Origin of the sequence: Bacillus sp. FSL R7-0646 (genome assembly GCF_037969865.1) — a bacterium.
Classification (GTDB): domain Bacteria; phylum Bacillota; class Bacilli; order Bacillales; family Bacillaceae; genus Bacillus; species Bacillus licheniformis.
The window spans coordinates 1592658-2054030 of sequence record NZ_CP150217.1 but is presented as its reverse complement, the minus strand read 5'-3'; the positions used below and the strand labels follow the sequence as shown (position 1 = coordinate 2054030).

463 protein-coding genes, 1 other RNA gene, 6 pseudogenes, 1 riboswitch and 1 other annotated feature (1 of these 472 cut by a window edge) are annotated in these 461373 nt (G+C 46.0%); of the genes and pseudogenes, 109 read left to right on the top strand and 361 right to left on the bottom strand.

All coding sequences use genetic code 11. The features are described 5' to 3' along the window. Positions 1–18: 18 nt before the first annotated feature. The 5 genes and pseudogenes from pflB (at position 19) to MKY62_RS10505 (ending at position 6682) form a co-directional block, all read left to right on the top strand. Complete coding sequence (pflB, locus tag MKY62_RS10525) at positions 19–2244, top strand: formate C-acetyltransferase (RefSeq protein ID WP_003182432.1); 2226 nt, start codon at positions 19–21, stop codon at positions 2242–2244. Between the two features lie 57 nt (positions 2245–2301). Beyond that, positions 2302–3060: a pyruvate formate-lyase-activating protein gene (gene pflA, locus MKY62_RS10520; protein WP_003182430.1), complete on the top strand. Its 759-nt coding sequence runs from the start codon at positions 2302–2304 to the stop codon at positions 3058–3060. A gap of 154 nt (positions 3061–3214) precedes the next feature. After that, positions 3215–4417, top strand: a complete 1203-nt coding sequence (locus MKY62_RS10515) for an oligoribonuclease (RefSeq protein ID WP_003182427.1) — start codon at positions 3215–3217, stop codon at positions 4415–4417. 128 nt (positions 4418–4545) lie between these two features. Further along, positions 4546–5685: pseudogene (locus tag MKY62_RS10510) on the top strand (family 10 glycosylhydrolase); the annotation flags it as partial. A gap of 139 nt (positions 5686–5824) precedes the next feature. Beyond that, on the top strand, positions 5825–6682 hold the full coding sequence (locus MKY62_RS10505; protein ID WP_003182422.1) for a RhaT/GlcU family sugar-proton symporter: 858 nt from the start codon (positions 5825–5827) through the stop codon (positions 6680–6682). Between the two features lie 222 nt (positions 6683–6904). Here MKY62_RS10505 and MKY62_RS10500 read toward each other — a convergent pair whose 3' ends face one another. Next, positions 6905–7630: an endonuclease/exonuclease/phosphatase family protein gene (locus MKY62_RS10500; RefSeq protein ID WP_011198027.1), complete on the bottom strand. Its 726-nt coding sequence runs from the start codon at positions 7628–7630 to the stop codon at positions 6905–6907. 121 nt (positions 7631–7751) lie between these two features. Between MKY62_RS10500 and MKY62_RS10495 the strand changes: the two genes are divergently transcribed. From MKY62_RS10495 to arsC, 4 genes are all read left to right on the top strand, one after another. Beyond that, positions 7752–8345, top strand: coding sequence for a YdeI family protein (locus MKY62_RS10495; protein ID WP_003182416.1), 594 nt, complete (start codon positions 7752–7754; stop codon positions 8343–8345). 488 nt (positions 8346–8833) lie between these two features. Beyond that, positions 8834–9181, top strand: coding sequence for a metalloregulator ArsR/SmtB family transcription factor (locus tag MKY62_RS10490; RefSeq protein ID WP_003182415.1), 348 nt, complete (start codon positions 8834–8836; stop codon positions 9179–9181). Between the two features lie 123 nt (positions 9182–9304). Next, the gene (locus tag MKY62_RS10485; RefSeq protein ID WP_003182413.1) at positions 9305–10600 is read left to right on the top strand and encodes an arsenical efflux pump membrane protein ArsB; all 1296 of its coding nucleotides are present in this window, start codon (positions 9305–9307) and stop codon (positions 10598–10600) included. Between the two features lie 22 nt (positions 10601–10622). After that, positions 10623–11042 carry an arsenate reductase (thioredoxin) gene (gene arsC / locus MKY62_RS10480; protein ID WP_003182412.1) on the top strand — a complete coding sequence of 140 codons (420 nt, stop codon included), beginning with the start codon at positions 10623–10625 and terminating at the stop codon, positions 11040–11042. A gap of 214 nt (positions 11043–11256) precedes the next feature. Here the strand turns inward: arsC and MKY62_RS10475 are convergent, their stop codons facing one another. Beyond that, positions 11257–12267, bottom strand: a complete 1011-nt coding sequence (locus tag MKY62_RS10475; RefSeq protein WP_003182409.1) for a LacI family DNA-binding transcriptional regulator — start codon at positions 12265–12267, stop codon at positions 11257–11259. A gap of 458 nt (positions 12268–12725) precedes the next feature. Between MKY62_RS10475 and MKY62_RS10470 the strand changes: the two genes are divergently transcribed. From MKY62_RS10470 to MKY62_RS10415, 12 genes are all read left to right on the top strand, one after another. Then, positions 12726–13736: a TRAP transporter substrate-binding protein gene (locus tag MKY62_RS10470; protein ID WP_003182407.1), complete on the top strand. Its 1011-nt coding sequence runs from the start codon at positions 12726–12728 to the stop codon at positions 13734–13736. A gap of 50 nt (positions 13737–13786) precedes the next feature. Further along, on the top strand, positions 13787–14302 hold the full coding sequence (locus MKY62_RS10465; protein ID WP_003182406.1) for a TRAP transporter small permease: 516 nt from the start codon (positions 13787–13789) through the stop codon (positions 14300–14302). A gap of 38 nt (positions 14303–14340) precedes the next feature. Beyond that, on the top strand, positions 14341–15636 hold the full coding sequence (locus MKY62_RS10460; RefSeq protein WP_003182404.1) for a TRAP transporter large permease: 1296 nt from the start codon (positions 14341–14343) through the stop codon (positions 15634–15636). A 19-nt stretch (positions 15637–15655) separates the two neighbouring features. Then, a complete protein-coding gene (locus MKY62_RS10455) occupies positions 15656–18064 on the top strand; it encodes a glycoside hydrolase family 31 protein (protein WP_003182402.1) in 2409 nt (802 codons plus the stop codon). Positions 18065–18308: 244 nt separating this feature from the next. Beyond that, positions 18309–19379 (top strand): mannonate dehydratase, encoded by a 1071-nt coding sequence (uxuA, locus tag MKY62_RS10450; protein ID WP_003182399.1) that lies wholly within the window; start codon positions 18309–18311, stop codon positions 19377–19379. A 37-nt stretch (positions 19380–19416) separates the two neighbouring features. Beyond that, a complete protein-coding gene (locus MKY62_RS10445; RefSeq protein WP_009328139.1) occupies positions 19417–20268 on the top strand; it encodes an SDR family oxidoreductase in 852 nt (283 codons plus the stop codon). A 289-nt stretch (positions 20269–20557) separates the two neighbouring features. Then, on the top strand, positions 20558–20932 hold the full coding sequence (locus MKY62_RS10440; RefSeq protein WP_003182395.1) for a GntR family transcriptional regulator: 375 nt from the start codon (positions 20558–20560) through the stop codon (positions 20930–20932). 11 nt (positions 20933–20943) lie between these two features. Beyond that, the gene (locus MKY62_RS10435; RefSeq protein ID WP_196757926.1) at positions 20944–21813 is read left to right on the top strand and encodes an ABC transporter ATP-binding protein; all 870 of its coding nucleotides are present in this window, start codon (positions 20944–20946) and stop codon (positions 21811–21813) included. Further along, positions 21797–22453, top strand: a complete 657-nt coding sequence (locus MKY62_RS10430) for an ABC-2 transporter permease (RefSeq protein WP_003182390.1) — start codon at positions 21797–21799, stop codon at positions 22451–22453. The genes MKY62_RS10435 and MKY62_RS10430 overlap by 17 nt, the downstream gene beginning before the upstream one ends. Positions 22454–22758: 305 nt before the next feature. Further along, positions 22759–24702 carry a BglG family transcription antiterminator gene (locus MKY62_RS10425; protein WP_003182388.1) on the top strand — a complete coding sequence of 648 codons (1944 nt, stop codon included), beginning with the start codon at positions 22759–22761 and terminating at the stop codon, positions 24700–24702. Between the two features lie 114 nt (positions 24703–24816). Continuing rightward, entirely contained in the window at positions 24817–25089 is a 273-nt protein-coding gene (locus MKY62_RS10420; protein WP_003182387.1) for a DUF3986 family protein, read from the top strand. A 145-nt stretch (positions 25090–25234) separates the two neighbouring features. Beyond that, positions 25235–25414 carry a hypothetical protein gene (locus tag MKY62_RS10415; protein ID WP_003182385.1) on the top strand — a complete coding sequence of 60 codons (180 nt, stop codon included), beginning with the start codon at positions 25235–25237 and terminating at the stop codon, positions 25412–25414. A 478-nt stretch (positions 25415–25892) separates the two neighbouring features. Here MKY62_RS10415 and MKY62_RS10410 read toward each other — a convergent pair whose 3' ends face one another. Beyond that, the gene (locus tag MKY62_RS10410; RefSeq protein ID WP_016885426.1) at positions 25893–26183 is read right to left on the bottom strand and encodes a hypothetical protein; all 291 of its coding nucleotides are present in this window, start codon (positions 26181–26183) and stop codon (positions 25893–25895) included. Positions 26184–26636: 453 nt separating this feature from the next. Here MKY62_RS10410 and MKY62_RS10405 point away from each other — a divergent pair, with 453 nt between their 5' ends. From MKY62_RS10405 to MKY62_RS10360, 10 genes are all read left to right on the top strand, one after another. Further along, positions 26637–28580 carry a PTS fructose transporter subunit IIABC gene (locus MKY62_RS10405; RefSeq protein ID WP_003182381.1) on the top strand — a complete coding sequence of 648 codons (1944 nt, stop codon included), beginning with the start codon at positions 26637–26639 and terminating at the stop codon, positions 28578–28580. An 18-nt stretch (positions 28581–28598) separates the two neighbouring features. Continuing rightward, positions 28599–29552 (top strand): mannose-6-phosphate isomerase, class I, encoded by a 954-nt coding sequence (gene manA, locus MKY62_RS10400; protein WP_003182379.1) that lies wholly within the window; start codon positions 28599–28601, stop codon positions 29550–29552. A 457-nt stretch (positions 29553–30009) separates the two neighbouring features. Further along, on the top strand, positions 30010–31725 hold the full coding sequence (locus MKY62_RS10395; RefSeq protein WP_011198024.1) for an acyl-CoA dehydrogenase family protein: 1716 nt from the start codon (positions 30010–30012) through the stop codon (positions 31723–31725). A 15-nt stretch (positions 31726–31740) separates the two neighbouring features. Next, complete coding sequence (locus MKY62_RS10390) at positions 31741–32628, top strand: NAD(P)-dependent oxidoreductase (protein ID WP_003182374.1); 888 nt, start codon at positions 31741–31743, stop codon at positions 32626–32628. 18 nt (positions 32629–32646) lie between these two features. Continuing rightward, complete coding sequence (locus tag MKY62_RS10385) at positions 32647–34101, top strand: CoA-acylating methylmalonate-semialdehyde dehydrogenase (protein ID WP_003182372.1); 1455 nt, start codon at positions 32647–32649, stop codon at positions 34099–34101. Positions 34102–34183: 82 nt separating this feature from the next. Continuing rightward, the gene (locus MKY62_RS10380; protein WP_003182370.1) at positions 34184–34969 is read left to right on the top strand and encodes an enoyl-CoA hydratase-related protein; all 786 of its coding nucleotides are present in this window, start codon (positions 34184–34186) and stop codon (positions 34967–34969) included. Between the two features lie 15 nt (positions 34970–34984). Then, positions 34985–36046 (top strand): enoyl-CoA hydratase/isomerase family protein, encoded by a 1062-nt coding sequence (locus MKY62_RS10375; protein ID WP_003182367.1) that lies wholly within the window; start codon positions 34985–34987, stop codon positions 36044–36046. Between the two features lie 115 nt (positions 36047–36161). Next, positions 36162–36569: a hypothetical protein gene (locus tag MKY62_RS10370; RefSeq protein WP_009328147.1), complete on the top strand. Its 408-nt coding sequence runs from the start codon at positions 36162–36164 to the stop codon at positions 36567–36569. Positions 36570–36786: 217 nt separating this feature from the next. Further along, positions 36787–37887, top strand: a complete 1101-nt coding sequence (locus MKY62_RS10365) for an MBL fold metallo-hydrolase (protein ID WP_003182363.1) — start codon at positions 36787–36789, stop codon at positions 37885–37887. A gap of 197 nt (positions 37888–38084) precedes the next feature. Then, entirely contained in the window at positions 38085–38348 is a 264-nt protein-coding gene (locus MKY62_RS10360) for an HPr family phosphocarrier protein (protein ID WP_003182361.1), read from the top strand. A 26-nt stretch (positions 38349–38374) separates the two neighbouring features. Here MKY62_RS10360 and MKY62_RS10355 read toward each other — a convergent pair whose 3' ends face one another. Continuing rightward, positions 38375–38770 carry a MerR family transcriptional regulator gene (locus tag MKY62_RS10355; protein WP_003182359.1) on the bottom strand — a complete coding sequence of 132 codons (396 nt, stop codon included), beginning with the start codon at positions 38768–38770 and terminating at the stop codon, positions 38375–38377. A gap of 205 nt (positions 38771–38975) precedes the next feature. Here MKY62_RS10355 and MKY62_RS10350 point away from each other — a divergent pair, with 205 nt between their 5' ends. From MKY62_RS10350 to MKY62_RS10320, 7 genes are all read left to right on the top strand, one after another. Then, entirely contained in the window at positions 38976–40034 is a 1059-nt protein-coding gene (locus MKY62_RS10350; RefSeq protein ID WP_009328152.1) for an NAD(P)-dependent alcohol dehydrogenase, read from the top strand. A 561-nt stretch (positions 40035–40595) separates the two neighbouring features. Then, positions 40596–41912, top strand: coding sequence for a branched-chain amino acid transport system II carrier protein (brnQ, locus tag MKY62_RS10345; protein WP_025804657.1), 1317 nt, complete (start codon positions 40596–40598; stop codon positions 41910–41912). A 137-nt stretch (positions 41913–42049) separates the two neighbouring features. Further along, positions 42050–43456 (top strand): right-handed parallel beta-helix repeat-containing protein, encoded by a 1407-nt coding sequence (locus tag MKY62_RS10340; protein ID WP_003182351.1) that lies wholly within the window; start codon positions 42050–42052, stop codon positions 43454–43456. Between the two features lie 414 nt (positions 43457–43870). After that, positions 43871–44272 (top strand): RrF2 family transcriptional regulator, encoded by a 402-nt coding sequence (locus MKY62_RS10335; protein ID WP_011198022.1) that lies wholly within the window; start codon positions 43871–43873, stop codon positions 44270–44272. Between the two features lie 104 nt (positions 44273–44376). After that, positions 44377–45267 carry a class I SAM-dependent methyltransferase gene (locus MKY62_RS10330; RefSeq protein WP_003182348.1) on the top strand — a complete coding sequence of 297 codons (891 nt, stop codon included), beginning with the start codon at positions 44377–44379 and terminating at the stop codon, positions 45265–45267. Positions 45268–45319: 52 nt separating this feature from the next. Continuing rightward, entirely contained in the window at positions 45320–46237 is a 918-nt protein-coding gene (locus MKY62_RS10325) for an NAD(P)/FAD-dependent oxidoreductase (protein WP_003182345.1), read from the top strand. Between the two features lie 722 nt (positions 46238–46959). Then, positions 46960–48096 carry a choline esterase gene (locus MKY62_RS10320; RefSeq protein ID WP_003182343.1) on the top strand — a complete coding sequence of 379 codons (1137 nt, stop codon included), beginning with the start codon at positions 46960–46962 and terminating at the stop codon, positions 48094–48096. A gap of 545 nt (positions 48097–48641) precedes the next feature. On the opposite strand, the gene MKY62_RS10315 is transcribed toward MKY62_RS10320, so the two are convergent. The 4 genes from MKY62_RS10315 to MKY62_RS10300 form a co-directional block, all read right to left on the bottom strand. Further along, on the bottom strand, positions 48642–49148 hold the full coding sequence (locus MKY62_RS10315; RefSeq protein WP_003182341.1) for a GNAT family N-acetyltransferase: 507 nt from the start codon (positions 49146–49148) through the stop codon (positions 48642–48644). Positions 49149–49174: 26 nt separating this feature from the next. Next, on the bottom strand, positions 49175–49432 hold the full coding sequence (locus tag MKY62_RS10310; RefSeq protein WP_009328166.1) for a YnfE family protein: 258 nt from the start codon (positions 49430–49432) through the stop codon (positions 49175–49177). Between the two features lie 47 nt (positions 49433–49479). Beyond that, entirely contained in the window at positions 49480–51048 is a 1569-nt protein-coding gene (locus MKY62_RS10305) for a cellulase family glycosylhydrolase (protein ID WP_149168619.1), read from the bottom strand. Between the two features lie 429 nt (positions 51049–51477). Continuing rightward, a complete protein-coding gene (locus tag MKY62_RS10300; RefSeq protein WP_003182336.1) occupies positions 51478–51849 on the bottom strand; it encodes a DUF1360 domain-containing protein in 372 nt (123 codons plus the stop codon). Positions 51850–52014: 165 nt separating this feature from the next. Here MKY62_RS10300 and ric point away from each other — a divergent pair, with 165 nt between their 5' ends. Continuing rightward, entirely contained in the window at positions 52015–52728 is a 714-nt protein-coding gene (gene ric / locus MKY62_RS10295) for an iron-sulfur cluster repair di-iron protein (RefSeq protein WP_003182335.1), read from the top strand. A gap of 44 nt (positions 52729–52772) precedes the next feature. Here the strand turns inward: ric and MKY62_RS10290 are convergent, their stop codons facing one another. The 3 genes from MKY62_RS10290 to MKY62_RS10280 all read right to left on the bottom strand — a co-directional run bounded on the left by MKY62_RS10290 (position 52773) and on the right by MKY62_RS10280 (position 56235). Continuing rightward, on the bottom strand, positions 52773–55127 hold the full coding sequence (locus MKY62_RS10290; RefSeq protein ID WP_003182332.1) for a nitric-oxide reductase large subunit: 2355 nt from the start codon (positions 55125–55127) through the stop codon (positions 52773–52775). A gap of 156 nt (positions 55128–55283) precedes the next feature. Beyond that, positions 55284–55952, bottom strand: coding sequence for a Crp/Fnr family transcriptional regulator (locus MKY62_RS10285; RefSeq protein ID WP_003182331.1), 669 nt, complete (start codon positions 55950–55952; stop codon positions 55284–55286). Positions 55953–55995: 43 nt separating this feature from the next. Next, the gene (locus MKY62_RS10280) at positions 55996–56235 is read right to left on the bottom strand and encodes a DUF2164 domain-containing protein (protein ID WP_003182328.1); all 240 of its coding nucleotides are present in this window, start codon (positions 56233–56235) and stop codon (positions 55996–55998) included. Between the two features lie 221 nt (positions 56236–56456). Between MKY62_RS10280 and MKY62_RS10275 the strand changes: the two genes are divergently transcribed. Together MKY62_RS10275 and MKY62_RS10270 are read left to right on the top strand one after the other, a co-directional pair. Further along, entirely contained in the window at positions 56457–57641 is a 1185-nt protein-coding gene (locus MKY62_RS10275) for a nitrate/nitrite transporter (protein ID WP_009328179.1), read from the top strand. Positions 57642–57786: 145 nt separating this feature from the next. Further along, positions 57787–58500, top strand: a complete 714-nt coding sequence (locus tag MKY62_RS10270; RefSeq protein ID WP_011198016.1) for a Crp/Fnr family transcriptional regulator — start codon at positions 57787–57789, stop codon at positions 58498–58500. A 45-nt stretch (positions 58501–58545) separates the two neighbouring features. Here MKY62_RS10270 and MKY62_RS10265 read toward each other — a convergent pair whose 3' ends face one another. Continuing rightward, entirely contained in the window at positions 58546–59268 is a 723-nt protein-coding gene (locus tag MKY62_RS10265; protein ID WP_011198015.1) for a YwiC-like family protein, read from the bottom strand. A gap of 149 nt (positions 59269–59417) precedes the next feature. Here MKY62_RS10265 and MKY62_RS10260 point away from each other — a divergent pair, with 149 nt between their 5' ends. The 9 genes from MKY62_RS10260 to MKY62_RS10220 all read left to right on the top strand — a co-directional run bounded on the left by MKY62_RS10260 (position 59418) and on the right by MKY62_RS10220 (position 69693). Next, complete coding sequence (locus MKY62_RS10260) at positions 59418–59885, top strand: hypothetical protein (RefSeq protein ID WP_003182320.1); 468 nt, start codon at positions 59418–59420, stop codon at positions 59883–59885. A 114-nt stretch (positions 59886–59999) separates the two neighbouring features. Next, positions 60000–61103 (top strand): TIGR04053 family radical SAM/SPASM domain-containing protein, encoded by a 1104-nt coding sequence (locus MKY62_RS10255; RefSeq protein ID WP_009328183.1) that lies wholly within the window; start codon positions 60000–60002, stop codon positions 61101–61103. A gap of 88 nt (positions 61104–61191) precedes the next feature. After that, on the top strand, positions 61192–61434 hold the full coding sequence (locus MKY62_RS10250) for a DUF1858 domain-containing protein (protein ID WP_003182317.1): 243 nt from the start codon (positions 61192–61194) through the stop codon (positions 61432–61434). Then, on the top strand, positions 61431–62672 hold the full coding sequence (locus MKY62_RS10245; protein ID WP_003182315.1) for a DUF438 domain-containing protein: 1242 nt from the start codon (positions 61431–61433) through the stop codon (positions 62670–62672). Before MKY62_RS10250 ends, MKY62_RS10245 begins: the two co-directional genes overlap by 4 nt. Positions 62673–62846: 174 nt before the next feature. Further along, positions 62847–66533: a nitrate reductase subunit alpha gene (locus tag MKY62_RS10240; RefSeq protein ID WP_016886576.1), complete on the top strand. Its 3687-nt coding sequence runs from the start codon at positions 62847–62849 to the stop codon at positions 66531–66533. Continuing rightward, positions 66523–67992 carry a nitrate reductase subunit beta gene (gene narH, locus MKY62_RS10235; RefSeq protein ID WP_011198013.1) on the top strand — a complete coding sequence of 490 codons (1470 nt, stop codon included), beginning with the start codon at positions 66523–66525 and terminating at the stop codon, positions 67990–67992. Before MKY62_RS10240 ends, narH begins: the two co-directional genes overlap by 11 nt. 18 nt (positions 67993–68010) lie before the next feature. After that, complete coding sequence (gene narJ, locus MKY62_RS10230) at positions 68011–68553, top strand: nitrate reductase molybdenum cofactor assembly chaperone (RefSeq protein WP_003182309.1); 543 nt, start codon at positions 68011–68013, stop codon at positions 68551–68553. Further along, positions 68550–69236, top strand: a complete 687-nt coding sequence (narI, locus tag MKY62_RS10225) for a respiratory nitrate reductase subunit gamma (RefSeq protein WP_003182307.1) — start codon at positions 68550–68552, stop codon at positions 69234–69236. Before narJ ends, narI begins: the two co-directional genes overlap by 4 nt. 112 nt (positions 69237–69348) lie before the next feature. Next, entirely contained in the window at positions 69349–69693 is a 345-nt protein-coding gene (locus tag MKY62_RS10220; RefSeq protein ID WP_003182304.1) for a hypothetical protein, read from the top strand. A 44-nt stretch (positions 69694–69737) separates the two neighbouring features. On the opposite strand, the gene MKY62_RS10215 is transcribed toward MKY62_RS10220, so the two are convergent. Continuing rightward, complete coding sequence (locus MKY62_RS10215) at positions 69738–71150, bottom strand: alanine/glycine:cation symporter family protein (protein ID WP_003182301.1); 1413 nt, start codon at positions 71148–71150, stop codon at positions 69738–69740. 327 nt (positions 71151–71477) lie between these two features. On the opposite strand from MKY62_RS10215, the gene MKY62_RS10210 reads away from it, so the two are divergent. The 3 genes from MKY62_RS10210 to MKY62_RS10200 all read left to right on the top strand — a co-directional run bounded on the left by MKY62_RS10210 (position 71478) and on the right by MKY62_RS10200 (position 73082). Next, positions 71478–71822: a hypothetical protein gene (locus MKY62_RS10210; protein WP_003182299.1), complete on the top strand. Its 345-nt coding sequence runs from the start codon at positions 71478–71480 to the stop codon at positions 71820–71822. 28 nt (positions 71823–71850) lie between these two features. Then, entirely contained in the window at positions 71851–71976 is a 126-nt protein-coding gene (locus tag MKY62_RS10205; protein WP_003182297.1) for a hypothetical protein, read from the top strand. 323 nt (positions 71977–72299) lie between these two features. Beyond that, on the top strand, positions 72300–73082 hold the full coding sequence (locus MKY62_RS10200; RefSeq protein ID WP_339614112.1) for a (S)-acetoin forming diacetyl reductase: 783 nt from the start codon (positions 72300–72302) through the stop codon (positions 73080–73082). A gap of 570 nt (positions 73083–73652) precedes the next feature. Here the strand turns inward: MKY62_RS10200 and MKY62_RS10195 are convergent. The 4 genes from MKY62_RS10195 to MKY62_RS10180 form a co-directional block, all read right to left on the bottom strand. Continuing rightward, the gene (locus tag MKY62_RS10195; RefSeq protein ID WP_003182294.1) at positions 73653–75047 is read right to left on the bottom strand and encodes a sugar porter family MFS transporter; all 1395 of its coding nucleotides are present in this window, start codon (positions 75045–75047) and stop codon (positions 73653–73655) included. Between the two features lie 283 nt (positions 75048–75330). Beyond that, positions 75331–76755, bottom strand: a complete 1425-nt coding sequence (gene araA, locus MKY62_RS10190) for an L-arabinose isomerase (RefSeq protein WP_003182293.1) — start codon at positions 76753–76755, stop codon at positions 75331–75333. Between the two features lie 55 nt (positions 76756–76810). Next, positions 76811–77506, bottom strand: a complete 696-nt coding sequence (locus tag MKY62_RS10185; protein ID WP_003182291.1) for an L-ribulose-5-phosphate 4-epimerase — start codon at positions 77504–77506, stop codon at positions 76811–76813. Positions 77507–77519: 13 nt separating this feature from the next. Beyond that, positions 77520–79127: an FGGY-family carbohydrate kinase gene (locus MKY62_RS10180; protein ID WP_003182288.1), complete on the bottom strand. Its 1608-nt coding sequence runs from the start codon at positions 79125–79127 to the stop codon at positions 77520–77522. A 352-nt stretch (positions 79128–79479) separates the two neighbouring features. On the opposite strand from MKY62_RS10180, the gene MKY62_RS10175 reads away from it, so the two are divergent. Then, positions 79480–80571 carry a GntR family transcriptional regulator gene (locus MKY62_RS10175; protein WP_009328197.1) on the top strand — a complete coding sequence of 364 codons (1092 nt, stop codon included), beginning with the start codon at positions 79480–79482 and terminating at the stop codon, positions 80569–80571. Positions 80572–80872: 301 nt separating this feature from the next. Here MKY62_RS10175 and parC read toward each other — a convergent pair whose 3' ends face one another. The 3 genes from parC to MKY62_RS10160 form a co-directional block, all read right to left on the bottom strand. Next, positions 80873–83296 carry a DNA topoisomerase IV subunit A gene (gene parC / locus MKY62_RS10170; RefSeq protein ID WP_003182284.1) on the bottom strand — a complete coding sequence of 808 codons (2424 nt, stop codon included), beginning with the start codon at positions 83294–83296 and terminating at the stop codon, positions 80873–80875. Positions 83297–83300: 4 nt separating this feature from the next. Further along, positions 83301–85268 (bottom strand): DNA topoisomerase IV subunit B, encoded by a 1968-nt coding sequence (gene parE / locus MKY62_RS10165; protein WP_003182282.1) that lies wholly within the window; start codon positions 85266–85268, stop codon positions 83301–83303. Positions 85269–85591: 323 nt separating this feature from the next. Continuing rightward, positions 85592–86005, bottom strand: coding sequence for a CoA-binding protein (locus MKY62_RS10160; RefSeq protein WP_003182280.1), 414 nt, complete (start codon positions 86003–86005; stop codon positions 85592–85594). 178 nt (positions 86006–86183) lie between these two features. Here MKY62_RS10160 and plsY point away from each other — a divergent pair, with 178 nt between their 5' ends. The 4 genes from plsY (at position 86184) to MKY62_RS10140 (ending at position 89229) form a co-directional block, all read left to right on the top strand. After that, entirely contained in the window at positions 86184–86777 is a 594-nt protein-coding gene (plsY, locus tag MKY62_RS10155) for a glycerol-3-phosphate 1-O-acyltransferase PlsY (RefSeq protein ID WP_003182278.1), read from the top strand. A 102-nt stretch (positions 86778–86879) separates the two neighbouring features. Beyond that, positions 86880–87167, top strand: coding sequence for a HesB/YadR/YfhF family protein (locus tag MKY62_RS10150; RefSeq protein WP_003182275.1), 288 nt, complete (start codon positions 86880–86882; stop codon positions 87165–87167). 323 nt (positions 87168–87490) lie between these two features. Then, a complete protein-coding gene (locus tag MKY62_RS10145; protein ID WP_016885436.1) occupies positions 87491–88522 on the top strand; it encodes a YdcF family protein in 1032 nt (343 codons plus the stop codon). A 347-nt stretch (positions 88523–88869) separates the two neighbouring features. Next, positions 88870–89229, top strand: a complete 360-nt coding sequence (locus MKY62_RS10140) for a YxeA family protein (protein ID WP_009328208.1) — start codon at positions 88870–88872, stop codon at positions 89227–89229. A 231-nt stretch (positions 89230–89460) separates the two neighbouring features. On the opposite strand, the gene MKY62_RS10135 is transcribed toward MKY62_RS10140, so the two are convergent. The 7 genes from MKY62_RS10135 to acnA all read right to left on the bottom strand — a co-directional run bounded on the left by MKY62_RS10135 (position 89461) and on the right by acnA (position 94261). Then, positions 89461–89763 carry a hypothetical protein gene (locus MKY62_RS10135; protein ID WP_003182267.1) on the bottom strand — a complete coding sequence of 101 codons (303 nt, stop codon included), beginning with the start codon at positions 89761–89763 and terminating at the stop codon, positions 89461–89463. Beyond that, complete coding sequence (locus MKY62_RS10130) at positions 89763–90179, bottom strand: YbgC/FadM family acyl-CoA thioesterase (protein WP_003182265.1); 417 nt, start codon at positions 90177–90179, stop codon at positions 89763–89765. The genes MKY62_RS10135 and MKY62_RS10130 overlap by 1 nt, the downstream gene beginning before the upstream one ends. A 106-nt stretch (positions 90180–90285) precedes the next feature. Beyond that, positions 90286–90522: a small acid-soluble spore protein Tlp gene (tlp, locus tag MKY62_RS10125; protein WP_003182262.1), complete on the bottom strand. Its 237-nt coding sequence runs from the start codon at positions 90520–90522 to the stop codon at positions 90286–90288. A gap of 25 nt (positions 90523–90547) precedes the next feature. Then, positions 90548–90691 (bottom strand): acid-soluble spore protein N, encoded by a 144-nt coding sequence (locus MKY62_RS10120; RefSeq protein WP_003182261.1) that lies wholly within the window; start codon positions 90689–90691, stop codon positions 90548–90550. Positions 90692–90759: 68 nt separating this feature from the next. Then, positions 90760–90885: an FbpB family small basic protein gene (locus tag MKY62_RS10115; RefSeq protein ID WP_003182259.1), complete on the bottom strand. Its 126-nt coding sequence runs from the start codon at positions 90883–90885 to the stop codon at positions 90760–90762. A gap of 71 nt (positions 90886–90956) precedes the next feature. Then, positions 90957–91463, bottom strand: a complete 507-nt coding sequence (locus MKY62_RS10110) for a redoxin domain-containing protein (RefSeq protein WP_003182256.1) — start codon at positions 91461–91463, stop codon at positions 90957–90959. Positions 91464–91534: 71 nt separating this feature from the next. After that, positions 91535–94261: an aconitate hydratase AcnA gene (gene acnA, locus MKY62_RS10105; protein WP_016886575.1), complete on the bottom strand. Its 2727-nt coding sequence runs from the start codon at positions 94259–94261 to the stop codon at positions 91535–91537. A gap of 234 nt (positions 94262–94495) precedes the next feature. On the opposite strand from acnA, the gene sspO reads away from it, so the two are divergent. The 4 genes from sspO to MKY62_RS10085 all read left to right on the top strand — a co-directional run bounded on the left by sspO (position 94496) and on the right by MKY62_RS10085 (position 96006). Beyond that, positions 94496–94642, top strand: a complete 147-nt coding sequence (gene sspO, locus MKY62_RS10100) for a small acid-soluble spore protein O (RefSeq protein WP_003182252.1) — start codon at positions 94496–94498, stop codon at positions 94640–94642. A 41-nt stretch (positions 94643–94683) separates the two neighbouring features. Next, complete coding sequence (locus MKY62_RS10095) at positions 94684–94830, top strand: small acid-soluble spore protein P (RefSeq protein ID WP_003182250.1); 147 nt, start codon at positions 94684–94686, stop codon at positions 94828–94830. Between the two features lie 135 nt (positions 94831–94965). Continuing rightward, positions 94966–95373 carry an Hsp20/alpha crystallin family protein gene (locus MKY62_RS10090; protein ID WP_003182248.1) on the top strand — a complete coding sequence of 136 codons (408 nt, stop codon included), beginning with the start codon at positions 94966–94968 and terminating at the stop codon, positions 95371–95373. A 204-nt stretch (positions 95374–95577) separates the two neighbouring features. Then, positions 95578–96006: a DUF2621 domain-containing protein gene (locus MKY62_RS10085; protein WP_003182245.1), complete on the top strand. Its 429-nt coding sequence runs from the start codon at positions 95578–95580 to the stop codon at positions 96004–96006. 35 nt (positions 96007–96041) lie between these two features. Here the strand turns inward: MKY62_RS10085 and MKY62_RS10080 are convergent, their stop codons facing one another. The 3 genes and pseudogenes from MKY62_RS10080 to MKY62_RS10070 all read right to left on the bottom strand — a co-directional run bounded on the left by MKY62_RS10080 (position 96042) and on the right by MKY62_RS10070 (position 97774). After that, entirely contained in the window at positions 96042–96536 is a 495-nt protein-coding gene (locus MKY62_RS10080) for a cytochrome c biogenesis protein CcdC (protein ID WP_085959522.1), read from the bottom strand. A 73-nt stretch (positions 96537–96609) separates the two neighbouring features. Further along, positions 96610–96985: pseudogene (locus MKY62_RS10075) on the bottom strand (response regulator). Between the two features lie 81 nt (positions 96986–97066). After that, positions 97067–97774, bottom strand: a complete 708-nt coding sequence (locus MKY62_RS10070) for a cytochrome c biogenesis protein CcdA (protein WP_003182240.1) — start codon at positions 97772–97774, stop codon at positions 97067–97069. 242 nt (positions 97775–98016) lie between these two features. Between MKY62_RS10070 and MKY62_RS10065 the strand changes: the two genes are divergently transcribed. Then, entirely contained in the window at positions 98017–98178 is a 162-nt protein-coding gene (locus tag MKY62_RS10065; RefSeq protein WP_229107189.1) for an aspartyl-phosphate phosphatase Spo0E family protein, read from the top strand. An 80-nt stretch (positions 98179–98258) separates the two neighbouring features. On the opposite strand, the gene MKY62_RS10060 is transcribed toward MKY62_RS10065, so the two are convergent. The 6 genes from MKY62_RS10060 to yneA all read right to left on the bottom strand — a co-directional run bounded on the left by MKY62_RS10060 (position 98259) and on the right by yneA (position 102600). After that, positions 98259–98477: a YneF family protein gene (locus MKY62_RS10060; protein ID WP_003182236.1), complete on the bottom strand. Its 219-nt coding sequence runs from the start codon at positions 98475–98477 to the stop codon at positions 98259–98261. Positions 98478–98561: 84 nt separating this feature from the next. Further along, positions 98562–98999, bottom strand: coding sequence for a sporulation inhibitor of replication protein SirA (gene sirA / locus MKY62_RS10055; RefSeq protein WP_003182234.1), 438 nt, complete (start codon positions 98997–98999; stop codon positions 98562–98564). Positions 99000–99153: 154 nt separating this feature from the next. Continuing rightward, on the bottom strand, positions 99154–101157 hold the full coding sequence (gene tkt, locus MKY62_RS10050) for a transketolase (protein ID WP_009328229.1): 2004 nt from the start codon (positions 101155–101157) through the stop codon (positions 99154–99156). Between the two features lie 166 nt (positions 101158–101323). Then, the gene (locus MKY62_RS10045) at positions 101324–101557 is read right to left on the bottom strand and encodes a DUF896 domain-containing protein (RefSeq protein ID WP_003182231.1); all 234 of its coding nucleotides are present in this window, start codon (positions 101555–101557) and stop codon (positions 101324–101326) included. Positions 101558–101622: 65 nt separating this feature from the next. Then, entirely contained in the window at positions 101623–102270 is a 648-nt protein-coding gene (locus tag MKY62_RS10040) for a recombinase family protein (RefSeq protein ID WP_003182227.1), read from the bottom strand. A gap of 18 nt (positions 102271–102288) precedes the next feature. Continuing rightward, a complete protein-coding gene (gene yneA, locus MKY62_RS10035; RefSeq protein ID WP_339614103.1) occupies positions 102289–102600 on the bottom strand; it encodes a cell division suppressor protein YneA in 312 nt (103 codons plus the stop codon). A 152-nt stretch (positions 102601–102752) separates the two neighbouring features. Here yneA and lexA point away from each other — a divergent pair, with 152 nt between their 5' ends. Beyond that, positions 102753–103376 carry a transcriptional repressor LexA gene (gene lexA, locus MKY62_RS10030; RefSeq protein ID WP_003182222.1) on the top strand — a complete coding sequence of 208 codons (624 nt, stop codon included), beginning with the start codon at positions 102753–102755 and terminating at the stop codon, positions 103374–103376. 195 nt (positions 103377–103571) lie between these two features. On the opposite strand, the gene MKY62_RS10025 is transcribed toward lexA, so the two are convergent. From MKY62_RS10025 to MKY62_RS09940, 18 genes are all read right to left on the bottom strand, one after another. Beyond that, positions 103572–104000, bottom strand: coding sequence for a NucA/NucB deoxyribonuclease domain-containing protein (locus MKY62_RS10025; protein ID WP_003182220.1), 429 nt, complete (start codon positions 103998–104000; stop codon positions 103572–103574). Positions 104001–104358: 358 nt separating this feature from the next. Beyond that, positions 104359–105198: a thymidylate synthase gene (locus MKY62_RS10020; RefSeq protein ID WP_003182218.1), complete on the bottom strand. Its 840-nt coding sequence runs from the start codon at positions 105196–105198 to the stop codon at positions 104359–104361. A 59-nt stretch (positions 105199–105257) separates the two neighbouring features. Continuing rightward, entirely contained in the window at positions 105258–106019 is a 762-nt protein-coding gene (locus MKY62_RS10015; RefSeq protein ID WP_003182215.1) for a hypothetical protein, read from the bottom strand. A 90-nt stretch (positions 106020–106109) separates the two neighbouring features. Continuing rightward, positions 106110–106943, bottom strand: coding sequence for a prohibitin family protein (locus tag MKY62_RS10010; protein WP_003182213.1), 834 nt, complete (start codon positions 106941–106943; stop codon positions 106110–106112). Continuing rightward, positions 106936–107076 (bottom strand): hypothetical protein, encoded by a 141-nt coding sequence (locus MKY62_RS10005; RefSeq protein ID WP_003182211.1) that lies wholly within the window; start codon positions 107074–107076, stop codon positions 106936–106938. The genes MKY62_RS10010 and MKY62_RS10005 overlap by 8 nt, the downstream gene beginning before the upstream one ends. 320 nt (positions 107077–107396) lie before the next feature. Then, on the bottom strand, positions 107397–108008 hold the full coding sequence (gene wrbA, locus MKY62_RS10000) for an NAD(P)H:quinone oxidoreductase (RefSeq protein WP_003182210.1): 612 nt from the start codon (positions 108006–108008) through the stop codon (positions 107397–107399). 200 nt (positions 108009–108208) lie between these two features. Continuing rightward, entirely contained in the window at positions 108209–108817 is a 609-nt protein-coding gene (locus MKY62_RS09995; protein ID WP_009328237.1) for a flavin reductase family protein, read from the bottom strand. Between the two features lie 21 nt (positions 108818–108838). Next, positions 108839–109777: a ring-cleaving dioxygenase gene (locus MKY62_RS09990; RefSeq protein WP_003182207.1), complete on the bottom strand. Its 939-nt coding sequence runs from the start codon at positions 109775–109777 to the stop codon at positions 108839–108841. 35 nt (positions 109778–109812) lie between these two features. Then, positions 109813–110436 (bottom strand): nitroreductase family protein, encoded by a 624-nt coding sequence (locus MKY62_RS09985; RefSeq protein ID WP_003182204.1) that lies wholly within the window; start codon positions 110434–110436, stop codon positions 109813–109815. A 72-nt stretch (positions 110437–110508) separates the two neighbouring features. Continuing rightward, positions 110509–110964 (bottom strand): MarR family transcriptional regulator, encoded by a 456-nt coding sequence (locus MKY62_RS09980; protein ID WP_003182202.1) that lies wholly within the window; start codon positions 110962–110964, stop codon positions 110509–110511. A 212-nt stretch (positions 110965–111176) separates the two neighbouring features. After that, positions 111177–111773, bottom strand: a complete 597-nt coding sequence (locus MKY62_RS09975; RefSeq protein WP_009328239.1) for a TetR/AcrR family transcriptional regulator — start codon at positions 111771–111773, stop codon at positions 111177–111179. A gap of 318 nt (positions 111774–112091) precedes the next feature. Further along, on the bottom strand, positions 112092–112394 hold the full coding sequence (locus MKY62_RS09970; protein ID WP_009328240.1) for a hypothetical protein: 303 nt from the start codon (positions 112392–112394) through the stop codon (positions 112092–112094). Next, positions 112387–112905 carry a GNAT family protein gene (locus tag MKY62_RS09965; protein WP_003182196.1) on the bottom strand — a complete coding sequence of 173 codons (519 nt, stop codon included), beginning with the start codon at positions 112903–112905 and terminating at the stop codon, positions 112387–112389. Before MKY62_RS09965 ends, MKY62_RS09970 begins: the two co-directional genes overlap by 8 nt. Before the next feature lie 131 nt (positions 112906–113036). Then, positions 113037–113837: a DUF2935 domain-containing protein gene (locus MKY62_RS09960; RefSeq protein ID WP_009328242.1), complete on the bottom strand. Its 801-nt coding sequence runs from the start codon at positions 113835–113837 to the stop codon at positions 113037–113039. A gap of 84 nt (positions 113838–113921) precedes the next feature. Beyond that, positions 113922–114785, bottom strand: coding sequence for a manganese catalase family protein (locus MKY62_RS09955; protein WP_003182192.1), 864 nt, complete (start codon positions 114783–114785; stop codon positions 113922–113924). A 148-nt stretch (positions 114786–114933) separates the two neighbouring features. Then, positions 114934–115200: a redoxin domain-containing protein gene (locus tag MKY62_RS09950; RefSeq protein ID WP_011201661.1), complete on the bottom strand. Its 267-nt coding sequence runs from the start codon at positions 115198–115200 to the stop codon at positions 114934–114936. Positions 115201–115212: 12 nt separating this feature from the next. After that, positions 115213–115359, bottom strand: coding sequence for a hypothetical protein (locus MKY62_RS09945; RefSeq protein WP_164971865.1), 147 nt, complete (start codon positions 115357–115359; stop codon positions 115213–115215). 117 nt (positions 115360–115476) lie between these two features. Beyond that, a complete protein-coding gene (locus MKY62_RS09940; protein WP_003182188.1) occupies positions 115477–115911 on the bottom strand; it encodes a hypothetical protein in 435 nt (144 codons plus the stop codon). A gap of 183 nt (positions 115912–116094) precedes the next feature. Between MKY62_RS09940 and MKY62_RS09935 the strand changes: the two genes are divergently transcribed. Further along, on the top strand, positions 116095–116451 hold the full coding sequence (locus MKY62_RS09935; RefSeq protein ID WP_003182186.1) for a YxeA family protein: 357 nt from the start codon (positions 116095–116097) through the stop codon (positions 116449–116451). 37 nt (positions 116452–116488) lie between these two features. Here the strand turns inward: MKY62_RS09935 and speG are convergent, their stop codons facing one another. The 4 genes from speG to MKY62_RS09915 form a co-directional block, all read right to left on the bottom strand. Continuing rightward, the gene (gene speG / locus MKY62_RS09930; RefSeq protein WP_003182184.1) at positions 116489–117031 is read right to left on the bottom strand and encodes a spermidine N1-acetyltransferase; all 543 of its coding nucleotides are present in this window, start codon (positions 117029–117031) and stop codon (positions 116489–116491) included. A 28-nt stretch (positions 117032–117059) separates the two neighbouring features. Continuing rightward, positions 117060–117377, bottom strand: coding sequence for a multidrug efflux SMR transporter (locus tag MKY62_RS09925; protein ID WP_011198005.1), 318 nt, complete (start codon positions 117375–117377; stop codon positions 117060–117062). Next, positions 117377–117712: a multidrug efflux SMR transporter gene (locus MKY62_RS09920; RefSeq protein ID WP_011198004.1), complete on the bottom strand. Its 336-nt coding sequence runs from the start codon at positions 117710–117712 to the stop codon at positions 117377–117379. Before MKY62_RS09920 ends, MKY62_RS09925 begins: the two co-directional genes overlap by 1 nt. Positions 117713–117793: 81 nt before the next feature. Further along, entirely contained in the window at positions 117794–118378 is a 585-nt protein-coding gene (locus MKY62_RS09915) for a TetR family transcriptional regulator (RefSeq protein WP_009328246.1), read from the bottom strand. A 713-nt stretch (positions 118379–119091) separates the two neighbouring features. On the opposite strand from MKY62_RS09915, the gene MKY62_RS09910 reads away from it, so the two are divergent. Continuing rightward, complete coding sequence (locus MKY62_RS09910) at positions 119092–119712, top strand: hypothetical protein (protein ID WP_016886571.1); 621 nt, start codon at positions 119092–119094, stop codon at positions 119710–119712. 348 nt (positions 119713–120060) lie between these two features. Here MKY62_RS09910 and MKY62_RS09905 read toward each other — a convergent pair whose 3' ends face one another. The 10 genes from MKY62_RS09905 to MKY62_RS09860 form a co-directional block, all read right to left on the bottom strand. Then, positions 120061–120234, bottom strand: coding sequence for a hypothetical protein (locus tag MKY62_RS09905; RefSeq protein ID WP_003182176.1), 174 nt, complete (start codon positions 120232–120234; stop codon positions 120061–120063). Between the two features lie 118 nt (positions 120235–120352). Beyond that, positions 120353–120829, bottom strand: a complete 477-nt coding sequence (locus MKY62_RS09900; protein ID WP_003182174.1) for a hypothetical protein — start codon at positions 120827–120829, stop codon at positions 120353–120355. A gap of 160 nt (positions 120830–120989) precedes the next feature. After that, positions 120990–121565, bottom strand: a complete 576-nt coding sequence (locus tag MKY62_RS09895; protein ID WP_003182172.1) for a GNAT family N-acetyltransferase — start codon at positions 121563–121565, stop codon at positions 120990–120992. Between the two features lie 33 nt (positions 121566–121598). Further along, positions 121599–122078: a YdhH/YoaO family protein gene (locus MKY62_RS09890; protein WP_003182169.1), complete on the bottom strand. Its 480-nt coding sequence runs from the start codon at positions 122076–122078 to the stop codon at positions 121599–121601. A 106-nt stretch (positions 122079–122184) separates the two neighbouring features. After that, positions 122185–122781, bottom strand: a complete 597-nt coding sequence (locus MKY62_RS09885; RefSeq protein ID WP_003182167.1) for a class I SAM-dependent methyltransferase — start codon at positions 122779–122781, stop codon at positions 122185–122187. Between the two features lie 329 nt (positions 122782–123110). Then, positions 123111–123401, bottom strand: a complete 291-nt coding sequence (locus tag MKY62_RS09880) for a hypothetical protein (RefSeq protein ID WP_016886570.1) — start codon at positions 123399–123401, stop codon at positions 123111–123113. 52 nt (positions 123402–123453) lie between these two features. Then, positions 123454–123696 (bottom strand): hypothetical protein, encoded by a 243-nt coding sequence (locus tag MKY62_RS09875; RefSeq protein ID WP_003182164.1) that lies wholly within the window; start codon positions 123694–123696, stop codon positions 123454–123456. Between the two features lie 62 nt (positions 123697–123758). Then, positions 123759–124736, bottom strand: a complete 978-nt coding sequence (locus tag MKY62_RS09870) for an alpha/beta hydrolase family protein (RefSeq protein ID WP_003182162.1) — start codon at positions 124734–124736, stop codon at positions 123759–123761. Positions 124737–124969: 233 nt separating this feature from the next. Next, the gene (locus MKY62_RS09865) at positions 124970–125272 is read right to left on the bottom strand and encodes a hypothetical protein (RefSeq protein ID WP_003182160.1); all 303 of its coding nucleotides are present in this window, start codon (positions 125270–125272) and stop codon (positions 124970–124972) included. Between the two features lie 643 nt (positions 125273–125915). Beyond that, the gene (locus MKY62_RS09860; protein ID WP_003182158.1) at positions 125916–126344 is read right to left on the bottom strand and encodes an HIT domain-containing protein; all 429 of its coding nucleotides are present in this window, start codon (positions 126342–126344) and stop codon (positions 125916–125918) included. A 352-nt stretch (positions 126345–126696) separates the two neighbouring features. On the opposite strand from MKY62_RS09860, the gene MKY62_RS09855 reads away from it, so the two are divergent. Then, positions 126697–127014 (top strand): hypothetical protein, encoded by a 318-nt coding sequence (locus tag MKY62_RS09855; protein ID WP_003182156.1) that lies wholly within the window; start codon positions 126697–126699, stop codon positions 127012–127014. 126 nt (positions 127015–127140) lie between these two features. Here the strand turns inward: MKY62_RS09855 and MKY62_RS09850 are convergent, their stop codons facing one another. From MKY62_RS09850 to MKY62_RS09765, 18 genes are all read right to left on the bottom strand, one after another. Next, entirely contained in the window at positions 127141–128577 is a 1437-nt protein-coding gene (locus tag MKY62_RS09850) for a DUF6179 domain-containing protein (protein ID WP_003182154.1), read from the bottom strand. Position 128578: 1 nt separating this feature from the next. Beyond that, on the bottom strand, positions 128579–129046 hold the full coding sequence (locus MKY62_RS09845) for a DUF6323 family protein (protein WP_003182152.1): 468 nt from the start codon (positions 129044–129046) through the stop codon (positions 128579–128581). Positions 129047–130150: 1104 nt separating this feature from the next. Further along, positions 130151–130354, bottom strand: a complete 204-nt coding sequence (locus MKY62_RS09840) for a hypothetical protein (RefSeq protein ID WP_003182148.1) — start codon at positions 130352–130354, stop codon at positions 130151–130153. Between the two features lie 331 nt (positions 130355–130685). After that, positions 130686–132020 carry a type I glutamate--ammonia ligase gene (gene glnA, locus MKY62_RS09835; RefSeq protein WP_003182145.1) on the bottom strand — a complete coding sequence of 445 codons (1335 nt, stop codon included), beginning with the start codon at positions 132018–132020 and terminating at the stop codon, positions 130686–130688. Positions 132021–132076: 56 nt separating this feature from the next. Next, positions 132077–132484 (bottom strand): MerR family transcriptional regulator, encoded by a 408-nt coding sequence (locus MKY62_RS09830; protein ID WP_003182143.1) that lies wholly within the window; start codon positions 132482–132484, stop codon positions 132077–132079. A 102-nt stretch (positions 132485–132586) separates the two neighbouring features. Then, entirely contained in the window at positions 132587–133852 is a 1266-nt protein-coding gene (locus MKY62_RS09825) for an aminotransferase class I/II-fold pyridoxal phosphate-dependent enzyme (protein ID WP_003182139.1), read from the bottom strand. Positions 133853–133870: 18 nt separating this feature from the next. After that, the gene (gene hflX / locus MKY62_RS09820; RefSeq protein ID WP_003182138.1) at positions 133871–135133 is read right to left on the bottom strand and encodes a GTPase HflX; all 1263 of its coding nucleotides are present in this window, start codon (positions 135131–135133) and stop codon (positions 133871–133873) included. Positions 135134–135236: 103 nt separating this feature from the next. Continuing rightward, positions 135237–136202, bottom strand: coding sequence for a stage V sporulation protein K (spoVK, locus tag MKY62_RS09815; protein WP_003182136.1), 966 nt, complete (start codon positions 136200–136202; stop codon positions 135237–135239). Positions 136203–136616: 414 nt separating this feature from the next. Next, positions 136617–137315 carry a hypothetical protein gene (locus MKY62_RS09810; protein ID WP_003182134.1) on the bottom strand — a complete coding sequence of 233 codons (699 nt, stop codon included), beginning with the start codon at positions 137313–137315 and terminating at the stop codon, positions 136617–136619. Between the two features lie 1279 nt (positions 137316–138594). Beyond that, positions 138595–138936 (bottom strand): DUF4274 domain-containing protein, encoded by a 342-nt coding sequence (locus MKY62_RS09805; RefSeq protein WP_003182130.1) that lies wholly within the window; start codon positions 138934–138936, stop codon positions 138595–138597. Between the two features lie 1070 nt (positions 138937–140006). Next, positions 140007–140441 carry a DUF2243 domain-containing protein gene (locus tag MKY62_RS09800; RefSeq protein WP_003182126.1) on the bottom strand — a complete coding sequence of 145 codons (435 nt, stop codon included), beginning with the start codon at positions 140439–140441 and terminating at the stop codon, positions 140007–140009. A gap of 172 nt (positions 140442–140613) precedes the next feature. Then, positions 140614–142353 (bottom strand): hydantoinase B/oxoprolinase family protein, encoded by a 1740-nt coding sequence (locus MKY62_RS09795; RefSeq protein ID WP_003182124.1) that lies wholly within the window; start codon positions 142351–142353, stop codon positions 140614–140616. Next, positions 142350–143828, bottom strand: coding sequence for a hydantoinase B/oxoprolinase family protein (locus MKY62_RS09790; RefSeq protein WP_011198003.1), 1479 nt, complete (start codon positions 143826–143828; stop codon positions 142350–142352). The genes MKY62_RS09795 and MKY62_RS09790 overlap by 4 nt, the downstream gene beginning before the upstream one ends. Beyond that, positions 143825–145930 carry a hydantoinase/oxoprolinase family protein gene (locus MKY62_RS09785; RefSeq protein WP_011201659.1) on the bottom strand — a complete coding sequence of 702 codons (2106 nt, stop codon included), beginning with the start codon at positions 145928–145930 and terminating at the stop codon, positions 143825–143827. Before MKY62_RS09785 ends, MKY62_RS09790 begins: the two co-directional genes overlap by 4 nt. Positions 145931–145954: 24 nt before the next feature. Beyond that, positions 145955–147304, bottom strand: coding sequence for a cytosine permease (locus MKY62_RS09780; RefSeq protein WP_011198001.1), 1350 nt, complete (start codon positions 147302–147304; stop codon positions 145955–145957). Between the two features lie 32 nt (positions 147305–147336). After that, complete coding sequence (locus MKY62_RS09775) at positions 147337–147723, bottom strand: OsmC family protein (protein WP_009328433.1); 387 nt, start codon at positions 147721–147723, stop codon at positions 147337–147339. A gap of 2 nt (positions 147724–147725) precedes the next feature. After that, positions 147726–148349: a TetR/AcrR family transcriptional regulator gene (locus MKY62_RS09770; protein ID WP_009328434.1), complete on the bottom strand. Its 624-nt coding sequence runs from the start codon at positions 148347–148349 to the stop codon at positions 147726–147728. Between the two features lie 213 nt (positions 148350–148562). Next, entirely contained in the window at positions 148563–148766 is a 204-nt protein-coding gene (locus MKY62_RS09765; RefSeq protein WP_003182112.1) for a hypothetical protein, read from the bottom strand. 527 nt (positions 148767–149293) lie between these two features. On the opposite strand from MKY62_RS09765, the gene MKY62_RS09760 reads away from it, so the two are divergent. Together MKY62_RS09760 and MKY62_RS09755 are read left to right on the top strand one after the other, a co-directional pair. After that, positions 149294–149746 (top strand): DMT family transporter, encoded by a 453-nt coding sequence (locus MKY62_RS09760; protein ID WP_003182104.1) that lies wholly within the window; start codon positions 149294–149296, stop codon positions 149744–149746. Positions 149747–149768: 22 nt separating this feature from the next. Next, positions 149769–150251, top strand: a complete 483-nt coding sequence (locus MKY62_RS09755) for a DMT family transporter (RefSeq protein WP_003182102.1) — start codon at positions 149769–149771, stop codon at positions 150249–150251. Positions 150252–150440: 189 nt separating this feature from the next. Here MKY62_RS09755 and ssrS read toward each other — a convergent pair. Then, positions 150441–150624, bottom strand: a non-coding RNA gene (ssrS, locus tag MKY62_RS09750) — 6S RNA. Positions 150625–150783: 159 nt separating this feature from the next. Between ssrS and MKY62_RS09745 the strand changes: the two genes are divergently transcribed. Beyond that, positions 150784–151545, top strand: coding sequence for an N-acetylmuramoyl-L-alanine amidase (locus MKY62_RS09745; protein WP_003182101.1), 762 nt, complete (start codon positions 150784–150786; stop codon positions 151543–151545). Positions 151546–151599: 54 nt separating this feature from the next. On the opposite strand, the gene MKY62_RS09740 is transcribed toward MKY62_RS09745, so the two are convergent. The 4 genes from MKY62_RS09740 to sufU form a co-directional block, all read right to left on the bottom strand. Beyond that, positions 151600–152568, bottom strand: coding sequence for a multidrug resistance efflux transporter family protein (locus tag MKY62_RS09740; protein ID WP_011197999.1), 969 nt, complete (start codon positions 152566–152568; stop codon positions 151600–151602). A gap of 7 nt (positions 152569–152575) precedes the next feature. Continuing rightward, a complete protein-coding gene (locus MKY62_RS09735; RefSeq protein ID WP_009328436.1) occupies positions 152576–153241 on the bottom strand; it encodes a GntR family transcriptional regulator in 666 nt (221 codons plus the stop codon). A gap of 44 nt (positions 153242–153285) precedes the next feature. Further along, complete coding sequence (locus tag MKY62_RS09730) at positions 153286–153750, bottom strand: Fur family transcriptional regulator (protein WP_003182064.1); 465 nt, start codon at positions 153748–153750, stop codon at positions 153286–153288. A gap of 93 nt (positions 153751–153843) precedes the next feature. Beyond that, complete coding sequence (sufU, locus tag MKY62_RS09725; protein WP_003182061.1) at positions 153844–154275, bottom strand: Fe-S cluster assembly sulfur transfer protein SufU; 432 nt, start codon at positions 154273–154275, stop codon at positions 153844–153846. Between the two features lie 195 nt (positions 154276–154470). Here sufU and MKY62_RS09720 point away from each other — a divergent pair, with 195 nt between their 5' ends. Beyond that, positions 154471–155271: an MBL fold metallo-hydrolase gene (locus MKY62_RS09720; protein WP_003182059.1), complete on the top strand. Its 801-nt coding sequence runs from the start codon at positions 154471–154473 to the stop codon at positions 155269–155271. A 17-nt stretch (positions 155272–155288) separates the two neighbouring features. On the opposite strand, the gene MKY62_RS09715 is transcribed toward MKY62_RS09720, so the two are convergent. The 8 genes from MKY62_RS09715 to MKY62_RS09680 form a co-directional block, all read right to left on the bottom strand. After that, positions 155289–155906: a hypothetical protein gene (locus MKY62_RS09715; protein ID WP_003182056.1), complete on the bottom strand. Its 618-nt coding sequence runs from the start codon at positions 155904–155906 to the stop codon at positions 155289–155291. A 113-nt stretch (positions 155907–156019) separates the two neighbouring features. Next, entirely contained in the window at positions 156020–156997 is a 978-nt protein-coding gene (gene nrdF / locus MKY62_RS09710; RefSeq protein ID WP_009328440.1) for a class 1b ribonucleoside-diphosphate reductase subunit beta, read from the bottom strand. 20 nt (positions 156998–157017) lie between these two features. After that, positions 157018–159120: a class 1b ribonucleoside-diphosphate reductase subunit alpha gene (gene nrdE / locus MKY62_RS09705; protein ID WP_003182052.1), complete on the bottom strand. Its 2103-nt coding sequence runs from the start codon at positions 159118–159120 to the stop codon at positions 157018–157020. Then, positions 159077–159472: a class Ib ribonucleoside-diphosphate reductase assembly flavoprotein NrdI gene (nrdI, locus tag MKY62_RS09700; RefSeq protein WP_011197997.1), complete on the bottom strand. Its 396-nt coding sequence runs from the start codon at positions 159470–159472 to the stop codon at positions 159077–159079. The genes nrdE and nrdI overlap by 44 nt, the downstream gene beginning before the upstream one ends. 249 nt (positions 159473–159721) lie before the next feature. Continuing rightward, positions 159722–159934 carry a hypothetical protein gene (locus MKY62_RS09695; protein ID WP_003182049.1) on the bottom strand — a complete coding sequence of 71 codons (213 nt, stop codon included), beginning with the start codon at positions 159932–159934 and terminating at the stop codon, positions 159722–159724. 290 nt (positions 159935–160224) lie between these two features. Next, on the bottom strand, positions 160225–160446 hold the full coding sequence (hfq, locus tag MKY62_RS09690) for an RNA chaperone Hfq (RefSeq protein WP_003182047.1): 222 nt from the start codon (positions 160444–160446) through the stop codon (positions 160225–160227). Positions 160447–160487: 41 nt separating this feature from the next. Further along, positions 160488–161432 carry a tRNA (adenosine(37)-N6)-dimethylallyltransferase MiaA gene (miaA, locus tag MKY62_RS09685; RefSeq protein ID WP_003182046.1) on the bottom strand — a complete coding sequence of 315 codons (945 nt, stop codon included), beginning with the start codon at positions 161430–161432 and terminating at the stop codon, positions 160488–160490. Between the two features lie 101 nt (positions 161433–161533). Beyond that, the gene (locus tag MKY62_RS09680; protein ID WP_003182043.1) at positions 161534–161935 is read right to left on the bottom strand and encodes a YmaF family protein; all 402 of its coding nucleotides are present in this window, start codon (positions 161933–161935) and stop codon (positions 161534–161536) included. A gap of 125 nt (positions 161936–162060) precedes the next feature. On the opposite strand from MKY62_RS09680, the gene MKY62_RS09675 reads away from it, so the two are divergent. From MKY62_RS09675 to MKY62_RS09665, 3 genes are all read left to right on the top strand, one after another. Then, a complete protein-coding gene (locus tag MKY62_RS09675) occupies positions 162061–162282 on the top strand; it encodes a hypothetical protein (RefSeq protein ID WP_003182041.1) in 222 nt (73 codons plus the stop codon). Between the two features lie 386 nt (positions 162283–162668). Continuing rightward, complete coding sequence (locus tag MKY62_RS09670) at positions 162669–163007, top strand: multidrug efflux SMR transporter (RefSeq protein ID WP_071583991.1); 339 nt, start codon at positions 162669–162671, stop codon at positions 163005–163007. A gap of 13 nt (positions 163008–163020) precedes the next feature. Beyond that, entirely contained in the window at positions 163021–163380 is a 360-nt protein-coding gene (locus tag MKY62_RS09665) for a multidrug efflux SMR transporter (protein WP_003182037.1), read from the top strand. On the opposite strand, the gene MKY62_RS09660 is transcribed toward MKY62_RS09665, so the two are convergent. Next, on the bottom strand, positions 163377–163832 hold the full coding sequence (locus tag MKY62_RS09660) for an OsmC family protein (RefSeq protein ID WP_003182035.1): 456 nt from the start codon (positions 163830–163832) through the stop codon (positions 163377–163379). The two genes, MKY62_RS09665 and MKY62_RS09660, sit on opposite strands and share 4 nt — an antisense overlap. A 157-nt stretch (positions 163833–163989) precedes the next feature. On the opposite strand from MKY62_RS09660, the gene MKY62_RS09655 reads away from it, so the two are divergent. Continuing rightward, positions 163990–164295 (top strand): hypothetical protein, encoded by a 306-nt coding sequence (locus MKY62_RS09655; protein WP_003182032.1) that lies wholly within the window; start codon positions 163990–163992, stop codon positions 164293–164295. A gap of 54 nt (positions 164296–164349) precedes the next feature. Here the strand turns inward: MKY62_RS09655 and MKY62_RS09650 are convergent, their stop codons facing one another. The 3 genes from MKY62_RS09650 to MKY62_RS09640 all read right to left on the bottom strand — a co-directional run bounded on the left by MKY62_RS09650 (position 164350) and on the right by MKY62_RS09640 (position 166307). Next, positions 164350–165201, bottom strand: a complete 852-nt coding sequence (locus MKY62_RS09650) for an NmrA family NAD(P)-binding protein (RefSeq protein ID WP_339614093.1) — start codon at positions 165199–165201, stop codon at positions 164350–164352. Positions 165202–165215: 14 nt separating this feature from the next. Further along, complete coding sequence (locus MKY62_RS09645; RefSeq protein ID WP_003182028.1) at positions 165216–165635, bottom strand: nuclear transport factor 2 family protein; 420 nt, start codon at positions 165633–165635, stop codon at positions 165216–165218. 87 nt (positions 165636–165722) lie between these two features. Next, positions 165723–166307, bottom strand: a complete 585-nt coding sequence (locus MKY62_RS09640) for a TetR/AcrR family transcriptional regulator (RefSeq protein WP_003182026.1) — start codon at positions 166305–166307, stop codon at positions 165723–165725. Between the two features lie 182 nt (positions 166308–166489). On the opposite strand from MKY62_RS09640, the gene MKY62_RS09635 reads away from it, so the two are divergent. From MKY62_RS09635 to MKY62_RS09625, 3 genes are all read left to right on the top strand, one after another. Further along, positions 166490–167749 (top strand): glycosyl hydrolase family 18 protein, encoded by a 1260-nt coding sequence (locus tag MKY62_RS09635; RefSeq protein WP_011197993.1) that lies wholly within the window; start codon positions 166490–166492, stop codon positions 167747–167749. A gap of 111 nt (positions 167750–167860) precedes the next feature. Then, on the top strand, positions 167861–168061 hold the full coding sequence (locus MKY62_RS09630) for a hypothetical protein (protein WP_003182022.1): 201 nt from the start codon (positions 167861–167863) through the stop codon (positions 168059–168061). Further along, positions 168058–168357, top strand: coding sequence for a spore coat protein (locus MKY62_RS09625; protein WP_003182018.1), 300 nt, complete (start codon positions 168058–168060; stop codon positions 168355–168357). The genes MKY62_RS09630 and MKY62_RS09625 overlap by 4 nt, the downstream gene beginning before the upstream one ends. Positions 168358–168404: 47 nt before the next feature. Here the strand turns inward: MKY62_RS09625 and MKY62_RS09620 are convergent, their stop codons facing one another. Further along, positions 168405–169982 (bottom strand): APC family permease, encoded by a 1578-nt coding sequence (locus tag MKY62_RS09620; RefSeq protein WP_011197992.1) that lies wholly within the window; start codon positions 169980–169982, stop codon positions 168405–168407. A 125-nt stretch (positions 169983–170107) separates the two neighbouring features. Continuing rightward, a complete protein-coding gene (gene yjiC, locus MKY62_RS09615) occupies positions 170108–171298 on the bottom strand; it encodes a UDP-glycosyltransferase YjiC (protein WP_003182014.1) in 1191 nt (396 codons plus the stop codon). Positions 171299–171753: 455 nt separating this feature from the next. On the opposite strand from yjiC, the gene MKY62_RS09610 reads away from it, so the two are divergent. Both MKY62_RS09610 and MKY62_RS09605 read left to right on the top strand, forming a co-directional pair. Next, positions 171754–172770, top strand: coding sequence for a serine hydrolase domain-containing protein (locus MKY62_RS09610; RefSeq protein ID WP_011197991.1), 1017 nt, complete (start codon positions 171754–171756; stop codon positions 172768–172770). Between the two features lie 33 nt (positions 172771–172803). Beyond that, positions 172804–173454, top strand: a complete 651-nt coding sequence (locus MKY62_RS09605) for a TVP38/TMEM64 family protein (RefSeq protein ID WP_003182010.1) — start codon at positions 172804–172806, stop codon at positions 173452–173454. A gap of 48 nt (positions 173455–173502) precedes the next feature. Here MKY62_RS09605 and MKY62_RS09600 read toward each other — a convergent pair whose 3' ends face one another. From MKY62_RS09600 to MKY62_RS09570, 7 genes and pseudogenes are all read right to left on the bottom strand, one after another. Further along, on the bottom strand, positions 173503–173814 hold the full coding sequence (locus tag MKY62_RS09600) for a YbjQ family protein (RefSeq protein ID WP_003182008.1): 312 nt from the start codon (positions 173812–173814) through the stop codon (positions 173503–173505). A 567-nt stretch (positions 173815–174381) separates the two neighbouring features. After that, positions 174382–175244, bottom strand: a pseudogene (locus MKY62_RS09595) (alpha/beta hydrolase). 116 nt (positions 175245–175360) lie between these two features. Beyond that, entirely contained in the window at positions 175361–176251 is an 891-nt protein-coding gene (locus MKY62_RS09590; protein WP_081365313.1) for an MFS transporter, read from the bottom strand. Next, positions 176172–176735 (bottom strand): MFS transporter, encoded by a 564-nt coding sequence (locus MKY62_RS09585; protein WP_003181998.1) that lies wholly within the window; start codon positions 176733–176735, stop codon positions 176172–176174. Before MKY62_RS09585 ends, MKY62_RS09590 begins: the two co-directional genes overlap by 80 nt. 307 nt (positions 176736–177042) lie before the next feature. Beyond that, positions 177043–178512, bottom strand: coding sequence for a potassium/proton antiporter (locus MKY62_RS09580; protein ID WP_003181996.1), 1470 nt, complete (start codon positions 178510–178512; stop codon positions 177043–177045). Positions 178513–178646: 134 nt separating this feature from the next. Next, a complete protein-coding gene (locus MKY62_RS09575; RefSeq protein ID WP_003181994.1) occupies positions 178647–179324 on the bottom strand; it encodes a YoaK family protein in 678 nt (225 codons plus the stop codon). A gap of 448 nt (positions 179325–179772) precedes the next feature. Next, positions 179773–181188 (bottom strand): flavin monoamine oxidase family protein, encoded by a 1416-nt coding sequence (locus MKY62_RS09570; RefSeq protein WP_026080856.1) that lies wholly within the window; start codon positions 181186–181188, stop codon positions 179773–179775. A gap of 257 nt (positions 181189–181445) precedes the next feature. Between MKY62_RS09570 and MKY62_RS09565 the strand changes: the two genes are divergently transcribed. From MKY62_RS09565 to MKY62_RS09545, 5 genes and pseudogenes are all read left to right on the top strand, one after another. Then, the gene (locus tag MKY62_RS09565) at positions 181446–181556 is read left to right on the top strand and encodes a YjcZ family sporulation protein (RefSeq protein WP_011197990.1); all 111 of its coding nucleotides are present in this window, start codon (positions 181446–181448) and stop codon (positions 181554–181556) included. A 417-nt stretch (positions 181557–181973) separates the two neighbouring features. Next, a pseudogene (locus tag MKY62_RS09560) lies at positions 181974–182477 on the top strand (hypothetical protein); the annotation flags it as partial. A 207-nt stretch (positions 182478–182684) separates the two neighbouring features. Beyond that, the gene (locus tag MKY62_RS09555; RefSeq protein ID WP_011197989.1) at positions 182685–183179 is read left to right on the top strand and encodes an arsinothricin resistance N-acetyltransferase ArsN1 family A; all 495 of its coding nucleotides are present in this window, start codon (positions 182685–182687) and stop codon (positions 183177–183179) included. A gap of 378 nt (positions 183180–183557) precedes the next feature. Beyond that, positions 183558–183944, top strand: a complete 387-nt coding sequence (locus MKY62_RS09550) for a (2Fe-2S) ferredoxin domain-containing protein (RefSeq protein ID WP_003181982.1) — start codon at positions 183558–183560, stop codon at positions 183942–183944. A 10-nt stretch (positions 183945–183954) separates the two neighbouring features. Beyond that, entirely contained in the window at positions 183955–184947 is a 993-nt protein-coding gene (locus MKY62_RS09545) for a GTP-binding protein (protein WP_003181980.1), read from the top strand. 503 nt (positions 184948–185450) lie between these two features. Here the strand turns inward: MKY62_RS09545 and MKY62_RS09540 are convergent. From MKY62_RS09540 to MKY62_RS08900, 129 genes and pseudogenes are all read right to left on the bottom strand, one after another. Continuing rightward, positions 185451–185888 (bottom strand): hypothetical protein, encoded by a 438-nt coding sequence (locus tag MKY62_RS09540; protein WP_011201654.1) that lies wholly within the window; start codon positions 185886–185888, stop codon positions 185451–185453. A 55-nt stretch (positions 185889–185943) separates the two neighbouring features. Beyond that, the gene (locus MKY62_RS09535; protein ID WP_080508521.1) at positions 185944–186192 is read right to left on the bottom strand and encodes an HNH/endonuclease VII fold putative polymorphic toxin; all 249 of its coding nucleotides are present in this window, start codon (positions 186190–186192) and stop codon (positions 185944–185946) included. Next, a complete protein-coding gene (locus tag MKY62_RS09530) occupies positions 186189–186716 on the bottom strand; it encodes a pre-toxin TG domain-containing protein (protein WP_003181977.1) in 528 nt (175 codons plus the stop codon). Before MKY62_RS09530 ends, MKY62_RS09535 begins: the two co-directional genes overlap by 4 nt. Positions 186717–186897: 181 nt before the next feature. Then, entirely contained in the window at positions 186898–187179 is a 282-nt protein-coding gene (locus MKY62_RS09525; protein ID WP_003181975.1) for a putative quinol monooxygenase, read from the bottom strand. 333 nt (positions 187180–187512) lie between these two features. After that, the gene (mutL, locus tag MKY62_RS09520) at positions 187513–189423 is read right to left on the bottom strand and encodes a DNA mismatch repair endonuclease MutL (protein ID WP_003181972.1); all 1911 of its coding nucleotides are present in this window, start codon (positions 189421–189423) and stop codon (positions 187513–187515) included. A 17-nt stretch (positions 189424–189440) separates the two neighbouring features. After that, on the bottom strand, positions 189441–192050 hold the full coding sequence (mutS, locus tag MKY62_RS09515; protein ID WP_011197985.1) for a DNA mismatch repair protein MutS: 2610 nt from the start codon (positions 192048–192050) through the stop codon (positions 189441–189443). 110 nt (positions 192051–192160) lie between these two features. Next, positions 192161–192709: an outer spore coat protein CotE gene (gene cotE, locus MKY62_RS09510; protein WP_003181968.1), complete on the bottom strand. Its 549-nt coding sequence runs from the start codon at positions 192707–192709 to the stop codon at positions 192161–192163. Between the two features lie 242 nt (positions 192710–192951). After that, positions 192952–193383 (bottom strand): RicAFT regulatory complex protein RicA family protein, encoded by a 432-nt coding sequence (locus MKY62_RS09505; protein WP_003181967.1) that lies wholly within the window; start codon positions 193381–193383, stop codon positions 192952–192954. 1 nt (position 193384) lies between these two features. Continuing rightward, positions 193385–194914: a tRNA (N6-isopentenyl adenosine(37)-C2)-methylthiotransferase MiaB gene (gene miaB, locus MKY62_RS09500; protein ID WP_003181965.1), complete on the bottom strand. Its 1530-nt coding sequence runs from the start codon at positions 194912–194914 to the stop codon at positions 193385–193387. A 143-nt stretch (positions 194915–195057) separates the two neighbouring features. Further along, entirely contained in the window at positions 195058–196233 is a 1176-nt protein-coding gene (locus MKY62_RS09495; protein WP_009328481.1) for a glycine C-acetyltransferase, read from the bottom strand. A gap of 15 nt (positions 196234–196248) precedes the next feature. Then, a complete protein-coding gene (tdh, locus tag MKY62_RS09490) occupies positions 196249–197292 on the bottom strand; it encodes an L-threonine 3-dehydrogenase (RefSeq protein WP_085959523.1) in 1044 nt (347 codons plus the stop codon). A gap of 124 nt (positions 197293–197416) precedes the next feature. Beyond that, positions 197417–198337 (bottom strand): dipeptidase, encoded by a 921-nt coding sequence (locus tag MKY62_RS09485; RefSeq protein WP_003181957.1) that lies wholly within the window; start codon positions 198335–198337, stop codon positions 197417–197419. A gap of 104 nt (positions 198338–198441) precedes the next feature. After that, positions 198442–198702: a stage V sporulation protein SpoVS gene (spoVS, locus tag MKY62_RS09480; protein WP_003181955.1), complete on the bottom strand. Its 261-nt coding sequence runs from the start codon at positions 198700–198702 to the stop codon at positions 198442–198444. A 201-nt stretch (positions 198703–198903) separates the two neighbouring features. Beyond that, entirely contained in the window at positions 198904–199701 is a 798-nt protein-coding gene (locus MKY62_RS09475; protein WP_003181930.1) for a TIGR00282 family metallophosphoesterase, read from the bottom strand. 86 nt (positions 199702–199787) lie between these two features. Further along, on the bottom strand, positions 199788–201347 hold the full coding sequence (gene rny, locus MKY62_RS09470; protein WP_003181928.1) for a ribonuclease Y: 1560 nt from the start codon (positions 201345–201347) through the stop codon (positions 199788–199790). A gap of 340 nt (positions 201348–201687) precedes the next feature. Beyond that, a complete protein-coding gene (recA, locus tag MKY62_RS09465; protein WP_003181926.1) occupies positions 201688–202734 on the bottom strand; it encodes a recombinase RecA in 1047 nt (348 codons plus the stop codon). 167 nt (positions 202735–202901) lie between these two features. Beyond that, entirely contained in the window at positions 202902–204152 is a 1251-nt protein-coding gene (locus MKY62_RS09460) for a competence/damage-inducible protein A (RefSeq protein ID WP_003181923.1), read from the bottom strand. A gap of 19 nt (positions 204153–204171) precedes the next feature. Further along, positions 204172–204753 (bottom strand): CDP-diacylglycerol--glycerol-3-phosphate 3-phosphatidyltransferase, encoded by a 582-nt coding sequence (gene pgsA / locus MKY62_RS09455; protein ID WP_003181921.1) that lies wholly within the window; start codon positions 204751–204753, stop codon positions 204172–204174. 66 nt (positions 204754–204819) lie between these two features. Next, positions 204820–205722, bottom strand: a complete 903-nt coding sequence (locus tag MKY62_RS09450; RefSeq protein WP_003181919.1) for a RodZ domain-containing protein — start codon at positions 205720–205722, stop codon at positions 204820–204822. Positions 205723–205739: 17 nt separating this feature from the next. Beyond that, positions 205740–206531 carry a YmfK family protein gene (locus MKY62_RS09445; protein WP_003181917.1) on the bottom strand — a complete coding sequence of 264 codons (792 nt, stop codon included), beginning with the start codon at positions 206529–206531 and terminating at the stop codon, positions 205740–205742. A 247-nt stretch (positions 206532–206778) separates the two neighbouring features. Continuing rightward, positions 206779–207036, bottom strand: a complete 258-nt coding sequence (locus MKY62_RS09440) for a DUF3243 domain-containing protein (RefSeq protein WP_003181915.1) — start codon at positions 207034–207036, stop codon at positions 206779–206781. Positions 207037–207106: 70 nt separating this feature from the next. Then, complete coding sequence (locus tag MKY62_RS09435) at positions 207107–207838, bottom strand: SDR family oxidoreductase (RefSeq protein WP_003181914.1); 732 nt, start codon at positions 207836–207838, stop codon at positions 207107–207109. 87 nt (positions 207839–207925) lie between these two features. Further along, on the bottom strand, positions 207926–209212 hold the full coding sequence (locus tag MKY62_RS09430; protein WP_003181912.1) for a pitrilysin family protein: 1287 nt from the start codon (positions 209210–209212) through the stop codon (positions 207926–207928). Further along, on the bottom strand, positions 209209–210489 hold the full coding sequence (locus tag MKY62_RS09425) for a pitrilysin family protein (RefSeq protein ID WP_003181910.1): 1281 nt from the start codon (positions 210487–210489) through the stop codon (positions 209209–209211). Before MKY62_RS09425 ends, MKY62_RS09430 begins: the two co-directional genes overlap by 4 nt. Before the next feature lie 141 nt (positions 210490–210630). After that, the gene (locus MKY62_RS09420; RefSeq protein WP_031314629.1) at positions 210631–211836 is read right to left on the bottom strand and encodes an MFS transporter; all 1206 of its coding nucleotides are present in this window, start codon (positions 211834–211836) and stop codon (positions 210631–210633) included. A gap of 135 nt (positions 211837–211971) precedes the next feature. Beyond that, positions 211972–212697 (bottom strand): GntR family transcriptional regulator, encoded by a 726-nt coding sequence (locus MKY62_RS09415; protein ID WP_003181905.1) that lies wholly within the window; start codon positions 212695–212697, stop codon positions 211972–211974. A 132-nt stretch (positions 212698–212829) separates the two neighbouring features. Beyond that, on the bottom strand, positions 212830–215175 hold the full coding sequence (locus MKY62_RS09410; protein WP_011197982.1) for a DNA translocase FtsK: 2346 nt from the start codon (positions 215173–215175) through the stop codon (positions 212830–212832). A 119-nt stretch (positions 215176–215294) separates the two neighbouring features. Next, positions 215295–215510 carry a YlzJ-like family protein gene (locus MKY62_RS09405; protein WP_003181904.1) on the bottom strand — a complete coding sequence of 72 codons (216 nt, stop codon included), beginning with the start codon at positions 215508–215510 and terminating at the stop codon, positions 215295–215297. After that, positions 215507–216253: a ClpP family protease gene (locus tag MKY62_RS09400; protein WP_003181902.1), complete on the bottom strand. Its 747-nt coding sequence runs from the start codon at positions 216251–216253 to the stop codon at positions 215507–215509. The genes MKY62_RS09405 and MKY62_RS09400 overlap by 4 nt, the downstream gene beginning before the upstream one ends. A gap of 104 nt (positions 216254–216357) precedes the next feature. After that, on the bottom strand, positions 216358–218022 hold the full coding sequence (gene rnjB / locus MKY62_RS09395; RefSeq protein WP_003181900.1) for a ribonuclease J2: 1665 nt from the start codon (positions 218020–218022) through the stop codon (positions 216358–216360). A gap of 147 nt (positions 218023–218169) precedes the next feature. Then, positions 218170–219039 carry a 4-hydroxy-tetrahydrodipicolinate synthase gene (gene dapA / locus MKY62_RS09390; RefSeq protein WP_003181896.1) on the bottom strand — a complete coding sequence of 290 codons (870 nt, stop codon included), beginning with the start codon at positions 219037–219039 and terminating at the stop codon, positions 218170–218172. A 30-nt stretch (positions 219040–219069) separates the two neighbouring features. After that, the gene (gene dapG, locus MKY62_RS09385) at positions 219070–220284 is read right to left on the bottom strand and encodes an aspartate kinase (protein ID WP_003181894.1); all 1215 of its coding nucleotides are present in this window, start codon (positions 220282–220284) and stop codon (positions 219070–219072) included. Positions 220285–220374: 90 nt separating this feature from the next. Continuing rightward, on the bottom strand, positions 220375–221415 hold the full coding sequence (gene asd, locus MKY62_RS09380) for an aspartate-semialdehyde dehydrogenase (RefSeq protein ID WP_003181892.1): 1041 nt from the start codon (positions 221413–221415) through the stop codon (positions 220375–220377). Positions 221416–221541: 126 nt separating this feature from the next. Continuing rightward, positions 221542–222135 (bottom strand): dipicolinate synthase subunit B, encoded by a 594-nt coding sequence (gene dpaB, locus MKY62_RS09375; RefSeq protein ID WP_025804556.1) that lies wholly within the window; start codon positions 222133–222135, stop codon positions 221542–221544. Beyond that, entirely contained in the window at positions 222132–223031 is a 900-nt protein-coding gene (dpaA, locus tag MKY62_RS09370) for a dipicolinic acid synthetase subunit A (RefSeq protein ID WP_003181889.1), read from the bottom strand. The genes dpaB and dpaA overlap by 4 nt, the downstream gene beginning before the upstream one ends. A 142-nt stretch (positions 223032–223173) precedes the next feature. After that, positions 223174–223434, bottom strand: coding sequence for a YlmC/YmxH family sporulation protein (locus tag MKY62_RS09365; RefSeq protein WP_003181887.1), 261 nt, complete (start codon positions 223432–223434; stop codon positions 223174–223176). Positions 223435–223519: 85 nt separating this feature from the next. Further along, a complete protein-coding gene (locus MKY62_RS09360; RefSeq protein ID WP_003181885.1) occupies positions 223520–224749 on the bottom strand; it encodes a pitrilysin family protein in 1230 nt (409 codons plus the stop codon). A gap of 36 nt (positions 224750–224785) precedes the next feature. Next, positions 224786–225700, bottom strand: coding sequence for a polysaccharide deacetylase family protein (locus tag MKY62_RS09355; protein WP_011201653.1), 915 nt, complete (start codon positions 225698–225700; stop codon positions 224786–224788). Positions 225701–225894: 194 nt separating this feature from the next. Beyond that, positions 225895–228012 carry a polyribonucleotide nucleotidyltransferase gene (gene pnp / locus MKY62_RS09350; protein ID WP_003181881.1) on the bottom strand — a complete coding sequence of 706 codons (2118 nt, stop codon included), beginning with the start codon at positions 228010–228012 and terminating at the stop codon, positions 225895–225897. A gap of 201 nt (positions 228013–228213) precedes the next feature. Further along, positions 228214–228483, bottom strand: coding sequence for a 30S ribosomal protein S15 (gene rpsO, locus MKY62_RS09345; RefSeq protein WP_003181879.1), 270 nt, complete (start codon positions 228481–228483; stop codon positions 228214–228216). A 185-nt stretch (positions 228484–228668) separates the two neighbouring features. Further along, entirely contained in the window at positions 228669–229628 is a 960-nt protein-coding gene (gene ribF / locus MKY62_RS09340; protein WP_003181877.1) for a bifunctional riboflavin kinase/FAD synthetase, read from the bottom strand. A gap of 15 nt (positions 229629–229643) precedes the next feature. Continuing rightward, complete coding sequence (truB, locus tag MKY62_RS09335) at positions 229644–230573, bottom strand: tRNA pseudouridine(55) synthase TruB (protein WP_016886569.1); 930 nt, start codon at positions 230571–230573, stop codon at positions 229644–229646. A 71-nt stretch (positions 230574–230644) separates the two neighbouring features. After that, the gene (gene rbfA, locus MKY62_RS09330) at positions 230645–230998 is read right to left on the bottom strand and encodes a 30S ribosome-binding factor RbfA (RefSeq protein WP_003181873.1); all 354 of its coding nucleotides are present in this window, start codon (positions 230996–230998) and stop codon (positions 230645–230647) included. An 18-nt stretch (positions 230999–231016) separates the two neighbouring features. Continuing rightward, positions 231017–231295 (bottom strand): DUF503 domain-containing protein, encoded by a 279-nt coding sequence (locus MKY62_RS09325; protein ID WP_003181871.1) that lies wholly within the window; start codon positions 231293–231295, stop codon positions 231017–231019. Continuing rightward, complete coding sequence (gene infB, locus MKY62_RS09320; RefSeq protein WP_016886568.1) at positions 231292–233442, bottom strand: translation initiation factor IF-2; 2151 nt, start codon at positions 233440–233442, stop codon at positions 231292–231294. The genes MKY62_RS09325 and infB overlap by 4 nt, the downstream gene beginning before the upstream one ends. 20 nt (positions 233443–233462) lie before the next feature. Next, positions 233463–233765, bottom strand: a complete 303-nt coding sequence (locus MKY62_RS09315; RefSeq protein ID WP_003181867.1) for a YlxQ family RNA-binding protein — start codon at positions 233763–233765, stop codon at positions 233463–233465. After that, on the bottom strand, positions 233766–234041 hold the full coding sequence (locus tag MKY62_RS09310; protein ID WP_025804549.1) for a YlxR family protein: 276 nt from the start codon (positions 234039–234041) through the stop codon (positions 233766–233768). It lies immediately after the preceding gene. A gap of 13 nt (positions 234042–234054) precedes the next feature. Further along, positions 234055–235173 (bottom strand): transcription termination factor NusA, encoded by a 1119-nt coding sequence (nusA, locus tag MKY62_RS09305; RefSeq protein ID WP_003181864.1) that lies wholly within the window; start codon positions 235171–235173, stop codon positions 234055–234057. 31 nt (positions 235174–235204) lie between these two features. Beyond that, on the bottom strand, positions 235205–235678 hold the full coding sequence (gene rimP / locus MKY62_RS09300; protein ID WP_009328500.1) for a ribosome maturation factor RimP: 474 nt from the start codon (positions 235676–235678) through the stop codon (positions 235205–235207). Between the two features lie 193 nt (positions 235679–235871). After that, positions 235872–237059 (bottom strand): cellulase family glycosylhydrolase, encoded by a 1188-nt coding sequence (locus MKY62_RS09295; RefSeq protein WP_003181860.1) that lies wholly within the window; start codon positions 237057–237059, stop codon positions 235872–235874. A 63-nt stretch (positions 237060–237122) separates the two neighbouring features. Beyond that, a complete protein-coding gene (locus MKY62_RS09290) occupies positions 237123–238805 on the bottom strand; it encodes a cellulase family glycosylhydrolase (RefSeq protein ID WP_016885470.1) in 1683 nt (560 codons plus the stop codon). A 133-nt stretch (positions 238806–238938) separates the two neighbouring features. Further along, positions 238939–241059, bottom strand: a pseudogene (locus MKY62_RS09285) (glycoside hydrolase family 48 protein). A 27-nt stretch (positions 241060–241086) separates the two neighbouring features. Further along, on the bottom strand, positions 241087–243051 hold the full coding sequence (locus MKY62_RS09280; RefSeq protein WP_003181854.1) for a glycoside hydrolase family 9 protein: 1965 nt from the start codon (positions 243049–243051) through the stop codon (positions 241087–241089). Between the two features lie 414 nt (positions 243052–243465). After that, positions 243466–247782 (bottom strand): PolC-type DNA polymerase III, encoded by a 4317-nt coding sequence (locus tag MKY62_RS09275; protein ID WP_003181852.1) that lies wholly within the window; start codon positions 247780–247782, stop codon positions 243466–243468. Between the two features lie 88 nt (positions 247783–247870). Beyond that, positions 247871–249589, bottom strand: coding sequence for a proline--tRNA ligase (locus tag MKY62_RS09270; RefSeq protein WP_003181850.1), 1719 nt, complete (start codon positions 249587–249589; stop codon positions 247871–247873). A 109-nt stretch (positions 249590–249698) separates the two neighbouring features. Next, the gene (gene rseP / locus MKY62_RS09265; RefSeq protein WP_085959892.1) at positions 249699–250964 is read right to left on the bottom strand and encodes an RIP metalloprotease RseP; all 1266 of its coding nucleotides are present in this window, start codon (positions 250962–250964) and stop codon (positions 249699–249701) included. A 6-nt stretch (positions 250965–250970) separates the two neighbouring features. Beyond that, positions 250971–252122, bottom strand: coding sequence for a 1-deoxy-D-xylulose-5-phosphate reductoisomerase (dxr, locus tag MKY62_RS09260; RefSeq protein WP_003181846.1), 1152 nt, complete (start codon positions 252120–252122; stop codon positions 250971–250973). A gap of 46 nt (positions 252123–252168) precedes the next feature. Beyond that, a complete protein-coding gene (locus tag MKY62_RS09255) occupies positions 252169–252972 on the bottom strand; it encodes a phosphatidate cytidylyltransferase (RefSeq protein ID WP_016885472.1) in 804 nt (267 codons plus the stop codon). A gap of 12 nt (positions 252973–252984) precedes the next feature. Then, positions 252985–253767: an isoprenyl transferase gene (locus MKY62_RS09250; protein WP_003181841.1), complete on the bottom strand. Its 783-nt coding sequence runs from the start codon at positions 253765–253767 to the stop codon at positions 252985–252987. A gap of 129 nt (positions 253768–253896) precedes the next feature. Beyond that, on the bottom strand, positions 253897–254454 hold the full coding sequence (gene frr, locus MKY62_RS09245) for a ribosome recycling factor (protein ID WP_003181838.1): 558 nt from the start codon (positions 254452–254454) through the stop codon (positions 253897–253899). Position 254455: 1 nt separating this feature from the next. Further along, positions 254456–255178, bottom strand: coding sequence for a UMP kinase (gene pyrH, locus MKY62_RS09240; protein ID WP_009328506.1), 723 nt, complete (start codon positions 255176–255178; stop codon positions 254456–254458). Between the two features lie 149 nt (positions 255179–255327). After that, positions 255328–256209 (bottom strand): translation elongation factor Ts, encoded by an 882-nt coding sequence (tsf, locus tag MKY62_RS09235; RefSeq protein ID WP_003181832.1) that lies wholly within the window; start codon positions 256207–256209, stop codon positions 255328–255330. A gap of 100 nt (positions 256210–256309) precedes the next feature. Next, positions 256310–257050: a 30S ribosomal protein S2 gene (gene rpsB, locus MKY62_RS09230; protein WP_003181828.1), complete on the bottom strand. Its 741-nt coding sequence runs from the start codon at positions 257048–257050 to the stop codon at positions 256310–256312. A gap of 153 nt (positions 257051–257203) precedes the next feature. Continuing rightward, complete coding sequence (locus MKY62_RS09225; protein WP_003181825.1) at positions 257204–257716, bottom strand: hypothetical protein; 513 nt, start codon at positions 257714–257716, stop codon at positions 257204–257206. Between the two features lie 94 nt (positions 257717–257810). Then, a complete protein-coding gene (locus MKY62_RS09220; RefSeq protein ID WP_003181822.1) occupies positions 257811–258575 on the bottom strand; it encodes a FliA/WhiG family RNA polymerase sigma factor in 765 nt (254 codons plus the stop codon). A 22-nt stretch (positions 258576–258597) separates the two neighbouring features. Further along, a complete protein-coding gene (locus MKY62_RS09215) occupies positions 258598–259104 on the bottom strand; it encodes a chemotaxis protein CheD (protein ID WP_003181820.1) in 507 nt (168 codons plus the stop codon). Next, on the bottom strand, positions 259101–259730 hold the full coding sequence (locus MKY62_RS09210) for a chemotaxis protein CheC (RefSeq protein ID WP_003181818.1): 630 nt from the start codon (positions 259728–259730) through the stop codon (positions 259101–259103). Before MKY62_RS09210 ends, MKY62_RS09215 begins: the two co-directional genes overlap by 4 nt. A 10-nt stretch (positions 259731–259740) precedes the next feature. After that, a complete protein-coding gene (locus MKY62_RS09205) occupies positions 259741–260217 on the bottom strand; it encodes a chemotaxis protein CheW (protein WP_003181816.1) in 477 nt (158 codons plus the stop codon). A 23-nt stretch (positions 260218–260240) separates the two neighbouring features. Next, a complete protein-coding gene (locus MKY62_RS09200; protein WP_009328508.1) occupies positions 260241–262262 on the bottom strand; it encodes a chemotaxis protein CheA in 2022 nt (673 codons plus the stop codon). Positions 262263–262267: 5 nt separating this feature from the next. After that, the gene (locus tag MKY62_RS09195; protein WP_003181813.1) at positions 262268–263341 is read right to left on the bottom strand and encodes a chemotaxis response regulator protein-glutamate methylesterase; all 1074 of its coding nucleotides are present in this window, start codon (positions 263339–263341) and stop codon (positions 262268–262270) included. Next, positions 263338–264225 carry a MinD/ParA family protein gene (locus MKY62_RS09190; RefSeq protein ID WP_339614082.1) on the bottom strand — a complete coding sequence of 296 codons (888 nt, stop codon included), beginning with the start codon at positions 264223–264225 and terminating at the stop codon, positions 263338–263340. The genes MKY62_RS09195 and MKY62_RS09190 overlap by 4 nt, the downstream gene beginning before the upstream one ends. Before the next feature lie 2 nt (positions 264226–264227). Continuing rightward, on the bottom strand, positions 264228–265340 hold the full coding sequence (gene flhF / locus MKY62_RS09185) for a flagellar biosynthesis protein FlhF (RefSeq protein ID WP_003181810.1): 1113 nt from the start codon (positions 265338–265340) through the stop codon (positions 264228–264230). Then, on the bottom strand, positions 265337–267373 hold the full coding sequence (flhA, locus tag MKY62_RS09180) for a flagellar biosynthesis protein FlhA (protein WP_003181808.1): 2037 nt from the start codon (positions 267371–267373) through the stop codon (positions 265337–265339). Before flhA ends, flhF begins: the two co-directional genes overlap by 4 nt. A 33-nt stretch (positions 267374–267406) precedes the next feature. Beyond that, positions 267407–268486, bottom strand: coding sequence for a flagellar biosynthesis protein FlhB (gene flhB / locus MKY62_RS09175; RefSeq protein ID WP_003181806.1), 1080 nt, complete (start codon positions 268484–268486; stop codon positions 267407–267409). After that, positions 268486–269262 carry a flagellar biosynthetic protein FliR gene (gene fliR / locus MKY62_RS09170; protein WP_003181804.1) on the bottom strand — a complete coding sequence of 259 codons (777 nt, stop codon included), beginning with the start codon at positions 269260–269262 and terminating at the stop codon, positions 268486–268488. Before fliR ends, flhB begins: the two co-directional genes overlap by 1 nt. A 7-nt stretch (positions 269263–269269) precedes the next feature. Then, positions 269270–269539: a flagellar biosynthesis protein FliQ gene (gene fliQ, locus MKY62_RS09165; protein WP_003181801.1), complete on the bottom strand. Its 270-nt coding sequence runs from the start codon at positions 269537–269539 to the stop codon at positions 269270–269272. A 15-nt stretch (positions 269540–269554) separates the two neighbouring features. Then, the gene (gene fliP / locus MKY62_RS09160) at positions 269555–270220 is read right to left on the bottom strand and encodes a flagellar type III secretion system pore protein FliP (RefSeq protein ID WP_009328512.1); all 666 of its coding nucleotides are present in this window, start codon (positions 270218–270220) and stop codon (positions 269555–269557) included. Next, complete coding sequence (gene fliZ, locus MKY62_RS09155; RefSeq protein ID WP_228767680.1) at positions 270213–270830, bottom strand: flagella biosynthesis regulatory protein FliZ; 618 nt, start codon at positions 270828–270830, stop codon at positions 270213–270215. Before fliZ ends, fliP begins: the two co-directional genes overlap by 8 nt. Positions 270831–270899: 69 nt before the next feature. Continuing rightward, a complete protein-coding gene (locus MKY62_RS09150; RefSeq protein ID WP_003181796.1) occupies positions 270900–271262 on the bottom strand; it encodes a response regulator in 363 nt (120 codons plus the stop codon). Positions 271263–271288: 26 nt separating this feature from the next. Beyond that, a complete protein-coding gene (gene fliY / locus MKY62_RS09145; protein ID WP_003181794.1) occupies positions 271289–272422 on the bottom strand; it encodes a flagellar motor switch phosphatase FliY in 1134 nt (377 codons plus the stop codon). Continuing rightward, positions 272412–273410, bottom strand: coding sequence for a flagellar motor switch protein FliM (gene fliM / locus MKY62_RS09140; protein ID WP_003181789.1), 999 nt, complete (start codon positions 273408–273410; stop codon positions 272412–272414). Before fliM ends, fliY begins: the two co-directional genes overlap by 11 nt. A gap of 35 nt (positions 273411–273445) precedes the next feature. Further along, the gene (gene fliL / locus MKY62_RS09135) at positions 273446–273877 is read right to left on the bottom strand and encodes a flagellar basal body-associated protein FliL (protein ID WP_003181788.1); all 432 of its coding nucleotides are present in this window, start codon (positions 273875–273877) and stop codon (positions 273446–273448) included. Further along, positions 273874–274089: a flagellar FlbD family protein gene (locus tag MKY62_RS09130; protein ID WP_003181786.1), complete on the bottom strand. Its 216-nt coding sequence runs from the start codon at positions 274087–274089 to the stop codon at positions 273874–273876. Before MKY62_RS09130 ends, fliL begins: the two co-directional genes overlap by 4 nt. A gap of 42 nt (positions 274090–274131) precedes the next feature. Beyond that, entirely contained in the window at positions 274132–274923 is a 792-nt protein-coding gene (gene flgG / locus MKY62_RS09125; RefSeq protein ID WP_003181784.1) for a flagellar basal body rod protein FlgG, read from the bottom strand. A 27-nt stretch (positions 274924–274950) separates the two neighbouring features. After that, entirely contained in the window at positions 274951–275418 is a 468-nt protein-coding gene (flgD, locus tag MKY62_RS09120) for a flagellar hook assembly protein FlgD (RefSeq protein ID WP_003181782.1), read from the bottom strand. Continuing rightward, positions 275418–276797 (bottom strand): flagellar hook-length control protein FliK, encoded by a 1380-nt coding sequence (locus MKY62_RS09115; RefSeq protein ID WP_003181780.1) that lies wholly within the window; start codon positions 276795–276797, stop codon positions 275418–275420. Before MKY62_RS09115 ends, flgD begins: the two co-directional genes overlap by 1 nt. A gap of 1 nt (position 276798) precedes the next feature. Then, positions 276799–277410, bottom strand: a complete 612-nt coding sequence (locus tag MKY62_RS09110; protein WP_003181778.1) for a MotE family protein — start codon at positions 277408–277410, stop codon at positions 276799–276801. Positions 277411–277423: 13 nt separating this feature from the next. Next, positions 277424–277867 (bottom strand): flagellar export protein FliJ, encoded by a 444-nt coding sequence (gene fliJ / locus MKY62_RS09105; protein ID WP_003181776.1) that lies wholly within the window; start codon positions 277865–277867, stop codon positions 277424–277426. A 2-nt stretch (positions 277868–277869) separates the two neighbouring features. Then, positions 277870–279186: a flagellar protein export ATPase FliI gene (gene fliI, locus MKY62_RS09100; protein ID WP_003181774.1), complete on the bottom strand. Its 1317-nt coding sequence runs from the start codon at positions 279184–279186 to the stop codon at positions 277870–277872. Continuing rightward, on the bottom strand, positions 279183–279950 hold the full coding sequence (fliH, locus tag MKY62_RS09095) for a flagellar assembly protein FliH (RefSeq protein WP_016885763.1): 768 nt from the start codon (positions 279948–279950) through the stop codon (positions 279183–279185). Before fliH ends, fliI begins: the two co-directional genes overlap by 4 nt. After that, entirely contained in the window at positions 279934–280950 is a 1017-nt protein-coding gene (gene fliG / locus MKY62_RS09090) for a flagellar motor switch protein FliG (RefSeq protein ID WP_003181768.1), read from the bottom strand. The genes fliH and fliG overlap by 17 nt, the downstream gene beginning before the upstream one ends. Positions 280951–280963: 13 nt before the next feature. Beyond that, complete coding sequence (gene fliF, locus MKY62_RS09085; RefSeq protein WP_003181766.1) at positions 280964–282565, bottom strand: flagellar basal-body MS-ring/collar protein FliF; 1602 nt, start codon at positions 282563–282565, stop codon at positions 280964–280966. Between the two features lie 50 nt (positions 282566–282615). Next, on the bottom strand, positions 282616–282933 hold the full coding sequence (gene fliE, locus MKY62_RS09080; protein ID WP_003181764.1) for a flagellar hook-basal body complex protein FliE: 318 nt from the start codon (positions 282931–282933) through the stop codon (positions 282616–282618). A gap of 13 nt (positions 282934–282946) precedes the next feature. Continuing rightward, a complete protein-coding gene (flgC, locus tag MKY62_RS09075; protein WP_009328519.1) occupies positions 282947–283399 on the bottom strand; it encodes a flagellar basal body rod protein FlgC in 453 nt (150 codons plus the stop codon). Further along, positions 283399–283788 carry a flagellar basal body rod protein FlgB gene (flgB, locus tag MKY62_RS09070; protein ID WP_003181758.1) on the bottom strand — a complete coding sequence of 130 codons (390 nt, stop codon included), beginning with the start codon at positions 283786–283788 and terminating at the stop codon, positions 283399–283401. Before flgB ends, flgC begins: the two co-directional genes overlap by 1 nt. 353 nt (positions 283789–284141) lie before the next feature. Next, entirely contained in the window at positions 284142–284921 is a 780-nt protein-coding gene (gene codY / locus MKY62_RS09065) for a GTP-sensing pleiotropic transcriptional regulator CodY (protein ID WP_003181756.1), read from the bottom strand. A 38-nt stretch (positions 284922–284959) separates the two neighbouring features. Beyond that, the gene (gene hslU, locus MKY62_RS09060; RefSeq protein WP_254926368.1) at positions 284960–286372 is read right to left on the bottom strand and encodes an HslU--HslV peptidase ATPase subunit; all 1413 of its coding nucleotides are present in this window, start codon (positions 286370–286372) and stop codon (positions 284960–284962) included. A 7-nt stretch (positions 286373–286379) separates the two neighbouring features. After that, on the bottom strand, positions 286380–286925 hold the full coding sequence (gene hslV / locus MKY62_RS09055) for an ATP-dependent protease subunit HslV (RefSeq protein ID WP_003181752.1): 546 nt from the start codon (positions 286923–286925) through the stop codon (positions 286380–286382). 13 nt (positions 286926–286938) lie between these two features. Then, entirely contained in the window at positions 286939–287853 is a 915-nt protein-coding gene (xerC, locus tag MKY62_RS09050) for a tyrosine recombinase XerC (protein WP_003181750.1), read from the bottom strand. Between the two features lie 66 nt (positions 287854–287919). Then, positions 287920–289224: an FADH(2)-oxidizing methylenetetrahydrofolate--tRNA-(uracil(54)-C(5))-methyltransferase TrmFO gene (gene trmFO, locus MKY62_RS09045; RefSeq protein ID WP_003181748.1), complete on the bottom strand. Its 1305-nt coding sequence runs from the start codon at positions 289222–289224 to the stop codon at positions 287920–287922. A gap of 75 nt (positions 289225–289299) precedes the next feature. Continuing rightward, positions 289300–291375 (bottom strand): type I DNA topoisomerase, encoded by a 2076-nt coding sequence (gene topA, locus MKY62_RS09040; protein WP_003181746.1) that lies wholly within the window; start codon positions 291373–291375, stop codon positions 289300–289302. A 204-nt stretch (positions 291376–291579) separates the two neighbouring features. Beyond that, complete coding sequence (dprA, locus tag MKY62_RS09035; RefSeq protein WP_003181744.1) at positions 291580–292482, bottom strand: DNA-processing protein DprA; 903 nt, start codon at positions 292480–292482, stop codon at positions 291580–291582. Between the two features lie 113 nt (positions 292483–292595). Further along, the gene (gene sucD / locus MKY62_RS09030) at positions 292596–293498 is read right to left on the bottom strand and encodes a succinate--CoA ligase subunit alpha (protein WP_003181741.1); all 903 of its coding nucleotides are present in this window, start codon (positions 293496–293498) and stop codon (positions 292596–292598) included. Between the two features lie 18 nt (positions 293499–293516). Beyond that, positions 293517–294677, bottom strand: a complete 1161-nt coding sequence (gene sucC, locus MKY62_RS09025) for an ADP-forming succinate--CoA ligase subunit beta (RefSeq protein ID WP_003181739.1) — start codon at positions 294675–294677, stop codon at positions 293517–293519. A 176-nt stretch (positions 294678–294853) separates the two neighbouring features. Beyond that, positions 294854–295135 (bottom strand): FlhB-like flagellar biosynthesis protein, encoded by a 282-nt coding sequence (locus MKY62_RS09020; protein WP_003181737.1) that lies wholly within the window; start codon positions 295133–295135, stop codon positions 294854–294856. Continuing rightward, positions 295132–296820 carry a hypothetical protein gene (locus MKY62_RS09015; protein WP_017474806.1) on the bottom strand — a complete coding sequence of 563 codons (1689 nt, stop codon included), beginning with the start codon at positions 296818–296820 and terminating at the stop codon, positions 295132–295134. The genes MKY62_RS09020 and MKY62_RS09015 overlap by 4 nt, the downstream gene beginning before the upstream one ends. A gap of 24 nt (positions 296821–296844) precedes the next feature. After that, entirely contained in the window at positions 296845–297612 is a 768-nt protein-coding gene (locus tag MKY62_RS09010) for a ribonuclease HII (protein ID WP_003181732.1), read from the bottom strand. A 77-nt stretch (positions 297613–297689) separates the two neighbouring features. After that, on the bottom strand, positions 297690–298541 hold the full coding sequence (gene ylqF / locus MKY62_RS09005; RefSeq protein WP_003181730.1) for a ribosome biogenesis GTPase YlqF: 852 nt from the start codon (positions 298539–298541) through the stop codon (positions 297690–297692). A 114-nt stretch (positions 298542–298655) separates the two neighbouring features. Continuing rightward, on the bottom strand, positions 298656–299003 hold the full coding sequence (gene rplS / locus MKY62_RS09000; protein ID WP_003181728.1) for a 50S ribosomal protein L19: 348 nt from the start codon (positions 299001–299003) through the stop codon (positions 298656–298658). Between the two features lie 138 nt (positions 299004–299141). Then, positions 299142–299873 (bottom strand): tRNA (guanosine(37)-N1)-methyltransferase TrmD, encoded by a 732-nt coding sequence (gene trmD, locus MKY62_RS08995; protein WP_003181726.1) that lies wholly within the window; start codon positions 299871–299873, stop codon positions 299142–299144. Beyond that, on the bottom strand, positions 299870–300394 hold the full coding sequence (gene rimM / locus MKY62_RS08990; protein WP_003181725.1) for a ribosome maturation factor RimM: 525 nt from the start codon (positions 300392–300394) through the stop codon (positions 299870–299872). The genes trmD and rimM overlap by 4 nt, the downstream gene beginning before the upstream one ends. A 4-nt stretch (positions 300395–300398) precedes the next feature. Further along, on the bottom strand, positions 300399–300785 hold the full coding sequence (locus tag MKY62_RS08985; RefSeq protein WP_003181722.1) for a YlqD family protein: 387 nt from the start codon (positions 300783–300785) through the stop codon (positions 300399–300401). Between the two features lie 137 nt (positions 300786–300922). Further along, positions 300923–301168, bottom strand: a complete 246-nt coding sequence (locus MKY62_RS08980) for a KH domain-containing protein (RefSeq protein WP_003181721.1) — start codon at positions 301166–301168, stop codon at positions 300923–300925. Further along, a complete protein-coding gene (gene rpsP / locus MKY62_RS08975; RefSeq protein ID WP_003181719.1) occupies positions 301168–301440 on the bottom strand; it encodes a 30S ribosomal protein S16 in 273 nt (90 codons plus the stop codon). The genes MKY62_RS08980 and rpsP overlap by 1 nt, the downstream gene beginning before the upstream one ends. Before the next feature lie 107 nt (positions 301441–301547). Further along, on the bottom strand, positions 301548–302888 hold the full coding sequence (gene ffh, locus MKY62_RS08970; protein WP_003181717.1) for a signal recognition particle protein: 1341 nt from the start codon (positions 302886–302888) through the stop codon (positions 301548–301550). Positions 302889–302903: 15 nt separating this feature from the next. After that, positions 302904–303227: a putative DNA-binding protein gene (locus MKY62_RS08965; RefSeq protein ID WP_009328526.1), complete on the bottom strand. Its 324-nt coding sequence runs from the start codon at positions 303225–303227 to the stop codon at positions 302904–302906. A gap of 133 nt (positions 303228–303360) precedes the next feature. Continuing rightward, entirely contained in the window at positions 303361–304347 is a 987-nt protein-coding gene (ftsY, locus tag MKY62_RS08960; protein ID WP_003181713.1) for a signal recognition particle-docking protein FtsY, read from the bottom strand. Between the two features lie 16 nt (positions 304348–304363). Then, complete coding sequence (smc, locus tag MKY62_RS08955) at positions 304364–307924, bottom strand: chromosome segregation protein SMC (protein ID WP_011197972.1); 3561 nt, start codon at positions 307922–307924, stop codon at positions 304364–304366. A 99-nt stretch (positions 307925–308023) separates the two neighbouring features. Then, positions 308024–308773: a ribonuclease III gene (gene rnc / locus MKY62_RS08950; RefSeq protein ID WP_009328527.1), complete on the bottom strand. Its 750-nt coding sequence runs from the start codon at positions 308771–308773 to the stop codon at positions 308024–308026. 141 nt (positions 308774–308914) lie between these two features. Next, a complete protein-coding gene (acpP, locus tag MKY62_RS08945; protein ID WP_003181706.1) occupies positions 308915–309148 on the bottom strand; it encodes an acyl carrier protein in 234 nt (77 codons plus the stop codon). A 76-nt stretch (positions 309149–309224) separates the two neighbouring features. Next, positions 309225–309968 carry a 3-oxoacyl-[acyl-carrier-protein] reductase gene (gene fabG, locus MKY62_RS08940; RefSeq protein WP_003181704.1) on the bottom strand — a complete coding sequence of 248 codons (744 nt, stop codon included), beginning with the start codon at positions 309966–309968 and terminating at the stop codon, positions 309225–309227. Next, a complete protein-coding gene (gene fabD, locus MKY62_RS08935; RefSeq protein ID WP_003181702.1) occupies positions 309955–310914 on the bottom strand; it encodes an ACP S-malonyltransferase in 960 nt (319 codons plus the stop codon). The genes fabG and fabD overlap by 14 nt, the downstream gene beginning before the upstream one ends. A gap of 17 nt (positions 310915–310931) precedes the next feature. Then, complete coding sequence (gene plsX, locus MKY62_RS08930; protein WP_003181700.1) at positions 310932–311924, bottom strand: phosphate acyltransferase PlsX; 993 nt, start codon at positions 311922–311924, stop codon at positions 310932–310934. 17 nt (positions 311925–311941) lie between these two features. Beyond that, positions 311942–312508, bottom strand: a complete 567-nt coding sequence (gene fapR / locus MKY62_RS08925; RefSeq protein ID WP_003181698.1) for a transcription factor FapR — start codon at positions 312506–312508, stop codon at positions 311942–311944. Positions 312509–312624: 116 nt separating this feature from the next. Continuing rightward, positions 312625–314673: an ATP-dependent DNA helicase RecG gene (gene recG, locus MKY62_RS08920; protein WP_003181696.1), complete on the bottom strand. Its 2049-nt coding sequence runs from the start codon at positions 314671–314673 to the stop codon at positions 312625–312627. Further along, the gene (sdaAA, locus tag MKY62_RS08915; RefSeq protein WP_003181693.1) at positions 314651–315553 is read right to left on the bottom strand and encodes an L-serine ammonia-lyase, iron-sulfur-dependent, subunit alpha; all 903 of its coding nucleotides are present in this window, start codon (positions 315551–315553) and stop codon (positions 314651–314653) included. Before sdaAA ends, recG begins: the two co-directional genes overlap by 23 nt. A gap of 18 nt (positions 315554–315571) precedes the next feature. Beyond that, entirely contained in the window at positions 315572–316234 is a 663-nt protein-coding gene (gene sdaAB, locus MKY62_RS08910; RefSeq protein WP_003181691.1) for an L-serine ammonia-lyase, iron-sulfur-dependent subunit beta, read from the bottom strand. Positions 316235–316414: 180 nt separating this feature from the next. Beyond that, positions 316415–318085: a DAK2 domain-containing protein gene (locus MKY62_RS08905; protein ID WP_003181689.1), complete on the bottom strand. Its 1671-nt coding sequence runs from the start codon at positions 318083–318085 to the stop codon at positions 316415–316417. 17 nt (positions 318086–318102) lie between these two features. After that, entirely contained in the window at positions 318103–318465 is a 363-nt protein-coding gene (locus MKY62_RS08900) for an Asp23/Gls24 family envelope stress response protein (RefSeq protein WP_003181687.1), read from the bottom strand. 287 nt (positions 318466–318752) lie between these two features. On the opposite strand from MKY62_RS08900, the gene rpmB reads away from it, so the two are divergent. Next, positions 318753–318941, top strand: a complete 189-nt coding sequence (gene rpmB, locus MKY62_RS08895) for a 50S ribosomal protein L28 (protein ID WP_003181685.1) — start codon at positions 318753–318755, stop codon at positions 318939–318941. A 104-nt stretch (positions 318942–319045) separates the two neighbouring features. Here rpmB and spoVM read toward each other — a convergent pair whose 3' ends face one another. From spoVM to MKY62_RS08810, 17 genes are all read right to left on the bottom strand, one after another. Beyond that, on the bottom strand, positions 319046–319126 hold the full coding sequence (gene spoVM / locus MKY62_RS08890) for a stage V sporulation protein SpoVM (RefSeq protein WP_003221545.1): 81 nt from the start codon (positions 319124–319126) through the stop codon (positions 319046–319048). Between the two features lie 85 nt (positions 319127–319211). After that, complete coding sequence (locus tag MKY62_RS08885; RefSeq protein ID WP_003181683.1) at positions 319212–319856, bottom strand: thiamine diphosphokinase; 645 nt, start codon at positions 319854–319856, stop codon at positions 319212–319214. A 75-nt stretch (positions 319857–319931) separates the two neighbouring features. Beyond that, on the bottom strand, positions 319932–320588 hold the full coding sequence (rpe, locus tag MKY62_RS08880; RefSeq protein ID WP_003181681.1) for a ribulose-phosphate 3-epimerase: 657 nt from the start codon (positions 320586–320588) through the stop codon (positions 319932–319934). Positions 320589–320591: 3 nt separating this feature from the next. Next, on the bottom strand, positions 320592–321476 hold the full coding sequence (gene rsgA, locus MKY62_RS08875) for a ribosome small subunit-dependent GTPase A (RefSeq protein WP_003181680.1): 885 nt from the start codon (positions 321474–321476) through the stop codon (positions 320592–320594). Between the two features lie 12 nt (positions 321477–321488). Beyond that, positions 321489–323462 carry a Stk1 family PASTA domain-containing Ser/Thr kinase gene (pknB, locus tag MKY62_RS08870; protein WP_003181678.1) on the bottom strand — a complete coding sequence of 658 codons (1974 nt, stop codon included), beginning with the start codon at positions 323460–323462 and terminating at the stop codon, positions 321489–321491. Beyond that, positions 323456–324220, bottom strand: coding sequence for a Stp1/IreP family PP2C-type Ser/Thr phosphatase (locus MKY62_RS08865; RefSeq protein WP_003181675.1), 765 nt, complete (start codon positions 324218–324220; stop codon positions 323456–323458). Before MKY62_RS08865 ends, pknB begins: the two co-directional genes overlap by 7 nt. Positions 324221–324227: 7 nt before the next feature. After that, positions 324228–325316 carry a 23S rRNA (adenine(2503)-C(2))-methyltransferase RlmN gene (gene rlmN / locus MKY62_RS08860; RefSeq protein WP_025805142.1) on the bottom strand — a complete coding sequence of 363 codons (1089 nt, stop codon included), beginning with the start codon at positions 325314–325316 and terminating at the stop codon, positions 324228–324230. Then, the gene (rsmB, locus tag MKY62_RS08855) at positions 325313–326659 is read right to left on the bottom strand and encodes a 16S rRNA (cytosine(967)-C(5))-methyltransferase RsmB (RefSeq protein ID WP_003181671.1); all 1347 of its coding nucleotides are present in this window, start codon (positions 326657–326659) and stop codon (positions 325313–325315) included. The genes rlmN and rsmB overlap by 4 nt, the downstream gene beginning before the upstream one ends. Next, positions 326649–327599 carry a methionyl-tRNA formyltransferase gene (gene fmt / locus MKY62_RS08850; RefSeq protein ID WP_003181670.1) on the bottom strand — a complete coding sequence of 317 codons (951 nt, stop codon included), beginning with the start codon at positions 327597–327599 and terminating at the stop codon, positions 326649–326651. The genes rsmB and fmt overlap by 11 nt, the downstream gene beginning before the upstream one ends. 4 nt (positions 327600–327603) lie before the next feature. Then, a complete protein-coding gene (gene def, locus MKY62_RS08845) occupies positions 327604–328086 on the bottom strand; it encodes a peptide deformylase (protein ID WP_009328532.1) in 483 nt (160 codons plus the stop codon). A 29-nt stretch (positions 328087–328115) separates the two neighbouring features. Then, positions 328116–330533: a primosomal protein N' gene (gene priA / locus MKY62_RS08840; protein WP_011197970.1), complete on the bottom strand. Its 2418-nt coding sequence runs from the start codon at positions 330531–330533 to the stop codon at positions 328116–328118. Continuing rightward, positions 330530–331747 (bottom strand): bifunctional phosphopantothenoylcysteine decarboxylase/phosphopantothenate--cysteine ligase CoaBC, encoded by a 1218-nt coding sequence (gene coaBC / locus MKY62_RS08835; protein ID WP_016885767.1) that lies wholly within the window; start codon positions 331745–331747, stop codon positions 330530–330532. Before coaBC ends, priA begins: the two co-directional genes overlap by 4 nt. A gap of 81 nt (positions 331748–331828) precedes the next feature. Then, positions 331829–332029 carry a DNA-directed RNA polymerase subunit omega gene (gene rpoZ / locus MKY62_RS08830; protein WP_003181661.1) on the bottom strand — a complete coding sequence of 67 codons (201 nt, stop codon included), beginning with the start codon at positions 332027–332029 and terminating at the stop codon, positions 331829–331831. A gap of 2 nt (positions 332030–332031) precedes the next feature. Continuing rightward, positions 332032–332646, bottom strand: a complete 615-nt coding sequence (gene gmk, locus MKY62_RS08825; RefSeq protein WP_003181659.1) for a guanylate kinase — start codon at positions 332644–332646, stop codon at positions 332032–332034. Between the two features lie 7 nt (positions 332647–332653). After that, positions 332654–332923: an extracellular matrix/biofilm regulator RemA gene (remA, locus tag MKY62_RS08820; protein WP_003181657.1), complete on the bottom strand. Its 270-nt coding sequence runs from the start codon at positions 332921–332923 to the stop codon at positions 332654–332656. 75 nt (positions 332924–332998) lie between these two features. Further along, positions 332999–333874, bottom strand: coding sequence for a YicC/YloC family endoribonuclease (locus tag MKY62_RS08815; protein ID WP_003181655.1), 876 nt, complete (start codon positions 333872–333874; stop codon positions 332999–333001). Positions 333875–333984: 110 nt separating this feature from the next. Further along, positions 333985–336657, bottom strand: a complete 2673-nt coding sequence (locus MKY62_RS08810; protein WP_016886440.1) for a calcium-translocating P-type ATPase, SERCA-type — start codon at positions 336655–336657, stop codon at positions 333985–333987. A gap of 146 nt (positions 336658–336803) precedes the next feature. Here MKY62_RS08810 and MKY62_RS08805 point away from each other — a divergent pair, with 146 nt between their 5' ends. Continuing rightward, complete coding sequence (locus MKY62_RS08805; protein WP_009328535.1) at positions 336804–338516, top strand: NFACT RNA binding domain-containing protein; 1713 nt, start codon at positions 336804–336806, stop codon at positions 338514–338516. Positions 338517–338536: 20 nt separating this feature from the next. Here MKY62_RS08805 and MKY62_RS08800 read toward each other — a convergent pair whose 3' ends face one another. From MKY62_RS08800 to MKY62_RS08525, 56 genes and pseudogenes are all read right to left on the bottom strand, one after another. After that, a complete protein-coding gene (locus MKY62_RS08800; protein WP_003181648.1) occupies positions 338537–339031 on the bottom strand; it encodes an NAD(P)-dependent oxidoreductase in 495 nt (164 codons plus the stop codon). Beyond that, on the bottom strand, positions 339012–339797 hold the full coding sequence (locus MKY62_RS08795) for a sirohydrochlorin chelatase (protein WP_003181646.1): 786 nt from the start codon (positions 339795–339797) through the stop codon (positions 339012–339014). Before MKY62_RS08795 ends, MKY62_RS08800 begins: the two co-directional genes overlap by 20 nt. Before the next feature lies 1 nt (position 339798). Then, the gene (gene cobA, locus MKY62_RS08790; RefSeq protein ID WP_003181644.1) at positions 339799–340572 is read right to left on the bottom strand and encodes a uroporphyrinogen-III C-methyltransferase; all 774 of its coding nucleotides are present in this window, start codon (positions 340570–340572) and stop codon (positions 339799–339801) included. A gap of 151 nt (positions 340573–340723) precedes the next feature. Further along, a complete protein-coding gene (gene cysC / locus MKY62_RS08785; protein WP_003181642.1) occupies positions 340724–341317 on the bottom strand; it encodes an adenylyl-sulfate kinase in 594 nt (197 codons plus the stop codon). Between the two features lie 13 nt (positions 341318–341330). Continuing rightward, positions 341331–342467: a sulfate adenylyltransferase gene (gene sat / locus MKY62_RS08780; RefSeq protein ID WP_003181641.1), complete on the bottom strand. Its 1137-nt coding sequence runs from the start codon at positions 342465–342467 to the stop codon at positions 341331–341333. 25 nt (positions 342468–342492) lie between these two features. Then, positions 342493–343557, bottom strand: a complete 1065-nt coding sequence (locus MKY62_RS08775; RefSeq protein ID WP_011197967.1) for an inorganic phosphate transporter — start codon at positions 343555–343557, stop codon at positions 342493–342495. Between the two features lie 11 nt (positions 343558–343568). Further along, positions 343569–344270 (bottom strand): phosphoadenylyl-sulfate reductase, encoded by a 702-nt coding sequence (locus tag MKY62_RS08770; RefSeq protein WP_011197966.1) that lies wholly within the window; start codon positions 344268–344270, stop codon positions 343569–343571. An 87-nt stretch (positions 344271–344357) separates the two neighbouring features. Beyond that, positions 344358–344501 carry a YezD family protein gene (locus MKY62_RS08765; RefSeq protein ID WP_003181635.1) on the bottom strand — a complete coding sequence of 48 codons (144 nt, stop codon included), beginning with the start codon at positions 344499–344501 and terminating at the stop codon, positions 344358–344360. A gap of 76 nt (positions 344502–344577) precedes the next feature. Next, positions 344578–344684, bottom strand: a riboswitch (SAM riboswitch). Positions 344685–344846: 162 nt separating this feature from the next. After that, positions 344847–345476 (bottom strand): orotate phosphoribosyltransferase, encoded by a 630-nt coding sequence (gene pyrE, locus MKY62_RS08760; protein ID WP_003181632.1) that lies wholly within the window; start codon positions 345474–345476, stop codon positions 344847–344849. Continuing rightward, positions 345473–346192, bottom strand: a complete 720-nt coding sequence (pyrF, locus tag MKY62_RS08755) for an orotidine-5'-phosphate decarboxylase (protein WP_003181630.1) — start codon at positions 346190–346192, stop codon at positions 345473–345475. Before pyrF ends, pyrE begins: the two co-directional genes overlap by 4 nt. Further along, positions 346161–347096 carry a dihydroorotate dehydrogenase gene (locus MKY62_RS08750; RefSeq protein WP_025804507.1) on the bottom strand — a complete coding sequence of 312 codons (936 nt, stop codon included), beginning with the start codon at positions 347094–347096 and terminating at the stop codon, positions 346161–346163. The genes pyrF and MKY62_RS08750 overlap by 32 nt, the downstream gene beginning before the upstream one ends. Further along, positions 347096–347866, bottom strand: a complete 771-nt coding sequence (locus MKY62_RS08745) for a dihydroorotate dehydrogenase electron transfer subunit (RefSeq protein ID WP_003181626.1) — start codon at positions 347864–347866, stop codon at positions 347096–347098. Before MKY62_RS08745 ends, MKY62_RS08750 begins: the two co-directional genes overlap by 1 nt. Next, positions 347863–351075 carry a carbamoyl-phosphate synthase large subunit gene (gene carB / locus MKY62_RS08740; protein ID WP_003181624.1) on the bottom strand — a complete coding sequence of 1071 codons (3213 nt, stop codon included), beginning with the start codon at positions 351073–351075 and terminating at the stop codon, positions 347863–347865. Before carB ends, MKY62_RS08745 begins: the two co-directional genes overlap by 4 nt. Further along, entirely contained in the window at positions 351060–352154 is a 1095-nt protein-coding gene (locus MKY62_RS08735; protein WP_003181622.1) for a carbamoyl phosphate synthase small subunit, read from the bottom strand. The genes carB and MKY62_RS08735 overlap by 16 nt, the downstream gene beginning before the upstream one ends. Then, the gene (locus MKY62_RS08730; protein ID WP_003181620.1) at positions 352151–353437 is read right to left on the bottom strand and encodes a dihydroorotase; all 1287 of its coding nucleotides are present in this window, start codon (positions 353435–353437) and stop codon (positions 352151–352153) included. Before MKY62_RS08730 ends, MKY62_RS08735 begins: the two co-directional genes overlap by 4 nt. Then, positions 353421–354341 carry an aspartate carbamoyltransferase catalytic subunit gene (locus MKY62_RS08725; protein ID WP_003181618.1) on the bottom strand — a complete coding sequence of 307 codons (921 nt, stop codon included), beginning with the start codon at positions 354339–354341 and terminating at the stop codon, positions 353421–353423. Before MKY62_RS08725 ends, MKY62_RS08730 begins: the two co-directional genes overlap by 17 nt. A 143-nt stretch (positions 354342–354484) precedes the next feature. Then, complete coding sequence (pyrP, locus tag MKY62_RS08720; protein ID WP_003181617.1) at positions 354485–355789, bottom strand: uracil permease PyrP; 1305 nt, start codon at positions 355787–355789, stop codon at positions 354485–354487. A 202-nt stretch (positions 355790–355991) separates the two neighbouring features. Further along, positions 355992–356540, bottom strand: a complete 549-nt coding sequence (gene pyrR / locus MKY62_RS08715; RefSeq protein WP_003181615.1) for a bifunctional pyr operon transcriptional regulator/uracil phosphoribosyltransferase PyrR — start codon at positions 356538–356540, stop codon at positions 355992–355994. 177 nt (positions 356541–356717) lie between these two features. Continuing rightward, positions 356718–357632 (bottom strand): RluA family pseudouridine synthase, encoded by a 915-nt coding sequence (locus MKY62_RS08710; protein ID WP_003181613.1) that lies wholly within the window; start codon positions 357630–357632, stop codon positions 356718–356720. A 1-nt stretch (position 357633) separates the two neighbouring features. Then, positions 357634–358173 (bottom strand): signal peptidase II, encoded by a 540-nt coding sequence (gene lspA, locus MKY62_RS08705; protein ID WP_009328542.1) that lies wholly within the window; start codon positions 358171–358173, stop codon positions 357634–357636. Between the two features lie 44 nt (positions 358174–358217). Beyond that, on the bottom strand, positions 358218–358583 hold the full coding sequence (locus tag MKY62_RS08700; protein WP_003181606.1) for a hypothetical protein: 366 nt from the start codon (positions 358581–358583) through the stop codon (positions 358218–358220). Positions 358584–358843: 260 nt separating this feature from the next. Then, positions 358844–361612 (bottom strand): isoleucine--tRNA ligase, encoded by a 2769-nt coding sequence (gene ileS, locus MKY62_RS08695; protein ID WP_003181603.1) that lies wholly within the window; start codon positions 361610–361612, stop codon positions 358844–358846. A 51-nt stretch (positions 361613–361663) separates the two neighbouring features. Continuing rightward, positions 361664–361893, bottom strand: a binding site (T-box leader). 62 nt (positions 361894–361955) lie between these two features. Then, complete coding sequence (locus MKY62_RS08690; RefSeq protein ID WP_003181601.1) at positions 361956–362450, bottom strand: DivIVA domain-containing protein; 495 nt, start codon at positions 362448–362450, stop codon at positions 361956–361958. A gap of 95 nt (positions 362451–362545) precedes the next feature. Next, positions 362546–363322 (bottom strand): RNA-binding protein, encoded by a 777-nt coding sequence (locus MKY62_RS08685; protein ID WP_009328544.1) that lies wholly within the window; start codon positions 363320–363322, stop codon positions 362546–362548. A gap of 135 nt (positions 363323–363457) precedes the next feature. Beyond that, entirely contained in the window at positions 363458–363724 is a 267-nt protein-coding gene (locus tag MKY62_RS08680; RefSeq protein ID WP_025804499.1) for a YggT family protein, read from the bottom strand. A 10-nt stretch (positions 363725–363734) separates the two neighbouring features. Continuing rightward, positions 363735–364187, bottom strand: coding sequence for a cell division protein SepF (gene sepF / locus MKY62_RS08675; RefSeq protein ID WP_003181594.1), 453 nt, complete (start codon positions 364185–364187; stop codon positions 363735–363737). Continuing rightward, the gene (locus tag MKY62_RS08670) at positions 364184–364879 is read right to left on the bottom strand and encodes a YggS family pyridoxal phosphate-dependent enzyme (protein WP_003181591.1); all 696 of its coding nucleotides are present in this window, start codon (positions 364877–364879) and stop codon (positions 364184–364186) included. The genes sepF and MKY62_RS08670 overlap by 4 nt, the downstream gene beginning before the upstream one ends. Before the next feature lie 7 nt (positions 364880–364886). Continuing rightward, complete coding sequence (pgeF, locus tag MKY62_RS08665; RefSeq protein ID WP_025804497.1) at positions 364887–365726, bottom strand: peptidoglycan editing factor PgeF; 840 nt, start codon at positions 365724–365726, stop codon at positions 364887–364889. A 223-nt stretch (positions 365727–365949) separates the two neighbouring features. Further along, a complete protein-coding gene (locus MKY62_RS08660; protein WP_011197962.1) occupies positions 365950–366183 on the bottom strand; it encodes a YlmC/YmxH family sporulation protein in 234 nt (77 codons plus the stop codon). Between the two features lie 84 nt (positions 366184–366267). Beyond that, positions 366268–366939 (bottom strand): methyltransferase domain-containing protein, encoded by a 672-nt coding sequence (locus MKY62_RS08655; RefSeq protein ID WP_003181583.1) that lies wholly within the window; start codon positions 366937–366939, stop codon positions 366268–366270. Continuing rightward, complete coding sequence (locus tag MKY62_RS08650; protein ID WP_134972945.1) at positions 366933–367142, bottom strand: putative RNA methyltransferase; 210 nt, start codon at positions 367140–367142, stop codon at positions 366933–366935. The genes MKY62_RS08655 and MKY62_RS08650 overlap by 7 nt, the downstream gene beginning before the upstream one ends. A 270-nt stretch (positions 367143–367412) precedes the next feature. Continuing rightward, a complete protein-coding gene (locus tag MKY62_RS08645; protein WP_003181578.1) occupies positions 367413–368210 on the bottom strand; it encodes an ATP-binding cassette domain-containing protein in 798 nt (265 codons plus the stop codon). A gap of 135 nt (positions 368211–368345) precedes the next feature. Beyond that, entirely contained in the window at positions 368346–369125 is a 780-nt protein-coding gene (gene sigG, locus MKY62_RS08640) for an RNA polymerase sporulation sigma factor SigG (RefSeq protein ID WP_003181576.1), read from the bottom strand. Positions 369126–369264: 139 nt separating this feature from the next. After that, a complete protein-coding gene (gene sigE, locus MKY62_RS08635) occupies positions 369265–369984 on the bottom strand; it encodes an RNA polymerase sporulation sigma factor SigE (RefSeq protein ID WP_003181573.1) in 720 nt (239 codons plus the stop codon). A gap of 59 nt (positions 369985–370043) precedes the next feature. Beyond that, on the bottom strand, positions 370044–370973 hold the full coding sequence (gene spoIIGA, locus MKY62_RS08630; RefSeq protein WP_009328548.1) for a sigma-E processing peptidase SpoIIGA: 930 nt from the start codon (positions 370971–370973) through the stop codon (positions 370044–370046). 182 nt (positions 370974–371155) lie between these two features. After that, a pseudogene (locus MKY62_RS08625) lies at positions 371156–375453 on the bottom strand (S8 family serine peptidase). A 191-nt stretch (positions 375454–375644) separates the two neighbouring features. After that, on the bottom strand, positions 375645–377153 hold the full coding sequence (locus MKY62_RS08620; protein WP_003181566.1) for a S8 family serine peptidase: 1509 nt from the start codon (positions 377151–377153) through the stop codon (positions 375645–375647). 379 nt (positions 377154–377532) lie between these two features. Further along, positions 377533–378666: a cell division protein FtsZ gene (gene ftsZ, locus MKY62_RS08615; RefSeq protein ID WP_003181563.1), complete on the bottom strand. Its 1134-nt coding sequence runs from the start codon at positions 378664–378666 to the stop codon at positions 377533–377535. A gap of 34 nt (positions 378667–378700) precedes the next feature. Next, entirely contained in the window at positions 378701–379999 is a 1299-nt protein-coding gene (ftsA, locus tag MKY62_RS08610; protein WP_003181562.1) for a cell division protein FtsA, read from the bottom strand. A 183-nt stretch (positions 380000–380182) separates the two neighbouring features. After that, positions 380183–380536, bottom strand: coding sequence for a small basic family protein (locus MKY62_RS08605; RefSeq protein ID WP_016886447.1), 354 nt, complete (start codon positions 380534–380536; stop codon positions 380183–380185). Beyond that, on the bottom strand, positions 380536–381222 hold the full coding sequence (locus tag MKY62_RS08600) for a DUF881 domain-containing protein (protein ID WP_223307114.1): 687 nt from the start codon (positions 381220–381222) through the stop codon (positions 380536–380538). Before MKY62_RS08600 ends, MKY62_RS08605 begins: the two co-directional genes overlap by 1 nt. A 64-nt stretch (positions 381223–381286) precedes the next feature. Further along, positions 381287–381979: a DUF881 domain-containing protein gene (locus MKY62_RS08595; protein WP_003181554.1), complete on the bottom strand. Its 693-nt coding sequence runs from the start codon at positions 381977–381979 to the stop codon at positions 381287–381289. After that, entirely contained in the window at positions 381976–382764 is a 789-nt protein-coding gene (locus MKY62_RS08590; RefSeq protein WP_003181552.1) for a cell division protein FtsQ/DivIB, read from the bottom strand. The genes MKY62_RS08595 and MKY62_RS08590 overlap by 4 nt, the downstream gene beginning before the upstream one ends. A 205-nt stretch (positions 382765–382969) precedes the next feature. Then, positions 382970–383881 carry a UDP-N-acetylmuramate dehydrogenase gene (murB, locus tag MKY62_RS08585; RefSeq protein WP_003181550.1) on the bottom strand — a complete coding sequence of 304 codons (912 nt, stop codon included), beginning with the start codon at positions 383879–383881 and terminating at the stop codon, positions 382970–382972. 28 nt (positions 383882–383909) lie between these two features. Continuing rightward, positions 383910–385010 (bottom strand): undecaprenyldiphospho-muramoylpentapeptide beta-N-acetylglucosaminyltransferase, encoded by a 1101-nt coding sequence (murG, locus tag MKY62_RS08580; protein WP_003181548.1) that lies wholly within the window; start codon positions 385008–385010, stop codon positions 383910–383912. Positions 385011–385081: 71 nt separating this feature from the next. Then, complete coding sequence (spoVE, locus tag MKY62_RS08575; RefSeq protein ID WP_003181546.1) at positions 385082–386182, bottom strand: stage V sporulation protein E; 1101 nt, start codon at positions 386180–386182, stop codon at positions 385082–385084. 52 nt (positions 386183–386234) lie between these two features. Continuing rightward, a complete protein-coding gene (gene murD, locus MKY62_RS08570; RefSeq protein WP_003181544.1) occupies positions 386235–387590 on the bottom strand; it encodes a UDP-N-acetylmuramoyl-L-alanine--D-glutamate ligase in 1356 nt (451 codons plus the stop codon). After that, on the bottom strand, positions 387591–388565 hold the full coding sequence (gene mraY / locus MKY62_RS08565) for a phospho-N-acetylmuramoyl-pentapeptide-transferase (protein ID WP_003181543.1): 975 nt from the start codon (positions 388563–388565) through the stop codon (positions 387591–387593). It lies immediately after the preceding gene. Positions 388566–388692: 127 nt separating this feature from the next. Continuing rightward, positions 388693–390159 carry a UDP-N-acetylmuramoyl-L-alanyl-D-glutamate--2,6-diaminopimelate ligase gene (locus MKY62_RS08560; RefSeq protein WP_003181541.1) on the bottom strand — a complete coding sequence of 489 codons (1467 nt, stop codon included), beginning with the start codon at positions 390157–390159 and terminating at the stop codon, positions 388693–388695. 195 nt (positions 390160–390354) lie between these two features. Further along, positions 390355–392289, bottom strand: a complete 1935-nt coding sequence (locus MKY62_RS08555) for a stage V sporulation protein D (RefSeq protein ID WP_003181540.1) — start codon at positions 392287–392289, stop codon at positions 390355–390357. Between the two features lie 142 nt (positions 392290–392431). Continuing rightward, entirely contained in the window at positions 392432–394567 is a 2136-nt protein-coding gene (locus MKY62_RS08550; protein WP_003181538.1) for a penicillin-binding protein, read from the bottom strand. Positions 394568–394573: 6 nt separating this feature from the next. Continuing rightward, positions 394574–394927 (bottom strand): cell division protein FtsL, encoded by a 354-nt coding sequence (gene ftsL, locus MKY62_RS08545; RefSeq protein ID WP_003181536.1) that lies wholly within the window; start codon positions 394925–394927, stop codon positions 394574–394576. A 31-nt stretch (positions 394928–394958) separates the two neighbouring features. Further along, complete coding sequence (gene rsmH, locus MKY62_RS08540; RefSeq protein ID WP_009328554.1) at positions 394959–395897, bottom strand: 16S rRNA (cytosine(1402)-N(4))-methyltransferase RsmH; 939 nt, start codon at positions 395895–395897, stop codon at positions 394959–394961. Between the two features lie 65 nt (positions 395898–395962). After that, the gene (mraZ, locus tag MKY62_RS08535) at positions 395963–396394 is read right to left on the bottom strand and encodes a division/cell wall cluster transcriptional repressor MraZ (protein ID WP_009328555.1); all 432 of its coding nucleotides are present in this window, start codon (positions 396392–396394) and stop codon (positions 395963–395965) included. A gap of 125 nt (positions 396395–396519) precedes the next feature. Next, on the bottom strand, positions 396520–398136 hold the full coding sequence (gene bshC / locus MKY62_RS08530; protein ID WP_003181529.1) for a bacillithiol biosynthesis cysteine-adding enzyme BshC: 1617 nt from the start codon (positions 398134–398136) through the stop codon (positions 396520–396522). A gap of 84 nt (positions 398137–398220) precedes the next feature. Beyond that, positions 398221–399102 (bottom strand): 2-dehydropantoate 2-reductase, encoded by an 882-nt coding sequence (locus tag MKY62_RS08525; protein ID WP_003181528.1) that lies wholly within the window; start codon positions 399100–399102, stop codon positions 398221–398223. A 182-nt stretch (positions 399103–399284) separates the two neighbouring features. Between MKY62_RS08525 and MKY62_RS08520 the strand changes: the two genes are divergently transcribed. Then, the gene (locus tag MKY62_RS08520; protein WP_003181526.1) at positions 399285–399764 is read left to right on the top strand and encodes an N-acetyltransferase; all 480 of its coding nucleotides are present in this window, start codon (positions 399285–399287) and stop codon (positions 399762–399764) included. Between the two features lie 42 nt (positions 399765–399806). Here the strand turns inward: MKY62_RS08520 and gerR are convergent, their stop codons facing one another. The 3 genes from gerR to MKY62_RS08505 all read right to left on the bottom strand — a co-directional run bounded on the left by gerR (position 399807) and on the right by MKY62_RS08505 (position 401273). Further along, a complete protein-coding gene (gene gerR / locus MKY62_RS08515) occupies positions 399807–400406 on the bottom strand; it encodes a sporulation-specific transcriptional regulator GerR (protein ID WP_003181524.1) in 600 nt (199 codons plus the stop codon). Positions 400407–400560: 154 nt separating this feature from the next. Then, entirely contained in the window at positions 400561–400734 is a 174-nt protein-coding gene (gene rpmF / locus MKY62_RS08510) for a 50S ribosomal protein L32 (protein ID WP_003181522.1), read from the bottom strand. 23 nt (positions 400735–400757) lie between these two features. Further along, positions 400758–401273 (bottom strand): DUF177 domain-containing protein, encoded by a 516-nt coding sequence (locus MKY62_RS08505; RefSeq protein WP_003181519.1) that lies wholly within the window; start codon positions 401271–401273, stop codon positions 400758–400760. Between the two features lie 217 nt (positions 401274–401490). Here MKY62_RS08505 and MKY62_RS08500 point away from each other — a divergent pair, with 217 nt between their 5' ends. After that, positions 401491–402741, top strand: a complete 1251-nt coding sequence (locus MKY62_RS08500; protein ID WP_003181516.1) for a nucleotidyltransferase — start codon at positions 401491–401493, stop codon at positions 402739–402741. A 16-nt stretch (positions 402742–402757) separates the two neighbouring features. On the opposite strand, the gene MKY62_RS08495 is transcribed toward MKY62_RS08500, so the two are convergent. Continuing rightward, positions 402758–403780 carry a SepM family pheromone-processing serine protease gene (locus tag MKY62_RS08495; protein WP_009328558.1) on the bottom strand — a complete coding sequence of 341 codons (1023 nt, stop codon included), beginning with the start codon at positions 403778–403780 and terminating at the stop codon, positions 402758–402760. Between the two features lie 323 nt (positions 403781–404103). Here MKY62_RS08495 and ylbJ point away from each other — a divergent pair, with 323 nt between their 5' ends. Next, entirely contained in the window at positions 404104–405324 is a 1221-nt protein-coding gene (ylbJ, locus tag MKY62_RS08490; protein WP_003181511.1) for a sporulation integral membrane protein YlbJ, read from the top strand. Positions 405325–405332: 8 nt separating this feature from the next. On the opposite strand, the gene coaD is transcribed toward ylbJ, so the two are convergent. The 9 genes from coaD to MKY62_RS08445 form a co-directional block, all read right to left on the bottom strand. Further along, complete coding sequence (gene coaD, locus MKY62_RS08485; protein WP_003181508.1) at positions 405333–405827, bottom strand: pantetheine-phosphate adenylyltransferase; 495 nt, start codon at positions 405825–405827, stop codon at positions 405333–405335. Further along, a complete protein-coding gene (rsmD, locus tag MKY62_RS08480; protein ID WP_003181507.1) occupies positions 405820–406386 on the bottom strand; it encodes a 16S rRNA (guanine(966)-N(2))-methyltransferase RsmD in 567 nt (188 codons plus the stop codon). Before rsmD ends, coaD begins: the two co-directional genes overlap by 8 nt. 48 nt (positions 406387–406434) lie before the next feature. Next, the gene (locus MKY62_RS08475; RefSeq protein WP_254926361.1) at positions 406435–406569 is read right to left on the bottom strand and encodes a hypothetical protein; all 135 of its coding nucleotides are present in this window, start codon (positions 406567–406569) and stop codon (positions 406435–406437) included. Positions 406570–406678: 109 nt separating this feature from the next. Continuing rightward, positions 406679–406951, bottom strand: a complete 273-nt coding sequence (locus tag MKY62_RS08470) for a YlbG family protein (protein WP_009328559.1) — start codon at positions 406949–406951, stop codon at positions 406679–406681. A gap of 71 nt (positions 406952–407022) precedes the next feature. Then, positions 407023–407472, bottom strand: coding sequence for a YlbF family regulator (locus MKY62_RS08465; RefSeq protein ID WP_003181503.1), 450 nt, complete (start codon positions 407470–407472; stop codon positions 407023–407025). Between the two features lie 277 nt (positions 407473–407749). Next, on the bottom strand, positions 407750–407989 hold the full coding sequence (locus tag MKY62_RS08460) for a YlbE-like family protein (RefSeq protein ID WP_003181501.1): 240 nt from the start codon (positions 407987–407989) through the stop codon (positions 407750–407752). A gap of 14 nt (positions 407990–408003) precedes the next feature. After that, positions 408004–408399, bottom strand: coding sequence for a YlbD family protein (locus tag MKY62_RS08455; protein WP_003181499.1), 396 nt, complete (start codon positions 408397–408399; stop codon positions 408004–408006). Between the two features lie 153 nt (positions 408400–408552). Further along, positions 408553–409596, bottom strand: coding sequence for a CAP domain-containing protein (locus MKY62_RS08450; RefSeq protein WP_003181497.1), 1044 nt, complete (start codon positions 409594–409596; stop codon positions 408553–408555). Between the two features lie 140 nt (positions 409597–409736). Further along, entirely contained in the window at positions 409737–410183 is a 447-nt protein-coding gene (locus MKY62_RS08445) for a CBS domain-containing protein (RefSeq protein ID WP_003181494.1), read from the bottom strand. Between the two features lie 167 nt (positions 410184–410350). Here MKY62_RS08445 and MKY62_RS08440 point away from each other — a divergent pair, with 167 nt between their 5' ends. Then, positions 410351–410710 carry a YugN family protein gene (locus tag MKY62_RS08440; RefSeq protein WP_003181492.1) on the top strand — a complete coding sequence of 120 codons (360 nt, stop codon included), beginning with the start codon at positions 410351–410353 and terminating at the stop codon, positions 410708–410710. Positions 410711–410766: 56 nt separating this feature from the next. Here MKY62_RS08440 and ctaG read toward each other — a convergent pair whose 3' ends face one another. The 6 genes from ctaG to cyoE all read right to left on the bottom strand — a co-directional run bounded on the left by ctaG (position 410767) and on the right by cyoE (position 416827). Then, positions 410767–411666, bottom strand: a complete 900-nt coding sequence (gene ctaG, locus MKY62_RS08435) for a cytochrome c oxidase assembly factor CtaG (RefSeq protein WP_025804483.1) — start codon at positions 411664–411666, stop codon at positions 410767–410769. Between the two features lie 33 nt (positions 411667–411699). Further along, positions 411700–412029 carry a cytochrome c oxidase subunit IVB gene (gene ctaF, locus MKY62_RS08430; protein WP_003181487.1) on the bottom strand — a complete coding sequence of 110 codons (330 nt, stop codon included), beginning with the start codon at positions 412027–412029 and terminating at the stop codon, positions 411700–411702. A gap of 2 nt (positions 412030–412031) precedes the next feature. After that, entirely contained in the window at positions 412032–412655 is a 624-nt protein-coding gene (gene ctaE / locus MKY62_RS08425; protein ID WP_003181484.1) for a cytochrome c oxidase subunit III, read from the bottom strand. Then, positions 412655–414526: a cytochrome c oxidase subunit I gene (ctaD, locus tag MKY62_RS08420; RefSeq protein ID WP_025804480.1), complete on the bottom strand. Its 1872-nt coding sequence runs from the start codon at positions 414524–414526 to the stop codon at positions 412655–412657. Before ctaD ends, ctaE begins: the two co-directional genes overlap by 1 nt. Positions 414527–414555: 29 nt before the next feature. Beyond that, positions 414556–415623 (bottom strand): cytochrome c oxidase subunit II, encoded by a 1068-nt coding sequence (gene coxB, locus MKY62_RS08415; protein WP_003181478.1) that lies wholly within the window; start codon positions 415621–415623, stop codon positions 414556–414558. Between the two features lie 277 nt (positions 415624–415900). After that, the gene (gene cyoE, locus MKY62_RS08410; RefSeq protein WP_003181475.1) at positions 415901–416827 is read right to left on the bottom strand and encodes a heme o synthase; all 927 of its coding nucleotides are present in this window, start codon (positions 416825–416827) and stop codon (positions 415901–415903) included. Between the two features lie 401 nt (positions 416828–417228). Between cyoE and MKY62_RS08405 the strand changes: the two genes are divergently transcribed. Continuing rightward, complete coding sequence (locus tag MKY62_RS08405; protein ID WP_003181473.1) at positions 417229–418137, top strand: heme A synthase; 909 nt, start codon at positions 417229–417231, stop codon at positions 418135–418137. An 81-nt stretch (positions 418138–418218) separates the two neighbouring features. On the opposite strand, the gene pyc is transcribed toward MKY62_RS08405, so the two are convergent. From pyc to glsA, 4 genes are all read right to left on the bottom strand, one after another. After that, positions 418219–421662, bottom strand: coding sequence for a pyruvate carboxylase (gene pyc / locus MKY62_RS08400; RefSeq protein WP_003181469.1), 3444 nt, complete (start codon positions 421660–421662; stop codon positions 418219–418221). Between the two features lie 78 nt (positions 421663–421740). Further along, entirely contained in the window at positions 421741–422952 is a 1212-nt protein-coding gene (locus MKY62_RS08395) for an FtsW/RodA/SpoVE family cell cycle protein (protein ID WP_003181467.1), read from the bottom strand. A 330-nt stretch (positions 422953–423282) separates the two neighbouring features. Then, the gene (locus MKY62_RS08390; protein WP_003181465.1) at positions 423283–423564 is read right to left on the bottom strand and encodes a YlaN family protein; all 282 of its coding nucleotides are present in this window, start codon (positions 423562–423564) and stop codon (positions 423283–423285) included. A gap of 132 nt (positions 423565–423696) precedes the next feature. Further along, positions 423697–424626 (bottom strand): glutaminase A, encoded by a 930-nt coding sequence (glsA, locus tag MKY62_RS08385; protein WP_003181464.1) that lies wholly within the window; start codon positions 424624–424626, stop codon positions 423697–423699. A 118-nt stretch (positions 424627–424744) separates the two neighbouring features. On the opposite strand from glsA, the gene MKY62_RS08380 reads away from it, so the two are divergent. Beyond that, positions 424745–425227 carry a hypothetical protein gene (locus MKY62_RS08380; protein ID WP_003181462.1) on the top strand — a complete coding sequence of 161 codons (483 nt, stop codon included), beginning with the start codon at positions 424745–424747 and terminating at the stop codon, positions 425225–425227. Positions 425228–425370: 143 nt separating this feature from the next. Here MKY62_RS08380 and MKY62_RS08375 read toward each other — a convergent pair whose 3' ends face one another. Continuing rightward, positions 425371–426699, bottom strand: a complete 1329-nt coding sequence (locus MKY62_RS08375; RefSeq protein ID WP_003181460.1) for a PhoH family protein — start codon at positions 426697–426699, stop codon at positions 425371–425373. A 155-nt stretch (positions 426700–426854) separates the two neighbouring features. Here MKY62_RS08375 and MKY62_RS08370 point away from each other — a divergent pair, with 155 nt between their 5' ends. From MKY62_RS08370 to MKY62_RS08355, 4 genes are all read left to right on the top strand, one after another. Continuing rightward, the gene (locus tag MKY62_RS08370) at positions 426855–427469 is read left to right on the top strand and encodes a YhcN/YlaJ family sporulation lipoprotein (protein WP_003181458.1); all 615 of its coding nucleotides are present in this window, start codon (positions 426855–426857) and stop codon (positions 427467–427469) included. Between the two features lie 120 nt (positions 427470–427589). Then, on the top strand, positions 427590–427796 hold the full coding sequence (locus MKY62_RS08365; RefSeq protein ID WP_003181456.1) for a YlaI family protein: 207 nt from the start codon (positions 427590–427592) through the stop codon (positions 427794–427796). Positions 427797–427932: 136 nt separating this feature from the next. Next, on the top strand, positions 427933–429414 hold the full coding sequence (locus MKY62_RS08360; protein ID WP_003181453.1) for a monooxygenase: 1482 nt from the start codon (positions 427933–427935) through the stop codon (positions 429412–429414). A gap of 88 nt (positions 429415–429502) precedes the next feature. Then, positions 429503–430009, top strand: coding sequence for a MarR family transcriptional regulator (locus MKY62_RS08355; protein ID WP_003181450.1), 507 nt, complete (start codon positions 429503–429505; stop codon positions 430007–430009). Between the two features lie 21 nt (positions 430010–430030). On the opposite strand, the gene MKY62_RS08350 is transcribed toward MKY62_RS08355, so the two are convergent. Then, a complete protein-coding gene (locus MKY62_RS08350; RefSeq protein ID WP_003181448.1) occupies positions 430031–430351 on the bottom strand; it encodes a YlaH-like family protein in 321 nt (106 codons plus the stop codon). 57 nt (positions 430352–430408) lie between these two features. Beyond that, on the bottom strand, positions 430409–432247 hold the full coding sequence (gene typA / locus MKY62_RS08345; protein ID WP_003181446.1) for a translational GTPase TypA: 1839 nt from the start codon (positions 432245–432247) through the stop codon (positions 430409–430411). Between the two features lie 161 nt (positions 432248–432408). Between typA and MKY62_RS08340 the strand changes: the two genes are divergently transcribed. Then, positions 432409–432597, top strand: a complete 189-nt coding sequence (locus MKY62_RS08340) for a YlaF family protein (protein WP_003181444.1) — start codon at positions 432409–432411, stop codon at positions 432595–432597. Positions 432598–432670: 73 nt separating this feature from the next. Here MKY62_RS08340 and MKY62_RS08335 read toward each other — a convergent pair whose 3' ends face one another. From MKY62_RS08335 to MKY62_RS08305, 7 genes are all read right to left on the bottom strand, one after another. After that, positions 432671–432967: a zf-HC2 domain-containing protein gene (locus tag MKY62_RS08335; RefSeq protein ID WP_003181442.1), complete on the bottom strand. Its 297-nt coding sequence runs from the start codon at positions 432965–432967 to the stop codon at positions 432671–432673. A gap of 4 nt (positions 432968–432971) precedes the next feature. Continuing rightward, a complete protein-coding gene (locus tag MKY62_RS08330; RefSeq protein WP_003181440.1) occupies positions 432972–433487 on the bottom strand; it encodes a sigma-70 family RNA polymerase sigma factor in 516 nt (171 codons plus the stop codon). Further along, the gene (locus MKY62_RS08325; protein WP_003181436.1) at positions 433488–433760 is read right to left on the bottom strand and encodes a hypothetical protein; all 273 of its coding nucleotides are present in this window, start codon (positions 433758–433760) and stop codon (positions 433488–433490) included. Then, complete coding sequence (locus MKY62_RS08320; RefSeq protein WP_003181435.1) at positions 433750–435675, bottom strand: hypothetical protein; 1926 nt, start codon at positions 435673–435675, stop codon at positions 433750–433752. The genes MKY62_RS08325 and MKY62_RS08320 overlap by 11 nt, the downstream gene beginning before the upstream one ends. 108 nt (positions 435676–435783) lie before the next feature. After that, positions 435784–436251, bottom strand: a complete 468-nt coding sequence (locus MKY62_RS08315; RefSeq protein ID WP_003181431.1) for a GNAT family N-acetyltransferase — start codon at positions 436249–436251, stop codon at positions 435784–435786. Beyond that, positions 436244–437038 carry an inositol monophosphatase family protein gene (locus MKY62_RS08310; protein WP_003181429.1) on the bottom strand — a complete coding sequence of 265 codons (795 nt, stop codon included), beginning with the start codon at positions 437036–437038 and terminating at the stop codon, positions 436244–436246. Before MKY62_RS08310 ends, MKY62_RS08315 begins: the two co-directional genes overlap by 8 nt. 141 nt (positions 437039–437179) lie before the next feature. Next, positions 437180–437368 carry a hypothetical protein gene (locus tag MKY62_RS08305; protein WP_003181425.1) on the bottom strand — a complete coding sequence of 63 codons (189 nt, stop codon included), beginning with the start codon at positions 437366–437368 and terminating at the stop codon, positions 437180–437182. A gap of 244 nt (positions 437369–437612) precedes the next feature. Between MKY62_RS08305 and MKY62_RS08300 the strand changes: the two genes are divergently transcribed. Beyond that, positions 437613–438248 (top strand): DUF1054 domain-containing protein, encoded by a 636-nt coding sequence (locus MKY62_RS08300; RefSeq protein WP_003181424.1) that lies wholly within the window; start codon positions 437613–437615, stop codon positions 438246–438248. Between the two features lie 51 nt (positions 438249–438299). Here MKY62_RS08300 and MKY62_RS08295 read toward each other — a convergent pair whose 3' ends face one another. After that, positions 438300–438575, bottom strand: coding sequence for a UPF0223 family protein (locus tag MKY62_RS08295; RefSeq protein ID WP_003181422.1), 276 nt, complete (start codon positions 438573–438575; stop codon positions 438300–438302). 255 nt (positions 438576–438830) lie between these two features. Between MKY62_RS08295 and MKY62_RS08290 the strand changes: the two genes are divergently transcribed. After that, the gene (locus MKY62_RS08290) at positions 438831–440303 is read left to right on the top strand and encodes an aminotransferase class I/II-fold pyridoxal phosphate-dependent enzyme (RefSeq protein WP_025804456.1); all 1473 of its coding nucleotides are present in this window, start codon (positions 438831–438833) and stop codon (positions 440301–440303) included. Positions 440304–440347: 44 nt separating this feature from the next. Here MKY62_RS08290 and MKY62_RS08285 read toward each other — a convergent pair whose 3' ends face one another. Continuing rightward, positions 440348–440467 (bottom strand): GapA-binding peptide SR1P, encoded by a 120-nt coding sequence (locus MKY62_RS08285; RefSeq protein WP_003181418.1) that lies wholly within the window; start codon positions 440465–440467, stop codon positions 440348–440350. Positions 440468–440989: 522 nt separating this feature from the next. Here MKY62_RS08285 and MKY62_RS08280 point away from each other — a divergent pair. Both MKY62_RS08280 and MKY62_RS08275 read left to right on the top strand, forming a co-directional pair. Further along, positions 440990–441220 (top strand): hypothetical protein, encoded by a 231-nt coding sequence (locus MKY62_RS08280; RefSeq protein WP_223307093.1) that lies wholly within the window; start codon positions 440990–440992, stop codon positions 441218–441220. Between the two features lie 101 nt (positions 441221–441321). Continuing rightward, positions 441322–442484, top strand: a protein-coding gene (locus MKY62_RS08275; protein ID WP_085959889.1) for an IS3 family transposase whose coding sequence is annotated in 2 segments (ribosomal slippage) — positions 441322–441598 and positions 441598–442484 — 1164 coding nt in all. Because the reading frame shifts where the segments join, the coding sequence is not laid out codon by codon here. Positions 442485–442627: 143 nt separating this feature from the next. Here MKY62_RS08275 and lpdA read toward each other — a convergent pair. From lpdA to MKY62_RS08250, 5 genes are all read right to left on the bottom strand, one after another. Beyond that, the gene (gene lpdA, locus MKY62_RS08270; protein ID WP_003181410.1) at positions 442628–444040 is read right to left on the bottom strand and encodes a dihydrolipoyl dehydrogenase; all 1413 of its coding nucleotides are present in this window, start codon (positions 444038–444040) and stop codon (positions 442628–442630) included. Between the two features lie 4 nt (positions 444041–444044). Further along, positions 444045–445337 (bottom strand): dihydrolipoamide acetyltransferase family protein, encoded by a 1293-nt coding sequence (locus MKY62_RS08265; protein ID WP_003181409.1) that lies wholly within the window; start codon positions 445335–445337, stop codon positions 444045–444047. Positions 445338–445499: 162 nt separating this feature from the next. Next, positions 445500–446477: a pyruvate dehydrogenase complex E1 component subunit beta gene (gene pdhB / locus MKY62_RS08260; RefSeq protein ID WP_003181406.1), complete on the bottom strand. Its 978-nt coding sequence runs from the start codon at positions 446475–446477 to the stop codon at positions 445500–445502. A gap of 3 nt (positions 446478–446480) precedes the next feature. Then, positions 446481–447596, bottom strand: coding sequence for a pyruvate dehydrogenase (acetyl-transferring) E1 component subunit alpha (pdhA, locus tag MKY62_RS08255; protein WP_003181403.1), 1116 nt, complete (start codon positions 447594–447596; stop codon positions 446481–446483). A 399-nt stretch (positions 447597–447995) separates the two neighbouring features. Continuing rightward, entirely contained in the window at positions 447996–448664 is a 669-nt protein-coding gene (locus MKY62_RS08250; protein ID WP_003181401.1) for a YkyA family protein, read from the bottom strand. Positions 448665–448920: 256 nt separating this feature from the next. Between MKY62_RS08250 and MKY62_RS08245 the strand changes: the two genes are divergently transcribed. Together MKY62_RS08245 and def (MKY62_RS08240) are read left to right on the top strand one after the other, a co-directional pair. Further along, positions 448921–449052, top strand: a complete 132-nt coding sequence (locus MKY62_RS08245; RefSeq protein WP_003181399.1) for a YjcZ family sporulation protein — start codon at positions 448921–448923, stop codon at positions 449050–449052. 121 nt (positions 449053–449173) lie between these two features. Beyond that, positions 449174–449728, top strand: a complete 555-nt coding sequence (gene def, locus MKY62_RS08240; protein ID WP_011197950.1) for a peptide deformylase — start codon at positions 449174–449176, stop codon at positions 449726–449728. Between the two features lie 36 nt (positions 449729–449764). Here def (MKY62_RS08240) and MKY62_RS08235 read toward each other — a convergent pair whose 3' ends face one another. After that, positions 449765–450541, bottom strand: a complete 777-nt coding sequence (locus tag MKY62_RS08235; RefSeq protein ID WP_003181395.1) for a Cof-type HAD-IIB family hydrolase — start codon at positions 450539–450541, stop codon at positions 449765–449767. A gap of 399 nt (positions 450542–450940) precedes the next feature. On the opposite strand from MKY62_RS08235, the gene MKY62_RS08230 reads away from it, so the two are divergent. Beyond that, positions 450941–451150: a DNA-dependent RNA polymerase subunit epsilon gene (locus MKY62_RS08230; RefSeq protein WP_003181393.1), complete on the top strand. Its 210-nt coding sequence runs from the start codon at positions 450941–450943 to the stop codon at positions 451148–451150. A gap of 4 nt (positions 451151–451154) precedes the next feature. After that, positions 451155–452822 carry a ribonuclease J1 gene (gene rnjA, locus MKY62_RS08225; protein WP_003181391.1) on the top strand — a complete coding sequence of 556 codons (1668 nt, stop codon included), beginning with the start codon at positions 451155–451157 and terminating at the stop codon, positions 452820–452822. Between the two features lie 52 nt (positions 452823–452874). Here rnjA and ade read toward each other — a convergent pair whose 3' ends face one another. From ade to MKY62_RS08205, 4 genes are all read right to left on the bottom strand, one after another. Next, the gene (ade, locus tag MKY62_RS08220) at positions 452875–454596 is read right to left on the bottom strand and encodes an adenine deaminase (RefSeq protein ID WP_003181389.1); all 1722 of its coding nucleotides are present in this window, start codon (positions 454594–454596) and stop codon (positions 452875–452877) included. Positions 454597–454723: 127 nt separating this feature from the next. Continuing rightward, complete coding sequence (locus MKY62_RS08215) at positions 454724–455386, bottom strand: TrkA family potassium uptake protein (protein WP_003181388.1); 663 nt, start codon at positions 455384–455386, stop codon at positions 454724–454726. 64 nt (positions 455387–455450) lie between these two features. After that, positions 455451–456788 (bottom strand): ATP-binding protein, encoded by a 1338-nt coding sequence (locus MKY62_RS08210; protein WP_003181386.1) that lies wholly within the window; start codon positions 456786–456788, stop codon positions 455451–455453. 167 nt (positions 456789–456955) lie between these two features. Further along, positions 456956–457243: an AbrB/MazE/SpoVT family DNA-binding domain-containing protein gene (locus tag MKY62_RS08205; protein WP_003181383.1), complete on the bottom strand. Its 288-nt coding sequence runs from the start codon at positions 457241–457243 to the stop codon at positions 456956–456958. Between the two features lie 306 nt (positions 457244–457549). On the opposite strand from MKY62_RS08205, the gene mreBH reads away from it, so the two are divergent. The 3 genes from mreBH (at position 457550) to MKY62_RS08190 (ending at position 460085) form a co-directional block, all read left to right on the top strand. Then, entirely contained in the window at positions 457550–458557 is a 1008-nt protein-coding gene (gene mreBH, locus MKY62_RS08200; protein ID WP_003181381.1) for a rod-share determining protein MreBH, read from the top strand. 73 nt (positions 458558–458630) lie between these two features. Further along, a complete protein-coding gene (locus tag MKY62_RS08195) occupies positions 458631–458762 on the top strand; it encodes a protein YkpC (RefSeq protein WP_003181378.1) in 132 nt (43 codons plus the stop codon). Between the two features lie 90 nt (positions 458763–458852). Then, positions 458853–460085 carry an aminopeptidase gene (locus MKY62_RS08190; protein ID WP_003181374.1) on the top strand — a complete coding sequence of 411 codons (1233 nt, stop codon included), beginning with the start codon at positions 458853–458855 and terminating at the stop codon, positions 460083–460085. Positions 460086–460222: 137 nt separating this feature from the next. On the opposite strand, the gene MKY62_RS08185 is transcribed toward MKY62_RS08190, so the two are convergent. Then, complete coding sequence (locus MKY62_RS08185) at positions 460223–460597, bottom strand: nuclear transport factor 2 family protein (protein ID WP_003181373.1); 375 nt, start codon at positions 460595–460597, stop codon at positions 460223–460225. A gap of 56 nt (positions 460598–460653) precedes the next feature. After that, a protein-coding gene (locus MKY62_RS08180; protein ID WP_003181369.1) for an ATP-binding cassette domain-containing protein crosses the window boundary here: on the bottom strand, positions 460654–461373 show its final stretch. 900 nt of this gene lie beyond the right edge of the window; only the last 720 of its 1620 coding nucleotides appear in the window; its start codon lies off the right edge, out of view; its stop codon occupies positions 460654–460656.

The window sequence follows — 461373 nt, the reverse complement described above, 5'->3', positions numbered from 1 at the left end:
AAAAAGAGGGGGATTTAAATGGAACAATGGAAAGGTTTCACCACAAACGTTTGGCAAAAAGAAGTCAATGTCCGCGATTTTATTCTCTCGAACTTTGAGCCATATCAAGGTGACGAATCGTTTCTCGAACCTCCGACGGAAGCTACATCGGCATTATGGGATCATGTAATGGATTTGACAAAAAAAGAGCGTGAAAACGGAGGCGTCCTTGATATGGATACAGAGATCGTCTCAACGATCACCTCGCACGGTCCCGGATATTTGAACAAAGACCTGGAAAAAGTCGTCGGCGTTCAAACCGATGAGCCGTTTAAACGGTCGCTTCAGCCTTTCGGCGGCATCCGAATGGCAAAGCAGGCATGCGAATCCTATGGTTTTAAACTGAATGAAGAAGTGGAAAGGATCTTTACCGATTACCGCAAAACTCATAACCAAGGCGTGTTTGACGCATATACGGACGAAATGAAGCTCGCCCGAAAAGTCGGAATCATTACCGGACTGCCTGATGCTTACGGGCGCGGGCGCATCATCGGTGATTACCGGAGAGTGGCGCTTTACGGCGTGGATTTCTTGATCGATGAAAAGAAAAAAGATGCGGCCGGCACCTCTCGGGTGATGTCTGAAGAAAACATCCGCCTTCGTGAAGAACTGTCAGAACAAATCCGAGCATTGAACGAACTTAAAGCGCTTGCAAAAAGCTATGGGTTTGACATTTCCAAGCCTGCGGCGAATGCAAGAGAAGCATTTCAATGGCTGTATTTTGCCTATTTGGCTGCCATTAAAGAGCAAAACGGAGCAGCAATGAGCCTTGGCCGCGTGTCCACGTTCCTTGATATTTACATCGAAAGAGATTTGAAAACGGGCGTATTAACAGAGCGTGAAGCCCAAGAGCTTGTCGACCATTTCGTCATGAAGCTGCGTTTGGTCAAATTCGCGCGCACACCTGACTACAATGAACTGTTCAGCGGCGATCCGACGTGGGTGACAGAATCAATCGGCGGAATGGCGCACGACGGACGCGCCCTGGTGACGAAAAACTCGTTCCGTTTCCTGCATACGCTTGACAATTTAGGCCCGGCGCCTGAACCGAATTTAACCGTTCTTTGGTCTGTCAGACTGCCGCAAAAGTTTAAAAACTACTGTGCCAAAATGTCGATTAAAACAAGCTCGATCCAATACGAAAATGACGATATCATGCGTCCAGAATACGGTGATGACTACGGAATCGCCTGCTGTGTATCGGCAATGGCAATCGGCAAACAAATGCAGTTCTTCGGAGCACGCGCCAACTTGGCGAAAGCTCTTTTATATGCGATTAACGGCGGAAAAGACGAAAAGCATAAAATGCAAGTCGGTCCGGAAATGCCGCCGGTTGCTTCCGACGTGCTGGACTATGACGAAGTGATGCATAAATTCGATCAGACGATGGAATGGCTCGCAGGCTTGTACATCAACACGCTCAATGTCATTCACTACATGCATGATAAATATTGCTATGAAAGAATTGAAATGGCCCTGCACGACACGGAAATTTTGCGGACGATGGCCACTGGGATCGCCGGCTTGAGTGTTGTCGCCGATTCATTAAGCGCTGTCAAATATGCCAAAGTCAGCGTGGTCCGCGATGAAAACGGCATTGCGGTCGATTTTGAAACAGAAGGCGACTTTCCTAAGTACGGAAATAACGATGACCGCGTCGACGCGATCGCCGTTGACATTGTCAAGCGCTTTATGAAAAAACTGCGCAAGCATCAGACATATCGCCAGTCCGTTCAGACCATGTCAATTTTAACGATCACGTCAAACGTCGTTTACGGCAAGAAAACCGGAAATACGCCGGATGGACGCCGCGCGGGAGAACCGTTTGCTCCAGGTGCGAATCCGATGCACGGCCGCGATACTAAAGGGACGCTTGCATCGCTGTCTTCAGTGGCAAAGCTGCCTTACAGCTATGCGCTCGACGGCATTTCCAACACCTTTTCAATCGTCCCGAAAGCGCTTGGCAAAGACGAAGAGAGCCGCGCCGCCAATTTGTCAAGCATCCTTGACGGATATGCCGCAAAAACAGGACATCACTTAAATGTAAACGTATTTAACAGAGAGACACTGCTCGACGCCATGGAACATCCAGAGGAATATCCGCAGTTAACGATTCGCGTCTCAGGCTATGCGGTCAACTTTATTAAGCTGACGAAAGAACAGCAGTTAGACGTCATCAGCAGAACCTTCCATGAATCGATGTAGCGAGCAATAAGCGGAGCGCGACCAAGGCGCTCCGCCTCATAAAAAGAGGTGATCTCCATGGATGGAAATATTCATTCGATCGAAACATTCGGCACCGTTGACGGTCCAGGCATCAGGTATGTCGTCTTCACACAAGGCTGCCTGATGCGCTGTCAATTTTGCCATAATGCTGATACTTGGGAAATCGGAACCGGAAAACAAATGACGGTTTCCGAAATCGTTCAGGATGTCCAGCATTATCTCCCGTTTATTCAATCATCGGGCGGAGGCATCACCGTGAGCGGAGGCGAGCCGCTTTTACAACTGCCGTTTTTAATCGAGCTGTTCAAAGCATGCAAAAGCCTCGGCATTCACACGGCACTCGATTCGTCCGGCGGATGCTATTCGGCTGCGCCGGCATTTCAAGAGCAGATCAAAGAACTGATCCAGTATACAGACCTTGTTTTGCTTGACCTCAAGCATCACAACAGAAAAAAACATATCAACCTGACAGGAATGCCGAATGACCACATTTTAGAATTTGCCCGGTTTCTCGCTGAACATCAAGTTCCCGTCTGGATCCGCCACGTACTGGTTCCGGGGATCTCCGATATCGATGCCGATTTAACGGCCCTCGGCACGTTTATCGGCACGCTTGCGAACGTTCAGAAGGTGGAGGTTCTTCCTTATCACAAGCTCGGCGTCTACAAATGGGAAGCGCTTGGCCTGGATTATCCGTTAAAAGGGGTTGAACCGCCAAGTGCCGACAGGGCCGAAAATGCGTACAGACTGCTCACCGCACACTTGCAAGGCGGATCCTTGCTGCAAGAGACATAAACGCTTTTGCCGGACAGACTTTTTCTAACAAGAAGCTGTCCTTTTTGTCTTACCTCACAACTGTATAAAAAATCCGTTTCTTTACAATAGTAAGATGAGAAAGATGCGCCTGCTGCGGCAGGCCGACAATAAAACAGCAAGGTGGGCGGGAAGCATGTATCATTTGTATACTCACAACGACTTGGACGGAGTCGGCTGCGGAATTCTCGCAAAAGTGGCTTTTGGCGAACGGGTCGAGGTCCGCTACAATTCGGTCACCGGACTCGACATGCAAGTCGGGCGTTTTTTGGAGCGGACAAAAGGCAAAGAAAAACAGCATGAAGGCCTGTTTATCACGGACTTGTCCGTTCATCAAGAAAATGAGGAAAGGCTGGACCAATATGCGGAAGCGGGGGGAAAGGTCAAACTGATCGACCACCATAAAACTGCGCTTCATTTGAATGAACGCCCTTGGGGCATGATAAAAGTTCAATATGAGGATGGCAGGCTCGCTTCAGCGACTTCTCTTTTCTATGAATACTTAATAGACAACGGCCACATTCGAGAGACAAAAGCGATGGATCAGTTCGTCGAACTCGTACGCCTCTATGATACATGGGAATGGGAACAGACGGGCGCTCTCGAAGCGAAACGCCTGAATGACCTGTTTTTTATGGTATCCATCGACGAATTTGAGGAAAAAATGATCCGGCGCCTTAAAGAAAGCGACGCGTTTTCATTTGATGAATTCGAAGAAAAAATCTTGGATATGGAAGAAGAAAAAATTGAACGGTATATCCGCAGGAAACGGCGGGAAATCGTTCAAACCTTCATTAATGCGCACTGCGTCGGCATCGTGCATGCCGAATCCTATCATTCAGAGGTGGGGAACGAACTCGGGAAAACGTATCCGCACCTAGACTATATCGCCATCTTAAATATGGGCGGCAAAAAAGTGAGCCTTCGCACCATCCATGATGAAACAGATGTATCAGAAATCGCCGGCACGTTCGGCGGAGGCGGCCATGCCAAGGCAGCGGGGTGCCCGCTGACAGATGAAGCGTTCAAGCTGTATGTAACTGAACCGTTTCCGCTGGAGCCCTTGAGAGCAGATGCCTTTAAAAACGTCTATAATGTAAAAAAGTCCGACTACGGCAGCCTTTATGTCAACAGGGACGAGGACCAGTTTTTTCTCTTTCCTAGCGCAAATGGCTGGAACATTCAATTAAACGGCGTGGCTCAGCATGAGACATTCACTTCATTCGAAGAGGCAGAGCGGTTCATTAAAAGAAATTACGCTGCATGGCTCGCGAGGGATGAAGCATTTGTCCAATATTTGATGCAGCAGGTGAAACTGGCGATTCAAACGACAGGCTAAAGACAGCGACATGTCTTGGCCTGTTTTTTCATATACAAAAAAGAACATCCGGCATATAATAACAGAAAGTTCTGATTTTTCCAAAAGGGGAGATGTTCATGAAAGAAAAGAGCGCAGGCTGCGAAACTAAAGAATTCCGGGCAGTGTGGATCGCCACCGTCACAAATATTGACTGGCCTTCAAAAAAAGGACTGACAATCGAAGAGCAAAAAACGGAGTATGTGAAGCTTTTGGATGATGTGACAGCAATGGGGATGAACGCGGTCGTCGTTCAAATTAAGCCGGCGGCGGATGCTTTTTATCCTTCCGCATACGGGCCGTGGTCGGAATACTTAACAGGGATTCAAGGAAAAGACCCTGGATACGATCCGCTGGCATTTTTGCTCGAAGAAACCCACCGGAGAAAGCTTGAATTTCATGCATGGTTCAACCCTTATCGGATCACGATGAATCATACCGATTTGAACAGGCTGTCACAGGATCACCCGGCCAGAACGCACCCCGACTGGGTCGTTGCCTACGGCAGACAGCTGTATTACAATCCCGGCATCCCTGAGGCCCAGGAATTCATTGTCCAAGGCATAGCGGAAGTCGTCAAGAATTACCCGGTCGACGCCGTTCATATGGATGACTATTTTTATCCGTATAAAATTGCGGGAGTCGAATTTCCCGACTTGAGCACATATGAACAATATGGAAAAGACCGTTTTTCAAATATTGAAGATTGGCGAAGGGACAACGTCAACCAGCTTGTCAAACAAATCAATGATGCCGTCAAAAAAGAGAGGGCCTCAGTCAAATTTGGAATCAGCCCCTTTGGTGTATGGCGAAATATAGCAGATGATCCGACGGGATCGAATACAGCCGCCGGAATGACAAACTATGACGACCTTTACGCTGACACGAGGGAATGGATCAGACAGGGATACATCGATTACATCGCCCCGCAAATCTACTGGAGCATCGGCTTTGCCCCAGCTTCCTACGACATTTTAGTGGACTGGTGGAAAAATGAAGTCAGCCATCGCCCCGTTCATTTATACATCGGACAAGCAGCCTATAAAATCAATCAAAACTCAGATCCCGCCTGGTCAGACCCTGAAGAATATCCGCGGCAGATCGCATTAAACCGCGCCTCAAATGTGATGGGAAGCATCCATTTCAGCCTGAAAGATTTAAACCGGAATCCGCTCGGCATTAAAGACAGACTGATCCAGGACTTGTACAAAAAACCGGCAGCTGTTCCCGATATGCCTTGGCTTGGCAGCGTAAACAGTGAAAACTGATATTTTGCGGTAACAGTACCAATCCATTTTGAACGTTGTTCAAAATGGATTTTTTGTGTTAAAAATCGCATCGATAGTGCACCTTAATAGATAAAAACAAGGAAAGAAAGGTTTAAATCAAATGGACATTTTCTTAGCGATTTTACCAGCGATTTTCTGGGGAAGCATCGTGCTCTTTAATGTAAAGCTTGGGGGCGGACCGTACAGCCAGGTGCTCGGCACAACATTCGGCGCTTTAATTTTTTCAATCGGAATCTACTTCGTCGTCCAGCCTGAATTATCCCCCCGGATATTTGCCGTCGGCGTCGTTTCCGGACTATTTTGGGCGCTCGGCCAGACCAATCAGCTGAAAAGCATCGATCTGATCGGCGTGTCTAAAACGATGCCGATCTCAACAGGGCTTCAGCTCGTATCCACTTCTCTGTTTGGGGTGCTTGTTTTCCATGAGTGGGCGACGACAATCTCGATCGTTCTCGGCGTTCTGGCGCTGATTTTTATCATCGTGGGAATCGTGCTGACATCGCTGGAAGACCGCAGCCAAAAAACAGAGGAAAAAACCGGCGACATGAAAAAAGGAATCGTGATTTTGCTGATTTCAACATTCGGCTATCTCGTGTATGTCGTCGTCGTCCGGCTTTTTGATGTCAGCGGCTGGGCGGCTCTTTTTCCTCAGGCTGTCGGCATGGTTGCCGGCGGTTTGATCTTGACATTCAGGCATAAGCCGTTTAATTTTTACGTCATCAAAAATATCATTCCTGGTTTAATCTGGGCAGCGGGAAACATGTTTTTATTCATCTCCCAGCCGCGGGTCGGCGTAGCGACCAGTTTTTCGCTATCACAGATGGGGATCGTCATCTCAACGCTCGGCGGCATTATTCTGCTCGGCGAAAAGAAAACAAAGCGGCAGCTGATCGGTATCGCCATCGGCATCATACTGATCGTCGCAGCCGGCGTTTTGCTGGGCATCGCAAAAGCTTAAGGACGGCTTCTAAAGCCGTCATCAGATTGTTGACAAAATCCCAAAACGACTTTTAGTTTTGGGATTTTGTCATCCTTTCAGCGTGATTGAAAACCCTTGCAGTCTAGGAAGGCCGAGCATTGGAGCGGAGCGAATGTTGGAATTCGTGAGCACCGACGCGCAGGCCTGACAACGAATGCGAGGGTTTGTCGACACGCTGAGGACGGCTTCTAAAGCCGTCCTTTAATATGTGATGCTGCCCTTAAGCGGCAGATGGTCGGAAGCGTTCGGATCAACGGCGACAATTTCAGCCGCTGACACATGAAAAGACGGACTGAGAAAGATGTAGTCCAACCGCCGTCTCGGGCGGTGGGAAGGGTGGGTGAACCCCTGTCCGTATTGACTTTCATCCCACAGGTCGGCCAGTTTTTCCGCGACCTTTTTCCATCCCCGTGAATAAGGTTTCATATTAAAGTCTCCCGTGACGATCACAGGCAGATCGCTCTCTTGAACCTTCTCGATTAAAAAATCCGTCTGCTTGCCGTGAAGCCACGGATTCAGGCTCAAATGCGTAACAAAAACGCGAAAGAGCCGGTCACCGATCCGGACATCAGCCTCAAGAAGAGACCTTCCTTCGATCAGCCCTTTGACAAAATTGAATGAATGATGCCGTTCTTTCTTAATCGGAAAACGCGTTAATAGAGCGTTCCCGTATTGCCTTTTCTCAGAAGAATCGCCGGAACTCAATGAAAGGGAGGGGCAGTACGCATAGTGCATGTTCAATTGTTCTGCAAGCCGGCCGATTTGGTCTTCGTAATCGCTTCTATTTGAGAAATGCCGATCCACTTCATTCAGGCCGATGATGTCGCAGCCGCTTTGAGCGATCACACCGGCTGTTCTACCTAAATCAACGCGGCGGTCCCTTCCTTTTCCATGATGGATATTAAACGTCATGATGCTAAATTTCATAATCATCCCGCCTCTTCTTTTGCTAAGCATATTGTATCTCCGTAACGCTTAAAATATTTCAGCTGTCGGCAGAGCAAGTTTAGGTTAAAATGACATTATGAAATAAAGAGGGGTGGTCCTTATGACAAATAGCAGAACGAATCCAAAGGTTGATGAATTTTTAAGCAAAGCCGAAAAGTGGAAGGAAGAATTTAAGAAGCTCCGTCAAATCGTACTTGAATGTGAGCTGAACGAAGATTTCAAGTGGAAGCATCCTTGTTATACGTTCGAGAATAAAAACATCGTTTTAATCCATGGATTTAAGGAATATTGTGCGCTTTTGTTTCATAAAGGCGCATTGTTAAAGGACCCCAACGGGATTCTTATCCAGCAAACGGAGAATGTACAAGCCGCGCGGCAGGTTCGATTCACCAATGTACAAGAAATAGCTGAAATGGAGACCATTTTGAAAGCTTATATAAATGAGGCCATTGATGTAGAAAAAGCCGGCCTGCAAGTGGATTTTAAACAGGCTGCAGAATATACAATTCCAGAAGAACTTCAAAAAAAATTCGCTGAAATCCCAGCTTTAAAAGCGGCTTTTGAAGCATTGACGCCGGGCCGGCAAAGAGCATATATTCTTTATTTTTCCAAACCAAAACAATCCAAAACCAGAGAGTCGCGGATTGAAAAATATACTCAGCAAATTCTCGATGGAAAGGGATTGAATGACTAGTATATTACGCAACTACCTTTCATGGGAGATGCGAATCATAATCATGCCGAAGAAGCGGCGAAATGATGAGTGAGAATAAAAAAGCTTCCGAGTCCTCGGAGGCTTTACTGTTCTAGTATGATGATAATTTGGAGGAACCTATTGCAAAACGTACATACGTATATTTCATTGTCTTTGGTCATTATCATTTGGGAATCCTTCATGTCTGGCTTTTTCATTGGGAACTGCTTGCTACAGAAACCGGATTTTTCATTTGGGGCTGTTCGATCCTCATGGGCCTCATCCTTTATTTGTCCGGCCGCAAAAACGCAGTGACACGCCGATTTTTGCCTCAACTCTAGTGTCAATCATTTTAGCGTGTTTCACAGTGACAATCGATGTTGTCACGAGTTCCGCGCCTTGATGATCACCGCTTGATTATATAAAAGGACATTTATATAATGGATGCAACATAACGTCTGCAAAACGCCTGATATTGGAGGAATGTCATGTCCGTACAAACAAAGCTTGATTCGAAAAGCACGGTGAGCTGCATGAAGATATTGAGCGATTCTACCCGACTCTTAATTCTGAAACTGCTTCAGGAGAAACCATATTGCGTCTGCCAGCTTGTCGATATGTTTGAAACAAGCCAGCCCGCAATCAGCCAGCATTTGCGAAAGCTGAAAAGCGCAAATATGATCAAGGAACAGAGAAGGGAACAATGGCGTTTTTATTCGCTTCATGACGACTTTCCGGAACGCGAATTGGTCCTTGCCGTTCTCAATCAGATCGATGCACACGACGAGGTTCTTCAAACCGTTAAAAGAAAAGAAAGACCCGTTTCGTGCAGTTAAAACAGAAGAGGGTGGACTGTTCCCTCTTTTTCATTTGCATTCCGAATATAAGCATTGACTTATATAACAATTTTATTATAAGATGTGTCCGGAGAGGAAACCTATGAAGGAGGCGTACACGCGATGACGACAGTCTTAGCCACTTTGATTTTTCTGCTGACGCTCACGCTCGTGATTTGGCAGCCGAAAAATCTATCCATCGGCTGGTCGGCCTGCGGAGGAGCGGTGCTGGCTTTAATTGCCGGAGTCGTCAATTTTCAGGATGTATTAGACGTAACGGGAATCGTATGGAATGCGACTTTGGCATTTGTTGCGATCATCATTATCTCCCTGATCCTTGATGAAATCGGATTTTTCGAGTGGGCCGCCCTGCACATGGCCAAGGCAGCTAAAGGAAACGGCATTCGGATGTTTGTCTATGTCACCCTGCTGGGAGCCGTAGTAGCCGCGCTGTTTGCCAATGACGGAGCTGCTTTAATTTTGACGCCGATTGTGCTTGCCATGGTACGCGCGTTAAATTTTCAAGAAAAGCTCGTTTTTCCTTTTATTATCGCAAGCGGATTTATCGCGGATACAACATCGCTGCCGCTTGTTGTCAGCAACCTTGTCAATATTGTCTCAGCAGACTTTTTCAACATCGGATTTATCGAATATGCAACAAGAATGATTGTTCCAAACCTGTTTTCGCTTATTGCAAGCATCATCGTGCTTTTTTTGTTTTTCAGAAAAAGCATTCCGCGGCATTATGACATGACAAATGTAAAACAGCCAGCGGAAGCGATTAGAGACAGGAAAATATTCCGCTTGTCATGGCTCATATTAGCCGTTCTGTTGGCCGGTTACTTTATCAGCGAGCTGTTCTCGATCCCTGTCTCGATCATCGCGGGCGTGATCGCCGTCATTTTCTTAATTACAGCGAAAAACAGCCCCGCGGTGCAAACGAAGAAAGTGCTGAAGGGAGCGCCTTGGGCGATCGTTTTCTTCTCAATCGGGATGTATGTCGTGGTATACGGTTTGAGAAACGCCGGCTTAACAGATGTTCTCTCACAGGTCATCCAGACCGTCAGCGATCAAGGGCTGTTTGCCGGAACAATGGGAATGGGCTTTATCGCAGCCATCCTGTCTTCATTAATGAACAATATGCCGACGGTGATGATTGATGCGCTTGCGATTCAGAATACCGATACACACGGGATTCTCAGAGAAGCGCTGATTTACGCCAATGTCATCGGCTCTGATCTCGGTCCGAAAATCACGCCGATCGGCTCCCTGGCGACGCTCTTGTGGCTTCACGTCCTTTCACTGAAAGGCGTAAAGATTTCTTGGGGAACCTATTTTAAAACAGGTGTCATTTTGACCATTCCAACCCTGTTCATCACGCTTGCCGGACTTTATGTGTGGCTGCTGATCATCCATTAAACATGATAGGAGACGATGACCAATGTCAAAAAAGACCATCTATTTTTTATGCACAGGCAACTCCTGCCGCAGCCAAATGGCTGAAGGCTGGGCGAAGAAACATCTCGGAGACGAGTGGAACGTCTACAGTGCAGGGATTGAAGCGCACGGTTTAAACCCGAACGCAGTCAAAGCCATGCGAGAAGCAGGCATCGATATTTCTGAGCAGACGTCCGATATCATTGATCCCGATATCTTACACAACGCAGACCTCGTCATTACGCTGTGCGGGGACGCGGCTGATAAATGCCCGATGACACCGCCGCACGTCAAGCGCGAGCATTGGGGTTTTGACGATCCCGCCAAAGCAGAAGGGACAGAAGAAGAAAAATGGGCATTCTTTCAGCGTGTACGCGATGAAATTGGAGAGCGGATCAAGCGATTTGCGGAGACAGGAGAATAAATGCAAAGCTCAGGTAACAATACCTGAGCTTTGCATTTATTAGAAACATATAAAAACACGTCTGCAACATATATTTTCTATAAAGAAAGAACGTACCCTAAGGCATGCGGCCGTTCATGTAAAAATTCAGAAATCAATGTACCGAGGAATTCTGTAAAATCCATTGCCATCAGCTTTTAAAAGAAAAGATGACCTGAAAAACTCGTCTTAAATGTTACTTGTTTTCTTCACCTAAAACTGCTGGAGAAGCGCATGACATTCTTACGTTTAATTCAGGGTCCATTTTTTGAGTTAATGGTATTGAGCCCGGCTCGCGAATAAGAGACAGCAGAGAATCGACCATTTTGTGAGCCAATTGATCGATTGGAACCCCTACGCTCGTCAGCGGGGTTTCAAGGCTTGCCATTTGAGGGATATTATCATAAGAAATTAAAGATAGGTCTTCGGGTATACTGAGCTGTTGTTCCTTTACGGCTCGTAAAATCCCTACACTGATATCGTAGCTTCCGCTAATGATTGCTGTAGGTTTTGGGGTTTGTTGTAATAGTTTTTTCGCAGCGGTATAACCGTTATACCAGCTTAACCCATTAGTATTTAAAATACTGTTTCGACTTAATTTCAAACCGGCTTCCATCATAACCTCTTCAAACCCTTTGCTTTTTTCAACCTGACGCTTGTCGGCAGGGGAGAGGTCGCCGACGTAGCTAATGTTTTTGTGGCCAAGTTGATACAGATACGCAACGGCTTTGTAAATTGCTTTTTTATGATTGACATCGATAATAGGATGTGTATGTTCACCTGACACTCCGTAAGATAAGATAGGAATAGTTAAGCCAGTATCATCACTAAGCTGAGTTTCGCCGCCTTCTTCAAAAATCATAATTCCATCCACGCGAAAACTCTTAAACAAATCCACTGCCTCTTTAGCTCTGTTAACAGATAAAATCATTGAATAGTTGTTCTTTTCGACCACTTCATTTATTTTAGTAACAAGTGCTGATAAAGCGATTCTTTCAATGGTAGGCCAGACAAGACCGATCGTTTGACTTTTTTTAGATGCCAAGCTTCTCGCTGCAAAATTCGGACTATACCCTAATTGTTCGGCAACTTGCAAGACCTTTTTCTTTGTATCCGGTTTTACAAGAGGGCTGTTTCTTAAAGCCTTTGAGACTGTTGAATAGCTTACTCCGGAAGCATTGGCGATGTCTTTAATGGTTACAGTCATTTTGGACCCTCCAAAACATCTTTAAAAATATAATATTGCAAATTTTCAAAAATAATTTTATGATAATAAATAACAACGTTGTTATTATAAATGATACATCATAAAATAACAATCATATACATCTTCCGAAGAAAATAACAACGTTGTTAAAGAATTTTTCGGATGATGAAGCAACGTTTATTTTTAACAACGTTGTTAAACTTATCGTAAAGGAGGAGATGTGTGAGAAAAACGATCATCTAATGCACTAAAATATTACACAAATTGTTACAGAACATAATTGGAAACGGGATTCAGGGGATAAACCGAAACATACAATGCAAAAATTTCACATATTCGTTCACTATTCGAGCGGAATTGTAAACGCTACCAAAAAAATATGGCGATGAAAGAAAACATGAATCGCAATCAATCATTGGTTAGAAAGCAACGGTTATGAGATTCAAGGAGGGTAGTTCATGAGAAATATGCTATCCGTGTTTTTTGTATGCGCTTTAATCTTTGGAATGCTTACGGGGTGTAAAAGCAGCGATGTAATAGGCGTCGATAAAACCGTAACGTTACGGCTTGCTCACAACCATAATGAGGAACACCCCATCCACAAGTCTTTACTCAAATTTTCAAAAGACGTAGAAAAGAAAACCAATGGCACCGTTAAAGTGCAAGTGTATCCAAATGCTCAGCTCGGTTCAGAACGTGAAGTGATTGAATTGACACAGACCGGGGCTGTCGATCTGGCTAAAGTAAGTGCAAGCGCTTTAGAAAGTTTTTCAGAGGTCTACTCCATCTTCAGCTTGCCTTATTTATTTGACAGCAAACATCATTTCTATGAAGCCATGGACAGTGATATTGCAAAAGAAATGTATGATACAACGAAAAACATAGGGTTTATTGGATTAACCTACTATGATGCGGGATTACGGAACTTTTACACAAAGAACAAACCGATTATGCACCCAAATGACCTTAAAGGTTTAAAAATTCGGGTGCAGCCGAGTGCTACAGCGATTCGAATGGTGGAACTCATGGGTGGAGCACCTACTCCAATGGCTTATGGAGAAGTATATACAGCATTGCAGTCAAGTGTAATCGATGGCACCGAAAACAACGAAATGGCTTTAACAAGCAGCAATCACGGGGAGGTGGCAAAAGAATATTCATACTCAGAACATGCAATCGTTCCGGATATTTTGATCATGAATTTGGACAAAAAGGATCAATTAAGCGAAGAACAGCAGAATGCGGTGATCGAAGCGGCGAAAGAGTCTACTGAGTATCACAAAATCGTTTGGGCTGAAGAAACTGAAAATGCGGTTGAGAAAGCAAAGGAAATGGGAGTGAAGTTCCACAAGCCAGACAAGACTCCATTCCGGGATGCGGTAAGCCCGCTTCATGATGAGTTTGCCAAAAAAGAATTGATCGGAAAATACTATAGGGAAATTCGTGCGAAAGCTAAAAAAGTAAAATGACTCTGGATGAATGAGCGACTCGAATATTTTTCGATAAGGGAGGGGTGTATATGCTAGCTTTAAAAAAAGCAGTGAATAAAACGATTGAATGTTTGACTTGCACACTAATGGCCATCATGGTTTTGGTTGCGATATGGCAAGTATTTACGCGCTATGTACTGAATTCTCCCAGTACGTTTTCAGAAGAATTTTTACGCTATTCACTGATATGGATTTCTATGTTAGGCGGTGCCTATGCATTTTGGAAAAAAAAGCACTTGGCGATTGAATTTATCGTTCGAAAACTTCCAATAAAAGCAGCTGTTTTCGTTCATACTTTCATTCAGATTCTTTTGATTGCTTTTGCTCTGATTGTGTTGGTGTTAGGAGGTTCGAAAGCAGTGATCACCACAATGGAGCAATCTTCAGCAGCATTAGGGATACCGGTGGGATTTGTTTATCTATCACTTCCTGTTGCAGGCATACTCATCATTGGATACAGCTTGGCCGGTTTATATGAATCTTTACATGAATTCAATTCAAAACAAAAGTCAGGTGATGATGTAAAAAAAGCAGCAAAGATGTGACTGAGGCTTTTTGAAAACTAAAAAAGAGGTGAAATGATATGGCCATAGCAGCCGGTCTCATTTTATCGGCGGTATTCTTCATATTGTTGTTTCTCGGCGTTCCGATTTCTGTAAGTATTGCGGCGGCATCCATTGTAACAATGCTTACCATTTTTCCTTTTGATGTTGCCATTTTCACTTCGGCGCAAAAAATGGTCACTGGAATCGACAGCTTTGCTTTATTAGCGGTGCCGTTCTTCATTTTATCAGGCATTATTATGAATAATGGCGGTATTGCAATGCGGCTCATTAACTTCGCAAAATTGATCAGCGGCAGGCTGCCCGGTTCTCTGGCCCATACAAATGTTGTCGGAAACATGTTATTCGGTTCCATTTCCGGTTCGTCTGTAGCTGCTGCTGCTGCAATCGGCGGGGTCATGTCGCCGCTTCAAGAAAAGGAAGGATATGACCGGACTTACTCTGCCGCAGTAAATATTGCTTCAGCACCAACTGGTTTGCTTATTCCGCCTAGCGGTCTTTTGATCATTTTCTCATTAGTCAGCGGCGGAACATCTGTTGCCGCTTTATTTATGGCGGGCTATTTGCCGGGAATCTTGTGGGGGCTGGCTACGATGGTTGTCGCCTGTATGATTGCAAAAAAGAAAAAATACCCTGTTGCGCCAAAGATTACGATTAGTCAAGGTTTTAAAGTGCTTCTCGATGCGATTCCAAGCCTGTTGCTCATTGTAATCGTAATCGGGGGTATTATCGCCGGTGTATTTACAGCAACTGAAGGAGCAGCAATAGCGGTGGCTTATTCCTTATTGTTGTCGCTCTTTTATAGGACATTGAAATGGAAACAGCTCCCCAAAATGCTGCTGGAAACGGTAGAAATCACAGCCGTTATTATGTTTTTGGTTGGGACATCAACGATGCTGTCATTGGTCATGGCGTTTACAGGCATACCGACGGCAATCAGCAATGGAATTTTAGGGATTACAGATAACCCAATTTTGATCCTGCTGATGATGAATATCATCTTATTAATAATCGGTACATTTATGGACATCACTCCGGCTGTACTAATTTTCACTCCAATCTTTCTGCCAATTGTTGAAAGCTTTGGCATGGATCCCGTGCATTTTGGAATTATGATCGTATTTAACCTTTGTATCGGCAATATCACTCCTCCTGTAGGAAGTGCTCTGTTTGTAGGATGCAGCATAGGTAAAGTTGATATTGAACGAGTGGTTAAACCGATTCTGCCATTTTATGCTGCGATCATGATCGTCCTTTTAATTGTTACCTACATTCCACAAATCAGCTTAGTGTTGCCTCAATTATTTGGACTTTAAGACAGGAGGCGTCTGTTTAATGTCAATTAAAGAAACCTATATGTTTACATTTATGAAAGAAGAGAATAATGTGCTGGATTTTCATTTGAATGACGGTCATGCACATGCGAAAATATTCATTCTTGAAGAAGATATAATTCGGATTTTGCTGACGGAGGGAGAAGCGTTAACGCTTGAAAAAACGTGGAGTGTCGCGCCTGGACAGATCGATGTGCCATGGGAGGGACGCCATCGTTTAGACATGAGCGGATTTACATTGCCTCAATACGAATTCCAGCAAGTCAAAGATGTTTTTATCGTGAAAACCGGCAAGGTCAAGCTTCATGTTCAATTGAACGGCTTTAGGATCAGCTGGTTTTATCACAATGGTTCTGAATGGATCAATGTTGCAAACGATCGGCAAACACAAGGGTATAATTTTGAAGGGGCTTTTGGAAAGGGCGTGTACCATTATTTACAACGCGATGTCCAGGAACAATATTTTGGATTTGGCGAGAAAACGGGAAACGTCGATAAACACGGGAAACGCTACCGGATGTTAAATATCGACGCGATGGGGTACGACGCAGAGCGGTCAGATCCGCTATACAAACATATCCCATTCTATATTACACGTCATAAGAAAACAGGCATCTCCTATGGAATGTTCTATGATAATCTATCAGCTTCCATTTTTGATATGGGTTCAGAGCTTGATAACTATCATGGACTGTACCGCTATTATCAGGCCGAAAAGGGGGATTTAGACTACTACTTCATAGCCGGTCCGAAAATAAAAGATGTAGTCGAAACATTCTCTTGGCTGACAGGCAAAACGATCTTGCCGCCAAAATGGAGCCTGGGCTATTCAGGCTCTACGATGAGCTATACCGATGCTCCAAATGCACAAGAACAATTAAAAAATTTCGTTCGTCTTTGTGAAGAACATGATATGTTATGCGATTCGTTTCAGTTATCGTCAGGATACACATCTATCGGTGATAAACGTTATGTCTTTAACTGGGATGAGATCAAAATTCCTGCTCCAAAAGAGATGGTGCAACACTTCCATGAGAAGGGCGTCCGTTTATGCGCCAACATTAAACCGTGTTTGCTAAAGGATCATCCGTACTTTGATGAACTACAAGAAAAAGACATGTTCATTGTAAACAGAGAAACACAAAAACCGGAAATGGCCCAATTTTGGGATGATATCGGAGCTTATTTAGACTTCACGAAGCGCCAAACGTTCGACTGGTGGAAGGCTCAAGTAACAGAAAAGCTGTTGGAATACGGAATTGATTCAACTTGGAACGATAATAACGAATTTGAAATATGGAGTCAAAATGCCAAGTGTCACGGCTTCGGCAAAGAAGTGGAATTTGAACTGATCCGAGCGCTTCACCCGCTTTTGATGATGAAAGCGTCTTTCGAGGCGCAGCTAGAATACAACCCGGAATTACGCCCGTACCTGATCTCAAGATCCGGCTGTCCCGGCATGCACCGTTATGCACAAACTTGGACCGGTGACAACCGAACAAGCTGGAAAACATTAAAATTTAATATTAAAACTGGCATCGGTTTAAGTTTATCAGGCATTTACAATTTCGGCCATGATGTCGGCGGATTTTCAGGACTGGCCCCTGAACCGGAGCTATTCGTAAGATGGGTGCAAAACGGTATCATGCATCCGAGATTTACCATTCATTCGTGGAACGATGACGGGACAGTTAATGAACCATGGATGTTTCCAGAAACAATCGATGAAATCCGTGAACTCATTAAGTTTAGACATAAGATCATCCCTTACATTTACACCGCGCTATATGAGGCGCACGAACATTATCAGCCGATCATTCGACCGACATTTTATGATTTTGAACATGATGAGAAAACATTTGAAGAGAACGATGAATTTATACTTGGTGAATCTTTGCTCGTTGCATCTGTCGTCGAAAAAGGAATGACGGAGCGGGAAGTATATTTACCGAACCATGAAAAAGGCTGGTATGATTTCCATACGGGAACATGGTATGAAGGAGGGAAGACAGTCGTTCTGCCGGCACCATTACATTATACTCCGCTATTAGCGAAAGCGGGAGCGATCGTTCCGGTAAATGATGCAAAAGTGACATTCCAAACAAAGAACCAAGATGAAAGAGGATTTTTGTTATTCCCATTCAAAGGAAAAGGAAAATCGACTTATCGTTTGTATGAAGATGATGGGTTAACAAATGAATATACTCATACATTTGCCTTTATACATGTCGATATGGAGACAACAGAAGACGGGATCAAACTTTCAATACAAAAGGAAGGAACATACGAGTTATCGTATGATCAACTCACTTTTCACGTACCAAATGGAGAAAAGAGAAAACTGATCGTAAATGGCACAGAACTGGAAAGCAAAAACGGAGCGTTTTCTTACAGTTTGCCGTGTGATTAAAAGATTAAGGCCACATGATGAAGATGTTTCCATTAATTCGAGCAGGAATCTTTGTCCGCGGTTACATCCCGGCCAGCTGAATTTTGTCATCGAGCACGATACATGAATCATGATCATGAAAATTTTATGTAAGCGGATACTAATCGGCAAATTCTTTGAAAAAAATCGTTCCAATATATTGTTATTTCATGCGAAATGATGATATCGAATGTTAAATAATAAGAGGGAAGAGGATGGGGGAACCATGCAAATGACGTTTCGATGGTATGGAGACAGCGACCCGGTCACATTAGAGTATATTCGCCAAATTCCCGGCGTTACTGGAATTGTTTCGGCCATTTATGATATTCCTGTAGGGGAAGCATGGCCTTATGAGAAAATTGTAGAGTTAAAAGAAAAAATTGAAAATCATGGTTTATCGTTAAGTGTCATTGAAAGTGTACCTGTCCATGAAGATATTAAATTAGGTCTTCCGACAAGAGATCAATATATTGAAAACTATAAAACGACGATACGCAACTTGGCAAAAGCCGGTGTTAAAATCGTTTGTTATAATTTCATGCCGGTCTTTGACTGGACCCGTTCTTCTTTAGACTATGCACTAGAAGACGGTTCTACAGCATTAATTTATGAAGAAGAAAAAGTTAGACAAATGAATCCATTACATGGTGAACTAAAACTTCCCGGTTGGGACACAAGCTATGAAGATGGACAGCTAAAGAATCTTTTTCAACAATATCAGCACATGACGGAAGAGGATTTATGGGAAAATCTTTCGTATTTTATTAAAGCGGTTATACCGGCGGCAGAAAATGAACAAGTCAAAATGGCGATTCACCCGGATGATCCGCCATGGCCTATCTTTGGACTGCCTCGAATCATAACGAACAAAGAGAATTTGGAGCGATTGATTCATCTCTATGACAGCTCCTTTAACGGTTTGTGTTTATGCAGCGGGTCACTGGGTGTGAAGTCAACAAATGATATTCCGGAATTGATTCGTTATTTCGGAAAAAAAGGAAAAGTTAACTTTGTGCACCTGAGAAACATTAAGATCATCGGGGAAAAGTCATTTCAAGAATCCTCCCACCGTTCAGAAGACGGTTCTTTAGATATGTATGAAATCGTAAGAGCATTAAGAGATATAGATTTTGCCGGACCAGCCAGACCGGATCATGGAAGGATGATTTGGGGAGAGACCGGAAAACCGGGTTATGGTTTATATGACCGGGCGCTTGGTGCAGTGTATTTAAATGGAATGTGGGAAACATTGACGAAAGAAAAGAAGCGGATAGCCTTAGAATGCAATAAATGAACAAGCACTAACTAAAATGCAGAGACGAGGGATAAATGTGCAGATTCCTTTTCATGTCAACTTGAAAGATAAGGTGGCTGTAGTGACAGGTGGAAGCGGCATCTTATGCAGCGGTTTCGCTAAAGCATTAGCTCAATGCGGTGCAAAAGTAGCAGTAGTCAGCCGAAGAGCTGAATCGGCAGACAGAGTAGCGAGAGATATCCAAGAAAACGGAGGCGAAGCACTTGCCGTTACAGCAAACGTCCTTGATAAACAAAGCCTTGAACAAGCGAAACAACTCATTAACAGAACATTCGGCAGATGCAATATCCTCATTAACGGAGCAGGCGGCAATCATCCAATGGGAACAACAGATAAAGAATATTTATATAAAAAAGACTTGAATACTAAAGAATTGACTACGTTTTTTGATTTAGAAATAGAGGGTGTAAGGTCTGTATTGGATTTAAACTTTCTTGGTACACTGTTAACCACTCAAGTATTTGCAAAAGACATGGCTGATCACGACGGAAATGTGATCGTTAACATCTCATCCATGAACGCCTATACGCCGCTGACGAAAATTCCCGCCTACAGCGGTGCAAAAGCGGCCGTCAGTAACTTTACACAATGGCTTGCTGTGCATATGTCAAAAGTCGGAATTCGTGTCAATGCCATTGCCCCAGGCTTTTTTCTTACCGCCCAAAATAGGAGCCTATTGCTCAATGAAGACGGAACATATACGGAGCGAGCACAAAAAATTATCAACCAGACGCCGTTGGATAGATTTGGGGTTCCGGAAGATCTAATCGGAACGTTATTATGGTTGGTAAGCGATAAAGCCTCGCGATTTGTCACTGGAACCATCATACCGGTCGATGGAGGATTCTCCGCCTATTCTGGAGTATAACTAACGGGGTTAGCTCCAAAAAGCTGATTTTCAACACTGATAAAAATCCCAATTTCTCTGTGTCACATTGAGAAATTGGGATTTATTATTTCAACTTTTCCGTTTTACAAACAAGAAGATAAACAACATTTTTGTATGATCTGCCATGCTGGAAACAGGAGGTTTTCTGCTGCTACGTAATACAAAACCATCGCAAATAATATGCATTGTTTTGTGATGGTTTGACAACAGTGTTATAACTGTTTATATTGTATATATACAGTTATAACGAATAGAGGGATGTCATGCTTTGAATATCATCATTTCAAATTCATCTGATGAACCGATTTATTTGCAGATCGTCAACCAATTAAAAGATCAAATCGTCAAGGGAGAACTCTCAGAGTCAGAGGCGCTCCCGTCGATCAGAAACCTGGCCAAAGAGCTTAAAATCAGCGTAATTACAACAAAAAGAGCCTATGACGAGCTGGAGAGAGAAGGGTTTATCGTCACAGTCGCGGGAAAGGGCTCGTATGTCGCAGCCATTAACAAGGACATGCTGCGGGAAACAAAAGTCAAATTAATCGAAGAACACATAGCAGAAGCCGTTACTGAAGCGAAACAAATCGGCTTTACATACGAAGAACTCCAAGAGATGCTCAAACTGGTTTATGAGGAGTGGTAAAAGTGACCAGCATACTGGAATTAAAGAATGTAACAAAACACTATCAAGATTTCTCTTTAAAAAACATCAACTTCTCGCTTGAGAAAGGTTATATTATGGGTTTTATCGGCCCGAACGGAGCCGGAAAAAGCACGACCATCAAGCTGATCATGAACCTGATCAAAAAAGACGAAGGGAACATCAGCATTTTCGGTCTCGACAATGAAAAACACAATATCGAAATCAAGCAGAGAATCGGCTTTGTATACGATGAAAATCATTTTTACGAAGAACTGACACCAAACGAAATGAAAGGAATCATCAGACCGTTTTACAAAAAGTGGGACGAAGCTGTTTTTCAGCGGTACGCAAAAGACTTCCAGCTCCCTTTAAACAAACAGATCAAAAACTTGTCAAAAGGGATGAAGATGAAATTCTCATTGGCGGTCGCGCTTTCCCATCATGCCGAATTATTGATCATGGATGAACCGACATCAGGACTGGATCCGCTTGTCAGGTCCGAGCTCCTCGACGTGCTGCAAACATTGCTGCAGGACGAGAACAAGTCGATTTTCTTTTCGACGCATATTACCTCTGATTTAGAAAAAGTAGCGGACTATATTACTTTCATTCATAACGGCCGGCTCGTGCTGAGCAAGACAAAGGATGAGCTGTTGGAGGAGTACTGCATTGTGAAAGGAGACCTCGATACGCTGCGCAAAGGGAACGAAGACGCCTTAATCGGCATCAAGAAAAACCGCTATGGTTTTGAAGCGCTCTCCAGAGATAAGCGGGAAGTCGTTCAGCATTTCGGGGATTCCGTCATGATAGAAAAACCCACTTTGGAAGATATTTTGGTATTTTCAACCGGCAGGAGTGATCATCGTGTATCATCTAATTAAAAAAGATATTTTAATGCAGAAAAGGGCAATGAAGCTATCGCTGTTATTGATGATTTTTTTCACTTTTACATTGTCGCAGCTTGAGCTTGTCGGATATACGGTCGCTGTATTGGCTGTCACGTACCAGCTGGCATTAGGCGCAAGCTCCTTGGAAGACAAAAACAACAGTGACAAAATCCTGATCAGCTTGCCTATTAAAAGAAACATCATCGTATTATCGAAATATGTATCGGTTTATGTCTATGCGGCTTATGCCATTCTCTTCTATTCTTTGATCAATGCGGTCGGACATTTGCTGCACTTGCCGCTTGATTTCCCATTGACATTTTCAGGAGCGATGGGTGCTGTTGTGGCTGTCACTTTATTTAGCTCGATCTCATTTCCGCTGATTTTTAAGTACGGCTATTTGAAGTCCAAAATGGCGAATATCCTCATATTTTTCTTCATTATTTTTGGAGGAACAGCCTTTTTTAAATTTATAGACGCGGACGAGAACCTTGCATTGAGCCAAAAATTAACGGCTTTTCTGAGCGGAATGTCAAATGCGGGTACATTCATCCTTTTGGTTGGTGTACTGCTCGTGATGATCTCCGTTTCATACGCGATATCGCTCAGCTTTTATAATAAAAGAGAATTTTAATGTTTAAGGATCGGCGGGAGCAGCACCGTTGATCCTTTTTCCGTTGCTCAGAACCGTGCGGCTGTTTTCATTCTGCCGTCTGCTTTTCTCTTTCCCCTCACTATCATCTATTATAAAAAATTCCTATAAAAGAAAAATTTCCGAGTTGATTAAAAGCATTTTTTCCGGAAGTTTCGGTAAAAAACGAAACTTTTGGCCCTTTTATTTCACTGTATAATGTAAACGGTTACGTATATAGTATACTTATACTAACATTTCTTTTAAGTGAAACTGACGGGAAGGATAGAAAAACAGGTGAGAGAGATATGAATACGAGGCAAAAAGACATTCTGAATCTGTTGTTATCTGAACCTGATGACTATTTAGTCGTACAAGATTTCGCAGACAGGGTAAAGTGTTCTGAAAAAACGATCAGAAATGATCTGAAAACGATTGAAGACTATCTCAATCAGCATTCTGATGCTCAATTAATTCGCAAACCGGGATTGGGCGTTTATTTGAATATTGAAGATCAAGAAAGAGTCCGTTTAAGCCGGCAATTATATACCGAACATCACGCCGCACAGCAGCTACCCGATGAAGAAAGAATGCTGCAAATCGCTTATCAGCTATTAATGAATCCAAAGCCGGTTTCTGCAAAAGAAATGGCTGCCGAGCATTTCTTGAATAAGTCTTCCATCAAAAGGGATTTGAATAAAATTGACGTTTGGCTGAAGCGGTTTGGCCTCACACTGGTATCCAAGCAGCGCCTCGGTTTAAAGATCGAAGGAAGTGAAAAAAATAAGAGAAAAGCGCTGGCGCGCATCTCGGAGTTGATTGACAACCCGGAGTTTACAAGCCGATTTATTAAAAGTAAATTTTTAAGCCATGAAGTGGAATTTGTTAAAAGTGAGATCAGATCATTGCAAAGGCGGCATTCTTTATATTTCACTGATGAAACGTTCGAAAATTTACTGTTGCATACATTGCTGATGATCCGCCGCATCAAAATGAAACAGCCGATCACCATTTCGCCGGGGGAAATCGATGCAGTCAAAAAGAAAAAAGAATTTCAGTGGACGTTTGCCTGTTTAAAACGGCTGGAAGCTGTTTTTGCGATCCGCTTTCCTGAAGAAGAGGCCGTCTATTTAACATTGCATATATTAGGCGGAAAAGTTCGCTACCCATTTGGAAAAGAAGGGGACAGCGGACTGGAAAACCCTTTGCTTCCAAAGGTTGTCGAATATTTAATCAATCGCGTATCAGAGTTGAAAATGATGGATTTCCGCGAGGACCGGGTTTTGATCAATGGATTGAAAGTTCACCTTAATACCGTTTTAAACCGGCTGAGCTATGACCTTTCCGTATCAAATCCGATGCTCAATGATATCAAAAAAATGTACCCTTATCTGTTTCATATTGTCATTGATGCTCTTGAAGACATCAACCAAACGTTTTCACTTTCGATTCCCGAGGAAGAAGCCGCCTATCTGACATTGCATTTCCAAGCGGCGATCGAGCGCTTCAGCTATGGAAAAGACAAGCATAAAAAAGCGATCATCGTTTGTCATATGGGCATCGGAATGTCACAGCTGCTGCGGACAAAAATCGAACGGAAATTCCACCAAATTGCCGTGATGGACTGCATCGCGAAAGCAGATTTGGCGGACTATACTGCAAGATATAAAGATATCGAGCTTGTCATATCAACGGTCAGCCTGGAGGATTTATCAATTCCTCATATTGTTGTATCACCGCTGCTCGAGTCGGCTGATGAGAAAAAGCTCAGCGACTTTATGGATCAGCTCGGTGAATCGACCCGCCAAAAACAAAAAACGTTTAAAGTGCTGAACGACACGACTCCTTTTCTCGTTTTCTTGCAGCAAGAGTCAGAACACCGCTACAAGCTGATTGAACAGCTGGCAATCGCTTTATACGAGAAAGGCTATGTGGAAAAAGAATATGCCGTACACGCCGTCTTGAGAGAGAAAATGTCGGCGACAAACATCGGAGCGGGCATCGCGATTCCCCACGCGAACGCCAAATTGATTAAACAATCAGCCATTGCGATCGCCACATTAAAGGAGCCGCTTGACTGGGGCTCTGAAAAAGTATCGCTCGTCTTTATGCTGGCTGTCAAACATGAGGATCAAAACATGACAAAACAATTGTTCCAAGAGCTGTCCAGCTTAAGCGAGCAGCCGGCCTTCATCCAAAAGCTGACGAAAGAAACAAATGTGATGAAGTTCTTATCTTATTTGGATTATTAAAAGCGGGGCGCTGACCTTTATCAAAATTCAATTAGAAGGCCTTTATCACTTCATTTCCACCGTGCCGCCCAACTGAAAAAACATCATATCTTTTTCTAAAGGTAGGGTTTCCTAATGAATTATGATGAAGCACAACATCTACATATTAGTTACAATAAAAAGGGATTAGATCTTGAAGCGGTAGGATTAAAACGCCTAGATATCGATGTGTGGGACGTGTATTTTAACTTTCAGGATCATGGGATAGATGAGCCACCTTTGAGTTTTTCAAAAATCGATCCATTCGGTTGCAATATACTTTCAATAACAAGCAAAGATTTAAAGATTAATGAGGCTACTCAATACTTCGAACTTTGGATTAAACATGAGTTATATAAAGATCTCTAATTTATAGCTCCCCACTGAAAAAGAAGTGGAGTTTTATAGTGCAAGTAGACCGTTGAGAAAGAATAAACACATTAGCAATAGGGAAAGGAGCATTCCAAAAAATGAAACACAATCATTAGGATGATGATATAATCAATAGAAAGGGATGGACGAATTGGATAATCAAGTTTTGCAAGCGATCTACGAAATGCAAAAGGAAATGAAAGAAGACTTCAAAAGCGTAAACGAGCGGTTAGATACAATCAACAAAACATTAACACGCATAGAGGAAAACGATCCTGAAAAAGTCATATCCATGCTTAAACTAATCAATAAGAAACATTGAACGTGATCATAGATACAACGACAAGAAGTTCTCTGAGCTTGAAAGAAGGATTCATGAGTTAGAGGAACGATTAAATAATTATTCTGTATTATAAAAAGAAATGATGAAATCTGTTTCAGCATCAACGAATATATCGTCTATTTCGGCGTCCTTTATAATCTTTTGAAATATTTGTCCAGAGCCATGAATTAGTGAGGAGTAGATTTCTTTCTAATTCAACAGGTTTGGACACTTTTTTATTTCTCCAATAGGATGATTAATTTTTCACAATGAAACGAGCTGAATACTGGTTGATGAAGAGCATAGAAATTGTTACTTTTTTTGTCTAGTTTCTGTATAACAAGCAAAAGCTGAAAAAGAGAAAGAAAAGGTGTCCTGATGGATGTCTTTTTATTTTGAATTTGAAGGTGAAAAACATTGCGGACACCGGAAAAAGAGTCTGCCGAGATGGTACGAAAAAAGCAGGCCGCCCATCTGCTTAGTCTGTCTTAGCTTTCTTCCATCTACTCTTAATAATCACCATAAACAAAATGTGAATCAATACAACGATGATATTATACTTAGGGTCAATTTTTACAAAGACGGTATTAAGAGTCATCACTAGAACCATGAGAATTGTTGCGATCCACCATATAAACTCATACTTTTTATCATTCTGATCTTTGCTCTTTTTACGTTTAACCAGGTCAAAATGCAAACAAGCAGCCACAAAAACCACTAAAACAATTGTTGTCACAGGGAAAGAAAAGTTTGATTTTATGTTATACATTATAACTGCCCCTAAAGCCCCGAATATAAAACTAATAAGTAATCTCATCATTGATATCATACCTTTCTTAATTTTTTATTAAATCATAATCAGAGCTTTCGGGCACTAGGAATGAGATATTTTTTAAAGAAGCATCCCCATTTCATCAATACCATCAGATATTTTCTTTTCACTGGGGTTTTCTTCGAATACCCTCATCAAAATAACCTTCATAAAGAGGATGTCCTATGTTTACACCCCCTCGACAAATTTCAGCTCCCTATTGCAATACGGCACATTTTTTTCAAATTCAGTCCCATATGTTTTTACAAGTCGCCGCTCACTGCAGTCCTGCTTTAAAAAAACCGATTTTTCCGGAGCCTGCGGTAAAAAACAACGCTTTTACACGCACGTTTTTATTATAAAGTAATGACAAGAGCTGCTCACTACTTTAGTTTCAGAAGGAGGATTCGCATGAAACTGTTAGCGATTACATCATGTCCAAACGGCATTGCCCATACGTATATGGCTGCGGAAAATTTGCAAAAAGCGGCCGATCGAATGGGCGTTCAAATGAAAGTCGAAACACAAGGCGGCATCGGGGTGGAAAATGAGCTGACCGAGCAGGAAATCCGCGAGGCTGACGCGATTATTATAGCCGCAGACCGCTCGGTCAACAAAGACCGTTTTATCGGAAAAAAACTTCTGGCTGTCGGTGTTCAGGAAGGCATCCGAAAACCGGAAGAATTAATACAAAAAGCGATCGGCGGCGATATACCTGTCTATCGTTCGGCTGTGAAAACGGAAGCCTCCGCTCAAACGGAGAAAAAGCAAAATCCGATTTACAGGCATTTAATGAACGGTGTATCGTTTATGGTTCCTTTCATTGTCGTCGGCGGATTATTGATTGCGGTCGCATTGACGCTTGGAGGCGAAAAGACGCCGAAAGGGTTAGTGATCCCTGATGATTCTTTTTGGAAAACGATTGAGCAAATCGGGGCAGCCTCATTCTCATTCATGATCCCGATTTTAGCCGGTTACATCGCCTACAGTATCGCCGATAAACCGGGGCTTGTGCCGGGAATGATCGGCGGATACATCGCAGCGACGGGAAGCTTTTACGGCAGCGGGAGCGGTGCAGGGTTCCTCGGCGGCATTATCGCGGGCTTTCTAGCCGGATATGCGGCGCTGGCCATCAAAAAATTAAAAGTGCCAAAAGCCATACAGCCGATCATGCCGATCATCGTCATACCGGTGGTTTCCTCGCTCATTGTAGGCTTGGCGTTCGTATTGCTGATCGGCGCGCCTGTCGCGCAAATCTTTGAATCATTGACGGTTTGGCTGGCTGGTATGCAGGGCTCAAGCTCGATTCTGCTGGCATTAATTTTAGGGGCGATGATCTCATTTGATATGGGCGGCCCCGTCAATAAAGTGGCATTCTTGTTTGGCTCGGCCATGATCGGTGAAGGCAACTATGAAATTATGGGACCGATCGCCGTCGCCATTTGTATTCCTCCGATCGGGCTTGGAATCGCAACGTTTTTAGGGAAAAGAAAATTTCAGGCGCAAGAAAGAGAAATGGGAAAAGCAGCATTTACAATGGGATTATTCGGCATTACTGAAGGCGCCATCCCGTTTGCTGCACAGGATCCGCTCCGCGTCATACCAAGTATTATGGCGGGTTCAATGACAGGTTCCGTGATCGCCATGATCGGTAATGTAGGGGACAGAGTCGCCCACGGCGGACCGATCGTAGCGGTGCTTGGCGCTGTCGATCATGTGTTGATGTTCTTTATCGCTGTTATTGCCGGATCCCTGGTTACCTCTCTTTTGGTCAATGTGCTCAAAAAAGAGGTCACAGCTGCACCCGCAGGGATAAGTGAAGCTGCTGCAGGGAACGACATTCCCCAACCGAACATCGAAATCGAAGCGGAAAGCAAAAAAATCGAAAAGCCGGAAATTACAAAGCTCACAGACATCATCGATACAGATTTGATCGAACCTCATTTGTCAGGAGATACGAGAGACGACATTATTGATGAAATGATCCAAAAATTGTCCCGGAAAGGCGTACTGCATTCAGAAAGCGAATTTAAACAAGCTATCATCAATCGCGAACTTGAGGGTACAACGGCGATCGGTATGAATATCGCGATCCCGCACGGGAAGTCTGATGCCGTCAAGAAGCCGAGTGTAGCATTCGGCATTAAACGTTCGGGCGTAGACTGGAGGAGTCTTGACGGAACTGACGCCAAACTGATTTTTATGATCGCCGTCCCGAAAGAAAGCGGAGGAAACGAGCATCTGAAGCTTCTGCAAATGCTCTCCAGAAAACTGATGGATGACACCTACCGGGACAAGCTTCTCTCTGCCCAAACAAAAGAAGAAGCATACAAACTTCTGGATGAAATCATCTAAAAAAGGAGGACGCCCGTCATGACTGAACCGTTATTTTTCGAGCCTGTTTTTAAAGAAAGAATATGGGGCGGAACGGCTTTAGCCTCTTTCGGCTATGACATTCCATCCGAACAAACAGGGGAGTGCTGGGCTTTCGCCGCACATCAAAATGGACAAAGCGTCGTGAAAAACGGCTTGTATAAAGGGCTCACATTAAGCGAATTATGGGATGAACACCGTCATTTATTCGGACATATAAAGGGAGACCGCTTTCCTCTTTTGACAAAAATTTTGGACGCCGACCAAGACCTATCCGTACAAGTGCATCCAAATGATGAATATGCAAAGCTGCACGAAAACGGGGAGCTTGGAAAGACGGAATGCTGGTATATCATTGATTGCAAGGAAGATGCGGAGATCATTTACGGCCACCATGCCAAGACGCGGGAAGAACTGGTCTCAATGATCGAAAACGGAAAATGGAATGAGCTTTTGCGCCGCGTCAAAGTGAAGCCGGGAGATTTCTTCTATGTGCCGAGCGGAACCGTCCATGCGATCGGAAAAGGCATTTTGATTTTGGAGACGCAGCAGAATTCTGACACAACCTACAGACTATATGATTATGACAGAAAAGACGCTGAAGGAAACCTGCGCGAGCTCCATTTGCAAAAAAGCATAGAAGTGATCGACGTTCCGTCTTCCCCTGATCGCGAAACCGTTCAATACGAAACATCGGGCGACGTCAAGACTGCCGCACTGATTGATTGTCCTTATTTCTCAGTAGAAAAATGGGATGTAAAAGGATCGGCCTGTTTCAAACAGGATAAACCGTTTCTTCTTGCCAGCGTCATAGAAGGGGAAGGGCGCATCGCATCTGGCGGCCATAACTTTTCATTTAAAAAAGGAGATCACATGCTGCTGCCCTGGGGCTTTGGAGAATTTACGCTCGCCGGCCATGCGGAATGTATCGTCTCAAGCTTATCAATTGAATAAACGATCAGCGGCGCCCTTTCTGAACAGACCATAAAACTATGGTCTGTTTTATTTTTGCAAAAAAAATAATCTCGACTTGCCAAGACGTGTTCACAGAGGGCTGACAATGCATATTCCCAAGCTTTCACAAGTAAAATAGAGTAAACCAAAAAAACATTTGGAAATCTTCCAATTATTTGATAAGCTGATATTAAAAGCTTCATATCTTTCATCAGCTGCACTGCCCGGGACTTTTCGCGGAACAGCTGCTTCATGAAACAAAAAGGCGGTCCTATGTTCCGGCGTCTGGCAAGAAAAGCCTGCTAAATGACCGAAACAACCGTGCCCTTCATAATTGGTTGGTCCTTATCTGGATGAGAAAAGGAGACGATGATTCGTATCAGCAAAAATGTAAGCGGATTCATCGTCTTTTTATCTCGGTTTATCACTCTTTTTAGCGGAAGCGAGGAGGTAAGCAATGGGGAAAGCAAAACTTCGATGGAATGAACCCTTGATTTCTCAACACGAATCGGCTGCTGAAGGATTTACACCGGAAGATTTCACAGAGGAAGATCGACTGATTTCAAAAACGACAGAATCATTTGTCAAAAACGAAGTCATGCCCCTTCTTGAATCGATTGATCAGCAGGATCACGAAAGCGTGAAAAAATTGTTTCAAAAAGCAGGAGAGCTCGGTTTGCTCAGTATCGAAGTTCCGGAGGATTGCGGCGGCCTTTCACTCAGCAAGAAGCTTTCCGGGTTGGTGGCAGAGAAAATGGGAGCCGGCGGATCGTTCAGCGTCTCCTTTAATATTCATGCGGGAGTCGGGACACTGCCGTATATTTATTATGGAACAGAGGAACAAAAACAAAAATACCTTCCAAAACTGGCATCGGGCGAATGGATCGGAGCATATGCTCTGACAGAGCCGGGCGCAGGATCGGATGCTTTAAACGCAAAAACGACAGCCGTCTTGAATAGGGAAGGGACAGCCTGGATTTTAAATGGGGAAAAGCAGTGGATTACGAACGCGCAAGTAGCTGATGTATATGTTGTCTTTGCAAAAACGGCGGAAGGCATGACAGCATTTATCGTCGAACGCTCGTTTAAAGGTGTTTCCATCGGACCTGAAGAGAAGAAGATGGGAATCAAAGGGTCTTCGACAGCAACCTTAATCTTGGAGGAAGTCGAGGTGCCAAGCGACAATGTTCTAGGTCATATCGGGAAAGGTCATCACGTCGCTTTGAACATTTTAAACATGGCCCGCTTAAAGCTCGCGTTTTCGAACATTGGAACGGCAAAACAAGCATTGAACCTTGCTGTTAGCTACGCCAAACAGCGAAAGCAATTTAACAAGCCGATCATCGGTTTTTCAATGATTCAAGAAAAGATTGCCGACATGGCGGTCTCGATTTTCGGCGCGGAAAGCGCTGCTTACAGAACGGCAGATTGCTTGGACAATGTTTTAGATTCGGCTCTCCCATTAGACGATAGACTGAGAAAACTCACAAACTATGCATCCGAATGTGCGATCAATAAAGTTTACTGCTCCGAAATCCTCGGCCGGATCGCAGACGAAGCGGTGCAGATTCATGGCGGCTACGGATACATGCAGGAGTACGAAGTCGAACGATTGTACCGGGACGCGAGGATCAGCCGGATTTTCGAGGGGACAAATGAAATAAACCGCTTAACGATCGCCAAACTGCTCATGAAAGAAGTGCAGCAAAACGGCATCTCAGAGCCGGAAGCTCAACTAGGCAGCGAGGGAAATCGAAACCGGCGATTTATTCAGCTGTCCAACAGGCTTTTCGGCAAGACACTGAAAGCGCTTATCCGCTCTCGCGTGAACACTCAAGAAGATCAGGAATACGCACGGCTTCTCGCCGACATGAAAAAAGAAATCTATGTGATGGAATCCGCCGCCCGCCGAACCGAAAAAGCTAGGCAAATATACGGTGGTGAAAAAGCACGGTTGAAAGAAATGATGACGAATGTCATTTGTGAAGAAGGCTACCGCAGAATCGAAGAGATGGCGGTGACCGCCTTATCAAGCATAGCATCTGATGAAGCCGAAAGAAAACTCGCATTTGAAGAGGCTCGCAGCGTTTCTTTGCCTCTTTTCAGCAATCTGTTTACTCAAAAACGCGAAATCGCAGAAAAAATAGCCGCTCATGAAAAATATACGGTGTGATCGGAGGGAAACTGTTTGAAAAAAATCGGATTTATCGGTTTGGGCAATATGGGTCTGCCAATGTCGAAGAATCTGCTTCAGGAGAACTTTACGGTTTATGGAATGGACCTTAACAAAGAAGCTGAATTGGCCTTGCATCATGCAGGAGGAACGATCGGGATTTCAGTTGAAAAAATGGTTGAAGAGTGTGACGCCATCCTCACAAGCCTTCCTTCCTCAAACGCTGCAGAGGAGGTTTTTCTGGGAAAAAAAGGGCTCGTACACCTGGCTGAACCGGGCGTCCTCCTGATCGATACAAGCACGGTCGCTCCTGAACTGAATATCCGAATTGCGGAGGAAGCGAAAAGCAAAGGTATCGATTTTCTTGCGGCGCCGGTCAGCGGCGGTGTGATCGGGGCGGTCAACCGGACGCTGACCTTTATGGTCGGGGGTCCGAAGTCCGTTTTTGATAAAGCGTTGCCTGTTTTCAATGCATTGGGCGAGAATATTTTTCATGTGAACGAAAACATCGACAGCGGAACGAATACAAAGCTGATCAACAACCTCTTAATCGGTTTTTATACAGCCGGCGTCAGTGAAGCCTTGCACCTTGCCAAAAACAGCAATCTCGACCTCGACCAATTGTTTGAGATGCTGAACGTCAGCTATGGGCAGAGCCGGATCTATGAGCGCAACTATAAAAGTTTCATAGCGGATGAAAACTATAAACCTGGCTTTTCTTTGAAGCTGCTGCTGAAAGACCTTGGCTTTGCATTGGATTTGGCTGAGAAGAACAACGTTGAACTGCCGGTGAGCAAGATTCTCTTCGGCATTTACGAAGAAGCCGATCAGAACGGATACGGGGAAAAAGATATGTCTGTTTTATACAAAAAAATAAGCGAACAGAAGACAACTTATCAGTAAGGAGAGGTGAGAAATCAAATGATCACAACCAATGCAAAAAAAATGATGAACCATATCGACGGGGAATGGGTCAATTCTCTAGGTGCGGAATCGGAAGAAGTCGTCAATCCTGCAAACGGAAACGTCATCGCTTATGCGCCTCTATCTGTGAGAGCGGATGTAGATCGTGCCGTGCAGGCTGCCAAGCACGCTTATCAGACCTGGTCGCTTGTGCCCGTCCCCAATCGGGCAAGGCTTTTATACAAGTATTTACAGCTTCTCCAGGAGCAAAAAGAACAATTGGCAGACATTATTACGACGGAAAACGGCAAAACGTTAAAAGACGCCCGCGGCGAAGTGCAGCGGGGAATCGAAGTTGTTGAGCTTGCGACAGCCACACCTACTTTAATGATGGGAGAATCCCTGCCCGCGATAGCCGGGGGCATCGACGGATCGATTTGGCGCTATCCTTTGGGAGTCGTCGCCGGCATTACGCCGTTTAACTTTCCAATGATGGTTCCCCTGTGGATGTTTCCGCTCGCCATCGCCTGCGGAAACACGTTCGTCCTGAAACCTTCGGAACGGACTCCTATTCTTGCCGGGAAGCTTGTTGAGCTGTTCTATGAAGCCGGGTTTCCAAAAGGTGTGTTAAACCTCGTCCATGGAGGAAAGGATGTTGTAAACGGAATATTGGAGAACGATGATATTAAAGCCGTCTCCTTCGTTGGTTCAGAACCGGTCGCAAAATATGTGTATCAAACGGGCACAGCCAACGGGAAACGCGTTCAGGCGCTGGCCGGCGCTAAAAACCATGCGATTGTTATGCCGGATTGCCATCTTGAAAAGACTGTTCAAGGCATCATCGGTGCGGCATTCGGCAGCAGCGGGGAACGCTGTATGGCCTGCTCCGTTGCGGCGGTCGTTGATGACATCGCCGATGACTTCATGGAAATGCTCGTCTCTGAAACACGGAAGCTGAAGACAGGAGACGGCAGATCCGAGGATCACTTTGTCGGCCCGCTGATCCGCGAAGTCCATAAACAACGCGTCCTTGACTATATCGACAGCGGTATAAAAGAAGGGGCCGCACTCGCCGTAGACGGACGCAATCCGGATGTTCGAGAAGGATACTTTGTGGGAGCCACGATTTTCGATCATGTGACACCAGAGATGAAAATCTGGCAGGACGAAATCTTTGCACCGGTCTTGAGCGTCGTCCGTGTACAAGATCTTGACGAGGGGATCGAGCTCGCCAATCAATCCAAGTTTGCCAACGGCGCTGTCATCTACACATCGAGCGGGAAAAGCGCCCAGCAGTTCCGCGACAAAATCGATGCCGGAATGATCGGCGTCAATGTCAACGTCCCGGCTCCGATGGCGTTCTTCTCCTTCGCAGGGAACAAAGCCTCTTTCTATGGAGATCTTGGGACAAACGGAAAGGACGGCGTCCAGTTTTACACGCGTAAAAAGGTCGTCACCGAACGCTGGTTCTAATCCTTAACATAAGGCTCCCTCTCATGCACAACTGATTTTTTTTCAGAGGGGCCTTTTTTATTTAATCAGGGAGGGATCAATATTGAACTTGAAATATGCCACACTTAAAACAGAACATGGCATCACAACCGTGACGTTGAACAATCCGCCGGCAAATACACTTTCTTCTTCCTGTATCGCCGAATTGCGCTCTCTTTTTCGGGAATTGGCCCGCGACGAGGAGACAAAAGCAATCATCATTACTGGAGAAGGCCGCTTTTTTGTGGCGGGAGCGGATATAAAAGAATTCGTTTCAAAACTTGGGGACCAAAAACAAGGATTGGCGCTCGCACAAGGGGGCCAGGCGCTCTGCGATGAAATCGAAGCTTCCAAAAAACCCGTCATTGCGGCGATAAACGGACCGGCTCTTGGCGGAGGCCTGGAACTCGCGATGAGCTGCCACTTCAGAATCGTATCAGACGATGCAACAGTCGGTCTTCCCGAATTAAAGCTCGGCTTGATTCCTGCATTTGGTGGTACACAGCGGCTTCGCAACATAACGGACACAGCGACAGCACTCGACCTTATCCTGACGGGCCGATCGCTTTCAGCTCAAGAGGCGGTAGAGCTGAAAATTGCACAGATGGCTGTAAAGGGAGAGGAACTGATGAAGACGGCAGCTGCTGTCGCGTCGTCTTTTATCGAAGGAAAAAGCATGACCAGCGTGAGGCGCGCCGTCGAATGTGTCGTACAGGGCGCCAGCGAAAGCATGGAACAAGCACTGGAGAGGGAGCGAAACAGATTCGCCGAGCTGTTTGTCACTTCAGATGCCAAAGAAGGAATTCACGCATTTGTCGAAAAGCGCAAACCAAACTTTCATCATTCATAAAAGGAGTGGATCAAGATGTCCGATGACGTGCTGTTTTCCGTCAATCAAAACGGCGCCGCAGCGATTGTTCTGAATCGCCCGAAAGCGCTCAACTCACTCACATACGACATGGTCCGTCTGATTGGTGAAAAGTTAAACGAGTGGGAGACAGATCAAAACGTTTCTATCGTGGTCATCAAAGGTGCAGGACCAAAAGGACTATGTGCCGGAGGGGATATTAAGGCACTCTATGAAGCTCGTTCGTCAAAACAGGCCCTGCAAGATGCCGAGCGCTTTTTTGAAACAGAGTACGAAGTCGATATGGCAGTCCATCGATTTTCGAAACCGATCATCGCCTGCTTGGACGGGATCGTCATGGGGGGAGGCGTCGGCCTGACGTACGGGGCCAGCCACCGGATCGTCACGGAGAGGACAAAATGGGCGATGCCCGAAATGAATATCGGCTTCTTTCCGGATGTCGGGGCAGCCTATTTTTTAAACAAAGCCCCGGGCCGCTTAGGGCGGTATCTTGGATTAACGGCGTCTGTCATCCATGCAGCCGACGTGCTGTATATCAATGGGGCAGACGCCTACATGGAGAGCGGCGCTTTAGAACGATTGCTTCAAGCAGTGGAACAAACCGATTGGCGCCTTGCAAGCGTTGAAGAAAAGCTCGATCAGCTGATCCGCGAATCAAAAACGGAGCCCTCCCAGGAGAGCACGCTCGCCCGTGATCAGCAAGCGATTGACCGTCATTTTAAGTATGATAAGCTGGAAGAGATCCTTCAATCGCTCGAAAGCGAGGGAAGCACCTTTAGCTCGAATGTGAAAAAAACAATGCTTTCCAAATCGCCATTTTCATTAAAAATCACATTGAAACAGCTGGCGGACGGACGTCAAAAAACACTGGAAGAATGCTTTGCCACGGATCTGGTGCTGGCAAAGAACTTTTTGAAGCACAATGATTTCTTCGAAGGCGTCAGGTCCGTCCTGATCGACCGTGATCAATCACCGAACTACAAGTACCGGAACGTTTCAGATGTAACCGATGAAGCGGTGGACCGGTTTTTCCAACCCTCTGAATCTGTCCGGTTTTAAAAGCGGGAGCTGACCATTAGCGTCAGCTCTTTTTTTGTAAGAACCTTATTATAGAGGTATATATTTCGATATGGAGAATATGTATACTGACAATATTTGGTTAGAGGTTGACAACATGAACATCGGAAAATTAAGCAAGTATTTCTTGTCACTAGCCATTGCCCTTGCGACGATTCTGTCCTTTCATGCCGTTTCTGCAAATGCTGCATCAGTTGGTACTATTAAACCAAGCGAATGCTCAACTCACATCTTCACCGTATACGACGAAACAGTTGGCATTGGCGGTTCCGGCCGTGCGCATTTCTATTGCGGCAGTATAAATGGAGGTCCTCAAATTGAATTTTCGGACGAAGATTTAGAGGTTGCGGTCGATGACCCCTTTATTCTCCATGCATATGCTAATCCGAGCATGAACTCGGTAGACTACGAAGGACGCCAAAAGGGAGATGCGGAGGTAACGATTTATTGGAAAAACAAGCCGGAGGGCACCAAATACACATTTTTATTAGTGCAAAATAAATAATTGCTGCATCCTGCCTGAGAAGGCTATGGCGGTGGTCTGGAATCGCCGGCTGAGCATTTACACAATAGCCGTTTTACGCGGCACTATTAAAAAGAACTCTCCAAATTCGGAGGGTTCTTACATTTTATTCATTATACTGGCGACGAAGCAGCTATAATCGGTAGAATAAGAAGAAGCAAGATATCATCCTGAAAAGGAAGGAACAAGGAAAAAAACCATGATGTTTTTATTCATTTTTATCATCATCTTAGCTGCGGCTGTTTTATTGTTCATCAATTTACATCCTGTGTTTGGAGGAAATCCAAGCAAGGAACAAAAAAAGCTGTATCAAAGCTTTGACAATTATGCCGATGGCAAATTTCTTAATCAAACACAAGAAAAGATGGATATGGGCGGAATATCCGGAGTTTTCTCAATGATGAGAGACGCTGTTTCCGGCGGCAAGGAGCGCAATCCTTCCGATCAAATCCCTGTTTCTGAGATTGATTGGAACATCGTTAAAAGTAACGAAGACAGCTTAACATGGTTTGGACATTCCGCTTTTTTACTGAGCATCGACCGCAAAAAAATACTCGTAGACCCTATGCTGGGTCCAATTGCTTCACCCGTATCATTCATCGGAAGCAGACGCTACAGCGAAGACATCCTGCATACGGTCAATGATATGCCGCCGATTGACGCCGTCTTGATTACACATGACCATTATGATCACTTAGATTATCCATCCATCTTAAAGCTGAAGGAAAAGGCCGGTCATTTCTTCGTTCCTTACGGAATCAGCGCACACTTGATCCGGTGGGGAATTGAGAAAGAAAAAATCACCGAACTCAATTGGTGGGATGAAACGGAGTTTCAAGGTTTGACAATAGCCCTGACACCGTCCAAACACTTTTCAGGCAGAGGATTATTGAATCGAAACACGACCCTGTGGGGCGGCTGGGTCATCCTCGGAAAACATACGCGTTTTTATACGAGCGGTGACGGGGGATATGATGAACACTTTAAGGAAATCGGCAAAAAATACGGCCCTTTCGATATCACATTAATGGAAGGCGGCCAATATGACAGACGCTGGTCCGGGATTCATATGACACCCGAACAATCTGTACAAGCCCATAAAGATGTAAAAGGAAAGAACATGATGTTGATTCATTGGGGAGCCTTTACCCTCGCATACCACGGCTGGAAAGAGCCGATTGAACGCGCATTGAAAGAGGCCGAGAAAAAAGGCGCCAACATGATTGCTCCGGCGATTGGCGAAACGGTTCCGTTAAACAGCCAATACTCGCTTCCCGAAACCTTTTGGTGGGATATATAAGCAGGTCGTTTATCTGTATATAAAGCATCCTTTTTAAATTAAGAAAAAAGCCGTTTCCAGCGCAGGCCGGAGACGGCTTTTTCTCAGCAAATTTCACAAAATCCCTTGCGTTAAAGTGGGCTTTAACGATTATTCTGTAGATGCAGCTTAGAAAAGAATTTCGTAGCCTTAATCGAAAAAGAAGCAAGGAGAGAGTTATGGTGTTAGTAACAAAATCAACAGTTCGGCTCCCCCGGGGGCTTCAGGCCAGGCATACGACCCTATTTGTCCGCAAAGCGATTTCATTCAAAAGTGAAATCGTACTCGCTAAAAACGGGCAGACAGCAAACGGGAAAGATCTGATGGAAATCCTTCAATTAGGAGTGCAAGAAGGGGATGAGATCACGTTAATGGTCTATGGTACGGATGAGCAAGCCGCAAAGGAGACTTTGGAAAAATTTCTTTTGAATGTAGTGCCATAATTGAAAGCGCGCCGGCACTTATCAAATTACTTTTCATCCGCTTTCAAGGACATTGCCTGATTCTTTTTTTCTAATCCATCATAGTACATGATTTTCTCATCGATTTTTAAAAAGGCGCGTTCCAGGACTCTTTGCTTTTCAAGCATTTTTTCTTTATGTTTTTCAAGTATTTGTTTGCGCTTCGAGATGGTCCAATCTCCTTCTTTTGTTAAATTGACGATTTCCCGTAATTCCGAAAGCGCAATGTCAGTTTTCCGCAAGCATATCACAAGCTCCAACCATGACAAGTCTTTTTCTTCAAAAATGCGGTTTCCATTTGCGTCTCTTTTAATAAAAGGCAGAAGACCTTCTTTTTCATAATATCGGAGTGTATGTGTAGGCAAACCTACTTTTTCAGCAACTTCTTTTATAGAATACCCCATTTTGAAACCTCCATCATATTCATCAAAATTCTAATTGGATGTGTCACAACACACAATGATTATAGACCTTAAAGTGGACTTTAACGCAAGCCGAAGAAGATTTCAGAAAAACCTCTTGCCTTAAAGCGAACTTTAAGGTTTAACCTTAACTTGCACCTCTTCTCTATGAATTGGCGTAATATAACGTAAGAAAGGATCGATATGGATGTGTAATCTGCATAAAACCATCTCAACCCGTGTACTGAGTGCTCCGAGAGCCAAGGCGAAATTTGAACAGACCACAATTGAAAGAAGGGAATTACAACCGAATGACGTTTTAATCGATATTAAGTACAGCGGCATTTGCCATTCGGATATCCATAGCGCGTACGATGAATGGGGAGGCGGAATCTTCCCAATGGTTCCGGGACATGAAATCGCCGGCATCGTCAAAGCAGTTGGGACAAGTGTTAAAAAATTTGCTGTCGGCGACCGCGTGGGGGTCGGCTGCTTCGTTGACTCTTGCGGCGAATGTGAATACTGCCAGAGCGGAGAGGAGCAATTTTGTACGAAAGGCGTGATCCAAACGTATAACTGTTTAGACTACGATGGAAATCCGACATATGGCGGTTACAGCCAATACATCGTGGTTAAAGAAGATTTTGTTGTCCGCATTCCGGACAGCCTGAACTTGGATGTTGCAAGCCCGCTCTTGTGCGCAGGCATCACCACGTACTCTCCTTTGAAGCATTGGAACGCAGGCCCCGGCAAGAAAGTTGCCGTTGTGGGAATGGGGGGACTCGGCCACGTCGCCATCCAATTTGCGCATGCCATGGGGGCAGAAGTAACGGTCTTAAGCCGCTCTTTGAATAAACAGGAAGAAGCCTTGCGTTTTGGCGCAGATCATTACTTTGCAACTGGCGACCCTGCAGTATTCACTGAGCTGGCCGGACGCTTTGATCTTATTTTAAACACGGTGTCCGCCAATCTGGACGTTGATGCATACTTATCGCTTCTTCGCGCCGATGGAACACTTGTTAACGTCGGCGCGCCGGCAGAACGGGATCAGTACAGTGTGTTTTCCTTAATCATGGGCCGCCGCAGCATTGCAGGTTCGCTTGTCGGCGGCATTCGGGAGACACAAGAGATGCTTGATTTCGCTGCTGAACACGGCTTGGCTCCGCAAATTGAGGTCATCGGAGCTGACCAAGTAGATGAAGCATATGAGCGCGTCCTCAAAAGCGATGTGCGTTATCGATTCGTGATTGATGTCTCTACTTTGTAAATCATATATAATAACAGATAGGCCAGTCATTTTATTTGACTGGCCGCTTTTCTTAGCTTTTGCCCCGCATGACCCGGCAATTTCAGCCGAGCGAATGAAGATACCATTCTATATATCTCCTTGTTCTATAACGAGCAGAGAGCCGAACAGGGATTGGCGGCCTTGGTTTATGCGACAAGGGATCGGGGCCGAGGCGTCCTGCCATCAATTAGATTTCCTTACCGCTCTCATAATGACATATACGATCCCCGAATCCTATTAATACCGAAATGATTGCAGGCCCTAATGGCATTTCACAACCTCCCAAAAAGAGAATTTACTTTCCATCGTTATTTTTACATTATGTAACAAACTTTCAAATCAATTCCAAAGGAGGAGTGCGACGTAATTTTTATACAGACTAAACCTTTGACAATACGAGCAACAGCTACTATAGTAGGATAGTACTTTTATTTAATATTTACTGATAATTCAGGACATTTATTTTGAAAATTTTTATCGCGCTACACTGCTGACTACTAAAAACGCACTAATAGCTTAACCCGAATCGGAGGACTCATGATGGCAAAAAAAATTCCTTTTTCATTTATCCTAATCATAGGATTAATGCTATTCGCATTATTTTTCGGTGCAGGAAATCTCATTTTCCCGCCTATGCTGGGTCAGATGGCCGGAGAGAATGTATGGACAGCCAATGCAGGATTCTTGGTGACCGGAGTCGGATTGCCATTGCTCGCCATTACGGCATTCGTTTTTTCAGGAAAAAATGATTTGCAGTCTCTGGCCAGTCGTGTGCATCCGTTGTTCGGCATTGTATTTACAACGGTTCTCTATTTAGCAATCGGCCCTTTTTTTGCGATTCCCAGATCCGGCAATGTGTCGTTTGAAATAGGGGTTAAACCTTTTTTATCAAATGATGCGGGCCCTGTTGCCTTAATCATATTTACCGTATTATTTTTCACTGTGGCATGCTTGCTGTCCCTGAATCCAACTAAAATTATCGATGTAATCGGAAAATTTCTAACTCCTATTAAATTAACATTTATCGGATTGCTCGTTGTTACGGCTATTATTCATCCAATCGGAAGCTTTCAAGCTCCGTCTGAAGGATATGCATCACACGTATTTTTTAAAGGATTCAAAGAAGGTTACTTTACTCTTGATGCCCTTGTCGCTTTTGTATTTGGAATCATCATTGTGAACGCCATGAAAGAGAAGGGAGCGGCCTCCAAAAAACAGCTCATAATCGTTTGTGCAAAATCGACGGCGATTGCAGCGGCGCTCTTGGCTCTGATCTATTCAGCGCTTTCATATATGGGGGCTTCCAGCGTTGAAAAACTGGGTCTTTTAGAAAATGGAGCCGAGGTTTTGGCAAAGGTTTCATCCTATTATTTCGGACCATATGGTTCCGTTTTTTTGGGCTTAATGATAACTGTAGCATGTCTGACAACAAGTGTGGGACTCATCACAGCATGCTCTTCGTTTTTCCACGGCTTGTTTCCAAACATCTCCTATAAAAAAATTGCTGTCATTCTGTCAATGTTCAGCACCCTTGTAGCAAATATAGGATTAACACAGCTGATTAACGTTTCAATGCCGGTTTTAACAACTTTGTATCCCATTGCGATTTCTTTAATATTCTTAACATTTTTACATCCTTTATTTAAAGGGAAGAGGGAAGTGTATCAAGGCAGTCTGATATTGACCTTTATCATCAGCCTGTTTGACGGCCTGAATGCTGCCGGACTCAAAATTGCAGCTATTAATCAATTTTTCAATCAGTTTCTCCCGATGTATGACATCGGATTAGGATGGGTGCTTCCGGCGATTTTAGGAGGAATAGGCGGCTATCTCATTCATAGACTCCGGAAGTGCTGAATAAACTCATAAATATGAAGGCAACCCTATGATCCCAGGGTTGCCTTTTTCTTTCAAATGTTTGCGATGGTTTTCCATAAATGGATATTCTATAATGGTGTTAGTTTATCCATTTTGAAAAGAAAAGAGTGCTGAGTATGAGAAAATGGTATTTTATTTTATCAGCGTGTATTTTAGTTTCTGTTATCATCGCTTTTGCTTACGATAAGACCGGAGCAAAAGAAGCAGAACCGGCTAACAGCTTGTATGTTTCCCCCGATGGAAATGATCAAAATGAAGGAACGAAAGAAAAGCCGTTTCGAACTCTGAAACAGGCAGCAAAAAAGGCTGTCCCCGGCACAACTGTCATGATTCGGGAAGGCACGTATCATGAAACGCTTGATGTGAGAGAGAGCGGGTCGGCTGAAAAGCCTATCACATTTCAAAACTATGAGAATGAAAAAGTCGTCATCAGCGGAGAATCTGTTAAGGACGCGGAATATGAAACACCGCTCATTCAGATTCACAATCAACAGTACATCACAATCAGCGGACTGACGATTCAAGACCTTTCCGTTTCATCAGAAGAAGCAACAGCCATGGGAATTTATGTGTCAGGCTCCAGCAGTCATATTACCATCAAAAACAATCACGTCCGGGATATAAAAACAACAGCGGATGATGGCAATGCCCACGGGATTGCCGTTTATGGCTCCGGCAGCATGAAAGACATTAAGATCGAGGACAATACGGTTGAAAAGCTGACACTCGGAGCGAGTGAAGCGGTTGTGCTGAACGGAAACATTGACGGTTTCACGGTGAGAGGCAATGTGGTTCGCGACAATAACAACATCGGAATTGATCTGATCGGATATGAAGGAACGGCCGCTCAAAACGATTTTGTGCGAAACGGTATCGTAGAAAACAACACGGTTTACGATAACTCCACTTACGGAAATCCTGCCTATGGTGATGACTATTCTGCGGGCGGAATATATGTTGACGGAGGACAAAGCATTGACATTAAGGAAAATACGGTCTACGGCAACGATATCGGAATTGAAGCAACGTCTGAACATAAAGGGAAATATGCTGATGATATTCAAATAACCGACAACAAAGTGTATGAGAATGCGTATACGGGCATTTCTATCGGCGGATACGACCAAAAGCGGGGAGGCACCAGCCATTCTGTCATTGCACACAATATTATTTACCGCAATGATACAAAGGGGCTGGATGGCGGACAGCTTTTGCTCCAGTATGATACAAAAAACAATACAATCGAAAAAAACATCATAACAGCAAGCGATTCGCGAATATTTATCGCAAACGATTTTACGAAAAATGAAGGAAATAAAGTGAATCATAACGTGTACCACAAGGAATCCGGCAAAGACGGACTATGGATTTGGAAACAGAATGAATACGACTCGTTTTCGCCGTATCAAAACGCAACAAATCAAGATCAAGACTCGATTTATGCCGATCCGATGTATCGCGACGAGTCATCTCATGACTTTACATTAGATCCTGATTCACCGGCTTGGTCTGTGATTGAGTAAAGTGCGAAACACCGAACATGCTAAAAGAATTCCCCATACCCCAAAGCTGCTTTCACAGCGTAGCTTTGGGGATTTTTAAACTGCAAAATTAATCTATGGATTGCCTTCTGAATACAGCCAAAAGAGCGGATGAATGTTAGAAAGATACCCGTTCACTAATTTCTTTAATGTCAAACAAGAGAAGATTTTTTCTCACTAGTTGACCCCGAATCATTGTTTCATGTGATAGCCTTTTCAGCTACCTGAAAATCTGGAGTTCCCTTTTATGAATGTTGTACGTAGATCGGGCTTCGGTTGTTTCTTTCCTTTTGATCCTGCAGAAGTGTGGAAAAAAGTATGAAAAACTTGACATTGCCTAAATATAAAAGCTATCATGGATAAGTAAAGTCTATGATTGAGGTGAAAAACTGCGCTATGAAGTATTCGAAAGCAACGAACTATGCCCTTCACACTATGCTCTTTCTTGCAGCAGGCGCCCCAAATACATTTGTCGGTGTACAGCAGTTGGCAGAACGGCAAGAGGTATCGCCCACGTATTTATCGAAAATTTTAACGAAGCTGGCCAAGGCGGGAATGATTGAATCCGCTTCAGGCGCCAATGGCGGATATAGGCTAAAGCGGAATTGGGAAGACATTTCGTTTCTTGATATTATTCACGCAATTGAAGGTACAGCCTCCTTGTTCGATTGCAACTTGAACCATGGATCAGAATGTGTGATTCAGAAGGTGATGGTATCTGCAGAAGATGAAATGGAGAATTATTTGAGACAACAAAAAATATCTGACCTTGCCAAAAAAATAACTGTTGAGTTGTGAACCGCAGTTATTTTTTTAAGACTATCAAAGATATAAAGTGTCTTTAAAGTCTGTTAAGCCTTAATCATTGATTTTACAGCAAAAAATGAAAGGAGTTATGGATCTTGATAAACGAATTTTTTAAAGAAACCGTTTGGGAAGAAGCTTGGAAGGAAGATCAGCAGACAGCGGTTAACAAAATGAAAAAAGCCGGAATGGATAAAGTACACCATTTTGACCTTAGAGCAAAGTCATTCAATGAGCAAGCGTTTAACGAAGAAGGGAGGAAAAGGACAAAACGGATTATGAAATGGCTGGAAGGGCAGGGGGTGACATTTAAAGATACCTCTATTTTAGATATTGGAGCAGCCTCGGGCGGATTTACAGTGCCATTTGCAGAGAGAGGGGCCGAAGTTACCGCCGTGGAGCCTAGTCTTCCTTTAGTCGAGCTGATGAAAGAAAATATAACAGGAATAACAAACGGGAAGGTTAAGATTGTAGCTGAGCCTTTCGAAGACATAGATATCCAAGCAAAGGGATGGGGAAATGCTTTTGATTTTGTATTTGTCTCCATGTGCCCGGCTATTGCTGATTGGGAGAGCGTAAAGAGGGTGCTGAGCTGCGCACGGCAGTTTTGCTATATCAGTCTGTCAGCCGGCTCTCGGGAGCACAGTCTTCTGAATGAGATTTGGCCGCTGGTTTCAGATCAGCCCCTTAAAAATGAACATTCGGAGATGGCCTATTTGCTCCATTTATTGTTTCTAAAAGGTTATACCTATGAATCACTCGTAACCCGGGAAATGAAAACGAGGGAGGTATCCAGGGAAACGGCGCTCAATGAGGTTATGGACATGTTGAGAATGTTTGGTTTGCCTGCGGACGATCGCAACCGGAAAATCACCGCCGCTTATTTGGAACGGACTTATCCAAACGACAAGGTGGAAATCCGACAGGGCGGCCGTTTTGGAAAAGTTCTGATCCGATTACAGAATCAGAACATGTACATGAATTCATGACGACACAGCAATTAATTATAGATATTAAAGATCTATGGAGGTTCTTAAATACATGAAAAAACAACTTCTCGATGTAGCGATTATTGGGGGAGGTCCAGCAGGGTTGAATGCCGCCCTTGTTCTTGGGCGTGCGAGGAAAAATGTGGCGGTGATCGATGCAGGCCGGCCACGCAACGCCGTTACTCGCAAAGCTCACGGATTTCTTACCCGTGACGGAATAAGCCCAAGTGAATTTCGGCAAATTGCAAAGGAACAGATCAGTGCATATCCCTCCGTGTCTTTTATAGCGGATAAAGCTGTGTCGATTACAAAAACCGGCGGTCATTTTCAAATGACAACTGCGCAAGGAAACACTTTTGCAAGCAAGAAAGTGCTGTTTGCCGTCGGAATGAAGGATCAGCCGCTAGATATTCCAGGGCTGGCAGAGGTTTATGGGAAGAGCGCCTTCGTCTGCCCGTACTGTGATGGCTGGGAATTAAGGGATAAGCCTCTAGTGATCATTACCAAGGGGGACGAGGCCATTCACTTCGCTTCTCTCATATCAGGATGGACGAACCGTTTTACGATTTGCACGAACGGCCCCCATCAACTGACGGACGAGCAGTGCGAGGAGCTCAGCAGGCATCGCGTCCCTGTATTCGAAGCGCCGATTCGATGCATCGACTCAGACGACGGGATCGTGCAACAAGTCGTTCTCGAAGACGGGACGACAATTCCATGTAAGGGAATCTTTTTTAAAACGGAACTTGTGACAGGATCGGATTTACCGCGAGCCATAGGATGCGACATCACAGAATCGGGAACGGTCGTCGTTGATAACTTTGGGAAAACGAATATACCGGGCATCTATAGTGCAGGCGATGCAGCTACGAAATTGCATCAAGCCGTTGTCGCCGCCTCGATGGGTGCTATGGCCGCCGCGGCCATAAACAATGAACTGAATTTGGAGGCTTGGGAGCAAAACGGATGAAAACTTTCTGATACTCAAATGTCCAAAATTAAAAGAGCCATACTTTAAGTCAGAAGAAAATAGGGGTGTATGTTGACATATGTAGAGGTGAAATGCCTGGTAGCTGTTTTTTTATTCGTCATTTGATAAACCGTTCTGTGAACAATAAACTAAAGTTATCGATTAACAGTTCGTTGAAAAACTTGGTGTCATATGTTCAAAAAAACCCTAATTTAATGGGGTTTTTTTATTTTCGGTAATACACTTCTGTTGTACAAGGAAGTAAACATAGATCCATTTTATGCGTTGTAAACACTAGTCAAATAAGTATTTTATCATTTAATGGATCCACTCTTATGTTCTCTTTACAGAAAGTAAAAGTGGATCCATTATTATTTGGGAAAGTAAAACTGGATCCATTCTGAACGACTGATGCACTATTACTGAGATATTATGAATATTCATAGAAGGGTATTGTAGAACCTTGTCGAAATTTTATAGAAAAATCTTGTTAAAAGAGGTGTGCACATATATTCACCCATTAACATTAAAAGAAGCAGCAAGTTTGGAAATAATTATTGGGAATCATATATCTGAAATTGTTAGCGATCTCAAGAAAGCCAAGGAGTAGATATGATTCACTGAAGATAGGATGTAATAGTTTCACAGTTTTGAAAAGCGCTTATAGCGCAATGTATGTATTTCACATTCGCCACTTTTATTAATTAAGGGGGAATAAGAAAATGAAAACTTATGACGCATTTCCAGAACCAATTGGCGGCTATACTGTCGGTCGAACCCAGATGGATTTTGAGTACACGGCATCAGATCACTCAAAAAGAGAACTGACGGCGTTTGTGTACTATCCGTCCGACAGTAGCGAAGGTAAGACTACATCAACGTACATGTTTCCTGAAGTCTACGAGATGTTTAATGAGCAGCCACTTGTCACTGCGTTGAAGGATGTTTTCTCTATAGATATCAAGACCCAGTGTTACGACGACCTTGCTCTCTCCGGGAAGGAAAAGCGCTATCCGGTATTATTCTATGTTTGCGGCGGGGGCGGTTCTCCAGAATGGGGTACAGTGATCTGTACAGACTTGGCAAGCATGGGATATGTTGTGGTAAGCATCGGCCATCAGAATAGCACGATGTATAAGCGTAAAGATGGGCGCCTGTTTAATGTATCAAAGGATTTTTCGGATGTCATTATGGCGTTTTCTGAAGATCCGGAGATGCTGGCGTTGGCTGGTAAGATGGAGATGCGGCCTGACGATGAAACTGCCATTGAGATGTGCCATAACGTGCTTACACTGCCGATACTTGCCAAGTTAACAGAGTATAGTGAGTTACAGGCAGAAGATGTAAGGTATGTAGCCGATTATCTTTACAAACTGGACTCTGGAGAACTGAATTCCATCTTTAAGGGCAGATTGTTGCTTGACATCGGCATGGGCATAGTCGGACATTCTTATGGAGGGCCTACGACGGCGATTGTTTGCCGGGACGACGACCGGTTCGCCTGCGGGATTGGCTTGGATAGCGGTGCGTTCGGCCTTCTCGACAGCGACCTTAAGAAACCCTTCTTGCTACTGTTTTGTGAACCTAACTATAACATGAATGCGATAATTGGCGCTAACAATAGCATGGAAACCTATTATTTCTCTGTTGATCGTGTTGCGCATTTAGATTACTGCGACATCGTGTTTACCAGTGTTAATGAGGAACTCAGAGGTGAACGGGATGCTATGGAGATGCGAAATCTTGTTACAGACTATACGAAGAACTTTTTTGATCATTACATACTGCTGAAGGCTGCAAGTGTGGAAAGTCTGGCATACGATGGCGTGGACTTGATCAAGAAGACCAGCAACAAGTGACATAACCGAGAGGTTGCTGATAAACGCATGTCAAAGAGTTAGCCGTACAGACACAAAGCCGATAACCCTATTACGCGGTTATCGGCTCTCTCATATTTCAGGCATTGTTTTCTATTTGAGATGATAAGCGGTGTTTTCACCGTTGAAGATGTTAGAAATTGGCTGGATTCTAGAACAGATCATACCAAATGAATTTATACTATATTGACATATAGATATTGAGATGAGTTTTGATTTGATAGGGAGAATCGCGCCCAATTAAAACTAAATGAATATGCAAGCAAAGAAGTGTTTATTCCCTTCAAAATTACAATTCTTTTGTACAAAGATGATCACAAGAAGAGATCAATTTTTATAAGTTAAAGGAGAAGGAGTTTGAGAAGAATGGGTTATGTCAAAGAACCGTCGTACAGGAGGAACATTGTATAATCCTAACCTTCATTTCTTTCTAGTTTACATAATATATATTCTCGGAAGTTAAGGATTAAAAAGAAATTCTGTCTCAATCTCAAAGTATACTCAAGTTAGTGAGACAGAATAAAAATTTAGCGATACACTGAATATACGGCAATTTCTTTTCCCCATTTATGTATTGTTTTTTCTAAAGTCATCCCGATTCGTTCGGCTACTTTTCTGGACGGCAGATTTTGCGCATCAGGTAAAGATACGATTTTTTTCAGATGAAATGACTCAAATCCATATTGTTTGCATGCTGATGCTGCTTCGGTTGCATAGCCGTTTTTCCAGACGCTCCGTTTAAACAAATAGCCGATTTCCATTTCGTTCGATCCTTCGACTTCCTGTGGCACGATGCCGCATTGGCCTAAAAATTCGCCCGTTTGTTTATGTTCGGCAACCCACAGACCGGTTCCGTGTTTTTCATAGTTTTCAAGCGTCCGGTCGATCCATTGCAATGTCTGTTTTTCATTCTTTGTCGATGGATAATATTCCATTGCTATCGGGTCAGAAAAGATTTCGAGCAGGTTTTCGGCGTCATCGCGCCTCATTTTTCGCAAAATAAGCCGGTCTGTCTTCATGATCATGTCTTTCATGCTTCTCCTCCCCCTTATTTTATTGATTATGGAGACGTTAATTCCTGATAAACCGTTTCTAATTCTTCCACCGTCAGATCTCCGTATGCGCATTTAATCACGGCATCTGCGAATTCATCATAGTCATCATCTGTTGAAAAGCCTTGCTGAAGCGTTTTGGCGTAAAGCTCGATTTGTTCCTTTCTCTTTTCAATGTCTTCCTCCTTGCCTGTGTAATCCGGTCCATTGATCGTGTCATAGTGTTCCTTGACAAGCATCATGTATTGCTGCAATGTTTCATTCATACATCCATCTCCTTTCATGTTTACAAAAATATTCCTCATTCCTTCCATTATAATATATACGAAAACGGACACCAATTAGGTTCAGTGCCCCAAATCAGCTTTCCGTTCTCATACAACGTGATTTTTTTCGTATTTTTAAACGTGTTTGAATTTAAAAATGAATAGTCGCCGCTTTGGGCATAATTGCTCCAGCCGTCATTGTGAAGACGGATCTGGATTTCACCTGTACTTGCACCCGGCGCCAATGTACCATTTTTAAACCCTACTTCAAGATACGTGTCTGCTCCGTTTACCGCTTTTTTTATTTGGACGAATTTGTGCGTGATTTTGCTGCAGCCGATTTGGGCATAGTCGCAGTCAAAATTTTGTCCTTTGCGATTCGTTTTATACCAGTAGCGGACGGTGATTCGATTTAAAGAGACGGTTTTTTTGCTGTTGTTTTTAATGTTGAGCTGAGGGCGGATTTGGTTGCCGTTTACATTGTTGTCCCCCGCTCTGTATTGTACTGCTATCGTGTTGGCTGCAGCGCCGCTGTCTTGACCTGGTTTATCCTGATCCTTTTTTTGGTCTTTTTGATCTGACCCTTTCGAATTCGATCCAGAGTCTCCTGACGAACCGTTTGACCCGCTGCGGATGTTATCCCTGACGAATTTGCCTGATGGGGACAAGTCGGATTGCGACCATCCTCCGTTTTTAGAGGCGCCTGGGTTTAAAGCTGCTGACGACTCTTGTTTGTCGGATAAGTTCCAGTTTACCCAGCTGATTTTTTTGCTGTCTAAATATTTCAGCCACTCCCTGGATTGGTCAAGGTAGACCCCGCCGTTTCCTGAAGCATCGCTCGTTCCCCATTCTGTGACGAAAATCGGCGCTCCTTTGCTGAGTGCATAATCGGCTTTATCCCGCAAAGACTGACCGTGCGTGCCCGCATAAAAATGGAGCGCGTACATGACATTGCCGTCTTTCAGCTGATTGTCCGCCGCATCATTGACATCCTGGCTCCAGGTGCCTGTTCCGACAATCACAATATTTTTCGGAGAGTTTTTGCGAATCACGGACAGGATTTCTTCGGCGTAAGGTTTAATGTCGCGATTCCAGTTGACATCGCCGTTCGGCTCGTTGGCAATTTCAAAAATGACGTTTGGCGTCTTGCCATAAAGTCTTGACATTTCGTTAAAAAATTCTTTTGCTTTCGCTTTGTTTTGGTTTGGATTGCCATCGCTCAGTATGTGCCAGTCAATGATCACATAGATTCCGAGTTCTTTTGCCGCTTCGACGGCTTCCTTCACTTTGTTTTTAACCGACGGATTGTCAATATAGCCGCCTTCAGCTGTATACATGGCCGCGCGGAAAACATTGATGCCCCAGTCGTCTCTCAGCCATTTTAACGAGTCTTTGTTGACATAATCGCCATACCACTGTAGACCGTGGGAGCTGATTCCTTTCAGCTGAACCGCTTTTCCGTTTTGATTGACGAGCTGCGTACCTTTTAAGGTAAGCTGTCCGTTTACAGCAACGGGTGTTTTAGAAGCGGCAGCCGCTTTCGGTGCAATGATACCGCTGATGCCAAGCGCCGCTACCATAAAACAGGCGATGAAGACAGAGATGGAACGTTTCATATATGACATTCTTTTTCCTCCAATGATTTTATTTTTCGAAAATACTTTTTCCGCAGCCATTTTTCACTCCTTTCCTTGCCTGTAGCACGAACTGATTGTAAATAAACTATTCACCGATTGTCTATCAACCATATTTCTTGTTTTTTGGCGCTTAAAAAATCTATCTATTTCCTCTTTTCGTATAAAATGGGAGGTCTGAATACTAGTGACCGCAAGCTTTTAAAACAAATGGCCGGGGACTTTGCACATCCTTTTTCTCTCAATTCTAAATTTTAAAAACTGAAATCTTTACAATGAGATGCTTCCTCTCTGCCTAAAATGCCGCATCCGGGAAAAATCGCTGTGAAAAGTTCATAAAACTGACTCGTTCTCTCTGCTGTTTGTATCACTTTATTGACAAAAAAATAAAACCATCCGCTTGGAATGGGTTTACTTCTTTAAATCGGAGAAAAAGCCGACAAGTTTTGTGGCGACACCGACAAACGTTTCAAGAATCGCCTGCCCCCCGGCGACCGACAAAATCAAAATCAACGGGAATATCGCTTTTGGGACAATCAGATACCCGACAGCAATGATCAAAGCGCACCATATCCCTGCGCACCAATAGCAATTCAGCAAATAGCCGAAGTTTGATTTCGGCACTTTTTTCGTTTCTACATGCCCTTGTTCATCAACCGTCTGCTTTTTCTTCATAAACGGTTTCCGGATAAACTCCGTGATCTTATCAAAAACAATTAAATGAGTTAACCGGTAACTGGCGAGAATCAGCATCGTAAATGTAAGCCAGGATATATGCTCCATTGCGGGCCTCCAACATGAAAAGTTATCTATAGCTATTTCCCGATTTCTTCTGACTTATTGCTTTTTCCGTCATTTTTTCAGAATGTGATGTAGATCACGATTTTCCTTCAGTGAACCCGTTACATTTAACCCATAGCATAAAAAACACTTCAGGAGGTTTTACAAATGGAAGCAGTTTTTGATCAAAACACAAAAACGGGTGATATTGTTACCCATTTTCCAAGAGCCAGCCGGCTGCTGAAAGAATATCGCATCGACTTTTGCTGCGGGGGCAACCGTCCGATCGGTGAAGCGATAAAAGAGCAGGATTTAAATGAAGAAGAGATCTTAGCTAGAATCAATACATTATATCAAGAGACAAAGGCATTAAACGCAAAAGAGACGAACTGGAGTGAAGCCCCGTATTCACAGCTGATCGACCATGTGATTCATACGCACCATGCCTACCTGTATGAGGTGCTTCCTGAACTGTCAGGCTTTGTTACAAAAGTATACCGGGTTCATGGCATCCATCATCCGGAGCTCGCCCAGGTCCATCAATTGTTCCATCAGCTGAAAACAGAACTCGAACATCACCTCTTCCAGGAAGAGGAACATATTTTCCCGAAAGTGATGGCCTATGAAGAGACGCGATCAATGGACCGCTTAGCAGAAGCGGTTCAGACGATCGACGTCCTTGAACAAGAGCATGAAGCCGCAGGCAGCATCCTGAAGGAACTGAGAAGAGTGACCAATGACTATACCCTTCCTGAAGGGGCATGCACAACATATACACTGACTTACTTAAAGCTTGATGAATTGGAAACGGATCTTTTTCAGCACATTCACCTGGAAAACAATATTTTGTTCCCGCGGCTTGAAGCGGAAGCCAATCAATAAAACAAAAAGACAGAGGATTTTACTTCCTCTGTCTTTTTGTTTATCTATTCATCTGAAGCAATGTCTTTAACAGGCAGCGCTTCTCCTTCCCGATGCGTCGGTTTGCGGAGATGGAATAATGCTCTGATGCTGAATACAACCAAAATCACGATTCCGGCTAAAAAGATCGTATCCGGCACGGCCCTCCAAGTCAGCAGCGTTTGCACTGCATCCTGCTGTAAAAACTCAGGCGCCCTTGAGCTCCAGTACCCGTCTTCAAACGCTTTTTTCAATTGAAGAAAACCGACCGGCAGCAAATTGATAAACACCATTCCGAACAGGCCGATGTTCAGCGACCAGCAGGCTATTTTCAGCCATTTATCATTCCATGCTTCTTTTTTGGCGATATTGCGGAGCGTATACAGCCAGACGGCAATGGCAAACATGCCGTACACACCCATCATCGCCCCGTGTCCGTGGGCGGGTGTCAAGAACTGCCCGTGCTCAAAATAGCTGACGGCAGGCAAGTTGATCAAAAAGCCCAATACCCCGGCGCCGACCAGATTCCAGATCGCCGTTGAAATCAGGAACCAGAACGTTGCTTTATACGGGAAGTGATGTCCGCCGTCTTTCATCATCTTGTATTGTTCGTAAGCTTCCAATACAAGCAGGGTAAGCGGGATGACTTCCAGGCATGAGAAGACGGAACCGAGGCCGATCCAGACTTCGGAAGACCCGTTGTAATAGTAATGGTGTCCGATCCCGATGACACCGCTCCCCAGCAGGATCGTCAATTGAAAATAGAGCGTTCTGACAGTCGACTTTTTCGTCACCAGGTTCATTTGCACGAGCAAAAAGCCGATGACCACGACGGCAAAGACTTCAAAAATCCCTTCCACCCAAAGATGGATGATCCACCACCGCCAAAAATCCGACATTGTAATATTAGTGCCGGGATTAAAGAAAAAGGCAGCACCGTAAAACAGCGGAATGGCGATCGAAGAATAAAACAGCAGATGAATCAAACCGCCTTTATCAGGCTCCCGCTTGAGGCCGCTCTTAATGCCTCTGAAGACGATAAACAGCCAAATCAGCATGCCGAGCGCAAGAATGACCTGCCAAAAGCGGCCGAGTTCAATATATTCCATTCCTTGATGGCCGAATAAGAACCAGTTGTTTCCTAAAAAGCCTTTCGCTCCGAGCCATTCGCCGACCATGCTTCCGCCGACAAGGACGATCAGCGCCCAAAACAGAATGTCGACAAGCAGCCCCTGTCTTTTCGGCTCGCGGCCTCCGACAAGCGGCGCCGCATAAATACCCATCCCGAGCCATGAAGTTGCAATCCAGAAGATCGCCAGCTGAAGGTGAAATCCCTTAGATATGCTGAAGGGCAACAGCTCCCTGATCCAATCAATCCCAAAAAAGCTGTCCGGTTCAATATAATAGTGGGCGAGCAAAGCCCCGAACATCGCCTGAACAAAAAACAGCAGCGACACAACGGCGAAATATTTTCCGGTTTTAACCTGTGAAGCGGTGAGCGGCTGTTTATCCAGATCAAATACCGGAAACGCCCCTTCCTGGTAAGCCTCTTTCATTCCAAGCTTGTAACGGTAAAACACGAATAAAATAATGCCGACAAATAAAATGAGGATGGTAACGCTTGCGCCGCTCCACCAAACGGCGGCGAATGACATCGTGTTGCCCGCATCTTCATCATACGGCCAGTTGTTCGTGTACGTAATGTCGTCGCCCGGCCTTAATGTACTGGAAAGCCATGCCGTCCAAAAGATAAAATCGGAGACCTGCGTGATTTGGTCTTCGCTGTCGACCCACGCCCTGTTGCGTTCAGGCATGTGGCTTTCTTTAATTAAACCGGGCTCAAGCCCCCAGCCGTCTCCTTTTGTAAAGACTTTGCGGTAATGATCGCGCACTTGATGCAAGCCGTAGACCTGCGCGTCTGTCAGCTTCAATGTATCTGATGGGCGATCATAACGGTTTTTTCTCATTTCGCGGATGACGTGATTCCGGATGGTGGACTGCTTTTCATCTGAAAGTTGTTTAAAGCGCTTGCCGTATTGTGCCTCCGCCTTAAAATCCTGCATCCCTTCCGTATAGATTTTCAGGGCTTCGGCCGTGTAATCAGGCCCCATATAAGATCCGTGCCCCAAAATCGTTCCATAGTCCATCAGCGCGTATTTTTGAAATACGGCCTGACCGCCTGAAATAGACGATTTTGTCATGAGCACCTCTCCGTTTGGCCCGGACACTTCAACAGGTCTTGGTGCAAGTCCTTTGAAGATCCAATAGCCTCCCAAAAGCAGCACCGAAAAACTTACGATTAAAGTAAAGACGAGAATGGATTTCAGAAAACCGTTTTTTGATGCTTTTTTAACGGGCACCGTCTTTCTTTGTACTTCCATTGCGGTTCACTCCTTTTTTGATTTTGCATGTCCTAAGATACTGGATATGCAAAACACCAGTTGTGAACCAGATCACTTAAATCATGGCGTATTTGTGAACAAAATAAAAAACAGGCTTTCCATCTGCCGTTCAATGGAAAGCCTAAAACTCATGCCTTAATTGCAGCCGTTCAGCCAGTCTGTATCATGAATGAAAATTCCGCTCCTGTCAGCTGTCAGCAGATTTTTCTTTTTCAATTCATTTAATGTGCGGTTAATCGTTTCCCTTGACGTTCCGACCATGTTCGCAAAATCCTGATTGGTAATGGGCAGGCTGATGTAGACCCCTTTTTCTTGAGGAATGCCATGTTCAGCAGCAAGCTTCATTAATACATGTGTCAAGCGGTGCTGGACGTCTTTTGAGATAAAACCCTGGATCCGCTCTTGCAAATCGAGAATCTTTTTCCCCATGATTTGCATCACTTTTATCGTCATTTCCGGAAATTTCATCAAAAGTTCATTAAAATCGGCGATGCGGATTACGATCAATTCGGTTTCTTGAACGGCTTCTGCCGTTGCCGGGTATGGGGAGAGGTCAAAAAAGCCGACATGGGGAAACATATCCCCGTTTTGCAGAATCGAAATCACTTGTTCATTGCCGTCTTCATCGATTTTAAAGGCTTTAACAAGACCGGATTTGATGAAAAATACCGCTTCCCTCTCTTCCCCCTCCATAAAAACAAACATTCTCGGCTGATAGGTGCGCTTGGCCGCGATCTGCTCGATTTGCTTGAACTCTTCATCATTCAACCCGCTGAAAATCATAAATTGCTTCAGAAACTCCATTGGTCTTTCAATCCCTTCGGTTTTGCTAAAGGAGAGCGGTTTGTCACAGACGGCGCTCCAGTGCAAAGAGCTCTTCTTCAATCGCCGCTGCCTTCTCTTCCACCACTCTGCGGCTGTCCTTCAAGGCCTGATTGTAAAAGTAAGGTCCGAGCTTTTCCTTTACGAATTCGAACATTTGAATCGCCGCAATGTCTCCGACCTCTTCTCCTCTTTCTTCAACATAAAAGCGTTTGATTTCATCGATGATCGCTTGTTTTTCTTCTTGGGTAAGCTTTATAAACATAAAAGCGGCACTCCTTTTTTTATTTCCATGATAAACGATAAAGTCCGCAAATGAACAATTTATTTTTTTACATCCGTTTACTCTCCGTCACTTACCGATATTAAACACGAAACAAGCGAATGACCGTGTGACGTAATTCACAATGTTTTAAAAAGACTTTTTGTAAGATAAACATGCTGATTGATTTATTCATTTTTCCCTTTGAAAGGAGCAAAACCGCAATGGCAAATCGTCAAAAAATACAATTACCGCTGCAGTCATTTAGTTTAGTCGCAGGATTTATGGTTTGGGTATTGATTTCCTCTTTAATGCCCCACATTAAGCAGGACATCGCCCTGACAGACAGCGAGGTCTCCCTTGTTACGGCCATTCCGGTCATACTCGGGTCGCTTCTCAGGATTCCGCTGGGCTACTACACGAACAGATTTGGAGCAAGAATTACATTCATGATCAGCTTTTTGCTGCTTCTGTTCCCGGTTTTTTGGATCAGCACAGCCGATTCGCTGTTCGACTTGATCCTTGGCGGCTTCTTCCTCGGCATCGGCGGAGCGGTCTTTTCCATCGGGGTCACATCACTGCCGAAATACTACCCTAAAGAAAAGCACGGGTTTGTCAATGGGATCTACGGCGCTGGGAACGTCGGTACAGCGATTACTACGTTTGCCGCTCCTGTTGTCGCAAAAACCGCCGGGTGGGAAAATACGGTGCGGATGTACATCGTGTTAGTCGCCGTATTCGCTTTATTGAACTTTATCCTTGGAGATCGAAAAGAAACAAAAGTTACGGTATCTGTAACAGAGCAAATGAAGGCAGTCTACCGAAATCAGACATTATGGTTTTTAAGCTTGTTTTACTTCATTACATTCGGATCTTTCGTCGCGTTTACGATTTATCTTCCGAACTTTCTTGTTAATCACTTCGGGCTTGATCCCGTCGATTCAGGGCTGAGAACCGCCGGATTTATCGCTGTCGCCACTTTTCTGAGGCCTGTCGGCGGCTGGCTGGCAGACAAATTCAACCCGCTGAAGCTGTTGATGTATGTATTTGCCGGCTGCACCTTGTCAGGGATTTTATTGGCCTTTTCGCCGAGCCTCGGACTGTACGGGTTTGGGGTATTAACCGTTGCCGTGTGCGCCGGACTCGGAAACGGGATCATCTTTAAGCTCGTGCCGCTTTATTTTTCAAATCAGGCCGGCATCGTTAATGGGATCGTATCAGCGATGGGCGGCTTGGGAGGATTTTTCCCGCCTCTCATCCTGTCAAGCGTTTTTCAGGCAACCGGCCATTATGCGATCGGATTCATGGCGCTGTCAGAAGCGGCTCTTGCAAGCTTTGTGATCGTGGTCTGGATGTATTTTCAGGAAGTGAACAAAACATCGTCCAAAACGAAGGCCAACCATTTATAAGCCCTTCCTGCAAAAAGAGATTGAGCCGATATGCCCAGGCTCTTTTTCGGGACTATATTCATATGTTCACAATATTGTTTATATTTAAAAGGTCACTCTGCCTTATTTAACGTTAAAATAAGAACTGCAAAAGGGGTGACGCTCAATGAACATTTCTGTTAGAAAATCAGACACAGATTTGCTCTCAGACGATCTGCATCACTTGCTGGAATCGATCAGTACGCGACGAAAAATCAGGCAGGACACATTCCTTTTTCAAGAAGGGATGGATGCAGAGGAACTGTATCTTATTCAGTCAGGACTTGTCCAGATCGGCAAATTGACGTCCGATGGCAAAGAACTGACGCTTAGAATGTGCAAAAAAAATGATATTGTCGGGGAGCTTACGCTTTTTACAGAAGATGCGAAATATATGCTGAGCGCAAAGATCCTCTCTGATGGCGAAGTGTTGGTCATCAATAAAGATAAGCTTGAAAAAGAACTCATTCAAAACGGTGCGCTGACGTTTGAGTTTATGAAATGGATGAGCACGCATTTGCGAAAGATTCAATCGAAGATCCGCGACCTTTTGCTGAATGGTAAAAAAGGCGCGCTCTACTCCACCTTGATCCGTCTCGCAAACAGCTACGGCATCACAAGAAGCGACGGGATTCTCATCAATATTGTCCTGACGAACCAGGATCTGGCGAAATTTTGTGCTGCTGCAAGAGAAAGCATCAACCGCATGCTGAGCGACCTCCGGAAGAACGGTGTCATTTCAATTGAGGACTCGGGAAAAATCGTCATCCACCAGATCAATTATTTAAAACGCGAAATCGACTGTGAAAACTGCCCGCTCGAAATCTGCAATATCGACTGAAAAAGCGAAAACAAACAAGGACATGAAGCACAGTGTCCTTGTTTTTTACGTTTGCAGCAGAAAAACGATCAACACGGCCATAAAGATACAGGCATTCACCAGCTCAGAGATTCCGATTATCTTAATCGACAGTTTCCTCCCGTGGAAAAACCACGCTCTAAGACTGCTCGGCACTACGCCGATCACCGCCCATCCTGCCCCTGCGGCCAGCGAGACGAACGGCAGGAAAACATGGTAGCCCCATGAATAAAGCTTGAATCGATTGTTTTTCTTTTCACGTATCATCGACTTGACATAAAAAGCGCTCCCTGTGAAAAACAAAGCGGACTGGATAAAAACAAACGATGCCTCACCATCAAGCTTCCCCGCTCCCATCCAGAAGCTCGCAAGCCCGCCCGTGCTGAAAACAAGGATTGCAGCTATATCATTTAAAAGCGCCCTGTCGTTGTTTCTTTTCGCATAATAAAGATTGATGAGAAAGAGCGGAAACAGCGGCAGACCGAGATACACAAGCTGCGGCTCCAGCAGGACCGAAATAAGCAGGAAAACGACGGCCGGAATGCCGTAGATGAGAACCCATTTTTGATAGTAAACGATATTTTTCTTCTTCACCATCATCATAGCCGGAGATGCCGCAAGATATAGAAACAGCCATCCGCAGAACAGCGGAATATGCTTTACATCTGCGCCTCCGGCGAACATGCCGAGAATAAACGGGATGACAAGCATCGCCCAGGCGCCGTGCTGCTTCGGTATGAACACTTTCATCACACATCCTCCCTTCTTTTCTATTACATTATAAAAGTTTCGTTCTTTTTACACAGTGACATTTTGCATACAGTCGTGTGAATTAAATCACTGCGCCCTGCAGCCCGGCGCTTTATACTAAAAGCCAATATAGAGAAGGAGGATATACCATGGACCGGTTTGACTACTTATTGTTTCTGAAAAATCTTCCTATGTTTTTCGGAGTACCCCTTCCGATCATCAAAAAGCTGCTGAAGAACGGTAAGGTGATAGATATCCAACCGTCTCAGCATTCGCGATCGTTCCTTCATTCGCAATCCGTCTATTTTGTTTTAAAAGGAGAAGTGCATTTTTCCGACAGAAGGCTTCCGGAAGAATCACGGACGATCGCCGAGTGGGAAAAAGGCGATGTTTTTCCTATTGATCAAAAAGGCGAACCTTTCTTATCTCCGTTTATTTCAGTCAATACTGCCTCTGAAACCGCCGTACTTGAAATACCGTTTCATAATTTCAAAAAAATGATGACTTATAACCGCCAATTACAGACGAACTTTCTCATGTTGCTCCAGCAGAATTTATTTTTTTCATACCAGCTTTTTTTGCGCTACCTCAACTCCTCCGCAGAAGACGACGTGTGAGAAGGGCCTCTCCCCTTCTTTCTCTTCTTTTTTCCAAATGTGATCTACTTAACTTTTTTTCTCCTGCATTTCCGCTACGATACACATGAATGCAAACGAAAGGACAGATGAAAGATGATACTTTGCGATTTCGACAAGTCTCCGTTTATCGTCATTTGGGAGCTGACAAGGGCTTGCGAGCTCAAGTGCCTTCATTGCCGGGCATCGGCTCAAAATAAACGCGATCCTCGGGAGCTATCCCTGAAAGAGGGAAAAGATTTAATCGATCAAATTCATGCGATGGACAATCCCCTCCTCGTGCTTACAGGAGGCGATCCTTTAATGAGAGACGACGTATTCGCCATTATTGAATATGCCGTCCAAAAAGGGGTTCGCGTCTCCATGACCCCGAGTGCCACGCCGAATGTTACAAGAGAAGCGATTCAATCAGCAAAAGAAATCGGGTTATCCCGATGGGCGTTCAGCTTGGACGGCCCGACCCGGGAGATTCATGATCATTTTCGGGGAACGGACGGGTCTTTTGACCTGACTATGAAGGCCATTCGCTACATTCATGAATGTCAGCTGCCTCTGCAGATTAATACCGTCATATCCTCCTATAACATCGATTACCTGGATGAAATGGCAAAGCTGATCAAAGAATTGAACTGCGTACTATGGAGTGTGTTTTTTCTCGTCCCGACAGGCCGCGCGAAGCGGGAAGATATGATTTCCCCGGTGGACCATGAAAAAGTCTTTCTCTGGCTCAGCCGTTTGGCAAAAGAAGCGCCTTTTGACATCAAAACGACAGCAGCCCAGCACTACCGGCGGGTCGTCATTCAGCAAAAAATGCGGGAAGCGAAAGACCCCCACATGAAAATCCGCTATGAACACGCATTGCAGAAAGGAAAAATGGATGCCATCGGCGGATTGGGCCGGGCTCCGAAAGGTGTGAACGATGGCAACGGGTTCATGTTTATCTCCCATATCGGTGATGTATATCCAAGCGGACTCCTGCCGGTTAAAGCCGGAAACATCCGCGAACAGCCGCTGGCTGAGATTTACCGCGAATCACCGATCTTTAAGGATCTTCGAAATCCGGACGGATTTAAAGGGAAATGCGGCGTCTGTGAATTCCGTCATGTGTGCGGCGGTTCGCGCTCGCGTGCTTATGCTCTGACAGGCGATTACCTAGAAAGCGATCCGAGCTGCATTTATATTCCGAAGGCTTTGCGCTAAAAAAATGTGATGTACGTCACATTTTTTTCAGCTTCCTTGTATTACGGTATAGATGAGAATGATCATCACTATCAAAGGATGTGATCCCTTGCATAAAAAAATTGATTTGGACGATTCCGTTTACAAACTTTGCACATTGCATCCTGAACTAAAAGCCGTGATGAAGGATGCCGGGTTTCAAAATATTACAAAGCCCGGCATGCTGGAAACAGCCGGGCGCATCATGACGATTCCAAAAGGCGCGCGAATGATGCAAATCGAATGGAACCATGTCTTAGACATATTGAAAGCACACGGATTTGACCCCGTTTGGAAAGGAGAAAAACAATGAGCGAAATCATTAACAATCGGGAAACGCAGCAAGGTCTGCCTGAGGAAAAAAAGCAGCTTCTGAAGGAGATCATCATCGACCTTCATAAAGGAAAGCCGCTTGCCGACGTCAAAAAACGGTTCGAAAAGGCATTCGGCTCAGTCAATGCCGAAGAAATCGCCCAGCTGGAACAGGCGTTGATGAAGGAAGAAGGCATTACACCTGAAGAGATCCAAGAGCTCTGCTCCGTTCACGCCGCTGTGTTTAAAGGATCGATTGAAGACATTCACCGCGCGGACGCCGACAAGCAGCCTGGCCATCCCGTTCATACATTTATGAAAGAAAATAAAGAAATCGACCTCCTTTTGAACTTTAAAATGCAGCTTCATTTGGAACGCTTTGAAAAAGAAGATCATCGCGACAACATTCTCAAACTGCTCGCAGACTTAAATTTGCTAGCTGACGTCGACAAACATTACAGCAGAAAAGAAAATCTTCTGTTCCCCTATTTAGAAAAGTACGGAATTACAGGGCCAAGCCAAGTCATGTGGGCTGTCGACGATTTTATCCGCAAGAGCATTAAAGAAGTGAAGCGTTTGTTGGAAGAGTATACGCCGGACAAAAAAGATGAGGTCATCCGCGAACTAACGTTTATCATTCAAGAAGGCACGGAAATGATTTATAAAGAAGAAAATATCCTCTTGCCGATGGCGCTCAGAACGCTGACAGAAGACGAATGGCTGAAAATCGCAGCCGAAAGCGACGAGATCGGATATTGCCTGACTGCTCCGGAAACGGTGTGGAAGCCTGAACGCCATCAGATCAAAACGAGCGAAGAGGCGGCTGATGGCTATGTCAGACTCCCTACCGGTATTCTGTCTGTGGATCAGCTTGAACACATGATGAACCATCTTCCGGTCGATATCACCTTCATCGATGAAAACGATGTGGTCCGCTATTTTTCACACGGAAAGGAACGGATTTTCGCCCGGACAAAAGCCGTAATCGGCCGAACCGTCCAAAACTGCCATCCGCCGGCTAGCGTCCACATCGTCAACAAACTTCTGGACGACTTTAAATCTGGCAAAAAAGATGTTGAAGATTTTTGGATCAAATTTAAAGACAAATACGTGTTCATCCGCTATTTTGCCGTACGCGATGAAAACGGCCGCTATATCGGCACTTTGGAATTCACCCAGAACATCGCCCCGATTCAGGAGATTAACGGGGAAAAGAGAATTTTGAACACGAGCGATTGAACCATTCGACAGCCCGCTTCCATGCAGGCTGTTTTTTTGTCCGCCCTCTTCCCCCTCCTGAAAATGTGACAAATTTGTGAAAAGCCGAAACCATGTGACAAATTTAACAAGGTGCAGCGCCTCCTCCATATATAGTGAGGGTAGCATCACTGACTCAGAAGGAGTGAACCAGCAATGAAAAAAAAGAAAAAGAGTCCCATTTTCAGGAGATTAAATTATTTCTCCCCTATTGAACGCCATTCCAATCAACACAGCCAAACCACTTATGAAGACCGGGATTGGGAAGATGTATACAGAAATAGATGGCAGCATGATAAAGTGGTTCGCTCTACCCATGGGGTGAACTGTACAGGATCCTGCAGCTGGAATATCTACGTCAAAAACGGGATCGTCACATGGGAAGGGCAGCGGCTTGATTACCCTTCGACAGGCCCTGATATGCCGGACTTTGAACCGCGCGGCTGTCCGCGGGGAGCCAGCTTTTCCTGGTATATATACAGCCCGCTCCGCGTGAAATACCCGTATGTACGCGGTGTGCTGATCCAGATGTGGCGCGAGGCGCTAAACAGCAGCAAAAATCCGCTTGAAGCATGGAAATCAATTGTCGAAAACCCTGAAAAAGCGAAAGCCTATAAACAGGCGCGCGGAAAAGGCGGATTTGTCCGCGCCGAATGGAGCGAAGTCCTGAAGCTGATTTCGGCTTCCCTTCTGTATACCATTGCCAAATACGGCCCTGACCGCAATGTCGGCTTTTCGCCGATTCCAGCCATGTCGATGCTCAGCCATGCAGCAGGATCACGCTTTATGTCCCTGATCGGCGGGCCGATGCTGAGCTTCTATGACTGGTATGCCGACCTCCCTCCTGCTTCACCGCAAATTTGGGGAGATCAAACCGACGTTCCGGAAAGCAGCGACTGGTACAATTCTGGCTACATCATGACATGGGGCTCTAATGTCCCGCTTACCAGAACGCCTGACGCTCACTTTTTAGCCGAAGCCCGCTATAAAGGAGCAAAAGTGATTTCGATCAGCCCGGACTTTGCCGAGTCCTCAAAGTTTTCCGATGATTGGCTGAGCATCAGACAAGGCACGGACGGCGCACTGGCCATGGCGATGGGCCACGTTATTCTGCAAGACTTTTATGTCAACCAGAAAACGGAACGTTTTATTGATTATGCAAAACAATATACCGATTTCCCGTTTTTGGTGACTTTGAAAGAGGAAAACGGAACGTTCACAGCAGGCCGCTTCCTCCATGCTAAAGATATCGGGCGCGCGACAGAGCACGATGAGTGGAAGCCTGCCGTTTGGGACGAAGACACAGATGGATTTGCGATTCCGCAGGGCACGATGGGCTCCCGCTGGGACGGCAAAGGAAAATGGAACCTGCGCATGGTTGATGAGGATTCAGAAAAACCGATCACACCTCGGCTTTCCATGCTTGGATACGAAGATATGATCGGCACGGTCAACATCCCGTATTTCTCACATGACGGCAATAAAGTGCTTGAAAGACCGCTTCCGATCAAAAAAGTCATCTTGAACGGCGAGGAAGTCTTTGTTTCCACCGTTTTCGACCTGACTCTCGCCAACTATGGCGTCAACCGCGGAATCGGCGGACAGACGCCGGCATCATTTGATGATCCTGAACCGTTTACACCGGCTTGGCAAGAGCCGATTACTGGCATTAAAAGTGAAATGGTGATCAAGATCGCGAGGGAATTCGCGCAAAATGCGATTGACACAGAGGGCCGCTCGATGATCATTGTCGGCGCCGGAATTAACCATTGGTTCAATTCAGACACCATTTACAGAGCTGTACTGAACCTTGTGCTTCTCGTCGGAGCCCAAGGAGTTAACGGAGGAGGCTGGGCTCACTATGTCGGCCAGGAAAAACTCCGGCCGGCCGAAGGATGGCAGACGATCGCGATGGCCAAGGACTGGGGAGGCCCTGCCAAACTGCAAAACGGCACATCATTTTTCTACTTCGCCACCGACCAGTGGCGCTATGAAGATCAGGAAATCAGCGGGCTCGCTTCACCAATCGCAAAAACATCGCGCTACAAGCACCATGCCGATTACAATGTGCTGGCGGCGAGACTCGGCTGGCTTCCATCGTATCCGACGTTTGAGAAAAACGGCATCGACTTGTATAAAGAAGCAGAAAAAGCGGGCGCTGAGAACGCTCAGCAAGTCGGAATCTATATTGCCAGACAGCTCGAGGAGAAAAAGCTCAAGTTTTCGATTGAAGATCCTGACAATGAAAAGAACTTCCCGAGAAATCTATTTGTCTGGAGAGCCAATTTAATCTCAAGCTCCGGCAAAGGCCATGAATATTTTCTGAAACACTTGCTCGGCACGACAAACGGACTGATGAACGATGATCAGGACAGCATCCGTCCGGAAGAAATCACTTGGCGTGACAAAGCGCCTGAAGGCAAACTCGATTTACTGATCAATCTCGATTTCCGGATGGCGGGAACAGCCCTTTATTCAGACATCGTGCTCCCTGCGGCCACCTGGTACGAAAAACACGATCTCAGCAGCACGGATATGCATCCGTTCATCCACCCGTTTAATCCGGCAATCAGCGCGCCGTGGGAAGCAAAGTCTGATTGGGATATTTTTAAAGCACTGGCAAAAGCGGTTTCCGATCTGGCTGAAGAAGTGGATATGGAACCTGTCAAAGAGGCTGTTGCGACTCCTCTTCTCCATGACACTCCACAAGAAATGGCGCAGCCGCTCGGGAAAATCAAAGATTGGAGCAAAGGCGACTGCCCTGCCGTACCAGGCAAAACAATGCCGCAAATTCACGTTGTGGAGCGGGATTATAAGCAGATTTTCAATAAGATGACATCGCTTGGGCCGAATGTTGTCAAACAGCCGTTTGGTACGAAAGGAATGAACTGGTCTGTTGAAGCGGAATATAATTCTCTCAAAAAAACGCTCGGCGTCGTAAAAGACGACACGATCGCCAAGGGCTGTCCCGACATCAGTGATGCTAGACAAGCTGCTGAAGCGGTATTGACTCTCTCTTCCACTTCAAACGGGAAAGTAGCCGTTAAAGCGTGGGAATCGCTTGAAAAAATTACGAATCTTGAGTTGAAAGATTTAGCTGAAGAACGGGAAGAGGAATGCTTCACATTTGAGCAAATTTCAGCTCAGCCGAAAACGGTGATCACCTCCCCTGCTTTCAGCGGTTCTGAAAAAGGCGGACGACGCTATTCTCCGTTTACGACAAACGTTGAAAAACTGATTCCGTGGAGAACGCTGACCGGCAGACAGTCTTTTTACCTTGATCATGAAATGATGACAGAATTCGGCGAAAACATGGCGACATTCAAGCCGATCCTGATCCACCGCCCTTTCTTGAACAAGCGTCCGGATCAGGAAGGAAAAGAAATCGTTTTAAACTACTTAACGCCGCATAATAAATGGTCGGTTCACAGCATGTATTTTGATTCCCTGCCGATGCTTACCCTTTTCAGAGGCGGGCCGACAGTCTGGATGAATAAAGACGATGCCGAAGAAACCGACATTCAGGACAACGACTGGATCGAGTGCTTCAACCGAAACGGTGTCGTCGTCGCACGGGCCGTGACATCACACCGGATTCCAAAGGGAATGGCGTTTATGCACCATGCCCAAGACAGACATATCAACGTGCCGGGAACAAAGCTGACGAATAACCGCGGAGGAACCCATAACAGCCCGACCCGCATCCATGTCAAGCCGACGCAGATGATCGGAGGCTACGGACAGCTCAGCTACGGATTCAACTACTACGGGCCGACAGGAAATCAGCGCGACCTCAATGTCGTGATCAGAAAATTGAAGGAGGTCGATTGGCTTGAAGATTAAAGCGCAAATCGGAATGGTAATGAACCTTGACAAATGCATCGGCTGCCATACATGCAGCGTCACATGCAAAAACACTTGGACAAACCGTTCCGGTGCAGAATATATGTACTTCAACAACGTCGAAACAAAACCGGGCATCGGCTACCCTAAACAATGGGAGAACCAGGATAAATACAAAGGCGGCTGGGAGCTGAAAAAAGGCAAGCTCCAGCTTAAATCAGGCGCCAAAGCAACGCGGCTCATGAATTTATTCTACAACCCGTATCAGCCGACGATCGATGACTACTATGAACCTTGGAACTATGATTATGAAACGCTGACAAACAGTCCGGAGAAAAAACATCAGCCTGTTGCAAGGCCGAAGTCTTCCATTACGGGAGACTTCATGAACCTTGAATGGGGTCCGAACTGGGAAGACGATCTTGCCGGCGGCCACATTACAGGCCTCCAAGATCCAAACGTCAAAAAAATGGAAGAATCCATCAAAACCGAATTTGAAGACGTCTTTATGATGTATCTGCCAAGGATATGCGAACACTGCATCAATCCTTCCTGCGTCTCCTCCTGTCCGTCGGGAGCGATGTACAAACGCGAGGAAGACGGCATCGTTCTCGTCGATCAAAATGCGTGCCGCTCATGGAGACACTGTGTATCATCATGTCCTTATAAAAAAGTGTATTTCAACTGGCAGACTAACAAGGCGGAAAAATGCACATTGTGCTTCCCTCGTCTTGAAGCAGGACTGCCGACAATCTGCTCTGAGACATGCGTCGGCAGAATCCGCTATCTCGGAGTCATGCTTTATGACGCAGAAAAAGTCGAAGAAGCGGCTTCAGCCGAAAATGAAAAAGATTTGTATCACTCACAGCTGGAGATTTTCCTTGACCCGAATGATCCCGCTGTTGCAGAAGAAGCAAAAGCTCAAGGCATTCCGCTGGAGTGGATTGAAGCAGCGCAAAAATCTCCGATCTACAAAATGATCATCGATTGGAAAATCGCTCTGCCGCTGCATCCTGAATACCGGACATTGCCGATGGTATGGTATATTCCTCCGCTCAGTCCGATTATGAATATGTTTGAAGGAAAAGGAACAGCCCAATCAGCTGAAGATATCTTCCCTGCTATTGATGAAATGCGGATTCCGATCGAATATTTGGCCAATTTGCTGACTGCCGGTGATACACACCATATTAGAACGACATTAAAGAAAATGTCTGTGATGCGTATGCACATGCGGGCGACCCAAACGAACAAACAGATCGATTCATCTCTGATTCAAGATACCGGATTGACTGAAGAGCAGATTGAAGACATGTACCGTCTGCTTGCAATCGCCAAATACGATGACCGGTTCGTCATTCCTCAAACCCATCGCGAAGAAGTCGCGGATCTATACATGGAACAAGGAAGCTGCGGATTATCGTTTGCCGGAGGACCCGGCTCTTGCCAAAACATATAAACACTGGAGGGAAGCTTCATGGATGGAACAGACAAACAAACCGTTTTTGCCGCTCTTTCTTACCTCCTCTCCTACCCTGATGAAGAGTGGAGAAAAGAACGTTCCGAATGGCAGCAGATCATCGGCGAAATCGAGCATGAAGCGCTGAAAGGACATCTGCTTGCCTTCTTGGAAAGCGCGGCTTCCTATTCGTCTGAGGAATTGATTGAAACATACGTATATACGTTTGATTTCGGCAAAAAAACAAACCTTTATGTCACCTATTTCAACTCCGGCGAACAAAGGGAGCGCGGTATTGAATTGCTGCAGCTGAAAGATCTGTATCAGCAGTCCGGTTTTCAGCCGACAGATAAAGAGCTGCCGGATTATCTGCCGCTCATGCTTGAATTTGCCGCAGTTGCGGATCAAGAAAAAGCTGCTGCTGTTTTCCAAAAATACGCAGCAAACCTGGAAGAATTGAGATCGCAGCTTTCAGAGAATGAAAGCATCTATACACCGTTATTGGACGGATTAATGCTGATCTTAGAGGAAATTGGTGTTGAAAGGAATGTACAGCCATGATCGAACAAATACTGTGGGTCATCCTCCCCTACATTGTCATCACCATTTTTATCGGAGGGCATATTTACCGCTATCAACATGATCAATTTGGCTGGACGGCCAAATCTAGCGAGATGCTCGAAAAGAAAAAACTTGCGCTTGGCAGCAGCCTTTTCCACTGGGGAATCTTTTTTGTCATCGGCGGACATGTGATGGGAATTTTAATTCCGGAAAGCCTTTATGAGGCGCTCGGCGTTTCAGAGCATATGTACCATAAGATCGCGATCGGCTTCGGACTGCCTGCAGGCATCGCCGCGCTGTCAGGGCTTCTCATATTGACCTACCGCCGATTCACGGACAAACGGATTCGAAAAACGAGCTCTGCCGGCGATTTAATCACCCTTGTCGCTTTGTTATTCGTGATGACCACTGGGCTTGCGGCAACCTTCTTAAACATCGATTCAAAAGGATTCGACTACAGGACAACAATCGGCCCGTGGTTTCGCAACATTTTCTTATTCAAGCCGGATGCCGGGCTTATGGCGAGCGTGCCCCTCTGGTTTAAGCTTCACATCATCATGGGCTACGTCATTTTCATCGTCTGGCCGTTCACTCGGCTCGTCCACGTATTCAGCATGCCGCTAAAATATTTGACAAGAAGCTATGTTGTTTACCGGAAACGGGCGCCCCGCAAAAGCATGTAAACATTTTCCCTAAAGCTAAAACGGCTTTAGGGATTTTTTTCTCCATAGGCAAGCTACCCATATTACCAATCAATCATACGATAAAGCAAACCATCAGAAAGGAGCGTTTTTATTGTATCCATACGATCCTTCACTATATGATCCGTATCGCCAGCAATTTCCGCCGGGGCCGCCTCCGGGAGCAGGAGGACAGCAGCAACAGCAGCTGCTCCCCCCGCCGCCGAGCCAATTTCCGCAAGACTCCGGCCCTTCGGTATTTGCCGTTGATCCTGGCGGAATCAGAAGATGCCTGTTCAGATACACGTTCATCCGCTTGAGAAACGGCAGCCGTTTTTGGTTCTACCCGGTTTTCGTCGGCCGTCGTTCGATTGCGGGCTACCGCTGGAGGCCGCGTCAATTCCGCTGGGTTTACTTCGGTATTGACCTGAACGAGATCACTTCTTTCAGCTGTCAGTAAAAATAAGAAAAAGGCGCCCCCAAGGACGCCTTTTTTAATATGGTTTATTTCGATTGCAATGTTTCCTTCTCGTCTTCCCAAGCCTCTGTATTTTTCAGACCTGGAATCGAGCTTGCCTTAAAGACGGGGTTCTTTCCTGCTTTGCGCTGTTCAGTATAGTCTTTCAGCACTTTCGCAGCAATTCCGGAAAGAAGCAGAATCGCAATCAGGTTAATGATCGCCATTAATCCCATAAATAAATCCGCCATGTCCCACACAAGCTGGAAACCGGATACAGATCCGAAGATCACCATTGCTACAACGGCTGTACGGTAAACAGCAAGCGCCGTCTTGCTCTTTTTAATAAATTCAATGTTCGTCTCACCATAATAGTAGTTTCCGACGATTGAACTGAAAGCGAACAGAAAAATCGCCACTGCGACAAATGCAGGCGCCCAGCTTCCAATGTGATGCTGCATGGCTGCTTGTGTAATTTGAATGCCGTCAAGCTCTTTGCCAGGCGTCAGATTGAACAGCAGGATCATAAAGGCTGTTGCACTGCAGATGACCATCGTATCAAAGAATACGCCAAGCGTTTGGATAAAGCCTTGCTTCGCGGGGTGAGAGACATTGGCAGTCGCTGCTGCGTTCGGCGCGCTTCCCATTCCGGCTTCGTTTGAAAACAAACCGCGCTTCGCACCGATAATAATGATGCTGCCGAGCGTACCCCCTGCAATCTGCTCGATCCCGAAAGCATCCTTCACAATCATCGCGAAAACGGCCGGTATTTGAGAAATATTCGTCAGCACGACAAATAAAGCAAGTCCAAGATAAATGATCGCCATGACCGGAACGATCAACTGCGAAACTGTCACAACGCGTTTCAATCCGCCGAAAATGATAAATCCGGTGATTGCAGCAAGGATGATGCCTACCACTGTTTTATCCAGGTTGAAAGCCCCTTGCATCGAACCGACGATCGTGTTGGCTTGAACCGCATTAAAAATCAAGCCGAATGTAATTGTAATTAAAACGGCAAAGATAATCCCCATCCATCTGGCGCCCAGCGCTTTTTCCATGTAATAAGCAGGGCCTCCTCTGAAATGATCGCCGTCTTTGACCTTGTAGACTTGAGCCAGCGTACTTTCCACAAAGCTTGAAGCCATTCCGACAAGCGCGACGACCCACATCCAAAAGACCGCTCCCGGTCCGCCTGTTGCAACAGCAAGCGCCACACCGGTCAGGTTACCCGTTCCGACACGGGAAGCGGCGGAAATAAAGAATGCCTGCAAAGACGAGACGCCTTTTCCTTTCTCCTCTTTTTGTCCGACGATACGAAACATCTCGAAGAAATAGCGGAATTGAACGAATTTCAATTTAAACGTAAAGAACAGGCCTATTCCTATTAATATATAGACTAAATAAGTCCAAATAAAACCGCTCGGGACATTGATGATTTCGCTTAAAATTTCTTCCATAGCACCCTCCTGAAACAAACGAATTTTGTTTTGATGTTAAGTTTTCTAACATGATAGGATTATATCATAATAATGACGCAAGCAAAACTAGATAGAATTTTCTGTTTTTTAATCGTAAAGGCTGATGGCATCATCATTACTTTAGACCCAATGCTCATTATAGCAGAGTATTATCTTTATTCATACATAAAAATGCGCTTTCATTTCAAATGCGCTGCGAAAAATCTAATGTTGTCAATAATTATTTGCAAACTGTCACAAAATAATCATCTTTTATTATATAATAAAATATGCTAAGATGATGAGATACTAAGGGGATGAGATCAAATGAAAAAGACATTGTTTCTGCAACTGTCCATATTCTTTTTAGTCATTGCGAGCCTTCATTCGTTCTCAATGCCCCAGATGCCGGCAAATCACCATGCGCAAAAAGCCGCTGTTTCAGGAGACGAACTCCATGAACTGACAGTCGGAAAATATGGTGAAGAAAAGGCGAAATCATTATGGAATTCACTCGGTTTCGGAGCTGAATCCGTCCTTCTCTTAATCTTAGCTGCCGCTTCCGGTCAAGCGTTCATGATGAACAGGCGGAAAGAGCATCTGAAGGCATTTATGCTCGCGGTGTTCTATCACTCTTCTTATTTCGATAAAGCGCATGTTTTAAAACCATAACCATACAAAAAAAGCGGGAGGTTTTAACATGTTATTTATCATAAGAATGGTGATTATTGGCCTATTTTCATTGACAGCAATCAATCTGTTTGTTTTTCAAGGAATTGAATTCATGCACGCGATTACCGATCTTTTCAATCGCCAGGACAGCTGAATTTGAAGCGATTTGAAAAAGCTAGACAATAAAATTTCATGAAGCAGTTTGTTTGGCATGAATCCGGCATTGTGCGGGTTCATGCCTTTTCATTTGGTCTTCATCCGTTTAGCGATGACTGAATCGCTGTTTTATAGCAGAACATCCCTTTTATAGTTTTACATACAGTTCTTCCTCCCTCTTTCAAAAACCATTAAATTTTTTCGAAAAATTTTAAACATATTTTCAACAAATGCCGCGGCTTTACTTCAAATCTACAAATATAAGATATAATATTCCTGTACCAATTAAATACCAATTACTTATAGAAAGAAGATGTTTATATGAGTAAAGTATCTGGAAAAATTGCTTTTGTTACTGGCGGCGGTCAAGGAATTGGAGAAGCAATCTGCAAACGATTGGCAGAGGACGGATTCGCAGTTGCAGTTGCCGATTATAATGTAGAAACTGCAACACAAGTTGCTGAGAACATCAATAAGCTTAACGGCAAAGCAATTGCGGTTAAAGTGGATGTTGCTGATCGCGATGATGTTTTTAAAGCTGTCGATGAAACAGTAAAACGTCTTGGCGGTCTTGATGTGGTGATTAATAATGCGGGTCTTGGACCAACCACCCCTATTGAAAGCATTACATATGAAGATTATCGGAAAGTCTATGATGTTAACGTTGGCGGTACTTATTGGGGAATACAAGCAGCTGTAAAAGCCTTTAAAGAACTTGGACACGGCGGGAAAATCATTAATGCATCTTCTCAAGCCGGCCAAGTCGGCAACCCGGGCTTAGCGGTTTACGGAGGAACAAAGTTCGCTGTTCGCGGGATTACCCAAACTGCGGCAAAAGATCTAGCTGAATTAGGTATTACTGTAAACGCCTTTTGTCCGGGTATCGTTAAAACTCCTATGATGATGGGGATTGCACAGCAAACCGCTGATGAAGCAGGCAAGCCGTTTGAATGGGGCATGGAACAATTCGCTAAAAATATTGCATTAAAACGCTTATCCGAGCCGGAAGATGTAGCAGCATGCGTTTCTTACCTTGCAGGGCCAGATTCAGATTATATGACTGGTCAAGCTCTTATCATTGATGGCGGAATGGTATTTAATTAATTTTAAAATTATATTCTATATGGAGGGAGGAGTTTTCCCCTCCATATTTAGTATTGAATAATCAGCTATATAGCATGGCTTAAAACCGTGTAATACGAAACGGCCACGGCGTCCAACCACGCCTTGATTTATGGTTCACGTTTAAAAAACAAAGAACGCAGGCCGTTGGTTCCTCCCCCATCGGCAAATCGTGGCGTCCATGAATTTCGAATCGCATCAATACTTAGCGTTTACTGCCAAATTGTCATTCTAAACGCCCTTCTTCTTGAAGTTTTCCCAATTTTTTATGATTGCCCAGGTCCCTTTATCTGTTGAAGGACGGCTCCATCATTTAGGATATAACGAAGCGGGACAATTGAGCGGAAATGATACAAACAAGAGGCTAATTTTAATTAAAAAAAGGCCGAAGTGAGCAACTTCGCCCTCAAGCAAGGCGCCGTGAGGAAATCCATATGTTTACGATCTTTTGAACCCCTGTTTCAAAATGCACTAGTGCGAGGATTTCCCCTGCGATAAGCGGCACCCAAGATATCTTCTTTGAATTCTACTCCAAGCCTCCATAGGTTTTATTTACGCGCTTTTTCCGTCAACTCGTTTATTTTCTCCATTTTTTTCGATTTCCTCTAAACTGCGACCTCGAGTTTCAGGGACGCGTGTCCGGATAAATACAACTCCAAGCAAACAAATCACACCGAAGATTGCAAACACAGCTTCTTGAGACATCGAAGCGGTCATAACAGGAAATAGCAATCCAACCAAGAAAGAACCAATCCAGTTAAATGATGAAGCTAAACCAGACGCACGCCCGCGAATTACCAGCGGGAAAATTTCTCCAACTATGACCCAAGTTAAAGGAGCCCATGTGAATGAATAAAGTGCTACATAGATACTCAAAAAGACAACCATCATCATCGGATTCGCATTAGGAATTAATATATTCAATATTGCCGGCAAAATAAAGGACAGCCCCATTATTGTTCCGCCTACTGTTAATAAAGTACGGCGATTAAATTTATCAGCAATCACTAAGAATATTAATGAACCTAGCACGAGAATAACTCCTTGAATAATCGGCCACATCAAAGCTGAACTTGCTGCATTTCCTGTTGCTTTTTCTACAATTAAAGGAATGTAATAAAAAATTGCGTTTGCACCCTGGAATTGTTGAAAAGCAGCAACACCCACACCAGCAATTAATAAAAAACGATATTTATTGCTTAAGAGGGTAGCCCATGATGCATTTTGATTTGCCTTCGCTTCTTCTCTGGCAGTTTCTTGAATTTGCGTTATTTCAGAATCAATCTCTCCTTTGTTAGAGCGAATATAGCTCAACACCTTGCGAGCTTCATCAAGTTTATTGTTCTTTATTAAAAAACGTGGTGATTCGGGTAATTTTAGCATTCCAACATATAAGATCAAAGCAGGTACAGCAGCCAAACCAAGCATCAACCGCCACGCCATTGTTTCCGGCAAATCTTTCAATAGAAAATCAACAATGTAAGAAAGCAACATTCCAGAACAAATCATTGTTTGATTAATTCCTGACAGCCGTCCACGTAAACGTGCAGGCGCCATTTCCGACATATAGGCTGGGACCAATGCAGAAGCGGCACCAACGGCCAATCCCAATAAAACCCGAGAAACAATCAAAAATAGTATCCCATTATGAGGTGCTATTCCTGACAAAATGGATCCAACAACAAAAATGATAGCGGAAATTAAAATCATTTTGCGCCGTCCCAAACGATCAGAAAGTTGTCCGGCAAGGGCGCCTCCAAAAATAGCGCCTAACATTACCGAAGAGGTAATCCATCCAATAACCCCGGCGTTGTCTTGAAGGTTCCAATCATTTTGCAGAAAAGGCAAAGCACCCGTCATAACGCCGATATCATAACCGAAAAGAATGCCCGCAAAAGCCCCAAAAAAGTAAATGAAGCCACTTGAGATTTTCTTTTCATTAACCATTAAAGTTTCCTCCTCAAGGTTGAAATTAAATTGTGTAAAAATCCACTGCAAAAATATTGAAGGCTTTTTAAGAAATAATAAAAGCGCTTTCAAGCCGCAAATACATGCCAGGATATTATTTGGTGGGATTTCTCCCTAAATCTCATGGTTTTATTCGCCTATTTTTAAACGCTTTCAATTTTTACTGAATGTCGCGATAACGCTTACAAAATCATAAATATTTTGAAAACTGATGCCTATTTTCACCTCCAAGGAAGCAGCACCTCCTCGGAGGTTAGAGGCATTACTTAATCACTACATATTCCAAGTCAACGAGCTTTGCATAAGTGATCATTTGGTCTGTTGTTAAATTCAATGAAACAACTGTATGGTGGCCGCCGCCATTCTCAAGCCATGCTTTCACTCCATCTTGGAAGTTAGGCTTCACTTCCCAAAGCACCCGTGCAACTGGAAGGTTTGGTGCTGGAACAGTTGGTTCAAATGCAGAAACTTCGTTAATCAACAATTTGTAGTGCGTACCAAAGTCTGCCATTGAAACAACCACGCCATCTCCTGCTTTTCCGTCGAACACTAGGCGTGCCGGGTCTTCACGATCACCAATACCTAATGGAGAGACGATAATTTTTGGTTTATTGCTTGCTAAAGATGGGTCAACTTCAAGCATATGCGATTGAAGAATTGATTCTTGACCGGCAGCCAATTCATATGTGTAATCTTCCATAAAACCAGTTGATTGGTTACGGCTCATCACTTTGAGCAAGCGGTCGAGCGCTGCAGTTTTCCAATCTCCTTCACCGGCAAAGCCATATCCTTGCGCCATCAAACGTTGGACGGCAAGACCCGGAAGCTGTTTCATTCCATATAAATCTTCAAAGTTAGTTGTGAAAGCATTGTAACCACCATCATCAAGGAAACGTTTAATAGCGATTTCATAGCTTGCTTGTACTTTTACACTCTTCTCCCAATCTTCCCGACTGTAAGTGCCATAATCAAATTCATAAAGGTCTGCGTATTCTGCAAACAAACGATTAATCTCTTCATCTGTAACCGCATTCACGTATTGAACAAGATCACCGATGCCAAAGTAATCAACTGTCCAGCCAAATTGAATTTGCGCTTCAATCTTATCCCCTTCAGTAACAGCAACGTTACGCATGTTGTCACCAAACCGAGCGACCTTGATGTTGAAGCTTTCGTTATAAGCAACCGCTACGTCCATCCATTCTGCAATTTGCTGTTGCACTTCAGGTCGCTCCCAATAACCTACGACAACTTTATTTTGTTTTTTCAAACGGGCATTGATAAAACCGTATTCACGGTCGCCATGAGCAGATTGGTTGAGGTTCATAAAGTCCATGTCAATCGTTGGCCATGGAATACTTTCATTAAATTGTGTCGCTAAATGAAGTAATGGTTTTTGCAATAATTTTGTTCCGCGAATCCACATTTTCGCAGGCGAGAAAGTATGCATCCAAGTGATAACACCGGCGACTTCGTCACGATAATTTACTTCTTTCATGATGCTAGTGATTTTATCTGCATTAACAGCCAAATCTTGCAATACAAGCGGATATGGCAAAACAGCGCTTTCATTTAATGCATCGGTCATGGCTTGCGCGTGCGCTCTGACTTCCGCTAACGTTTCTTCCCCATAAAGATGCTGTGAACCTACGACAAACCAAAATTCTTTTTTCCCTGTTGTTAACATAATAACCCTCTTTTCTTAAATTGATGGGATAATTGATAGTTTGATAGAATTGACATTACTTTTGACCATAATAAGCATTTTTACCGTGTTTTCGTAAGTAATGTTTATCTAAAATACGTTGTGGTAATTCTTTTGCAAAAAGATTTAATTCTCTTGTAAATAAATTCATTTTCGCAACTTCCTCCAACACCACACTATTCAATACGGCTGATTTTACATCTTTGCCCCAAGTAAATGGACCATGACCGTGAAGTAAGACACCGGGAACAGCTAAAATATCTAACCCTCGCTCCTCAAATGTTTCGATAATCACATGACCTGTTTCTGCTTCGTAACCGCGATCAATCTCCTCTTGTGTCAAGTAACGGGCACATGGTACGGAACCATAGAATGTGTCTGCATGAGTGGTCCCCATCGCTGGAACATCAAGGCCTGCTTGAGCCCAGATTGTCGCCCAAGTTGAATGAGTGTGTACAATTCCTCCAATTTCAGGGTAGCGCTTATAAAGCACTGCGTGAGTCGCTGTATCTGATGAAGGCCTCAGCTCTCCTTCAACAACATTGCCATCTAAATCAACAACCACCATATCACTAGCTTTCATCGTTTCATAATCAACACCGCTCGGTTTGATAACGAATAGACCTGTTTCACGGTCAATGGCACTTGCATTTCCCCATGTGTATTTCACGAGTCCGTATTTAGGCAGGTCCAAATTCGCTTGTAATACTTCTTCTTTCAGTTGTTCTAGCACGTCAATCCCTCCATTAAATCAAATGGTCTACAGCGGCCTGCTCAATCATTAAACCTTTTTTGTACCGTTCGATAAATGCTTCAAATCCTTCTACATCTAATTGATCAGGGTAAATTTCCTGCCCGGCATCCTCTTCAAAGACTTTTTTGTCGAGGAAGTCTTCTAAGCTCTCTTCTTGACCTTTGTTCATCATGTAAGAAGCAAGAATAGCCATTCCCCACGCACCGCCTTCTCCGGCTGTTTCCATAACTGATACCGGCGTATTCATTGCAGCTGCAACAATTTTTTGTCCGACAAGAGGGGTTTTGAATAAACCGCCGTGAGCTAAAATGCTATCGATTTCAATTTTTTCCTCTTTGGTCAAAATATCCATTCCGATTTTCAAAGCAGCAAAGGCTGTAAAAAGGTGTGTCCGCATGAAGTTTGCTAAATTGAAACGACTCTCTGGTGAGCGGACAAATAATGGCCGGCCTTTTTCTAATCCCGTAATATTTTCACCGGAGAAATAGCCGTAGCTTAGCAAACCGCCGCCATCTGAGTCAGCTTCCAAAGCTTTATTTAACATCACTTCGAATAATTTATTCGTTTCAATCTTTTGTCCCATTGCTTCAAAAAATTCACGAAACAATCCTAGCCAAGCATTAATATCGCTTGAGCAGTTATTCGCATGAACCATTCCAACCGGACTGCCGTTTGGCGTTGTGACCAAATCAATTTCTGGATATACTTTTGAAAGTTCTTTTTCTAATACAATCATGGCAAAAACTGAAGTTCCCACCGAAATGTTTCCAGTGCGTTTCCTCACACTATTCGTAGCAACCATTCCTGTTCCAGCATCGCCTTCCGGTGGACAAATTGGAATGCCTGGTTGTAAATTTTTTGACTGATCCAGAATTTTTGCACCAATTTCGGTTAATTCACCAGCCTGCTCGCCTGAAATATAAACTTTAGGAAGAATATCCTTCAGCTTCCAAGGGTAGCCTTTGTTCGAAATCAGTTCATCAAACTGCTTGACCATCGATTCATTGTAATTTTGCGTTGATTCATCAATCGGGAACATGCCCGAAGCATCTCCAATGCCAATTGCTTTATTACCAGTCAGTAACCAGTGAATGTACCCGGCTAAGGTGGTGATATAGTCAATGCGAGGCAAATGCTTCTCTTCATTTAATATCGCTTGATAAAGGTGAGCAATACTCCACCGTTCGGGGATATTGAATTGAAATTGATCAGTTAATTCTTTTGCTGCAGCACCGGTTGTTGAGTTACGCCAAGTTCGAAACGGAACAAGCAGCTCCCCTGTTTTGTCAAAAGCCATATACCCATGCATCATTGCAGAAATTCCAATAGAACCGATTTTGCGAATGGTGATGCCATAATTTCGTTCAACTTCATTCTTCATTTCACTATAAGCTGTTTGCAATCCAGTGATAATATCTACCAAGTTGTACGTCCAAAATCCATCTTCCAAGAGGTTTTCCCACTCATAGCTTCCAGATGCGATTGTTTCAAAACTGCTATCAATCAACACTGCTTTAATACGTGTGGATCCGAATTCAATTCCAAGTGATGTTTCTCCCTCAGTTATGGCTTGCTTGATGTTTACTCGATTCGCTTTCACGTAATCCCCCCTCTGATAGCGATTTCATTATAATTCGAAAGAAGGCATTTTCCTTTCCGCTTAACTTTATTACAACCTTAGTATATTTTTTGTACGTACATATGTCAATCTAGAATATAATATGTTCATATAAATATCACAACGATATTTTCTGTTATTTTTCTCTTAATGTTTATAATAAAAGGTATTTGAATAACATAAAACCTAAAGAAAATTTTTATAATTGCTAGTTAATTTTCACGAAAATAAGGCGGAATCTTTTAATTCATTGTAAGCCATGATAAAATATGTCCACACAAATCATTCAATTAAAAAAATTAGAATGCGAACAACTACGAAAGAAGTGAGTGAAATGAAACCAAAGTATAAGGTCATCATTAATGACATAAAAAGTAAAATACTTTCAGGAGTTTACAGAGCGGGAGACCAAATTCCTACTGAATCCGCCATACAGGAAGAGTACAAAGTCAGCCGCCACACTGTTCGAAAAGCCATTTTAGAACTATCGAACGAAGGATTCTTAAGAAGTGAAAAAGGGTCTGGCACTTATGTTAGTAACCAGTATCAATCAAAAGCCGGCGGGAATTCCAATAACAAAATAATCGGTGTAATCACGACCTACATTTCTGATTACATTTTCCCCTCCATTATTCGTGGAATTGAAGGGAGATTGAATGAGGCTAATTATTCGCTACTATTAGCTAGTACAAATAATGATGTCGAACAAGAAAAAAAAGCTTTGGAAATGATGCTGTCATTTGGCGTAGATGGTTTAATTGTTGAACCTACGAAAAGCAATCTGTACAATCCCAATATTGCCTACTACCTATCGTTTAAGGAACAGGATATTCCTTTCATCATGATCAATGCTTATTATGAAGAATTAGATGTTCCTTTTCTTTGTCTCGATGACGTGCAGTCAAGCTATCTCGCAACAAAAGAATTAATATCAAAAGGACATACACAAATTGGTCTCATTTCAAAAATGGATGATTTACAAGGAAAGTATCGAATGAAGGGGTATATAAAAGCGCTTGGTGAAGCCAAATTACGATTTTACCCGGAGCATGTGCTTTCGTACAATACAGAGACGAAGCTGGACCTATACACAGACCTGAAGAAGTTTCTAAATGAAAAAAGAGACGTGTTGACTGCAATCGTCTGCTACAACGACGAAGTAGGGCTGGAAGTAGCAAATGTATGCAGACAACTTAATATTTCTATCCCGGACAAATTGTCAATTATTGGTCAGGACAATTCGTATATCGCCAAAAATGCGAATATCAAACTAACAACATTGACCCATCCTCAAGAACAAATGGGACACGATGCAGCTGATTGGGTCATTAAAAAATTACAAGGAAAGAAGGATTTACCAAACGAAACCTACTATCAACCTGTGTTAGTTGAAGGAGAAACCGTAAAAGAGTTAGAAATACAATAATCATAGCGTGATCAAGAAAAACCCAGTCCATGTTCACTAAAGGCGCGAACACGGACTGGGTTGTTTTACTCTGGTATCAATTAAGCAAAGAAATGTTGAATCAGAAAAACGGGCGAAAATCTCACCGAAGAGAAAAAATCAGTCTCTGATATATTAGATGCTGTATAATTGTGTCACAAGAAAGTAACATCGTGCTGTTTAAGGTTTATCCGGCATGCTCTTTTTCTGAGCATTGAAACGGCTTGATAGACATGTGGTGACGCCCCTAGATATTGAATGATCAACGGCGTGCTGTTCGATTTCACTCCAGCTCATGTTTGCTGATCCATACATCCGTTACTTCCCCTGCTTCATCTTCGTCGATGATGAAAGAACCGTTGCTGTACCGGTCATGAAGCTTGATTTCTTTGACAAGCATCTCCTCTGTGATGCCTTTTTCGGTTTGAAGCGTGATTTGATCATGATATGAACATGCGAGCAGGCCGGCAATGCGGTGAGGTTTTTTCTTCAGTTCCCTCAGCATGAGAACCCCTCGTTTCGCCCTTGACGTTTTTTCAAATTCGCTGCGGTTCATCCGCTTAATAGATCCGCGCTGGGTCACGAGCACAAGCACGTCTTTTTCCTCTAAAACCTGTCCGCTGGCGACAAAGTCGCCGTCTTTCAAATTGACGCCCTTGACACCGGCCGCCCTTGCGCCGACGACGCTGACTTCATCTTCTGTGAACCACAGACCGTAGCCGGAATGTGTCGCAATAAACAAATCTTTCGTTCCGTCCGTTACATGAACATCGACCACTTCATCGTCGCCTTTTAAATTAAGGGCAACCAGTGCTTTTGAATAGCGCTGTGCTTTATACTGCATCAGCTGAGTTCTTTTCGCCATTCCGTTTTTCGTAAAGAACAGCAGGTATTCAGATTCGGTAAACTCTCTGACAGGAATCGCCTTGACGATGGACTCATCGCTGTCAATCGATATGATATTCGTTATATGCTGACCTAAATCTTTCCATCTGATATCAGGGAGCTGGTGAACTGGACAATAGACATAGCTCCCTTTATTTGTGAACAAGAGCAGAACGTCTGTCGTATTCATTTCCAGCTGACAGAGCAGACGGTCGGTATCTTTCATGCCGAAGTCCTGGCCGTTTGATGCGGCGAAAGACCGCTGGCTCGTTCGTTTAATATAACCGTCTTTCGTTACGGTCACATAAACGTCTTCCGACGCCACCATCACTTCAAGGTTGATTTTAATTTCTTCGATTTTTTCTTCGATGACAGAGCGCCTTTGACTGGCATAGGTTTTTTTCACCTTTTTCAAGCTGTCTTTGATCACTTTCAAAAGTTTCTTATCATTGGAAAGGATCTCTTCCAGCTCTTTGATCTTCTGGTCCAGTTCTTTTGCTTCTTCCTGGAGAGCCGTAATATCTGTATTTGTCAGCCTGTACAGCTGCAAGGAAACGATCGCTTCAGCCTGCGGCTCAGTAAATGCGAACTTTTCGATCAGATTGTTTTTGGCATCGCGCTTGTCATTGGAGGAGCGGATCGTCGCAATGACCTCATCCAAAATGGACAGTGCCTTCATTAAGCCTTCTACGATATGATGCCTTTCCTTCGCTTTTTTCAGCTCATACTGAGAACGGTTGGTGATGACTTCTTTTTGGTGGCCGATATAAGCGTCCAAAATCGATGTGAGATTCATCAGCATCGGTCTTCTGTTATGGATGGCGACCATGTTAAAGTTGTAAGGAATCTGCAAATCCGTGTTTTTGTATAAGAAATTTAAAATGCCTTGTGCATCCGCTTCTTTTTTCAGCTCAATCACGATTCTGAGGCCTGTCCGGTCGGTCTCGTCACGGACTTCTGAAATCCCTTCGACCTTCCGTTCAATCCTGAATTCGTCCATTTTTTTCACTAAATTCGCTTTGTTGACTTCAAACGGAATTTCAGTAATGACAATTTGCTGGCGGCCGCCTCTGATTGTTTCGATCTCGGCTTTGCCCCTGATGATGATTTTTCCTTTTCCGGTTTCATAGGCTTTTTTTATGCCTTCTTTCCCCTGGATGATTCCTCCGGTCGGAAAGTCCGGACCTTTTACGAACTCCATGAGGTCATCCACGCTGCAGTTCGGCGAGTCGATCCGCTTAATCACGGCATCGATCACTTCCCCGAGATGATGCGGCGGAATGTCAGTCGCATACCCGGCGGAAATCCCTGTCGATCCGTTGACAAGCAGGTTCGGGAACATTGCCGGAAGGACGACAGGCTCTTTGCTCGTATCATCAAAGTTTGGTACAAACTCGACCGTTTTTTTGTCAATATCCCGCAATAGCTCTGACGCGATCGCCGCGAGCCTTGCTTCTGTATAACGCATCGCAGCCGGCGGATCACCGTCGATGCTTCCGTTGTTTCCGTGCATTTCAATCAGCACGTTGCGAACCTTCCAGTCCTGGCTCATCCGCACCATCGCTTCGTAGACCGAGCTGTCTCCGTGAGGATGATAGTTTCCGATTACATTACCGACCGTTTTTGCGGCCTTGCGGAAATTCTTATCGTATGTGTTCCCTTCCGCATGCATGGCGTATAAGATTCTTCTTTGAACAGGCTTCAGGCCGTCGCGCGCATCAGGGAGCGCCCGGTCCTGAATAATATATTTGCTGTATCGGCCGAAACGGTCGCCGATCACGTCTTCCAATGGTAAATCATGATAAATCTCTGGCTGTGCCATTTATTTAAACCTCCTCAGCGACCGATAAATTCTCGTTTTCCAAAATGTTGCTTTCTTCATCAAGTCCGAAAGCGACGTTTTTCTCAATCCATTTTCTCCTCGGCTCAACTTTGTCGCCCATCAATGTCGTTACGCGCCGTTCCACCCGGGCCGCGTCATCGATTTTAACCCTGACAAGTGTTCTTGACTCGGGGTTCATTGTCGTTTCCCAAAGCTGGTCAGCGTTCATTTCGCCGAGACCTTTATAGCGCTGGATCGTATATCCTTTTCCGACTTTTTTGAGGACGTCGTCCATTTCCTCATCAGACCAGGCATATTCAATGATTTCTTTTTTGCCCGACCCTTTGCTCACTTTATAGAGCGGCGGCAGTGCGATAAACACTTTTCCGTGCTCGATCAGCGGCTTCATATAGCGGTAGAAAAAAGTCAGGAGCAGCACTTGGATATGCGCGCCGTCTGTATCCGCATCTGTCATGATAATGACTTTGTCGTAATTGATGTCCTCAATGTCAAAATCGGCGCCGACCCCTCCGCCGATCGCGTGAATGATCGTATTGATCTCTTCATTTTTAAAAATATCGGCCAGCTTCGCTTTTTCCGTATTGATAACTTTTCCGCGGAGCGGCAGGACAGCCTGGAATTTCCGGTCTCGTCCCTGCTTTGCTGATCCTCCCGCAGAATCACCCTCCACGAGATACAATTCGTTCTTGGATGGATTCCTTGATTGTGCAGGCGTCAGCTTCCCGGAGAGCGTCGCTTCGGATTTCTTTCTTTTCTTTCCGCTTCTTGCCTCTTCTCTTGCTTTTCTCGCAGCCTCTCTCGCCTGGGAGGCTTTAATCGCTTTTTTGACAAGCAATGTTGCCGTTTCCCTGTTTTCTTCAAGAAAATAGGCGAGCTGCTCAGAGACGATTGCATCAACGGCTGACCGTGCTTCACTTGTGCCGAGCTTTCCTTTTGTCTGTCCTTCAAATTGAAGAAGCTCTTCGGGAATCCGGACGGAAACGATGGCTGACAGGCCTTCCCTGATATCCGTTCCTTCAAGGTTTTTGTCCTTTTCTTTTAAAAGGGCCACCTTTCTCGCATACTCGTTGAATGCTCTCGTCATCGCCGTTTTGGCACCGGACTCATGGGTTCCTCCATCTTTCGTTCTGACATTATTGACGAACGACAGGATGTTTTCGGAATAGCCGTCATTAAACTGAAACGCGAAGTCAACCTCGATGCCGTTGTGCTCTCCTTCAAATGAGACCACTTCAGAAAGCGCGTCTTTCTCCTCATTTAAATAAGCGACAAAAGCTTCGATTCCGTTTTCGTATAAAAACGTTTCTTTTGTTTGATCGCGTTCATCGATCAATTCTATTTTTAGTCCTTTTAACAAAAAGGCTGATTCTCTCAGACGCTCTGAAAGCGTTTCAAAGTTAAACGTCGTCGTGCTGAACATCGCAGGATCAGGCTTGAAATGAATCAGGGTGCCGGTCTTTTTGGTCGTTCCGATTTTATCAAGGGATGTCACCGGTTTGCCGCCGTTTTCAAAACGCTGCCTGTAAACATTTCCGTCCCGCTCAATCGTGACTGTCAGCCACTCGGACAGGGCGTTTACAACGGATGCACCGACGCCGTGCAGCCCCCCGCTCGTTTTATAGCCGCCTTGGCCGAACTTTCCTCCGGCATGCAGCACTGTCAAAATAATTTCTGGAGTCGGCTTGCCGAGCTTATGCATTCCTGTTGGCATTCCCCGGCCTCTGTCTTGCACCGATATGCTGTTATCTTTATGTATTTTTACTATAATATGATCCCCATGGCCCGCAAGGACTTCATCGACGGAATTATCGACGATTTCATATACGAGATGGTGCAGTCCCCGGCTGTCTGTCGAACCGATGTACATACCGGGGCGTTTTCTGACCGCTTCAAGGCCTTCGAGCACCTGTATGGAATCATCATTATAGTCAACTTGCTGTTTTTTAACCAAATGCATAAACCCCTTTCAAAAATCAAACATTGCTTATAAAGAATAATACACACTCTGTCATATAAAGCAAAGTATTATCCGATTATTTTCCAATTTCTTCAAGCATTGTCGGAAACATGTTAAAATGAAAGCCGCTTTTTGCACAGCCGTCATTTTACACGATTCATCACCCGCAGCACAAGGCTTTCCACATCGCAATTGGAAAATCATTCTTAAAAAAACTGTCCAAGACTTATTGTAGCCGTTTTTCACAGCAATTCGCAAACATATTCTCGCATAAAAAAGACAAAAACCCTTGAAAAAACAAGGATTTTTTGTCTTTTTTATGCCGATTTTGTTAACGAGTGTGCCACTTTTATGCACAAATCCATAATCACCGTATAGCCTTTTTCGCTCAGAAGCTGATAAGCTTCTTCATTGACAAGCCCCTGCTGCGCCCAAAACACATCTGCGTCTATCTCCAGGAATTCCTTTGCGACATCAGGCAGATGCTCGGATCTTCTGAACACATTGACGATATCAACGTGTCCTTCAATGTCTTTTAAGGATGCCACAGCCTTGACGCCCAGCGCCTCATCAATGGTCGGATTGACAGGGATGATGTCATATCCCGCGTCCTGCATCGCTTTTGATACCATGTACGATGTTCTTTCAGGGTTGTCGGACAAGCCGACTACCGCAATTCGTCTGCTGTTTTCAAGAATGGTTTTGATTTCCTGTTTAGAAGGATTTTCCACACCGATCACTCCTTTTAAGTTCAGTTTACACGAAAACAAAGGAGATAATCAAAATTTTCATATGATTAGCGCGCATTATCTTGTATGATATATACGGTACTTCTAAAGAAAAGCCGTCATGGAAGGCGCCTCTCATGTTAAAATAAAGAGAAGGGATCATCTAAAAAGGAGAAATGAAATGTTAATAGCTTTATTATTTATTTTAGCCTATCTACTCGGCAGCATTCCGTCCGGCTTGATTGTCGGAAAGGCCGCCAAAGGAATCGACATCAGGGAACACGGCAGCGGGAATCTTGGCGCCACCAACGCATTTCGGACACTCGGCGTAAAAGCCGGCTCTATCGTTGTGGCTGCGGACATTTTGAAAGGGACGCTCGCCGCCTTTCTGCCCGCCATCCTGCACATCGGCGTACACCCTTTGCTGGCCGGCGTAGCCGCAGTCATCGGGCATATGTTCCCTGTGTTCGCAAAATTTAAAGGCGGAAAAGCTGTCGCTACTTCCGGAGGCGTATTGCTTTGCTATCAGCCTCTTCTGTTTCTCACAATGGTTGCGGTGTTCTTTCTGTTTTTGTATATCACAAAATATGTATCGCTTTCTTCCATTTTAACCGGCTTGTATACAACGGTTTACAGTCTGTTTACGAAAGACCTTTTATTGGTGGCAGTCGTCGCCTTTCTTACGGCGTTTGTCGTATACAGACACAGGACGAACATTAAACGCATCATCGATAAAACCGAGCCCAAAATCAAGTGGATGTCCGGCAAAAGATGAGCCTATCCGAAGAACATTATATTTTCATGATCGGACAAAAACGTTATATACTATAAATAGATTCAGCATGCTTTGAAACAAATGATGAAGGAGTGCTTGCCCGTGAATTTGAAAATTAATGAAGAGGCGCTTAAATGGTATAAGAACGAGCTTGATTTAAAAGAAGGTGATCAGGTTCGCTTCTTTGTCCGCTACGGAGGATGCAGCAATGTTCAAAAAGGCTTCTCCCTTGGGGTCTCAAAAGATGAGCCGCAGCAAATCGGTGTAAGTGCGGAAAAAGACGGCATTACGTTTTTCGTTGAAGAAAGCGATGTATGGTATTTCGACGGCCATGATCTGCTTGTCACCTATAACGAATCTGCGGAAGAACCTGTTTTTGAATATCAGTAAAATATCATTTTTTACGGCTTGCAGAGAATCCCCCGTTTTTCTGCAAGTTTTTTTATTTTTCTTCGTCATTGAAGTGCCGAAAAAAAGCCTTCAAAATCTAGGGTGGCTTGCCTGAGTGTTCGGCAAATGTACACCGCGAGCTGCGTAAAGCTCCTAAAGGACATTATATACGGGGCAGCAAACACGAATAACTGAGCGGGTACAGATCCTGTATATCTAAAATACAGTTCGTTTAAAATAAAGCGGCAAGGATTTCCCCATTCAATAAAGATTTTTACACACTCTAATATTATACAAAGTCATTTACATCGAGGTGTTTGGTCATGGTTTACGGTGTGACAACTTTTATTTTACTGGCTGTTTTTCTGATCTTTTATTTAACGGACCGAAGAAGGATCATCAACGGTTTTTTATTCAATCTATTTTTTTGTTCATTTCTTGTTCTTTCCTACTATCTGGCATACGTTGTCGGAATTGGCTTTTTCAGACTTTTCGTCATTGTACCGCTGCTGATCTTTTTCTTTATCCTAACGTTCGGTCTATTTGCTTTAATGATCGGGTTATTTCTGAATGCGAGAATTCTTATCAAAAGAGAAGGACGACGATTGTCTAATTGTTTGACTTTAATTTCCGGGCTAGGCATTATCATATTTTTTCTATTGTCAGTGATTGACCCCGCTCGTTTTTTATCGCCAAATGTTCAGCCGTTGTTTGCGGGATCATCGCTTATTGCGGTCTATTTCTTCTTTCATTTAACAAATTTCTTAACAGCCTATTTTCTATATCAATTTAACAGACCGAAACTTAATCAGGATTACATCATCGTTCTCGGAAGCGGATTAATTAACGATACTGTACCCCCGCTTTTAGCAAGCAGGATAGATAAGGCTGTCGATTTTTATCGGAAACAAGCAGCTGTTGCTCCTCCGCCGAAAATTATTTTTTCCGGCGGGCAAGGACCTGATGAAAACCTTTCTGAAGCAGAAGCCATGCAGAGATATGCTTTAAAAAAAGGGATACCTGAAGAGCACACTTTCAAAGAAGACCGTTCTGTAAATACATATCAAAATATGCTTTTCTCCAAACAACTGATGGACTCATTATCAGACGGCAAATACAACAGCATCTTCACAACAAACAATTTCCACCTGTTCCGCGCCAGCCTATATGCAAAACGAGCAGGCTTAAAGAGCCAGGGGATCGGTTCAAAAACCGCTTTTTATTATTGGCCGAACGCCATGATCCGTGAATATATCGCTGTTGTTGTAATGAATCGTAAACGGCATAGCATTGTCGTAGGCACTATTTTAGGTTTTTCTATAATTTTGACTGCACTTAATTTTTTCATTGATTAAACTTCAAAAAGCGTCTTGAGATTTTGGTTTGTCCGGATGGCACACTTTCTATTGCAGTCATCCCCAACAAGGATGCAGAGATATATTGATGGAAGTCCCAATAGATAATGATGGATATTTTCAAAGGACATCTTCGCCGGAAAGATGTCCTTTTGCTTTGAAAACATTACACCGTCATGTTGATGATTCTAATGCTTCCTGAGCAATGGGCAACTTCCCTGCTCCAAGCAGCTGTTTTTTTGATGCGCTTGGACTTTTATTGCTTACAAATGTGAAAGGAATATGTAAGATAAATCAATGGTTTCGTTGGGAGGTTTTATATATGATGGGTTCCGAGGTGATAAATGATGAAATGGTTTTTAGGAATTTTAACGGCAGGACTGATAATTTTGGTCGGGGGCTACTTTTTATATTCCGGATATTATTCAACGGAAGATTATTACGTCAAAATTACAACAGATCCAAAAGTCGTGAAAGAAAAAGCAAGTGATGGATACACATATATAAATTATAACTATGATGTTACGGGTTATGATAAAGATGGGAAATCCAAAAACCTAAAGCTCTCTTCTCAAGAAAAAATGCAGAAAGGTCAGTACTATATTATTCATTGGGAAGATAGAAGGGAAATCATATCCAGCAAAGAAAAAGCGAGCGAGAAGCAAATAGATAAGGACATCCTGCATAAATTAGACAATCAAAATTAATCAGCCGCTCACTCTTTCCCCCTAAAACTTCTTGTTTTAGGGACTTTTTTACGAAAAATAAAATGGCTTATCAAGGCATGAAAAACACTGAAGTAAAGGTGAACTTTGTGATTGAAACAGATGATGACAATATAACTGAAACTAAAGATACGTTTTTGCTCATCAAAATGAAACAAGCAAGAACAATGCTTGCTTGTTTCAAGAGTGTCCGAGTTTCTTTAAAACACCGTATTATTCAAGCCTGAAACGCTTGATATGGCTTGAGAGCTTTTCTTGTTTTAAAATCATGATCTGCTTCTCTCCCAATAAATCAAAGTGGGGAAATTCGCTTCTTTTATCAATCCACTCTTTTTTCAGTCCGTACTGTTTGCCCCACTCTGCAAGCTTCTCAATGTTCGCGCATCCTGCTTTTGTCACCGTTTTGACATCCGGATACCTGTCATCGAGCCAGTAATGCGTAAGAAACGCAACTTCGCCGTTTAAAACGGCGCGCTTCCATTCGTTCAGCTCGTTTCTTTTAATACCGAACGCCATTACTTTTTGGCCTCTTCGTATGCTTCATGCCACTTTGGATAAAGCTTGCGGAACTGAACCGGTTTGAAGCTGTCCCCGTCAACGCAAATATGGGACGATGTTCCCTTCACAGCGGTTTCTCCGGCGGAATTAAAAATTTCATACCCATATACCGTTTTAAAGCCGTTGTAATCTTCAATCCACGTATGTACCGTCGCTGTTTCACCGTAGCGAAGAGGTTTGACGTAGCGGACATTGATATCCACGACAGGCGACAGGATGCCGTCTTTCTCCATTTCGGCATAAGAAAAGCCGAGTTCTTTAATTAAAGCCGTCCGGCCTACCTCCATCCAAATCAAATAATTGGCGTGATAGACGACACCCATTTGGTCTGTTTCGGCATAGCGGACTTCTATTTCTTTTTTTGACACGTACAAATTCCCTCTACTCCCTTTTCACAAATGTATTTAATCCAATTCTAGCATATACAATGGGCAAAAACACGACGGACGGCTTCATGCAAAAAAACCAGGTCGCCCTGGTTTATTGATGATATCCGTTTTTGCGGGCTTCCGCCTCGTCATGGATTTCATTGCGCATCGCCTCAATGCTTTCATTTCGGCGTTCATTTTTTTCGCGGATCTGTTCCTGTTCCGCCTCGCTGGCAAAAGACAGCTGCTCTTCAGACTCCTCAATGTTTTCGATTGTGTTCTGCACCATGTCTTGAAGCTTTTCTACGTTGTCTGATCTGTCATCCGGATGATGTTTTTGATGTGTCATTCGGGTCTCTGCCTCCTTTTCATCTTTACTCGCCTTTTGTCTGCATAATGATCGGTGTTTCTCCTGATTTATCATGCATCTTTTTTCCTTTGTTGCGCTTATATTCTACCGGTTTTGTCCCAAGATGGCTCGGGGCAAATTTAGACTGTTTGTCGTGTTCTCTCGGCATGTCTATCCCTCCTTTTCAGCATTAGGATTCTCAAAAAGGAGCGTAAACATGAATCGATTTTTAAAAACTCACTTCAGCTTAAATTTCTCTTCAAGCTTATCTTCCAGCCGATCAAGAAACTCCTGGTTGGTCATGAGCTCCTTTTTATTTTCCGAGACAAGTTCTTCAAATGTTCGCCTTTTCGCTTTTTTCATGTTGAATCACCTCCAGCTTGTTTTCATTTTCACCATTTTTTGGGCAATATAAGCAAAAAAGCCGGGATTTTTTATAATCCCAGCTTTTCTTCCATATTCTTTTTCGACATCGTCCCCAGCACGATATCTTTAATGATTCCGTTTTCATCAATGATAAATGTCGTCGGATATGAAAAAATCTCGTATTTCGCATTGATGCCCGTTCGGTCTAAGACGATGGGGAAATGTAAACCGTGCCTTTCGGCAAACGCTTTGACCGTCTTTTCGTTTTTCTCGGAAGATGTAAAGTTGACGGCTAAAACGGCAATGTCCTGATTTTCATTTTGAAGCTCTTCCATTGCAGGCATTTCGGTTTCACACGGTCTACACCAGGTGGCCCAAAAATTTAACAGCACTTTTTTCCCTTTAAAGTCTGACAAAGATACATCGTTTCCATTCTTTAATGACGGCAGCGTAAAATCAGGCGCCTTGTCTCCTTTCTCAATGCCGATTTCGGCTTCCTTTTGCCCTGTAAAATTCCAAACCGCAAGACCGGCCAAGACTAAAAGAAACGCGGCAGCCAGCACTTTTTTCATCATCGGCATCCTCCACATTCAGGATTACGCTGAAAAAAGAAGAGAAAGCTAAAGGCTCTCTCTTCCTCATTCAATTACTGTTTCATTTTATTGCGGAGCACCATTTGCAGGATTCCGCCGTGACGGTAATAATCGATTTCCACTTCGCTGTCAAAGCGGACAACAGCTTCAAACGACTTGACCGTGCCGTCTTCGGCAATCGCTTTGACTTGGACGAGATCGCGCGGGCGCACCGTCTCACTCACGTCTACTTCAATTGTTTCTTTCCCGGTCAAACCGAGCGTTTCAGCGTTTTCTCCCTCTTTAAATTGCAGCGGAAGAACGCCCATCAGCACAAGGTTGCTTCTGTGAATTCTTTCAAAGCTTTCTGCAATGACGGTTTTGATGCCGAGCAGATTTGTTCCTTTTGCCGCCCAGTCGCGGGAAGAACCCATTCCGTAGTCTTTTCCGGCAATGACGACCAGACCTGTGCCGTCTTCTTTATACTTCATGCAGGCATCATAAATGGACATCACTTCTCCGGTCGGCCAATACGTTGTATAACCGCCTTCAGTGCCCGGAGCGATCTGGTTTTTGATTCTGATGTTGGCGAATGTTCCCCTCATCATGACTTCATGGTTTCCGCGTCTTGAACCATATGAGTTGAAGTCTCTAGGAGAAACGCCTTTTTCCTGCAAATATTTTCCGGCCGGCGTGTCTTTGCCGATCGCTCCCGCAGGAGAGATATGGTCTGTCGTGACAGAGTCTCCGAATTTGCCGACAATGCGCAAGCCTTTAAGCGGTTCAACTGTACCTGGCTCAACTGACATGTTTTCAAAGAATGGCGGGTTCTGAATGTAAGTGGACTCTTCATCCCATTTATACAGGGCTTCATCCGTTGTTTCAATCGCATTCCAGCGTTCATTGTCATCAAACACGCGCTCGTATTCTTTTCTGAACAGCTCAGGAGTAACGGTTTGCTTCACGACGGAATTGATTTCGTCCATCGTCGGCCAAATATCGTTGAAGTACACATTTTGACCGTCTTTGCCGACGCCGATCGGTTCGTTTTTCAGGTCGATATCTACCGTACCTGCCAATGCATAGGCCACGACTAGAGGCGGAGACGCCAAGTAGTTTCCTTTGACAAGCGGATGAATCCGGCCTTCAAAGTTACGGTTACCGGAAAGGACAGACGTAATCAGCAGGTCGTTTTCGGCAACCGCTTTTTCGATTTCAGGCGCAAGCGGTCCGGAGTTCCCGATACATGTCGTACAGCCGTAGCCGACGATGTTAAATCCAAGCTCGCGCATATACGGCAGCAGGCCTGAATTAACCAAGTAGCCTGTTACGACTTTTGAACCCGGAGCGAGAGATGTTTTCACATAGTTCGGTACTTTCAATCCCAGTTCAACCGCTTTTTTGGCGACGAGGCCCGCACCGATTAAGACATAAGGGTTTGATGTATTTGTACAGCTGGTAATCGCCGCAATTGCGATCGCACCCGTTTTCATGACGGCTTCTTCGCCGTTTTCAAGCTTAAATTTGATTTCTTTGTCAGCCTCGCTCGCGTTTAAACCGAATCCCTGGTTGCCCGCAGGGCTTGCCAAATGCTTGTGGAACGTTTCTTTCATGTCAGTCAGCGGAATGAGATCCTGAGGACGCTTCGGACCTGAAAGGTTCGCTTCAACTTTTGACAAGTCGATTTCAACGATATCAGTAAATACAGGATCTTCCTGATCAGGCGTGTAGAACAGTCCGTTTTGACGGCAATATTCTTTCACCACATTGATATGTTCTTCATCACGGCCTGTTAAACGCATGTATTCCAATGCTTCCTCATCAACAGGGAAGAAACCGCAAGTCGCGCCGTATTCAGGAGCCATATTTGCGATTGTCGCACGGTCTGCAAGCGGTAGTTCCGCAACACCCGGACCGAAGAATTCGACGAACTTTCCGACTACGCCTTTTTCACGCAGCACCTGTGTCACTTTAAGCGCAAGGTCCGTCGCTGTCGTACCGTTCGGCAGCTTTCCGACAAGCTTCGCACCGATTACTTCAGGTACAGGGAAATATGAAGGCTGGCCGAGCATGCCTGCTTCAGCTTCAATTCCGCCGACGCCCCAGCCGAGAACGCCGATTCCGTTGATCATCGTTGTATGGGAGTCAGTACCGACAAGCGTGTCAGGATAAGTGACAATCTCGCCGTCTTCTTCCACTGCATGGACAACGTTTGCCAAATACTCAAGGTTCACCTGGTGAACAATACCTGTAGCAGGGGGAACAGCTTGATAGTTATTAAACGCTTTCTTAGCCCAGCTTAAAAATTTGTAACGCTCTGCATTTCGTTGGAATTCAAGGTCCATATTAACGGTCAATGCATCTTCCGTACCCGCTTTGTCAACTTGTACGGAGTGGTCGATGACAAGGTCTACCGGTATTTCAGGATTGATTTTATCCGGATCTCCGCCGACTGAAGCCATCGCTTTTCTTAATGAAGCAAGGTCTACAACGGCTGGAACGCCGGTAAAGTCCTGCAAAATAACGCGGGATGGTTTGAAAGGAACGTCAATATCTTTTAATTCGGCAGTGCCCCATTTTGCCAAGTTTTCAACGTGTTCCTCAGTAATGACTCTCCCGTCTAATTGACGAAGAACGGATTCGAGCAAAACTTTAATGGAATAAGGAAGTTTTGATACGTTTCCGATTCCTTGATCCTCTAATGCTTTTAAAGAATAATAGCTGTACGTTTTGCCTTGTACTGTAAACGTTTTTCTTGATTGAAAAGCGTCTTTTTTTGCGATTTGTTGCTGATTCGCCATTTCTCCAAAATCCCCCTTTAAAGATCAAGATCATACGCCAGAAAAATCGGCATATTTCACCACAATTTTCTCACAATTTAATCTTAAAACAATTTTAAACATAAGTAAATATCAATGTTTTTATTAAATTCAATAAGAATGACTTATATACGGAAAAAAGTTTATTTTACTGGAAATACATTTTTTTATACAATACACCCGCTAAGGCTATACTACAGTCTGAGGTGATTGAAATTGGCCAAACGAAAAGCGAATCATGTAATAAATGGAATGAACAATGCGAAACGCCAAGGAAACGGCGCGGGATATATTGAAAATGATCAGCACATACTCACTGAGGCGGAACGCCAAAACAACAAAAAACGGAAAACCAATCAATAAATACGAAAGATCCTTCATGAATATCTTAGGAGGTTAAAACATTGACAAATAAAAACGACGGCAAAGATATGCGCAAAAACGCACCGAAAGGAGCTCAGCCGGGGCAGCCAGAGCCTTTGAGCGGAAGCAAAAAAGTAAAAAACCGGAACCATACAAGACAAAAACACAATTCCAGTCACGATATGTAACATTTTTTCCGCGCCTTTCACGGCGCGGTTTTTTGCCTTACCGCGCGTCACCCTGAGGCGTTGTCCACCCTCCTTCACATGAATTCAAAGGTGTGCATAATCTAATGGTAAGGCTAGGTATGGAGGAATGCTCCAATGACAAATACAAAACGTTTCGATTCCGCAGATTTTGATAAAGAATGGATGAAACAGTTTGTTGACGACCCTTTTCTCCTCTATGATGAAACTTTACCGATTGACCTTTATGAAACGAGCACTGAATATATAATTGAAGCAGATTTAAGCCACTTGAATGTCCGGCATCTTGACTTGACGTTTTCAGGCTACGATTTCAAGCTTGCAGTTAAAACCGATGAGCAGCTTTACGAGAAATCGCTGATGCTTCCTTTCTTTTTGAATGACAAACAGATCGAAGCGGAATGCGAAAACAACATTCTTGCAGTTAAAATCAATAAAGAATCAAGCAAAGATGACATTTCGCTTTCAATCAATATTCCTTTTATATCAAACCTGCACAACAAGCAGAACCCGGACAGCGCTTAAAACACTTGCCATCCGGGTTTTTTTCCGTTCGTTCGTCAAATATCCTCTAGCAATTCTCTATGGCCGATTAGGGAATCGCTATACAATAGATTATGTTCTAGCATCTCTTTTGACCAGGCCGGTGTCCCATTTTATATTATTTTTTCTATGTTCTTCTAAAACGCCTTCATGTAAAATAGGTTATAGACAAAGGAGTGATGAGAGATGCTGGAAGGATGGTTTTTATGGCTGATGCTCGCTTGGATCGTCATCATGATCGTCCTCTTGTCAATCGGCGGTTTTTTCATGTTTCGCAAATTTTTAAAAAGGCTGCCTAAAGAAGATGGGAAATCTGAGCTGGACTGGCAGGATTATTATATTGAACAGACAAGGCATTTGTGGAATGACGAAGAAAAAGAACTGCTTGAGGAATTGGTTTCACCCGTACCCGAGCTGTTTCGCGATGTAGCAAAAGCAAAAATCGCCGGTAAGATCGGGGAGCTTGCATTGAAAGAAAAAGCAGGCGCCATCGACCGGGATTTAATCATCAGAGGCTATATTATGGCCACACCGAAAAGAGACCATAAGTTCCTCGTGAAACGTTTAAAAGAAAAGAACATTGATCACTCTACATATCAAGAGCTTTTTAAATAAACAAAACCTTTCCTTCTTTCAGGAAAGGTTTTGTTTTAATTGACCTGTATGTGATTTGACGCTTCAATCTGGCTTGAAAGCTTTCTAAACGATAAATACATGGCAATCCGCCAAGGAACGATCATCCCGAAAGCCAGAATCCAAAACATTCCGCTCAGTGCGCCGTAATCGATCGTTGTGCTTAATATGCTCTTCATCACGATCCGGATGACGAGCAGCGCAATTAAAATAAACACAAACGATTTGGACCGTTTAATATAGATTTTATCATCGCGGATTTCAAATTTTGAGGTTTTAATTAAGAAAATAGAAAAGATCATGCCCACGGTGAGAGCTTCCAAAAATTCAGCACCGGTTACGTGGAACACCGGAAATAAAAACATGAGAGCACCGGTGCTCATAAAAATCGGAGGCAGTATAATTTTTTTGGCCGTAGCCGGTTTTTCAGATGACTTGATTCTGACAGCCATGACAATGACGGCCATCACGATAGCAAGTATAGATGAAACGACGATCATCATACATATCATCCCTTTTTCTAAAGCTAATTTCTCTACTTGTTACTATACTCTAAAACGAAGAAAAAAACCATGTTCACGTTTATCATCTGCAAGCATTTCCGAGCACATGCCGAATGAATCGCTTCGACGACTTTCGTTTCCTCGAAAGGCTTGACGATGAAGTCCTTGGCTCCGGCTTCGATCACCTCAACGACGATCCGCTTTTGCCGCATGGCCGTACACATGATCACTTTCACTTTCGGGTTCAGCTGGATCATATCCTTTAAAGCTTCTATCCCGTTTTTCACAGGCATCGTAATATCCATGATAACCAAGTCCGGCTGCAGCTCTTGATAAAGCAAAACAGCTTCTTCCCCGTTCTCGGCTTCACCCGCGACTTGCAAGTCTTCTGTTTCAAGTATTTCTCTAATTTTATCTCTCATAAATTTTGCATCATCAACAATTAAAACCCTTGTCATACTCCCCTCCAACATCATTATTCAGTTTTGCTGTGAATAAGTCCTATTGTAACAAAAAACCAAGGCGGTCCTTAGCAAAGTTTAAAAGCCTCTGAAATCGCCGAACAGGCCTGACAATACGATAATGATTTTCGTCATCCAGTCAAAGAACAGCAGGATGCCGACTACAATCATTGCAACTCCGCCGATCTTCATGATGATGAGCTGATGCTTCCGAAGCCATTTCATCTTTGTAATGAAAAAAGACAGAAGCAGAAACGGCAAGCTGAATCCGAGTGCATAAAGCACCATATAAGGCACGGCCGACATCGGGTTCGTTCCGGCGAGTGCAATAACCGCTGCAAGAATCGGGCCGGTGCAGGGCGTCCAGCCGGCGGCAAATGCCATTCCGATTCCGATGGAACCGAGCAGACCTCCAGGCCTGTTTTTAAATTGGAGGCGCCTTTCTTTCATTAAAAATTCAGGCTTAAAAACCCCCAAAGTGACAAATCCGAAAAAGATGATAAAAACCGCACCAAGCTGCCTGATGAGCTGATGATAATCCTTAAAAAACGACCCGACAAGCGACGTGCTGTAGCCGAGTGCCACAAAGATCATCGAAAAGCCGATCAGGAAAAAGACCGTATGTACCAAGCTCCTTTTTTGAAACATAAGTTTGTCAGAATGGATTTCACTCATGCTGACACCGGTAATATATGATAAAAAAGCGGGATAAAGCGGCAGGCAGCATGGCGAAATAAACGATAGAAACCCTGCACCGAAAGCGAGAATATAATTGATATCAGCCATCTCTTTCTCCCTTCTATTTTTTGGAATACCATGAAAGAAAATCATTTGATATGACAATTACATTTCAATTTCCTAACATATCACAAAAAAGGATGTTGATTGCACGAATTTCTTTATATAATCAATTTTGACAATTTACCCTTATCACCTTCAGAATTGAAAAGAAACCTATATATGGATATAATAGCATTTAGTAGGCAACAAAAAGATGATTTTTACAGAAGAAAGGATAAATTCCTGTGATGAAAGAAAATCTGCTTCATGAAATTGAGGAAAAAAGAAAAGAGCTGCTAAAAATCGTCATGACAAACGGCATGACTTCACATATCACCATTCAGCACAGCCAGCAGCTGGATAGCCTTCTCTTGGAATACCAAAAACTATCTCTCGGAAATACACAATAATCATAGATCAAAATAAAAAACCCGGAAGCGGGTTTTTTATTTTATAACCATGTTCCTTCTATGTCATAATCGCATTCGCATTATTTCGTTTGATTTTCCATGGCTTTCATCATTTGATTAATTTTCTTCTGGGATGGTTTCATACCCATCTGCATCATCATCATGCGCAGCATTTGTTCATTAATTGGCGGATTTTTTTTCAAATAGTTCATCATATATTTACGAGCAATAAAAAATCCGAGTGCAACACCTGCGAGCAATGCTAAAACGCCCACTAGGATGACAACCCACAAATCCATTTAATTTCCTCCTTCATGTTGTCTCGTATAAAGTGTACTAAACCAAACGCTATTATACAACATTTACAGTCCAAATTCTTTTTTTTATACAAAATTTCTTTCTTTCACAGGGTTCAGCCAGCCATAACGTTTCATATTAAAATCCATCGCAAGAAAACACGGACTGACTTTTCGCAATACCTCAAAGAAAACCGTTTCGGCATCGAATGGACCCTTTGCCAATATCTCAATATGACGGTCTTTGATAATAAAAGAAGCGCTTCCTTTTGGAACAATCAATCTGTATACATAGTCAACCTGTGTATAGTCTTCCCGGCAGAGGTTCATTTTCATTCTTTTGTGTATATGAGCAGCGGGAATCGGTTTTGTAATAAACTCGATCTGTTTCGCGGCTAATTGAGACTTTTGATCGGGGCTCGTCCAATGATAATCGTAAAACAGTTTGAACATGACAGACTCTCTTCCAAAATAATGGCTGGCAAATTCCTCTTCTATCAAATACGTATAATAATGGCGTTCCATCCCTGTCTCATCCCCCTGTTTCGAAAGATATATGTTTTCTATTATACAAAAGGGGGTTAGAAATAATTGTCTGATGATGATAAAAGAAGCGACTAATTTTGTCGAAACGAAAAAAAGAGAATGATCCGCAGATCATTCTCTTTCATATGCCCGATTAGCGATTTAACAGTTTTTTCACCCGGTCAACTACATTCGCAGGCGTAAAACCGTATTCTTTCATGATCGTTTCGCCAGGAGCTGATGCACCGAACTGGTCGATTCCGAGAATGTCCCCGTCAGTGCCTGTATATCTCTCCCATCCGAGCGGCGATCCCATTTCAATTGCGAGACGCTTTGTCACATCAGTTGGAAGAACAGCGTTTTTATATTCAGCCGGCTGCTTGTCAAATCGATCCCATGACGGAACGCTGACAACGGATACGTCAATGCCTTCTTTTTGCAGCTCGCTTTGTGCATCAAGCGCAAGGCCAACTTCAGATCCGCTCGCAAGCAAGATCGCTTCCGGTTTTTCGTTTTGGCTTTTTGAAACGACATATGCACCCTTTTTAACGCCTTCATAAGCCGTTTCAGCAGACTGATCGATTGTCGGCAAGTTTTGGCGTGTCAACACAAGCGCAGTCGGCTGGTCTTTTGATTGAAGCGCGAGCTTCCAGGCAGCTGCTGTTTCATTTCCGTCGGCAGGTCTGATGACGGACAAGTTCGGCAGCGCACGAAGTGATGCCAGCTGTTCAATCGGCTCATGAGTCGGTCCGTCTTCACCGACGGCAATGCTGTCATGTGTAAATACATAGGTGACAGGAAGCCCCATCAATGCAGCAAGACGAATCGCTGGTCTCAAGTAATCGGAGAAAACGAAGAACGTTCCGCCGAATACGCGGAGGCCTCCGTGAAGAGCCATTCCGTTCAAAGCTGCTCCCATCGCAAATTCCCTTACACCGAACCAGATATTTCTGCCGGCGTAATCCTTCGCTGAAACATCTCCGCCGTTTTTGATTGTCGTTTTGTTGGAACCGGCCAAGTCCGCGGATCCGCCAAAGAAAAACGGCACTTGTTGAGCGATTCCGTTTAACACTTCACCTGAGGATGCACGTGAAGCAAGGCTGCTTCCTTTTTCATATACAGGTACTTTCTGATCCCATCCTTCAGGAAGCTCGCCTTTGATCGCCAGTTCAAGCTCTTCGGCAAGTTCCGGGTGGGCTTTCTTGTATGCGGAGAACAGTTCGTTCCATTCCGCCTCTTTTTTCTTACCCGCTTCCTTCACTGTTTCGTTAAAGTGCTCGTACACTTCGGAAGGAACATAAAAATCTTCTTCGTATGTCCACTCATACGCTTCCTTCGTTAATTTCGCCTCTTCTGATCCGAGCGGAGCGCCGTGGACGCCGGATGTGCCCGCACGGTTTGGAGAACCGAAACCGATCGTTGTTTTCACTTCAATTAATGTCGGCTGCTTTTCATTTTGTTTCGCTTTCTCGATGGCCGCCGTAATTTCGGCAATGTTGTTGCCGTCTTCAACATAAAGCACTTCCCAATTCATCGCTTCAAAGCGCTGCTTTACATTTTCAGAGAATGAGCGGTTTAGTTCGCCGTCAAGCGAAATGTCATTTGAATCATAAAGCACGATGAGACGGCCGAGGTTCAAATGTCCCGCAAGCGAAGCCGCTTCGGATGAAATTCCCTCCATCAAGTCTCCGTCACCGCAAATGCTGTATGTATAATGGTCAACGACGCGATAGTCGTCACGGTTGTAAGTTTCAGCAAGGTGACGTTCAGCAAGCGCCATTCCGACAGCCATTCCGATTCCTTGGCCAAGCGGACCTGTAGTCGCATCTACACCCGGAGTATGTCCGAATTCCGGATGCCCAGGAGTTTTGCTTCCCCATTGGCGGAAATTTTTGAGGTCTTCAATTGAAACGTCATATCCGCTTAAGTGAAGCATGCTGTACAAAAGCATCGATCCGTGTCCGGCGGAAAGCACAAAACGGTCCCTGTTAAACCAATTCGGATTTTCAGGGCTGACATTCATCATTTTTGTCCAAAGCGCATAAGCCATCGGAGCAGTCCCCATCGGCATGCCGGGGTGACCGGATTTAGCTTTTTCAATCGCGTCTATGGAGAGTGTTCGTATTGTTGCGACAGATTTTAATTCAATCGTTTTCATTATGATCCCCTTCCTGTATGGACTCTACTTTCTTATCATAAATCTACCCATCGGTTTTCACAACCATTTCAGCTCAAAAGCTGGGCGAAAAATGACGAATCTTTGCCTTCATTCTAAATTGTAGTATATACAAAAAGGGAATACGATATCGGCGTATTCCCTAAAATTAATGCAATCGGCGGTTTCTTTTTTCCTGTTTGAGCTTTTCAGGAGTCACATCATTACCTTCAGGGTCAACAATCGTCACAGTTTTCAACGTGTTTTTCATAGACGCGCGGACGCCTTGAAGGTATTCCTGGCGAAGCTTCTGCTGTTCTGCTTTTTCTTCGTCTGTTAAAGATCCGCTCTTTGCTTTTTTGGCAAGCTCGTTAATTCTGGCTATTTTTTCTTTAGAAATCATAAGATACTCCTTTGATTCGGTATATATCCATCATACTACTAAATCCGCTTTCGTTTGACAACAGATTAGTCTGCAAGGCCGTCCTTATACTCCTGGTAGCGGCGGTGAACGGTTGCTTTTGATATGCTGTATCCGAAGCCTCTCAACACGGCTGCAATCTCCGCAAACGTCAGCTTGTTCTCCCTGAGCCTGACGATTTCTGAAAGAGGCGCTTCGATTCGCTCTCTCCCGCCGCCTTCATTGCGGTGTTTTAGGTTCCTCTCCGGGCGGTAGCCGTTTTCGACCGCCTTCTTCATTCCCCGCTTAATTTTCAGGTTATGTATTTTCCGCTGGTATTCCTCGACAATGCCGACAATCTCCAAAACCATCGAGTCCGCTTCGGAAAGCTCGAGCTTTCCGCGGTGAGCCAGCGTGTAGATTTGAACGCCTTCTTTATATAAACAGTGAAGAAGGGCAATTTTGGCATTCCCTCTTCCAAGCCGCGTATCATCCTGTATTAAAACCGCGTCGATGTCTGATGTTTTGATTTCCTCGAGCAGATCGAAGACGCCGTCGCGGTCCATTTCATATCCGCTCGCCTGTTCGGAAATGACGCTCACGACGTTCATCCCGTGTTCGGCGGCAAGCGACTTAAGCTCTTCCTCCTGCCGCTTTAATGAGGTTTCCTGCTGCTCCTTCGCAGTGCTTACCCTGGTGTAAATAATCGCATTCATGGAAATCCCCTCAATCTCTTATTCTACAACTGCAAGCTGATATTGATCGGAGTGCTGTTTGGCTACCGGCAGGATCAAGACATCTCCCGGTTTAATGACAGAGGTCGGCAGATTGTTTTTATCGGCGACCCATTCGATGAATTTGTGTTTGTCAGCGGTTTTTCCGCCTTTGATCCGGTCGGCCAGCTCCCACAATGTATCGCCTTCTTGCACTTCTATTTTAACATATTGCTTTCTTTCTTCGATCTTACCGGCAAAAGACACAAACAGAATACAGCAGCTGATCATAGCAGTAAACAGACTGACAAAAATCAATGATTCTTTTTTCATATCCATCACCCCAGAATGTTTGTTCGGTTTTTGTGACTTCAGTATACATACGAACAAATGTTTCTGTCAATCGTTTTTTTCGAACCTATGTTTGTACTCAGAGGAAAAACATGCTATAATCTAGCTAAAATCGACGTTTTGAGGTGCAAAAAATGACGAAGCTATCAAAAAGACAACTTGATATTTTGCGTTTCATTAAAGAAGAAGTGAAGCGCAAAGGCTATCCGCCTTCCGTCAGGGAGATCGGAGAAGCGGTCGGCCTGGCGTCAAGTTCAACGGTACACGGCCACTTGGCAAGGCTTGAAACGAAGGGATTGATCAGAAGGGATCCGACGAAGCCGAGAGCGATCGAAATTCTCGATACAGAGGAGGAAATTCATATTCCGAAAAACCAGGTTGTCAATGTCCCGGTCATCGGAAAGGTGACCGCCGGTACACCGATTACCGCAGTCGAAAACATCGAGGAATACTTTCCGCTTCCCGAACGCCTGGCGCCGCCGGATGAGCACGTCTTCATGCTGGAGATCATGGGAGAAAGCATGATCGATGCCGGAATTCTTGATCAAGATTATGTGATTGTCAAGCAGCAGAACACCGCAAACAACGGGGATATCGTCGTTGCGATGACCGAAGACGACGAAGCGACTGTTAAGCGGTTTTTCAAGGAGGAAACCCATATCCGCCTTCAGCCGGAAAACCCGACGATGGAGCCGATCATCCTTCAGAATGTGACGATTCTCGGAAAAGTCATCGGCGTTTTCCGCACTGTTCATTAAAACACGGACTCATCAGCAAAACCGCCGGTCGGCGGTTTTTTTGCACGAAAAAACAGGCTCACATCCATTCGGCAATGAAGGATGCGAACCTGAAACAGAGGGAATGATAATATGCTTACATTACCATTATCCCCCACAACGATTTTCCTGTCAACAAAAATGTTTCCCAAAGGAAAGATATTTGTTTTTCGCCTTTTATTGAACGATAAACAAAATTCTCGTCCCGTCGGCGAAACCGCTCAGCCTGTTCCCGACCCAGGAGCCGGCTCCGCGGTTATCCGATGAGCTGACATATCTGACAGACGCTCCTTTGCCCCCTTCTTCACACATGGCCATCGGCCATTCGTCACGGTCAAAGCCCGGCTTAGTCGGAATCCCCTTCAGTGATTCCTGGCGGCGCTTATCCGCTCCCGATCTTTCAATCGTGCAGACATCTGAATGCCCCGCTTTGATTGCGTCGCTGATATGAGCGCCGGTTTCGGGATAGCGTGATGCCGGAAAATACAATATGTCGTCATACCTTGCAGCACCTTCGGCATGCTGAGGAGAATATGCGGCGCCTCCCGAAAGCCCAAGCAGTACCAATGCGGAAAACAGCAGATGAACCGCCCATTTTTTGATCATGACAAAAACAACCTCCTCTTGTATATGCTGGTGTTACTAACAGATTAAGAGAGAATTGTTTTTGCTTTTCGGGTTCTTTGTGAAAAAGACGTTTAGATTGTGTAAATGAACGTTTATTCTTCTATGACGTTATTTTTTAAGATGCTGCACGTCATCGCTTTTGCATCAGAACATGAACCGTTGATATCGTTGGTAAAAACATAACTTCAGCCGCGTGTTTTAATGAATTCCCGCAAACAGCTCCATATCGACAGCCCTTGTGCCTGTCTTGCCGTATTATATGTCTGTATCTTCTTGAATCATCCTCCAAGGCCGTTTTTCATCACTGTACAAAAAAACAGGCGGGAAATCCGCCTGTTCATACGGCAACTTCAAATGTCAGCTTGTCGCCGTGCTTATAGTCGATTAATTTAAAATCATCGATTGTAAAGTCATAAAAATTTTTGATATCCGGGTTGATCCATAGCTTTGGCGCTTCATACTGCTCGCGTTTCATCTGAATGTTTAAATTGTCGATGTGACGGGTATAGATGTGGCAGTCACCGATGTTGAAGATGTATTCGCCCAGCTCATAACCGAGGACTTGCGCGATCATGCGCTGCAAGACATTATATTGAAACACATTGAACGGGTTGCCAAGCGCCATGTCGTTGCTTCTCGCTCTTACTTCTAAAGAGAGCTTTCCTTCTTTCACATACCATTGCGTCTCATAGACGCAGGGCGTCAAAGCCATGCCATCCAAATCATCGGGATTCCACAGCATGGTCAAATGCCTGCGTGAAGAAGGGTTATGCTTTAACTGATGAAGCAAATAATCCACTTGATCGACTTTCTGGCCGTTAACCGTTCTGTTTTTCTTCCCTAATTGATAGCCGTACGCTGCTCCGATTGTGCCGTCTTCAAGACGCCATTGATCCCAAATATGAACCCCCATATCATTCAGAACTTGAACATCATTGGATTTCAGCTGCCAAATCCAAAGCAGCTCTTTAATGGCCGTTTTCCACGCCACCTTCTTCGTCGTCAAAATCGGCACTTCTGAATTGTCAAACCGCATTTTTTCGCTCATGATGCTCAGCGTATGAGCCGGCGTTCCGTCTGAATCCCACTTCGTCCGAACCTGATATTCTTCATCGGAGATCCCTGATTCAATAATTTTTTGTATGATTGCATTGTATTGCTGGTCATAATGGCTCATCTTATCCTCTCCTCTTTCCACATGATATGTATAAAATGAGTTTTTTTCAAGGTTTAAGATCACGCGCGGGTTTGATAAATCTCCAATGCTTTCTTGAGAACATTTTTATCGTATCCTGAGATATCGTGGATTTTTTCAGTCCATCCTTCGATTGTGTCCGGCTTCGCTTCTCTGTATAATCCTTTGCTCGTACTAAGATATATGTCCCAGCCGCTGAATTCCCAATGGGCGATTTCATGCTGAAACGGAATTCTGCATTCCAGTAAAGGCGCAGGCTTCAATGCCGCCTGCGAGTATTCAGCCGCCTTTAAAAAAACGGACATGTCAACAGGGTCTGTATTGTAGACTTGAGTCGACACCTTTCCGTTCGGCCGATGGTAAAGGACCTCAACTCCGCCGGCTGTCGGCATGACTTGAACTTGTGCGGCAGGGAAAAAACCGCCCAGCTTTTCATTGGTATAATCTTCAGATTCGCAATCGATCAGAATCGGATGCAGCCATTGGTCTCCCAGATCACACAAAAAGCGCCGGCCTCTTTCATCAAGGGCGATGACTGCGGCATGCGCGCGTTCCGTTTTGAACGAACGGCCGATTGGAAAAGCTTCCACTCCGTCTTTTGTGAACTCATCCAGCAGCCAAATCGAAAGGTCAAAACAATTGCCGGCAATCCCGTACTCTTGATAGTGCTCCTTCATCATCGATACTTCCCGCTGTCTCCCATCTCCTGCCTGATGATAAAACCATGCTTTTGTCAGCGTTTCCATCGGAAAAGAGTCAAATTTTCTCCACGTACGGAGAATGGCTTCCGGAGCAAACAACATCTTACCCCCTGTCTCAGAAACGATTGTTAACACCATTATATACGTGCGCCCGAGACGAAAAAAATCCCTTGGCAAGGGATTTTTTTCGTTTTATTTTCCTTTCTCATCGGTTGGAATCTGGATCAGGGAATTCGATCCGGTCGCTTTAGGCATTTTTCCGTCCCATTTTTGGATCCATTGATACTTGATCATTTCATCCGACATCGACTTTTTAATAATTTCGTTGTACTCGGCAATACCTTGGGCTTCGATCTTTTTCTTTTTCGCTTCCGCTTCGGCGATCTTCAGCTCCGTCTGTGTTCTTTCCAGTTCCTGCGAAGACTTCACGCGCGCGTCAATCGCTTCCTGAGTCGCTTTATCAGGCTTCGGCACGCCGAGTGTTAAATCGTCAATGACAAAGCCGAGCCCCTTCATATCATCTGCAAATGTTTTTTGAATTTCTGCAGCGGCATCAGATGATTTTTGTCCGTATGTATCAATGACGGAATATTTGGAAATCGACTTTCTCGCAGCGTCCCACAGCCTTGTTTTCAAGTAGCTGTTTTCGATTGATTCAATATCGACCGCTCCGAATTTATTAAACAATTCTACGACTTTATCAGGCTGAACGACATAGTTGTAGGCAATGTCCATTGAGATGTTTTTGCCGTCGGAAGTAGCCACTTGAATATCCTGATTGTTTACAGTCTGCATCCGTACCGGATATCTTGTGACTTTGTCAAACAGCCCGACTAAATGCCAGCCTTGATCCAGCGTTTCCGATTTTACCCCGCCATTCGGGGAATAAACGACGCCGACATATCCGTTCGGGATTTTCTCGATGAACAGGGAGGCCGTGAATCCTCCAATAATTAAAGCGGCAGCGACAATGATTCCGCCGAGCAGCGTTTTGTTTTTATTTTTCTTTGGTTGTTTTTCATTCATCTTTGTCGTCCTCCAGCGTTTTCTTTATTTTGGTCGCCCCGCTTCCGACTTTTTTAAAAAGCGGGCTCAACATAAGCCATACGCCAAACCCTATAATGAGCAGCAATATGATCGAACCAATCATGACTTTCACTTTTGTTTCACCCCTTTTGCATTTGTTGATTGATCGTATGACTAAATAAAATCATTTCACTTATGTTTACGTTCATATGAACTTAAAGTTTCATTTTTTTAAAATTTAATAGAAAAAAATTTTATCATTGTGAAATCATCAACTTAAAAGACGGATTCCTCCTGCACGGGCATCGTTATAGGATATGTTGGATATCTTATTCCTTATGCCGCGCAATTATGGCGTGTTCGCAGTCAAATGAAGACATCAAATAAGAAAAACGGCTCAACTGAACCAACTAAAAAAAGAGCCAGTCATTTGGCTCTTTTAAATTTCAAATATTACTGATTGCCCTTTTTGACCCATTCAGCTACGGTCACCGTTCGTTTTGCTTGATGTTTCACTGCGGCTTCTACGTCTTCAATCATCTTCCCGTCTTGATCGACTGTAACACTCGTTCCATATGGATTTCCGCCAGCCCCAAATAGGACAGGATCAGTGTATCCAGGAGAAGCAATAATAGCTCCCCAGTGCATCATTGAAGTATATAAGGACAAGATCGTCGCTTCTTGACCACCATGTGGATTTTGAGCGGAGGACATTGCACTTACAACTTTATTAACTGTCTTGCCGTTTGCCCAAAGTCCGCCTTGTGTATCAAGAAACTGTTTCATTTGGGATGCCATATTGCCAAAACGTGTTGGTGTACTGAATATAATAGCGTCTGCCCACTCTATATCTTCTGAGGTTACGACTGGAATGTCTTTTGTTGCATCAACAGTTGCTTTCCATATTTCATTTCCTTCAATAACTGATTGCGGAGCCAATTCTTGTACTTTTAATACTTTGACGTCAGCGCCTGCTTCTTTTGCGCCTTCTGCAGCCCATTTTGCTAATTGATAGTTTGTTCCGCCCATACTATAAAAAACTACAGCTAATTTCACATTTGACATATGATCCATCTCCTTTGATTTTCTAAATAATTTGTCTAAAAATCCCATATTTTACACCCGCTTTTTTGTTTTCTTTTTTTAAACCTTTTAAAAACCACCCCCTTGAAAGTGTTTCGCTGCCTTTATTATTCCTTGCTACAATAAGCTTAAAACATTTCAGTTTAATAAATCTCAACTTCGAGATATCGTGGATGGTTATATTACTTCGGTCTTTCCCTGGTAAAGATTTCACCAATCTTTGCGTAATCATGCCCGGCCAATCGGCTGATGGCTCCGAGGCCTCTCGGATCAATTTTTCCATTTTCATAAATGCCGCTCTCGATATGATATTGAACGACTTGACCTATCATGAAATCGCAGCCGGGAGAGTGTTTATCTCCCAACTCTAATGAATACTCCAGAACACATTCCATGCGCACTTTCGCTTCTTTAACCCCCGGTACCGAGACTTTCACACTTTCAACCGGGGTTAACTCCGCTAACTGAATTTCACTTTGACTTGGAGGTAGGCTCGCGGCCGTTGCATTCACTTTTTCAACATTTTGTTCATCAACGATATGGACCACAAATTCTTTGCTCTTCAGAATGTTTCTCGCTGTATCTTTTTGGCTCCCTTCAGAACGTTGTATGGACAGGGAGATCATGGGAGGATTTGAAGATACAATATTAAAATAACTAAATGGAGCTCCGTTTAAGACGCCCTCCTCTGACAGGCTTGTAACAAACGCCACGGGTCTTGGTATGATACTCCCGATTAAAAACTTGTAGTTCTCTCTTTCCGTTTTTGTAAGCGGATCAATGGACAGCATTGAATCACTTCCGTGCAAAAATTAATCCAGCGCCTTCACTGTTATAGGAATTAATCTTCTTTCTAACTGCTCTCTGTAGTGTTCATACTGAGCCGGCAACATTAACTGTTCTCCCATTGTTTGATGTGATTCATCATGGGCGAACCCTGGAGGATCTGTTGCAATTTCAAATAAAATCTCCCCGTGTTCTCTAAAATAAATCGCGTTAAAATAATTTCTGTCTTGCACGGGTGTAACACGATAACCATTTTCTGCAACATATTTTTGCCATTCTAATTGATCATTGTCATCAATAGCTCTCCAGGCAATATGGTGAACTGTACCAATCCCCATTTGTCCGCTGCCTATAGTTGTTAATTTCAAATCAATTATATTCCCGATATCACCAGAAGAACGAAAACGTACAAAATCTCCTTCTTCACCAACTTTTTCAAGTCCCATAACCTTTTCTAATAATTCAGCCGTTTTTTCCGGTTGTTTGGATAAAAGTGTTGCTCCGCCAAATCCTTTGATTGCTTTGTCCGGTGTAATTTCTCCTATCTTCCAGCTGTTCTTTTCCCCTTCTTCTCTTTCGACAATTTCCAGATGAAGTCCATGAGGATCATCGAACTCTAAGTACTCCTCTCCAAAACGGTTCATTTTTGTATAAGGCAAATTAAATTTTGCCAATCTGTTTTCCCAAAATGCCATTGCGCCTTTAGGAACGACGTATGAAGTAACTCCCACCTGGCCATCTCCAATGACTCCTCGGCGAGCACCCACCCATGGAAAGAATGTAATAATCGTTCCCGGTTTTCCGCCTTCATTACCGAAATACAGGTGGTATGTTCCCGGATCATCAAAATTAACAGTTTTTTTCACTAAACGTAAACCTAGAACGCCAGCGTAAAAATCGACATTCTCTTGCGGATGGCCGACAATCGCGGTAATGTGATGGATTCCGCTTGTTTTCTTTTTCATATCATTTCACTCCTCTTTCATGAAACATAGCTTTATTATGAGATATAGGTTACAAATTCATTTACAGGTTTTCTAAATCCCCGCGGTTTTCTGCTTTCTAATTTTTCCTTCCCAAGGGTGATCATCATGACGACCTCATATTGCTCATTTATATTCAATACCTCTTTTACCTTTTGAGGATCAAAGCCAATCATGGGACAAGTATCCCAACCTTTTTCTTTAGCAGCCATCATAAAGAGCATAGAAGATAATGAGCCATTCCTGATGGCTTCATCCCTTTGAAATGCTTCTCCTCTGGATTGATAGAAAGAAACCGTATCGTGAACCATATCATCATATTCTTGTTTATTAAGTACTCCGAGCAGTTTTAAACCTTCGTAGATTTCTTTTGCTTGATGAAAGGCCTTTTTGTCACCCAAAACGATGATGACTGCCGACGAGCTTAGGATCTTGTATTGGCCATTAGCTGCTTCATGCAACATGTTCTTCTTTTCTTTATCCAACACCGCAATATAGTTTGTATGCTGCAAATTAAAAGCAGAGGGAGCCAATTTTACAATTTCAAATATTTCATTAAGCTCCTGTTCAGAAATTGAATATCCAGGAAGAAAATTACTTGCTGATCGTCTTTCTTTTACTAACTCTAGAAATTCGGTCATTACTACTACCTCGCAATCGACATTTATTATGAATTCGTATATTTCGAATTCGAGATATTGTCGTAAAAAAATTTACATGCTTTGGGCATGGAAGCCCAGTTTTTTCAACTTTTCAATTAGAACTTCTTTTTCTTTAATGTCCAGCCCGCCGAAAATGCCTTTCATAGCTGCTTTATGTTTAGGAAAAAGATTGTTCATCAGTGCAGTTCCTTCATTCGTTAAGGCAGCGTATGTTATACGGCGATCTTTAGGACAAGGCCTTCTTACTATTAAACTTTTCTTCTCCAGCTTATCTATAACATAGGTAATACTGCTGCTTGCGATTAATACCTTTTCGCCTATTTTTTGTATCGGCTGATCGCCTTTATTATAGATTAATTCTAAAACAGCAAACTCAGTTGGATTTAATCCTAAACATTTAATGTCTTCTTCCACACGCTTTTTAATCGATTGTAATGCTCGAGACAAGACAATAAATGCCTTTAAAGACAACTCCTCTTCATATCTCTCCATATCTTGACTGCCCATGGCATTCATCCTTTTTAATTATCTCGAATTCGAGATAATTGTATAATAACGATTTGCTTGTGTCAACTATTTAAAAGAAATAAACGCTCGCTGTTAAACGGTTGCATGTGATTTGCTTTGTTGTGCGGCGTACCGAAGTGGATTCATCTGACGCAAAAAACCGCCGACTCAAGGTCGGCAGCGCCGGCTGTTTCAAAAGTCTTATGATGTATTCATAGCTTGTCTTTTATCTGAAGATGCAGCTTCGGATTCAGCAAGAAAATAATGGACTGAAGCTGTTCCTGTTTATTAATCGACGGATCCGCGTGGTGTTGATGGTTGTAGCCGTTAAAGATGGCAATCAGCGTAGACGCCATCACCTTCGGATGGAGCTGTTTCTGAACAATGCCTTCTTCCTGCAGCTGCTCAATCATTTCGACAAAAAACTCCCTCCACTGCTCATACAGAAGGGCTACCTTTCTTTGAATCTCAGGATATCTATGACTATTTGCCATAAATTCCAAAAATAAAGCTGTCGAATGCTCTTTATTTGATGTTTGAATCAAGTGTTCAATCCCCGCGAGCAATCCCCTCAGCGTCTTTTTTCGAAAACAATTCATGCTGGTCTGAAAGCGATCTTCCATCTGCTCATTCATAATATGGAGAAACAGCATCTCCTTTGACTTAAAATACAAATAAAACGTAGCTTTAGAAAAACCGGCTTCTTTCATAATTTCATCTACAGAGGTTGCCGAATATCCATTTTGGGCGAACAGACGATATCCGGCTTCTACGATCTTTTGAACCGTATTCTGTGTCTTCTTTTTCATTAAGCTGTCTGTCCTCTCTACTTCTCTAATTAAGTTAAACCGTCTATGTATTTAAATATACTGGGAACGTCAAGGACTTGTTATGTGAAAGAAAATTGGAAAAAGCCGCTTAAAATCTTTGCTCAAACATACACCTGCAGCCTAAGCGGACGTTCTACCATCAAGCATAGCAGTGACATATAAACACCGCCAAGTGGCATAAGCCCGGTAAGCCAACAAGGTCAATCGCCCTAACAGGCTCCGGTATGTTCCTTCCCTTGCAAAATTCCCAACATTCATTCTAGCATTTACTGCTAAAAACTTCATATATATTGCAATTTATTTAATTGGATTTTTCTGTTTTTTAAAAGCCTCAATGAAATACCCGGGGTCAACGTTCACTTCATAAGCAAATACCCCCTGGTTCGTATGGAGGTAAAGCAAACCGGCCTCGGAAAAAGGTCTGTATGAAACGTCATAGACGTGCTCCAAACGATACTGGCGGCTTGCTGTTAAAATTTTATCGTTGTACAAGTACATTTGATTCTGCTTTTTTGTATAAGTTTGCCGGTTAAAATCAATCGTCCGTTCTGTTTTATAATAGCTGACAGCAGCAATGGCCTGATGGCACCCGTCATTCATTTGAAACCTCCCTTTGCTGTTCGTTGATTAATTTGGACATGACATATTCATCAACATATTGCCCTTTTACTTTCAAAGCATGCTTTTTAGTGCCTTCAATGATAAAGCCCGTTTTTTTGTATAAACGAACGGCAGCTGTATTATGAGTCATAACAGTCAGTTCAAGTCTGTGAATCTTTTCTTCACAGGCCCATTTTTCCAATGCCTGAAAAAGCTTTACTCCAATACCTTGTCCGATATACGCTTGGCGTATGCCGATCACCACATGGGCGCGGTGGCGAGCTCTCTGAACCTGCCCCTTGGCTGCTGCAACATATCCGATTAAGCTTCCGTCGTCAGCCGCACAAACAAAAACTTCGCACATTCCGGATTCGATCTGTTTGATTTGCCGTTGCGCGTGAAGCTTTCGTTCACCTGGTTCAAACAGCATGAATTCAGATTCTTCATCGATCGTTTCACAGAGTTTGAGATAGCTTTTGGCATCTGAATCCTTTATTTTTCTGACTTGCACGAAAAAGCCCTCCAAACAGTCTTTAGATTTTCTATATATTCTGAATTATAATCGCATGAAAAAGGCTGTGCAAACTTGCAGGTGCCAAATCGATTCGCAGCTTCATCAAAAAAACAGCAAAACCGCCGGCTTTACTTTTCAAGCAGCCTCGGTTTTGCAGGGTCGCACGCAGGTTCTTGCGTATTTGTCGATTCGGCGATTTTCATTAAATAATAGCATTCTTCCCTCATCATATGGTCTGCCATCAGTGCGGAGAACGTACCGAGCATCTGATCTGTAAGCTCCAATTCCTCCACTTCTTTCAAAAATGTACGGAACAGTTCGATCTCAAGCTTCACGTCTTTGTTCATCCTTCTGAGAGCGGGAAAAGATTCAACATTCGCTCTGAGATATCCCGTCAATTCAACGGATTTAATGTAGAACTGTTCAAAGTGTTTGACAAACTCCCGGCTCTTTTCTTTCAATCGTTTTTCAACCGCATCCAAGTCATCGGCAATCGCGCCGGCATGTCCGGCGGCATCCATCAGCCACAGCATATGGTGGTGCAGCTCGTGGAAAACAGGCGGCGCTTCCCGCTTTTTCAAGTATTTTAGCACAAGCAAATATTCCTCCAGTTCATTTACCATATGGTTGATAAAAGTTGGAGAAAGGTGAATTTTAATATCGCCTGTCAGGTGCCTTTTAATGATGAAGAGTTTAAATTTCCTGAACTGAAGAGCATATTCTTCAGCTTCAAGCGTTAATGAATACAAATCAGGCGAAGCGTTCACTTTTTTCAGCAAAACATCAAACGCTTGCTTGAACTGCTTCGCCTTTTGAATATCGTTTTTTTCCCTTTCGGCGAGAGAGTCCAAAATAAAACGCGCATGATCACCTAAAACCTGAAGCCAAAAGGTATGTTCGAAAACGGCCGTTTCCTTATAAGTTTTCAAGCTTGCGCCTCCCTTTAAATACCATTCTTCAATATGGCTATTCGCTGCAAGCCCGAAATATGATCATAGGAAAAATAAAGCGGTTCAATAAAGATTCGGAGGCAGTACATCATCCCGGTGATGTTGAATAACTGATGGCGGCGTATCATGAATATATGGAGGCGCAGGTCTTAACACCGGTTTTTTCGCAAGGGGCTGAGGATGCTCAACATACTGAAAAACGCCTTCTCCATCCATGCTCGGTCCCTTCGCCCATCTGCCTGCAGCGCTCTCGTTGCCTCTTGAAAAATTAAATAATACATGGGAGACTTCCCTTTTTTCCAGATTGCGCGGAAACGTACTTGGGACGACGACATTTTCTTTCGCTTCCAGTTCTTTGATGGCTGCAAGCCACTGGTTTTGATGCATCGTATCCCTTGCAATCAGCCAGGAGAGCATATCTTTAACACCGCGGTCCGTCGTCTCTTCATAAAGGCGGACGGCCTGCAGGCGCCCCTGTGATTCCGCGTTTAAATTTGCCCGAAAGTCGGCAAGCAAATTTCCGCTTGCGATAATATAATCGGCGGTCCAGCGGTTTCCCACACTGTCGGCCGGCATCGCCCCTAATCCTGATACGATGGCATGCTGCGGATTCATCCCTCCCAGAATGGCACCGATCACAGGATCTTTTGCCGCTTTTTCAAGATCACCGACCGGCGCACCGTCCAAAAGCCTTGCGATCATCGTCGCCAGCATCTCGATATGGGCAAGCTCTTCAGCTCCTGTATCCATCAGCAGATCTTTGTACTTGCCATTGCCCCTGACACTCCATCCTTGGAAAAGATACTGCAGAGCTACTGATATTTCCCCGAACTGTCCTCCAAGTATCTCTTGCAGCTTTTTCGCAAATAATGGATCGGGTTTATCAGGCTTTGCGTGATACTGTAGTTCTTTAATATGAAAAAACATAAGATCGCTCCTCTCCTGAGCTACCTTATGAACGATAAGAACAATAGGTGTTTGTCTATGCCTTTTGAATGAGTTTCTATGAATCGCTAAGAATGTCTGCAACCCACATATCAACTTGCCGCTCAGACATTCCTCCGACATACATTCGCTACGCTCTCCCTTCCCGATTAATGAATATACTTGCAGGCAAATAATACATTTCCCAAGAACGGTAAACTTCAGCCGATTGATCCAAAGCGACCGGAAAAGTTAAGCCATGGCGGTCGACAAAGCTCTTTACCGCACCTTTCGATTCACGCACATTGACAGCGATGATTTCAAAACCGTCTCCTTTAAAACGGTCATAAGCTTTTTGCATGACGGGCATCTCCTCTTTGCACGGTGTACAAAAAGCCCCCCAAAAGTTGACAAGCACCGCCTTTCCCCGTCATTTTTTCAGTTCGATGTCACCGCCCTCTAAAGTCGATAATTTAAAATGTAATGCCTGCTGATGAAGGACGGCGCCTGCCTGTTCATTCCGGCCTCCGGCAACATGCTGATAAAGAGCATAACCAGCCGCAGAACATAGCAGCAAGAGGATGGCGCCTCTCAATAAAAGCAGCGTTTGTTTTTTCTCCTGATATTTAGCATTTTTTGCGATGATATGAAAAAAGGACTCTGGAAAAGTCCCCTCCCGCGCTTTCTATATCAATTAGTAGCCCGGCATTTGGTGCTCAAAGCCGTAAAAACCTGTGATTCCAACATCCCCGCACCCCGACACTTTTGTGATATCCAAGAAATGATTTCGGTGCGGCGACCCGCTCACTTTATCTGCAGCACTTAAATGAAGATGATTTCCCGTATACTCTTTCTCGCTTAAAGTGACCGCATGTCCTGTTAACGTGATTCTCTGCAGCTTGATGTTGAGTGTGCAGCCTTCCGCGTTAAAAATCGTAAGCTTGTAATACAGCCATGTCGGGTAGTAATTTACATTGGTGCTGTCCGCCATAAAAAATCCCACATGATCTTCAGTCATTGTCATGGTCATCTTTTTCTCATCTTTTATAACCGCAGCTTCAGCAGGCTGGATGTGAATACCGAAGGCCGTCATGATTGAAAACACCATCAAACATACGATTTTTTTCATTGGCGCCCCTCCTTTTTTCCATATTATAAACTTTATTGAATAAAAAGGATATTGAAATTTAATTTGCCTGCGTGTGCTAAAACGATCCCTTACAAAAGTGTAATGTTCATGTCACGTTATTCAATTTTTTTATCAGACAATGAATCTTATCATTTTAGACAGAAACATAAATGAGGAGAAAAAGTGAAAAACCATATTCCATGGATCAGCCTGATGATCATATTTGCCGCATTTTTAAGCGGATGTAACTTAAACCGTGTGGGGACGGACGAATATTATGTTCACATTACTGGAAACGGGGAGGAAGACACGTCGAAATTTGACGACGGCGAGGAATACTCCGTCTTCAAATATGAACTGGCCGGTTTTGATGAAGACGGTCAAGAAAAAACAATGGAATTCACAGCTGATAAAAACCTTCGCATAGGCGCGTTTTTGAGGCTTTTCTATTCTGAAAACAAAGGCGTGAAGTCATGGGAAGAGGTTGACAAAGACGATATTCCCGCCAAAGCCAAAGAGCAATTAGGTGTGAAAAATTAAAAAAGCATGCAGGAGATGGCGCCGCCATCTCTTTTATTTATCCCTGCATGCCTTCCTCTTTGCTTTTTTTAAGTGATAAAAACTCATCCTGAAAAATGCACATTCTAATGGCGTTACGATAATAGCCGTCGACGAAAAATTCATCCTGCAGCTCGCTCTCGATAGTGAACCCTGCCTTTTTATACAAGTGAATCGCTTTTGCATTATCTTCGTCGACGATCAAATACAATTTGTGCAAGTTCAAGACGGAAAATGCGTAGTTCATTGCCAAATATGTTGCGCTTGACGAATAACCGTTCCCTTGATGCTCGGGATCAATTATGATTTGAAACTCCGCCCGCCTGTGAATATAATCAATTTCGACCAGCTCTACCAATCCGATCATCTCAGTCTCTTTCTCTATGATAAAGCGCCGCTCGCTTTGGTCGTGAATGTGTTTGTCAAATAAATCCTGCAGCTCAACAAAAGTCTCGTACGGTTCTTCAAACCAATATGACATAATTTTCGCATCGTTGTTAAGACGGTGGACAAACGGAAGGTCTTCTCTTTCAAGCGGACGCAATTTAAGCTGATTAATCATATCAGCAACCTCCAATGCAAATTAAAATTTAAGATGATGTAAGGCGCAGGCCGATCACCCCGATTATAATAAAGCCAAGCGAGATGAGCTGCGGAGCACGAATACGCTCCTTAAACCAAAATAAACTGACTGCCGTAATGCCGATGCTGCCGATTCCGGTCCATACGGCATATGCAACACCGGCTGATAGCATCTGCATTGCTTTTGAAAGGCAGAAAAAAGACAAGCCAAACCCCAACACCATGACGATAATCGGCCATTTTTTTCTTGTGCCGTCTACATATTTCATAGCGATGGCGGCAATAACCTCTTCGATTCCGGAAATCACTAAAAACATCCATGGCATCATTCATCACCTCCTGACTGGGCATTGTTCTCTTTTGTAAACATCTTCATGCCAATAATGCCTCCCAACAGCACGATCAAAAAGAATATTTGCCCTCCTGAAAAGGTCTCGCCCATAAAAATACCCGTCACATATGTGCCGGCCGTTCCGATCCCGACAAATACGGTATAAGCCGACGCCATCGGAATGTTCCTGTAAGATCGTATCAGCATAATAAAGCTTACCGCGATCAGTACAAAGATCATCAGCCAATCGACGAATGAATCCGCATGTTTAAGACCTGAGGCCCACACCACTTCCAAAAAACCCGCAGCAATTACGAGGAGCCAACTCAATGATAACACCCTTCCTATTGTGAATGAACGTCAGTCATTTTTTAGTCCGATAAAAAATGAACAGCTGCAGCCGGTCATTTTTTACTTGGTTCCTATGCTTCTCTTCAGAAAAGTAAATATTTCTTTTTTGAACACACTGAGCTCTTCGTCGTTTTCCGCCCCGATGTAATAACGTTCCGCTGTGTTTTCGACAAAGTTGATAATCGTTCGGGCCGTCCAGCGCACATTAATGGCCGGAATGACCTCGTTTTTCTCAACTGCTTTTTCAATAAGTCCTTCAAGCCAGGAATAATAAGGCTGATAGATTGCCTCCCATTTTTCCATCGAATGGTCAAAGGCAAGACCTGAGTAGCAAAGAACGATAATATCCTGATGAAGTTCCGTCATGTTGAACGTCTCATCGATCATGATATCCAAGGCGGTCCAGAAAGACATGGTTCCGTCGACCTTGCTCTTAATATGGTCCAAAGAATGTGTCAGAAGATTTTCCGCGATCGCTGGAATCAGCGCATTTTTGGATGAGAAATAAAGATAAAAAGTGCCTTGCGCAGTACCCGCCTTTTTCACGATATCTGAAATCGACGCCTTATCAAGCCCTTTTTCAGAAATGACTTCAATGGCCGCCTGCAAAATCTTTTCATATTTCCCGGACGTTTGCTTTGACATATGCAGACCTCCCTAAAAATGAATGACTATCATTCATTTTAGATGATCGGCTTTTCATTGTCAACCGGTCGGCACAGGACTTATTTCCTTAAAATTTCTTTAAAATCTTAATCATAAGCTGTCTTTGGATATGAATCCCTTTTATAATTTACACATATACCGAAACAGATGGAGTTGATATTGTTGAAACCGCTGATCAAGCTGGCATGCGGAGCTGCCTCCCTTATCGCAGCCGTCCTCGCTGTATGTTTTGCAGTGAAACGAACAAAGACAAACAATAGGAATTAAGGAAAGTACTCAGCATAGCTTTTCTTTTGCTAAAAGCTCTTGTCATCATTCAATCCGGAACTTACTGGTTTCTTCATGACCGTTTAAGATCCTTTCAGCATCCGATTGCGCGATAAAGCGCCTTACTGAAAGGTTCCCAGTCGGTTGGCGATATTTTGATACCAGACCTCATTGTCGAGCATATTAAATTTTTTGCTGATCTCCCTGTTCTGCTTCAAGGGAAATGCAATGTTCATCGTAACAATGAAATCGCAAACGGTTAGACCTCCTATAGATTTCTATTAATCTTTTTGGACTATTATACAATATGAAAATATATACTCAAAATATAACACTTGGAAAATAAATATGATATAATGATTACTCTTATGAGTAAATAAAGGCATTTTACCTTTTCAATATAAAAAACACAAAGGGGCTATAGAATGGAACTTACGATCACCAGAGCACTAAGCGAACTCAAAATGTTGGATAAAAGAATCAAGCGGGCCGTAAATGAAGCCACATTCGGAGGCTTGATGATCGGAAAAAAACTGCCAAACGGATTTCGGACAACCGAAGACTTGAAATCCAGAGCGAAAGCCGATTACCAATCAATCGAAGCCTTAATCAAAAGGCGAAATGCCATTAAGTCTGCCATTGTTGTATCCAACGCGACGACCAAAATCGAAGTGGCCGGAGTCAAGATGACCGTAGCTGAAGCCATCGAAAGAAAAACCTCTATCAGCTACGACATTCAGCTTTTGGATAAACTGAAGGAAGTGTACGCTGATTTAGTCGGCGAAGCCGAGAACGTCAATCAAAAAGTAACGGAAAGACTGGACAAGCATCTCGAGACACTTTTCGGAAAAGACGGCAAAGTAAAAGCGGCTGAAAACCAGGAAATCGTCAAATCTTTCCTCGCAGAAAATGAAGCAAAAATCATCGATCCGCTGAATCTAAAAGAGAAGATCGATTGCTTATCAAAAAAGATCGAGGACTTTGAAATGGAAGTTGACTTTGCATTGTCCGAGAGCAATACACTCACCAAAATCACCATCGATTGACGGCCGATTGTTAGTCAACCGAAAACCGATCAAACTAAACACCTTCCGAGGGAAAGGTTACTCCCTCCTTTTATATCATCAGCACAGCCAAAGAGACGCTGTGCCCATATTGAGATAAAAGCTCAAAGCTCAGCGTTCAGCGTTTAAAGCTTAAGCATCAAAGCTCTTAACAGTTCAAAGCTTACGCCTTAAAGTTAAAAGATCGATAAAATCTGGGAGAAACGGCTGTTTGAGCATTTGTTTACCGGCTCAGTCGGTTGCCGCCCAGCAGGTTGGCTAACAATGGATATCACTAAAAAAACGTCTTAACAGACGTTTTTTTAGTGGATTCCAACTCAAAGGATGAGCTCAATCTTTCTGTTTGTCCTTTTCGATATGCACCCAAAGATAATAAATCACCCCGCCTGCTAAAATAAACACAATCCCCAAGTACCTTTGTTCTGAGGGAACAAAAAATTGAAATAAAAACCCTAAAATTAAAGCCGGTACCATAATCATGAAGTATTTCTTTTTATCCAACATGTAGAACACCCTTGCATTAGTTTTAGCTAAATATACGATATAGGTGCTGTTTGGTTTCAATTTTTAAAGATTCCGCTCTGATTTATGACAATATGAATCTGGAATAATGACGAAAACCTCAAAGGTCTTTTTCTTTATGCAAAATATAATGGCCGCGGGCAGGCTTTTTAATATCTGGGCGATGTTTCATTAAGCTCTTCATAAATGTCGTCATGTTTTTAATCGGAAAGCCGGTTTCTTTCTCGATTTCAGTTTTGAGCTTAATGCCTTTCAAGCCCTCTTCATAGCGGCTTAAAATGTTTATGGCAGCCTCACGCTGTATGGTTGTTTTTGATTGGAAAATAGTATGAGATGGGGTCTTGATAGGCGGATGTTTGTCAGCGGCATGCTGGGATTGTTTTAATTCCTCTGCTGCAGCGCTTGCCAAGTCGATTAATGAAGATTTTTTGTTAATTGCAGGCTCACTCTCCCGATCCAATTCACGCAGCTTCGAATAAATGCCCTCTCGTTCTTTTCGCAATTCCCGCATCACCTGGATCTCCGCATCACCTAGCTGTTCAAGTCTCAAACGCAACGCTTCTCTTTCGTTGAACATATCTCCCACATCCTAAAATTAAGATTCCATTATAGTTTATAGGACTTTTTTAACTTTAACAATTTATTTAAAAATAAATTCAAGAAAAGTTCTTTTTATGGTTAACACATATATGGAATATAAAGGATGGTTTTGTTCGTGATCCCTCTATGGGCAGCACCTACGGCATGACTGATGTTCTTGTATCAATCGGCATATCCTTCGTCCGTCTCCTCCAAATCATATGATCGTATCCCTTCCCCCAATAATCTTTCAGCACATAGTCAGGCTCGCCGAATTTCTTCTTCCATATTCTCTGGGCACCGGGATAGCCGCTGTCCAAACAAAATTCATTTACTCCCTGATTCAAAAAAGTCAAAAACATGACGTTCAACAGCAAAGTCCCGATTCCGCGTCTTTGATAATCCGGGTGGACAAATACCGTTCCTACCTCATATAAATCCTTTAAAGCTCCATCCGTACAAATGCTGATCAATTCGCTTGCAGGGCCATATTCGATAGTACCGATGATTTTATTCAGACGTTGATCTGAAGCGATAAAAAAGTGCCGGCTATTCCCCTTGCTGTCTAAATCTGCTTTCAAGTATTGCCTCTTACTTTCAATTTCACTTTCTTTATCATCGAGCAGATCGGCTATTCCCTCTTTAGCGAAGGTATCCTCGACCACAATTCTGAAAAACTGATTCAGCTCTTCAACGTCGTCAATTCGCGGCCTTCTGATCTCAATATCGTTCATTTTAAATCACTTCCCTATTCAGTGATCGTCGTTTCATTTATACCACGGAATCTTGTTTAATTTCATTGTTTCCGCGTTTTCTTCATCTCCGGTTTTCCATTCCACTTTAACTGATAATGCATGCCCGATAACATCCTCTTCAGGCATAAAATCAAAAGTCGCGATATGATCTTCCATATGGCCTCCGCCATCCATTTCCTCTCCCGTATACTCGGAAAGATCGTATTCTCCTCTGTCATCATACTTTTTGCCATCTATGTATAAGGTGATTGTTTTCACGATCGTTCTTTTCGCATCTTCTTCCGTGCCATTCCAATATAAATTCAAAAAATAATTAGGCCCGATTGACGTTTTATCCGATTTCTCAATCGAAGCATGCCACAGACCGCTTTCTCCCGTTCCTTCATACACCACTTTCTTTCCAAAGATCATTGCACTGACATATCCCCCGACGATTAAAAGCAAAATTGCGCTGATCATCAGCAGCCGCTTGAGTCTAATATTGTTTTTCATCGTTTCCCCCGCTTTCACTACATTAGTAGTAATGAGGGTGAAAAGGTTACGCAAAAAAAAGCGCCGTGAACGGCGCCTTTTTAAAATCAGATTTCCCAGGCAGTATTTATTGCTTTTGCCCAATAAATTGAATGACGTGGGACAGGCCGTTGTGCGAATCTCCTTCATGACGAACGACTTCTCCCATAAAAAAGTGGACAGTACGCCAATCTGAAAAGATTTGCAAAAATTCTTCCGGTGTATATAAAAGTTCTGGATCCTGCGGCCCGCCGCTTTTGTAAGGGATTTGGTGCGTCGAATACACTTCCGTTACGAAAAAGCCCCCGGGCTTCACGGCTTTTTTTACTCCCAGAAGCGTTTTTCGGCGCAGCTCTTCTGGAAAATGTCCAAAAATACATACAATCTCGTCCCACTGATCTTGATTCCAAGACGCTTCATTTAAATCAACAAGCTCCGTCTTTACTGATACATGACGGGTTTCAGCAAGCTTTTGCGTCTTTTTCAGTCCAGATTCGGCATAATCCCATGAAGTGACGTTCATCCCTTGTTCTGCTAAAAAAACCGCATTGCGCCCCTCGCCTTCTGCGATGGCTAAAGCATCGCCCGACAATTGAAGTTTTTTCTGCGAATCTGCCAAAAACGCATTCGGTTCAGTTCCATACACATAGTTCTCATCTTGAAAGCGCTTGTGCCAAAAGTTCATTGTTTTATTCTCCTTTTTTGGATGCTTCCATATCAATGGTGTTGTGATTCTCCGTTCATAGCCATTGATATACCCGCTTCTTTTAGAATATGCATTTCATTTTCACATCGCAGATAAGGTGTTTTTAGCCTTTAGGATAAATCAATATTTTCTTAATGGGATCTTACCAACAAAGCTTTTCAATGAAATCCTATAATGATGTTCAATATCACGTCCAAGTTTTTTGCGTGAAATTTCCATTTGTTCGGTGATGTAATCAAGGTCGAATACATTATATAATTGTTGAGTTTCCCAAATGGTCGTTAGTCGAGCCTTATAATCAAATGGTATCAATGAAATAATGGGTTCGCCCTTTTCATACTCCATTGTGTAATATCTATACTCCGTAACTTTGTTTTTTTCTTGTTCTTTTTAATCCACTCATTTAAAGAAACATAAAATTCCAATAAGGCGATATTTTCTTTAAAATATGTAATTTCATTTATTTTGATTTCAAGTTCTCCCTCTACTCTCATTGCTACTGAAGGGCCTTTTCTCATTTTCATTGGGATATCTGATTCATCAGATGTGAACTTATAATCAAATTTCACTTTTGGGATATTATGTTTAGATCGAAACAAACTGTCTCACCACTCCGCTCACTTTGGCCCAATATTCCGGATTAGCCATTTTTTACTCGCCTTTGAATGAATCCTTTTCCTTATCATTTGTTCGCAAATGAACGATAATCAAGACTACGCCTAAAATAAGCAGCAGCACAGGATAAAATAATACAGAGGATTGAAAATAAGCTGAAGCTTCATCATTGCCAGCTGCATCAGTTATAACATGAGGAATAGCAACAGATAACAACCGTAAGGTAAATAGCATGACGAGACCAAGCAAAACTGAAACAAATCCGGAAACAAAGTACATAAAAAGCCTCCTATATAATGATTTAGCATTCTGGAAATTGCCCGCTTATTAATAAATTGAAATTACTTATGAAGCTGCTTTAATTTTTTTCGGATGAAAGAAATTGTATCTAATGCCAGTTTTTTGCGACAAAGAACAATTCCGGCATGGCCGCAGTTGTAGAGATGTCTTTCGGGTTTCCCCCAGCTTTCCCACAACTTATCAGCATCCTCTAAGTGAACATATTGGTCATGCACGGCGGAAATCAGCAAAATGTTATCTTTGTTAATTTTCGGCGCAGCTTGGCTGGGATCTGTGATTTCCCAATATGTTTTTAAATCCTCATATGTCACACCGTGCTGTTCTAATTCTTCTCTTATGAATTTACCCGGGATGGTATTCCATATCGCATAAGAAAGACGATTAGCATAAAATATCGATACCACTATGTCGATTTGAGTCTCAAGGGTAGCCAGTAAATTTGTCATCCACCCGCCTAAACTGACGCCCACTATAATAACAGGGCCGTTTTTATTTGCTTTGATCCAATGAATAAGAGCCCGTAAATCGACGATAGCTTGTCTCGTCGAATCAACCGTACGATTCAAATTCGCGCTTATCATCAATTCTCCGCTGTAAAGCGAATGTTCCGGCTCTCTTTCAAAATGATATGGAAGAGAATAGTAATACAAGTTCCAGCCTAATTCGTTCATAATACGATCATGAAATATCTTTTTTATTCTGTCGTATGAATCCATTCGCCAGCCGTGCACAAAAATAACATTAGGCTGATCTATATCATTTTTATTTAAAAAAACCTCGCCTTTTAAAGCATCGTTGACAGGGTCCCCGGATGGAATTAAAGATTCATAGCTGAAATGTCCGGCCAAATGGTTTTTTCTTGATTCATAAAGCATAATGGCGACATCAGCCGCTTTTGCTTTATAAAATTCGTCTCTGTCAATCGGATTCAATGAAAAAGCGGAAAAATGTTCATCTTTACTTCTTTTTCTGTGCAAATCATATAAGGCTAAACGATCGATGATCTTTGCAAAAAACACTTTTTGCCCTCCTGATTGGTATAATGGTGTTTTTTTTTGAAGGCAGTTCTGCCAAGGCCTTTCACACAGACCATTGGCCATCTAATCGGCTGAGCCTGATGAACCCGCGAAGCTGTCTTGCAAAGGGACTGTTCGCAACACCAAATATCTAAGACAATTATGATTGCTGCGGCTTATGGGGGAGATCCCTGCTTTATTTTCACCCAGAGAACTGCATTCAAACAAGAATGCTGTTATAGTTGCTCTAAAAATGCTAATAGTTCTGAATCATTAATTTCAAAAATTATAAATTGAATATAATCTATTTTGTTCGTACCAGGGAAAAGAAAATGATTTATCGTAAATTTCGTGGCGGATTTCCCCAACATGCCGGCAATACGCAGAGCGATGTCTACATTTTCAAAATCAATATCAAAGGCTACAAACTCCTGGCATTCTTGATTCACACAGTAATTTTTAATCTTTGTATTCTTTGGGCTTGACGGGTTTGACGCGCAATTAAGAAATTTCCTTAGTTTTTCCGGATCGAAATTCATCAATAGCCCCCTTCAAAGTATAGTGGATGCAACTTTCATGTAGAGTAAAGGCCATTGCTTAAGATCCTTAACAATATGCCATACAAATTGTTAGGATTAAAGCAATTGGATACAAAACCGATGCTAATTTTTGCTTCTTTTCATCAATATGAATGAAGTTTTTTCGAGATAAAAATTTGCGAATTTCTGGTAAGAATATCAAAATAACTTGTGACAAGAAAGACAGCTTTTGCATGAGGGTAAGCGGGCTAAACGTAAACCCGAATCCTGCATTACCTCCTATCGTTGACCAATACATATAAAAATTAAGGAAAGGTATGACGAAGCAAAATATAAGTCTATATTGATTAATATAATAATCGCATTTTTCAGCATTAATGCCTTTAGAAGAAAATCTAAATCCGTAGATGAAAAGAAAAAGTGTCCCAAAACTTAATATCGGCTGCTTGATAAAATACGCGAATACAAAAGCTATTAATAACATAATTTACTCCCTTGCAACCATGATTAATAATCATGGTTACCATTATACAACAAAGGGAAGAATTTCTGAGGCCGAAATGATGAATTCAGCAAAACCCGCACTAAAACAAAAGATCAACTCATCTTTCCACTTTTAAAGTTCTGGTACGATCTTTTCTCATCATCTCCCTACAATCTTTTTCCATATCGAAAGTAAGTTACTCTTCTTAGCTGCAGTAAAGTCGGTGTTTAATTTGAATTCAAACTTTTCATTCATATGTCTCGGTATGACATGAAAATGCAGGTGTTTAATATCTTGCTGAGCAAAGTGACCGTTGTCTGAGAGTATCGTGTAGTCATCACAAATACCTGACTGAATTAATAATTGAGGAACTTTAATTAAAGAATCCATTATTTCATTAGATAGATGGGGATCGTTTATATGATCCAGTCTTTCAATATGCTTATTTGGTATGATTAATGTATGGCCATTTGTAACAGGATTTATATCAAGAAATGCTGTCACATAGTCAGTTTTATAAACCTCAAAACTTGAAATTTTCCGACTAACTATTTCACAAAATATACATTTGTCTATTTCACTATTCATACTTTGTTAAGTGTCCCTCTCTTTCCGGAGTTTTTTTCGGATGCACCGGACGGCTCTAGCCTGATTTCACCAGGACGACCATCGTAGTAGATGTATTCATCATTTTGTTCCCTTTAAAGAGGTGTTGATTATACTGCTATTTCCTTATAGAATTGAACAAATACTCAGCCTTCTTTTCACTTCCATGCATGATTCTTTCCTCAAGTGACACAACAATACCGAGAGGAATAGCTTTTGAAGTTGCAACGATTGAAAAACAGAAATTCTTATTGCACAGTAATGATCGAAATCTTTAAAGATCTGCGTTTTTTTAACTTCATTAATATCACTATAATTTTAAGGAGTCAGTTGGATGTTTATAAAATATAATGAATATGATTTACTGGAACTTTTTGAGAGCGAGCCGGTCAGTATAGCTGATGATCCAGAGGCCGGCGAATTGATTTATACTTTTAAAGATAATCAAAACTTCAAGTTAATTTTAACGCTGGATGTTTATCAACTAACTTGTAGCCTGGATATAACCTATAAAGATTTCTTAGTATTTACAGGTGTTTTTCAAAACATAACTAGCATTAAGAAAGTTGAAGATTTCATGGTTATAAGTATTGGAGAAGAAAAGAGAATAAAAGTAAAATTCACTAAGCAAATTGGAGTAGAGTTACTTTAAGCTTTTAAGTTGTATTGAAAAAACTTTCCTTAGCGGGATGAGATTGCATTTAATCGAGTGCTGTTATTTATCTTCGTCTTTCTTTAGACTCTTCTTTTTAAAAGAACTTATAATAACGTCTTTAACTTAATAAAACGAAATCTCCTCATAGTCAATATCGTTGATCAGGTGTCCAATAGTTGCAATGCGCTCATCTTCTAGTTGTTTAATAAATTTCATATAATATGTTTCCCACTCGCTCTTTGCTTCAGAGCAGTCAGCAACAATGTCAATGAAATTGAGAATTCCCCCTCTTAATTCTTCATAAAATACAATTTTCGCAAAAATGGCCAATTCAAAATTCCCAAACGTAGCAAAAAGTGCGTCATATTCGTCGTCAAACAGACACCCCGAATTTAGCAAATCCAAATAATCATGTAGTGAAACAAAATGATCGCGGATCAGCAATATTTTTTCTGCTGTGTTTTTTCGTTCCATGATGCAATCCACCAATTTCCGCAATTCAATATCACTCATGCGATCATTTTCATTTAACATTAACGCTATTGGTTTTTCTCTCTCTTCAATTTCTCTGATGATCAACATTTTGAAGCCATCAATTTCCGCAGCGTTATTTACCCTTTGAATAAATTCATTGCGATACAAATTGATATAATCAGAAATTGTTTGATCCGTCTTTAAATCCCGCTGTAACCGATCAAATGCATTGTTAATTAAGTTTGCCCTTTTATCAGCATGGCAATCACTTAACAAGCGACTTAACCTGTCATATTGAACTTCAGAAATTCTGACTTGATTGGCTTCGCCCCCGGATAGGAGTGAAAAAACAGCATTGTTTATCATTAACTCAAAAATATTAAAAAGTTCTATGCGATAATTAAAATGACATATTCTTCCAAAGTTTGCCAAGACATACATTAAATCGTGATGGTTAAAAAAGTGACAGAATCTCGTTTCTATCAGCAGTCGCTCTAAATACTGTTTAATATAAAAAACACCTTGCAGTTCCATGTTGTCAATGGCTAAAGGATAGTCAATGCTCGCCATGGTATTTTGAGCTTCAAAAATAACATTATAATGATTCATAAATACAGGTAACGATTCGTCAATGGTTAAAGTATAAGCATCAACAGGCACATCTAATTTTATTTTTTTTACGTCTTGATATAATTGTTTAGCTTCTTCAAAATAACAGTGAAGTAATGCGACACCTTTTGTATATATATTTTTTATACTATCAGAATGTAAATGTACTATAAACTCTTCAGGTTTCTCAAAATGGAGAGCATAAGCATCTATTGCATACATGAGGGAAACCATAATCCCTTCCGCCGTTTCCGTTGTCACCGACATACTTTCCCCTTTGGTATACTGGCCTATCAATCGTTGCAGAATTTGCATAATCTCTACCTGTATCTTGTATGCTTTCTCGCTGGTAATAACTCCAACACTTTGGCCTTCTTTTAGAAGCGACAACATATATTGGCTTTGCTTTAACTTTGATTTATCAATCGTAAAATTTGAAACCAAATCATAGCGATTTAAAGTGTTTTCTTTGTCCATGTTATTCATCACCTTTATATAAAGACTCACTTCTCATCGTATCTCTTCTGAAACTCTCCGCGAGTTCCTCCATTTTACTTCTTAATATCTCTAAAGACCCGGCAGAAGGCCCGTTAAAACACTCCATCATCTGATGAATCAGTTTCATGTCCCCTATCTTATCTTCTGTTTCATTTCTGAGATAATAAAAAATCTCCTGAAGCTCGATTAACGTTTCGACATAATTATCCTCATCCATATAGGGTGAAGCAGCAAACACCTCAATTAATTCCTTTAGTACTTCAATCCCCAGTTCTATACGTCCATGATCATGAAGCACTTTATTTCTATAAACGATTAACATTTTTATATCGCTGGGTGTTAAGATCAGGCCATGCTCTTTTGTTTTTTCATTTAATTCAAGTAGCTCCATCATAGGTTTTGATTGTGGGGATAATTGAATGGAATTCAAAAAACGAGATAAGTTCATAAACCTCTCTTCCTTTCAAAAGCATCTTTTTTTAAAAAAACATTGACTTTTTATAACTTGTGTGTTATGATAAAATAAGTTGTTTTTTATTTACAATCAATAATTTATTCTATTTACTTACATATGTCAATAGTTGTTTTTCAGCGGTATTGTTTCTTTCCCTCTTAAATCAGCTCTTTATTCCTCAAGACCAATTCAACTCAACAGATTTCTTTCAAAATTTTTATCTACGTATACTTCATTCTGTTAAAATTGTTGTATTACTTAACTTTTCTAATTTTTTTAATCTTTTGTCTTAGACCCGTAAATACCACCAGTAGACGGTCCCGCCGCTTTCTGGCCGTATAGCCGTCAATACCTTGCTCTCAGAACAGCCAACGTTTCCTGGACCTGACGTACAGTCTCTCCTTTCACTTAATTCACTTGTCACCTTAAAGTACAGCAGCGAGTTGGATGATTTCTTTCCATTTGTACTGACTTTTTTCAAACTAAAAAGGCTGCAGCTTGCAACCTCATTTTGTTAGCCTTTTTTGTTGCATAGTCTCTTTCTGTTATGGCTATAAAAGGTTTCCATTTCATTTTCGACAACAAAAGCAATAAAGACATTTCAATAAGGAACTCTATACTAGAGAGTAAGTGAATACCAGTGTTCATAGTGAGAACTTCGAAGGAAATATAATGTCCGCGTTGAAAATAAACGGTTTTGTTCTTCAGTAAAAGAATGAAATAGACCTGAAGAAATCAAATCTATAAGAGTTAAAATGAAATAAAGATGCTTATTTCATCGACATCTCAATCCTAAATGTGGTAAAATTGATGACAATGTTAACCATAAAAAGGAGAATTATGCGTATATGAGTATTATTATTTTGGCATCCATGCTTTTATGGGGTGCATTAATTTATGAACTAAGTAAATCTTCAAAAAAGCAAAACAACCGAAAAATTGTATCTTTGATATCTTTGGGCTCTTTATCAACTTTAGTTATTACTATTTCGCTTTTTCAAAACCTCCCGTTTTAAAAATTGTTTATAACTATATCGATCGTATATGTCGTCGGTGTGGTATGGTTATAAAAAAAATCCTTCTTGCAAGAAGGATTTTTTATTCATTATTCTCTTCTTTATTATCTAATTCTGGAAAGTTCTCAATTATCGATCGAATATCTTCGACAAATTCTTTCTCTGTATATTGATCACCCGCGTGTTTTAGATTATCCAGTTTTCCGCAAATAATCTTCAGGATTCCCTTTGCGTGCTCTTCTTTAAGGCCGTTTACTTTGTTTATATTCCTATCCAATTCAAGCATTCAAATATTTCCTCCCTCAGCTTATTGTTCACCCTAATATAACATGTCCACCCCACCTAGTATTTAGTTCATTAGGTCACTTTTGCCGCGGCATTCCAAGCTGACCACGCTTTTCACGTGGTATTGCTCTTGAAATACAGGTGCTGACATCAAATATATCAGTAAATAGCGACCAAAATAGAATGAAAGATTACGAGGCAATTATGGAGTTAGATTATAACTTCACATTTTTTTGGTCATAATTTGGTCAAAGACCAAAAAGAAGACCCCTTACATTCTTTTGACCAAAATTCAAAACCCCTGACACCGCTGGTGCCAAGGGATTCCTAGATTAATACTGAGACATATACTGCTCGCGCTCCCAAGGATGGACTTGTGTGCGGAACATATCCCATTCGATTTCTTTTGCTTCGACGAAGTGTTCGAATAGATGGTCGCCGAGGGCTTTGACCATGACTTCGTTTGATTTGAATTCTTCGAGAGCGTCTGCGAGTGTCGCAGGAAGGTCGACGATTCCGTTTTCGAGGCGCTCTTCTTTTGTCATGACATAGATGTTGCGGTCGATCGGAGCCGGTGCTTCCAGCTTGTTTTTGATGCCGTCAAGTCCTGCTGCAAGAAGTACGCTCAAGGCAAGGTACGGGTTCGCAGAAGGGTCTACGCTTCTGACTTCTACGCGCGTGCTGATGCCGCGGGAAGCCGGGATGCGGATTAACGGGCTTCTGTTTTGCGCGCTCCATGCCACATAGCAAGGTGCTTCATAGCCTGGAACAAGGCGCTTGTAAGAGTTGACAGTCGGGTTTGTCACAGCTGTAAAGCTTGTTGCGTGCTTGACGATGCCGGCGATGAATTGCTTTGCCGTTTCACTCAGCTGAAGATCGGCGTCTTTGTCAAAGAAGGCGTTGGCGCCGTTTCGGAAGAGTGATAGATTGCAGTGCATGCCTGATCCGTTTACGCCGAACAACGGTTTTGGCATGAATGTTGCGTGCAGGCCGTGTTTGCGCGCGATTGTTTTAACAACGAGCTTGAACGTTTGGATGTCATCGCAAGCGCGGATGGCTCCGGCGTATTTGAAGTCGATTTCGTGCTGTCCAGGTGCAACTTCGTGGTGAGACGCTTCGATTTCAAAGCCCATTTCTTCGAGCTCAAGTACGATGTCGCGGCGGCAGTTTTCGCCAAGATCAGTCGGCGCAAGGTCGAAATATCCGCCTTTGTCGTTCAGTTCAAGCGTAGGCTCGCCTTTTTCGTCTAGCTTGAACAGGAAGAATTCCGGCTCTGGTCCAAGATTGAAATCTGAGAAGCCCATGTCTTCCATTTCTTTCAAAATGCGTTTTAAGTTGTTGCGCGGATCACCTTCAAACGGCGTGCCGTCCGGATTATAAATATCGCAGATGAAGCGGGCTACTTTACCTTTTTCGGCGGTCCATGGGAAAATCACAAATGTATCTAAGTCAGGGTATAAGTACATATCGGATTCTTCAATGCGGACGAATCCCTCGATTGAAGAGCCGTCGAACATGACTTTATTATCAAGTGCTTTTTCCAGCTGGCTCACAGGAATTTCAACGTTTTTAATCGTTCCAAGAATGTCTGTAAACTGAAGGCGAATATATTTTACATTCTCCTCATTTACTAGTTTAACAATGTCGTCTCTTGTATACTTTGCCATTCGTAAAACTCCTCCTCTAAAAGGTAAATGTATATAGCAATGCAGTTGCTAACAAATTAATGAAAAAACCTGGACATGTCTCCCTGGCGGAATGTCGTCCCTCTTTGGAAACGGCCTGCTTGGATGAGCTCGTTTTTCAGCAGTTTTCTCAGTTCTTCATCCGACAAGTTGTGCTTCTCTGCTTTTTTCGGCTTGTCTTGTTTGTCTTCTTTTTGTTCGTTTTCTGTTTTGGCGAAAATTTGTTTGATCCCCGCCATGTTTACACCTTGTTCGATCAAATCTTTAATTTCGAGCAGCTTATCTACATCATGGAATGAAAATAAACGTCTGTTCCCTTCGCTTCTTGCAGGAAATACCAGTCCATTTTCCTCATAATACCGAATTTGCCTTGCGGACAGTTCAGTCAGCTGCATGACGATACCTATCGGAAATAAGGGCATTGAGCGGCGAATTTTATCACTCATCTCAATTTCCTCCTTTTCTTATATAAATTTATTATATGTGATGTTATATAATGTGTCAACTCGATGTAAGGATTCTTTACATGAAAATATTCTTTATTTTCTTTACATTAATCCCTGCTTCATGAGCGCATCCACAGCACTGCATATCGCATTTTTCACATGGGAGTAGGTTAATCCGCCTTGGACATACGCCACATAAGGCGGTCTTATAGGGCCATCCGCTGATAATTCAATGCTTGCTCCCTGTACGAAAGTGCCTGCAGCCATAATGACATCGTCTTCATAGCCCGGCATATAGCTCGGATACGGCGTCACATGGGCATTGATCGGAGAAGCGTACTGAATCGCCTGGCAAAACGCGATCATCTGCTCCGGGGTGGAAAATTCGACAGACTGGATCAAATCGGTCCGCTTGCTGCCCCATGAAGGATTCGTCCTAAAGCCGAGCTTTTCGAGGAATCGGGCTGTGAACACTGCTCCTTTTAATGCCTGGGAGACGACATGCGGCGCAAGGAAAAAGCCCTGATACATCTCCTGGAGCGTGTACAACGATGCACCGGCTTCACTGCCAATTCCCGGTGAAGTCATTCTGTAGGAGCAGGCTTTCACCCATTTTTCCTTGCCGGTGATATAGCCGCCTGTTTTGGCGAGGCCGCCTCCCGGGTTTTTAATAAGCGAGCCTGCCATGAGATCCGCTCCAACATGGCACGGCTCACGCTCTTCTACAAATTCGCCGTAGCAGTTGTCGACGAAAACGATGATGTTTTCGTTTATTTCTTTAACAAAGCGAATCATCTTCTCAATCTCATCAATTGTAAAAGACGGACGGTCTGCGTATCCTTTTGAGCGCTGGATTCCGACGACCTTTGTCTGCGGCGTGATGGAAGCTGCCACCCGGTCAAAATCAACGGCTCCCTCTTCTGTCAGCTCGACATGGCTGTATCCGATCTGGAAATCCTTCAAAGACCCCGAGTTTTCCTCGCCCCTGACGCCGACGATCTCTTCGAGGGTATCGTACGGTTTGCCAGTGATGTAAAGAAGTTCTTCCCCCGGGCGGAGAACGCCGAATAAAGCGATTGATATTGCATGGGTTCCCGAGATGATCTGCGGTCTGACAAGGGCCGCTTCACCGCCGAAGACGTCGGCATAGATTTTTTCCAGCGTATCGCGGCCGATGTCATCGTAGCCGTAGCCTGTCGATGGTGTGAAATGCGTGTCCGATACTTTGTGCTTTCTGTAGCTTTCGAGCACCCTCCACTCATTTCGTTCACTGATTTCATCAATTGTTTTGTGGATCTGTGCGATGTCGGTTTCAGCCTCCACCGCCGTTTTCTTTAGTAGATCTCCGTGTTTTAATGTCTCAAACATGTTTTGCAGTATCCTTTCCTACATATACTTCTTCAGCTCTCCCAAAATGTTTTGGTCAGGGAGAATATATCCTTCCACTTCATATGCTTCGCGATCTTCGTCAAAAACGGTGCTGTTCGTCATTGTCTCAGACTTGATTCTCGACAACAGCCTTCCTTCTGAAGCGGGAATTCTCACGTCATACGGAACGAGCAGCTCCTTTTTCAGATAGTCTTCAACCGCCTGCTTAAACAGCGGCAAGTCTCCGTCTATTTTGGCGCTCGTCATGATATGCCCTCTCCCTGAAGAAGGGATGAAATCAGGCCGCTTCCGGTCTCTTTTGTTATAGACGGTTAAAACAGGAATATCGTCTGCTTCAAGTTCCTCAAGAAGGCGCTTGACCGTCTCCTCATGGCCCTCGTAGTCTTCGTGAGAAGAATCGATCATATGAAGAATCAGATCGGCTTCTTTCACCTCTTCGAGCGTCGATCTGAAAGCCGCGATCAAAGTTGTCGGCAGATCCTGAATAAACCCGACTGTATCCGAGAGCAGCACGCTGTATCCGCTCGGGAGCATCATTTTGCGGGTCATCGGGTCAAGTGTGGCGAACAAAAGGTTTTCTTCATAGCTGTCGGCGTCTGTAAGCCTGTTAAACCATGTCGATTTCCCTGCATTGGTGTAGCCGACAAGCGCGATTTGCAGTACACCGTTTTTCTTTCTTCTTTCTCTGTATCTGCTTCTGTGGCGAATGACGGTAGACAGCTGAACATTGATTTCATGAATCCGGTTTCTGATATGGCGCCGGTCGGTTTCAAGCTTTGTCTCCCCTGGACCTCTTGTTCCGATTCCTCCGCCTTGCCTTGACAGGTTGATTCCCTGGCCGCTTAACCGCGGGAGGGCGTATTGCAGCTGTGCCAGCTCAATTTGCAGCTTTCCTTCCCTTGTCCTCGCGCGTTTGGCGAAAATATCAAGGATCAACTGCGTCCGGTCGATGATTTTCACGTCAAGCGTTGTGACAAGCGCTTTCAGCTGACTCGGCGACAATTCATCATTAAAAATTAAAACATCGGGCGACAGCTCTTCACAGAGCACCGCCAATTCATCTACTTTTCCTTTTCCGATATATGTAGCAGCATCCACACGGTTCCGCTTCTGCGTGACCGTGGAAACAACCGTTCCGTCGGCCGTTTTCGTCAGCGCGGCGAGCTCTTCCATCGAGTATGAAAAACGCTCATCAGACACGTGCGGAAGCTGGCATCCGACTAATATGGCTTTCTCTTTCATGACTTCCTGTTCGTTCAAGTGATCATGTTCCTTTCTTAACGTTAGTCAATAAGCAGTACTATCATAACAAACGAAGGGAGCGGTTGCCAGAAATCCTCGAAAATAAAAAAAGAACGCGCCATTATACGTGCGGCGCGTCTTCCTTCAAGTCGAGATCCTGGCTTTTGATGGTTATCAAGTCATTCTTTAAGTAGCAGTCTCCCATCAGCAGTCTCATCGCCTGCGACCGGATGGATTTTTCGATCAGGTTGCGGACGAAACGGCCATTGCTGAACTTCGCGGGGCTGACCGTACTTTTGACGGCCATCAGATGGTCTTTCAGCTTCCATTCAGCCTCAGGGCTGAACTGATATTCCCTTTCCGCCATCATCCGTTTTGCAATGTCCATCAGCTGGCTGACTGAGTAATCGGGAAAATCGATGCTGATCGGAAACCTTGACTGAAGGCCCGGGTTTAATGAAAGAAAATGATCCATTTCCCGCGAATATCCGGCGAGGATTAAAATGAATTCGTTGCGCTTATCCTCCATATGTTTGACCAATGTATCGATTGCCTCCTTGCCGAAGTCTTTCTCTCCGCCTCTGGCAAGGGAATAGGCTTCATCGATGAACAGGATTCCGCCCATCGCTTTTTTGATTAAATCCCTCGTTTTTTGCGCCGTATGGCCGATGTACTCACCGACGAGATCGGCGCGCTCCGCCTCGATCAGATGGCCTTTTGAGAGAACATTCATTTCGTAAAAAAGCCTGCCGATCAGCCTGGCGACGGTCGTTTTTCCGGTTCCCGGATTTCCTTTGAACATCATGTGAAGCGCCTGTTTTCCGGCCTTAAGGCCTTGTTCTTCGCGCTTTTTATTAACGAAAATCCAGGCGTAGATTTCCTTGATATTGCGCTTCATTTCCTCCATTCCGACCAGCGTGTTCATTTCCCTTTCAATTTCTTTCAGAATGCTGTGTTTGGCTTCATTTTTTTGCAGTGCGGCCTGATATTCGGCTTCAGCCTCTGAATTGGCCAAAACCTGCTTTTGACCGTTCAATATGATATTGATTTGTCCGTTGTTTTTATAAGTAACAGCCCTTTCCAACACACTCACCTCACCATTCTCTCTTTATATCCTATTCATGGCGCGCTTATGCCGTGACAGACGCCCACATGACTGCACAATCCAATGCTTTTTGACAAGAACGGGGCAGGTCTTGTTGAAACCTGCGCTTTCCCGAGAAATACTTTATTTTTTATTGTATTCAGGTAAGCTGTGCGGACAAACCAATTTTTTCATCCTGTTTGGTAAATGCTTAACAGGTTGACATGGCAAATCGGGAGAAAGTGGTGATTGATGAGGTCCTTCGGGGAATGGAGCCAATCTGTCTGAAGATGTGCTGCAGGCGCTGCTCGGCTCTCCCCTGTTTCACAGCGGGATCTTCACCAAAGTCTTTTTGATTTGAAGGAATTGAAATTCGCCTTTTTTGTCTTCATGATTCTGTTACTGAACATAATATAGTTATCTTTCGTAATAATAAGCTTTGACCCAATAATAGGTTCTACCCTTATTTTCACACCATTCAACAAATCCCTTTGATCGTTCTTTTTTAAACATCACCCAGTCATCCAACAGATCTTGATAATAGTTAAGTGCTTCGTTATTGTTTTTCCTTGTTTGTTCACATTCTACTTTGTTGTTTAATTGCCGGGACTTAGCAAGAAGTGCTGTATCTTCTTTAATATCGCCAAGATACAAATCTTCGGAGATATGATGAAATGAATACCAAAGGGCGTTCAAATTAATATCGATTAGAGTTAATAAGGATAGTTGTTCATTCCCGCCACCAAGTCTAAGTGCATTGTTTAAATAATCGACACGGTTTTCAGGATTTAAAAACACCCCATACCACCTATATGGTCTTGAATCTTCAGGATCACTCTTCATCCATCTCTCAAGCAAAGGCTGTAAAAGTTCCTTTTCCAATGGATGAACGAGTACATGGTGAATATCATCTGATGTTTCAAATAAAGCAAACAGCCAACAAGCAAAATTCTGTTGTGCAATATCATCCCATTTCTTTGCTTCATCAATAAAGGAAGATAATGCTGTAAAGGATTTCTTACGCAACCCTTTTTCTTTGAGGGAACAAAACTTTTTAAATAATGGATATGCATCCAATCTGTCATTTTTCAAGATATTATTTAAGACATTTACCATTTTTACATCTCTCTTTGTTCAGAATAAAACCGTAATCTTTGAATAATCACAGCCCAGCCATATGGTTTGTGGTTTAAAAAAATCACAATCCAACTTCTTATACATGTATTTTAAAAATTCAATTTTTCCTTTTTTTATATTCATAAATCTAAAAATATTAACGAAGATATTCAAGATAAATACCAAAAACTCTTTATTGAATCTGAAAAAGCTAATGTTAGAAAATGTGTTCAAAATAGAGAATTTGCTAAAAAGATTCTTAACCAGGCTCGTTTTGAGAAAATTAAAGATGATATGGTTGATCAATAACAGTGGAGCCGTTGTTATTCATGGTCACTATGATCGAATTGATTAGTGTGTAACGCGTTTGCCTTAATTATTAGGATATATGCCCTGAGAGGAAGTTATTATCTTTCCCATCTAAAATCATCGAGGTGTTGAAATCATAAAGAAATTCAAATATTGCACAAGAAGATTTTCGAACACACAGCTCCCTCCCGTCTATTTTGAACTAAAAGGCCAATTAAGAATGCAGTTTATGAATTAGACCCCCTGTTTTAATAAGGGGTCTATTTTAATTCTGGATTAATCTTTTGTATTTTTTGTAGCTTTAAAGTTTTCATGATAAGGACTGTGCTAATATATAATGCTGGTATTCCCACAACAAAATAAAGCACACTTTTAGGCATAAACATATCATAAAAGTATAAAAATAGGGCTACCCCAAAAAACAGGACAACATATTTGCTTATGTTTTTCATCACAATCTATCATCCTTTAAAGTAAAGATCTATCCTTCTAAGGGAAAGTCTATTTTAATATGAGCCAGCCCATTGTGAGCTGGTTTGTATACTTGACTCGACTGTCAGCGGCAGTCGGGTCTTTTAGTTTATGCTTTTTACAAATTAATAAACCATTGCAGTGCTTTTGTTTAACGAATACCTCTTTCTAAACAGTATACTTCTCATTAAATTTCACTTCTTCCTAATTGCTGCATTCGAGTCGGTACTTCAGATGAAGAAATGTAATGCGTTAATATTTCAAATTATACATCAGTAAGTATTTTTTCTTTTATCTGATGGGTGCATAACTTTGGGAAATGATATGCCTCATATTTTAAAGTGAGAATTCTAATGGATTGAAATCCACGGGTAACTTTGGGTGAAAAACGCGTTAAATTTTCGGAACTTCAATCACTTTCCCTGGTGACTTTTCAAGTAAAGCATCGGGAATATGCGGGTTATTTTTTTAAAACTTAAACCGTTGAACCCTTGTTATTTCAGGATATATTTTGAGATTTAAACTGCAAATTTATAAGCTTTTGATATGTTTGGATTAAAAAATCTTTCCATTCTTCTAAAGCAGATGCTGAAACATTGTCTGGGCTTTCGAGCATACGATAACCATCTGCATAATGGAACATTAATAACCCCGTACCATAATCGCAATTCTCATTCTCAAGAATTGCTTTTGGAACATCAAAACCACTATTCCAATTATAATTCGCTGCAAAAACTTGAAGAATCACAGGGTTTTCAATATTTCTCGTCACTCTTACTAGATCGTCTTTATCTGTATTATAAAGCAGCTCCTCGAGGAACTTAATATCTTTCTTATCCAATACTGTTTTACCTCCTAACAAAAACACTTTAAATATTAGTCGACCAATTGTTTAAGCTTCCTTTCCCAAAGCTCAACTGTAGCACCTTGACTAGGATATAAAGGTAGACCTTTCTCTTGTAATGCTCTATTGATGAAATTTTATACTCAACGTAATACCATTCATCAAGAAGCTCCACATTATGTCATACTTTAAGTAGCCTTACAGTACTTTTAATATGGATTTTCAGTAGCATTCAATAGTGAAAGGATGCGTAACAAATGTGTTCCTCCAAGACCTTATTCTTCTAACGTTCTAACAATGCTATCCAGAAAGCAAGCGGATATTAGTGATTTTGCAAGACTTTATGAATTCAACCCCTTCCTAAGTCAATGAATATTTTATTACTATCGGACAGGAATCGGTCAAAAACCCTGTCTACTCAACAGAATGACACCTTCCTATCAAGATAAGTAACATGCCGCGTTTTAAAAAAGACGACCAGAGATGCGGTCGTTATGTTCTATAACAGTTTTTGCTGTGAGTACCTCTTCATATTGCCCTTGGGACTATATTGATCCAGAAATATTGAAACTTTAATAACATTTATTATTACTTTGAATCTTTATTTTTTACTTCCTTTAATATCTCCCTAAGCAACTGTTGGGTTTCCTCGTTTTGTTTACGATTTATCTTGTTTTCCTTTACCAATACGATCATGTAATATAAAAATAAAATGATAGCAGAAAATATAAGCAAATTAGGCAGCAGCACACTTAACATTTTATATGTAAACCTCCTATTTAAAAAAGATGTCCGTTAAACGATATGAACACCTTTTTTCCACTGAATATCTTTCTTTAATCCCCTTTTTGCTTGAAGTGAACAGCTGCACTTTGCCGCATTTTAAAAACTTGTTTACATAAAACGACTTCTTCAAGCGGCTGTTACTGATCACATCAATTTTTAAAATGGGGGTTTTTTATTTCTTCAAATTTTGACAAAAACAGGGCAGGTCTTGTTGAAACCTGCGCTTTCCCGAGAAATATTTTCTTATTGTATTCAGGTAGCTGTGCGGACAAACCACTGTTTTATCCCTGTTTGCCTTTTCGGTAGATCAGCCATCCGGCCAGAATGATCAAAAGGCCCGATGCGTCATAAGCAAAGTCGAATAAGAGGCGGTTCGGGCTTAGCTGGTTGACGTGGTGAATCTGAAGAAGATGATGGTTGATGATGCCTTCAAGGAAGTTAAACCAGCCCGCCCCAAGCAAAGAGGCTCCCCAAAAGATGTGCTGCGGCCGGCTGCTGCCAAGTTCGCCCCTGTTCCACAGCAGGATTCCGCCGATGAAAAGGATGACGAGCGAAAACAGATGGAACAGTCCGTCGCTCATAATTTGGTGAGAGCGGTCTGTGTCCATGTACACGCTGTGCCATTGAAGCAATTGATGAAAGATGATGCCGTCGATCATGGCGATGATGCCGACGCCGAACAGAAAAGGTCCCCAAAACGCTTTTTTGTTTTTCATATGATTTGGCCTCCTTCACATGCTAATCTGTTATGTACCCGCCGGTTAAAAAGATAAAACCGGTTATGTTTACATTCTCTCTCGAAAGCAATTATCCTCTTTTTACCATAGATGTCTTGAAAAGAAAAAAAGCTGATCCGAAAAGTAATTCCTCTCAGATCAGCTTTTTTATTTATGGAAGCCTGGATGCCCGCACACGTTTTGTTTCAGCTTCGTTAATGGCAAGTGTCTCAGGGTCAATCACGACACCATAATCCTGCAATGCTGATTCAATGCTGACAAACTCGTTTAAGACGTCGTCCAGCACCTTTTCCGGTTCACGTTCCAGCGGATTTCCCCAGCCTCCGCCGCCTGCACGGTAAAATTGGATGATGCCGCCCACAGGCATTTTGACTTCAAAAGCCGTTTCATCGATTTCTCTGGCTTCGTCTGTTCCATACCCGACAATCACCTTGTTGCTTGGTGAATCGCCGGCTCCGCAGAAGCCTTTTGTTGTGTTTCGGCCCCCTGCCATCATGACGCTTGTGCGGCTTTCCTTTAAGTGCTGGATTTGAACATCCAACCCGGGTGTGCCTCTCCATCGGCCCGCACCCGTAAAATCGCTTGTATATTCATGCTTTAATACACGGCTCGGGTATTGAACTTCGGTCATTTCAATAGATGGAAGAATAACTCCTGTCATAACAGGAGGATAAAGCCCCCATCCGTCCGTTTCGTATGCAGCTCCCGCACCGCCGGTATAGCCGTAAAAATTCAGATTCACCCACGGCTTGCCGTCATCGTATTTTCCGTGAGAATAGGCGAGAGGAAGCTTATGGGCGTTCACTCCGACCCGTTTTGGCGCACATTGTGAAATGGCCTGAAGAACAGCCTCGGCTATTTCTGCTCCGACGCACGCAGTCGCGTGTCCGCACGGTGCCGGCAGCTGCGGGTTCACAACTGTTCCTATAGGCGCGGTTACTGTTACCGGATTCATATATCCTTCATTGATCGGAATATCCTCATCACAGCAAGTCGAAATACCGACAAAAGCAAACGAAGTCGTATTTGAGAGCGGGCTGTTGATGAAGCCTTTTACTTGCGGGGATGAACCGGTAAAGTCAATGTGAAGATCGCTGCCTTTGACGGTCACCGTTGCGCGAACCTTAATATCGCGGTTGCCTTGAAAGTCGTGATCAGCGAATGTTTCACCGACATAGGTGCCGTCCGGCCAGCTGCTGATTTCATCGCGAACCCTGTTTTCTGTATATTGAATCCGGTTGTCAATGGCTGTAATCACCTTCTCGGCGCCATACTTATCCAGCATCGTCTGGATTCGGGAGGCAGCGACCTTGCACGCCCCGATCATCGCATTTAAGTCGCCTTCAAGCCAATGTGAAAGCCGGTTGTTTGCAACGATTAAATCGAATACATCCCTTCGCTTTTCTCCCCGCTCATAAATTTTTAACGGCGGAATCCGCAGCCCGTCATGCCAAATGTCTTTTGAGCGCGGATTGTACCCTCCGGCAACCGGACCGCCATTATCGGCCATATGGCTTCGTACAGCAGGAAGCAGGATCGGCTTGCGATTATAAAAAACAGGCATGACGATCGTCCAGTCAAGGCTGTGCGAGCCTCCATGATACGGATCATTCACCAGGAGAATATCCCCGGGGTGAAGATCATACCGAAAGGCGTCCAATAGATGGTCCACTGCGCCTACGACCGCATAAAGGTGAAGCGTACAGCCGGGGGCCTGCGCGACAAGGCGCGATTTTTTGCCGGAAAGGTCAAAGACGCCCGTCGTAAAATCATGCGCTTCGTTAAACAATGGTGAACGGGCCGTTCTCGTGACAGTGGCGCTCATTTCCCTGGCAACCGCATCAAGAGAACCGCCGACCACCTGTGATAAGATAAAGTCCTGATTGATCATAGCTGCTCCTCCTTTTGAGAGTACGTAAAGACGAGGAGGTTGCCTTTTTTCACATGTTGGTGTACCGTGCTTTCATAAAAGGTTTCGTCATGGTCTCCCGTTCTTGACAGAGACCCGTATTTTCCCCTTTCGCTAAAAGGCAGAAGAAGGTTGAAATAAATATCGTCCTCCTGGTTAAGCAGGGACACTTCCATTTCCTCCCCATTGTCCGTCCACTCCCGGGAAACCATTTTAAAACCGTGGTAAAGCTCCAATTCCTCCGCAGAGACAAGCATCCGTTGGCCAAATAAAGCAGGCGGTCCGAAGCCTTTTGAAGCTGAAGGATACCCGGGTGCGAGAACGATTGATTTTGTTTCGGCTCCTGTGCCAAGCTCCGGATAAAAAACGGCCTGCGGACCTGGCCCATAAATCGGCGGAAATTCTTCACTTGTGCCTTGTCCGTTTTGAATGGCTTTAAATACCGCTGCAGCGACGAAATGTCCGGTAATGCTTGGAGCTAGTGCTGTAGCTGCCGGAAATTCCGGATCTAGAATCGTTCCCGGCCTCGTCTTCGTTTGAAAAGGTTGAAGCGTTCCTTCATTGATCGGTATTTCATCGGCAATCCTTGCAAGAAACGGCCAAACGGCAAACGCCTTCGTTAAAGCGGCAGGTGAATTAACCGGCTTTACGGACTGCTCTGACGATCCGCTCAAATCGATCTCAACCGCATTCTCCTTCTTTGAAATTTGCACATGAATTGTACTCTTGTGCCCTTTGGTAACTTCAAACTCCTGGACAGCGCTCATTTCTGTTTCAGGCAGATGAGAGACATGATGCTCAACCCTTTTTTGGCTGTATTCAAACATGCTTTTGATCGATGCGGCCACTGTTTTTTGACCGTAGCTGCCAAGAAACGTTTTCAATTGCTGTTTGGCACCATGCAAACATGTATACATGGCTTCAAGATCCGCTTTAAAAGAAGCGGGCACCCGGCTGTTTGATAATAAAAAACGAAGAATATCAGTCTGCAGAACTCCTTGTTTATAAAGCTTAACCGGAGTAATTCTGATATTTTCCTGCCATACTTCAAATGCATCGGGATGGAAGCCCCCCGGATACTCGCCGGCCAAATCAATCATCTGAGCGCGGATAGCGGGGAAGAGTACGAGCTCCCCTTCAAGGAATAGCGGCGCCGCCATGGTGAGCGACTGCCCTTTCGTTCCGCCGCTGTATGGATCTGCGACCAGCAGCACATCTCCATCTGCGATATCAAACGAAAAATAGTCGAACAGATTTTCGACACTTTCTTTTAATGCGAACAAATGTTCAGGCTCGTATTGATGTTGAACCGCGATTTTCAGCTCATTCGTAAAAATCGCTGCAGCAAATGCCCGGTCTTGCGAAAGCACAGGAGAACGGGAGATTCGCTGCAAATTATCCCCGACTTCTCTGCCGATCGCTTGCAGCTTTCTATAAAGAATTTGAGCTTGGATCATGCATTTCCACCTCTTGTCGCCTGTTGAGCATGCTTTACTTCGATGACACAGTTGCGGTATGAATCGATTAGAGCCTCATGTCCCGGGTAAACAACAATGGTCGTACCCCATTGCTCAATGATGGCAGGACCGACAATCAGGTTGCCCGGCTCAAGCATTGACCCGTTGAAAATAGGCGTTTTCGCCGGTTCGATGTCAAAATACATATCGCGTTCACCTGTTTTCGCTTTTGAAGGATCCTCTTGTTCAAACTGCTCCTCCTTAAGCTTTAACGGCTCTCTGACTCCCACCAGATCAAGACGGAGGTTTAAGATTTCAATGTCGTGCTCAGGGTCTTTATGGGCAAACATTCTTTCATGAAGGTCATGGAAGTCTGCCGCCGTTGCTTCAAGATTCAACTCTGTAATCCTTCGCGTCCTTGACTTCACCGGTACGGTTACTTCATGGACTTCCCCCGCGTAGCGCATATCGATAAAGCGACGCGTTTCATATTGATTGGTGACCGATTGGCCTCCAAGTTTTTCGCGGGCCGTCTGTTCCATCTTTTCAAAATCGGCGTTCATCGCTTGCAGGTCAACGTTTTTCAAACTTTCAAAGCGCGTCCTGAGCTCCGTTACTTTAAGGTTTGCCGCCACATCGCCGAGCGCACAAAAGACCGGAGCAAGGGACGGAACGATAACGGTTTTAATGCCCAGGTCTTCCGCCTGCTTGCCTGCATGGATGGCTCCGGCGCCGCCGACAGCCATCAGGGCGAAGTTCCTTGGATCATGGCCTCGCTGTGTCGTTACAAAGTGGACTGCATTTGACATATCACTATTGACGATTTGTGAGATTGCAAGCGCGGCTTCCACTGTCGAAATTCCGAGCGGTTCGGCAATTCGTGTACGAATGGCTTTTTCAGCCAGCGAACGGTCAAGCTTCATTTCTCCGCCAAGGAAGTTATCAGGGTTGATATAGCCTAAGAAGACATTCACGTCTGTAACAGTCGGTTCTTCTCCGCCCCTTCCGTAGCAGGCCGGCCCCGGATTTGAGCCTGCGCTTCGCGGGCCGACTTGTAAAGCTCCGCCGCTGTCAATCCAGGCGATGCTTCCGCCGCCGGAGCCGATCGTATGGATATCCATCATCGGCAAGGCAACCCTGTATCTGCTGATCCAATTTTCCGTCGTGATCGCCGGATTTAATTTTTCGATAACCGAGACATCATAGCTTGTTCCGCCCATGTCTACGGTAATGACGTTCTCGTAGCCCGATTTTTCCCCGATAAAGGAAGCAGCCGTCACTCCTCCGGCTGGACCTGACAAAAGGCCACCCGCGGCAAATTTCCCGCTTTGAATGACATTTTGGACCCCCCCGTTTGATTGCATAACAAACAGTTCTCCAGTAAATCCGTCTTCGCGAAACCGTTCGTCAAGATGGTTTAAGTAGCTTTGCATGGAAGGGCCGGTAAACGCATTGACAATGGTCGTGCTCACCCGTTCAAATTCCCGAATCTGCGGCAGCACTTCATACGATAACGATACAAACATGCCGGGAGCTTCCTCTTGAATAATCTCTTTGACACGGATTTCATGTGAAGGATTCATGAAGCTGAACAGAAAGCAGACAGCAACGGCTTCGACCCCCTCTTGGATAAACCCGCGGACTGCCCGGCGGACGGCTTCTTCATCAAGCTTAGTTACGACATTTCCTGTATGATCCAGTCGTTCAGGAATCCCCACACGATACCTTCTTGGGACAATTTGATAAGGAGCTTCTAAGCGCGGAGAAAACACGCTTTCTTTATACGCGCGGCGGAATTCGATTTCGTCCCGAAAGCCTTCCGTTGTGAGAAGCCCCACCTTTGCTCCGTTATATTCCAGCAAGGCGTTAGTGGCAACTGTTGTTCCATGGACAACCAATGGACTATTGGCTAATAGATCCTTTACGTCTATTCCGATGATTTCAGCCATTTTTTTAATTCCGTTCATGACACCATCAGACTGGTCTGGGGTTGAAGGCGTCTTCGTCGAAACCATTTTTCCGTCCTTGTTGACTGCCACTAAATCTGTAAACGTCCCGCCGACATCAATTCCAAATACCCATTGGTTTTTTTCATTCATCATTGAAAACCTTTCCTCCTTATCCGCTTAAAAACCAGACGATTCCTCTGTCGCTTCTCCGATTTCGTAACGGAGATTTAATTTTGTGAAAATAAACGTAAAGATGATATAAATCAAAAATGCAAGTATAGTAGAGTTAATCGGCCCGATGCCGAACGTTATCTTTGAAGCGGTAAAACCTCCGATGATCACCGAAAGAATCGCCGCAACATTCAGCTTCGAATAAGTTGTTCCAGCCCCGAATTGATATTGTTTTTTCTTGATGACAGGTGCTGTGATCCAATGATCGGCGATCATGACTCCCGCAATCGGCGGAACATACAAGCCTAAGAATGTTAAAAATGGCACAAACATATTTTGGACACCTAGTAATGCAATGATAATTCCGATCACGCCCATGATCGCCACAAGTGCTTTCTTAGGAATGTTCACAACATTGCGAAGCCCTAGCGAACCGGTATACAAATTGTTATCGTTTGTCGTCCATTGTGCAAAAACGATGATTAAAAATGCTAAAAAGCCCAGGCCAAGCTTGCTCATAGCGGCAGGAATATTCGGTGTTGACCCGATATCCGGAACATTCGCGGCAATCGCCATTGCCGCTCCCGCAACAAGACAGAACACTCCTCCAAGGAAATAACCTACAGAAGCGCCTATTCCTCCTGAAACCGCTCCTTTTGCATATCTCGTCACATCAGGAAAAACAACCGCGCCCAATGCAGCATTTCCAACGACAATTGTAATTCCGGCAAATATCGTCAGAGGATCCCCTGTCGGGTGAAATGTCAGCAAGTTATGCCAGCTTCCTGAGTAATTGACAGCACTTATGATTCCCCATATGGAAAAAATGACGACTAAAGGTACAGCGATAAAGCTTAAAGCGGCAAGCCCGCGATATCCTATAAACGCGGTAAGGATCATTAAAATGCCGCCCCAAACGATGGCGACCTCAGGCTTTGCAAGCCAAACACCCGGAAACATTTCGGAAATGGTCGTGCCAAAGAAAGCAACCTGCCAGCCGAACCAGCCGATTCCAAGCGTCAGCGCCAAGACAATTCCAAAAAGGCTCGATCCGTAGCGACCAAAGGCCAGACGGGCAAGAACGGTAGTCGATATTCCGTATTTCGCACCCATTACTCCTTGAAAAAAGCCATATACCGCAAGAATCAGCATGCCTAAGACAGCTGCTAAAACGGCATGTGCAAAATTCAATCCCTGGATTAATGCCCCTCCAGTCACAATCGTCGACAATGAGATGATCCAGGCACAGCTTGTAATCGTAATGTTAAAAATCGATTTTCTTTTATTTTCAGGGACTGATGTAACAGCAAAATCATCAGCGTTTGTATAGGAAGGTTTTTTACTGTTGTTTTCCATTTTCATGCTCCTTCGTTTCATCATGTAGGTTGTTACACCATATTGGTATCAATCGTTACCCCTCGCTTTAACGTATTGCCGATTGTACATGCCCTTTCAGCAGAGGTGATTAGTTTCTTTTTATAGTCGGTCGGAAGATGCTCAGGCAATTTAACGCTAACCGAACATTTTTCAACACGGGACGGGCCTTCGGGGGCTTTAGCGGCGGAAACAGAAACGGAAAACTCATCCTCCAGCACCTCTATACCATCCCTTTCAAACATCTTTTGCAAAGAAATGGTGATGCACATACCTAATGAAGCTTCCAACAGCTCAATCGGTGTAAGTCCGTCTGAATTCGGAGTGAAAGACCCTTTCGCCTGCATACCGGCTTCATGAAAAATCCCAAACTCTCCATTTGTTTTTTGAATAGTAGACAAATTTAATTCCCCCTTTGGCCAATCAGTCCGAAAAATTCAAAATGAACCAATTCTTCAGTCATTTCATCAACTGAAAACTTAGGAACATAATTCAGATCATGCTTTGGCCCAAAAAGCCATTTTGATAGTGTGCCCAACACAAGACTTGTTAACATGGTGGCCTGCAGATCAGTGTTATGGGAGGAATTTAGCATTCCAAGTTCTGTAGCCCTTTGAATGTTCTTTTTAAATGCCTGTTCAACACTGATCAGCGCCTCTTCGATTGCCTCCCTGATTTCCGGATCGGCGCCTTGTCCCTTGACTAATAAAAATGTCATTAAGTTTCTATTCTCCTGTGCAAACGTAAAAATTCTTTTCATAAGCGCTGTCGTGGATTGGATCATATCATCGGCAAGAGCAAACGTTTGCCTGTAGCCTTGATGAATGGCTGCGAGAAGGTTATCTTTCCCTCTGCCTATGATTTCCTTGGCGATTTCTTCTTTGCTTTTGAAGTGCCAGTAAAAGGTTCCCTGTGCAACGCCAGCCTGTTTTACGATATCTGAAATTTTTGCCGCGTGGTATCCTTTCGTAGCAAAAAGCTCAAGCGCGATATGTAGCAATTCCTCTCTTGTGTCTGTATTCCCCATGTATTTCCCTCCTCACCCTAAGCCTTGATTGACAAGTCAGTCAGTTTTAGGGCTTTTATTCCTATTGGATTTGTAAGAATAATCTTATACAATGTTTTTTTTCTAGTCAAGTTGCTAACCTTTCCATTTTTCGCACAATTACAAGTATAACTTGCTTTTTTATCTTTTTGGTCAAGCATCGGCTGCTGTTAATTCTTTCATCTACAACTCGATCTATTTTTTCAAGAGATTTACAGTTTCATCGACTAACTCTAATAAAGTTTTTTTATGATGTGATGAAGAAACTTTTTGACGATCTAATTCCCGCAGCCTGGAATAAATGTCTTTCCGCTCACTTTGGAGTTCGCGTATGATCTGAATCTCGGCATTGTTCAGTTGCTCCAGTCTTAATCGGAGCGCCTCTCTTTCGTTGAACACGTTCCCACCCCCTAACAAAATATTACTTGTAGTGTAAAGGACTTTTTTCAGTTTAACAATTCTTCTTTCCCAAAAATTTGCCTGTTCAATTGGGTGAGCGGAATTTTGCCGTGATTCAAACTTGATTTTTTATACAAATATAGAAATGATATGTAGAAATAAAGCGGCTGTTGAGGAAAGTATTGGCTTTGAATTTCAATGTGCAGGATGCAATGGCAAAGGTCGCAAAAGAAAAGACAAAAGTGAGCTTTACAATGACTGGGATACCAAAGGTTTTTGTATGGCGGATCGTAAAAATCAAAGTTATTGTCCCACTTGGCTGTTCTACCGATTTGCGCTATTTAATACATAAGGGGGCACTCTCAACATTAAGCCGCAGAGGGGATCACAATAAGCAATCTTTTCATCAATCAACACTTGCATCATGAACTCCTTTTCGCCAAAATACAAGGTGTCCTTCAAAACAGCAAGGCTTTCCGCAGATTTGAAATAATCGTTCCAATCAACGCAAAAAGGAGTTTTTAGAAATGATGATCATTTTAATACTGATAGCCGGCATTTTGGCCGGAATGGCCATTCCCGTTCAAACCTCAATTAATTCACGGCTGGGCATGAAAATCGGGTCACCTTACGGGGCGGCGGCCATTTCTTTTTTTGTCGGGACGCTTCTCCTGCTCATTGTCGCCTTAGTGACAGAGCGCCATTTTTTGTCTATCATCGGACTTGTTCCTTCCATTCCCTGGTGGATCCTCATTGGAGGCGGATGTTTAGGCGTTTTTTATTTAACTTCAAATATTTTGTTGCTTCCGCGTCTTGGATCAGCTCTGACGGTTGTCGTCACTCTGCTTGGGCAGATGATCATGGCTCTGGCGATCGATCACTTCGGATGGTTTCACGTACCCGTTCATGAATTAAACTTTCCTAGAATCATCGGCATTTTATTCATTATTTCCGGAGTTTTCATCATCAAAAAATATTAAATAGCAAGGGAGTTCATCACAGATGAAAAACAAATCTATGTACGTTTTTCTTTTCATGATGCTCGGGCTTTTTGCCGGAATGGCATCCCCGATTCAAACATCCATTAATTCAGAGCTGAGAAATGCTATCCACTCACCTTTTATCGCTTCTCTGATTTCGTTTTTGGTGGGAATGCTCGTTCTTCTTTTTCTTACATCGTTCATTGAGCATCGGCGGTTATTTTTAAACAATTTACAAACAGCAAAAACCTTTGTCACAAGCAGTCCGTGGTGGCTCTGGACAGGCGGAATACTCGGCGTCGTCTTTATTACGTCCAATATTTTGCTTTTGCCGATTGTCGGAGCGTCTCTTACTGTTGTTTTGGCTTTAAGCGGCCAAATGATCATCGCCCTCGTCATCGATCATTTTGGGTGGTTCGGAATCCCCAAACACCGCTTGAACGTCCAGCGCATTCTAGGAATCGTCCTGATGATCACAGGAATTATGATCATTCAGCATTTTTGACGCCAGTCATTTTTGCATCTTCTGCCGGCTGGCATTCACGCATTAATTTCATATTACGCAATTCGCTTTAAAATGAATAAAAGGGCGGAAACCGCCCTTTATTTCAAATTTCACAGCAATTTAGTTTACATAAAATTTTTATTGTAAACTATTTTTCCGCAAATAAAAAAGCCATTTTGTTCAAATGACTTAAGTGCTGCAATTGCCGTATGCAAGTAAGAAAGTTTTAAACCACACTCCTCAAAGTGGGTGTCTGCAGAAACGTTCCTGTCGTCCTTTCGAGGAAGGCATGACATTCCGGTTCCGATATAAAACTCCCTATTACAGCTTAAAGGTTAAAACTTAATTATCATTACGTACAATGCAGCGTAATTTATTATATGATAAAAACATTAATCATGCAACCCCCTTGCCTAAAGATCATATTGCGTTCTATAATAAGCTGAATATTTAAAAAATTCCGTTATCAGGTGACAATCGTACAACCCTTCCCATACATCAGTTCATAGACTGTTTATTGAGGTGATGTCTTGTGGTAAAAATTTTTATCGATCCCGGCCATGGCGGGACTGATCCAGGCGCTTCAGCCAATGGTTTGCAAGAAAAACAGTTAACATTGCAAATCGCCTTGGCTTTAAGAAACATTCTCCTGAATGAATATCAAAATGTTACAGTCCAGCTGAGCCGGACAAGCGACCAAACCGTCAGTCTGACGCAACGCACGAACGCCGCGAACAGCTGGGGGGCGGACTACTTTCTATCGATTCACATCAATGCCGGGGGCGGGACAGGTTTCGAGGATTACATTTATCCCGGCGTCGGCGCACCTACCACCACCTATCGGGATATCATGCATGAAGAGATTTTAAAAGTGGTTGATTTCAGGGATCGCGGCAAGAAAACAGCCAATTTTCACGTGCTAAGGGAAACAGCAATGCCAGCACTGCTTACGGAAAATGGCTTTGTAGACAATACAAGCGACGCCGAGAAACTGAAGTCATCCGCGTTTATTCAATCCATTGCGAGAGGCCACGCCAACGGACTGGCAAGGGCATTTAACCTTTCAAAAAAATCCACAGCCCTTTTTAAAGTGCAAATCGGCGCTTTCAGGGACAAAGCCAACGCCGATTCACTTGCCGCTCAAGCGAAAGCAAAAGGGTTTGATGCCATTGTAATTGACAGGGACAGCCTTTACAAAGTGCAAATTGGCGCCTTTTCTTCGAAAGAGAATGCAGAAGCGCTTGTTCAGCAAGCCAAAAACGCCGGATTTGATGCTTTCATTTACCAGGAATAGGGACAATCATCAAGAAAAGCCCGCGATCTGTCTCGTATAGATCGCAGGCTTTTTTTATGCTTTTGCAGCTTTACTTTGAACCGCCGGCTTTTGATTCGATGCATGGCTGTTCAACACCATTCCGATAATCACAAGAGCCATTCCGCTCCATGAGATGGCACCGGGAAGCGGACTCGATAGGATTAAAATTTCACCAGCGGCCGCAAACAGCACTTCAAACGATTGTGTGGCCTCAACAGCCGCTAATTTGCGCATATCCCCTTTTACAAGATCTGTTGCGGCAAAGAACAGCACAGTCGCGCATATTCCGGAAAATACAGCCACCAATCCTGACTGAATGACTTGTCCCCGGCTGGGCGCACCTGCCGATGCCAGCCCGTACAGCGAGAGGATCAGCCAAAACGGAAGGCTTGCCAGCGTCATCCCCAATACCCGCTGATAAGCATCGAGGCGCCCGGCGCAAACTTCCATCATTTTTCTGTTCCCAAGCGGATAAGCAAATGAAGCCAATATAACCGGCGCGATGCACAGCAGCATCTCGTGCAAAGAAAGCTGTGCCGCGTGCTCAGCTTGCATCAGCGCCACCCCGATTAAAATGATGAACGACATCGTGAGCCCCTTATAAGGAATTTTGCCTCTTATCTGTACGGGACCTGTTTTTGTTTGAACGGTTTCATAAAAAAGCGGCGCCAAGAGGGAACCGGAAATGATCGTGATTTGCCATGTTCCCGCGATCAGCCAGCCCGGTCCGTAAGCCGCCGCAAAACAGAGCGGCGCATAAAAGAGACCGAAGCCGATGATGCTCCATCTCACCCAAATGCCCGGCGCTTTTTTAATTTCCTGAAAAAGCTCTTTCACATTCCCCCTAAGCCAAACGATGGCAAATAAAAGAGGCGCCATGAAGATAAATCTCAGCGAAGCGCTCCAGATCCAGCTTCCCCCTTCAAGCTCCATCGCCCTGTTTAAAACGAATGTAAAAGCAAAAAAGAAGGCTGCAAAAACGCCCAGTATAATCGGCCTCACAATCCCTTCACTCCTTTTCCTGATGTCCGGCCAATCGATCTCCGAGACTGAGCCAGTTTTCCTCGGCAAGCTTGATGGCCGCATTCCGATCCCCCTGTCTGCAGGCATCGATGATGTTCTGATGCTGTTCAACAGATTTCAAGCTGCCGATCGAGGAAAACTGCGACATTTCAAGGCGGTAAATTTTTGAAGAAATCCTTTCCAATGCCCGGGTTATTTCCGGGTTTTTTGATGCTTGTAAAAACACGTCATGAAAAGCAGCATCTGATTCGATTGCTTCGATAATGTCTTCTTTTTGAATCGCTTGCTGCAACGTTTTGTTATGCGCCTCCAGCTGATCAAAGTCGGAATCCGTTAAAAAAGGAAGCGACAGTCTGACAGCCAGCGCATGCAGCGCCGCAGTGACTGTAAAAGCGTGTTCAGCCTCCTCGCGATTTAACGGTGCTACACGTGTTGCCGATCCCGGGACAGCTTCAACAAGGCCTTCATCTTCCAGTCGTTTGAGCGCCTCCCTGACAGGTGTGCGGCTGATGCCAAACTGCTCTGCAAGCTCCTGGTCATGCAGGCGCTCCTCCGGCTTTAGCTCCAAATGTACGATGGCGCGCTTCAGCGTTTGATACACTTCTTCCCGAAGCGAAATTCGTTTGATTCGTTTAATGTTATTCTTCATCATAAAACCAATATATCGGTTTTTGGTTTTTCGCACAAGCAAATTTTTTATCTAACCCCTTTCTCTTTAGCGGCGTATTTTCTTTTCGCCTGGCAATCGTTGCAGATGCCGTACAGTTCCAATCGGTGATGTGTCACTTTAAATCCGGTCAGCCGTGCCGCAATGTCTTTTACTTTCTCTAGTTGCGGACAATGAAAATCGACGATCTTCCCGCATACTTCGCATATGACATGATCATGTTCCTCTAGAGCCAAATCAAAACGAAGCGGATCGGTAAACCCCATTTCTTTTATAAGGCCCTCTTGTTTAAAATAGCGGATGGTGTTGTATATCGTCGCTGTACTGACGGCAGGATATATCTCCCTCAATGATTGTTGAATTTCAGCTATTGTGGGGTGGTTCCTGTTGGCTAGAAAATAATGGTAGATAGCCAGCCGCTGCGGTGTCATTCGAATGCCTTTCCGTTTAAGCTGCGCCATTGCTTCCTGCTTTACATTCGTTTCGTTTTCCATACCTCTTTCGTTACTGCCCCTTTTTTCCCTTGAATCTTCCGATATTCTTTGCCGGTGGCTTTAGAACCGGAGTGCTTTAGATGTGATGTTCATTTAATAAACGTTCTCTTTGATCCGATCGAGCGCCTGCCAAGGCATCAGGGCACAGTTATGACGGGCCCGCAACGGATGGACGCCAATCAGGGAAACGGCATCTCCCAGCAGATCCTCTTCCGGCTCTTCTCCTTTTCTGATCATATTTTCCATCGCTTCACGCATTAACCCGGCTTCTTTTAACGTCTTTCCTTTTATCAGTTCAGTCATGATTGATGAGGAAGCCATGCTGATGCTGCACCCATCTCCGATAAAAGCTGCGTCTTCGATCTTTTCATTTTTAATGTCGATAAACAAAGTCATCACATCACCGCATGTTGGATTTTTGTAATGGACGTAATACACGCCGTGTTTATCGATTTTTCGAAAATTTCGCCTGTATCTTGCATGATCCATAATGACGGACCGATACAGCTCTTCCAGTGTCGGCATAAAATCATGCTCCTTTCCTTTTAAACAGTATATTTTGATTGAAAGAATAAACGGATTCAGTTATACTTCCGCTATTAAATCATAATAATTACGATTTAATAATAACCGATCAAAAATCTCATCGCAAATGAAAAGACACAATGAAGCTGCCTTTTCAAAGGCAGCTCGGTCAAACACAAGGGGGAAGGATTTATCATGAAGGAGCCATACCGCATGCAGCTCGAGTCTTTTCAAATGACAATTTTATCTGATGGAGCATTTCGGGTTTCAAGGGATTTTTTTTTGGCGGGAGGAGACTCCAAGGAAACAGAACGTTATCCTGAAGAATTTGAAGCAGCGCTGAACTTTGCCTGTCTGGAGACGAACGGCAAACGGATACTGATTGATACGGGATTTGGGGAAACAGGCGGACAAGAAAGCGGGCACTTGCTTCATCACCTGAAGCAGGCGGGAATCAAGCCTGACTCGATAGACTATGTCATTTTGTCACACAGTCATTTAGATCACACGGGAGGTCTTCTAAAAAACGGAGAGCCCGCTTTTCCAAACGCTGTTCATCTGCTCAGTGAAGCAGAATGGCTGTACGCAAAACAAACGCCGGCGTCTCCTCAGTTTCACATTCTCTCCGCTGTCCGGCCGCTTCTGAAGCTGCTGACAGAAGACACCGAACTGCTTCCCGGACTGAAGCTGATCCATACGCCCGGACATACGCCTGGACACCTGACCATTGAATTGCATACAAAAGACGGCGTCTGTCAGATCATCAATGATGTATTTCATATTCCGGAAAGTATCTCCAATCCGAAGCTGCGGGTTTCGCTTGAGCATGATCCTATCGAGGGAGAAAAGACAAGGAGACTGCTGGCCCGACAGGCTTATAACGGACAGTTCCTGCTCCACGGCTGTCATTTCCCATATCCCGGCTTCGGGCTGATCGAAAAGCATGGCTCATTTTTTCAATGGAAACCGGTTCTATACGAAAAGAAAACTCGCTGATCAGCGAGTTTTCCAATTTAAACTAAGATATCAACGACAAACTGTGACCAAGATTCAAGTCTGTCATAGACGCTTTTTTCTTTCAGATCACTGGCTTTCATCCAACGGCCGGCAATCTGCTCCTTTTCTTTGACTTCAACGTGTGCGCCCGGTTTTAATTCAAGCGCTGAAAGGATTCCGATATGTACTTTCCCGACGCTGTTTTCATCATCATTAATCAGTCCGAGCGTCACCATTTTTTCTTTAGCTGATTCCTCGATTAGAAGCTCTTCATCAAGTTCGCGGTCTGTATTCAACTTCAGAATATCGGGAAAGTCAAGCCCTTCGGCAAAGTTCATGTGTCCGCCGAAGCCGAGTGACAGCTTGTTGTGAAGCCGCGCTTCCCCTCCGCCTTCGAGCCGCTCATATACAAATATTTCGTCTTCTCTTTTGATGACAACATAAGGGATCGGCTGTTTAAATGCAGGATCTTCCTCGGCGTCTCCCCTTCTCATTTCACTGAAGTGGCGTTCAATATGCGCCATGATCTTCCCGATCGTCTCACCGTCGCTGTTGACGCCTTGGAAGGTCAGCGTTTCATTTGCAAATACGTTTTCCCGCGGGACCACGAGAATCATTTCGTCCATTTTTCCCATTGTATCCGTTTCCTCCTCAAAGTGAAAAGAGCAGATTCGTTCTGCTCTCATTTTGCCGTGTATCAATAGCTGAAGGGCAGGGCTTGGGCGCTGGCGCGCCCTTTTAGCCCGGCTTACTTATCGTCAAAGTAAAAGTCGTCGTCTTTTAACGGTTCAACTGTTGCTTTTTTGTAGCCGTTCCCTTTCATTGAGAAGAAGTCGTGTGACTTCGTTTTCGTATTCAACCCGTTCAACACGATCGGATTGATCTCTTCTTCTTCAAAATAAGCTTCAAAGCCAAGGTTCATCAGCGCTTTGTTGGCATTGTAGCGGATGAACTTCTTCACGTCGTGTGAAAGGCCGACTTGATCGTACAGGTCTTCTGTATATTCAAGCTCATTTTCATAAAGCTCTTTCAATAGATCAATGGAAAATGCATACAGCTCTTCTTTTTTCTCCGGCGTCTGCTGATTGTAAATCTCCTGAGCGAGCAGGCCGACATAGACGCCGTGAATCGCTTCATCACGCAAGATCAGGTTGATGATTTCGCCGCTTTGCATCAGCTTGCCCTGTCCGTAAAAATAAAGCGGGTAGTAGAAGCCGCTGTAGAACAGGAAGCTTTCTAAATAAACGGATGCGACCATCGCTTTAAACAGCGAGATTTTATCGCCCTGGCGGATTTTTTCATAGAGCCCGACAATGATCTGAGCTTTTTTCTGCAGGTATTTGTTTTGTTTGACCCATTCAAAGACTTCGTTGATCGTCTCTGTCGGGGCCAGCGTCATGAAAATGTTTGAATAGGACTTGGCGTGGACCGCGTTTTCCATCATCGCCATGAAATTCAGCACCGCTTTGCGCTGATGCCCTTCCACATGCTCAGCAACAAGGGGCATTCCCGTGTTCCCCTGCTCTGTATCGAGAAGCGTCAGCCCCGCGAGCACCTTCATGTATGTGTCCTGTTCATTTTTACCCAAGTACTTCCATGTCAGAAGATCTCCATTAAGCGCAATCTCTTCCGGAAGCCAAAACTGCTTTACATTTTGGTTGTAAAACATTTGGGTAAAATCATCTTCATGCTTTGACCAGTTTGCTGCATCGTAAATTTTCGTCACTTTCGCATACTCTCCTTTAATCAAACGACACAAGAAAGGCAGCCTTCTTGCCCTGTATCCTTCGTTCTTGCATAGTAAAGTGTTTTGATTCCTTTATGGTGGGCATAAAGATCGATCCGGTTCAAATCGCGTGTCGTCATTGTATCTTTCAGGAACAATGTAAAGCTTATGCCTTGGTCAACGTGCTGCTGAATCGTCGAGATCATGTCGACAACCCTGAACATGTCCATATCATACGCTTCCTTATAGTAGAACCAGTTGCTCGGCGCAAGTCCAGGCATTGGATAATACGTCTTGGAGTTGCCGTATGTTCTTTCTTCAATCCGCTCCATGATCGGCATAACCGATGCTGTGCTTGACTGTACATATGAAATGGATCCGGTCGGTGCGATGCACAGCCGGTAGCTGTGGTACAATCCGTGTTCTTTGACAAACTGTTTCAGCTGCTTCCAGTCTTCTTTTGTCGGGATGTGCATGCCTTCAAAAAGCTTGGCCACTTTTTCGAATTTAGGCGAGAAATCTTGTGTAACATACTTTTCGAAGTATTCACCCGTTGCGTAAGCTGAACCTTCGTACCCATGGTACGTCTCACCTTTTTCTTTGGCGATTTCGGCGGATCGTTCAATCGAGTAGAAGTTCATCATCATAAAGAAAGTGTTCGCGAAGTCCCTCGCTTCCTCACTTTCGTAGGCGATATTGTTCTGTGCCAAGAATCCGTGCAGGTTCATCGCTCCGAGCCCGATGGATTTCATCGCTTTGTTCGCTTTTTTGACAGCCGGTGCGTTTGTAATGTTTGTCGTTTCAGAAACGTGCGTCAGCGAATCGGTTGCAAGCTTAACTGTCTGCTCGAGCGATTTGTTTTTCATGACGTTCAAAATGTTCAATGAACCAAGGTTGCAGGAGATGTCAAGGCCGATCTCATCTTCTTGACCGTAGTCTGTGTATGATGAAACTTGTGAAGCCTGCAGAACCTCCGAGCAAAGGTTGGAAAATTTAACTTTTGAAATATGATTGTTCGCATGCACGTTGTTGACGTTGTCCTGGAACATAATGTACGGATACCCGGATTCCGATCTTAACATCGCAAGCTTTTCGAGCATCTTGCGCGGGTGGATTTTTTCTTTTTTGACGCGCGGATCTTCCACAAGCCGGTCGTACATCTCGTTCATATCCATTTCGTCGAGGTGCTCGCCGTACGCTTTATAAACGGTGTGCGGATAGAAGACGTATGCCGCTTTATCCTCTCTTGCAAGCTCGATGAATTTATCTGGAATGACAACCCCGATGGACAATGTTTTCACCCGGACATCCTCGTCAGCCGAAATCTTCTTCGTATCGAGGAAATCGTTGATGTCGCGGTGGAAAATGTTTAAGTACGCAGCGCCTGAGCCTTGTCTTTGCCCCATTTGGTCAGCGTAGCGGAATGCGTTGTCAAGAAGCTTCATCACGCCGACGACACCTTTTGTCGCGTTTTCGACATCTTTGATCGCTTCGCCTTTCGCACGCAGTTTTGAAAGGTTTAAAGATACGCCTCCGCCGAGCTTTGACAGCTGCATCGAAATGTCAATCGCTCTCGAAATGTCGTTCAAGGAATCATTGACTTCCAAGAGGAAACAGCTGACCAGCTCTCCGCGGCGTTTGCGGCCGGCATTTAAGAACGTCGGCGTGCTCGGCTGATACTCCTGGTTGATCATCATTCTGACGAATTCCTTCGCCTTCTCCTTATCCCCGTTTGCAAAAAATAAAGCTACGATAGAGATTCTGTCTTCATAGCGTTCAAGAATTTTTTTCTTGTCGTTTGTCTTCAGCGCATAATCATTGTAAAACTTAAAAGCGCTCATAAAGGACGGGAATCTGAATTTTTTGGCGTAAGCCTCTTTGAACACTTCTTTGATTTCTTCAAACGTGTAGCGGCTTAAAAACTCTTCTTCATAGTAGTCATTCTTGATTAAGTAATCGATTTTCTCTTTCAGATCATGGAAAAATACCGTATTTTGGTTGATATAGTCTACAAAATAACTATGTACAGCTTCTTTATCTTTATCAAACTGGAATTTCCCGTCTTTTTGGATCATGATCTCATTGTTTAACTGGATCCATTTTGGCACTTGATTTTGTGACAACTCTTTCTACCTCCTGAGTAAACAGTTCAACGTCTTTGGCCGTCCCGCTGAGCTCAAATTTGCCGAGAATCGGAACCTGATACTGCTTCGAGATTTTTTCTGCGCTTTTCGCAAAATTGTCTCCCCACACTCTGTTTCCGCTTGCCGCAACTCCCAAAAGAAGATGGGCGTTTTTCTCAAGAAACATCTCAGTCGTTTTCGGAACTTCCCCAAACCCTGTCGTGTACGTGATCAAAACAAACGGTTCGTCTAGATACTCCTCTGTGCTGACTTTCCGTTTATTGCGAAAAGGCGTCTTATCCACAAAGCGCTGAACGTTTCCCGTTTTTGAATCAAATACGATCTGAATCATCATTATCACGACCTAGTAAAATTGTTTCCGAGTCTTCCACTCGAACCTTACACAATATATAGTATACTATCATTCAAGAAAACACAATATATTGTGCTCGAGTTGATGAAAGTTCACAATTCGCTTCAGCTTAGGAGGCCTTAGGCCAAAGAAATATGAGTAGAATGAGAGCCGTTCGCTCATCCTACTCACAAACCGAAATCTATCATAACACGAAAAAAATTGAGTTAGTAGACTAGACTTTTTCGCTTATTTTTTGTAAGCGTCACAGCACTTGTTCTCGCATACCTCTTTAATATCGGCTTCGATGCCGAGTTCCTTAAGAACCGACTGAACAGCCGTCATGATCGACGCTTCCCTGACAAGCTCTTTTCCGTTTACGAGAATACTTGTGCCGTATTCATAGCAGGAATCATCTTCACACGTCTCTTCCCAATGGTTGATGACGATCTTAGGTTTCATTGTTCGCTCATTCCTTTTCATTTTCAAACTGAATTGATGTAAACACTACTTAGTTTAGCGACTAGATGCCGCTTTGTAAATTTGAATGCCTCGGACTTTCACAGGACGTGATGACGGCGGCGTTTTAGACAGGTTGCCAAAGTTTTTTTCCTCTGAAAGACCGGCAACGGCCGCAGGTGATTGTAAAGTCGCTTTGAAAACGAAAAATCCCAAAACAGTAACCTGTTTCAGGATTTTGTCAGGCAATCTGAAAAAACCATGCAAGGCATGGTCTTTTAGTCCGTGAATCGCTATTCCAGTTCGAGCTGAACGTTTTTTTGCGGTGCAAACGTAGAAATGGCGTGTTTGTATATGAGCTGCTGCTTTCCTTCCGATTCAATCAACACTGTAAAGTTGTCAAATCCTTTTACTTGTCCACGCAGCTGAAATCCATTCAGTAAAAAGACCGTGACAAATGTATTTTCTTTCCGAATCTGATTCAAAAACTGATCTTGAATATTTATCGATTTCATGTTTCTGGTCCTCCTTGTTTCTCTATACCATATTGTTTCGATTAAAGTTCGAGCTTTCCTGCTATGTAAGTGAAAATTTCCTGTTTTTTCTGCTCGATATTGACAGGGGGCGTCATGTCAAACCATGCGACATCCATTTGATTTCTAAACCATGTCAGCTGCCTTTTGGCGTAGCGTCTCGAATTCCGCTTCAATGTCTCAACCGCCTCTTCCAAGGACGCTCTGCCTTCGAGATGCGCATAAAGCTCTTTGTAGCCGATCGCCTGGACAGACTGGCAGTTTCTTACGTTTTCATCATAAAGCAGTTTCACTTCATCCAGCAGCCCCTCATCCATCATCTGGTCAACGCGGCTGTTGATCCTGTCATAGAGCACTTCCCGCTCCATCGTCAAACCGATGAGAGCCGTCGTGTATAAAAGCTCTTTCCGCTGTCCTTCCATATGTTCGGACATCGTTTTTCCTGTTGTATGCAGGATTTCAAGCGCCCTGATGACCCTTCGTTTATTATTTGGATGAATGGCTCTTGCCGCTTCGGGATCGCGTTCTTTCAAAAGATCGTGAACATATTCGGCCCCCCTCTTCGCAGAGAACGCCTCCATCTCCGCCCGGAACTCAGGATCGCCTGCTTCCTCTGTGAATGAATAGTCGTAAAGGACAGACTGGATATAGAGCCCGGTTCCCCCGACAATCATCGGAAGCTTCCCTCGCCTGTCAATCTCTGCAATTTTTTGTCTGACGATCTCCTGATATTCAGCTACCGAGAAAGATTCCGTCGGTTCTTTAATATCGATCAGATGATGCGGAACCCCGTTCATTTCCTCTTCTCTGATTTTTGCTGTGCCGATATCCATTCTTTTGTAAATCTGCATTGAGTCTCCGCTGATAATTTCCGCGTTCAAACGCTCGGCCAGCATGACGCTTAATTTTGTTTTACCGACAGCGGTCGGTCCGATCAAAACGATGACCGGCGGCTTCGTTTTATTCACTGATGATCACTCTCTTTAAACAAGCTCCTCCCATTATACCATTTCACATTCAAAAACACCCATTTCATTTTACCCGTTTTCACTGTTTTCCAAACATTCCCTCACCAGCCAATCGGCTCATTTCCGACGATTTCTCTTGTGTAACCCTTAAAAGGATGCCGGTGCCTTTCCTTCATTCCATCGCTTACATAAACGACTCCGCCATATCTGACCGGGGGAGCCGCAGAATATGCCAAATAGGTCGTGCCCTCGATTTCATGATAGTGCGTGCCGTCCGCCCGCGGAATCGCTGGCCCCGTAATCGCATAATACCTATGGTAATGACCATCGACGAAAGAAGTAATTCCGGAATAAAAATGAACATGCCCATCTGTATTGCTCCCGTTTGCCGGCTGGGAAAAACCCTCAATTAGGTGGTAATGTCCCTCGGCAGTCGTTGTTCTCGCCCTGTAGGCGTGGGCATGGGGAGGCGCTTTTGACCAATCCGACTGATACAGCGTCATGTTTTCGTTCACTCCTTTTTGAGGGCTGCTTCACTAAAAAATCCGGCGGGCGCCCAGGCAAAAACGGCTGGGCAGAATACAGTGATGTTAGTCAGGTATCATTTTATTATTGGAGGGATTTTTTTATGTATCATTTCGACCATGCTCCTGTATATGACGACGACAGCCAGCGAATCATTGGCAGGCCTTTCTTTGGCGGACCTTTTGGGCGGCCGTTTTTCGGCCCGCGTCCATTTTTCGGTCCGGGCCCCTTCTTCGGAGGATTTTTGGGCGGCCTTACTGCCGGAGCGCTTCTCGGCCCTTGGGGATATCCGTATCCGCCGTATCCTTACTATCCTTATTTCTGACAGATAAAGGCTCTTTCAGGGGCCTTTTTACATTACTTTTTTCTTGACTTAGAACTTTTGCATCAATTAAGATGGATTTTACCAACCGGTTAGTGAAGCGGGGTTTTTTTTATGTCTAAAAAAGGGGAAAGCTTTGAAGAAGCTCATAACGATTTCGGAATAAAAGCTGAAACACTTTAAAATCGTTTATGGGCTGCGCTTTATGATATTCGAATGAAAACTACCGTTCAACTTTGTACAAGCGCGCGCAGAGGGCGCTGCGGAGTTTGCCCCCCCGGCCTTTGCATATGTCAAACTCGTATCCGGCGCATCTGGCTTTCGGGAATGTTTCAATTGGAACTGCTGGCTGACGAAGAGAAAGCTCTCCTTTTGAATCATGCAATAAAATCGATAGAGGAGGATTCCGTATGATTGCAGGCTACATTTTTCTTCTGATCGCCATCTTGTCAGAAGCGGCGGCAGCCGCCATGCTGAAAATATCTGACGGGTTCGCGCGCTGGCAGCCGTCGGTTCTTGTAGTAATCGGCTACGGTCTCGCATTTTACATGATGTCGCTCACATTGCAGGTCATTCCATTAAGCCTCTCCTATGCGACTTGGAGCGGAGCGGGCACCGTTCTGACTGCAATCATCGGCGTCTTGTGGTTTCAAGAAAAGCTGAACCGGCGAAATATCGCCGGCATTATCTGTCTCGTGTCAGGCGTTGTACTGATCAATTTGTCATAAGGAGGCGAATGTCATGAAAGGCATGATCTTTTTGGCGGCTGCCATTTTGTCCGAAGTATTCGGAAGCACGATGCTGAAGCTGTCAGAAGGCTTTAGCGCCCCCCTGCCCGCAGCCGGCGTGATAATCGGTTTTGCGGCTTCTTTTACATTTCTGAGCTTTTCATTAAAAACACTGCCTTTATCAGCGGCTTATGCGACTTGGGCCGGCACCGGAACGGCCTTGACAGCTGCAATCGGGCATTTTATATTTCAGGAGCCATTTAATCTCAAAACTCTTATTGGGCTTACTTTGATCATCGGCGGCGTCTTTCTGCTCAATTCAAAGCGCACCGAAGCAGCGGATCAAAAGGCTCAGCTCACGATCGAAATCTAATCCGCTTTGGAGACGACAATCTTCGGCTCTAATTCAATGGCGACGTTGCCCTGAACCGCCCTTGATATCATGCATGATGTCTCCGCTTTTTTAGCCAGTCTTTCGGCAAGTTCGGCCTCTTTTTGCGCCGCTTCTTTCGGGAGGCGGATCAGAGGTCTGTGAATGATTTTTTCGTACGTAAACACCCCGCCTGTCACATCGACAACGGCCTCGGATTCCATCGTCAGGCTCTCTTTTTCCAATCCGCTTCTTTCCATCATCGCTGCAAGTGTAATGATATAGCAAGTCGCAGCGGCACCGAGCAGCATTTCGTCAGGGTTTGTCCCCGCCCCCGGGCCGTCCATTTCCTTTGGTATCGAAATTTCGGTTTTTAAATTCCCGCTTTCAATCCTTCCGATGTCGTTTCGTTTTCCAGGCCAGTCTGCCTGAAGGTAAAAATGATGTTTAGCCATAAAAAATACCTCCTTTTTTTATCCTGCTTAAAAGTCTACCGGTATTTGACCTTTCTGTCTTATTATTTGCCTATCAAACCGTGACAACTGTCTAACACACAGGGCATAAGCGGAACATAGAATACAACGAAAATCCGCACGAGAAAGGACGAAAGAAATGGAGAATGCAGAACATTTACAGCAGACGGCGGTTCCCGAACAGCATACGCATATCCCCCAGTATCAGCATCCCGAAACCGCCTTGCACCACATTAAATGTCCGTTGTTTCCCCACTTGAAACATAAGACGTTGTGCACAGTAGCACCTTTTGTTCATTACGGTTTAAATGAAGCCCAAGCCACTTCCTATCACCATGCCATGGAAGAAGTAGCGGCAATGGCTTATTTAATGGGCATGGGAATGAACCCTCACTTGGCCTACTGTACAGTTGAGTCATGGGAAATAAACGAAACATTTTATTAATTGGACTGAACGGTCAAAAATGAAGAGAAAAGACCGTTCAGCTTCAGGAACGAGTTAAAACAGACGCCAGCGTCCGGTGTATTCATTAGCGAAATCAGCCAGTGAACGCGGTTTTTTTCCCGTGATGCGTTCCACTGTATCCGTGATGCGGTTTTCTTTGCCGTTCTTGATTTTCTCATCTAATTCCGACATGAAGCCGGCATAATCGGGAGATAATCCTGCCTTTATATACCTTGTTCTCAACGCGGACACTTCGACATTGACATGTCTGATGTCGCGGCCTGCCGCTCTGCCGATGATTGCCGCGGCTTCGGCATAACTCAAGGCTTCCGGCCCGGTCAAAATATGGCTCGTATTATGCGGCTTTTGATCAAGCAATGCGCGCACAGCTACTTCAGCGATATCGTCTGCATCTATAAACCCGACTTTGCCGTCGCCTGATGCGGTGACGATTTCATTTTTCTCCCGAATCGAAGCGCCATGCTGATGGTCAAAATTCTGCATGAAATATGAAGGCTTTAGCACCGCCCATTCAGGAACATATCGCCTGACCGCGTGATGAAGCTTCCCGAAAACCGGTCCATTTTCATCAATAATTGCAGCGCTGAGCAGGACAATGCGGCGGACGCCGAATGCCGATGCCATTTCCAAAAAAGGCAGTACGATTGGCGACGGTTCGTATACACCGACAGGCGCAACCAAATACAATGAGTCCGTGTTTTTTAATGCGTCTTTGTAAGTTGTTTGATCATTCCAGTCAAAATATACATGTTCTGCTCCGGTAATTGCAGGTATTCTCCGGCTTGCGATCCGGACGCCGGCACCCAAATGCACGAGCCTTTTGGCGATTCGGCTCCCTGTCGTACCGGTTCCGCCGGTAATCAATATTTTTTTTCCCACTTTCATCACTCCTTGTCAGATTATAAAAAGGTTTGCAGCTGTCCTCCGAACGATTTGACGACAGTCAAAGGATTCCAATAATCTTTGTAGTGGACAATTTTGCCCGCTTTAAGGTTTACAAGGCTGATGTACTGTTGGTTATAAGGAAGACCCGTCTCACACACAATGCCTTCACATTCAAATTCGACAGCCGAATAGCCCGATTTTGCCGTTTGATGAATAGTCGGCGCTGTAAAGCGGACAATATCGATTTTTTCGGGAAAATCCTTTATATAATCGTAAATCGCTGACTTACCTTCTATTTTTTTAGGAAAAACCGGCGGTGCGTATGGATGCTCAAACACCGCATCTTGATCCCAAAGCTGTATCCACTTTTCCATATCCTTTTCAAGCATCGACTGCAAAAACAGTTCCATCACATCGGTTATCGCACGCGTCATTTTCTTTCCTCCATTCTTTTTTGACCAATCAGTCTAAAATAGTGATAAAAACGGGCAGCAGCCCATCTCCCCATGACAAACAATATATCAATCAAGAATAGACAGGCTGACATCGATCAGATCCTGAAGGGCATCAAAATCCCCCGTTAACTTCGCCTGAAACGTGAGCGACAGCCGGGTTTGATTCAAAAAACGGGCAACTGCTGAAAGATCATGGAGGCCCTTCTTTAGTTCCCCCTGTGACTGTGCTCGGACAAGCGCTTTGTAAAAGGCGGTTTCCAACTGCTTTGTCTGCTTATCGAAGTATTCGGCAACCTCCGGATCGCGGGGAATTTGTTCAATTGCGCTGTTGATGATATAGCATGCCTTTGAACGTTCGGGGTCTTTCAGAACGTTTAAGCTTTCCTGGAAGATCTGCCGAACCGATTGCTTCACTGATCCGGGGCTTTCAAGCATGGCGATCACTTGCGCATTTTTATCATCTAGATATCTTGTAAGGGCGGCGATAAACAGACCCCTTTTAGTCCCGAATGCATTGTACAGACTTTGCCTGGCAATTCCCAGGCGGCTGAGCAGCTCCTGCATCGACGCCCCCTCATAGCCGAATTGGCCGAAAACCTCCATCGCTTTATGAAGGACGAGAGCGGTATCAAATTCTTTGCTCCTTCCCAAGCCCCTATCACCTCCTTTATTTGAAGGATACACTTTCTAGACTGTTCAGTCAAGAATTATCCGCTTCACGGTTCTATTCACCATTCCAGCTGTAAAAAACGGCGCATGATCCTTCTGCAACGGTCATAGACATAGCATAAAACCCCCTGTCACATACAGAGGAACAAAAGGAAGTGTGCCAGTTGTTTATTTATACAGTCCAGCCGGGAGATTCACTATTTGTCATCGGCGCCAAGTTCGGAATTTCGATTGACCAGATCCGATTGGCGAATGGGTTGATCGCAACAAACATTGTCCCCGGACAGGCTCTTTTAATACCGCTTTATACATATACCGTTCAGCCGGGAGACAGTTATTACACGATTGCCCGCCGGACGTTTGTATCCGTCGAAGCATTGCAAAAAGCAAATCCGTCTGTAACCCCTTCCAATATGAGGCCGGGGATAAAAGTGATGATTCCGGAATTGCCGAAAAAACCGATCACTGCTTTAGGATATTACACACTGAGAAACCCCCGGTTAGACCAGGAATTGATTCATAATTTTGCCCCATACGCCACGTATCTGGCATTTTTTGAATACCACATTTCAAGCGACGGATCGTTAAGCGAGCTGAATGATTCACCGGCCGTACAAACGGCTTGGAGACGGCGCGTTCCTCCCCTCATGACAGTCACCAATCTAACTGAATCAGGCTTCAGTCCGTCTCTTGCGCACCGCGTATTAAATCAGCCTGCCGTAAGAAATCGCCTCATCGACAATATTGTCCAAACGATTTCCAGAAAAGGATATGCAGGCGTCAATATTGATTTCGAACAGATTTTGGAGGAAGACAGAGATTTATTTTCAGGTTTTCTCCGCCTGTTGAAAGAGCGGCTGAAGCCGTCCGGCTATGTGTTGACGATTGCCGTTCCGCCGAAAACAAATGAAAATATCGCCTGGCTGAAAGGGTATGACTATGGCGGAATCGGTGCAGTGAGCGACCTTATCTTCATCATGGCATACGACTGGCACCACGGGACAAGCGAGCCCGGCCCCATTGCTCCGATCAATGAAGTCCGGCAAACAATTCAATTTGCTCTCCGCCATGTCCCCAAAGAAAAAATCGTTCTCGGCTTTCCGCTTTACGGCTATAACTGGACCCTGCCCTATCAGCCCGGTGCCGTATACCCCGGAATCGCCAACCAAGACGCCGTTCAGCTCGCCATGAAGCACCAGGCACCGATTCAATATGATACAAATTCTGAGTCCCCTTTTTTCAGATACACCGATGAACAGGGCAGACGGCATGTCGTATGGTTTGAAGACGCACGCAGCATCGGAAAAAAACTGCAGCTGATCACCGAATACGGACTTGACGGCGGCGGCGTCTGGCAGCTCACACTCAGTTTTCCGCAAGGAACATGGCTCTTGACCAAATTCTTTCGCGTCCGAAAAGTCTGACATCATTATGTGATTTATTGTAAAATAACAAACCGAATAATCCCGCTAACGAATTTTGATACTAAAGATGTGTCCTTCACACAATAACAAATTTGAAAGGAATGTTTGCGATTGAATAATGCGATCCATGAAACATTGGAGCTGCATGAGCTGTTAATGTTTAAAAACCTTTGTCTGACAAAGTCATCAACAATGACGGGAATGGTTCAGGATCAAGAGCTTCGCGACATCTTGGAGCGTGATGCATCCCAAACAAAGCATCAGATCGAGCATTTACAAGGTCTATTGTCAGTGAGAGGTGAAACCGTATGAACGAATTCATCCAAAACATGACAGGCATGGGCGCGATGACTGAACAAGTCATTGCCACCGATTTTTTAATCTCGGCAAAAACCGGTGTCAAAAACATTGCCACAGCTATCACGGAAACATCTTCTCCAGAAGTGCGCGAAACGCTTAAGCAGTATTTAAACGACGCGATTGACACCCATGAACAGATCACAAACTATATGATTTCCAAAGGGTATTACCATCCTGCGAATTTATCTGAACAAATTCAGATTGATACCAAAGCTGCCGAAACGGCTAAAGATCTTCCGCAACTGTAATAAAAACGTGTGAATACCCCGCAGTCCATACAGCGGGGTTTTCATACTTAAACGGTTTCTTCTTTTTTCTCATCATAATCAATGACTGCCTTTGGCAGCGCCGTATATTTCGCCCAGTAAAATACCGCAATCGATCCTAGCGCGATCAAGATTAAATCGACCGGCGTTCTCAATAGGCCAAGGCCGTTACCGAATGAGCCCAGAAACGATAAAATCAGGAGCATCACATAATATCCGACGATCCACCAGCTTGATTTAAGCTGCTGTGCAAACGAAACATCGTCCTGCGGAACGTATTTTTTACACGCGCAATAAACAGCAAACATCACAAGCTGTGATCCGAGCAGCCATGACACGGTGTTCCACCCTGACCAATAGACGATATACGACGCAAATATGAAGGAGACAGGAGCGATGACAGCCATTCCTTTGATTTGCAGAGGCTTTTTAAGCTGCTTGGCATTCACATTCAGCGCCGCTGCTGAAACCGGAGCAATCGCATAGGAGAGGATCAGGGCAACAGAGCAAACATTGACGAGCGCGTCCCAAGACGGAAACGGAAGCGTCCAAAAAACGGCGAGCGCAAACGACAGCCACAACGACGGACGCGGAATTCCCGTTGGTTTATTCACCTTGGCAAAGATTTTGAACAATGTGCCGTTCCGCGCCCATGCATAAACCAAGCGCGATGTTGTATTCATAAAAATATTGCCGTTTCCGCCGGGTGATAAAATCGCATCCAGAACGACAAGAGTGGCAAGCCAGCCCATCCCGAGCAGCACCGCGATATCTTTAAACGGAAGAGAAAATTCCCTGCCGATCGCTTTCCATCCGTCATTTAGCATATCAGTCGGTATGGCTCCGATAAACACCACTTGCAGTATCGTATAGACGCAAGCCGAAACAATGATGCAAATCAGCAGAGCAACCGGGATGTTCCGCTGCGGATTTTTCACTTCGCCGGCGACCGAAACGATCGGATGTAGACCGAGGTATGCGAACATCACCCCGCCGGTCGAAATGGATGTCTGAACCCCGCCAAAGCCAAACGGCGCAAATTCTCCCGCAAAGTTCGCCGATTTAAAATGGAATATCAACACGATGATGATTGTCAAAGGAACAAAATACTTAAAAACCGAAATAATTAAATTTGATTTCGCAAACGCTTTGACACTCCAATAATTCAGTAAAAAGAACAAACAAAGCAGCGCAAACTGCAAAAGCCAGCCGATAATCGTCGGCGATTCAGAACCTTTTATCGTCAAACCGGGAAACCAATAGGCTACGTATTGCCTGACAGCCGTCACTTCGATCGAAATCAGGCTTGTATAGGCAACAATCGTGATAAATGAAATCAAATATCCGACAAGGTGGCCGTGGGTATACACCGGATAGCGGATAATCCCGCCCGTCCGCGGCAACGCAGCTCCCAGCTCGGCATAAACGAGGCCGATTAAAAGGATAATGACGCCGCCGATAATCCACGAAAAGCTTCCAGCGGGCCCGGCTTTTGAAGCGACATTGCTGACGGCAAACAGCCAAGCCGATCCGAATATCGCACCCATGCCGATCAAAATCAGGTCAAGCAGAGAGATCGTTTTTTTGAAATTGCCCTGATTTGACAAAACACTTCCTCCTTTTTAATACATTTAATAGAAGGTAGTATGTTCAAAAAGCGCCGCTGTATACTTTTCCCGCTTCCTTACGGCAGCAACAAAAAACCCGGGGATTCCCGGGTTCGTTTAAATGGTTATTTTACTCCTGCGGGTGCTAAAAATGCCTCAATTTCATCTGCGGCTTTCTCGGCCCCTCCGGCTTGTTTAATGTGCTTTTGCATGTCCTGTATCCGTTTCAGGACATGCGGGTCACCATCCGTCTGAGAGACGGCTTCCCGCAGTGAAGCTGCTGTTGTGTCTTCCGGCTGCAAATGCTTGCCAAGCCCAAGCTCTTCGACGCGGCGGGCAGTGATTTCCTGTTCAGGCATTTGCGGAACGGCAACGAGCGGTACACCGGCATTCAACCCTTCCATCGTACTGTTCATACCCCCATGGGTGATGAACAGCTCCGCTTTCTTCAGGATCTCCAGCTGAGGAACGCGCTGATGAATCGAAAAGTTCTCAGGTATGTCATCAAAGCTTTCAGGATCGATTGTCGTGCCAACAGCCATGATAACCTGCCACTTCGTGTCCCTGAATGCTTCTATGCACATATGATAAAATTCCGGCCAGGCATTGAACGCCGTCCCTAAAGATATCAGCATGACAGGACGGCCGCTGTCCGAAATAATCGGCGTTTCTTTTTCCTGAAACTTGCGTTTGGCAAGAGAAGGACCAACAAAAGAGAACCGCTCATCAAACGTTTCGCCGTAAGGCTGAAAAGCACGAGGCATAAAGACAATGTTCAATTTTGCAGGCTCGAACATATCCTCAAAGTTAAATGACGGAAGATTCGAATTTTTCAAAGCATCCTCTTGCTCAGGCGTCAGCTCGATCTTAAACTCTTCAGAAATGGATCTGAATGTAAAATGTTCGTTCTGTGCATATGTAGAACAAAGGCGGACCGCCTCTATTCCAAACTTCTCAGCCAGCAGTTTTCCCGCCATGGCCATAAAGTCAAAAAGGATAAGGTCTGGCTTGTCATTCTCATAGAGCGCTTCAAGCTGAGGAAGAACCTCCTCCATTTCTTTGATAAACATCAGCGGAGCCTGCGACATATCTTTTTTATTTTTCATCAGCTCCCGAATTTGCTGCGGATCGATATTTAAAGTTGAGCGGTAGTTGAGCGGCTCTGCCCCAGTTTCCTCAACAGCCTTCACAAACTCATCCGTCACCGGATATGTTACCCGATAACCGCGTTTGACAAGGCTTGCCGTTAAAGCTAGCGTTGGATTAATATGGCCGTGAGCCGGAATATTAAAAATCGCGATATGTTTATGTCCCATTTCTTAACCTCCTGTTATTTTTGCTTCATGACAGCACCAAAGATTTAAAAATCTCTTTCACTATGTTAAATAACATATTATAGATCATAAAGGAAAAACCCTTCAAAATTAAATTAAAATTAAAAAATACTAATATAGTCCTTTTCCTTGCAAAAAAACACAGAACTTTAGCCCTTAGTTTAAGGCTGTGTACGACTTTATTCCCCTTTTCGTTACTGCCGACTTATATTTCAATCGTTTTATAATAAAAAACATCCGTCAAAACAGCACTCGTTTTAACGGATGTCATGAAATTGCCTTATTTTAAATTTAGCTTAAATTATTCTGCAAATGATGGAAAATACAAAAAAATTTTTATAATGTTATTTTGGTCGCGCTTCCTGCTTCATTTCCTTTCAAAACTATCGTTTATTGTTTTCTTCTTATCATAATTAGATATGAAAGGACTGTTGTTATTGGTATATACAGCGGAACATCTTGATGATTATTTAATGGAACAAGCATCCAACAATCATTTTCACGGCAGCATTTTGCTGGCAGATTCAAACGGTATACTGTTATCGAAAGGATACGGTTATGCCAATTGTAAGGACAAGGTGAAGAATGAACCGTCTACACGCTACCAAATTGCCTCACTGACAAAGCAATTCACAGCTATAGCGGTCATGCAGCTGCAAGAAAAGGGGCTGCTTCGTACAGATGACCCGGTACAAAACTATTTAGAAGGCTATCCGAACGGCGACAGCATTACCATCAAACATTTATTAAGCCATACGTCCGGAATTCCTGATTTTCTAGAGGAAGAATTGCTCGATATTGAGCTGGAGCGCGCACCGTTGGACCAATTTATCAGACGTTTTATTGACAAGCCGCTTGAATTTCGGCCGGGACAAAGGTTCAATTACAGTAATTCAGGATACATACTGCTTACAAAAATCATTGAAACGATCACAAATGAAGCTTATGGAGACGTTATTCAACAATTGATCTTTGACCCTTTAGGCATGAAAAACTCCGGTTTTTTCTCTTCTCCGGAAGATATTTCGCCTACAGTCGGATATTTATGCCTGAATCGTGAAATGATCAAAGCGCCTATCGTATACGGCTACGGGGAAAGCGGGCTGTATTCAACCGTTGAAGACTTGTACTTATGGGACAGGGCGCTTTACACCGAGAAGCTTGTCTCAAAAGATGCTTTGAAAGAAGCCCTTTACAGCCGCGTCAAAAAGCAGGCTTTTGCAGCCGAAGGCCCTTCTCCGGCGCTCATTCAAAACAATTCGATCGGATACGGATGGTTTATTAATCATCAAAATAAGTATAAAATATGGCATGATGGAGAAATCCACGGTTTTATCAGCTCAATTAACCGATACATGGATGAGAAAAAAGTGCTGATTATGCTCAGCAATTGCAACCTCTCAAAAACTGACGAGATTTTGGCACACTTAGAAGAAGCTTTATTGCAAATGTAGAAGCTAAAGACAAAGAAAGGCAGCGGGAGCGGTATGATCAGAAAACTATTCACTATCATCATCATGGCAAGTATCATCGCGGTCGGATTCGTCTGCAAAGATTCCTGGCTCGACGTCATCAGGGACGGAGGCGTTTATTCGGTATTATTCAGCATGCTGCTTGTGGCGGCCTGTGTATTTTTCCCGATCGTCCCGTTTGCGCTCATTGCCGGATTAAACGGCGCCTTGTTCGGAATCGCAAACGGCGTGCTGATCACGCTGACGGGGTCTATGCTCGGCACCATGCTCTTGTTTTTCCTCTCACGTTACGGATTCAGAGACATGGCTCGCAGACACTTAACGAAATACCCGAAAATGAGCGAATATGAAGCGTATTTTAACCAAAATGCTTTTACAGCCGTACTATTGGGCAGGCTGATCCCGGTTATCCCAGCCGTTGTCATGAATATCGTCTGCGGTTTAAGCAAGGTGAAATGGGCTGTCTTTTTTGCGGCTTCGACGCTTGGAAAAGTCCCCAACGTTCTCGTCGTCTCTATCGCAGGTGCCAATTTCAGCGAAAACAAGCTGCTCTCTGTCGGCGTCTACGGCTTATATATGGCGATCATAGCGTTTGTCATCTACAGAAAGTATCCCCATCTGACTCAAAAACATAAAGAGACGAAACAGACAGGGAAGCCTTCTTGACTCGCTGAGGCGGCAACGAGAGCCGCCGCCTTCGTTTTCGATTGCAAGCTAGCCGATTACAACAGCCGTACCATATCCGATGAGTTCGGAGGTTCCCTGGCCTGCAGACAGTTCGAACCTTAGACCGACGATCGCGTTTGCTCCAAGCTCTTCAGCTTGATTCACGAGCCGTTCCCTCACAGCTTTTTTCGAATCCTCAAGCATTTGGGTGTAATTTTTTAATTCTCCGCCAATGACTGACTTCAACCCTGACAGAATATCTTTTCCGATATTCCGCGACTGAACGATGCTGCTTGTGACAAGCCCTTTGACTTCGACAATGTTTTGATTTGCGATTGTATCTGTTGTGACGATGATCATCAATATCCTCCCTTTTCCTAAACTTACTAGCTACCATACCACATTTGCCGGAAGCGTGCAGTTATTTATTCATCATATCGGCTGGATTTTTAAAATGTTAAGTTTTTCATGCAACGTTTCACCATATTGCATAGCCGCATCGTTTCAATCGCGAGTTTAGGAAGAAGCTGCCGCTTGCCGCAAGCCAAACTGCGCCATATCCATTCAGCAGGCCCAAATTGAAATATCCACAGCCAAAGACGACTTCCCTATGGGCTAAAAGAATGCCAAGCAAAGCAAACCCGCGGATGATATCAAGTTTACCAACTCTCTCCCCCCTGGGAAATCGCAGGCAACGGTAATCAATGATTCATCCCGTACCTGTCCCTCTATCGGAATAGATTCTTATACATAAGTTTCCCTTGTGCTCCGAAAACCGGCCAGGGAGGATTTCTCATTCATCTTATTTGCAAGTCTTGTACGACGTTCATCAGTTCTGTTCGGAAAGATCATTCTGCTCTTGATTAAAAAATTGCACTACTTCATTTGCGGGTAGGCTGCGATCCTAAAATTTTATTCATCTTATGATCAAGATGATGTGGTTTTTAAAAAGCTGATGACCTTCTGTGAGACAGATTTACCCTCTGTTCCCAGCCAAATGAGATGACCCCAGCTGTCTGCCTGATAGACTTCTGAAAAAGGAATCAGTTTTTTTGCATGAAAAGCATGCTCGGCTGGAACAACACGATCATATCGGCAATGCATAATTAATACCGGACAAGAAATCTCCTTCAAATGATGGAAAGATAAATCGTCTATATTTTTTAAATCAAGCAAGAACCCTCGACTTGAACGCTGTCTGTTGTTCATTTTTCTCATTTCTTCAATATCTCCCTCCGTGACTTTCAGCATCGCCTGATCAGCAGGAAGTGTAGTAAAGGAGGATAGCATTTTCTTAAAGATCCATTCCGGAAATCGATTGTTAAGCGCCGATATCAGCTTCCATACGGCCTTTTCAACAGGCGGCCGAAAGATGATCTGACCAACTTTATATTCAATATCCTTCGCTGTCAGCCACTGCTTTGTGACAGCGCTTTGCAAAATTAAGGATTCTACTCTTTCCGAGTATTTGGATGCAAAACATATTCCGCTTGGCCCGCCGGCTGACACCGCAACCACATGAACTTTCTTGATATTTAAATGATCAAGCAGTTTCATATGTAATAGCAGGCAAGTTCCAAACTGTCCCCGATTTCTTTCGATGTCCGGCCATACCCTGCACGGGAAGGCGTGATGATAGAGAATCGGCTCTCATAAAGATCTCGATACCCAAATTCCTCGCGGCAATTCGAATGACCTCCGTGCATCACAAGAATCGGCTTCCCTTCACCTACTCGCGAATATTCAATTGTCAGTCCGTCAATTTCAAAGGTGCCGATGCTTCTTTTCATCATTTTCATCCTCTCAAGAAGCTTTACATCAAATACGATTTTCTTTTCATTATGTTTCAGAAAATCGAGTCAGCATAAAAAACGGCTGGGCTTTCCCGCCCAACCACTCGAATATCCTAAGATTTTTTGCGTTTGCAAGTCAATAAATATAGCAATCCGCCAGCCAATACAAAAACTGTGAATATGGCAAACGAGCGGCTGAATACAGCACTCCAGGCATCGTTCATTGCCGGAAGCGCAGAATAGCCAAACCCGTGCACTGCCATCAAGCCTCCTGCTAATGCGACGCCTATTCCTTCAGATAAAAAACAGGCAAAGTTCAGCATCCCCATTCCAGCGCCTGCAGCCTTTTCTTCCAAGCTTTCTGCGGTACTGTTTGAAATTGCCGTTTTCACAAATGAAAGACCGCCAAATATAAACACGAGCATAATCGTCATCAACCATGGTGTCCGGTCGCCGACCTGTGACGCGGCTGCCATGGTTGACAAGATCAATAACCATCCAAGAGTAAAAACAAACCGGCTGCCGAAGCGATCTGTAAGGGCTCCGCCCGCAACGCCGAAAAAGATAACGCCCACAGTGCCCGGAAGTAAGATGCCGCTCCCGATAGTATCGGCATTTAAGCTAAACAAGACTCTCATCATATAAGGAACGACAGAGACGATTCCCGCAACGCTTCCCAATACAGTACATCCTGCCAAAACGACGCCTATATATCGGCGATTCTTTATTAAAGAACGGTCAATAAACGGATGTTCTGCATGTCGGGTATGAACTGCAGCTCCAATCAAGCAAAAAATGCCCGCCAGTAAATAAAAGACATGATACAGCGATATATATACAGCGAACATCACAATGCTGATTGTCAGCAGTCCGATCCCAATGATATCCAGGTTTGCTTTTGCAGCGGCTTCATCAGGCATATTTCTAAAGAAGAAAGGAATCGCCATCAGCACTGCCATCGGCAGAATAAACAGAAACGACCAATGAATATAATGTACAATCAATCATTCCGCCGATGGCCGGACCTATTCCCTCGCCCATTGCCACCAGTGATCCGACAATGCCGAATGCTTTGCCCCGGCCCTCCGGACGGACATAGCGCGTGATGATGACCAGGATAAGCGCGGGTACAGCGGAAGCCCCGGATCCTTGAACAAAGCGCGCAAAGATCACAGCCGGGAAATAAGCTTGAGCCAACAAACCCATAAATGAGCCTCCGCCATAGATGAGCAGTCCGGCCACAAACAGCTTCCTGACGCCGTACATATCAGAAAGCCTGCTGTAAACAACTGAACCGGCAGCAAAGGAAATGATGAAACTCGTATTCACCCAATTTGCCGCCGCAGGCGACACGCCGAATTGATTTTTTATGTCCGGCAATGCAACATTAAATACGGTTTCGTTCATCACGCTGAAGAAAGCGACAAAGCTAAGCCACCAAAATGCCTTCTTTTGATGTTTAAAGGTTTGTATTTTACTGTTTTTCAATTGAATGATACCCCCAAAATTAAAGGGGAATCACGCAGTTTATAGGGTTAATGATGCGCTTTCCCCTCGAATGTTAACCCACTTATTTTTTTGCACTTCATCATTCATGCGCCTCCTAATATTTGATTTTTAAATTATAAATGGATATGAGCAATTGATCAACAAAGGTCTAAATGTCACTTATCATATAGCTGAACTTCCACATGGCAAAAAAAGGCCAATGAAGAATACCGGTGCAGTACCCTTCATTGACCTTTATTCGTGACATACTGAGCAAGTCTGCCTTGTACTGTGCTTTTCCGACGGCTTAATCAAATTCTCTGTTTAAAAATTTTTTCAGTTCCTTCTTTTGTTTTTTCGATACGAGGATATATAAAATATCGCCTGGTTTAATTTTCGTTTCTCCATGCGGCGTGACCAAATCCCCATTTCGGATGATCGCATTGATCAGGGCATCTTTTGGAAAGCTGATGTCTTTCAGCATCTGCCTGGTAATGGCTGCTTGGTCATCGACTTCAAATTCGATAATTTCGGCGTTCGCCTTGCCGATGGAAACAAGCTCCAGCGAATGCGGCGCTTCTACTTTCTGCGGTCCGTTCAATTTCAATTTTTCTGCGAAGACCGATATGGTTGACCCTTGGATCAAAGCCGATGTTAAAACGACGAAGAATACGACATTAAAGATCAATTGGCTGTTTTCAAGCCCCATCGTCATCGGAAATGTTGCAAGAACGATCGGGACTGCCCCTTTTAATCCGGCCCATGATAAGAAGATTTTTTCGTTAAAATTAAAGCCCATTTTGATGGTCGACAGAAAAACGGCAACCGGCCGGGCGATAAAAATTAAAATCAGGGAAAGCAAGAAGCCCTTGAAAATAATATCGAAGGATAAAAATTGGGCAGGAAAAACCAATAATCCGAGAATGATAAACATCAAAATCTGCATCATCCAGGCAAAGCCTTCATTAAACCTGAAAATGGAATGTCGGTAAGTCAAATCTTGATTTCCGATGACAAGCGCGGCAATGTAGACGGCCAGTAAGCCGCTCGCCCCGATGACATCTGTAAGACTGTAGGTAAGAAGCGCAAAAGCAAGAGCGAAGATCGGATAAAGTCCGCTCGAATCCAAGTTGATTTTATTGATGGCAAAGCTGGCGAACCGCCCGAGTAAATATCCGAGCAAAAGTCCCATTCCCATCTGCCAGAAAAATGAAATAACAAGCATGAAATAAGATGAATGGTCAGCCGTCAGCAGCTGGATGAGCGATAAAGTCAAAAACATCGCCATCGGATCATTTGTACCCGACTCTGCTTCTAGAGTGGAGCTCAATCTGTCTCTAATATTCTGGCCTTTCAATACGGCGAAAATCGCGGCTGCGTCTGTAGAGCCGACAATCGCTCCGAATAAAAAGCCCTCCATCCAAGAAACATTAAAAATCAGCTTGGCGGCAACCGCAACCACGCAGGTGGTCAGCAAAACGCCAATCGTCGCGAGCGACAATGAAGGAACGGCGACCGCTTTGACCGAAGACCACTTTGTTTGCAAACCGCCTTCAAAAAGGATGACGACAAGTGCGATAATTCCAATCAGCTGGGCAAGCTCGGGATTATTAAAATAAATAATTCCGAGACCATCGCTCCCCATGATCATCCCGACAATCAAGAACAATACAAGGGCGGGCACTCCGAGCCTAGTCGAAAATTTCGTTGTCAGTACACCGATAATCAGCAATAAGGCCGCTAATAAAATAAACTGCTCCATATTAATGTGTTCCAACCATTTATCCTCCTCCCAATCTTAACCGATACTGGTGCTTTTCCCCGTCCTATTACCCGGACTTGCACCTTCATAAAACATATGTAACAATCGATGGTTCACGAATGCCGGTGTATAGAACCGTCCTTATCTGGTCATCCCTCACTCTTTCCGTGAAACCTTGTGCCTGCAACCGCAATAATACCGATAATGATAACGATCGGAATCCAAATCACAACAAACGGATGCTCAGGTTCAGCAAGTGCGGCAATGACAGCCCCCAGGCAATAGAGCACAATCGTCAAAGCGCGAAGCCATGCGTCCTTATGGATGACCTTTTGGTTGTTATTACTGAGGAATCGTTTTGTCACATCTTCGAAAAAGTTTGCCAGCGTCCCCGTTAGGACAGTAGTGGAAATCCCTGCAATGCCGAGCTTTCTGGCTGCCGTAGTCTGAAGCCCCATCGCAATGCTTAACAGCAAGATTAAAAGGTGCGGCGAACTTTCAAAGAAAGTCAGGCAGGCAAATAGAAGCAATACGGCTGCTTCCACAGCAAGTGCAATCGTGACGCCTGTCGGCCAGAACGATTTTTCCTGTTTTCCGACAATGGCTGCTGATATAATCACGCCGATGATAAATCCGAACAGTGCGATCAGCGAGTACACGGCGGTCGCATGAAGAGAATTGCCGATTGATAATCCTAACAGTACGATGTTCCCGGTCATATTAGCGGTAAATACGTGACCGATACTTAAGTACCCAATCACATCTACAATACCTGCTGTCAAACAGAGAAGCAAAAGCATGATGTTTCGATCACGAGCAGCATTCAATGTGATTCAATCCTTTCTTAGCTATTCTGCCCGGCAGAATGTTAAGTCATTCCATCCGGTATGTCATGAGCCTTTCCTAAGGGAAAACTCGTTTTGGGGGCTTTTTTTGTTGTAAGAAAAAGGAGGGTTCTTAACGAAAAAATGCGGGCAATCCGATCATTCACCTCAGCAAAACACTTTTTTGCTTGTCGAGTTACATCTGCAATTCAATTGTATCATAAGCATTAAAATTTTTTATAAATGAAGTTCTTAAAAACTTGTTTTTACGAATGGAAACACTTCTTACTGTTGAGGAAGCAAAAACAAATTTACATCCCCTCAGAAGGCGGAGTTTATTGGAAGATCCGTCTGTTTAACTCAATAAAAACGAACAAGCCGCTTTTTAACAGCGACTCTTCCCCATCCCTTAAAATCGGTTCTTTCTATTAAAATACTTGCAAAGTTCATGTTATACGCGGGAGGCCTGATTTACTTCATACGCCGCCCGTATTCCCGATTCAATCGCTCCCTGCATCCACCCATGAGTGAGGGAAGCGTGTTCCCCGGCGAAATACACCCTTCCTTCAGGCATCGGAATATAAGGATACAACTCTAATTCCTGCCCTGGTTCGAAAGCTGTAAATGCTCCGGCTGAAAAAGGATTTTGCGTCCAGCTGAAAGAAGCGCCTGATACAAACTCAGAATACACGATATCTCCATATATTTTCGCTAAATTTTTCAGCGTATAGCGGATCCGCTCTTCTTCAGGCTGACTGTCCCATATTAGCGCTTCATCAGCCCACGTATAGCTCGCTAAAATGACAGCATGCCCGTGTCCTCCTATGCTGCTAGGGTAGTATGAAAAGCGAATCGGCAAATCGGTAATCGATCTGCCGCCGCGCTGTCCGACTCTTTCCCAAAACCTGCTCTTAAATTCGATTCCTATTTTTGTCGCCGCAATATAGTTAAGCTCCCGAATCGCTCTCCGCTTTTGGTAGGAAAAGGATTCAAACGGCTCAAATGCCACAAATCGCAATGCTGAAAAAGGTATTGTTACGATCGCGAAGTCACCTGTCACCGCTGAATGTTCTGCCGACTGCTGGTGAATGCAATGGGCTGTTACACTGTTTTTAGTTTGAGACATTTTCATCAATTTTTGACGGAATAAAATATTCCCCTTTAATTGCGGAAGAAAAGCTTGCGTCAACAGGTCCATGCCGCCTGTAATCTCATAGAAGCGAGTCGGCGATGTAAAAAAAATCGATTCCCGCAATACTTCGACAAGGGACAATCCCATGTACGCTTCCATGTCCAAAAGCACACCAATCATATCGATGGAACCGCTTGAAAAATGAGTGTTGAGAAAAGATCCTAACGATTCGTTCCTGTATTGTTTTTCAACAATACGCCAATTTCTCGCCGGATCTTGGCTGATAAAATTGAGGATAGGCTGCAAAGCAGAAAGCATCAGCTGTTCTGCCGTTTTTCCCTGCTCATGGGGAGCAACAGGGAACCTTAAAACGCCCGGATTTTTTTCAAACTCATGAAGACGGGTTTTCACGCCGTTGACGTAAAGAATATCCATGGGGGTTCGGTTGATAAACACATTGACAGGCAGATTAAACTTCTTAATATATTCCATCGTTAAAGTATGGATATCGGGGATGCGCATCGGCCCGGCATTGAAATACAACCCTTCGCTAAAGGGCGCACGGGAAGTAAAAACACGCCCTCCCGCTCTGTCATTTGCTTCCACAATCGTCACTCTATGCCCGGCATTCTTTAATAAAGACGCTGCGATAAGTCCGGACAACCCGGCACCAACGATCATCATATGCTTAGGGTACTGTGCCGTTTGAAGACCATTCCTGATGATACGAAGCATGTCTTTTTCAGTTAATTGAAAATTCAATTTATTCAGCGCCCTTTTCGGTGGATTTATTGCATTATATTCCGTTTAAAGGACGCCAATCACCATTTTCATCCTCTCTGCACGAAGTCCTCATGATAGTCGGCTCTTCATCTGAGACTCGCATGAGGGTGAAGTTGGTTCAACTATTTTTAAAAATGTAAATCAATATCCTATACCAAATTTATAAAGTGACATAGGATAAACTATGTCTCTTTAGGGAGGTGAAACATATGAGCGGAGGTTACGGACACGGAAGCGGTTTTGCTTTAATTGTTGTTCTGTTCATTCTCTTAATCATCATCGGCGCCAGCTGGTTCGGCGGTGGATATGGAGGCTACTAAAAAGTTCGTTTTAAAAGTCAGCAATAACTTATGACCTTCTCCTTATTTTACATGTTCTCCTCCTGCTTACCGTTGTTGACTCCATCATGAAAGGCTCTTTTTTAAAAAAGAGCCTTTTTTTAATGCAATACAGATACCGAACCTCTCCTGCTGCTGAATGTTAATAGAAAATTAATGTTTTTTTCAAAAAGAGACATGATTTTCATTCTATTAATGCTATTATTTTTCCATCCTATTAATAAATAGGAAAATTAAGAGAGGGAGTGTTGTTATATGTTTAAAACTAAGTTCAAGAAAACAATTGGGATTGGACTCGTTGCCGCTGCCTGTTTGATTTCCGCGTCGACGGCAAGCGCTGCGTCGCAAAATGAAAGCGATGTTAAAGTGAAACTGGACGATCAGCAGCGGAATCAATATACGGTCAAATCTTTCCACTACTTAACCGTTGACGGAAAAAATGTGGATTCGCCGGCTCAAGCCAACGCCAAATCCGTCAGAGATGTCAAAGTAACCATGGTTCTGCCCAAGCAGAATAAGAACGGCGATTTGCTTGCGTATGGATTTACGAGCAAGGTTACTTTAGAAGCCTTTATCGCGAAAGACAAGCAGAGGCTTGAGAAGCAATTCAAACCTTCTGCCAGCGGTCCCTGCTGTACCGATTTCTATGAATATAAAAATAAAGGCGGGCAGTATATTTACTGGAGAGACGGATTTAAAAACTTGCCATCCAGCTGGAATGACAGAATTTCATCGTTAAGTACGGCGTCTCCTTCATCAAGCTATTCAACGACGCTGTGGGAGCATACTTCAACTCAAGGATACGGCAAAGGCGTTTTGTTTAGACATTCCGATTGGTACGGCAAAACTGCTAATATGGCTTCTGATTGGGACAATAAAGCTTCGGCCATCGATATCAAGTAACGGGAAATAGAAACATTTATTCAAAGATGAAGTGTCAAAAAAATAGAGAGCAAAGCTTAGGCCTGCTCTCTTTTACCCTGTCTGTTGCCAATTCCGCTTAGATCCGTCAAGCAAACAATAACGAACGCGCTTTCAAAAACTTGCGGACAATTTAGTGACCAACTTATCATATGATGCTGCACTCGAAGTCCTTCTACGGAGGAACTCATGCATAACATAAACATTCGAAAAGCTATTTCTGCCGATTTGCCATTTATCTTAACTATTTATAATCAGGGCATTGAAGATCGAATTGCGACTCTGGAGCAAGATTTAAAGGAAATGAGCGATATCGAAATATGGTTTCAGGAACATCAAGGGCGCTATTCTGTCCTTGTGGCCGAATCAAAAGGAGAAATTGTAGGCTGGGCTTCTTTGAACCCGTACTCCCACCGTTGTGCTTATCAAGGTGTTGCCGACCTTTCTGTCTATGTTGATCGTGCATGCCGCGGAAAAGGAATAGGCGGCCTCCTTCTTCAAGCTCTAGAAAAAACAGCTAAAGAGAATAGTTTTTATAAAATCGTCCTCTTTACATTTCCCTTTAACGAACTTGGGCAAAACCTATACAATAAAATGGGCTACAGGCAAGTTGGCATCTTTAAAAATCAAGGAATTTTAGATGGACGTTTTATCGATGTAATGGCAATGGAAAAATTGCTATAGATAAAAAACCCCTTGATTGCTCAAGGGGTTTTTGCGCCAAGGTGCGGCTGGATAAAGAAGCTGCACAGATCTCATTGGCACCGTTTAACCTCTTCTATTTGCGTTTGACTTGAAAAAGAGATAAAATGATTTTCAAATCGTAATAATTACGTTTTGTTGTAGTATTGAAATAACCAAAGGCGCAAAAGAAGGCTGAAATATATGGAGCTTTTCGAAAGGAGTGAAATACTGCGGATGTTGCCGGGGCCGTCTCCCCGTTATGAGTATCACCTTTCGGACAGTGATCGACCGGGGCGCCTCTATATTCATTCTCAGTTCTTTATCATTTTATCGCTTACAAATCGGAATAATTCTGTTTTATTTGGAGGGAAGATACATATGGCGACATGGGATTTAAGTAATATGAAACATCATATTTTTATCTGCAACGGCAGCAGCTGCAATCGGGCCGGAGCTGAGGAACTGACTCAAGTGATTCGGCAAGAAATCTCGGACCGGGAGCTTGATGATTTCATTCATACAACGCGCACGCGGTGTAATGGAAGGTGTCAAGATAAGTGCGTGGCCATCCATTACCCGAGAGGAACTTGGTATAGAGATTTAAAACCTGAGGATGTCCCCCTCCTGATTGACTCGCTTTGTACCAATGAAGATTATAAAGAAAAAGCAAGCCATTTGTATGACGGCCAACGCTTCGAACGTTCATCCGGCGTCATCTCCGGAGTTCCAAAAGAAAAAGTAATCAAAGTATCGAAAAAATTTTAAATGGAGTCGAATGATCATGCCTATAACTAAAAAGAAAATTCCTGTCGCTATTCTCACTGGGTACTTAGGCGCCGGGAAAACCACACTTTTAAATCGAATACTTACAGAAAAGCACAATCAAAAGATCGCGGTTATTGTCAATGAGTACGGAGAAGTCGGGATAGACAACCAGCTTGTCGTTGATTCTGAAGAAGAAATTTTGGAAATGAACAACGGCTGTATCTGTTGCACGGTCCGCGGAGATTTGATTCGCATTCTGAGAACGCTTGTATTCTCAATGGATCAAGGGAAAGTTGCATTTGATCGCGTTTTAATCGAAACAACGGGACTGGCTGATCCTGCCCCCGTTGCCCAGACGTTTTTCATGGATGAACTGCTATCCGAAATATTTGAAGTTGACAGCATCGTCACGGTAGTAGACAGCAAGCATGTCACCAGACATCTGGATGATCAGGATGAAGCGCAAGAGCAAATCGCATTTGCTGACGTCATCATCCTCAATAAAACAGATTTAGTATCGAATAACGAGCTGAAATCCTTGGAGCAAAGACTTGTCAACATTAATCCTACGGCTAAGAGGCTGTATGCCAGAGATTGCAAGGTCAATTTAAGAGATATACTGGGGATCAATACGTTCGACGTCAATCGAAAAATTGAAATCGATCCTCATTTTCTAGAAGATCATCATCACCACCATCACGATGATAAAGTGTCTTCTATCGCTTTTCGGGAAGAGAAGCCTCTTGATTTGGCAAAGGTGGATCATTGGATGAGTTATCTCGTACGGGAAAAAGGAGAAGATTTATTGCGTTATAAAGGGATCCTTTATATTAAAGGCGAAGAATATCGAATCGTATTCCAAGGGCTTCATATGCTGTTTTCAGGACGTCCGGACCGGAAGTGGAACGAAAACGAGAAAAAACAAAGCGAACTTGTTTTCATCGGAAAGGACTTGGACAAAGAGGAACTGGAGCGGCAATTTAAAAATTGCATCGCAAAGTAACTCTTTCTCGCTTTGTTGGCTCTCTCTTTGCTTAACAGAAAGACCCGAGATTTGATTTTGCGAGTCTATTTCAAGGGCAAAATCAGTTTTTAAGCAGGTTATTTGCCTGCTTTTCTTTTTGTTCTTATAAGGACTTCCCTGCGTCCCCTGACTATCGCGCGCAATCCTGCATAGACTCCAGCCTCCAGCCGTTCCTCCTGTGAAGCTGACGACCTTCATCATCATTCGATACATCCGAGTTCACACTTGATAAGGGAAAGGTGCGTCTCCCATTCTGGCCAATAAAAAAGCGGCCACCAATCAGCTGCACAACATCCATATGCAAAAGGTCAGTGTCCGCAGGCTCTCCTTCTTGGACTCGATATTCACGTTCGTTTTTCTTGTCTCTATCGTATGACAAAGTGGAATAGAAAAAGTCCCCCATTTTATCCCCCTTTTTGTCGGATTTGAATATGAAAAAACCTTGATAGGCAGTTGCCAATCAAGGTGTTTAAATAGTTCTCTTAGTTATTCTTTTTAATGTTATCAAGACTACATTTTCCAATATGGATCTCGTATTGTTGTTCTTCAAAAAATATTTTTGCAATCATTCCTGTAGATTTATCAGCAATTAGGAAATTATCAGGTTCTGACATTTCCCAAAGCTCATGAATTGCTTTAGAATAGTCTAAAACTCGAACATTTGCCCACACTGGTTGTAAACATTTGGGAACAACGATAAACCACTCTTTTTTTTGTTTAAGGAAACTTAGGGAATTTTCTATCCATAAAATATTGTTTTCTTTAGAATCCCCAATTAATTTATAATAAGTTGGTTTGGAATCTATTCTTCGAAATTGTTTTAGTAATGGCTCGAACAAGTCTATCCAAGGAGAATCAAACTCTTCAAAATCTAATAGTTCTAAGCAAGTAAATTCCTTCATCGATTTCCTTGCATTCATTATCGCTTTTTTTGTTTAATAATTTCATTACGAGACGACATAACTTCCTCACCTTTTATTTATAGTATATATGGTGGTCTCCATTAGGACCGTATATATTAGTATATCTCTCTTTCTTAAAGTCATAGTTGAATTGATTTGCCTCTTTGTCAGGCTTACCTGCATGTGCGTGTAATCTGTTATCGTTAGTATGGGTAACAACCACTCTTAATCCTTCAGGAGTTTCGTACTCATAGTAACGTCCATGATGGGTTGGATTTGAACTATATTTATAGTTTTTATAGTCTACACCCTTCTTAGTTATATCATCGCCAACCTGCCATTGACGTGTAGGTTGTTGCCAGCTAAGTCTTTTGCCTGATTGAGAGCTTGTTTTCTATTAATTTTAGGCGTAGCATTAGCACTTCTCTCGGCATTCGAAACCCTTTTCGCCGTCTTCGCACCTTTAGTGGCTTTGAAAGCATATTTCCCTACCTTGACTACTTTAGTAGCGGGTATGACAGAAACACCGGACAGGATACGGTCAGTGACGGTTAGTTTTTCACCAGTCACAGGGTCAACACCTGTTATCGCTCTATAACCATCATAACCACCGGACAATTCCCCAACTGTGTCTTTAGCCCAATCAAGAGCTTTTTCAATGTTGCTTTTCTTCACTCTGCTTTCCGGTATGCGACTGACAAGTTCGTATTTCACTTCACCGCCGGATATGTATTTTCGGACAATTTGACCGTTTGAATAAAGCATGTACGAACCGCCGATGAAGTCCTTGCCTGTACCGATTTCATCGGTGACATCGACAGAACCGAGCTTTTTGTATCCCTTCATATCATGCAGTGAATCAAATCATTACAGTACCTCGGACAAAAAAATTTTCTAATCACTGCTATGAATAATCTGATGATTTCTAAATGAAAATGATGACTGTTGGCAGCGTTGGACAACAATCCTCCAACAATTTTCCACTCGATTACGGGGGTTAATTTTTCGTCATTGAATGTTTCGCGCTTTAATCATTCACATTGCTTTTGATTAACCATTCTACTTCTGTTAATTGTTGATTTTGAACATCTTTTGTGTGTTTTTTCGTGAAATGGGCTTTAACAGCTTCTTCGTTTTCCCAAATCTCCCAGAGCATTATTTTGCGCTCCGACGGTTCAAGCGGATAAGCATGGAATTGAATACACCCTTCTTCTTTGTTCGTTTTTTCCTCAAGTGTTTTGAATTCCTTCATTATTTCATTAAGGTCTTTATCGCTGATGATGTTTAAGCATGCCGTTATGTAATGCATCAAAATTCCCCCTCTTCAAGTCATTTCGTGGCTTTTCATTATAACATTTTCTAGAAAAATGAAAACAGCTGCGAAATCTGACTAATGGTTGCCTATGAGACCTGATCTCAAAGAGAAGCCCTCTTTTGGTTATCCAAATTTTCTTAGAATTATAGCTTACAATCATCCATAAAACAGAATACCCGGACGATATACGTGCCGCTTCCTAATTGTCTTCTTACAGACGGCAAGATTTAAAGCAGGCCGTCTAGTGTTAATGCGGTCAAAATGTGGTCAATAAAATCAAAATCGCCCACAGCCATTGATATACCAAAGGTTGTGAGCGATTAAAAATTACATTACCCGCTTAAACATCTTCTCCATCTCATAGGTGGAGTAGTGGATGATGATCGGCCGGCCGTGCGGGCATGTGAAAGGGTCGGATGTTCTGCGCAGCTCATCGAGCAGGGCGGTGATTTCGTCGTCCCGCAGGTGATGATTGGCTTTGATGGAGCCTTTGCAGCTCATCATGATTGCGGCTTCTTCGCGCAGTTTTTTGATGTCGATCGTGCGGTCATCAAGGACCTGCTGAATGATGTCTTCAATGATCGTCGTTTCTTCCCCTTTCGGAAACCATGTCGGGTGGCATCGGACGATATAGCTGCCGGCGCCGAACGATTCGAGAAAGACGCCGACTTTGGCTAAATCGTCCAAGTGCTGGTCGATCGTCAGCGCTTCATTTTTTGAATAATGGAATGTCAGCGGCACAAGCAGGTCCTGGACTTCCGATTCGACTTCCCCGACTTTTTCACGGAAATATTCGTATTTGATCCGCTCCTGTGCGGCGTGCTGATCGATGATGTACAGCCCGTTTTCATTTTGGGCAAGTATGTAGGTGCCGTGCATTTGGCCGATCGGATACATGATCGGCACCCTTTCTTTTGGCGTCTCTTCGTCCTGGACGTTCTCTCCTGCCTGTTCCGGTTCTGCTTGTACGGCCGGCGCGGCTTCAGGCGTATACTCTTCAGCTCCGGGCCATTCAGGCTCGGTGTCCTGCATTACGTTTTCTTCGCGCTCTACGGGAGCGGAAGGCGGCGGGTCTTTGACAAGCGAGCTTAATTTCATCGCCGAAAACGAAGGCTCCGGCTTATACTCTCTTTCAACATCAGAATCAGAAAGAGGTGCCGGTTCTCGTACCTGGTCGAAATCAAGCTTTTGCTGCTCTGGTTTATTGATCAGAGGTGCGGTTTTTTTCGGGACCTGCACGCTTGGAATGAGCTGCTGCTGTTTAAAGACGTCTTTGATGGCGTCGCGAATCAGCTCGTGAAGCTCCGTCTCTTTGCTCAGCCTGACCTCCAGCTTTGACGGGTGCACGTTGACGTCCACAAGGAGCGGGTCCATGTTGATTTCAATGAACGTGATCGGATGGCGGCCGATCGGAAGAAGCGTATGGTAGCCCTCGTGGATCGCTTTTACGAGCGGGAAGTTTTTAATGTATCTGCCGTTGACGACAGATGACATGTAATTTCGCGAGGCGCGCGTAATTTCAGGAAGAGCGATATAGCCCTTCACTTCAAAGTCAAGAGATCTCGCTTCAAGCGGGAGCATTTTTTTGGCAACCGCCGTGCCGTAAATCGCCGCAAGCACGTGGCGGACATCGCCGTTTCCGTTTGTCTGCAGAAGCGTTTTCCCTTGATGACGCAGCCTGATCGAAACTTCCGGATGGGCAAGGGCGATTCTGTTGACCACATCTGTGATGTTGCCAAGCTCGGTATGAATCGTTTTCATGTATTTCAGCCTTGCCGGCGTATTGAAAAACAGGTTGGTAACCGTAATTTCGGTTCCTCTGCGGCTTGGCGCTTTTTGCTCGGAAATGATTCTTCCCCCCTGCAGCGTCAAATGGGTGCCTGCCCCTTCTCCGGTGCTCGTTTTAATGCTTAAGTGTGAGACAGACGCGATACTTGGCAAAGCTTCTCCGCGAAATCCGAGCGTTCTGACGCGAAACAGGTCGTTTTCGTCTTTGATTTTGCTTGTGGCATGACGCAAAAAAGCCGTTCTGCAGTCTTCTGCGTCCATCCCTTCGCCGTCGTCAAGCACTTTAATCGAGGCGAGACCCGCTTCTTCAACATCGATTTCAATCACGGAGCTGTTCGCATCGATTGCATTTTCGACAAGCTCTTTGACGACCGACGCCGGCCTTTCCACTACTTCACCCGCCGCGATTTTATTCGATAAATCGTCAGGCAGCTGAACAATTTTTGCCAAGTTGGCTCACCTCTTTGTTACTTTAATTTTTTTTGCAGCCTGTACAGTTCATTCATGACTTGTATAGGCGTCATATCGAGCAGATCCATCGCTTTAAATTCGGCTAAAACAGCCTGCTCTTTTTTGGAGAGCTTCGTCTCTTTTTCTATTGGCTTGTCCGTCTCAAAAAATGACAGCTGGGCCGGTTGATCTGCAACAGTCGCCGCGGCTTCTTCCGCCGCCTCTTTTACCATATTCGGTGCCGTTGATGGAGCGGCTTCTTTTGCGCCGGATTCAAGTTCTTTCAGGATCGTTTTCGCCCTGCTGATCAAACCGTCGGGCAATTCAGCCAGCTGCGCGACATGGATACCGTAGCTTTTATCTGCTGCTCCTTCTTTTATCTGGTGAAGGAAAACGACCTTTCCTTCGTATTCTTCCGCACGAACGTGGACATTCTTCAAATCGTCCAGCTTTTCTTCAAGGGACGTCAGCTCGTGGTAGTGAGTGGAAAATAAAGTCTTCGCGCCGATGTGCTCGTGAACGTACTCGATGATCGCTTGTGCAAGCGCCATTCCGTCGTAAGTGGACGTACCCCGGCCGATTTCGTCAAATAAAATCAAGCTGTTTTTCGTCGCATGGACGATCGCGTTTTTGGCTTCAAGCATTTCCACCATAAACGTGCTCTGTCCGGATATAAGATCATCCGCTGCGCCAATTCTCGTAAAGATCTGATCAAAGATCGGCAGCACCGCTTTTTTCGCAGGAACAAAGCAGCCGATCTGCGCCAAAATGGAGATCAGCGCCATCTGTCTCATATACGTGCTTTTCCCGGACATATTCGGCCCGGTGATTAAAAGCATCTGCCTGCCTTTGCCCATTTCACAGCTGTTCGGAACGTAAGACTGGCTGTCCATCACCTTTTCTACGACCGGATGCCGTCCGTCGATCACCTGAACGACATCATCGGAAAACTCCGGCTTAACATAGTGCCGGTTTTCGCTGATCGTCGCAAAACATTGGAGCACATCAAGCTCGCTCATCATTTTTGCCAGCTGCTGCAAGCGCGGGATATATTCCTTCACCTTGCTGCGAAGCTCGGAAAACAGCTCATACTCCAGCTCGCAAATATTGTTTTCCGCTTCGAGAATCAGGGCTTCTTTTTCTTTCAGCTCCGGCGTGATGTAGCGTTCTGCATTGGTCAGCGTCTGCTTCCGTTCATAGCGGCCTTCTTCAAGCAGATGGATGTTCGCTTTCGTCACTTCAATATAATAGCCGAACACCTTGTTAAAGCCGACTTTTAAAGAGCGGATTCCCGTGTACTCGCGTTCCTGCTGCTCAAGCCTTGCGATCCAGTCTTTTCCGTTCTTGCTTGCGTCCCTGTATTCATCCAGTTTCGCGTGGTAGCCGTCTTTGATTAAGTTCCCCTCTTTTAATGAAAGAGGCGGATTCTCGTATAGCGCGTCTTCCAAAAGATTCAAAAGATCGCCGCACGGATCGATTTTCTCGGCGCGCGCTTTTGCTTTCGGATGGTCGAGGGAGCCGACAAGCTGTTTGATGGCCGGGACTTGTTTCAGCGATTCCTTCAGCTGGATCAAATCTCTGGCGTTGACGTTGCCGTATGCGACCCTTCCGGCGAGCCGCTCGAGGTCGTATACTTCCTTCAGCCGTTCGCGCAAATCTTCCCGCTCAAACAGATGGGCGATCAGCGTTTCAACGATTTCCTGGCGCTCTTCGATCTGTCCCTTTCTGATCAGCGGCCTGTCGATCCATTGCTTTAACAGCCGCCCTCCCATGGCCGTTTTCGTTTCATCCAAAAGCCAAAGAAGCGAGCCTTTTTTGTTTTTCGAACGGATCGTTTCCGTCAGTTCAAGATTGCGTTTCGAGTACAAATCGATTTTCATCGCTTCTTCGAGCTCGTAGGCCTGAACGTTTTGAAGGTGGTCGAGGCTTCTTTTCTGCGTCCGCTTCAAGTAGACGTAAAGCCTCATAAACGTATCGACAAGCTCTTTGGACCCCAGTCCGTTCACAATGCCAGGCACTTCATCCGCTTGTTCATCCTCGAAAGAGATCGTGGCGCCGCAGCGCTCTTTCAGCATTGCGACGTCTTTCTCGTCAAGGTTGCGGCTGACGACGATTTCCCTTGCTCCGACAGAGTAAATCTCGGAAACGACATCATCAAGCCTTTCGATAGCCGTTACTAAATTCTCGCCCGTCGTCAAATCAGAAAAAGCGAGCCCGTATGTATGCTGAAATTTACTGACAGAGGCGATAAAGTTGTTTTCATTTTCATGAATCCCTTTGCCGTCCATCACGGTGCCGGGTGTGATCAGCTGCACGACTTCCCTTTTGACGACTCCTTTGGCCGATTTAGGGTCCTCCACCTGTTCACAGATCGCGACTTTATAGCCTTTTTTAATGAGCTGTTCGATATACGAAGAGCAGGAATGATAAGGAACCCCGCACATCGGGATTCTTTCGCTTGATCCTCCGTCCCTGCTCGTCAGCGTGATTTCGAGCTCCTGAGACGCCTTTTTTGCATCTTCAAAAAACATCTCATAAAAGTCGCCAAGACGAAAAAATAAAAAGGCATCCTGATACTCTGCCTTAATCTTTAAATATTGCTGTATCATAGGCGTGTAGCCTGCCATATTTAATCCCTCACTATGTATAAACGTTTCTATTGATTCCAACACTCATTATACCATAAAGATTCGTGCTGAAAAAAAAGAAACTAGGGCGGTGTTTCCCTAGCTTCCTTTTATTCTTCTGGATCTCCAACCAAAAACTCGGGATTGATATCCTCAAGTTCTTCATCAAGCTCTTCTTCCCACGCTTCTTCTTCATCGCTTTCCGTCCAATCAGAATTGACCTCTACGACGACCTTCGTCTCGCCGACGACCTCTGCTAAAAATTCTCTTTCCGCCTGTACAACCACTTTGTTTCCGTTCGGAGAAATGGTCACTTCAAGGCAGTTCGGCTGCTGAAGCACTTTCGCAATGACTTCGTGTTCATCATCTAAGTAATTTTTGTCGCGATACCGGAGCTTAATGACATCAACATAGGAAACGCGTTCTGTCACAACTTCGGTTTTGGTGTTGTCCGCATATGAATACCAGACGTTGATATCATATGTCCCTTCAATTTCCACGGTTTTTCCGATTTTTTCAGCGTCATACTTATGATTGATAATCCAACCGCCTAAAATACTGGTTGGCTTTTGCGAAGGGGAGATTGTATGAGTGGACTGGGTGAATTTCCGGCCTTTCGCGACCACCGCTTTAGTGATAATTTCCCTGTATTCAGACATTCGGTCATGCCTCCTTGTTTTTCCTCGTATTATCCTATGCTGGGCATTCGTCTAATGTGCGTTCCTTGAGAAATCAAAATAAATTCCCATATAATGAATCTGTTTAAGTGTATGCAGGTAAAAGGATAAACTTGACTTAAATCAGAAAAGAAAAAGACAGCCGAAAAACGAATCTTTTCAATAAGCCGTCGCGGCGGGAAATTGAATTCAAAAAAAACGGCGCCTTAAAAGGCGCCGCCAAATTATAGAGAACAGCTCGGTGATGAATTTTTCACTTTTGAACCGGTCTCGCCTTTCAGCAGGTCTCCCCCGGTCGATGTGATGATCTCGTTTGTCACTTGGTTTGATATTGTATGCGCGACAAGCTGAAGAAGGTCGTTGACTTCCATTTGGGAGTCTCTGAACTCTTGAATGATCGGAATCTCGTCAAGCTCTTCCTGAAGCGCGTCAATCTTTGCTTCCGTTTGTTTAAGCGCTTCGTGCTTTTCGTAATGTTTAAAGTTGACGGCTTGCTTTTGCAGGGCTTTGATTTGGTTGATTATGCCCGTTATTTTGGCATTCTCATTAATCTGTGCCTCCGCTTTTTTGAAAAAGTCGACTTCTTCCGTTTCTGCAATCATTTTTGCGAGCTCCCGCGCTTTTGCAACAATCTCTTTTTTCGTATAAAGCGTCACTTTACTTCACCTCGATTGCTTCTCCTACCATTTCCCCGTCAAGCGACCAAGTTTTCGCCTGGTGGATTTTCACGTTGACAAGCTGGCCGATCGCTTCTTTTGGTCCTTTGAAGTTGACAAGCTTGTTTTTCCGTGTATAGCCGGCAAGGATATCAGGGTTGTTTTTACTTTCACCCTCTACTAACACTTCGACAACCTGCCCCTCATATTCCTTCATTTTCTTCGCGGAAATTTCGTTGACCACTTCATTTAACCGCTGAAGCCGTTCTTTTTTCACGCGCATCGGAACATTGTCTTTCATTTTGGCAGCAGGCGTTCCTTCGCGAGGCGAGTAGATGAACGTATAGGCGCTGTCAAATTCAACCTCTCTGTATAAAGAGAGCGTTTCTTCAAATTGCTCGTCTGTTTCGTTCGGGAAGCCGACGATAATGTCCGTTGTTAAGGATGCGTTCGGCATCGCTTTTTTAATTTTGGCGACAAGCTCAAGATAGCGCTCCCGGTCGTATTTGCGCGCCATCAGTTTCAAGACATCCGAGCTTCCGGACTGGACAGGCAGATGGATGTGGTCCAGAAGGTTTCCGCCTTTTGCGAGCACCTCGATCAGATGGTCGTCAAAATCGCGCGGATGGCTTGTCGTGAAGCGGATTCGCGGAATGTCGATTTTGCGGAGTTCATCCATCAAGTGGCCGAGTCCGTATTCCATATCCTCAAAATCTTTGCCGTAGGCGTTGACGTTCTGTCCGAGAAGCGTGATTTCTTTGTAGCCTTCAGCCGCAAGCCTTCTCACTTCCTGGATGATGTCTTCAGGACGTCTGCTTCGTTCTTTTCCTCTTGTGTACGGCACGATGCAGTACGTACAGAACTTGTCGCAGCCGTACATGATGTTGACCCAGCCTTTAATTTTGCCGGTGCGGACTTTCGGAAGGTTTTCAATGACATCGCCTTCTTTAGACCACACTTCGATGACCATTTCTTTTGACAGATAAGCCTCTGACAAAAGTTCGGGCAAGCGGTGGATATTGTGTGTACCGAAAATCAGGTCGACGAACGGATGTTTCTTTAAAATCCGGTTGACGACTGATTCTTCCTGGGACATACATCCGCAGACTCCGAGGATCAAATCCGGATTGTCTTTTTTCAAAGCTTTTAAATGGCCGATTTCGCCAAACACTTTGTTTTCCGCGTTTTCCCGGATCGCACACGTGTTGAGCAAAATGACGTTTGCATCTTCCGTCGAGTCGGTCGGTTCATAGCCGAGCGCCATGAAAATCCCTGCCATCACTTCGGTATCGTGCTCATTCATCTGGCAGCCGTACGTGCGGATGTAAAACTTCCGTCCTTCGCCCATGCCTCTGAACTGCTCTGAGATTTTAAAATCGTTATGGTATTTAACCTCTTCTTTGCCGCGTTTTTTCGCATCTTTTAATGAAGGCGGAACATAAACAGCTTCGAAGTACTTGCTGTAATCCTTCTCGGATTTTTTGTCCGATGGATTGACCTGTCCGCTTTCAATGCGCTGTTTCTCATTCATGTTTTTGATCTCCTTTCAAACAAAGCTCCACTCTTCAGTATAAAGGTTCTCGGTTGTCAGCACAACCCAGAACCCATCATTGTACACTAACTGAAAATGATTATCAATGGTTATTTGCTTTGTTCAAAAAGAAATCGATGAGTTTAAAGCAGACCCGCTTTTTTAGCGCCGGTTTGAATGATTTCAAGCGCTTTATCGAGCTCTTCTTTCGAATGCTGGGCGGTCATGATCGTTCTGATCCGCGCTTTGCCTTTCGGGACGGTCGGAAATACAATGGCCTGGGCAAATAAACCGAGCTCAAAAAGCGTGTTTGAGAAGCGGCATGCCGCAGCTTCATCACCGATCAAAATCGGCGTAATCGGCGTTTCGCTCTTAATCAGCGGAAGGCCGATTTTTTCAAGCTCTTTTTTGAAGTACGCGGTATTGTCCCAAAGCTTTTTAATCAATGAAGGTTCCTCCATCAGCACATTGACCGCTTCAATGCATGCCGCAGTGACGGCCGGCGGATGGGAAGTACTGAAGAGAAACGGTCTTCCTTTATGCTTTAAGTAGTCGATCAGCACCTTGGATCCGGCCGCATAGCCTCCTAATACGCCGATCGCCTTGCTGAGTGTGCCGACTTGAATGTGAACCTTCCCGTCCAGCCCGAAATGGTGAACCGTTCCGCGCCCGTTTTCGCCGAGAACGCCGGACGCGTGCGCGTCGTCGACCATGACAAATGCGTCATACTGTTCAGCGAGCCGGACGATTTCGGGCAGCGGCGCGATGTCTCCGTCCATCGAAAACACGCCGTCTGTAACGATAAGGCGCATTCTGTAGTTCATCGACTTTTTCAAAATCTTTTCTAAATCTTCCATGTCCGCATGCTGATATACTTTTTTGCCCGCTTTGGTGAGTCTGATGCCGTCAATGATGGAAGCATGGTTTAATTCGTCTGAGATAACAAGATCATCTTTGGTGAGAATGCTTGAAAGAATGCCTTGATTTGCGGTAAATCCGGACTGGAATACGAGTGCCGCTTCAGTGTTTTTAAATGAAGCAAGCTTCTTTTCGAGCTCATCATGCATGGTGAATGTTCCGGCTATTGTACGGACCGATCCGGTTCCAGCTCCGTACCGTTTGACCGCCTCTTCGGCCGCTTTTTGGAGGCGCGGATGAGACGTCAGCCCGAGATAGTTATTGGATGAAAGCTGTATAATGTCTTTTCCTTTCATTTTGACGGTTGATCCTTGCATTGATTCGATGATCGGCAGCTCTTGAAAAGTTCCGTTTTCTTTCATTGTATTAAGCTCGGAAGCTAAAAAATTGAATTCTTTCATATTAATCTCTCCTTTCTACGGTATCAGTACGACTTTGCCGCATTGCCCTTTTCTCATCAGTTCAAAGCCTTTTTCAAACTCTTCCATCGGGAAACGGTGAGTGATGACAGGCTTGATTTGAATCGTGCCGGATTGGAGGAGACCGCTGACCTGTCTCCACGTTTCAAACATTTTGCGGCCGGTAATTCCTTGGACCGTCAATCCTTTAAAGACGATATCATTTGTCATGTCGATGCATACGGGATGCTCAGGCAAGCTTAAGACATGAACCCGTCCTCCGTTTGCCGCCATTTTTAAACTTTGGCGGATTGCCGTCGGATGGCCTGACATTTCGCAAACCAAGTCCGCCCCTTCACCATTTGTTAAAGCGCTTACATTTTTGAGCGGATCTTCTTTTTCAACGGAGATGATATCGGTTGCCCCCATTTGCAATGCAAGGTCGAGCCTGTATTCATTTTTATCGATGGCGATCACCTGCGCCGCCCCAGACGCTTTTGCAACTGCCACGGCCATCAGTCCGATCGGTCCGCAGCCGACGACAGCGACTTTCACTCCAGCCGTCATTCCCGTCAGAACCGTATGCACGGCATTTCCGAGCGGTTCTTGAATAGAAGCGAGATCCTCAGGCATGCCGGCCGGGTTTTTCCAAATGTTTGCGGCGGGCATTTTGACATATTCAGCAAAACAGCCGTCTGTATCGACACCGAGAATCAGCGTTTTTTTGCAGACATGCTCTTTTCCGGTCAAACACGGCAGGCACTTTCCGCAAACGATGTGCGTTTCTGCCGAAACATACTCCCCTTCTTTTACCGTAGTCACATTTTCCCCCACTTGAACAACTTCGCCGGAAAATTCGTGGCCGAACACATAAGGCGGTTTAACCCTGCTTTTCGCCCATTCATCCCAATTATAAATATGGACATCGGTTCCGCAAATCGATGCGGCTTTGACTTTGATCAGGACCTCGTGTTTGTCGATCTTCGGAATCGGGACGAGCTCGAAGCTGGCGCCCGGCTCCCCCGGCTTCTTGATAAGCGCTTTCATATTTCCGTCCAAGATGAACAGACCCCCTTTGTAAAATCGCTTTACAAAAGGATTGTAGCACGATAATCAGTCTTGGTAAACACCAGTGTCCTTCTGGAGAAAACAGATGAACACCCTCTGAAAAATGTATGATATTTTTTTAAAATGGGATGCGGCTGATGAAATTTTGAAAGAGAAATCCGTCGACTTGACTTGGTGTATATGAGCGCTGCAGCGCTTCGATCAGATTCCCGTAATCTTTGTGGGCTTCAAGATTCGGAATGACACGGTCGATGCCGTCAAAATCAGACCCGAATCCGATATGCCGCTCGCCTCCTAAAGAGCAGACATGGTCAATATGCGAGAGGATATCTTTGATCACAGGCGTTTTTCCGTTTCTCACGAATTCAGGGACAAATGTCAAGCCGATGACGCCGTTCTTATCAATAAGCGCTTTGATTTGATCGTCTTTTAAATTTCTCGGATGAGGGCAAAGGCTGCGGGCATTCGAATGAGAGGCGATCGGATACGCCGCCGTTTCAATCGCACCCCAAAAGCTTTTTTCGGATAAATGGGAGAGATCTGTCCATGCCCGGTTTTTGTTCGCCTTGCGAATCAGTCTTTCCCCGTAAGAAGTCAAGCCGGCGTTTCTTTCTTCTAAAGCGCCGTCTGCGAACGTATTGGCCCAGTTCCATGTCAGGCCGAAACTTCTGACTCCGAGCTGAAAAAAGATGTCAAACAGCCTTAAGTTTTTTGCGATCGGCTCACAGCCTTCCATCGTTAAAATGATGCCGGTTTCATCGCTTTTGAGCTTGTCGATATCGGCTTTATTTTTGATCAGTTTGATCCGCTTGTACTTTGCAATTTTTTCGTGAAACAGCTGGATCTGCATAAGCGCCATTTCAAGCCTTATTGTGTCTGGCACGGTTTCAGGCAGAAAAATCGCCAGACACTGCACTTTCGCCTTTCCGTTTAAAAGCGCTTGGACCGGCGTTTGAAGCGACGGGTCGCTGTATTCATTGAGCTTCGGATTTTTCCAGAGCTTCAGCAGCAAATCAGAGTGGGCATCAAAAATCTTCATGTTGATCCTCTCCCGGCTGATTTTTCAAAAACGGACAAACCAAAAACAACCCGCTTACGTAAAAGTAAGCAGGTTGAAGCATTTGAAAAAGAGTGATCTTTCTATCAGCGAGGCTCTACGATTAGCTTAATCGCTGTTCGTTCTTCACCGTCAATTTGAATGTCCGTAAACGCCGGAATGCAAATCAGATCGACTCCGCTCGGCGCTACAAATCCCCGTGCAATCGCTACCGCTTTAACAGCCTGATTTAATGCCCCAGCTCCGATTGCTTGAATTTCTGCAGCCCCTCGTTCCCTCAAGACTCCTGCGAGCGCACCTGCGACCGAGTTTGGATTTGATTTTGCTGAAACCTTTAATATTTCCATTCCTGCTCCCCCTTAAGTTTACAATGGATAAGTGAGTGTTCATTAGAACAATCATTATTAGATGTTGCTATTTTCAAAGCCATCCCCTTTTAATTGCTTTTCAAAAATAGCAGGGTACCTTCCATTTTTACTATATTCACGATAGGACCGGGATATTCCTGCTTTCCTTTTAATATTTTTCTAAAATGATTTTCTGTTTAGTTATTCAAAAAACATGTGGTCGTCATTAATTAATATCCGGTCAATTTTAACGGCTTTCTTGCTCTGTTCGTCGATGTCGATGACAACTCCGCTCAGAGTTGTGCGGCCTTCGGCAATCTCAAAACGGACGGGCAGGCTCGTTTTAAAACGCTTGATAATCGTCTCGCGGTCGACGCCGAGAATACCGTCGTAAGGCCCAGTCATCCCCACGTCTGTTATATATGCCGTGCCTTTCGGAAGAATGCGGTTGTCCGCTGTCTGAACATGCGTGTGCGTTCCGACAACCGCTGAAACGCGGCCGTCCGTATACCAGCCGATCGCCTGCTTTTCGCTTGTCGCTTCGGCATGAAAATCGATAAAGATGAACGGCGTTCTTTTTGACGCTTCTTCTATTAATTCATCAGCTTTTCGAAATGGGCAATCGATCGCAGGCAGAAAAGTGCGGCCTTGCAAATTGATCACAGCCAGTTCCTTCGAACCGTTTGTTTTTATGTATGTGATGCCTTTTCCAGGCGTGCCTTCGGGAAAATTGGCGGGTCTGACGATCTGCGGCGCATCATCAATAAAATCAAATATTTCCCTTTTATCCCATGTGTGGTTTCCCATCGTGAGAACGTCGGCTCCAGCTTGAATGAGCTGGTGATATATTTTTTCGGTAATGCCTTTTCCGTGTGCGGCGTTTTCTCCGTTGACGATGACGGCATTCGGTTTATATTTGAGCTTCAGCTTCGGCAAATAGGTTTTGATCATGTCTCTGCCGGGCGAACCGACGACATCTCCAATAAATAAAATTCTCATAATTTGACCCTTTCTTTTTTTAAATAGGTTTTAATTATAGTGTTACACAAGGAAACAAAAAAATAAAGTGGCGCATTCGCACCACTTTATTTTGCGTATTCAACGGCTCTCGTTTCCCTGATTACGGTTACCTTGATGTGTCCAGGGTAGTCAAGCTCGTCCTCAATTCGTTTTCGAATATCACGCGCCAAACGATGGGCTTCAAGATCATTGATTGAGTCAGGTTTGACCATGATCCGCACCTCTCGTCCCGCTTGTATCGCGAATGATTTTTCAACACCTTCGTATGATTCGGAGATTTCTTCCAGTTTTTCAAGCCTGCGAATATAGTTTTCGAGCGTTTCGCTTCTTGCGCCTGGTCTTGCGGCAGACAGCGCATCGGCTGCGGCCACGAGCACGGCGATGATGGAAGTCGGCTCCTGATCTCCGTGGTGAGATGCGATACTGTTGATGACAACTGGATGCTCTTTATACTTGGTGGCCAGTTCCACACCGATTTCAACGTGGCTTCCTTCCACCTCATGGTCAATCGCTTTCCCGATATCATGAAGAAGTCCTGCCCTTTTTGCGAGCGTTACGTCTTCTCCGAGCTCTGAAGCCATCAAGCCTGTCAGAAACGCCACTTCCATTGAATGTTTCAGTACATTCTGTCCGTAGCTCGTTCTGAACTTCAAGCGGCCGAGGATTTTGATTAAATCGGGATGAAGACCGTGAACTCCAACTTCAAACGTCGTCTGTTCACCCATTTCGCGGATGTAATCATCCACTTCACGGCGGGATTTCTCAACCATTTCTTCGATTCTGGCAGGATGAATGCGGCCATCCTGAACGAGTTTATCAAGAGCGATCCTGGCTGTTTCACGCCTGATCGGATCAAATCCTGAAAGGATAACGGCTTCCGGCGTATCGTCGATGATCAGATCGATCCCCGTCAATGTTTCCAATGTACGGATATTACGTCCTTCACGTCCGATAATGCGGCCTTTCATCTCATCATTTGGAAGGTTGACAACTGAAACCGTTGTCTCGGCCACATGATCTGCCGCACAGCGCTGTAAAGCCAATGAAAGAATATTTTTCGCCTTTTTATCAGCCTCTTCTTTCGCTCGATTTTCACTTTCTTTCATCATGATCGCGATGTCATGGGAAAGCTCGTTTTCAACCCGTTCCAGAATGATTTGCTTCGCTTCATCTCGCGTCAGACTTGAAATACGCTCCAACTCTGACTGCTGCATACGAATCATTTCATCCACTTTGCTTTCCATCTCTTCAATATGTTGTTGTCGTTCATTCAGAGAATGATCTTTCTTCTCCAACATCGCTTCCCGTTTATCTAATGATTCATCTTTTCGGTCAAGGTTCTCTTCCTTTTGAAGTAAACGGTTTTCTTGTTTTTGAAGCTCATTTCGTCTTTCACGAACTTCTTGTTCAGCTTCTATCCGAAGCGTATGAATCTCGTCCTTTGCTTCAAGAAGGGCTTCTTTTTTCAACGCTTCAGCATCCCGCTTTGCGTCTCCAAGAATTTGTTCGGCTGCATTTCGCGCACCTGAAATTTTTGCTTCGGCAATGATTTTACGAACATAGTAGCCAACAACTAAACAGAATAGGCTCAGCAAAATGGAGATGAGAATTGCTAAAGGACTCATAACTTTCACCTCCTCTTGCTATGAACTTGTCTTGCTAAAAGTAAGTGTCGGCATGTACATTGTACTTCTTCTCAACATACAGAACCTTCACAGGGAGTGAAGCGGATTCACAGCCCTTGTCAAGTTTAAATGTTTATCAATCATGTTAAGAAAAACAAGTGATACAATTTCATTGTAATTGTGTGGGAAATACTTGTCAAGCTTACGGTCTTAACGTTTCTGGATTAAACGCCTTTCAAACTGCCCTCATGAAGAGGATGGATGGAAGAGAAGCGCCTGAAAGCGAAGAATAAAGTAAAAGGCTGCCGATCGGGCCGGCAGCCTTTCACACGTTTCATGATTAAAACTCGAGTTCTTCCTGAGCTTGGGCCTCGTCTTCCTGTGCAGGAGCAGCGCCTCCAGTATCCAAACCGTAGTGCTCCCGGATCTGCTCTTGAATCATCAAAAGGATATCCTTGTTTTCTTTCAGGAACTGTTTGGCGTTTTCACGGCCTTGTCCAAGGCGTTCCTCCTGATAAGAGTACCATGCACCGCTCTTTTGAACGATGTCAAGCTCTGTTCCGAGGTCGATGATTTCCCCTTCTTTTGAAATTCCTTCCCCGTACATAATGTCCACTTCGGCTGTCCGGAATGGAGGTGCCACTTTGTTTTTCACGACTTTGATTTTCGTCTTGTTCCCCATGACGTCGTTGCCTTGTTTCAGCTGCTCTGCGCGGCGCACTTCAAGGCGGACAGAAGAGTAGAATTTCAGCGCTCTTCCGCCTGGCGTCGTCTCAGGATTTCCAAACATGACACCGACTTTTTCACGAATCTGGTTGATAAAGATCGCGATGGTCTTCGATTTATTGATCGCTCCGGAAAGCTTGCGAAGCGCCTGAGACATCAGTCTGGCCTGCAAACCGACGTGGGAATCCCCCATATCTCCTTCGATTTCAGCTTTCGGCACAAGCGCTGCTACAGAGTCGATGACAACGATATCCACCGCTCCGCTTCTGACAAGGGCTTCAGCGATTTCGAGCGCCTGCTCGCCCGTATCAGGCTGTGACAGCAAAAGCTCATCAATGTTGACGCCCAGCTTTTGTGCATAGACGGGATCAAGCGCGTGTTCGGCGTCGATGAACGCCGCTTGTCCGCCCTGCTGCTGAACTTCGGCAATCGCATGAAGCGCCACCGTCGTTTTACCGGAGCTTTCAGGCCCGTATACTTCAATAATCCGGCCGCGCGGGTATCCGCCCACTCCAAGAGCCGCATCGAGCGCTAAAGAACCGCTCGGAACTGTTGAAATTCTCGTTTCAGTTTGTTCGCCGAGTTTCATAATCGAACCTTTACCAAACTGCTTTTCTATTTGTTTAAGCGCCATATCTAAGGCTGCCTGACGATCACTCATTCTATTTTCCTCCTTTATCACTTCCGCTATATCTACTATACCTTGTTTATGCGGATTTGCCAAGAAAAAAGCGAACGCATATTCGATTTTTTTAAGAGGAAAAATCGATCTCCTAAAATGGAATGGCCTTTTTCGAAAGAAAGATATTCCGAAAATCCGGTTTCCGCTTATTTTTCCATCATTTTCAGCAACAGATGGCAGCCGTATTTGGCAGAACGCTTCCGCACCGCAGACCTGGATCCGGCGAACTGAAATTCGAACGCTTCCTCAGCCTGGTCCTTCACGGAGATGCCGATAAACACCTTTCCAGCCGGATGGCCTTCTTGCGTATTCGGCCCGGCTACTCCAGTGAAGCTGATGCCGATATCGCTTCCTGTCTTGACTCTGATGCCTGCGGCGAGCTCTTTAGCGCATTGCGCGCTGACCGCACCATAGCGCTGCAGCGTGTCTTCCGAAACGCCGGCCGCTGACACTTTCAATTCGTTTGTGTAGCAGACGGCGCCGCCTTTGAAATATTCGGAAGCGCCGCTCATTTCCGTCAGCCAGCTGGAAAAAAGCCCGCCTGTAAAGCTTTCCGCAGCAGCCAGAGTCATACCCTTGCTCCGGCATGCTTTCGCAAGCTCTTCTGCGAGGGATGTATCATCATACCCGTAAAAGAATTCTCCGACCCGCTCCAAAATGCGGTCTTCCGTTTCTTTTAACAAGCGGTTTGTCTCCTCCGGATCCGCATGCTTTGCCGTAAGCCTGAGCGTGACTTCCCCGTCTGCCGCAAGCGGAGCGATTGTCGGATTAGTCTGCGCATCGATGAGATCTTCCAAATCGGTTTCAAGCTGGGATTCACCGATGCCGAAGAAGCGCAGCACCCTTGACACGATCTTTTCCCTCGAGCCGAGCTTTTCCAAAATCAGCGGCTTCGCTTCGTTTTCAAACATCGGCTCCAGCTCTTTCGGAGGTCCCGGCAGAAGCATATAAAAGCGCGATTCATGCTCAAGCAGCATTCCCGGAGCCATCCCAAAGCGGTTCGGCAGAACATCGGATCCTTCGAGGATCAGCGCCTGTTTGCGGTTGTTCGGCGACATCTCCCGGTTCGTTTTTTTGAAGTAATCCTGAATCGATTCGAAGGCTTCATCGTCGAGCTTAAGAGGGCGCCCGACAACTTCGGCGATCGTTTCTTTTGTCAGATCGTCTTTCGTCGGTCCGAGGCCTCCCGAAAAAATGATGAAGTCAGACCTTTGCTGCGCTGTCTGAATGACTTGTTTAAGGCGCTCCGGATTGTCTCCCACCGCCGTGTGATAAAAGACGTTAATGCCGATTTCGGCCAAATGCCTGCTGATAAACTGAGCATTTGTATTAACGATTTGTCCGAGCAGAAGCTCAGAGCCGACAGCGATAATTTCCGCTTTTCTTTCCAACTTCATTGTTTCCACTTCCCTACGTTTAGTTCGATGTTTTTAAAGCATCCCAGTTTTTAGCGAAATAATCCCAGCCGGATACGACTGTGAAAAAGACAGCCACCCATAAAGCAAGAGAGCCGAACGGGAAGGATACAAGCTCAAATGGGAGATTGTGAAGCAAAAGGGCAGAGATCGCGATGATCTGGGCCCATGTTTTCACTTTTCCAAGCATGTTGGCTGCGACGACTTCCCCCGTTCCCGCAAGGACGAGCCGCAGTCCCGTTACGGCAAATTCCCGGCTGATAATGACAATGGCCATCCAGGCCGGAGCAAGATGGTAATGCACCAGAATAATCAAAGCGGAAGACACGAGCAGCTTGTCTGCAAGCGGGTCAAGGAATTTCCCAAAGTTTGTTACAAGGTTCAGCTTTCTTGCATAATAGCCGTCAACCCAATCGGTGACCGAAGCGAAAATAAACAGCAGTGCGCCGATCAAATGGGTGACCGGAATCGACTCGCTGCCGAAGGAGACAGCCCCCCACTGAAACGGCACAAGCATGATGACCATAAAAACAGGAATTAATGCGATTCTAGAAAGCGTGATTTTATTCGGTAAATTAAACATAAAGGTTCCTCCATATATGTATGTTTTCCTAATGATGATGAACGCAAGAAAAAGTCATCTGTGCAATTAAGATGACTTTTCCTCCTTTTTATTTTGAATCGTTATGTTTTGTGTCATCACAGTCTTAGGATCGAGCTTGTAAGAAAGAACTTCTCCGTTGATTTTAATTTCAACGCCCGGCGCATATCCGATCCGCAAATCAATTTGCGATTGATCGGTTATATTCTTTTGAAAGGTTTCCCCTTTTTTCATCATTCCTTCTTTAAGAGAGCTTCCTTTCTCGTCGCGCACTCTGACCCATGAGTTTTCGCTTGCCTTTACTTCAAGCTCCAGCTTGTCGGATCCTGATACTTCATAGGTTGTGGAAGAGCCTTCGCTTGCGGTCGCTTTAATGGTCAGCTTGTCGTTCTCATCAGACTGCTGATCCTTTTTTTCTTTGTCGCCTTCAGCGCTGTCTTTCTGCGCATCCGTGTTCTGTTGATTTTCCTTAGTCAGCGGGGAATCTTTTGAGACGTCGTACTTGCTTTGCGATTCCTCTGTTTTAGGCCCTTCAGCCTGCTGATTCCCTCCGCCGTTTACAGCCTGAACAATGACGTAAATGATCGCGATCACAACGATAACGCCGGCTGCCACAAGCAAGGTGGGCAAAAGTTCAAGCGCTTTTGAGGCAGACTTGGGAAGCTCCCTCTGCGGCTTGATTGAAGAAAGCTTCTCAGAAACCTCATCATTGTAAGAATTAGGGATATCTTTTTTAAACTCTTCAAACAAGTGCTCCGAGTCGAGGCCGACAGCTTCGGCGTACTGCTTGATAAAAGCCCTCACATAAAATTTCCCCGGAATGATATCATAGTTTCCTTCTTCAAGGGCCGTTAAATACCTTTTTTGGATCTTTGTGGCCGCCTGAAGGTCGTCCAATGACATCCCTTTTTCCTCTCTGGCTTCTTTCAGCCGATTTCCTAGTTCAGTCACAACAAACACCTTCCATTTTAAAAATCAAAGCCGGAAAAACCTGAATGGTCAAACATCTGCGGTTCTTCAGCGTGCTCATATGTAATCACCTCATCGGGGCTGTTACGCAATTCGATGATGTAGTCAAAATCGTCCATCGTATATTCCGTATTTTGCACGAAAATGTCCGGATGCTCGACAACTTTGGTCGCCGGCAGACGCATAATCTCACTGACGAGCTGCAAATGGCGTTCAGATCCTCTTCTCGTCGACACAATGCCGTCCAAAATGAAAACATTTTCCGGACTGTACTCATCGGCAATCAGCTGGCTTCTGATCGTTTGCTTCAGCAGCGTCGAAGAAACAAAAAGCCACCTTTTGCTTGCACAGACGCTTGAAGCAACAATTGATTCCGTCTTGCCGACGCGGGGCATTCCCCTGATCCCGATCAGCTTGTGCCCGTCTTTTTTAAACAGCTCAGCCATAAAATCGACAAGCAAGCCGAGCTCGTCGCGTTCAAACCGGAACGTTTTTTTATCGTCTGCATCCCGCTGGATATAGCGGCCGTGCCTTACAGCGAGACGGTCGCGAAGCTTCGGTTCGCGGAGCTTCGTCACTTTAATCGTATCCATCGTGTTCAAAATCGATTCCAATCGCTTAATCTGATCTATATGACGGCATTTTAACAAGAGGCCTCTTCTTTGTGTATCGACGCCGTTAATGGTCACAATATTAATTGAAAGCATCCCCAATAAAGAGGATATATCTCCCAGAAGTCCGGGACGGTTGACTTGGATTTCATATTCTAAGTACCATTCGAGCTTTGCCAAATGATAACCTCCCTACCCATCATCGTGGCAAAAATTTACCTTCCTTTATCATAAAGCATTTTGTCTTAATTAGAAAGCAGAATGTTGTGATTAAATAAGAAAAACGTCCGTTTCCCAAAATCGGGAAAAACCTGCTGTATCGGCGCCTGAATGCTGTTTACCCTGTCGGGGCGAAAAGCAAACGATAAAAGCGGTGCCGCAGGCAAAATCGCGCCTATAAAAAAGAGAGAGTGAACACACTCTCTCCTTAATGTGAGCTGTTGTTTTCAACAAGCTTAACCATCACGTTCGCAATGGCGCGCTGCTCTTCTTCGGAAGCCACGCTCCAAAGGTCTGCGAGCACTCGTTCTTGATGGTTTTTTGAATCAACCTCACCGGCCAAATAATCGCCGATCTCATATGCAAGATCTGAGATGGTTTCTTTTGACATTCCTTGTTCTTGGGCATAGTTCAAACGGTCGCCCAAAAAGTTTTTCCACTGATCCCAATTATCCAGTACGGACATATCAGGCCCCTCCATTCTCTTGAAGTTACAGCCTTATTATTCTCTTGGGAATCGTAAACTATACATGTTTTTAACAATGCCAGCCGCCATTAACTGACAAAATTTGACCCGTGATATAAGATGCTTTCGCCGAGAGCAGAAACAAGACGGCGTCTGCAACCTCTTCGGCTTCGGCGAGCCTTCCCATCGGAATCTCATCGGCGATCATCTCTTCTTCCTCTTTTGAAAATGAGCTCATCATCTTTGTTTTTACAGCGCCCGGAGAAACAGCGTTGACTCTGATGCCGCTCGGCGCAAGCTCTTTTGCAAGGGCTTTGACAAACACATTTTGCGCGCCTTTTGTCATGCTGTATAAAACTTCGCACGACGCCCCTGTCTCACCCCAAATAGAGCTGACGGCTACAATAGCGCCGGACTTTTTCCTGATCATCGCCGGAAGCAGATTCCTCGTTAATAGAAACGGGCTTGAGACATGGAGCTGCACCATGTCCTGTACAGCTTCATCGGTCATATCTGTCACAAGCCCGCGGAAGCTTTGTCCGCTGTTCAAGACGATGCCGTCTAGCGCCCGTCCGCCGATGGAAGCGGAAACGGCTTTTGCACCTCCGGGGTCGGACAGGTCGCCGTGAATGATTTCAGCGTGAATGCCGTATGTATGTGACAGCCTTTCTGCAAGTGAAGCGGCCGCCTTCTCATTTGTATGATAATGGAGGAGAAGATCATACCCGTTTTGCGCAAGCTTTTCGCTGATGCTTTGCCCGATTCCGCCGCTTGCGCCGGTGATGAGAGCGAGTTTTGTCATACCATATTTCCACCTTTCCGTTAAAAAAGAAGAAAGGTTCAGCGTGCATCGGAAATATCCCTGCACGCTGAACTTTCAGACCTTGCTTTATGATTTTGGAACGACTTTGCAGACGGTGATCCTGTCTTCCTCAACTTCTTCCTCAATGACGCGGTGAACGTCATCAAGCGTAATCGATTCGAGTACGGTGACGATATCAAACAGACTCGTCTCCAGAAAAGCGTACCGTGTAAACTGGTTGGCGATGTACTCAGGCGAATTCATCGATTTCAGGAAATTGCCGATTTTTTTCTTTCTGGCCAGTTCCAGCTTTTCGGCTGTGATCGTTTCTTTCGCTTTGAACAGCACTTGTTTGAGCTCTTCGGCCAGCTTGTCAGGCTCAGGCGTATCTCCGCCGACAGAGACGAAGCCAAATCCGTGTTCTTCAGTATAGTCATAGCTGAATGTCTCATCGATATACCCTTTTTCATAAATTCTTTCGTAATCGCTTGAGCTTTTGCCAAACAGACACTCGAGGATGAGGTTGATGGTCAGCTCATGCTTCAGCAGGGCTTCTCCCGTATTCATCGGATGAGCGCTTTTTAAACCGACGAGGCATTTTGAGCTTTGAACATTCATTTTAATTTCCTGTTCTTTTTTAAATACGGCCCCAGGCTCTTTAACTTCTTTCCGGACGATTTCAGGCTGGTCTGTATACGGTTTTTTCTGCTGGTTTTCGCGGACCTGGCGAATGATCGCTTCGGGATCGACCGGACCGACGACAAACAGCAGCATATTGCTCGGATGATAGAACGTCTCATAGCATTCGTACAAAAGGTCTTTTGTAATATGAGAGATGCTTTCGATCGTGCCTGCGATATCGATCCGGACAGGGTGCTCTTGATACATGTTTTCGATCAGGCCGAAAAACAGGCGCCAGTCGGGGTTGTCGTCATACATGTTGATTTCCTGTCCGATGATGCCTTTTTCCTTCTCAACCGTTTTTTCTGTAAAGTAAGGGTCCTGCACAAAGTCGACGAGCGTTTCCAGGTTTTCTTCCACATTTGACGTGCTTGAAAACAGGTAGGCCGTTCTTGTGAAGGAGGTAAACGCATTTGCCGAAGCTCCCTGCCTGCTGAATTGCTGAAAAACGTCGCCGTCTTCTTTTTCAAAGAGCTTATGTTCGAGAAAGTGTGCGATTCCATCAGGCACGCGGACCATTTCATCTTTTCCGAGCGGGACAAACTGATTGTCAATCGACCCGTATTTTGTGGTAAAGACCGCATATGTCTTGTTAAATCCTTCTTTCGGAAGAACATAGACATCGAGGCCGCCAGGCATTTTTTCGTAATATAGTGTTTCCTTCAGCTGTTCAAATTCGATCGTTTTCGTCAAGATGCTCCCTCCGTCCCTTTGAGAAAGTACGTTGTATCCAAATCGATTTTCTTTCCGACTTCGATGATGTCTTCTTTTGTGACATTGTCGATTCGTCCCAGCCAGTCTTCCAAGGAAAATTCGGTTTGGGCGGCAGCCTGCTGATAAATAAATTCGACTAAACCGTACGGTGTATCAAGCGTTTCAAGAATCTGGTTTTTAATGACGGCTTTCGTCTGGTCGATTGCCTCTTCTGTAAAGCTGCCTTTTTTCATTTCCTGAAACTGCTCCTTGATGATGTCGACGGCTTTTTGATAATTGCCGACTTCAATCCCCGACATCACCATCAACAGCCCTTTAAAGCTTTCGATTCTGGAAGCCGCATAATAGGCAAGGCTGGCCTTTTCCCTGACATTAATAAACAGCTTGGAATGTGAAAATCCGCCAAACAAGCCGTTAAACAGCTGAAGCGCCGTATAATCGTCATCCGTAAAATGCGTTCCCGTCCGAAATCCCATGTTCAGCTTCCCTTGCTTGACATCAGCATCCTCGATGACTTCCTGAGGCTCCCTTGTGCGGGTTTGCTCAAGCTCGGGAACAGGTCTCAGCTCCCGCTCGTTTGCTTCAAAGTATTTGGAAATGTACGAATCCACCTGCTGCTCATCCACATCCCCAACGACGTAAATGTCGAGCTGGTCTTCGCTGACCGCTTTTTGATAAGCTTCATACAGGCTTTGAGGCGTGATGCCGTCCACATCATCAAGCTCTCCGTTGACGTGAAGCGCGTATGGCTCATCTTTGCACATCTCCTGAATCAGCCTCAAATTTGAATAGCGCATTTTGTCGTTATAGACCGCCTGTATTCTTTGCTTTAGTGTGCGTTTTTCCTGAGACACGTACAGCGGCAGAAAGGCCCCGTCTTCAAGCGCCGGCGAAAAAATGATCTCTGACAAAAGCTCAAGCCCTTTTTCCAGAAGCGGTGTCTGATCCTTTAAAAATTTTTCGTTAGCGATATCGAGCCTGAATGTGATGACATGCATTTCCCCTTTTTTGGAGAGATCGCATGATACGGAAGTGCCGTAAAGTTCATCAAGATACGATCTGAGTTCGGCCGTTTTGGGGCGGGTGCTCGTTCCCCGCAAAAGCACATGCGGAAAAAGCGCCCTCTTTGTCACATCCTCTTTTGTTAAAGGAGCAAGCATTTTAAAAATAATCGAGACGGTTTTGAATTTTTCCGTTTTGACAATGTGGCTTGTCAATCCGCGGTGCTTTCCTTTTATTTCGTTAAGGTATGTCATACTAGAACCTCCATCGTCCTTGTTTATATTATGTATTATGACCACATTTCAGCATATGCGCTTGGACTGTATGGTTGTAATTATATCAACTGGAGGAGATTTAAGGAAACTAAAAAACCTTATGAAAAAGACGGTGCAGATCTACACCGTCTTTGCCGCTTCACTTTCGTCTTCTTTCGGGTCAATATTAAACAGCACAAGCGCTAGTGCAGCTAAACTGCACAAAAGCGATACGATGAAAATCAGCCACCCCGCATTTGTCATCATATAGGCGAAAACCGGCGGTCCGAGCGCAACACCGATAAACCTCATGCTGTTGTAAAACGAAGATATCGTGCCGCGCTCTTCTTTTTCAATTCCCTCGGTAATCAGCGCATCCAAAGAAGGGAGCGCAATTCCGATGCCGATGCCGCCGATGGACATAAACAAAAATAACGGGTAAAAGCTGTGGTTCCACCACAAACCGGCAAACGACAAAGCCAGCAGGATCATGCCGATCAGCACGCAGATCCTCATTCTGATCTTATCGTTTCCGATCAGCTTTCCGGCAAGGTAGGAACTGACGGAAAGAAAAAGCAGCGGAATGCTGAGAAGCGCTCCTTTCGCAATCCCGTCAATTTGATGCTTCTTCTCCAAAGTATCCGACAGGTAGAAGAGCACTCCGAATAAAAGAAACATAATAATTCCGCCGATGACAAAAGTGGAAACAAGCCACCGACCTTCCCGTTTGAAAATTTCCTGTACGCTTTTTGCAAAGTTTTTTAACGTTTGCTTTTCATCATCTTTGTCCTTCGGTTTGGGAACAAAAAACAAGACGAGAAAAAAGCTGGCAAGAGACACGACCGGGATAAACCAAAACGGCATGTACCAAACCCAAGATGCTAAAAAAGCCCCTAATATCGGGCTTAATACTTTGCCGGCAGTATTTGCCGTCTCTATATCTCCGAGTCCCGCGCTGATTTCTTCATCATTTTGGAACAAGTCGCCGATAAACGGCATGACGATCGGCGCTGCGCCGGCTGAGCCGATTCCTTGAAGGACGCGACCTGCTAAAATCATCGCAAACGGATCATTGAAAAAAGTTGAAGCCAAACCTGCTAACGCTCCTCCAGCTCCCGCAATCAGAAGGCATGGGAGCATGATCTTTTTTCTTCCGAACCGGTCCGACATATAGCCGGTAATCGGGATGCATACAATCGCCACAATTGAATAAACCGTGATGATCAACGACACCTGAAACGAAGAAATGTTTAATTTTTTTTCGATCACCGGCAAAACCGGAATCAGCATCGAATTGCCGAGCGTCATCACGAGCGGGACCGAAGACAGCGCAAAAATGCTTTTCATGTCTTTTTTTCTGCTCAACTTTTTTCACCCAATTCATCAGTATTTCCATCTGTTATTGTTCCATGATGCGGGCTTATTTATGTATAGGCGCTCAAGCGGGCAAAAAAAACACGCTCCTAATAGAGCGCCCGCATATCAAAAACGTTTTCTGACGACATGAAATCTGAATTTATCGGCCCTAAAATAGTTTAAAGAATATAAAACGGGCTTATCGTTTTGGTCATAATGAGTCTGTTTGAGCAGCAGCAAAGACGTTTCAGGATCGCATTCAAGAATTTGGGAAATGGTGTCATGATATCCGATTGGCACAATATCGGCAACAGCGTAGCTGATCACGGCGCCGGATTTGTTCTCAAGCCATTCAAACATCGATTCCTGCTCGTGTGAAAAGCCTTCCGGGAGAATGTCCACAGGTATTTTATCAAGACAGTAGACAACCGGCATTCCATTTGCCGTTCTCACCCGCTCAAGCAAAAAGATCTCGGTTTCTTCCGCATATTGAAACCGGAGCATATCTTCTTCAGTGGGAGCGGTAACCTGTGAGGACATAAAAATGGTTCCCGGCGTCATGCTTGCCTGCTCGATCATTTTTGTGACGCTGTTCAGCTGCTCAATACCTGATAGAAATAACGGTCTGGCATTTACAAAATGTCCGACTCCATGCCTTCTGATGATGACGTTTTCTTCTTCCAGTATTCTAAGCGCCTCACGCAAAGCCGTTCTGCTCACACCAAGCATCTTTGACAGCTCAAATTCACTCGGGAGCCGTTCATTTTCGCAAAAGACCCCATTTTGAATATCATCTTTTATCCGATCAATCACCTTTAAACATAACCGTTGATTGTCAGCTTTTATCGACATGTTTTCCCTCCGTCTGACAGATCAGATTCAAATTATCTTTAATTGAGGATAACTATATCATGTTTTGTCAAATAAATAAATAGATGTTTTTTAGTTTACATAATGAAATTATGTTAAACAAGAACTCTCTTCTCAAGAAGAGAGTTCTTCGTATTGCTCTTTTGACAAGAGAACTTCACGGGGTTTTGATCCTTCATATGGGCCGACGATTCCCCGCTCTTCCATGGCATCGATAAGCCGCGCCGCTCTTGTATAGCCGATGCGGAATCTCCTTTGCAGCATGGATACAGAAGCCGTCTGCATGCTGACCACAAGTGCGACCGCTTCGTCATAAAGGTCGTCTGTCACTTCGCTGACCGTTTCCTGCGTCTCTTCTGGAATCATTTCTTCTTGGTATTGGGCTTTTTGCTGGCTGATGACGTGATCGACAACTTTTTCAACTTCTTCGTCTGACAGAAAGGCACCTTGAACGCGGAGCGGTTTATTGGCGCCGACAGGGAGAAACAGCATGTCCCCTCTGCCGAGAAGTTTTTCAGCGCCTCCCATATCAAGAATCGTCCTGGAGTCGGTCTGAGACGATACGCTGAAAGCGATCCTTGACGGAATGTTGGCTTTAATGACCCCTGTGATAACATCGACCGAAGGCCTCTGCGTCGCAATGATCAGGTGGATGCCCGCCGCCCTGGCCATTTGCGAAAGCCTTGTGATCGAGTCTTCAACATCAGAGGAAGCGACCATCATCAGGTCGGCAAGCTCGTCCACAATCACAATGATGTATGGAAGCTCCGGCTGCTTTGCTTCTTCTGCGGCATTCATCCGTTTAATATAGTCGTTATACCCTTCGATATTTCTCGTTCCCGTGTGAGAAAACAATTCGTAGCGCCGCTCCATTTCGTTGACGACTTTCTTCAAAGCCTGCGATGCTTTTTTCGGGTCTGTCACGACGGGAGCGAGCAAATGCGGAATCCCGTTGTAGACATTGAGCTCGACCATTTTCGGATCAATCATCATCATCTTCACTTCGTGGGGCTTTGCCCTCATCAAAATGCTTGTAATGATCCCGTTGACACAGACGCTTTTCCCGCTTCCGGTCGCTCCTGCAACAAGAAGGTGGGGCATTTTGTTCAGCTCTGCCAATACCGCTTCTCCGGAAATGTTCCGGCCGAGGCCGATCATCAGCTTTGCATCCGGCCGGTCATTCAGTTTCGATTCAAGCACTTCTTTCAAGGAAACCATCGCCACTTCCGCATTTGGCACTTCGATTCCAATCGCCGATTTTCCGGGGATCGGGGCTTCGATGCGGATATCCTTGGCCGCGAGCGCTAAAGCCAAGTCGTCACTTAAGTTGACAATTTTGCTGACTTTGACGCCCACATCAGGATAGACTTCATATTTCGTGACGGCCGGGCCGAGATGAACCTGGGTGACTTTCGCCTTAACTCCGAAGCTTTGAAACGTCCTTTCCAGCTTCCTGGCATTGTCGTAAATATTCTTTTTATCCGCCTGCTGCCCTGTGTGCTTCGGATCATCCAGCAATTGAATCGACGGAAGCTGGTAATCCTTGTTTTCTAGCTCTGTAAACGTGATTTCGGGCGCGCCGGAGGCCTGCATTTCCTCACCGATTTCGGGCTCAGCAGGAGGTTCAGCAGGAGCCGCCGGAGCTTCGTAAGCTTGAACTTCGGGCTTTTCATCACGGTCGGAAAAGCTTGAAATAATCGGTTCTGATTGAATAACCGGATCTGGATCAAGGTCCGCTTCTTGTACAGGCTCTTCAGACACTTTCGGTTTTCTCTGCGTCTTTTGTTTTTTTCCGGATTTCTTTTTCGGCGAGCTGTTTTTCAATTGTTTAAGATCTGCTAAAAAGGCCTGCCACTGGTTTTTCATGAAGGAGGCGACCGGGGTCATCCATTTGATCAGCGTCTCCTGAAGCGACCGATCCGTAATCAAAAGAAGGCCGATCAAGATCAGGAAGACGGCGATGATTTTAGATCCTGCAGATGCAAACAGAAAATATGACGCCGCGAATAAAAGGGCTCCAATCATTCCGCCTCCAAGATCAGGCGATCCTGTCTCGCCTTTTACATCCATCAGAAACAGCTCCCACGTATTTTGGATCACGCTCGGAGACTGAACCATTCCCCTTTCGGTCAAATGCTGAAACAGCTGGACATGTGAAAGAAGCAGCATGCTTGCAATGATGCAGTAAAGGCCCGCTTTTCTCCTCGTCAAAAAACTGGGTGTTTTCTTTTTCCAAAATAAAGACAAGCCCGTTAAAAAGAGGCCGAGAAGGCAAAGGATGAACCATTCACCGGCGAAAAAGCGGAACATGTAAATGAACGTTTGCCCTGCTACGCCAAGCTGCAAAACCGCAATAATCGAGATGGCGATACAGATTAATCCGTACAATTCAAATTTAAGATGGATCCGTTTTTTTCCTTGTTTTTGTTTCTTTGTTGATTTTCGTTTTCTTTTTGCCATGTTCCATCACCTTACTGCGTGTTAAAAAATGTAAAAACAAAGAGAAAGCAGCCTTTTTTCGGCTGCGATTTTCCTCTGGATTCCCCTATTATAGCATATTTATCCTTGAGACACTCCAGCTATTTATAAAATGTCAGTTTAAGCGTCTGCCCAGGGGCCGTTTCTTGTTTTAAAAAATCCATCGGGTTCGTGCTGAGAACCTGAACGACCCTTGCTTCCTCTCCGTTCATCTCGACTAAAAGGGGCACGCCGTTTACATCGATCTGTTTTAAGTTCGAGTTTTCCGCCTGCCCTGCGAACACGATTTCCTGCGGCATTGTCGTATACAGAATCATTGGATCATCCCTTCCTGGGCGCCCTTGTTTTGTTCGATTAATTCATTCAGCTTTTGAATCGCCTGTCCGACTCCGCCGGTTTCATCGATTAATCCGTATTTAACCGCATCGTTTCCTACGACATTCGTCCCGATGTCACGGGTTAAATTGCCTTTTGAAAACATCAGTTCTTTAAATTTTTCTTCCGATATGTTGGAATGGCTTGTCACGAAATTGATGACCCTTTCCTGCATTTTGTCGAGATACTCAAATGTCTGCGGCACACCGATGACAAGCCCTGTCAGCCTGACCGGATGGATCGTCATCGTAGCTGTTTCAGCGATATAGCTGTGGTCGCAGGACACTGCGATTGGAACTCCGATTGAATGTCCGCCGCCCAGTACGATAGAGACCGTCGGCTTTGACAGGGACGCCAGCATTTCCGCAATCGCAAGGCCCGCTTCTACGTCTCCTCCGACCGTGTTTAAGATGATGAGCAGACCTTCGATTTTAGGATTCTGCTCTACTGCAACGATCTGGGGAATCACATGTTCATACTTTGTTGTTTTGTTTTGGGGAGGAAGCTGGACGTGACCTTCAATTTGTCCGATAATGGTCAGGCAGTGAATGTTGGTGTCCTGCCCCATCTGCGGGAGTGTCGTTTCGCCGAGCTGCTGGATTTTGTTGACGAGACTGTCTTTTGCGTCCTGCTTAGCCGGCTGCTCCCCTTGGCTGTCCCCGTTTTGTATCCGGTTTGAATCCATCTGGCTCACCTCTTTCTCGAGTTTCTTTTGTATTATGGACAATGGCGTTTTTTTCATTCAACGCAAAAGGCATGAAAAAAAACCAAGAGGAGTCTCTTGGTTTTTTATACTTCCATGATGATTGGAATGATCATTGGTTTTCGTTTCGTTTTTTCGTATAGGAACTGGTTTAATGCCTCACGCATCGTCTGTTTTAAGGCGGACCATTCGACGACGGCGTTTTCTGTGCTTTCGTTGACGAGTTCCCTGACAAGCTCTGTCGCTTCAACGATCAGCTGTTCAGATTCTCTGACATAGACAAAACCTCTCGTGATAATTTCGGGTCCTGAAACTAGATGTTTTTTCTTTTTATCAAGGGTAATCACAACAATTAAGATTCCGTCCTGGGATAGCAGACGGCGGTCTCTGAGCACGATGTTGCCGATATCGCCGACGCCGAGTCCGTCGATCAATATATTGCCTGAGTGTACTTTATCGCCGATTTTAACGTTTTGTCCGCGGAATTCCACGACATCTCCTTTTTCAATCAGGAAAATGTCGCTCCGTTTCATGCCGATTTCTTCGGCAAGCTTGGAATGCGCTTTTTGCATTCTGTATTCACCGTTTACGGGGATTAAATACTTCGGCTTCAGCAAGTTGAGCATCAGCTTCAGCTCTTCTTGACAGCCATGGCCTGATACATGGACGCGTTTTTGTGCGAATACGACCTGGGCGCCCGCTCTCGTTAAGAGATCGACCGCTTTGGAGTAAACAAGCTCCTGACCCGGGATAGGGGAGGATGCGATCAGGACGGTATCCCCTTCCTCAATGTCAAGCTGCTTATGCCCTTGTTTTGCGATCCTGGTCAATGCGGCGAGCGGCTCTCCATGGTTGTCCCCTGTCAAAATCGCGACTTCTCTTTTTGGATACTTTTTGACTTCTTGGACAGGGATGAACATATCTTCATCTGCCGTGACATACCCGAGTTTCATCGCCAGCTGGAGTATCGCCGAAATATTTTTCCCTGAAACTGCAAGCTTCCTGCCGTTTTGCAGCGCGGCATCAATCACCTGCTGAATCCGGTTAAAGTTAGACGCGAACACGGCAATAATCACGCGGTTTTCGGCGTTGTACATCACATCGGATATCTCTCCGCCAACGAGTGCTTCTGAAGGCGTATAGCCCGGCTTCTCGGCATTGGCGCTGTCGGAAAGCAGGCACAGCACACCGCTGTTGCCGATTTTGGCAATTTCGCCGATGTCGCTTGTCTGGTTTAACACAGGTGTCTGGTCAAATTTAAAATCGCCTGTGCACACGATGGATCCGAGGGATGTTTTAAAGCTGACACCGACGGAATCCGGGATGCTGTGATTTGTTTTGAAGAATGACACCTTTGTCGATTCAAATGTAATAACGGATTTTGAATGAATTTCTCTTAAATCGGGCTTTTTGTTTACACCGTACTGCTTCAGCGTTTCCTTTAAAAGGGCAAGCGTCAGCTTCGTTCCGTAAACAGGCACAGAAAGCTTGTTCAGGCAGTAAAATACGCCGCCGATGTTTTCTTCATGCCCGTGTGTGAGAAAAATCGCCTTTACGCGGTCAGATCGTTCAATTAAATAAGAAATGTCAGGGATGACCACATCGATACCCAGCATTTCATTTTCTGGATGCATGAGGCCGGCGTCAACCACGAATATGTCTGAATCGATTTCAATGACATAGAGGTTTTTTCCGATCTCTCCGACGCCTCCTAAGGCGATGATTCTAATATTTTCTGTATTTTTTTTCAAATTGTAATCCTCCTAATCTAAGTACCCGTCCATCATCACTTGTCCCTATTATACCTGAATCTAAATTTAGAAAACAAGAACCATTATGTATATGACAAACGGTCATCCCCTCCAAAAGAGAATGACCGTTTTCGTCCGTATTGTTTTTTACAGGCCGTTCATCAGGCTGCTTAAACGGAGTCGTTCATCTTCATTTAGCGGAATCAAAGGGAGCCGGACGGACCCGACGTCAAGACCCTTCAGCTGAAGAGCCGTCTTTAATGGAGACGGGTTCGGTGCGGCAAAAAGCCCTTTCATCAGCGGAAGCAGCTTTTGATGGATCAAAGCAGCCTGAGCCGTGTTCCCCTCGGTATAATGTTTGATCATTTCCTGCATTTCCGGTCCGATGATGTGTGATGCAACGGAAACGATTCCTCTCGCTCCCACGGACAGCGCCGGCAGTGTCAGGCTGTCATCTCCTGAATAAACTGCAAAGTCCTCAGGGGTTTCGGCTACGATTTTTGTTATCGCATCTAGGTCGCCGCTCGCTTCTTTAATGGCGATAATATTCGGGATCTCCGCAAGGCGGATTGTCGTCTCTGGTGCGAGCGAAGCAGCCGTTCTTCCCGGCACATTATAAAGCATGACAGGCAGCGATGTTTCCTCCGCAATCGCTCTGAAATGGCGGTACATGCCTTCCTGAGAAGGCTTGTTGTAGTACGGAGTGACGAGCATGACAGCGTCAGCGCCGGCTTCTTCAGCTTTTTTCGTCAGCTTGATCGACGCCTTCGTGTTGTTGCTTCCCGTGCCGGCGATGATTGGGGCACGGCCTGCCGCTTCCTTGACAGAGTATTGAATGAGCGCTACCTTTTCTTCTTCGGAAAGCGTCGGCGATTCTCCGGTTGTTCCGGCAACGACCAGGGAATCCGTCCCATTGTTTAGTAAATAATCGATCAGCTTTGACAGTTTTTGAAAATCGATATTTTCATTTTTGTCAAAGGGCGTAACCATCGCGGTTGCGATATTTCCGAAATTCATTTTTTTCACCTCATCATGATTCAATCATATTTATTTTGACAGTTCAAACACTTCATGCAGCGCATTTACGGCCGTCGCCATATTTTTCTCGTGCACGAGCACCCATATCGTCGTATGGCTGTCAGCAGACTGCAGGATCGGAATGCCTTTTTCTGACAAAGCGGTAACGATTTTTGAGGTGACGCCTGGAACGCCCATAATCCCCGCGCCAACCGCTGACACTTTCGCGCAATTTCTCGTCACGGCCGGTTCATAGCCCAATTCCTTCAGGATGCTGTGGGCGCGGTCTGTCATGTTTCCAGCCACCGTGTAGACAATTTCACTTGGTGTAATATTGAAGAAATCGACGCTGATGCCCGCATTCGCCATCGCTTTAAACACTTCAGTCTGTACGTTATATTGTCCTTCTTTTGCCGGGACTTTAAACTGTGTCACGTCTTTCACATGGGCGATGCCTGTGATGAGCCGCTCAAAAACGTCGCTTCCGGCTTTCGAGTTGTGATGGCTTGTGACGAGCGTACCGGTTTCGTTTGAATAGGTTGAACGCACGCGGATCGGCACTTTCGCCTGCATTGCGATTTCAACGGCTCTCGGGTGGATCACCTTGGCCCCCTGATAGGCTAAATTACAGATTTCCGTATAGGTAATCACAGGCAGCGGCTTCGCTTTTTCAACGATGCGCGGATCAGCTGTCATGACACCTTCGACATCTGTATAAATATCGATAAATTCCGCGTCCAGAGCCGCGCCAAGCGCAGCGGCCGATGTATCGCTTCCGCCGCGGCCGATCGTTGTGATATCCCCTTTTGCAGTCGCGCCTTGGAAGCCTGCGACGACGACCGCATCATGGTCGGCCAGCATGCTGACAAGCCGCTCCGGCTTCATTTCGAGAATCTTTGCATTCGTATGGTTGTTGTCTGTTAAAAAGCCCGCTTGCGCACCGGTTAAAGCAGCAGCTTTAATCCCGTTTTCCAAAAGCATGCTGGCGAACACAACAGAGGAAATCGTTTCCCCGCATGATAAAAGCATATCCTGCTCACGCTCGGTAATTGTATCCTGTCCGCCGTAAAGCAGATCAAGCAATGAATCAGTCGCATACGGATCGCCTTTCCGGCCCATGGCCGATACGACGACAACCGCTTTGTATCCTTCATTGACCGCTTCCTTAATATGGTTTAAGGCAAGCTTTCTGCCGCGGTCATCTTTTACAGACGTTCCGCCGAATTTTTGAACGATGATTTTCACTTTATTTCACTCCAAGTTGATTTCGGACGTAACAGAAGAGAGCAGGCCTTCATTTTTGCCTCACTCTCTTCTCACATCCCGTTAGAAATCTTAAACTAAATTTAAAGCTTTTAGGCTTTCTGCGATTTGTACGGAATTCCATGCCGCGCCTTTCAGCAGGTTGTCGGAAACGATCCACAGATGGAAACCGTTCGGGCGGTCAAGGTCTTTTCTCACCCGGCCGACAAATACGTCTCTTTTCCCTACTGCATCTGCAGGCATCGGATAGACCTGTTTAGCTGGATCATCCTGCAGAACGACGCCTGGAGCTTCTTTTAACAGATTTTTAATATCCTCTGCTGTCACATCATCACGGTCTGTTTCGATGTAGACGGATTCTGAATGCCCTGTTGCAATCGGCAGTCTGACACATGTGGCTGAAACTTGAAGCTCAGGCATGTGCATGATTTTTTTCGTTTCATTTATCATTTTCATTTCCTCAAACGTAAAGCCGTTTTCCTGGAATTTATCGATTTGAGGAATAGCGTTAAATGCGATTTGGTAGTGTTTTTCATCACTCTTCACCGGCATGATCTCAGGCTCGAACGGTTTGTCGTTCAAAATGGCTTCGGTTTGCCCGTAGAGCTCTTTTACAGCTTCGTTTCCGGCTCCAGACACCGCCTGATAAGTCGATACGATGATTTTGTTTAAACCGAAAGCCTTGCGGATCGGTTCGAGCGCAACAACCATCTGGATGGTTGAACAGTTCGGATTTGCAATAATCCCGTTGTGCTTGTGCAAATCTTCCTCATTGACCTCAGGTACGACGAGCGGAGTGTTTTGGTCCATCCGGAACGCGCTCGTATTATCAATGACGATCGCCCCGCGTTTGACAGCCTCGTGAGCAAGCGCCTGCGAAACGCTTCCCCCGGCGCTGAAAAGCGCGATGTTGACGCCTTCAAAGCTCTCAGGACGAGCTTCTTCTACTGTGTACTCTTCGCCTTTGAAAGTCAGTTTCGTACCTGCTGAACGTTTTGAGGATAATAAAGTCAGTTTATCCAGTTCAAAATTCCTGTCTTCTAGTGTTTTTAACATTTGCTGTCCTACAGCGCCTGTCGCACCAACTACTGCTACATGTAATCCTCTGCCCAATTGTAAAACTCCTTCCACCTTAATCGTCGTAAACGATTGGTTGACTATGCATTTTACATTTTATTTTAACATAGATGTGTGCCGTGGTGATTGATATTTTTTGTTACATCTTTATTTTCAAAAGATTTATTGATCATTATGGACCAGGATAGGCTGTATTTGTTTATGGGAGAGCGCTTCTTCGACCGCCGGCACTAAAAGATCCATTTTGGCGACGAGCGAATTCGGCTTTTTGTAAGGGTCATCCTGGCCGAACGGAATAAAGTAAACATTTTTTGCCGCCATCAGCCTCATCAAGTTGACGCCGTTCAAGCCGAGCGCGTCATTCGTTGAAATGCCGAGGACGACGGGACGGGAGTTTCTCATCGTCGCTTTGGCCGCCATGAGAACCGGACTGTCCGTCTGGGCGTTTGCAAGCTTGCTCATCGAATTTCCCGTCAATGGCGCAACAACCATGCAGTCCAGCGGTGTTTTCGGCCCGAGAGGCTCAGCTTTCGGAATGGAATCAATGACTTCAAATCCAGTCAGCTCTTCTATTCTTCTGACCCATTCTTCCCCTTCTCCAAAGCGTGTATCCGTCGACTTGACAGTATGCGTCACGACCGGTCTGACTTCAGCCCCTTTGTTGATCAGCGCTTCAATCTGCGGAAAAACGGCATCATACGTACAATGTGAACCCGTTAGGCCAAATCCGATTCTTTTTCCTTTGATCGACATTATGACAGCCCCTTTCGGTCAGTTGTTAATTCAGACAAAAGGTTGCACAAAACATTGGCAATGATCTGTCCCGCCGTTTTAGGCGCGACGATCCCGGGAAGTCCTGGAGCAAGCAGCGCTTTAATGCCTTGCTTTTCGGCAAAATCAAAATCTGTGCCTCCGGGACGGGTTGCTAAATCGAGAATTAATGTTCTGGGTGTCATTCGTGAGAGGACATGTTTATCGAGAATCAGGCTTGGAATGGTATTGATGCATATGTCGATATTTTCAACATGCTCTGCAAGTTCGTTTGTGTGGAAAGGAGTGAGGCCCATCTCCATGATTCTGGCGAGGTGGGCGGAGTCGCGAGCTCCGACTTTTACGCGTGCGCCGAGCGCCGAGAACGTCCGGCTGATGCTCATTCCCGTCCGCCCCAGCCCGAGAACCATTACATTCGAGCCGTGAATCGTAAAGTCTGTATGCTGTATGGCCATCATAATGGCACCTTCGACTGTAGGTATCGAGTTGTAAATCGCAATATCGTCTCTTTCAAAGAGCTTGATAAGACGACGGTTCGCCCCTTTGGCCATGCCGTCTAAATATTGGTTTGAAATCCCTGAATAAATCGCGCAGTGCGGCTTGGTTTTTTCTAAATGTTCCTGTTTTAACACCACTTTTTCATTGGAAAAAACAGTCGCAACCGTTCCTTCCATCGATGTGCCCGATACAGGCAGAATAATGCTGTCTATTGTGCCAAAATCAAGTTCGTTCAGCTTTAGTTTTGTAGCTCCGGTAAACCCGTGATCAAGCTGATCAAAACCGATTAAAAAGACCTTTGCATCCTGTTCCGTCAGCTTGCGGATGATCTCGAGCTGCCTTGCATCGCCGCCGATGATTGCAATCGTCAATCCGGTTAACATGGCTCTAACATTCACCTTCTTTTTTGACAAGGATCTAATTCATAAGCTAATTTCATCATATGACAAAAAGGAAATAGCGGTGAATTGAAATCCAGAAAAACAAAAAGCCCGCCCCCATGGGACGGGCGGGTTTCCACCTTGCTTACTCCTCTTTTGTCACGCTGCTTTCCGGAACATCCAAAATGATCATATCCGAGCCGATTTTTTGAATTTGCGACCAGGGCACCTTAATGTCATTCCCCTGTTTTCTTCCTAGTCCGAACCATTTAACAGAAGGGATGATAAGAGCGGTAATCTGACCGTCCTGCTCATTGATCTCAAGGTCCGTCTGCCCCAGTACGCCGAGCCGTTCGGCCCGCTTAACATCAACGATTTCTTTTCCCGAAAGTTCACTCAGCCTCATGAAAAAAACCCCCTTTTGTTATGATGTATGAACCGATAACAAAAAACATGCCTGCCTAAAAAGACAAGCATGTTTTAAGGAGGCATTATTTCGGCAGCTCACCCGACGGGCTGATTAATGCAGATGAGTAATCATCGGTGAAAATCCGGTTGGCAAGATTGTTCACACGCTCGAGGCTGACGGCATTCAACTTTTCGATGATTTCATCAAGCGTCCGGTGTTTACCGAGCAAAAGCTCATTTTTGCCGTTGCGGCTCATTTTGCTGTTTGTGCTTTCGAGACTGAGCATCAGGCTGCCTTTCATTTGCTCTTTGCTGTTTTCAAGCTCTTTCGGTGTAATACCGTCGCTTTTCAGCGCACGCAGTGTTTCATGAATCGTTTCTGACAGGAGCTGAAGCTGATTTGCGCCGGTTCCCGCGTAGATGGTCATCATGCCGCTGTCTTCATAGGAAGTGTGGTAGCTGAACACGGAATATGCAAGACCTTTATCTTCGCGGACATCCTGAAAGAGGCGGCTGCTCATGCTTCCTCCCAAAATATTATTGAGAACGATCAAATCGTAGATTTCCGGATGGCCTGCTTCCAGCCCGTTGAAGCCGAGGCAGAGGTGAGCCTGTTCGGTTTCCTTTTTGCGCGTCATTTTCTCATGGTGAAAATCCGGTTTTGTCATGCCGGTTCTTTTGCCTTTGGCTTCATATGAACCGAAATGCTTTTCAGCTTCTTTTATAAAAGTTTCCGGCACATTTCCGGCTATGGAAATGACGACTCGGTCAGGCGTGTAATATTCGTTCATATATTTTCTGAGCGAATCTCCGTCAAATTCGGCAAGTGTTTCCTCTGTGCCGAGGATCGGATAGCCGAGGGAATGGCTGCCGTATGACGCCTTGCTCAAGAGATCGTGGACGATGTCATCAGGTGTGTCCTCATACATTTTAATCTCTTCATAGACGACGTTTTTTTCTTTTTTTAATTCTTCTTCGTCAAATGATGAATGAAAGAACATGTCAGAAAGCACTTCCAGAGCATAGCTTGCATGCTCATCGAGCACTTTGGCGTAATAGCACGTATATTCCTTTGAGGTAAACGCGTTGACCTGTCCGCCGATTCTATCGAAAGACTCTGCGATGTCCCTTGCAGTGCGCGTTTTTGTCCCCTTGAAAAACATGTGCTCAAGAAAGTGCGAAATGCCGTTAATTTCGGGTGTTTCATGTCTTGATCCGGTTCCAATCCAAACTCCGATGGCCACAGACCGGACGGTGGGATTGTTTTCGAATACGATTCTTACCCCATTTTGACAAGTATACCGTTTAATCAAATTTGTTCCTCCTATTCAAAGAACGGGCCGCACATCCTATTCTTCAACAAGCCTTTTTTCATTCATCAGCTGTGAAACAGTTCCGATTTGATAGCCTTTTTCATGCAGGTTCTGTATCAAAACGGCAAGACTTTTTGCAGTTGGATCTGTCGGATGCATTAATATCATGGCGCCGTTATGTACTTTGCTTAATACCCGTTGCTGTAAGACGGCCGGCTGCGGTTTCTGCCAATCGATCGTATCAACTGTCCACATGATCGTTCCCATCCCCATCTTGTGAGCCTGATCCACAACCTCTTTGCGGAAGCTGCCGCTCGGCGGGGCGAACCACTTCGGCTTGACGCCAAGCGTTTCCTGTATTTGTTCATTTGTCATCCGCAGCTGTTCTGAAATACGTTCTCTCGTCAGTTTGCTCATATCCGGATGATTGTATGAATGGTTTCCGATTTCATGCCCGCCGTTTTGTATGGCTTTGGCCAGCTCGGGGTGATGCTTCACCCATCTGCCCTCCAGAAAAAAGGTGGCTTTGATACGATGCTGTTGTAAGACGGGAAGCATCTCTTCTAAATATTCATTACCCCAAGCGACATTGATAATAAACGATACCATCGGTTTATCCGGGTGTCCGCGGTAGATCGGCTCAGGCTTTAAGGATTCTAAATGAACGTCAGGCTTCACTTGGTCATAAACGAGCAGTTTCTCATCAAATTCACCGGCCTGTTTCATTTTTTTGTACGATTTTTCGATGTTTACTTTTAAGCCGTTGTAGCCGGGCATCGCTTTCCATATGTGATCAATTTTCGCATTCTGGGCCTTCACTTCATATTCAGGCGCTTTTTGCAAAAGCTCCTGGTACAAATCGTCCTTTTGAGCGGCAACCGTGACCGCGTCTTTTTTCATCGCATCTATGTAATGTTGTGAATACGGACGGTTCATCATCTGATAGGACATCAGCAAAAGAAAGAAAAAAACGGAAATCCGAACAATCGTTCCTTTCAATTGTATTCCTCCCTTCCCCACAAAATATGTGAGAAAAGGACAAGATAGAACCGGACCGTTTTCACGGCTTAAAACAAAGAAGCCGGGTTACCCAGGCTTCCTGTTGCTTGAAGACGAAGACAGAAGCAAGATAGACACCGTTTTTTTTACGATTTTTGTTCTTCTTTTTCCTTCTGTTCACGCAGTACAGCTTTTCTTGATAAGTTGACGCGTCCTTGTTTATCGATTTCAGTAACCTTTACAAGGAGCTCGTCGCCAATTTTGACGACATCTTCGACTTTTCCTACCCGTTCGAGCGCAAGCTCTGAAATATGGACAAGACCGTCTTTTCCGCTGAACAGTTCAACGAAAGCTCCGAATTTTTCAATCCGCTTCACTTTACCTAAGTAAAGCTGTCCGACTTCAACTTCTCTGACAAGGTCTTCGATGATTTTCTTCGCTTTTTGGTTCATGCTTTCATCGGTAGAAGAAATGAAGATTGTGCCGTCTTGTTCAATATCGATTTTAACGCCTGTATCTTCAATGATCTTATTGATTTGTTTTCCGCTTGGTCCGATGACGTCGCGGATTTTATCCGGATTGATCGACATCGTCAAGATTTTCGGCGCATAAGGAGAAAGCTCTTTTCTTGATTCAGCCAATGTGCTCAGCATGCTTTCAAGGATCTCCATTCTGCCTTTTTTCGCCTGCTGAAGAGCCTCTTCCAAAATCTCTCTCGATAAGCCTTCGATCTTAATATCCATTTGCAGAGCTGTGACGCCTTTGGACGTTCCCGCCACTTTAAAGTCCATATCCCCGAGATGGTCTTCCATACCTTGAATATCGGTTAAGACGGTATAGTTGTCACCTGATTTGACAAGACCCATCGCGATTCCGGCAACCGGGGCTTTAATCGGCACCCCTGCATCCATCATCGCTAGCGTGCTTGCACAAATGCTCGCCTGGGAAGTGGAACCGTTTGATTCAAGCACTTCAGAGACGAGGCGGATGGTGTACGGGAAGTCTTTTTCAGACGGAACAATCGGCTCAAGCGCTCGTTCCCCGAGGGCTCCGTGCCCGATTTCGCGGCGTCCCGGCCCGCGCATCGGCCCTGTTTCCCCGACGCTGAACTGCGGGAAGTTGTAATGGTGCATAAAGCGTTTGGATTCTTCGACGCCGAGACCGTCTAAAATCTGCACATCGCCAAGCGCACCGAGCGTACAAATGCTGAGCGCCTGAGTCTGTCCCCTTGTAAAAAGTCCTGAACCGTGTGTTCTCGGAAGCAGTCCGACTTCTGAAGAAAGCGGGCGGATCTCATCGACAGCCCTGCCGTCAGGACGAACTTTTTCCTCCGTAATCAGACGGCGCACTTCATTTTTAACAAGCTGGGACAAAATGTCTTTCACTTGTTTCAGCGTTTCTTCATCGTGTTCCTCTTCTTCAAACTTGGCCAAAACCTCGTTTTTCACTTCGCTGATCGCGTCCTCGCGCGCATGCTTTTCATGAACCTGAATGGCTTTTAAGAGGTTCGATTCGGCCATTCCCCGCACTTTTTCTTTCAGATCGGAATCGATCTCATACAGGGTGATTTCTGATTTTTCTTTCCCGACAGCGGCGACGATTTCCTCCTGGAAGGCAATCAGCCGTTTGATCTCCTCGTGACCGAACATGATCGCTTCAAGCATGATCTCTTCCGGAACTTCGTCTGCTCCCGCTTCAACCATGTTGATCGCGTCCTTCGTTCCCGCTACGACGAGATGAATGTCGCTTTTTTCAAGCTGTTCAAGTGTCGGATTGATGATGAATTTGTTGTCAACCCGGCCTACCGTCACTCCGGCGATCGGCCCTTCAAACGGGATGTCGGATACGCACAGCGCAAGAGATGATCCAAACATTGCCGCCATTTCTGACGAACAATCCTGGTCAACGCTCATGACGATGCTGACGACTTGAACTTCATTCCGGAAGCCGTCTGCGAACAGCGGGCGGATCGGCCTGTCGATTAACCGGCTGGCGAGAATCGCTTTTTCGCTCGGTCTTCCCTCTCTTTTAATAAACCCGCCCGGAATCTTTCCGACGGCGTAAAGTCTTTCTTCGTAATTTACGGTTAACGGGAAAAAGTCTACGGTTTTAGGTTCTTTTGAAGCCGTTGCGGTGCTGAGCACTGCAGTGTCTCCATAACGCACCATGACAGCTCCGTTTGCTTGTTTTGCAAGCTGGCCGGTTTCTACTGTGAGCTTGCGGCCGGCCCAATCTATGGAAAAGACATGTTTCTCTTGTCCCATTCTTATATGAACTCCTCTCTTCGGATAGTTTTTAGGTTACTCCTATTATGAACGAAATGAATTGAACATATCAATGGCAAAGTGCTATGTAAAGAATGAATCGGTGTCATTTAAAATCATTTATATGAACAACGCGTTTTAGAGTTGCCGGATATTCGTTCTTATACGATAAAAAAGCGGGAATCCTCCCGCTTTTTACGATTATCGACGTAATCCAAGTTTGTTGATCAACTCACGGTAACGAGTTACGTCTTTGTTACGAAGATACGTAAGAAGATTACGACGTTTACCTACCATTTTAAGAAGACCGCGACGTGAGTGATGGTCTTTCTTGTGAGTGCGTAAATGCTCGTTCAAGTTGTTGATTTGATCTGTTAGGATAGCGATCTGAACTTCCGGTGATCCCGTGTCAGATTCGTGGGTTTTGAACTCATTGATGAGTTGTGTTTTACGCTCTTGAGTAATTGCCATCCTGTTTCACCTCCATATAATATTAGCCCCGATTACCTAGCAAACGCCGGTGATTCGATTTGCCAAGTGAACGGTTTTAAAGCTACAGACAATATGATACTAAAAGTTCGGGTCTAATGCAACCATTTATGATGAAGTTTACCTTTTTATCACCATTGTTGACGCGTATTGCCGTTTCCATACATCTAGATTCCGGCCGGCTTCCGCTCTCTGAAGAAGCGGATCGCTTCTTCTTTGTCTCTAGAAATCTGTTCGACAAGCTCGTCAACGCTGCCGAATTTTTTTTCGCTCCTCAGCCGCTTATACCATTCAACCTTGATTTCGGAGCCGTATATGTCACGGTCAAAATCGAATAAGTTGACTTCGATTGAAGGCTGACCCGGCCGTTTTTCGTAAAACGTCGGCTTGTATCCGACATTGCAGACGCCGTTGTAGACAGCGCCGCCGATTTCGGCTTTAACGGCGTACACACCTGTCGGCGGGACGATGTATGTGTCTTTAAGGCCGATATTCGCGGTCGGAAATCCGATCGTGCGGCCCCTTTTATCGCCGTGGATCACAAAGCCTTTCACATGGTACGGCCTGCCGAGCAGTTCAGCAGCGTACTCGACGTCACCGGCTCCCAGAACGCTGCGGATCCTCGTGGAGCTTACCTTTTGATCCTGATTGGAATATTTTGCGACAGACGTGCTTTTAACACGGCCTTTCGCATACTCCTGGAAGTTTTCCATAGTGCCTTTGCCGAATTTCCCGAAGGTAAAGTCAAATCCGGCTACAACATGAGTGACATGAAAGCCGAGTATATATTGATCGATAAATTCCTCAGGTGATAGAGAAGCGAATTCAGGGGTAAATGTGACAACGTATAAAAAATCGACCCCTAAATCTTCAATGATGCTGATTTTGTCTTGCAAAGGCGTGATTAAATCCTTCGGCTCCCGGCCTTTTTTGAGCACGGCAGAAGGGTGGGGATGAAAGGTCATCACGGACGTTTTGACCCCTTCTCTTGCCGCGGTGTTTTTTGCTGTAAGAATCACTTGCTGATGTCCCAGGTGAACACCGTCAAAATAACCTAATGCCATAACTGATGTCGGAAAATCCTCACGCTTCAAGTCGTGTGGGTGGGAAATATGTATCGTCTTCAAGAACGGTCACCTTTTCTATTGTTCGCTTTTTTGCACGAGTACTTTTGCCGGCTTCAACAAACCGGTTTTGGTCGGATGCGGATAATAGACGGCTGTGCACCGGCCTGCTTCCGTAAAGACCGCAATGCGGTCTTCGCTCGTCAAATGAGAAAAGCTGCCGGGCGTTTCAAGCACCGCTCCATTTTCCACTTTCTTAGCTAATGTATCACTAATTATCCATTTCGGCAAATGATCAAGCGCACGTTCGATGGGGACGAGCTTTTCAGACAATGTTCCGTCAGCGATCAAGCCTTCGACGTCTTCAAAGGTCAAGCATTCGTCAAGGGTGAAAGGGCCTGACGCGGTCCTGACCAGATTGGACATATGCGCGGGATATCCGAGCTTCTCCCCGATGGTTACCGCCAAGGTCCTGACATATGTGCCTTTTGAACATGTCACAACAAACCGGAAGCGGGCTTTATCCCCCTCATGGCGGATCTCGGGTGTCAGTTCGATATGATGGATGGTGATGGTCCGCTTCGGCCGTTCAACCTCGATTCCAGCCCGCGCGTATTCATACAGCTTTTTGCCGCCTACCTTGACAGCTGAATACATCGGCGGAACCTGCTCAATCGTTCCTTCAAGAGATCTCAGGACGCTCTGCACGGTCTGTTCATCAGGCGGCGCTAAGACGGGTTTCTTTTCTGTGACTTCCCCCGTCTGATCCTCTGTCTCCGTGGAACAGCCAAGCGTGACCTCTGCATCATATGTTTTGGACTTTTCGGTCAAATACTCGACGATTTTGGTTGCCCTCCCGACGCAGATCGGGAGAACGCCCGACACCTCGGGATCCAGTGTACCGGTATGGCCGACCTTTTTTGTTTTCAGCAGTTTGCGGATCTTCATGACGCAGTCGTGCGAGGTCATGCCGACCGGTTTATGTAATAGAAGGACTCCGTTATACATTCGTGCTTCTTCGCCCCTTTCTCATTTGGAGCTAAAAAGGACAGGCAGTCGCCCGCCTATCCTTTTTCAGCTTATGATTCTTCTTTGTTTGCGTTCAGCTCGTGAATCAATGTTTCGATACGGTTTCCGTAATCGATCGATTCATCGAACTCAAAATGGATTTCAGGTGTTTTGCGAAGCCTGATTCGGTTTCCAAGTTCGGAACGAATAAAGCCCTTTGCTTTTGCCAGGCCTTTGAGCGTTTCTTCCCGTTTCTTTTCATCGCCTAAAACGGAAATATACACTTTGGCAATTTGCAAATCACCTGAGACCCTGACGTCGGTGACTGTTAAAAATCCGATTCGCGGATCTTTCAGCTTTCTGCCGATAATGTCACCAAGTTCTTTTTTCATCTGCTCTCCCACACGGGTAGCTCTCATCGTCATGACCATACCACCTCTACGTTAAAACCACTCTGTTCTCGTGATCGTCCGTTCAATTTCCGGAAAAGAGTCAATAAAGGCGAGGACCCGCTGCAGCTCTTTTTCCGTTTGCACGCGAGAGGAAGAAACGGCGGCGATACCAAAGCTTGTGCGCTGCCAAGTGTCCTGATAGTCAATTTCTGAAACAGAAACGTTGAACTTGGCGCGGATTCTTGTGATGATCCGCTTCAGCACCGCCCGCTTTTCCTTGAGTGATGATGCATCGTAAATGATGCATTCGCATTCAACGAAACCGATCACTTTCTTTCAATTTCTTGCATGACATACGCTTCGATCATATCGCCTTCGCGTATGTCGTTGTATTTCTTAATGGTGATACCACATTCATAGCCTTGTGAAACTTCTTTGACATCATCTTTAAAGCGTTTCAGCACATCGACTTCCCCTTCAAAGATGACGACGCCGTCGCGGATCAAGCGGATTCCGCTGTCGCGCGTGATCGTACCTTCCGTTACATAGCCTCCGGCAATCGTTCCGATTTTAGAGACTTTGAATGTTTGACGGACTTCAACCATGCCGATCACTTTTTCTTCATACTCAGGATCAAGCATGCCTTTCATGGCTGCTTCGATCTCATCGATGACTTTATAAATGATGCGGTGGAGGCGGATATCCACATTTTCGGCTTCGGCGGTACTCTTAGCATTTCCGTCAGGTCTGACATTAAACCCGATCACGATTGCATTTGATGCAGAAGCTAAAATAATGTCTGATTCGGTAATCGCACCTACGCCTGTGTGGATGATTTTGACTCTGACGCCTTCGACCTCAATTTTTTGCAAAGCTGCGGCCAGCGCTTCAACAGAGCCTTGAACATCGGCTTTTACGACGAGGTTAATTTCTTTGAAATCGCCTTGTTTAATCTGTTCAAACAAGTCATCAAGGCTGAGCTTCGCTTTATCGCTGCGCTGTTCTTCAAGCTGTTTGGTAGCGCGCGCTTCGCCGACGGAACGGGCTGTTTTTTCGTCTTTGAACACAAGGAACTGATCCCCTGCGTTCGGAACTTCGTTCAACCCGGTGATCTCAACAGGAGTTGACGGTCCCGCCGATTTCACGCGTCTGCCGACATCATTGACCATCGCACGAACGCGTCCGAAAGTGTTCCCGACGACGATCGGATCTCCGACGTGAAGCGTTCCGTTTTGAACGAGCAACGTTGCGACAGAACCTTTACCTTTATCAAGCTCGGCTTCGATGACCGTTCCTTTTGCCCTGCGGTTCGGATTTGCTTTGAGCTCCTCGACTTCGCTGACGAGCAGGATCATTTCGATCAGCTCATCGATTCCCTCTCCTGAAAGTGCGGAAAGAGGAACAAAAATCGTCTCGCCTCCCCATGCTTCAGGAACAAGACCGTGTTCAGTCAGCTCCTGCATCACGCGGTCAGGGTTTGCCGTCGGTTTGTCGATTTTGTTGACAGCGACGATGATCGGCACTTCAGCCGCTTTCGCATGGTTGATCGCTTCAACCGTCTGCGGCATGACCCCGTCATCTGCAGCTACGACGAGAATCGTAATGTCCGTAACTTCCGCACCGCGTGCGCGCATCGTTGTAAACGCGGCGTGGCCCGGAGTGTCGAGGAAGGTAATCTTCTTGCCGTTTTCCTCGATCTGATAAGCGCCGATATGCTGAGTGATGCCTCCGGCTTCGCCTTCAACGACCTTCGTTTTTCTGATGCTGTCGAGAAGCGTTGTTTTTCCGTGGTCGACGTGACCCATGATCGTTACGACAGGAGGACGGATTTCGAGGTCTTCTTCGTTATCCGGCTCTTCGTATTTTTCGAATTCGGTTTCTTCATGGACGATCACTTCTTCGACTTCGACGCCGTATTCTGAAGCGATCAGCTCAACGGTATCTTTGTCAAGATCTTGGTTGATCGTCGCCATGATGCCGAGAAGCATTAATTTTTTAATGATTTCTGACGGTTCTTTTCCGAGCTCTTCGGCAAGCGCGCCGACCGACATTGAGTTGGTAAATTCGATTTTTTCAGGCAGTTCTTTTTTCGGCTTGAACTGCTTCTCCTGAGGAGATTGATGATTTTTACCGCGTTTGTTCTTTTTGTTGTTGTTGTTTTTCTTCTTGTTTTTATTGTTAAATTGAGTATTCTGCACGTTATTCTTCTTTCCGTCTCGATTTTTGTTTGGCTTACTTCCGGCATTCAGTTTTGCGGCTTCTTGCTGCGGCTTTTGTCCGCCTGTACCGGCATCCTTTTTATTTCCCGCAGGTTTAGCGCTCTTCTTGAATTTTTGATCGAGCTGTTTGATCGCATTTTCTTCGATCATCGCCATATGGTTATTGACTTCGATATTCATATCTTTCAATGCCGCGATAATATCCTTACTTGAAACATTTATGGCTTTTGCATATTCATAAACTCTCATTTTAGCCATTCGTTCACCCCCAAAAAAAATTAATCGAGCTTTCGGAGCAACGTATTCGCAAAACCTTGATCAGTGACAGCAACAACCACACGGGATTCTTTGCCGATTGAACGGCCCAGAAGCACACGATCACCGACTTTTTTCACCGGTACATCGTAGTGCCTGCATTTGTCGGTTACTTTTTTCTCCGTGTTAGCCGATGCGTCGTCTGCAAGCAAAACAAGCTTTGCGCGCGAATGCCTGATTTCTTTCACAACCAGGTCTTCTCCGGACACGACCTTTCGAGCTCGATTCGCCAGACCCAGCAAGGAAAACCATTCTGATTCCGACATTTATCTGTTCTCCTTTTCCGCCAGTTCCAGCAGTTCATCAAAAATCTGATCATCAATCTGTGCTTGAAGCTGATTTGCTAAGCTGTTTCTCTTTTTTGCATTTAAAATGACGTCTTTATCAAGTGTAAGGTAGGCTCCCCGGCCGTTCTTCTTGCCGGTCGGGTCAACGGAAACTTCGCCTTCCTTCGAACGGACGACGCGGATGAGCTCTTTTTTAGGCTTCATTTCCCCTGTTACGACGCATTTTCTAAGCGGGATCTTCTTTCGGCTTTTCACCAAAGGTCACCTCTTATTCATCCGATTCTGGAGTTTCGCTTTCCAAGAAAAGCTCTTCCGGCTCCTCTTCTTCAAGCTCCCTTGGATAAATTCCAAGCTCTCTTGCATCTGTTTCGCTTTTAATATCGATCTTCCAGCTTGTCAGCTTGGCTGCCAGGCGGGCGTTTTGACCTCTTTTTCCGATGGCGAGCGACAGCTGATAGTCAGGAACGACAACCGTTGTCGCTTTATCCTCTTCATTGACGATGACGTCGAGCACTTTTGAAGGGCTCAGCGCATTGGCGACAAATTCAACCGGGTCGTTTGACCAGTGAACAATATCAATTTTCTCGCCTTTCAATTCATTGACGATCGCCTGAACGCGCTGACCCTTCGGTCCGACGCAGGCGCCGACGGGATCGATGTCGGGATTATCCGTGCGGACGGAAATCTTCGAGCGGTCTCCCGCTTCTCTCGCCACGGATTTGAGCTCGACCGTTCCATCGTAAATTTCCGGCACTTCGATTTCAAAGAGACGCTTTAATAAACCTGGATGAGTTCTTGAAACGTAAATCTGCGGACCCTTCGTCGTTTTTTCGACTTTTGTAATGAACACTTTGATCCGGTCATGAGGCTTGTAGACTTCATTCGGCATCTGTTCTGCAACCGGGAGAAGCGCCTCGATTTTTCCTAAAGAGACATAGATGAACTTATTGTCGATCCGCTGGACGATGCCTGTCATGATATCTTCCTCGCGGTCGATGAATTCAGAATAGATGACGCCGCGCTCCGCTTCGCGGACGCGCTGGGTCACGACCTGCTTTGCCGTCTGGGCAGCGATGCGGCCGAAATCTTTCGGCGTCACTTCGATTTCCACGACATCTCCGACAATGTAGTTCGGATTGATGTTTACGGCATCTTCAATCGAGATTTCAAGGCGCGGATCATACACTTCATCCACGACATCTTTGCGGGCGAAAACGCGGATTGAACCGGTGTCGCGGTTTAAATCTACCCTGACGTTCTGCGCCTGGTTGAAGTTCCGCTTATAAGCGGAAATGAGCGCAGCTTCAATTGCTTCAATAATAATGTCCTTACTGATTCCCTTTTCTTTTTCAAGAACAGTCAGGGCATCTAACAACTCACTACTCATGTTTATGGTTTCCCCCTTAAACAGTCAAAAATTAATTGAACGAAACAGCCAGCCTCGCTTTGGCTACTTTGTCATATGGAATATTGATCGTTTTCCGGCGCGTTTTGATCATCACCGTGACCTCCACGTTTTCACCGTCAAATGCGGAAAGCTCGCCTTCAAACTCTTTATTGCCTTCAATAGGTTCGTACGTTTTAATATATACGTTTTTTCCGAGCGCCTTCATGAAATCGGCTTCTTTCTTTAAAGGCCTCTCAGCTCCCGGGGACGATACTTCAAGAAAATAGTTTTGCTTGATCGGATCAGCCTCATCGAGCTTTTCACTAAGAGCTTCGCTAACCTTGGCACATTCCTCGATGTCTACGCCGTCATCTGAATCAATAAACACGCGAAGAAACCAGCTCTGGCCTTCCTTGACAAATTCGATGTCAACGAGCTCAAGCTGAAGATTGTCTAGTATAGGCTGGACCATTTCGCTGACGGTATCGATCACTTTGTTACTCATACTTTTCCTCCTTGTGCAGGCTCCCATTCATCAGCTCCCTCGTAAAAACCCTGCTTCAAAAGCAGGGGATTTTAGAAAAAACGATGAACATGTCGAGACAAAATTGCCTGTTCAATACAAAAGAGCGGGTTTCCCCACTCTTCGCCTCGGCTATCGTTAGCATTTCCAATAAAACTATACCATAACCATATTTTTATTGCAAATCATGACAGCGTTTAGTCTGAAGCATTTCGGAAGCGGCTGATTTTTCATTCATCCGCTCCGCGTGCTCTGAAATGACAGAAGCGGCAGAGCTCGGATAAACGATCCGAAAACCGTCATAGTCCGGATAAAGGGTCCCGTCATCCTGAATGCCGGTCAAAATCCAAAATTGGCTGCCCGCACCGCTCTGCTTTTCTATGAGTTCAAGCCAGGTTCTGTAGACGTAGTCCCTTCTGGACTTATCCTGATAGCCGTACTCTTCTAAAACGACCGGCTTGCCGATTTCTTTTCCATCGCAAATATGGTCTGTGATCCACTGATTCCCCCACTCGGCCGTTTTGCCCCAATGATCCGGATAGAGGTGATATGTGCCGTAATCAATATGCTTCAGAGCGGTCAGCCTTTTCCAATCCACACCCTCTCCGCCGTTGTAATGCCAATCAGGGTGCCCTTCTATATGATAAAATCCTTCATCTCCAACCGCTACAAGATGGTTCTGATCAATGGATTTAATAAATTCGCTCATCTCATCCGCCCATTCGACAAGTGTATTTCCGGTCCTGTCAGACTGGACCCTCGGTTCATTGGCAAGCTCCCACGCCATAATCGCGGGATCATCTTTATATTTGACGCCATTATATGTGTTGACTCGGTTCAGCATATAGGATACATAATTTTTATACGCCTCTTTAATGTCCGGATGAGTATAAAAGGCGTCATGTCCATCCGCCTGAAACCACCTGACATATTGATTCATTCCGCCGAAATCATCCCAGTTGTTCACAAAAGGGATGACTAGTTTTATCCCTGTCTGCCCCGCTTTATAAATGGCATAGTCAAGCTTTGAAAAGCCTGATTCATCATATATGCCCGGCCTTGGCTGCATGACTGTATTTTCCTGCGGCTGGCCGTCAAGAAATCCCCAGATGCGGATCACTTTCAAATTCATCGCTTTCATATCTTCGAACACATCATCGACCATTTTTTTAGATTTATAATGAAAATAATAGTTATTCGTCCCGGCAAAATAAAATTCTTTCCCATTTAAAGTGAACGATGTTCCGGCTGTCTCAACAAAAGGAGACGCGGCTAGTGCAGGCCGGGGATTGCCAAACTGAATGGCGGAAAGTGCAAGCAAAAACGGCATCAGCACTGTCAATAAACCCTTTTTCGTCATCATTATTTTTCCCTGCTTTCATAAAGAGGATGCATGGACGGCGTCATTGAGAGGATAGCCGGCCGTTCAAGGCGTGACTTTCACCTTCACGACCGCCTCCACGCCTTTCGGCCACAGTTCAAATGTAAAGGTGGAATCGCTTTTCAAATACTTTAAAACCCGCTCTTTCAAATACAAATCCCCGTCTTTTTCGTAAAAATCTTCGTCATAGTTCAAGTAGGGCGTCCATGACCATACTTCTTCAAGAACCGGCCTTCCTGTAGAATCGACGACTCCTTTAACCGTGGCCAGCTTCGTTCCGTTCAGTGACGCCGGGATTTTGAGATCACCGCTGATTGCCGATTGACTGATGGTGAATTCGCTTTTTTCAAGCTTCGGGTCATCATAAAGAATGATATCCATAACCTGGCTGGCTCCTTTATGAAACGTAAAAGTGAGCTGCGCTTTTACCCCAGGCTGCCCCGCCCCGTTCAGCAGCTTTGCCAAGCAGGATGCCTTAATAGAGACCGTTTTTCCGGCATTGTCAACTGTATAATCACTGCCTTCCTTTAATGGTTCAGATTTCTGATAAATGCCAGTCAGCACATTGCCGTTCAGCTGAATGTCCACCGTCTGATCGCTGATGCTTTGACCTTTTTTGATAAAAAGATCTGCCGGTTTGATGATCGCATTGGGAACGCCGCGTCCCGCCTGAATGACAATCTCTTTAACAACAGGATCACGCCACTGTCTCTCAGCCCGGTCAAACTGGTCATTCCCGTTGTCCCACCACATCGGGACCATTTGATATTTGTGGGCAAGGCGGACAAACGTATCATGATAGAGCCATTTTGAATGCTTTTCATTGGCGCCGAGGGTACCGTATTCACCGATGATAACCGGGTATCCTTCCCTTACAAATTTTTCATAAACCGGTTTGATATCCTCCTCCATCTCGGAGATTTCGGCTGCCGATCCCCAAGTCGTCCGGCCCCACCAGTTTGATACGTAATCCCAAGGAGAATAGTAGTGATATGTGAGGACAATCCGGTCATCATCAGGCGGTTCAAATGAATGAAGCAATTCATCTTTGTTATCTTCAAGCCCCCCGACGATTACGAGCCGCTGGCCGTTTTTGCCGCCGGTCGAACGGATGATGTTCAGCATCTCTCGGTTAAGCAGATTCATTTGATATGCGCTCATTCCGGTCGGCTCATTGACAATTTCAAACAGGAGGCGTTCACTTTTGTTTTTGAAGCGCTCGGCAATCTGCTTCCAGACTTTCCCCAGCTTATCTAATGTCTCCTGCTGGCTGTTTCCCATCCGGCTGATCCATAGCCAAGAATCGTGGTGAATATTTAACACGACGTAAAACTCTCTTTCCAAAGCCCAATCTGTCACTTCTTCTACCCGGTTCATCCAATCGGTATCGATCGGATACTCTGGAGCGCTGCCGATGTGGGAATCCCATGTCACCGGAATCCGGACGCTTTTAAACCCCGCATCGCGAATATCATCAAAAGTATGCTCGCGAACCGGCGGATTGTTCCAAGAGCCTTCTGTCGGAACAGCATCCAGCGTGTTGCCAAGGTTCCATCCAGGGCTCATGTTTTCCAAAAGATCAGCCGGGGTGATGATGCTCTGCTTTTCTTGCTTTGCTGGCCCGCTTGTTCCCGAAGCTTTCGGAACTGCGGATAAAAGAACGGTTCCCATGATCAAAACGAACAGAATGATCGACTTTAAACATAAGGCTAACCATTTTTCTCTCAAACTTTTGATCTCCTTTTTAGATAATCGTGTAAAACACTCGCTAAAATCCTAAATCCTGCCTTTAAAAAAGAAGGCGGCTGAACGCCGCCTTTGCCCAAACGGCCAAGCGCATCTAATATTCTCCTATTGATTGTTATGCATTTCCGATTAAACGGTCATACTCAGCATAAGCTGTCGCCATATCGACCTGAGACCAGAAACGGTGATATACAAAGGTCGGCAGTCCGTTTTCCCATTTGCCCGTATTCGGATTCCACGAGGTCTGATATTTGTTTTCCAAATAAGGCCACATCGGATCATTTTTAATTTTCGGCCGGAGCTCCGCATGACTGATATAGACGCCGTTACCGCCTTTTGCCGGATCAGACGGCACAGTGTTGGGGCCAGGGATGGTATTGCCCTGCCCGTTTCTGCCGCTCCAGCCATTCGGAAAGTAGATTTCCTTCGTAAAGTAGCGGATATAATCTTCATGTTCTTCCTCTGCTGCGATACCGATTCCGTCATTTTTACTCCATGCTGCATCAAGCAGTTCTTTTGCCAGATTTTTGGCTTTGTTTCCAAGAGCGGTAAAGCCGCCGGTTTCGGCTTTTGTTCCGGCCGCAAAGAAGACGAGCGTTTTAATATAGCTGCCGAGAACGCCGACATCTTGAGAAGGATTCTTCGTCGTGACATGCAGTCCCGGATTTCCGGTAAATGAATCAAATCCCTTCCACGGATCAGGCTGGCCGCTCCATTCAAGGTTTGCCGGAATCCAAAACTCGCCTGGGTCGGATTGTACGGCGATCTGCGGGTTTTGGCCGCCAAGGACGCGTTCTCCCGCATCATTTAAATAATAGCCTTCTTCGTCAGTAACCGGCCGTTCGCCCACAAACACATAATCAAGTGAATATGCGATCCATTTTTCAATCACATGCTTTGCCATGTGGAAGTTTTCAGACGATTTGTCACCTTTCTCTGCGAAAATATAATACAGTTCCGCCACCCTTTCCAGCGGCCAGACTTGCATCCCGAACCAATTGTTAGAAGGGGGATCGTGATATACAGGCGCTTCTGTGTAGGCCATTTCGTAAAATGTGCTGACATTCTGCGGATATGCGCTGTAGTTGCCGTTCCAGCTGTTCGTGGCGCCGCCGGCAACGGCTCCTTCTGAAGAAAGCAGCCATGTGTAAAGTTCTAGCTGCCTTTTCAGCGCCTTTTCCCAATCGCTTCGCGCTGTGGATGAATTTGGAATCAATCCGCCTCTTCAGCCGTTGACAGTGCATAAGAGGCAACAGGGTTTTGATAACCTTGATGCACATGGCTCGCACCGATCCGCCACGCCCAGTTTGCATACTGTCCCAATCCGCCTCCCCAAGCGGTGTACCACGCCATTAAATAATGACATGCATTTTTTCCAGCACCGCGGGAAGGCGAGCCGTCAGCGGCACTTCCAATCTCTTGAAAGTATTTGTCATACATGCCGTAACGGAGGGAGAAAGTCCCCCATTTTTTTAGCTTTTTCTAAATAATTAGTATTGCTGTAGCCCCATTGCCTGGCCCAGAACATCGCCTGAACGGCGCGCGCATCTGCATCCGTTGCATTGGTGTAGCGCCATTGCGGTGCTGGAGCCTGATTTTCTTTTGTAAAAAGGCTCATGAAACCTTCATTCGGTTTTCCGAACGTCTGATTATCCTGAGACGGATGCGGAACCGTTTCCCAAACGGATTCCTGTTCGCCCCGCTGGTAAGTGTTCACATAAACGGCAGTGTGCGAAGGGTTCAGAAGATTTCCGAAGCCATACCAGTTGTCAACATCTAACAGCCAATGCATTAAATACGTTTCGTTGCTTCCATATGTCGCTTTAAGCTCGGCATCGAGCGGGTCATTTCCTGCCGGATACTGTCCGGTCAGCGCTGAAGGGTACAGATCTGGGTAGGGGTGTTCTGCAGCATAAGTGGCTGGACTTGAGGGGTTGTAGTAGTTCATGGTCGGCTGTTCTTCGTTTCCGTCTCCTTCATTGACCGGGATAATATATTTCTCCATATTGTCCCAGGCGGCTTCTAGCTTTGACCAGTCCTGTGTGTACCGGCCATACATCGCTTCAAGCCACAGCCAATAGCTGTACGCTTCAGATGTCGTCATATGACCGTAGTCGGGCGCCTCACATATGAGCGTTTCAACCGAGTGATAGGGAATTCCTTCGGGTGAGAAATAACCGTTGTTCGGATTTTTAATTTGCTCATACAGCTGCATAAAACGTGTTTTATTATCCATGATGTTCCTCCTCTTGAAGTTCAATATCTAGTAACCGGGCTCATGTCCGAAAACGAGCCGTCCATCATCATAAACAGGAATATACCGCGTCTTCAGAAGCGCATGTGACAGACCCTGATAAGAGTGGTCATTTTCCGGGTTCCAAAAAGACGTTCCGTCTGGTGCCGAAAGGCGGAACTGCACTTCTTTTTTATGGGCGGATTGACCGCCTGGATAAATCAAAACCCCGCTGAAGCTGACTTCTGTATAGTAAATGTGCTTTGAAGCGTCATGCGGCTTCAGCTCTGATACCGAGGCCCCTTCGTTATAGCCGGCTGTGACTTTTATATCTTCGGCGGAATATCCCGCTTCTACAGCTTCCGTCAAGTCAACGTAGTAGCGGAAAGACAATTGATCGGTTTTCTTTGCCGGCCATCCCGAACGGTTATTGAGCTGCGCCCGGATTTCAGTATAGCTGTTTCCGGAGCTGTTGATTGATGCCTCTGCAAAATATTCGTCCTCAGGTGTTTCCTTCTCCGGAAAATCAGGCAGCGGAACATGGCCTTTCCCGAACAGCTGAAACATTTTCGCTACGTTGCCGGTAAAAGCGGCATTATAATCGATCGCAACTTCGTTTGACGCATAATCTGTTATGTCATCTCGGTACGAATCGTCCCTTCCCGGACCGCCGACTAATGCGCCGTATAGGGTATGGCGATGGTTTTCAGGCACATTCATCTGATTGGCCCATGAACCGTGTGCTGTACGGTGATGCGGATGTTTCGGCGGATTTTTACCGTATCCAACGACAAAGCTTCGCTGCTGCGGATTATCTCCTAGCATATACTCCGTTTGCCGAACAGCAAAATCCCGATATCTTTTCGCTTTTTCTGTATCCACCCAATCGGAATAAACGAAAGCGAGAAAAGCGGCATTCGAAGCGTATCGCAATGATCCCCACTGCTCAAGCCAGGCCAAACCGCCCGGCGTATACGTGATCCGTTCTATGCTTCCATTATGACTGTAGCCTGTCGACCAATAATCAAGATTGCGTTCGACAGATTTGACAAAACGGGAATCGTTTGTCAGACGAGCGAGCAGCAGCTGTGCTCCGTAAGTGACGTCATCCCAGGAAAGCGTCCAGCGGTAAGGCCAGTTTGCGGGATCGCCCCAATCTGAGACCGAAGCAAGGGCTTTATCCAAATATTGTTGTTCTTCTGTTGCCAAGTAGAGCCAGACAGCTCCCCATGTCAGTTCATCTTTATACCCGCTCCACGAATTATAATATTGCTGTGCGTCTGTAATGCAGTCTGAATATTTGCCGCGGTAGCGGTCGGCAAAATCATACAATTGCTTGGCATGAGCCAGTAATTTTTCAGAGTAAGAAGAATCTGTCGGCTTGAAAATAATTGATGCTGATGCTAGCGCTGCGGCTGTACCACCAGCAAGGTCTGACCCCGGACAGCCGGCATCGATCTTATAGGCAGGGCGCTTCATCGGCATTACTTCGGCCGGCCCCCACCATGCGTGGTCTAGAGCGCCATTTCCGACTTGGCCCCACAATTCATAAGGAGCCGTATGGGCTTTAAGAAAGTAGTCTGTCGCCCATTTAATATTGTCCAGCGCCGCATCAAGCTGACCCGATTCTTTGTAGGCATCTCGGTACTCATAGACCGACCATGACAGGATTGCGGCAGAATAAGCCATCGGCAGACCGAACTTCACGTGGTCGCCGGCATCATACCACCCTCCCGTTAAATCGAGGCCAACGTCTTTTCCGTCCTCAAGCCCGGAGTCTCCTCTCCAATTCAGCCGGCTGTTTTCCGGAAGTCTTCCCGAGCGCTGTGCTTCATAAAATAACAAAGACTTTTGCAGCAGTTCAGCATAATTATGAGGATATTCTTCAGCAGAAGCTGCACGGGTCTTTTCTGAAAACGACGCTATGCTCATAGAGAAGATCACTAAAAGTGCCAAACAAAGCGCTTTCATTTTTAAAAATACTTTCTGTTTCACGTACTGCTTCCTCCCCATCATGTTCGTTAAGATCAAGCAACTCCATCTGTCTACAACATGCTCACCTCCTTTTAGATTTGCCGGCGAACAAAACAAGGCCAAAGTTGAAAAACCGAAGATATTGATTGCACATTAAATCAGCACACGACTGCAAGCGAGGAATTTGATAAGTAACTTAGTTTATTTGTTCAATAAACTAAGTTATGAGAGTAGAAATCTAATAGACAGCACATTCCAAACGAAGTGTTATATTTTGGAAATTCTAACATTGATGTTTATTTATTGTCAACAGATCTGACAGCCCTTTATTTTTTTGTGATCATTTCTCCCCTGGCATTTGTCACCCAATTCCGAAAAAACGCTCTTTATGCCGTAAAACAGATAAAAAAACTGCCTGCTTTAAGCAGGCAGTTTCTAGAATAATGACAGCTGGTTCTGATCTGGAAGCGACTCGAGACAGCCGTGGCGCTCCAAGTATTCCATGATCGTTTTTGACACCTTTCCTCTTTTTTGCAAATCTTCTTTGGAAAGAAATTCGCCTTCTTCCCTCGCTTTGACAATATTCAAGGCGGCGTTTGTTCCAAGCCCCGGTATTGAATTAAACGGCGGAATCAAGCTGTTTCCATCAATGATGAATTCTGAAGCGCTCGATCTGTATAAATCGACTTTTTGGAAAGAGAAGCCCCTTTCGCACATTTCAAGCGCCAGCTCAAGCACCGTGAGCAAACTTTTCTCTTTTGGAGAAGCGTCAAGGCCTTTAGAGTTGATATCATCCATGACGGCTCTGATCGCTGTCGATCCTTTGATCATCGTTTCGATGTCAAAGTCGTCGGCCCGCACGGTGAAGTATGCTGCGTAGTAGAGCAGCGGATGATGGACTTTAAAATAAGCGATCCTGACCGCCATCAAAACATATGCCGCAGCGTGGGCTTTCGGGAACATGTATTTGATTTTTTTGCAGGAATCGATATACCAGTCCGGAACATTATTATTCTTCATTTCTTCTTCCCACTCAGGCGTCAGTCCCTTTCCTTTACGGACAAACTCCATAATCTTAAAGGCGAGGGATGGCTCAAGCCCCTGGTAGATTAAGTACACCATAATGTCATCACGGCAGCCGATCACTTCGCTCAGTTCACAAATATTGTTGTGAATCAGCTCCTGCGCGTTGCCGAGCCATACGTCCGTACCGTGTGACAGGCCGGAAATCTGTACGAGCTCGGAAAATGTCGTCGGCTTGGTGTCCTCAAGCATCTGTCTGACAAAGCGGGTTCCGAATTCAGGGATGCCGAGTGTACCGGTTTTACAGCCGATCTGTTCCTCGGTTACCCCTAAAGACTCTGTCCCTTGGAAAATTTTCATCACTTCAGGATCATCGGTCGGAATCGTTTTCGGATCAATCCCGCTAAGATCCTGGAGCATACGGATGACCGTCGGATCATCGTGTCCGAGAATATCAAGCTTCAGAAGGTTGTCATGGATGGAATGGAAGTCAAAATGCGTCGTCTTCCATTCGGAATCTGTGGCATCCGCCGGAAACTGGATTGGTGAAAAGTCGTAAATATCCATATAATCCGGCACAACGATAATTCCGCCCGGGTGCTGCCCTGTAGTCCGCTTGACGCCTGTACAGCCTTGGACAAGTCGGTCGATTTCCGCCCCGCGCATATGCAAATTGTTGTCGTTTGCATACCCTTTGACATACCCGTAAGCCGTTTTTTCGGCGACTGTTCCGATCGTTCCCGCACGGTAGACGTTATCCTCTCCGAACAGGACTTTCGTATAGTTGTGGGCATGCGGCTGGTATTCGCCCGAGAAGTTCAAGTCGATATCAGGAACCTTGTCCCCTTTAAACCCCAGGAACGTCTCAAACGGAATGTCGTGGCCGTCTTTTCTGTAGGCCGCTCCGCACTTCGGACAGTCTTTGTCAGGCAAATCAAATCCCGAACCGACCGATCCGTCGTTGAAAAACTCGGAATGGCGGCAATCCGGACAGACGTAATGCGGCGGCAGCGGGTTGACCTCGGTAATTTCCGTCAATGTTGCGACAAGGGAAGAACCGACCGATCCCCTCGAACCGACGAGATAGCCGTCATCAAGGGAGCGTTTTACAAGCTTATGAGAGATCAGATAGATGACGGCGAATCCGTGGCCGATTATGCTTTTCAGCTCTTTTTCGATCCGTTTTTCGACGATTTCGGGCAGGTCCTCGCCGTAAATGCTTCTTGCTTTCTCATAGCTCATGCGGCGGATTTCGTCATCTGCGCCTTCGATCTTCGGTGTGTAAAGATCGTCTTTGATCGGCTTGATTTCTTCGATTCGCTCGCTGATCATGCGGGTGTTCTTGACAACGATTTCTTTCGCTTTTTCCTCACCCAAAAATGAAAAGGCCTCAAGCATTTCATCCGTCGAACGGAAATGAACGTTCGGCAGCTCGTGCCTGTTGAGCGGATTTGCGCCGCCTTGCGAGGAAACTAGAATCTTCCGGTAAATTTTGTCCTCAGGGTTCAGATAATGGACATTTCCAGTTGCTACTACTGGGATATTCAGCTTCTCGCCGAGCTTTGTGATGTTGGCGATGATTTCTTTTAACGCTTTTTCATCCCTGACGAGTTCGAGCTGAAGCAGGTGCCGGTAGACTTCAGGCGGCATGACTTCAAGGTAGTCATAAAATGAAGCGATGTCTTCAACTTCTTCCGGCGATTTCTGCATCATGCCTTCAAATACTTCGCCTTTGTCGCACGCCGAACCGATTAAAAGCCCTTCTCTGTACTTTTCAAGCTGTGACCTTGGGATCCTCGGCACCCTGTAAAAATAATGGATATGCGACAGCGAAACAAGTTTGAAAAGGTTTTTCAAGCCTGTCTCATTAACCGCCAAAAGTGTCGCGTGATATGGCCTTGAACGCTGATAGGCATTGGACTGCCCCATATTTTCATTCAGCTGATCGTGGTACAGGATATTTTTTTCGGCCGCATCTTTCAGCATTTTCACAAGGAGATAACCCGTCGCTTCGGTATCATAAATCGCCCTGTGATGCTGGGTGAGCTCGATGTCAAACTTTTTACAAAGCGTATTCAGCCTGTGGTTTTTGAATTCCGGATAAAGAAAACGGCCCAGCTCAAGCGTGTCAATGACCGGGTTCTGCACTTTCTCCGAATTCAGCAGGCGCTTATAGGCGACATTGATGAAGCCGATGTCAAAGCTTGCATTGTGAGCGACAAGCGTGTGATCACCGACCCATTCTTTAAAATCGCGGATGACCTCTTCGACTTCGGGCGCATCTTTCAGCATATCATCGGTAATCCCCGTCAGCTCGATGATCGTAGCCGATAAAGGTCGATGCGGGTTGGCAAACCTTTCAAAGCGTTCGATGATTTCCCCGCCTTTTACTTTAACGGCGGCCAGCTCGATGATTGTATCATAGACGGCAGACAGCCCCGTCGTCTCGACGTCGAACACGACATATGTTTCCTCTTCAAGCAGACGGTGCACGGGATTGTAGGCAATCGGCACGCCGTCGTCGACGAGGTTGGCTTCAAGTCCGTAGATCATTTTCACGCCATGCTTTTTGCTTGCCGCGAATGCATCCGGAAACGATTGGACTACGGCATGGTCAGTGAGCGCGATAGCCGGGTGCCCCCATTTTTTCGCCTGTTCGACAAGCTTGCCGATGCTTGATACGGCATCCATCTGGCTCATTGGTGAATGGAGGTGGAGCTCGACTCGTTTTTCGTCCTCTGGCGCTGTATCCTCACGGGTTTTCGCTTTGATTTCATTGACATCGTTGGCGATCATCACCAAATCGCGGACGAATGTATCGTTTTGTATGCTTCCTCTCGCCTTGACCCACATCCCTTTTTTCAGGGACTTCATCAATACAGCGTCTTCTTTTTCGCGGGCGAACATTTTGACGAGAATGCTGTTTGTATAGTCGGTTATTTTAAAGATGCAAAGCGTTCTGCCGCTTTTCAGCTCTCTTGTTTCAGCGTCGAATACATAGCCTTGCACCGTAATTCTCCGCTCTTCATCCATGATGCTGTCAAGCGTTCTGATTTCTTCAGAGTCTTTAATCTGGTAGCCGATCTGAAGAGGGCCTGCCGGCGCTTCATCGTCTTGTGCTTCCTTATCCTGCTTCTCCATTTCGATTAAAGCCTGAAGGGCCCTCTCTTGATCTTCGGCCATTTTTTGCTCTCTGAATTTCTGAATCTCTTGATCTGATACAAAAATTTCTGTGTCCAGCTGGAGCTCAGGAAAGCCGAATGTGCGGTAGCTTGACTGGATGAGCGAGCTGTATTTCTTTTTTAAAGCGGACGCTTCTGTATCTGTTTTCGTTTTAAGCAGGATTTTGTTTCCCGTAAGCTTGGGCTTTTGGTCGTTCAAAAGCGCCAAGATCGGCGGAGAAATACCATCGAGTTCCTGAATGCAGCGCGTCCAGTAATCCTGAACAAGCTGCTCGTCAATCGAAGGGTTTTCCGCCTCGATGGAACAGGTGACCTGGGCGATATGGGAAAAGGTGCGGGTCAGCTGGCTGTGAAACCGTTCGAAGATTTGATAAGGCAGCACATTTCTCAATTTAAAGTGAAAGTGCCATGTCTTCTTGTTTTTATGAACGGTCAGCTTTATGATTTGTCCGCCTTCAAGGTGGCGGATCATCGTATCTTCCGTTACATTCAGCTGCTGCAGAAGAATTTGAAACTGTCTTCTGTTGACAGAAAGCTGGTCTTCCAAGACAGATTCCTCCCTAAAAGAAAATCATAATTGAAGGTACCTTGGGACGATTCCCGAGGTACCTTCCTTTACTCTAGTTTACCATGTTTTAAGAGTGAGAAGATAAGCTCTTGACTTGTTTTTCGATAAAGTCAAACAGCTCATCAGCAGCGATTTCAAAGGATTCTCCGGTTTTGCGGATCTTCACTTCGACAACGCCTTCGTCAGCTCTTTTTCCGACCGTGATGCGGATCGGCAGACCGATCAAATCGGAATCTGCAAATTTAACGCCGGCCCGTTCGGCACGGTCATCAAACAGTACGTCATAGCCGTTCGCTTTAAATTCTTCATACAGCTTTTCGGCAAGCTGAACTTGCGCGTCATTTTTCATATTAAGCGCGAGGATATGCAGGTCATACGGCGTCACTTCCAGCGGCCAGATCAAGCCTTTATCGTCATGATGCTGCTCAACGATGGCCGAAAGCGTCCGGGAAATCCCGATTCCATAGCAGCCCATCAGCATCGGCTGAGCGCGTCCGTTTTCATCAAGGTATGTGGCGTCCATCGCTTCAGAATAGCGGGTGCCGAGCTTAAAGACTTGTCCGACTTCGATTCCTTTTGCAAAACGGATCGTTCCTTTTCCATCCGGTGAAGGGTCTCCTTCCTGGATAAAGCGGAGATCGGCGAATGTCACATTGTGCGCATCCCGGCTGATATTCACGTTTTGATAATGGTAATCTGTTTTATTCGCTCCAGCTGCTGCGTTTGCCATCGCCTTCACAGCAAAGTCTGCAAAGATTTCGATTTCGCGGTCGAGCCCCACCGGTCCGACAAAACCGGGTTCAGTGCCTGTTATCTCTGCAACCTCTTCGGCGCTCGCGAATTCGATTATTTCTGCTTGAAGCAGGTTTTTCACCTTAACATCATTGACTTCGTGATCCCCTCTCGTCAAGACGAGGACAAAACGTCCGTCTGCTTTCATCAGCATTGATTTAATGCAGTCTGACGGGGATATGCCAAGAAATGCGGCAACCTCTTCGATCGTTTTGACCGAAGGTGTGTGGACTTCCTGCAGCTCTTTCATTTCTGCCTGCTCGCCGGCATCTGTTTCCTTCACTTCAGCCATTTCAATGTTGGCGGCGTATGAAGACTGATCAGAATACGCAATTGTATCCTCACCGACATCGGACAATGCCATAAATTCATGGGTATCCTTTCCGCCCATCGCGCCTGAGTCTGCAATGACCGGTCTGAAATTCAGGCCGCAGCGCGTAAACACATTCGTATACGCCTGATACATATCATTGTACGTTTCATCAAGGCTTTCGGCGGAGGAATGGAAGGAATACGCATCCTTCATGATGAATTCCCGGCCTCTCAACAGACCGAAGCGCGGGCGCTTTTCATCGCGGAACTTCGATTGGATCTGGTAAAGGGTCAGCGGAAGGCGCTTGTACGATTTCACTTCATCTCTGACGATGCTTGTGATGACCTCTTCGTGTGTTGCGCCTAGGGCAAATTCACGGCCGTGGCGGTCTTTCAGCCTCATGAGCTCAGGACCGTACGTATACCATCTTCCCGATTCCTGCCAAGTTTCCGCCTGCTGGAGCGCCGGCATCAGCATTTCGACGGCATTGATTTTCTCCATTTCTTCGCGGACAATGCTCTGGATTTTATGAATGACTTTATTGGCAAGAGGCATATAGCTGTATACACCGCTTGTGTTTTGTCTGATAAACCCTGCTCTGAGAAGAAGCTGATGGCTTTTCGCTTCAGCATCAGCCGGCACTTCGCGGAGCGTAGGAATTAAAGTCCTGCTCTGTCTCATTCATTCGCACCTCATTTGTTTCAGTTGGTTACTTTTTTGAGTCGGGAACGGTGTCCCTAAAAAAGAGCCTTTTAAAAGGCTTGGCTGCACTTAAAAAAGGCGATTGGTTTTACAGAAATAAGCGCTGGATATCGTTCCATGTGACGACAAGCATTAGGAGCATCAAAAATGCGACGCCGATAAAGACGACAAACGCTTCTTTTTCGCGGTTGATCGGCTTCCCGCGGATCGCTTCAATAAACAGGAACAACAGTCTTCCGCCGTCCAGCGCAGGGATTGGCAGAAGGTTGACGATCCCGAGGTTGATGCTTAAAAATGCGGCCAGCTTCAGCAGGTTGATAACGCCTGTCTTGGCCACTTGGTCTGTCATGTCATAAATGCCGACAGGACCGGCCAGCATGTCGATTGAGAATTGTCCTGTGACGAGCTTTCCGAGATTGGTGACGATGCTCTGGGCCACTGTCGCCGTTTCGGTCGCACCGTAGGAAATCGATGTCAGAACGCCTGTTTTCACAGGATTGTAAGCGCCGAATCTGCCGACGGTTTCATCCCCTGCCTTGACAGCTTCAGGTGTTACGTATTTCGTCAGCTTGACATTGTCGCGCATCAAAACGATTTTCAGTTCTTTTTCAGGGTGTTCTCTGACCGTGTTGACAATATCCGTCCACGACCTCATGTTCTCCCCGTTGATCGTTTGAATGCGGTCTCCCTCCTGGAGGCCTGCTTCCGCCGCCCGTCCGTTGTCTATCAACTTGCCGAGCACCGGCTCGTCAGACGGCACTCCCTGCATCAGTCCGAGCATCACGAGTATGACATAAGCCAAAATAAAGTTCATGATCGGTCCGGCAGCAATCGCTTTGATGCGCTGCCAAACCGTTTTCGAATGAAATTGGCGGTTGTAAGGAGCGATCTGGACTTCTTCCCCGTCTACGATGAAAAAGGACGTTTCACTGACAGAAAATGAAGAGAGATGATCTTCATTGCCGTGCTCATAGCCCGTAATCCTCATCTGGTGCTCCAGGTCGGCCTGCTCCACTTCAATGACCAATGCGTCGGGATACTTTTCTTTTTGGTTGATAATGATCTTTTCGACCTTGTTTTCGCTGTCGAACAACAGCCCGACCGTATAACCGGGCTTCACTTCAATCATCTCAGGATCTTCGCCGGCCATTCTGACAAAGCCGCCGATCGGAAGAAGCCTGATCGTATAAACGGTCTCATTTTTCTTAAACGAAAAGATTTTCGGACCGAAGCCGATAGCAAACTCCCGGCACAGTATTCCGGCTCTTTGAGCAAGGATGAGATGACCAAGCTCATGGAAAAATACGAGCGTTCCAAAAATAAGAATAAACGCGATCACAGTATTCACGAACATACCACCTTATGTGAGTAATGTTTGGACAAACTTTCTGGCGTCTTTGTCCACTTCACGGATCTCTTGAAGGCTCGGCTTTGCGATCACCTGATGGCGTTCCAAAGCCTTTTCAATGATGTCTTCTATTCCGAGAAAGGAAATCCTGCCCGAAAGAAATGCCGCAACGGCTTCCTCGTTGGCCGCGTTTAAAACAGTCGGCATTGTACCGCCTATTTTACCTGATTCATAAGCGAATTGTAAGCAGCGGAACCTTTCAAAATCAGCTTGGGCAAAATTCAGCTGTCCGACTTCCCAGAGATCGAGGGATTTTGCTTCATTAAACGGCAGGCGTTCCGGATGGCTGAGCGCATATTGAATCGGCACTCTCATATCAGGTGTGCCAAGCTGGGCGATGACGCTGCGGTCGTGGAATTCAACCATTGAATGAATAATGCTTTCTTTGTGAAGGAGGACATCGATCTGGTCATAGGGCAGATCAAACAGCCAGTGGGCTTCAATAACCTCGAGTCCTTTATTCATCATTGTAGCCGAATCGATCGTGATTTTTGCACCCATCGACCAATTTGGATGATTGAGGGCTTCTTCCACTGTGACGCCTTCAAGTTCCCGCCTTGTTCTGTCCCTGAAGCTGCCGCCTGAAGCCGTGACGATCAGCCGTTTGATATGCTTCGGATTTTCCCCCTGAAGGGCCTGGAAAATCGCGGAATGTTCGCTGTCGACGGGCAGGAGCGGGACATCGTATTTTTGGGCGTGTTCTTTCACTATATGACCGGCTGTCACGAGAGTTTCCTTATTTGCAAGCGCAATTGTTTTTTTATGCTCCATCGCCTTTAAAGTCGGAAGAAGACCGACGCTGCCGACGAGAGCATTGACGACGATATCCGCTTCCGGGATAACGGCCGCTTCGATTAAAGCTTCCTCCCCGATCCCTGTTTTAAAGGTGTAGGAGAAAGAATGCTGTTTTAATGTTTCATATGTATGCTCATCCCCAACGCCTACATACTTCGGTTTAAAGGTTTCAATGATTTCTGCCGCTTTTTCGGCGTTTTTGCCGAAAGTCATGGCGGTCAGCCGAAACTTATCGTCATGCGCTTTGATGACATCAAGCGTCTGTTCTCCTATGGAGCCTGTCGCTCCCAATAGACATATGTTCTTCAAAATTGCCGCACCTCTGTTTCTTTCTAGCTATCAGTACCCTTTTCTATCATAGCCCGAACGGCTGAAAAAGAACAAGCAGGAAGTACAGAACCGGCATGACAAATAAAAAGCTGTCAAAGCGGTCCAGCATTCCGCCGTGTCCCGGGAGGATCCGGCCCGAGTCTTTCACCTGGTAATGCCTTTTGAACGCAGACTCGGCCAAATCGCCGATCTGACCGACGATTGACAAAAGCACGGTAATGATCAGCACAAACAGATAAGCGTGCGGAAAACCTGTGGCGGCCTGATAAATCGCGGAAAAAACGACCGCTGTCAAAATTCCGCCCCAAAAGCCTTCTACCGTTTTGTTAGGGCTGATTTCAGGCCAGAGCTTCCGCTTTCCAAACGCCTTTCCGATAAAATAAGCGCCGGAATCTGTTGACCAGACGACGCCGATCGCAAAAAAGACATAGCTGAGTCCGATGTTTCTGATTTCAATAAAGTAATAAAACCCGAATCCGATATAAACTGCTGCCAGCGCCACGAATGCCGCTTCGTCAAAAGTAAACGAGTTTTTGCTGAGCACCGTATATGCCAAAAGCAAAAGGACCGCCAAAAAGACGACCTCCCCTTTGGTTATACCCAGCCCAGCGTCTTCCGCGTATTGGCTTGGACACAGCAAAACCGCCAACAGCAGCATGCTGATGATACCCGGAGCGCTGATCAGCTTCAGGCCTTTCATTCTTAAAAGTTCAAATAGAGCAAGTATACCTATTGCATAAACTAGCAGGGCGAACGGCAGCTCGCCGAAAATCACGAGCGGCAGAAAAACCGCTGCCGCGATCACACCCGTCAATATTCTCTGTTTCATCTGCACCATCCTCTAAATTCCGCCAAACCTTCTCCCGCGACGCTGATATTCTCCGATAGCCTGAAGCAAGTGAACGTCTTTAAAATCAGGCCACAATACATCGGTAAATAAAAATTCGCTGTAGGCAAGCTGCCAAAGCATGAAGTTGCTCAGCCTGATCTCGCCGCTTGTGCGAATCAGCAAATCAGGGTCCTGCAAAGTTTCTGTCATTAAATAATCGGAAAATAGCTTTTCGTCGATTTCCTCGGTATTCAATGTGCCTTTTTTGGCTTCTTCGGCAATTTTCTTTGCGGCTCTGACGATTTCTGCACGTCCCCCGTAATTCAATGCAAAATTAAGAATAAGTCCATCATTGTTCTCCGTATCACGGATGGCTTTTTCAACCGCGCGGATCGTGTGGGGCGGCAGTCCTTCCCTATCGCCTGTCATGCGGACCCGGACATTTTCTTCGACCAGCTCCGGGAGATACGTTCCCAGAAACTCTTCAGGCAGCTTCATCAGAAAGTCAACCTCAAGCTTTGGACGCTTCCAATTTTCCGTCGAAAAGGCATACAGCGTCAACGCTTTGACACCGAGCTCATTGGCAAGCTTTGTCGTCTGTCTGACCACTTTCATGCCTTCGTGATGACCCGCGATGCGGGGCATCGCCCGCTTCTTTGCCCAGCGGCCGTTTCCGTCCATAATAATGGCGATATGTTCAGGAATTTCTCCTTTTAAAATATTTTCTTTTGTGTAACATTCCATGTTGGAAGCAGCCGAATGCTGATTCTTCCAATTTTTGAGTATATTGAGCATGAGAGTCCTCCATCACCCAAAAGGTTGCTTTCCTGTTATATCGTTCTAGATAACAACAGTATTAACAAAAAAACCCCCTGTAAACATGAGAGGGTCTTTTCACTATTATCTATTGTACAGAGTTTTTCATTAAACTTCCATGATTTCTTTCTCTTTATCTTTTGTGATCTCATCAATTTTTGACACATATTCATCTGTCAGCTTTTGTACGTCTTCCGTTGAAGAGCGCAATTCATCCTCAGTCATTTCACCATTTTTCTCTAGTTTTTTCAGATCGTCATTTGCATCACGGCGGATGTTGCGGACCGCGACTTTGGCATCTTCCGAATATTTTTTCACGAGTTTGGCAAGCTCTTTTCTGCGCTCCTCAGTTAGAGGAGGGATCGTGATCCGGATGATATTGCCGTCGTTTGACGGAGTTACACCGAGGTCGGCTTTTTGAATCGCTTTTTCGATATCGCCGAGCGCCGTTTTGTCATATGGTGTGATGACGAGCATGCGCGCTTCTGGAACTGTAATGGACGCAATCTGGTTTAAAGGCGTCTGCGCTCCGTAATACTCAACTGCCACTTTGTCCAGCAATGACGGATTTGCACGTCCTGCGCGGACAGTGGCCAATTCGCGCTGATAAGCGCTTATCGCTTTTTGCATCCGTTCTTTTGTTTCATTCATCACTTGAGTTGACACGTTATTTCCCCCTTACGATTGTACCGATTTGTTCGCCTAAAACGGCTCTTTTAATATTTCCTTCTTCCATAATAGAAAAGACGATCAGCGGGATGTCGTTATCCATGCAAAGTGAAGAAGCGGTTGAATCCATGACAGCCAAACCGTCTTTCAACACATCGAGATAAGACAATTTTTCATATTTTACGGCTGTTTCGTCAGTTCTAGGATCGGCATTGTATACACCGTCGACATTATTTTTGGCCATTAAGATGACGTCGGCTTCGATTTCAGCCGCTCTGAGCGCTGCTGTCGTATCCGTTGAGAAGTATGGATTGCCTGTACCGGCAGCGAAGATAACGACGCGCTTCTTTTCAAGATGGCGAATCGCTTTTCTTCTTATGTATGGCTCAGCGACCTGCCTCATTTCGATGGATGTCTGAACTCTTGACTGAATCCCGAGCGTTTCAAGGCTGTCTTGCAGCGCAAGGGAATTCATAACCGTTGCAAGCATTCCCATGTAGTCCGCTGTTGCGCGGTCCATTCCGAGATCGCTGCCCGTTTTTCCGCGCCACAGGTTGCCGCCGCCGACGACGACCGCCACTTCAACATCAAGCTCGGCGATTTCTTTCACCTGTTTGGCGATGGACTGGATCACGGTCGGGTTGATGCCGTTTCCCTGTTCACCCGCAAGGGCTTCTCCGCTAAGCTTTAATACGATACGATTATACTTTGGTTTTTCCATAATAACCTCCAAGTGCATGCTTGCCGTTATTTATTATGCAAGAGAAAAAAAGGTTTGTAAACTGTTTTAAAAATAGGGACACAAATTGTGTCCCCTATTTTCCTTGAAAAGATCCTGCCGTGTGTTTTATGGCAAGCGGCTTTTCAATCTTATTTTTTCACTTGGTTCATAACTTCTTCAGCAAAGTTTTCTTGGCGTTTTTCGATACCTTCTCCAACTTCGTAGCGGACGAACGTTTCAACCGTTGCGTTTTTCGCAGCAACGACCTGTTTCACTTTTTCATCCGGGTTTTTAACGAACGCTTGATCAAGCAGGCAGATTTCTTCGAAATATTTGTTCAGGCGGCCTTCAACCATTTTTGCGACGATGTTTTCAGGCTTGCCTTCTTGAAGCGCCTGCTGAGTCAAGATTTCGCGCTCGCGGTTCGCTTCTTCTTCTGACACTTGGTCGCGGGAAATGAAGCGAGGGTTTACAGCTGCAACGTGCATTGCGATGTCTCTTGCTGTTTCTTCGTCAGTTGTGCCGTTAAGGACAGTCAATACGCCGATTTTTCCGCCCATGTGCAGGTATGCGCCGAATGCAGCGTCATCGCCTTTTGTCAGGACAGCGAAGCGGCGAAGCGTGATTTTTTCTCCGATTTTAGCAACCGCGCTTGTGATGTATTCTTCTACAGTTGAACCGTTAGCCATTTTTTGACCCATAGCAGCTTCAACGCTTTCAGGCTTTTCAGCCAGAATGTGGTCAGCCAGGTCGTTCAAAAGCTCCTTGAAGCCTTCGTTTTTCGCAACGAAGTCCGTTTCAGAGTTCACTTCAAGAATAACGCCTGTGTTGCCGTCGGTTTTGATCAAAGTCAAACCTTCAGCCGCGATGCGGTCAGCTTTTTTGGCAGCCTTTGCGATTCCTTTTTCTCTTAGAAGATCGATCGCTTTATCCATGTTGCCGTCAGTTTCAGTTAACGCTTTCTTGCAGTCCATCATGCCTGCGCCAGTTTTTTCGCGAAGCTCTTTTACCATTTGTGCAGTAATTGCCATTTTTGATTTCCTCCTTATATATCAAACAAAATATGTAAATGTTGATCTGGTGAAAAAAAAGGTGATAAAAGGCAGACCCCCTTATCACCTTTTGACCAGGTTAAGCAGTTGTTGTTTCAGTTGTTTCTGCTTCTTTCGCTTCTGTTTCAGCTGATTCTTCACCTTGTTTTGCTTCAAGGATGGCATCTGCCATTTTAGAAGTCAGCAATTTAACAGCGCGGATGGCGTCATCGTTCGCAGGGATGACAACATCGATTTCATCAGGATCGCAGTTTGTGTCAACGATTCCGATGATCGGAATGTTCAGTTTGCGCGCTTCTGCAACCGCGATGCGCTCTTTGCGAGGATCGATAATGAACAGTGCGTCAGGAAGCTCTTTCATTTCTTTGATTCCGCCGAGGAATTTTTCAAGACGCTCTAATTCTTTTTTCAATTGAACGACTTCTTTTTTAGGAAGTACGTCAAATGTGCCGTTTTCCTGCATTTTTTCGATATCTTTAAGGCGTTTGATACGCTTTTGGATCGTTTCAAAGTTTGTTAATGTACCGCCAAGCCAGCGTTGGTTGACATAGTACATTCCAGAACGTTCCGCTTCTTCTTTAACAGAGTCTTGAGCTTGCTTTTTCGTACCGACGAAAAGGATTTTTCCTCCGTCAGCTGCAAGGTTTTTCGTGAAGTTGTATGCTTCTTCAACTTTTTTGACTGTTTTTTGAAGATCGATGATGTAGATTCCGTTACGCTCCGTGAAGATGTAACGCTTCATTTTTGGGTTCCAGCGGCGCGTTTGGTGGCCGAAGTGAACACCAGCTTCAAGCAATTGCTTCATAGAAATGACTGACATGTGTTATTTCCTCCTAATATAATGGTTTTTTTCCTCCGCTTAGGTCATTTTTATGCAGGACTGCACGCGAGAATCGCACAGCACCGCTTGCATAAATCGTTAAGCGTGTGTAATTAACACCAAGAAATAATATAACATAAGCTTTCTCGACAATCAAGAATCGTTTTTGAGCTTTCCGCGAAATTTTAAGAAAAGCTCGATTTCTGTTTTCCCGCTTTTCAGCTGTCTTGCGATTTCCTCCGGAGAGAGCCCCTTTTCATATAATGCGAGAGCTTCTTCTTCATAGGATATGGATGCTTCCTGCTCCTTTTGATTGAGCTCATCCTCTTCCTGCTCCACCTCATTGATCATCGCTTCGATGTGAAGCGGCAGATCGCGCGATTCGTCCGCTTCCGGAAGGACGGGGGTTTGAGCGGGAATTTCAGGCTGTGTTTCCGGTCTTTGCGGCTCTTTTTCGGCATTCGCCCGAATCTCTTGAACGAGTTTTTCATTTTCGTCTTTTAACTCCATCAAAAAAGCGGTCAATGTATTCTCGGTTTCTTCCAAAAGCTGTTTTTGCTCTTTCTCCGCTGCCTTGAAAGCGCTGAGCCTCGTATTCAAAATGATGACGAAATAAATCAATATACCGTGGAGCGTGAAGCTCACAAGCCATAATATTGTTGACATATTTTTCACTCGCTAACCATGAAATTTAATCAAAAAAAGACTTCCCGTCGGACGCTTAAAAAATGCTGCCGGTTTCATGCCGGCAGCTTACATGCTATTGTACCACTTTATCCAGCAGATGCTTCAATTTCAAAAGCGCCTTGGAGTGAATCTGTGAAATACGGGAAGTCGACAAATTCAAAACCTGTCCGATTTCCGTCAGCGTCAGCTCTTCTTTATAGAATAAGCTGATCACGAGCTGCTCTTTTTCTGATAGCTCGTTTATTTTTTCCGCAAGCTGGGAGATCAGTTCGTCTTTGAGCATTTTTTCTTCAGGCGTGCTCGTTTTGTCGTCCCTTATCATCACCTGGACGTTCTCCCCGTCTTCATGGTCGTGAAGCTTCTCATCAATTGAAAGGAGGTTCGCAAAGAAACCTTCATTGATTGTGGTCACGACGTCTTGTTCGCTCATTCCCAGCTCAGCTGCGATTTCGCTCGGCGAAACATTTCTTAAGTAACGCTGTTCGAGCTTTTCGATCGCTGCTTCCACTTTCTTCGTTTTTTCACGGGACGTTCTCGGAAGCCAGTCTTCTTTGCGAAGACCGTCGATGATAGCGCCTCTGATTCTGAAGGAAGCGTATGTATCAAACTTCAAATCCCTTCCCGGATCAAATTTTTCAAGGGCATCATACAAACCCAGCATGCCAAGGCTGACCAAATCGTCTTTATGAACGGACTTGGGCAAGCCGACGGCTATCCGGCCGACATGATATGTCACAAGCGGCATATAGCGGCGGATTAAATCATCGCCTGCCTGAGGATCTTTCCATTCTTTCCACCGCGACCAAAGCATCTGATCTTCATAGTTCAAGGATTGCATCTTTATCCCCCTATATTGCTTATTAAATCGTTGTTACACCTTGTTTAACTGTCCGGATGACAAGTTCAGCTGATTGCGGATCGAACTCGATCGTCCTTCCGCTGTTTCCGCCTGTATCCTCGCTTACAATCGGAATGTTTAAGAGAGATAGATGTTTTTTAATCGCAAGCACATTTCTTGGCCCGACTTTCATCAAATCATTTGTCATCTTAAATTTAAACATTTCGGCTCCTCCGGCCATTTTCGCTTTCAAAGCGTATTTTCGGCATCCGGCTTCAAGCAGCATCTTGACCGTCGCTTCGACGGCTGTGTCCGCGTATTTTGCCACGTTGATGTCCGGCGTCTTGGATAAGGAAGAGTCCGGAAGCATGACGTGGACGAGACCGGCCGTCTTTGCTTCCAAATCATACAGCACGAGCCCGACGCACGAACCGAGACCCGATGTTCTGATCTTGTCGGGAGTGCGGACGATTTTTACATCGGCAATTCCCACTCTGATAATCGATGTTTCTTTTTCTAAGATTTTCATAGCGCTGCACCCAATGCATGAAAGAGCTTTTCAAAAGAATCATAGTCCGGCAGAAGGAACAAATGCGCTTTAACTTTCCGGTTGTGCTCCTCGTCAAAAATGGAGTTGTCGATCACGATAACTTGATCTCCGACTTGGCTGAGCTCGATCAGCCCTTCGCTGATGACGGCTCCGAACATATCTAGCGTCAGTTCTGGGACGCTCGGGTACATTTGCCGGTTTGTCAAATCAGCGAGAGCGGTCAAATAAGATCCCGCCATAATGTTTCCGAGTTCGTGCAGGGCAGAGGCTCCGATATCGTTCGGCGTCATGCTGTCAATCTCGAATTCCGGATTGCCGACAAGCTCCCTGATCAGCTGCTCGGCCTCTGAAAAAGGCATGATCACGAACATAGAACCTGGAAAATCCCCTTCCATGCGCAAAAAGATGCTTGCGACAGGAAGATCTGCACCGCCGAATAGGTTGACAAGCTCATCAAACGACATCAGCTTGACAAACGGCACTTCCATTTCGATTTTCCTGTTCAGCAACAGGGCCAGGGCGGAAGCGGAATGGCCCGCTCCGATATTCCCGACTTCCCGCAATATATCAAGATGCTCTTCTCTAATTCCGTTAAATACGCTCATCATTGGCTCCTTATTTCTTCACATTTTCAGAAGCGGCGGCAAGGCTCGACTTCCGGTTTAAAACAGCTTCAGAGTCAATCAGATTGAGAAGTCTGGACCCTTGCTTGACGATGCCTTTAATCCATTGCCTGCCGTCTTTTCCTACCGTTTCGGGAGCCGATTCAATTTCCTCTTCCTCGACTGTGATGACATCGTTCGCCTCATCCACCACCCAGCCGACTTCAATGTCCTGATGGGTGATGATGATGATTCTCGTTTCATCAGTAATCGTGTCTCCAGGCGCTTCAATCCGCTTTCTTAAATCGATGACAGGTGTGACAACACCTCTCAAATTAATGACGCCGCAAATATACGGTTCCACTCCCGGCACCCTTGTTGGCTGCTGCCATTTTTCAATGGACATTACTTCTGATACAGAGATGGCATACTCTTTATGATTTACTTTGAACACAATCATTTTCTCACCGGTGGTAGTCTGTGTGGTCAAGAGGATCGCTCTCCTTTCGCTTTCTATTTAATAAGGGCGTTGCAGTCGATGATCAGGGCTACTTGTCCGTCTCCCAAAATCGTCGCGCCGGAAATGGCAAAGACGTTTGTTAAATAATCGCCGAGTGATTTTAATACGACTTCCTGCTGGCCGATAAAGGAGTCGACAACAAATGCCGTCAGCTTGTCTCCTTTTTTCACGACGATGACGTGAAGCTGATCAAGATCATCTGAAGAATCCTCAACATTAAACTGTTCTTTCAGGTAAACCACCGGTACGATATGGCCCCTGAAATCGATCACTTCGCGGTCGTGCGTTTGAAGAATATCTTTCTTATCGATGACAGCCGTTTCTATAATAGAAGAAATCGGAATCGCAAACGTTTCATTTTCAAGTTTGACTAACAGCACGGAAATGATCGACAGTGTAAGCGGAAGCTGGATGGAGAAAAGCGAACCTTCGCCTTCGCTCGATTTGATGCTGACAGAACCGCCCAACGATTCCAGCTTGCTTTTGACAACGTCTAAGCCGACTCCGCGTCCTGAAATATCCGAGATTTGATCTGCGGTTGAGAATCCCGGCGCAAAAATGAGCGCGTCGATTTCATGATCTTCGATCGTTTCGGCTTCGCGTTCAGTAATGACGTTGCGCTCAAGCGCTTTTTCGAGCACCTTTTTGCGGTTGATGCCGGCGCCGTCATCCTCCACCTCGATAAAGACATGGTTACCGCTGTGGTATGCTTTCAGGCGGACTTGACCGGTTTCAGGTTTACCGTTTTTCACCCTGACTTCAGGCGCCTCGATCCCGTGATCAAGGCTGTTTCTCAAGAGGTGGACAAGCGGGTCGCCGATTTCGTCTATTACCGTTCTGTCAAGCTCTGTTTCCGCTCCGAAAATCGACAGCTCGATCTTTTTATTTAATTCTTTTGTCAGCTGGCGGACCATGCGCGGGAATCGGTTGAACACCGTTTCTACCGGAACCATTCTCATATTGAGGATGATCGACTGCAGGTCGCCTGAAATTCTAGTCATCCGTTCGACGGTTTCCGTTAATTCGCTGTGTTCTAGCTCTTTGGCGATCTGCTCTAAGCGCCCCCTGTCAATGACCAGCTCTTCAAACAGGTTCATTAATGAATCGAGGCGGTCGATGTTGACGCGGATCGTCTTCGTTCCGCCGCCTGCCGCAGGTTTCGCCGCGTCTTTTTTGCCGTCCGGCTGCTTAGCCGGTTTTTTCTCCGCCTCTTTCGGTGCGGTTTCTTTTTCGGATGCGGCGGGCTTCGCTTCTTCTTGTGCCGAAAAATCGTTTTTCAGCTCGGTCACTTCTATTTTTTCAATTTCAGATACGCCGTTGATTTTGTTGAAAATCTCTTCTTTTCCGTGTTTGCTTAAAAAGCAGATGACGAATTCGGAATCAAAATCCTCCGATTCAAGGACTTCTGTTTCCGGAATCGTTTTAACGACTTCGCCGACCTCGTTCAGCTGCTCAAATACCATGTACACCCGAACGCCCTTCAACAGACAGTCCTCTTTCAATGCAACTTTGATTTCGAAACATTTAAAGCCTTGTTCCTCAGCTTCGGCGATGACCGTTCGTTGAAATTCGTCATAGGACCATTTCGTTTCGGAAGACGCCGCTTCAGGCGCTTCTGCCGCTGCTGCCGCCTCCTTGTTTGCCCCTGTCACATCAAGCTTGGCGCAGACTTCGGAAACATCTCTTTTGCCGTCGCCGCCTTCGATGATCGAAAGGACGATTGCTTCAAGGTCATCGAGCGCTTCAAACATGACGTCCATCCACTCTGACGTGATGGTCATTTCTTCATTTCGAATCGCATCCAGCACGTTTTCCAGACTGTGCGTTAAATGAGCCATGTCTTCATAGCCCATCGTTGCGCTCATCCCTTTCAAGGTATGAGCCGCTCTGAAAATATCATGGACAAGCTGCAAGTCTGTCGGATTTTTTTCGAGTTCGAGCAATTTTTCGTTACAGGTTTGCAAATGTTCTCTGCTTTCTTCAATAAAGACGTCTAAATATTGATTCATATCCATATGAGTCACGCCCTCTCTTTTTTCATATACGTCATAATGGCTGCGGCAATCTCATCAACATGCTTGATGTCGTTTGCAAGCCCGTTGTTAATGACCGATTTCGGCATTCCGAAAACGACGGACGACTCGGCTGCTTCGGCGATCACCGTTCCGCTCCCATGTTTCAAAAGGCCTTTTACGCCTTCTGTTCCGTCGCTTCCCATCCCCGTCATAATGACGGCGATTTTTTCAAACTCCCGAAGTGAGGCCAGGGATTGAAACAAGTAGTCAACAGAAGGCTTGTGGCGGCTTTCTGTGTCGCGGTCATCGAGCGTGATCACCAATTCGCCCTTTTCAAGGCCGACCGCCATGTTTTTTCCTCCGGGTGCAATGTAAACCCAGCCGTCTTTCGCTCTCTCACCGTTTTCAGCCTCCTTCACGGTTACTTCTGAGAGGTGGTTCAGCCTGTTCGCTAATGAGGCCGTAAAGCCCTTTGGCATGTGCTGAACGATAAAAACAGGCGCCTTCAACGTTTTGGGAAGCTTGGGAAGCACTCTTTGCAGCGCCCTCGGCCCCCCTGTCGATGTACCGATGCAGATGAGCTGTTTTCCAGCCCGAAAGCGGACTGAATCGCTGCCGCCCACAATCGGCTGCTTCGCCGTCTCGATGGCGGGCTTTGAGATCGGAACTTGCCGGCCTTTCAGTTTCACCCGTCCTGCTGTCAAAACCTTCTCAATCAGCATGTCTCTTACTTTATATAAATCTATTGAAATCGAACCCGACGGCTTCGCGACGAAATCGATCGCCCCAAGCTCCAGACATTCGATCGTGATATCTGCTCCCTGCTGCGTCAGGCTCGATACCATGACAACCGGAAGCGGATCGCTCGCCATAATCCTTTTCAACGTTTCTTTTCCGTTCATCACAGGCATTTCAATATCCAATGTGATCACATCCGGACGGAGCTCCTTGATTTTTTGGAGCGCTTCCTCGCCGTTTCTTGCCGTTCCTGCTACAGCAATCTCGTGATTGGATGTTAAAAACTTGGTGATCATGTTTCTCATAAAAGCAGAGTCGTCAACGACAAGAACACGAATCATAATGTATTGCCCCTCCTCAGGAATGAAGATAATTTTTCGATAAAGGACCGGTTTTCGCCCATTTCCGTTCTGCCGTTATGAAGCAGCGATTCGGCCAGCAGGTAAACCGCCCTGCTCGGCTTGGAACGCGGATTCTTTATCAGAAACGGCTGCTGCTCCACAACGGCTCTTGAGACCAGGGGATCCTCAGGAATCGGCCCTGCATATGCAAGCTTTTGCTGCAAAAAAGCGTTTACCGTGTTGGAAAGGCGGAGAAAAGCAGAAATTCCGTCTTTTTGGGTTGTACAGCGATTGACAACGACTTTCAGCTGAAGATCGCGTCCGGTTAATGCCAAATGCTTGATCGCGCTGTATGCGTCCATGATGGATGTCGGCTCCGGCGTGGTGACGACCAGAATTTCATCCGCTGACAGGACGAAAGGCAGCTGATCTTTTGACAGCCCCGCTCCCATGTCAAATATGACATAGTCGAAGCTTGTCAAAGCCCGCGTCAATTCCTTCAGAAAAAACGCCCAGTTTTCCCTGTTCAATTCGAACATTGCATCCAGCCCGGTTCCGCCCGAAATGTATTGAAGGCCTCGCGGGCCGGCTGACAAGGCGCGCTCAAACGGCATTTTTTGCTGGAGGAGGTCCATCACCGTGTAGAGCGATTGCCGGCCGATCAGAATATCAATGTTCCCCATACCGACATCAAGATCGATCAACAGCACGCTCTTTCCTTTTTCCAGAATGGCGAGAGCCGTATTCAGCGATACATTCGACTTCCCGACGCCTCCTTTTCCGCTCATGACAGCGAGCGTTTTCGCTTTTGGATGAGCGATAGCGGCGGGCGGTTTGGCAAAGCGTTGCCCCATCCGCCTTCGTAAGCTTTCTGCCTGATCCATGTTCAACACCCCGTAAGCAGTCTGACAAATGCTGCGTTTGACAAGTAGCGGATATCCTCCGGAACATTTTGTCCGTTTGTAATATAGCCGAGGCCGATTCTCGATTCGGCGAGCAGATTCATGACGCTTCCCAACGAATCGGTCTCATCCACTTTCGTGAATATCAACTGATCGATCGGAATGCTTGAGAACTGCTTAATGAGCTCCTTCATATCCTCGTACTTGCTCGTCGCGGACATGACGAGAAACGCCTGTATCTTACGCTCAAACGGAATGATTTCCTTCAGCTCCCTGACATATTGCCCGTCTTTGAAATTCCGGCCCGCCGTATCAATGAAGACGTGGTCAAAATCGGCGAACTTTTGCTGGGCAGCTTTAAACTCTTCTTTCGTGTAGCACACCTCAAGCGGCGCATTCAGAAGCTCGGCATATGTCCTGAGCTGTTCAACCGCTGCAATCCTGTACGTATCGGTCGTGATAAAAGCGATTTTTTTCTGCTTTTCCAGTACAGAAGAAGCGGCGAGCTTTGCCAATGTCGTCGTTTTGCCGACTCCGGTCGATCCGAAGAGCACGACATATTGCGAATGAATCGCCACGTCCTGTTCCAGATTATCGGGAAGAAGATCGGCCAAAGCATCTGTTAAGTGCGCCAGCGTCTTTTCATCCGTCCACTCTTCGCCGTCTCTTAAAGAAGTGCTGATCAACCGGCCGAGCGCTTTCGTACGGATGGCCGGCGATACCCCTTTCTTTGCCAGGAGCTGGTCCGCCTTTTTCAGCGGTTCAGGCAGCACATCAACAGGCTGCTCATGATGCCGCATTTCCAGCAGTTCTTTCAGCTCTTTCACTTGGCTTGCCAAATCAAGATGGTCCGGCTGCGGGACAGGCGAAGGGCTTTGTTCCCGGAAAACGGGCTTTTGACGCTCTTGCTTCCTTGCGTCGGAAAAGTCCTGGTCGACGACCGCGATCACTTCAACCCCGGTTTTTTTCACAAAGCCGAGAAATTTTCTCTTTTGAATTTTTTTAGAATTCAAGATTACGGCGTCATTCCCGAGCTCCTGTATAATTTGCTTTGTGGCTTCCTGCATAGAACCAGCTACAAATTTTTTGATTTTCATTGAATATCCACCACTCCGATGCTTTGAACTTCTACATTGGCTTCCAATTCGTTATAGGAAAGAACCGGCAGATCAGGGAAATAGCGCTCAAGCAGCTGCTTGACATACATTCTGACAGGCGGCGAACATAGAAGGATCGGCACTTCCTGCCTCAATGAGAGCTGTTCGATTTCTCTTGCTACAGATTGAATGATATTTTCGGATAATGTTGGTTCAAGAGATAAAAAGTTGCCGTGTTCAGTCTGCTGAATTCCTTCCGCCACGGCCTTTTCGACGCGGCCCGAACAAGTCACCACTTTCAGCGTCTCATTTTCCTTCGCATATTGGGCGGTGATCTGCTTGGCCAGAGCCTGTCTGACATACTCGGTCAGCATATCTGAATCCGTCGTCAGCTTTCCGTAGTCGGCCAGCGTTTCAAAGATTGTCACCAAGTTCCTGATCGATACTTTTTCTTTCAGAAGTTTTGCCAGCACTTTCTGAATGTCACCGACAGACAGCGGATTCGGCGAGACCTCTTCGACCAGTACAGGATAAGATTCTTTCAAGTGGTCGATCAGCTGTTTCGTTTCCTGTCTTCCGATCAGCTCATGGGCGTGCTTTTTCACCTGCTCCGTAATATGGGTCGATACGACTGAAGCCGGATCGACAACCGTGTACCCGAGCATTTCGGCCTGATCTTTCTGAGATTCCGGTATCCATTTAGCCGGAAGACCGAAGGACGGTTCGATTGTGTCAATCCCTTCGATCTGATCGTCTTCGCCTGTCGGAGACATCGCCAGAAAGTGATCGAGGAGAAGCTCGCCTTTCGCGACTTCGTTTCCTTTAATTTTGAGCCTGTACTCGTTCGGCTGAAGAGCGATGTTATCCCTGATTCTGACGACCGGAATGACAAGTCCGAGTTCAAGCGCGAGCTGGCGCCTGATCATGACAATTCTGTCCAACAGATCGCCGCCCTGATTTGCATCTGCAAGCGGAATCAATCCGTAGCCGAATTCAAACTCGATCGGATCAATATCAAGCAGATGGACGACGCTTTCGGGGCTTTTTAATTCATCCACTTCAGCTTCTTCCTCAAGGATATCCTCCACTTTTTCCTTCTCTTCACCGGCTTTGGAGAGCATATAGCCGCCTGCGGCGAGAAGAAGAGCCAGAGGGCCTGTCAGGAGAATGCCGATCGGCGTGAAAATCCCGAGCAGGAAAATCGTTCCCGCCGTGACATACAAAAGCTTCGGATAGGCAAACAGCTGGCCTGTAATATCGTGGCCGAGGTTTCCGTCCGACGCCGCTCTTGTCACGACGATACCCGTCGCCGTTGAGATCAAGAGCGCAGGCAGCTGAGATACGATTCCGTCGCCTACAGACAGGAGTGTAAAGTGTGAAGCGGCTTCCTGAATGCTCATTTGTTTTTGCAGCATGCCGATGACAATTCCGAAAATGACGTTGATAAGGACGATGATGATCCCTGCGATCGCATCCCCTTTCACGAATTTGCTCGCTCCGTCCATCGCTCCATAGAAGTCGGCTTCACGGGCCACCTTCTCACGGCGCACCTTCGCTTCCTGCTCGGTCACCATTCCGGCATTCAAATCGGCATCAATGCTCATCTGTTTTCCCGGCATGGCGTCGAGCGTGAATCTGGCAGCAACTTCAGATACCCGTTCCGCCCCTTTCGTTATGACGATAAATTGAATAATGATCAAAATGATAAAGACAACGAGACCGACCAAAACGTTTCCGCCGACAACGAAAGACCCGAACGTCTCGACTACTTTTCCCGCATCACCGTTGGACAGAATCGAACGCGTCGTCGATACATTCAGCCCAAGGCGGAACAGCGTCAAGAGGAGCAGCAAAGAAGGAAAAATCGAAAATTGCAGCGGTTCTTGCATGTTCATTGTGGTGAGAAGCACGATTAACGCAAGAGAAATATTAACGATAATTAAGATGCTCAACATCCATGTTGGAAAGGGTATGATAAGCATTGCCACAATGAGGACAACGCCGGATAAAATAGATAAATCTCTTGCAGACATGCTGTTTCTCTCCTTTTAAAACTGAAAAATTCACTAGATTTTTTGCTTTGTTTTGTAAACATAGGCCAGGATTTCGGCTACGGCCTTAAAGAATTCTTCCGGAACGGCCTGGTCGATCTCAACCTGGTCATAGAGCGCCCTTGCCAAAGGCCTGTTCTCGACCGTCATGACATCGTGTTCTTTGGCGATCTGCCTGATTTTCAGAGCCATTAGATCGACCCCTTTTGCGATGATAAACGGCGCATCCATTTTGTTTTCGTCGTATTTCAATGCGACGGCGTAATGGGTCGGGTTTGTGATGATGACATCCGCTTTTGGCACTTCCTGCATCATGCGGCGCATCGCCATTTCCTTTTGCTTCTGTTTGATCTTCGACTTGATCAGAGGATCGCCTTCGGTTTTTTTGTATTCGTCTTTGATGTCCTGTTTTGACATGCGAATATTTTTTTCATAGTCAAATTTTTGATAGAGGTAATCGAGCACCGCGAGAAAAATTAATGCGACTGCAGCGGAAACCCCCATTAAAAAGGTGAGCCAGCCGACATATGACAAAGCCTCGCCAGCCGACAGCGCCGGGATTCTGAGAATTTTGTCAAAGTTCAGCCATAAAACGGCGAATGTCACGCCTCCGACAATCACGATTTTTAAAATCGATTTAAGCAGTTCAACGATCGCCCTGATGCTGTAAATCCGCTTGAATCCATTAAGCGGGTCAAGCTTTTTCAAATCAGGCTTGATCGCTTCAGGGGCAAATAAAAACCCGACTTGCATATAGTTGCTCAATACCCCAGAGACGACGGCTGTCAGCAAAAGCGGTGCCATAATGAGGCCCGATTCAAGCACAACACTTTGAAACAGGCCGGGAATATTGGCGACTGACACCTTCATCGTGATTAATTCTTTGTAATACTTTTCGATCAGGCCGAGCAGGCGGTCTCTCATAAAAGGTCCGATGAATAAAAAGGATAAAAACACGATGAGAAGAGTGACCGCCGTATTGACATCTGCACTTTTGGCAACCTGACCTTTTTTTCTGCTTTCCCGCCGTTTTTTCGGCGTCGCTTTTTCCGTTTTTTCACCTGCGAAAAATTGCAAATCCAACGTCAGCTTCATCATGCCACCCCAAGCAAAGTTAATAGATCTCTCATTGTCCGAATGGCAAATTCGAAGACGTGCTGCATCATGCTGAACATAACGGCCATGCAGATGATGAGCATGATAAAGGTGATCGCGATTTTCAAAGGAAGCCCGACGACAAACACGTTGAGCTGCGGCACCGTTCTCGCCACAATCCCCAATGCCAGATCGACTAAAAACAAACAAGCCACAACAGGCGTAGACAATTGAAATGCTGTAATAAACATCGTATTGAAGCTTTTTGCGATAAACTCGGCAAATTCTTCGCTTCCAAACGACAGCGCCATCTTGTCGACCGGAATGTATTGATAGCTGTAATAGATCCCGTCAAGCAGGAGATGATGCGCATTCAGGCTCAGCATGAGAAGCAGCGCCATCGTATATAAAAACTGGCCGACAAGCGGGCTTTGCGCCCCTGTCTGTGGATCGATCACATTCGCCACCGCAAATCCCATTTGAAAATCAATGAACGATCCGGCGATTTGAACGGCTGAGATCATCATGTAAGCGATCAGCCCAAGCAGAAGTCCGATGAGCGCTTCCTTCATGGCCAACATCATGTAAATTCCGTCAACGTCAAGGTGAGGAGGCTTTTCAATCGCTTGAAAACTGACGAGCGCAAGAAAAAATGCAAAACCTATTTTATGAACGGCCGGAATTGTCCGATAAGAAAATAGAGGCACCGTTACATAGAATGCTGTGATTCTGACAAACACAAGTAAAAAGGCTGGAAATGATTCGATTATTGACATGTTAAAACTACCCTGCAAAACGGTTTAAATTAGAGAACAGCTCAGTCGCGAATGACAAAATCGTCGACAGCATCCACGGGCCGAAAACGACGAGTCCGACCAAAACGGCGACGATTTTCGGAATGAATGCAAGAGTCTGTTCCTGTATTTGGGTGGTTGCCTGAAAAACGCTGACGATCAGCCCGACGAGAAGAGCGAGCGCCAAAAGCGGCCCGCTGATAAGCAATGTAACGTATACAGCCCTTTCAGCCATCGATATAACAAATTCTGAATTCATGTATTAGCACCTACTCTAAAAGCTTTGCAGCAAAGATTTAACGATTAAATACCAGCCATCTACAAGCACAAACAGCAAAATCTTAAACGGCAGTGAAATCATGACCGGCGGAAGCATCATCATCCCCATCGACATCAAAACACTTGCCACAACCATATCGATAATCAGAAACGGTATAAATATCATAAATCCCATTTGAAACGCGGTTTTCAATTCCGAGATGACAAACGCAGGAACCATAGTTGAAAGCGGAATATCATTGATGGACTCAGGCGTTTCCATCTTTGCGTAATTCATAAATAAAGCCAGATCTTTCTGTCTTGTATGCTTGCTCATAAATGTTTTGATCGGGGCTTCCGCTTTTGTATAAGCTTCATCCAAGGTGATTTTATTGTTCATTAAAGGCGTCAGCGCTTCTTTATTAATCTCTGAAAAAGTCGGCCCCATAATGAAAAATGTCAGGAACAGTGCAAGTCCGATCAGCACCTGGTTTGGGGGCATTGACTGTGTTGCCAGCGATGTCCGGACAAAGGACAGGACGATGACAACCCTTGTGAAACAAGTCATCAAGATCAAGATACCCGGAGCGATCGAAAATACTGTCAAAAGCAGCAAGAGCCGGACGCTGGCGCTGACATTTGCCGCATCGCTTGAATTAAATAAATCCATAAACTCATTCATGTTGATTTTGGCCTTTCTTTCTGCCTTCTGCGCGATTTTGTTTCAGTTCCGCAAGCTGTGCTTTTAACGACTCGGAAAAAGATGCCGTGCCGCTATGTTTTTGCACGCCTGGAACTTTGACTTGATCCATCCATTTCTGCCATTCAATCTTGCTGTTCATCGCAGCTTCATGCTGCGTGAGAATTTCTTTATATTCCTTTTCATCATCGATCTCTTTCAGCAGCTGGATATTTTCGCCGACACCGACGACCAGCACCCTGTTTCCTACTTTAATCAGCTGTACGGACTTGTTTTGCCCGAGTGAAGTCCCGCCGATGTTTTCAACATACTGGAAGGGTTTTAGCAAACGGTTGCGTTTATTCATGAATTTGACCAAAGCATAGATCAGAAAAATGACGAACAGTAACGCGCCGATCATTTTCACAAAATCAAATATGGAAACGGAAGGAGACGGGGGTTCGGTCTCCGCCTCTTCCTTTAGAGAACTTTTTTCCTCGGTTTTGTCTTTGTCTTTTGCTTTTTCTTTCTCTTTGCCCGCACCTTTTTGCTCAAACAGATGATCAACGGTCTGGTCCCCCGATTCCTCTGCGAGAGCCGGAGCGTACGGCAATGCGAGAAAGGCGCATAGACAAAGGCCGGCTATGAAAATAAGAGGTTTCTTAAACAAGTTGTACACCCTTTAGCTTAGCGTTTTATTGATGGCTTCCATGACGCGGTCAGCCTGGAACGGTTTGACGATAAAGTCTTTCGCTCCCGCCTGGATGGCGTCGATAACCATCGATTGCTGGCCCATTGCCGAACACATGATGATTTTTGCCTGCGGATCGATTTCCTTGATTTCTTTAAGAGCCGTGATTCCGTCTTTTTCCGGCATCGTGATATCCATTGTGACAAGATCAGGTGAATGCTCTTTATACTTTTCAACAGCCTGTGCCCCGTCTTGCGCTTCTGCGACGACTTCAAAGCCGTTTTTCACCAAAATATCTTTAATCATCATTCTCATAAATGCTGCATCATCAACTACTAAAATCTTGTAAGCCATTATTAATCTCTCCAATCAATCTGTTATTATCGTAATTTGCTGATTCGTTCAGCCTGACTCAAAATGTCTGTCACCCTGACGCCGAAGTTTTCGTCTATGACGACGACTTCGCCTTTAGCAACGACGCGCTGGTTGACCAAGATGTCAACAGGCTCACCGGCGAGTTTGTCAAGCTCAATGATACTGCCGGTTGACAGTTCAAGCACCTCTTTGACGCTGCGGTTTGTCCTCCCCAGCTCGACCGTGACGGACAAAGGAATATCCATGAGCATGTCAAGGTTTTGAAGGTGCGGCTGCGCTTCAGTCTGAGGGGCAAAGGATTGAAACTCTGCCGGTGCCACCTGCACAGGCTCTGAAACTTTTGCCGTCCCTTGCCGTTTAGGCGCAGGCTCCTGTCTCTGTGTCTGAGCAGGTGCCGAATTCGGATTAGGCGCCGGTTTTTCCTGTACGGGCGTCTGTACCTCTTCAGTCTTCACAGGCTCTTCTCCGCCGTCCTGATTTGTTAATTCATCAATCAGATCTTTTGCAAAGGTCAGCGGATAAAGCTGCATAATATGCGAATCGATCAGATCTCCGACTTTTAGTCTGAAAGATACTTTGACGAGCGGGTCCTCTTTCGGAATTTGCTCTGTCCCTTCCCCTTCTTTCACATCAAGGAGGTCAACTTCCGGCGGAGAAATATCGATCTTCTTGCTGAAGACGGTGGACATCGATGTCGCAGCGGAACCCATCATTTGGTTCATCGCTTCCTGAACGGCGCTTAGATGAATTTCGCCAAGCGACGGATCTGCGTTCGTCCCGTCTCCCCCCATCATCAAGTCAGCAATGATCGCGGCATCTTCCTGCTTGATGACGAGAAGATTGTTTCCTGAAAAACCTTCTGTATAGCTCACACCGATTGAAACATACGGGTGCGGGAACTCATCATTTAAATGGCTTTTTTCAATCACCGAAACAGTCGGCGTTGTAATTTCGACTTTTTGATTCAATAAAGTGGACAAAGCTGTTGCAGAGCTCCCAAAGGAAATGTTTCCGATTTCCCCGATCGTATCCTGTTCCATCAGGGACAACCCTGATTCTGGCTGCTCTTGAGCCGTATCATCGCCGCCTTTAAGCAGCGCATCAATTTCATCCTGTGATAACCTATTGTTATTCTCCATATTCTTCACCTCTTATGTCGTGATCTAGAATTTGAATCGCAGTCTTTCGATTCATTCGGCCGGCTTGTGCTAGAAATTTCGGTTTATCTCCGACCAAAACAGTAAGAGGTTCTGCTACTGATTTGTCCAAAGTGATACAATCTCCAATTTCTAAATTTAAAAACTCTTCAATGGTTAATTCCGATGATCCGAGTTCTGCGACAATTGGAATTTGCGCCGTCAAAATCCGCTTTTCTATCGACTTTGTTTCCTCCGGTTTTGGTTCAATTCTGTCTGATTGCATCCAGTAGTGAACGGAAAGCTTAGGAATGATCGGTTCCAGGACGACGTGCGGGATGCACAGGTTGATAACCCCGCTGATGTCTCCTATTTGCGTGTTCAGCGAAATGACAACGACCGTCTCATTCGGCGATACCATTTGCACAAACTGCGGATTCACTTCAAAATCGGACATTTCCGGCTCGATTTCCGTGATGGATTCCCACGCATCTTTGTAATTCGTGAGACAGCTTTCGAATAAATTGGACATGATTTTCGTCTCAATCTCCGTCATGCTGTCAATTTTGTTGTGGCTCGAGCCGATCCCGCCCATCACCCGGTCCATCATCGTATAGGCGATGGTCGGGTTGATCTCCATCATGATTCTTCCTTCAAGAGGGCGAACCTCAAACAGATTGAGGATCGTCATATTCGGAATCGATCTGATGAATTCCTCATACGGAACCTGATCAACCGAGCTGACCGAGATTTGGATATAGGTTCTCAACTGAGCTGAGAAATAAGTCGTTAGCAGCCTTGCAAAGTTATCGTGAATCCTGGTCAAGCTGCGGATTTGATCCTTTGAAAAGCGGAGCGCCCGTTTAAAGTCATAGACTTTTACTTTTTTAACGGACTCTTCTTTTTTCAGCTCGTCGGCGTCCATTTCACCGGTCGATATCGCTGAAAGCAGTGCATCGATTTCATTTTGGGAGAGCACTTCTCCTGCCATCTGTTTTCACCTCCATGGTTCTGTCATCTATGTTCCTACTGCAGATTAAAGGAGGTAATGTACACAGTTTTCACTTTTCCCTCTTTCATGTAGTTCGTGTTCAGCTTTTCTTTCAGCTGTTCTTTAAATTTTTCTTTTCCTTTTTGTCCTTCAAGCTCATCTGCGTTCGTGTTCGCCAAAAGGGAGATGACTGAATCTTTAATTTGGAAATCCCGCTTTTCAAGCTCTTCTTTCGCCTCTTTCGAATCGGTTTCAAGCTTGATTGACAAACGGACTACATTGTCTGATTTCAAGTTTGTCGTGATTTCGGCGACTTCAACTGAAGATTCGACCACTTCATCGATCGAAGGTTCTGCGTTTTGATCTTTTTCACTTGCGCTTCCCTTGATGACAAAGAACGCAGCGGTTCCCAACACAGCAATTGCCAAAATAATCGTCATCATAATTCCTAGAAGTTTTTGATTCATTCAGATTCCTCAATTCTTTGGTCACAAGAAAGTATTTGGATTTTTTGATAGAATGACACGATTGTATCCACAACTGTATCTTCATCTTCTTTGACAACAAACTTTTTTCCGTTGGACAGCGTAATTGTCGTATCCGGAAAACATTCAATTTGCTCAATGAATAGTGCATTCAGAATAAAGGGCTGTCCGTTTAATCGCGTAACTTTGATCATGTGTTATCAAGAGGCGCCTTCACGAGGGCGCCTCCTTCCCTCCTATCGCTTCAGATTGACGAGTTCCTGAAGAATTTCATCAGAGGTTGTAATGATTTTCGCATTGGACTGGAAGCCGCGCTGCGCGATAATCATTTCGGAAAATTCTTCTGAAAGGTCGACGTTCGACATTTCAAGCGCACTCGTTTGAATTTTTCCTGAGCCGCCTTCCCCAGGTACAACGACTTGCGGATCTCCCGAACTCAATGTTTCGCGGTAAAGGTTGTCTCCAGCTTTTGATAATCCGGATGTGTTGCTGAATGTCGCAAGCGAGATCTGGCCGGCGGTCTGGTTCTCGTTGTTTTGATCGACATAAGAAACGGTTCCGTCAGGAGCGATGCTGAAGCTTTGCGCGTCTTGCGGAATGTTGATTCTTCCATTATTGGCCGTTAAGACGAACAGCCCGTCAACAGTGACGAGGTCACCTTCATCAGATCGGTAGAAGTTTCCTGATCTTGTGTAGTACACTTCATCTCCTGATCCGACGCGGAAGTAGCCGTCTCCTGTAATGGTCATGTCAAGCTGGCGGCCTGTTGTCGAAGGCGCTGCGTTTGTGTGAATGATATCGATCGATCCGATCGTTGCACCGAGTCCGACCTGCTGGCCGTTTACAGAGCCGCGGTTTGCAGTAGACGACGACGCGCCGGAAAGCTGCTGGCTGACAATATCTTTAAACGTAACCCGGCTTTTCTTATAGCCTGCCGTATTGATATTCGAGATGTTGTTGGCGACGACATCAAGCTTTGTCTGAAAGTTTTTCATGCCGCTGATTCCTGAGTATAGTGAACGTAACATAATTATTCCTCCCTGAATTGTCTGTTTTTATTTATCAGAATGGCTTACCGCCGTCACATTCCACGGATTGACTTCGGTTCCATCGTCAAGGACAAGCAGATACTGTCCGTCTGAGCTTTTAACTGATTTGACGAGCGCCGTTTTTTCTTCGCTGTCTTCGCCTTCATAGGTGACTTCTTTTCCGATCCAGCTGACATACATCGTCATCGGGTCCTGAAGTCCGACGAACGTCGACATCGTTGTGTTCAGATTCGTTAGCTGCTCTAGGCTTGAAAAGGTCGCCATTTGCGCAATGAATTCGCGGTCTTCCATCGGATTTAAGGGATCTTGGTACTGCAGTTGTTTCATCAGCAGTTTCAAAAATTCATCCTTCCCAAGATTGGAGCCGCTCCCTGCTTTCTCGGCTTTTTTTGCCTCGGATAAAAAATCGGATGTCGTCGATTTCGTGTTTGTTGTTCCTAAGGCGGTTCTGGTATCAATTGAAGTATCAGACATTAGATCTCCTCCTCGCTGTCCTGTGATCGAGTCTCGATAAGCTCATCCAGAAACTCCTGAAAATCCTCATTTTCCTGCTTACTTTGCTGATCTTGCTTCGGCTGATGCTGGTTTTTCTCATCGTCCGCCAGCTGTCCGAAAGTCTGATCGCTGTTTTGAAGCGGAACACCGAAGCGGTCAATTTGCACAGACATGTTGGGCAGCGCCTGTTTAAGATGCGCGAGATTGTGTTCGAGCAGCTCTTTAGCCGACTGGGTCGATGCGATGATTTTGCTTGAAAACATCCCGTGCTGTTTGACGAGCTTGATCGTGATAAAGCCAAGATTTTCAGGATTCAGGCGGATCGTGAAACTGCCTGTCGACCTGCCGAACGGCGTATACTTCATCTGTTTCCATGAGCTGAGAATTTGTTCTGAAAAGCTTTTCGGCTGAGCGGAAGCTTCCTCTGCCGCCGAAGGCTGGAGACCCTGGATCAGCGCTGTGCCTGTCCGATGATTGGCCAGTACAGAGGATTGAATCGGCTGTTCCTTTTGGCCTTGCTTTCCTTCAGTTTGAATTTCTCTTCTGTTCAAAACAAAGGACAACGGCTTCTCAGAAAGAGAAACATCGGTTTTCTTGCTCATGAGCATTGCCTTGAGTTCGCTTTCGGCCATTTTCCACTCTTTTTGATCCGGTTCAGCGTTTGCGTTCATCATCTGCTCCATTAAGCTTTTCAAGCTTTTCAGCTCGGTGTTTGACATGGACAAAAGCTGCGATTGGCTCGGATCTTTCGTGAAAAATTGACGTTTAAGCTCATCAATCAGCCCTTCTGCTCCCGCCTTTGTTTGAAGAGCGGCGAGAAATTCCGGCGCCTGTTTCAATAATTCTGCGATTTGCGAAGTTTTGAGTGACGGTTGATTTTCATTTACAATCGCAGCTAGCAGCTGCTGAATCTGGCCGAGAATTTGCAGGTCGGGCTTTTTCGGCTCTTCTGTCCCGCTTTCGTCGGCAGGCAAAGCTTTAGCATCAGCCGTTTTGCCTGATTGTTCAGGCAGGGCGGCTTTTTCAAGCAGCTCTTTTATTTGTTGCAGCAGCTGTTCTGCCAATGCCAGTTCATCCGGAGATGCATTCAGCTCTTCAAGCTGCTGAAGGGAATTCAGCCAGTCTTCATTGAAAGAGCTGTCTTCCTTATTTGAAAGCCATTGCTTCAGTTCATGCAAAAGCCCTTCCAACGGCGTATCCTGAGAAGGCTCTTCTCCCTTTTGAAAAGGGGAAAGTGAGCTGTTTTCCTTCTGGAGCACATTCTGAAAGAGCGCGCCCAACGGCGTCCTGCTCGTTTTTGCAGGTGCAGTGTCCACCGCAGGTTTGGCATCAAAGGAGATTGCGTCAAAAAGCCTCAAGCTATTCCCCCCCTTCTTTTTTCGCTTCGTTTTTCGCCTCGTTTTTCACAAGCTTTTCTGTGAATACAGCCGCTTTATCAGGAGACATTTTTGAGAGGATCTCAGTCACTTTCTTTTTGCTTAAAGAATCTAAAATATTGATTGCCTCTTCCTCTTTTAATTCGCTTAAAATTTTTGCAGCTTTATTGCTTTGCATGCTTTCATAAATTTTGACGACTTTTCCGTCTCCTTGACCTTCGGCGTTCTTTTTATCCTGCTCTTTTTCATCTTTTTCCGTTTTTTCGAGCGAGCTGATTTTTTGTTTCAGCCTTTTAATCTCTTGATCACTCGTTTTTAAGTCACTCGTCAGCGTTTCGATTTCGCTTTTTTGTTCATCGATCGTCTTTTGGAGCTTTTCTGCTTTGTTCTCCTGCTGTTTAGTTGCGTGATCTATGTCCTGATCCTCGCCGTTTTTCACAAGCTCTTTTACGACGGGAATTTTTGAGGCTGCATCCTGAAAATTGACGCCCAAAAGCCACATGCCGACGAACGCTACAACGATTAAAAAGATCAGCGGAATGACGATGACAAACAAAAATGTCTGAAATTTACCGGCTTTTTTTTCTTCGGTCATCGTTTTTCTACCCCTAGCTTCCTTGAGTTATGTACTGGGCAATGGAGATATCGTCCATTTCCTTTAACTCATTTGCTTTGTTTTGCAGCGAATACATTTCAAACTGCTTTTCTTTCATTTTTTCAAATTTTTTCAGCTCGATATTTTTCTCCGTCAAATCGTGCTGTTTTTCATTCATTTCATTTCTCTTCATCATGACGAGCTTTTGATAATGGTAGATTGTCGTTTCAAGATTTGTGACAAATTGCTGATAATGCCGCATTTCCTGAACGCTCATCCCCGTCTGCATCTTGATTTCCTTGTTTTTTTCCAGCGTTTCTTTTTGGCTCATGCTTTCATACAGCTTTTCCGCGACCTTTTCGAATTCGGAAACTGAGTGCTGATATTCAGCAAATGATTGGTCTTTTTCATTTTCTTTAAGCTCGAGGAGCTTTTGAAATTTAAATGAATAAGCCATTCTTAATCCTCTCTTCCTGTAAGACTCTTTAATAAGGAAATGCTCTCTTCCAGCGATGCCGCTTCATCCACTTCCTGCTTGAGGAAGCTGATCAGCTTAGGGTGGAATTGTATGGCCTCATCAATTTCTCTGGAAGACCCTTTTTTATAGGCTCCTATGTTGATCAGATCCTCTGAGTTTTGATAGGTTGACAGCATTTCCCTGAACCGGTTCGCTGCTCTGATATGGTCTTTCTCGGCGATGTTCGACATCACCCTGCTGATGCTTTTTAAAATGTTGACTGCCGGAAACTGGCCTTTATTCGCAAGGGCTCGGTCAAGAACGATATGGCCGTCCAAGATTCCCCTTACAGTATCGGCGATCGGTTCATTCATATCATCGCCGTCGACAAGAACCGTATAGAAAGCAGTTATTGACCCGCTTTCCGTCGTTCCTGTTCGTTCTAAGAGCTTAGGTAAAATAGCGAACACTGAGGGTGTATAACCTTTTGTCGTCGGCGGTTCGCCCGTCGCCAGGCCGATTTCCCTCTGGGCCATGGCGACCCTTGTCACCGAGTCCATCATGAACATGACGTTTTGTCCTTTGTCGCGGAAGTACTCGGCAATCGCTGTTGCTGTATAGGCCGCTTTCAGACGCATCAGCGCCGGCTGGTCAGATGTAGCCACTACAACGATCGTTCGCTTCAGCCCTTCTTCGCCGAGATCTTTCTCTATGAACTCCCTGACTTCCCGGCCCCGCTCTCCGACAAGAGCGATGACATTCAAGTCTGCGGCCGTCTCTCTCGCAATCATTCCCATAAGCGTGCTTTTTCCGACGCCGCTTCCGGCGAATATCCCGACACGCTGTCCTTTTCCGACGGTCAGCAGACTGTCGATCGATCTGACGCCGACCGCCATTTTTTCTCTGATCGGCGGCCTTTTCATCGGATTAGGCGGCGCCTGGTCTGTCGATACTTGAGCCAGACCTTTCGGAAGCACGCTGCCGTCAAGCGGATTGCCGAATGCATCGACAACTTGTCCGATCAACCCGGAGCCGACTTTGACCCTAAGCGATTCGCCCGTCGCTTCGACAATGCTGCCGGGGGCAATATTGGCCGCTTCCAAATATGGCATCAGAAGAATATTTTGGTCTTTGAAGCCGACAACTTCAGCTTTAATAGCCTTTGGCCCGTCACCTTTTGTATAGATTTTGCAGACATCGCCGATTGAACATTCAGGTCCTTTGGATTCAATCATCAGGCCGACCGCCTGTTTGACTTTTCCGTATCGTTTGTAGGAATCTGCGGTTTCTATACATTCAAGCAGCTGCTTGAGCATCACCGGACAACACCTGCCGTTTCAAGCAGGCTGAGCAGTTTTTGTTTCAGCTGCTGCAATTGAGTGTCGATGCCTGCATCGATTCTTCCGAAAGCCGTTTCAACATAGCACGTTCCTTTCGGCGCTTTTTCATCGGCGTATATCGCGATATGGGCGCCGTATTGGAGGAGCTGCTCAAGTTCGTTTTTGTGGCTTTGAACCTCGGTGTAGTACTCCGGATCTACATAGATGGCAATGTCATCGAATTCCTTCATTTCCGACAGCACCTGTTTTACGAGGGCTGTAAAAGCTTCTTTGTCGTCAGCCTTTTGATTCCAAACTTTTTTAGCCAGTGACACGGCAAGTTCGACAATTTCTTCGGATGATTGTTCGATTTTTTCTTCATAGTCACGTCTAGCCGCCCGGACGATGGCATTGGCTTCATCCAAATACGCTTGATAAGCGCTTCGGGCCTCGGCCTTTCCCTCTTCAAATCCAGCTTGAAAGCCTTCTTGTTTCGCCTGGTCTATCAGCGCTTCGCGTTCTGTTTCCCAGCTTGACCGTTCCTCTTCGATTTGCCGTCTGACCTGTTCGAGTTCAGCGCTCGCTTTTTCGTATATTTTTCCGGCTTCTTGTCTGGCATGGTCGAGGAGGTATTCCGGATCCTGTCCGGTATCAAGTTCGGTTTCTGTCTCAGGAAGTTTGACTTCCTTTAATGAAATCGTCCGCCTTTCTTTTTGCGGTATTGATGATAATCGCTGTTTAATAATGTTAGACAATGATATCATCTCCTCCGCCTCTGGCGATTACGATCTCACCTGCTTCTTCAAGTCTTCGGATGACGCTTACGATTCTCGATTGAGCTTCTTCTACGTCACGCAGACGCACAGGGCCCATGAATTCCATTTCCTCTTTAAATGTTTCAGCCATACGCTGCGACATGTTGCTGAAGACGATGTCTTTGACCTCTTCGCTGGCCACTTTGAGAGAAAGAAGCAGATCGTCGTTTTCCACATCGCGGATAACCCTTTGAATAGCGCGGTTATCAAGCGTAACGATATCTTCAAAGACGAACATCCGCTTTTTAATCTCGTCGGCAAGCTCAGGATCCTGAATTTCAAGGGCGTCAAGGATCGTTTTCTCCGTACCTCTGTCAACTCCGTTCAACACTTCGACTACGGCTTCGATACCGCCGGTCTGCGTGTAGTCCTGAGTGAATGTGGACGATAGCTTTTGCTCCAGAATCTGTTCGACTTCATTGATGATTTCCGGCGACGTCCTGTCCATAACAGCGATCCTTCTTGCAACCTCTGCCTGCACATCCTGATTCAGCTCTGACAATATCTGACCCGATTGCACGGGATCGAGATAAGACAGAATCAATGCGATCGTCTGCGGGTGCTCATGCTGGATAAAGTTCAGAATCTGCTCGGGATCCGCTTTTCTGGCAAAATCGAACGGTCTGACTTGAAGAGACGATGTCAGCCTGTTGATAATGCTGGCGGCTTTGTCTTCGCCGAGCGCTTTGTCAAGCACCTGCTTGGCGTAATGAATGCCGCCTTGAGAAATATATTCTTGAGCAATAGCCGTTTCATGAAATTCCTGAATAATCTCATCTTTTTTCTCAGGTGATACAGCTCTGACATTTGATATTTCAAGCGTCAGCCTTTCGATCTCTTCATCTGTTAAATGCTTGTAAACGGAAGCTGACACATCAAGCCCTAAGGATATCATGAGAATGGCCGCTTTTTGTTTGCCTGTAAGCCTGTCTTGTTTCATTTTTGCCATTTCAATACTCCTCCTAATCCTCGGTCAGCCAGCTGCGCAGTAATTTGGCGAATTCTTCAGGCTTGTCTTTCGCCATTTTTTCAAGCTGTTTTCGTCTGACAGTTTCTTCTGTCTCTTTTTCATTGTTCACATCAGCAACCCGAATCGGCTCCTGAGGCGTTTCATACCATTCTTCCTCGTATTCGTCATCTCTATTTTTACGTCTTCTGACAAGCCAGATGATGAGGCCGATTACAGCAACAAGCGCTGCTCCGCCTGCGATGTAAGCCCACATCGGTATGCCGCCTGTTTCCGTTCCTTCATCGATTGTCTGCTTGCCGTCGAACGATTGGACAGAAACAACGATTTTATTTTCAACATCCTCATCTGTCAGAGGCTCTTCTTCATAGTTCTTGTCAATCGATGTTTTCACAATGGTTGAGAGGATTTTTTTAATATCGTCCTCCCTTTCAGCAGGCAGTGACTGCGGGTTGTTTGCATCAGGCGGTTCAACCATGACCTGGACGCCCAGATCTCTGATTTTGTACGGGCTCTCAGCGATTTCTTTATGGATTCTGTTGACTTCATTGTTGATTCGTTCTTCGCTTTTCTCATAGTCTCCGTTGCCTGTTCCGCCTTCTGTTTCAGCATAGTTCGTTACATCGTTTTCACCTGTTCCGTTGACGCCTCCCGCTTGTGCTCCCTGTCCGGAATATGTTTCACTGACGCGCTCTGCGCTGACCGTGATTCCTTCCATATTTTCTTTGTCGACAGGTTCAACCAGGTCTTCCGTCCTGTTTTCTTTTGTGAAATCGATGTCAGATGTGACGGATACAACCACTTTATCCTGTCCCATCATCGTGCCGAGCATGGTTTGGATTTGTCTTTGCAGGTCCTTTTCGATCTGGGCCTTGACTTCCCTTTGGGAAGAATAGCTGTCGGCGTAAGAACCGGACTCTTTGCCTGTTTGATCGTAATATGTGGAGTTTTGATCCATGATCACGATGTTTTTCGGGTCAAGGTTCGGCACGCTTTTCGATACGAGATGATAAAGGCCGTTGATTTCATTTTGATCAAGCGTGTGGCCGGGCTTCACCTGAAGAACAATCGAAGCGGATGCTTCCGGCTTTTCCTCTCCGACAAAGACGGATTCCTTCGGCAGGTTAATCATAACCTTCGAATCTTTAATCCCGTCTATTCCTTTGATGAGGTTGGATAGCTCGGTTTGCGTGGCTTTCACTTTCAAAACGTCAAATTCGTTGTCCGTCATGCCAAAACCGGCATTTTCGCCAAAGAATGAATAATCGATGCTCCCGCTTTTCGGAAGGCCCTCTGCGGCAAGATCGACTTTCAGTTCATCGACTTTTTCTTCCGGAACTTTGATGACTGAACCGTCAGTCGCAACTTCAGATGGAATACCTTTTTCATCGAGCACCTGTTTGATTTGGCCGGTTTCTTCAGCTGACAAATCTTTATAGAGCGGCACCATTTTATTTGACGAAGCAACAATTCCAATGATGATTGACAGGATGACTGCCAGAGCGACAATGCCGATCAGCAGAATCTTCTGCAGCTTTGATCTGTTTTTCCAAAAATCAGTTATTTTCGTTTTAATTTGCAATAAATTACGATTCATCTTACTCCCCCGGTAGTTACACTAATTCTCTTCGCTTTCAGACTCCTTTCTTACATTTGCATTCTCATGATTTCCTGATAAGCTTCAACCGCTTTGTTGCGGAATTCCGTCGCAGCCGTCAATGTAATGTTTGCCTTCTGGGCTGCAATCATCACTTCATCAAGGTTGACATCCTGACCGAGAGCAAGCGCGTTTGTCAGTTTATCAGATTCATTTTGAGATTGATTCAAAGCATTGATAGAATCTTTCAGCACGTTGGAAAAGCTGACTTGGTTCTCTGAACCGTCCTGCTTGTTCTTGATCTGATTTGTTGCATTCGTTCCCGCCTGCACGGATTGAACTCCAAACGGAGAGATTCCATTAACCATTCGTGTCATCACCCTACTTTCCGATTTCTAATGCTTTCATCAGCATTCCTTTTGTCGCGTTCATTGCTGTGACATTGGCTTCATATGACCTTGTGCTGCTCATTAAATCGACCATCTCTTTTAGCGGATCGACATTCGGCATCTGCACGTATCCGTCTTCGTTTGCGTCGGGATGGGTCGGATCATAAACGAGCTTAAACGGTGTTTTGTCTTCGCTTATCTTGGTCACCTTCACCCCTTCGCCGACTCTCGCCGATGCATTCATCGATGATTGGAGAACGGATGAAAAGGATTCGCCTTTCGGAGCCGTCGATACAAGCTTTCTTCTATACGGCTGCCACTGTCCGTCAACCAGCTTCGCTCTCGTCGTATCCATGTTTGCCAGGTTGGAAGAAACGGTATCCATTCTGACTCTCTGTGCAGTCAACGCTGAAGCTGAAATGTTGATGCTATTGAATACCCCCATTATTTACCTCCTGTAATCGCGGTTCTTAGCGAGTTGAATTTTCCGCTTATTCTTTCAACCAGCGCTTGATACTGGATTTGATTTTTCGCCATTTCACTCATTTCCTGATCAACGTCCACATTGTTCCCGTTTTCTTGATAAGTTGTATTCTTTCTCGACACAACTGAATAATTTGGCTCATTCCCTTTAAAGTCAATGTGTCTATAGTCTGTTTTTATGGCATTAATCCGGGAGGACTCCTCATTCAGCACATTTTTGAAGGATACTTTTTTCGCCTTGTAGTTCGGTGTATCTACATTGGCCAGATTGTTCGTTATGACTTTTTGCTTAATGTTCGCTTGATTCAAGGCTCCCTCTAGTCTATGTATCGTTCCTGAAAATATATCCACCGTCCAAATACCTCCAATCTTTTTCCATCTGTCTTAAAATCTTGTCGAGAATTGTAAAAACCATAAGCCTATTGTAAGGAATAATAGGCTTAAAGTCTATGATCTGGAAGCAAAAAAAAATCGTAAGAAATATCTATTTTATGAATAGGTATTTTGACCTAGATTATAAGAACTATGTAATGTTACGTTCATTAAAGTTTCAAAAAATTATGTTAGTATATCTTTTATTCAAGTAACGCATTGATTTTGCACCGCGTTTTAGTTGTTTTTTGATATGAAAAAATTACGATAATATAGTTTAAAACATGAAATAAAAAAAGCCGCAGAACATGCCGTTCTGCGGCTTTCGCCTTTTAATGAGACTTTAGTTTTTCTAACTCCATCAAAAATTTGTTGTTCAGCACTTTGATGTATGTGCCTTTCATCCCTAGTGACCTTGATTCAATGACACCGGCGCTTTCAAGTTTACGGAGCGCGTTGACAATGACCGAGCGGGTGATGCCGACGCGGTCTGCAATTTTACTAGCGACAAGCAGGCCTTCATTTCCGTCAAGCTCCTCAAAAATATGTTCAATTGCTTCAAGCTCGCTGTAAGATAGTGAACTGATCGCCATTTGAACGACCGCTTTGCTGCGCGCTTCCTCTTCGATCTCTTCCGCTTTCTCTCTGAGAATTTCCATTCCTACGACAGTGGCGCCATATTCGGCAAGGATCAGATCGTCATCCTCGAATTTCTCCTGAAGGCGGGACAGAATCAAGGTGCCCAGTCTTTCGCCTCCTCCGATGATCGGAACGACCGTGGTCAGACCCGCTTGGAACAAATCGCGGTTTTCCACAGGGAAAGCTGTGTATTCGCTGTTGATGTCAAGGTTAGATGACGTTTCCGGAATGTTGAACAGGCTTTTTGTATAATCTTCAGGAAACTGGCGCTCTTCAAGCATTTTTTTCATCCGGTCATTTTCGATCTGCTGGTTGATCGAGAAACCGAGAAGCTTTCCTCTGCGGCTGACGACGAAAATGTTCGAATCAATCACATCGCGAAGCGTTTCGGCCATTTCTTTAAAATTAACCGGCTTCCCTGCCGCATTTTGCAGCATTGCATTAATCTTTCTTGTTTTTTGTAATAAAGCCATAATAAATTGATCCTCCTAAATTACTCTTATTTAATTGTTTATAAAATAAACTGGCTTAAATCCTTATTCTTAGCGATCGAACCGAGCTTTTCTTCAACATATTGAGGCGTGATGACCACTTCTTCCATCGTCACATCCGGAGCCTCGAATGACAGTTCTTCCAAAAGACGTTCCAAAATGGTGTGAAGCCTTCTCGCCCCAATATTGTCTGTGTCCTGGTTCACATGATAAGCCACTTCTGCAATCTTACGAATAGCATCGTCAGAAAATTCAAGAGATATACCTTCCGTCTTCAATAAAGCCTTATACTGCTTAAGAAGAGCGTTGTCAGGCTCAGTTAAAATTTTCACAAAGTCATCGATGCTCAGCTTTTGAAGCTCAACGCGTATTGGAAAGCGCCCCTGCAGCTCAGGAATTAGATCTGAAGGCTTCGCCATGTGGAATGCACCTGCAGCAATGAACAGAACGTGATCCGTTTTGACCGCACCGTACTTTGTCATGACGGTAGATCCTTCAACAATCGGAAGAATATCGCGCTGCACGCCTTCTCTTGAGACGTCTGCCGATGAAGAAGCACCGCTCTTTTTGGCGATTTTATCGATCTCATCGATAAAGATGATTCCCGACTGTTCGGCTCTCTGGACAGCTTCCTGGGCAGCTTCGTCCATATCGATGAGCTTTGCCGCTTCTTCATTCGTCAGCACTTTTCGCGCTTCCCTGACCGTAAGCTTGCGGCGCTTTTTCTTTTTCGGCATCAGGCTGCTGAGCGCATCCTGCATGTTCATGCCCATCTGTTCCATACCCGAGCCTTGGAGCATATCAAACATGGACGGCTGCTGCTCCTCCACCTCAACGGTGACATAATGGTCTTCAAGTTCGCCGAGAGCAAGCTGATGCGCAATCCGTTTCCGGTTGTTTTCGATATCCGCGTCTTCTTGCTTTTCCGCTTCACCAGTTTCTTGATCCTGATTTCCGCCAAACAGCATTTCAAAAGGATTTTTCGCACCTGTCTGTTTTTTTCTTCCCGGTACAAGCAGGCGGACGAGGCGTTTATTTGCGTTTTCTTCAGCGATGCCTTTCACTTCGTTCATTTTTTCCTCTTTGACGAGGCGGACTGACGTTTCCACAAGATCCCTGACCATCGACTCCACATCTCTGCCCACATAACCGACTTCCGTGAACTTCGTCGCTTCGATTTTGACGAACGGAGCGCCGACGAGTTTCGCGATTCGTCTTGCAATCTCGGTTTTTCCCACACCTGTCGGGCCCATCATCAATATGTTTTTCGGAACGATTTCTTCGCGCAGTTTTTCATCAAGAAGACTTCTTCTGTAGCGGTTCCTCAATGCCACGGCGACCGCTTTTTTCGCATTGAGCTGGCCGACGATGTATTGATCAAGCCTTTCGACGATCTGCCTAGGAGTCAGCGGCTTTTTTTCCATATGCCTCATATCCTTTCTATTCAAGTTCTTCTACAATGATCTGATCGTTCGTATACACACAGATTTCGCCCGCGGTTTCAAGTGAAGCCCTCGCAATCGCTTTCGCGTCAAGCTGGCTGCCGGCATGACGTTTCAGCGCCCTTCCGGCTGCAAGCGCGTAGTTTCCACCTGAGCCGATCGCCAAAATGCCGTCGTCCGGTTCAATCACTTCGCCTGTTCCGGAAACGAGCAGCATGCTGTCGGCATTCATGACGATCAGCATCGCCTCAAGCTTTCTGAGGACTTTATCGCTTCGCCACTCTTTTGCAAGCTCGACTGCCGCCCGCTGCAAATTGCCGTTGTATTCTTCAAGCTTCGCTTCAAACATTTCAAAGAGCGTGAAAGCGTCTGCAACAGAACCGGCAAAACCGGCAATGACCTTTCCGTTGAAGAGTTTTCTTACCTTTCTTGCGGTATGCTTCATGACGACAGCCTGACCGAACGTAACCTGGCCGTCTCCCGCCATCGCGCTTTTTCCGTTGTGCTGGACGGCAAATATCGTCGTTGCGTGAAAAGATGACATAAAAGAACCTCCTTTATTTCCCTTTATGTGCCCGAGGGTGATGAGACATATATGTCTTTCTGAGCATATCTTTAGATACATGCGTATACACCTGGGTTGAAGAAAGATTTGAATGCCCAAGCAGTTCCTGAACGCTCCTCAGATCCGCACCCTCATTTAACAAATGGGTGGCAAATGTATGGCGGAGCATATGCGGATGTATATGTAATGTACCCGAAGTCTTCTTGACCAGTTCTCCCAAAATGTAACGAACCCCCCTCGGGGTTAAGGGCCCGCCCCTTTGATTCAAAAAAATAAAAGGGCGGGGCTCTTTCGCTTTTAACAGAAGGATGCGTCTTCCATTTTGCAAATACAGATCCAAAGCCTCCCGGGCGAATGAACCAAATGGAATATACCTTTGCTTCCTGCCTTTCCCGTGGACCAAAACCGTATCTAAAAACAGATCCAAATCAGATTCCTTCAGGCTGCAAAGTTCGCTTACCCGCATGCCTGTCGCGTAGAGAAATTCCAGGAGCGCCTGATTTCTTTGGCCGAGCGGTGTACTCAAATCCGAAACCTCAAACAGTTCTTCAAGTTCCTTTTCATATAAAAACTTCGGAATCCGCTTATCCTGTTTCGGGAGACTGACAAGCAGAAACGGGTTTTCTTTTACCAGCTTTTCCCTTAATAAAAATTTATAGAAGCTACGCAGAGCCGAAATTTTCTTGCTGATCGTCCTGCGAGTGAGCCCTTTTTCATGCGCTTCCGTCAAGAAAATTCTCACATCCGGATAAGTCACGTCTTCAAAACCCTTTATGCCCTGAACGTGTAAAAAGCGTTCAAAGTCTTCAATGGAAGAAATGTAACCCACAATTGTATATTTTGAATAATTCTTTTCTATTTGTAAATATTCAATGAATAAAGTTAAAAAATTCTTAACATTTGCCATCATTACACCTCTTCGAAAAGGGCTTTTAAATGTTATCACATAACAAGTTCATCTGGCAATGAATAACTATAGCGTTTTCGAAATATTTCGAATTGTCTCCAATGCGCGCGAAGCATACTGTTCATTTCGTTCCTGCTTGTTTTTAATTTTAACACCCAATTCTTTGAACAGGCCGAAGTTTGCATTCATCGGCTGGAAGTTTTTCTTGTTTGTTTCCGTAATGTAATGGGCCATGCTGCCGATCGCTGTTTCATTTGAAAAAGTGACAGGTTCTTTTCCCTGGATGAGCCGAGCCGCATTTATACCGGCAACAAGACCTGAAGCCGCTGATTCAACATACCCTTCAACACCTGTCATTTGACCGGCAAAAAACAGATCGTCCCGCTTTTTAAACTGGTAGGTCGCTTTTAACAGACTCGGCGAGTTGATGAACGTATTTCTGTGCATCACGCCGTAGCGGACGATTTCTGCCTGTTCCAGTCCCGGAATGAGGCGGAGCACTTCTTTTTGGTCGCCCCATTTGAGGTGGGTTTGAAAACCGACGATATTGTAAAGCGTGCCGGCTGCATCATCTTGGCGCAGCTGCACAACGGCGTACGGACGCTTTCCTGTTTTTGGGTCTTCAAGTCCGACAGGCTTCATCGGGCCGAACAGCATGGTTTTTTTGCCGCGCTTCGCCATGACTTCAATCGGCATACAGCCTTCAAAGAAGATTTCCTTTTCAAATTCTTTCAATGGAACGGTTTCCGCAGACACAAGGGCGTCATAAAACCTGTCAAACTCTTCTTCTGTCATCGGACAGTTCAAATACGCTGCCTCCCCTTTGTCATAGCGGGATTTCAAATAGACTTTATCCATGTCAAGGCTGTCCTTTTCAACAATCGGCGCAGCCGCGTCATAAAAGTATAGATAGTCCTCGCCTGTCAGCTCCCGGAGCTTTGCGGAAAGCGCTTCTGATGTCAGCGGTCCTGTCGCAATGATTGTCGGTCCTTCCGGTATTTCCGTGACTTCTTCATGAAGCACGGTCACATTCGGATGATTCTTTACTTTTTCGGTAACGTTTGCGGCAAATTCATGCCTGTCTACGGCAAGCGCACCGCCGGCAGGAACAGAACATTCGTCAGCAGCAGCGATGATGGCCGAGTCAAGAACCCGCATTTCTTCCTTTAATACACCGACAGCATTCGTTAATGAATTCGCCCGAAGCGAGTTGCTGCAGACAAGTTCGGCAAATTTATCTGTATGGTGCGCCGGCGTTTGCTTGACTGGCCTCATTTCGTATAAACGGACATTGATACCGCGCTTAGCAAGCTGCCATGCCGCTTCGCTTCCTGCAAGTCCTGCACCGATGACATTTACTGTTTGATTCATATTCACATCTCCTAATTTATGAATTGACTTATTCTTTTAACACAACAAAGAAGGTGAGCAAAGCCCTGCTCACCGCTACTTTTGTTGTTCTTCCTTATAATCGCAATTAACGCACTGCACTTGAACGCCTTTTTTGAGCTTTTTCTCCACAAGCATGTCCTCGCATTTCGGACATTTCCGTTCAAGCGGTTTATCCCATGATACGAATTCACATTCAGGATAGCGGTCACAGCCGTAAAAAATGCGGCGTTTTTTCGATTTGCGCTCGACGATGTTGCCGGTTTTGCATGATGGGCATTTGACGCCGATCTCTTTTACGATCGGCTTGGTGTTGCGGCAGTCCGGAAAATTGGAGCAGGCCATAAATTTGCCGTACCGGCCCATTTTATAGACCATCGGATGTCCGCACGCTTCACAGTCAACACCTGCATACTCCGGTTCGATCTCCACTTCCTGCATCTCGGCTTCCGCTTTTTCAACGCGCTTTTCAAAGTCCTTGTAAAAGGAATCGATGATCTGCACCCATTGAATGTTTCCGTCTTCAACGTCATCAAGCTCTTTTTCCATTTTGGCGGTGAACTCAACGTTAATAATCTCAGGGAAAAACTCCATGATCAAGTCAAGCACAATTTCACCGAGCTCAGTCGGAATAAAGCGTTTATTATCAAGGGCGACATACCCGCGCTTTTGGATCGTGTCAAGCGTCGGCGCGTATGTGGATGGACGTCCGATTCCCAGTTCTTCAAGCGTTTTGACCAGCCTTGCTTCCGTATAGCGCGGAGGCGGCTGTGTGAAGTGCTGTTCGGGCTCGATGTCTTTTGAAAGCACGGTATCGCCTTCAGCGAGATCCGGAAGCATCTTATTCTTCTCTTCCATCTGATCGTCTTTGCCTTCAACGTACACTTTCATGAAGCCTGAAAACTTGACTTTACTGCCGTTTGCCCGAAATGTCAACCCGTTGTTTTCAAGGTCGACGCTCATCGTATCCAGTGTCGCCGGAGCCATTTGGCTTGCGACAAAGCGCTCCCAGATCAGCTTGTATAGCCGAAGCTGGTCTCTTCCCAATACCGCCTTCAGATCGGAAGGCTTTCTGAGCACCGAGGTCGGCCTGATCGCTTCGTGGGCATCCTGGGCGTTTTCATTCTTTTTGGCCGGCTTTCGCTTGCTACCCAAAAATTCTTTTCCGTACTGTTCGCCGATGAATGATGCCGCTTCTTCTTGAGCAGTATTCGAGATACGGGTTGAATCCGTTCTCATATAAGTGATTAACCCGACCGTTCCTTCTTTGCCGAGATCGATTCCTTCATAAAGCTGCTGGGCGATCATCATCGTTTTCTTTGCCCGGAAATTCAATTTGCGCGCCGCTTCCTGCTGAAGCGTCGACGTCGTAAATGGGAGCGCAGGATTTCGCTTCCGTTCTTTTTTCGTTACCTTTTTGACCTCAAATTTGTTCCCTTTGATCCGGGATAGGATTTGCTTCACATCATCTTCGCTTTTCAGCTGGTGCTTTTCCCCGTTGATTCCGAAGAAGCTCGCTTCAAACGTTTCTTTACCTTTGAGAAAAGACCCTTCAATTGTCCAATATTCTTCCGGTATAAAATCGTTGATTTCTTTTTCCCGGTCAATGATAAGGCGGAGCGCAACAGATTGGACACGTCCCGCACTCAAGCCTTTTTTTACTTTTTTCCATAATATCGGACTGATTTTGTACCCTACAAGGCGGTCCAGAATTCTTCTCGCCTGCTGGGCGTCGACAAGATCCATATTGATCATGCGCGGATGCTTAAATGATTCTTTGATCGCATCTTTTGTAATTTCATTAAATACGACGCGGCAGTCGGAATTCAGGTCCAAATCAAGGCTGTGCGCCAAATGCCACGCAATCGCTTCCCCTTCCCTGTCGGGGTCGGCTGCGAGATAAACTTTTTTTGCCTTTTTGGCGGCCGTTTTTAATTCTTTCAACACGGGGCCTTTCCCGCGGATCGTAATGTATTTTGGTTCAAAGTTCTGCTCGATGTCAACGCCCATCTGGCTTTTCGGCAAATCTCTGACGTGCCCCATCGAGGCTTTTACTTTATATTTTTTTCCTAAGTATCGCTCAATCGTTTTTGCCTTTGCAGGCGATTCCACGATGACTAAGTATTCGGACATAACATTATCCCCCTCAAGAGGTGTTCTCTCTCTTTTCAATTTAGCCTTTTTATTGTATTCAGCATAATCGTCGTTTATATAGTCATTATTTTTACGAAAAGTGTCTGATTTAATCCTTCTATATGTTGAACGCCGATTAAAGCGTTTAAACTTGAAATCCTCACTATTATTAAATATTACAATACGGTTTGTCAAACGATAATTCTAAACAGGCTCTGTATATTGAGCGTTTGAAGGCGGAAGTTCGTTCAAAATGTCTTCAATAGTTAATACGAGTTTCGCCCCTTCCTGGATCAGCCTTGAAGGACCGAAAGAGTTGGCATCAAAGATCGGACCCGGCACGGCGAACACCTCCCGCCCCTGCTCAAGGGCTTGGTATGCTGTAATGAGCGATCCGCTCTTTTCCTTGCCTTGGACGACAACGATTCCTTCCGTTAATCCGCTGATCAGCCGATTTCGCATGGGAAAATGCCATTTTTGCGGTTTAATGTGAGGAGGGTGCTCTGATACCAGCAGGTGGCTTTCGGCCATTTGTCCGGCGAGCTGGCGATGTTCACGGGGATATATGCTGTTGAATCCGCCCGCGATAACGCCGATTGTCCTTCCCTTTGAACGGATGCTCTCCTGATGGGCGAGACCGTCAATTCCTTTTGCAAGACCGCTGACGATCGTCCAGCTGTTTTTGCAAAGCTCCCTGACAAGCTGGACCGCAGCTCTTTTTCCGTATAATGACGGGCAGCGAGTTCCGACGATTCCGATCAGTCTTTGTTCATGGAGAAGTTTTTTGTTTCCTTTTAAAAAAAGGACGGGAGGCGGGTCATGAATGGTTTTCAGGCTGGCTGGATAATCAGGGGAAGATATGGCGGTCATGCGGACGCCGGCCGCCTCGTAAGAACGGATGAGCCGTTTAACATTAGACAGTTCTTGTTCCGCCAGTTTTCGTATGGAGCACAAGTCTGATCTTTTTAATGAAAGCTTCGTTAAAAGATGGTTTTTTTCGCCCGTAAGAGACAAGGAAGGGTCCTGCTTCCACCACTTGGTCAGCAGAGAAGGGGAGAGTGTGCCGCGAAGGCGGAGCAATATCAAAAGCTCGCTGCTGTCGTTCATTCAAAAACCTCCAAAAATTTTTAAAACAAAACAATCTGAAAGTACTAAACGATATAACCAGTTATGAAAAAGCAGGAATAGACCAATCGGACTATTCCCGCTCTTTTTAATCATCAGTGTGTTTTACACGTTTCGTAAAGACCTTTTTCCTTCAGCACTTTAATCAATGTTTCTCCCATGACAGAAGGCGTTTCAGCCACTTCGATTCCGCAGGCATTCATCGTTTTGATCTTTTCGTCCGCCGTGCCTTTTCCTCCGGAAATGATGGCGCCCGCATGCCCCATGCGCTTGCCCGGAGGCGCTGTCTTTCCTCCGATGAAACCGACGACAGGTTTGGTCATGTTGGCTTTCACCCATTCAGCCGCTTCCTCTTCAGCTGTTCCGCCGATTTCGCCGATCATGATCACCGCATGTGTATCAGGATCTTCATTAAAAGCCTTCAGCACATCGATGAAGTTTGTGCCGTTGACGGGGTCTCCGCCGATGCCCACTGCTGTCGACTGGCCGACTCCTGCTTCGGAAAGCTGATGAACCGCTTCATATGTAAGGGTTCCTGAACGCGACACAACGCCGACATGGCCTTTTTTATGGATATATCCGGGCATGATCCCGATTTTGCATTCCTCAGGCGTAATGACTCCCGGGCAGTTCGGACCGATGAGTCTCGTTTTCTTGCCTTCCATATACCTTTTGACTTTTACCATATCAAGCACCGGAATATGCTCAGTAATGCAGATGACAAGATCAAGCTCAGCATCTGTCGCTTCCATAATCGCATCGGCCGCAAAAGCCGCAGGAACGTAAATGACAGACGCATTTGCCCCGGTCTGCTTTACAGCCTCTTCGACCGTATTGAACACAGGCACCCCTTCGACCTCTGCTCCGCCTTTGCCCGGTGTGACTCCGCCGACAATTTTCGTTCCGTATTCAAGCATCTGCTTTGTGTGAAACAAAGCGGTTGAACCCGTTATCCCCTGAACAATGACTTTTGTGTCTTTATTAATAAATACACTCATTTTGCTCCCCTGCCTTTCTTACTTCACTAAGGATACGATTTTCTGCGCGCCGTCAGCCATTGATTCCGCAGACGTAATATTGAGTCCTGAATCATCGAGGATCTTCTTGCCGAGATCGACATTGGTGCCTTCAAGGCGAACGACAAGCGGCAATGTCAGACCGACTTGTTTTGTCGCTTCAACAACGCCTTCTGCAATGACGTCGCATTTCATGATGCCGCCGAAAATATTGACAAAGATCCCTTTGACGTTTTGATCAGACAAAATGATCTTGAACGCTTCCGTTACCTTTTCGGCTGTCGCGCCGCCTCCAACGTCAAGGAAGTTGGCCGGTTCCCCTCCGTAGTGCTTGATAATGTCCATGGTCGACATCGCAAGCCCCGCTCCGTTGACCATGCAGCCGATGTTTCCATCGAGCGAAATATAGCTTAAATCATACTTGGATGCTTCGATTTCCTTCGGATCTTCTTCATCGAGATCTCTGTACTCCAAGATGTCTTTTTGTCTGTATAGCGCATTGCTGTCAAAGTTCAGCTTGGCGTCAAGGGCCATGACTTTTCCGTCCCCTGTGACGACGAGCGGATTGATTTCAGCAATGGAACAGTCTTTTTCAGTAAACGCCTTGTACAGCCCCATCATAAACTTAACGGCCTGGCCGACAAGCTCTTTCGGAATATTGATGGCGAAGGCGATTTTTCTCGCCTGGTAGCTCTGCAGTCCGACAGCCGGATCGATCACTTCTTTGACGATTTTTTCCGGTGTTTTTTCAGCGACTTCTTCAATTTCCGTGCCGCCTTCTTCAGAGGCCATCAGCACGATGCGTGAAGTCGCCCTGTCGAGAACTAGACCGACATAGTATTCTTTTTTGATATCGCAGCCTTCTTCAATAAGTAAGCGTTTTATTTGTTGGCCGTCGGGACCCGTCTGGTGAGTGACAAGCGTCTTTCCCAACAATTCTTCCGCATAGGCTTTGACTTCTTCTTTTGATTTTGCAATTTTAACCCCGCCAGCTTTACCGCGTCCGCCGGCGTGAATTTGAGCTTTCACGACATAAACCGAGCTGGACAGCGCTTCCGCTGCTTTGACCGCTTCATCTGCTGTAAATGCCACTTTACCTTCCGGAACAGCCACTCCGTATTTTCTGAGTACTTCTTTCCCTTGGTACTCATGGATATTCATTTTCCCATCCTCCTAACTTATGTAGCAAAAATAAAAATAGACTGCGCTTTCATTTTATATAATCATAGATCGATTGTCTAGGTTTCGATGAGAAATCGTAAAATCCTTCTAAACATTCACACTTTTATTTTATTAAAAATATAAAATTAATAGAGGAAACGGCTTTTTTTCAAAAGTCATTCCCTCTTTTTCATTTTTTCATCAAGCGTATAGACGAATGAAAAGATCTCGGCGACGATCTCGTAAAGCGCTTCAGGAATGTGGTCGTCAAGCTCCAAGTGGCGCATCAATTCGACAAGCGTCGCATCTTCCTGAATCGGAACACCGGCTTTCTGCGCCTCTTCAATGATCTTCTCCGCCGTGTATCCCGACCCTTTGGCAACCACCTTCGGCGCCTTGTCCTTCATTTCATCGTAGTGAAGCGCAACAGCTCTTCTTAATGGAACAGATTCCTTCATATTTTCACATCCACTGCGCTCTCTGTAATTTGTTCAAAACGGGACTCCAAAAACGGAGCGAGCTTCATGTTTTCCCGTTTTTTTGCTGAGACGCCTGACAAGCTGTAGCCCAGCTCTTTCAGGTTTTCCTTTAAAGCCGGGACCAGCGGTTCAATCAAAGACTCCAAATCGAACTTTGTTTCAATTGTAACCGTCATGACGTTTTGCTGGATCAAACAATCGATCACCGTCTCTTCAAGGGCTTCCAACTGAAGGTAAAACATGAGGCGGCACTGGGAAGGGTCGATTTTTCCGTCGTCTTTTTTCTGCCCTTTTAAGAAAACGTTCAAATCCTGGACGCCGTTCTTTGAAAACAGAGGGTACGACAGAAAAAGCTGGCTCTGGGCAGGCTGATCATTCTGCAAAAACAGCTGTCCGTTTAAACGGTGAAAGATTTGGTCCGCTTCCTGTTTTACAGGAGCCGGAAGATCGGAAGCATGCCTCATTTCATTCAGCACGAGCTTTAAAGATTGCAGGCCCTGCTCTTTGAGAACGGCGCCGTTTTCCATCGCTCTCAACAATGAGAGCTCATCTCTGACGCCTAAAACATCTTTGATCTTGAGGAGAACGGATAATACATCGGCTTTATTCGTCAATGCAGGCGCTGTTTCTTTCATGATATGCTGCAAAAGTTCCGTCTCTTTTGGCGTGAATCCTTCCAGAACGGCCGGAGCTTGTCCGAGAGCTCCGCGCGATTCAAGCGCTCTGATGACGCCTGCCGCTTCTCTTGCAATATGCGTCCCGTTCGTTTCGGCTTGTGCCGCCAATTTAGCGAACACGTCTTTAGCTGCTGCGATTTGCGGATTGTGCTGGGCTGCTTTTGCTTCCTGTCCGTATGCGCCGCCAGCGTCTGCTTTTTGCGGAGGTTTTCCGCCTTCTGACTGAACCTGCGGCTTTAATGGCAGAACGGCCTGCAGTTCTCCTTTTTCCAGCGATCTGATGTGTTCCGCAAGCTTTTGAATCAGCCTTTCGGCATGCACCTCAGTCTCCGCTTGTAAAACTGGCAAAAGCGCCTGTTTCAGCTTTTCCATGCCTGGGGATGGCTGAGCGGCGTTCGCGATCATATCAAGCGTTCTCGCAATCTGCTCATTGAGCGGAACGGGGCTTTTGACGGCCATAATCGAATCGAGCACGCCGGGGTGGACGGGAAGTTCGCGTTTAAGAGCGAACATGACGGCATCGGCGCCTTTTTGGGCATCGGACTTCGGCAGATTTTCAAGCCACTTGATGGCGGCTCTTAAATCGTTTTCCCTGATCGGCTGCTGCTCCTTCAGCAACGCTCCGACCAGAAAGACGGCTTCCTTCGTCCGCTTCAGAGAAAGCCCGTTCAACAGCTTAAAGGCGGCATCCTGCACGGTCTTCGGGTTTTTGTCAAACGCTTCAACGACCTGAAGGCGGCCTGTCGCTTCATCCGGCTTCTTTTCATACGAAAACCAGTAATGAGCGCCCGCTTTCAGGGGTGCCTCAAGCTTCCCCTGCCATTTCGTATTGCCGATTTGTATTTCGGCGAACTGCTCGCTGATAAAGCGGAGCACTTTGCCGAGCATCAGCCTTTTCTGATCCGTCTCCGTTCCGCTGATCCGCTGGAGAGAATCCGCTTGTTCAAATTGTTTTCTTAAGCTGTTATGTACATCGTTCAGCATCATCAAAGTCATTCTTCCTCCGGAACGTTATTCATGTGCTTTAACAGGGGCGAACGATCTTCGGTGTATCGGCGACGGGCCGTATTTCGCCAGGGCATTCAGATGCTCCTTCGTTCCGTAGCCTTTATGCTTTTCAAACCCGTAGAGAGGATACTTTTCAGCGTATTCATCCATCAGCCTGTCCCTCGTCACCTTTGCGATGCATGCGCCTGCTGCTATCGAGGCGCTTTTGGCATCCCCTTTAATAATCGATGACTGCTCTGTATCGACCGCAAGCGACATGGCGTCGATCAGAAGATAATCCGGTGCGACGTCCAGCGCTTGGACCGCTTTCAGCATCGCCGCTTTGGAGGCTTCATAAATATTCAGCTCATCGATCTCATGGGCGTCCGCGATCCCGACGCCGACTGCTGCGGCTTCTTCCATTATGTATGAATAATAGTCTTCTCTTTTTTGCTTTGACAGTTTTTTCGAATCTGTCAGCCCTAATATTTCACAATCTTCTTTGAGGATGACAGCGGCGGCGACAACCGGCCCTGCGAGAGGCCCTCTGCCCGCCTCGTCGATTCCGGCGATATATTGATAGCCCCGCGCTCTCAGCGACCGTTCAAAAGACGTCATCGCCTGCCACTCTTCCCGCATGGCCGAAAGCCTTTCATTTTTCTTCAGCCAGGCGTCGACGAGCGCTTGAACGCTTTTTCGCTCATCATTTTTGCACTGCTCTATAAAAGGGTCCTTTTCATCGCTCACCGATTGAAGATGTTCTTTAATTTCTTTGACGGTTAATGTTTTCACTTTCTCTTCTCCCCTAATGTTCTTATCGGCGCATCTTCTGCAAAAATAAAGGCCCGCTCTTTTAAAAGCGCGCCTTTTTACATATCCTCCGGCTTTTCAAAAGAAAGCGGGCCGAACTTTTCGGTGCGGATATCGCGGATGATGACTTCTGTCGTCTTGTCGTAATTGATCTCGCCTCCGGCCATGAGGCAGCCGCGTTTTTTTCCGATCTCATCAAAAAGCGCTGCAATTTCTTCAGGAATCTCCTCCAGGTCATAGCGCTTTTTTAAGCGTTCGGGGTAATTCTCTTCCAAAAAGCGCAAACCGTAGACGGCGACATCCTGCAAGTTGATAATCGAATCTTTAATTGCGCCTGTTGCCGCGAGCCTCAGCCCGACAAGCTCGTCCTCAAACTTCGGCCATAAAATCCCCGGTGTATCGAGAAGCTCCAGCTCTTTTCCGACCTTCACCCACTGCTGTGCAGTCGTTACTCCGGGTCTGTCGCCCGTTTTGGCGATGTTTTTTTTCGCAAGCCGGTTGATCAAGGTCGATTTGCCGACGTTTGGAATACCGACGATCAATGCTCTGATCGCGCGCGGCTTTACACCTTTTGCTTTCATTTTATCAAACTTTTCTTTCAGCAGCTCTTTTGATGCAGGAAGAATTTGATTGAGCCCCTGTCCGTTGACCGAGTTGATGGCGAGGGTAGGAATTCCGTCTTTTTCAAAGTGCTGCTTCCAAGCCTTTGTCACGGAGGAGTCCGCTTTATCCGCCTTGTTGAGCAGCATGATTCTCGGCTTGTTCTTTAAAATGTCTTCGATCATCGGGTTTCTTGAAGACATCGGAATTCTGGCGTCGACCAGTTCGTATACAATGTCGATCAGCTTGAGTTTTTCCGTTACTTCCCGCCTCGCTTTGGCCATATGCCCGGGGAACCATTGGATCACCATTTGTCTGCCACCTACTTTCTGTTATTGCTATTCTTTTAATGGTGCGATGCATTTATACTTGTTTGACAAAAAAAGAGCTTGTTATGGTTAACAAGCTCTTTTCGTTCGTTATCATTATCGTCTGATTTCTTTAATACGAGCCGCTTTTCCACGAAGTTCGCGCAAGTAATAAAGTTTCGCACGGCGTACTTTACCATGACGGACAACTTCGATTTTCGCGATTTTCGGTGTGTGCAATGGGAATGTACGCTCAACTCCGACACCGTAAGAAATCTTACGAACTGTGAAAGTTTCGCTGATTCCGCCACCACGACGCTTAATCACGACACCTTCAAAAACCTGGATACGCTCACGGTTACCCTCGACAACTTTAACGTGTACACGTAAAGTATCACCAGGACGGAACGCAGGCAAATCAGTGCGCAATTGTTCTTTTGTGATTTCTTCAATCAATTTTTGCATCGTCTTCAACTCCTTCCAACAGATGCTCTTGCGCGAGTTAACCGGCACAGCGGAACATCGTTTTCAAACTTAAACGAGCGTTCCCGTTCAAGTCACAAGTAGTATCATACCACACCTTTTTCCCGGGCGCAATAGAATCTACCGGTTTTTCCATTCAGAAATCCACTTTCGCTCTTCTTCTGACAAAGGATAGTTTTCCAGAAGGTCGGGACGCCTTAAAAATGTGCGCCTGAGAGACTCCTTCCGCCGCCATTCTTTGATCTTCGCATGGTTCCCGGATGTCAGAACGTCCGGCACCTTCAAGCCTTTATAATCTGCCGGCCGCGTGTAATGAGGGTGTTCAAGAAGCCCTGTGCTGAAAGAGTCTTCAAGGTGCGATTCTTCCTTGCCGAGCACGCCCGGCAAAAGCCGCACAACGCTGTCTGCGATCATCATCGCCGGCAGCTCTCCCCCTGTCAAAACGAAATCTCCGATCGAAATCTCGTCTGTAGACAGGTGCTCCCTGATCCGTTCATCATACCCTTCATAATGGCCGCAAATGAACATTAAATGCTCTTCCCGCGCCAGTTCTTCCGCCTTCTGCTGGGTATAGCGTTCACCCTGGGGGCAGACGAGGATGATTCTCGGAGACCCTCCGGCTTCAGCCGTCAGCTTTTCGACCGCGTCAAAGACGGGCTGCGGTTTCAGCACCATTCCGGCTCCGCCGCCGTATGGATAATCGTCAACGGTTTGATGCTTGTTGTCGGAATAGGCCCGAAAGTTCACCACGCGAAAACGGACAGCGTCCTTGTCCTGAGCTTTTTGCAGGATCGACGAGCCGAGCACGCCTTCAAACATTTCCGGAAAAAGCGTTAAAAAATCGATTTTCATTCGTCAAGTAATCCTTCCATGATATGAATCTTGATCGTTTTATCCGCTACGTTAATCTCTTTGACAACGGCGTCAATATAAGGGATGAGCGCGTCTTTCTTTCCCGGTCTGGCCACGACCCAGACATCGTTGGCGCCCGGCGTTAAAATTTCTTTCACCTTGCCGATTAAATCCCCGTCTTCCGAGAAAACATCGCAGCCGATGATTTCGTGAAAGTAGTATTCGTCTTCCGCCAACTGGCTTAATTGGTCTTCGGGAACTTTAATCAAGGCATTCTTTAATTTTTCGGCTTCGGTGAGCGTTTCAACCTCTTTAAACTGCAAAAGGTGGAACTGTTTGTGAAGCCTGTGGGCGCTGACGGTCACCTGGACAGGCTCGTCTTTTCCTTCCAGAAACAAGTAGAGCGCGTTTCCGGGCTTGTACCGCTCCTCAGGAAAATCGGTTCTTGAAATGACGCGGACTTCGCCTTTTACCCCATGAGTATTAACAATTTTCCCTACATTAAACCATTGTTTCAGCATTTCTTCACCTCGGACGAATTTCAATGACGATCCCGTCTTTAATCACGATTGTTTTTCCCGCCGTCATATCATGCCAATTATCCCCGACTTCAATGTCCATTAAAGCGTCGATTTCTTTTTCCTTTACTTCGCTGCCAAGCGGCAGTGTGTGGATTTGATTGATTTGAAAAACGATCATTTTAATCTTGTCCTGTCGTTTTTCAATTTCTTTTTTAAATGATTCAGTCGCCGCCGGATTGTGGTGTTCCTTTTCGTGTTTCCTGAGCTGAAAATAGAGCTGGTTGCATTCGCGCTCAAGGATTTCCTTTCTTTCTTCAAAAGAAGCCAGCAGCTTTTTTTTGCTGTTTTCAGTCAAAACCTGCATGACGGTAACACGTTGGATAATTTGCATGGCATCATCACCTACTGTCCCGTGATTTTTCCTTTCCCTGAAATCCGGCAGCCTGGCATAAGCTGACGATCGGAATCGTTCATCTGTTTCTATTTTTCTTACATGTTAAAAAAGGGGGAGGTTTTCACCCTCTCCCCTTAGTCTGCGATCTCAAGTTGAACTTTCTTAGAAGACTGTGCGCCTGCCGCAAATACGACAGAGCGTATCGCTCTTGCAGTGCGCCCTTTTTTGCCGATGATCTTGCCGGTATCCTCTCTGTTGACAGACAGGCGGAACATAATCCGCTCTGGATTTTCCTCTTTGAAAACCTGAACATCATCCGGGTGATCCACAAGCGGTTTGACCAGTGATACAATCAGCTCTTCCAAGTGCAGATCACTCATTATTTGCTTTGTTTAGCGTTGTGGAATTTTTCCATAATGCCTTCTTTTGAGAACAGGTTGCGAACCGTGTCAGACGGTTTAGCTCCTGTTTGAAGCCATTTAAGCGCAAGCTCTTCGTCGATTTTGACTTCCGCTGGTTTTGCAAGCGGGTTGTAAGTTCCGACTGTTTCGATGAAGCGGCCGTCACGCGGTGAACGAGAATCTGCTACAACAATACGATAGAAAGGAGATTTTTTAGCTCCCATACGTTTTAAACGAATTTTTACTGCCATTTTACTAGCACCTCCGAAAATATTTCAACAAGATAGTATATTAACAATGATAAAAGTGTTTGTAAAGTGTTTTTTCTTAACAACGTTTTTATCATCTGAAAACAGGTTTACATGAAGGGCAGTTTAAACCCTTTTTTCTTGCCTTTTGTCATGTTTGTCATCTGTTTCATCATTTTTTTCATTTCTTCAAATTGCTTTAAAAGACGGTTGACTTCCTGGACGGATGTCCCGCTTCCTTTAGCAATCCGTTTGCGCCTGCTTGCATTGATGATCTCAGGCTGCTCTTTTTCCTTCCCGGTCATCGACTTGATGATCGCTTCGATATGGCTGAGCTGTTTTTCATCAACCTTCACGTTTTTTAAGCCTTTCATTTTGCCTGCGCCGGGCATCATTTGAATCAGGTCTTCAAGCGGCCCCATATTGCGGACCTGTCCGAGCTGTTCCAAAAAGTCGTCGAGCGTAAAGCTCATATTTTTCATTTTTTGCTCGAGTTCCTTCGCCTTTTCTTCGTCTACGTTGGCCTGGGCTTTCTCGATAAGGGTGAGCACATCGCCCATTCCGAGTATCCGCGAAGCCATCCGTTCAGGATGAAACGGCTCCAGCGCATCAAGCTTTTCGCCCATTCCGGCGAATTTGATCGGCGTGTTTGTCACGGCGCGGATTGACAAGGCCGCTCCGCCTCTAGTATCGCCGTCAAGCTTCGTCAAGATGACACCTGTCACACCGAGCTGTTCGTTAAAGCTTTTGGCAACATTGACCGCGTCTTGACCCGTCATGGAGTCAACGACAAGGAAAATCTCTTCCGGCTGAGCGGTTTCTTTTACCTGCTCAAGCTCATCCATCAGCTCTTCATCAATATGAAGGCGTCCCGCCGTATCGATGAGAACGTAGTCGTGATGATCTTCTTTCGCCTTTTCGATGGCCTGCTTGGCAATCTCCACCGGACTGACCTTGTCACCCAGTGAAAATACCGGCATATCGAGCTGCTTGCCGAGCGTTTCCAGCTGTTTGATCGCCGCCGGGCGGTAGATGTCTGCTGCCACGAGCAGCGGATTGCGGTTATGTTTTTTGCGAAGCAGGTTGGCAAGCTTTCCGGTCGACGTCGTTTTACCGGCCCCTTGCAGACCGACCATCATGATGACGGTCGGCGGACGCTTTGCAGCGGCAATCTTGCTTTCCTCGCCGCCCATCAGCTCCGTCAGCTCTTCTTTTACCACTTTAATGACCTGCTGTCCGGGCGTCAGGCTTTTCATAACGTCTTGTCCGACAGCTCGTTCGCTTACCTTTTTCACAAAATCTTTCACGACTTTAAAATTGACGTCCGCTTCAAGGAGCGCTAAACGGACTTCGCGCATCATCTCTTTGACGTCTTGCTCCGTTACCTTTCCTTTTCCGCGGATTTTTGAGATCGTTTGCTGCAGTCGGTCGGCTAATCCTTCGAATGCCATATTAAGTGCCGCCTCCTAATCTAATTTCTCAAGCGCATCAATCAGGGACTCCGCCTCAGGCTGACCGTCAGTCAGCTTTCTCAGCGCTTCAAAAATCTTTTTGCGCTCTTGAAATTTTTTAAACAAAAGTAGCTTTTCTTCATATTGCTCAAGCATGGCTTCGGTCCGTTTGATATTGTCATAGACCGCCTGCCTTGAGACATGATATTCTTCAGCTATTTCGCCAAGGGAGAAATCGTCTAAGTAGTAAAGCGACATGTAGCTTTTTTGTTTTGATGTCAACAACGTCTGATAGAAATCGAATAAGTAATTCATTCTCGTTGTTTTTTCAAGCGTCATGAGACTCTCCCCTTTGTTAAGTCAAATCCCTTTACGATACACTAGTTTACGCTGAAATATTTGATCTGTCAAGTTTTTATCTTGTCATACCGGACGGCAAAAAAGAAAACCCCCGCAAAGGGGTTTTCCGCGCCTACTCTTCTTTCTCGATCAGATCGGAAAACAGGCCGTATACATATGACTCTGCTTCAAACGGCTGCAGGTCATCCATTTTTTCCCCCAGCCCGACAAACTTGACCGGAATCTGCAGCTCATGGCGGATGGCGAGGACGATGCCGCCTTTTGCCGTTCCGTCGAGCTTCGTCAGCACGATGCCTGAGACATCAGTCGCTTTGGAAAATTCGCGCGCCTGTGTCATTGCGTTCTGCCCTGTCGTCGCATCCAGTACGAGCAGCACTTCATGAGGCGCATCAGGCACTTCGCGCTGAATCACGCGCTTTACCTTTTCTAGCTCTTTCATTAAGTTCACTTTATTTTGCAGGCGTCCTGCCGTGTCGCAAAGCAGGACATCGGCGCCGCGCGCTTTCGCGGCTTGAACGGCGTCATAGATAACAGCCGCAGGATCCGAGCCTTCCGCCTGTTTGACGACATGCGCGCCGACGCGCTCTCCCCACACTTCAAGCTGGTCGATCGCGCCGGCCCTGAATGTATCTCCGGCAGCAAGAACGACATTTTTGCCTTCTTTAATGAATTGATGGGCAAGCTTGCCGATCGTCGTCGTTTTGCCGACGCCGTTGACGCCGACGAATAAAATGATGTTTAGGCGGCCGTCTTCGACGCGGAGCTCTGATGCTTCCTGCTCCCCGCCTTCATAGATTTCAACGAGCTTTTCAGAAATGACGGACTGCACCTCTTTCGGGTCCTGAATATTTCTTCGCTTGACCTCGCTCTTCAGCTCGTCAATCAGCTCCATAACAGTCGCAACGCCGACATCAGCGCCGATCAGAACCTCTTCAAGCTCTTCAAAAAAATCCTCGTCCACTTTCCGGTAGCGGGAGACAAGCTCATTGACCCGCTCCTGAAACGTATTTCTCGTTTTCGCCAGGCCTTCTTTAAATTTGCCTGAGACCGAATCGGTCTGCTGTGTGATTTTTTCTTTCAGTTTTTTAAAAAAGCTCATGTCCTGTAACCTCGCTTTATTGAACTAATTCTTTTGTTTCTTCAAGCTTGACTGAGACCAGCTTGGAAACGCCTGATTCCTGCATCGTCACGCCGTAAAGAACATCGGCTTCTTCCATTGTTCCTTTCCGGTGGGTGATGACGATGAACTGGGTTTCATGGCTGTATTTTTTCAAGTATTGGGCAAAGCGGAACACGTTCGCTTCATCAAGGGCCGCCTCGACTTCATCCAGCACGCAGAACGGAACCGGTCTGACTTTGAGGATCGAAAACAGGAGCGCGATCGCCGTCAAGGCCCGTTCCCCGCCGGAAAGCAGGCTCAGGTTCTGCAGCTTTTTGCCCGGAGGCTGGGCGATAATATCGACGCCCGATTGGAGCAGGTCATTCGGATCTGTCAGCTTGAGCTCGGCTCTTCCGCCGCCGAACAGCGCCCGGAAGACGTCTTCAAAATGGGAGCTGATCTGCGCAAATGTTTCCGCAAAACGCTTCGTCATTTCCTCATCCATTTCCTCGATGACCTTAAAGAGCGTATTTTTCGCTTCGAGCAGGTCGTCTTTCTGCTCTGAAAGGAAGAGGTAGCGTTCATTGACCCTTTCGAATTCCTCAATGCTGCCAAGGTTCACCGTTCCCAGCTCTTCGATCGCAAGCTTGATCAGCTTGACGCGCTTCCTCGCTTCTTCAGGGGAAAGCTCCAAAGGATATTTTTCCCTTGCCCCTTCAAATGAAAGGCCGTACTCTTCCCGCAGGAAAGAGAGCAGGTTGTCGAGCTCGACTTCCATGCGGCCGAGCTTGACTTCTTCATCTTTTAAGAGACCGGCCATCTGCTTATACTGGCGCTTCATTTCTTTCAGTTCGAGCTCTTCGGTTTCAAGGCCTTTTTGCAGCTTCATCCGCTGTTCTCTTCTTGAGGCGATGAGCTCTGCGGTTTTATTTTTATCGTTCAGCTTCTTTTTCGCAGCTTCTTCAAGTTTTTCCTCACCGGAAGAATTGGAGGACATCTCTGTCGTTAAGAAAGAAAGATCCTCTTCGGCCACCTTGAGCGCTTCCGCATTCTCGGCATACTCTTCTTCAAGCCTTGCGAGCTTTTCCCGTTCGTTTGCACACGACTGTTCGGTTTTCGCCAGCACCACTTTCAAATCGGTCAGCTCGCTTTGCAACGCTTCTTTCGTCGAGGTCTGCGTCTGTTTCCGCTCCGTCATGGCTTCGATTTCGGAATCAAGGCGCTGCAGCTCGCCGGCGATCGATGCGAGCTTTTCTTCAAGCTCTTCTTTACGCCACTTCTTGTCTTCGTCCCCTTCAAGCAGAGCCGATTTTTCCTGGTCATAGAGCTCCAAATGGCTGTTGACGTTTTTCTCGGCGATTTCGAGTTCGTACAGACGGCCTTTGATTTCCTGCTGCTCGGATCTTAGGCGTTCTCCGTCCTCCCGAAGTGACTGTAGCTTGGCATCAAGCTCCTGAATGGTCTGCTTCAGGGCTTTCACTTCTTTTTCGAGCAATTCGGTTTTTTCTTCCATCTCGGCGAGGCGTTTTGTCTGGGCTTCCAGTTCCCTGTTTCGTCCCAGAAGCGAGCTGCTTTTTTTCTTGACAGCTCCTCCCGTCATGGAACCGCCCGGATTGACGACATCCCCTTCAAGGGTGACGATCCGGTATCTGTGGCCGAGCCGCTTGGCAAGGTCGTTGGCGCCCTTTAAATGCTCGGTGATCAGCACGGTGCCGAGCAGATTTTGCACGACGCTCCGGTAGGCCGGATCAAATGAAACAAGCTCGCTGGCGATGCCGATGAACGACGGGTTTTCTTTCGCCGTCTCGATGTCTCTCGGCTGGATGCGGCGCTCTTTGATGACGGAAAGCGGGAGGAAGGTCGCCCTTCCGAACGAATGCTTTTTCAAATATTGAATCGCCCGTCTGGCGGCGTCTTCATCTTCTGTGACAACATGCTGTGCTGTTGCGCCGAGCGCGATTTCGATCGCTGTTTCATACCGCTCGTCCGTCTTTAACAGCTCTGCAATCGCGCCGCGAATTCCCGGAAGCTCGCTCTTGGCCTTTAATACTTCTTTGACGCCTTGATAAAACCCCGAAAAGTCCTCCTGCATCGCTTCAAGCATTTCCTTTTTAGAGCGCGCCTGCTGAACGTATTGATAAGCCTGGTAAAGGGCGGATTCCTTTTTTTCGTACTGGCTTTTTTTCTGTTCATAGCTTTTTTGCGCGTCCCTGAATGCTTGAATCTGGCTGTGAAGACGCTCGTCCACGAGGCTGAATTCGTGTTCGGTTTTCATCTTTTGGTCGGCGATTTCCTTCCGCTCGCTTAAATATTTTTCATTGTTTTGTGCGAGCCGTTTCTGCTGTGCCGCAGATTGGGTCATTTGGTCTTCAAGAAATTGAAGCTCGTTGCGGACGGAAGCCTGTTCGTTCAACAGCTCGAAATAATCGCTTTTCAGCTGTTCGATTTCTTCCTCTACATTTTCGCTGTATCCGGATAAAGCCTGATTTTTTTCTTTCACCTGTCGGGCAAGCTCTTTTGCTTCAGTCTCGAGCTTTTCAAACACAAGCTTCTGCGCGGCGATTTTCTCTTTCAGGGTTCGCTCTTTTTCACTGCGCTGGACGATCGCTTCTTCAAGCTGAGCTCTGTTTTGCGTGGCGTTTTTTTTGCGTTCCTTCAGCACTTCTTTCCGGCCTTCAAGCTTCTCCAGTTCCTCGCTTGTCAAAAGCAGCACTTGCTGAAGCTCATCGACCGATTCGTCGAGCGCTTGAATTTTGTCTCTTGCCTCTTCGATTTTGGCTTCTTTTGCCTGGATGGCCGCAGAAGAGGACATTTCTTCGTCTTTCGCCTTTTCGACTTTTTGCTGAAGGGCTTCCCATTTTCCGTGAAGCTCTTCGATGTCATACGCCGTTAACGCGATTTCGATTTTTTCAAGCTCATCCTTCTTTTCAAGGTAGTCTTTGGCGATCGATGCCTGCACTTTCAGCGGCTCCACCTGTCCCTCGAGCTCGTGGAGGATGTCTTCGACCCGGTTCAAATTGTCCTGTGTCTCAAACAGCTTGTTTTCGGCTTTTTTCTTTCTCGTTTTGTATTTTAATACGCCGGCCGCTTCTTCGAAGATGCTTCTCCGCTCTTCAGCCTTGCTGCTTAAAATCTCTTCGACTTTGCCTTGGCTGATGATGGAAAACGCTTCTTTTCCAAGCCCTGAATCCATAAAAAGATCGATGATATCTTTCAGGCGGCACGGCTGGTTGTTGATGAGAAATTCGCTTTCCCCCGATCTGTAGACTCTTCTCGTCACACTGACTTCGTGAAAATCGATCGGCAAAAAGCGGTCATCGTTGTCAAGCGTCAGCGTCACTTCGGCAAGGTTCAGCTTTTTCCGCGAGTCGCTGCCGGCAAAAATGATATCTTCCATCTTGCCGCCCCTGAGCGATTTGGCGGACTGTTCACCGAGCACCCAGCGGATCGCGTCGGTGATGTTGCTTTTTCCGCTGCCGTTCGGGCCGACGACGGCTGTCACGCCTTTTACAAAATCTACAGAAATTCGTTCTGCAAACGATTTAAATCCTATCACGTCTAAACGTTTGAGGAACATGGTGATCCTCCTTATGTATTAAAGTATTACAATTCTATCATAACCCTATGGAAAAGGCTCAAAATACATTGAAATCCCCCTGGTTTTTGCAAGGGGGATTTATTGTTTCATATGGTGTTTTTGCAGCTTCGCGAGCGCTTCTTGAGCGGCATGCTGTTCAGCTTCTTTTTTGGAACGGCCGCTTCCCACCCCAAGTACTTCTCCTTTTAGCGATACATTTGCTTCAAATTCGCGGTTGTGCGCCGGTCCTTTTTCCTGAAGGATTTTATACTCCAGTATGCCTCGCCCGTCGCGCTGTACAAATTCCTGCAGCTGGCTTTTAAAATCCATCACATGAGAAAAAGCACCATCGTCGATTTTAGGGAAAACGTACGCTTTCAGAAAAGTCACGACGGCTTCGAGCCCCTGATCCAGATAGAGCGCACCGATAAAAGCTTCAAACACATCGGCTAAAAGCGCCGGACGCTTTCTTCCTCCAGTCATTTCCTCTCCTTTTCCCAATAGAACAAGCTCTCCGAAAGAAAGCTCATGGGCCAGGGAAACCAAAGAAGGCTCGCATACGATCGCCGCTCTCAATTTCGTCAAATCACCCTCGCTCATCGCCGGGTATTTGGCGTATAAAAATTGAGAAATCGTCAGTTCCAAAACGGCGTCTCCTAAAAATTCAAGCCTCTCATTATCTTCATATGGCTTCTTTCGATGCTCATTCACATAAGATGAATGTGTAAACGCTTGATATAAAAGCTTCTCGTTTTGAAATTGAACCGAAATCCGTTCCTGAAACTTTTTAAACTGCTCCGCTTTTTTTTGAAACATTTTTTTGTCTCTGAAATGTGAATGTTTTGACATAGCAACCTCCATATGGGCACATCAAGTTCACCTCACCTCCTATGAAAAGGCAGGTTCGTTTATCATTGGGCAAAACATTAAAATTAAAGCCGCATTTATAAAGGGATAAAGCCCCGTCTTTAAACGGGACTTTAAATGAGCTTACTGCTTACTATTTATGTAGTTCACAGCGTCACCGACTGTTGCAATCTTTTCAGCATCTTCGTCAGAAATCTCCATATCAAACTCGTCTTCAAGTTCCATGACAAGCTCAACTACATCCAGGGAATCAGCGCCTAAATCCTCTTTAAAAGAAGCTTCAAGAGTGACGTCAGCTTCATCCACGCCGAGGCGGTCTACGATGATTTTTGTTACACGCTCTAATGCGTCTGCCATAGCTATTCACCTCCCCTCAAGTATTATAGTTGATTCGTTTTTAAAAAACCAGAGATAATTCAATTTTTGATTTCGTTTAAACCATAGCCATTCCGCCGTTGATGTTCAGCGTCTGGCCGGTCATGTAGCTCGCATGGTCAGATGCGAGGAAAACAACGGCGCTGCTGATGTCAGACGGCTCGCCGAACCGCGCAAGCGGAATCTGCTTCAGCATTTCGTCTTGAATGTCTTTTGTCAGCTTGTCCGTCATTTCCGTCGAAATGAATCCCGGAGCGATCGCATTCACAGTGATGTTTCTTGACGCCAGTTCTTTTGCCAGCGTTTTCGTCAAGCCGATCACGCCTGATTTAGCCGCGACATAGTTGGCCTGCCCGGCGTTACCGACGACGCCTACAACCGAGGTGATATTGATGATCCGGCCGCTTCTTTGTTTCATCATCTGTCTTGTCACAGCTTTTGAACAATTGAACACACCTTTTAAGTTTATGTTAATGACGTCGTCCCATTCATCTTCTTTCATTCTCATGAACAGATTGTCTTTAGTAATGCCCGCATTGTTGACAAGGATGTCAAGCGTGCCGAAGCGTCCGACCGCTTCCTTCATCATCGCCTGAACCTCATCCGCATTGGAAACGTCCGCTTTAAAAGCAAACGCATCGCGGCCGAGCGCTTTGATTTCGTCTACGACTTCGTTCGCTTTCGCTTCATTTCCCGCGTAGTTGACGACGACATTTGCTCCGTTTTTCGCCAGGTCCAGGGCGATCGCGCGGCCGATTCCTCTTGAGGCTCCTGTCACAACGGCTGTTTTATTTTCCAGCATTTTCGTTTTCCTCCTTCAACGTTTGAACGGCAAGTTCAATTGTGTTCGGGTCTGATACAGCAATCGTTTTGACTCTGCGGTTCACTTTCTTCACAAGCCCTGACAAAACCTTTCCGGGACCGATTTCAATGAAGGTCGTGACGCCTTCGTCAATCAGGCGGCTGATTGTTTCTTCAAAGCGTACAGGGGAATACAGCTGTTCAATCAGTTTATTCTTAATGTCGTCTTTATCCGTTACAAAGTCGGCCGTTACGTTGGAGACGACCGGAATGGCTGCGTCGTTGATCGTGCACGCATCAAGAACTTCACGAAGCTTATCAGCTGCCGGCTTCATCAGCTCAGAATGGAACGGCCCGCTGACTTCGAGAGGAATCGCGCGTTTTGCGCCCTTTTCTTTCGCAAGCTCTGAAGCGAGCTCCACGCCTTTAGCTGTTCCCGAGATGACGATTTGCCCAGGGCAGTTCAAATTGGCGAGCTGAACAAGGTTTCCTTCTTCGGAAATTTTGTCCGTCACTTCTTTCAGCGCCTGGCTGTCCATGCCGAGAATGGCCGCCATCGCGCCTTCTCCCGCCGGCACGGCTTCATTCATGAATTCGCCGCGCTTTCTGACGGCATAAACCGCATCTTTAAACGACAAGGCGCCGGCAGCGACCAATGCGCTGTATTCGCCGAGGCTGTGACCTGCCGCATAGTCGGCTTTAATGCCGTATTCCTTCAGTTTTTCAAGCGCTGCGATGCTCGCCGTTAAAAGGCTTGGCTGCGCGTTGTATGTAAGCGTCAGTTCCTTTGCATCCCCTTCAAACATGAGGGTGCTCAGTTTTGTTTCAAGCGTTTGATCCGCTTCTTCAAAAATCTTCTTCGCATTCGGTTCTTTTTCATACAATTCGTGTCCCATGCCGATATGCTGCGAACCTTGGCCCGGGAATAGAAAAGCAATCTTGCCCATGTGTTAAAACCTCCAGACTATTCATCTGCTTTTTGTTGAATTTTTTCTTCGATAAATGCCGCGACATTTTGGCTGACCATCTCTCTGGCCTGGCGGATCGCGTGATAAACGGCGCGTCCGTCAGATGATCCGTGCGCTTTGATGACGGGCGCCTTTAAGCCGAACAATCCGGCTCCGCCGTATTCAGAGTAATCCATTTTCGTTTTCATTTCTTTCAGCTTCGGCTTCAGTGCAGAAGCGGCGAGCTTCGCCGTGAAGCTCGAAGTCAGCGTCGTTCTCAGCATTTTAAAAATGGACAGCGCCGCGCCCTCGACCGTTTTCAAGGCAACGTTACCGGTAAAGCCGTCTGTGACGATGACATCAGCGACTCCGTCCAGCATATCGCGGGCTTCCACATTGCCGATGAAATTCAAATCGGTTTCCTTCAATTTTTGAAAGGTCTGCTTGGCAAGCTCATTTCCTTTTTTATCTTCGGTTCCGACGTTCAAAAGTCCGATGCGCGGATTTTTGACGCCCAGCACCTGTTCTCCGTAAACAGATCCCATAATGGCGTATTGAACGAGATGTTCGGGCTTGGCGTCCACATTCGCTCCGACATCAAGAAGGAGAAAGCCGTCTCCGGAGACGGTCGGCAATGTCGGTGCCAACGCAGGCCTTTCAATCCCTTCAATCCGGCCGACGATAAAGAGCCCGGCCGTCATAAGCGCTCCGGTGTTTCCGGCGGAAATGCAGGCATCAGCCCTGCCTTCGGCGACTTCTCCGGCCATCAGAACCATCGATGAATTCTTCTTTCTTCTGACGGCTCTGACTGGCTCGTCTGTCGCTTCGATGACTTCTTCCGCGTGTTTGACGGTGATCCGCCCGTGTTCTGTTAAATGGGCGGCTATTTTTTCCCGGTCGCCGATCAGCGTGATCTCGAGGTCTTCAAAATCTTCGACCGCTTTCATCACGCCTTCAATAACCGCTTTGGGAGCATTGTCTCCTCCCATGGCATCTACAGCAATTTTCATGACTTACGCGCCACCTTCTATGATTGTTTTGAACGATACATGACAAATTCGCCTGAAAACACAGGCTCTTCGGCAACATAGCTGTTCACTTCAACAACCGTTCTGCCTTTATCTTTATCAAGCTTCACGACTTTCGCTTTTGCAACGACCCGTTCGCCTTGCTTGACCTGCCTTGTAAAGCGGATGTCCGCTTTGGCCGTCAATGCGAGCTCATCGTCGATGAGGGCGACGGCGAGCGAGTTGGCCTGGGCAAACAAATGGTGCCCCCTGGCGATTTGATTTCGGCTGAAAACATGCTCCCTTCTGATCTCAAGAATTGAAATCGCGTGCTCATCCAGCTCCAAATCAATGATCTCGCCGATGACCTCGTCAAGCGGCAATGACTTGACTTCATCTTCAAGAGACTTCTCGGCAACACTTTTGATTCTTTCTCTCAGTTCAGGTATGGAAAGTTCCAAACGGTCCAAGCGAATCGTCTGAATGCTGACGTTAAATTTCTCCGCTAACTCCTCGTCCGTAATAAACGGGGTCGTACGAATCGTCTGCTGCAGCAATTCTTGGCGTTCTCTCTTACTTTTTCTCATGTTATTAAACACCATCCGCGCAATTATGACTAGGTACTAATAGTAGTATATAATTTCATAGATTGGAATGCAATCTTTCTTTACCCGCCGACGATAAATTTTAGCTGGACTTCAGATCAGCTCAGCTTTTCTCCGTCCATAACCCCGCTGTTTTGCAAGTGTTCCCGCAGGCTTTTATATTCGGCATCCGTCCAGAACGCTTTTGAAGAGACAAGTTCTGCAGCGTCTCTTCTTGCCGTTTCCAGCGCGCGGTAGTCGTGAACCATGTCGGCGACTTTAAACTCCGGCATCCCGCTCTGTTTCTTGCCGAAAAAGTCCCCGGGCCCTCTGAGTTCAAGATCTTTTTCAGAAAGCTCAAAGCCGTCCGTCGTCTCAGACATGATGCTCATGCGCTCTTTTCCCGTCTCAGATTTCGGGTCTGCCATCAGGATGCAATACGACTGGTGATCGCCCCGTCCGACCCGGCCGCGAAGCTGATGCAGCTGGGAAAGACCGAACCGGTCGGCATCATAGATCAGCATGACCGTCGCATTCGGAACGTTTACCCCGACTTCAACGACGGTTGTGGAAACGAGAATCTGGCATTCGTTTTTGCTGAACTGCCTCATTACCTGTTCTTTCTCGTCATTTGACAGCTTTCCGTGCATGAGACCGATCTGCCATCTTCCCCTGAAGGCATGAGTCAGCATGCTGTGCACATCAATTGCATTTTGAACGTCGAGCTTGTCCGACTCTTCAATCAAGGGACAGATCACATACGCCTGTCTGCCTTTTTTCAGTTCTTTATCGATAAACGCGAGAATCCGTTCGAGCATGTCGTGCTTTACCCAATACGTCTCGATCCGCTTTCGCCCAGCCGGCATTTCATCGATGACGGACACATCCATTTCCCCGAAAACCGTGATCGCCAGTGTTCTCGGAATCGGCGTCGCCGTCATAAACAAGACATCGGGATCTTTCCCTTTGCTTCTCAGTTTTTTTCTTTGCTCGACGCCGAAGCGGTGCTGTTCATCGGTGATCACGAGCCCGAGCTGTTTAAAGTGGACATCGTCCTGAATAAGGGCGTGCGTCCCCACCAAAATATCAATTTCTCCTTCTTTTAATCTGTCTAAAAGCTCTCTTCTCCTTTTCCCTTTCACAGAGCTTGTTAAAAGCGCCACATTGACGTCGTGCTGCTCAAAGAGGGATACAAGCGAATCGGCGTGCTGTTCCGCCAGTATTTCGGTCGGAACCATCATCGCCCCCTGGAATCCGGAAAGCAGCGAGGCGTATAGCGCAATCGCGGCGACGGCTGTTTTGCCTGAACCGACGTCTCCTTGCAAAAGCCGATTCATTTTATACCCTGAAGCCATGTCCCTTAATATGTCGTCGAGCGCTTTCGCCTGCGCGTTTGTCAAAGGAAACGGAAGGCTTTTGACAAACGAATTGACGTCTTCGAGCCGAAAGGTGTGGCTGATTCCGTCGGACGCTTCCCGCTCGAACTTTCGCAAAGCCTGCATTTTCAGCTGAAACAGCAAAAATTCCTCATATACAAAACGGCGCCGCGCATGCTTTAAAGCTTCCCTCGACTCGGGCTTGTGCATCGCCTTTACCGCCTCCTGGTAAGACAGAAGTTTGTAGGCGGTCCGAAGCTTTTCCGGAAGAGGATCTTCGGCAAACGGCAAATGGCTGCGGACAGCTTCCTGAATCAATTTCCTCATCGTCTTTACGGTGATGTTTTCTTTGACGGAGTATACGGGTTCAATCGACTGATCACCCTGGTGCGGCCCGTTTTTCAGCTCTTGCACCATCACGGATTGTCTGTGCTTGTCCCATTTTCCGGTTACGGTAACAATCGAGCCGATCGCAAGCTTTTTTTTCAAATAAGGCCTGTTAAAGCAAACCGCTGTGATCAAATAGTTCCCGACCAAAAGCCGGAACGTGAGACGGCTCCGCTTTTTCCCGTAATAGGCAAGAGAAGGCTCGCTGTGAACCTTCCCTTCCACCGTCACTCGTTCATCGTGTGCCACATCTTCCAAATCGCGCAATTCATAATCGTCATATCGGTACGGGAAGTAGTTTAAAAGATCGAGAACCGTATAGATTCCGAGCTCGTTCAACGTTTTTTCCGTTTCCGTCCCGACGCCTTTTATAACAGATATACTAAGTTGCAGATTGTGTTCCACGTGCAGCTGACGCTCCTCCGAATATTTTTTTCTCCAATTCTTTGCCCGTCGGTGTTGCGGCAAGACCGCCCCGGCCTGTTTCCCTCAGTGCCGTCGGCATCGTCTGTCCGATTTTGTACATCGCATCGATCACTTCATCGCATGGAATGCGGCTTGTAATGCCGGCAAGCGCCATATCAGCCGCGACCATCGCATTGGCTGCGCCCATCGCGTTCCGCTTCACACACGGCACCTCAACGAGCCCTGCGACAGGATCGCAGACTAGACCGAGTACGTTTTTTAAAGCGATGGCCATCGCTTCGGCGCACTGTTCAGGGGTTCCGCCCGCCATTTCGACGATGGCGGCAGCCGCCATGCCCGAGGCCGATCCGACTTCAGCCTGACAGCCTCCGGCGGCTCCCGAAATGCTCGCATTGTTGGCAACGACGAATCCGAACGCTCCCGATGTAAATAAAAAGCGGACCATCTGCTCTTTCGTCGGGTGAAGTTTCTCTTTTACCGCAAAGAGCGTCCCCGGGACAACGCCGGCCGATCCGGCTGTCGGCGTTGCGCAAATCGTTCCCATCGCAGCGTTGACTTCATTTGTCGCTACCGCTTTGCTGACAGCGTCAAGGATGACAGCCCCTGACAGCCCTTTGCCCGATTTAAGGTAGGCCTGAAGCTTAACGGCGTCTCCGCCCGTCAATCCGGAGTGCGATACGACGCCCTCAATGCCTTTTTGAACAGCGTCTTCCATGACAGCCAAGTTGGCTTCCATCTGCTTGAATATATCTTCCCGCGTCCGGCCTGTCACCTCGATCTCCTGTGTGATCATGATTTCAGAGATGGACACGTTCTTTTCCTTTGTCAGTTGAATTAATTCTTTCACATTTCGAAACATATCGTCTCACCCTCCTTTTTAGTCAGCGATCTGGGTCACCTCAATGATGTTCGGCAGCGCTCTCAATTCATCAAAAACAGCCGGATCAATCGTTTGATCGACCTCAATCGTCATGAGCGCTTCCTGGCCGACGTCTTTGCGGGCAACTTCCATATGGCCGATGTTGATTGCGAACTTCGCAAGCACATTGGCTACGCCTGCAATCGTTCCGTAGCGGTCGTTATGGACGACTAAAATAGCGGGGTGATTACCCGATAATCTGAGTTCGAAGCCGTTCAGCTCAATGATCTCGATTTTCCCTCCGCCGATTGAGATGCCTGCGAGTTCAAGGGAGCCTTCATCATCAGAGATGAGGATGCGGGCTGTATTGGGATGCTTCGGTACCGCTTCTTCTTCCCGGAACTCTATGGCGATTCCCTTTTCTTCGGCTAGACGGATCGAATCTTTGATTCTTTCATCAAATGTATCAAAATCCAAAAGGCCGCCGATGATCGCAACATCTGTTCCATGTCCTTTATACGTTTCGGCAAAAGAACCGTAGAGCGATACAATAATTTGTTTCGGCTCCCTCCCAAACACGCTTCTGGCGACTCTGCCGATTCTGGCCGCGCCGGCCGTATGAGAACTTGACGGTCCGATCATGACGGGCCCGATAATATCAAACACACTTCTGTACTTCATCCTTATCCCCCTTTTACAAACAGATTCCCCCGCTGTACGGAGGAAAAAAAGCCGTTTTTTTTAGACTAATCGATCATTTCCCAATTGGCAAGCAGACAACGTCCGTTGCGGGCTGAGGCTTTAAAAAAAGCCAAAAGAAGAGAAGGGCTTTTATCAACATGCCCTTCTGCCTTTGATTCGTTATTCGACAGCCAGAATGTAGGAATACAGCGGCTGTTTTCCGTCGTGCACTTCTACTTCGACGTCTTCGTACGTCTCGCTGATGTAGGCTGCGAGTTCTTCGGCCTCTTCTTCCGGGGCGTCTTCCCCTTTGATCACGGTGACGATTTCGCTGTCTTCATCGATCATGCCTGCGATCAGCTTTTTCGCTGCTGTTAACTGGTCTGACGCCGTCTCAACGATTTTCCCGTTTAATATGCCCATAAAATCGCCTTTTTTAATATCGATGCCGTCAATGTTTGTGTCTCTGACCGCATAGGTGATCTGTCCGCTTTTCACCTCGCCGATCGCACCGAGCATAGCGGCTTCATTCTCGTCCGCTGAAAGGGCCGGGTTGAATGCGAGCAGTGCGGCCATTCCTTGAGGAACGGTCTTCGTCGGGATGACAATTACATGTTGTCCGGCAACATCCGCGGCCTGGTTCGCCGCCATGACAATGTTTGAATTATTCGGCAGAATCACGACCGTGTCCGCATTGGCGTCTTTTATCGCCTGAACGATGTCTTCCGTGCTCGGATTCATCGTCTGGCCGCCTTCTATGACCTTTGTGGCGCCGATGCTTTCGAAAAGCTCGGCAATCCCTTCACCCATGGCCACTGTGACGATGCCGTACGGCTGTTTATCTGCCGGCGCTTTTTCTGCCGGTGCTGTCTCCTGTTTGTTCTGGCTGAGAATCGCGCTGTGCTGTTCTCTCATATTTTCGATTTTCATGTTGATTAAGCTGCCGTATTTTTGCGCGTAAGTCATGACTTCCCCTGGATATTCGGCATGGATGTGCACCTTGGCGATATTTTCGTCTGAGACGACGAGAAGCGAATCACCGAAGCGGCTTAAATCCTGGCGGAACGCATCTTCATTAAAGTTTCTTTTGCCGCTGTCGAGCTTTACCATAAACTCCGTGCAGTAGCCGAATTCGATGTCTTCAGTATTCATGTGGCTTTGAGCGTTTTTATGGTGCTCGGCGCTGACAAGGTCATCCAATGACGGAAGAGCTGCCGCTTTATCAGAAAGCTTTTCTCCCTTTAAAGAAGCGAGAAACCCTTCATACACGTAAAGAAGCCCTTTTCCGCCGCTGTCGACGACACCGACTTCCTTTAAAACCGGAAGCAGCTCAGGCGTCCGCTCCAAAGAAGCCTCCGCTTCATTTACGACAGCTTCCATCACCTTGATGATATTGGTTTCAGTTTGAGCGGCGAGCACTGCTTTTTTTGCGGCATCTTTGGCAACCGTCAAGATCGTGCCTTCGACCGGTTTCATGACGGCCTTGTAGGCGGTGTCCACTCCGGCCTGGAACGCGGCGGCAAATTCTTTCGCGTTAATTTCCGATTTCTGTTCAATCGATTTGCCAAAGCCTCTGAACAGCTGGGATAAAATGACGCCCGAGTTTCCCCGCGCCCCCATCAGAAGCCCCCTTGACAGGCTTTGTGCCACTTTGCCGATATTGGCGGTGTCGATTTGCTCCACTTCTTTCGCACCGGATGTCATCGACAGATTCATGTTCGTTCCCGTATCTCCGTCCGGAACCGGAAATACGTTTAACGCATCAACTACATTTGCGTTTTGAGACAGATGGTGTGCGCCGTACAGAATCATATCTGCAAAAGCTTTTCCATCCAGATTTCGTATAGACACTCTTGTTTTCCTCCTAACTACGGGTTCGTCACTCGTACTCCTTGAACGTAAATATTTACGGAATCCACTGCAAGACCCACTGTATGGTCGAGCGTATATTTGACTTTTGTTTGAACATTATGTGCCACTTCTGAAATTTTTGTTCCGTAGCTGACAATGATGTACATGTCAATATGAATACGATCCTCTTCCTGGCGGACGATGACGCCTCTTGCAAAGTTTTCTTTTCTGAGGATTTCAGTCAGTCCGTCTTTAATTTGGTTCTTGGATGCCATACCTACGATCCCGTAGCAGTCGATCGCTGCGCCTCCTGCAACCATGGCGACCACTTCGTTTGATATATCAATCTGTCCGTATTTTGTTCGGAATTCAATGGACACGTTGGTTCCTCCTTTTCGAGTCTCGCTTTTGACCTCTGGTTATAAATCATTCTACTATAAGGACCTTCTTTTTAAAAGAACAGGCAGGCTTCTCTCCAAACCTAACCCTACTTATACTACAGCGCGTTCATTTTTTCAAGATGTCAAGGAATTTTTCTTGAAAGCAGAGCAATCAATAGTTGCAAACGGTTTTCAGCTGTGGTAAATTATTAAAGTATCTGAAGCATCACAGGTGATCAACTGATAAAGAATGATGATGTTTTTTTTGATAGTTAGGAGGGAAACAAATGGCACGTAAATGCGTTATTACAGGCAGAAAATCACGTTCTGGCAACTCTCGTTCTCACGCGATGAACGCTTCTAAACGCACATGGGGCGCTAACGTTCAAAAAGTGCGCATCCTTGTGAACGGCAAGCCTAAAAAAGTATATGTATCTGCTCGAGCTTTGAAATCTGGAAAAGTTGAGCGTGTATAAGAAAAAATAAACGCCTGCCAAGAGCGACTGTACGCTTTAGGCAGGCGTTTTTTCGTTCTTTTGCCATCCGGGCCGCTCCGCAAAAAAAGCGCACCCGGCGCTTCTTAGTCTTTGCGAAACGAGCCAAGCATCGCCCGGACGATTCCCCCTAAAAACTTCGGTAATTTGATGGTGTAAAATTTCATTCCCTTCCCTCCTCAAAGAGTCCGCAACCGCATCCACCTTCAACATCGGATCCCAAACACAAAGCGAGCGGAAGCGCCAGGATATTTAATCAGTGCTTCTTATCATTATTAATATGCCTTCTGAAAACGAAAAAGCACCTTGTGAATGGATGAGTTCGTTACTAATACATAGTGTCGAACCGAGAGCAATATGACACTTATTTAAAGAATACTTAAATCCTTCGAGAGAAAGGTTTTTTACCGTCTCCGCAAACGGCAGGAATGAAATATACGGTTTTGTTTGATCATGCATGACGGTATAGGAGCCTGGGGGATGCATGCTGATCGTATTTTGGCGGTCGATCATGACGGTCTTGACGTTTTGCTTCATCGCGGTATAAAGAAGGTGCAGATTCCCGAGAAAATGGTCTGCTCTGCCTCCCGAAATGCCGAACATTCTAATAAATGAAGGACGCTGTCCGACAGCCCAGCTCAACGCAAGGTCCAAATCCGTCTGATCTTTTTCCGCCTGATAAATATGGAGGCGGGGAGCGGCCTTTTCAATCGCTTTTTTTTGCTCGTCTGTGATGCTGTCAAAATCCCCGAATGCTTCATCAGGCACGATCCCCGCATCCAAAAGGGTGACAGCGCCTCTGTCAACCCCGACCCAAAGCGCATCCCCGGCCTGATACTGCAGCAAGTCGGGAATAAGATGATCGGGGCCTCCCGCTACAATATTGATCGTTTTCATCGCATTATCCTTTCTGTGAACGCCCTAAAAAAAGAGCGCAGCTGCAGAAAGCCGGCTCTCTTTCATCAGGAAACCTTACCCAAGCGCACCTTTTATATCGGAAATGGCTTTTTTGCGGTCTTTTTCGTTATAAACGGCAGATCCTGCGACAAGCAGGTTCGCTCCCGCTTCAATACACTGTCTTGCCGTATTTTTGTTGACGCCACCGTCCACTTCAATCAGCAGATCGGCAAGTCCTTTTTGCTCAGCCATCTCCTTGACCTGCCTGATTTTCGGCAGGACCGAGGAAATAAACGACTGTCCGCCGAAGCCCGGATTCACCGTCATCAATAATACGAGATCAAGGTCTTCAAGCACATGCTCGATCTGCTGCACAGGGGTATGCGGATTCAAGACGACTCCCGCTTTGACCCCTTGCTCTTTGATGAGCTGGATCGTCCTGTGAAGGTGCGGGCATGCTTCAACATGGACGGACAAAATATCGGCGCCCGCTTTTGCAAAAGCAGGTATATAGCGGTCAGGCGCTTCGATCATTAAATGAACGTCGAGCGGAAGCTCAGTGATCGGGCGGACGGCTTCCACTACAAGCGGCCCGATGGTCAGGTTGGGAACGAAATGGCCGTCCATCACATCGATGTGGATGAAATCGGCGCCGCCTTGTTCAACATCTCGAATTTCCTCCCCTAGACGGGCAAAATCGGCTGAAAGAATAGAAGGAGCAACATATACCATATCTTAATACCTCGGCTTTCTATCTTTGATCTCTGTTAAAAATTCAACATAATGGTTGTAGCGATACTGGGCGATTTCACCGTTTTCCACGGCGCGTTTGACGGCGCAGTTCGGTTCTTTTATATGCAGGCATCCGCGGAACTTGCATTCGGCGCTCTTTTCGCCGATTTCCAAAAATGTCTGCCCTAAATCTTCAGCTTCAATACCGGCAAACTCAAGCGAGCTGAAGCCCGGGGTGTCCGCGACGAGCCCGCCGTTTATATCGATCAGCTCCACATGGCGCGTCGTATGTTTTCCCCTTCCCAAGTGGGCGGAAATCCCGGCGGTTTTCAGTTCAAGGTCAGGGCTGATCGCATTTAAAAGCGAAGACTTGCCCACGCCGGACTGGCCGGCGAATACGGTGATTTTATCCTGAAAATGGGGGATGATGTCTTCGATGCCTCTTCCGCTTTTCATTGATGTCAAATAGACGCTGTACCCGATGTTCCGGTAGTCTTCGGCATATTGATGAATCTGCTCTTTCAGCGCGTCATCATCCACAAGGTCCATTTTCGTGATGCATATGATCGGCCTAATATCACCCGCCTCAACCAGCACTAAAAAACGATCCAAAAGCGACGTGCTGAATGTCGGCTCCTTTGCCGAAAACACGAGAACCGCCTGATCCACGTTGCTGATCGGAGGTCTGACCAATTCATTGAATCTGTCTTTAATCTCGAGAATGTAGCCTTCCTTATCGTTATCGGCTTGGTAGACAACATCGTCGCCGACGAGAGGGGTTACTTTATTTTTTCTGAAAACCCCTCTTCCTCTGCACTGAATGACCTGATCGCCATCCAATACATAGTAAAATCCACTTAATGCTTTAATGATTTTGCCCTCAGGCATATCGCACCTCCCTTATTCATCCTCAGGATATTCAATCGTTTTTGACCTGACTACTTTATCGTTGATCGTTACTTGATAATACCCTTTTTGGCCGGGCGCAATCCTGAATTTGATCGTCCGCTCTGCCGGCGCTGTGATTTTGAAATTTTCGTAGACGTCAGAAATGCTGTGTTCTTCATCATCGATCGAAATTTGGACGTTTTGTTCTTCGCCCGCCGCTCCCGGTTCATAAGGAATATCAATTTTCTCGGTCACCGTTTTGACGGGCTTTTGTTTAGGTCCGAGCGAAAACGTGACCTCGACTTTGTCTCCCGGCTTGACTGATGCCCCCGCCTCCGGCTTTTGTTTAATGACCTGACCTTCCGGCACGTCTTCAGAATGCGCCTCCTTTTCGACAAGGACAAGCTGATGGTCGTCCAAATAGCCCGAAGCCGCCTGTTTGCTGTATGTTTTTAAATCCCTTAAAGTAATGGCTTCCGGACCGAGGCTGACCGTTAATTTGACCTCGTCGTCGGCGGCAACGATTTCGGTTCCGGCTGCAGGGTCCTGTTCGATGATGGTTCCCGCTTCTTCTTCATCGTGCACTTCTTCTGTCTTGATGTTTTTAAAGCCTTTTTGCTCAAGAAGCTTCTTGGCGGCATCGACTTTCTGGCCGACCACATCATCGACTTCAGTTTTCTCTTTGCCTGAGCTTTTATATAGCTTGACAGTTGAACCTTCCTTCACGATATCGCCGGCTGCAGGGTCCGTCTTCACGATCAGCCCTTCTTCAATTTTATCGTCGGCAATGTCTTCAGCATTCGGATCAACTTCAAATCCTTCGTCTTCAAGCTTGATGACGGCTTCTTCATATTCAAGGCCGGCAACATCGGGAACGGCCACATCTTTCGGAATAAAGAGCGACGGAAACACCGTTAAAGCCAAGACGGCTGACGCAGCCAGAACGAAAAACACCGTCAGCAATATAAGCGGCCATTTCTTTCTTTTTTTCTTCTTGTTTGCTTTTGCCTGCTTCTTCTTTTCTTTTTTTGATAATGGAGCCGCTTCCTCTTCTCCGCCGCCGGATTGCGAGCTGCTCCCGTTTTCCGGCAGATTCTTGATGATCGGAACAGCTTTCGTCATCTCATCATCGGATGGAATCGTGAAGCGCTTTTCGTTGAGCCGGTCCGGGTCGAAAGCCGTTTTCAAATCGTTTTCCATCTCTTCGGCCGCTTCATAGCGATGGAATGGATCTTTTGCCATCGCTTTCAGGACGACGTTTTCTATGCTTTGCGGCACGGCCGGGTTCCATCTTTTCACCGACGGCGTTTCTGATTGGAGATGTTTCAGCGCGATGCTGACCGCCGATTCTCCTTCAAACGGCATACGCGCCGTCAGCAGCTCGAAAAGCACGATGCCGAGCGAGTAGATATCGGATTTTTTCGTCGATAATCCGCCTCTCGCCTGTTCGGGCGACAAATAATGGACAGAGCCCAAAACCGAGTTGGTGTGCGTGATGGTCGTCGAGCTGAGCGCCATGGCGATGCCGAAATCAGTCACTTTAATGTGGCCCATATGGTCGATCAAAATGTTGTGGGGCTTAATATCCCGGTGGACAATCTGGTTATCATGGGCATGTGCGATGGCGGATACGATCTGCTCCATGATTTGGACCGCTTCTTTCGGATGAAGTGGGCCTGTTCGATTTATGTATTCTTTCAGGGTCATCCCCTCGACATACTCCATCACGATATAATAGATGTCATCTTCTTCTCCGACATCATAAATGCTGACGATATTCGGGTGGTCGAGGCTTGCAGCGGACTGCGCTTCCCGTCTGAACCGCCTGATAAAATCGGCATCGTGAACGAAGTCAAACCGCAGCACTTTAATCGCGACTTCACGGTCGAGGATGATGTCCAGCGCTAAATAAACGTTCGCCATCCCCCCGCCGCCGATGGCGCGCAGGATTTCGTAACGTCCGCTGATCCGTCTGCCGATTAACACTTGTCTTCACCTTCTTCAATTTGAGAAGGAAGTTCCAATAGCGCGACGGTGATATTGTCTTCGCCGCCGTTGTCATTGGCCAGCTGAACGAGCTGATCCGCTTTCTCCTCCGCAGAAGAAAGAGTCGTGAGCATATCCTTCAGTGTCTCATCATCCACTTTATTCGTCAGCCCGTCAGAACATAATAGCACTTGATCACCCGGTTCGATTTCAAATGTGTGGGCTTCTACCTTCACTTCGGGATCTGTGCCGAGAGCTTTTGTGAGCACGTTTTTCCGCGGATGGTGTTCAGCATCCTCCTTCGAAATCCCCCCAGTCCGCACGAGTTCATTGACAAGCGAGTGATCTTCCGTCAGCTGTATGAAACTTCCGCCTTGCAGGAGATAGCAGCGGCTGTCTCCGATATGGGCGACCGTCAGCGTTTTTCCCGTGTATAAAGCGCAGACGACCGTTGTCCCCATTCCCTGGCACTCTTCGTGGGCCCTCGAATGGTCGAAAAGTTTTTGGTTGACGGCTGAAATCTGCTCTTTCAGCCACGCTTCGCTTTCAGCCGGCGAAGCCGGGACTTCTTCGGTTTCCTCCCAAATATCACGAAGGGCTGAGACGGCCATCCTGCTGGCGACATCGCCGGCCAGATGACCTCCCATTCCATCGCAGACAACAGCTAATACCAGTCCATTTTTTTCTGTGAAAATGCCGGCATCGTCTTCATTGTGCTGGCGTATTTTTCCCCTGTCCGTTTTTAAGGCTGTTTTCAACCTTGATTCACCTCGTCTCTTCCTGGCGCTCCTTTGCACGAAGCTGTCCGCAGGCAGCGTCAATATCATGGCCTTGCTCTCTTCTGATCGTGACATTTACTCCATGAGACTTTAATGTTTTTTCAAAGGCGAAAATCTGTTCTTTCGGTGTTCTGACATAGTCTCGTTCAGGTACATAGTTGACCGGAATCAAGTTGACGTGGCATTTGATTCCTTTTAGCAATTCAGCCAGCTCTTCCGCGTGTTCAACCTGATCGTTGACACCGCCGAAAAGCCCGTATTCAAACGTAACCCTTCTGCCGGTTTTCTTAATGTAGTAATCGACCGCTTTCATCAGATCGGGCAGCTTGTAGGCTCTGTTGATCGGCATCAGCCGGCTTCTGATCTCAGTGTTCGGCGCGTGCAGAGAAATCGCAAAGTTGATCTGCAGCTTTTCGTCTGCAAACTCGTAGATTTTCGGAATGATCCCGCTCGTTGATACGGTGATATGGCGCGCTCCGATATTCAGTCCTTTATCATGGTTGACGATTTTCAAGAACGCAAGCATTTCCTGAAAATTATCGAACGGCTCGCCGATTCCCATAATGACGATTGAGCTGACGCGTTCATCTGTTTCATCAAGCGCCTGCTGCACTTTGACAACCTGTGCGACGATCTCTCCGGCTTCCAGGTTCCGCTTTAAGCCGCCGAGGGTCGATGCGCAGAACGTACAGCCGATCCGGCAGCCCACCTGTGTCGTTACACAAACAGAATTGCCATATTCGTGCCGCATTAATACGGTCTCGATCGTGTAGCCGTCATGAAGCTCGAATAAAAACTTCATTGTTCCATCTTGGGAAGTCTGTTTGACGGCCGTTTTCAGCGTCGTTAATACGAAATGCTCATTCAGCTTTGTCCGCAGCTCTTTTGAAAGGTTTGTCATCTTTTCAAATGACGTGACTCTCTTTTCGTATAGCCATTCGAATATTTGCGCGGCGCGGAATGGCTTCTCGCCGTTTTCCGATAGCCAGCTTTTCAGTTCTTCTATTTCAAAAGAATAGATGGACGGTCTTTCTGTCCGCAATTCTTTTCTTACTTTTTGTTTCGATTCCATTATTGTGATCCCTTCTTTCTCATGCTGCAAATAAAGAAGCCGTCCGTTCCAAAGTAGTGGGGAAGGATTTGAATGCTTCCATCCTTGACATACGGCGCCGCTTTTTCGGGCAGCCGCTCGGCGAGGGTGGGGTCCGCTTCAAATTCGTCGTGTTCTTCCAAAAAAGCATGCATGACTTGTTCATTTTCGGTCGGGTCCATTGTGCATGTGCTGTAAACCAATGTCCCGCCTGTTTTCAATAAAGGTGCGATTTCGTTTAAAATCGCAAGCTGAATCCCGGCGAGACGCGCGCTGTCTTCGGGCGTTTTGCTGTATTTGAGATCCGGTTTTCTGCGGATGACGCCGAAGCCCGAACACGGGGCATCGACGAGGATCCGGTCGAACTGTTCCGGTTCGAAGACTTCTCCGGCTTTTCTGGCATCCAGCGCTCTTGCTTCAATGTTGGAAAGTCCAATCCGGCCTGCCGCTTCTTTGATCAGCTTTACTTTATGCTGATGAAGGTCCAGGGAGACGACCTTTCCCGTATCTTCGAGCAGTTCGCCGATATGAGTGGATTTTCCTCCCGGAGCTGCGCATGCATCCAGCACTGTTTCTCCCCGCTCAGGTCCAAGGGCTCTCGCTACTAGCATTGAGCTTTCATCTTGTATGGTGACTTCGCCTTCTTTGAAAAAAGGAGTGGACGCAATCGTTCCTTTCAGCAGTTTGACAGCGTCTTTGGACAAGTCGCCTTCTTCCGCCTCAATCCCCGCTTCATTCAGACGGGAAAGAAGCGTATCCCGGTCGTTTTTCAGCCTGTTGACGCGGATCGTCTGCTTCGGCGGGATCATATGAATCCGGCAGATTTGTTCTGCCGCTTCGAACCCGTAGGCATCCGTCCATTCTCTGACAAGCCACTCCGGATGGCTTGTCTCAACCGCAAGGCGTTCAATCGGATCGGCAATATCCGCAAAGGAAGGCACTCCTTCCCTCTGAACGGAGCGCAGAACACCGTTAACAAATGAAGATATTCCTTTATGCCCGCGTCTTTTAGCGATTTCAACGGCTTCAAAAAGAGCGGCCCGGTCAGGGATTTTCTCCAGGTATTCCATCTGATACAGCGACATTCTCAACAGATGGATGACCCAGTCTTTCACCTTTTCCGGCTTTTTAATAAACGGCTTCAGCATATAATCAAGCGCCAGCTTATTCTGAAGGGTGCCGTAAACGAGTTCTGTCAAAAGGCCTCTGTCTTTGTCGCTTAAATCGTTCGCTTTCATGGCAGACTGAAGCAAAAGATTGCTGTATGCCTGATTCTGGTCAAGCTTAATCAGTGCATCAAGCGCGACTTCTCTCACATTATTTTTCATCGTCATGACCCAATTTCATTCCGGCTTGAAGACCCGCTCCCCTGACAAAATCTTCAGCCTTCATTCTTTTTTTGCCGGCAGGCTGCACTTCCGTTAATTTTAACGCGGTGTCATTTCCGGTTGCGACGACAATGCCGTCTTTTTCAACGGTGACGATCTCCCCCGGCTCTGCCTGTTTTAAGGCTTGGCATTTTTTCGCGGCCCATACTTTCAGCGTCTGGCCGTTTAAGACCGTGTATGCGACAGGCCAAGGATTCAAGCCTCTGACTTGGTTGTACAGGACTTCGCCGGGCTTAGACCAGTCGATCAGTTCCTGCTCGCGTTTAATGTTCGGCGCGTATGTCGCTTTCTGTTCATCCTGTTTTTCCGGGGTTACCGAACCGTCAATGATTCTCGGAACCGTTTCGGAAAGAAGCGCAGCTCCGGCCTTGCTCAGCTTATCGTGGAGCGTGCCGACATTATCTGTTTCTTCGATGTCAACTTCAACCTTGGCGAGCATATCGCCTGCATCCAATTTTTCGACCATGTACATGATCGTCACGCCTGTTTTCTCTTTGCCTTCCAGAATGGCGTAATGGATCGGGGCTCCTCCGCGCAGCTCCGGCAGAAGAGAGGCATGGACATTGATACAGCCGTATTTCGGATAATCGAGGAGCTTTTTCGGCAGGATCTGTCCGAATGCCGCCGTTACGATTAAATCGGGTTCAAGCGCCAAAATCTTGTCCGTTTCCGCTTCTTCCCTCACTTTCTCAGGCTGGAGCACGGGAATGCCGCGGCGCAGCGCTTCCTCCTTGACAGGCGGCGGAGTCATCACCTTTTTTCTGCCTTTCGGGCGGTCAGGCTGGGTGACGACACCCACTACCTCATAGCCGTCATCAATCAATGTGCCGAGCACCGGGACGGAAAAATCCGGCGTTCCCATAAAAACGATCCTTGTCATCCAATCATCCTTCCATTTCCTCAAGTTCTTCCGCATCATAATAGCGCGTTACTTTTGATGTGAATAAAATACCGTCCAAATGGTCGATTTCGTGCAGCAGCGCACGCGCCAAAAAGCCCTCAGCTTCAATCGTAAACGGTTTCCCGCGGCGGTCGAACGCCTTGACCTTTACATAATCGGAACGCTTCACTTCACCGTATAGATCAGGAAAGCTCAAACAGCCTTCAGGACCCGTTTGTTCACCGCTCTCTTCGATGACCTCCGGGTTGACCAGTTCAATTCTTCCCGTGTCATCGCCGATATCGACGACTGCCGCTCTTTTTGAAACGCCGATTTGCGGAGCGGCCAGTCCGACTCCGTCCAGCTCAAGCATCGTATCATACATATTGTCGAGTAGTTTCTTTAATGATTTATCAAAAGACGCAACGGGTTCGGCAGGGGTCTCAAGAACCTCCGCCGGATACGTTACGATCGGTTTTACTGCCAATCTAAAAGCCCTCCATCACACTGTTATTTTTACATCATCATATATGGATTCATGTCGATCGAAATCGCCAATTGCTTTTGTTCAATGTCTCGTTTGTAATGATCCATAATGTTTTTAAGCAACGATGTAAGCTGGTTTTCCTGTTTGTATTTTATCACGCATTGATAGCGATATCTATCTTTGATCCTGGCGATCGGAGATGCGACAGGGCCGAGAATCTTCGCCTCGCTTGAAATGTTCTTTTTTAAATAGGTGGCGATTTTTTCAGTCACGAGTGCCGCCTTCGTCACTTCCTCGTGCGATACGCTGACCAGCGCCAAATAATAATATGGAGGATAGGCCTGTTCCCTTCTGTGCAGCATCTCCTGCCGGAAGAATGTTTCATAATCATGCGTTTTTGTGAGCTGAATGCTGTAATGGGACGGTGTGTACGTCTGAATGATCACCTTGCCCGGCTTTTCGTGGCGCCCCGCTCTTCCGCTCACCTGCGTCATCAGCTGGAACGTTTTTTCAGCGGCTCTGAAATCGGGGATGTGAAGCATCGTATCCGCGCTCAAGACACCGACGAGCGTGACGTTTTCGAAATCGAGCCCTTTGGCGATCATCTGCGTTCCAAGCAGGATATCGGCTTCGCCTCTGCCAAAGGATGTGAGCAGCTTTTCATGCGCTCCCTTTCTTGAGGTTGTATCGACATCCATGCGGATCACCCTTGCAGCCGGCAGAACCTTCGTCAATTCTTCTTCGACCCGCTGTGTGCCTGTACCAAAGTAGCGGATATGCTCGCTTCCGCATTCGGGGCAGCTTGACGGCATGCCGGTTTCATAGCCGCAGTAATGGCACTTCAGACGCTGTCCATACCTGTGGTACGTCAATGAAATTTCACAATGAGGACACTGGATGACATATCCGCAGTCCCTGCACATGACAAATGAGGAATAGCCTCTTTTGTTTAAAAACAGAACGGCCTGCTCTCCTTTTTCAAGAGTTTCCTCAAGCCCGGCCATTAAGTCTTTGGAAAACATCGAGCGGTTTCCGCTGCGCAGTTCCTCTCTCATATCGACGAGAGACACGTCGGGCATGACTTGGTGATTGACGCGGTGCTTGAGAGAAAGAAGCTTGTACACGCCTTTTTTCGCCCTCGCGAACGATTCGAGCGTCGGCGTCGCACTGCCGAGCACGACCGGACACCGGTGGTATTTGGCCCTTTGAATCGCCGCTTCTTTCGCATGGTATCTCGGCATCTCCTCCTGCTTGTACGATGTTTCGTGCTCTTCATCAATTATAATCATGCCGAGATTTTCAAACGGCGCGAAAATCGCCGAGCGCGCCCCGACGACAAGCCGGACTTCTTTGCGGTGGATTTTCCGCCATTCATCATATTTTTCTCCTGTTGAAAGCCCGCTGTGCAGTACGGCTACCTGCGAGCCAAAGCGCCCTTTAAAGCGGTTGACCATCTGCGGCGTCAGGGAAATTTCCGGAACGAGAACGATCGCTTCTTTGCCGGCTTCCAGCACCTTTTCGATCGATTGCAGATAGACTTCCGTTTTTCCGCTTCCGGTCACTCCGTGAAGAAGAAACACATCGTGCCGCTTTTCTTCGATTGCATCCGCTATCGCCTCGTAGGCCTGCGCCTGCTCTTCAGTCAGCGGAAGCGGTTCGGTTTTTTTGAACATTCTGTCCTGATAAGGATCCCTGTAAACCTCCTCTTCGCTTTCCTTTAACAGCCCCTTGTCGATGAGCGCTTTCAAGGACGCGGAAGAGCCCCCCGTTTTGTCGATCAGATCCTTTGCCGGAACAGCGCCGCCCTCTTTGCGGTCGATGAAAAACTGAAGGATCGCTTTTTGTTTGACAGCTTGCGGAGAGAGGCCGGCAAGCGCTTCTTTTAAATGTTCTTTCGCGCAAAGGGGGGCGATCATTCTCCGCATTTTTTTGTTTGTTTTCTGCTTTACTTTATACGCCACTTCAAGATTGCCTTCTTGAACCTGGCGCTGAATCAGCTTTAATGTTCCGTGGTCATTTATATCGGAATAAGAAAGCGTCTCTTTTTGCGAGAACAAGGTTTTTAGCGGTTCGGGAAGCGGTTTATCGCCGATCACCTTGATTTCTTTGCCGTATTTTGCTTTCATAGCCGCGGGGAGCATCGCCTGCAAAGCCGTAATTTTAAAAGAAAGTGTTTTTTCTGTCAGCCAGTCTGACAGCTCAAGCAGCTCCTCCGTCAAAACGGGCGCCAGATCAAGGATATCCTCGATATCCTTAACCGAACGGCCGGCAAGCTCCGACGATTCTTTCACGCTGGTGACAAATCCCTGGATTTTGCGGGCGCCGAACGGAACGATCACGCGCATCCCTTTTTTAATCATACCTTTGAATTTGTCGGGGATGCGGTAATCAAACGGTCTGTCGATATTTTTCGTTGTAACATCGACGATCACTTCAGCGAAGTTCATGAAGACGTCCCGCTCCATCCGGCAAGCTCAGCGGCTTCCTTCAAGACTGCGGCGGCAACCTCCCGCTTTGACATTAGAGGATGCGCCGTCTTTTTGCCGTCTCGATGAAACACCGTCACGATGTTGGTTTCCGTTCCAAAACCGGCGCCTTCAGCCGTGATATTGTTAGCGACAATCATATCGAGATTTTTCGTCTCCAGCTTTTGTTTGGCATAGTCTTCGACGTGCTGCGTTTCGGCTGCAAAGCCGACCAAGATTTGCTTTGTTTTCCGCTCTCCCAGCGCTTTTAAAATATCCTTCGTCCGTTCAAGCTCAATGACGAGGCCGCCGTCCTTTTTCTTCATTTTTTGATCGTGGACATGTTTTGGCCTGTAATCAGCGACAGCTGCTGTTTTAATGACGATGTCGCTCTCATCGAAAACAGACAGAGCCGCTTGATACATATCTTCTGCGGACTGAACATGAATCACGTCGACCCCTGCGGGATCATCAAGCGATGTCGGGCCTGCAATCAGCGTCACGTGCGCTCCCATTCGTGCCGCTTCCTCAGCGAAAGCATAGCCCATTTTCCCTGTCGAACGGTTGGAGAAAAAGCGGACGGGATCGACTTGTTCTCTTGTCGGCCCCGCTGTAATTACGACGCGCTTTCCTTCAAGCAAACCGCTTTTTTCGCTTGAAAAATACGACTCTGCCAACTGGACGATCCGCTCAGGCTCTTCCAGTCTGCCTTTGCCGATATAGCCGCACGCAAGGTAGCCTTCACTCGGTTCGATAAACCGGTAGCCGTCTTTGTAAAGAACGCTGATGTTCCGCTGAACGGCCGGGTGGTCGTACATATGAACGTTCATCGCCGGAGCGATCCACACCGGCGCTGTCGTCGCCAAAAGCGTCGTCGTCAGCATGTCGTCAGCGATGCCTGAGGCGAGTTTTCCGATCACATTGGCCGTAGCCGGAGCAACGATCACGAGATCCGCCCAATCTGCGGCATCGATATGGGCGATGACACGGGGATTCGGTTCTTCGAACGTATTGGTATATACTTCATTGCGCGAAAGCGCCTGAAAGGTGAGCGGAGACACAAATTCACAGGCGGATTTTGTCATGATGACTTTCACATTGGCTCCTGCCTGCACGAGCTTGCTCGTTAAGGCGGCCGCTTTGTATACCGCGATTCCTCCGCTTACTCCCAGCAGGATGTTGCGATTTTTCAGCATCGTATTTCTCCCCCTTATGTTCTGTTCGCCAGCCCTGAAAAAAATAACAACCTAGTGTATAGGTTGCTATTTTTAAGGCTATTAGCGATTTTCCTTTTCGAATGTAAGCAGTCCGGCATCAATTTCTTCCAATGCTTTGCCTACAAATTTATGCGACTTCGGATTTTCGATCTGCGCGTCTTTGTTCATCTGCATTTCGCGGGCGCGCCGTGCGGATACGGTAACGAGCGTGTATTTTGAATCCAGTTTGTTCATTAAAGAGTCAATTGACGGATCTAGCATATTTATTCAACCTCCAGCATTTTCTTATATCTTGGAGCAACTCGGTCGCGCCGTAAATGTTCGGCGAGAACGATTGCTTTGATTCTTTCGCACGCAAGCTCAATGCTGTCATTTTCGACAACATAGTCATAGGCGTCCATCAGTTCGATTTCTTCCTTCGCCGCTTTCATCCGGTTTTCGATCAGGGCTTCTGTTTCTGTCCCTCTTGTGACAATCCGGTTTTTCAATTCGGCGAGGCTCGGAGGCGCCAAAAAGATAAACAAGCCTTCAGGAAATGCCTTTCTGACTTGCAGCGCACCCTGGACTTCGATTTCAAGAAAAACGTCCCTTCCGCTTTCAAGCGTCTGTTCGACGTAGTCAACGGGTGTTCCGTAATAGTTGCCGACATATTCGGCCCATTCGAGCAGCTTGTTGTTCTCGATCATCTCTTCGAACTCTTCGCGCGTCTTAAAAAAGTAGTCGACGCCGTCTCTTTCGCCTTGACGCGGTTTTCTTGTCGTCACCGAAATCGAATATTCAAATTTTGTGTCCTCCTGAGCAAACAGCGCCTGCCTGACTGTTCCTTTTCCGACGCCGGAAGGGCCGGAGAGAACGATTAACAAACCTCTTTCTTTCATAAAGCTCTTATCCCTGCCCTTCATCCATAATTTCTTCTTTAACGGAAAGCCTTTGTGCTACTGTCTCAGGCTGGACGGCAGATAAGATGATATGGTCACTGTCCATAATGACAACCGCACGGGTTCTTCTTCCATATGTAGCATCTATAAGCATGCCGCGGTCTCTGGCATCCTGGATCATCCGCTTAATAGGCGCGGACTCAGGACTCACAATCGAGATCAGCCGATTCGCGGATATGATATTTCCAAAGCCGATATTGATCAGTTTAATCGTCATCCTATACGTTCCCCCTGTACTTGGACGTCTCTAGTTTAACCTGCAGAGAACATCCGTAAACAATACGCACAATCGCTATTCTATATTTTGCACTTGTTCTTTTATTTTTTCAATAGAGCTTTTCATTTCGACCACATGTTTTGTGATCTGGTGATCATTCGCTTTTGAACCGATCGTGTTCGCTTCACGGTTGAGCTCCTGGACGAGGAAATCGAGCTTTCTCCCCGCGGCTCCTCCCGCTTTGCAAATATCGCGGAACTGGCGGAAATGGCTTTTCAGCCTCGTCACTTCTTCCGTGATATCCGAACGGTCTGCAAACAGTGCGACTTCCGTCAGCAGGCGGCTTTCATCGAGACCGTCTGTTGACCATTCTTCAAGCCGCGCCTCAAGGCGTTCCCGATAGTGGTCGACGACCTTGGGAGCAAGCTCTGCGATGTCGTCTGTCAGCTTTTCAAGCCTTTCAATATGCTGAAGGCAGTCGTCCTTCAGCCTCAGCCCTTCCGCTTCGCGCATGCTGCACAATTCTAGAACGGCAGCCTCGACCGCTTCTAGAAGAACCTCTTCAAGCTTGTCATTTTGGATTGGCTCTTCTTCAACTTGGATGACATGCTCAAACTGAAAGGCGTCTTGAAGCGTGATGTCTCCAGAAAGCCCGCAGCGGTCTTTCATTTCGCGCGCGGCTTTCTGGTACTCTTCAAGCAGCGGCCAGTCAACCTGGATTTTCCGGGTGACCAGAGCCTCGTCGTCAACGGAAACAAACAGCTCCAGCCGCCCCCTTTGTATATGTTTAAAAATCGTTTGCTTTATTTTGTCTTCTAAATAGAGCAAAGGTCTTGGCATGCGGGCGTTTACTTCTTTAAACCGATAGTTGACAGATTTCAGCTCAACAGCTGCTGTCAGCCCATCCTTCGTTTTGCTCGCGCTGCCGAAACCGGTCATACTCCGTATCATAAAACACACCCAATTCCGTATAAGTGAAAAAGACTTTCTTTGATTTAAATTTACGCAAGATGAAAAGGCAATAGAAACCTCTATTACCTTTAAGATTATATCATACAAGCCTATTTTTTTCTTGTCAAAAGTGACCCGGCCAGTAAAAAAGTTGGAATCGCCGACATTCCGACAATCAGGAGCCAGTCTGCCATTAAAATCGGAACCGTATGGAAAATCGGCTGCAGCGGCGGATAATAAATAACGACAAGCATCAAAAGAATCGAAGACAGCACTGCACCGAGCAAATAAATGTTTTCAAACGGATTGCGGTCAAAGATGGACCGCTCGCTTCGGCAGTCGAACACGTGGATCAGCTGCGCAAGGACGAGCGTTGCAAATGCAACCGTCTGTGCATACTCAAGCGCTTCTGGATTGCGGTTATAAATGAACATAAACGCCCCGAGTGTCGCGATTCCGATTAAGAATCCGCGCGATACGACCTTCCAGCCGAGCCCCCTTGCACACACGCCTTCTTTCGGACTCCGCGGCTTTCTCTGCATCACATCGTCCTCAGGCTGATCCATGCCGAGCGCCATGGCAGGCAGGCCGTCCGTTACAAGGTTGACCCACAGAATCTGTATCGGGACAAGCGGCAGCGGCAGAGCGAGCAGCATTGCAAACAGCATGACCAAAATTTCGCCGACATTGGATGCGAGCAAGTATCTGATGAACTTTCTAATATTTTCATAGATATTGCGTCCTTCCTTGATGGCCGATTTAATCGTTGCAAAATTATCATCGACAAGGATGAGTGAGGACGCCTCCTTGGCGACATCCGTTCCCGTAATCCCCATCGATATGCCGATATCCGCCTGTTTAATCGCAGGGGCATCATTGACTCCGTCTCCCGTCATGGCGACGATGTGGCCGTTTTCCTGGTAGGCGGTCACGATCTTCAGCTTATGTTCGGGCGACACCCTTGCAAATACGTAAACATCGTCAACAATTTCCGCCAATTCTTCCTGCGAGAGTTCGTTCAGCATCTGGCCGTCCATGACCTTTCCGCGCGGAGGCAGCAATCCGAGATCTTTTGCAATCGCCGTCGCCGTTATCACATGGTCCCCGGTGATCATGACCGTTTTGATCCCCGCTTCCCGGCATTCTTTAATCGCTGTTTTCACTTCGGGCCGCGGCGGATCGATCATCCCTAACAGCCCGATGAAAGTTAAGCCTGACTCCGCTTTTTCGAGCGGGGGATTTTCTGTATCTTTGATCGGTTTATACGCGACGGCAATCGTTCTCAGCGCCTGTGACGCAAGAGTTTCCAGCGCCGCGCTTGTTTCAGCGAGCCTTTCCTTTGTGAAGATTTCTCGCTTTTCTTCTGTCAGCGTATGCGACGAACGCTTCATCAATACATCCGGCGCGCCCTTTGTAATGACAAAGCGCTTGCCGCTCTTGTCTTCCACAATGACAGACATCATTTTCCGCGTTGAATCAAACGGAAACTCCTCGATGATTTTAAAATGTTCATCAACATATTTGTCCGTAAAGCCTGCTTTTCGAGCCGCCGTCAGCAAAGCCCCTTCGGTGGGATCGCCATCAAGACGAAACTCCCCGTCTTTTTCGATAATCGAAGATGAATTGCATAATGCGCCGAACAATAGTACCTGCTGGAGCGGTTTATGATGCTTTGCTTGCACATCGCGCCCGTTCATGCTGAAAGAGCCTTCAGGCTCATAGCCGATCCCTGACACGTTCCATATCTTCCCGCCTGACCAGACATGGGTGACCGTCATTTTGTTCTGCGTCATCGTCCCGGTTTTATCGGAGCAAATAATGGACGCGCAGCCGAGCGTCTCAACCGCGGGCAGCTTCCTGACGATCGACTTTTGCCTGATCATCCGCTGCACGCCGAGAGACAGAGCGACCGTGACAATGGCAGGCAGCCCTTCAGGTATGGCAGCGACGGCAAGGGAAACTCCCGCTAAAAACATGCTGTATAAATCATGCCCCTGAATGACGCCGGCAGCAACGACAAGCAGTGTCAGGAACAAAGCGGCGACAATCAAAATTTTGCCGAGCTCTTCAAGCCTTCTTTGCAGCGGGGTCGCCGTATTCCCGGCAGATTCAAGCATATCGGCGATTTTCCCCATCGCAGAGTTCATACCCGTACCGATGACGACGCCGATTCCGCTCCCCCTTGTGACAAGCGTTCCCATGAAAGCCATATTCTTCAGATCGCCCAGCGATACATCTGACGCCTGAAAAGCATCTGCCTGTTTGGACACGGGGAGCGATTCACCTGTAAGGGCCGATTCTTCTATTTCAAGGCTCTTTGTCTCGACAAGTCTGAGATCGGCGCCGATTCTGTCTCCGCTTGCAAAACGGACAACATCTCCCGGGACAAGCTCTTTGGAAGGAATTTTCACCCAATTCCCCTCCCGGAGCACAGCCACTTGAGGAGCTGACAGTTCTTTCAAAGCCTCGAGCGACCTTTCCGCCCGCCTCTCCTGAAAGAATCCGAGAATGCCGTTAACAAAGATGATCGCGATGATCGCGATGGCGTCAATGTATTCGCCGAGGAAACCCGAAATCAACGTGGCCGCAAGCAAAACAAGAACCATGAAATCTTTGAATTGAGAAAAAAACAATGCGACCGCCGATGTTTTTTCCCCTTCCTGAAGTTCGTTTGTTCCGTGTCTTTCCAGCCGCTTTCCGGCCTCTTTTTCTGTTAGACCTTTGTCGATGGACGTTTTTGTTATATTTAACAATTCGGTTTGTCCCATCTCGTGCCATTTCATTGAATCGTCCACTCCTCCTGCCCTAAAGGTTGCTTTTGGTGTATCCATCTCTATAAGTCAATTTATTCAGACTCGTCCCAAATCATGCTATAATTATTGAATGGACGTTTTACGAAGAGGATTAACGAGAAAAGGGAGTTTTTCATATGTCTTTTGACGGCATTTTTACATACGGAATGATCGAGGAATTAAATGAGGCGATTCGAGGCGGACGGATCGCAAAAATCCACCAGCCGTTTAAGCACGAGCTAGTGTTTCATATCAGGGCAAACGGGAAGAACCGCAAATTGCTGCTCTCCGCCCATCCGAGTTATGCGCGGGTACACCTGACAAACGAAACCTACGACAACCCGAGCACCCCTCCGATGTTCTGCATGCTCCTCCGCAAACATCTGGAAGGCGGCTTTATCGACCAAGTCGAGCAAATCGGCATGGACAGAATGATGGTCTTTCATATCAGGAGCCGGAACGAAATCGGCGACACGCTGACAAGAAAGCTGATGGTCGAAATCATGGGCAGGCACAGCAACATCGTGTTAACAGACGGAGAAAAAGACGTCATCATCGACAGTTTGAAGCATCTGTCACCTGCGATGAACAGCTACCGCACCGTGCTCCCGGGATACGATTACATTCTCCCTCCCGCGCAGAACAAATTGTCTCCGCTTGAAGCGGAGACTGAAGATATTCTCCGCCATCTGAATTTCCAGGAAGGCAAACTTGACAGGCAGATCGTCGATACCTTCTCCGGCGTCTCGCCTCTGTTTGCGAAGGAAGCCGTCTTTCGCGCGGGTCTAGCCAACAGGGCGACACTGCCAAACGTCTTGACGGAGATGTTCAGCGAAATCAAAAGCCGGCGTTTTCAGCCCCAGCTTGTCACCACAGAAGACGGAAAAGAATATTTTTACCTTCTTGAGCTGACCCATATAAAAGGAGACAACAGGCCCTTTCATACGCTGAGCGAACTTCTTGACCGCTACTATTTCGGAAAAGCGGAGCGTGACCGCGTCAAACAGCAGGCTCACGATTTAGAGCGTTTCGCGGCAAACGAAAAGAAAAAGAACGAAAATAAAATCAAAAAGCTGAAAAAAACGCTTGAGCAGTCCGAACACGCGCAAGACTATCAGCTGTACGGAGAGCTGTTGACAGCGAACCTGTACCAGCTGAAAAAAGGGGACAAAGAGGCGAAGGTCATCAACTACTATGATGAAAACGGCGGAGAAATCACGATTCCGCTCAATCCTAATAAAACGCCTTCTGAAAATGCACAAAGCTATTTTACAAAATATCAAAAAGCGAAAAATTCGGTAGAAGTCGTGAAGGAGCAGATCAAATTGGCAGAAGAGGAAATCGCTTATTTCGACCAGCTGATTCAGCAGCTTTCATCTGCCTCACCGAAAGATATAACCGAAATTCGCGAAGAGCTCGCCGAAGGAAAATACTTGCGGGCCAAGCAGCAAGGGGGCCAGAAGAAACAGAAAAAACAGGCGCCGACGCTCGAAGCATATGAGTCCAGCTCAGGAGAAACGATTCTCGTCGGCAAAAACAACAAGCAGAACGAATATTTAACGATGAAGCTTGCCGCCCGCGACCACATCTGGCTTCACACAAAAGATATTCCGGGGTCGCACGTCGTCATTCAATCGACCGATCCGGACGAGCAAACCATTCTGGAAGCGGCGCAGATCGCTGCATATTACAGCAAAGCGAAAAACTCCGCTTCGGTTCCCGTCGACTATACAAAAATACGCCACGTCAAAAAACCGAATGGCGCAAAACCGGGGTTTGTCACCTACGACAGCCAGCAAACCGTTTTTGTAACACCTGATGAAGACTTGATCATCAAGCTGAAAAAATAATAATGCCAAAAGCCTGAACCTCAAGGGTTCAGGCCTCTTCTTTTTCGGAAAAGCTCGTCGATCTCTTGGACGAGCTCATCATCGATCAAATCATCGATCTGTCCGGCCAGCCTGATCGTGTGGCGCGGGCTGGCTCCGTTTGTTGAGACGGATATGGTTATGTTTCCTCTGTTGATTATTTTTGGAACATATACATTTCCCAGCTCCGCTTCACTCGCAACATTGACGAGCTGCTCAGGAGCTGCCGATGCGGCGAGACGCTTGTTTGCCTCATGGTCATCGGTCGCAAGAATGATCAGAAATGCATTCTTGAAATCACCGGGTTCCGCCTTTTTCTTCTTCCATTCGATGCCGTGTTCGTTAATCAATCCGAGCATCTCTTCTGATGCTTCAGGGCTGATGACGGTCGCGGATGCACCTTCTGCCAGCACCGTTTTCAGCCGCCGCGCCGCAATCTTCCCCCCGCCCGCAATGACTGCGGCTTTGCCTTTCATGTTAATGTGCAGCGGCAGCATCTGATGCTCCTGTAAAATCAAAGCGGCCGGCTTTGTTGATAACCGCTTCCTCTACGCGGTGCAAAAAGGCGTTTTTTACATGGGGGTGGAAGCCGAGGTAATCCGTCAGCACGACATTCGGATTCGTTTCTTTCAGCTTTGCGGTTTCCCTTTCAATCTCGTTCATCAGCATACCGGTGAACAGCAGATACGGAACGATGAATGTCGTTTTTCCGTCCCGTTCTTTAAGCTGTTTAAACACATCCAGGTAGTGCGGCTCACAGGCTGTCATAAAGCAGGGAATGACCTCATCCACTGGTGTGAGGTCTCTCAGCCGTTCGCAAATATCATAAACATCCCGTTTGACATCCGGATCAGAGCTTCCCCTTCCGATCAACACGACTCTTGCATGTTCATATGGCGTCCCCGTTTCTTCGATCCTTGTAAAAACCGCTTTGACGACTTCCTGATCGACGCCGATCGGCTTTCCGTAAGCGACGCTGACGGAAGGGTACTGTGAGGAAGCACGGGCAAGCTCTTCAGGGATGTCCCTTTTGGCATGTGCGGCTGTCAAGAGGAGAAGCGGCACGGCCGCGATATGCGTCGCCCCCTTTTCCACACACGCTTTAAAGCCGGTTTCGATATCCGGTGCCGCCAATTCCAAAAAAGATATTTCCTGAATGGGGGCGGACATGTTTTCTTTGCAGCTCTCCAAAAAAGCGGCTGCTTCTGTTTGGGCTCTTTTCAGACGGCTTCCATGGCCGATATATAAAATCGCTTGTTTCATATTAAAGCGCCTCGCTTAATGCCGGATCTTTCAGCTCAGGTTCAAACCAGCTTAACTGCGAGCTGAATTGAACGACATCCCCGATGACAATCAGGCTCGGGTTTTCAATCTTTTCGCTTTCGACTGTACCGGCAAGCGTTTCAACCGTGCAAAGCACCGTTTTTTGTTTGTCTGTCGTTCCCCAATGGATGAAAGCGGCTGGCGTTGACGGGTCTCTGCCGTTTTCGATCAGAAGCCTTTCAATTTGCTTCACGTTTTTAATCCCCATATAAATGACAAGCGTATCGATCCCTGTGGCTAACGCTTTCCACTTCTCTTCAAAGTTTTCTTCTTTTTGATAATGGCCTGTCACGAAAGCAACGTTTGAACTCGCTTCCCGGTGTGTCACCGGAATGCCCGCATAAGCAGCGGCAGCTATTCCCGAGGTGATTCCCGGCACGATTTCAAAAGCAACCCCGTGCTCAGCGAGGGTTTGCGCTTCCTCGCCGCCTCTGCCGAATACGAAAGGATCGCCGCCTTTCAGTCTGACAACGGTTTTCCCTTTTTTCGCATACTTGACGAGAAAATGATTGATCGTTTCCTGCTTCATCATGTGGTAGTCCGGAAGCTTTCCGCAGTAGATGAGATCCGCTCCCTCCTTGGCGTGCTGTAAAATCTGTTTATTCACAAGCCTGTCATACAAAATGACATCGGCTGTCTGGATGGCTTTTAAAGCTTTGATCGTCAGTAAATCGGGGTCTCCAGGACCTGCCCCAACGATATATACTTTCCCCATCTTAGATCTCCCCCCGATCTGATCAACGTCTTCTTCAATTCATTATAAATCATAAAGAAAGCGTTTGGTGCCTGAAAATATCACAAAAACCAAACGTTTTCTTTATGAAATAGGAAAGTGCATGCGCCGCACTTTCCTATTCACCCGCATTTTATTTCGTTTGATCTTTCACGTATTGGACGAGCTGGTTTTTGCACTCTTCCCGGTTATGTGCGCCTGTATCAAGAACAAGCTCAGGCGTTTCAGGCTCTTCATAAGGCGAATCGATCCCTGTGAAAAATGGAATTTCTCCGTTTCTCGCTTTTTTGTACAAGCCTTTCGGGTCGCGCTCTTCACACGTCGCCAAATCGCATTTCACATAGACTTCGTGAAACTCATCTTCCTCGACAAGCTGTCTGACAAGCCCGCGATCTTCTTTAAAAGGAGAAATGAACGCCGTAATGACGATCGTCCCCTGTTCGACAAAGAGCTTCGCAACCTCGCCGATCCGGCGGATGTTTTCCTTCCGGTCTTCATCGGAAAACCCGAGGTCCTTGTTCAGCCCGTGCCTGACGTTGTCGCCGTCAAGCACCGTGACCTGGTAGCCTTGTGCAAACAACTCACGCGCAGCGGCGTTGGCAATCGTTGATTTTCCTGAACCGCTTAAGCCCGTCAGCCAAATGATTGAGCTTTTATGTTGATTTTTCTCATGATATTCCCGTTTTGTAATGGACGCTTCATGCCAGACAATATCTTTATTTACCAAGAGATGCTCCCCCTTAAGAAACCCCGGCCGCTAAGCCTTTGATTAATGTTTGAATAACTTCGGGACGGCTGAATGTGCTCGGCGGGAACTCGCCGCTTCTCAGCATCGCCCTCACCTTTGTGCCGGATAAAATGACATGATGTTCTTTGCCGTGAGGGCACGTTTTCGCCGTAGCCATTGAACCGCAGACATTGCAGTAGAAGCTGTGTTCGAATTTCAGCGGCGTAATGCCGATTTCTTCCGGCGCGAACTGATCGAACAGCTCCTGCGCTTCATATGTGCCGTAGTAATCGCCGACTCCGGCATGGTCTCTTCCGACGATAAAGTGCGTGCATCCGTAGTTCTTTCTCACAAGGGCATGGAAGATCGCTTCCTTCGGCCCCGCATAGCGCATCGCCGCCGGAAAAACGCCGAGGAAGACGCGGTCTTTCGGATAGTAGCCGTCAAGCAGCACCTGATAGCTTTCCATGCGGACATCAGCCGGAATATCGTCTGATTTTGTTTCCCCGACGAGCGGATTGAGGAAAAGGCCGTCTACCGTCTCGAGCGCCGTTTTTTGAATGTATTCGTGCGCTCTGTGAACCGGATTTCTCGTCTGGAATCCGACGATCGTTTTCCAGCCGAGTTCCGCGAATTTTTTTCTTGTTTCAAGAGGTTCGAATGTGTGCGCCGGGAATTGTTTTACACTCCGCTTAATGAGCGTGATCGGCCCGCCCACATAAACGCTGCCGCGGTCAAACAATTTTTTGACGCCCGGATGTTCGAGTTCGTCGGTTTTATAGATATTGACGGCTTCCGTTTTCTTGTCCGGCGTATAGATATCTTCGATCTCAATGACGCCGTAGGTTTCCCCATTATAGGTAAGGCGGACGGTGTCACCCGCTTTTAAGCTTAAAGCTTTTTGCTCGTCAACAGGCAGAGTGATCGGAAGCGTCCATACTTCGCCGCTTGATAGTCTCATATTTTCGACAACGGACAGATAGTCTTTCTCTGTCATAAAGCCTTGGAGCGGGCTGTACGCACCGATTCCGATCAGCTCCAAATCTGAAAAAGCCATTACATCAAGCTCAATTTCATGTGCGATATGTTGAAAATCGTATGCTTCATTGACGCGGTTAACCAATACACCGCCGTGTGGTGCTAAACTCATAAACTTGTTTCCCCCTACTTTGTGTTTAAATTCCTCCGCCTTGTTCATGGACGGAGCTGTGCTCTTTTTTGACCGCTCTCATCAGGCTGATCGTTCCGACAGATGCCAGCAGAACGCTTGTGACAACAATAAGAGCGTAGTAGTCTCCTTTTAATAAAAGGCTGACCAGCATATAAGATAGGCTTAATGAAAGGAACGGCGAGACGACCCATACTTTCAGCATCGTTTTGACCACTTGTTTATGAAAGACGTTGCCGCCGTTTTTTGCCATTCCCATCCCTATAATAGAAGATGATGTGACTTGCGCAAGCGGAACCGGTAAACCGAAAATTGAACTGGTAATGACAAGCCCGGCCCCCGTTCCGGAAAGGATGATTCCCTCTCCTTTTGAAAACCTCGTAATCTTTTTGCCGTTTGTTTCAAGAACGCGCCTGCCCAGTAAAAGGGCGCCCAGCGCGACAAACAGCCCGCCGTAGAGCGTTCCTTCCCCGACTGTCAAAACATGCGCCGCCACCAGAGGTCCGACAGCGTTTGCGACATTGTTCATGCCCGCTGAGAAGGCTTCAAAAAACCCTGTGATCAATAGAATGACCGCCAAAACCTTTGCTTTTTTTCCCGAGGCTGGACGTTTGATCGTTTTTTTCATGATTTTTGCCATCGCAAATGTAAATGCAAAAGCGACGATTGGTACAATGACCCAAAATGAGACGATGACAAGCAAAGATTTGACATACAAAACCTGGTATGCGACACCTACTCCGACAACAGATCCGACTGTCACTTCACTTGTCGAAAGCGGAATGCCGAGTACATTTGCGATAAAGAGCGACAGCGCCGCTGATCCGATAATAATGCAGACGATTTCAAGCGAAATCACCCGTTCGGGAATGATGCCTGAACTGATCGTTTTCACGACGTTTCCTCCGCCGATGACAGCGCCCGAGAGAACGCCCGCTGCACAGATCAGGAGGGCGTGAAACTTCTTTTTGACAGCTTCAGATCCATAGGCGATCCCCATTGAAGCAGCTGCACCGCTCGCTCCGATATTCATCGCAAAAAACATGCTAAATAAAATGGCGGCAAGTTCCATGACTCATCTCCTTACTCGTGTAATCCGCATTCTGTTTTAGCCGATCCGTTCCAGCGGCCGGATCGAAGATCATCCATTGTAAAGGCCGGAGAGGTGCACGGAGCGCAGCCGATGCTCGGATAGCCTTGATCATGAAGCGGATTGTATGGGAGATCGTGCTTTGTCACATATCTCCAAATATCCTTCCACGTCCAATGAATGAGCGGACAAACTTTGATAGACTTGAATTTTTCATCTTTGTTCAAAAAATTCGTTTTGCTCCGTCCGGGCGATTGCTCGCGGCGCAGACCAGACAGCCACGCCGGGTAGCCTGAAAGCGTCTCGCGGAGAGGGATGACCTTCCTCATTTCGCAGCAGGAATTCGGAGCGGTCTTCCATAGTTCGTCCCCATATTCTTTCGCCTGCTCTTCGACGGTAAGCTCCGGTTTTTTCATGATAATCTGAAGGCCTGGATATCGTTCTTTGACGGCGTCGATCGTTTCATACGTTTCTTTAAAATGAAGCCCTGTATCAAGAAAAACGATAACTGCATCTTTTTTCACCTTATAAATCAAATCGATCAGGACGATCCCCTCAATTCCGAAGCTGCACGCGTATACGAGCTGATCCCCGTAATGTCCGTACGCCCATTTCAGGACAGACAGCGCTCCTTTATAAGAGTCATCTTCCTGAAAAGAGATGTTTGGTTCCTCCCATGTGCTGTAAGTAAAAATTTTCGGTTCCCCCTTTTTTCGCCAACAAAAAAACGGCTTCCAGCAGAAAAAAAAACTGTGAAAACCGCCTCTAGTTTGTCTAGTCAGCTATTTCAATCTTATTTTTTCATTTTTTTCGATTTGAATGACTTTGCCGTCCTGAACAACGAATGTGATCGATCCGTAATTCATGTCTTTCAGCATGTCTTTCATTTTGATGATCACCTTTTCAAGCTGTTCATCTGTCTTCACTTCTAGCTCCTCCTCTGCCCCTAAAAAATTAAAATCTTTCTTCCAATTTTGAAAGAAAGACGAGGAACTCCGCTATTCCTTATCTCTCAAAATGAGGGCATTTTGCTGGAAGTAGCACCTTACGCTTCACACGCAGGTTGCCGGGTTTCATCGGACCAGTCCCTCCACCGCTCTTGATAAGTTTGCTTTTGTTATTTTAAAATTTTAGCACAATTCGAATAAAAGTCAACCCGACTTTTTTTATAGGATTAATAAAAAATAAAAATAATCCGATTTTACTATTTTAAAAACGGCAAAAAGGCGCAAAAAAGCCGTTCTCCCATTTGGAGAATACGGCTTTGATCATCAGTTCATCCAAGACTTGCTTTCAGGATCCGCTTTCCATTCTTTCAGTTTGGCGGCATCCTGTTCAGTAATATATCCACCGGCAAGCGCAGCCTCGGTCAGCGTATCGTAATCAGTCAGCGTGTGGTATTCAACGCCTGCTTCGCTGAAGGCGGCGGCGGCTTTTGGAAGCCCGTAAGTGAAAATGGCGGCGACGCCGAGCACTTCACATCCCGCCTCTGTGAGGGCGGCGGCGGCTTCAAGAACGCTTCCTCCCGTTGAAATTAAATCTTCGATCACAACGACTTTCTGTCCTTTTACAACGGCCCCTTCAATTTGGTTTCCTTTGCCGTGCGCCTTCGGTTTGCTTCTGACGTAGCACATCGGCAGGCTCAGCCTGTCAGCGGCAAGCGCGGCATGAGGGATTCCCGCGGTCGCTGTACCGGCGATCATCTCGGCTCCGGGAAATTTGTCTTGAATCAGTCCGGCAAGCCCTGAAGCGATATCATCTCTTACTTCCGGATATGAAAGCGTCAAACGGTTGTCGCAGTAGATGGGCGACAGAATGCCGCTCGCCCATGTAAACGGTTCGTTCGGGCGCAGGAAAACCGCTTTGATTTTTAATAAATGGTTTGCAATGTCTGTTTTCATGCCTTGGTTCCCTCCCACTCATGTCCTATTCTTCTGTAGGCTGACACAGGATCTTCCGCCTGGGTAATCGAACGGCCGACAACGATCGCCGACACGCCTTTTTCCCTTGCGTAGCCAGGCGTCGCCACCCGGACCTGGTCGTTGTTTTTGTCATCTGCCATGCGAATTCCGGGTGTCACGGTCAGAAAATCTACAGACACAGCCCGGTAAATGTGTTCGGCTTCATGAACGGAGCAGACGACGCCGTCAAGACCGCTTTCTTCAGCCAGCCGGCTGTAGTGGACAACTGTATCGAGAAGCGGCGTTTCAATCAGGAGCTCACGCTGAAGCATTTCTGAGGACGTGCTTGTCAGCTGAGTCACGGCAATTAATGAAGGGCGTTTTTGGCCTGCCGGAGTCCCCGCTTCAAGGCCTTCAAGCGCCGACTCCATCATTTGCTTTCCGCCTGCTGCGTGCACATTGACAAGACTGACGCCAAATCCCGCCAGCCTTTTCATCGCCTTGTATACGGTCGTTGGAATGTCGTGGCACTTTAGATCGAGGAAAATGCGGCAGCCGCGCTCCTGCAGATTTTCAAGGATGGCAGGTCCTTCCTGATAAAAAAGCTCCATGCCCACCTTAACGAACAGCTCTTCTCCTTGAAACCGGTCCAAAAACGCATATGTTTCCTGTGCTGATGCAAAATCAAGCGCGATGATGGGCGGCGTATTGTTCATCCTTCCAGCTCCTTCCGATACACTCGTTCAACGAACGGTATCCGTATTTTTCTAAAACGCGCGGCAAATCGTCGATGATGTCGGGACAAGCAAACGGATTAACGAAGTTTGCCGTGCCGACGGCGACTGCGCTCGCACCCGCCAGCAAAAACTCAAGCACATCTTCGGCTGACTGGACGCCGCCCATGCCGATGATCGGAATGCTGACCTTTTGGCTGACTTCATGCACCATTCTGATGGCCACCGGTTTAACGGCAGGTCCTGATAATCCGCCGGTTTTGTTCGCCAAAATCGGCTTTCCCGTTTTTAAGTCGAGCCGCATCCCGATCAGCGTGTTGATCATCGTCAAACCGTCCGCTCCCGCTTCTTCTATGGCAAGAGCGATGTCGGTAATGTTCGCGACGTTCGGCGACAGCTTCACATAGACGGGGACGCTCGCAACCTCTTTCACCGCTTTCGTCAGCTCGCCGGCCATTTCCGGCTGCGTGCCGAAGGCGATGCCTCCGGTTTTCACATTGGGACAGGAAATATTCAGCTCGAGCGCATGAACGTTTGGCGCTTTGCTGATTTCTTCAGCCACCTCAACATATTCCTCGATCTGCGAGCCGGCGACATTGGCGATAATCGGTGTATCGAACTGTTCGAGCCACGGCAATTCGCGTTCCATGACAGCCTTTAAACCCGGATTTTGCAGGCCGATGGCATTAAGCATGCCGGCTTGCGTCTCGGCGACGCGCGGCGTCGGATTCCCGAAGCGCGGCTCGCTCGTCGTCGCTTTAATCATGATCGCACCGAGACGCGAAAGATCGTAAAAGTTCGCAAATTCTCTCCCGAATCCGAAGCAGCCTGAGGCCGGCATGATCGGATTTTTCAATTGAAGGCCCGGCAAATTGATTTCAAGCATCATAACAGCACCTCCTGGGCTTTGAAAACAGGACCGTCAAGGCATACCTTCACATAAGACGTTTCGCTTTCTTCCGTATGGCAGACACAGGCAAAGCAAGCGCCGATCCCGCATCCCATGCGCTCCTCCATTGACAGATATACCTCTTTATCCGGATAGCGCTGTTTTAAAGCTTTCAGCATCGGCGTCGGTCCGCAGGCCATTATGCAGTCAAACTGAAGCCCCTCGTTTTCAATGACATCTGTAACAAATCCCTTTGAACCGCGGGTGCCGTCTGCGGTTGCCACATACACCCGGCCGAAACGGCTGAATTCCTGTTCGTAAAAGACATCTTTTGCAGAAGCAAATCCTAACACATGGATCGCGTGCACCCCTCTGTTTGTCAGCTGTTTGCTCAGCTCGTAAAGCGGCGGAACACCGATCCCTCCTCCGACGAGAAGAGCCGTTTTCCCCTGTTCAAGCGATTCAGCCGGAAAACCGTTGCCGAGCGGACCGAGAACATCGAGCTGATCTCCTTCCTGTTTTAAAGAAAGGAGTCTCGTGCCTTCCCCATCTTTGCGAAAGATGATGGTCACCTGCCGGGCGGCTTTGTTGATATCAGCGATGCTGATCGGCCGCCTCAAAAGCGGCGTGAGGGAGTCTGAGACCTTGATGTGAAGGAACTGGCCGGGAGCGCCGCAAACTTCGGCAATCTCCCCTTCAAGCACCATTTGATAAATATGATCCGCGATGCACTTGTTTGAACGGACTGTCATATACCCTTTTCTCATCTGACGGCCGCCTTTTGGGCGATTTTAATCGCCGGCATATGATCGGCGCGGAAGCTCATGCTTTCAAGCACCCGCAAAATCGCTTCCGCCGTATCAAGGGATGTCAGGCAGGCAACGCCGTTTTCAACGGATTCGCGTCTGATTCTGAAGCCGTCCCTTGCCGGCTGCTTCCCTTTTGTCAGCGTATTGACGACGAACTGCGCCTCCCCGTTTCGAATGACATCAAGGAGATTTGTACCTTCTTCGCCGATTTTCCCGACGGTTTTAACAGGTACGGATGCGTCTCTTAAATAGCCGGCCGTTCCTTCCGTAGCCAAGATTTTATAGCCGATCGCATGGAACCGCTTGGCGATCAACAGCCCTTCCTCTTTATCTTTATCAGCAACTGTCAGGAGAACAGAGCCGTAGTTCGGAATTTGAATGCCTGAAGCGATCAGTCCTTTATATAGCGCTTTTTCCAATGTGCTGTCTTTGCCCATGACTTCCCCGGTCGATTTCATTTCCGGTCCGAGCGTGATATCCACTCTTCTAAGCTTCGCAAACGAGAAGACCGGCACTTTCACATATACGCCTTCCTGCTCTTTTTGGAGGCCTTCTGTATAGCCCATATCGGCAAGCTTCCCGCCGAGAATCACCTTTGTTGCGAGATTGGCCATCGGAATGCCGGTGATTTTGCTGAGAAACGGCACCGTTCGGCTCGATCTCGGGTTGACTTCAAGGACGTAAACCTCATCTTTTGAAAGGACAAACTGAATGTTGAGCAGGCCGACGATGTTTAAGCCCTTTGCTAGCTTAATCGTGTATGCTTCAAGCTTTTTCTTGATGTCCTCTGAAAGGGATTGCGGCGGGTAAACGGCAATCGAATCCCCCGAGTGGACGCCCGCCCGTTCGATGTGCTCCATAATCCCCGGAATGACGACCGTTTCACCGTCAGAAATGGCATCCACTTCTATTTCTTTTCCGGTCAAATATTTATCGATCAGGACAGGGTGCTGCGGATTGATTTTTACTGCATTTTCCATATAATGGAGAAGCTCTGCTTCATAGTAGACGATCTCCATCGCACGTCCGCCGAGTACATACGATGGGCGGACAAGCACCGGATAGCCGATATTGGCTGCGATTTCAACGGCGCCTTCCACAGATGTCGCCGTTTTTCCAAGCGGCTGGGGTACCTGCAGCATTTCAAGCGTCTGTTCGAACTTGTCGCGGTCCTCGGCGCGGTCCAAATCTTCAAGGGATGTTCCGAGAATGGCGACGCCCCTTTCTGCGAGCTCGTCGGCAAGGTTGATCGCAGTCTGTCCGCCAAACTGAACGACGACGCCTTTCGGCTGCTCCAAATCGATGATATGCATGACATCTTCAACAGTAAGCGGCTCAAAGTAGAGCTTGTCGGATATGCTGAAGTCTGTTGAAACCGTCTCAGGATTGTTGTTGATAATAATGGCTTCATAGCCGGCTTCTTTAATCGCCCAGACCGAATGCACGGTCGCATAGTCGAATTCGACCCCCTGGCCGATCCGGATCGGACCGGAGCCAAGAACGATGACGCTGTTTTTGTCCGTTCTGACCGATTCGTTTTCTTCTTCATACGTGCTGTAGAAATACGGCGTCTCCGATTCAAATTCGGCCGCGCATGTATCAACCATTTTATAAACAGGCGTGATGCCTGCTTCTTTTCTAAGATCATAAAGCTTTCGTTCAGGCATCTCCCAGAGAAGGCTGATAAAGCGGTCTGAAAAGCCGAGCTCTTTCGCTTCTTTTAAAAGGCCGAGGTCGCCGCGTCCGGCTTTCAGCTTCTCTTCAAAGCGGATGATTCCCTCAAGCTTGTGGAGGAAGAACAGGTCAATTGCCGAAAATTCGTGGAGGTCGCTGACTGTGTATCCTCTTCTGAACGCTTCGGCCAGGTAAAAGAGCCGTTCGTCTCCCGCTTTTTTAATCCGTTTTTCAAGCACTTCATTCGAGATCTCACCGGCATCTTTCAGTTCCAGATGGTAGACATCCGCTTCAAGAGAACGGACCGCTTTCAGGAGAGATTCCTCCCACGTTCTTCCGATCGCCATCACTTCGCCTGTCGCTTTCATCTGCGTGCCGAGCCTGCGGTTTGCTGATTCAAATTTGTCAAACGGCCAGCGCGGTATTTTTGACACAACATAGTCGAGTGCAGGTTCGAAAGACGCGTACGTTTTTCCTGTAACAGGATTCATCATTTCGTCAAGAGACAAACCGACAGCGATTTTTGCGGCAAGCTTTGCGATTGGATAGCCCGTCGCTTTTGAGGCAAGCGCAGAAGAACGGCTGACCCGCGGGTTAACCTCGATGATGTAGTACTGAAAGCTGTCCGGGTCAAGCGCCAGCTGAACATTACAGCCGCCTTCGATTTCAAGCGCGCGGATGATTTTCAGCGAGACATTGCGAAGCATTTGGTATTCGCGGTCGCTCAGCGTTTGGCTCGGTGCTACAACGATGCTGTCCCCGGTATGAATCCCGACCGGATCGATGTTTTCCATATTGCAGACGACGATCGCATGGTCGCTCGAGTCTCTCATGACTTCATACTCGATTTCTTTGTAGCCGGCGATGCTCTTTTCAAGCAGGCATTGATGAACCGGGCTCATTTTTAAGCCGTTTTCAACGATTTCCTTCAGCTCGTCTTCGTTTGAGCAGATGCCTCCGCCTGTTCCGCCAAGCGTGTATGCCGGCCTGACGATGACGGGGAAACCGATGCGCTCGACAAACTCGCGCGCTTCGCCGAGCGAGTGGATGATCTCGCTTTCCGGAACAGGCTCATTCAACTCATTCATCAAGCTTCTGAACAAATCGCGGTCCTCCGCTTTTTGGATCGCCGACAATTTCGTGCCGAGCACTTCGACGCCGCACTCAGCCAAGATGCCGTGCTCTGACAGTTCGACCGCCAAGTTGAGGCCCGTCTGCCCGCCCAATGTCGGCAATATGGCGTCCGGCCGCTCTTTGCGGATGATCCGTGTTAAGAATTCAAGCGTCAGCGGTTCGATATACACGCGGTCGGCCATTTCCGTATCCGTCATGATCGTCGCCGGATTCGAGTTGACGAGAATAACTTCATAGCCTTCTTCTTTTAAAGCGAGGCAGGCCTGTGTGCCTGCATAATCAAATTCCGCCGCCTGCCCGATAATAATCGGCCCCGATCCGATCACCAAAATCTTTTTGATATCTACGCGTTTAGGCATACCGCTTCCCCTTCTTTCTCTGTGGTTTCAATCATGTCTAAAAATTGATCAAATAAATGGTTTGCGTCTTCCGGCCCCGGTGAAGCTTCCGGATGGTATTGAACCGTAAAAGCCGGTTCGTGTTTATGTTTAAGCCCTTCGATTGTGTCGTCGTTTATCGCCACATGGGTCACTTCAAGCGGCGTGTTTTCAACAGACGATACGGTATAGCCGTGGTTTTGAGCCGTAATTGATACTCTGCCGGTTTCAAGCTCTTTAACCGGATGGTTGGAACCGCGGTGTCCGAACTTCATTTTCTCCGTCTTTGCTCCACAGGCGAGGGCAAACAGCTGATGGCCGAGACAGATGCCGAACAGCGGAACCTTGCCGAGAATGTTTTGGATCATCGCAATCGCTTCCGGTACGTCCGTTGGATCTCCGGGTCCGTTTGACAGCATTACGCCGTCAGGCTTCAGCTGCATCACTTCTTCTGCCGTTATATTGTGGGGAACGACGATCACATCGCATTTGCGCTTGTTCAGCTCCCTTAAGATGCCGTGTTTCATTCCGAAATCGACGAGCACGATTCGCTTCCCTCTCCCAGGGCTCGGATATGCCGTTTTTGTTGATACTTGGCTGACCTGATCGGTCGGAAGGTTCGTTTCTTTCAGCTTTTGAACCAAAGCCCCAGCATCTTCTTCAGGGCCGGCAAATACCCCTTTCAGCGTACCTGCCGTTCTGATCATTCTTGTCAGCTTTCTCGTGTCTATCCCTGAGAGTCCCGGGATGTTTTTCATTTTTAAATATTCATCAAGTGTATAAGCAGAGCGCCAGTTTGATGGAAGTTGACATAATTCCTTTACGATAAACCCTTTTACATAAGGGGTGATGGATTCAAAGTCGTCTCTGTTGATCCCGTAGTTCCCGATCAAAGGGTAGGTCAGGGTGACAATTTGTCCGCAGTATGACGGGTCTGAGAGGATTTCCTGATAGCCTGTCATCCCCGTGTTGAAGACGACTTCTCCCATGGTGTTTTCCAGGCTGCCGAATGCTTCCCCTTCAAAAATCGTTCCGTTTTCTAATATAAGACGTCTTTTCATTTTACAAGTCTCCCCTCTTGGTAAACGAGTTTTCCCTTTGCCATTGTCATAGCCGGCCAGCCGAAGCAGCTGATGCCGTCAAACGGCGTGTTTTTCCCTTTAGAAAGAAAGGTGCTTTTATCAATTTTTTCTTCGCGTTCAAGATCAATGAGCGTAATATCCGCGGACCGTCCGGCTTCAAGCTTCCCGTACGGCAGCCCGAACGCCTCGCAAGGTTTGACCGTCATATAATCGTGCAGCTGTTTCAGCGTCCATTTGCCTGTTTTGACAAAGTGCGTGTAAAGGAGCGGAAAAGCCGTCTCCAAGCCGACAATTCCAAAAGGCGCAAGGCTCATTGTCTGTTGTTTTTCTTCTTCTGTATGCGGGGCATGATCCGTTGCGATAAAATCAATTGTTCCGTCTCTAAGCCCCTCAAGGAGCGCTTCCCTGTCTTCCGGACTTCTAAGCGGCGGATTCATTTTATAATTCGTATCAAGGCCGGGAATGTCGCTGTCTGAAAGGAGCAGATGGTGCGGCGTCACTTCCGCCGTCACGCGGATTCCCGCTTTTTTGGCGTCGCGGACGACCCTGACCGATTCCTTCGTGCTGATATGACAGACGTGGTAATGGCAGCCTGCCGCTTCGGCAAGAAGCACATCCCTTGCGATGTGAACCGCTTCGCACACCGAAGGAATCCCGTTTAAACCGTTGGCTTTGGCAAATTCCCCATCGTGTACACTGCCGCCGTAGATCAGTGAATTGTCTTCACAGTGAGCGACGATCGCTTTATTAATCGAAGCCGCTTTTTTCATCGCTTCATACATCATCCCCGCCGTTTGAACGCCGACGCCGTCATCGGTAAACGCGAACGCGCCGGCGTCTTTCAGCCCTTCGAAATCGGTCATTTCCCGACCTGTTTGCCTGATGGTGATTGATGCATACGGCAGCACTCTCACTGATGCCGTTTCGTCAATGCGGTTGACAAGCCACTCCATCTGCTCTTTCGTATCGGGGACAGGCCGGGTATTCGGCATTGCGGCGACAGTTGTAAACCCGCCTCTCGCTGCGGCTTTTGCACCTGTTTCGATCGTTTCTTTCTTCTCGCCGCCCGGCTCTCTGAAGTGAACGTGAAGGTCAACAAGCCCTGGCGAGACGAAAAGTCCATCCGCATCGATGACCGTTTCCCCCGAAGCGGCCTCAAGGCTTCCGATCTCGCTGATTGCATCGCCTTCAACCCTGATATCGCGCTGTACTTTTTCGCCTTTTTCGTCGAGCATGAAGCCGTTTTTAATTAAATAAGACATAAGCCTGATCTCCCCTTTTTTTGTTTTCGCCGTTTAGAAGCGCTCTTTTTAAAACCGCCATTCTGATATATACTCCGTTTTCCATTTGTTTGAAAATCCTCGACCGGCCGGATTCGACCAGTGCACTGTCAATCTCGACGCCTCGGTTGACAGGTGCGGGGTGCATGATGACCGCGTCTTTTTTCAAGAGCTCCGCCCGCTTGAGCGACAATCCGAATGTTTCGAGATAATCGCGTTCTGCCGCCTTTTTCTCATGCCGTTCGTGCTGAATCCGGAGAAGCATCACGACATCCGAATGTGCAACCGCTTCGTCAGGCGACACATATGTCCCGTATGGATTGTCTTCATCCCGCCATTCGTCTGGACCTGAGAAAAGAACCTTTGCTCCGAGTCTTGTCAGCACTTCGGCATTGGACCTTGCCACTCTGCTGTGCTTGATATCTCCGTGTATGGATACCGTCAGTCCGGCAAATCTGCCCCATTCCTCGTGAATCGTCATCAAATCGAGCAAAGACTGAGTGGGATGCTGACCGCAGCCGTCTCCGGCATTGATCACCGGAATGCCGACATGTCCGATGAGTTCATCGTAATAATGATCATGAGAGTGTCTGATCACACATACATCAGCGCCGATGGATTCGAGGGTCTTGACGGTATCGTACAACGATTCTCCTTTTTGTACGCTCGTTGAAACACCGTCCAGGTTCAACACATTCATGCCGAGTTTCTTTTCAGCCACTTCGAAGCTGAAGCGCGTTCTTGTGCTCGGTTCAAAAAACAGGTTGGCAGCGAACTTTCCGGAGAGAACGGAATCGGACTTGCCTTTTTTCAGCTCTCTCGCCTCTTCAATCAGCTCGTGAATATCCTCAAGACTAAGCTCATTCATTGCGGTCAAGTGTTTCATTTTTTCTCCCCCTCAGGCTTAATTTCCCGTAAAAAAACCCCAGGCCATAACGGCTTGGGGTACAGTGAATCAGAGAATGCGCTTTTTTGCACTTCTCTCTCCGCAACCCTTTCAAGCCTCTCTGGACTTCATTTAAAAGGTTTTTAAATATGCTCTTCTATTTCAATTCCGTCCTGATCTCCCTTTGATTCAGGCAGGACAAGGTTTAAAACCACTCCGACGATCGCCGCAAGCGCCATGCTTGACAGCTCAAACCCTGAGATCTTGATAAATGCGCCGCCCACTCCGATGACGAGAATGACGGATGAGATGATCAGGTTTCGCTTGTTTTCCAAGTCAATTTTATTATCGATCAGCATGCGCAGTCCGCTGGATGCGATGATACCGAACAGCAGGAAGGAAACGCCTCCCATGACTGCGGAAGGAACAGAGCTGATCAGGGCCGAAATTTTGCCGATAAATCCGAAGCACAGTGCAATGACAGCCGCTCCGCCGATGACAAATACGCTGAATACTCTTGTGATGGCGAGTACGCCGATGTTTTCTCCGTAAGTCGTTGTCGGGGGTCCGCCGATGCATGATGCAAGCATCGTTGCGACGCTGTCGCCGAAAATCGAGCGGTGAAGCCCGGGCTTCTTAATAAAATCCTGGCCGACGACCTTGCTTAATACCATTTGGTGTCCGATATGTTCTGACATTGTCACGAAAGCGACGGGCACCATGGCGATTCCGATTCCGACAGCCGCCGCGCTCGGCGTATAGTCGACAAACGGAAGCACGAAGTCCGGAACAGCAAACCATTTGGCGTCAAGAACCATCTGGAAGTCGACGATTCCCTGGGTCAGGGCGAACAAGTATCCGCCGATAATTCCGATCAAGACAGGAATCAGGCTGAAAAATCCTCTCAAGAAAATCGCGCAGATTATGGTGAGCGCGAGTGTGAATCCTGCGACGCCAAAATGCTTGGCGCTGTAGACGAGCACTTTTGCTCCCGAATCTTCATACATGGCCATATTGACAGCCGTGCTTGCCAGCCCGAGTCCGATGACGATAATGACCGGACCGACGACAACAGGCGGCAGAAGCCTCATCAGCCAGTCCGTTCCAAGCTGCTGGATGAGAAGGGCGATCAGCCCGTAGGCGATGCCTGCCATAAATGCGCCGATCATGGCCGCGCCAGGGCCTCCGGCGGCTTTTGCCGCGATAATCGGGGCAATAAATGCAAAGGATGAACCTAAGTAAGCCGGGATCTGTCCTTTTGTAATCAAGAGATACGCAAGCGTTCCAAGCCCGCTTGTAATGAGGGCCACGCCCGGGCTTAAGCCTACAAGCTTCGGCACAAGGATCGTCGCTCCGAACATGGCAAACAGATGCTGCAGGCTGAAAGATATCCAATTCAAAGGTTTTGGTACTTCTCTGACACCAAGGTTCACTTTTTTCTGACTCATATTTTTTCCTCCTGATGATCGACTCACTGTCTATGATGTCTTCATATCCTGAAATGATTTATGCCCATTAAAAAAGCCTCTTTGCTTAAATTGCGCAAAGAGGCAGACAAAGACCGCCGCACGGTAAGGCGGCTTTCTTTCGTTCCATCCCTCTTTGCAAACTCACTGGAATGCATTTAAAAAAGGATTATAGGATTATCATTCACTTTTTATAAATCGCCGCAAGGTCGCGTCCGTCAACTTCCTCCAATTGAACCATGACCTTTTCGGTTTTCGACGTCGGGATGTTTTTCCCGATAAAGTCGGCTCTGATCGGCAGCTCTCTGTGGCCGCGGTCGACAAGCACCGCAAGCTGGATGGATGAAGGCCGCCCGACATCGACGAGCGCATCCATGGCCGCTCTGACCGTCCGTCCCGTGTAAAGCACGTCATCGACGAGGATCACCTTTTGATCGGTGATGTCCGCCGGAATGTCCGCTCCTTTGACAAGCGGCTCTTTATTGGACGTTTTTTTGGAGAGATCATCCCGGTAAAGGGTGATGTCCAGCTCTCCTACGGTGACTTTGTTTCCTTCGATTTGCTCAATCCGTTCGGCAAGCCGTTTGGCCAGATAGATGCCTCTCGTTTTGATTCCGACAAGGATACAGTTGTTCATTCCTTTGTTTCGTTCAATCATTTCGTGGGCGATTCTTGTCAGCGCCCTTCTGATCGCCTGTTCGTCAAGCACAACAGCCTTTTCCTGCTCTTGCATGGCCAAACACCTCGCATCTTTTAAAGGATAAAACAAAAACCCCTTCTGCATAAAGGCAGAGAGGGGTCTTTAAACGAATTCATTGATTCGCTTGTCCGGTATCCTTCTCAGCCTCTCTGGACTGTGTTAAAGAATCTGATTTAACTGCATTTATTATTTCAAAAAAGAAAACGTCTGTCAACGTTTATTTCGAATTTTGTCGAGGAGGTTTTTCATGTCGTCAGGCAGAGGCGCCTCAAATTCAACATATTCTCCCGTACGCGGATGGTCAAACCCCAATACGCCCGCATGCAGCACCTGGCCGTTGAAATCGACCGTCTTTTTCGGTCCGTATTTCGGATCTCCCGCGAGAGGAAAGCCGATATATTTCATATGCACGCGAATTTGATGGGTTCTCCCCGTTTCAAGCTGGCATTCAACGACAGTAAAATCGTCGAACCGTTCGATTACTTCAAAATGAGTGACGGCATGCTTTCCGTTTTCCCTTGTAACCGTCATACTCTGCCTGTCTTTTTTATCCCTGCCGATCGGCGCGTCGATCGTCCCGTGGTCATGCGGGATGACGCCGTGGACGAGCGCGGTGTATTTTCTCGTTACTGTTTTGTTGACAAGCTGGTTCACGAGCGACTCATGCGCCATGTCGTTTTTGGCAACCATCAACAGGCCTGAAGTGTCCTTATCAATCCGGTGGACGATCCCCGGTCTCATCACGCCGTTGATGCCTGACAGGTCGTCACAATGCGCCATCAAACCATTGACTAGCGTCCCTGTCAAATGGCCGGGAGCCGGATGAACGACCATTCCCCGCGGCTTGTTGACGACCAGTACGTCCTGGTCCTCATAATAAATATCAAGATCCATCGGTTCAGCCGTGACATCCAGCGGTTCCGGTTCGGGAACCTGGACTGACACCGCATCCCCTTCCTGAACTTTATAATTGGCTTTCACCGCATTTCCGTTAACCAGCACACGGTCTTCTTTAATCCACTGCTGTACTTGAGTCCGCGACCAATCCGCTTCAACTGCGGTCAAGTACTTGTCAATCCGTTCACCTTTATGTTCTTCATGAACGGTCATATCATAATGCTCCATGTTACAGCTCCTTCTTCTTCTTTCCGTCTAACAGCATTTGTATAAATAAGAGCAGGACTCCGATGCATAAAGATGAATCGGCAATGTTGAAAATCGGATAGTGATAATTGACGATCGTCACGTGGATAAAATCGACAACTTCTTGTCTGAACACGCGGTCGATGAAATTGCCGACAGCACCGCCAAGCATCAAACCGAGAGCGATTCCGAGCAGGATTTGTCCTTTTGCATGTTTTTGAATGTAGTATACAATGCCGATGATCACCACCGTCGTAATGATGTAAAAAAACCACATCTGCCCGGCCAAAATGCCCCATGCCGCACCTGTATTCCTGTGCGACGTAATCTGAAAGAAGCCATCGATGACGGGGATGCTTTCACCGTACTCCATTTTGCTGACGACCAGCCATTTTGTAAATTGATCGATACCGATAATGAGCAGCGCAATTATGTAATAAGGCACAAACCGTTCCTCCAGTTTCTGTTTCTCTTCATTTAAGCATTTTAACAAGAAAAAGAAAAGGAGTAAAGGAATATTCATTGACATCCTGCAAGAGGGCAAATGCCCTCCCCTCTTGCAGAATGTTATGAGTAGAGCGCCCGGTTGAACGTTTCATCCGTCTCAGCCCAAATAGGAAGCGTCTTTTTTTCAAATTGGGCATGATATAAAAAATCGTTCGCAGTGCGCGCCGTCGGCAGAATAGCCATCTTTGCCAGCGGAATAGCCTGATTTGTTTCTTCGCAAATGCCGTATGTTCCGTTTTCGATTTTTGAAAGGGCCAAAAGCACGTCCTGAAGCTCTTCTTTTACATGATACATAAGTGTTGCCTGCTGATACGAACTGATGCCCTGAGAATCCTGCTGAAAAAAGGAGTATTCAAAAAGCCTTGCTTCCAACTCTTCCTTCATTTGAAGAAGTTCGGTATGAATTGCCGCCAGCTGCTCGTTCACGCCTACATCAACTCCTGCTCTTATCGTTTGTGACCTTAGTGTTACCGACAATGCCGGTATCCAAGCCCAAAAGATTTTTCCTGACGTACAAAACGATGTCAGCAATGGCATCCTTACTGCGGACTTTCACAGGATGTGGCGGCGGCGTTCAAGCAGGTTAGCTGCCGATCCTTTTTATTTACTTAGCAGGCATGACAGCAAATGATAAGGTTTGGCGGCATGCTAAAAGCGGTTCGGAAAAACTCCGAACCGCTTCATGGTTAATTTTGATAATACGTCTTCACAATTCCAGCACAGCGAGGGCAGAGTTCCGGATGATCGGGATCCTCGCCGATTTCTTTGGAAACCATGCGGCACCGCTCGCAAGTCTCGCCTTCTGCCTGAGCAACGACGATTTTTCCTGTTTCAAACGACTGCGCATCCTCAGGCGCATCGGCTTCCGTTCCGCCGATGGCAAGCTCCGACACGATGAACAGCTGTTTGACGTCTTCCTTGATTGAAGAAAGCAGCGCTTTAGCTTCTTCATTCGGATACAGCGTCAAGCTGGCAACCGAAGATTTTCCGATGATCTTTTCATTCCGTGCTGTTTCAAGCGCTTTAAGAACATCGTCGCGCAGCTTCATGAAGCTGTCGAACTTCTCTTCCGTCTCTTTTGCATTCGGAATGTCTCTTGTTTCCGGCATATCTGTAAGCTGCACGCTTTTTTCCGATACGAATGTGAAGTGGCTCCACATTTCGTCCGCAGTATGCGGCAGAATCGGCGCGATCAGCTTGACAAGCGCAAGCAGCGTTTCGTAAAAAACGGTCTGCATGCTGCGGCGGTCTTTATGATCGGCGTGTTCAATATAAACGACGTCTTTAGCAAAGTCCATATAGAATGAGCTGAGCTCGATCGCACAGAAGTTGTGGACAGCATGGTAAATGACCGCAAAATCGTATTCTTCATACGCTTTTTTGACTTTTTCAATGAGGCTGTTCAGTTTGATCAAAATGTACTGATCGACTTCTCTCAGATCTTCCACAGCGATTGCATCTTTCGCCGGGTCAAAATCAGCAATGTTTCCGTGAAGGAAGCGGAACGTGTTGCGGATCTTCCGGTACACTTCTGCGACTTGCTTTAAGATCGCGTCAGACACGCGGACATCTGCCTGATAGTCGACAGACGCAACCCACAGCCTTAAAATATCTGCCCCGAACTGGTTCATGATTTTTGCAGGAACAACGACATTGCCGAGTGATTTACTCATTTTGCGGCCTTCTCCGTCAAGAGCAAAACCGTGCGAAAGCACGCCTTTATAAGGTGCTTTGCCTGTTACGGCAACCGCTGTCGAAATCGATGAGTTAAACCAGCCGCGGTATTGGTCAGATCCTTCCAGATACAAGTCGGCAGGTCTTACAAGATCTTCGCGCTCTTCCAGTACGGCCTGATGAGACGAACCTGAATCAAACCAGACGTCCATGATGTCCTGCTCTTTTGTAAACTTGCCGTTCGGGCTTCCAGGGTGAGTAAAGCCTTCCGGAAGCAGTTCATTCGCTTCTTTTTCAAACCAAATGTTCGAACCGTGCTCCCTGAATAGTTCAGAAACGTGGTTGATCGTTTCGTCCGTGATGATCGGCTCCCCGTTTTCCGCATAAAATACCGGAATCGGCACGCCCCATGCGCGCTGTCTTGAAATACACCAGTCGCCGCGGTCGCGGATCATATTGTAGAGGCGTGTCTCGCCCCATTCAGGCACCCATTTAGTTTTTTTAACCGCTTCAAGAAGCTCGTCTCTAAAGTCTTTGATGGAAGCGAACCATTGGGCGGTTGCACGGAAAATAGTCGGTTTTTTCGTTCTCCAGTCGTGCGGATAGGAGTGAGTGATGAAATCAAGCTTCAGCAAAGCGCCTTTTTCTTCGAGCTGTTCTGTAATCGGCTTGTTGGCCTGATCGTAAAACAGTCCTTCAAAACCAGGGGCTTCGCTCGTCATATGTCCTTTTTCATCAACCGGACAAAGCACGTCAAGCCCGTATTTTTGACCGATGATAAAGTCGTCTTCCCCGTGTCCTGGAGCGGTATGAACGCAGCCTGTACCGGCATCTGTTGTTACGTGTTCGCCGAGCATCACAAGCGAATCTCTGCCGTATAGAGGATGAACTGCGACGATATGTTCCAAATCTTTACCTTTAACAGTCTGAACGACTTCATGATCTTCAAAGCCGATCGCTTTTGCCACGCTTTCAATCAATGCGCTTGCCATCACGTAGCGCGCGCCGCCGGTAGCAACGACGCTGTACTCCAGTTCAGGATGTACGGCGATGCCGAGGTTGGCCGGGATTGTCCACGGCGTTGTCGTCCAGATGACAATCTTTTCGCCGTTTGTTAATACGCCTTTTCCATCCTTTACATCAAATGCAACATAGATAGACGGAGAGCGTTTATCATGGTACTCGATTTCCGCTTCAGCCAGAGCAGACTCACTTGAAGGAGACCAGTAAACCGGCTTCTTCCCTTTGTAAATATAGCCTTTTTTCGCCATTTCGCCGAATACTTTAATTTGCTGCGCTTCAAACTCAGGCTTAAGCGTCACGTATGGATTTTCCCAATCTCCTCTGACACCGAGCCGCTTAAATTGCGCTTTTTGGCCTTCGATTTGCTGCCATGCATATTCTTCGCAAAGTTTGCGGAATTCGGCAACTGTCATTTCTTTGCGCTTCACTTTTTTGTTCTTCGTGAGCGCTGTTTCAATCGGCAGGCCGTGTGTGTCCCAGCCCGGAACGTACGGCGCATGATAGCCGCTCATCGATCTCGAACGGACGATGAAATCCTTCAGTACTTTGTTAAGCGCATGCCCCATATGAATATCGCCGTTCGCATACGGCGGTCCGTCATGAAGCACGAACATCGGCCGGCCTTCGGTACGTTTCTGAACGAGGCTGTAAATGTCCATATCCTCCCATTTCCCCTGGATTTCAGGTTCGCGGTTCGGCAGGTTTCCTCTCATCGGAAAATCTGTTTTCGGCATTAAGAGCGTGTCTTTATAATCCATTACCATTCCTCCAAAACATCTTTTCTAAAACAAAAAAAGCCTTTTCATCCCATAAGGGACGAGAAGGCTTTGATCTCGCGGTACCACCCTTTTAGACAAGCCGATTCGGCTTATCCGCTCAAACATCGTAACGTGATGGGACGTCCTTTCCTACTGGACGGTTCAGAAAGGAAACTTGAGGGCTGATACACAACGATTCCAACAATCCCGGGCTTACACCGCCCCCGGGTCGCTTTCATTGTTTTCAGGAATCAATGTCTGTCCCTCTCAAACGTTTTTCACTCAATTTATGAACGTATTATATGCGAACAGATGACGGTATGTCAAGATTGCAAACGAAAATCTATTCCTTTTCATCCATTACTGCGTCTACTTCGTATTCAAGCAAATGATCCCAGTCATCGTTTTTCAACAGGTCAAGCTGCGCTTCGATCAGCATTTGGAAACGGGTTCTGAACACTTTTGACTGCTTTTTCAGCTCTTCGATTTCCATAGCGATCTTTCTCGATTTTGAAAGAGACTCATTAATGATCCGATCTGCGTTTTTCTCAGCTTCACGGATGATGAGCTTCGCTTCTTTCTCGGAATTGCGCTTTACGTCTTCTGCCGCTTCCTGTGCGACAAGGATCGATTTATTCAACGTCTCTTCGATCGTCGAAAAATGGCCGAGACGCTCGTCAAGCTCGTTCACCTTTGTTTCAAGCTCATTTTTTTTGCGCAGAATGATCTCATAATCCTTCCTCACCTGGGCCAGGAATTCGTTCACTTCATCTTCATCATAGCCGCGGAACGCTTTCGTAAATGTTTTATTATGAATGTCATTTGGCGTCAAAGGCATGCTGCCCACCTCCATTTTTTTCTTTATGTACACTTGTCCTAGTCAACATTATAAAGCAAAATTCGACCGGGCGGAGAAAAAACTGTTAAAACGCGTCATTTTTGTTTTTCAAACGTCAATCTCCATTTGCCCTTCTTCGTTTTGCCGTCAATGTTTTTCATTCTGAAGCGGCCAAATCCCCGGATCGAAACCATATCCCCTTCAGCCAGTGCATATGAAGGGTCTTCGATGACTTTCCAGTTCACTTTCACGAGGCCGTTTTTCACAAGAACCTGTGCTTTCTGCCGGGATTGCCTGCTCATTGCCGAGCAAATCGCATCAAGCCTCAAAGATGAAACCGTATCATCCCTTATTTCGACATCCTGCTCCGGTACTTTAAGCTTTGAAAGCGGAATTTTTTCAAGGGAAACTTTCACCTTGCCGATTTGTGTCAGCTGGGTGAAAACAAAATCAGCGACTTCTTCCGAACAGATAAACTGCCATGTTCCGTCCGAAAAGATCAGATCGCCGAACTTTTGGCGCTTCAATCCGATGCCCATCAATGAGCCGAGAAGCTCGCGATGCTCGATGGAGGCAAATTTTTGCGGGTAGATGACTTCCCAGGCTTGAAGCTGAAAATCTTCGGCAGACGGCTCGGCATATTCGGGGAACAGCACAGCCCGCTTTCGTTCAGCCTCAGGGAACCCCCCGAAAAATTCAAGCCTCACTTCGTCCGACTGACCGATGACAGACTGCAGGATCACCTGTTCCCGCGGATCCAAAAAATCGGTCAGCTTCATCCGGTACTGTTCCGCTACGATTCTTTTCCACTCAAGAGCCTGGTCGATAAACGGCTCTTCGTCTTTTCTGAAATGCTGGTAAATATCGCTCATTGTCTTTCCTTTCTATGTAAAGAGGCCTGGCTACAGCCAAGCCCGATACTCGGCCCGCAAAGATTGAAGGCACACTCATGAAAAGCGGCGCCGCTGCCGCCGGCAAGTCCTTACGGGAAATCGGCATGATCTCAATTAAAAAGCGCCGAGCATTCTGAAAACCGCAAGAAGCCCTGCATCTGCGAATTTCAGGACGAAAATCGCCACAATCGGAGAAATATCAATCATCCCGAGCGGAGGAATGATCCTTCTGAACGGTTCGAGATAAGGCTCGCAAAGTGAAGCAAGCACCCGGCCGAATGAAGATTCCCTTGCATTAGGCACCCAAGACATAAAAATGTAAATAATGAGCGCAAAAGAATAGACGGTTAAAAGCGTGCTTAAAATTTGATAAAGTAGGATCATCTGCGATTTACCACCTCTGATGTTCTTCTTCTATGAGCTCGGAAATCGTGCCGGAAACATCGACGTTCTCAGGCGTGCATAAAAAGATGTCCGCTCCGATCCGCTGAATATCGCCGCCGAGAGCATATACAGTTCCGCTCAAGAAATCAACGATTCTTTTCGCCTGATCGTGCTGGATGCGCTGCAGGTTCACGACGACGGCGCGTCGGTTTTTGATATGGTCTGCGATTTCCTGGGCTTCCGCGTACACCCGAGGCTCACTTAACACTACTTTAGAAGATTTCTGAACGCTTTGCAAACTTACGACATTCTGCTTCCCAGCCGCTTTAGACTGGTAGGCGGTTCTGTCTTTTGATTCATGCTCTTCAGGGATTTCCTCCCTGTCTGTTTCAATATACTCGTATTCGTATTCCTCATCATCCAAGGAAAAAAAGTTTTTAAATTTGTTTTTCAAACTCATGATTGTCCACCTCCAGTTTCATTTCCGACTAAGGAAGATCCGATTCTGACGAATGTCGCGCCTTCCTCGACTGCGATCGCATAGTCGTTAGACATACCCATCGAAAGCTCGCTGCACGGAGCGTTCCATTGATCAAGGCCGCGCACCTCGTCGCGCAGCTCTCTCAGCAAGCGAAAACAGCTTCTGATTGCCTTCTCATCATCCGTAAAAGGAGCCATCGTCATTAATCCCGCGATCCGAATGTTTTCGTATCCAGACAGTTTTTTTACAAAAGGAAGAACTTCTTCTTTTGCCATGCCGTGTTTTGAAGGTTCAAGGGATGTGTTGACCTGGACAAAACAGTCAATCGGTTTTTTTGCCCTCTTTTGAATTTCATCGGCCAGTGAAAGCCTGTCTAAAGAATGGATATATGAGACATGATCGATGATTGCTTTTACCTTTCTCGTCTGCAGGGTTCCGATAAAATGCCATACCGGTTCGCTGTCTTTCAGAACGTCGAGCTTGTGAAGCAGCCCGGTATCACGGTTTTCACCCAAATGCCTGATTCCTGCATCCAGCGCTGCCTGCGCCCGTTCCGGGGAAACATATTTCGTGACAGCGATGACGGATATTTCGTCGGGCGTTCTGCCCGCTTTGATACACGCTTCGTTGATCCTGTCATTTATATGTCGTAAATTGCTTTTTACATCCACCTGTAAGCTATACCTCCTTTAATCCGATGAAGGACATCATCCGTCCGGTTTTTCCCCGGTCTCTCCGATGGGAGAAAAACAGTGAACGCTCGCAGCTCGTACAAAGGGAACTCACTTCGATCTGGCCGTTTGGAATTTCGGCGTGTACAAGCAGCTGCCTGTTCACTTCTTTTAATTCGAGACGGTACTCCCCTTCTTTTATCGTCAAAAAGGCTTTGTCTTCTTGCTGAAGAGGAAGATTTCTGATTTTGTCTATTACATGATCGTCGACAGTGTAGCAGCACGAACCGATCGCAGGCCCGATCACGGCACGGATGTCTGCGGGATTCGACCCTTCCCGCCTGATCCACGTGTCAACCATGCTGGCGGCGATCCCAAGTGCGGTGCCTTTCCAGCCCGCGTGAGCGATGCCGACCAGCGAGCGGACCGGATCGTAAAAATAAACGGGAACGCAGTCGGCAAAGCAAAGCGCCAAAAACAGGTTTGGCCTGTCTGTATAAAGTCCGTCCGTAGCCTTCAGCGCCGTATCGTATCGGAAAGCGCCGCTGGCGCGATCGCCATCCGTCACTTTATGAATCCGGTCTTCATGCGTCTGATCAGCAAATACCCAGTCGTGCAGATCTGTTTTTAGGATGTCGGCAACCTTTTTTCTGTTATTGATGACATGCTGTTCATGATCCTGAACGTGCAGCCCTGTATTCAATGAGTGAAAAGGCGGTTCGCTTTCTCCGCCGTTTTTTGTCGTAAATCCGGCTGTGACGGCTCCGCCGGTTTCCGCCGTCTGATTCCATTCCTCAATCAAAAGCATTGACGGAGCATCAAGACGAAAGGGGTTATATGTATTCATGGTGATCAGCCTTTCGACAAACATCGTAGTCTTTCATCATATCGCTCCTATTTTAACACATCTTGATGCATTCGTTTAGTTTCGTTTCAAAAAACTAAACGAAATGTATTGTTTGCAACATTTATCCCTGCTTTTGCAGACGTTCTCATCGTTCACAACATTTTGAAAAAAGCAGGCGGATAAAGGTCCGCCGATTGATCAGGCAGCATCTGATTGTGCTAGATCAGCTTAAACGCACAAGAATCACATCTTCTCCAATTTTAACAATATTTCGCCACGGAATGACGATTTCCTCTTCTTTTCCGAAAAATCCGAAAACTTTCCCCGTTCCTCCGATGACGATCGCCTGTATTTTGCCTGTCGTTACATTTATATCGATATCGCCGATGCTGCCGAGCTTTTTTCCGTTTGATACGTTAACGACATCTTTTATCTGGAAATCAGAAATATTCATCATGTCCACCGCACGCCTCCTCTGATCAAATGTCCTTTTAAGATTATATGAAAGGCAGTCCTTTATTTAGACTGCCTTTTCAGTGGTTTATTTCGTTTTTTTCCTGCCGGCTAAAATATCGAGATGGACGGTCATAACAGCGGATTCCTTCTTTAGAAAGGCATTGATCCGCTCCTTTTGCGCGCGCCATGATAAAGGCGTCATCTTGATGAGCGGCGGGAGCTGGATTCGGTCTAAACGTTTGCTGTAGGCGATCTCCGTTCTGTCGATCAGATCAAAATGAGACGCGAAGCGCTCAGCCGTATCCTCGCTCGTATAGGCTTGTTTGTCCGAGCCGTCGTACAAAAATCTCCTCAGTTCTTTCAGATGGCCGCTTCTCGGAATCACTTTCAAAACGATGCCGTCATCCGATAACAGCCGCTCGAATTCCGCGTAATTAGAAGGCGACAATATATTGAGGATCGCGTCGAATGAACGATTCCGAAACGGTGCGGCAGCCAGATCGGCGACACACCAGATCGCCTCTCTTTCTTGCTTAGCCGCCGATACAATCCCGGCTTTCGCCAAATCCAGCCCGACTCCAAGGACAGGCGTTCCGAAACGCGCTTCTAGCGTTTCAGCGATTCGCGTCAAATGCGAACCTTCCCCGCAGCCGGCATCGAGGATCCTGACAAAATTGCAAAACGGCAGGCCGGCTTGTTTAAGACGGTCTGTCAACGCGCCTCTCATCGGTTCAAAAAAGCCGGCGGCTGCTAACATTCTTCTGGCTTCAAATAAATCTTAACGGAAGGAGAATGCGTCGCGACATTGACATACCCTCCTTTTGCGATATCAAACGTATGTCTGTTTGAACATATAAGGCTTTTTAACTCGCTGATCGCCATGTTCGCGGCGCATAGCGGGCACTGAAACATCGTTTCATGCTCCTTCATAAGCGCTGCTCTTTTTAATTTTTTATTCATCATTGTTACACCTCATTCATTCGTATTTAGATCAATGAAAAAGGCATAGACAAATAAACCCGCTCCTTCGGCATTTTTAAAGCCATAGGTGTGGATGGGCTAAGCGTTTGTCTATACCTTTCATTATCTGTAGCGAATGAATTGAATGATCATAATGATGAACTCCCCTAAAACATGACGTTCTTTATTATCTTACCAGCTTCTTTAAGATGATGAAAGCTGAAAAAGAGCCTCCATAATAGAAGGAGGCTCCCAAACACATCCGAAGCTTTAAACATTGAGGTTTGCAGTTTTTTTCTTGGACAAGTACGGCCGATCTTCCGTCCATACCGCCTGGACGGGCATATCGAAAAATTCGGACAGAACCTCGCCGGACATCATCTCTCTTGTCTTTCCCAACGCAAACACTTCCCCTTTTTTTAACAGCAGGGTTTGGCTGAAAGCGGGGAGAATTTCTTCTGCATGGTGAGTAACGTAAAGCATGGACGGCGCACTGTCTTTCTTGGCAATTTGTTCAACCGTCTCCAGCACCTGCTCCCTCGCGATAAAATCTAGACCGGTGACAGGTTCGTCGAGAATCAGCAGCTCAGGATCGGCCATCAAGGCCCTTGCGATCAGCACCTTTTGCTTTTCTCCCTGGGAGAGCGTTTCATATCTCCTGTCCGCATAGCGGATGGAGCCGAATTCCTCCAAGAGGGCGACCGCTTTCTCTCTGACAGACTGTGAAGGCGATTCATAAAGGCCGATCGAAGCGAAGACGCCGCTTAAAACAATTTCAAATGCACTGTCTTCAGGATAAAGCTTCTGCTGCAGGGCGGCTGAAACAAGGCCGATTTTTCGCCGAAGCTTCTCGCCAAGCTCCGTTTTTCCGAATTCGCGCCCTAACACGGTGACTTTTCCTGTTGTCGGAAAATAATAAGCGCACAGCATATTGAGCAGTGCGGTTTTGCCGGCTCCGTTCAATCCGTATAACGCCCAGTGCTCCCCCTTTTCCACCGTCCAATCAATATCCTTTAATATCCACTCTCCGTTTCGTTTTAGTGAAGCATGCTCAAGCTGCAGAACCACTTAAAATCCCCCTTTTTTTATGTAAATATTCTGATAAATTAAAATATAATTCTTTTATTATAGCTTATATATTTAATAAAGTGAATGAGAGATTTTCCATTTTTAGCATGTGAAAAGCCGCAGATTGTCTGCGGCTTAGTGAATGTTCTTATTCATTTGTTTAATGGCGGCTTTTTCCAGCCTTGAGACCTGGGCTTGGGAGATTCCGATCTCATCAGCGACTTCCATTTGCGTCTTGCCTTGGAAGAAGCGTTTTCTGAGGATCATTTTTTCCCGTTCATTCAGCCGTCTCATGCCTTCTTTTAAGGCGAGCTCTTCGATCCATTGCGAATCCTTGTTGCGCTCATCGCTGATTTGATCCATGACATAAATCGGATCTCCTCCGTCATTGTAAATCGGCTCAAACAAAGATACAGGATCTTGAATGGCGTCAAGCGCAAAAACGATTTCTTCATGGGACACTTCAAGCTCTTTAGCGATCTCCTGAGCAGTCGGCTCCCTGCTTGTCTCACTGATCAGCCGTTCTCTCACTTGCAGCGCCTTGTACGCGATATCCCTGAGTGACCGTGAGACGCGGATCGGGTTGTTATCGCGCAAATATCTGCGGATTTCTCCGATGATCATTGGTACAGCATATGTTGAAAACTTAACATTGTGGCTCAGGTCAAAATTATCAATTGATTTCATTAGTCCGATGCAGCCGACTTGGAATAAGTCATCAACATATTCTCCTCTGTTGTTAAACCTTTGAATGACGCTTAAGACAAGGCGCAAATTGCCGTTAACAAGCTTTTCTCTCGCTGTTGTGTCTCCTTCATCCTGCATTTGCTTGAATAACTTTCTCATCTCTTCGTTCTTCAGTACGGGCAGTTTTGATGTATCAACCCCGCAGATTTCAACTTTATTCCTCGACACTTTTTTCCCTCCCTACAGGAGCTGCTGTACAAAGTTCAGTATCTCCTCGGGTGGGAAAAATATGCATCGTTAATTTCCAAAAATAAGAAGATCGAGCCGAAAACCCTTGACTGTCAATGCTTCAAATTTCATAAAAAAATTAAACCATCTTGTTGAATTCTTTTCGGAGCCTTTTAATAATTCTTTTTTCAAGTCGGGAAATATATGACTGGGAGATCCCGAGCATATCGGCAACGTCTTTTTGTGTTTTTTCTTCCCCTCCGACAAGCCCGAAACGGAGCTCCATGATCTGTTTTTCTCTGTCATTGAGCTGTTCAAGCGCTTTTTTCAGCAGCTTCTTGTCAACGTTTGCTTCGATGTCTTTTGTAATAATGTCGTTTTCTGTTCCGAGCACATCTGAGAGAAGCAGCTCATTTCCGTCCCAATCGATGTTCAGCGGTTCGTCGAATGATACCTCTGAACGGATTTTATTGTTTCTTCTTAAATACATCAAAATTTCATTTTCAATGCATCTGGAAGCATATGTAGCCAGTTTGATTTTTTTCTCGGGATTAAACGTATTCACCGCTTTGATGAGCCCGATCGTGCCGATGGAGATTAAATCCTCGATATTGATTCCTGTATTTTCAAATTTTCTCGCGATGTACACGACCAGTCTGAGATTTCGTTCAATCAAAATCGCTCGTGCCGCCTGATCACCGTCAGGCAGCTTATGGAGAAGCACCTGCTCTTCATCTTTTGACAATGGCGGGGGAAGCGCCTCGCTTCCGCCGATATAATAAATTTCGTCGCTTTTCAGCCCCAGTTTCATTAAAAGTTTGTACCATAGATAGGTTAACCTTAATTTTAGTTTTTTCATCTTCCTCCCCCTTCTAAATAAACGTCTTCAGGAGTATGATAATGTAACAGACTTCAAGTTTAAGAAACGTGTTTGACCGGGTTTCCGGCCAGCATTTTCGGATGGACGATGGCGTCAAATTCGCCGTCAGCGGAAAGCGGTGATGTGCTGATGCCAATCAGGCATTTCGGCGCTTCAATCACTTCTCTTTCCGTACAAACGAGCACATGATCCGGCTTTAAGCAGAGCAGAAACTGATGCTGATGGCCGACCCCGCGGTACGGAATCAGGCGGATCCGCCCGATATACGGCAGTGCTTCATCCAGTTTCCCGACGGCATCAAGCGGGCTCATTTCCTTGATGGTCACACTTGCCTCTTCTCCCAATACAACTTTCAATTTTTCAATATTGACGATCATGACGGGCGTTTTTGTGATTGGATCGTAGAGCTGGTTTCCGGAGTCAATCAATCCGGTGAAATGAAGCGTATGTTCACCAATGCAGGCCTCTAGGCGGACGCGTTCTTCGTATTGAATTTTCTTCGCTTCAGCATCTTCAAAACGCTTTTTTGAAAACAGCCATACAGCCGCAAAACCCACACAGACAAACAGCCAGCTGACGGGGTCTCCAAAACCGGACCAATTCGTCATAAAGACGCCGTTTTCCATGATCGAATCCGTTTCAAGCAAAGAATGCGCTCCGATAATCCCTCCTCCCATTAAAAAAGTGGCAAAATAAAAAGAAAACAAATTCTGCAAAAAAAACCGGAACCGCTTAAAACCAAATGCCACAAGAACGATCACAACCGAAAACGACAGTTTGCCGGCAGGATGAAGGACGTACGGTGAAAAAGGTGTAAACATAAACAGAACGATGCTTGACGCGACAAATGCCCCTAGGATCAGCCTCCGCTTTTTAACCCTTCGCTTTAAAATAAATGCGGTCATCATTAAAAGCAGCAAGTCAAAACAAAAGTTTAACAGCCATATCGCATCTAAATAGATTTCCACATCCTTCCCCTTTCTGCGGCTCGGTGACCTTAGTGTTTGTTTTCCTAAGTATAAATCAAGCCCAAAGGTAAAGTCTGTCAATTAATGTTGCGTAAATCGTACATTTTTTGAAGTTTTCGTACTGAATTTGTCGATCGTAAAACGAAAAAAACGCTGCCATTAAAGACAGCGTCTTTTCACCTTTATTTCAGCTTTTCATTGATATACAGCTTGCCTTTTGCCGTTTGTCTCGTTTCATTGCCGTAATCATCTCTGACGATGACCTCGATTTCCGCTCCTTTTGCTTTTGCAGTTGAAGTAGCGGTCCAATATCCTTCATATTTTCCTTTTGAGACTTCTCTGATCGGCAGCTCCGTTACGTTTTGGGCAGCGGTTTTGAAATTGGTCAGCGGCATTCTGATCACAAAGACAGCATCCAAATCAGCGGCGCTTTCAAACTCGATTTTCACGGTTTCTCCCGTTTTGAGCTCGAGATCTTCGGCCGGTTTCAAGCCGGTGATTTGCGGCGCTTCAAAGTTGACATCTACCGTGACCTTTTTGGTCGTTTTGTTGCCTGCCGCATCCGATGCCGTTACTTTGATTTCATTTTTGCCGTTGTCAAGCATAATCCTTGCAGAATATTCGCCATTGTCAACAGCTGCTTTTTTGCCGTTTACATGAACAGATTCTAAGTGATCGTCTGATACTGTTCCTTTCACGGTGACGGTCTCTTTATTGAGTTTTGAGCCGCTTTCCGGCGTGTCGATTGTAAGCTTCGGCTTTTTCTGGTCAAGGACGATCCGGACCGGTTCTGAAGCATCAGTCGTTCCGGAAGCCGATGACGATTTCGCGGTGATGACATTTTCCCCTTTATTCAACGGTATTTCTTTTGAGAAAGTGCCGTCTGCCGCCGTTTCCGCTGTTCCGGCTTCTTCATCCCCGTTAAAGAGATGAACGGTCGTATTCGGCGAGGATGTCCCTTCAATGACAGCGTTCTTTTGGTTGGTGATGAATCCGTCTTTAGGAGACGTAATCACAGGCACCGACAATTCATAGTCGACCAAAGCGCGGATCATAAAGTTGCCTTGGTCTGATGGCGCTTTTGACCATGAGCCGTCCGTATACTGCCAGTTGCGGCCGGAATATTCTCCGTCTTCGTCTGTAGCAAGTCCAGGTGAGTTGGCCAGATCCTCTGTCTGGACGTATACGAGGTAAAAGTCTTTTCCGACGATGATGCCTTCGTCACCTAAATCAACGGTCGTCCATTCGCCTGTGCGGAGCGCTTCAGCCTTGAACGGGCCGGCGATTTTTTTGCCCGGAGAGCCTTTTTCACCCGAAGCATCATAGACCTCTACTGCAAAATCAGTGCCGCCCGGATCAGGGAATTCTGTATCCCAGAATTTAAACAAACCGCCTTTCAGCATGGCTTTTTCCTGCCCGTTTTCAAGCGTCATTTTAACGGCCAGCCCGTTGCCGGATTCATAGAAAGCCCAGGCGTTTTCCCCGGTTCCGTCATCATAGCCTATTTCCCCCGGATAGCCGATGAAAGGATCGAGATCGATATCTTTCGAGACATCGCCTTTTAAATCAACGGAAAACTCGCTGCTGTAATATCCGTTTGCAGAGACCTTTACCGTATACGAGCCTTCATAGGCCGTTAATGAATAGCTTCCGTCATCATCCGTCTGGACTGGTTTTACAGCTGCATCTTCAACGATATACAACTTTGCATGCCGGACGGGTTCGCCCGTTTTTTTATTTTTTATCGTTCCGGTGAGCGTCCCTTTTTTTAGTTCTTTTAAAACAAAGTCTGCCGTTGTTGTCTTGTCGGACTCGATTTTTACGGTTTGGGCGTTTGATTCATATCCGTACGCTTCCGCTTTCAGCGTATAGGTTCCAGGTGCATGAGCCAAGCTGTATGCGCCTGTTGCCTGGTTGGAATATGTCGATTTGCCCGTTTCCAGCACGCTGACCTGAGCGCGCACCGGAAGAACCGCAGGAGCTGCTTTTTTCGTTTCGGTTTTTTCCTGAAGGGCTTCTGCCGGTTTTGCTTTTTTCGGATCAATCATTCGTTTCTTTGTTTTCTTATCCTTCATTTTGGCCGGCTGTTTTTCAACGCCCAATCGTTTTTTCGTACCGGCGCTCTTCACTTCCTTGACAAGCGCTACATCATCGATGTACAGCCCGTCACCTTCAATGCTGTCGTCAGATTGAAGGTTGAACATGACCTTAATCGTCTGTCCCCCGTATTCCGACAAATCGATCTGTCCGTCTTTCCATTCTGATGTCTTGCCGCTGTACTCGGCAGCCGGGATCCATTCACCTTTTCCTTCAGGCTGTACGTAAACGAAGCCGTAATCAAAGTCCTCTTCAATATCGTGCCAATATTTGTATGTGAGATAAAGCTTTTGATTTTTTGGAACGCTGACAGGAGGCATGAGAAGATTCATATTAGCCGAACTTTCATACGGCCCTGTCAGATTTGTTGCGAATACGTTTTTTCCCGATGCTGCGGCGTTCGGGCCTGACTGAGGAATTCCGCGCTCCCATGAATTCTTCACGCCTGATGTGAGCCAGCCGCTGGCGGAATTCTCGAAATCTTGTTTATACCCTGTTGTCACAGCCGGGAAATCGGGACTTCGTACACTTTGGATTCCGTTTTGTTGCCTCCGAAATCGGTGACAATCCACTTGTAGGAAAGGGTTTTCCCTTCAGAAACAGTTACAGCCGCCTCGTACGTTCCTTTTTTATAGTCGCCGGAAGTTTGTTTGGCAGCGATCGTCTCCCAATCGGCGTCATCTGTTTTATAGCTCAATTTGACCGATATGATGCTGACATCGTCTTCTACATCAGCTTTAAGAGGCGTTTTCGAGCCTGAGTAAATTTCGGTGATCTCTTGATGGTTTAAGGCCAGCGGACTTTTGTCTTCGCCTTCTTTTCCGACTTGTCCTTCCGCTCTGCCCAACCCGCCTGTCACAGCGGACACTGCGTCAAACACGTTCACGAGTCCGTGGCCGTATCCGTTGTTCGGCGATTCGGTAAATTTGCTGTCTGTGAGCGGTGTTGCAGTTTCCATCAAAATCTTTTCGGTCTCATCAACAGTGATCGACGAATCGGCTTGCTTGATAAGAGCGGCGGCGGCTGCGACATGCGGGCCAGCCATTGAAGTGCCGTCCCAGCCGTCTTGATAGCCGCTTCCAGGCACAGATGAGCGAATGTTGACACCAGGCGCCGATATTTCAGGCTTAGTCTCATCATACGGGGAAGGACCTTGAAGTGAAAAATCGGCTAAGCGATTATCGATGTCTGTCGCTCCGGTTGCGAACGCTTCAGGGTAGTTTGCCGGATTGGCAATCGAAGCAGGTCCTCCCGGATTGGCGAAATCGACGTTCCCCGCAGAGAACTCAGGAAAGATGCCGGCAGCTCGCCACGCTTTTACGATATCCCTGTAAAACTCATCAATCCCGGCTCCCCCTGACCATGAGTTATTGACGACATCCGGCGCCATTTCAGGGTGCGGGTTGCCGTCTTTATCTTTTGGCGCCAAAATCCATTCACCTGCTGCAATAAGGTCTTCGTCCGTTCCGCCGTCATCTGAAAAAGCTTTCACAGCAATCCACTTCGCACCCGGCGCCACGCCGATTTGGTTTTGGCCGTCAGGCTCTGAGCCGACCATCGTCCCGGTTACATGCGTGCCGTGCTCCAGATCGTCAAATGGTTCAGAAGCGCCTGAAACCGCATCATACCAACTGAATTCGTGGTTAGGCTGATCGGGATGCTTCGGGTCATATCCGCGGTATTTTTCTTTCAAGGCCGGATGATCCCACTGCACGCCCGTATCAATCGACGCGACAACCGTGCCCGATCCGTCATATCCCAATTTCCAGGCTTTTGGTGCGTCGACTCGATTGATATTCCATTCGATTTCTTTTTCATCCTTGGCTGCTGATTTTTTCACAGACTGTTTAGTCGGTTTGATCAGCTGCCTTTTTTCGTTCGGAAGCACTTTTTCTACTTCCGGAAAAGCCGCTACTTGTTCCATGACCTCTTTCGTCGCATGGACGGCCATGCCGTTGACAATATAATAGGATCTGATTTTTTTTACGTTCCCCTGTTTTTCCTGCTTTTTCAAATAACGTTTCAGATCGCTTGGCGACTCATCCGCTTTGACTCTTAAAGCGGAAACAACAGCCGAGCGTTTTTGATATTCTGTTTTAGCAGCGCTCAGCGACTTTTTCTTCGCGTTCTTTTCCGCCTGTTTGGCCACTTTTGGTGTATCGACTTGATCTTTCAGTTTAATCAAAAATGTGACTTGATCTTCTTTTTTGAACTGTTTGACAAGAGTTTTTGAAATTTTCCCCTTCCCTGCGGCTGCTTGTTCTTTCATGGAAGTAAGTGCGGGCTTTGCCGCGGCATCTGAAACGGCGGGCATGAACAGCGAGCCGATTAACAAACCGCTTAAAATGGTGGAAAACGCCTTTTTTCTCAGCTTTCTTTTCAAATGAACATCCCCCTTTTTTATGAAATTAGCTGAATTTTCCTGTCCCCCCCTCCTTGTGGACGCCTTGTCTGACTTTGATGTAACTTAAATATAGTAAAAACTGGTTAATTATTTTGTCGGTATTTGTCAAGGCCTTGTTTAAAATTAGATAAAAAAAGGACAAAACCGCTTAAAGGTTTTGTCCTTTTTTATCATTTAGTTTTTTTTGCTGCGTCAAAAGCTTTTAAAGCGTTGACCAAGCCGTATCCGTAGCCGTTGTTCGGGGATTTTTTAAACGTTTTGTCAGTCAGAGGCGTCGCCGTTTTCAGCAGGATGCGCTCGATTTCATCGACTGTGAGGTCCGGATTGGCTTCCCTCATTAAGGCGACGATGCCGGATACATGCGGGGTCGCCATCGATGTCCCGTTCATTGCAGCATACTTATGTCCCGGATAAGCAGAGCGGATGCTGACGCCAGGTGCAGAAATATCGGGCTTGATTTCGTCATATGGCGAAGGCCCTTGCAATGAAAAGTCGGCTAACGCGTTTGAGCTGTCAACTGCGCCAATCGCGAAAGATTGCGGATAGTTGGACGGGTTTTCAACTGAACCCGGTCCGCCCGGTTCGAATTCGCTGACATTGCCCGCTGCAAATGCAGGGAAGATATCAGCTGCCCGCCAAGCTTTGACAATATCCAAATACCATTCATCGAGTCCGCGTTCCCCTGCCCAAGAGTTGTTGACGACATCGGGAGCCTTTTCAGGGTGCGCTTTTCCTTTCGCATCTTTCGGGGCCAAAATCCATTCTCCTGCAGCCAAAAGGGATTTTTCATCTCCGCCGTCCTCTGAAAAGGCCTTGACAGCGATCCATTTCGCCGTCGGCGCGACACCGATCTGGTTTTTGCCGCCGGCTTCTGAGCCGACCATCGTGCCTGTCACATGTGTGCCGTGGCCCAAGTCATCATATGGCGTTTTCTTATTGCTTACCGCATCAAACCAGTTGAACTCATTGTCTGGACTGTTCGGTTTAGAAGGGTTGTAGCCTCTGTACTTTGTTTTCAACGCCGGATGATCCCACTCTACGCCGGTGTCAATTGAAGCGACGACGGCTCCTTTGCCTTTATAGCGCTTTTTCCAGACATCCGGCGCATGAACCTGCTCAATGTTGGAAGCAGGGGTGCGATCCGCGGTTGTTTTCGATTCTACTGTAGGTTTTTCGGTATTGCCCAGCTTGATTTTTTGATTGGGCAGCACCTTTTCAACCTCAGGAAATGAAGCCGCTTTTTCCATAACATCTTTTGTCGCCGTCACGGCGATGCCGTTTACAATATAGAAAGATTCCACTTTCTTAGCTGTTCCTTTTTTCTCTTCTTTTTCCAAAAACGATTTCAAATCTTTTTGTGTTCTTTCAGCTTTTGTACGCAGGGAAGTCAGCACTGCCGAGCGTTTGATCTCTTTTGCTTTTTTCACGGTCATAACGCTTGCTTTCGCCCGTTTTTCAGCCGCGGTTGCCGCTTGCTGAAGGTTCGCCTGGCTTTTCATTTTAATTAAAAAGGTCACTTTACCTTCTTTCTCAAAACGTTTATAAAGAGCGCTAGATATTTTGCTTTGTTCCTTTGTCTTCGCTGCCGTGCCTGTATCAGCCTGCACAGCAACCGGAGCGAGAAGTGAACCGATGAGTGCAGCGCACATGAACGTGCGGAATAATGGCTTTTTCTTCACATGACATCCTCCTTTAAGCAATAGCAAATATAGTCGTTTCTTGCGTTTCTATGTCTAGAAACAGAATCTATTAATAATGGTAATAGAAAAGGTTTATAGATATTGTCGTATTCTGTCATTTTTCCTTTGTCAGTTTGCAAATTCGTTCTTTTTACATATGACTTGTTCACCGTTCATAGTTCGGCCTGATGACAAGAAAAAAGGAAAATCTGTACATTCGGGAGAAAAGAGAGAGATTAGATGCAAGGCTTTTGAGGGAGCCGCTTCCATCAAGAAGACAATTGATGCTTTTGGAGGGGAAGGAACATCGGCTGCTGTTCCAGCGCGCAAAAAAAGCCGCCGACTTCTTGTCGGCAGCTTTCCAATGTATTGTAGACGTTTAGCGTTTATTGCGGTTTCTTAAGAAAGTCGGGATGTCAAGCGTATCCTCGGCAGGCTGTGATGGGCTGCGATGCGGCATGCTTGGCTCCTCGCGCTTCGGCTCCCGTTTCGGAGCAGGCTGATGATGCTGTTTTAAGCCTTGGTTTAAAGGTCTCTGCGGCTTTGATGAATCTTGATCCTGTTCGATAAATCCAGTCGCGATCACCGTAACGACGATCTCGTCTTTTAAGTTTTCATTGATGACAGATCCAAAGATCATGTTGACGTCCTGGTCAGATGCAGCTGCAACGATGTCCGCCGCTTCCTGAACTTCGTATAGGCTTAAGTTGGTGCCGCCTGTAATGTTCATCAGCACGCCTTGGGCGCCGTCAATCGCCGTTTCAAGCAGCGGGCTGGAAACAGCTTTTTTAGCGGCTTCCGCAGCGCGGTTTTCGCCTGTCGCTACACCGATACCCATCAGTGCAGAACCTTTGTTGGACATGATCGTTTTGACATCGGCAAAGTCAAGGTTGATCAGTCCAGGCGTTGCGATCAGGTCTGAAATGCCCTGAACACCTTGGCGGAGAACGTTGTCCGCTTCACGGAACGCTTCAAGCATCGGTGTGTTTTTATCGACGATTTCAAGAAGACGGTCATTCGGAATGACGATCAGGGTGTCGACGGCTTCCTTCATTGCTGAAATACCGCCTGCAGCCTGAAGCTGTCTTTTTCTTCCTTCAAAGGTAAACGGCCTTGTGACAACGCCGACAGTCAATGCGCCCAGATCTTTTGCGATTTGTGCGATGACAGGTGCCGCGCCCGTTCCTGTTCCGCCGCCCATTCCGGCTGTGACGAACACCATATCTGCACCTTTCAGCGCTTCTTCAATTTGTTCTTTGCTTTCCTCTGCGGCTTTTTTGCCGACTTCCGGATTGGCTCCGGCGCCGAGCCCGCGCGTCAGCTTCGCACCGATCTGCATTTTCGTTTCCGCTTTTGACAGGTTGAGAGCCTGAGCATCCGTGTTGACTGCGATAAACTCGACTCCCTGAACGTCATTTTCGATCATCCGATTGACGGCATTGTTACCGCCGCCACCTACTCCTATTACTTTAATCGATGCTAAGCCGTCTATATTTGTTTCAAACTCTAACATGCTAAATCCTCCTAATCCGTCGAATGACTAATCTCTATTCCCAAAAGAAGTTAAATATTTTCTTCATTTTGCTCGGCTTTTTCTCAGCTTGAGCCTGCTGCTTGGATTTTGGCTTCGGTCGCTGCTGCACTTCTTTTTGATGAGTTGCCGCGACTTCCTGAACCGCTTGTTCCGGCATCTTAAACCCTACTTTTCTGCCTTGGATTTTTGCGTTGCGGTAAGCGAATTGGATGAGGCCGACTCCTGTCATGTATTGAGGTTCTCTTACACCGATATAATTCGGGCTAGCCACTCTGACGTTATTTTGAAGAACATCCTGTGCGAGGCTGAGGACCCCCGGCATTCCAGCCTGTCCCCCTGTAAGCACAAAGCCTCCCGGCAATTCTTTTATTCCCATGTTCCGCAGTTCCTCTGCCACGAATAAAAAGATTTCTTCAAGCCTGGCTTCTATAATGTCTGCCACTTCCCGCTGAGTAAAGGTCTGCTTTTGGTCCGTCCCGATCACGGCGACTTCAAATGTTTCCTCTTCCGACGCTTCTTCGTAGAAAGCATGTCCAAACTGCTTTTTCACCCGCTCAGCTTCGTCCGTGGAGGTGCGCAATCCGATTGAAATATCCTTGGTGATGTTTTCTCCTCCCAGTGGTATGACACGGGTCGCAAGAAGGTGGCCGTCCTCAAATACGGCAACCGTTGTTGATCCTCCCCCGATGTCGATTAAAGCCACTCCGAGGTTTTTTTCGTCCTTTGATAAAGCGACAGATCCGGCAGCCAGCGGCTGAAGGCAAATATCCGTTATTTCAATTCCCGCTCTTTCCACACAGCGGAGCAGGTTATGTAAAATCGTTTTAGAGCCCGTGATCAGCGATCCTTCCACTTCAAGGCGGACGCCGAGCATCTTTTTCGGATCTGTAATATCGCCTCTTCCGTCAACGATAAACTGTCTCGGAATCACATCGACGATCAGCTGTTCAGGCGGGATGGAAACGACTTGAGCGGCCTCCATCACCCGGCGCACGTCTTCAACGTGGATTTCTTTATTCTCGCTTGAGACAGCCACAACACCGTTCGTATCTTGAATATGGATGTAGTTCCCATTAACCCCGACGATCGCGTGGGTCAGCGGAAAACCTATCATTCTTTCTGCTTGTTCAAACGCTTTTTTTATAGAATGAACCGTTTCATCTATATCAACGATTGATCCTTTTTTCAGCCCCTCTGAGGGAACATTTCCGACTCCGATAATGTTAAGAGAATCGTCTGACATTTCACCGACGATCACTTTAATATTGGACGTACCGATGTCTAGACTGACGTAAAGTTCATTGTTGTTCATTCTATGGCACCTCCTCACATTTCAGTCAATTCTATTCTATTATTTGCCGAACAACAATACAATGAATCTGGTTTTACAAGTGTGTAACAATCAATACAAACCAATACGCTTCGTTTTCAGTTTTAGGATTACTGTGAATATTCGTGATATCCTATGTATATCCTCTTTTAAATCCGATTTTTTTTAATTTTTTCTCCTCGATGCCGTCCATTTGGCGAGCAGTATTCTTCTGATGACCGCGATGTTTTGAAAAAGCCTCACGCCAAATGCAAACATACCGACTAAATACAAGTCTACACCAAGATGAACGCCCAGAAAAGCCAAACTTATGGCAAGAATAATATTGAAGAAAAAGCCTGTCACAAAAACTAGTTCATCGTATACACTTTTCAAATGGGCCCTTATTCCCCCGATCAACGTATCGAGCGATGCCAGAATCGCCAGGGACAAATAATTTGAGTACTCATCCGGAATGGTGAAATTCGTGCTGAACCCGATTGTAATTCCGAGCAAAAGCCCTAAAACCGGAAGCCACATTAGGAATTCTCTCCTTTTGATTTTTCGAGCGGTTTCAATGGCGCAACTTGCATTGAACCTTCGTAAGCTTTGATTTTGATTTGTTTTTCAGGCCTTTTGATTTGCAAATCCAGATTTTCTCCCGCGAACAGATCCTGCAGGGATGAAGCATTCATTCGGCTATATAGTTTATCGGCGTTTTTGCCGATGACTTTTACCGTTATCGGATAGTTGTCCAAAGGATAACCGTCTATTTTGGTTGTTCCGTTGATATCGCGGATCACCGTCGTGTTGACAACCCTTCTGTCGTTGATGGATATTTCTTCCGCTTCATACATATTCAGTTCATTAATCAGCTTTTTCAGAAGGTCGGGAGGGGGATTTTGAATCGATTCCCCTGTCAATTCTTCCGAGAAGAGCTGAGAAATGGTGATGATGATTCCGTTCCCTGTGACATCTGTGAAGCCGGCCTGTTTTTTTAAGTTTTGAAGCGTTTCATTCAACGCTTTTGTCCGCGAGGTTTCTTCTTGATGACTGTATGTGTTCAGCATTTTTTCATACTTGTCAATTTCGCTGATCAGATCAAGCTGTTTTTTCTGTTCTTCCTTCAAGTCCTCCCTGAGGTCCCAAATGTCCCGCGTATCGCGGACCTTCGGCGCCTTCAGCGAATTGAACTGCACGGACAGCATAATGCCGAAAATGAGCATCAAGATGCTCAAACTGATGAAACGATTATTTTTCTTCAATGTCCGCCCACCAACTTTTCAACGTTCATTCCCCTTGCTTCAAAAGGGGCTCCATCTCGATATTATCTTGTTTTTCGATGCTGACTGAAATATGATCGCGGCTCAGCTGGTCCACAAGCCCTCCTGCAATGTTCAGCGCCGGCATCAGCACATCCGCATCCCCGATGGCCGAAATAACAAACGGCGCCGGATACTGGTTGCCGTCAACCGTGATGACAGGGCCGTTGCACGATATGTAGGAATGATGTGTCACGCGCTGTCCGTTGATCGACACCGCGGCCGCCCCGGAAATCCACAGCTCATTGAGCAGGCGGAAAATGTGGCTTTCATGGACGATATAGTTGTTGACATTCTCACCCTCTGGGATGTACGAAGCGTCTTTCAGCGTCACTTTGATCCCTTCGCCCTGAACGCCGATTTCCCCGACGAACATTCTGTACCTCTCAACATCTTCCACAATATTGTAGTACTCTTTTTTTTCCTTTTTCAAAGCCGTCTCTGTTTTCTGTACTTCCTGCTGTTTTTTGTAAAGCTCCTGTTCCAGCTTCTTATTTTGCTTTTCTTGGGAAATCAGCCGGTCGCGCAGGGAATATTCCTCTTTCCAATTTTCAGCAGTTTCTTCATGGTCTTTGTTTTCCCTGGCGAATTGATAGGAGAAAGACAGCAGGAAGCCGAGGACAAGCATGGCGAGTGAAAGATTGACTGTGTGCCTCTTCAATTTCCGTCTCCCTTTTTGCTTTCATCCGTTTTTTTCAGAGGTTCAAAATAAGTCGCGACTTCCATATGGATAATGCCTTTTTCCCCTTTCGGCAGCTCTTTTACGATCGCCGGATAGCTGTTCATTTTCTGTCCGAACGTTTTCAGCGAAGCTGTCACGATATAGCCGTCGTTCATATACAGTTTGATCAGCCAAGGGTTTGATTTTTGAGGCGTATAGTTGATCTCGGAAATCGATTTTTTCACGGAATCGGAAAGCTTGTTCAGCTGTTTTGCCATTTGAACGAGCTTTTCGTCTTCCTCCCAGTTATTAAGGGTTGGTCCGATGTCAGTCGGCGTCACCTCTTCAGGAAGCACCGTGCCGTTTTCAAGCACGGAGTAGTACACATTATGTTTTTGCAAAAACGCAATGCTTTTATACTCTTCGATGGAGATGGCGATTTTGTTGGGCAGTTGTTTAGAAATTTCGGCTTTTTTGATCAGTTTATTCTGCTCGATCTTTTCTGCGGCTTTTTGCTTGCTCAGACTCCAAAATTCCGTCTGTCCTTTATGGATTGAAGAAAGGGAAATGATCTGTTCCTTTGAAACGTTTTTGTTTCCTTTGATCTCTACCTTCGAGACTTTGCTGATCGGCGTCTGCAGGTAAATGATGATCAGCATCATCGTGAAAAAGAGCAGAATAAAGGTGATCAGCCGGCGGTTTGCCTTTTGCTTTCGCTGTTCTTTAATTTTGGGAATACGTTCTTCTATATTCACTACTTTTTCTTTATCAATACCGGGTTTCACGTAGGCTCACCTCAGGTTAATAAAGCAGACAAAAAGACTTTTATTTGCTTATTTTTGTTCGAAAAAAGACGCGCTTTTCGACATATGAAAGCACGGGGGCAAGCTAAAAAGCTTCCGTTTAGCGAAACAAACGACATACTAGGATGCCGTTTGCTTGTTTGTTTCATACATTATATCATAAGGCGATCTGAAGTAGAGAGGCCGTTTACCGTTTTTCTCCGATAATTTCGACCTCAGTGTGCATGTCGATATCGTATTTTTCCTTAATCGTTTTCTGAATGAATGCAATCAAATCAAGGACGTCTTTCGCTGTTGCGCCGCCTGCGTTGACAATGAAATTGCCGTGCATCTCCGAAACCTTTGCCCCGCCGATCTGATGGCCTTTCAAACCAGCCTCTTCAACTAGCCGGCCCGCATGTTCAGGCAGCGGGTTTCTGAAGATGCTGCCTGCGCAAGGGTTGGACACAGGCTGCGTTTCTTTTCGGTAGTCTTTGTTTTTCTGCATCTGCGCGACGATCTGATCGCGTTCTTTTTGCTCCAATTGGAGAACGGCTTCAAGACAAATGCCCGGCCGCTTGTTTTGAAGGATGGATGTGCGGTAGCTGAACGCCATCTCTTCATTCGTCAGCCATTCGATCGTTCCGTCTTCAAAAAGGATCAATGCTTTCACCAATACTTTGCTGATATCTGAGCCGTGGGCGCCGGCATTCATGTAAACCGCTCCGCCGACCGAACCAGGAATGCCTGCGGCAAATTCAAGGCCGGAAAGCCCTTTTTTGCTGATGCCTGTCGCAAGCCTTACGACAGAGTAGCCGCCGCCGACCGTCACTTGCTCGCCGTCGATTTCCATATGGTCGAGTCCCTGGCCGAGCTTGATGACGACGCCTCTTATCCCTTCATCGAGAACGAGAAGATTCGAGCCTCTGCCGATGGCCGTCCACTTGACGCCGTGCTTCTTGACAACCTTCATCGTATCTTTGACAGCTTGAATGTCTTTCGGAATCACCAGCACGTCAGCCGGTCCTCCGATTTTAATCGTTGTATGGTTGCTGAGCGGCTCGTTTTCCAGAACTTTGCCGACTTCAAGTTCTTTTAATTCTTGTATCACCTTATCCATCGAAAACCTCCACAATCCTTCTGTCTTATCATTTTGCATGATGTTTCAATTCTTTCAGCACATTGTACAAGCGTTCCGCAGCGTCCGGCACGCCAAGCGATTTCGCGCGGATCTTCATCTCTTCCAACGTCTTTTCGTCTTGTAAAATATGATCGATCGCCTGAATTAAGCGGTCTCCATTAAGCTCTGATTCTTTTAAAACGACAGCGGCGTTCTGCTCCCCGAGTGAGCGTGCGTTTACTTCCTGGTGGTTGGCCGTAACATACGGACTCGGAATCAGAACGCTTGGAATGCCGAGCGCGGTGATTTCCGCTATTGTCGTTGCCCCTGCGCGGCCCACGACGACATCGAACGCTTTTAAGTACTCGGGCATTTGATGGAGAAACGGCTGGACGACCATATTCGGAGCGGCGCCTTCTTTTTCAAGCGCAGCTGTGACTTTATCATAGTGAACTTCCCCTGTGACATAAAGAACCTGGTAATCCCGCTTTTTTAATTCGTTTTGCATCGCAATGACCGCTTCATTGATCGGAGCGGCACCGCGGCTGCCTCCGAAAATAAGGACCGTTTTTTTGCCCTCTGCAAGACCCAAAGCTGTCAGGGAACGGCCCCCTTTTATAGAGACGACTTCAGACGCCCTCGGGTTTCCTGTAAAAACAACTTTTTCTGCAGGAAAATGTGTTTTCGCTTCATCAAAACAAATCGCTACCTTATCAACATATTTGGATAAAAACTTATTGGTGAGTCCGGGAAGGCTGTTTTGTTCGTGGATAATCGTCGGAATCCCCAGTTTTGAAGCGGCGTATACGACGGGGCCGCACACGTAGCCGCCCGTGCCGATCACGGCATCCGGCTTGAACCGTTTTAATTCTTCTTTGCATTCTTTTACACCCTTTAAAAAGCGCATGACGGTTTTGACGTTTTCAAATGAAAGTTTTCTTTTAAAACCCGTAATTTCAATCGCTTTGAAAGGGATCCCTTCCCGCTCGACGATATTTTTCTCCAGGCCTTTTTCGGTTCCGATATATAAAAACTCAACATCTTCGTGATGCCGTTTCACTTCTTTAATAAACGCAAGGGCGGGGTAAATATGGCCGCCCGTTCCGCCTCCGCTAACAACAATCCGCATCTGTTCTCCCCCTTAATCCTTATGTACACGCCGATAACCCTGCTATCTCGCAACAGGGTTATCGCCAAAATCTAGTATCTAGAATACCTGCTGACATTCAGCAGCACGCCGACCGCCATGAGCATCAAGGTCAGTGATGAACCGCCATAGCTTAAAAACGGAAGCGTAATGCCTGTAACAGGAATCAAGCCAGTCACGACTCCGATATTGATCATAACCTGAATCGCTATCATCGAAATGACGCCGACGGCGACAAAACTGCCGTATAAATCGGGCGCACCGAGCGCGATTCTGATGCCTCTCCATAATAGAACGCTGAAGAGCAAAAGAATCAGCGATCCGCCGATAAAGCCGAGCTCCTCTGATAAAATCGCAAAAATAAAATCTGTCTGCGGCTCAGGCAGATAGAAAAACTTTTGCCTGCTCTGGCCGAGGCCGAGGCCGAACAGCCCGCCGGGCCCCACCGCATAAAGAGACTGAATGATTTGAAAGCCGCTTCCTAAAGGGTCCTCCCAAGGGTTCAAGTATGAAGTGATCCTTTTGATCCGGTACGGCGCCGACAGCACAAGGCCGACAAAACCGCTCAGTCCGATCAGGCCGAGAAAAACGAAGTGCGAAATTCTCGCCCCCGCGACAAAGATCATAATGATGCATGTGCCGACCATCACGGTTCCTGTTCCGAGGTCAGGCTGCATCATGATGATCAGAAAAGCTGAAAAGACAATGCCCAGCGCCGGCACAAAGCCTTTTCTAAACGACGTAATATTCTTTTGCTTTTCAGATAAAAACTTGGCCAAAAATGCGATCATCGCGAGTTTCATAAACTCGGACGGCTGAATGCTGAAAGCGCCGACTCCGATCCAGCTCCTCGACCCGTTCCGTTCCATGCCGATCCCGGGAACCAGGACGATGATGAGCAGAAAGAAACATACAATGATCAGTATTTTCGCATAAGTCCTCCACGTCCAGTAGTCGACGTTCATGATGAAAAACATGGCGATGACCCCGATGCCGGCAAACAAAAGCTGCCGTTTCGCAAAGAAAAAGGAGTCGTCGTATTTGTAAGTCGCCCATACTGCACTGGCGCTGTATACCATAATCAGTCCGATTGTTAAAAGCAATAGCGTAATGATAACCAGCAAAAAATCCGGTGACGTTTTTTTTGTTTGCAAAGCCGAACACCCCAAGCTCTAATTCTTAGGGCTATCTTTACGAGACAAGCCCTTATTTAAGCATATGCACGGCGTTTACAAACATGTCACCACGTTCTTCAAATGTTTTGTACTGATCCCAGCTTGCGCAGGCCGGGGACAGAAGAATGACATCTCCTTCGTCTGACAGGCTGAACGCCGCAGTTGCTGCTTGTTCAACATTATCGACACGTTTAACCTGTTGTATTCCCATTTCTTCGGCCAGCTTCTCAAACTTCGGCGCGGTCTCGCCGAAAGTGATCACCGCTTTTACAAAAGACATATGCGGCTTTAGTTCATCAAATTCATTTCCGCGGTCAAGCCCCCCTGCCAGCAAAATGACCGGCTTTTGAAAGGCGGACAGCGCTTTTTTCGTCGCAAGAATGTTTGTCGCTTTGCTGTCATTGTAAAACAGTCTGTTTTTGATCGTCGCGACGTATTGCATCCTGTGCTTAACACCTGTAAAGCTCGTCAGCACCTTACGGACGGCCGCGTCGGAAACGCCTGCTGTTTTAACGATGCAAAGGGCGGCCAAAATGTTCTCCAAATTGTGCTCTCCCGGCAAAACGACGTCTTCCAGCGGCATGACCGGTTCGCCGTTAAACATGATTGCGCCGTCTTTCACGCACGCTCCGCGCTCAAGTGTCCGGCGGACCGAAAAATACACCTTCTCCGCTTTTGAACACTCCGCGAGCCGGACGACTGTCTCATCGTCCAAATTGACAACGGCAACGTCTGTTTCCGATTGATTTCGATAGACCTGCTGTTTGGCAAGCTCATAATTTTTGCGCGAATGGTGATAATCGAGATGGGCATCAAATACGTTTAATAATAATCCAATCTTCGGTCTGAATTGATAAGTCCCCATGAGCTGAAAACTCGACAGCTCTGTCACGATCCATTCGTCTCCGCTGGCCTGATTGGCCACTTCGCTTGCCGCCGTACCGATATTCCCAGCAACGAGCGCTTTTTTCGAATCGGCCTTCAGCATTTCATAAACAAGCGTTGTCGTTGTCGTCTTTCCGTTTGAACCGGTAATGCCGATGAACGGAGCATCTGTCAGATGATAGGCGAGTTCAACCTCCGTCCAGACCGGGATACCCCGCTTCAGCGCTTCTTCGACCATCACGTTTTCATAGCGGATGCCCGGATTTTTAATCAGAATGTCGATCGAATGAAGATCAAACAGTTCCGTCGGATGAGAGCCGCAGACGACTTCCACCCCTTTTTCCGCGAGAATCCGCGCAGGTTCATTTTCCTCAAAAGGCAGCTGGTCATTCACGACAACCTTTACGCCTTTCTCATGAAGGATCGAAGCGGCAGCATATCCGCTTTTCGCCAGCCCCAGTACGAGCACATTTTGATTTTGCAATAAATCTTGAGTATCCACTTATAACCACACCTCGATGTAAATTCCTAAGACGGCAAGCAGAAGCCCCGCTGTCCAAAAAGTGACGACAACTCTCCACTCAGACCATCCGACAAGCTCGTAGTGATGGTGAAGAGGGCTCATTTTGAAAATTCGTTTGCCGGTCGTTTTAAATGAAATGACCTGCAAAATGACGGACAGCGTTTCAATGACGAATACACCGCCGATGATAACAAGCAGGATTTCCAGTTTCGTTAAAATCGCGATCGTCACAATCGCGCCGCCGAGGGCAAGCGACCCTGTATCTCCCATAAAGACTTTCGCGGGGTGCGCGTTAAACACAAGAAATCCTAACACCGCTCCGACAACGGCAACCGCGAAAATTGCGACATCGTATTGCGACTGGTTCCACGCCAAAATCGCAAACGCACCGAACGCGATGGCAGCTGTACCCGACAACAGACCGTCAAGCCCGTCAGTCAGGTTGACGGCATTTGAACCGCCGACAAGCATAAAGATGACGAGCACTGGATAAATCCAGCCGAAGTCAAACGACAGCTCTGTTCCCGGAATGCGGATGTCAGTCGGCATTCCTTGGAAGTGGTAGACGGCATAGAATACGAGAGCAATCACGATCTGACCGATCAGTTTTTGTTTGGATGTGAGTCCAAGGTTGCGCTTCATCACGACTTTAATATAATCATCCAGAAAGCCGAGCAGACCGTATCCAACCGTAACAAACAAGAGGAGGATCATGTTCATGCTGACTTCGGAAAATTTCATCGTCATAACAATGGTCGTCGCGATAATCGACAATATGATCATGACGCCGCCCATCGTCGGCGTTCCCGATTTTTTCTGATGGGATTTCGGACCTTCCTCACGGATGCTCTGCCCGAATTTCAGCCTTCTTAAAAACGGAATGAAAATCGGAGATAAAAGAACGCTGATTAAAAAGCCCATGATAATGGTAAATAAAATTACTTGTTCGAGCATCGTTCTTCTCTCCTTTCCGCATGATATAAGAAGCAGCATACGCATTTATCATATTCACTGTTTTTTTTCATATGTTGATTTATTTCATCCATCATTTCAACAACTCTTTCCTGTAGTTCTTTTTCGATTATTTCAGCTCAAGAATGGCTCTTTTGGCCACCTCAGCGTCATCAAAATCAAAGGTTTGACCGCCGATCTGCTGGTAAGTTTCATGGCCTTTGCCTGCAATCAGGACGACATCGCCTTTTTTGGCGTTTGCAATTGCAAAAAAGATCGCTTGCTCGCGGTTGACGATGCTGTGATAGTAAGCTCCTTTTACGCCTTCCTCCATATCGTTTAAAATGGCGAGCGGGTTTTCGCTTCTCGGGTTATCGGCTGTAAAGACGGGTTCATCAGCAAGGTCAACGGCGATCTTCGCCATTTTCGGACGCTTCGTCTTATCGCGGTCTCCACCGCAGCCGACGACGACAAACAGCTTTCCTTCCGTTAAGCCTCTGCACGTATTCAAGACATTTTCGAGGCTGTCAGGGGTATGGGCATAATCGACGATCACCGGGAAGTCCTGGCCTGCGTCCACAAGCTCAAATCTTCCTCTGACCCCTTTCAGCCCTTCAATTCCTTCTGTAATCGTGGCAAACGGGATATCCGCTGCAATCGCGATCGCGGCAGCCGTTAAAACATTGTAGACGTTAAACAGGCCGACAAGCGGAATCGTCACTTGTGCAGAACCTTTTGGCGTCACCAGGTCAAAGGTTGTCCCTTTCGGAGCCATTTTGATATTTTCAGCCATGACATCGGCATCGTTTTGAATTCCGTATGTCAAAAGATGTGCTGACGTCACTTGGGCGAAATAGGCTGAAGCAGGGTCATCCGCATTCAGCACGGCCCACTTCGGTGTTTCGTGGTTAAAGGATCCGCCGAGCTGCGAGAAAAGCAGACTTTTCGCATGTTTATATTCTTCCATTGTCTCGTGGTAGTCGAGGTGGTCCTGGGTCAGGTTTGTAAATGCGGCGATATCGTAATCACACCCGTGCACCCGGCCCATGTGGAGAGCGTGTGAAGATACTTCCATGACGGCTGTATCCACACCCTGATCAACCATTTTTCTAAACGTTTTTTGAAGTGTGACGCTTTCCGGCGTCGTATTTTTCGCCTCGAACGTTTCGTCGTGGATTTTCGTGTACATCGTGCCGATCAGTCCTGTACGGCTCCCGGCTTTTCTAAAGATCTCCTCCACCATGTGAGAAGTCGATGTCTTGCCGTTCGTGCCTGTAATTCCGATCAGCCTCAGCTGCTTTGTCGGCTGGCCGTAAAAAGCGTCCGACAGCACGGCAAGCGCTCTCTTCGTATGACGGATGATAATCACCGGCACATCGGCGTCCACTTCCCTTTCCGCCACAATGGCGGCAGCCCCTTTTTCAGCGGCTTGGCGGGCGTAGTCATGCCCGTCGACTGTATAGCCTTTTATACAAACAAAAAGACTCCCTGTCTTGACTTCCCTGGAGTCCATCTCAATTGAAGTTATATCAGGGTCTTCTTGGCCGGCATAGGAAGGTGCATTTTTTAAATATGTAAGAAGCTTTGTCAATTTCATCGTATCAAACCTCTCAAGTCTCATCATTCTTCATTCGTTGTCATATTGATTCGCCGCACGAGCTTCGTGCAGACATACAGTTCATATTTTAGCGTAAAAAAGAGGATACATCCAGCTAATCCTTTAAAATCGATATATTTTTTAGGAGGAACGGCCCCGGACATCAGCAGGCAGCCGCTCCTATATTGAAACGAATTAATCAGAGGCTCCGTCATCGCTGTCAAGATAAATGCGAATCGTCGATCCTTCTTTTACTTTTTCGCCCGGCTTAGGGGACTGCTGAACGACGACATCGCCTTCTCCGGAAGCCTTCAGCCTGAGGTTGATCAGCAATGGTTCAAGCTCTGTCACGGAAAGCCCTATAAGGTTCGGGACCTCGATCAGCTTTTTGTCCAGCCATTGATATTCGCGTTCGATCTGATCTTTCCGCTTCTTAACGCCGAGCTGCGGAAGACTGTCTCTCATGATGTTTCCGACGATCGGCGCTGCAACCGTACCCCCGAATTGAATCGTTCCTTTCGGGTTGTCGACGGCGACGTAGACGACAATGCTCGGATCATCTGAAGGAGCCGTTCCGATAAATGAGACGATGTGGTTGTTTTTCAAATATTTCCCGTCTTTTACTTTTTGCGCCGTACCGGTTTTGCCGCCGACCCGGTAGCCGTCGACAAAAGCGTTCCGCCCCGTCCCCTGGGCGACAACGCTCTCCAGCGCGTAGCGGATCTGTTTGGATGTCTCTTCAGAAATCACTTTTCTTTTGGCGATCGGCGTCTGTTTTTTCACTGTTTGTTTTGTCACGGGATCAATCCACTCTTTGGCAATATACGGCGTATACAGCGTTCCGCCGTTAACAGCCGCAGAAACGGCCGTGACCTGCTGGATCGGCGTCACCGATACCCCCTGCCCGAAAGCTGTTGTCGCCTGCTCTACGGGGCCGACGCGGTCAAGAGGGAATAGGATGCCTGTTCCTTCGCCTTGCAGATCGATCCCGGTTTTTTGTCCGAAGCCGAAACTTTTAATGTAGGTGAACAGTTTTTCTTTGCCGAGCCGCTGACCAAGCTCAACAAATCCCGGGTTGCACGAATTTTGGACGACTTCAAGAAACGATTGTGCGCCGTGTCCGCCGCGCTTCCAGCACTTCAGCCTCGCGCCGTCCACTTCAACGGAACCTTTATCATAGAATTGATCTTTTTGGAGGTTGACTTTGTTTTCCTCCAAAGCTGCGGCAAGCGTGATGATTTTAAAAGTAGAACCCGGCTCATATGTGCTCCATACAGGCAGGTTCCGGTTATAGACTTTGGGATCGATTGATTGGTAGTTTGCGGGATCAAAGTCCGGCCGGCTGACCATCGCCAATATCTCCCCGTTTTTCGGATTCATCGCAACACCGACCATACCGTCCGGATTATACTTCGCTTCTGCGATATCAAATTCCCGCTCCATGATCGTCTGCACCTTTGAATCGATCGTCAGCTTCATATCAAGCCCGTCTTTCGGCGGGGTATAGTCATCCGCCTCCCCAGGCATTCTCTTGCCTTTTGCATCGGAATAAAATTTCACATAGCCCTTTTCGCCCTTCAGCTCTTTGTCATAAAAGGCTTCAAGGCCGAGCAGACCCTGGTTGTCAATGCCCGCAAATCCGAGCACATGGGACAGATAGCTGCCGAACGGATAATGGCGGATCGAGTCTTCTGCGATGTATACGCCTTTCAAATTGAGATCTCTGACTTCTTTTGCTTTCTCGTGGGAAATCTTCCGGCCCTCGGGATTGATCCTTTCAATCGACGTTTTTTTCGTGACATGTTTATACGCTTTTTCTTCCGACATATTCAAAACGCTGGCCAGCAGTCTGCTCGTTTTGATCGGATTTTCAACTTGCTTCGGAACAACCAAAACCGATGGCGCGCTTTGGTTTGTTGCCAGCTTGACGCCGTTCCTGTCCAATATTTCGCCCCTTTCCGGCTCAAAAGGAAGGTTCCGGCTCCAAGAATCTTTTGCTAAAGTCGTCAGTTTATCCCCGAGAACGAACTGAACGTATCCGAGCCTTGTATCAATAATCAAAAAGATGATCACACCAAAAAGCAGAACGAATATTAAACGTTTTCTGACCGTTACATTGGAAACGCGCAAGAGACCGTTCACTCCTTATTTAGGCTTGTTTCATTTTATGCCTCGGAGCGTTTTGATAGAACGGCCCGATTTTTCATCTATTCAAGGCGGCCGCGTCCAAACGGAAGGCTATCGACTTTGAGCCGATAGCCTTTGACGGGATCTATTCGTTTTTCAATCTGACTTTCACGACTGAATTTGCTTTTAATTCTTTGCCTGCTTTTACATTTTGACTCTTCACATAGCCCTGGCCGCTCGTTTCGATATGAATGCCTGCCATGGCGCCGAAGCGGAGGGCGTCCCGTTTTGACCAGCCTGTCATATCTGGGAGTGTGATTTTCCCGTCGGTTTTCAGGAAGACCCGTTGGTTCGGCAGGACGGCTTCGCCCGCTTTCGGGTACTGTTCTTTCACAGCCAAGCCATCGCCGATCGTAACGGGAACAAGGCTGCTGCCTTGCGCCTCTTTTGCGGCGGATTCGGCTCGTTTGCCGGAGAAATCAGGCATTTTCAGCTGTTTTTCTTCCTGCTTTTCTTCTTTTTCAGTCTCTTTCGGTGTGATATTTAAGTAGTGAAGACTGTTTTTCATCACCGGATTGAAAATTTTTGACACCGGAGCAGAGCCTGTTTCCGTAGCTTTTAATTGCGGCTGCTGCACGGCCACATAAACGAGAAGCTGCGGATCGTCCTTCGGGGCCATGCCCATGAAGGAGAACACGTAGTTTTCGCGGCCGGTCAAATATCTGCCGTCTTCTCCGGCAATTTGCGCCGTACCGGTTTTTCCGGCGACATCAAATCCTTCGATCTTGTACGGCTGCCCCGTTCCTTTTTCAGATGTGACGACTTTTCCCAACAGCTCGCGCACTTCTTTTGCCGTTTTGGCAGAGATCGGCTGGCCGACTTGTTCCGGTTTATTTTGATAAATCGTTTTGTTTTTGTCAGAATCAACGACATGATCGATCACATAAGGCTTCATCATTTTTCCGTTATTGGCGATCGCCGTCGCGGCCTGAAGCTGCTGGATCGGCGTGACAGCAGAGCTCTGTCCAAAAGCCGTCGACACTTTATCCCGCAAATATTCAAAGTTGATTTTGCTGTTCGCTTCCCCAGGCAGGTCAATCCCCGTTTTGTCGTAAAAATGGAATTTCCGCAAATATTGATTGAACCGGTCCGTGCCGAGTTTATCGTTGGCAAGGATCGCAAACGCGACGTTTGAGGAGCGTTCAACACCTTCATTAAAAGTGATCGGGCCCCAGCCGTTTCCACCGTTATGGTCTTTGATCGGCTTATCTTTTTTAGAAACCGAATATGATCCAGACTTGTATTGTTCTCCTCCATTATATACGCCTTCTTGGATGGCCGCCGCCAATGTGAAAATCTTCATCGTCGAGCCCGGCTCAAAGCTGTAGGAGACAAGGTCGTTGTAATAGTTCGTGACATCGCGCACGTTCGGGTTGAAGCTCGGCCTTTGCCCCATCGCAAGCACTTTGCCCGTTTTCGGATCAACAACCGCCGCCATAATCTTTTTCGGCTTGTACTCTTTTTGAACGGTCGTCATGCTGTCTTCCAAAAACGCCTGGATTTTTTGATCGATCGTCAAATACACGTTGTCTCCGTTGTTTGGCGCTTTAATCTTTTCATTGCTGTTCGGCAGGCGCCAGCCCGTTCTGTCGGTATCGTACGTCATGTATCCGTCCGTTTCTTTCAAATAATCGTTCAGCGTTTTTTCAAGGCCCATCATGCCTTGCATTTCACCCGTTTTTTCGTTGATCTGCGAATAGCCGATGAGGTTGGAGGCGAAGATTCCGTTTGGATAGTAGCGCTTCGTATCGCGGGTGAACACGATGCCCGGCAGCTTCAGCTTTTCGATTTTCTCTTTTTGGGCGTATGTCAAATCCCGTCCCGCCGATCCGAATTCGACCTGAAACGCTCCTTTTTTATTTAGAATATCGAGCACTTTCCCCTCATCCATGCCGAGGATCGGCGCGAGCTTCTCAGCTGTCAGCTGCTTGTCCTTAACGTATTGAGGCTTCATCTTTTCGCTCATAATCGCGACAAGCTTATATGTCGTAGCATCTTCGGCAAGCACTTTTCCGTTCCGGTCAAGGATCGATCCCCGGTGGGCTTCGATCGTCCGCTTTTTCTCATACTGTTCGTTCGCCTTCTGCGCAAGCACTTCGCCGTTCACTTTTCCCGTCGCTTGAATAAACGCAAACCGTCCTACGATGACAAAGAAAAAGAGGGCAAAACAAATGCTGAGTATTGCCGCTCCTCTGTTCATGAATTTATTTTTTTTCGGCATTTTGCATCATTCCTGTATGTCTTTCACTTTTTTATCACCCAATTTAAGGCCTTTTTTCCGGGCGATGTCCATGATACGGTCCGGCTCTTTCAGCATATCGGCTTCTTTTTCGAGGTCATCAACTCTGCTGCTTTCCGTTTCAACCTTCTTTTCGAGCTTTTGAATTTCAATATTGGTCTGATACGCGGCAAAAGCCTTTGAAATCATAAAAAGTGAAGCGCTGAGCACAGCCAGGGCGAAAAGCACAATCAATACCTTTTCCCCCAGCGTAATCGATGCTCTTCTCCGGATGATAACGGATTGTTCTGCACTGTCTGTCTGTCTTTGCTGTTTTTCTACTTTATAAGCCAAATTGCTCATAGACTGATGACCTCCTTTTAATTCGTACAGCTCACTCTCGTGCTTTTTCCGCGATGCGCAGCTTCGCTGAGCGCGCACGGTTATTGTGTTCAAGCTCCTCTTCGGAAGCTGTGATCGGCTTTCTGTTGACTAATTTTAATTTCGGTTCAAACTCCTTGGGGATCACGGGCAGTCCGTGAGGCAGTTCAGGAGGCGACGACATGTCTTTAAATGTCGATTTGCAGATCCGGTCTTCCAGCGAGTGGAATGTGATGACCGATACTCTTCCGCCCGGCTTCAGCACCTCAATCGCCTGCAAAAGCGCTTCTTCAAATACCCTCAACTCATCGTTTACCGCAATTCGAATCGCCTGGAAGATCCGTTTAGCCGGATGCCCGCCGCTTCTTCTTGCCGGTGCGGGAATCGCCTCTTTGATGATATCGACAAGCTGGCCTGTTGTTTCAATAGGCGATTGTTCTCTTGCTTTTTCGATTTTCCTGGCAATTTGCTTGCTGAACTTCTCTTCTCCGTATTTAAAGAAGATTTTCACGAGATCCTCATAAGGCCATTCATTGACGACTTCCTTTGCCGAAAGGCCCGCCGACTGGTCCATTCGCATATCAAGAGGTGCATCATGATGATAGCTGAAGCCCCTTTCGGGTGTATCCAGCTGAGGAGATGAGACGCCTAAATCAAATAAAACACCGTCCACTTTCGTGATGCCGATTTCGTTTAGACGGTCTTTTAAATACCGAAAATTGCTTTTTATGAAAACGACTTGTCCTTCATAATCCGCCAGTTTTTCCTTCGCATGGCGGAGTGCGGTTTCATCCTGGTCAAAAGCGACCAATTTGCCTTTTTCAGACAGCTGTGAAAGCAAATACTCGCTGTGACCGGCACCGCCTAATGTGCAGTCTACATATGTACCGTCTTCTTTTACATTTAAACCATCAACTGTTTCTTTTAATAATACTGTTGTATGCTCAAACATTTCTTTACTAGTCCCACCTTTTTCAAATGAACTGATTGCAGAAGCGCCGCATGCGCAAAGATTCATTATATATCAAATCCGATCATGTTTTCAGCTATTTCGGCAAATGAATCTTCCTGCTCTTCTACGTATTGTTCCCAAATCTCTTTGCTCCACAATTCAATTCGATTTGAAACTCCGATGACCACGCATTCCTTCTCAAGCTTTGCATAATTTAACAGCGGTGATGCAATGTTGATCCGGCCCTGCTTGTCCAATTCGCATTCGGTGGCTCCGGAGAAAAAAAAGCGGGTAAAAGCGCGTGCATCTTTCTTCGTAAGAGGAAGGGCCTTCAGTTTTTCTTCGATGAGTTTCCATTCGGACATCGGGTAGCCAAACAGGCACTGATCAAGCCCGCGCGTCAGAACGAACTGCTCGCCGAGGCCTTCTCTGAATTTCGCCGGAACGATCATGCGGCCTTTTGAATCAATCGTATGCTGGTATTCACCCATAAACATGATCTCGGTCCCCACTTTCGTTCCTCAACTCACCACTATCCACCACTTCTCTCCACAAATTTATTTTACACTGTTTTAGAACAAAAAAAAACCCTGAACTACTCAGGGTTTTTTAAAAAATTATTTCAAAGTTTGACAACTTGATGCATGTTTTGAAATGAATATGGCAAATCCTTGTATTTTTCCAAGAAATCCGGACCGTATTTGTTCAAATAATACACGATGTTCCAAATTCTCTCCTGGGGAGCGTCTAAAGGTTTGATGCTTGTTTGAATTTTGTCAAAATCACGCAAAATATAGTTTTCTTTTTCTTCAATCCTTCTGATGACTGTTTTCTCCAAAAATTGGAGCTGATCTTGAATGAAGCCCGCGTTTTTTTCTAAAAGGGGGCCGAGGCTGCCGTCGATTTCGAGGGCTTCGGCGCGCACTGCGGAATGAATGTTTTCGATTTTTTCTTTCGCCTGTTTGACCGAATCGGTAAATCCGTTCGGAACCTTATCTTGAAAATACTGCTCTTTTTTGGCCCGCGCTCCCTTTTCAATCGATTCGCGGAGTTCGATTCCCCGTTCGTCCAGCTTTTTTTCGATGTGCCGTTCAAGGAATGTAACCTGAAGCCTCGGTACGACAGGCGGCATTTTATAGCCCATGACCTGAAAAGCGCCTTTCAGCTCGCCCCAATAATTGATCTCTCCGGGACCGGCGATGAACGCCAATGTCGGTAGAAGATATTCCTGCATGAGCGGCCGGGTTACGACATTATTGCTGAACGCTTCCGGGTTCTGGCAGATCAAATCGCAAAGCTCTGCTTCAGACCACTGAAGATGAAGCTCTTTTATAAAAAACGCGCCGTTTTCTTTTTCAATTAAAAACCGCTCGCCGTCGCGCTCATAAAAAATGTTCGCATGTTGTGCGGCCCCTTCGATAATCGGTGTGTAACCCAGTTGTTTCATCAATTCCTGCTGCCGTTTGACAGAGTCGGTCAGCTCATCGTTTTTGTCCAGCAGCTGCCGGAAAAAGCGCGCTTCAAGGTTTCTGATGCCCGGGTCTCCGGAATTCAAAAGGATCAAGCCGTCTTGTTCAAACATGTCGGCAACAAGAAATTCGAAAAAATCGGTAAAAGAAAGAGACTGCCTTAAACATCGGCGCAAATGGCCGAGAAGATCATTCGTATACTCCGTTTCTTCAAATGAAGCAAAAATCCCGTCCAGCCACTTTTCAGCTTTCTCGGCATCGAGCGCCGTTTTTGCCGCCTGGCTTTTTTTCCAGTGGGACTGCGGGAGCTTGTGCTTTTTCACCTTGCCGCCGTCAGAAATGTAGACGTGATTGATTTCTTCCAGATCATGGTCTTCCCCCGCAACCCAGAATACCGGAATGACCGGAACGTTCAGCTCTTGTTCTTTTTGCTTTGCTAATAAAAGGATCGATACGATTTTATGTATAGTGTAAAGAGGACCCGTTAAAAGGCCGGCCTGCTGCCCTCCGACAACGACGACGCTTTTCGGATCGCGAAGGCGTTCGATTGTTTCATTCATGGTTGCCGATTGAAATTTGCGGTGATAGTCGAGCAAATAGTCTGCTAACGCATCGCGGTCATACGTCCGGGAGGAAAGGTCATCCAAACGGACACTCCAACTTTCATTGCTTAGGCCGTAATCAAAAAACGGCTCTATCTCCTTTTTTCCATTTATATAGTCTCGTACAAAAGGGTTTTGACTTTGTATGGAAAGTTCAGTAAGCTGCATCTCTAGAACTTCCTTTCTCCAGTAAATAGTTAGCTATCCGAAACGAGTATAGCACGTTATGCGATTCGGTCAAAAGATTTAGCTTCATTCGTTTTCAAGCGCCTTGATGCTGCGATATAAAAAGGTAAGGTGCGGGGCGGGCTCTCCTGACTCTTTTGCCCGCTTCAGCAGATAGCCGATGATCGCATCCGCTTCCGTTTTTCTTTCTGCCAGCACATCGGCAAGCATTGAGGACGTGTTGCTTTTCGTCCGGCGGCAGACGGAAAGAACATGGTCCCACGCTGCCTGGCGATCTTCAAGTTCCAAAATCCGGCTCGCTTCTTCAAAGACGAACTTCATATAGGCCCCATACATCGGCTCCTCAAGCAGCGCGCCGTTTTTCACCCGCAAAAGAGCCGTCAGCGGATTGATGCACGCATTGACAATCAATTTTTCGGCGAGGGGCTTATACCAGTCTTCGCACCAAATAAAAGGGAACGCTTCATGCACCGAAGCGAGCTCTTTTTTCAGCCGGGCGGCGGATTGGCTTCGGAACGCGCTCCATTTTACGGCCCCTTTTCCCGTGTGCCGGAATGTACGGTCATCCACCCTGACAGCTCCGTGTTCCACAGATCCCGTATAGATGCGGTGGCCCGTCTGCCATTTTTCAAGCACGGGAATATGCGCCATTCCATTTTGCAGGAACATGATGTCAAGAGGAGCCGCCTGCTCCAGCTCAGACAGAACGGCTCCGAGCTGATGCTCCTTTACGGCAACAAAAAGAAGGTCGCAGTCCGGATCAAGTTCAGTCACGCCCCTGGCGTTCACGGTCATCTCTTTCCCGTCTTCAAGAAGGCGGATTCCCTTTTCTTCAATCGCTTCCGCCTGTTCCTTTCTCCGCGCAATCACAGTCACTTCGTGGCCGAACGAAAAATAGTATGCAAAAAGGAGGCCGACCGAGCCTCCTCCGATGACTCCGATTTTCACATTCTCACACCCTGATTTTTTCATATACTGTATATCATAGCAGAAATTTTCGCCGTTGACTTGTCAGTTGTTTCAAATATTCAGAACCGTTTCGCTTCATTATATTAGAAAATTTTTATCATTTGGATTTTTTGAAAAAAGCGTTTACAATAGAAGTAGACCACAAACAAGGGGGTAACATAATGGTCAAAGTCGAACGTTTGCTGATCAACTACAAAACGCTTGAAGAATTTAAAAAGTTCAGGGAGTACGGGATTCAAGAGCTTTCCATGCTGGAGGACCTTGAAAGCAACATGATTGAAAACGACAGCAACTCACCGTTTTACGGCATCTATTACGGAAATCGGCTCGTCGCAAGAATGAGCCTGTATAAAGTGGATGGTAAATCAAACCAATATTTTGAAGAAGGCCAAGATTACCTCGAGCTCTGGAAGCTTGAAGTTTTGCCGGGGTATCAGCGAAACGGCTACGGAACGATGCTTGTGGAGTTCGCCAAATCTTTCGGACTCCCGATTCGCACAAGTCCGCGCGTCAAATCATCCGATTTTTGGAACAAGATGGGCTTTACACCGGTTAAATACGATATGGCCCGGGATAAAGGGGAAAATCCGCTCGTTTGGCATCCTGCGAGCGAACCTAGTCAAAGTTCTGAATCAGCATAAACGAAAAAAGCCGGCCGATAGCGGATGGCCGGTTTTCTATTTTCAAGCTTCCCCCAGATTTTCATTCGGCTCCGGCTGGAGCATCGCCTTTTTGTTTCGTTCGTCTCCCTGAAGAACGACCATTTTTCTGGCTCTCTCCATGATTTCAATCAGCGCTTTATAATCCTCTTCTGTCAATTCAAGCTTTTTTTTCAGCGATTGATTTTCGCTTCGCAGCTTTTCAACTTCTTGTTTCAGCTCATTGATTTCTTCAGCAAGCTTTTTCTTCTCGTCGATAAAGTCCTTTTGAACCGGGGCTTCTTTCAGCTTTTCCAAGTACTCTATGACATCATCGAGCGTCAGGTTTTCCGCCTTGCTCTCAGAAACCGTTTTGACAGATCCAGGAAGGTTTGCGGAATGGATACCGATTTTTTTGCGCAGCTCTTTGCGCTGCTTCTTTGCCAGTTCAATGCCTGATTGGTATTGCTTTCTGACAAATGAATTCCAGCGGAATCCGCAGGCGGCCGCGGTTCTGCTTAAAGCCTTGCCCACTTCTTCAAAGGCTGAAAGCTGTGTCCCGCCTTCCCGAATGTGCCTTAATACGACCTCAGCCAGCAATATATCTTCATCCTGTGTCCATGCATCCTGTCTTGTAATCGTCAAATGTTATCCCCCTCCATGACTTTATGAATTTACCTCATACATATGCGGCTGATAGAGTAGATAGACTATTTTCTTTACAGGAAATAAAAGGATGAAGGGAAAACGGGTATAAAAAAACACAAGACATGAAGTCTTGTGTTTTCATTGTTGACGATTAGTTGCTTTTTACGTCTTTTCCTTTGTATGATCCACATGCTTTGCAGACGCGGTGTGAAAGTTTCATCTCACCGCAGTTTGGGCATTCTACCATACCAGGCACTTGCAATTTAAAGTGTGTACGACGAAGTCTTTTTTTCGTTTTAGAAGTTCTTCTAAAAGGTACAGCCATTATTCCCACCTCCTTAAAGAGCGTTAAGATTCATCTTCTTGTTTTAAGAGCTTCCCGAGTCCGGCAAGTCTCGGATCGATCCGGTCTTTCCGGTCATCTTCTGTAATGACCTGCCAATCCTTGCCCTCCTGCGGAGCACCTTCTTCTTTTTGAACAGACTCACAAAAGATTTGCATAGGGATCTCAAGAAGGATTTCTTCTTTCACGACCGGAGTCAAGTCGATGAGGTCATCTTCAACAATATGGATGTCTTCATCTTCCATTTCCTCGGTCTTATGAAATATAAACAGTTCTTTTGTAGAAATGCTGAATGGATAACGAACATCAACAAGCGTTCTTGAGCAAGGCAAGATCATCTCGCCTGAAATGGTAAAATCAAATGCAGCCTGCTTTGAGCGGATTTCCGCGCGCCCTTTCACCCGCACCGGTGAAATGCTGCGGATTTCCGAGCTTTGAGAGAGTTCGCTTAAATCAACTGTTTCATCAAATTCAAAGTCCTTCTTCGGCATTTGATTCAGCTGATGTATCGTCCATTTCATTGTATCACCTCTAAGTGAGCAACAAACATGATTATAGCTTTCATCATGTTTTTTGTCAATATTTTTTCTTTACAGATATGCGCCTGCGCCTTTCATTCGTTGACATCGTGAACAACAATTCATACACTTAGGAAAAACGCTGTTTTCGCGAGGCGTCTGGACATTCCATGTGTAAATGTATCATAACTATTTCAAGAGATGCAAGAGAGGTGAAAAAATGAAAGCGGTCGGCCTTGTTGTGGAATACAATCCTTTTCATAACGGACATTTATATCATATAAAGGAAGCAAAATCAGAAACGCGGAGCGAGGTGGCGGTTGCCGTTATGAGCGGCTCCTTTTTGCAGCGCGGCGAACCCGCCATCGTATCAAAGTGGGCGCGTACGAAGATGGCGCTCGCATCTTTTGCCGATGTCGTCGTTGAACTCCCTTACATATTCGCCGTCCAAAAAGCGGAAACGTTTGCTGAAGGCGCCGTCTCGATTTTAAATGAATTAGGGTGTTCTTCTTTGTTTTTCGGAAGCGAGCACGGCGATATTGAGGCATTTCTCAATACAGCCGCACACACGATAGAGCACGAAGACAGGCTCAACGAAGAAGCCAGAAAGCAGATAGCGTTTGGGCTGAGCTACCCGCAAGCGATGGCAAAAGCGTTCCGGTCTGTAACAAGAGAAGGCGGTAACATCGTTGACCTTTCAAAGCCGAACAACATTCTCGGATTCCATTATGTGAAAGCCATCATGCAAAAGCAATTAAGCATGAAGCCCGAAACCGTCAAGCGCCGGTCCTCAGGCTATCACGATTCAACATTCCCTGAAGCGGACCGAATCGCAAGCGCTACGAGCATACGCAAGTCGATTTTTGAAACGGGAAGCCTTGCGGACAGCCGCTTCTACCTTCCAAAGACAACGGTCGATGAGCTCGATGAATACGCCCGGACTTTCGGCATGTGGCACTCGCCTGAAGATTATTTCCCCTTTTTGAAATACAGCCTGCATACAATGGATACAGAAGAGCTGAAAGGGATATACGAAGTGGAAGAAGGCCTTGAGCACCGCGTCAAAAAAGCGATCCGGAAAGCAGGCTCTTTTAAGGAATACATGGAGCTTTTGAAAACGAAGCGCTATACGTGGACAAGACTGCAGCGCATGAACACCCATATCCTCACAAAAACGAAGAAAGCCGACGTTAAGCGCATGTTAAACGAAACACATCCGGCATATATCAGACTTCTCGGAATGACAAAAAAAGGGCAGGCCTATTTGGCTGAAAAGAAAAAAAGCTTGAGCGCACCCCTTATTACAAAGACGGGATCGTTTTCCCATCCTTCCCTCCAGCTTGACATAAAAGCGGGCCAAGTATACAGCGCCCCGCTCAAAGAGCCGGTGCGGACGATGCTGACAGAGCAGGAATATTCCCTTTCGCCGATCAGGTATGACGAAGACAGCCGGATATTTTTGCGCAAATAAAAACACCTGATGGACATCAGGTGTTTTTCACTTTATCTTCCAAATAATGAATCGCATCATCCATCGTGTCGACAGGGACGATTTTCATATCGGTTTTAATATCTTTTGCCGTTTTTACAGCTTCTTCATAGTTTGATCCTTTTTTTCCGCCTTCGTTCGGGGCAAAAAAGATGTCGGCTCCCGCCTTGTCTGCCGCAACGACTTTCTGGCTGATGCCGCCGATCGGACCGACTTTGCCTTCGTCGTCGATCGTTCCGGTTCCAGCAATATGGTGTCCTTTCGTCTCGTCTTCTTTTGTCAGCTGGTTATAGATCTCCATTGACATCATCAGCCCTGCCGAAGGGCCGCCGATGTTTTCAATATCCATATCGACCTCCGGCTTCACCTTGACATTGCGGTCTGTGATGAGGGAGACGCCGAGCCCCGCTCTCTTTGGATCTTCTTTGAATGTTTTCAGCTTCATCTCATATGTTTTTTCTTCTTTATCCCGTTCAACTACGATTTTCACGCGGTCCCCGGCTTTTTTTGACTCGATGTAGCGGACGAAGCTCTCCGCTGACCGGAACGATTTTCCGTCCGCTTTTTTAATTTTGTCCCCGACTTGTATTTTCCCTTCTGCAGGCATGCCGCTGACGACCGACATGGCATATACGCCGTTAAACGTGTAGCTGACTTCTTTTCCGGCCCGCTTATAAGCGGCGATCATCGCATTTTCCTGGGAATCTCTCATCATTTGCAGTTGGCGCTTCATATATTCCTGATCAGATTCGCCTTCTTGTTTAAAATTTTCTTCCGGAAGAATTTCGTGGTAAGGGCGCATTTTTGCCCATATATATGTAAGCGGGTTGGCAGGACCGACTTTAACTGTCATTAAAGAAAAGCTCCCTTTTTCAGGATAGCCGTTATCGACTTTAATTAAAGGGTTCAGCTCGGTCGCTTCGCCAGGTTCGGTGATGTAATATGGCAGCTTCACAAATGACAGCGCGGCCACGATGATAACGAGCAATAGTGCGATGCGTATAATTCTTTTTTTCAGCATGAAAATGTAACCCTCCATCTTTATTTTCACCGGCTCACATCTTGATCCGGCTTCGAATTTTCAGCCTGCATGAATTCACAGATGTATGAAATGCCTTCTTTTGATGCTCATCAAGGAGAAGGGTTTCCGCGCGTTTAAAGAGCTTCCGGTTCATTTGTTTCATCGCCGATCTGCAATCTGGTGGTCTAAAATAAGGACCAGCCTTCGTATAATGATAAAGAAGTTTCACGGAGAAGGCTACCGCACAAATCGGGCAAGCTTTTCGTTTATTTTATCATGATCCTGTTTCCAATGTGTATTCACAGCCGCAAAGGGGGTTAGAAATGGACATGTCAAAGGTAAAGACACTCATGATTGCCGTTTTGCTGCTTTCATTTACAGCTGCCGTCATTACCCACCCGCAAGAATCATTTGACGCTTCTAAAAGTGGACTTGCCATGTGGTGGGAGGTCGTATTCCCTTCCCTTTTGCCTTTTTTTATTTTATCAGAGCTCTTGATCGGGTTTGGTGTCGTCAGGTTTGTCGGGCTGTTGCTCGAGCCTTTCATGAGACCGGTGTTCCGCGTACCCGGCGTCGGAGGGTTCGTGCTCGCAATGGGAATGGCATCGGGAAACCCGGCCGGCGCAAAACTGACTTCAAGGCTGAGACAGGAACGGCAGATTTCCCGGGTCGAAGCAGAGCGGCTCGCTTCATTCACCAACTCATCTAACCCGCTGTTTATTTTCGGAGCCGTTGCGGTCGGCTTTTTCCATAATCCTTCTCTTGGCGTTGTGCTTGCGGCGGCCCATTATTTGGGCAATTTCGCAGTTGGACTGACGATGCGCACTTACGGAAGAAAAGAAGAAAACCGCACCGCCGTGCGAAAGAAGCTTCCTGTGCCTTCAATTAAAGAAGCCTTAAAAGCGCTCCATCAGGCAAGACTTGAAGAAAAGCGGCCGCTCGGCAAACTTTTGAGCGATGCTGTCATCTCCTCCGTTCAAACGCTGCTAATGGTGGGCGGCTTCATCATTCTTTTTTCGGTTTTTAATAACATTCTTTCTGTGATGCACATCACCGACATTCTTTCGCACGCGACAAGAATGATTTTGACGGCTCTTCAATTGCCCGGTGATTTTGATAAGCCTTTATTATCGGGATTGTTTGAGATTACGCTCGGCAGCAAACTGGTCAGCGCAACGGATGCGGCGCTTCTCCAGCAAGCGGTGATCGTCAGCTTTATTTTGGGTTTCAGCGGCTTCTGCGTCCAAGCGCAGGTTGCAGGCATTCTTGCTGAAACGGATATCCGCTTTAAGCCGTTTTTTATCGCTCGCATCCTCCAGGGAATTTATGCAGCGATCTTTGTTCTTATTCTTTGGAAGCCTCTTTACACATCGTTCTATTCTCCGACTGAGCCGGTCTTCTCCTTTCTGACGGCCGGGAAGACGGAACCTTTCTTTCTGGAGATGTGGAACACTTTAGCAGAGATCGGTCCGCTCCTAACAATCGGCACCCTTCTCATCTATATCATTCTTTATGCCAAATCTTACGCCCCTGTTAAAAAATGAGCAGCCGGTTACGGCCGCTCATTTTTTGCAAACTTTTTTTCAAGTGCAGCCTCGACCGCTTCCGGCACGAGTTCTGCGACTGAACCTTTATATTTTGCCACTTCTTTGACAATGCTTGAACTGAGGAACGAGTATTGGTTATTCGTCATCATAAAAAACGTTTCAATATTTTCATCGAGCACTTTGTTCATCGAGGTTCCCTGCATCTCGTATTCAAAGTCAGATACCGCTCTAAGCCCCCGCAGGATGACGTTTGCCTGCTTGCTCTTTGCATAATCAATCAAAAGCCCCTGAAAAGATTCCACTTGCACATTCGGGATATCCTGCGTCACTTCGCGAAGCAGCCCACAGCGTTCTTCCACTGTAAACAGCGGCTTCTTCGAAGAATTGTTCAAAACGCATACATAAACTTTATCAAACACTTTCGCCCCGCGCCTGATGATATCCAAATGTCCAAAAGTCACCGGATCAAAACTTCCGGGACAAACGGCAATGCTAGCCATCCCCATTCCCTCTCTTTCTGTATATGGTCACGCCTGTTAAGCCGTATATTTCCTGCCGGGCAAGCTGAAGTCCGCCCGCCGCATCCGGCAGCATGACTTCCTTCGCATGCTCAGCCACAATAAACCCTCTTTCAGTCAGCATATCCGCTTCATCAATGATCGATAAAAGCGCTTCCAGCTTTTGCTCTCGATATGGCGGGTCCAAAAAGACGGCATCAAAGCTTGCGCCCCTTTTCACCAGTGCATGCAGAGCCCGTTCTGCGTCATTTCTGTACACTTCGGCGCACTTTTCTAAGCCCAGCGTTTTCAAATTTCCTTTCACGGTTTGAATCGCTTTAAAATCCCGGTCGACAAAAATGAAGCGGTCAAATCCCCGCGACAGCGCTTCAATGCCCAATCCGCCGCTTCCCGCGTACAGATCAAGGCCGGTGCCGCCTTCAAAATACGGGCCGACCATATTAAAGATGGATTCCTTTACTTTATCGGTCGTCGGCCTTGTCGACGTGCCGGGAACCGCCTTTAAGGCACGTCCCTTATACGTCCCAGAAATCACTCTCATACTTCCACCACTTTTTCTTAAAACTCGAAAAAAATCATTCCTATCTTATCATAAAGTGTTTTCTGGCACAAACACCCAAAGTGCAAATTCATATGTATAGCAAAAAGGCTCGGTGGTGATAATAATAGCAACAGCATCGATTGATGTTGTTGCCAACCGCGGAGAAGACTTACGTTTCCCCATAAGTTCTTCCTCCGGTTTCTCCTCTCCCTTTGCCTTCTCCTTAATTTTTTAAGGAATAGAAGGACCCCGCAGAGGTATTTCTGCGGGGATTTTTTTAACATAAACCAAGTTAGAGCCCGGCTTTATAGTCGTATTCTTTCGCTTTATCCTGCTTGGATTCAAACTCCATTTTCAAAAACGGTTTGTATGAAAGATCCACCTGTTTGACAAAAGAGTACGAACGTATTTTTGCGATGATTCTTTCGGCATCTTCCATATTGCAATACACCACTACATATTTCAGCCGCTTTGAAACGTAATGAACATTTCCGAATTTCCTGAGCATTTTCGCCTGCTTCAAGGAGTGCAGCCAAACGATTAAGCCTTGACGCCTGATTTCCAAATTGTTCACCTGCCTGTCGCTCTGTGCATGAAGTTCTATAAAAAAACGAGACTCGGGGCGACCGAGCCTCATCAGGAAACTTTACAGCCGCAGCTTCCGCCTGACCCGCAGCCGCCGCCGCAAGATGAAAGATTATCAAAATAAGGGTTTCCAGTCGGTACTTTGATATGTTTTGACACAGCATGACCGATTTCCACGCTGACTTCATCAAGAATGGATTGCAGCTCTGTTTCCGCCTTTTTAAATTCGGCTACTGTATCGTGAAGGTCAAGCTCCCGTTTGATTTCCCTCATTTTCTTGGATATCTCTTTATAATCAGGATGATACTTGCCAAAGCGCTGCACATCCTCGTACTGTTCTTTTATTTTCGTAAACGAAGCGATAATACGTCCGGCCTCTTCATCTTCGCGGAGACGCTTGTAGCATTTTCTGTAATGTTCAGCCGCCTCTGATTGAAGAATCATGTTGGCCAAATCATATGCTTCATTTTGAAGCCGCAACGATTCCATTGTGGCAAACATAGACATGCACCTCCAGCTATAGTGTATCACAAAACAGCCGTTTTCAAAAATGTCTATGCCGCCTCCGAACTATAATTTTCCAAAAACTTCGCTTTCACAAGCGGAATCGCGCCAATCAGATAAGCCTTTGGGCTTTGGTTTATGGGTGGCGCAGCCGGCCAGCAAGAGGCACAGAAAGATTACAAGCCAGCACTTCTTCATCACAGATCAACTCCTTCACACCTAGCTTTACCAGAATGGCGCGATTTATCATCACAAAAAAAGACTCAGGCTTAAATTAATCCTGAGTGCGCATCGCATGAAACATTTGCAGCATCATCTGGGCCATCTGAATGCTGCCCGATAACTGGTTGACCCTGTGAGGAATCGTTTTTTCATAAAAATTCATCATATCGAGATGAAAGGCTGACAGATCATTCGGATTCCGCGAAAGCTTGCGGTACCAGACCGGCTGCTCACGGATGAACCGGCGGCGCTCTTCGTCGGCGAACACATACTCCTGCACTTCTTTACGCATGTCTTTCTCCTTCCCTAATCTTTTCGGAAAGAAAACGGATGCTCGCCGCCGCTTTGTTTCTGCTGTTTTTGGCTTCCGCCCGAAAACTGGCTGAGCAAGCTTTGCAGCGAAGAAATAGACTGGCTCATTTTATTGATCTGCTCATTCATTTGATTGGCATCCATCTTTCGAACGGCCGTCACCATTTTCGAAATGAAATCGTTTTTGCCGCCAGCGTCCGGCTCCTTTTCCGCTGAAGCTTCTTCCCTGTACGGATCCCATATCGAATCGTCTTCCCCGAGCAAAACCCAGTTTTCATAGACTTCCTGCCAGCTTTTTTCTTGTTTCCGGACTTCGGAAATCAACTTAGGATGCCGTTTTATAAATTGCTTAAATTCATTGATGGATGATTGCGCGTTTTGATTTGCCAACGTCTACACCCCCTCCGAAAACATATGCCTACTATAGTGTAATCCGCCCCGGCAAAAAATGTTCGCCTAAAATTCCTCTTTTTACAGGAACGGTGAGCAGCCGACATTTCAGGATTTCTCAAAAAACGAAAAGCCCGGGTATTGTCCCGGGCTCTATTGCCATTCTTTAATAAAGTTTTGCGTATAATATTTCTCATCCACCCCGACGCCGAGATGGGTATAGTCGGCATTTAAGAGCGCTTTTCTGTGCCCTTCGCTGTTTAACCAGCCTTCAACCGCCGCAGGCCCGTCGACATAGTTGAGCGCGATATTTTCCCCCGCCTGCTCAAAATTGACTTTTCCTTTTTCAAGCCTGTCTTTGAGGGTGCCTTCCGTTTCTGACACATGGGAGAAGTAATGGTGCTCTTTCATGTCGCTGCTGTGGCCGTAAGCCACTTTTGATACGCCTTCATCCCAAGTGAGCTCAGACAGGCCGTGCCTTGCGCGGATAACGTTTGTTATATCAAAAATCTGCTTCTCATTTGCTTTCTCGATTTTCTTCCAATCCGATTCTGTCAATGCTTTAGGCTCGATCAGGGTGCCTCTGTAGACAACTTCATACGGCCTTTGCTTGATTAAAGTCGGCGCATCAAATGCCCTGATGCTTGAAAGCGTCCCCTCGAATTTATCCATGTACAGCTGAACATAGATGTCTCCGACTTTAACCGTCGGCCTTGTATTCATATCTTCCTCGGAAAACTCAAAACGGTATGAACTGCCTTTATATTGAACATTGACATACGGGGCGATCTGGGTCGTTTTGAAAACTTCCCTTGACGGCCGTCCGATTTTAAACGGAGCGGTGTTCACCCCGTCGCCTGTCGCAAACAATGTCACAGCCTTGCCGCCCAGCAAGCCGATTTGAACGTACTGTTTTTTCCCTTGGTTATAGACCCACCATTCATAATCATACGCTGAAGGATCGACTCTGTCCGGTTTCCCCAGTTTCTTTTCGATCGTCTCGGCCGATTCCCCGATAAAGGAAAGCAGGCCGGAATCGGGAATGTTCAAGGGCTTCTCTTTTTTTGCATCTTCGTTTGAGACTTGCGGCTTGTCTTCCTTCGCAATTTTCTCAGGCGTTGAGCCGTATTGAATAAACAGCGTGTATGAAGCCGCAACGATGAGAAGGATCACGACCGCTCTTAATATATTTTTCAAACTTTCACCTCCGACTGACGGATCAATCTATCCATTAAGCTGCGCACGCATCAAAAACTTGCCTTTAGTGTCATTTAAACAGAACTGACATGAATTTTCAATGTTAATACAGCCTATTAAGATGTGAGACAAAATATGTTTTAATGAAGAAAATCTCCAGGCCGCTCTTCGTTTTCAGATATAAATGTCAGCGCGTCGCCAGCCTGGCGGTTCGATTTATTGTGAGTTGAAACATCGCCGAGCGTAATGATGCCGGCAAGCGTTTTTCCCCGTGTAACCGGGACCCTTCTGATCTGATAATCTCCCATGAGATCGACCGCTTTTTCAATTGAATCGTCTTCACTTACCGTAATGAGATCAGTCGTCATGACATTTGTAATTTTTTGCGAATTCGGTTTTTTAGCTGCGATTCCCCGCAGCACTAAATCCCGGTCAGTGACGATCCCAACCAGTTCCAAGCCGTCATCAAGCACAACCGGAATCGCTCCCACATCCCCGTCTTTCATTTTCACGGCAGCCTCGTATACATTATCAAGAACCGTACAATATAATGTTTCCTTTGTCATGATATCTTTCACACGTGTCAATCAGAAGACCTCCTCTTGTCGTTCGTTTGTTCATATTGTCGTCAAGCCGCGCGCGATTCATACTGTTCACAAAAATATTTATATATCGGCTCAGGCAGGATTGAAAGTTTAACGCTTTCATACTATGATTGTCAGTAAAGGTAATTTTTTTAAGGGGGTTTTACGGGATGAAATTTGAAGAATCCGGAATTGAAGGATTGACTGCCGACCTTAACCGGTTAGACGACATCATGGAAAACGAAGGGTTCGTAAGAGCTGGACAATGGGATTATGAACGCGTCACATATGACCGCAAATTCGATATGGTCGAAGGAAGATTCTACCTTCGCGTGTTCGGATATGCCATCGAAGGTGACGTGGGCGCCCGGCGCGCGGTAATCAAACTGATGACGCCGCTTTTGGGCAAATATTATTATCCGCATGGAGTGGAATACGGCGAAGACGAACATTTTCCGCCGCAGCTCCTCAAAACAAGCAAGACGGTGCTGAATTCGATCAAAGAAAAGGTTTCAGCGCTTGAAGTGTAGCAGGCGTACATAAAAAAGGGTGCAGCCCCTCGGTGAGGCTGTACCCTTTTTTGACCTTAATGAACCGTAGACGGAGAATATGATTCTTCTTCCAGGTCCTTTTCGTCTTTGGCTCTTTCCTTCCTCGCCCAGCCGAAAAAGATAATCGCCAAAAATGTCCCGTACACGATTTCCTGTAGGATTTTCATGACAATCGCGCCAAGCTGCTGATCTTCGAGAACAGGCATGCTGCTGAACATTTCCGGACCTGTAAGCGTCATTCCGCTCAGCGTATCGAGAGGAACGCACAGCTTCATTGCCTCCGCCCATGCTGACGGATCCGAATATGTCGAATACAGAGCCGTATCGCTGAACATGATTAACGCGCACGCCGGTGTCAGCAAAATGCCGTCAGCCATAATGTAGCCGAGTTTCAAAAGTCCGCTCATCTGCGGAAGCTCCTCGACCTTGTGAACGAGCGGCCACCACATGAAAAACGCTGCCATAAAGATCAGCACGGTAATGGCGGCATGATAAACGGCATCCGTCTTTATAAAATCAAAAACCAATGGAATGTGATACATCGAAAATAGACCGTTAAACACGATTATCGCGATCAATGGTTTGGAAAAAAACCGGAACAGCGGCTTGACGATCGGCAGAAAAATGACCTTTTTCCAAAACCAAGGCGGTATGCCAAGGATGATCAGAGGCGGCACGATCAAATACAGAACCGCCATTTGCGCCATATGCGCGCTGAACATAATATGTCCCAGCAAATCAACCGGACTGCCCTTAGACGCGTATAAAAGAATCATCGCCGTCAGGAATAAACCGATTTCTTTCCTGGACGCCCGCTCTCCTTCTGATCCTAAGCGTTTCATCAGAAAAAAGTAAAGGGCGGTTATGAAAACGACAGCCCCTAGGAAATAGGGGCTCCAAAGGGCGCGAAAACCGAATATTTCAAGGCTGCCCAACATGAGCATCCTCCTTTCTGTATGTCGGTTCGATTACCACCAGATTAGCGTTACAAAAGCCAACACGGTAACAAAAGCGACCAAAACGCCCGAATAAAGGAACAAAGTCGGCGCTTCATGCCCCCGCTGACTCATATGCATAAAGTAATACAGCTGAAACGCAACCTGAATGACGGCGAGCAGCAGAATAAACGGCACCGTAAACCATACGCCGGCATCTGAGGCGACCGTTAAAAAAGCGACAATGGTCAGGCCGATCATCAAACCGAATGAAATAACCTGATATCTCATGTCCTCCGCGTTTTTCTTTTTGCGGTAGGCAAGATCTGTTTTGGGATTCCCTCTGTTTTCGTTATTCACCATTTTTATCCCACCATCCCCATCAAGTATACAACGGTAAAGATAAACACCCAGACAACGTCGATAAAATGCCAGTAGAGGCTTGCGACAAAAAACTTCGGCGCGTTGTAAAGGCTTAATCCGCGGCCCGCATTTCTGATCATCAAAGAAAGAATCCAGAGAAGCCCGAAGGTAACGTGTGCTCCGTGTGTGCCGACAAGCGTATAAAAAGCGGAGCCGAGAGCCGAGCTTTGAATGGTGAACCCATATTCGTGAATGTAATGCGTGAACTCATATATTTCAAGCGCCAGAAAGCCTGCACCGAGCAGAACGGTGATTCCGAGCCAAACCTGCATCTTTTTAAAAGCGAAGTTTTTCATATGATACATCGCATACACGCTCGTCAAACTGCTCGTCAAAAGGAGCATTGTCGCAAGAAAGACCAGCCCCATGTCGAACATCTCGGTCGTTTTCGGCCCCCCTGCATTCGAATTCTTCAGCGCAAGGTATGTTGCGAAGAGAGACGCGAAAAGAACCGTCTCTCCCCCGAGAAATAGCCAAAAGCCGATAAATTTATTTTTTCCTTCTAACGTAGCTTTTTCAGGAGAAGCCGGGAAGGTTTCAGCCGTCAATTTCTCTTCTGTATGCATTATGCCTTCACCCCTTTGTCGTCATCATCCATCAGATCTTCTTTATGAATATGGTACCCGTGGTCATCAATTACAGACCGGAGAAGCATCATAAATAACGTGATCCCTAACCCGATCAGAATGACAGGCAGCCCCCAGGCAAATTCCGTCCGGTACATAAAGCCGAAGGCGGATATAAACAGCCCGAGTGACATGATGAACGGAAGAATCGATCCGTTTGGCATATGGATGTCCTGAAGCGGCTCCGCGGCGGTCATTGACTGCTTGCCGGCTCTTTTTTCGATCCATAAAGCATCAAGGCCTCTGACCAAAGGCAGCTGTTTGAAGTTGTATTCAGGAGGCGGCGAAGAAACGGCCCACTCAAGCGTTCTTCCGTCTTGCCAAGGATCGCTGCCGACTTTTTCCCCTTTGGCAGTCGTCACGATAATATTGATCACGAGTATGATGACCGCAGCCGCCATAAACACAGCTCCGATTGAACTGATCAGGTTCGCCATGTCAAATCCCTGATTCGGCAAGTATGTGAACACGCGTCTCGGCATTCCCCACAATCCGAGCCAATGCTGGATGAAGAACGTCAGGTGGAACCCGATGAAAAAGAGTACAAACGTTATTTTGCCCAACGCTTCGCTCAGCATTTTCCCGAACATTTTCGGCCACCAGTAATGAGCTCCGGCGAGGATGGCGAACACCACTCCGCCAATGATGACGTAATGGAAGTGGGCCACGACAAAGTACGTGTCATGGAACTGATAGTCAGCCGGTGCGGCAGCAAGCATGACGCCTGTCACCCCGCCCATAACAAACGTCGGGATAAAGGATATCGCGTAAAGCATCGGCGTTGTAAACTTGATGCTCCCGCCCCACGCCGTGAGCAGCCAGTTGAAGATTTTAATACCAGTCGGGACGGCAATGGCCATCGTCGCCACCGCAAAAATGGCGTTTGCCACAGGCCCGAGTCCCGTTGTAAACATATGGTGAGCCCAAACCATGAAGCCTAAAAAGCCGATCAATACGGTTGCAAATACCATTGAAGAATAGCCGAACAGCCTTTTTCTCGCAAAAACCGGAATGATTTCCGAAAAAATGCCGAACGCCGGGAGTACGAGAATATAAACTTCAGGGTGTCCGAAAATCCAGAACAGATGCTCCCAAATGATCGTATTTCCGCCTAATTCCGGATTGAAAAAGCTCGTTCCGAACAACCGGTCCAGCATCAAGAGCGCAATGCCTACGGTCAGCGGCGGAAACGCGAACAAAATCAAAGCCGAAGCGACGAATGTCGTCCATGTGAAAAGCGGCAGCCTCATGTATGTCATGCCCGGCGCCCTCATGTTGATGATCGTCGCGAGAAAGTTAATCCCGGCAATCAGCGTACCGATCCCGGCAATTTGCAGACCGAGAACATAGAAATCGATCCCGTGCCCTTCGGAATGAAGGGAAAGCGACGCATAAGACGTCCAGCCGGCATCGGGTGCCCCTCCCAAAAACCAGCTTAAATTCAGAAAGATGCCGCCGAAAAGAAACAGCCAGAAGCCGAGCGAGTTCAAGAATGGAAACGCGACATCCCGCGCGCCTATCTGCAGCGGAACGACGGCGTTCATCAATGCGAACAACAGCGGCATCGCCGCCAGGAAAATCATCGTTGTGCCGTGCATCGTCATGATTTCATTGTAGACCCCGCCGCTCATGATGTCATTGTTCGGTATCATCAGCTGAACCCTGATCAGCATCGCTTCGATTCCGCCGAGCACAAAGAAGAACCCGCCGCCCAGCAAATAAAGGATGGCAATCTTTTTATGATCGACAGTCGTTAAATAGTCCCATAATACAGCCCCAAAACCTTGCTTTTTCTTAAGCGTACTCACAATGTAACCTCCCTCATTCTCCCTTTGAAGCGTTAGTCTTCGGTTTTTAACCCCTTTAAATATTCAGTCAGTGCATCAAGTTCCTTGTCGCTCAAATCAGGGTATGTGCCGGTCATTTTGTTGCCCGGTTTTATGCTTTCAGGATCCTTGAGCCACGCTTTCAAGTTTTCATCGTTGAATTCCTTCACGCCGGCGATCGTCGACCTGTCTCCAAAAGTCGCGAGGTTCGGAGCCGTTCTGGCCGCTTCCGCCCTTTGGTCTTTTGAATCGGTCGCATGACAGCTCAGGCAGTTTTTCTCTTTGAACACCTTTTCTCCTTCAACAGCGAGATCGGTTTTCGCTTCCGCTTTATTGTTTTCCATATCGCTCATCCATTTCTTGAACTCATCCTTCGAAACCGCTTTAACTTTAAAGTCCATTAAAGCGTGGGAAGGTCCGCAGAGCTCGGCGCATTTCCCGTAGAAATAGTCTCCGGCTTTTTCCGCCCGTTTTGAATCAATCGTTAAGTAGAACTTGTTTTCATTGTCTGTGTTCGTATCAACCTTGCCCCCGACAGAAGGAATCCAGAATGAATGTTTGACATCGGAAGCTTTCAGCTTGAAGTAAATGCGTTCATCGGTCGGCACGACCAGCTCCTGGCTCGTAATCACGCCGTAGTCAGGATATTCGAATTCCCACCAGTAAAGGTTCGCCCGCACGTTGACGACGAGCGTCTTCTCCGGATCCCTGTTTTTCTTATCCATCGGTTTCGTATCAGCAAGATCAAAGGTCTGTGCGACAACAGGAACAACCAGGATAAGAAGGAGGATAATCGGAATAACAGTCCATAAAATTTCTAAATTGCGGTTTCCTTCAACCTGTTTCGGGATGTGGTCATCACCGAGCTTAGATCTTCTGTACTTGACGATGACAAATACGAAAATGAAACTTACCACTACTACAACAACAACCATGATCAGCGTGCTGAGAATCATTAGGAAATACTGCTGATCAGCCACCTCGCCCGCCGGCTGCAGCGTTGATATAAACGGTTCTCCGCACCCTGCTAAAACAAGCGCCAAAATAGTGAACAGCGACATCAGACGCCATTTCTTTAACATTTCTTCCCAACCCCTTTTCAATCAATCCTTTTGAAACTTTCACTGTTCAAACGTTTATAGGACACCTATTCATTCATCTGACTCCCCACTCCAATTAAAGCACTTACATTTCCTCATTTCATAAATAATGAGGTTTTTTACTCAAAATACCATCTATGTATGAACGTAAAGCCGCCTTGTTAAACATAATCGAAAAAATCGATAAGGCGGCTTTTACATGATTGTTGTCTGCTTGAAGTGTTAATTGACAGCCTTCAATGTGATGAATTATAGAGTTCTATCCAATTTTAAAAAGTGTAAATACGACCATGGCAACGAAGAAAATGGTCAAGTAATTTAATGAATATACAAACATGAGCGTTGCCCACTTCATGATATTTTTGCTTCTGTAACCGACCAGACCGCAAACGAGCCAGCCGATATTAAGCACCGTCCCCAAAATGACGATCGGCAGTCCGAGTCCGCCCAGGAAAAACGGCAGCGGCATTAAGCAGGCAATCCAAATGATGATCTGCCTTTTCGTCACTTCAAAACCGTGTACAACAGGCAGCATCGGTATATTTGCGGCTCTGTATTCCTCCGTTTTCTTAATCGCAAGCGCCAGAAAGTGGGGAATCTGCCAAATAAACATAATTAAAAACAGCACCCACGCCTCGACTCCGATGGAACCTTGGACAGCGGTCCATCCGATCAAAGGTGGAACAGCCCCTGACACACTTCCGATGATCGTATTAACGGTATAGCGGCGCTTTGACCACATCGTGTATAGAAACACGTACGTAAAGACGCCGACAAATCCTACTGCGGCAGCTGTCAGATTGGTCATCAGCAGCATGATAAAACCGAGCGCAGTCAGCAGAATGCCGAACCACAATGCCTGTGAAGGCTGGATTTTTCCAGTCACCGTCGGCCTTGTTCTCGTCCGCTGCATGAGCTGGTCAATATCACGGTCATAAAAGTTGTTGATGACGCATGAGCCTGCAATAATAAGCGAGGACCCCGCTAAAGTGAACAGCACGATATCAAGGTTTCCTAGAAAGCTCAGATTTGAAAAGTAAAAAGCGAGCCACATGCCCGTAAAAGTTGTTATCAGGTTCGAGTAAACAATCCCGACTTTGATAAGGGCGAGGAAATCTTTCCATGCTGTCGTCTCTTCTATTTGTCCATTCATTGCTGTATCAGCTGTAATTCTTGTTTCAGCCATAATACTAACCCCCCTTACTCAAACCTTCATCACGTCAAGAGAAGCGGTATATTCATAAAAAACCTACAACTCTATCATACAAGATTACCGGATGGAAAAAAACAGCCTATTAAATATTAATCGACAAACCGGTTTATATTTGTGAACTTTTTATGACTTTCTTTACAGATGAAGGAAAAGTTGTGAACAAGAGCGGAAAACCACTGTCATTCTAATATAGTTCTATCAAACGAAGCCACAATTATCAAGTCTTCAAAACCAATAAAAATGTGAACGCCTTCTATTGCATTTTTGTGAACAATAATCATTATGAATTGCAGCAGAACATCAATTCGCTTACACTTGAAGGTGGTAAATATCTTTTTATTAGTCAGTTTGCATTAAAAAGGAGAATTGAATTTATGAATAAAGCATTAAAAGGCTTGGGAATTATCACAACTATCGCCATGCTTTTCGTGCTGATCGGCGGCGCCCTCGTCACAAAGACGGGTTCAGGAATGGGCTGCGGCAGATCTTGGCCGCTTTGCAACGGAAGCATATTCCCGGCTTTAACCCTTGAATCGATTATCGAATGGAGCCACAGGTTTGTCAGCGGCACATCCGGCGTCCTTGTGCTGGCTCTCGCCATTTGGACATGGAAAAAAATCGGCCATATCAGAGAAACGAAATTTCTCGCGGTGATGTCGGTCGTCTTTCTCATTCTTCAGGCGCTTTTGGGCGCTGCAGCGGTCGTCTTCGGGTCATCGGCCCTGATCATGGCTTTGCACTTCGGAATCTCGCTTATTTCCTTTGCTTCTGTGCTGCTTTTGACGCTCCTGGTGTTTGAAGCTGACAGCAAACAGAAATCCGAATCGTTTTATATAGGAAAAACCATGCAGTTTCATATGATAGGAATCATTATATACACATATGTCGTCGTTTATACAGGCGCATATGTCCGGCATACGAGTTCAAGCCTCGCGTGCCTTGACTTTCCGATGTGCAGCACGGAAAACGGCTGGCTTCCCGGGAAGTTTCACGAATGGGTGCAGATGGGACACAGAGCTGCGGCGCTTCTTCTGTTCGCCTGGATCATCGCGGCAGCGGTACATGCAGCAAGACAGTATAAAAATCAAAAACGCATTTATTGGGGCTGGATGATTTCCCTGATCCTGATCATCCTTCAGGCTGCCTCAGGAATTGCGGTTGTCTACAGCAGACTGGATTTGGGTTTTGCACTCGCCCACGCATTCTTTATTTCCTGCCTGTTCGGAATCCTTTGCTACTTCCTGCTGCTTGTTGCGCGCTATCGCAGGCAGGTGCAAAAATAAAAATAAACGGTTGATCCTCCGCCTTTTGGGGGGGATTTTTTCATAAAAAGAGGCCGCCGACAAAAGTCAGCGGCCGTGCTTTTATTTTTTCAGTTCAATGAGAAGGTCGCCGGTTTGAATGGCTTCTCCGTTTGTAACGTGAATGTTTTCAACAGTTCCTGAAAACGGAGCCTGAACGGTCGTTTCCATTTTCATCGCTTCATTGATCATCAAATGATCGCCCTTCTTCACTTGGTCCCCTTTGCTTACAAGAAGCTTGATTACCGTTCCCGGCATAGATGCCGCGATATGATTCGGGTTTGAACGGTCGGCTTTCACCTTTTGATGAACGGACGATTTAATGCTTTCGTCTTTAATGACCACTTCGCGAGGCTGGCCGTTCAGTTCAAAATAAACGACTCTCGTCGCATCCGGACGCGGTTCCCCGATAGAGACAAGTTTGACGATCAGCGTTTTCCCTCTTTCAATCTCGACCTCGATTTCTTCGCCGAGGGTCATGCCGTAGAGGAAGGTTGGTGTATCAAGCACAGAGATATCCCCGTACAGTTCCGCTGTCTTGACATACTCGGTAAACACTTTCGGATAAAGCGCATATGCAACAGCATCCTGGTCGGAAAGCTCCATACCATGCTTTTCCAAGAATTCCGCTTTTATAGCGTCAAATGAAACCGGTTCAAGCAGTTCTCCAGGGCGTACTGTAATCGGCTCCTGCCCTTTTAAAATCAGCTTTTGCAATTTCTCAGGGAATCCGCCGTGAGGCTGACCGATATACCCTTTAAAAAGCTCGACAACCGAGTCAGGAAAATCGAGAGATTCTCCCCTTTCGTAAATATCATCTTCCGTCAGGTTATTTTGCACCATGTAAAGCGCCATATCCCCGACGACTTTAGATGACGGCGTAACCTTTACGATGTCCCCGAACAGGTGGTTGACCCGGCTGTACATTTCTTTCACTTCATTCCAGCGGTCGCCGAGGCCGACTCCCTTAGCCTGCTGCTGAAGGTTGCTGTATTGGCCGCCAGGCATTTCATGCTTGTAAATTTCGGTATGAGGCGCAATCATGCCGCTCTCAAACTCGCTGTAATATTTTCTGACAGACTCCCAATATTGAGACAACGACTCTACCGCATCGACATTGAACTGCGGACGGCGTTTATCTCCTTCAAGCGCATGGTAAAGCGAGCTTGCGCTTGGCTGTGATGTCAGACCCGCCATCGAGCTGACCGCTACGTCGACGATGTCGACGCCTGCTTCTATCGCCTTCGCATACATAAAAATACCGTTGCCGCTCGTGTCGTGTGTATGCAAGTGGATCGGAATGTCGATCGTCTCTTTCAAAGCCGACACCAGTTCGTATGCCGCTTGAGGTCTCAGCAGGCCGGCCATATCCTTAATGCCGAGAATATGCGCCCCCGCAGCTTCAAGCTCTTTTGCCATTGACGTATAATATTCAAGATTATACTTGCTTCTGTTCGGATCGAGAATGTCCCCTGTATAGCAGATCGCCGCTTCGGCAAGCTTGCCTGACTCGCGCACTGCATCAATGGCGAGCGTCATCCCTTTAACCCAGTTCAAGCTGTCAAAAATGCGGAATACATCGATTCCGGCCGCAGCCGATTCGCTGACGAACTTTTTAATCAGGTTGTCAGGGTAGTTTGTATACCCGACGGCATTCGAAGATCTCAAAAGCATTTGAAACATCGTATTCGGAATTTCCTTCCGCAGCTCCTCGAGCCTTTTCCACGGATCTTCTTTCAAGAAACGGTAAGCGACATCAAATGTGGCGCCGCCCCACATTTCAAGACTGAAAAGCTCTGGCCAGAGCGCAGCCGTCGGATTGGCGATTTTTTTCAGCTCATGCGTTCTGACTCTTGTCGCAAGCAATGACTGATGGGCGTCGCGGAACGTCGTATCAGTGAGGAGCACTTCCTCTTGATCTTTCACCCATTTGACGAGCCCTTCGGCTCCGCGTTCATCAAGAATCTGTTTTGTTCCGCTTGCGATTGGCTGATCGACATCTGTTTTGACGATCTGCGGCTTATCAAACTCGGGCTTCTTCTTTTTATCGATGCCCGGGAAGCCGTTGACCGTTACGTTCCCAATATATGTCAGCATTTTCGTTCCGCGGTCTCTCTGCTTAGGAAAGACAAAAAGTTCTGGCGTTGTATCGATAAAAGACGTGTCGTATTGCCCTGTAAGAAACTTTTCGTGTTTCGCCACATTTTCAAGGAAAGGAATGTTCGTTTTGATTCCCCTGATCCTGAATTCCTGAAGGTTGCGGACCATTTTGGCTGCCGCCTGTTCAAACGTCAGCGCCCAAGTTGAAAGCTTAACAAGCAGCGAATCGTAATAAGGCGTAATGACAGCGCCCTGAAAACTGTTTCCGGTATCAAGCCTCACCCCGAAACCGCCGCCTGAGCGATATGCCATGATTTTGCCTGTGTCAGGCATGAAATTGTTTGACGGATCTTCAGTCGTAACCCTTGACTGGATCGCATATCCGTGCAGCGTGATCGCATCCTGGTTCGGAATGCTGATTTCGCTGCTGTCCAGACTGAGACCGGCAGCGATCAGGATTTGCGTCTGAACGATATCGACGCCCGTTACCATTTCCGTAATGGTATGCTCCACCTGAACACGCGGGTTCACTTCAATAAAGAAAAACTCATCGTTCGCAACTAAAAATTCGACTGTACCGGCATTGACATAGTCAACATTCTTCGCAAGCTTAACGGCAGCATCGCAAATCTTTTCCCGGAGGGATTCAGAAAGCGAAACGCTCGGCGCCACTTCGATGACCTTTTGATGACGCCTTTGCACAGAGCAGTCGCGGTCGTAAAGGTGAACCACGTTCCCTTCTTTATCTCCGATGACTTGAACTTCAATGTGCTTCGGCTTTTCAATCAGCTTTTCGACATAAACTTCATCATTGCCAAAGGCCGCTTTCGCCTCTGATTTCGCCCTATTATAGGACTCCTCCAGCTCCGATTCGTCCCTGACGATCCGCATGCCGCGCCCGCCGCCGCCAAGCGACGCTTTAATGATAAACGGATATCCGAACTTTTCCGCAAATTGTTTCACTTCCGCTATATCCGCCACTGGTCCGTCGCTCCCCGGTATGACCCGAATTCCAGCTTTTTCAGCTTGTTCGCGGGCTTTTACTTTGTCTCCAAACATATCGAGGTGCTCGGAGGTCGGTCCGATAAAGATGATGCCTTCCTCTTCACACCGCTTAGCAAACTGAATGTTTTCCGACAGGAAGCCGTAGCCTGGATGGATGGCATCCACATGGTTGCGTTTTGCAATCTCGATGATGCCTTCAATATCAAGATAAGCGTCAATCGGCTTTTTCCCTTCGCCGACCAGGTATGCTTCATCGGCTTTGTATCTGTGGTAAGATCCGCTGTCTTCTTTAGAATAGATCGCTACCGTACGGATATTCAGTTCTGTGCAGGCCCGAAATACGCGGATAGCGATTTCCCCTCTGTTTGCAACAAGAACTTTTTGAATAGACTGTTGTGACATGTCGTTCCCCCTCATCCGCTGTTATAAGTATGTATCTATTCTAAATGAATCGGATGGTCATTGTACACGCTTAGTTTTTTAAAAATTTATACTTTTTTTATATTGATTTTCTTTCGTTTTTGTAGTATTGACAGGCTGTTTTCGTTTGAACCGATCAAAATATTCATTAAACATGCTGATGTTCACCAATATCCCCGCGCTTGCCATCAGCAGAATGAGCGATGACCCTCCGTAGCTGATAAACGGAAGCGTCACCCCTGTCAAAGGAATCAAGCCGGATATGCCGCCCAGGTTCACGAAAGACTGGATGGCGATCATGCTCGATATGCCGATCGCGAGCAGGCTTCCAAACGGATCATCGCATTTCCTCGCTATATAAAACCCTTTTAAAACGATGAAAGAAAGCAGCAGCACGACAAAAAGGACACCGAAAATACCGAGCTCCTCGGCGATGATCGCCATAATAAAATCGGTGTGCGTTTCAGGCAGATACCCATACTTCTGGACGCTCTCGCCGAGGCCCAGGCCGAACAGTCCCCCGGAACCGATCGCCAAGTAGGAGTTGACGACTTGAAAGCCCGAATCTCCCGCATCTTTAAACGGGTTTTGATAGCTTTCAAACCGCTTCATCCGTCCTTCTGTTAAAATGCTGTCCCAGTTGAAATAAATGAGCGGGCTGACGAGCACAAGGACAATCCCGGCCAAAAGCACGAGCTTTAACAGCGTTTTGCCGCTGAATCCCGAGCACAAAATGATGCACAATGCGATTAAAGCGATGATAAAGGCCGTTCCCACATCCGGCTGAGCAGCGACCAAGGCGCAAATGAAGAGCGTGATGATCGCAGGAGGGGCGATTCCGGCTCCCAAGTTGTCAATATAGCTTTGCTTTTTGGCGTAGACGGAAGAAAGATACAAGATGACGGTCAGCTTGACAAACTCCCCCGGCTGGATGCCGTAATTCGAAACCCTGAACCAGCTTTGGGCATTCCCGGCCACATGTCCGACAACAAACAGCCCGAACAAAGCGACGACGGAAATGAGCAGCAAAAACTTTTGGAATTTTTGATTGGCAAAAGCCTTATACGGAAAAAGCGCCGCGCATAAAAATATGACGGTTCCGAGCGCCAAAAACATCAGCTGCCTGTCAAAAAAGTAGCTGCTGTTTTGTCCGTACCTTGTCACGGCCGTGATCATGCTTGAACTGTACACCATGACGAGCCCGAACCCGCACAGCAGGAATACAGCGAAGATTAATGAATAATCATAGGATTTGAGCATTCTTTTTATCATATTATCCTCTTCCTTACTTGCCTTCAAAATGTGTTTGTGGTAGTTCCTTCGTTATTTTACTACACTTTCTTAAAAAGCACGAAAGATACCCTTTTCATAAGACTTCGAATCTCCTCAGAAAGAAAAGTCCGTCTGTTCCAAGACTGCCATTCTATTTTTTTATCGGCAAATCATGCGTCTTCGTTTATTCGGCGTGAACAGCGGCCATTCCTTCATCAACTGGCGTTTTCTTTCTCATTCCATAATAAAAAAAGCCTGCCGGCAGTTTGTTTCTATCGAAACGTCGTCGACAAGCTGACTCAGACAGAAAGATTCTTCTGAGGTGTTCATTTATTTTTTTGTAAATGCATCATGTAATGCAGACAATTCACGCTCCAGCCTGTAAAGCAGTTCTTTACCCTCTTCTTCATCCACTAATCCAAGGCGGACAGCAAAATCAATTTCTCTAGAGAGTCCGAACATTTGTGTATCTAAAACCTCTTCATAAAGAGGACATTGAGGCATCGTTAAGTTGTCCATTTGCACTTGAATCAGCTTTAAGATTTTATCAGCATCACGTTTTAACAGAGCAAGTGCTTTTTCACGATGGTCGACTACAATCTCAGACGCCAAAAGTATCCCTCCGTTCCCCAGGCGAGTACCTAATTCTTCTATTTATGATAAAGCCTCAGCCGAAAAAAAGCAAGCTATTTCTGTCCTTTCGCCGTATTTCAAAGACTCGCTTTTTAAGCTTCCGCTAACGTTTTAAAAAATGCTTAAGCTGTAATTCGCAGATAATAGCTCTAAAAGCCGGATTCCGGCAATGCTGTTTCCCTTTTCATCGAGCGAAGGCCCGAAGATGCCGATGCCGAAACGGTATGGGGATAGCCCCATGATGCCCCCTGAAACCCCGCTTTTGGCGGGAATTCCGATTTTGATTGCGAATTCGCCGCTGGCATTATACATTCCGCATGTCACCATAAATGTCTTGCAAATTCTCGCGATATCCTTCGGTATGATTTGTTCTCCCGTTTCGGGATGCTTGCCGTTCAAAGCAAAAACAGAGCCGATTTTTGCCAGGTCCAGGCTGTTCATTTCAATGGCGCACTGTTTTGTATAAACATCCATAACATCCTCAACCTCAGCCTGAAAAATGCCGTGCTCTTTCATGTAATAGCACATCGCCCTGTTGACCATCGAGGTTTCAAATTCAGATTCGGCGACCTTCCCGCAAACGGTAATGCTCCGGTTGTTTGCAAGTTTTTTAATAAAATCAAGCAGTCTCCCGATCTTATCAGCGTTCGTCTCTCCTTTAATCATGCTTGTGACCACCAATGCTCCTGCGTTTATCATCGGATTCAGCGGCTTCCCCGGGTTGACGGTTTCAAGCTTGATGATGGAGTTAAACGGATCGCCAGTCGGCTCTTGTCCTACGTAATGAAACACTTTTTCCGGTCCGTGATCGATCAGAACGAGGGCAAGCGACAATACTTTTGATATGCTTTGCAGAGTGAATGCTTTTTCCACATCCCCCGCTGATATACAAGTCCCGTCGGTAAAGTAGACCGCCGCCGATAAATCGTCCTCCGATAATTCGGCCAAAGCCGGTATGTAAGATGCAACCTTTCCTTTGTCCGTCACTTTTTTCGCTTCTGTGACAAAATATTCGAGCTCCTCATTATGCCGGCAATTCAAGTTTTTTCCCTCCATCCGAGCGTCATTGCTGTTATCTTTCCCGGAGAGGGCTTTTGTTATGAGAAGTGACAATTCGAAAGAAAGCGCTTATAATTTTTTGTGAGGGAGTGGTAGAGACATGAGCATTGTAACGATCACAGGAAATGTAAAGTATCCGATTACGCTCGATCCGAGCGTCTGGATTTTTGATGACCGAAAATTCGATCTCGAGCAGTTCTTTTCACATTTCGGAGAGGTACAGGATGAAGATGACGACCTTGTGATTGACCGGGAACGGCAAATCAGAGAAGGTGCTGTATCGCCGCCGACGCTGAAATCAGAGAAAAAGTATGAAAAGGAAAAATTGCTTGACGGCACTTTCGGAATCAAGCTTGAGCCTTTTTTGAAAAACGCGGAGGTGTCAGGCTCCGCCGTCAAATGCCTCTTCAAAACGGAAGGTGAAGACGTTTCCGTTCCAATTGAAGAAGCGGGCGGCATGATTCTCTGCTTCAGCAACAAAGGCAAGCCGCTTGGCGAAGACGGGCCTGTACACGTTTATTTTCCCGACGGTTCTAACAAGATGAATCCTGTGAAACGAGTAAAAGAAATTCACATTATTTAAAGCGGCAACACTGTAACGGGTGCGCCGGAGGCGGGGAAAAAACTCCGCCTCTTCTTTTCCCGGCCGGGTTTTCGGCTTTTGCAGACGACCCGGCCGGCGTGCCATGCAAGTTGAAACCCGGGTTAAAAGCCCGGTTTTTTTATTTACAGCAGGTCTGCTGCAAGCCTTGCAAGCCGGGAGCGCTCTCCTTTTAAAAGCTTCACGTTTCCGGAAATTTTTTGATCTTTAAAGCGCTCTACTACATAGGCCAGGCCGTTGTTCATCGCATCCAAATAAGGATGATCGATCTGTTCGGTATCTCCCATCAATACGATTTTGCTGCCTTCCCCGACGCGTGTCAGAAGCGTTTTGACTTCATGCTTGGTCAGATTTTGGGCCTCATCAATGATGATGAATTGGTCGGGAATGCTTCTGCCCCTTATATAAGTAAGGGCTTCGACTTGAATGGAGCCCATCCCCGCCAAAATATCATCAAGTTCCCCCGGTTTTTTTGCATTGAACAAGTATTCCAGGTTATCAAAAATAGGCTGGACCCACGGTCGAAGTTTTTCTTCTTTTTCACCCGGAAGATAGCCGAGATCTTTTCCGACAGGAACGATCGGCCTTGTGACAACAAGTTTTTTAAAATTCCCCAGATCCTCTGTCTGCAGCAATCCGGCTGCCAGCGCAAGCAGTGTTTTTCCTGTGCCGGCTTTTCCGATCAGGGTGACAAGCGGAATATCTTGTCTTAATAGAAGTTCCAACGCCATCGTCTGCTGTACGTTTCGGGAACGGATGCCCCAAACCTGCTCCTGGTCAAAAACAAGCTTTTTAACGGCTTTTCCGCTTTGATCTACGATTCCAACCGCAGAAGATGATCCGCCGAGCGCGTCCTTCATGACGACAAACTGGTTCGGACACAGCGGCTCCTCGCTGATTTCGTCAAGCTGCAAATAATGATGTTCAAAAAATGAATTCATCTGATCCGAGCGAATGTACACGTCCGTATAACCGCTGTATATATCATCATTGTCGACAACCCTGTCGTGCAAAAAATCCTCTGACATCAACCCGATGGCATCGGCTTTGACGCGGATCAGCATATCTTTGCTGACAAGAATAACCGGTCTGCCGCCTTCTTTCGTTTCTTCTTCAAGGCTGAGGTTTTTCGCTACGGCTAAAATCCGGTTGTCGCTAGTTTTTTCGATAAAGATTTCCTGAAGCTGCTGAAAAGAGCGATGGTTAAGCTCGATTCTCAAGCTTCCTCCGTTAGGGAGAGGAACATTTTCATACAGCTTTCCTTTTAAACGCAAATCATCTATCAATTTAGATACGCGCCTTGCATTCCTCCCAATTTCATCCATGTAACGTTTCTTTGAATCGACTTCCTCCAATACGACAGCCGGGATGACGACCTCGTTATCTTCAAAAGAAAAGATTGAATTCGGATCCTGCAATAACACATTCGTATCTAGCACATAAATTTTACTCAATCTTCCGCCTCCTGATCAGGATTTTTAGCCTTTTATTTTCATTTGGGTTAAAAGCTGATGGAGCGCCCGCTAAAATATATGTTTTTGTGAATAAAGATAGAAGGTTAATTCAACAATAAAAATTAATGAAAGCATTTTTAAGGAGGCAACCTCAAGTGCGAATCTTTTTTTTGATCCTAATTCAAACCGTTATGCTGCTTTCAGCCTGCGGCATTCAAAATAATGCCCGAAATGAAGCAAATGAGCTTCCCGGCAACAGACCGATTCATGTAAAAAACAGCGCCCAGGAGCCGGTGAACCGCGAAGACGGACAAGCCATCTCACGGCGCCTTGTAAAGATCACCGAAAGCGTTCCGGGTGTCAATGATGCGACCGCCGTCGTGCTAGGCAGGCTCTCCGTCGTCGGAATTGATGTGAAAGACAATTTGGAACGCAGCAAAGTCGAATCCATTAAGTATTCGGTCGCTGAAGCTCTGCAGAATGACCCTTATGGAGCAAACGCCGCCGTTGTCGCGGATCCCGACACTGTAAACCGCCTGCGGGCAATGGGCAGAGAAATTCAAGCGGGACGTCCTGTCAAAGGGATTCTCGATGAGCTGGCAGCCATTGTCGGGCGCGTCCTTCCTGAAGTGCCGAACGACGCAACAGACAACCAGCAAACAAATCCTACAAAATCCAACAACGACCAGCTGAATGAGAGAAACCAAAAACAACTCGAAAAGAAGCAGAATAATCAATCGAACAAACATATGAAAAATCGGCAGCAATAACTTTAAAAAAGCCTGTGCCACTGTTTTCTTGACGGTACAGGCTTTTTCCTTTTTTCTAATAGAGAAAATTTATTTGTCAGATCGATTAAGGTATAATGGATCGTAAGCGAGGTGAATCAAGTGAGGGTAAAGTGTTCATTGTGTGACAAAATCGAAAAAATCGATGACGACACACTCATTGCCAAACGTCTCCGAAACCGGCCGATACATACCTATATGTGCCATGAATGCAGCGAAAGAATTAAAATCAAAACCGAAAACCGGATGAAAACCGGCCGTTTTAAGTTATATCCGCACAGAAAAGATAAAGAGCAGATCAAGTCATAAAAGCATGGACAAGCTCCATGCTTTTTTTATCTCTTTTTGTTACATAAGTAACAAAATAACAGAATATAGTTGATAAAATTTTCATTTGTAGTATTTTAAAATTGTTTCATATGCAACAAAAAAGGAGTGATTGATCATGGATTTTGATGTATTGATTGCAGGCGGCGGCCCCGTCGGTCTGCTGACGGCTTCCGAGCTGGCTTTGGCCGGCGTCCGGACCTGTATTGTCGAACGGCTGAATGAGCCTTCTCCATTCTCAAAAGCGCTCACACTGCATCCTCGCTCAATCGAAATACTTGAAATGAGGGGGCTTGGAGAACGATTTAAGGAAATTGGCAAGCCGCTCGGTTCGGGGCACTTTGCAGGTCTGAAGACTGGATTGGATTTTTCTGCGCTTGACACGCGAGCCAATTTTACACTGTTCATCCCCCAGTACGAAACTGAGAAGGTGCTTGAGGAACACGCGAGGAATCTCGGTGTCTGCATCCTTCGCGGTCATGAAGTTCTCGCTGTCCGCGAGCATGAAGACACCGCCGAGCTTGTCGTCCAGGGTCCGGACGGCCTGTCCTTACTAACCGCTTCCTATATCGTCGGTGCCGACGGGGCCGGAAGCACCATCCGCAAGCAGGCGCGCATCGCTTTTTCCGGAACTGATGCGAATATCACCGCAATGCTTGGTGATGTGTCGCTTGAAAATCCGCCGGAATCGCATTTCTATACTTGCGTGAACCGTGAAGGCGGCGTTGTGATCGTGCCTTTAGACGGCGGCATTTTCCGCGTCCTCATAACGGCGCCGCATATGCCCCAAGCTTTGCTTCACGAGCCCGTCACACTGGAAGAATTAAAAAAAGAACTCAGCCGCATTTGCGGTACGGACTTTGGAATTAACAGCCCGGTTTGGATGTCCCGCTTCGGAAATGCCAGCAAGTTGGCGGAGCATTACCGTTCCGGCAGAATTTTTTTAGCTGGAGATGCCGCGCATATACATTTTCCCGCAGGTGGACAAGGTTTAAATGTCGGGCTTCAAGATGCGATGAACCTTGGCTGGAAGCTCGCAGCAAAGATCAACGGACGGTGTCCCGGCTGGCTGCTTGACAGTTACCATCATGAAAGACACCCTGTCGGCAAAGCGCTGATCGTCAATACACAAATCCAAACAAAGCTGTTTGATTTTACGCGTGAAGGGCTGTACCTCCGTGAATTGCTATCCGGCATACTCGGATTTTCAGACGTCAATCGCTATCTGGCAGAACAAATTGCAGCGCTCAGCGTGCAGTATGATGCAGATGAAAAAATGCCTGAACATGAGCTGAACGGTAAACGCCTGCCCGATATTGACCTGACCCTTTCAGATGGTACTGTCAAACGACTTTACACATTTCACCGCGATGGACGTTTCTTATTAGCAGCATTCGGAAAAGAACCGAAGGAATTTTCCAGACTGCCTCATGTCCGGCTTATGCAACTGAAAGCGATTGACGGACGGCCTGAATGGAATGGCGTAAAAGCAGCGCTGATCCGCCCCGACGGCCACATAGCCTGGGCTGTGGACGAATCCCTGGAAAACGCGGAGCAATTGATTGCCGATGGAATCCGCCGCTGGTGCGGAAACGCTTAATCTGCAATCTGTTTAACCATTTTGTTTCACGCGTAACAAAATGGTATAATCAAAGCAGAATAATCGATTAAAGGAGCCGGTTTTCTGCATGGAACATTTAACACACGCCAAACAAGAAATATTTGACCTGTACATCAGGCTCATTCATCAGCAGGAGCAGCAAGAAACCGTCATGAAAGAGCGCATCTCCGCAGAAATGAAAAAGATGGAGCGCGAATTCGGAGCTGAAATGAGACTCAATATGTCTGACATCCATACGATCAGCTGCATTGGCGACCACGAACCGATCAACGTCACCTCGATTTCCGAGAAGATGGAATTTTCAAAAGCGACGGTCTCAAGGATCACCGCAAAGCTGACCGAAAAAGGGCTCGTCAGCAAAACACAGCTCAGCGATAATAAAAAAGAAATCTACTTCCGTTTAAGCCATAAAGGGAGAAGCATCCATCACCTTCACCAGCGGGAGCACGATAAAATCGAACAAAGATTTAAACGATTTTTAAGCCGGTATTCATTTGATGAGATCCTTTTTGCCAGGGCTTTGTTTCGGGACTTATTAACGGCGGATTTTCTCGCGGATACAGAAAAGACATAGCCTTCTTCGGCTATGTCTTTTCTACGTATTCGCCCCCGTCTGCTCTTTTTTCGAACGGTGCAGGCGGATTTTATAAATCGAAAGGATTAAAACAGCTACGATCAGCCCTTCTCCAACCGGCAGAAAAACGCCGAAAAAAGTTAAAAACGTACAGCCTAATGCCAGAAAAAAGTAAATGATCGCCGTTTTCAACAGCGGCAGCCGTTTGGCGAAACCCAGTTTAAAGACGACCGCAGACAGGACGAAGATGGTGGCATAAAGCCACCACATTCCCGCCTCGGGATTCTGGTCCACTTTATAGAGAGCGGCAAAAAACGACAGCCGTTCACTTACATCAGTCAAAAAGATTCCCCTCCCCTTTGCTTAGTTGGGTTGCTCTTTTTTTAGGTTCTGCAAATATTACGACAATCCTGCCAGCTTTTTCTTTTTCGCTGCTTTTTCGCGTTCGTTTTTGTCGAGAATTTTCTTTCTCAATCTGATGGATTCAGGTGTGACTTCGCAGTACTCATCCTCGTTCAAGTATTCAAGCGATTCTTCAAGCGACATGATACGCGGTTTTTTCATGCTGACCGTCTGATCTTTCGTCGCTGAGCGCACGTTTGTCTGCTGCTTCATTTTGTTGATGTTGACGACAAGGTCGTTTTCACGGTTGTGCTCGCCGACGATCATGCCTTCATATACTTCTGTGCCCGGCTCGACAAAAATCACGCCGCGCTCTTCAACGCCTTGAATGCCGTAGGCTGAAGCTTTCCCGGTATCCATTGAGACAAGCACGCCTTGGCGGCGCCCGCCGACTTGCCCCGGCTCAACCGGCTGATAGCTGTCAAACGTATGATTTAAAATCCCGAAACCGCGTGTAAGGGAAAGGAATTCGGTTGAGTAGCCGATTAATCCGCGTGAAGGGACATTGAAAATCAGGCGGACTTGCCCGTTTCCGTTATTGATCATGTCGATCATTTCACCTTTGCGCGCACCCATTGATTCCATTACAGATCCGGTATGCTCTTCAGGCACATCGATTTGTACGCGTTCAACAGGCTCACAGCGAACGCCGTCGATTTCTTTAATGATGACTTCCGGCTTCGATACTTGCAGTTCAAAGCCTTCGCGGCGCATGTTTTCGATTAAAATCGACAAATGCAGCTCACCGCGTCCTGACACGATCCATGCGTCAGGAGATGGCGTCGGATCGACTCGAAGGCTGACATCTGTCTGCAGCTGCTGTTCAAGCCGCTCTTCAATCTTCCTGGCCGTGACATATTTTCCTTCGCGACCGGCAAAAGGACTGTTGTTAACCGCAAACGTCATTTGAAGCGTCGGTTCGTCAATGCGAAGAACCGGAAGCGCCTCTTGATGCTCAATCGGGCAGACGGTTTCTCCGACATTGATGTCTTCCATTCCTGATACAGCGACAAGGTCGCCGGCTTTCGCTTCTTCAATCTCGACTCTCTTCAAGCCCTGGAAACCGAAGATTTTCGTGACGCGGAACGGCTTGACAGAACCGTCAAGCTTCATTAAAGCAACTTGCTGTCCGACCTTCATCGTTCCTCTGAACACGCGTCCGATTCCGATACGGCCGACATAATCATTGTAGTCAAGCAGAGCCACCTGGAACTGCAAAGGCTCCTCATGGTTATCGACAGGACAAGGAATATGGTTGACAATCGCTTCGAATAAAGCCTCCATGTTTTCATCCTGCTGCTTCGGATCTGCTGACGCGGTGCCGTTGATCGCAGAAGCGTAAACAACCGGGAATTCAAGCTGTTCTTCATTTGCATCTAGCTCGATAAACAAATCGAGCACTTCGTCAACGACCTCTTCAGGACGGGCAAAATCGCGGTCGATCTTATTGACAACAACGATCGGCGTCAAGTTTTGCTCAAGTGCTTTTTTCAGCACAAAGCGGGTTTGCGGCATGCAGCCTTCATAAGCGTCGACAACAAGCAGAACGCCGTCGACCATTTTCATGATCCGTTCAACTTCCCCGCCGAAATCTGCGTGTCCCGGAGTATCCAAAATATTAATGCGTGTATCTTTATAATTAATCGCCGTATTTTTCGCTAAAATCGTAATGCCGCGCTCTCTTTCCAAATCATTGGAATCCATGGCGCGCTCAGCCACGTTTTCATTTGCACGGAATGTACCGGCCTGATGGAGGAGCTGATCCACCAGCGTCGTTTTTCCATGGTCAACGTGGGCGATAATAGCGATATTGCGAAGATCTTCTCGAAGTTTCACATTTTCATCTCCTAAAAAAATTAAGATAATCTTTCATATTATAACTGACAAACAAAGTTATTTCAATTTGTTTCAAATTTTCAGCTCCCATTGCCCCTTTCTATCCAGCGCGATTTTCTGTAAACTAACAGTAGACTTCATACTAAGGGGATGGAAAAACAGTGAAACAAATCAAATGGATTTTCTTATTATTCGCACTTGCTGCAGTGATCAGCATCATGATGATCGGAGTTGCAGTCGCCGAAAAAAGCGCAGCCGGCGTCGCAATCGCCATCGCGATTCTGATCGTCATTATGGGAAGCGGTTTTACACTGAAAAAAAGAATGCGCGAAAAAGGCCTGCTTGAATAGGAAAGAAGCCCCTACCGAATGAAGGGGCTTTTGATTTTATATCAAAAAACCGGCGGCTGGTTGCCGCCAGTTCTTATAAAAAGAATAAGTAAATCAAAAGCATCAGCAAGTAGCCCCCGCCAAACAGCGCTGCCCCTTTGAGAATCAGCCTTTGATAATACGCTTTCCTGAACTTTTGTTCTTCCGCTTCTTCTGCTTCCTTTGGCAATCCTCCGTCATCATGAAAATTGACAGGTTCCCTCATCATGTCGTACATTTCCCGGCAATCCTCGCATGTCTTAATGTGTGCGGCAACCAAACGTTCCGTTTTGCGGCTGCAATCGCCTTCTATGTATAAAGGCAGTAAATCTCTTACAAGATGGCATTTCATATTGTTAAACCTCCCTGCCTTCCAAGCTTTTTTTCAGCTCCAGGCGGGCCCGGTGAAGATTGGTTTTTACCTTTGACAGTTTCCAATTCAGCACTTCCGCTATTTCCTCGTATGACAGCTCTTGAAACTCTCTTAAAATGAGGACAGTCTGGTAATCTTCTTTCAGCCGGTCAATGTGATGTTTCAGCTCTTCCTGCATTATGGCGTTTGCCAAATGGCGCTCAGGCATTTCAAATGTGTGCTGTTCCATATCGCCGCAGGCCGCCACGTCGGAAAATTGGATTTTTTTATCTTTTCTGTACCAGTTGATAAACGTATGATGTGCGATCGTATACAGCCATGTTTTGATCGAGGAATGGCCCCTGAAAGACTCCAGGCCCGCAAAAGCTTTTAGAAACGTATCCTGCGCCAGGTCTTTCGCCGTCTCAAGCTGATGGGTTCGCCTGTACAAATAGTACATGATGTCATGATAATATTCCCTGTACAGTTCTTCAATCGTCTGTTTTTTATTGTGAGCCATTTAGAAAAAAAACCACACCGTCATCCAAATCGATAGGAGCAGGAAAGCACCATATAACGAGTAAACAAAAATCTTGATATGAAGGAGCTTCTGATGATCATCTGTTTTTTGCATGCCGGGGAGCTCTCTATTCCCGGCTGCTGCCGCTTCAGCCTGATCCTGAAAAAACTGCTCATGCTCTTTCATCCAGATCATCGTTTCCTCTTCCAGTTCACTTTCTTGATAGAGCTCATACAAATCGATAAACACCGCTTTTTTTTCTTCATTTGTCATCAAAATGTTTCACCTCATCTGTCTCGGCATCAACCAAGTATGCGTCATGTTCATTTGAGCCGAACGGCTGGATGATGACAAGCCACGCATAACGGCTCTTTTGATCCCCGTCTGAAACGATTACAAGCTTCGTCCGTTTATGATAGACCAGCCCTTTTTGATAGCGTTCAGACACTTTCTGAAAAGCTTTTTCCCCGTCTGCATACGTGTAGGGGGGTTTTTCATCTGCTTTTTGAAAGTTTTTTCTCACCGTCAGATAAGCTCCCTCTTCATGTTTCGTCATGGTCCAGACCGTATTTAACACAGCATCGCTTTCTTTTTTCTGAAATTCTATCAGATCCTTTTCTAACTCCACCCTTTTCAGATTGGAAATGTCTTGATCAAATAATGAAAGCAAGCGTTTTTCAAGCTCTTGTCCGCGATAAGGCAAGGCGCTTTCAGATTTGATCGAAATAGCCGTTAATGCACCTGTTACAGGGTGGAACTCCATCCCCATTCCGTCACTTGTCTTTATGTTGATGGATGCCGAGTTGAGGCTGAATGGGAATAATAAATCAATATCTGTCAGCCGATAAGATGAGACGGGTATGCCCAGCTTACGATAGACGGCTTCAACTCCCCGCTCGATATCCTCACCAGAAACGCGGGCTTGGTTCACGCTTTCTAAGCTGTAAACAGACGCGTCCTCATGGAATCCCATCAGAGTCTCCTTCCGCCAAGTAAACCACATTGTGCTTAATTCAGGATCCTCGCCTTCACGGTAAAATTCAACAGTAGCTTCGCCGTCATCACGGCTGACCTTTGCCTTGATTTGTTTGTCAAGTTCGCGGCCGTGTTCCCTTAGAAATTGCTTCGACCGCTTGATATATGCCTGACCGGACAGGATATTCCCGCTAGGCTTTTTTTGATTGTGATAATTGGTGATCATTCCCGTCCAGCCGTCAACGTCCGCATCGTAATCTTTCGTTTTGAAATGATAAACGTTATGAAAATCCTGGTTGGTAGCTGACAAATAGATAAAGCTCTCTGTCGGAAAAAACGAGCTGACAGTCTGCTTCGCTTCTTTAACCGAAACAGGCCGAAAATTGGCATCAACCACGTCTGAAACCTCCGGGTGTGAGATTGTAAAAGCGGCATCCGCCAAATTGTAAAAAGGATTGAGGTGAAGCGTGAAAAATACGGCGGTGCCCGCGGCTAAAACACGCTTCACCATCAACAAAGGCTTTCTCGAGTCATTCAGCAAGTGATATGTCATAAGAAAACCGATCATTGTCAGAAATACGTTCAGCGGAAAAAATTCGTATCCAAGCTTTTTGATGAAGAAACCGCCGATCGTCACAATATAAAAAATCAAAAGGAGAACGTAACGGTTTCTTTTCCAATAAAGCTGAAAAAACAAGCAGATCATCAGTCCCGGTATTCCGACAATCAACAACAGAACGAGCGGCAATTCTTCAAGCTCCTCCGCTCCAAATTCCTTCAAATAGGCGGCAAAGCTGAACAGCGATTGGAAAAGCGGCATCGCCATCACCGCAATGTCAAATGCAAAAAACAGCCCCTTGCCCCCTTTTTCCGCGAGTGTCATCATATAATGAAAAGAGACAAGCAAAATATAGCCGAACAGCAAAAACTGCATAAAAGGCAGAAGCGCATCTTGTTCGTCTATGTACAGGTTTGAAAACTCAGCGGCTTTCATTTGGTGAGCCAATTCAAACGAAAGGGCGCCAACCAGTATCAGCCTGAGAACGATGCCTGCATAAAAAAAGAGGCGCCGCCTGCACACTTTCGGATGAAATGACACGGCATACAAAAGGACAAGGCCTGTCACACACCACTGAATGACAAGCATGCTCTGTCTGCTTAAAACAAAATAACGTTCAAAATGGAGCACATAATCACTAAATAGTTCGATCAATTTCCACAATTCCTTTACATCAAATTAAGGCCTCATCTTTATAGACAAACGACGCTGCATATTGTTTCATAAAATCATAAAAAAAAGAGACCTGTTGTTAAACAAGTCTCATTGCAGCCACAAGGGAAGGGGCAAAACCATGATCAAATATCGTTTTCCCTTTTCATCTTTTTCCGTTTTCAGCTGTTCAAATCCTGAACGGGCCAGCATGTTCAACCATTCGTCTTTCTCATAAGGCACTGCCGCAAACAACGCTTTATGCCCCTTTTCTCTCAAGCGTTTTCCGATCGTTTTGATCACTTCTTTTGCCCGGCCTTTTTTGCGGAAATCGGGATGGACAAGAAGCGTTCCGAGCCAAGGCTTGCCATTAGAAGGCGCCCATTCGAGATGAAAGCTGAGAGCCGCCGGCAGTCCCCCGTCTTCCCACACGAGCCATTCACCGTTATACATCGCATAAGCACTCATATAGCGTTCCAGGCTGTTTCCGTCAAGCTCTTCCTTCACCCACCCGGGGCTCGCTTCGGCCAGCTCTTCAAAAAAGGCGAGATCAGAAGAAGAGAAAGACCTGCTATTCATGCGGCAAATATTCGTCGAAAATCGCCCGGTGAGCTGCCGGATTGCCGGCTACGATGCTGTGGTTTTCAAGAAAATTGAGCGGTTTCCCGTCAATGGTTGTATATGTTCCGCCGACCTCGTCAAGCAGAATGCAGCCGGCAGCGTAATCCCAAGGAGCGAGCCTCATCGTCACATACACATCCATTCTGCCTGCCGCTACATAAGCGAGTTCCAAAGCCGCTGAACCGTATGAACGGGTCCCTCTGACGCGCCTGACAAGCGGGGATAATACGCTTGGATCGATCCGTCTGTTCTCGGTGATCCATGTCGCATTGATGGCCAGAATCGATTCCTCAAGCGGCACTTCTTTCATCTTGCCGAGCTTTGTATTGTTCATGTAAGCACCTTCGCCTTGAAAAGCATGATAAAGCTCATCGTGAGTCACATCATAAATCAAGCCGATTTTGCCTTTTCCGTTTTCAAAAATGCCGATTGAAATCGCAAAATTGCGTTTTTGATGAATAAAGTTCATCGTACCATCGATCGGATCGATGATCCAAACGACGCCGTCCAAAGATGTGAGCTTGTCCCCTTGGCCTTCTTCGCCAAGAATATGATGATCCGGAAAAACCGATTGAATTTTTTCAATGAAAAAACGCTCTGTTTCCTTGTCAATGTTTGTGACAAGGTCATTTGGATTCGATTTCGTTTCAATCGTCATCTTTTCTTTCATTGATTGCTTAATTCTCTGACCAGCTTCTTTCACCCAGCTTTTCGCCAGGCGATCGATTTCCTTCCAGTTTGTCATCACACTACCTCTTTTCTATGTATACCTGTTGATTTATTCATAGCATACTGATATTAACCGGGAAAAATCAAGAAAAATGACAAATATCCAGGCAGCCCAGATAAAAACGAACCTCTCAAACGGTTCGTTTTTATTATGGTTTCAACCATGTAATCTGATCCATTCTTTTCTGAGTCGTTCCAGTTTGCGCTTGCTCAACTCGATTTGGGTTTCATCCTTTTTTTCCATAGCTTCAAAAAGCGTTGCAAGTTCATAATCGACCTCAAGCCTCCAAACAGCGGCCCGATTGTCTTTTTCCTCTTTCAATCCTTGTTTTACTATTGGTTTCATGTGCCCTACGCCCCCTCCAGAGAAAATTGATTTCAAAAGGAATCCTTCTGGCTTTAAGTCCTAAGCGTGATATATATTAATTTCTTATTCATATCGTATGAAGTGCTCAAACATTCGCAACGTTATTCTAAAAATTGTGTGTTTACCTAACGATTCCCCAAATTCCGCAAGGCGAAACGTAATTTTTTGTTTGAAAAGCCGACTGTGATACAATATCTTTACTGATTGGACAAGGAGGAACACAATGAGCAGTCTGCGTTTTACTGAAGAGGATTTTCGTACATTTACAATAGAAGGTTTAGATGCGCGGATGAGCGTTCTGAAAGACACAGTGCGCCCGAAACTTCAAGGGCTCGGCGATCATTTTGCGCCTGTTCTGTCCGCTTTGACAGGAGACGAAATGTTTGTCCACGTCGCCAAGCACGCGCGCCGCTCAGTCAATCCGCCGAACGACAGCTGGGTTGCTTTCGCAAACAATAAGCGCGGCTATAAAAAGCTGCCGCATTTCCAAATTGGTTTATGGGAAACCCACGTTTTCGTATGGTTTGCATTGATCTATGAGTCCCCTCTCAAGCAGGAATACGGCCAGCTGTTTAAGAAGCATCTGCCGGATATTGAGAGCAGCATTCCAAGTCGCTTTTTCTGGTCGGCCGATCATACGAAACCGGATGCCAAGAGACAGTCTGAGATGAATGAAAAAGATCTGGAAAACCTGTTTGAACGGCTCGTCAACGTGAAGAAAGCAGAAGCGCTTTGCGGTATTCAGCTTTCTAAAGACGAGGTGCTGCATATGAGTGAAGAGGCGTTTCTATCCGAAATCGAAGCGGCTTTTGAAAAGCTCGCCTTCCTTTACCGCCTGACGCAGAAAGTATCGGTATAATCAAAAAGGGATGGCCGGTGGTGCCATCCCTTTTTGTTTTGGATTTTCTCATTACATTTTAATTTTCGTATCTTCCGTTTGTTCCTTTGCTTTTTTGACTGCTTGATACGGAGAGTAGTCGCTCGCTTCTTCAAACTGGCTGCACAGCTTTTTTTCCTCCGCTTTTCCCGGAACGATTTCTTTAAAGCGGCGGTAAGCACTCATCAGCACGTCTCGCTCTACGCCTTTTTCATAAGCGAGCTCAACCGCCTGAAAAAACGATATGACGTCTATCGCTTCCTCTGTGCTCCAGTCTTCATTCATCGGATATTGGTACCCTTCTTCCATTTGGTTCATCTCCTTGTGCAGTTCAGCCTGACGGCTTGTATAGCTTTAGTATTGGTTCTCTTTTTTGCGACTATCCATAGGGACCTAGAAGCCCCTTACAGGAAAGATGATAAAATGTTCTTTACATTCTTTCAAGAACATAATATAATTCATTTGTTTTATGCCATCAAGCAAAAACGCAAAATAACTCAACGATTTTTGATAAAGATTAGTCTTTAAGGAAATAGCAGGTTTATCATGAAGGTGGGAAAACAATTGTTGCAGCACGAAACACCCCTATATACCGGATTAAAAAAACACGCCGGCAAAAACCCAATCCAGTTCCATATACCGGGGCACAAAAAAGGCTCTGGGATGGACCCCGAATTCAGGGAGTTTATCGGAGAAAATGCATTAAGCATAGATTTAATCAACATCGAGCCTCTCGACGATCTGCACGCGCCGAAAGGAATAATCAAACAGGCGCAGGATCTGGCGGCTGAAGCATTCGGAGCCGACTACACGTTCTTTTCCGTCCAGGGAACGAGCGGCGCCATCATGACGATGGTCATGGCCGTATGCGGACCCGGAGACAAAATCATCGTCCCGAGAAATGTTCATAAATCGGTGATGTCAGCGATCGTCTTCTCAGGCGCCGTACCGATCTTCATCCATCCGGAAATCGACGATGAGCTGGGGATTTCACACGGGATCACCCCTGAATCAGCGAAAAAAGCGCTGCTTGAGCATCCTGACGCAAAAGGACTGCTCGTCATCAACCCGACTTATTTCGGCATAGCTGCAGACTTAAAAAGCATCGTCGAGCTGGCTCATTCTTTTCATGTCCCGGTGCTAGTTGACGAGGCGCACGGCGTTCATATCCACTTCCATGAAGATCTGCCTCTTTCGGCAATGCAGGCCGGAGCGGATATGGCGGCGACGAGCGTTCATAAGCTCGGAGGATCCCTTACACAAAGTTCGATTCTCAATATGAAAGAAGGTCTGGTTTCAAAGGAAAGGGTGCAATCGATTTTAAGCATGCTGACGACGACATCGACCTCCTATCTATTGCTCGCTTCGCTTGATGTCGCCAGAAAACGCTTAGCCACAGAGGGACACGAACTGATCGAACAAACGATTAAGCTCGCCAACGAAACAAGGGAACGCATCAATGATATCAACGGGATTTCATGCGTCGGGAGGGAAATCCTCGGCTCCAAAGCGGCTTTTGACTATGATCCGACCAAATTGATCATATCTGTGAAAGACCTCGGCCTGACCGGTCATGATGTGGAAAAATGGCTGCGCGAGTCATGCCAAATCGAAGTGGAGCTTTCTGACTTATACAACATCCTGTGCATTTTTACACCGGGAGACCGGAAAGAGGATGCAGATGCGTTAATTAAAGGATTAACCGAGATTGCTCAACAGGCCGCTTCATCTGCGGAAAACAGACGCAAGCCTGAAGTGCTTCTGCCAAACATTCCGGCGCTTGCGATGACACCGCGTGACGCTTTTTACGCAAACACGGAGATCATTCCGTTCAAAAAAGCAGCTGGCAGAATGATTGCCGAGTTTGTTATGGTTTATCCGCCAGGGATACCGATCTTCATTCCGGGCGAGATCATTACCGAGGATAATATCAACTACATCGAAAAGAACCTGGAAGCTGGGCTGCCTGTTCAGGGACCGGAAGATGACACCCTCCATATGATCCGCGTTATTAAAGAACAGCAGGCAATCCTGTAAAAACATAAAAGCATGCGGCACTGTAAATGGCCGCATGCTTTTTTCTATTCTTCCTCTTTAAGATGGCAGTTGCACTGTCCGCACGTTCCGTAAAGTATCGTCACTTTCTCATCTTCAAAATGCTGAATGGTTTCATTGCAGTCTTGACAAACGATCGTGCCCATCTTTCATTCCCCTTTTCTTTTCAAAATGGAAGCGTTTAAATTTGTTACCCCTATAATATTATGTCACATTAATATTGTCAACGGTAAATTGTATAACACATTTAAATCATTTTTGCTCTTTTTCTAAAAAAAGGCCATCATGTTATATATGTATTCCTGCTTAAGGTATAAGCAGAACGCTTCCCGGCTGATTCCGACGATGTACCCATCAAACACGCTCAACCTACAACATCTCATAAATAAAACGGCAGTTATCAATTGTGTAACAAATGGGTAACAACGAAAAATTATTTCAATTATCATGATAAAATAGGAATTGTTTACTAATCGAACAGGAAAATCGGCTTGCATTATATAGAGAGGTGAAGAGACGTCATGTGGTTTCGAGCGATATTCACCGCCGCAATTTGTTTCCTTTTTTTGACGAGTGGATGTTCTTTATCTCACATCATGCCTGACCAGCAGCATCAAAGCACCAATCACCGCCACCTCAAGCTCATCTTTTTTTCCGATGACGAGCATATGGAGCAGGAAGTGGCTTATTATGATGCGCTTTTGGATTTAAAAAAAGAATTTCCCGAACAGGTTTCAAGTATGGAAATTTCACATGATAAAGGCGAGTGGAAAAAAGAGGTTAAAGTCTTTCCAAGCTTGCTGCTTGTTAATGATAAGAAAGTACTGGTTAAAATTGAAGGAAAAATAAAAGATAAAGATAAAATTGTAAGGCTTCTTCAAAAGGAATTGAAACATTAAAAGCCCCCTGTGCATGTGGAGAGACCCAAATAAATGAGACAAGGAAAAAACACCCCCTGAATCGTATTAATACAATATGATTCTTAGGAGGGTGTTTTTCTATGGGCACAAGAGTACATTACGCAGAAGAAGTAAAATGGGAAGTAATTAAAATGAAACAAGCTGGAATGACAAACAAAGAAATAATGGAACAACTGGGGATAAAAAATAAGACTCAAATTAAAACATGGATGCGATGGTACAAAACAGGCCAAACCTATCGATTTTCGCAACAAGTTGGAAAACAATATTCCTACGGTAAAGAATCGGAGGAAATGAGTGAGCTAGAAGAATTAAAACTAAAGAATAAACAGCTAGAGGCTCAATTGGCAATTATAAAAAAGTACCAGGAGATCGAAAGGAGTTGGAGCCACGAGTCATTGTCCAAGTTGTAGAAGAACTCTCAGCCACTTTTAAAATAATTGATATTCTTGGAGTATTAGGCATACCTAAGTCAACATATTACCGTTGGAAAAAGAAGTATAAAAAAGTTGAGCTAACTTCATTAGAAGAGCTAGTAATCAAGCTGTGTAAGAAAAACTTCTATCACTATGGTCATCGTAAAATTAAATCCATCTTAAACAGAAAGTATGGGATAAATGTAAACCGCAAAACTGTACAAAAAATTATGCAAAAGTTTGAGATTCAGTGTCAAGTTAAGAAGAAGCGACAAAAGTACATTTGTGGTGAGAGTAATATTATTGTGCCGAACACTCTCAATCGTAATTTTAAAGCAAGCCGATTAAATGAAAAATGGGTAACCGACATTACCTACTTACCTTATGGCTCGACTATGTTATATTTATCAACGATTATGGACTTATATAACAACGAAATAGTGGCTTACAAAATAGGTACGAGCCAAGATATTAACCTAGTATTAGACACATTGAGGGAAGCTGTAGAATTACGTAAACCAGTAGGGTTACTTCTTCATAGCGACCAGGGATCTGTCTATACTTCACATGCATATCAGAATTTGGCCAAAGAAAAAGGCATTACCACAAGCATGTCTCGAAAAGGAAACTGCCATGATAATGCCGTCATTGAATCCTTTCACTCCTCGCTAAAGTCGGAAGGATTTAACGCTCAAAGTAGAGCATCTATATCCAATTCTAAAGTAGTACAAATTGTAAATCAATACATGTATCGATATAATCATGTACGAATTCAGGCAAAATTAAACTACCTGTCCCCACTGGAATACAGGGGACAGGCAGCATAGGTGTTTTTTCTAAGTCTCATTTTAACGGGTCAGTTCAATGTGCAAGGGGATTTTTTTTCTGCTTCACATGTATCCCGGGCAATTTGTCATGCACCCGAATAAGAGAAAACATAAAAAAACCCCCTGCAGAGGGGGTTTTTGATTTATTTTACAACGTGGATCGGCATGCCGATGGCAACTTCTGCAGCTTCCATTGTGATTTCTCCCAATGTAGGGTGAGCGTGGATTGTCATTGCGATATCTTCAGCAGTCATTCCTGCTTCGATTGCCAAGCTCAGCTCAGAAATCATGTCAGAAGCGCTTGCTCCGGCGATTTGTGCACCGATGACTAAGCCGTCTTCTTTGCGTGTTACAAGTTTAAGGAAACCGTCAGTTTCGTTTAATGACAGCGCACGTCCGTTTGCTGCAAACGGGAATTTGGCTGCAGTCACTGAAAGACCTTCTTCTTTAGCCTGTGCTTCAGTGTAGCCTACAGATGCAAGTTCAGGCTCAGAGAATACGACCGCAGGAATTCCAAGATAGTCGATTTCCGCAGCTTCTCCGGCAATCGCTTCAGCAGCAATTTTACCTTCATAAGAAGCTTTATGCGCAAGCGGAGGACCTTCGATGATGTCACCGATCGCATAGATGTTCGGAATGTTTGTACGGCATTGTTTGTCCGTTTTGATGATGCCGCGGTCCGTCATTTCGACGCCGACTTGTTCAAGTCCGAGCTCGTCCGTGTTTGCAACGCGGCCGACAGTGACAAGTACGTAGTCCGCATCGATCGTTTGCTCTTCGCCTTTCACTTCGAACGTAACGGTTACGCCGTCAGCTTTTTCTTCTACGCCTTTAGCCATTGCTTTTGTATGGATTTCAACGTTGCCTTTTTTCTTCAGGTTGCGTTTCACAAGAGAGCTCATTTGCTTCTCAAATCCTGGAAGGATTTCTTCTCCGCCTTCAAGAATGACAACTTCAGTACCGAAGTTTGCATATGCAGTACCGAGCTCTGTTCCGATGTAGCCGCCGCCGATGACAACGAGCTTCTTAGGAATTTCTTTCAGTGCAAGTGCGCCTGTTGAATTCAGTACGCGGTCGCTATATTTGAAGTTTGGCAATTCGATAGGGCGAGAACCTGTTGCAATGATCGCATTTTTGAACGTGTAAGTCTGAGCTGAGTTCTCATCCATCACGCGTACAGAATTGCTGTCTACAAAGTATGCTTCGCCTTTTACGATGTCGACTTTGTTTCCTTTCAAAAGGCCTTCAACACCGCCGGTAAGCTTATTAACGACAGAGGCTTTCCATTCTTGAACCTTTGTAAAGTCAACTTTTACGTTTTCAGCAGTGATCCCCATCTCTTCAGAATGCTTCGCATTCTCATAGCGGTGGCCTGCATTGATAAGCGCTTTTGAAGGGATACATCCGACATTCAGACATACGCCTCCAAGATTGCCTTTTTCGACGATTGTTACTTTTTGTCCAAGCTGAGCAGCGCGGATGGCAGCTACATAGCCGCCAGGTCCCGCACCAATGACAAGAGTATCTGTTTCAATAGGGAAATCTCCTACTACCATTACATTACGCCTCCATTAAAATTAATTGTGGATCGTTCAGCAAACGCTTGATGTGATTCAACGCGTTTTGTGCAGTTGCGCCGTCGATCATACGGTGGTCAAAGCTTAGAGAAAGAGCCAGAACAGGTGCAGCGACGATTTCGCCGTCACGAACGACAGCTTTCTCAGCGATGCGGCCGATTCCAAGGATCGCAACTTCCGGATGGTTGATAACCGGTGTGAACCATTGACCGCCGGCAGAGCCGATATTCGTAATTGTGCAAGAAGCGCCTTTCATTTCAGCAGGAGCAAGTTTGCCTTCGCGTGCTTTTGTCGCAAGCTCGTTGATTTCGTTTGAAATCTCAAAAATCGCTTTGCGGTCCGCATTTTTAACAACCGGCACAAGCAGGCCTTTTTCAGTGTCTGCCGCAATACCGATGTTGTAGTAGTGCTTCTGAATCACTTCATCTGTATTGTCGTCAATTGATGTATTCAGGACTGGATATTTTTTCAGAGCTGATGTCAAAGCTTTTACCACGTAAGGCAGGTAAGTCAGCTTAATTCCTTGATCAGCCGCAACTTGTTTAAACTGCTTGCGGTGAGCGACAAGGTTTGTCACATCGACTTCGTCCATTAATGTAACGTGTGGAGCGGTATGTTTTGAGTTGACCATAGCTTTTGCAATGGCTTTGCGGATTCCGCTCATTTTCTCGCGAGTTTCAGGGAATTCGCCTTCAGGCACTTGAACCGCAGCTGCAGGTTGCTGTGCAGCAGGTTCTGCTTTCTCTTCAGCTTGAGCAGCCTTAGCGTCTCCGGCAGTTCCTCCGTTTAAGAAGCTGTCGATATCTTCTTTCAGAACGCGGCCGTTTTTGCCGGAACCTGAAACATTCACGATATCAACGCCTTTTTCGCGGGCATACTTGCGAACAGATGGCATTGCAATGACGCGCTTATTCGGATCTGCATCCGCTTGCTCGTTTGCTTCCGCTGCTTCTGCAGGTGCATCAGTTTCTTGTTTTTCAGCTTCTTCCGCTTTCGCTTCGCCTGATTCGTCGCCTTTGAATTGAAGATCTTCGTAACCTGGTGCATCAAATGTGATGATCGTCTGCCCAACGGTTGCGACTGTTCCCTCTTCAACTTTTAATTCTAATACTTTTCCTTTAACAGGTGAAGGAATTTCTACAACTGCTTTATCGTTTTGTACCTCTGCCAAAACGTCATCTTCGTTTACCTCGTCGTTTGGCTTGACGAACCATTTCACGATTTCGCCTTCGTGGATTCCTTCCCCGATATCCGGAAGTTTAAATTCAAATGCCACAGTTCTCGACCTCCTAAGATTATTACGTAGTTGATATAGTGGTCGGCCTCTTGTTTAGGCCGACTGTCAGTACACGGCTACAGTTTCTCCGACTGACTGTGGAAATGCATGAAGGGAAAAAGGCTGATATCAGCTTTTCCCTTTTGAATTGTTCAGATCTAATTAAAATTCCAATACTTTTTTCGCAGTTTCAAGCACGTCTTTATGGTTTGGAAGCCATACGCTTTCAGCTTGAGAGAATGCGAATACAGTATCAGGAGCAGTGACGCGAAGCACTGGAGCTTCGAGGCTCAAAATCGCGCGGTCGTTGATTTCGGCAACAACGTTTGCAGCTACTCCAGCCTGTTTTTGCGCCTCTTGAACGACGATTGCGCGGCCTGTTTTTTCTACAGACGCGATGATCGTGTCAATGTCAAGCGGGCTGACTGTGCGAAGGTCGACAACCTCAGCAGATACGCCTTCTTTTTCAAGCTCTTCCGCCGCTTTTAATGACTCGTGAACCATCGCTCCGTATGTGATGATGGAAAGGTCTTTTCCTTCGCGTTTCACATCGGCTTTGCCGATTTCAATTGTGTATTCCTCTTCAGGAACTTCCTGGCGGAATGAACGGTAAAGTTTCATGTGCTCAAGGAAGACAACCGGATCGTTATCGCGGATCGCAGAGATTAAAAGTCCTTTAGCATCGTACGGAGTTGAAGGAATAACGACTTTAAGTCCAGGCTGCTGTGCAACGAGTCCTTCCAAGCTGTCCGCGTGAAGTTCAGGCGTATGAACACCGCCGCCGAACGGAGAACGGATTGTCACCGGAGAATTCCAGCGGCCGCCGGAACGGTAGCGCATCCGTGCCATTTGTCCGGAAACAGAGTCCATCACTTCATACACAAAGCCGAAAAATTGAATTTCCATTACAGGACGGAAGCCTTGTAAGCCTAAGCCGAGTGCAAGGCCGCCGATACCAGATTCAGCAAGAGGAGTGTCAAATACGCGATCCTCACCAAACTCTTTTTGCAATCCTTCAGTCGCACGGAACACGCCGCCGTTAACACCGACGTCTTCTCCGAAAACTAAGACATTTTCGTCATTTTTCAGTTCTGTGCGTAACGCATCAGTGATTGCTTGAATCATTGTCATTTGCGCCATGGCTTACTTCGACTCCTTCTCTTTATAAATTTCCTTTTGTTCTACAAGGTTGTAAGGAAGCTCTTCATACATAATGTCGATCAGGTCGGTCACTTTTTGCTTCGGCTCTTCGTCAGCTTTTTTGATCGCCTGCTTGATTTCTTCTTTCGCTTCTTCAATTACCTTGTTTTCTTCTTCTTCAGACCAAAGGCCTTTGTTTTCCAAGAACTTGCGGAAACGGACAAGCGGATCTTTCTGCTCCCACTCATTCTCGATTTCTTTTGTACGGTATTTTGTCGGATCGTCACCGGCCATAGTATGAGGACCGTAACGGAAGCAAAGCGTTTCGATCAGGGTAGGGCCTTCGCCGTTTACAGCGCGCTCGCGTGCTTCGCGTGTCGCAGCGTATACAGCAAGGGCATCCATTCCGTCTACTTGAACGCCGACGATACCTGCAGCCGCAGCTTTTTGGGCGATTGTTTGAGCTGCTGATTGCTTTTCAACAGGTGTTGAAATCGCATAGCGGTTGTTTTGAACAACGAAAATAGCTGGAGCTTTATACGCACCGGCAAAGTTGATTCCTTCGTAGAAGTCACCTTGGGAAGCACCGCCGTCTCCAGTATAGGTGATCGCCACAGCCTGTTTGCCGCGTTTTTTCAAGCCGAGTGCAACGCCAGCCGTTTGGATGTATTGCGCACCAATAATAATTTGCGGTGAAAGCGCATTGACATCGTCAGGCATTTGGTTGCCGCGGAAGTGTCCGCGAGAGAACAAGAATGCTTGATAAAGCGGAAGTCCGTGCCAGATCAGCTGCGGAACATCACGGTAGCCCGGAAGAACGAAGTCTTCTTTTTCAAGCGCGAAATGCGTAGCAATTTGAGAAGCTTCCTGACCGGCAGTCGGCGCGTAGAAGCCAAGGCGGCCTTGTCTGTTCAAAGAAATAGAACGCTGATCCAAAATGCGTGTATACACCATGCGGCGCATTAATTCTTTTAATTGATCATCAGATAGATCCGGCATTGCCGCTTCATTAACGACTTCGCCTTCTTCATTCAAAATTTGAAACGTTTCGAACTGCTTTTTAATGGCATCGAATTGCTTTTTGCTATCAACGATTGCTTTTTTCGTTTTTGCAGCCATATAAAGTCACCTCTTCCTTTCTTTTGACAGTCATAGACGTGTATCCCTTATACATACAGAATTAGGGTGTCCTAAATTGACGGGCGCAACTCATATTTATTTCTTATTAGCCGCTTTGATGGTTGTCGAAACTTTTATGTAAGGACAGCACAACGCGTTCTAAAACTGTATCACTTATAGTTTATGACAAACTAATACAACAAGTTCCACCAAGGCTAAGTTTACACCAGTCGATCATGATCGTCAATCGTTTTCATTCCTGAATTTCAATAAATGTATTCGCTTTATCGGATTTCTGTTTCAGCGTTGTCAAGACTGCTGCAAACTGTTCTAGTATAGATAACAATCTGTATTACAATAGCGATACAGATTTTGTCGAAAAAAAGAGGGCTGAACAATTCAGCCCTCTTTCATCTCAAACCCCGCAGCCTTGTAAAAATCTTTTCTGGCTTTGTTGTAGTCCTTTGTATACTCATTGAAATGCTTGCTTTCTTTCAGCACTTTGTCATACGATTGATTGATTTTTTTCAGCTGCTCCTCAAGGTCATCCAGTTTAAGCCCTTTATTTTTGAGCAGCTTGTACAGCTCTTTGTCAAGGCCGATTGCGTTTTGATAGGCGCCATAAAGAGAGTCGTATGCTTTGTAGCGCTTTTCCATATAAGATGCAGCGTTCTCAGCCTTTTTCCTGACCTTCTGATCATCGATTTTTTCTGCCGACGCTTTATTTGCTTCAAACTCCTGCTTTGCTTCATCTATGCTTTCTTTCTCAGAATTCAAGTGCTTCTCGCGTTTGCCGGCTGTCTTCAGCGCTTTGTCGGAGAGCGCAGCGATCCGGTCAAAATCATCCATATTGAGCCTGATCATTTCCTCGTAAAGCTTCGATTCGGCTTTTTCAAGACTTTTAAGTGAACCCTGCTCTTGTTTAAAAGGCTCTTCCAATTCCACGATCTTCTCCAGCGAGCCGTGAAACGACTCGACAGGATCCTTCCAGAGACAGCCTGTTAATACAAATGCAGCCGTGCAAAAAACGACGATGCCTGCGGGCACCCGCATATTTGAAAATTTCACTATGAACTTCCCCCAATCTCGACAAATTCCACTATAAAATGAATTCGCTTGTTTGACAACAGAAGTCTAAAGATATGGACAAGCCGATATCAGATCGGTATGCAACCGCCTTCGCTTTTAGACCAAACCTTTAGGGAAAATTCCTTGAAGCTGGGCATTCGACTATACAACCTTTGGACTTTTACATAGTTTATATTAGACGCCATGCCTACTAAAAAGAAAAGGCTGTGCGTAAAATAACGGAGGAGGTCTTTATATGTACGGTTATTGCTGCCCTGGATACGGGTACGGCGGCGGTTATGGATACGGCTACGGCCGCACATTCGCTTTGATCGTCGTTCTCTTTATTTTGCTGATTATTGTAGGGGCCGCTTATTTAGGCTGCTAGCCCCTGATGGATCCGTCATGACCAGCCTCCTTTAGGCTGGTCATTTTATCATGCACAGAGATTGCGCGGAAAGAGCAAGATCCGCTATACTTTACATAATGAATCGTTGGGAGTGAAGATGTTGATCACAATGGAAAACATTGTCCGCGACGGTCATCCTGCTTTGAGAACCGTCGCCGAAGAAGTTCAATTGCCAGCAAGCGAAGAAGAAATCAAACAGCTGAGCGAAATGATCGAGTTTGTCAAAAACAGCCAGGACCCCGAAATCGCTAAAAAGTACAACCTTCGTCCTGGTGTCGGTCTAGCCGCTCCGCAAATTAATATCAATAAACGAATGATCGCCGTTCATGCCGAAAGCGAAGACGGGACACTATACAGCTATGCGCTTTTCAATCCGAAGATCGTCAGCCACTCTGTTCAAAGATGCTATTTGACAAGCGGCGAGGGCTGCCTGTCCGTCGACGAGCCGATTCCCGGATATGTTCCGCGCTATGAACGGATCCGAGTCAAAGGAACGACGCTTGAAGGCGAAAACATCGACATCCGCTTAAAAGGATATCCGGCGATCGTATTCCAGCATGAGATCGATCATTTGAACGGCATTATGTTTTACGACCACATCGACAAAGAAAACCCGCTGAAACAACCTGAAAATGCAACGCCTGTAGGCAGGTAAAGTCATAAAAAAAACGGATCATTTCTGATCCGTTTTTTATGATTTCAAAAGTCCGAGCGCTTCCACCGCGTATTGAATGCCGTCTTCATCGACGGGCTTTGTGATAAAGTCGGCTATTTTTTTCAGCTCGGGCACAGCGTTGCCCATCGCTACTCCGGTTCCCGCAAATTCGATCATCTGCAGGTCGTTCAGACCGTCCCCGAACGCATAAGTATCCTCTCTGTCGAACGGAAGTTTTTCAATGACTTTTTTGATTCCTTCCGCTTTCGATCCGCCTGAAGGCAGCACATCTGTGGAGCGCTCGTGCCAGCGGACGAGATCAAACTCTTTAAACCGGCTGTACCGCTCTTCCTCGTCTTGCGTGCAGAACAAGAGGACCTGGAAAATGTCCCTGCCCTTAAAGTAGGTACGATCCTCTTCCGGCGGATTGACTTTTAAGCTGCCGATCCCTTCATCGACGAACGGATGGGCGGCAGTTGTAGAGCGCATCCCCTCTTCCCCCATGAAGACGAGGGGGTGGCCGCAGCTGTCCGAATGCGCAAGCAGCGCTTCTAACGACTGCTCGGCAATGGGATTTTTATAAATGACCTCTCCTTCAAAAACGACATATTGTCCGTTATAAGAGACAAAAGAATCGATGCCCAGTTCTTCAAGAACAGGCCTGACCATAAACGGCGCACGGCCTGACGCGATGAAAACATGATGGCCGTGCGCTTTCAAATCGGAGACGGCCTGTTTTGCGGTGGCGGGAATGCGTTTATCGTGATCATAAATCGTTCCGTCAATATCAAAGAAAATCAGCTTTTTATCCATGGCAGTGAATCCTTCTCCCTTAGCTAGTATGATTGATGGTTCTCCTGTACCATCATACAAAAACTGCGTACGCGAGAAAACCTTTTCACTCCAAAATCAAAACTAAATCAACATGCCAATAATATCCATGTAACAATAGACGGATTCATCATATAATAGAACTAAAGAGATACGGAAGTTACTCAGACAAGTCAGAGAAAGGAGGAACCCGTATGCTTCGCCGTCTGCGGAAAAAATTAAAAAAACAGCTGAATGGCATGATGCGCAGAAAGTCGATTGCCTAAAAGGACCTTCACTCGTGTGGAAGGGTCCTTTTTTTCTCAGGCGCTTTTCTTATGAGCCAATTTCGAATATAATAGAAAGATGAGTCTAACAATCGGCAGTTAAGGAGAGATTTGGATGATCTATAAGGTATTTTATCAAGCAAGCAATGACGAAGTACCTGTTCGTGAAAAAACAGATTCAATTTTTGTGGAAGCTCAATCTGAACGTGAAGTCAGATCTAAATTAAAACCATACAACTACAATATTGAGTTTATACAGCAAGTTGAAGGCGCTTTTTTAGAATATGAAAAGCAAAGCGAAAATTTTAAAGTATTGGAGTTATGAATGAATGAAATTTGTTAAAAATGACCAAACGGCTGTATTTGCCCTTGGAGGACTTGGGGAAATCGGCAAAAACACGTACGGGGTCCAGTTCCAGGACGAGATCGTGCTCATCGATGCGGGGATTAAGTTTCCGGAAGACGAGCTTCTCGGAATCGACTATGTCATCCCTGACTACACTTATTTAGTCAAAAACGAAGAAAAAATCAAAGGTCTTTTTATTACGCACGGACACGAAGACCACATCGGCGGAATTCCGTACCTGCTCAAACAGGTGAACATTCCGGTTTACGGCGGACAGCTCGCCATCGGCCTTCTCAGGAAGAAGCTTGAAGAGCACGGTTTGCTTCGCCAAACAAAGCTTCATATCATTGAAGAAGACGATATCGTCAAATTCAGAAAAACGTCGGTTTCTTTTTTCAGGACGACCCACAGCATTCCGGACTCATACGGGATTGTCGTAAAAACACCGCAAGGAAACATCGTACATACCGGAGACTTTAAATTCGATTTTACACCGGTGGGCGAACCCGCCAACTTGACAAAGATGGCCGAAATCGGAAAAGAAGGCGTGCTTTGCCTGCTGTCAGACAGCACAAACAGTGAAATCCCTGATTTCACGATGTCAGAGCGCAAAGTCGGAGAAAGCATTGATGATATTTTCCGAAAAGTCGAAGGCCGGATCATCTTCGCAACCTTTGCGTCAAACATCCACCGCCTGCAGCAGGTGATCGAAGCGGCTGTTGCAAACGGACGGAAGGTTGCCGTATTTGGGCGAAGCATGGAGTCGGCGATCGAAATCGGCCAAACGCTCGGATATATTAAGTGTCCGAAAAACACTTTCGTTGAAGCGAATGAAATCAACAGGCTCCCTGCCGGGAAAGTGACGATTCTCTGTACCGGAAGCCAAGGCGAACCGATGGCTGCTCTATCTCGAATTGCAAACGGCACACACCGGCAAATCTCCATCAATCCCGGGGATACGGTCGTATTTTCATCATCTCCGATCCCGGGCAATACGATCAGCGTCAGCCGCACGATTAACCAGCTTTACCGGGCGGGTGCCGATGTCATCCACGGAGCTGTGACTAACATTCACACCTCGGGACACGGCGGACAGGAAGAGCAAAAACTGATGCTCCGCCTCATCAAGCCAAAGTTTTTCATGCCGATTCACGGTGAATACAGAATGCAGAAAATGCATGTCAAACTGGCGACAGACTGCGGAATTCCTGAGGAAAACTGCTTTATTATGGACAACGGGGAAGTGCTTGCTTTGACAAGCGAAGAAGCCTCAGTTGCGGGTAAAATCCCGTCAGGCAATGTTTATATTGACGGAAGCGGCATCGGCGACATCGGCAATATCGTGCTTCGCGACCGCCGGATTCTTTCCGAAGAAGGGCTCGTCATTGTCGTTGTCAGCATCAACATGAAAGAATTCAAAGTGTCCGCAGGGCCTGACTTAATTTCCAGAGGATTTGTCTATATGAGAGAATCCGGTGATTTAATCAATGATGCCCAGGAACTGATTGCAGGACACCTTAAAAAAGTGATGGAGCGCAAAACGACACAGTGGTCTGAAATTAAGAACGAGATTACAGACACGCTTGCTCCTTTCCTCTATGAAAAAACAAAACGCCGGCCGATGATCCTTCCGATTATTATGGAAGTCTAATCGCGGATGCGGATACAGCAAAAAACGGATGCACCGGGGTGCATCCGTTTTTTTATGGTTGAACCGGGATATGCCTGAACGCTTTAACATCAAACAATCCTTCCGTTGTCATTTTAATGTCGGGAATGACCGGAAGCGCTAAAAAAGAAAGCGTCAGAAAAGGATTAAACGCTCCTGAAAATCCTGTCTCTGTTATTGCCGCGTGGAGAGATTTCAAGCTTTCGTTGACCGTCTCAAGCGGTTTGTCCGACAAGAGGCCGGCGATCGGCAGTGCGACGGATTGAAGCTCCTTCCCTCCTTTGGCAATGGTGAGGCCTCCTCCGATTTCTCCGAGGCGTTCAATCGCTTTTAAAATGTCTTGATCATTTGTACCGACAGCGATTAAATTGTGGGAATCATGAGAAATGGTTGTCGCGATGGCGCCTTCTTTTAAACCGAAGCCTCTGACTACGCCGAGTCCGATTTCTTTAACGCCGCGATGGCGCTCAACCACTGCAATTTTCAACAGATCGCTTTCCAGATCCGGCTGAAAAAAAGCTCCGCTTTTCGGCTTGGCCAGGGACAGCTTTGTTTCGAGCTGATTGGGGATAATGTCAATAACCCTGATTTCATTCTCTTGAACGATCGGAATTTGCAGATCATCCTCATGTAAATCAGACAGATGCACAGATTGAAGCAGACCGGATGCCGCTTTGCCGCCCGTCGATTGGCTTTGCTCTGTCCCGCTCCAGATCACGCCGTTAATCATCGTCTTTGTAATGCTCACGTTCTCAAAATCGCTGATGAAAAGAAGATCTGCGTCATAACCCGGGGCGACCGCTCCCTTCGTCTTTAACCCGAAGCATTCCGCTGCATTCAGGCTGCCCATTTGATATGCGAGAAACGGGTCAAGCCCCTCTTGAATGGCAAGCTTGACCTGGTAGTTAATGCTTCCTTCATCGACCAGTTCGTCCAGATGCTTATCATCCGTACAGAAAAAGAAGCGTCTCACATTTTTCTCGTTGACCGCAGGTAAAACATGACGCGTATTCTTTGCCGCAGAACCTTCTCTCAGCATGACGTACATCCCTCTTCTCACTCGTTCAAGCGCCTCTTCAGGTGTTGTGACCTCATGGTCTGTAAGCACGCCCGCCGCTCTGTAGACATTGACAAACCCGGCTGACAAGCCGGCCAGATGCCCGTCGATCCGCTTGCCCGCTTTATCGGCATCAATGAGCTTTTGCACCATATCCGGCTCTCCAGCTTCAACGGCCACATAGTCCATCACTTCCGCAAGCCCGAGCACCTCTTCGCGGCTGTAAAAAGGATGTAAATCCGCGGCGTTCAAAATCGCACCCGATTTTTCGAATGGTGCCGCAGGCACACAAGAAGGGAGCATAAAATAAATGTTCAGCCTGGTCATCTCAGCCTGCTCCAACATGAACTCAAGACCCTTCACACCTGAGACATTCGCGATTTCGTGGGGATCGGTGACAACGGTTGTCACACCGTGGGGAATCACCGCTTTAGCGAATTCGGGCGGCGTCACCATCGAGGACTCAATATGGACATGACCGTCGATAAAGCCGGGAACGATCATTTGTCCCTCAGCGTCAATGATATTTCCCCCCTCATATTCGCCCAAGCCGACGATGGCCCCGTCTGTGATGGCAATGTCCGTCTCCAACCATTCCTGATTAAAAACATCCATGATTTTTCCGTTTTTAATTACAGTTTCCGCTTTTTTGCGATGACTGGCGGCGCCAAGCCGGCGAATGAACATCTCTTTGTCCAAAGGTATATGTCCCCTCTCTTTTTTATATGTATATGGTTCAATATCGTAGCCGAATCGCTTGAAACAGTCAATGAAAAGATCAAAAAAACCGCGGGCTGTGGGGTTCCCGCGGTTAATCGGTGGCATTTTAATGTTGAAAGACTTTTTTTTCAAATCTCTCAATGTCAGGATTTGAGCCGATGACGATTAAAATATCGTCTTTCTGAATTTCTTCAGTGGCAAGCGGAGATACGATGACTTCCTTTCCCCGCTTGATCGCAACAATATTAATTCCGTATCTGGCCCGGATATCAAGGTCAAGCAGTGTATTTCCGGCCAGTTTGCCGTTCGCTGCGATTTCGACAAGGCTGTGTTCATCAGAAAGTTCCAGATAATCAAGCACATTGTTGGAGACGATGTTGTGGGCGATCCTTTTTCCCATTTCACGCTCCGGGTGAACGATCCGGTCCGCTCCGATTTTGGATAATACTTTTTCATGATAATCGTTTTGAGCTTTTACGGTAATCATTTTCACACCAAGCTCTTTTAAGATCAGCGTTGTCAAAATGCTCGCTTGAATGTTCTCCCCGATCGCTACAATGACATGGTCAAAATTGCGCAGTCCAAGGTTTTTCAGCACAGATTCGTCTGTAGTGTCTCCTATCACAGCATGTGTTGCAATTTTGGCGTATTCGTTTACGCGATCTTCATCTCTGTCGATCGCCATTACTTCAAGCCCTTCTTCACTCAATGCTTTGCAAATGCTGCCGCCGAACCGGCCGAGTCCAATTACTGCAAATTCTTTTTTCATCGGTAATTCCTCCATGGGTCAATCTTGAACAAATTCTATCATATGAAGTGGAATTTTTCCTCTTTTATTTTATAGTTGCGCGGCTGCAGCATCCTTGCTGAATGTCGTTCTCTTCGGACGCCGCACCTTTATCGACCGGAAGCAAAATGTGGAATGTGCTTCCCTCGCCCAATTTGCTGTCGATTTTCATTTCTCCGTTGTGGGCGCCGATGATATTCAGGCAAATTGTGAGCCCAAGACCTGTCCCTTCTTCTTTCGTTGAGAAGAAAGGCTCCCCGAGCTTTGCCAAGTCGGCTTGGGAAATGCCGCCGCCTTCGTCTTTGATGCTGATTTTCACATAGTCTCCTTCTGCCTTTGAGGAAATCGTAATTTTACCGCCGTCAGGCATCGCTTCTATCCCGTTTTTAATTAAATTGATGAATACCTGTTTGATTTGATTTTCATCACCGTTTATTTCCCACTCCTCCCCGTGCTGAAACGCTTTTTCGATCTTAATGTGGGAAAGCACGGCGTTCGTCTCAAGAAGCGTTGCCACTTGCTGAAGAACCGAATTGATTTTGATCTTTTTAAATTGAACCTGGTGCGGTTTGGCCAGCACAAGCAGTTCTCCGAGCACAGAATCGATTCGTTTAATCTCTGAGAAAATAATGTCAAAGTAATCTTTCCGGTCAGGATATTCCGCTTTCATCAGCTGCAAAAATCCGTTTACAGATGTCAGCGGGTTCCTGACTTCGTGAGCGATCCCCGCTGCGAGCTGCCCGGCCATCGCCAGCTTTTGAGACTGCATGGCCAGCCGCTGATTCGACTTAAACAGTTCCATCTCCGCTTTTTTCCGTTCTGTCACATCAGTCAGCGTCCCCAAGCTGCCCGTAAATTGACCGTTTTTATAATAAAGTTTATAGTGAACTTCGCCCCAGAACTTGCTCCCGTCTTTGCGATGGTAGAGCACCTCGATCCTGCCTTCGGGCTCCTTGTTCTTCAACTGGGCGATCAGGTGATTCGAGATCCGTTCTTCATGGTCAAAATAATCGTTGTACATCGTTCCAAGGCTCTCTTCGACACTGTATCCGGTCAGGGTTGTCCACGCCTGATTCAGAAATGTAATGTATCCTATCCGGTCCGTTTGAAAGACGATTTCCTGAAGATTATCCATTATGCGGTTGGTTTCTGAGGAAAGCTCTTTATATTTCTTTTCGCTTTCCTTCAATTTATAGACAAGCTGATTTGACTCATCGATATAAAGTGTGAGCCACCAAACGCTGATTAATGTCACCAGCGTAAACAGCAGATCAACCGTCCAATTGATTTTATTTCCCAACACCCCATAGAATAAAAAATTCCAAAACATGATAAAAGTCATTGCCAGCACGGTTGCAATGATTCGTCCTTGATATCTTTTCATACCCCCACCTGCCACTTGTATTTCTCAGTCAATTGTAACATTCTTTACACCACATTTGAGAGGATTGTTCGAAGTATTTATCGTCTCTATGGCTGAATTTTTCAGTGACGGCGGTTTTATCTGCTCCCGGCGCAAGAAAAAGCCCTTCTGATGAAGGGCGTCGAATGTTATGCTTTCACTCCGTTTAAGGCAGCTTTGATTTCTTCCAAAAGCAATTCGGCCCCTTCAGGACTGAGCGTAATTTTCCCGTTTCCATACTCGCGGTTTTCAGAAGTGATTTCACCGGTCATCAGACACACACCGTGCGGTTTATATTTTTTCAGGACGATTTTATCTTGGTCGACAAAGAATTCGATGCTGTCCTTGATCGAGATATCCAAAGCTCTTCTCAATTCAATCGGCATCACGATCCTGCCGAGTTCGTCTACTTTTCTCACAACTCCTATTGCTTTCAAAACTTTCGCCTACTTCCTCTATTGTTTCTATTTTTCTAAGATATTGTCTTAGCATAACGATAGACGAATGAAGACTGAAAAAGGTTTCCCTTATCAAGCGTTTCTTCGACAAAAATCCGGTCATAAAAATGAAATAATTTTCTCATCATGTAAATATGAGGACAGCATTTTACAGATTGGTTTCAAAATCGTCACAAACCCCCAAAAATCGCCGATGATTTGAGAAAATTTAAATGAAATTCATTTTTTCAGCACGAAGAAAATTTCGTTTTTCGGAAAAATTTTAAATAGAGATTGGGTGAAAACATGTTTCAAACAACCGAGATCGGAATTGATCTAGGCACAGCTAACATATTGGTTTACAGCAAAAACAAAGGAATCATTTTAAATGAGCCTTCCGTCGTCGCCGTGGACACGGAAACAAAGAGCGTATTGGCGGTCGGCACAGAAGCCAAAAACATGATCGGAAAAACGCCGGGAAAAATCGTCGCGGTCAGGCCGATGAAAGACGGAGTCATCGCCGATTATGACATGACGACAGACCTCTTGAAGCAGATTATGAAAAAAGCCGGAAAGAACATCGGCTTTACGTTCAGAAAGCCGAGCGTCGTCGTCTGCACGCCGTCCGGCTCAACCGCTGTTGAAAGGCGCGCAATCAGCGATGCTGTCAAAAACTGCGGAGCCAAACAAGTCCATTTGATAGAGGAGCCTGTCGCCGCCGCCATCGGCGCAGATCTGCCTGTCGATGAACCTGTCGCAAACGTTGTCGTCGATATCGGCGGCGGCACGACAGAAGTGGCGATCATTTCATTCGGAGGCGTTGTCTCGTGCCACTCGATCCGGATCGGCGGTGATCAGCTTGATGAAGACATCGTGTCATTCGTCAGAAAAAAATACAACCTGCTGATTGGTGAACGGACGGCCGAAGAAGTCAAAATTGAGATCGGCTACGCATTGATTGACCATGAGACGAAAACGATGGAAGTCAGAGGACGCGACCTTGTTACAGGCCTGCCGAAAACGATTACCCTGGAATCGAAAGAAATTCAGAAGGCGATGCGCGAATCGCTCCTGCATATTATCGAAGCCATCAGAGCGACGCTAGAAGACTGTCCTCCGGAGCTGAGCGGAGACATTGTCGACCGGGGCGTGATTTTGACCGGAGGAGGCGCGCTTTTGAACGGCATCAAAGAATGGCTGTCACAGGAAATCGTTGTGCCCGTGCATGTTGCTGCAAATCCGCTTGAATCTGTCGCTATCGGAACGGGTCGTTCTCTCGAAGTGATCGATAAATTGCAAAAAGCGGCTAAATAATTTTTGTTTTCGCGTCTTTTTTCCCGGCTTCTTTCATATCGTGAGGAATGGAGAAACGATAAGGAGGAAGACCATGCTTAGAGATATGGGAAGACGCCTGGCCATCACCGTTATTTTAAGCGGTATTATTCTCGGGGGGATGAGCATCTCCCTTGCAAACATGCCAAGCTCGCCCCCCGGCCAAACGGCCAAAATCAACCGTTAAAAAAGAAGCAGCCTGAACCGGGCTGCTTCTTTTTTTCTTTTCAATCAAATATTTGATATGATGTTATGGACAATAAAGGAGGTTTTGCCAATGAATTCGTTTACTGATAAACTGAGCAAATATGCAAAGCTTGTGGCCGAAGTCGGCGTAAACGTTCAAAAAGGACAGCAAGTCGTCATCAACGCGTCAACAGAAGTACGCGATTTTGCACGGCTCCTCGTCAAAAGCGCCTATCAAAGAGGGGCGAAAAACGTGACGGTCCGCTGGCAGGATGATGAGGTCACAAGGCTGAAATACGAGCTGGCTCCTGCGGAAGCCTTTGAAGAGTTCCCTGAATGGGAAGCAAAGGGGCTTGAGACGCTCGCCAAAGAAGGCGCTGCTTTTATTTCCATTGTCTCTTCAAGTCCTGATCTTTTGAAAGGCATCGATTCCAAAAAAATCTCCGCACAGCAGAAAGCCGCCGGAAAAGCGATGCATACATACAGGCAAATGATTCAATCGGATAAAGTCAGCTGGACTGTCGTCGCAGCGCCTTCGCCGGCCTGGGCGAAAAAAGTATTCCCTGAGGCAGATGAAGAGACAGCCGTGCAAAAGCTATGGAATGAGATTTTCAAAACGACCCGCGTCGACCGTGAAGATCCCGTTCAAGCGTGGAAAGATCACGATCAAACCTTGCGCGATAAAGTAAGCGTCTTAAACGACAAGCATTATCACGCCCTTCATTACCAAGCAAAGGGAACAGATTTGACGATCGAGCTTCCCGAGAAGCATCTGTGGGTCGGCGCCGGAAGCACAAACGAAAACGGCGTCGAGTTCATGGCCAATATGCCGACAGAGGAAGTATTCACTGCTCCGAAAAAAGACGGGGTGAACGGCACCGTTTCAAGCACGAAGCCGTTAAGCTACGGCGGCAATTTAATCGACGGCTTTACACTGACATTTAAAAACGGACGGATTACGGATGTCAAAGCTGAACAAGGCGAAGAAATTTTAAAAGAGCTGATCGAAACGGATGAGGGTTCACACTACTTAGGCGAAATTGCGCTTGTTGCCCACGATTCGCCGATTTCCAAGTCCAATATTCTGTTTTACAACACACTGTTTGATGAAAATGCCTCAAACCACCTCGCGATCGGCAGTGCATACGCATTCAACATCGAAGGCGGAAAACAGATGTCGCGCGAGGAGCTGGCGAAAGAAGGATTAAACGAAAGCATCACACATGTTGACTTTATGATCGGTTCAGGAGAAATGAATATAGACGGAATCACTGCTGACGGAAAAAGAGAGCCGATATTCAGAAACGGCAACTGGGCGATATAAAGCCTTCCGCAAAAAAAGACCTCAGAAAACTTCTGAGGTCCTTTTATATCGTGTCCGCATGCCGCCCGCAATCCTAAACTTCCCTGTACATGCATGGCGGCTGTAACAGCTGAAAATCAGGTCCATGCTCCGCCGCCTCATCGCTTGGGCAAACTGCTTAAATGTTCATGCTTCAGTTTCCAGCGTCCTGACTCGTCCTTTACAAATACGTTTGTCGCACGGCCTGCCCCTTGAACCGGTTCGCCCCTATATAACCCTTTCCATTCGTATGTATAAAGACAGACGGCCTGTTCGTCCGTTTCCGTGATCCAGCTGACATGACCGGCGCTGTATACTTCATTTTCGATTTGCTTCCAGGCGTTTTCAAAATAACGCTGAATCTCCTCAAAGCCCGAGCACGTTTGATCCGAAAACCAGTACACAGCGCCGGGGTCAAGGAGGGCTTTGACATTCTCAAACTCATGTGTGTTTGTTGCTTGAATATATTGCTCAAGAGCCTTTCGGCATGACACAGCAACCATCTCCTTTTTATAAAAAAAACCCGCTTTTTAAGGCGGGTTTTCTATCATTACGCGTAAAGTTCAGCAAGCTTGTCCTGAACCGTTTTGTCTTCCAAAAACTCGTCGTAGCTCATTTGTTTATCGACGATTCCGTTTGGCGTGATCTCGATGATCCGGTTGGCGATTGTTTGGACAAACTGATGGTCATGAGATGTAAACAGCATGGCGCCTTTAAAGCTGATTAAACCGTTATTCAGCGCTGTAATGGACTCGAGGTCCAAATGGTTTGTCGGCTCATCAAGCATCAGCACATTGGCGCCGGACAGCATCATTTTCGACAGCATGCAGCGGACTTTTTCTCCCCCTGACAAAACGCTTGCTTTTTTCAGCACTTCTTCTCCGGAGAACAGCATCCGGCCTAAAAATCCGCGCAGGAAGCTTTCACTTTGGTCATGCGGCGAAAATTGGCGGAGCCAGTCGACAAGGTTTAAATCGCTGTTTTCAAAATACTCGCTGTTGTCTTTCGGGAAAAACGCTTGGGATGTAGTGACGCCCCATTTAAACGATCCGCTGTCAGGCTCCATTTCCCCGGCAAGGATTTTAAAGAGCGTTGTAGCGGCTAGCTCGTTCCGGCCTGTAAAGGCGATTTTATCCTCTTTATTCATCATAAAGCTGACAGAGTCAAGCACCTTGACGCCGTCGATCGTTTTCGACAGGTCTTTGACAACAAGCACATCGTTTCCAATTTCGCGTTCAGGTGCGAAATGTACATACGGATACTTGCGAGA

Coding starts and splice junctions, on each gene's coding strand:
- MKY62_RS09355 (WP_011201653.1), bottom strand. CDS start 225,700: ATGTCCTATCAGATGATGAACCGTCCGTATTCACAACATTACATAGAT.
- fliY (WP_003181794.1), bottom strand. CDS start 272,422: ATGGAGAATAACAATAGGTTATCACAGGATGAAATTGATGCGCTGCTT.
- MKY62_RS10310 (WP_009328166.1), bottom strand. CDS start 49,432: ATGAATGAAACATTGCAGCAATACATGATGCTTGTCAAGGAACACTAT.
- fliH (WP_016885763.1), bottom strand. CDS start 279,950: ATGATATCATTGTCTAACATTATTAAACAGCGATTATCATCAATACCG.
- ctaE (WP_003181484.1), bottom strand. CDS start 412,655: ATGCATACAGAAGAGAAATTGACGGCTGAAACCTTCCCGGCTTCTCCT.
- MKY62_RS08325 (WP_003181436.1), bottom strand. CDS start 433,760: ATGACAAATGAAGAAAAAAAAGCGGTGTTTATCGATTTGTATGAGCTC.
- tlp (WP_003182262.1), bottom strand. CDS start 90,522: ATGACACATCAAAAACATCATCCGGATGACAGATCAGACAACGTAGAA.
- MKY62_RS10395 (WP_011198024.1), top strand. CDS start 30,010: ATGGGGAAAGCAAAACTTCGATGGAATGAACCCTTGATTTCTCAACAC.
- MKY62_RS08355 (WP_003181450.1), top strand. CDS start 429,503: ATGGAACATTTAACACACGCCAAACAAGAAATATTTGACCTGTACATC.
- rsmD (WP_003181507.1), bottom strand. CDS start 406,386: ATGAGAGTGATTTCTGGGACGTATAAGGGACGTGCCTTAAAGGCGGTT.
- MKY62_RS10260 (WP_003182320.1), top strand. CDS start 59,418: ATGGACCGGTTTGACTACTTATTGTTTCTGAAAAATCTTCCTATGTTT.
- MKY62_RS08460 (WP_003181501.1), bottom strand. CDS start 407,989: ATGCGTAAAGAAGTGCAGGAGTATGTGTTCGCCGACGAAGAGCGCCGC.
- nrdI (WP_011197997.1), bottom strand. CDS start 159,472: ATGATTCAGATCGTATTTGATTCAAAAACGGGAAACGTTCAGCGCTTT.
- MKY62_RS08475 (WP_254926361.1), bottom strand. CDS start 406,569: ATGGGGAAACGTAAGTCTTCTCCGCGGTTGGCAACAACATCAATCGAT.
- MKY62_RS10020 (WP_003182218.1), bottom strand. CDS start 105,198: ATGAGCCATTATGACCAGCAATACAATGCAATCATACAAAAAATTATT.
- MKY62_RS08885 (WP_003181683.1), bottom strand. CDS start 319,856: ATGAAAACGATCAATATTGTAGCGGGAGGCCCCGATCATCTTATTCCC.
- dapA (WP_003181896.1), bottom strand. CDS start 219,039: ATGAATTTCGGAAATATCGCAACCGCGATGGTTACGCCCTTTGACAAA.
- MKY62_RS10505 (WP_003182422.1), top strand. CDS start 5,825: ATGGACATTTTCTTAGCGATTTTACCAGCGATTTTCTGGGGAAGCATC.
- hslV (WP_003181752.1), bottom strand. CDS start 286,925: ATGTCATCTTTTCACGCAACGACGATATTTGCCGTCCAGCACAACGGA.
- MKY62_RS10065 (WP_229107189.1), top strand. CDS start 98,017: ATGAAAGAAAATCTGCTTCATGAAATTGAGGAAAAAAGAAAAGAGCTG.
- infB (WP_016886568.1), bottom strand. CDS start 233,442: ATGGCTAAAATGAGAGTTTATGAATATGCAAAAGCCATAAATGTTTCA.
- plsY (WP_003182278.1), top strand. CDS start 86,184: ATGTTAATAGCTTTATTATTTATTTTAGCCTATCTACTCGGCAGCATT.
- manA (WP_003182379.1), top strand. CDS start 28,599: ATGACTGAACCGTTATTTTTCGAGCCTGTTTTTAAAGAAAGAATATGG.
- ftsA (WP_003181562.1), bottom strand. CDS start 379,999: ATGAACAACAATGAACTTTACGTCAGTCTAGACATCGGTACGTCCAAT.
- lexA (WP_003182222.1), top strand. CDS start 102,753: ATGACGAAGCTATCAAAAAGACAACTTGATATTTTGCGTTTCATTAAA.
- MKY62_RS08520 (WP_003181526.1), top strand. CDS start 399,285: ATGGTCAAAGTCGAACGTTTGCTGATCAACTACAAAACGCTTGAAGAA.
- fliQ (WP_003181801.1), bottom strand. CDS start 269,539: ATGAATTCAGAATTTGTTATATCGATGGCTGAAAGGGCTGTATACGTT.
- MKY62_RS09825 (WP_003182139.1), bottom strand. CDS start 133,852: ATGTTTGAGACATTAAAACACGGAGATCTACTAAAGAAAACGGCGGTG.
- sdaAA (WP_003181693.1), bottom strand. CDS start 315,553: ATGTTTCGAAATGTGAAAGAATTAATTCAACTGACAAAGGAAAAGAAC.
- coxB (WP_003181478.1), bottom strand. CDS start 415,623: ATGTTAAAGAAATGGCGTCTGATGTCGCTGTTCACTATTTTGGCGCTT.
- MKY62_RS09980 (WP_003182202.1), bottom strand. CDS start 110,964: ATGGGCAGTCAAGATATGGAGAGATATGAAGAGGAGTTGTCTTTAAAG.
- MKY62_RS09410 (WP_011197982.1), bottom strand. CDS start 215,175: ATGGCAAAAAGAAAACGAAAATCAACAAAGAAACAAAAACAAGGAAAA.
- MKY62_RS10215 (WP_003182301.1), bottom strand. CDS start 71,150: ATGGAAGAAATTTTAAGCGAAATCATCAATGTCCCGAGCGGTTTTATT.
- MKY62_RS10085 (WP_003182245.1), top strand. CDS start 95,578: ATGCTGGAAGGATGGTTTTTATGGCTGATGCTCGCTTGGATCGTCATC.
- MKY62_RS08245 (WP_003181399.1), top strand. CDS start 448,921: ATGTACGGTTATTGCTGCCCTGGATACGGGTACGGCGGCGGTTATGGA.
- MKY62_RS10420 (WP_003182387.1), top strand. CDS start 24,817: ATGAATTATGATGAAGCACAACATCTACATATTAGTTACAATAAAAAG.
- MKY62_RS10415 (WP_003182385.1), top strand. CDS start 25,235: ATGGACGAATTGGATAATCAAGTTTTGCAAGCGATCTACGAAATGCAA.
- MKY62_RS09900 (WP_003182174.1), bottom strand. CDS start 120,829: ATGTTCAACGAAAGAGAAGCGTTGCGTTTGAGACTTGAACAGCTAGGT.
- speG (WP_003182184.1), bottom strand. CDS start 117,031: ATGATTAATCAGCTTAAATTGCGTCCGCTTGAAAGAGAAGACCTTCCG.
- MKY62_RS10115 (WP_003182259.1), bottom strand. CDS start 90,885: ATGAAAAAAGCGAAAAGGCGAACATTTGAAGAACTTGTCTCGGAAAAT.
- pdhA (WP_003181403.1), bottom strand. CDS start 447,596: ATGGCTGCAAAAACGAAAAAAGCAATCGTTGATAGCAAAAAGCAATTC.
- MKY62_RS10255 (WP_009328183.1), top strand. CDS start 60,000: ATGATACTTTGCGATTTCGACAAGTCTCCGTTTATCGTCATTTGGGAG.
- truB (WP_016886569.1), bottom strand. CDS start 230,573: ATGTATAACGGAGTCCTTCTATTACATAAACCGGTCGGCATGACCTCG.
- MKY62_RS09860 (WP_003182158.1), bottom strand. CDS start 126,344: ATGAATAGTGAAATAGACAAATGTATATTTTGTGAAATAGTTAGTCGG.
- MKY62_RS10495 (WP_003182416.1), top strand. CDS start 7,752: ATGACAAATAGCAGAACGAATCCAAAGGTTGATGAATTTTTAAGCAAA.
- MKY62_RS09435 (WP_003181914.1), bottom strand. CDS start 207,838: ATGACAAAACTCGCTCTCATCACCGGCGCAAGCGGCGGAATCGGGCAA.
- MKY62_RS09795 (WP_003182124.1), bottom strand. CDS start 142,353: ATGATCAATCAGGACTTTATCTTATCACAGGTGGTCGGCGGTTCTCTT.
- MKY62_RS09800 (WP_003182126.1), bottom strand. CDS start 140,441: ATGAAAAACAAAAAAGCGTTTTGGGGACCTTTTCTGTTCGGCGTCGGC.
- MKY62_RS08745 (WP_003181626.1), bottom strand. CDS start 347,866: ATGAGAAAAGGGTATATGACAGTCCGTTCAAACAAGTGCATCGCGGAT.
- cyoE (WP_003181475.1), bottom strand. CDS start 416,827: ATGGCTGAAACAAGAATTACAGCTGATACAGCAATGAATGGACAAATA.
- yneA (WP_339614103.1), bottom strand. CDS start 102,600: ATGAAAAAAGAATCATTGATTTTTGTCAGTCTGTTTACTGCTATGATC.
- MKY62_RS10025 (WP_003182220.1), bottom strand. CDS start 104,000: ATGATCAAAAAATGGGCGGTTCATCTGCTGTTTTCCGCATTGGTACTG.
- coaD (WP_003181508.1), bottom strand. CDS start 405,827: ATGGCTAGCATTGCCGTTTGTCCCGGAAGTTTTGATCCGGTGACTTTT.
- MKY62_RS09680 (WP_003182043.1), bottom strand. CDS start 161,935: ATGACGCTGTATCAGTCGGATTGGTCAAAAGCGCCTCCCCATGCCCAC.
- MKY62_RS08735 (WP_003181622.1), bottom strand. CDS start 352,154: ATGAAAAGACGTCTTATATTAGAAAACGGAACGATTTTTGAAGGGGAA.
- fliR (WP_003181804.1), bottom strand. CDS start 269,262: ATGTCAATAATCGAATCATTTCCAGCCTTTTTACTTGTGTTTGTCAGA.
- MKY62_RS08655 (WP_003181583.1), bottom strand. CDS start 366,939: ATGTTAGCAGCCGCCGGCTTTTTTGAACCGATGAGAGGCGCGTTGACA.
- gmk (WP_003181659.1), bottom strand. CDS start 332,646: ATGAAAGAAAGAGGTTTGTTAATCGTTCTCTCCGGCCCTTCCGGCGTC.
- MKY62_RS10320 (WP_003182343.1), top strand. CDS start 46,960: ATGAAAACTTATGACGCATTTCCAGAACCAATTGGCGGCTATACTGTC.
- MKY62_RS10410 (WP_016885426.1), bottom strand. CDS start 26,183: ATGTATAACATAAAATCAAACTTTTCTTTCCCTGTGACAACAATTGTT.
- MKY62_RS08330 (WP_003181440.1), bottom strand. CDS start 433,487: ATGGCTCACAATAAAAAACAGACGATTGAAGAACTGTACAGGGAATAT.
- trmD (WP_003181726.1), bottom strand. CDS start 299,873: ATGAAAATCGATTTTTTAACGCTTTTTCCGGAAATGTTTGAAGGCGTG.
- rpsB (WP_003181828.1), bottom strand. CDS start 257,050: ATGTCAGTCATTTCTATGAAGCAATTGCTTGAAGCTGGTGTTCACTTC.
- MKY62_RS09270 (WP_003181850.1), bottom strand. CDS start 249,589: ATGAGACAGAGCAGGACTTTAATTCCTACGCTCCGCGAAGTGCCGGCT.
- MKY62_RS10090 (WP_003182248.1), top strand. CDS start 94,966: ATGACAAATACAAAACGTTTCGATTCCGCAGATTTTGATAAAGAATGG.
- rseP (WP_085959892.1), bottom strand. CDS start 250,964: ATGTTCGTGAATACTGTGATCGCGTTTATTCTTATTTTTGGAACGCTC.
- parC (WP_003182284.1), bottom strand. CDS start 83,296: ATGGCACAGCCAGAGATTTATCATGATTTACCATTGGAAGACGTGATC.
- MKY62_RS09625 (WP_003182018.1), top strand. CDS start 168,058: ATGAACGAATTCATCCAAAACATGACAGGCATGGGCGCGATGACTGAA.
- MKY62_RS09940 (WP_003182188.1), bottom strand. CDS start 115,911: ATGAAAAAAATCGTATGTTTGATGGTGTTTTCAATCATGACGGCCTTC.
- spoVM (WP_003221545.1), bottom strand. CDS start 319,126: ATGAAATTTTACACCATCAAATTACCGAAGTTTTTAGGGGGAATCGTC.
- MKY62_RS09885 (WP_003182167.1), bottom strand. CDS start 122,781: ATGAACTTTTGGCACAAGCGCTTTCAAGATGAGAACTATGTGTATGGA.
- rnjA (WP_003181391.1), top strand. CDS start 451,155: ATGAAATTTGTTAAAAATGACCAAACGGCTGTATTTGCCCTTGGAGGA.
- MKY62_RS09790 (WP_011198003.1), bottom strand. CDS start 143,828: ATGATCCAAGCTCAAATTCTTTATAGAAAGCTGCAAGCGATCGGCAGA.
- MKY62_RS10340 (WP_003182351.1), top strand. CDS start 42,050: ATGAGAAAATGGTATTTTATTTTATCAGCGTGTATTTTAGTTTCTGTT.
- MKY62_RS09255 (WP_016885472.1), bottom strand. CDS start 252,972: ATGAAACAGAGAATATTGACGGGTGTGATCGCGGCAGCGGTTTTTCTG.
- fmt (WP_003181670.1), bottom strand. CDS start 327,599: ATGACAAGGATCGTTTTTATGGGAACGCCGGATTTTTCCGTCCCGGTG.
- MKY62_RS09895 (WP_003182172.1), bottom strand. CDS start 121,565: ATGAACGATATTGAGATCAGAAGGCCGCGAATTGACGACGTTGAAGAG.
- MKY62_RS10080 (WP_085959522.1), bottom strand. CDS start 96,536: ATGATATGTATGATGATCGTCGTTTCATCTATACTTGCTATCGTGATG.
- MKY62_RS10135 (WP_003182267.1), bottom strand. CDS start 89,763: ATGGCGTTCGGTATTAAAAGAAACGAGCTGAACGAATGGAAGCGCGCC.
- uxuA (WP_003182399.1), top strand. CDS start 18,309: ATGCAAATGACGTTTCGATGGTATGGAGACAGCGACCCGGTCACATTA.
- MKY62_RS10425 (WP_003182388.1), top strand. CDS start 22,759: ATGAATACGAGGCAAAAAGACATTCTGAATCTGTTGTTATCTGAACCT.
- MKY62_RS08725 (WP_003181618.1), bottom strand. CDS start 354,341: ATGAAACACTTGACCGCAATGAATGAGCTTAGTCTTGAGGATATTCAC.
- MKY62_RS10010 (WP_003182213.1), bottom strand. CDS start 106,943: ATGAATGAAAAACAACCAAAGAAAAATAAAAACAAAACGCTGCTCGGC.
- nusA (WP_003181864.1), bottom strand. CDS start 235,173: ATGAGTAGTGAGTTGTTAGATGCCCTGACTGTTCTTGAAAAAGAAAAG.
- priA (WP_011197970.1), bottom strand. CDS start 330,533: ATGAACTTCGCTGAAGTGATCGTCGATGTTACAACGAAAAATATCGAC.
- MKY62_RS08230 (WP_003181393.1), top strand. CDS start 450,941: ATGATCTATAAGGTATTTTATCAAGCAAGCAATGACGAAGTACCTGTT.
- MKY62_RS08440 (WP_003181492.1), top strand. CDS start 410,351: ATGAAATTTGAAGAATCCGGAATTGAAGGATTGACTGCCGACCTTAAC.
- MKY62_RS08690 (WP_003181601.1), bottom strand. CDS start 362,450: ATGCCTTTGACGCCAAATGACATTCATAATAAAACATTTACGAAAGCG.
- MKY62_RS09190 (WP_339614082.1), bottom strand. CDS start 264,225: ATGGATCAGGCAGAAAGCTTACGAAGGCGGATGGGGCAACGCTTTGCC.
- bshC (WP_003181529.1), bottom strand. CDS start 398,136: ATGCAGCTTACTGAACTTTCCATACAAAGTCAAAACCCTTTTGTACGA.
- MKY62_RS08775 (WP_011197967.1), bottom strand. CDS start 343,557: ATGGAACTTGCCGCCATTTTATTTAGCATGTTTTTTGCGATGAATATC.
- MKY62_RS09210 (WP_003181818.1), bottom strand. CDS start 259,730: ATGAGCGTATTTAACGGAATTAGAGAAGAGCATCTTGATATATTGCGG.
- MKY62_RS09405 (WP_003181904.1), bottom strand. CDS start 215,510: ATGATTCTGTATACGACAATGCCGCAGGAAATCGTGTTCGCAGGGCAG.
- MKY62_RS10315 (WP_003182341.1), bottom strand. CDS start 49,148: ATGAAAGACATGATCATGAAGACAGACCGGCTTATTTTGCGAAAAATG.
- MKY62_RS09550 (WP_003181982.1), top strand. CDS start 183,558: ATGGCGACATGGGATTTAAGTAATATGAAACATCATATTTTTATCTGC.
- MKY62_RS10265 (WP_011198015.1), bottom strand. CDS start 59,268: ATGAAAGTGTTCATACCGAAGCAGCACGGCGCCTGGGCGATGCTTGTC.
- rpsP (WP_003181719.1), bottom strand. CDS start 301,440: ATGGCAGTAAAAATTCGTTTAAAACGTATGGGAGCTAAAAAATCTCCT.
- MKY62_RS10455 (WP_003182402.1), top strand. CDS start 15,656: ATGTCAATTAAAGAAACCTATATGTTTACATTTATGAAAGAAGAGAAT.
- sirA (WP_003182234.1), bottom strand. CDS start 98,999: ATGGAACGCCATTATTATACGTATTTGATAGAAGAGGAATTTGCCAGC.
- MKY62_RS08660 (WP_011197962.1), bottom strand. CDS start 366,183: ATGATGAATATTTCTGATTTCCAGATAAAAGATGTCGTTAACGTATCA.
- MKY62_RS09570 (WP_026080856.1), bottom strand. CDS start 181,188: ATGCTTCGTATCATCAGGAATGGTCTTCAAACGGCACAGTACCCTAAG.
- MKY62_RS08190 (WP_003181374.1), top strand. CDS start 458,853: ATGAATTCGTTTACTGATAAACTGAGCAAATATGCAAAGCTTGTGGCC.
- MKY62_RS10305 (WP_149168619.1), bottom strand. CDS start 51,048: ATGAAACGTTCCATCTCTGTCTTCATCGCCTGTTTTATGGTAGCGGCG.
- rpsO (WP_003181879.1), bottom strand. CDS start 228,483: ATGGCAATTACTCAAGAGCGTAAAACACAACTCATCAATGAGTTCAAA.
- fliE (WP_003181764.1), bottom strand. CDS start 282,933: ATGGTTAATGGAATCTCTCCGTTTGGAGTTCAATCCGTGCAGGCGGGA.
- MKY62_RS08650 (WP_134972945.1), bottom strand. CDS start 367,142: ATGAATAAAAAATTAAAAAGAGCAGCGCTTATGAAGGAGCATGAAACG.
- MKY62_RS09695 (WP_003182049.1), bottom strand. CDS start 159,934: ATGAAACCTAAGATCGTCATCAACCATTGGGAAGAGACGTGTGAAGAT.
- MKY62_RS08315 (WP_003181431.1), bottom strand. CDS start 436,251: ATGAATAGCAGGTCTTTCTCTTCTTCTGATCTCGCCTTTTTTGAAGAG.
- MKY62_RS08215 (WP_003181388.1), bottom strand. CDS start 455,386: ATGAAAAAAGAATTTGCAGTAATTGGACTCGGCCGGTTCGGCGGCAGC.
- fapR (WP_003181698.1), bottom strand. CDS start 312,508: ATGAGAAAAAGTAAGAGAGAACGCCAAGAATTGCTGCAGCAGACGATT.
- arsC (WP_003182412.1), top strand. CDS start 10,623: ATGTCAAAAAAGACCATCTATTTTTTATGCACAGGCAACTCCTGCCGC.
- mutS (WP_011197985.1), bottom strand. CDS start 192,050: ATGGCAGGCTACACGCCTATGATACAGCAATATTTAAAGATTAAGGCA.
- MKY62_RS10240 (WP_016886576.1), top strand. CDS start 62,847: ATGAAAAAAAAGAAAAAGAGTCCCATTTTCAGGAGATTAAATTATTTC.
- MKY62_RS10140 (WP_009328208.1), top strand. CDS start 88,870: ATGAAATGGTTTTTAGGAATTTTAACGGCAGGACTGATAATTTTGGTC.
- MKY62_RS10465 (WP_003182406.1), top strand. CDS start 13,787: ATGCTAGCTTTAAAAAAAGCAGTGAATAAAACGATTGAATGTTTGACT.
- MKY62_RS10460 (WP_003182404.1), top strand. CDS start 14,341: ATGGCCATAGCAGCCGGTCTCATTTTATCGGCGGTATTCTTCATATTG.
- MKY62_RS10045 (WP_003182231.1), bottom strand. CDS start 101,557: ATGATTTCTAAAGAAAAAATAGCCAGAATTAACGAGCTTGCCAAAAAA.
- MKY62_RS08335 (WP_003181442.1), bottom strand. CDS start 432,967: ATGAAATGCCATCTTGTAAGAGATTTACTGCCTTTATACATAGAAGGC.
- rpoZ (WP_003181661.1), bottom strand. CDS start 332,029: ATGCTAGATCCGTCAATTGACTCTTTAATGAACAAACTGGATTCAAAA.
- MKY62_RS09995 (WP_009328237.1), bottom strand. CDS start 108,817: ATGCTGTCCATTGATCCGCTTACAAAAACGGAAAGAGAGAACTACAAG.
- MKY62_RS10060 (WP_003182236.1), bottom strand. CDS start 98,477: ATGGATTTGTGGGTTGTCATCCTAGTGGGCGTTTTAGCATTGCTCGCA.
- miaB (WP_003181965.1), bottom strand. CDS start 194,914: ATGAATGAGAAACAGCGCATTGAAAGCGGACAGGTCAATCCATCGGAC.
- MKY62_RS10070 (WP_003182240.1), bottom strand. CDS start 97,774: ATGGCTGATATCAATTATATTCTCGCTTTCGGTGCAGGGTTTCTATCG.
- MKY62_RS09015 (WP_017474806.1), bottom strand. CDS start 296,820: ATGATGCTGAACGATGTACATAACAGCTTAAGAAAACAATTTGAACAA.
- MKY62_RS09865 (WP_003182160.1), bottom strand. CDS start 125,272: ATGAATTTCGATCCGGAAAAACTAAGGAAATTTCTTAATTGCGCGTCA.
- MKY62_RS09780 (WP_011198001.1), bottom strand. CDS start 147,304: ATGGAAAACAACAGTAAAAAACCTTCCTATACAAACGCTGATGATTTT.
- MKY62_RS09565 (WP_011197990.1), top strand. CDS start 181,446: ATGAGCGGAGGTTACGGACACGGAAGCGGTTTTGCTTTAATTGTTGTT.
- sepF (WP_003181594.1), bottom strand. CDS start 364,187: ATGAGTTTGAAAAACAAATTTAAAAACTTTTTTTCCTTGGATGATGAG.
- MKY62_RS10470 (WP_003182407.1), top strand. CDS start 12,726: ATGAGAAATATGCTATCCGTGTTTTTTGTATGCGCTTTAATCTTTGGA.
- MKY62_RS08750 (WP_025804507.1), bottom strand. CDS start 347,096: ATGCTTGAAATCAATTTGCCGGGCCTTCAATTGAAAAATCCGATCATG.
- recA (WP_003181926.1), bottom strand. CDS start 202,734: ATGAGTGATCGTCAGGCAGCCTTAGATATGGCGCTTAAACAAATAGAA.
- carB (WP_003181624.1), bottom strand. CDS start 351,075: ATGCCTAAACGCGTAGATATCAAAAAGATTTTGGTGATCGGATCGGGG.
- MKY62_RS10500 (WP_011198027.1), bottom strand. CDS start 7,630: ATGAAATTTAGCATCATGACGTTTAATATCCATCATGGAAAAGGAAGG.
- MKY62_RS09150 (WP_003181796.1), bottom strand. CDS start 271,262: ATGGCTTACAAGATTTTAGTAGTTGATGATGCAGCATTTATGAGAATG.
- lspA (WP_009328542.1), bottom strand. CDS start 358,173: ATGAATATTCCTTTACTCCTTTTCTTTTTCTTGTTAAAATGCTTAAAT.
- MKY62_RS09970 (WP_009328240.1), bottom strand. CDS start 112,394: ATGAATGACGGGTGCCATCAGGCCATTGCTGCTGTCAGCTATTATAAA.
- spoVS (WP_003181955.1), bottom strand. CDS start 198,702: ATGGAAATATTAAAGGTTTCAGCAAAATCAAATCCAAACTCGGTCGCA.
- ric (WP_003182335.1), top strand. CDS start 52,015: ATGGAAGCAGTTTTTGATCAAAACACAAAAACGGGTGATATTGTTACC.
- MKY62_RS08795 (WP_003181646.1), bottom strand. CDS start 339,797: ATGAAACAAGCGATTTTATATATCGGCCATGGAAGCCGTCTGAAAAGA.
- MKY62_RS09770 (WP_009328434.1), bottom strand. CDS start 148,349: ATGGGGAATACAGACACAAGAGAGGAATTGCTACATATCGCGCTTGAG.
- MKY62_RS09425 (WP_003181910.1), bottom strand. CDS start 210,489: ATGACATACCTTAACGAAATAAAAGGAAAGCACCGCGGATTGACAAGC.
- mreBH (WP_003181381.1), top strand. CDS start 457,550: ATGTTTCAAACAACCGAGATCGGAATTGATCTAGGCACAGCTAACATA.
- MKY62_RS08210 (WP_003181386.1), bottom strand. CDS start 456,788: ATGAAAAGATATCAAGGACGAATCATTGCAACCGTGCTGGCAATGACT.
- MKY62_RS09955 (WP_003182192.1), bottom strand. CDS start 114,785: ATGTTTTTTCATATTAAAGAACTACAGTATCACGCAAAGCCTGATAAA.
- MKY62_RS09855 (WP_003182156.1), top strand. CDS start 126,697: ATGTTTATAAAATATAATGAATATGATTTACTGGAACTTTTTGAGAGC.
- MKY62_RS09910 (WP_016886571.1), top strand. CDS start 119,092: ATGGAACTTACGATCACCAGAGCACTAAGCGAACTCAAAATGTTGGAT.
- rpmF (WP_003181522.1), bottom strand. CDS start 400,734: ATGGCTGTACCTTTTAGAAGAACTTCTAAAACGAAAAAAAGACTTCGT.
- MKY62_RS09925 (WP_011198005.1), bottom strand. CDS start 117,377: ATGCCATGGATGTTTTTAGTGATTTCCGGAATCGAAGAGGTTATTGCC.
- MKY62_RS08500 (WP_003181516.1), top strand. CDS start 401,491: ATGAAAGCGGTCGGCCTTGTTGTGGAATACAATCCTTTTCATAACGGA.
- fabD (WP_003181702.1), bottom strand. CDS start 310,914: ATGGGCAAGATTGCTTTTCTATTCCCGGGCCAAGGTTCGCAGCATATC.
- MKY62_RS10195 (WP_003182294.1), bottom strand. CDS start 75,047: ATGGTTAATGAAAAGAAAATCTCAAGTGGCTTCATTTACTTTTTTGGG.
- MKY62_RS08985 (WP_003181722.1), bottom strand. CDS start 300,785: ATGCAAATTATCCAACGTGTTACCGTCATGCAGGTTTTGACTGAAAAC.
- MKY62_RS09845 (WP_003182152.1), bottom strand. CDS start 129,046: ATGAACTTATCTCGTTTTTTGAATTCCATTCAATTATCCCCACAATCA.
- MKY62_RS10275 (WP_009328179.1), top strand. CDS start 56,457: ATGGCAAATCGTCAAAAAATACAATTACCGCTGCAGTCATTTAGTTTA.
- MKY62_RS10360 (WP_003182361.1), top strand. CDS start 38,085: ATGGTGTTAGTAACAAAATCAACAGTTCGGCTCCCCCGGGGGCTTCAG.
- pdhB (WP_003181406.1), bottom strand. CDS start 446,477: ATGGCGCAAATGACAATGATTCAAGCAATCACTGATGCGTTACGCACA.
- MKY62_RS08810 (WP_016886440.1), bottom strand. CDS start 336,657: ATGAAATGGCACGAGATGGGACAAACCGAATTGTTAAATATAACAAAA.
- ylbJ (WP_003181511.1), top strand. CDS start 404,104: ATGGACATGTCAAAGGTAAAGACACTCATGATTGCCGTTTTGCTGCTT.
- ctaF (WP_003181487.1), bottom strand. CDS start 412,029: ATGGTGAATAACGAAAACAGAGGGAATCCCAAAACAGATCTTGCCTAC.
- lpdA (WP_003181410.1), bottom strand. CDS start 444,040: ATGGTAGTAGGAGATTTCCCTATTGAAACAGATACTCTTGTCATTGGT.
- MKY62_RS08235 (WP_003181395.1), bottom strand. CDS start 450,541: ATGGATAAAAAGCTGATTTTCTTTGATATTGACGGAACGATTTATGAT.
- flhF (WP_003181810.1), bottom strand. CDS start 265,340: ATGAAAATCAAAAAATTTGTAGCTGGTTCTATGCAGGAAGCCACAAAG.
- MKY62_RS10175 (WP_009328197.1), top strand. CDS start 79,480: ATGAAACCAAAGTATAAGGTCATCATTAATGACATAAAAAGTAAAATA.
- dprA (WP_003181744.1), bottom strand. CDS start 292,482: ATGAACGACAGCAGCGAGCTTTTGATATTGCTCCGCCTTCGCGGCACA.
- MKY62_RS10015 (WP_003182215.1), bottom strand. CDS start 106,019: ATGTTGTTTGCTCCGGAAGCCATTCTCCGTACGTGGAGAAAATTTGAC.
- pyrR (WP_003181615.1), bottom strand. CDS start 356,540: ATGCAAGAGCAGGAAAAGGCTGTTGTGCTTGACGAACAGGCGATCAGA.
- MKY62_RS10280 (WP_003182328.1), bottom strand. CDS start 56,235: ATGTTTATAAAGCTTACCCAAGAAGAAAAACAAGCGATCATCGATGAA.
- MKY62_RS10210 (WP_003182299.1), top strand. CDS start 71,478: ATGAAAAAGACATTGTTTCTGCAACTGTCCATATTCTTTTTAGTCATT.
- MKY62_RS09975 (WP_009328239.1), bottom strand. CDS start 111,773: ATGAAAAAGAAGACACAGAATACGGTTCAAAAGATCGTAGAAGCCGGA.
- glnA (WP_003182145.1), bottom strand. CDS start 132,020: ATGGCAAAGTATACAAGAGACGACATTGTTAAACTAGTAAATGAGGAG.
- MKY62_RS09220 (WP_003181822.1), bottom strand. CDS start 258,575: ATGCAATCCTTGAACTATGAAGATCAGATGCTTTGGTCGCGGTGGAAA.
- MKY62_RS09605 (WP_003182010.1), top strand. CDS start 172,804: ATGATCAGAAAACTATTCACTATCATCATCATGGCAAGTATCATCGCG.
- ffh (WP_003181717.1), bottom strand. CDS start 302,888: ATGGCATTCGAAGGATTAGCCGACCGACTGCAGCAAACGATCTCAAAA.
- MKY62_RS09785 (WP_011201659.1), bottom strand. CDS start 145,930: ATGATGAATGAAAAAAACCAATGGGTATTTGGAATTGATGTCGGCGGG.
- MKY62_RS10145 (WP_016885436.1), top strand. CDS start 87,491: ATGGTTTACGGTGTGACAACTTTTATTTTACTGGCTGTTTTTCTGATC.
- MKY62_RS09525 (WP_003181975.1), bottom strand. CDS start 187,179: ATGCATTACATAACGGCATGCTTAAACATCATCAGCGATAAAGACCTT.
- MKY62_RS09485 (WP_003181957.1), bottom strand. CDS start 198,337: ATGAAGATTTTTGATGCCCACTCTGATTTGCTGCTGAAGCTCTGGAAA.
- sdaAB (WP_003181691.1), bottom strand. CDS start 316,234: ATGAAGTACAGAAGTGTGTTTGATATTATCGGGCCCGTCATGATCGGA.
- MKY62_RS09365 (WP_003181887.1), bottom strand. CDS start 223,434: ATGAGGCTGAGTGAACTTTCGGGAAAAGAAATCGTTGATGTTAAGCGG.
- sucC (WP_003181739.1), bottom strand. CDS start 294,677: ATGAATATCCATGAGTACCAAGGGAAAGAAGTACTCAGAAAATACGGA.
- MKY62_RS09020 (WP_003181737.1), bottom strand. CDS start 295,135: ATGAAGGAATCTGTTCCATTAAGAAGAGCTGTTGCGCTTCACTACGAT.
- MKY62_RS08800 (WP_003181648.1), bottom strand. CDS start 339,031: ATGCTGCCGCTGCACATTAACATGAAAGGCAAAGCCGCAGTCATTGCG.
- MKY62_RS09760 (WP_003182104.1), top strand. CDS start 149,294: ATGATGATCATTTTAATACTGATAGCCGGCATTTTGGCCGGAATGGCC.
- MKY62_RS08560 (WP_003181541.1), bottom strand. CDS start 390,159: ATGAAATTGACAAAGCTTCTTACATATTTAAAAAATGCACCTTCCTAT.
- MKY62_RS09890 (WP_003182169.1), bottom strand. CDS start 122,078: ATGAAAAACAATATTAGACTCAAGCGGCTGCTGATGATCAGCGCAATT.
- hfq (WP_003182047.1), bottom strand. CDS start 160,446: ATGAAATCGATAAATATTCAAGATCAGTTTTTGAATCAGATTCGGAAA.
- fliM (WP_003181789.1), bottom strand. CDS start 273,410: ATGGCAGGAGAAGTGCTCTCCCAAAATGAAATCGATGCACTGCTTTCA.
- fliF (WP_003181766.1), bottom strand. CDS start 282,565: ATGAATCGTAATTTATTGCAAATTAAAACGAAAATAACTGATTTTTGG.
- MKY62_RS08280 (WP_223307093.1), top strand. CDS start 440,990: ATGGAGCAGGAAGTGGCTTATTATGATGCGCTTTTGGATTTAAAAAAA.
- MKY62_RS08465 (WP_003181503.1), bottom strand. CDS start 407,472: ATGTTTGCCACAATGGAATCGTTGCGGCTTCAAAATGAAGCATATGAT.
- MKY62_RS10120 (WP_003182261.1), bottom strand. CDS start 90,691: ATGCCGAGAGAACACGACAAACAGTCTAAATTTGCCCCGAGCCATCTT.
- rsmB (WP_003181671.1), bottom strand. CDS start 326,659: ATGAAAAATAATGTGAGAGAAGTCGCGCTTGATGCACTGATTAAGCTT.
- MKY62_RS10355 (WP_003182359.1), bottom strand. CDS start 38,770: ATGGGGTATTCTATAAAAGAAGTTGCTGAAAAAGTAGGTTTGCCTACA.
- MKY62_RS09110 (WP_003181778.1), bottom strand. CDS start 277,410: ATGACCGAAGAAAAAAAAGCCGGTAAATTTCAGACATTTTTGTTTGTC.
- MKY62_RS09415 (WP_003181905.1), bottom strand. CDS start 212,697: ATGTCGATAAAAGCTGACAATCAACGGTTATGTTTAAAGGTGATTGAT.
- smc (WP_011197972.1), bottom strand. CDS start 307,924: ATGTTCCTCAAACGTTTAGACGTGATAGGATTTAAATCGTTTGCAGAA.
- sufU (WP_003182061.1), bottom strand. CDS start 154,275: ATGCCGACACTGGAAGAGCTGTATCGGTCCGTCATTATGGATCATGCA.
- flgC (WP_009328519.1), bottom strand. CDS start 283,399: ATGGGGGTATTCAATAGCATCAACATTTCAGCTTCAGCGTTGACTGCA.
- MKY62_RS10370 (WP_009328147.1), top strand. CDS start 36,162: ATGAACATCGGAAAATTAAGCAAGTATTTCTTGTCACTAGCCATTGCC.
- narJ (WP_003182309.1), top strand. CDS start 68,011: ATGGATGGAACAGACAAACAAACCGTTTTTGCCGCTCTTTCTTACCTC.
- MKY62_RS10110 (WP_003182256.1), bottom strand. CDS start 91,463: ATGATGAAAAAAGTGCTGGCTGCCGCGTTTCTTTTAGTCTTGGCCGGT.
- flhB (WP_003181806.1), bottom strand. CDS start 268,486: ATGAAGCTGACGTTGGATTTGCAATTTTTCGCAGGTGAAAAAACGGAA.
- MKY62_RS09650 (WP_339614093.1), bottom strand. CDS start 165,201: ATGAAAGTGGGAAAAAAAATATTGATTACCGGCGGAACCGGTACGACA.
- MKY62_RS09540 (WP_011201654.1), bottom strand. CDS start 185,888: ATGAATGCAAGGAAATCGATGAAGGAATTTACTTGCTTAGAACTATTA.
- fliL (WP_003181788.1), bottom strand. CDS start 273,877: ATGAATCAAAAACTTCTAGGAATTATGATGACGATTATTTTGGCAATT.
- hslU (WP_254926368.1), bottom strand. CDS start 286,372: ATGAGGCATATGGAAAAAAAGCCGCTGACTCCTAGGCAGATCGTCGAA.
- MKY62_RS09755 (WP_003182102.1), top strand. CDS start 149,769: ATGAAAAACAAATCTATGTACGTTTTTCTTTTCATGATGCTCGGGCTT.
- pyrP (WP_003181617.1), bottom strand. CDS start 355,789: ATGAGTCAGAAAAAAGTGAACCTTGGTGTCAGAGAAGTACCAAAACCT.
- MKY62_RS08310 (WP_003181429.1), bottom strand. CDS start 437,038: ATGACAAACTGGAAGGAAATCGATCGCCTGGCGAAAAGCTGGGTGAAA.
- MKY62_RS09875 (WP_003182164.1), bottom strand. CDS start 123,696: ATGTACTTTGTTTCCGGATTTGTTTCAGTTTTGCTTGGTCTCGTCATG.
- MKY62_RS08300 (WP_003181424.1), top strand. CDS start 437,613: ATGAGCAGTCTGCGTTTTACTGAAGAGGATTTTCGTACATTTACAATA.
- MKY62_RS09400 (WP_003181902.1), bottom strand. CDS start 216,253: ATGGATTCAAACCGGATACAAAACGGGGACAGCCAAGGGGAGCAGCCG.
- MKY62_RS10365 (WP_003182363.1), top strand. CDS start 36,787: ATGATGTTTTTATTCATTTTTATCATCATCTTAGCTGCGGCTGTTTTA.
- rplS (WP_003181728.1), bottom strand. CDS start 299,003: ATGCAAAAATTGATTGAAGAAATCACAAAAGAACAATTGCGCACTGAT.
- MKY62_RS09600 (WP_003182008.1), bottom strand. CDS start 173,814: ATGATCATCGTCACAACAGATACAATCGCAAATCAAAACATTGTCGAA.
- ileS (WP_003181603.1), bottom strand. CDS start 361,612: ATGGATTATAAAGACACGCTCTTAATGCCGAAAACAGATTTTCCGATG.
- MKY62_RS09655 (WP_003182032.1), top strand. CDS start 163,990: ATGGAGAATGCAGAACATTTACAGCAGACGGCGGTTCCCGAACAGCAT.
- MKY62_RS08495 (WP_009328558.1), bottom strand. CDS start 403,780: ATGCTGAAAAAAAGAATTATACGCATCGCACTATTGCTCGTTATCATC.
- MKY62_RS10485 (WP_003182413.1), top strand. CDS start 9,305: ATGACGACAGTCTTAGCCACTTTGATTTTTCTGCTGACGCTCACGCTC.
- MKY62_RS08550 (WP_003181538.1), bottom strand. CDS start 394,567: ATGCCGAAAAAAAATAAATTCATGAACAGAGGAGCGGCAATACTCAGC.
- MKY62_RS09315 (WP_003181867.1), bottom strand. CDS start 233,765: ATGTCGGAATCAGAATGGTTTTCCTTGCTGGGTCTGGCGAATCGAGCT.
- tkt (WP_009328229.1), bottom strand. CDS start 101,157: ATGAAAACGATTGAATTAAAATCTGTCGCAACAATACGAACACTCTCC.
- MKY62_RS09990 (WP_003182207.1), bottom strand. CDS start 109,777: ATGAAAAAGAAAACAAGCGGAATCCATCACATTACCGCGATTGTCGGC.
- remA (WP_003181657.1), bottom strand. CDS start 332,923: ATGACGATTAAACTGATCAATATCGGCTTTGGAAATATCATATCCGCG.
- MKY62_RS08965 (WP_009328526.1), bottom strand. CDS start 303,227: ATGACGCTTGAAAAAACAACGAGAATGAATTACTTATTCGATTTCTAT.
- MKY62_RS08710 (WP_003181613.1), bottom strand. CDS start 357,632: ATGGAGCATTATGATATGACCGTTCATGAAGAACATAAAGGTGAACGG.
- ftsL (WP_003181536.1), bottom strand. CDS start 394,927: ATGAGCAATTTGGCTTATAAAGTAGAAAAACAGCAAAGACAGACAGAC.
- MKY62_RS08395 (WP_003181467.1), bottom strand. CDS start 422,952: ATGATAAAAAGAATGCTCAAATCCTATGATTATTCATTAATCTTCGCT.
- fliJ (WP_003181776.1), bottom strand. CDS start 277,867: ATGGCTTATTCATTTAAATTTCAAAAGCTCCTCGAGCTTAAAGAAAAT.
- murG (WP_003181548.1), bottom strand. CDS start 385,010: ATGCGGATTGTTGTTAGCGGAGGCGGAACGGGCGGCCATATTTACCCC.
- MKY62_RS09200 (WP_009328508.1), bottom strand. CDS start 262,262: ATGGATATGAATCAATATTTAGACGTCTTTATTGAAGAAAGCAGAGAA.
- MKY62_RS09915 (WP_009328246.1), bottom strand. CDS start 118,378: ATGTCAAAGCAAACGTCCGGGAAATATGAAAAGATTTTGCAGGCGGCC.
- cobA (WP_003181644.1), bottom strand. CDS start 340,572: ATGGGGAAAGTATATATCGTTGGGGCAGGTCCTGGAGACCCCGATTTA.
- MKY62_RS10405 (WP_003182381.1), top strand. CDS start 26,637: ATGAAACTGTTAGCGATTACATCATGTCCAAACGGCATTGCCCATACG.
- MKY62_RS09555 (WP_011197989.1), top strand. CDS start 182,685: ATGCATAACATAAACATTCGAAAAGCTATTTCTGCCGATTTGCCATTT.
- MKY62_RS09645 (WP_003182028.1), bottom strand. CDS start 165,635: ATGACGCGTGCGATAACCGATGTGATGGAACTGTTTTTGCAGTCGATG.
- flgD (WP_003181782.1), bottom strand. CDS start 275,418: ATGTCTGATACTTCAATTGATACCAGAACCGCCTTAGGAACAACAAAC.
- rsmH (WP_009328554.1), bottom strand. CDS start 395,897: ATGTTTGAGCATACAACAGTATTATTAAAAGAAACAGTTGATGGTTTA.
- ylqF (WP_003181730.1), bottom strand. CDS start 298,541: ATGGTGATCCAATGGTTCCCCGGGCATATGGCCAAAGCGAGGCGGGAA.
- MKY62_RS10300 (WP_003182336.1), bottom strand. CDS start 51,849: ATGGAGCATATATCCTGGCTTACATTTACGATGCTGATTCTCGCCAGT.
- flhA (WP_003181808.1), bottom strand. CDS start 267,373: ATGTCTGCAAGAGATTTATCTATTTTATCCGGCGTTGTCCTCATTGTG.
- pgeF (WP_025804497.1), bottom strand. CDS start 365,726: ATGAATACATATAACCCCTTTCGTCTTGATGCTCCGTCAATGCTTTTG.
- MKY62_RS08600 (WP_223307114.1), bottom strand. CDS start 381,222: ATGCTCATTTTCGGCATTATGCTGTCCGTGCAGTTCAATTCGCTGAAG.
- MKY62_RS10205 (WP_003182297.1), top strand. CDS start 71,851: ATGTTATTTATCATAAGAATGGTGATTATTGGCCTATTTTCATTGACA.
- MKY62_RS08505 (WP_003181519.1), bottom strand. CDS start 401,273: ATGAAATGGACGATACATCAGCTGAATCAAATGCCGAAGAAGGACTTT.
- MKY62_RS10385 (WP_003182372.1), top strand. CDS start 32,647: ATGATCACAACCAATGCAAAAAAAATGATGAACCATATCGACGGGGAA.
- MKY62_RS09440 (WP_003181915.1), bottom strand. CDS start 207,036: ATGTCCGTACTGGATAATTGGGATCAGTGGAAAAACTTTTTGGGCGAC.
- MKY62_RS08805 (WP_009328535.1), top strand. CDS start 336,804: ATGTCTTTTGACGGCATTTTTACATACGGAATGATCGAGGAATTAAAT.
- MKY62_RS09720 (WP_003182059.1), top strand. CDS start 154,471: ATGAAGGAGCCATACCGCATGCAGCTCGAGTCTTTTCAAATGACAATT.
- fliP (WP_009328512.1), bottom strand. CDS start 270,220: ATGAATGAGTTTATGGATTTATTTAATTCAAGCGATGCGGCAAATGTC.
- plsX (WP_003181700.1), bottom strand. CDS start 311,924: ATGAAAATTGCTGTAGATGCCATGGGAGGAGACAATGCTCCCAAAGCG.
- MKY62_RS08685 (WP_009328544.1), bottom strand. CDS start 363,322: ATGAGCGATATTTACCAGCATTTCAGAAAAGACGAAGAGCCGTTTATC.
- MKY62_RS09460 (WP_003181923.1), bottom strand. CDS start 204,152: ATGAAGTTGGAAAGAAAAGCGGAAATTATCGCTGTCGGCTCTGAGCTT.
- MKY62_RS09675 (WP_003182041.1), top strand. CDS start 162,061: ATGTATCATTTCGACCATGCTCCTGTATATGACGACGACAGCCAGCGA.
- pnp (WP_003181881.1), bottom strand. CDS start 228,012: ATGGGACAAGAGAAACATGTCTTTTCCATAGATTGGGCCGGCCGCAAG.
- coaBC (WP_016885767.1), bottom strand. CDS start 331,747: ATGCTGAAAAATCGCAACATCCTGCTGGGAGTAAGCGGAGGAATCGCG.
- murB (WP_003181550.1), bottom strand. CDS start 383,881: ATGGATAAGGTGATACAAGAATTAAAAGAACTTGAAGTCGGCAAAGTT.
- MKY62_RS08305 (WP_003181425.1), bottom strand. CDS start 437,368: ATGAAACCAATAGTAAAACAAGGATTGAAAGAGGAAAAAGACAATCGG.
- MKY62_RS10490 (WP_003182415.1), top strand. CDS start 8,834: ATGTCCGTACAAACAAAGCTTGATTCGAAAAGCACGGTGAGCTGCATG.
- MKY62_RS08295 (WP_003181422.1), bottom strand. CDS start 438,575: ATGGAAGAAGGGTACCAATATCCGATGAATGAAGACTGGAGCACAGAG.
- acnA (WP_016886575.1), bottom strand. CDS start 94,261: ATGGCGAATCAGCAACAAATCGCAAAAAAAGACGCTTTTCAATCAAGA.
- topA (WP_003181746.1), bottom strand. CDS start 291,375: ATGTCCGAATACTTAGTCATCGTGGAATCGCCTGCAAAGGCAAAAACG.
- ftsZ (WP_003181563.1), bottom strand. CDS start 378,666: ATGTTAGAGTTTGAAACAAATATAGACGGCTTAGCATCGATTAAAGTA.
- MKY62_RS09840 (WP_003182148.1), bottom strand. CDS start 130,354: ATGCTTGAATTGGATAGGAATATAAACAAAGTAAACGGCCTTAAAGAA.
- MKY62_RS09545 (WP_003181980.1), top strand. CDS start 183,955: ATGATCATGCCTATAACTAAAAAGAAAATTCCTGTCGCTATTCTCACT.
- MKY62_RS09475 (WP_003181930.1), bottom strand. CDS start 199,701: ATGAGAATTTTATTTATTGGAGATGTCGTCGGTTCGCCCGGCAGAGAC.
- MKY62_RS10515 (WP_003182427.1), top strand. CDS start 3,215: ATGTATCATTTGTATACTCACAACGACTTGGACGGAGTCGGCTGCGGA.
- fliG (WP_003181768.1), bottom strand. CDS start 280,950: ATGGCAAAAATGAAACAAGACAGGCTTACAGGCAAACAAAAAGCGGCC.
- MKY62_RS09985 (WP_003182204.1), bottom strand. CDS start 110,436: ATGACCGAATTTCTAGAGTTAGTAAAAGAAAGACGATCAGCAAGTAAT.
- rimP (WP_009328500.1), bottom strand. CDS start 235,678: ATGAGTAACAAAGTGATCGATACCGTCAGCGAAATGGTCCAGCCTATA.
- MKY62_RS09530 (WP_003181977.1), bottom strand. CDS start 186,716: ATGAAGGGATACAAAAAGCTCGGTTCTGTCGATGTCACCGATGAAATC.
- MKY62_RS08405 (WP_003181473.1), top strand. CDS start 417,229: ATGAATAAAGCATTAAAAGGCTTGGGAATTATCACAACTATCGCCATG.
- MKY62_RS10270 (WP_011198016.1), top strand. CDS start 57,787: ATGAACATTTCTGTTAGAAAATCAGACACAGATTTGCTCTCAGACGAT.
- MKY62_RS09295 (WP_003181860.1), bottom strand. CDS start 237,059: ATGATGACGAAAAAGGGTTTATTGACAGTGCTGATGCCGTTTTTGCTT.
- MKY62_RS08380 (WP_003181462.1), top strand. CDS start 424,745: ATGAGCATTGTAACGATCACAGGAAATGTAAAGTATCCGATTACGCTC.
- pflB (WP_003182432.1), top strand. CDS start 19: ATGGAACAATGGAAAGGTTTCACCACAAACGTTTGGCAAAAAGAAGTC.
- pgsA (WP_003181921.1), bottom strand. CDS start 204,753: ATGTTTAATTTACCGAATAAAATCACGCTTTCTAGAATCGCATTAATT.
- tsf (WP_003181832.1), bottom strand. CDS start 256,209: ATGGCAATTACTGCACAAATGGTAAAAGAGCTTCGCGAAAAAACTGGC.
- yjiC (WP_003182014.1), bottom strand. CDS start 171,298: ATGGGACATAAACATATCGCGATTTTTAATATTCCGGCTCACGGCCAT.
- sat (WP_003181641.1), bottom strand. CDS start 342,467: ATGAGTTTAGCACCACACGGCGGTGTATTGGTTAACCGCGTCAATGAA.
- rpe (WP_003181681.1), bottom strand. CDS start 320,588: ATGGTATATGTTGCTCCTTCTATTCTTTCAGCCGATTTTGCCCGTCTA.
- MKY62_RS09735 (WP_009328436.1), bottom strand. CDS start 153,241: ATGATGAAGAATAACATTAAACGAATCAAACGAATTTCGCTTCGGGAA.
- MKY62_RS08980 (WP_003181721.1), bottom strand. CDS start 301,168: ATGAGTGATCTGCACTTGGAAGAGCTGATTGTATCACTGGTCAAACCG.
- MKY62_RS09830 (WP_003182143.1), bottom strand. CDS start 132,484: ATGAGTGATAAAATTCGCCGCTCAATGCCCTTATTTCCGATAGGTATC.
- MKY62_RS10200 (WP_339614112.1), top strand. CDS start 72,300: ATGAGTAAAGTATCTGGAAAAATTGCTTTTGTTACTGGCGGCGGTCAA.
- ftsY (WP_003181713.1), bottom strand. CDS start 304,347: ATGAGCTTTTTTAAAAAACTGAAAGAAAAAATCACACAGCAGACCGAT.
- MKY62_RS10285 (WP_003182331.1), bottom strand. CDS start 55,952: ATGGAGTTTCTGAAGCAATTTATGATTTTCAGCGGGTTGAATGATGAA.
- MKY62_RS09665 (WP_003182037.1), top strand. CDS start 163,021: ATGAAAGGCATGATCTTTTTGGCGGCTGCCATTTTGTCCGAAGTATTC.
- araA (WP_003182293.1), bottom strand. CDS start 76,755: ATGTTAACAACAGGGAAAAAAGAATTTTGGTTTGTCGTAGGTTCACAG.
- mraZ (WP_009328555.1), bottom strand. CDS start 396,394: ATGTTTATGGGTGAATACCAGCATACGATTGATTCAAAAGGCCGCATG.
- trmFO (WP_003181748.1), bottom strand. CDS start 289,224: ATGAATCAAACAGTAAATGTCATCGGTGCAGGACTTGCAGGAAGCGAA.
- MKY62_RS10350 (WP_009328152.1), top strand. CDS start 38,976: ATGTGTAATCTGCATAAAACCATCTCAACCCGTGTACTGAGTGCTCCG.
- MKY62_RS09495 (WP_009328481.1), bottom strand. CDS start 196,233: ATGAAAGAATTCAATTTTTTAGCTTCCGAGCTTAATACAATGAAAGAA.
- MKY62_RS09715 (WP_003182056.1), bottom strand. CDS start 155,906: ATGGGAAAAATGGACGAAATGATTCTCGTGGTCCCGCGGGAAAACGTA.
- sucD (WP_003181741.1), bottom strand. CDS start 293,498: ATGAGTGTATTTATTAATAAAGACACAAAAGTCATTGTTCAGGGGATA.
- rbfA (WP_003181873.1), bottom strand. CDS start 230,998: ATGACGATGAGAGCTACCCGTGTGGGAGAGCAGATGAAAAAAGAACTT.
- wrbA (WP_003182210.1), bottom strand. CDS start 108,008: ATGTCAAATGTGAAATTAGCTGTAGTTTTTTATAGTATGGGCGGAACA.
- sigE (WP_003181573.1), bottom strand. CDS start 369,984: ATGAAAAAACTAAAATTAAGGTTAACCTATCTATGGTACAAACTTTTA.
- cotE (WP_003181968.1), bottom strand. CDS start 192,709: ATGTCTGAATACAGGGAAATTATCACTAAAGCGGTGGTCGCGAAAGGC.
- MKY62_RS08360 (WP_003181453.1), top strand. CDS start 427,933: ATGGATTTTGATGTATTGATTGCAGGCGGCGGCCCCGTCGGTCTGCTG.
- MKY62_RS10245 (WP_003182315.1), top strand. CDS start 61,431: ATGAGCGAAATCATTAACAATCGGGAAACGCAGCAAGGTCTGCCTGAG.
- pyrE (WP_003181632.1), bottom strand. CDS start 345,476: ATGAAAACAGACATTGCAAACCATTTATTAAAAATCAAAGCGGTTTTC.
- mraY (WP_003181543.1), bottom strand. CDS start 388,565: ATGCTCGAACAAGTAATTTTATTTACCATTATCATGGGCTTTTTAATC.
- MKY62_RS08605 (WP_016886447.1), bottom strand. CDS start 380,536: ATGTGGCTTCCGGTTTTAGGGCTTTTGCTCGGAATTACAATCGGGTTC.
- MKY62_RS10375 (WP_003182367.1), top strand. CDS start 34,985: ATGTCCGATGACGTGCTGTTTTCCGTCAATCAAAACGGCGCCGCAGCG.
- MKY62_RS09850 (WP_003182154.1), bottom strand. CDS start 128,577: ATGGACAAAGAAAACACTTTAAATCGCTATGATTTGGTTTCAAATTTT.
- MKY62_RS09420 (WP_031314629.1), bottom strand. CDS start 211,836: ATGAAAAGCATTTTTGCGCTGTCTTCGGTCCCGCTCGTGATGACGCTC.
- rimM (WP_003181725.1), bottom strand. CDS start 300,394: ATGCTGAAACAATGGTTTAATGTAGGGAAAATTGTTAATACTCATGGG.
- MKY62_RS10475 (WP_003182409.1), bottom strand. CDS start 12,267: ATGACTGTAACCATTAAAGACATCGCCAATGCTTCCGGAGTAAGCTAT.
- narI (WP_003182307.1), top strand. CDS start 68,550: ATGATCGAACAAATACTGTGGGTCATCCTCCCCTACATTGTCATCACC.
- MKY62_RS08285 (WP_003181418.1), bottom strand. CDS start 440,467: ATGGGCACGATCGTTTGTCAAGACTGCAATGAAACCATTCAGCATTTT.
- MKY62_RS10290 (WP_003182332.1), bottom strand. CDS start 55,127: ATGGAAGTACAAAGAAAGACGGTGCCCGTTAAAAAAGCATCAAAAAAC.
- MKY62_RS10325 (WP_003182345.1), top strand. CDS start 45,320: ATGAAAAAACAACTTCTCGATGTAGCGATTATTGGGGGAGGTCCAGCA.
- MKY62_RS09660 (WP_003182035.1), bottom strand. CDS start 163,832: ATGGCTAAACATCATTTTTACCTTCAGGCAGACTGGCCTGGAAAACGA.
- MKY62_RS09225 (WP_003181825.1), bottom strand. CDS start 257,716: ATGTCAACAATATTATGGCTTGTGAGCTTCACGCTCCACGGTATATTG.
- fabG (WP_003181704.1), bottom strand. CDS start 309,968: ATGCTGGAAAATAAAACAGCCGTTGTGACAGGAGCCTCAAGAGGAATC.
- brnQ (WP_025804657.1), top strand. CDS start 40,596: ATGGCAAAAAAAATTCCTTTTTCATTTATCCTAATCATAGGATTAATG.
- xerC (WP_003181750.1), bottom strand. CDS start 287,853: ATGGCAAATGTTAAGAATTTTTTAACTTTATTCATTGAATATTTACAA.
- MKY62_RS08815 (WP_003181655.1), bottom strand. CDS start 333,874: ATGATACGGAGTATGACCGGTTTCGGCAGCGCGAGCAAAACGAAGGAT.
- MKY62_RS10335 (WP_011198022.1), top strand. CDS start 43,871: ATGAAGTATTCGAAAGCAACGAACTATGCCCTTCACACTATGCTCTTT.
- rnc (WP_009328527.1), bottom strand. CDS start 308,773: ATGTCAAAACATTCACATTTCAGAGACAAAAAAATGTTTCAAAAAAAA.
- MKY62_RS08730 (WP_003181620.1), bottom strand. CDS start 353,437: ATGTCTTATTTAATTAAAAACGGCTTCATGCTCGACGAAAAAGGCGAA.
- rny (WP_003181928.1), bottom strand. CDS start 201,347: ATGAGTCCTTTAGCAATTCTCATCTCCATTTTGCTGAGCCTATTCTGT.
- pyrF (WP_003181630.1), bottom strand. CDS start 346,192: ATGAACAATACGCCGCCCATCATCGCGCTTGATTTTGCATCAGCACAG.
- MKY62_RS10040 (WP_003182227.1), bottom strand. CDS start 102,270: ATGAATGCGATTATTTACACCAGGGTAAGCACTGCGAAGGAGCAGCAG.
- acpP (WP_003181706.1), bottom strand. CDS start 309,148: ATGGCAGACGCATTAGAGCGTGTAACAAAAATCATCGTAGACCGCCTC.
- dpaA (WP_003181889.1), bottom strand. CDS start 223,031: ATGTTAACCGGATTGACGATTGCAATCATCGGCGGCGATGCAAGGCAG.
- rpmB (WP_003181685.1), top strand. CDS start 318,753: ATGGCACGTAAATGCGTTATTACAGGCAGAAAATCACGTTCTGGCAAC.
- MKY62_RS09250 (WP_003181841.1), bottom strand. CDS start 253,767: ATGCTCAATATACTCAAAAATTGGAAGAATCAGCATTCGGCTGCTTCC.
- MKY62_RS09810 (WP_003182134.1), bottom strand. CDS start 137,315: ATGGTAAATGTCTTAAATAATATCTTGAAAAATGACAGATTGGATGCA.
- rsgA (WP_003181680.1), bottom strand. CDS start 321,476: ATGCCTGAGGGCAAAATCATTAAAGCATTAAGTGGATTTTACTATGTA.
- codY (WP_003181756.1), bottom strand. CDS start 284,921: ATGGCTTTATTACAAAAAACAAGAAAGATTAATGCAATGCTGCAAAAT.
- MKY62_RS09905 (WP_003182176.1), bottom strand. CDS start 120,234: ATGTTGGATAAAAAGAAATACTTCATGATTATGGTACCGGCTTTAATT.
- MKY62_RS09215 (WP_003181820.1), bottom strand. CDS start 259,104: ATGAAAATCTTAGAAAAAGAAACATCGATTATCAGAGTGGGAATTGCC.
- pyrH (WP_009328506.1), bottom strand. CDS start 255,178: ATGGAAAAACCAAAGTATAATCGTATCGTATTAAAGCTTAGCGGAGAA.
- flgG (WP_003181784.1), bottom strand. CDS start 274,923: ATGTTACGTTCACTATACTCAGGAATCAGCGGCATGAAAAACTTTCAG.
- pyc (WP_003181469.1), bottom strand. CDS start 421,662: ATGTCACAACAGTCTATTCAAAAAGTTCTTGTTGCAAACAGAGGGGAA.
- MKY62_RS09730 (WP_003182064.1), bottom strand. CDS start 153,750: ATGGAAAACGAAACGAATGTAAAGCAGGAAGCAATGGCGCAGCTTAAA.
- pflA (WP_003182430.1), top strand. CDS start 2,302: ATGGATGGAAATATTCATTCGATCGAAACATTCGGCACCGTTGACGGT.
- MKY62_RS08195 (WP_003181378.1), top strand. CDS start 458,631: ATGCTTAGAGATATGGGAAGACGCCTGGCCATCACCGTTATTTTAAGC.
- MKY62_RS09195 (WP_003181813.1), bottom strand. CDS start 263,341: ATGATTCGTGTTCTTGTCGTTGACGACTCTGCTTTTATGAGAAACATG.
- MKY62_RS09130 (WP_003181786.1), bottom strand. CDS start 274,089: ATGATCAAAGTTACGCGATTAAACGGACAGCCCTTTATTCTGAATGCA.